Here is a 458,319-nt window from a genome sequence, read left to right on the forward strand (position 1 = left end):
CTTCTAACGATCCCGTGACGGATCGCCGCGAGGGAGTTCCACTCTTGCGTGTGCCCTGACTCGCCGCCGATTCGATCGGTTGCGTGAGGAGCCTCTTGCGATGGGGAACGGTTGGCGCAATCATGCAACTGTCATGATCCCGAGGTTCCCGGGACGGTCTTCGCGGACGCGATCATGCCAATGCGACAGGAGGCGCTCCATGAGTGTGACGTCGGAGGATGCAGATCCGAGCGGGCAGCGCGCGGCGGCGCATCCCGCCGCTGCGAACACCCAGCCGAACCGGGTCACCTTCAACCGGATCGAGCTGCATCGCATCCTCAATCTCTACGGACGCATGGTCGCCGACGGCGAGTGGCGCGACTATGCCATCGACTTCCTCAAGGATCGCGCCGTGTTCTCGGTGTTCCGCCGCGCCTCGGAAGTGCCGATCTACCGCATCGAGAAGGATCCGCGTCTCGCCCGCAAGCAGGGCATGTACAGCGTGATTTCGGCGACCGGCCTGATCCTGCGCCGCGGCCACGAGCTCGAGCGCGTGCTGCTGGTGATCGATCGGAAATTGGCGGTAGTGTAGCCGCACGACCGGTGCCGTAGGGTGGGCAAAGGCGCAACGCGCCGTGCCCACGTCCTTTCTCAATCGCCGGGATATGGTGGGCACGCTATCGCTTTGCCCACCCTACGAGACCGTCCCTATTTCCCCGGCACCGTGCTGGCGCCCTCGCCAAGATCCCGCTGCATCATCACCGTATCCAGCCAGCGGCCGAATTTCAGCCCGACGCTGGGATGCGTGCCGATCATCTTGAAGCCGCCGCGCGTGTGCACGCCGATCGAGCCGGCATTGGAGGAATCGCCGATCACCGCGATCATCTGGCGGAAGCCGCGCGCCTCGCACTCGGTGATCAACCGTTCCAGCAGCAGCGAGCCGACGCCGCGGCGGTGGAAGGAGGGGTCGAGATAGATCGAGTTCTCGACCGTGAAACGGTAGGCCGGCCGCGGCCGGTAGGCGCCGGCATAGGCATAGCCGGCGACGCGCCCCTCGAGGATGGCGACGAAATAGGGATAGCCGCCATCGACCAGCGCGCGGTAGCGGCGCGTCATCTCGGCAAGGTCTGGCGGTTCCAGCTCGAACGTCGCGGTGCCCTCGCGGACAGCCTGCTGGTAGATGGCGGTGATGGCGGGAAGGTCGGCCTCGAGGGTGGGCCTGATATCGGGTGCGGACATGAGGGAAGATTAGAGCCTCCGCCCGGCCGCTGGAAGAGGCAACGCTGCTTCCCCATGCTCCGTCATTGCGAGGAGCCTTTGCGACGAAGCAATCCAGAAATGCGTCCGTGGAGGGACTCTGGATTGCTTCCGCCTTCGCCGAGGCTTCGGCGGACAAGTCGCTTCGCTCGCAATGACGAGCAGAGGCCCCGGGCTCAAACAAAAACCCCGGCCTCTCGGCCGGGGTTCGTGTCCGTTCTCGCTGGGTCAGCGTTTAGTCGCGCTGGCCGAGGAGCTGCAGGAGCAGCGTGAACAGGTTGATGAAGTTCAGGTACAGCGACAGCGCGCCGGTGATGGCCGCACGCTCTGCGATGTCACCGCCGGCCGACGCGTAGCCGTAGATGTAGTCGTTCTTCAGCCGCTGCGTATCCCAGGCGGTGAGGCCCGCGAACACCAGCACGCCGACCACCGACACGATGAACTGGAGCAGCGAGCTGCCCAGGAACAGGTTCACCAGGCTGGCGATGACGATGCCGATCAGGCCCATGAACAGGAACGAGCCCATTCCGCTCAGGTCACGCTTGGTGGTGTAGCCGTAGAGGCTCAGCGCACCGAACGTGGCCGCGGTGATGAAGAACACCCGCACGATCGAGGTGTGCGTGAACACCAGGAAGATCGACGACAGCGAGATGCCCATCAGCGCCGCGAATACCCAGAACAGGATCTGCGCGGTCGAGGGAGCGAGACGGTTGATGCCCGCCGAAATCACGAACACCATGGCGAGCGGCGCGAGCATGAACAGCCACTTCAGGGGGCTGACGAACATCGCGTAGCCGAACGGCGTCAGGAACAGCTTGCCGACGCGGACGGCTTCCGGGGTCGGAACGTCGGTCACGGCAGCCATGTAGACGCCGAGCGCGGCCAGGCCGGTGATGGCAAGGCCGATGCTCATGTAATTGTAGATGCGCAGCATGTAGGCGCGCAGGCCGGCGTCGACCGTCGCGGCGTCAACACGCCCGGCGGCCCTGCCGAAAGGAGAAGCGTAGTTACGGTCTAGGTCCGACATGGTCGAATTCCCGTTGGTTGGTCCGGTCTGGCACGAGGGTCGCCGTGCCGCCGGTTCGTCAAATTCTATCTCGGATACCGCTGTGTGCCGACTTAAATTTGGCTCACAATCGGGACTCCGAACCCACTCGATATGTGGGAAACTAACACATTCGCTGCAACCGTTCACGCGCGGCTGAATGTCGCCCTCCGCTCTCAATTCTGACGAGAGCCTTACAAGCAGACGTGGTTAATCGCGGGAATCGTGCGATTTCGCACCCGCGGGGCCTGCCGCTACCTTTTGTCACAAATTTCGCAACACCGTGGCGGGCTTTTTGTTCAACGCCAGCAGCGTGCCGGCGAGCCCGAGTCCGACCGTGACGATCAGTGCGGCGGCGACCACGCCGGCCGCGCTGCCGGCCTGCCAGACGAAACTCAGCGTCATCAGCCGCGTCACGATCATCCAGGCCGCAATGCTGCCGGCGATCACGCCGAACATCGCTGTGGCGAGGCCGATCAGGAGGTATTCGAGGGCGTAGGCGCCGAGCAGCCGCAGCCGGGTCGCGCCGAGCGTCTTGAGGATCACGGCATCGTAGACGCGGTGGCGGTGGCCGGCGGCGAGCGCGCCGCCCAAAACCAGGATCGCCGAGATCAGGGTGATCGCACTGGCGCCACGAATCGCCAGCGCCAGATTGGTCACGACCGAGCCGACCGTCTCCATCACCTCGCGCACGCGCACGCTCGTCACCATCGGATAGGTGTCCGCGACTTGCCGGATGATCTTGCCGTCGCCGGTCGCATCGCCGCCTGACTCCGTCAGCGTCGCGATGTGGGTGTGCGGGGCGCCCTTGAAGGCGTTCGGCGAGAACACCAGCACGAAATTGATGCCCATCCCCTGCCAGTCGATGGTGCGCAGATTGCCGATCCTGGCCGGGATGTCGCGGCCGAGCACGTTGACCACGATTTCGTCGCCGAGCTTGAGGCCGAGCCCATCGGCGATTTTCTTCTCCATCGAGACCAGCGGCGGGCCGGAATAATCGGCCTTCCACCATTCGCCCTCGACCACCTTGGAACCCTTCGGCAGCTCCGCGGTATAGGTCAGGCCGCGGTCGCTTTGCAGCACCCACTCGGAATCGGTCGTGGGCTTGAGGTCCTCGGCGCGCACGCCGCGCGCTCCGACGATGCGCCCGCGCAGCATCGGCACGTCCTCGACCGTCGCGCCCGGCGCGATCTGGCGCAGATAGCCGTCGAACTGCTCGGCCTGCGTGCTCGGGATGTCGATGAAGAAGAACGACGGCGCGCGGTCCGGGAGCGCCGCCAGAAACTGCCGGCGCAGATTGCCGTCGATCTGGGTGATGGTGACCAGCACGGCCAGGCCGAGGCCCAGCGACAGCACGACCGAGGGTGTCAGCGCGCCCGGCCGGTGGATGTTGGCGACCGCCAGCCGCAGCATCGGCAGCCGCGATCGCGGCAGCCGCCGCGCGATCGTCATCAAGAGCGCGGCGATACCGCGGAGCAGGGCGAACACGACCACGGAGGAGGCCACGAACACCGCGGCGATGCGCTTGTCGAAGGACAATCCGATCACGACCGCGATCAGCAGCGCGACCACGACGGCCATGAACACGAGATAGCCCAGGCGCGGCCGGTGCCATTCGGAGCTGATGGTGTCGCGGAACAATGCGGCCACCGGTACGTCATGCACCCGGCCGAGCGGCCACAGGCCGAAAGCGAGCGCGGTGAGCAGGCCGTACAGGAAGGACAGCGCCAGCTCGTCGGCATGCACGGCCGGCACCACCGGCAGCGGCAGCAGCTTTCCGAACAGGCCGACGATGGCGAACGGCATGGCCGCGCCCAGCGCAAGGCCGATTACCGAGCCGATCGCGGCGAGCAGCAGAACCTGCGCCAGATAGATGCCGAATACGTCGCGCCCGGTGGCGCCGACGGCCTTGAGGGCCGCGATCACCTCGAGCCGGCGGTCGATGTGGCTCTTCACGGCGTTGGCGACGCCGACGCCGCCGACCAGCAGTGCGGCGAGGCCGACCAGGGTCAAAAACTGCGTGAAACGGTTGATGTTGCGCTCGAGCTGCGGCGAGGCGTTGGAGCGGCTGCGGATTTCCCAGCCGGCTTGCGGCGCGGCGTTGCGCGCATCCGCAATGAAAGCTTCGGTGGCGCGTTCGGTGTTGCCGGTGTCGGGCAGTTTCACCCGATAGACCCAGCGCACGAGGCTGCCGGGCTGGATCAGGCCGGTCGCTTTCAAGCCCGCCTCGCTGATCAGGAAGCGCGGCCCGAAACCGATGCCGCCGGCGAGCTTGTCGGGCTCCGCTTCGACAGTGCTGCGGATCTGGAAGGTCGCGGATCCGACCGTGACGCGGTCGCCGGTCTTCAGCGACATGCGTGCCAGCAGCGTCGGATCGGCCGCCGCGCCGAACGCACCATCGCGTTCTGCGAGGAGATCGGACATCGGCAGAGATGGTGCCAGCGTCAACTGGCCCAGCATCGGATAGGTGCTGTCGACCGCCTTCATCTCGACGAGGGCGAGCTGGCCGTCGGCCGAGCGCGCCATGCCGCGCAGGGTCGCGGCGATCGAGACGGTGCCGCGCGAACGCAGGAAGGTGACTTCGTCCGGCTTGGCCTCGCGCTGGAACAGCACGAACGACACGTCGCCGCCGAGCAGCGTGCGGCCTTCGCGCGCGAGACCGTCGCTCAGACTCGCAGAGACCGAGCCGACGCCGGCGATCGCCATCACGCCGAGCGCGATGCAGGCGATGAAGACATAGAAGCCGCGCAAGCCGCCGCGCAATTCGCGCAGCGCATAACGCAGCGACAGTGCGACGCCGTTGGGCTTCGCGAACGGTTCGGCTGCTGCGCTCATGCCGGTGCAGACTGCGTGTCGATACGGCCCGAGCGCAGACGGATGACGCGGTCGCAGCGATGCGCGAGCGAGGAATCGTGCGTCACCAGCACCAGCGTCATGCCGCGCTCGGTATGCTTGCCGAACAGGAGATCGACGATCTGCTTACCGGTGGTCTCGTCGAGATTGCCGGTCGGCTCGTCCGCGACGAGAATGGCGGGATCGGGCGCCAACGCGCGGGCGAGCGCGACGCGCTGCTGCTCGCCGCCGGACAATTGCGTCGGATAATGATGCAGGCGATCGCCGAGCCCGACCGATTGCAGCTCCTGCGCCGCGCGCTTCGCCGCATCGGGATTGCCGGCGAGCTCGAGCGGCACGGCGACGTTCTCCAGCGCTGTCATGGTCGGGATCAGATGGAAAGACTGGAAGACGATGCCGACCTGGCGGCCGCGGAAGCGGGCCAGCGCATCCTCGTCGAGGGCATTGAAAGGCGTGCCATTGACCACCACCTCTCCGCTATCAGGACGCTCCAGCCCCGCCATCACCATCAGCAGCGTGGATTTGCCCGAGCCTGACGGGCCGATCAGGCCGATCGTCTCCCCCGAGCCGACCCGCAAGCTGATATCCTTGAGGATGTGAACGCGTGCCGCCCCCGTGCCCAATGAGAGATTGACGTTGGAGATGGCGATGGTGTCCGGCGTGGTGCCGGCGAGTGAAGAGGATTCGATGCGAGTGTCCATGGTCCGGTCATATGGCAACTCCGCACGCGCGGTCGAGAGGCGTTACGGATTCTTCATGCACATAGCCGTGTTGATGCTCGCTTTGATGACGGTCGCGGGTCCGGTTTGGGCGGAGGCGACAAAACCGCTCAAGCTTGTCGTTCTCGGCGATTCCCTCAGTGCCGGCCTCGGCCTTCCGGGCCAGCAGGCGTTCCCGACGAAGCTCCAAAAGGCCTTGCAGGCCAAAGGCATAGCGATCGACATGACCAATGCCGGGGTATCCGGCGACACCTCTTCAGGCGGCCGCGATCGGCTCGACTGGTCGGTGCCCGACGGAACCGACGGCGTCATCATCGAGCTCGGCGCCAACGATGCGCTGCGCGGCATCGATCCTGATTTGACGCGCACCGCGCTGACCGACATCGTCCAGCGCCTGAAGGCGCGCAAGATCCCGGTCATGCTGTGCGGGATGCTGGCGCCGCCGAATTACGGCGCCGAATACGCCGCGCGCTTCAATTCGATTTATCCGGATCTGGCGAAACAATTCGACGTGCCGCTGTATCCGTTCTTTCTCGACGGCGTCGCCGCCGACGCCAAACTCAACCAGGCCGACGGCATTCATCCGACGGCCGCCGGCGTCGACATCATCGTCGGCAACATCATGCCCACGGTCGAGGCATTCCTGCGCAACATAAGCGAGCAGCGGCGATGAAAAGCAGGCAGCGCCAACCCTTATTCCCAGGGTTTTACCGGGGTGAGGCGCGCGATACTTGCAGAGTCATACAACTGCGATAGGAATCAAGGTACAGATGATTCGTCGCCGGCTCTAAAATTTGGATATGATCTCTCTCGGGGATCATGCCCAAGCATCGGGAGTGCGAAACGATGCCGCGTTTGTTCACTGGTCTGGAAATCCCGGCCGAGGTCTGCCAGACGCTTTCCAATTTGCGAGGTGGCCTTCCAGGCGCCCGCTGGATCGATCCCGAAAATTATCACGTCACCCTGCGCTTCATCGGCGATATCGACGGCATGTCCGCCAACGAGATCGCCTCGATGCTGTTTCGCGTCGACCGCAAGCCGTTCGAAGTGAAGGTGCAGGGCTTGCAGAGTTTTGGCGGCCGCAAGCCGCGTGCGGTGGTCGCCACCATCGCGCCCAGCAAGCCGCTGATGGAATTGCAGGCCGAGCTCGAACGCATGATGCAGCGGATCGGTCTCGACCCCGAGGGCCGCAAGTTCATCCCGCATGTCACGCTGGCCCGTCTGCACGACGCCACCGACCGCGACGTCGCCGACTATCTCTCGCTGCGCGGCTACTTCCCGAGCAAGGCGTTCACGGCGGAACGTTTCGTGCTGTTCTCGTCGCGTGCGTCCACCGGTGGCGGCCCGTACGTGGTCGAGGACGCCTACGAGTTGTGCGAGTAGGTCTCACCTCGGCAAGTTATCGCGACGGCGCCGCACCTGATCGGACGACGTCGGTCTTCGCAAAGTCCGCGCCTTTGAACAGCAGCGGTTCGCTTCGGGTCATAGCCAGCGCATAGGAAAAGCAATCACCGTAGTTGAGCGATGCGACATGGCGGCCCTTGCCAAAGCGTCGCCAAGCGCGCCGTGCCGCATCGACTTGTTCGGCATCGACTGCCACGACCTCTGCGCCGATTTTGATGAGCCAAAGATCGAACTCACGGCCGCCTGCATCACCAAGCCGTGTCTCGATCACCATCGTTGCTTCAAGCACCGTTGCCGCAGAGATCAGGCGGATCGGATCGTCCACGATCAGTCGCTCAATATCCGCTGCATCGTCTTCGTTGAGCGCGATTGCCACGATCGCCGACGTGTCGATCACCATCAGCGCGGCAATCCATGCTCGTCGTATCCGAGAATTTCCTCAGGCGTGCGGTCATCCAGGACTCGCATCTCGCTCCAGCGCCGCCTGATCTCGGCCATGTCTTGAAGCAGCGCCTCTTTGTGAGTTTGACCGCCGAGCCGACGCAAGCGCTCCTCAATGGCGCGCTTGGTTGCTGTCGTGATGTTCTCGCCGGTCAATTGCGCCAGACTCCGCGCCAATTGCTCCGTTTCGGGGTCCTTGATGCTAAGCGCCATATCGAGGTTCCTTGGTTCCTCAATAGGTACATTCTAGCCACGATGAGCGCAAGAATGGATCCGTTCGGCTGACCAAGTAAGTCCCTCCACTGAGGCCCGTGTTCGCGCGCGATCAGTCCTCGAAGGGTACGGCGCATAAGCCGTTGCGCGAATACGCAGTTGCAATTTCCGCCGGTCTCTGGCGGAAAGAGCCATGCTCTCCACCCAAGATTCCTCATTCCGCGAGGCATACCAGGCCCAGATCGCGTCCGGCGCGATCGAGCCCGATGCTGCGCAGGCTGAGGTCGCCGAAGCCTATGCGGCGCTCGACCAGCGGCTCGCCAATTACAAGCCGCAGCGCAAGCAGGGCCTGCTGAGCCGCCTGTTCAGCAGCGACAAGGACGAGGCGCCGCGCGGGCTCTACATCCATGGCGAGGTCGGTCGTGGCAAGACCATGCTGATGGATCTGTTCTTCCAGCACTCGACCGTCGAGCATAAGCGCCGCGCCCATTTCCACGAATTCATGGCCGATGTGCACGAGCGCATCTACGATTACCGCCAGAGCATTTCGCGCGGTGAGATCGCCGATGGCGATGTCATGGTGCTCACGGCGAATGCGATCTTCGAGGAAAGCTGGCTGCTCTGCTTCGACGAATTCCACGTCACCGACATCGCGGATGCGATGATCCTGGGCCGCCTGTTCGCGAAACTGTTCGAGCTCGGCACCGTCGTGGTCGCGACCTCCAACGTCGCGCCCGACGATCTCTACAAAGGCGGCTTGAACCGCGCGCTGTTCCTGCCCTTCATCAAGCAGATCACCGACCACATGGACGTCGCGCGGCTCGATGCACGCACCGACTTCCGCCTAGAAAAGCTCCAGGGCGTGCCGATGTGGCTGACGCCGGCCGATGGCGATGCCGACGAAGCGCTCAACCGCGCCTGGTCCAAAATGACCGGCAACGCCAAATGCAAGTCGCGCGACATTGCGATCAAGGGCCGCATCCTGCACGTGCCGTGCTCGGCCCATGGCGTGGCGCGGTTTACGTTCGCCGATCTCTGCGAGAAGCCGCTCGGTGCATCCGACTACCTCAGGCTCGCGCACGACTATCACACCATCCTGGTCGACCATATTCCAGTGATGGATGTCTCCCAGCGCAATTCGGCCAAGCGCTTCATCACGCTGATCGATACGCTCTATGACAATGCCGTGAAGCTGATGGCCTCGGCCGACGCCAACCCGATCTCGCTCTACCTCGCCCATGAGGGCAACGAGGCCATGGAGTTCAAGCGGACGGCCTCACGTCTGATCGAGATGAGCTCGGAATCCTATCTGGCGCTGGCTCACGGCCGCAAGGATTCCACCGCCAGCGGCTCCACCAAGGGGCTGGTGGAGACTTAAGTCCTATTTGCCAGCGCTGTCATTTCGGGGTGCGACGAACGTCGCAGGCCCGGAATCCATCGCGCCATCACCGCTGCCGCCTCATGGATTCAAGGCCTGGAATTAAGGCCTGCGCCTGGCGGCGCATCCCGGAATGACGGGTATGCTGATTGCTATCTCGGCAAGCCCGACAATTGGGCATCCACCGACTTGAACGGCGGAAGCGAAAGGGATAACCACCCTGTCAGTTTTCCCCTCCTTACGTGTCTAAAGGACAGGCTCACATGGCGCGCGACAAGATTGCTTTGATTGGCTCCGGTCAGATCGGCGGAACGCTGGCTCATCTCATCGGCTTGAAAGAGCTGGGTGACGTGGTGATGTTCGACATCGCCGAGGGCGTGCCGCAGGGCAAGGCGCTCGACATCGCGCAGTCCTCGCCGGTCGACGGCTTCGACGCGCACTACACCGGCGCCAACTCCTACGAAGCGCTCGACAACGCAAAGGTCTGCATCGTCACCGCCGGCGTGCCGCGCAAGCCCGGCATGAGCCGCGACGACCTCCTCTCCATCAACCTCAAGGTCATGGAGCAGGTCGGTGCGGGCATCAAGAAATACGCCCCCGACGCCTTCGTCATCTGCATCACCAACCCGCTCGACGCGATGGTCTGGGCGCTCCAGAAGGCCTCGGGCCTGCCGCACAAGAAGGTCGTCGGCATGGCCGGCGTGCTGGATTCGTCGCGCTTCCGCTACTTCCTGGCCGACGAGTTCAACGTCTCGGTCGAGGACGTCACCGCGTTCGTGCTCGGCGGCCATGGCGACACCATGGTGCCGCTGGTGAAGTACTCCACCGTCGCCGGCATCCCGCTGCCCGACCTCGTCAAGATGGGCTGGACCTCGCAGGCGCGCCTCGACGAGATCGTCGACCGCACCCGCAACGGCGGCGCCGAGATCGTCAATCTGCTCAAGACCGGCTCGGCCTTCTATGCGCCGGCAGCGTCCGCGATCGCGATGGCCGAGAGCTATCTGCGTGACAAGAAGCGCGTGCTGGCTTCGGCCGCCTACCTCAACGGCGAATACGGCGTGAAGGACATGTATGTCGGCGTGCCCGTCGTGATCGGCTCCAAGGGCGTCGAGCGCGTCGTCGAGATCGAGCTCGCCGGCAAGGATCGCGAGGCCTTCGACAAGTCGGTCGGCGCGGTGCAGGGCCTGGTCGACGCCTGCAAGAAGATCGCACCCGATCTTCTCGGCCGCTAAGGCGCAACAATCCCCGCCGAAGACCGCAACCCGGTCTTCGGCGGTTTCACTTCCGGCACCCCTCTGCGTCACGCGTTGAAGGCAGGGCGGGGTCCGGTTCGAAAGTCCAGAGATCTCGAGGTCAGAGAATCCGGGTTGCAGTTCCTGTGGTATATGGTATGCCAGCCACAAGACTGAGGTGGGCCTGAGAGGTCACCGCCCGCGGGTTCAGGGAGCGACGATATGAATATCCACGAATATCAGGCCAAAATCCTCCTGAGCGAGTTCGGTGTTGCGATCTCGGCAGGCAAGCCTGTGCTGAACCCCTCCGAGGCCGAGGCGGCCGCCAAGGCGCTGCCGGGCCCGGTCTATGTGGTGAAGAGCCAGATCCATGCCGGCGGCCGCGGCAAGGGCAAGTTCAAGGAAGCCTCCGCCGGTGACAAGGGCGGCGTCCGCATCGCCAAGTCGGTCGCCGAAGTGACCGAGTTCGTGAAGCAGATGCACGGCGCCACGCTGGTGACGATCCAGACCGGTCCCGCCGGCAAGCAGGTCAACCGCCTCTACATCGAGGACGGCTCGGACATCGACAAGGAATTCTATCTCTCGCTGCTGGTCGATCGCGAGACCTCGCGCGTCTCCTTCGTCGTCTCGACCGAGGGCGGCGTCAACATCGAGGACGTCGCGCACAACACGCCTGAGAAGATCATCACCTTCTCCGTCGATCCCGCGACCGGCATCATGGGCCATCATGGCCGCACCGTTGCCAACGCGCTGAAGCTCTCCGGTGATCTCGCCAAGCAGGCCGAGAAGCTCACCACGCAGCTCTTCACCGCCTTCATCGCCAAGGACATGGCCATGCTGGAGATCAACCCGCTGGTCGTGACCAAGCAGGGCCAGCTCCGCGTGCTCGATGCCAAGGTGTCGTTCGACGACAACGCGCTGTTCCGTCATCCCGAGGTGCTCGCGCTGCGCGACGAGACCGAGGAAGACGCCAAGGAAATCGAAGCGTCCAAGTACGACCTCAACTACGTCACGCTCGACGGTAACATCGGCTGCATGGTCAACGGCGCCGGTCTCGCCATGGCGACGATGGACATCATCAAGCTCTACGGCATGGCGCCGGCGAACTTCCTCGACGTCGGCGGCAGCGCCAGCAAGGAAAAGGTCGCGGCCGCCTTCAAGATCATCACCGCGGATCCCAACGTGAAGGGCATCCTGGTCAACATCTTCGGCGGCATCATGAAGTGCGACGTGATCGCCGAGGGCGTCACGGCCGCCGTGCGCGAAGTCGGCCTCAGCGTGCCGCTGGTGGTCCGCCTCGAAGGCACCAATGTCGAGCTCGGCAAGAAGATCATCCGCGAATCCGGCCTGAACGTGGTGCCGGCGGATAATCTCGACGACGCTGCGCAGAAGATCGTGAAGGCCGTCAAGGGAGGCTGAGGCCATGACCCAGGACCATCTCGCCGCATCATCCCCACTTGCAGAGCATGCGCGTCTCGCCGCGTTCGCCGGCGAATGGAATGGCGAAGAGGTGGTCTTCCCATCGCGCTGGTCGACGGGTGGGCCGGCAACCTCTCATGTCGTTGCACGCATGGACCTGAACGGATTTTATCTGATCCAGGACGCGGTCCAGATGCGCGACGGCAAGCAGAGCTTTGCCACCCACGGCCTCTTCACCTTCGACCGTGACGACCGGACCTACAAATTGTTCTGGTACGACTCGCTCGGCTACACGCCGCCCTCGCCCGCCTCCGGCGGGTGGGTCGGCAAGACCCTGACGCTGGTGCGCGGCTCGCTTCGCGGCAATGCGCGCCACGTCTACGAAATCATCGACGAGGATTCCTATTCGTTGAAGATCCAGTTCTCGCCGGACGCGGAAGGTTGGGCTGACGTGCTCACCGGCGTCTACCGCCGCATCCACTGACCTCTCACTCGTTAGTTTCGCGAAAGCAGACCTCATGTCCATCCTGATCGACAAGAACACCAAGGTCATCTGCCAGGGCTTCACCGGCAAGAACGGCACCTTCCACTCGGAGGCCGCGATTGCCTATGGCACCAAGATGGTCGGCGGCACCTCGCCGGGCAAAGGCGGCGCGACGCATCTGGGCCTGCCGGTGTTCGACACCGTGCGCGATGCGCGTGAGAAGACCGGCGCCGACGCGTCGGTGATCTACGTGCCGCCGCCGGGCGCGGCCGACGCGATCTGCGAAGCCATCGACGCCGAGATCCCGCTGATCGTCTGCATCACCGAGGGCATTCCCGTCATCGACATGGTGCGCGTGAAGCGTTCGCTGGCCGGCTCCAAGTCGCGCCTGATCGGGCCGAACTGCCCGGGCGTCATGACCGCCGGCGAGTGCAAGATCGGCATCATGCCGGCCAACATCTTCAAGACCGGTTCCGTCGGCATCGTCTCCCGCTCCGGCACGCTCACTTACGAAGCCGTGTTCCAGACCTCCCAGGAAGGCCTCGGCCAGACCACTGCGGTCGGCATCGGCGGCGATCCGGTCAAGGGCACCGAGTTCATCGACGTCCTGGAAATGCTGCTCGGCGACCCCAAGACCGAATCGATCATCATGATCGGCGAGATCGGCGGTTCCGCCGAGGAGGACGCCGCCCAGTTCCTCAAGGACGAGGCCAAGCGCGGCCGCAAGAAGCCGATGGTCGGTTTCATCGCCGGCGTCACGGCCCCTCCCGGCCGCCGCATGGGCCATGCCGGCGCCATCATTTCGGGCGGCAAGGGCGACGCCGGTTCCAAGACCGACGCGATGAAATCGGCAGGGATTACAGTGTCCCCGTCTCCCGCCCGCCTCGGCCACACACTTGCCGAAATATTGAAGGGCTAATTCACTTCTTCGTACTTTTCCGGGCGAAGTTTCGCAGCAAATAGGGTAAATGGTGCCTGTCGCGCTGGGCCTCTGCCGGGGAGCCCAGCGCCAGCGCCGTTTGTTATGCGCGAACCGAAATCGCCAGGAACTCAAGTATGTCTCGCCAAGACGCGAACGCAGCCTTTGCCCTCTCCTCCTTTTTGCAGGGCACCAACGCCACCTACATCGACGAAATCTACGCCCGCTACGAGAAGGACCCGTCCTCGGTCGACGCCGAGTGGCAGGAGTTCTTCAAGAGCCTGAACGACCAGCCCGCCGACGTCCGGAAGAACGCCGAGGGCCCGTCCTGGGAGCGCACCAACTGGCCGCTGACCCCGCAGGACGATCTGACCTCCGCCCTCGACGGCAACTGGGCCGAGGTCGAGAAGGCGGTCGGTGCCAAGATCGCCGCCAAGGCGCAGGCCAAGGCGGGTGACAAGGGCGCGGGCCTCTCCTCCGCCGATCTGCTCCAGGCCACGCGCGACTCCGTCCGCGCCCTGATGCTGATCCGCTCCTACCGCATGCGCGGCCATTTCCACGCCAAGCTCGATCCGCTCGGCATCGAAGCCCCGCGCAACCGCGAAGAGCTCGACCCCCGCACCTACGGTTTCAGCGAGACCGATTTCGACCGCAAGATCTTCCTCGATCACGTGCTCGGCCTCGAATACGGCAGCCTGCGCGAGATCACCGCGATCTGCGAGCGCACCTACTGCCAGACGCTCGGCGTCGAGTTCATGCATATCAGCAATGCCGCGCAGAAGGCCTGGATCCAGGAGCGCATCGAGGGACCCGATAAGGAAATCTCGTTCACGCGCGAAGGTCGCCGCGCCATCCTGATGAAGCTGATCGAAGCCGAAGGCTTCGAAAAGTTCTGCGACACCAAGTTCACCGGCACCAAGCGCTTCGGCCTCGACGGCGGCGAATCCCTGATCCCCGCGCTCGAGCAGATCATCAAGCGCGGCGGCAATCTCGGCGTGAAGGAAATCGTGCTGGGCATGCCGCATCGCGGCCGCCTCAACGTGCTGACCCAGGTGATGGGCAAGGCGCACCGCGCGCTGTTCCACGAGTTCAAGGGCGGCTCGGCCAATCCCGACGCGGTCGAAGGCTCCGGTGACGTCAAGTACCATCTCGGCGCGTCCTCGGACCGCGAGTTCGACGGCAACCGCATCCATCTGTCGCTCACCGCCAACCCCTCGCATCTCGAGATCGTCGATCCCGTCGTGCTCGGCAAGGTCCGCGCCAAGCAGGACCAGCACGGCGATCCGCCGGACATGCGCATCTCGGTGCTGCCGCTCCTCATGCATGGCGACGCCGCGTTCGCCGGCCAGGGCGTGGTCGCCGAGTGCTTCGGCCTGTCCGACCTGAAGGGCTACCGCACCGGCGGCTCGGTCCACTTCATCGTCAACAACCAGATCGGTTTCACCACCTATCCGCGTTACTCGCGCTCCTCGCCCTATCCGTCGGATGTGGCGAAGATGATCGATGCGCCGATCTTCCATGTGAACGGCGACGATCCGGAAGCCGTGGTGTTCGCGGCCAAGGTCGCGATCGAGTTCCGGCAGAAATTCCACAAGCCCGTCGTCATCGACATGTTCTGCTACCGCAGGCATGGCCATAACGAAGGCGACGAGCCGGCATTCACCCAGCCGGTGATGTACAAGAAGATCGCGGCTCACCCGTCGACGCTGGAGCTCTATGCCCGCCGCCTGGTCAGCGAAGGCGTGTTGACCGAGGGCGAGGTCGACAAGGCCAAGGCCGACTGGCGCGCGCGGCTCGACGCCGAGCTCGAGGCCGGCTCCGGCTACAAGCCTAACAAGGCCGACTGGCTCGACGGCAAATGGGCCGGCTTCAAGATCGCCGACCAGGAAGAAGATGCGCGCCGCGGCGTCACCGGCGTCGACGTCGTCGAGCTGAAGGATATCGGCCGCAAGATCACCAAGGTGCCGGACGGCTTCCGCGCCCACCGTACCATCCAGCGGTTCCTCGAAAACCGCTCCAAGGCGATCGACAGCGGCAACGGCATCGACTGGGCGACCGGCGAAGCGCTGGCGTTCTGCACGCTGCTCAACGAGAACCACCACGTCCGTCTGTCCGGACAGGATTCGGAGCGCGGCACCTTCTCGCAGCGCCACTCGGTCCTGATCGACCAGGAAGACGAGAGCCGCTACACGCCGTTCAACCATCTCGGCAACGAGCAGGGCCATTACGAGGTCATCAACTCGCTGCTGTCGGAAGAAGCCGTGCTCGGCTTCGAATACGGCTATTCGCTCGCCGAGCCGAACACGCTGACCCTGTGGGAAGCCCAGTTCGGCGACTTCGCCAACGGTGCGCAGGTCGTGTTCGACCAGTTCATCTCCTCGGGTGAGCGCAAATGGCTGCGCATGTCCGGTCTCGTCTGCCTGCTGCCGCACGGCTATGAGGGCCAGGGTCCGGAGCACTCCTCGGCACGTCTCGAGCGCTTCTTGCAGATGTGCGCGGAAGACAACATGCAGGTGGTCTACCCGACCACGCCGGCGAACTACTTCCACGTGCTGCGCCGTCAGCTGCATCGCGAGATCCGCAAGCCGCTGATCCTGATGACGCCGAAGTCGCTGCTTCGCCACAAGCGGGCGGTCTCGCGTCTGGAAGAGCTCGCGAAGGGAACGACGTTCCACCGCATCCTCTATGATGACGCCCAGATGCTGCCGAGCGAGGCGGTCAAGCTCGCTCCCGACGAGAAGATCCGCCGTATCGTGCTGTGCACCGGCAAGGTCTATTACGACCTCTACGAGGAGCGCGAGAAGCGCGGCATCGACGACATCTATCTGATGCGCGTCGAGCAGCTTTATCCGGTGCCGCTGAAGGCGCTGGTGGCCGAGCTGTCCCGCTTCAAGAAGGCCGAAGTGGTGTGGTGCCAGGAAGAGCCCCGCAACATGGGGGCCTGGCACTTCATCGAGCCCTATCTGGAATGGGTGCTGAACCAGGTGAACGGTGTGAGCCGGCGTCCGCGTTATGTCGGCCGCGCCGCTTCCGCCGCGACCGCCACGGGTCTGATGTCCAAGCATCAGGCTCAGCTGAAGGCGTTCCTGGACGAAGCACTGAGCTGAGACGTTTTTTAGGACGCTGTCATGCCCCGCCTGGTGCGCAATTGCGCACGGGGGCGGGGCATCCAGTACGCCGCGGCGTTCGTGGTCATCACGGCCGTCACGGCGTCCTGGATCGCCCGCTTTCACGGGCGATGACACCTGTAAAATTCACGACCGCACCGGCGATCCCTTAAGGAAAAGACCATGACTGAAATTCGTGTGCCGACGCTCGGCGAATCCGTCACCGAGGCCACCATCGGCCGCTGGTTCAAGAAGGCCGGCGATGCCGTCGCCGTCGACGAGCCCTTGGTGGAGCTCGAGACCGACAAGGTCACCATCGAAGTCCCGGCGCCGTCCGCGGGCACGCTGAGCGAGATCATCGCCGCCGACGGCACGACGGTTGCCGTTGGTGCGCTGCTCGGCCAGATCACCGAAGGCGCCGCTGGTGCAAAGCCCGCCGCCGCGCCCGCCAAGCCCGCCGCTGCTGCTCCAGCTCCCGCTGCTGCCGCTCCGGCGCCGAGCGCGCCGAAGGCACCGCCGGCCGATTCGCCGCTCGCGCCGTCAGTGCGCAAGCTGTCCGCCGAGACCGGCGTCGATGCCTCGACCGTTCCGGGCTCCGGCAAGGACGGCCGCGTCACCAAAGGCGACATGCTCGCCGCGATCGAGCGTGCGGCCTCCGCGCCGACCCCGGTCAACCAGCCCGCCGCCGCCGTGCAGGTGCGCAGCGCCTCGCCGGCCGATGACGCCGCCCGCGAAGAGCGCGTCAAGATGACCCGGCTGCGCCAGACCATCGCGCGCCGCCTCAAGGACGTGCAGAACACCGCGGCCATGCTGACGACCTTCAACGAGGTCGACATGACCAACGTCATGGCGCTGCGTGCCCACTACAAGGATGCGTTCGAGAAGAAGCACGGCAGCAAGCTCGGCTTCATGGGCTTCTTCACCAAGGCCGTCGTGCAGGCGCTGAAGGACATCCCGGCGGTCAACGCCGAGATCGACGGTACCGACCTGATCTACAAGAACTACTATCACATCGGCGTCGCCGTCGGCACCGACAAGGGCCTCGTCGTTCCCGTCGTGCGCGACTGCGACAACAAGTCGATCGCCGACATCGAGAAGGGCATCGCCGATTTCGGCCGCCGCGCCCGTGACGGCCAGCTCAAGATCGACGAGATGCAGGGCGGCACCTTCACCATCACCAATGGCGGCATCTACGGCTCGCTGATGTCGACCCCGATCCTGAACGCGCCGCAGTCCGGCATCCTCGGCATGCACAAGATCCAGGAGCGGCCGATGGTGATCGGCGGCAAGGTCGAGGTCCGCCCGATGATGTATCTGGCGCTGTCCTACGATCACCGCGTCATTGACGGTAAGGAAGCCGTCACCTTCCTGGTTCGCGTCAAGGAGAGCCTGGAAGATCCGGCGCGTCTGGTGCTGGATCTCTAAGGGAGGCGACGATGGAGGAGCCGTCGCTCGCGCATGCGCTCATCTCCATGGTGCCGTTGCTGCTGACCACCCTTATTTTCTTCTTCTTTGCGATTCCCATCAGTCGCAGGAAGGGTAAGGGGGTCGGCTTCGCCGCCTTGTGCCTGATTCCGTTTCTGACGCCCTTCATTCTGTTCCATCTGATCAGCCTGACAGACAAGTCCGTGCTGGATCGATTGGCGGCACTTGAGGGCAAGACCTCGTAATGCGCTCGAACTCGTGGGGATGGATGTGACGGATAAAGTCGTTGTCATCACCGGCGGCAGCCGCGGCATTGGCCGTGCAACCGCGCTTGCGGCGGCCGCGCGCGGCTATCGCGTCGTGGTCGGCTATGCCAGCAACAAGCAGGCCGCCGACGAGGTCGTCGCGATGATCGCGGCCAGCAACGGCAAGGCGATCGCGGTGAAATGCGATGTCGCCGAGGAAGGCGATATCGTCGAGCTGTTCAAGGCGGCCGACAAGTTCGGCACGCTGGGCGCGCTCGTCAACAATGGCGGCATCGTCGGCACTAGCGGCGTGCGCGTCGATGAGATGTCGGCCGAGCGCATCCAGCGCGTGATGGCGGTCAACGTTACCGGCTCCATCCTTTGTGCGCGCGAGGCGGTGAAGCGGATGTCGACCAAGCATGGCGGCAAGGGCGGCGTCATCGTCAATCTGTCATCGGTTGCTGCCAAGCTCGGCGCGCCCAATACTTATGTCGATTATGCCGCCTCCAAGGGCGCGATCGATTCCTTCACCACCGGCCTCGGCTATGAGGTCGCGAACGAAGGCATTCGCGTCGCTGGCATCCGCCCGGGTCTGATCGATACCGAAATCCACGCCTCCGGCGGCGAGCCCGACCGGCACCATCGTCTCGCCCATATGGTGCCGATGAAGCGTGTCGGCACCGCCGACGAGATCGCCAACGCCATCGTCTGGCTGATGTCGGACGAGGCCTCCTACATCACCGCGGCCACGCTCGATGTGTCCGGCGGTCGCTGACAAGCAGCATGACGGAGAGCAGCTGTGCCAGTGGTCGCGATGGTTGATGGAGTGAAGATCGAATTCTACCCCGATGAGCATCCGCCGCCGCATTTTCATGCCCGCTTTGCCGAATTCGTCGCTCAGATTGACATTCGTACCAGCAAGGTTTTGCGCGGCTCGCTGCCTCCCGCCAAACTCGGCCGTGTGCTATCGTGGGCCGCGGCCCATCAGGCGGGATTGATGAATGCCTGGACTGCCGTGGAAGAATTCCGGAAACCGGAGAAGATCAATGACTGACATCATCGCGATGCAGAGTGCTGAGCCGGTCATTTTTGGCGTTGTGAAGATCGTCTGGAACGACGGCTTCGCAGGTGTCGTCGATCTGCGCCCTTTGCTTGCCAAGGGCGAGATGTTTGCGTTCCTTCGTGCTGATCCGGGCCGCTTCGACGGGCTCAAGCTGGAAGAGCACGGTTACAAAATCTTTTGGCTTGACGATCAGGGTGACGAAATCGATTTCGGGGCCGACTCCCTGAGGCAGCGCGCTGAGCGGCAAGCCAGTCTTCTCCATCTCGCTAGTTGAACGGAAAGTTTTCTCATGGCTACCTACGATCTCGTCGTCATCGGCACCGGCCCCGGCGGTTATGTCTGCGCGGTGCGCGCGGCCCAGCTCGGCATGAAAGTCGCCGTCGTCGAAAAGAACGCCACGCTCGGCGGCACCTGCCTCAATGTCGGCTGCATGCCGTCGAAGGCACTGCTGCACGCGTCCGAGATGTTCGAGGAAGCCGGGCACTCCTTCGCCAAGATGGGCGTCAACGTTTCCGCACCGAAGCTCGAACTGCCCGCGATGATGAACTTCAAGCAGCAGGGCATTGACGGCAACGTCAAGGGCGTCGAGTTCCTGATGAAGAAGAACAAGATCGATGTGCTCAAGGGCGCCGGCAAGATCCTCGGCACCGGCAAGGTCGAGGTCTCCGCCGACGGCAAGTCGCAGGTGATCGAGACCAAGAACATCGTGATCGCCACCGGCTCCGACATCGCGCGTCTCAAGGGCATCGAGATCGACGAGAAGCGCATCGTCTCGTCCACCGGCGCGCTGTCGCTCGACAAGGTCCCCGGCAAGCTGCTGATCGTCGGCGCCGGCGTGATCGGCCTCGAGCTCGGCTCGGTGTGGAAGCGTCTCGGCGCCGAAGTCGTCGTCGTCGAATTCCTCGACCGCATCCTGCCCGGCATGGACGGCGAGATCGCCAAGCAGTTCCAGCGCATCCTCGAGAAGCAGGGCTTTGCATTCAAGCTCGGCGCCAAGGTCACGGCCGTCGATACGTCAGGCAAGACGCTGAAGGCGACCATCGAGCCCGCCGCCGGCGGCGCTGCCGAGACGCTGGAAGCCGACGTCGTCCTCGTCTGCATCGGCCGCGTGCCGTACACGGACGGGCTCGGCCTCAAGGAAACCGGCGTTGCGCTCGATCCCCGTGGCCGCGTGCAGATCGATCCGCATTTCGCCACCAGCGTGAAGGGCGTCTATGCCATCGGCGACGTCGTCGCAGGCCCGATGCTCGCGCACAAGGCCGAGGACGAAGGCGTTGCGGTTGCCGAGATCATCGCAGGGCAAGCCGGCCACGTGAACTACGATGTTATCCCAGGCGTCGTGTATACCACGCCGGAAGTCTCCTCCGTCGGCAAGACCGAGGAGGAACTGAAGCAGGCGGGCGTCGCCTATACCGTCGGGAAGTTTCCCTTTACCGCCAACGGCCGCTCCAAGGTCAACCAGACCACCGACGGCTTCGTGAAGATTCTCGCAGATGCGAAGACCGATCGCGTGCTCGGCGTGCACATTATCGGCCGCGAAGCCGGCGAAATGATCCATGAAGCCTGTGTTCTCATGGAATTCGGCGGCAGTGCCGAGGATCTCGCGCGCACCTGCCACGCGCATCCGACCCGGTCCGAGGCCGTCAAGGAAGCCGCGCTTGCAGTGGGCAAGCGGGCCATCCATATGTAGGCACGCGCCCAGCACAGAATCGGGCGGGAAACACATGCTGCGCCGCCTTCTTCAACCGGTCTGGGTCCTGCTGGCGATCATCTTCCTGATCGAAGCCTGGCTGTGGGACCATCTCGAGCCGATCGTCGCGCGGGTTGTCGCAATCATCCCGCTCGCCCGGTTCAAGCAATGGCTGACGGTGCGCGTCAACTCGCTGTCGCCGGCGATGACGCTGATCGTGTTCGCGGTGCCGATCCTGCCGCTGTTTCCGCTCAAGCTGGTCGGCCTGTATCTGCTCGCGCATGAATATTGGACGAGCGCGGTCTTCACGATCCTGTTCGGCAAGCTGGTCGGTGTCGGCGTCACCGCTTTCGTGTTCGACGTCACGCGCGACAAGCTTCTGGAGATGCACTGGTTCGAGCGGATCTACGAGCTGGTGCTGAGGGTCCGCGCCAAGGCCACCGAGATGGTCGCCCCGATCAAGCGCCGCATCCGCGAGCTGATCGCCGGCAACGGCGAAGGCTGGTCGTCGCGCACGCTGCGCCTGATCCAGCGTTTCAGGAAGAGCGTGCATCAGGCGCGGTGAGCGCGGCCGCAGACTCACTGTCCTCGCCGCATTCCCGGTGTCATCGCCCGGCTTGACCGGGCGATCCAGTATTCCAGAGACGTCAATCGAATACGGAGAGGCCGCGGTGTACTGGATGCCCCGCCTTCGCGGGGCATGACACTGTTTGTGCAGCTCCAAGCGTGCGCGGCATCAACTCCTCAATGCAAATGCAGCAGATGCGGCATCCACAGGCCGAACCCCGTCATGATGATGCCGGCGATGGTCAAGATACCGGCGACATAGGCCAGCGCGATCATGCCGGTGATGATGGTGGCCGAGGCCAGCACGATGCCGATCTGGAAGGCGGCCGACGCCAGCTCGAAATGATGGTACTTCGCGGTCGCCTCGTCGCGCACGTGCTCGGCATGCTTGGCCTTCTCGGCGAGCTGCTCGGTGCCTTCGCCGGTCTCGGGCTCGGAGCGATAGCGCTGCGCCGTCTTGGTCCAGTCGTCGATCTGCTTCTGCACCGTCGCCTTCAGGGCGTCGTCGGTGGTGGCACCGAGCGTGAGCTTGCCCTGCTCGGATGCGGTGATCACCACGGTGCGGCGGACGCTCTTGGCCTGGAAGAAGGCCCAGAGGTTGGCGGCCTCGACGTTCTTGCTGATCGATTCGGTCTGGGCGCCCTTGCCGAGCGTCTCCGAGATTGCCAGAAACAGCGCCAGCACGGCGATCAGGAGGGCGATCTTCTTGTTGGAGCCGGACGCGTGTTCGGCGTGCTCGGCATGCTCCATGCTTTCATGTGCGCTCATGATTCCCCTCCTGCTGTGGCCCGCTACGATTGACCGAATGCGTTGCCGGACGCAAGCGTCAAGCCGCGCACGCGTCCTCCCGCCGTCGCGGCGGCCGCGGTCTATCTCACGCGCTCGGAGGGATATTCGATCGCGCGGCCGAAATCCGTGCTGTTGTCATACGGCGTTACGAAAAAGCGTGGATGATGCGGCTTGAACGCCGCGCCGGACAGGCAGGACAGCACCAGCGGAAACGTGTCGACCAGCGTCAGATCGTCGGCGGCCATGGTCCGACAGGCGAGGGGCAGTCGCATCGCGTTCAGGGCGCCGAACCGTTCGTGCAGATCCTCGTCCGTCCATGCCGTCGGCGGCTTCTGGAATTGGCCGCGAAAGGCGGTGCCGTGATCCGACTGGAGCACGATCAGGGCGCCCGGATCGGCTTGCGTGATGTCATGGAGCAGCGTCAGAGTCTGTGCGTTGACGCAGGTGAGCTGCTCGACGAAGGCCGGCCGCGCCTCCGGACGCCAGAGTTGGAGATCCGGATCGGCAGGACGAAAGCTGCAATCCGACCGGAAGCGGATCGGCGGATGCGGCGCCAGCACATGGGCATAGAGGACAAACGGCGAGGGCATCGCGCGGATCGCGTTCAGCTTCGCGGTGAGGTCGTCGACGCCGCCCCAGGCGAACGGCGTCGATTGCCGGTGCTGGACGATCAAATCGATGATCGGGGTATTTGAGAGGATCGCGATATCGAGCTCGTCGAGGCCCAGATTGCCGCGCACGCATCGCACCTCGTCGGGGGCGCATTCCGTGAGATAGTCGTAGCCGTTCTCGAAATGCACATAGGTGTAGCCCGCCGATTTCAGGCGGGTCACGGTGCGGTTCTTGCCCCTGACGCGCGCCTGCATCTCCTGCATCGGCAACGGCTGAAGCGTCCCGCCTTCGCCCTCGATCGTGTAGTCGAAGCTCGCCGTGCTGGAGATCGAGTTGATGGTGGCGGGGAAATTGGAGTGACTGCGGCCGAGCACGGTGAAATCGAGCCCGCGCAGCGACTGGATGAAGCCGCTATTGTCGAACTCGAAATCCTCGGCGAGCACGTCCTGCCGCGGATATCCATCGAGCACGATCCAGTAGATGTTCGGCGTGAGCGAAAATCGCTCGTGCGTCCCGGCCGTGTCCGATGCCGTGGGGCGCGCTGAATCATTGCGCATCGCGAATGTGGCGATGCGCGCGATCGACGGCGCCACGAACGCCGCCGACAGAACCAGCGCGACCGGGACCGCGGCCCGATTGCGGATGGAGACGAGCGCCACGATGCCGCTGCCCAATGTCGCCGCCACCCAAGCCAGCGGCGCGAGCTGACCGAGATGCGCCTTCAGCTCGCGCTGGATCAGATCGATGTCGTAGGCGAAAAAGACGAACACCATCAATCCCGATGCCAGCAGGATGCGCCAGAGCGGCAGCCTCCGCAGCAGGAGCTTGAGGCCGGCGGCGACGATCGCCGTGAGCGCCAATGTGCCGGCGGCGTAGTGCAGGACCCGCGAGGGGCCGGCGAGCGCATGGATGTTTTCCGCGTAGAAATCGAGCAGGGCCACGGTCGACAGGATCGCGGCCGTCAGCGCCGATCGCAGCAGGAGCCCATGATCGTCCTGACCACCCGTCATGGCTGGCCCGCAACGCGTTCGAATTCGTACAGCGTGCGGCCGCCGGACGCGAGCTCGAGCCGCTGCACGATCCTGCCGTGACGACCCAGCGCCTGCTCGAATTGCGCGCTGTCATAGCCCTCGAAGATGTCGCGCCGCAGCCGCAGCATGCGCTGGACCATCGGATCGTTCTTCGGCACGAATTCGATCACGCCGCGCGGCGCGAGGCCGACCAGCCACGCCACAACGAAGGGCAGCGGCACGTTGCGGCCGATCGCGAGGTGATGCACCAGCGCCAGTGCGATGACGGCGTCGGCGTTGCGGCGCGAGGTCAGGCCCGATCGCTCGGCCTCCGCCCAGCCCTGCGCGGGACTCGGATTGGCCGCATCGGAGAACAGCGGCAGGAAGTTGAGGCGCGCCGTCGCCGCGCGCGCGGCCGCCGCCTCCAGCGCGTCGAGGTCGCTGTCGAAGCCGATCACCGATCTCGCGCCGCCGTTCAACAGCGCCTCGGCGTAGCGGCCGGTGTTGCAGCCGATGTCCCAGGCGCAGGCGGGCGCGTGGCGCCGGGCGAAATCCGCGACGAAATCCTGCTTCCTGCGCTCCTCGTCGCCGGCATAGGACACGTTGCCGGTCTCGTAGCGCTGCCATTCCGTCGGCGCGATGGCCTTCGGCGTCAGCTTCGAGATCCAGCGATGCAGCCGCCGCAGCACCATCTGCAGTACGGCCTTGGGCAGCGGCCGTGCCGGGCCGGCGGTCGTTTCAGGCGTATGCCGTGCGCGCCGCTGCATCAGTTCGGGCAGCGTGATGTTGGTGAGAATGTCGGGCGCGAGCCAGCGTCGGAGGCGGCCGAGCAGCGCGACGATGTCGCGGCTGGCGATGCCGTCGAGCGCGCCGCGGTACCAGGCATTGTGCGCAATCCCGAACAGCGCGCGCAGCAGCAGCGGATTGACGAACTGCTCGATGAACTGGCGCTGGCCGGTCCAGTAGTCGCCGTCCCGGTAAGGCACGAAGGACGGAATGTCGATGAAGACGGGGCGGGCGCCCTCGAATTGAATGTTGTAAGCGCTCGCATCCGACAGCGCGACATCGAAATCGAGCGCGCGCAGCTGCACGTCGAGATGCAACAGCGCCGCGCGCTTGAGCAGCGCGAAGGGCCATTCATAGGGATAGGAGATCAACGGCAGTTTGGGATGGACGAGGACGCGCCCGCCCCGCGCGGGCTCCGGCACATCCGCAAGCAACGTCGCATCGGCCTCCTCCGCGGCGATGATCCATCCACGGCGGGTGAGATCGTCATAGGCGCCGGAGGATTTCAGCCGCGCAAAATTCTGCGCGGCCTCGCCGTTGATTGAACGCAGGATCGTGTCGCCGGACGAGAAGATGGTGCCGGAGGGATCGCGGAACGAGCCGGGATCACGAATGGCCATTGCCGGAAGAGTCCTTTGGCCAGCTTTCGGGCGGAGCCTTCGAACGCCGGAACAATCCCAGGATCCGCCGTCCATAGGCGCGGATCGCGATCAGGCCGCCGGCAATGGCCGCGATCAGGCTCTGCACCGCGAACGCGCCCGTCCCCGGATCGAGATAGGCGTAGGCGCTGGTCGGCATCAGCGCAGCCAGGCACGCCAGAACGGTCACGAAGACCACAGGAGATTTCTTCGTCATGGAAGCCCCGTCACGACAAGGGCGGCCGGTCGCAACGGGCCGGACACGCTGTCTGTGACAGAGCGTAGCATTCCGCCTGCGCGCGTAACCTTAAATCTTGTCCATCAAGGCGGAGGTCGCCCGAATTTCGCCCCCGCGGCACCGCCGCATTCCGCGAATAAGGCAGATGGGACATGCGCGGAAACACAAATTTCTGCCCGCGGGACGTTCACCTCATTCGTCCGCCCCCGGTTTACCAATGATTGACCGAACAGCCCGGTCGGCGTCGACGGCAGGCGTCGCGGTCCCCTGCAATTAATGGTTTTGTCGCCCGGGCTGTTCTAGTCCAGCCGTATGACCACGGCGGAATTCATCGCAGCCTGCTACTGGCCCTCCCTCGTCATCGCTGCATTTGCGCTGCTGAAGGCTCGCAACACCGCGGCCTTTCCGTTCGTCGGCAAGATCGTCTTCGCGCTCGTCATCGTCTGTCTCGGCCTCGCGATATTTTACGACAAGAGCTCGGTCATCGCGGTCAACGACGTCCATGTCGGCCTCGTTCTTTTTGGTCTGGCCGTCGCCGGATCGCAGCTGCGGCAGCCGCCGCTGTACGGCTCATGGCGCGACAAGGCGAAGGCGCTCGGCTCGATGATCCTGATCGTGCTGCTCGGCAGCGGCCTTGCGTGGTATGCCGGGCGGATGCTGTTTCTCGATCATCTGACCTCCCGCATCGTGGTCGAAGGTCGTGTCGATCGCACCTGGAGGTCGACCAGCCGCAGCAGGGCGGACTATCTCGTCAGCATCGCGGGCCAAACGGTGAAGGTCACGCAGCCGCTCTACGAACGGCTGGAGAAATTCAGGCCGGCGGTCCGTGTCGAGGTCGGACGCGGCTCGGACTATGTCTACGAGATCGAATATCTCTCGAATTGATCCGCAGCGTCACCGCCGCGGATGCGCGCTGGCATAGACTTCGAGCAGCCGCTCGGAATCGATGCCGGTGTAGATCTGCGTGGTCGAGAGCGAGGAATGGCCGAGCAATTCCTGGATCGCGCGCAGATCGCCGCCGCGCGAGAGCAGGTGCGTGGCGAAGGAATGCCGCAGCGCATGCGGCGTGGCGCTGTCGGGCAGGCCGAGCGCGCCGCGCAGCCGCTCCATCGCGAGCTGGATGATGCGCGGGCTCAAGGGGCCGCCGCGCGCGCCGAGGAAGATCGGGCCTTCCGCCGGCAGCGGATAGGGGCACATCGAAACATATTCCTGCACCAGCGCGAGCACGTTTTGCAGCACCGGCACCATGCGGGTCTTGTTGCCTTTGCCGGTGACGATCAGCACGTCGCCCTCGCCGGGCCGCGGCACCTCGCGGCGCTTCAGGCCGAGCGCTTCGGAGATGCGCAGGCCCGAGCCGTACAGCAGCGCCATCACCGCAGCGTCGCGCGCGAGAACCCAGGTCTCGCGGTCCTCGCCCGCGCGCTCGTCGGCATCGGCAAGCCGCTTGGCGGACGCCATCGGCAATGGCTTGGGCAATGTCTTGGCCACCTTCGGGGCGCGAATCGCCGAGAGCGCGCCGACCTTGCCCTTGCCTTCTCGTTCGAGAAATCGGCCGAACGAACGCAGGCCCGCCAGAGCCCGCATCAGCGAGCGGCCGGCGATGTCGTCGGCGCGGCGCATCGCCATGAAGGCGCGGACGTCGGTGGCTTCCAGCGAGGCGAACCGTGCCAGCGTCACGCGTTCGCCCCAATGGGCACAGAGGAAATCCAGGCACTGCCGCAAGTCGCGGCCATAGGCTTCCAGCGTCTTCGGCGACAGCCGCCGCTCGGCGCCGAGATGCGACAACCAGCGCGTCATCTCCAGCGCGATCGAGGGATCGGCGCTGGCGAGCTCGATTTGGGGGGCGGCGGCTTTGCTCATGCGCTCTGGACGGATTGATTCCGCACAGTATATCGCATCACACCCGTTAACGTTCGCTAAGGCTTCCGCAGGGCGCTAGCTTCAAAGCCCCGAGGTTCCGATTCTCTCCCCCAAAGACCATTGATGGATCACACGTCCCGCAGCACGACGACCCCCGCCAACGCGACCCGCATGGTCGACGTGCTGGTGCCGGTCGCGCTCGACCAGACCTATTCCTACAAGGTGCCGCGCGGGATGGAGCTGAAGGCGGGCGATCTCATCGGCGTGCCGCTGGGCCCGCGCGAGGTGCTCGCGGTGGTCTGGGCGGAAAACGCCAATCCCGATCCGCGCCTGCACAATCGCCTCAAGGAGGTCAGCGAGAAGCTCGACTTTCCGCCCTTGAAACCCGAATTGCGTTCCGTGGTCGACTGGGTCGCCAATTACACGCTGAGCCCGCGCGGCATGGTGCTGCGCATGTGCCTGCGGATGGGCGAGAATCTCGGCCCCGAGCGGGTGCGCGCCGGCGTGCGGCTGGTCGGCGATCCCCCCAAACGGCTGACGCCGGCGCGGCAGCGCCTGATGGAGGTGCTGTCGGACCGGCTGCTGCACGCCAAATCCGAGGCCGCCAAGGAAGCTGGCGTCTCGGCCGGCGTGATCGACGGCCTCGTCGACGAGGGCACGCTGACGGTCGAGCCGATGCCGCCGCCGCCCCCGCCGCCGGCGCCCGATCCGGATTTCGGCCGGCCCGATTTTTCGCCGCTCCAGCGCGCGGCCGCCGATACGCTGCGTGCGCTTGCGGCCAACGGCACCTTCCACGTCGCGCTGCTCGACGGCGTCACCGGCTCGGGCAAGACCGAGGTCTATTTCGAGGCCGTGGCAGAGGCGATCCGCCGCGGAAAACAGTCGTTGATCCTGATGCCGGAGATCGCGCTGACCGGTCAGTTCCTCGACCGTTTCGCGCAGCGCTTCGGCGTGCGGCCGATCGAATGGCATTCCGAGCTGACGCCGCGCACCCGCGCGCGCAATTGGGCGGCGATTTCGGAAGGCACAGCGCCGGTCGTGGTCGGCGCGCGCTCGGCGCTGTTTCTTCCCTATGGCAATCTCGGCCTCATCGTCGTCGATGAAGAGCACGACCAGGCCTACAAGCAGGACGAAGGCGTGCATTACCACGCCCGCGACATGGCCGTGGTGCGCGCCCATATCGCAAAGATCCCGATCGTGCTGGCCTCCGCCACGCCCTCGGTCGAGTCCGAGGTCAATGCGCGCAAGAACCGCTATCAGCGCATCGCACTGCCGTCGCGTTTCGGCGGCCAGCACATGCCGCATATCGAGGCCATCGACATGCGCCGCGAGCCGCCCGCGCGCGGTCGCTTCATCTCACCGCGGCTGGCCTCCGAGATCAGAAAAGCGATCGAGAAGCGCGAGCAGGCGCTGCTGTTCCTCAATCGACGCGGCTATGCGCCGCTGACGTTGTGCCGGGCCTGCGGCCACCGCTTCGCCTGCACCATCTGCGATGCCTGGCTGGTCGATCACCGCTTTCGCCAGCGCCTCGTCTGCCATCATTGCGGCTTCTCGATGCCGCGCCCGCCGACCTGTCCGCATTGCGCGGCGGAGGAATCGCTGGTCGCGGTCGGTCCCGGCGTGGAGCGCCTGCAGGAGGAGGCCACAGCACTGTTCCCGGACGCGCGCACCATGGTGCTGTCGAGCGATCTCATCACCTCGATCGAGACGATGCGCTCGGAACTGAATGAGATCGCGGAGGGCCGCGTCGACGTCATCATCGGCACGCAGCTCGTGGCCAAGGGCCACAATTTCCCGCGGCTCAATCTCGTGGGGGTGGTCGATGCGGATCTCGGCTTGAGCAACGGCGATCCGCGCGCCTCGGAGCGCACCTGGCAATTGCTCAACCAGGTGATCGGCCGCGCCGGACGCGAGCAGGGCCGTGGCGTCGGCTATCTCCAGACGCATCAGCCCGACCATCCCGTGATGAAGGCGCTGATCGCCTGCGACCGCGAGGGCTTCTACGACAGCGAGATCGACCTGCGCGAACGCACGCTCTATCCGCCGTTCGGCCGGCTCGCGAGCCTGATCATTTCCGCCGGCGACCGTCCGAGCGCGGAGGGTTTTGGCCGCAGGCTCGTGGCCCTCGCGCCGCGCGACGAGCGCGTGGTGGTGCTGGGTCCCGCGGAAGCCCCGCTCGCCGTGATCAAGGGCCGCTACCGCTTCCGCATCCTGGTGAAATCAGCGCGCGGCTTTGACCTTTCGGATTATTTGCGCAACTGGCTCGCGGTGTGCCCGAAGCCGAAGGGCAATCAGAAGCTGGAAGTAGACGTCGATCCCCAGAGCTTCTTGTAGAAGCCCTCCGCTCTATCCCCGTCATTGCGAGCGAAGCGACGAAGCAATCCAGAATCCCTCCGCGGCGACAGTCTGGATTGCTTCGCTTCGCTCGCAATGACGGCGAGAGATTTTGCGCGTCAATGACGGCGGAGGAACAAACAAAAAGCCCGCCGTCCCCCAAGACGGCGGGCTTGTTTCACCCGTGCTGCGCTCGCCGCTCACATGTCCGCAGACAATGGCGAGAACTGCGCTCTCGCGCCTCTTAGGAGACCACTTCCGCGGTGACGCGGCCGACGCCGCGGCTGGTGAGGCCGATCGCGCGGGCAGCACCCGTGGAGAGGTCGAGCACGCGACCGCGAATGAACGGGCCACGGTCATTGATGGTGACGATGACGCTCGAGCTGCCATGGGTGACGCGCAGCTTGGTGCCGAACGGCAGCGAACGGTGCGCCGCGGTCATGGCGTTCTGGTTGAAGCGGGCGCCGGACGCGGTCTTGCTCCCGGACTCGTTGCCATAGAAGGAGGCCATGCCGGAGAAGCTGCGGCCCGTGCCCGACGACGGCGTCATCGCCGCATTGGCATTGCGCCAATCGGAAGTCGCGTTGGTGTCGGCCTGGGCGTGGTGGCGATGATGATGATGATACCGGTGATGCCGGGATTTGGCGGAAGCCTCAGTGGCAGTTCCACCAATGAGGAGAGTTGCGGCAACGAAAGCGATCGCCGTACGCGGCCGGGTCACAGAGCCCAGCGTCTTCAAAGACAGCATTTAGTGGTCCCTAAGCTAGTATTGCCACATATGTGGCAAGTGGAGCCCCCGTAAGTTTGCGAGCGGGATCGCGTTTCGATTCCAAAAGAGGCGTGAATTGGGCAGTAAATCCGTTCTGTGTCGTCATGAAATATCTTGTGAATGGCACCGATATTGCAGCCGATGTTCCGTAATCTTTAGCTTTAACAATTATTTAACCACTCTATTACTCACGAATACTGTTGTATGAAGTCATCACACTTCGCGTTTAGAATTGGGTAAGTATTCGGGACAAGCCGGCAATCGGCTCCGAGTCACGGCTCAGCGATCCGTGTTCATGGCGGCTATGCGCTGAGGGCGGGAACGAATGAGCGGGAGGCCCGCGTCGGGCTCCCAACAATTCCGTGACGCGGCAGGTCGTCGCCGCCCGTCATACATGTCGTCGAGAAGTCGTTGTGAACTGCGACGAACTGGCGACAGAACGTCATGGCTTTAATTTGGCGTCATGTTGCACGTGCGCGCCTGCTATGTTAGCAAAGCCGCGATTTTAACGGACCCGGCACCTCCCGTGCCGGCCGAAAATCGAAGTCCCGCTTGAATTCCAAGGGCTTGGATCGCTTGGCGCCTCTTCGTGGCGACGGTTTTTCCCTTGCGAGTTTGACAGCAAAAAGAGCGCGTCTGTGGCTGCAGAAAATACGTCCGTTTCCGGTGTGTCCGGTCGTTATGCAACGGCCTTGTTTGAACTGGCCCGCGACCAGAAGGCGGTCGACGAGGTCAAGGCCGACCTCGAGAAATTCGAGGCCTTGCTGAACGAGAGTGCTGATCTCAAGCGCCTCGTCCGCAGCCCGGTGTTTGCGGCCGATGCCCAGTCCAAGGCCCTCTCGGCCGTGCTGGCCAAGGCCGGCATCGCCGGCATCACCGCCAATTTCCTGAAGGTCCTGACCGCCAACCGCCGCCTGTTCGCGGTGGCTGACGTCATCCGCGCCTATCGCGCCCTCGTCGCCAAATTCAAGGGCGAGGCGACGGCGGACGTCACCGTGGCGGAAGCGCTTTCGGACAAGAATCTCGACGCCCTCAAGGTTGCCCTGAAGTCGGTGACCGGCAAGGACGTCGCGCTCAACGTGAAGGTCGATCCCTCGATCATCGGTGGCCTCGTGGTCAAGCTTGGCAGCCGCATGATCGATAGTTCGCTTCGCACCAAACTCAATTCGATCAAGCACGCGATGAAAGAGGCAGGCTGATGGACATCCGCGCCGCGGAAATTTCCGCGATCCTCAAGGACCAGATCAAGAATTTCGGCCAGGAAGCTGAAGTCTCCGAAGTCGGACAGGTGCTGTCCGTCGGCGACGGTATCGCTCGCGTCTACGGTCTGGACAACGTCCAGGCCGGTGAAATGGTCGAGTTCGAGAACGGCACGCGCGGCATGGCGCTGAACCTCGAAACCGACAACGTCGGTGTCGTTATTTTCGGCGGCGACCGTGAGATCAAGGAAGGCCAGACCGTCAAGCGCACCCGCGCCATCGTGGACGCGCCGGTCGGCAAGGGCCTGCTCGGCCGCGTTGTCGATGGTCTCGGCAACCCGATCGACGGCAAGGGTCCGATCCAGGCCGACAAGCGCATGCGCGTCGACGTCAAGGCGCCCGGCATCATCCCGCGCAAGTCGGTCAGCGAGCCGATGGCGACCGGCCTCAAGTCGATCGATGCGCTGATCCCGGTCGGCCGCGGCCAGCGCGAGCTGATCATCGGCGATCGCCAGACCGGCAAGACAGCGATCGCGCTCGACACCATCCTGAACCAGAAGCCGCTCAACGCGCAGCCCGACGAGAACATCAAGCTGTATTGCGTCTACGTCGCGATCGGCCAGAAGCGTTCGACCGTTGCTCAGTTCGTGAAGGTTCTGGAAGAGCAGGGCGCGCTCGAGTACTCGATCATCGTCGCCGCCACGGCCTCCGACCCGGCGCCGATGCAGTACATCGCGCCGTTCACCGGCTGCACCATTGGCGAGTACTTCCGCGACAACGGCATGCACGCCGTCATCATCTATGACGATCTGTCCAAGCAGGCCGTCGCCTATCGCCAGATGTCGCTGCTGCTGCGTCGTCCTCCGGGCCGCGAAGCTTATCCCGGCGACGTGTTCTATCTGCATTCCCGCCTGCTCGAGCGCGCGGCGAAGCTCAGCAAGGACCACGGTTCGGGCTCGCTCACCGCGCTGCCGGTGATCGAAACCCAGGCCAACGACGTGTCGGCCTACATCCCGACCAACGTGATTTCGATTACCGACGGTCAGATCTTCCTGGAAACCGACCTGTTCTTCCAGGGCATCCGTCCTGCGGTGAACGTCGGTCTGTCGGTGTCGCGCGTCGGTTCGTCGGCGCAGACCAAGGCGATGAAGAAGGTCGCCGGCAAGATCAAGGGCGAGCTGGCGCAGTACCGCGAAATGGCGGCATTCGCGCAGTTCGGCTCGGACCTCGACGCCTCGACCCAGCGCCTGTTGAACCGCGGTTCGCGTCTGACAGAGCTGCTGAAGCAGCCGCAGTTCTCGCCGCTGAAGATGGAAGAGCAGGTCTGCGTGATCTGGGCCGGGACCAACGGCTATCTCGATCCGCTTCCGGTCAGCAAGGTGCGCGCGTTCGAGGACGGTCTGCTCTCGCTGCTGCGCGGCAAGAACACCGACATCCTCAATTCGATCCGCGACACCCGCGACCTCACCGACGACACCGCTGCCAAGCTGAAGTCGGTGGTCGAAGGTTTTGCGAAGAGCTTCGCGTAAGAAGGCCGTCATGGCCGGGCGAAAGTGCGAAGCACGTCTTCGCACCTGAAGTCCCGGCCATCCACGTGTAACCGCGTGGAAGACGAAGACGTGGATGCCCGGGACACGCCCGGGCATGACGACAGGATAGGGTCGCGGTCCAGCCACAGGCTGATCGCCGGGGTGAACGAAGAATGGCGTCACTTAAAGACATGCGCGTGCGCATCGCCTCCACCAAGGCGACGCAAAAGATCACCAAGGCCATGCAGATGGTCGCTGCATCAAGGTTGCGCCGCGCCCAGCAGGCGGCCGAGGCTGCACGCCCCTATGCCGACAAGATGAGCGCGGTGATCTCCAACATCGCCAGCGCTGCCGCGGGTTCGCCCGGCGCGCCGGCGCTGCTTGCCGGCACCGGCAAGGACCAGGTTCACCTGCTGCTGGTCTGCACCGGCGAGCGCGGCCTGTCCGGCGCCTTCAACTCCTCGATCGTGCGTCTCGCGCGCGAGCGCGCCCAGGCGCTGATGGCGCAGGGCAAGGACGTGAAATTCTTCTGCGTCGGCCGCAAGGGCTACGAGCAGCTCCGCCGCCTGTTCGACAAGCAGATCGTCGAGCATCTAGACCTGCGCAGCGTGCGTCAGCTCGGCTTCGTCAACGCCGAAGACATCGCCCGCAAGGTGCTGGCCCGCTTCGAGAACGGCGAGTTCGACGTCTGCACGCTGTTCTACGCGCAGTTCAAGTCGGTGATTGCCCAGATCCCGACCGCGCAGCAGATCATTCCGCTGGTCGTGGAAGAGAAGGCGGCGAACGCGCCGTCGACGTCCTACGAATATGAGCCGGAGGAGGACGAACTCCTTTCGGGCCTGCTGCCGCGCAACATCGCGGTGCAAATCTTCCGCGCGCTGCTGGAAAACAACGCTTCGTTCTACGGCGCGCAGATGAGCTCGATGGACAACGCCACCCGCAACGCCGGCGAAATGATCCGCAAGCAAACCCAGATCTACAACCGAACCCGTCAAGCCCAGATCACCAAGGAGCTGATCGAGATCATCTCCGGCGCCGAGGCGGTCTGACGCACGAATCAACGACGGTCGTTCAAGTAAAGAATTTCGAAGGAGAGCTTCATGGCTACAGCAGCTAACCAGGTCGGTCGCGTCACCCAGGTGATGGGCGCCGTTGTCGACGTTCAGTTCGAGGGCGGTCACCTCCCGGCCATTCTCAATTCGCTGGAGACCAAGAACGGCAACATCCGCCTCGTGCTGGAAGTTGCGCAGCATCTCGGTGAGTCCACCGTGCGCACGATCGCGATGGACGTGACCGAAGGTCTGGTGCGCGGCCAGGAAGTGACCGACACCGGTTCTCCGATCCGCGTTCCCGTCGGCGAGGGCACGCTCGGCCGCATCATCAACGTCATCGGCGAGCCGATCGACGAAGCCGGTCCCGTCAAGTCCGAAGGCCTGCGCGCCATCCACCAGGAAGCGCCGAGCTACACCGACCAGTCGACCGAAGCTGAAATTCTCGTCACCGGCATCAAGGTCGTTGACCTTCTTGCTCCGTACGCCAAGGGCGGCAAGATCGGCCTGTTCGGCGGCGCCGGCGTCGGCAAGACCGTGCTGATTCAGGAGCTGATCAACAACGTCGCGAAGGCGCACGGCGGTTACTCCGTGTTCGCCGGCGTCGGCGAGCGCACCCGCGAGGGCAACGACCTCTATCACGAGTTCATCGAGTCCAAGGTCAACGCCGACCCGAAGAATCCCGATCCGAGCGTGAAGTCGAAGTGCGCGCTGGTGTTCGGCCAGATGAACGAGCCCCCGGGCGCCCGCGCCCGCGTCGCGCTCACCGGTCTGACCATCGCGGAAGACTTCCGCGACAAGGGCCAGGACGTGCTGTTCTTCGTCGACAACATCTTCCGCTTCACCCAGGCCGGCTCGGAAGTGTCGGCGCTGCTGGGTCGTATTCCGTCGGCGGTGGGTTATCAGCCGACGCTCGCGACCGACATGGGCGCGCTGCAGGAGCGCATCACCACCACGCAGAAGGGCTCGATCACCTCGGTGCAGGCCATCTACGTTCCGGCCGACGACTTGACCGACCCGGCGCCCGCGACCTCGTTCGCACATTTGGACGCGACCACCACGCTGTCGCGCTCGATCGCTGAAAAGGGCATCTATCCGGCGGTGGATCCGCTCGACTCGACCTCGCGCATGCTCTCCCCGCTGGTCGTCGGCGAAGAGCACTACGCCGTCGCCCGTCAGGTTCAGCAGGTCCTGCAGCGCTACAAGGCGCTCCAGGACATCATCGCCATTCTCGGCATGGACGAGCTTTCGGAAGAGGACAAGCTGACGGTGGCGCGCGCCCGCAAGGTCGAGCGCTTCATGTCGCAGCCGTTCTTCGTCGCCGAAATCTTCACCGGTTCGCCGGGCAAGTTCGTCGACCTCGCCGACACCATCAAGGGCTTCAAGGGCCTGGTGGAAGGCAAGTACGACCACCTGCCGGAAGCGGCCTTCTACATGGTCGGCACCATCGAAGAAGCGGTCGAGAAGGGCAAGAAGCTGGCTGCGGAAGCGGCCTGAGCTTTCTCATCTCTTGACTGATGAACCCGCGGGTCGACCCCGCGGGTGACAAGCGAAGCAAGCGGAAACACCATGGCCACCTTCCACTTCGATCTCGTCTCGCCGGAAAAGCTCGCATTCTCGGGCGAGGTCGATCAGGTCGACATCCCCGGCGTCGAAGGTGACTTCGGCGTGCTGGCAGGACATGCGCCGGTCGTGGCTGCGATCCGTCCCGGCATTCTCACCATCACTGCCGGCGGCAAGCACGAGAAGGTCATCGTGCTCGGCGGCCTCGCTGAAGTCTCCGAAAACGGCCTGACCGTGCTCGCCGACGTCGCCACCTCGCTGGCCGAGCTCGATCGCGCCCGGTTTGCCGAGACCATCTCCGAGATGGAAGAGGGGCTGAAGGAGCACGAAGGCAGCGAGCTCGACAACGCCATCGAGCGGCTCGACCACTACAAGAGCATCCAGCAGCAGCTCAACAGCACGGCTATGCATTAAGCCCCGAGGCATCGCTTCGGGGCCCACGCTCAGAATTCCTGAATAAGTTCAGCGCTCGTCACGGAAGTGGCGGGCGCTGAAACTTTGTTGCACCGCGCCGGAGATGGCGGCATTCTGCCCCCGCGAATTTGTTCCGGGGCGGGTCACAGATGAAACGCAAGATCGCAGCGATCTTCGCAGCCGATATTGCCGGTTACTCGAGACTGGTCGCGGAAGACGAAGAGGAAACGCTGCGGCGTCTCTCCTCCTATCGCGAGGTCATCGACGATTTCATCGCCAGGGCCGGCGGGCGCATCTTCAACACGGCGGGCGATGCCGTGCTCGCGGAATTTCCGAGCGCAGTGGACGCGGTGCGCTGCGCGATCGACATCCAGGAGAGCTTGCGAACCCGCAACATGGCCTATCCGCCGAGCCGGCAGATGTCGTTCCGCATTGGCATCACCATCGGCGACGTGGTCGAGCGCAATGGTGATCTGCTGGGCGACGGCGTCAACATCGCAGCAAGGCTCGAAGGTCTCGCCGAGGTCGGCGGCATCTGTGTCTCGCGCGCCGTGCACGAGCAGGTCGCCAACAAGCTGTCGGTACAGTTCGCCGATATCGGCGCGCAGGAGGTGAAGAACATCCCGACGCCGGTGCACGCCTACATGGTGGCGATGCGGCGCGAGGACGGCACCTACACGACACCGCAGGTGAAGAAGGTGGCCTCCAAGGTGGCTGCGGCGCCGGTCTGGATGTGGCCGCTGGTGGTGGCCGTGGTGTCGATCGTCGCCATCGGCGTCAGCGGTTTTCTCTACAACACCAAGCTCAAGCAGACGGCGACCGCTGCCACGCCGCCGGCCGCGACACCGAGTGCGGCGCCGAGTCCGACGCCGACCCCGTTGGCAAAGGCGCCGATGGCCCCGCCAAATGCCAGCGCCGCGATGGCACCGATGCCGCCTCCATCACCATCCGCCGCGCCGATGACCGGCAAGTTCGCGGCCGACAGCGTGCCCTTCATCAACGAGCGTATCCGCAGCTTCCTGGCCGCCGAGTATTCCGCCTCCGGTGACTACAAGGCCTTCGCACTCAATGTCGGCGGCTTCACCGGCTCGGCGCTGAACCAGGCGAATGAGGAAGCCGCGCGCAACCTTGCGCTCGAGCAGTGTCAGAAGCGTGCCGATGCCGCGCAATCGCCGCGGCGCTGCGAGCTCTATGCGGTCGGCAATAATGTCGTCTACAGCCATGGCAAGCCGCCGATGCCGCCGCAGCCCTTCGTGCGGCACGATGCCATGACCGAGCGGGCCTTCGCGCCAAAGGATTTTCCGATGGTGCGCGATCCGGCAAAAGTCCGGCTCGAGAACATGTTCGTGCCGGCGGCGAAATCCCGTTCGGTCGCACTCGGCCCGGGCGGACAATATTTCATGGTGATGGGCGCTTCATCGGCCGACGATGCCGCGCGGCGTTCGCTGGAATCCTGCGGCGCCATCGCCGGCGTTGCCTGCCTGGTCGTCGCCGTCGACGACAATTTCGTCGTGCCGATCCCGACGCTGTTCCGGATCACCGGCTTCTTCAACGCCGCGTCCAACGCCTCGATCGTGGCTGACGCGCGCGGCGAGGTCGTGCGCAAGCTCGGTGAGGCCATGGGCTGGAACGCGGTTGCGGTCGGCACTGCCGGCCGTCCCGGCCTCGGCCTCAAGGCCGCCGACGAGCAGGCCGCAGTCAATGCGTCGCTCGCCGACTGCGCCAAGCGCGACAGCGATTGCCATGTGATTGCGATCGGCCCGTTCACGGTGGGGCCGGTGAATTAGCGTGACGGGAGCGAGCGCCTCGTCCTTCGAGACGACCGCTGCGCGGTCTTCTCAGGATGAGGCTGAGCAACAGCTTTGCCTGTCGAAATCGTTGCCACGTACTCCGCCCTCATCCTGAGGAGCGCGTCAGCGCATCTCGAAGGATGGCCGCAGGCTGGGCTCCCTGACCGGATTCCTCTGGCAAAAATCCTCTAACGATTTCAACCCCATCGCTACTGTGCATGGGGTTGTTTTCGAGTTTTTAGTTCGCGAAGGGCGCAAACTCTTTCGCCACCGCGCTGTAGACCTCGCGCCGGAACGGCACGACGACATCGGGCACACGGTCGAGCTGCTCCCAGCGCCAGGCGTCGAACTCCGCGGGCTGGTCGTTGCGCGGCGTCAGCGGATCGATCTCGTCGTCGCGGCCGGTGAAGCGCAGCGCGAACCATTTTTGCCGCTGGCCGCGGAATTTTGCGAGGCGATGCGTCTGCGGCCCGTCATAGGGCGGGAAATCGTAGGTGAGCCAGTCGGTCTCGCCGAGATAGCTCGCACTCTTGACGCTGGTCTCCTCCCAGAGCTCGCGCATCGCGGCGTCACGCAGATCCTCGCCCTCGTCGACGCCGCCCTGCGGCATCTGCCAGTCGAGGCCCGGCAGGATGATCTCGGGTCCGTCGCCCTTGAAGCGATGGCCGATCAGCACGCGGCCTTCGGCATTGAACAGGGCAATGCCCACGTTGGGGCGGTAGGGCTTTTCATGTGTCACGCGCGGATCTCTCGTCGTCAGTCCAGGCGATGCCTTAGCACCGAACCCGGGATGACAATTTGATTTACTCGTGCGCCAGCGCAGAAAATTCCTTCACCACGCGCTCATAGACCGGGCGCTTGAACGGGATGATCAGCTCGGTCAGGTTCTTCATCGGCTCCCAGCGCCAGCTGATGAACTCGGCCTTGTGGCCGCCGCCGCCGGGCTTCTCGACATTGATCTCGCTGTCCTGGCCGGTGAAACGCACCGCGAACCATTTCTGGCGCTGGCCGCGATAGCGGCCCTTCCAGGCGCGGCCCGCGACCGTGCGCGGGATGTCGTAGATCAGCCAGTCCGGAACCTCGCCGAGCCGCTCGACCGAGCGCACGCTGGTCTCCTCATAGAGCTCGCGCTTGGCGGCGGCCCAATTGTCCTCGCCGGGATCGACGCCGCCTTGCGGCATCTGCCAGACATGGCTGTCATCGACATGCTCGATGCCGCCGGCGCGGCGGCCGATGAACACCAGTCCCTTCGCATTGATCAGCATCACGCCGACACAGGTCCGGTAGGGCAGATCCTCGTAACGCGCCATTCCGCCAGACCTCTCGCGTGCTTTTGGAGGGCACGCCGGCCCCGCGAGACCCGCCGTACCAATCCGTTGATTTAGCTGGATTTTGATTTCAGCATCGCGGTTGTCAATGGCACCAAAAGGATACCCCGGTCGCTCAATGTCTTGGTCCAGGCACTGACGCGCTCGATCGAGACCGGCAGGGCCGAGGCGATGCCGACGGCGACGCCGCGCTCGCGGGCGGCCGCTTCCAGCTTGCTCAGGGCGCGGTCGATCTCGGCCGGGGTCGGGACCACGTCGATCGCGATGTCACCCTTGCCGAACGGCATCGCCGCGCTGCCTGCGGCCTGGGAGGCGATGCTGCGGGGCGAGGAGCCGTCGTCGAAGAAGCCGAGCCCGCGCTTGGCCGCCTCGCGGATGATCGGTGTCATCGCGGGCTCCGTCGCGACAAAGCGGGCGCCCATGAAATTGGTCAGGCCGGCATAGCCCTGCATCCGGCTGAGGTGCCAATACAGGCGGTCCATGTTCTGGTCGGCGGTCAGCGAGGTCAGCAGCGTCTGTGGCCCCGGATCGTTGTCCGGGAAGTCGTAGGGCTCCATCGGGATCTGGAGGAAGATCTCGTGGCGCTGGGCGCGGGCCCGCTCGGCGAGCTTGCCGGGATCGGCGCCGTAGGGCGTGAAGGCCAGCGTCACCGCCGGCGGCAGCCGCATGATGGCGTCGGTGGTCTTGGCGGCGCCGACGCCGAGGCCGCCGATCAGGATCGCCACGACAGGCATCTTGGCGGCCTTGGCGCGGTCGGCGTCCGCCGCATAGACGTTGAACGGCTTGAGGTCTCCGGCGACCACCGGGATCATGCCGTAGCGCGACTTCTCCAGCAATTTCGGGTCGATCCCGGCCATGACGGGCGGCGGGGCGGACGCGGATGCCGCTTCGCCCTTGTCGGCGGCCTCGCCGGCGCCGATCACCACGTCATGGCGCGTGCCGGTGGAGCCGTCGATCATGGTGACGGTCTTCTGCTCGCCCGCCTGCTTCGGCGCGTCCTTGGTCTCCTGCTTGCTTTCCTGCTTGGTCTCCTGGCCATGGCCGGAGGCAGCGGGCTTCTCGTCGGCGGCCTTGCCGGGCTCGCGGATCGCGATCCGCGTCATCGGCTCGCCGCCGAGCGGGTCCTTGTTGAAGATGGCAAAACCGGCAAAGGCGACCAGGAACAGGCCGAGCAGCACGGCGAGCAACTGCATGGCCGTGAACGGCAGCCGCAGCCGGCGTTTGCGGCGCGGCTTGTCCTGTCCGAGCGGGGCGCTCAGATCATCGGCCGTTTCAGTCATGCGAGATCCCGAATCACTCCCCCGACGATACCACGGCGGGGTCAAGCGGCGGCAGGCCGGGATAGGCCGGGGTATCGGGAGTTCCAAGCAAAAAGGGCGGCTCCAGGAGCCGCCCTTTTCGTGGAGATCGCGATATCTGCCGTCCTAGTTCGCCGCCTTTGGCTTGTCGGTCGTGGTCTTGTTGTCGCCGCCCGGGGTGGGCGCGGCAGAGGCGCTGTTCTTGATGCCGTGGAGCAGGTCGCCGGCGAGCTTGAGTGCCTTGTCGTCCTTGGCATCCGGCGGAACGTAGGACTGCGAGCCGGTCTTCTCGTCGCCGTCGTTCTTGAGATGGCCGCGCAGTGAAGCCTCGCCCTTGGTGTCGGTGCGCGACTTCAGCTCGTCCGGCACGTCCTGGAGCACTTCGATGTCCGGCACGATACCCTTGGCCTGGATCGACTTGCCCGACGGCGTGTAGTAGCGCGCCGTGGTCAGACGCAGCGCGCCGTTGCCGCTTCCGAGCGGGATGATGGTCTGCACCGAGCCCTTGCCGAACGAACGCGTGCCGACGATGGTCGCGCGCTTGTGGTCCTGCAGCGCGCCGGCGACGATCTCCGACGCCGAGGCCGAACCGCCATTGACCAGCACGATGACAGGCTTGCCCTTGGTGAGGTCGCCCGAATGCGCGGTGCGGCGCTGGGTCTCTTCGGCATTGCGGCCGCGGGTCGAGACGATCTCGCCCTTCTCCAGGAACGAGTCGGAGACGGTGACCGCTTCCTCGAGCAGGCCGCCCGGGTTGTTGCGCAGGTCGATGATGTAGCCCTTGAGCTTGTCGCCGATCTGATTCGAGAGGTTGGCGACCTCGCGCTTCAGGCCTTCGGTGGTCTGCTCGTTGAAGGTGGTGACGCGGATATAGGCGATGTCGTCCTGTTCGACGCGCGCACGGACCGAGCGGACTCGGATGTTGTCGCGCACCAGCGTGACGTCGATCGGGTTGTCCTGGCCCTTGCGGATGATCTTGAGCTTGATCTTGGTGTTGACCGGGCCGCGCATCTTCTCGACCGCCTGGTTCAGGGTCAGGCCCTGCACGGCTTCGTCGTCGAGATTGGTGATGATGTCGTTGGCCATGACGCCGGCGCGCGAGGCGGGCGTGTCGTCGATCGGCGAGACCACCTTGATCAGGCCGTCTTCCATCGTGACCTCGATGCCGAGGCCGCCGAACTCACCGCGGGTCTGCACCTGCATGTCGCGGAAGCTCTTGGCGTCCATGTAGCTGGAGTGCGGATCGAGGCCGGTGAGCATGCCGCTGATGGCGGATTCGATCAGCTTGGTGTCGTCGGGCTTCTCGACATAGTCCGAGCGCACGCGCTCGAAGACGTCGCCGAACAGGTTGAGCTGGCGATAGGTGTCCGCAGTGGCGGCGCGCGCGCTGGAGCCCATGAAGACCGCGCGCGGCTGGGTCACGAACAGCGTCAGCGCTGCGCCGGTGGCCGCGCTGAGGAGGATAACTGAAGTCTTGCGCATCATCCGCGAACCTTCTCGCCTTCATTTGCGGCCCACCATGGGCCTGGATCGATTGGAGTGCCGTCCTTACGGAACTCGACATACAGAACAGGTTGACTCGCGTTCGTGGCGAGAATGGAAGCGACTTGAGATGTCGACCCCATCGTCGCCACCGGCTCCCCCGTGAGCACAAACTGACCGATGTTGACCGAAATGCGCTCCATCCCGGCGATCAGGACATGATACCCGCCACCGGCATTGAGGATCAAGAGTTGTCCATAGCTGCGGAAGGGGCCTGAATAGACCACCCAGCCGTCACACGGCGTCGTGACCTGGGCGCCGGGCTTGCTGGCCAGCGAAATGCCCTTCTGGACCCCGCCGACCCCGTCGGAACCGCCAAAGTCCCTGATCTTGTTACCGTTAACCGGAAGAGGCAGGAGGCCCTTGGCCGACGCGAAGGCGATTGCCGGGGTGGTCCGGGACCGGTCCTTGAAAGTGTTGGGGCCGGGCTTGACGTTGGCAGCGGCGTTTGCGGCTGCCTTGGCCTCGGCCTGCTTGGCAGCCTCGGCCGCCTTCTCGGCGGCCTTGGCGGCGCTTTGCAGGTCCTGCTCCATCTTGGCGATCAGCCCCTGGAGATCGCCGACCTGCCTTGAAAGTGCGATGGCGCGCGAATTCTCGGCGTCGAGGTCTTTTTCTCGCGAGGATTGCTGCCGCTGCCGCTCGTCGACCAGGGCGGTGAGCCGGGTCTGGTCGTTGCGAACCTTGTCGCGGTCGGCAGCGAGCTGGTCGCGCTCCGCGGCGATGTTCTTGCGCAGGGCCACCAGCTCGCCGAGTTCGCCCGCGATCTTTTCCGCGCGACCGCGCAATTCCGGCACGACCGCGCCGAGCAGCATGGCGGTGCGCAGCGATTGCAGCGCATCCTCGGGCCGCACCAGGAGTGCCGGCGGCGTGCGCCGGCCGGCGCGCTGCAAGGCCGCCAGTACCTCGACGATGTCGGCGCGGCGCGAATCGAGCGAGGTGCGCATCGCCTGCTCGCGGCCGTTCAGCGCGCGCAACCGCGCCTCCGCTTCGTCGATCTTGGTCTCGACGGTGCGCACATTGGCGGCGGTGTCGATCAATTGCTGATTGAGCTGGGTGCGGTCCTGGCCGAGCGAGGAGATCTCGGCCTTGAGCTTGGCCTGCGCTTCCTCGGCGCTCTTCTTGCTCGCGCGCGCGGCCTCGAGCTCCTGCTCGCGCTGCTTGATCGCATCGGGCGAGATGGCCGCGGTCTGCGGCGGCGCAGCCGTCTGACCTTGCGTCTGGGCTTGCGCGAGGCTTGCGCCGGCAACGCTCGCGATCAGCAGCAGGTTGAGGACGGGCGCTCGCATCGCTTCAGACAAAGGTGCTCGTTGTGGCGCGCATCACGCGCGGTGATAGGGATGGCCGGCCAGAATGGTGGCGGCCCGATAAAGCTGTTCCAGAAGCATGACGCGGACCATTTGGTGCGGCCAGGTCGCAGAGCCGAACGCGATCGCGAGCTTGGCCTTACGGCGCAATTCGGGCGAAAGTCCGTCCGCCCCTCCGATCACGAAGATAGTATGTCCGGCCCCCTCGTCCCGCCAGCGTCCGAGATGCCGTGCGAATACGGTGGAGTCGAGATTCTGGCCGCGCTCGTCCATCGCCACCAGGATCGATTTCTCAGGAATATGCGCGGAGATCGCCGCGGCCTCCTCGCTCTTCCGTGTCGCAGTGTCGCGCGCGCGGCTCTCGGGGATTTCGTGGACCAGGAGCTCGCGGAATCCGAGCTTGCGGCCGGCTTCGTCGAACCGCTCGAAATAGCGGTCGGCAAGCTCCCGTTCGGGGCCCTGTTTCAGCCGCCCCACCGCAATGACAGCAACACGCATGATATCTTCGGAGTCGTGTTTTCGAGACCGCGCGCAGATTGCGCGCGCACGACGCTAGCATGCGCGTCAGCCGATTCGAAATCGGCTTAGGGAGCCTGGATCGCCTTCGCCGCCCCTGGGCCCTGCGTGTACAACCGCTCGAGATTGTAGAACTCGCGGACCTCGGGTCGGAACACGTGCACGATCACATCGCCGGAATCGATCAGCACCCAGTCGCAATTGGGCAAGCCCTCGACGTGGATGTTCTTGATGCCGTTTTCCTTGAGGCCCTTGGCGACGTTTTCCGCGATCGCGCCGACGTGCCGGTTCGCCCGGCCGGTGGTGACGATCATGTAGTCGGAGTACGCCGATTTGCCGCGAAGGTCGATGGTGACCGTCTCTTCCGCCTTCATGTCGTCGAGGCGGGAGAGGATCAGGCTCAGCGTCTTGTCGGCGTCGGGTTGCGCCTTCAAGGCGGCAGCTTTTGTCGATGTTTTACGCGCCGGCTTTGCCTTGGGTAAAACGGACTCTGCCGAAGCTGACTTCGTCGAAGCTGACTTGGACAATACAGATGTGGTCAGGGACCATTCCTTTCACTGTATCGCGAACGCCGAATCCGGCGCTCACTGGCTACACTACATCATGTGGGGTTAAGGGTTTCAATATGCCAGAGAGCCCGAAGTCCCACGACCTCCGCACAGTCTGACTCACTTCGTACCTTTCCAGCTTCCGTCCGGGTTCCGCAGGCCCGTCGAGGAGAGATTCAGCTTCATTCCTGTCAGGAAAACCCAGGCCGGCGCCGGCTGATCAGCAAGCAACGCTGCCTTATTCTCGGGCAGGCGATAGCGCGCAAGCGCCTGGGCAGCGGGAGAGGCGAGGGCGCGAAAACTTTGCGGCGGGCGATCGATGACCGCAAGCGGCACCTGGTCGGCGATGCGCCGCCAGTGCTGCCAACGATGGAATTGAGCGAGGTTGTCGGCGCCCATAATCCAGACAAAGCGCAAGCCCGAGAGACGGCGGCGCAAGGTGTTGATCGTGTCGATAGTATAGCGGGTGCGAATGACGGATTCGAGACAGCTCACCTCGATCCGGGAATCGTTGGCAACGTCGCGCGCGGCCTGCATGCGCTCGCCGAGCTCATGCAGATTGCCGTTCTCCTTGAGCGGATTGCCGGGGGTCACCAGCCACCACACGCGATCGAGTTGCAATCGCTTGAGTGCAAACTGGCTGATCGCGCGATGGGCCTGGTGCGGCGGATTGAACGAGCCGCCGAGCAGGCCGATGCGCATGCCTTCGGTGTAAGGCGGGATGGCCTGCGCGAAGAAGCGTGGCGCGACGAAATTGTTACTCAATGCCCCCGCGCCCCACGACGTTGCTTACGGCCGCGTCTGCCCGGTGCCGTGGACGCGATATTTGAAGCTCGTCAACTGCTCGGCGCCGACCGGGCCGCGGGCGTGGAAGCGTCCGGTGGCGATGCCGATCTCGGCGCCGAAACCGAACTCGCCGCCATCGGCGAACTGCGTCGAGGCGTTGTGCAGAACGATTGCGGAATCGACCTCGCTCAAGAATTTCTTCGCGGCAGTCTCATCCGCACTCACGATCGCATCGGTGTGATGCGAGCCGTGGTTCTGGATGTGGGCAATCGCGCCCTCGACGCCGTCCACTACCTTCGCCGCGATGATCGCGTCGAGATATTCCGTGCCCCAATCGTCGTCGCTGGCAGGTTTTACACGCGCATCCGTCCCCTGCACGGTCGCGTCGCCGCGCACTTCGCAACCAGCCTCGATCAGCATCTCGACCAGCGGCTTCAGGTTCTTCGCAGCAGCAGCGCGATCGACCAGCAGCGTCTCGGCGGCGCCGCAGACGCCGGTGCGGCGCATCTTGGCGTTGAGCACGATCGACTTCGCCATGGCGAGGTCGGCGCTGGCATCGATGTAGACGTGATTGACGCCTTCGAGATGCGCGAACACGGGCACGCGGGCCTCCTGCTCGACGCGCGCGACGAGGCTTTTCCCCCCGCGCGGCACGATCACGTCGACGGCGCCATTCAACCCCGACAGCATCATGCCGACCGCCGCGCGGTCGCGTGTCGGCACCAGCGTGATGGCGGCTTCGGGCAGGCCGGCTTCGCGCAGACCCTGCACCAGGCATTCATGGATGGCACGGCACGACCGAAAACTGTCGGAGCCGCCGCGCAGGATCACGGCATTGCCGGACTTCAGGCACAGCACACCGGCATCCGCCGCAACGTTCGGCCGACTCTCGAAGATCACGCCGACGACGCCGAGCGGCACGCGCACGCGCTCGATGGTCATGCCGTTCGGCCGCTGCCAGCTCTCGGTGACGATGCCGACGGGATCGGCGATGCCGCGCACGGTGCCGATGCCCTCGGCCATGCTCTCGACGCGCGCCGGCGTCAGCGTCAGGCGGTCGATGAAGGAGGAGGTCGAGTTGCCGGAGGCGCGGGCCTCGGCGACGTCCTCGGCATTGGCCGCAAGGATCGCTGCGGAGTTCGCGCGGATCGCCCGCTCCATGGCCTCCAGCGCCCGGTTCTTCTGCTCCGGCGGCGCCAGCGCCAGCACGCGCGCGGCAGCGCGGGCACGGGTACCGAGATCGGTCATCAGCGCCTGAAGATCGGCATTGCCGTCGACGGCTTTGAGGGGGGCGGCCATGGGGAGCTAAACCTTCTGCTAAGGCAGTGTCCTAGCACGGAAATCCCGCGTCTGCGAAGGGTCGGGAGGGTATGGCAGGGCTTCGGCCGGCGGGTTCGGGCTCGGCCAATGGCCCAGCAAAAGGGCCGTAGCGGCCCTTACCCGCCCATCACCAGATCGTCGCGATGGATCATCTCCGACCGGCCGCTGATGCCGAGGATGGCCATCACGTCGGGGGAGGAGCGGCCCTTGATCCGCTCGGCGTCGTCGGCGTCGTAGGCGATCAGGCCGCGGCCGACTTCGCTGGTGTCGGGGCCGCGCACGATCACGGCGTCGCCGCGCGCGAACTGGCCCTCGACCTTGATCACGCCGGCCGGCAGGAGGCTGGCGCCGGCGCGCAGCGCCGCGACCGCGCCCGCATCGATCGTGATCGTGCCCTTCGGCTCCAGTGAGCCCGCGATCCAGCGCTTTCGCGAGGTAATGGGATTGGCGGGCGTCAGGAACCAGGTGCAGCGGCCGCCATCGGCGATCGCCTGCAGGGGATGCTCGATCTTGCCGGAGGCGATCAGCATATGCGTGCCGCCCGTCGTGGCGATCTTGGCCGCCTCGACCTTGGTGCGCATGCCGCCGCGCGAGAGCTCGGACTCGGCATCGCCCGCCACCGCCTCGATCTCCGAGGAGATGCTGTCGACGACGGGAATGAGCCTGGCGTTCGGATTGTTTTTCGGCGGCGCGTCGTAGAGCCCGTCGATGTCGGACAGCAGCACCAGCAGATCGGCGCTCGCCATGGTGGCGACGCGCGCGGCGAGGCGGTCATTGTCGCCGTAACGGATCTCGTTGGTGGCGACCGTGTCGTTCTCGTTGATCACGGGGATCGCGCGCCACTCCAGCAGCTTGCCGATGGTGGAGCGCGCATTGAGATAGCGGCGGCGCTCTTCGGTGTCCTGGAGCGTCACCAGGATCTGCCCGGCGCCGATGCCGTGCGCGCCGAGCACCTCCGACCAGATCCGCGCCAGTTCGATCTGTCCGACGGCGGCAGCGGCTTGGCTCTCTTCCAGCTTCAGCGGACCGCGCGGCAGCTTGAGCCGGCTGCGGCCGAGCGCGATCGATCCCGAGGATACGACGAGGACGTCGCGGCCTTGCTTGTGCAGCTTGGCCATGTCGTCGGCGAGCGCGGCGAGCCAGGACGCCCGCACCTCGCCCTTGTCGGAATCGACCAGCAGCGCGGAGCCGACCTTGACGACGATGCGGCGGAATTGACTAAGTTCGGGGCTGGCCATGACGCTGACGGGACGGGATTGCTCTGGAAACGGCGGAGCGACGGGCGGCGCCGATGAGCCCTGCTTTTGCAGCAGGACGATGGCCGGCGCAAGGCGGCCGGAATGGTAAACGGTGCTTGTCTTGGGCGCTGGCCCGGTTCTAATGCCGGCAACCAAATAACGGGGTGGAGAGCACGCGAATGGATCGCCGCAAATTCATGGCCGGGTGTCTCGGCCTGCCGCTGTTGGCGCAGGCAGGCGAGGCGCAAGCGCAGGCCGGGCTGAGCAAGATCATCTTCCCGTTCGCGGCGGGAGCGGGCGGCGACACGCTGTGCCGACTGATCGCGCAGGAGATGGCGCTAATGCTGCAACGGACCCTCGTGGTCGAGAACCGCACCGGCGGCGACGGCCTGATCGGCATCAAGGCGGTGAAGGGCGCAAGCCCCGACGGCAGCATGGTGCTGGTGACGACGGGCCCCACCATGTATCTGCTGCCGATGGTGGAGGCGTCACCCAGCTTCGACACCGCCAGGGATTTCATGCCGGTGTCGCTGCTGGCGCGGTTCGAATTCGCCGTCGCGATCAGTCCGGCGATCGACGCCACCGATTTCAAGGGATTTGTCGCCTGGCTGAAGGCGCATCCGGACAAGACGTCGTTCGGTGTGCCGAGCAACGGCACCATTCCGCACTTCATGGGCTCCAGGCTCGAGAAGGATCTCGGCATCCCCCTGACCCGCGTGCCCTATCGCGGCAGTGCGCCGATTCTCAACGACATCATCGGCGGCCACATCTCGTTCGGGATCGTGACGCTGGCCGACGCGCTGCCGCAGCACCGCGCCAAGGGCGTGAAGATCATCGCGGTCTCGAGCGCGGAACGTTCGCCATTCGCGCCCGACGTTCCGACGCTGAAGGAGAGCGGCATCGATCTCGTCGCCGACGCCTGGTACGGCATGTGGCTTCCCGCCGGCAGCCCGCCGGAGTTTGCGAGCAAGCTCGGCGCGGCAGCAAGCGCAGCGCTTGCGAAGCCGGAGGTGAAGGAAAAGCTCACCGCGATCGGGCTGATCCCGGTCGGCAGTAGCGCGGATGGGCTGACGAAAGAGCTCGCGGCCAACACGGCGTTCTGGCAGCCGATCGTGAAGGCGACGGGGTACAAGATCGAGAATTGAGGTCTCCCCCCGTCATTGCGAGGAGCGTAGCGACGAAGCAATCCAGACTGTTTCCGCGGCGAGATTCTGGATTGCTTCGCTACGCTCGCAATGACGGCGTGGATAGACGCTCCCGCAGGCGGGAGAGCCGAAGGGTGCTACAACTTCCCGCGCTGCGCGATGCCGTCCTTGATCGATGCCAGCTCGGCTTCATCCCAGATGCCGATCAAAACCCCGCCCTTCACCTGCAACTGGTTGTCCGCATAGTTCGCGATCTTCTCGCGCGGCGTGGTGATGTGGTCGTTCGGGTGTAGCGCCCAGTCGAACAGCTCGGCCTGGAGCCGCGCGATGATCGCGGCGCACTCCGGATCGTCGCCGCGATCCAAAAACTCTTCCGGATCGGTTTCGAGATCGTACAGCATCGGGCGGAAGCCGGAGGCGTGGATGTATTTCCAGCGGCCGTCGAACACCATGAACAGGCGGCAGCGTTCGATCGGCTGGTTCAGTTTCAGCCGCACATCCTGCATGGCGTAGTCATATTCGGAGAACGCAACCTTGCGCCAATCCGGCGGCGTCGGCCCGCGCAGCAACGGCAGCAGCGAGCGGCCTTCGAGAATGTGGCCCGGCACCTTGCCGCCGAAATAATCGACGAAGGTTGGCGCGAGATCGATGCCTTCGACCAGTGCGTCGTTGCGCGTGCCGCGCGTGGCATCCGCGTCCTTCGAGGGGTCGATGACGATCAGCGGAATTCTGGCCGACTGCTCGTGGAACAGATCCTTCTCGCCCATCCAGTGGTCGCCGAGATAATCCCCGTGATCGGATGTGAACACGATCATGGTCGTGTCCAGCAGGTTGCGCTCACCTAAGAACTTCATCAGCACGCCCATCTGGTCGTCGATCTGGGTGATCAGGCCCATATAGGTCGGGATCACCTTTTCGCGGGCCTCGTCGCGCGCCATGTTGCGGGAGTAGCGCATGTCCATATAGGCGCCGAACACCGGATGCGGATTTTGCCGCTCCCGCTCGGAACGGATCACCGGGATCATGTCATCGGTCGAATACATGCTCGCATAGGGCTCGGGCGCGATGTAGGGCCAGTGCGGCTTGATGTAGGACAGGTGCAGGCACCACGGCCTGCCGTCGGTCTCGGCTTCGCTGATGAAGTCGATCGCGCGCCGTGTCATGTAGGGCGTCTCGGAATGCTCGTCCGGCACGCGCGCGGCCTTGTCCGCGTGCACCAGCAGCCAGCCGTTTTGCAACGAGCCGTCTTTCGCGGCGCCTGAATTGGCCCAATGCTCCCAGGGATTCGTCGCCTCGAATCCTTGGCTGCGAAGATATTCATCGTATTTCGGCCGCGGCCGTCCGGTCGGATGCAGGCCGTCGTCGCGCTCATACGGCTCAAAACCGCATTCGGCGACGTGGACGCCGATCATCGATTCCGGGGGAATGCCGAGCGCTTTCATGCCTTCGAGATCGGGCGCCATATGTGTCTTGCCGACCAGCACATTGCGTACGCCGATCTTCTTGAGATGATCGCCAAGCGTGGGCTCGCCGACACGCAGCGGCCAGCCGTTCCAGTGCGAGCCGTGCGAGCGCATGTAGCGGCCCGTGTAGAACGACATCCGCGACGGGCCGCAGATCGGCGATTGCACATAGGCCTTGCTGAACAGCACGCCACGCTTCGCCATCGCGTCGATGTTCGGCGTCTTCAGCGTGGGATGGCCGGTGCAGCCGAGATAATCATAGCGAAGCTGGTCGCACATGATCCAGAGAACGTTCTTCGCCCGCGCCATGCCTCGCCCCTGCCGTCTTGATTTTTCGATGCTGCGCTATCGGAGTAGCGAAGACAAGCCGGTGGTGCGCGTGCCCGCGGCCCCACACTCCGCTGTCGTCCCCGCGAAGGCGGGGACCCATAACCACAGGGAGTGGTTTGGCGAATACTCGTCGTTCGGTACTACGACCATTCGCAACAGATAGATCACGCGGTATGGGTCCCCGCGTACGCGGGGACGACCGTGGGGAGAGAGTTCAGGCCGACCAGATCAAATCGACCAAGGCTCTGCTTCGGCCGCGCTCTTGGCCTTGGTGGACACCGGGGCCTCGCCGATCACGTCCGCCAGCGTGCGCAACGCTTCCTTGACGCCGTCGCCGGCGATGCCGGAGAGCAGCAGCGGCGCCTTCTTGGCGGCGCGCTTCAGCCGGTCCTTCTGCTTCTTCAACTCGTCCGGCTCGACCGCGTCGATCTTGTTCAGCGCGACGATCTCGATCTTGTCGGTGAGCAGCCCGCCATAGGCATCGAGCTCCGCTCGCACCGTCTTGTACGCCTTGCCGGCATGCTCGCAGGTCGCATCGACCAGATGCAGCAGCACGCGGCAACGCTCGACATGGGCGAGGAAGCGGTCGCCGAGGCCCACACCCTCGTGCGCGCCTTCGATCAGACCCGGAATGTCGGCGAGCACGAATTCGCGGCCGTCGGCGTTCACGACGCCGAGCTGCGGATGCAGCGTTGTGAAGGGATAGTCGGCGATCTTCGGCCGCGCTGCGCTGACCTTGGAGAGGAAAGTCGACTTGCCCGCATTGGGCAGGCCGACGAGGCCGGCGTCCGCGATCAGCTTCAGCCGCAGCCAGATCCAGCGCTCCTCGCCGGTCTGGCCGGGATTGGCGTTGCGCGGCGCGCGGTTGGTCGAGGTCTTGAAATGCGCGTTGCCGAAGCCACCATTGCCGCCTTCGGACAGCACGAATTTTTCGCCGATAGTGGTGAAGTCGTGGATCAGGGTCTCGCGGTCTTCGTCGAAGATCTGCGTGCCGACGGGAACCTTCAGCACGATGTTCTTGCCGTTGGCGCCGTGGCGGTCCGAGCCCGAGCCGTTCTCGCCCTTCTGGGCCTTGAAGTGCTGCTGGTAGCGGTAGTCGATTAGCGTGTTGAGACCGTCGGCGACCTCGATGATGACATTGCCACCGCGGCCGCCATTGCCGCCGGAGGGACCGCCGAATTCAATGAATTTTTCGCGGCGGAACGCCACGCAGCCGTTTCCGCCGTCACCGGAGCGGATATAGACCTTTGCTTCGTCGAGGAATTTCATGGGCCATAGGTAGGCCAGCCGGGCACGTGCGGCAACCCGGACTTACCCGCAAATCGGCCGAAATCCTGCAAATTTCGGCCCTTGCTTAACCCTCGATCCCGCTCTTGCCTCAATTTGGCAATGGTCGGTCTTGGTCCGGCGCATCACGGGCCGGCAGCAGGACGCAGCGAAGCGGATGCTGGCGGGCCGCCGCAAGATTCTGGATTTTTTCGCGAAGGGCCGCAGCCTCGGTTCGGGGGAAGATGCCGCAGGAGCCGCGCTTGCGCGAATGGGTGGAAATCGTGATGGCGGTCGCCCGTTCGCGGCTCATCCGGAAGATTTTTTCGAGAACGAAGACCACGAATTCCGACGGCGTATAGGGGTCATTCAGCAGCACGATTTCGAGATGGGATGCCTCGCTGCCATCGGCTTCGACATCCGCCGACGCGCCCTTGGCGATACCATGGCTCAGATAGACCAGAGCATCGTAGCGGGTTGCGCCCTGTGCCGAAAGGAAGCGGCCGACCGGTTCGGCGAACAGCTCGACGAGCATGTCGGCGCCCGTCACGACCTGCCGTTCGGACAATTGCGCCTCGTTGAAAGCAAGCTGAAGCACATGACCGAGGCCCTTTGCCCGGTCCGTCGCATCTGCGGCTCCGACATCCCGTCGCAGGCGCGCCAGGTCGATGCCGCAGGCCTGCATCACGGGCGCAGCGTCTTCATCGTCGATCAGGGCGATCAGCAGGTCCTGCGGGTCGGGATGCGCGCGGCCCTGCGCGCGGGCGGCCGACGTCGCGCGCTGGAGCGAACGCTTCAATGTCTCGGAGCAGGGTGGAAGTAATGCCATCGCGGGCCATCATTGCAGGGTCGGGGGCGTGCACGGTCTTTGTCGGCACGTCGCTCGCCGCGGTTCACGTGGCCCGGTCTGCTCGGCTCGTGAGGGGCCTTGCTAGACCGGCCTTTTCCGGATCAGGAATTTCTGCATCCCTTCCAGCACCAGCTCCTTGCGCTGGTTGAACACGGTGCTTTTCAGCGTGACCGCGCCGGTGGTGCGGCCCGGCACCAGCTCGGTGACCTCGAGCGCGGGGTAGATGGTGTCGTCGGCGAATACGGGTTTGAGGAACCGGCTCGACTGCTCGAGGAAGCCGACCAGGGAGTCCTCGACCATGAACGGAAACAGGCCCGCGCCGGGCGCGGTGTGGATCAGGGTCTGGAAGCCGTGGGCCAGCAGATGCGGCATGCCACGGGCGCGGCAATATTCCACATCGTAATGCACGGGGTGGGTGTCGCCGCTCGCGGTCTGGAACGCCGCGAACACCGCATTGGTCTGGGTGCGGCTCGGGATCACGAAGCGCTCGCCGACCACGAAATCCTCAAACCAGCGTTGCGCGGGGATCATGCGGTGCCGGGAGGGATCGAAGTCGGTCATGTCACGCTCTTTCGTTCGGGCGCCTATCGCTACCGCGCCGCGATGAGTGCGACAATCCGTTCAATTCGGCGAAGCGGGCTTGTCCCGGCTGCCCACGTCATTAAAACGACCGCAAGCGACTCTATTCGCCGGTTTCCGACGTTCTCTCCGCTCGTCATTGCGAGGAGCGAAGCGACGAAGCGATCCAGACTGCCGCCGTCAAGACAGTCTGGATTGCTTCGCTTCGCTCGCAATGACGAGCCCCAAACTCAACTCGTGGCAATGCCCCTCTTCAAGAACCTCTCAGCCTATGACGATCGCTCCGCGCGCCTGGCCGGCATCGCGCTGATGGTGCTGTCGATCTTCATGTTCTCGTTCGGCGATGCCATGGGCAAGTTCCTGGTCGGGACTTATTCGGTGGGGCAGCTGCTGTTCCTGCGTGCCTGTGCGGCGCTGCTGCTGCTGTCGCCGATGATCTGGACGCAGCGGCATGCGTTTCTGCATCTGGAGCGGCCGCGCCTGCAGCTGTTTCGGGTCGTGCTGTCGACGCTGGAAGTCGCCGCCTTCTTCCTCGCGACCGTCTATCTGCCGCTTGCCGACGTCATCACCTATTATCTCGCCGGACCCATTTTCGTCACCGCGATGTCGGCGATCTTCCTGGGCGAGAAGGTCGGCTGGCGGCGCTGGACCGCGATCCTGGTCGGCTTCTGCGGTGTGCTGATCGCGCTGCGGCCGTCGGCGCAGACGGTCAGCCTGCCGGCACTGATCGCACTCGGCGGCAGCCTGTCGTTCGCAACCCTGATGCTGATCACGCGCAGCCTGCGCAAGACGCCTGATATCGTGATGGCGTCGTCGCAATTCGTCGGTACGTTTTCACTGGGCGCGGTGCTGTCGGCCTTCAACTGGGTGCCGCCGACGCCGGGCAGCCTCGTGATCTTCGCGACCGCCGGGCTCATTTCGGTGACCGCGCTGTTCTGCGTCAACCGCTCGCTCAAGCTCGCGCCGGCGAGCGTCGTCGTGCCCTACCAATATTCGATGATCGTCTGGGCCGTGATATTCGGCTTCGTCGTATTCGGCGACGTGCCCGAGGTCGCCACCATCGTCGGCGCCGCCATCATCATCGGCGCCGGGTTCTATATCTATCTGCGCGAACGCGATCTCGGCCGCCCGAGCGCCGAGGTGAATCCGCCGGCGTAACCGCGCACTCACTGTCGTCCCGGGGCGCGCTGGCGCGAGCCCGGGACCCATACCCACAGGGAGTCGTTTTGCGAAGGCTCGGAGTGGAAGCTTCGCGCAACAACTGCTCCCTGTGGTTATGGGTCCCCGCGTTCGCGGGGACGACAGCTGTGGGTGTGGCCGCGCTTCCGCGCCTACCTCACGCGCCTTGCACTGCTCCAGCTCTTCAGCGACGCCCACACGCCGCGCGAGAGGCGGAAGCAATCCACCGGCGTCGACGAGCCCAGCGCCAGGAAGCGATGCAGCTGCACGCCGCTCCACTGGAAGCCGCACTTCTCCAGCACGTTGCGCGAGGCCGGATTGGTGACGCGCGCACCCGCATAGAGGTGGTCGTCCTCGAACTCCTCGAAGAAGAAGTCGATCGCGCCGCGCGCGGCTTCGGTCGCATAGCCCCGGCCCCAATGCTCGACGCCGAGCCAGTAGCCGAGTTCGGCATTGCCTGGGGTGGAGCAATCGATGCCGACCATGCCGACCGGTCCGCTGTCGTGCTCGATCAGGAACACGGTCTCGTTGCCGAGTGCGGCGGTGGCACGGACGAATTCGACGGCGTCGCTCTGCGAATAGGGGTGCGGCAGGCGGCGGGTGTTTTCAGCGACGCGGCGGTCGTTGGCGAGGAGGGCGATGGTCCTGACGTCGGCGAGTGTCGGCCGCCGCAAGGTCAGCCGCTCGGTGGCGACGACGCTGGGTCTCGCCTCCCGCAAGGTCGCGCTCGAGAAATCCTGCAACATGTCCGGCTCCGTCAAAGTCACTAAGTGAAAAGTGAGCAAGTCAAACGAAAGGGGAGGCCGGTTTCCCTGCCTCCCCTGGAGCCGTCGATCTTTTCGATCTCTGGACTCCGCCGGTTCGGTCAAGGACCCGGCGGACTCCAAATTTGGTCCACCGTCTATTCGGCCGCCTCTGCGAGCGGGAGTACCGAGATGAAGGTACGGCCGTTGGTTTTGGCCTGGAACGTGACGCGCCCCTCGATCTTGGCGAACAAAGTGTGGTCCGTGCCCATGCCGACATTAAGGCCGGGGTGCCAGGTGGTGCCGCGCTGACGCGCGATGATGTTGCCGGGAATCACAACTTCCCCGCCGAACGCCTTGATACCGAGGCGCTTACCTTTGGAATCGCGACCGTTGCGCGATGAGCCGCCTGCTTTTTTGTGAGCCATGGATGGTCTCCGAAATCCTGCGTAGTTCTAGGTCAATTCCTTGACGGAATCATTTCAAAATCTGTCACGCATCAATTCGTGAATGCGCGTGATCGATTTTATGCGGCGTCGGCTTCCTTTGCCGGCTCCTTCGCCACCTTTTCCCGCTTCGGACGCGGGCCCTTGGTGGGCTTGGCGCCGTCCGTCAGGATCTCGGAGATGCGAAGCACCGTGATCTCGTCGCGATAGCCGCGCTTGCGGCGCGAATTCTTGCGGCGGCGCTTCTTGAACGCGATGACCTTAGGGCCGCGCTTGTGGTCGAGCACCTCGACCGCAACGGACGCACCGGCCACCGTCGGAATGCCCAGGACCGGCGTGTCGCCGCCGACCAGCAGAACTTCATTCAGCTGAATGATCGAGCCGACTTCGCCTTCGATCTTGCCTACTTCGAGAACATCATCCGGAACGACGCGGTATTGCCGGCCGCCGGTTTTGATGACTGCGAACATCGTTTTTTCTCCGTGTTCAAATCCCGGCCTCGTGACGGGTATCGTCCGGGCCGGCTTTTTGTCAGTCGCTATGGGTTTATTGCGAGTTTTGTGCGGGCGGGAGTTATCCCTTTGAAAACCCACGCAAAAACAAGCGGCGCGAGAAACGCCCCGCGCCGGTTGTGGGACTTATAGCCGCCATCGCTCGAGAGTCAAGGAAAAGCGGGCGAAAACGGCCCGGATATGAAGGATTTGGCGTCCTTCCGGCCGTCCGGCGAATCTGCGGTCGGCTTGCAACTTCCGGGTTCCCGCGCCGTTGTCCCCGCGAATTGGCACACGGGCAAGGGCTTTTCATGGCAACGGACGAACTGGTCAAGACGACGACGGGCATCGCCACCCACGGCGCGGCGCGTCTGCCGTCGGTGGACATCGACAGCTTCAACATCGAGATGAAGGACGAGGACGGTTTTCTCGGCGACCGCGCCAGCAAGGGCGCGTTCCGCGAAATCCTCGAGCGCTGGCGCAAGCCGCTGCGCAAATCGGGTGAGGATCCGTTCGGCAAGGAGCCGTCGGACGAGATCAGCAAGAAGACGCTGGACGCCATTCTGGTCGGCGACGACGCCGAGGCCTGGGCGGTGGTGCACAGCGCCATCGAGGATTTTGCCCAGGAGCTCGCCTATGTCACACGGCGGTTCCTGAAGACAAAAGCCTGGGCCAAGACCGAGCGCATCGTGGTCGGTGGCGGCTTCCGCGATTCCAGGCTCGGCGAGCTTGCGATCGCGCGCACCGAGATCATCCTCAAGGCGGAGGACTTCAAGATCGACATGGTGCCGATCCAGCATCATCCTGACGAAGCCGGCCTGATCGGCGCGCTGCACCTCGCGCCGTCGTGGATCTTCGAGGCGCATGACAGCATCCTTGCCGTCGATATCGGCGGCACCAACATCCGCTGCGGCCTGGTGGACACCGGCTGGAAGAAGGCGAAAGACCTGTCGAAGGCCAAGGTCGTGAGTTCCGAGCTGTGGCGTCATGCCGACGACGAGCCGACCCGCGAAGGCGCGGTGAAGCGGCTCATCAAGATGCTGAAAGGGCTGATCACCGAGGCCGAGAAAGAAGGCTTTAAGCTCGCTCCCTTCATCGGCATCGCCTGTCCCGGCGTGATCAACGAGGACGGGTCGATCGAGAAGGGTGCGCAGAACCTGCCGGGCAATTGGGAGAGCAGCAAGTTCAACCTGCCGGCGAGCCTGATCGACGGCATCCCGGAGATCGGCGAGCACGACACCGCGATCCTGATGCACAATGACGGCGTGGTTCAGGGCCTCTCGGAGGTGCCGTTCATGCAGGATGTCGATCGCTGGGGCGTGCTCACCATCGGCACCGGGCTCGGCAATGCCCGCTTCACCAACCGCCGCAAGGAGAGCGGAAAAGACCGTGATTCTTCGGAGAACGGCAAGAAAAAGGCTAAGTCTGACTAAATCGCGTTTTCGAGCGAAGTGGATACCGGTTCGTGTCAAGAAAACGCGCTAAAAAGAAGGATCTGGAGCCCGTTCCGGTTGACCGGAACGGAAACGGCTCCCGAGTAACCTTGACTGGTTAGGTTAAGGACCGGATTGCGTTGCGGCGCACGCGCTGCTCGCTAGGGTCGAACCGTCGCCTCACCTGGCCGGCGAAGCCGCCCTTCCCAGCCAGTATTTTAATGAGCGGCACGGGACCGCCAGTGTTTACCGCGTCTGGCGGTCCCACCCCACATCCCACATTTGCGAGCTTCGCTCCCTCGCCAATGATGTGCTCCGGATCGTAGTGGCACAAATTGCACTGGGCGGCCGCGCCCTTCGCGCCCAAGATGCCCGCCATGGGCAACGATCTCATGTTTCGCATCGTCGTGGTTGGCCTGGGGGCCTTGCCGGTTCTGTTCACGGCGCTGGTCGTGTTCGGCGGCTGAGATCGGCCGGCTCGCTCCGCTGCGCGTTCAGCTCCAGCCGATCCGCTGAAAGAACGCCGCGATCTCGCTTGCCGCGCGATCGGGATCTTCCCGGTGCGGAAAGTGTCCGACGCCTGGAAACAGCGCGAGATCGAGATCGGTAAAGGTCTCACCCAGCCGGTCGGTCCAGCCAAAAGGAAACAACGGATCGTGCTCGGCCCAGCGCACGCAGGTCGGCACATCGATCGGCGCGAGCGGCAGTGCCTCACCCTTCATCATCGCGACCCGCCCGGCATGTGACGCCCGATAATGCGCAAAGCCGCCGGCGAGATTGCCGTCCTTGAGGAAATTGTCGGCGAAGGCATCGAGCACGTCGTCGAACGCGTTCTTGCGATGCGCCCATCCCTTCAGGAAGTGCCCGATATAAAGCCGGCAGCTCTCGCGGCTCGCGCCGACGAGCGCAGGCGCAATCTCCATCTGCTGGAAAGATTGATACCAGATGTGATTGAGCCGATCGGGCGCCGCCATCCGCGGCCCGATGCCGGGATAGACGAAATCGAAGAAGAACAGCCCGGCGATCCGCTCGCCCGCCTGCCGGGCCAGCGGCTGCATCACCGCGCCGCCGACGTCATGGCCGACCACGCCGAATCGGTCGACACGAAGCGCGTCCATCAGCGCCAGCATGTCCGCCGTGTGCCCGTTCGGCCCAAAGGGCCCGTCCGGCTTGTCGCTGTCGCCAAAGCCGCGCAGATCGGGCGCGATCAGCATGAACCGGTCCGAAAGCCGCGCCATGACCGGCTCCCAGGTCAGCCAGAATTCCGGCCAGCCATGCAGCAAAAGCAGCGGTTTGCCGCTGCCAGCGCGAACCAGGTGGAAATCGGCGCCATTGGCCGAGATCGTCAGGTGCTCCACGGCAGTTCCTCCCGAAGACTAAAGCGTTTTCAAGCGAAGCGAACCCCGGTTCGCGTCGAGAAAACGCGTCAAAACAAGAATCCAGCTGGTGCGGGGCTGAAAGAGGCGGCGGATTTTCCCCTTTCGCGCCTTGTCTGGCCCGCCATCCTCGCCTATTAACGCCCCAACCACGGGGCTCGCCCCGATTTGGCGCCTAGGAGAGGTGGCAGAGTGGTTGATTGTACCGCACTCGAAATGCGGCATAGGTGCAAGCCTATCGGGGGTTCGAATCCCCCCCTCTCCGCCATTACGACGACGCGTCCCTTATCCATTTTGCCCATGGCTCATCCGTAGCCTTCAACCTACAGTATGGTAGGCAGCCCTTATGCGCTCAATTTGCGGTGCATCATGTTGGGCCGTGATAATTTCGGGGCGGACCAAGGAAATTGACTAGCTTTTACGATCGGCCGATTCTGAACTCGCCGTACCGGGCGCCGGAACTGCACCATCCTCTCGACGACAATGGCCAGCCTCTCGAAGGTGAGCCGAGGCGTGGGCGCCGGCCGTCTCGCTTTATCGTGCCGGTTCCGGCTTCGCGGAAGAAGGCGGCCAGCGATCAGCCGACGCTTGATCTCGAAACCTATACGGAAAACGCGCTGATCAACGAAATTCGCGGCTATCTCGATAGCTGGCGCCAGTTGCGCAATCCGGCCGACTGGGGCGTCACCGGCGTAACCCAGCGGCTGCTCGAACACTGGCGCCATCACCAATTCAATGGCCCCACGCCGTTCTTCTGCCAGGTCGAAGCGGTCGAAACCATCATCTGGCTGACGGAAGTCGCGCCGAAACGTGCGGCGACGAAGGGACTGCTCGATCAGTTGGCCAAGGCCAACGCGGAAGCCAATCCGGAGCTGTTCCGTCTGGCCATGAAGATGGCGACGGGCAGCGGCAAGACGACCGTCATGGCCATGCTGATCGCCTGGCAGTCGGTGAATGCGGCCCGCAAGGACTCGAAGGATTTCTCCCGCGCCTTCTTGATCATCGTCCCTGGCATTACCATTCGCGATCGTTTGCGCGTGCTGTTGCCGAGCGAGCGGGACAATTATTACGAGACCCGCGAGATCGTGCCGCCGGAGATGCTGCCGGAAGTCCGCCGCGCCGAGATCGTGATCACCAACTATCACGCATTTCAGCATCGCGAGACCTTGTCGTTGCCAAAGGTCGCGCGCAGCTTCCTCCAGGGCAACGCGCCCGAACCGATCAAGACCACCGAAACCGATGCGGAGATGCTCGCTAGGGCGTGCGGCAAGCTGCTGAACTACGATCGCGTCAACGTCATCAACGACGAGGCGCATCATTGCTACCGGCACAAGGTGGGCGACGATGCCGAAGGCACTTTGACCGGTGACGACAAGAAGGAGGCTGCCGAGAACGAGGAAGCCGCGCGACTCTGGATCAACGGCATCGAGGCGCTGGGCCGGAAATTGTCGAAGGGCGTGCGGGCGGTCTATGACCTGTCCGCCACGCCCTTCTTCCTGCGCGGCTCGGGTTATCCCGAAGGCTATCTTTTCCCCTGGGTCGTGTCCGATTTCAGCCTGATGGACGCCATCGAGAGCGGCATCGTCAAGCTGCCGCGCGTGCCGGTTACCGACAACCTGGTGCAGACCGATACGGTCGTCTATCGCGATCTGTGGAAGCACATTGGCAAAAGCCTGCCGAAGACGGCCGCAGGCGCCAGCAAGTTGAGCTCCCTCCATCTGCCCAACATGCTGCAAACAGCGCTGAATGCGCTCTACAGCCATTACGAAGGCGAGTTTGACCGCTGGGAACGCGCCGGCATCGGCGTGCCGCCGGTCTTCATCGTCGTGTGCCAGAATACTGCGATCTCCAAGCTGGTGTTCGAATGGATCGCCGGTTTCGAGCGCGGCGACACTGACGCGGGCGAACGCGCGGGATTCCAGCCCGGTCATCTGAAGCTGTTTCGAAATTACGATGATCAAGGCGGCCGCTTTGCCCGTCCGCGCACGCTCCTGATCGACTCGCGCCAGATCGAATCCGGTGATGCCCTGGACAAGGGTTTTCGCGACGCTGCGGGCCCGGAGATTGAACTGTTCAGGCGCGAGCGCAGGAATCGCGAGGGCGCGGGCTCGCAGGGCGAAGAGAGCGAAAGCGAGCTGCTGCGCGAGGTCATGAACACCGTCGGCCGCGTTGGCCGGCTTGGCGAACAGATTCGCTGCGTCGTATCGGTGTCGATGCTGACCGAAGGATGGGACACCAATACCGTGACCCACATTCTCGGCGTTCGCGCCTTCGGCACCCAGCTGTTGTGCGAACAGGTCATCGGCCGCGGTCTGCGCCGCCAGTCCTACGACCTCAATCCAAAGACCGGACTGTTTGACGTCGAATATGCCGACATCATGGGCATCCCCTTCGACTTCGCCTCGTCCCCGCAAAAGACAACCCCGACCGCGCCGAAGCCTGTCACACGAGTCCATGCGATCAAGGAGAGGAGCGAGCTCGAAATCGTTTTCCCCCGAGTGAGCGGTTATCGCCGTGACCTGCCGTCGGACAAGCTGGAAGCCAAGTTCACCGCCGACAGCCGTCTTGAGATCACGCCACTCGACATCGGCCCGACCTCCGTGGTGATGGAGGGCATCGTCGGCGCGGGGGTCACGATCACGCCGCAGGTGCTGGAGCGATTGCGACCCTCGGAGATCAGTTTCAATCTGGCCAAGCACCTCCTCTACAGCCAATTCCTCGACGACGAGGGCTTTCCTAAACAGCACCTCTTTCCCCAGATACAGCGGATCGCGCGACGATGGCTCGACGAGGGTTATCTCGTCACGCGAGGCGTGCCGATCGGGGCGATCCTGTATCAGGACCAGCTCGCCCGTGCCGCGGAAAAGATCAACATCGCGCTGACGCGTGGCAGCGAGGGCCGACTCCTGGCGGTGCTCGATCCCTACAATCCCAAGGGGTCGACCCGCTTCGTCAATTTCATCACCTCGAAGCCGGTCTGGAAGACGGGTGCACAGCCGCCGAAGTGCCAAATCAGCCATGTCGTCCTCGACTCAAGCTGGGAAGAGCAACTCGCGCTGACTCTGGAAAACAATCCCCGCGTGCTCGCGTACGCCAAGAACCAGGCGATGGGCTTCGACATCCCCTACCTCGACGCAGGCGTGATGCGTCACTACGTTCCCGATTTCCTCGTCCGGCTCGATATCGGCGAAGACGAACCGCTGAACCTGATCCTCGAAGTCAAGGGCGTCAGGGACGAGAGCGACAAGGCCAAAGCGCAGACGACTCGCGATCTGTGGGTGCCGGGCGTCAATGCGCTCGGTGGCTTTGGACGCTGGGCGTTCGCCGAATTTCGCGACTGGGCGGCGATGGATGAGGATTTCGCCACACTGGTCGACCGACTGTTGAAAAAGGTTCTAGCCTGATGGCCCGTTCGCCGAAATCGCCCAACAAATCATCCAAGCAGGTCGACGCGCTGAAGCATGACGCCGCGAGCCGGCGCAATATTCCGACGGCGGAGATGGAAAGTTTTTTCCGCCGCGATGAGGATGCTTCGCCGATGCCGCCCAAGCATTATCCGCGCGCCCGACCGCTGGCGGAAGGCAAGACGCGCACCGCGGAGGAGCCACGCGCACCCGAACTGATCTGGAACGGGGCGAAGATCACCATCACGCCGGAACAGATGAAGGAGCTGGCCGAGACCGGTACGCTGACGCTGTCGGACGCGCAACTGGTCTGGCGCGGCAAGGACAGGCAGGACTGGTCCGACCTCGTCGTCAACGTGCCGCCGCTCTACATTCAGGAGAAGATTCACCCCAAGGCGATCATCGACGATCTGAAGCGCCGTACGGCCGAGAAACGCGAGGCGGAGAGTGCCGCGCCAGATCTGTTCGCCGACTTCAATGGCATCGAGCCGGACCAGCGCGCTGAATTCTATCAGCACGACCAGCATTGGTCTAACCGCATGATTCTCGGCGATTCATTGCAGGTGATGGCGAGCCTCGCTGAGCGCGAAAGCCTGCGCGGCAAGGTGCAGTGCATATACTTTGATCCGCCTTACGGTATCAGATTCAACTCGAACTGGCAGGTCTCAACCCAGTCGCGCGATGTCAAGGACGGCAAGCAAATTGACATCAGTCGCGAGCCCGAACAGGTCAAGGCGTTCCGTGACACCTGGAAGGACGGGATTCACAGCTACCTCACCTATCTGCGCGATCGCATGATGGTCATGCGCGATCTGCTTACTGAGAGCGGCTCGATTTTCGTACAGATTGGGGACGAAAATGTACACCGTGTACGAGCGGTCATGGATGAAGTATTTGGAGCGGAGAACTTCTTGTCGCTCATTGCGATTACGAAGGGTGCCGCGGGCCTCTCGGCAAGTGGCAGAATGCCAGCCAGGTTAGACTACATCATATGGTACGCACATAGTGCTGGGGCCGTAAAATACCGACAGCTTTTCACGCTGAAGAATGACGGCAACGACCCTAATTTTACGTGGATTGTCTTACCATCGGGAGAACGCCGGCGCCGCAGCGAGGCTGAGAGAGATGGCGCTCCGCTACCGGAATCGTCATTCTTTGGACAGGACGTTTCTCTCACAAAACCTGGCCCAGGCGCCAAGTATGAGTTGGAATACTTAGGCAGAAAGTTCAATTCGGGAACACGATGGTGGGGCACCCCCAAGCCTCAGCTAGAGCGCGCGCTTAGGTCGGGTCGAATAATAGCTATTGGGAATTCTCTCAGACATTTGAGATATTTACATGAAAGCAGCCTAACGGCTATTGGCAATCTGTGGGATGGCTTTCTGGGACAGAATGCGCCGGTCTACGTCGTCCAGACCAATACGGATCTCGTGCAACGCTGTATTCTAATGGCGAGCGACCCCGGCGATCTGGTTCTAGATCCCACCTGCGGTTCTGGCACGACGGCTTATGTCGCCGAGCAATGGGGCAGGCGTTGGATCACCGTCGACACTAGCCGCGTCGCGTTGGCGCTGGCGCGAACGCGCCTGATGGCGGCGCGCTATCCTTGGTATCTGCTTGCCGATAGCCGCGAGGGCCGCGCAAGGGAGGCCGATCTCCAGCAGCGTGCGCTGCCTGACGCGTCCGTCCAAAACGATATTCGTCAGGGATTCGTCTACGAGCGCGTGCCGCACGTCACACTGAAATCGATCGCAAACAATCCTTTGATCGACGACATATCGGACAAATGGCAAAGGGTGCTTGAGCCGCTGCGCGCCGCGATCAACAAAGCGACCAAGAACAATTGGGAGGATTGGCAGATCCCGCGTGAACTGCCCGCCAAAACTTCCGCCGCCGCTGCCGAACCGCACGCTAAGTGGTGGGAAGCGTGGACTGCCCGCCAGCGCGAGATCGACGCCAGCATCGCCGCTCGTGCCGATGTCGAATACCTTTATGATAAGCCTTACATCGACAATGCCCGAGTCCGCGTCGCAGGACCCTTCACGGTGGAGAGCCTGTCGCCTCATCGCGTGTTGCCCGCGAGCGAGGAGGAACTGATTGACCTGCTCGACGCCGCTGAGGGCAAGCGTTCCGTCGCCGATGCGGACCTCGCGGGGCACGATTTTGCGGCCATCGTGATGGACTACCTCAAATCCGAAGGCGTCAAGCAGCAGGACAAGGGCGACCGCATCACGTTCGAGAGCCTGACACCGTGGCCGGGTAATTTCATCGGCGCCAGCGGCACCTTCATCGAAGGCGAGGATGGTCCCGAGCGTCGCGCCGCGATCCTGATCGGTCCCGAATATGGGACTGTAGGGCGGCAAGACATCGTCGCAGGCGCGCGCGAGGCGGTCGATGCGCGCTTCGACGTGCTAATCGCCTGCGCCTTCAATTTCGATGCCCATTCCTCCGAGCTTGACAGTCTGGGTAGCCTCAAGATTCTGAAGGCGCGTATTAATCCCGACATGCACATGTCGGAGGAACTAAAGAATACCGGGCGCGGCAACATGTTCGTCGTGTTCGGCGAGCCGGACGTGGTAATCTTGGACGACGGCGGACCCGAGATTCGGGTGAAGGTGAACGGCGTCGACGTGTTCGATCCCAACACCGGTGATATCCGCTCCAACGACACCAAGGGCATCGCCGCGTGGTTCATTGACACCGACTACAACGAAGAAAGCTTCTTCGTTCGCCACGCCTATTTCCTGGGCGCCAATGATCCATACAAGAGCCTGAAGGTAGCGCTGCAGGCCGAGATCGACGAGGACGCCTGGGCGACGCTCTATTCCGACACCTCGCGCCCGTTTGCGCGGCCAGCTGGCCGCCGCATTGCGGTAAAGGTGATCAATCATTTCGGCGACGAGGTTATGAAGGTGTTCGGGGTTTAGGAGGGGGCGTCCGATGGCACTCGGTCCACTTAGCAATGCTAACTATTCTGACTTCTTCATCGAGTCTGTCGCATCATCAGGTTTGAATAATTATGAGGTGCAAAGACTCACAGGAAGTAGGCTCACCATAACCTTCGAAAAGGACAACACAACCTACCGGTACAGGATACTGTTGTTTGCTGTCGGAGGAAGCGGGAGAAGTAACGCTCTCGAACGACGTATCGAGATCACGTCGACATACGCAGGGGGGAATCTAGTGGCCCTCCCGGGGTTTTCAGATCTTGTGATAGGAATCGATCGGCAAGGGCGAAATATGATAGGGTTAGATCCACGCCGCTTGCAGTTTGGCGGATCAAGTCACAATGCATCTACTTTTGTTTATTTGCCCGCACTTGATCGCCTGAGATCAATGGATTTTTTTCTATTTCCAAATGACCGGCAAACTCTATTTTTGAAAGAATACCAAGTCTATTTTAAGCCCCGCTTTGTTGGCAATTATTTGGCCGAATTTTCTTTGCTGCACGGAAGCGGTCTGAGACAGACACCCTTGGTCCACGTCGACGACTCGCTTTCCGATGCGATAGAAGAACTTGCGGCTTTTGGATCGAAGCAAAAGTTGAGCTATCAACAGCAGGTTGAGCTAGCTCTAAAGAAGATGGAAATTGGCCGGGTCGGTGAAGCATTTGTACTGGAGCAGGAGCGGGCAAGACTGAGGGCGGCTGGAAGATCTGATCTAGCTAAAAATGTTGATTGGGTAAGCCAAAGGCAACCGTACGTAGGATATGACATTAAGAGTTTCAAAAATACTGGTGATTCCGAGTTTATTGAAGTTAAGTCATCATCAGGCGTCTTAAAGAGTTTCTATTTGACAGAAAACGAACTCAGACAGGCACGAAGGCTGTCCCAAAAGTATAGGATCGCGTGCGTGTCGAATGCCCTTAAATCGGCTTCAGTCAGGAACATTGTAAACCCCGCTGGAGAGATCGACGACGGTCGCCTTGCGGCGTCCGCTGTCTCATACAAGGTCCTTGTTTGAGAAATTCTGAAAGATCCAAGTGTCGCGATTATCGGTGGACTTCCTCATTGCCGACACCTTCACCGCGTCGTTCAATCGGCTTTCCGGTATCGATCAGAAGGCGGTAAAAGCGAGCGTCTTCGACCTGCAAATGGACCGCACCGGCAATGGTCTCCAGCTGCATCGGATCGACAAGAGCAAGGACCCGAATTTCTGGTCGGCGCGGGTCAATCGCGATATCCGGCTGATCGTCCATAAAACGAGCGAAAGCTTGCTCGTCGCTTACGTCGACCACCACGACGCCGCCTATGCTTGGGCGGAGCGCCGGCGGATCGAGGCGCATCCCCGGACCGGCGCGATCCAGATCGTTGAAGTTCGCGAGCAGGTGGCGGAGGTCGCGCCGCCGGCGACGTTCGATTTTGTGTTTCCCGAGCCGGCCAAGAACGACGCGATCAAGCCCGCGTTGTTTTCGTCATTGGACGACAATGCGCTTCTCTCGGTCGGTGTGCCCGTTGATTGGCTGGCCGATGTCCGCGCGGCCGATGAAGACGGTTTCTTCACGCTGGCGGCCCATCTTCCCGCCGAGGCCTCCGAGGCCTTGCTCGAATTCGCTGCGACTGGAAAGCTGGCGCCGCCGGCTCCGCCGACGGCTGATCCCTTCAGGCATCCCGATGCGCTGCGCCGCGTTCGGCTGATCGCGGATCAGGACGAGCTGGAACTGGCGCTTGCCTTTCCGTGGGAGAAATGGGGCGTCTTCCTCCATCCGTCGCAACGTTCGCTGGTCGAGCGCTCCTTCGCGGGGCCGGCCCGCGTGGCGGGATCGGCGGGCACCGGCAAGACTATCGTCGCAATCCATCGCGCGGTGCGCCTCGCCCGCGAAAACCCAGCCGCAAAAATACTCTTGGCGAGCTTTTCGCAGCCTTTGGCCGATGCCTTGGCGAAAAAACTCCTGGTCCTCGCGCCTGAGACAGGCGGCGTCGTGCCCCGGATCACGACGTCGTCGTTTCGCGGGATCGCCGAGCAGATGTATCAGCTTGAGCACGGCGTCCGCCCTCGCATTGCATCCGACGCCATCCTGCGCGAGCGGCTGCGCGCCGCCTCTGCCGCGACCTCTCTCAAGGGCTTTTCAGAGCGCTTCCTGCTGTCCGAGTGGACCAACGTCGTCGACGCCTGGGGGCTGGCATCGCTGGATGCCTATTCGACCGTCGAACGAATAGGCCGCAAGAGCAGGCTTGGCCCTAATCAGCGCGCCCGCCTGTGGCCCGTCTTCGCGGCGGTCCGCGAGGCGCTGGCGACTGAGCGCTATACGACTTGGGCAAATGTTTTTACCGATTTGGCGAGAGCTCTTGAAGGCCGCGCGTCAAAGCCGTTCGAACATGTTGTTATTGACGAGGCTCAGGACCTGGCCCCTGCAGAGTTGCGGTTTTTCGCAGCGCTGGCGCCGACAGGACCGAACGGCCTGTTCTTGTCCGGCGATATCGGTCAGCGCATCTTCCAGCATCCTTTTTCTTGGGCGAGCCTTGGTGTCGATGTGCGAGGCCGATCGCACACCCTCAAGGTCTGCTACCGCACCTCGCAACAGATTCGTCGCGCTGCCGATCGCCTCTTGCCTACGGTCCTGCGCGATAGCGACGGCCTGGACGATGAGCGCCGTGGAATCATTTCGGTGTTCGATGGTCCCCCGCCCGAGGTCAAATCCTTCGCCACCATCGCAGCAGAGGCAGAAGCGATCCGACAGGCGATCGAAGGCTGGCTAGGTTTGGTCTCTCAGGAGGTTGTCCATCTGGTCTGAACCGAGGAAGCTGAGGTTGCGAAGCTTCAGTATTCCAAGGAAAGACCAGATGAACGTCCACAAGAATGCGCCTTTGACGCCCAAAGGTCGAGAGGCGATGGTGCGCAGCGTCGTCGAGGGCGGGCTGAGCCCAGCCGACGCGGCCCACCAGTTCAACACGACAGCGAAGACCGTTGCCAAATGGGTCAAGCGGTTCCGCGCGGAGGGTGTCGAAGGGTTGCGGGATCGCTCCTCGAGGCCTCTTTCATCGCCAAGCCAAACCCCGCCAGCCACGCGCGCCGCCGTCGAGACGTTGCGCCGGCAGCGCCACACCGGCAAGCAGATCGCAGCCGAGGTTAAGGTGTCGCCGGCCACTGTCAGCCGCATCCTTCGTCACTTGGGATTAAGCCGGATACGCGATCTGGAGCCCGCCGAACCGGTGCGCAGGTACGAACGCGAGCAGCCCGGCGAACTCATCCATATCGACATCAAGAAGCTCGGCAGGTTCGTCAGACCAGGCCACCGCATCACACACGATCGCCAGATGGGCGAAAGCCGTGGCGCCGGCCACGAGTTCGTCCACGTTGCCATCGACGATGCATCGCGCCTGGCCTTCTCCCAGATCCGGCAAGATCAAAAAAAGGAGAGCGCCATCGCCTTCCTCAAGGAGGCCGTCACCTACTACCGCAGCCTCGGCATGAAGGTCACCGGCATCATGACCGACAACGGCTCCTGCTACCGCGCCAAGGCCTTTGCCAGAGCGTGCAGCAAGCTCGGCCTCAAGCACATCTTCACCAGGCCCTACAGACCGCAAACAAACGGCAAGGCCGAGCGCTTCATCCAGACAGTGCTCCGTGAGTGGGCTTATGCTCGGGCCTACGACACCTCAGATCAGCGCGCCAAAAACCTGCCAATCTGGCTTCATCACTACAACTGGCATCGCCCGCACGGCAGTCTGCAAGCCAAACCACCCATCAGCCGCCTCGGCCTACCGATGGACGACCTCCTGAGATTCCACAGCTAGGCGACGGAATCGCAGCCCATGAAATCGGCTTGTTTGTCCGGACCCCAGAACTCGTCGTGCGCGCGCGGACTGCTATCGAAGGGTTGCCGAGTGCAGTCGAAATCGTGACTGCTCAAATGAGCCTGGCCAAGGGTTTGGAGTTTCGCGCCGTAGCCGTAATGGCGTGCGACGAAGGCGTCCTGCCGCTCGACGAGCGCATCGCTGATGCCGCGGACGAGGCAGAACTCGACGACATCTATGAAACCGAAAGGCGCCTTCTCTACGTCGCGTGCACTCGGGCGCGTGAACACCTGCTGCTTACGGGAGTGACACCGGTTTCCGAATATTTGGCTGATCTGGACGCGACTGGTGGCAATACAGAATGACTGATCAGGCGGCGAACAGGTATTTCGGAATTTTGGCATTATGCCCCTGTTTTGCCCGACGAGTCAAACGACGAGCGACGTCATCCGAAGCTCGCCGAGCCTACGATCGCGGCTTTTAGCGGACCGCGAAGGGCGTCTGGAAGCTAGGCAGCCGCGTCGGTCGCTCCGTGCGCGTTGCATCCACGTAAGTCATTGATCTAACAGCTGCCGTCTACTGTGCATGGGGTTGTTTTCGATATTTTCTTGTTGTCCGGTCGTGAAAGGCCCTCGCAGAGCGGCGGCAGGTTGAACCTGCACCCGCTGCGATCCGACTTAGCAAGGTCCCGCCCCCGGCCTGAGAGCCACGTGATCCACCACAATGTTCGACAAGACCTACCGCCAGCGCCTCGAAGCTGACCTCACCCAATGGGAAGCCGATGGCGTGATCGCGCCGATGGCTGCCGCCTCCATCCGTAATGTGCTGCCGCCGGTCTCGCCGGGCATCAACATCGCCGTGGTCGTCGGCATCGTCGGCGGCCTGTTGATCGCGGCTGCGTTCCTCGCCTTCGTCGCGGCGCACTGGACCGAGATCGCGCGACTGCTGCGGTTCGCGATCCTGTTGGCCGGCATGATCGTCGCCGGCGGCTTGGGCGCGTGGTTCGCAACGTCCGGCCGCGCGGTTCTTGCCGATCTCTGCGCCAGCATCGGTGCGATCATCTTCGGCGCGGGCATCGCGCTGGTCGGCCAGATGTATCATCTGGGCGACGACTTCGCCGGCGGCATGCTGCTGTGGTCGATCGGGGCGTTTGCCGCAGCGCTGCTGACCGGCTCGCGCGGCGCGCTCGCGATCGGTCTCGTCGCCGCCTGCATCTGGACCTGCATGCGTAGCTATGATGCGCCTGACCATCTGCATCTTCCGTTCGTGGCGGTGTGGCTGATCGCGGCCGCGCTCGCGCTCGCGTGGAATTCCCGCATCGCGGCGCATCTCGTCGCGGTCGCGGTGCTGCCGTGGTGGATCGCGACCTCGCTCCGCTTCGAACTCGATGGCGCCCAGCCATCCTTCGTGCTCGCGAACGGTGCGGCGCTGCTGTTCGGCGCCGGGCTCGCGATCGCCGCAACGCGCTCGCCGCGGGCGGTTCTGCTCGGGAGCGTCCTGTCGATCTATGGAGCGCTTTCGCTCGCCATCGTCGCGTTCCTGGAGGTGACGACGGTCGACGACATCATCCGCTTCCGCACCAGCACGGTGTCGGCACAGCCGCTGTGGGCGGTCCTGTGCGGGGCCGCGGGCGTGATCCTCGCGCTCGCGTCCGCCGCGATCACCAGGCGTGCGGGCGAAATCCTCGCGGCATGCTCGATCGGCCTCGTGCTGGTCGCGGCCCCGATCTGGCCGGTGTCCACGGCAGAGGAGCCGTGGTTCGCCTATGCCGCGCTGCTCAGCGCCATGCTGTGCCTCGTCGTCTCCGGCATGCTCGACGATGTCCGTCCGCGCATCATTGCCGGCTGGCTTGGCATCGCCGGTGTCATCGCAGGGATCACCTGGGCGGTGAAGGGCTCGCTGCTGCGGCGCTCGGCCTTCCTCGCGGCGGCCGGCCTCATCGCCGTCGTCTTTGCAACCGCGCTCAATCGTGCGCTGCCGAGGGCCGGGCGATGATCGGATCCATTACGACATTCTGGCAACGCATTCCGAAAGCCGTGCTGTTCGGCGTCGCCGTCCTGCTTCAATGCGTGCTGCTGGTCCTGATGGTCGCCGATCGCATGCAGATCCTGCGCGAAGGGCGCGAGGTGACCTTGCAGACGCAGCCGGTCGATCCCCGCGATCTCCTGCGCGGCGATTATGTCGTGCTCCGCTACGACATTTCGCAAGTGGCCGCAGGCGCGCTGGCAGGCCAACCGGCCGCCGAGCGCAAGCCCGTCGTGTTCGTGAAGCTCGCGCCCAATGCCAGCGGGCTTTACGAAGCCGTCTCGGTATCCGTCGAGCCTGTCGCGGTCACAGCGCCCGAAATCCTGATCCGCGGCCGCGTCAGCTATTCCTGCGGTTCCGGCCAGACCTTCTGCGACAAGCTCACGATCAAATACGGCCTCGAAAGCTATTTCGTGCCGGAAGGCGAGGGCAGGAAGCTCGAGCACGCCCGCAACCAGCAGAAGGTGCGCATCGTCGCCGCCGTGCTGCCCTCGGGCCGCGCCGCCATCAAGCGGCTGCTGCTCGACGGCGAACCGGTCTATGAGGAGCCGTTGTACTAGGAGTTCGTCCCGATGGTGGTCCCGCTCGGCCGGGTCCTGGCGCGATGGTTCTTGCTTGGATCGGTGGCTCTGATGCCGCCTCGCGCTGTTGCGCTCGAACCGGAGCGTCCGAGGCAAGAGGCATTTCTGACGCGCGCCTTGTTTGCGCAGGGACGCGTTTGGCTTTTGTCCGATGCCGGCATTGTCTCATCGGTGACCGAAGGGCAGGCGGAGCGGATCGTAGAGGATCTTCCCGAAAAGGCGGGCGGCCTTTGCGTCCTTGACGGGCGTCCGATGATAGTCACGCTCAGCAATGACGGCTCGGCATGGACGCTTCGTCAACGCGCCGGCAGCGCATGGACGATCATGGCCACGGTCCCGTCGGAGGGCGATAGCCTGCTCACCGTCGATTGTGCCAATGCCAAAGTCACACTACTCACTGCGCGCAGGCTTGTTGGGTTCACCGGCCAGGCGCAACATGCAGTCGCTCTCTCAGGCCGGCTGAACCAGGGGCGGGTTACCTCCATCTACGGGACGCCAGATCAGGTTTTCGTCGGCTTCAACAAGGGCGAGTGGGGCGGCGGTCTACGACGGATCGATCGCCGGAGCGGTGCAATCACCGTCGTCGAGCGAAACGCGACCGGCGAACTCTGCGGTGGTCCGCTCAATACCGAATGCGATCCGGTCAATGGAATTGCCGCCGTTCCCTGGAAACCTGACTGCATCATCGCTGCGGTCGGCCTTCTTCATTTTTCCCCGGTTGGGCGCCTGGTTGAAATCTGTGGCGACAAGATCGAGTTGCTATATGAGCGATCGGTTCGAAACGATCGTGCTGCTTCCCGGAGCGGGACTAGCGAACGCTACGATAAAGTCGCGTTCTTCGGATTGACGCGCCAGGATGACGAACTGTGGGCCGTCGGCACCGATGGACTCCATGTCATCGGCGCCGGCGGCGTTTCACGTATCGCGCCGCTGCCGAAATTCATGGATTTCGGCGGCGTTCGCATCAGCTTCGAGGCGCCGCACCTCGTTCTCGTGTTGACCAACATCAATCAACGTCACTCTGTGAGCGGTGCCGTACCGATTCTCGTGCCGCGTTGACCTGCGTGAGGCCCGTCTTCAACGCCCGCCGCAGCACGTCCCACACCCGCGGATCGCTCATATGCGCGACGTTGAAGCGCATGAAGTGTGAGGCCGTCTGCGACACGCTGAACACGTTGCCCGGCGCCAGCACGACATCCTCTTCGAGGGCGGCGCGCGCGACCGCCGTGGCATCCTGCCCGTCGGCGAGGCGGCACCAGAGGAAGAAGCCGCCGCGCGGCATCAACCAGGGCTCGATGCCCAGAGCCCCGAGTTTTCGCGCGACGTCGCGCCTTGTGCGCGTGAGCTTTTGCCGGAGCTCGTCCATGTGCTTGCGGTAGCTGCCGCCGGCCAGCACCTTTGCGATGATCCCGGTCGCGACCGGGCTCGGGCCGCCGAAGCTTGTCGCGACCTGGAGATCGACGAGATGCTCGATCCAGTCGGCTCGCCCTGCGATGTAGCCGCAGCGCACCGAGGCCGACAGCGTCTTGGAGAAGCTGCCGATGCGGATCACGCGGTTCAATCCATCCAGCGCGGCCAGGCGTGGCGAGCGCTCCGGTTCGAAGTCGCCGAAGATGTCGTCCTCGATGATGGTGAGGTCGCGGGCTGCGGCCGCGGTCAGCAGCCGATGCGCGGTCTGAAGCGAGATCGTCGCGCCGGTCGGGTTGTGCAGCGCTGAATTGGTGATGTAGAGCCTCGGCCGTTCGCTGGCGAGGATTTGCTCGAAGCGCGCAACGTCCGGGCCCGACGGCGTATAGGGCACGCTGACGATCCTCGCCTGGTGCGCGCGGAGCAATGCGCGAAAATTGAAGTAGCAGGGATCGTCGACCAAGACGGTGTCACCGGGGCGAAGCAGGAAGCGGCAGACGAGGTCCGTTGCCTGCGTGCCCGAGCCTGTCAGCATCAGTTGGTTGATCGAGGCCTCGATCCCGTCTTCGGCAAGGCGCGTCAGCAGCAGCCGGCGCAGGGCAGGGGAGCCGGACGTCGAGCCGTAATTGGTCAGCACGCTCGCGTCGGTGCGGGCGAGCGCGCGGGTGGCACGACGCAAGGCCGCCTCCGGCATCCATTCCGGCGGCAGCCAGCCGCAGCCGGGCTTCGGCACGGCATCGTCCGCATCGAGCGATTGCCTGGAGACCCAGAACGGATCGACCGCGCGATCACGGCGCGGCTCGACCTCGGTCAACGCCAGCGGCGGCATGACGGTCGGCGCGACATAATAGCCCGAGCCGCGGCGGGCGCGGATCAGGCCTTCGGCGGCGAGCCGGTCATAGGCCTCGACGACGGTGGAGGGCGAAACGCCCATCGTCGTCGCGAGGCTGCGGATCGACGGCAGGCGGTCGCCGGCGCCCAGCGCGCGGCCCGCGACCTTGGCGCGGATCGCGCTCATCACATCAAGGGTCCGCGTTCCGCCGCGGCCCTTCGATTGCGCTTCGATGTCCAAGGTGTATGACCTTCCATACCCATACAGTTTTGCGGGATTGTACTGGATTGTCACTGGTCTCGCCACCGCAGAAGGCGGAGGATCGGGGCGTGAGAAAAGCGAGACGGACATGCAACCTGCGGGCAGCGGCTGGGGCAACGGGCTCCTCGGCGTCATCATCTTCAGCGGCTCGCTGCCGGCGACGCGCGTGGCGGTCGGCGGCTTCTCCGCGCTGTTCCTGACATCGGCACGCGCGGTCATCGCGGCGCTGATCGGTGTGGCCGTGCTCGGCCTGCTGCGTCAGGCATGGCCGCAGCGGAAGGATCTCGTCTCGCTCACTATCGTCTCCATCGGCGTCGTGGTCGGCTTCCCCCTGCTGACCGCGCTCGCGCTCCAGCACATCACCTCCGCGCACTCGATCGTCTTCATCGGCTTGCTGCCGTTGTCGACTGCGATCTTTGCCGTGCTGCGCGGCGGCGAGCGGCCGCAGCCGCTGTTCTGGCTGTTCGCGGTGCTCGGCAGCGCAACGGTCGGGGGCTTTGCCCTCTCTAACGACGGCTCGGCCTCGCTCACCGGCGATCTCCCGATGGTCGCGGCGATCGTGCTGTGCGGGCTCGGCTATGCCGAAGGCGCCGCGCTGTCGCGCCGGCTCGGCGGCTGGCAGGTGATCTCCTGGGCGCTGCTGCTCGCGCTGCCGCTGATGGTGCCGGTCGCAATTCTGACGTGGCCACCGACATGGAGCGGCATCAGCGTGCCCGCCTGGATCGGGCTCGCTTATGTCTCGATCTTCAGCATGTTCGTCGGCTTCATCTTCTGGTACCGCGGCCTTGCGATCGGCGGCATCGCGCGTGTCGGCCAGTTGCAGCAGCTCCAGCCGTTCTTCGGACTCGCGCTCGCGGGTTTCCTGCTGCACGAGCCCGTCGCATGGAGCATGATCGCCGCGACCGCGCTCGTGGTCGTCTGCGTCTTCTTCGCGCGGCGGTATGCCTGAGACGGTCCATCGCGCCCGCAACGTTGATTTAGATCAACGTCCGTTCCGGCTGGCCCTATCCTCTTGGATCACATAGCCGGTATCCCGTCCACGTTTCGTGGTGAGCCGGTGATCGGTATCCTCGCTCGACTGACGGAATCCGCTCATCGTCAACCGGAGTGTCCATCGTCAATGGCTTTGTCGAAAACTCAAGCCAAGGAGGTCCTCATGCGACACGGAACTCATGTGTGGTTAGCCGGCGCCGTTGTCATCTGCGCAGCTATGGGCTCGGTGCAATGGTCGGAAGAGAATGGTCTTTCACTCTCGATTCAGAGCGCAGAAGCCCGCGTAGGGCGGCCAGCGACTCCAGCGAGTGTCGCTGGCGTTGCGCGTCGAACGACGCGCCGTGCCGTCGTCGGTGGCGCGGCCGTCGGTGCAGCGGCCGTAGGGGCCGCCGTCGTGGCGCCAACGTGCGCCCGCGTGCTGGTCAATGGCGTCTGGGTTTGCCGCTAGGAGAATGATCGCTCCTTGAGAGGTGATCGCCGCGACGGAGCTCAGCCCGCCTGCGCCGCCTTGGCTTGGCGGTCATGGCTTGGCGGTTTTGGCGTGGCAGTGGAGGTGAGGCGACCGCCTCACCCTCCTCCCATCACCGTTCGCGTCAGCGTGTTTCTTGCGAATTTCTTCAGCGGCATCGGCTTGCCGAACAGAAAGCCCTGCACGAGGTCGAAGCCGAGTTCGTTCGCGGCGACGAGGTCGGCGCGGCTCTCGACGCCCTCGGCCACGGCGCGCACGCCATAGCCATGCGAAAGCTCGACGATGTGGCGGCACACGGTGCGCTTGAGGCGATCATTGCCGCTGCCGGTGACGAAGTGCCGGTCGGCTTTCAGCTTGATGAAGGGAATCTTCTCCAGGTCCATCAGCTCCGGCCAGTTGGCGCCGAGATTGTCAATCGACAGGCCGATATTGTGCAGGCGCATCTCGCGCGCGATCTCGGTGAGGAATGCGAGATCGCGGAGCGCTTCCTCGCTGGCGATCTCGATCGTCAGCCCGCCGAAGGCCGGGTGCGTCGGCATGCGGCGGCAGAGATCGCGCACGGCCTGCGGCTCTTTCAGGTATGACGCCGGCAGATTGATCGAGAGATCGACCTGGCTGTGCTGCTCCAGCAGATAGTGCCAGTCCTGCACCGCGCGCTCGATCACGAACTCCGACAGGTCGCGCAGATGCGGATCGTGCTCTTCGGGGATGAAATAGGCCGGCGGCACCACGCCCCAGGTTGGATGCCGCATCCGCACCAGCGCCTCGGCGCCGCAGCGGACCAATGTGCGCGCGTCGATCTTCGGCTGGTACCAGAGCTCGAGCCAGCCGGCATGCAGGGCCTCGCCGACATACACTGCCGGGCTTGGCGCCGGCTCCTCCGGCAGCAGCATCGTGACACGCTCGCGCAGCGTCTCCGCAGCGAAGGGCGTCGTCAACGGCGGCAGCATGGCAAGGCCATATTCCTCGCCGACCTGCTGCACGGCCTTGACGATGATCGATTCGCGGGCGCCGACCGCCAAAACCTTGCCGTCGAAGGCTTCGCGCACCAGCGTCTCCAGAAACTGCCCGGGCTCGATGCCGTCGGCCGCGATGCCGAGCAGGATCAGGTCCGGCAACTCGCTCGTCAGCACGGCTTGCAGTTCATCGGCGTTGGCGCATTCGCTGGTGACGAAGCCGAGATCTTCCAGCACCTCCGCAAGGAAAGCGCGCAGATGGCGCTTGCTGTCCGCGATGCATGCACGCGGCGTTACCTTTCGCCGTCCGAAGGTTCTTGACCTTCGTCCGGCGAGCTCAAAAATTTCGTCGTTCATCGCAAACCACTCCCGTTCCGCGACCGGTGTTAGCGACGTGAGCAGTTTCAAATATGGAGGGCTTCAGCCGATTGTTGAATTATCTGGGTAACGTTAAAGCCCGCATCATGTCTCAAATTGTCCGGATCTCCTTCGAGAAGTTTTTACGTTTGCCCGCCCGTTGCGCACGCGCATGCGACAATCACGCGGGATTCTCACGGCGCATGATTTGGCGGCGCGCGCGCCCGTGTCCTGTAATTGGACGCGGCCGCGCGCGCGGCGTCGAATTGAATAATGGACGCCTCAATTGGGGTGGCGTTGGCGTGCTGGGCCATGCCGACCGCCTTGTCATCGCAGGTTGGATCGAACTCGGTGCGGCAGGAGCCCCCGGCGGTGTCTTCGATTGATTTCGCGCAAGCGGGAGGCCGGGCCAGTGCGCTCGCAAGCCGCGCTGCCATCGTCAAGGTCCGTCCGTTCGATCTCATCGCACGCTCCTTGCCGATGCACTCTCGGCTGCATCGAAGGACAGGAGCGGAAGAGGCGGCGGAAGAACTCGTTTTCGCGCGATGCGGGCAAGTTTCGCCGCACTAGCGTGACGGTTCTGCGACAACGAGGCCCCGTCGCAGCGGGTCGAATGTGAAACACATCACATGTGGATTGCTGCGCCTGCGCTATTGCTCCGCACAGCCGGTGGTGGGCTGTCGAGGATTACAGCAATGACGACGCGGCGAATATTGTACTGGTGGTTCTGGACCGTGCTCTCAGGGCGATTTCTGGATCGCTTCCTGTGCATGCCGCGCGCGGATTAGTCGCGCGATGCGGTATCAGGTCTGCCCGATCAATTTGCGAAACGCCGCCGCGCCATCCTGCACAGCGTCACGTCCCTTCCAGGCCAGATAAGAGAGCTTGCCGCCGAGCGTATCGTGGCTGCGCAGCCGGCGCGAGCCGAGAATGTGGCCGACATTGGAGGGGAAGCGGCTGACCTCGGCGGACACCAGCGCCGCGATCGCATCCATCAGGTGCTGGAGCCGCACGCCCCATTCGCAACTCTCGATGCCGTCGATGCGGACCTTGAGCGCATGTTCGGTGTCGTAGATGTCGGCGAGCAGGTCGCGCGCGATCAGGATCCGGTTGTGGCGCAGCGCGATCCGTAGCGCCAGGCGCTTGTCGTCGAGCCGGTCGAGCACCATGGCAACGACGCAGGCATAGGGCGTGGCGGCGACGTCGGCGGCGCTCTTGCTCGCGGCGGGCTTGGTCGCGAGGCGCACCAATTGCCAGGATGTCTTCAAGCGCCGCGCCAGCAGCGCCAGCGCGAAGGGCAGCGCGTCGGGATGGGCCTTCTTGAAGGCATCGAGCTGCGCGGTGATCTGTGCCACCTGGCCGTCGTCGAATTTCGCGATCTTCTCGGGCAGCTTTTCGTTGAACTTCGGCAACGCGTCGCCGGCGCGCAGCACATGCTGCATCTTCCTGACGTCGTCGAAGGCGGTGCGCGAGGCCGTATATTGCGCGAGCTTGCTGCGTGCGAACTCGGTGCTCTCCGCGGAGGCCAGCGTGTTCTCGAGCACCTTGACGACCTTGGTCTGGAAGATCGACGCAGTCTTCAGCACTTCCTTCGGGTTGTTGGCGGTGACCTGGTCGTTGATCGCCTTGACGTAATCGCGCGCCATGGTCGGCAGCAGGTCGCGGCAGATCCATTCCCAGATCGGGGTCAGCGTATTGCGTGAAATCCGCCCCGCATTGGCGTGCTCGGGCGCGCCGTCGATCAGCAGCAGTTCAAGCGGCGCGAAGAAATAACGCGAGGGATTGGTGGCGCGTGCCTGGGTCGATCCGTCCTTGCGGAACTCGGCGCGAAGCCTGGTCTGAACGGCGGCCGAGCCCGGCATGTCGATGCCGCACAATTCGAGCCGTTCGAGCTCGCTGAGCAGGCAGCTGCGCGACAGCGGCGTCAGTCGCTGCAGGAACTCCGATAGCTGGTCGATCTCGTCCATGGCACGCAATCTTCCGCAGCGTTTCCCGCAAGGCCTACAGGCCTGATGCGAGGAGGCATTTGCGCGCTCTCAATCGTGACCGAGAGAAGCAAGTCATTGTTAATTTATCCGTAAAAACAGGGGGGCGGCGGGCCGGGTGGTAACCCGACCGTTAACGGCGGCCGGCCCGGATGCCGCGGCGTGGAGGGATTTGGCAACCTCCACGGGATCTTCAGTGGCGTCGCGCAAGCATAAATTGTGCCCCTGCCGATGTTTCAGCACAAAACGGTCAAAATCACCGTAGTCTTACGGAGCAAAAAGTTAACCACAGAACGCCCCTCGTTCCGCTAAACGAGTCACATGGGGTCACAGAACGATACGGCCACCGATTCGCGGCCGTCGGAATGGTACGAAAGCAGCGCTGCGCCAGCTGAAGAGCTCGATTTCGTCCGCCTGAACGCCGCCCGTGCCAAGGCAGCCGACGAGATGGCCGCCGCGATTGCCCGCGAGCTCAACGGGCCCCTCACCGCGCTCCTTCTTTATATGGGCGAGATCAAGCATCACAGCGATCAGCTCGTCCCTGTGACGGGCGATCGGGTCTATTTGCAGCGCGTGGTCGAAAATGCGCTGGCGCAGACCGAGCGCGTTTGCGGCCTGGTCAAGCAGCTCGCCGGTCCGCACAAGGCTGTCTTGCCGCTCCCGTCCAGAACCGAGGATGCCGAATCCCACGCTGCCCGCGCACAGCAGGCCCAGCGTGTGCCGAGCGCGGAAGTGCTCGGCCTGTCGGGCCAGAAGCGATTGACCAAGCGCGAACGCGAGGTGCTGAGGCTGATCAGCGAGGGCTATTCGAACAAGCAGGGGGCGCTGCGGATGCAGATCAGCCCGCGGACCTTCGAGAGCCATCGCGCCGAGGCGATGCGCAAGCTGGGCGCGCGCAACACCGCGGACCTCGTCCGTGCGGCGCTGCTGCATTCGATCGACTGAGGCTCCGTGCGCCGCCGGTCGGCGTGATCAGGCTGAAACAGCCTGGGAGCCGATCGCGCTCAGAGATAATCTTCGGCGAAGGGACGCGCGCGCGACGACGGCCGCAGCGGCTTGATGTCGTCCTTCGGCGCGTTCGGGATGATCGTGATGGTCCAGCGCGGAGGCATGCTGGATTCCTGCTCCAGCACCGAACGAACGAACCCGGTCACCGTCGCCTCGCCAGACTTCACTGTGGCCGTCCGGCCGTTGAACTGTGCGATGCGGAAGCGACGGACCTCTTTCTGGTCCGCAGTCTCATAGGTGAACATGGAAACCCTCCTGGTTTCCGGCGACTATCGCCACCTATGATTAGCCATCTCTAAAAATCGCTAACCGTAGAAGTACGGCGGGTTCTGCACCGCTTCACTATTCCTGCGGCTCCTGCGCGCGTCCGGCGTCAAAGGCCGTATCCATCCGGTCCAGCAGGTCGCGGAACGCGGGTTCGCCTAGCTTGTCCGCAGATTTCTCCAGCCGCAGCGCCAGCGCCGCCAGCCTGACATAGCCGAACGTCCCGGCCGCGCTCTTCAGCGAATGCGCTTCGCGCGTGATCCGGGGCCGATGCTGGGCGAGCGCGAGCGTGCGGAACAGTTGCAGCCGTGCGCAGGTCTCGCTCCAGAACACGCTGCGCACTTCGGCCGCGCCGTCCTGGCCGATCTCTGCGACCAGCGCCTGATAGGCGCTCGGCTCGCGTGCGGGCTCGGCATCGAGCGCCCTCTGCCTGGGCGCGGCGGTCACTTCAAACATGGCTTGGCCTGTCCTGGTCAATGTTCGATCGTGGCGCGGCCGTACGGCGCGAGGCACCAGCCATGTCTACGGCATTCGCATTTCAGTTCCGGTAGCGCGACAGGAGGAGTTTGCGGCCCCGGATTAGCCGCCGGTTTACCAAGCAGCAGAGCGGGTCAGCGCGGGCCGAGCAGCCGGTCGTACTGGGCCTTCACGGTGGCGTAGCATTCGCACGCGGTGTGGCGCAGGCCCTCCAGGTTGAGGATCTGGATGTGTCCGCGGCTGTAATGGATGAAATTGGCCTGCTGCAACGTATTGGCGACCAGCGACACGCTGTTGCGGCGCGCTCCGATCATCTGCGCCATCGCCTCCTGGGTCAGCAGCAGACGGAAGTCGCCGGAGAGGTCGTGGGTGTGCAGCAGGCAACGCGACAGCCGCGACTCCACCGGATGGGCGGCGTTGCAGCCGGCGGTCTGCTGGACCTGCGCGTAGACCGCCAGCCCGTGACGGGTGAGCAGCGTCCGCAGCGTGCTGCTCTGGTCGGCCGCGCTGCGCAGCCGGTCGAGTTCCATCACCGAGGCGGCACCGGGAACCAGCACGATCGCGGTGTTCAGTGCGCAGGCATCGCCCATCGTCGAGAGCGTTCCGAGCAGGCTGTCGCGGCCGATCATGGCGACCTGCACATGCTCGCCCTTGGCGAGCTTCACCACCAGCGAGATGACGCCGCGGTGGGGAAAGTAGGCGCGCTTGAGCGTCTCGCCGGTCTCGACCAGGACCGCGTCATGCGGCAGATCGATCGTGCGCAGATGCGGGCGGATCAATTCGTAATCTTCCGCCGACAATGCGGACAGGAGACCGTTGGATGGGCGCACCATCGTTTCCAAAACTGCCTCCCGTTGTCAGCCAGGGACCGCGCGAAAGCGAATTTGCGGTTCCCGTGCACGGGTAAATTTCACCATGTGCCCGCCGGGATATATTGGCAATTGGTACATTGTTATCCGGGCGACTACGCAATCAACCGGCATCGCCTGTGTGCGTGACAGCGCGCAGCCCGCGTCACGGCGCCGCATCAAACCGCTCTCCCAGCAGGCGTGCGTGGTGGGCCTTCACGGCCCCATAGCAATCGCAGGACGTCGCTTCCAATGCGGCGAGATCGACGATCTCGATCTGGCCGCGGGTGTAGTGAATGATTCCGGCGCGCTGGAGCGCGTTGGCGACGAGGGAAATCGCGTTTCGCCGCACGCCCATCATTTGCGCCAGCGTCTCCTGGGTCAGCGGAAGAAGCTTGCTGTCGGAGAGGTCGCGAGCCCGCAAGAGCCAGCGCGCCAGCCGCGCTTCCACCGGGTGCAGCGCGTTGCACAGGACCGATTGCTGCGCATGCGCGAGCAGCGCCTGCTCGTGGCGGATCATCAGGCCGCGGAACTGCGCGCTCGCAGCGGCGACGAGCCGGAAGGCCGGGATTTCTATGACGGAAGCACTTCCAGGGAACAGCACGGCGGCGTCCGCCGGCGCGATCCCGTCGGCGAGCGCCGCGCCGCAGCCCAACGCGCTGTCGCGGCCCAGCATCGCGACCTCGATCGTCTGTCCTTCGGAGAGGCTCACCGTGATCGAAACCGAACCACCGTGCGGGAAGTAGACATATCTCGGCGCCGCGCCGGCCTCGGCCAAGACAGATTTCCTGACCATTTCGACCGTCGCGAGATGGGGACGCAGCAGACTGAACTCCGCCGCGTCGAGCATTTGCAGCAACTGGTTCGGCGGGCGGCCGCTCGCGGTCATGCAGGGATCATCCGGCGCATTCGTCATACGATGAGCGCCGCGCCCGGTTTCGTTATCCAGTTGCACAGCAACAAGAATATATTCTAATGGTTGTGTCGCCGTCCATATACCCGTTGGGGGGCAGACAGCTTGCCGCATTTACGACGGAAATAAGAACAGCGCGCTGATTCGCGCGTGAACTCGGAGTGCTCATCCGCATCGGTCGGCAGGAAAAAGCGGCAGGGGGCCATCATGAGCCGGAAGCATGACATCCGCGCCGCCATCGGACGCCGGCCGACCCCTGCGGTTTCCCTGCTCAAGTCCATATTTTCAACAGTCAGGGACAGGTCTGCAACGCGGCTTCACGACGCCGCGAATGTCGGATCCCTGTCCTCTCATTTCCTGACGCGGCCGGCGACGTTTGCAGCCATCCATGTTTTGATTTCAGCCAGAGGAGAACGGCGTGCCCCACGGTTCAATTTTTGAATCGCCGCAACGGGAAGCTCAAACGGGGACAGGAGATCTGCGCCACATACTCGTTGTCGACGACGATCCGATGGTGTGCATGGCCATCGAGATCTATCTTCAACGGAATAATTTCCGGGTGACGATTGCCGACGGAGGCGAAGCCGGACTTCGCGCTCTCGAAAACGAGCACGTCGATCTGATGATGATCGATATCTTCATGCCGCATATGAGGGGTTTCGAATCGATCCGGATCTTCCACGAGCGCGCGCCGGCCATTCCGCTCATTGCGATGTCCGGCTACGCCTTCGCAAATCTGAACTCGCCCGCACCCGACTTCCTCCGGATGGCGCTGGAGCTCGGCGCGGCGCGCTGCCTCCGCAAACCGTTCACGCCGGATGCGTTGCTCGCCGCCATCAGGGATTGCCTTGCGGAGCATCGTGCTGCCGCCGCGCGATTGGGTTAGCGCGTTGCCGATCGCGGCGGCCGTGAGGTAAGCGTCCGTTTACCGCAAGTGCAGCTTTTGCGGATTCCGGCCGGTGGCCGGCAGACGGCCGTGCGGGCGAGCCTGATCGCGGGTGATTTGATTCAGTTTCGCGTGGCCCGTGCATATCGCCCTTCGCGGGCAGGATTTTTTTACGCGCGTCGCAACGCCGTTATCGGGGCGTTTACCTATGGTGTTTCGTGCATCGGATGCGGACGCCGCCTTTGCCGAAAACCGCTATCGCGCAGGGCCGAAACGCAAACTTGTCTTCAATATCCGTATTAGCACGGAGGCTGAAATTAACGGGACCGTGAAAGGGGATGTCTAACGATCCAGAAGCGGGCTTCCGCCGAACTCCAGGTGCGGCCCAGGGTGCGGCCAGGCGTCGAAGTCCAGCTCAGTAAGGCGTAGCTCATGGATGATCTGTTGCGGGAGTTTTTGACGGAGACCAGCGAGAGCCTGGATACCGTCGACAATCAGCTGGTGAAGTTCGAGCAGGAGCCGAACAACGCCAAGATCCTGGATAACATCTTCCGCCTGGTCCACACCATCAAGGGTACGTGCGGCTTCCTCGGACTGCCGCGGCTCGAAGCGCTGGCGCATGCCGGCGAGACCTTGATGAGCAAATTCCGCGACGGCATGCCGGTGACGGCTGGAGCCGTGACGGTGATCCTGGCTTCGATCGACCGCATCAAGGAAATTCTCGCAGGTCTCGAAGCGACCGAAGCCGAGCCCGAGGGCAACGACCGCGATCTCATCGACAAGCTGGAAGCGATGGTCGAGCAGGGCATGGCCGCCATGTCAGGCTCGGCGCAGCCGATGCCGGCGGCAGGTGCTTCTGCTCCGGTGACCGAGGCTCCGCCGCTGGCGCCCGAAGCACCCGCTCCCGTTGAAGCCAAGGCTGCTCCCTCGAAAGAAAAAGAAATGACCCAGGGCTCGCTGATCGACCAGACGCTGGAGCGTCCGCTCCGTCCGGGCGAAGTCTCGCTCGACGATCTCGAGCGTGCCTTCCGCGAGACCGCGATCGAAGCGCCGGTGCCTGCGCCAGAAGTTGAAGCTCCGGCGCCAGTCGCCAAGGAGACCAAGCCCGCGAAGGAAAAGGCCGTCTCGAAGAAGTCGGCAGCAGATGAGAACGCCGGCGAGGGTGCCAGCATCGCCAACCAGTCGATCCGCGTCAACGTGGATACGCTGGAGCATCTGATGACCATGGTCTCCGAGCTGGTGCTGACCCGCAACCAGCTGCTGGAGATCTCCCGCCGCAACGAGGACACCGAGTTCAAGGTGCCGCTGCAGCGCCTCTCCAACGTCACCGCCGAGCTGCAGGAAGGCGTCATGAAGACGCGCATGCAGCCGATCGGCAATGCCTGGCAGAAGCTGCCCCGCATCGTTCGCGACCTCTCGGGCGAACTCGGCAAGCAGATCGAGCTGGAGATGCACGGCGCCGACACCGAGCTCGACCGCCAGGTGCTCGATCTGATCAAGGACCCGCTCACCCACATGGTGCGGAACTCCGCCGATCACGGCCTGGAGACCCCCGCCGAGCGCACCGCTAACGGCAAGGGCGAGCAGGGCACCATCCGCCTCTCCGCCTATCACGAGGGCGGCCACATCATCATCTGCATCGCCGACAACGGCCGTGGTCTGAACACCGACAAGATCAAGGCCAAGGCGATCTCCTCCGGTCTCGCCACCGAGGCCGAGCTCGAGAAGATGTCGGAAGCCCAGATCCACAAGTTCATCTTCGCGCCGGGCTTCTCGACCGCTGCTGCCATCACCTCGGTCTCCGGCCGCGGCGTCGGCATGGACGTGGTCCGCACCAATATCGACCAGATCGGCGGCACCATCGACATCAAGTCGGTGGCCGGCGAGGGCTCCTCCGTCACCATCAAGATCCCGCTGACCCTGGCGATCGTCTCGGCACTGATCGTCGAAGCCGCCGGCGACCGCTTTGCGATCCCGCAGCTCTCGGTGGTCGAGCTGGTGCGTGCCCGCGCCAACTCGGAGCACCGCATCGAGCGCATCAAGGACACCGCTGTCCTTCGCCTGCGCAACAAGCTGCTGCCGCTGATCCATCTGAAGAAGCTGTTGAAGATCGACGACGGCGCGGCCTCCGATCCCGAGAACGGCTTCATCGTGGTGACGCAGGTCGGCAGCCAGACCTTCGGCATCGTCGTCGACGCCGTGTTCCACACCGAAGAAATCGTCGTCAAGCCGATGTCGACCAAGCTGCGCCACATCGACATGTTCTCGGGCAACACCATCCTCGGCGATGGCGCGGTCATCATGATCATCGACCCCAACGGCATCGCCAAGGCGCTCGGCGCCTCCGGTTCCTCGGCGCATGACATGGCAGGTGACGCTGCCGCCAATCAATCCAGCTCCGCCGAGCAGACCACCTCGCTTCTCGTCTTCCGCGCCGGCTCCAGCCAGCCCAAGGCGGTTCCGCTCGGGCTGGTCACGCGCCTGGAAGAGCTCCCGGCCGACAAGATCGAGTTCAGCAACGGCCGCTACATGGTGCAGTACCGCGAGCAGCTGATGCCGCTCGTCGCCATGGAGAGCGTCACCATTGCCAGCCAGGGCACGCAGCCGATCCTGGTGTTCGCCGACGACGGCCGCTCCATGGGCCTCGTCGTCGACGAGATCATCGACATCGTCGAGGAACGGCTCAACATCGAGGTCGGCGGCTCCGCTTCCGGCATTCTCGGCTCGGCCGTGATCAAGGGCCAGGCCACCGAAGTGATCGACGTCGGCCACTTCCTGCCGATGGCGTTCTCCGACTGGTTCACCCGCAAGGAGATGAAGCCGTCGATGCACTCGCAGTCGGTGCTGCTGGTCGACGACTCGGCCTTCTTCCGCAACATGCTGGCCCCGGTGCTCAAGGCCGCGGGCTACCGCGTCCGTACCGCGCCGACCGCGCAGGAGGGCCTCGCGGCGCTCCGTGCCCAGACCTTCGACGTGGTCCTGACCGACATCGAGATGCCTGACATGAACGGGTTCGAGTTCGCCGAGACCATCCGTTCGGACAACAATCTGGGCTCGATGCCGATCATCGGCCTCTCGGCGCTGGTGTCGCCGGCGGCGATCGAGCGCGGCCGTCAGGCCGGCTTCCACGACTATGTCGCCAAGTTCGACCGTCCCGGTTTGATCGCGGCGCTGAAGGAACAGACCGCGGGCGCTGCTGGTGCTTCGGATCTGAGCCGGGCGGCGGCGTAAGAGCAGGACAGGGATCAGGAGATACCGATATGAGCAACAAGAAGACGCAGATTGGCGAAGGCGCCATGGTCGAATACGTCACCGCGATGATCGGCGGCCAGCTGTTCGGCTTGCCGATCTCCCGCGTCCAGGACGTGTTCATGCCCGAGCGCGTCACCCGCGTTCCCCTGTCCTCGCGCGAGATCGCGGGCGTCTTGAACCTGCGCGGCCGCATCGTCACCGTGGTCGACATGCGCGCCCGTCTCGGCCTGCCGGCCGAGGACGGCAAGACCCCGATGGCGGTCGGCGTCGACCTCCGCGGTGAATCCTATGGCCTGCTGATCGACCAGATCGGAGAAGTGCTGCGCCTGCCCGAGGCCGGCATGGAAGAGAACCCCGTCAACCTCGATCCCCGCATGGCCAAGCTCGCCGGCGGTGTCCACCGGCTCGACGGACAGCTCATGGTCGTCCTCGACGTCGATCGCGTCCTCGAATTGAAGACCGAAGTGCAGATGGCTGCGTAAGCCAACGAAACATCGAAGCCGGAGAACCAAAATGAAGACGTGTTTGGTGGTCGATGATTCCAGCGTCGTGCGAAAGATCGCGCGCCGGATCCTGGAAGGCCTGGAATTCGCAGTCACCGAGGCCGAGGACGGTTCCAAGGCACTCGAGATCTGCCAGCAGCAATTGCCCGATGCGGTGCTGCTCGACTGGAACATGCCGGTGATGGACGGTTTCGAGTTCATGGGCCACATGCGCCGTCTGCCCGGCGGTGACCAGCCGAAAGTGGTGTTCTGCACCACCGAGAACAACGTGGCTCATATCGCTCAGGCACTGAGCGGCGGCGCCAACGAGTACATCATGAAGCCCTTCGACAAAGACATCATCGCCGACAAATTCGCTGAAGTTGGTTTGCTCCCGGTCGGACAAGCCATGGTCTGAGTGTATCTGGCCGCGTGCGTTGGCCAGAGTGTTCCCAGTACAGCTTCCAAGAGGCTCTCCGTGACCCCGACCGAGTATGAGTATCTGCGCAAGTTCCTGAAGGACAATTCAGGGCTCGACCTGTCTGCAGACAAGCAATATCTGATCGAAAGCCGCCTGTTGCCGCTCGCCCGCAAGGCCGGGCTCTCCGGCATCAATGACCTGGTGCAGAAACTTCAGGCCGGCTCTCGCGAGATGATCACCAACGTGGTCGAAGCGATGACCACCAACGAGACCTTCTTCTTCCGCGACAAGGTCCCGTTCGATCATTTCCGCGACCACATCATGCCTGAGGTCATCAAGGCGCGTGCCGGCCGCCGCAGCGTCCGCATCTGGTGCGCCGCCGGCTCGACCGGGCAGGAGCCCTATTCGCTGGCGATGAGCCTGAAGGAGATGGGTGCGGCCCTGACCGGCTGGCGCGTCGAGATCATTGCGACCGACCTGTCGCAGGAGGTGCTCGAGAAGGCCAAGGCTGGCATCTACAGCCAGTTCGAGGTGCAGCGCGGCCTGCCGATCCAGATGCTGATGAAATATTTCAAGCAGACCGGCGAGACCTGGCAGATCAATCCCGAATTGCGGGCGATGATCCAGCACCGGCAGCTCAACCTGCTGCACGACTTCGCCTCGCTCGGCACGTTCGACGTCATCTTCTGCCGCAACGTGCTGATCTATTTCGACCAGGACACCAAGATCAACATCTTCAACCGCCTGGCCCGCCAGATCGAGCCCGACGGCTTCCTGGTGCTGGGTGCAGCCGAAACCGTGGTCGGGCTGACCGACACGTTCAGGCCGATCCCGGATCGTCGCGGTCTCTACAAGCCGAACGACCCGCGTGCGGCTGCGGCCAAGCCTGGTCTTGCCGGCGTGCCGCCGCGCGTGGCGGTGATGGCGGGACGATAGGCATGGCCGAGGATGGCAAGGGCGTGGAGCGCGTCACGTTCAGTCGCGGCTATGATGTCTGCATCATGGCCATCGACGGCACGTGGCGGCGCGACTGCAAGCTCAATGCGATCTCCGACACCGACGCCATCCTGACGGTGGAAGGCTCGATCCAGGGATTGAACCTGAAGGAATTCTTCCTACTGCTGTCGTCGACCGGGCTTGCCTATCGCCGTTGCGAGCTGGTGCGCGTGAACGGCGCCGAGATGGACATCCAGTTCCTGCGCGGCAAGAATCGGAAGAAGCGCGGCGCGGCCGGCGGCCGTGACGAGGCCGCGTGATCTTCACGCGCGCTCCGTCGCCGTTTTCCGCGACGTTGGTTCATATTTGCTAAAACATCCGGACGAATTCGCCACAACGGCTTTACGTGGCTGAAGCGCGATCCGTGTATCCATTGCCCGTCTCAATTCTCAGGATGCGGCAATGCCCAGAAGCTCTCTCTCCCCAGTCACGTCGAACCTGCCCGACAATTCCGAGCGGCGCGCACTTCAGCTCCTGGTGGTCGACGACGACGCCACCCAGCGCAGCCTGATCACGGTCGCCGCCAAGCAGGCCGGCCACGAGGTCACGGTGGCGCCGTCCGTCGCGGAAGCAATCGAGAAGCTCCGTGCCACGCGCTTCGACTGCGTGACGCTCGATCTCATGCTGGAGGATGGCGACGGCATCGACGTGCTGCGCGAGATGACGAAGGCGAAGTTCGCCGGCCACGTGATCGTCATCAGCGGCATGGACGGCAAGCGCCGCAGTGCGGCCCGCAGCTTTGCCCGCTCGGTCGGGATCGCGCTCCAGAGCCTGCCGAAGCCGCTCGATCTCGCCGCGCTGCGTATCAGCCTCGCCAATCTCGGCAAGACTGCGATGGGCCTGCCGGCGATCCACACCTGGGGCGGCGTCGCCACCGATGCGATCGTGGAGCGGCACCGCACCTGAGCCACGGCGCTGCCCTGCAATCGGCCGCGCCGGATCGGCGGCGCCGATTGCAGCCTACGCTGCGTTGCCAGATTCCGATAATTGCTGCAGGGCGCGGCCGAGCTCCGCCCGACAGGCGTTCAGGGCAGCACCTGCAGAGGCATAACGCGGCGTGACGTCGTCGAGCACGAAAATCTCGTCGGAACCCGCCATCGCGCCACCATATACGGGCTCGACCTCTTCCGGTTTCATCGCCGCGTCGATCAGACGCATACTGATGTCGATGCGCGCGATCAGAGAGCGAAGTTCGGCCGCGATCAACTGACGGCTGTCCGAGTCAGCCATTGCGGCGAGCGGGGGCGTGCCGGCATAATTTAACATGGATATTCTCCGTCCCCCGCAATAAGGCACCTCGCCGCTACTTGTGCGTTAAGTCCATGTCCCGTACAAATACGGGTGGGCCGAATCCGCGCCGAACGCCATAACGGTTGGGGCGGACGCGAGTCCGTAATGCCAACTGGATGTGGCACATGGCCGAGCAAAATTCTCGCGGTGAAATCTTCGTTGTCGACGACGACCCTGCCGTTCGCGACACCTTGTCGATGGTGTTGAAGGCGGCGGGCTATGAGGTGATCTGTTTTGCGGATGGCGCAGCCCTGCTGTCCGTCGCGCGAAGCCGCACACCGGCTGCAGTCCTGCTCGACGTGCACATCCCCGGAAAGTCGGGCCTCGACATTCTGAAGGAACTGCATGGCGAGGATTATCCGGCGCCGATCTTCATGATCTCCGGGCAGGGCGACATCGCGATGGCAGTGGGTGCCATCAAGAGCGGTGCGCTCGACTTCATCGAGAAGCCGTTCCGCGGCAGCGAGATCGTCGGCCGGCTGGACGAGGCGATCGGCGCCTATGCACGCAGGCAGTCGGAGAGCGTATCGCCGAAGTTCGGCTCGCTGCATTTCCCCGGACGCGAGCCGCTGACGCGGCGTGAGCGCGAGGTGCTCGAGCAATTCGCCGCTGGCGCCTCCAACAAGGAGGCCGGCCGCACGCTCGGCATCAGCCCGCGCACCATCGAGGACCACCGCGCCAATATCATGAAGAAGCTCGGGGCGCGTAACGCCGCCGATCTGATCCGCATCGTGATGACCGCGGCCCAGCGCGCATCGTAAAATGGTCTCGTGCCCCGGACGCAGCGCATCACGCGGTGGTGCGCTGCTGAGCTTGGGCCCATCTCACCACCTTCACTGCTGACAGTTCTGGGTTCCGGCTCTGCACAGCAGCGCTTGCGCGCTGCAGTGCGTCCGGGACACGAGAGTGAGACACCAGCCTCGAAGCCCGGATGGAGCGAAGCGCAATCCTGGCCGCTGCATCCGTGGATGATCCTGTCCCGGATGGCGCTTCGCTCCATCCAAGCTACGGGAGACTCATCCTCAAGCACTGAGCGCCTTGCGGATGATCCGCGCCAGGTCGGATTTGCGATACGGCTTGGCCAGCAGCAACACGCCTGAATCCAGCCGGCCGTGATGGATGATCGCGTTCTCGGTATAGCCTGACGTGTAGACCACCCTGAGATCGGGGCGCGTCTTCAGCACCTCGTCGGCAAGCTGCCGTCCGTTCATCTTGCCGGGCATGATGACGTCGGTGAAAAGCAGATCGAACGGTTTACCGCTGGTCACGATCGCAAGCGCTTCCGCAGCGTTGGCGGCCTGCAAGGTGACGTAGCCAAGCGAGTGCAGCTGCGCCAGCACGTACTCCCGCACCAGCCGGTCGTCTTCGACCACCAGGATTGTCTCGTGGCCGCCCTCGACCGCAGCCGGGGTCACGCCATCGCTCACCGCCGTGGGCGTCTTGCCCGGCGGCAGGTACATCTTGATCGTGGTGCCGTGGCCTTCCTCGCTGTAGATCTTGATGTGCCCCGCGGACTGCTTGATGAAGCCGTAGACCATCGAAAGCCCGAGCCCGGTGCCCTTGCCCGGTCCCTTCGAGGTGAAGAACGGATCGAACACCCTGGCCAGCAGGTTCGCGGGGATGCCGGTGCCGGTGTCGCTCACGGCGATCAGCACGTAATGGCCCGGCCGGACGTCGTTGCCGCTGGCATAGACCTCGTCGAGATAGGCGGCGCCCGTCTCCACGATCAGCTTGCCGCCGCCGGGCATCGCGTCGCGGGAATTGAGCGCGAGGTTGAGGATCGCGGTGGTGAGCTGGTTCGGGTCGACGATCGCAACGCAGCTCTCGTCCTCGAACACCGATTCGATCTGGATCTGCTCGCCCAGCGTCGGCCGCAGCAGCTTTGCGGTGTCGATGATCAGCGAGTTGATGTCGATCTCGCGCGGCTGGAGCGGCTGCTTGCGCGCAAACGCAAGCAGATGCTGGGTCAGCTCGGCGCCGCGGCCGGCGGCCTCGTCGATCATCTTGGTGATCGCCGCGAGCTCCGGCTCCTTCGCGACCGCATCGGCCAGAATCTCGATCGTGCCGGTGATGACGGTGAGGATGTTGTTGAAGTCGTGCGCCACGCCGCCGGTGAGCTGGCCGACCGCCTCCATCTTCTCGGCGTGGCGGATGCGCTCCTCGGACGCGATCTTGTCGGTGAGGTCGCGGTAGAACACGTTGAACAGAATGCCTTCGCGGCGCCTGAGCGCCGTGACGCTCAGCTCGGCCTTGAATTCCTTGCCGTCGCGGCGCCGGACCATGAGTTCGCGGCGGCGGTTGAGCGTCTGGCCGTCCTGGGATTCGAGGAAGCGCGCGAGGCCGACCTTGACCCGCTCGCGCTCGCTTTCTGCAACGATGAGGTCGACTGCGTTCTGGCCCAGCACCTCGTCGCGCCGCCAGCCGAACAGCTCTTCGGCCCGCGAGCTCCAGTTCAGGATGGTGCTGCGGTCATCGGTCTGGACGAAGGCGTCGAGCGCGGTCTCCACGATGTTGCGCGCGAGCAGCTCGCTTTCGCGCAAGGATTCTTCGGCATGCCTCGCCTCGGTCATGTCGCGCCCGACGAAGAAGAAGCGCTTGGCCTGATCGGACCAGTTGCCGAGCCAGGACAGCCAGACCTCGCGGCCGTCCTTGTGGATGCAGCGGGTGTCGGCGAGCTTCGGGCTGCCGCCGCGCCGGAGCGCGCGCATCTCCTCGCGGGATTGATCGAGATGATCCAAATGGATGAAATCGACGCCGCTGCGGCCGATCATCTCGTCCGGCGGATAGCCGAGGACGGTCCGGCTGCTCGGGCTGATCTGCACGATATGGCCGCGCGAATCCATGATCATGATCAGATCCTGCGAAGCATCGAACAGCTGCCGCCGCTCTTCGAGCGTCTGCTGCAGAGCGCGCTCGGTCTGGCGCGCGTCAGTGAGGCGGCGTGCCGAGCCGGAGGCGCCGATGATCTCGCCCGAAGCGCCCCTGATCGGCGACAGGCTCACCGAGATATCGACGGGCGTGCCGTCCTTGTGCAGGCGCACCGTTTCGAAGTGCTCGATCCGCTCGCCGCGCAAGATCCGCCGCAGATAGTCCTTGCCCTCTTCGCGGCGATCGACCGGCAGGAGGATCGAGGTCGGCTGTCCGACCGCTTCCTCGGCCGTATAGCCGTAGAGACGTTCGGCGGCCGCATTCCATCCGATGATGATGCCGTCGAGCGTCTGCATGACGATCGAATCGTCGGAGGATTCGACCGCCGCGCTGAACAGGCGTTCGCGGACGGCGAGCTGGTCGCGCGCGGCCTCCGTGCGCCGGTGCTCCTCGACCTCCCGCTCCAGCGCCGACGTCTTGGTTCGCATCTCCTCGATCAATTGCGCAAATGCCCGCGCCAGCACGCCGGTCTCGCCGGTCGCGTGGGTCGGAATCTTGATGGAGTTGTCGCGACCGAGCCATTCGACCGCCGCGGTGAGTTGCCCGATCGGTCGGGTCAAAGACCGCGCCAGCAGCACCGCGAGCACTGCGGCGACCATCACCGCGACGAGGCCGATCGTGATGGTGGTTTTCTCGATGATGACGGCCGGTGCCATGAACACGGCGTTGGGCACGATGCGGACGATGCCGACCCACTGGCCCTCGGCCAGGATCGCGGGCGCGATCGCGGTCCCGCTCGGCTTGCCGTCGCTTTCAGGCACGACCTGAGTCGCGCCCAGGGTCGATCCGGTGACTGAAGCGAAATAGGGGAAGTCGTCCTGCCAGCGCGCCGGCGTCCCCAGTTGCGAACTGAATTCGCGGGTGCGATCCGGGTGCACGAGATAATCGCCGTTGCGGCCGACGACATAGACCAGTTCGCCGCGCCGGGCCGATATCCTGATACGGTCGAACACCTGGCGCATGTCGACATTGACGACGACGATGCCGAACAGCCTGTGATCCGACCCGAACAGCGGTGCCGCGACGCGCAACGTCGGAACATAGGGCATCTGAATCACGCCATTGTCGACATTCAGATCGACCGGCGAGACGTAGATCTGATCCTCCGACAGCTTGATCGCTTCCTGGAAGAAGAAGCGCTCGTCCTTGTTTTGCAGGCTATCGTCGGGGACGACGCGCACCGATCCGGTCGGGCCGGACCGGTCGACCCGCAGATATTCGCTGCCGTCGGCGTTGATGATGCGAAATTTCGCGTAGGTGGGGTTGGCCCCGACAAGGGCCACGAGTTGGTTCAGCAACCGCTCGCGCCAGTTCTTTTCCGACAAATGGTCAGTTGGATCGATGCCGCCGTTGAAATGCGCGTCGATCATGCCGCGGACCGCGGCACGGGCGCGGAACGCGATGATATCCGCGCGCGCGCCGTCGGTCTGGATTTCGAGCTGTGAGGCCAGCAGCCGGGATTGGGTCTCGATACGGTCGAGCACGCGCGGCAGGAAGGCCTGCTCCAGGCTGTAATGGCTCAGCCATCCGACGGCGGAGACCGCAACCGCGACCAGCAGAATCATTGCGATGGCCAGCCGGGTTGCGAGGGTCATGTCGGCCCTTGCGCCGCGTCGCGTACGGCCCCGAATGTTCTGCTCCGCTGCAACATGCACTGCTCCGTCATCGGCCGCCGGAGCCGGCATCGGGTTGCGGTACGGAGGTCGATTGCGCTGCCTTCAGGCAGCCGTCGACGGCGGCGAGCAGTGCGTCCGGCCGGAACGGTTTCTGCAGGCTTGCGACGGCGCCGAGTTTGGTCGCCATCTTGAGGAAATCCGGCTCTGCGTAAGCGTCCGGGGTGAGCGAGCGGCCCGAAATGACGACGATCGGAAGGGTCGGCTGCAGCGCCCGGATGTGGCGCATCGTCTCCAGCCCATCCATGCCGGGCATGAAGATGTCGAGGAACAGCAAGTCGAACTGGCTGGTCTCGACCAGCGCTAGTCCCTTGCGGCCATCACCGGCGAGGGTGACGTGATGGCCCGCTCTCTCCAGCAGCAGCCGGATTGTGATCTGCACGGCCGGGTCGTCATCCACGATCAGGATGTTGGCCACGTCAAAAACCTCCGGGTCGGGCAGGGATGTTCCCAGCGACCCAAATCAAAGCTTCAAATGCGAAATTGTTGCGCGGATTGTGCCCGTCCTGCAAGCACTTCGCGCCCGTCCGATGGTTGTAAGCCGCGTCTGGATTCGGCGGTTGTATATATGCACCATTGCGTGCACATGATCAGGGCGCGGTCATACCCGACTAGTCGGTCAGGTACTCCGGATGGTGGCTCCGGATCTTGTCGAGCTCGCTGAGCGTGCCCGACAGATGCTTGCGCAGATGCTGTTGCGCAGCATCTGCGTCGCCGGCCTCGATCGCGCGCGTGATCAGCTTGTGGTGGCGGACGATGTTCTGGGCCTTGCCGGGCGAGGGCAAATGCAGGCGGCGCAGCCGGTCGATATGGCCGCTGCTTCTGCGCACCAGCGTCCACAGATCCTGCTTGCCGGCTGCGGTGTAGAGCTGGGCGTGGAAGTCGTTGTCGGCGGCCATGAACGCTTCGAAGTCGCCGGCCTTGGCAAATTGCTGTTGCAGCGCGATGGCGTGATCGAGCTGGATCACCAGCGTGGCGTCGCCGCTCGCCGCCAGCAGGCGCACGATTTCCAACTCCAGCGCCTGGCGCAGGAAATGCGCCTGCTCGGCGCGGCTGATGTCGATCCGGCTGACCACGGTCGCATGCTGCGGGAAGACGTCGACCAGGCCCTCTTCCTCGAGCCGCATCAAGGCGTCGCGAACAGGCGTCGAGCTGATGCCGAACTGGCCGGCGAGCTCGGCGCGCGACAGCGGCGCGCCCGGCGGCAGCTCCAGGGCGATGATCGCATTGCGCAGCCGCTCGAACACCTGCGGCGCGGCCTGCCGGGCGCGATCGAGCCTTGAACCGGTTTTTGCGGGTGCGCGTGGCGCGGTCTGGGCTGCTTCCATGTCGGGTCCCGCGGACTTGCCTTTGATGCACTAATATATTAGTGCATCAGTAGGGTCAACGCAGCGCGACGCTTACCCGGAGGAAACACACAACAATGATCAAGCATCTTCGCAGCAAGCTGGCGGCTGCTACCCTGATCGCCGCAACACTTCTCGCGGCAGCCGGAGCGCAAGCCCAGCAAAAATCCGAGATCTCGCTGTCGCGCCAGCCCGGCATTTTCTACATGCCGAGCCACATCATGGAAAAGCAGAAGCTGATCGAGAAGCACGCGGCCAGCCTCGGCGTTCCCGGCGTCACGACGAAATGGGTGACCTTCTCCGGTGGCGGTGCGCAGACCGACGCGCTGCTCGCGGGCGGTGTCGACATCCTCAACACCGGCACCGGCAATCTCCTGCTGCTGTGGGATCGCACCCGCGGCGGCGTCAAGGGCATCGTTGCCACGTCGGCCCAGCCGATGACGCTGATCAGCCGCGACGCCAACATCAAGTCGATCAAGGATTTTGGTCCGACCGACAAGATCGCGGTGCCGACCGTGAAGGTCTCCACCCAGGCGATCGTGCTGCAGATCGCAGCCGCTGAAGCGTTCGGCGCCGACCAATGGTCGAAGCTCGACGCCAACACCGTGCAGCTCGGCCATCCCGATGCCTATGCCGCGCTGTCCAATCCCAAGCACGAGGTGCACACGCATTTCTCGATCCCGCCCTTCACCTTCCTGGAATTGAAGAATGTGCCGGGCGCGCATGTCGTGCTGTCGTCGCCTGACGTGATGGGGGGCCCGCTCAGCCAGGCGCAGTTCTTCACCACGACGAAATTCGCCGATGCCAACCCGAAGATCATCCAGGCCGTACGCGACGCCACCAAGGAAGCGCAGGACCTGATCCGCAGCGACACCAGACAGGCGGTCGAGATCTACAAGGAGATCACCGGCGACAAGACCCCCGTCGAGGAACTGCTCGATCTCCTCAAGGAGCCCGGCATGATGGAGTGGAATCTCGAGCCGCAGGGCACGATGAAGTTCGCCGCCCATCTGTTCAAGACCGGCACGCTGAAGAACCAGCCCAAGGCCTGGACGGACTATTATCTGCCCGTCGCGCACGATCTGAAGGGCAACTGATGGCGCTGCTCGACGTCAACGGGGTGACGCTGCGCTACAAGACCTCCAGCGCCGTCGTCACCGCCACCGAAAGAGTGAGTTTTACGGTCGACAAGTCCGATCGCTTCGTCCTGTTGGGCCCGTCCGGCTGCGGCAAGTCCACCTTGCTCAAGGCCGTCGGCGGCTACATGAGCCCGAGCGAAGGCCGCATGACCATCAACGATCGCGAGATTCGGGGTCCCGGCGCCGACCGCATGATGATCTTCCAGGAGTTCGACCAGCTGCTGCCGTGGAAGAGCGTGCTCGCCAACGTGATGTTCCCGCTGCTGACGGCACGAAAGCTGTCGCGCAAGGACGCCGAGGCGCGGGCGCGCGCTTATATCGAGAAGGTCGGCCTCACCCGTGTGGTCGATGCCTATCCGCACACGCTGTCCGGCGGCATGAAGCAGCGTGTCGCAATCGCGCGCGGCATGGCGATGGAGCCTGATATCCTGCTGATGGACGAGCCGTTCGCAGCGCTCGATGCGCTGACGCGCAGGACCTGCCAGGACGAGCTGCTCCAGCTCTGGAGCGAGACCAAGTTCACCGTGTTGTTCGTGACGCATTCGATTGCCGAGGCGATCCGCATCGGCAATCGCATCTTGCTGCTGTCGCCGCATCCCGGCCGCGTCAAGGCCGAGGTGGTCGACGTCGACAAGGTCTCGAACGAGGACGGCAGCGCCGGCCGGCTGGAGAAGGAGATCCACGATCTCCTGTTCGCCTCCGAAGCCGTGGCGCACTAAAGGGAGCCTCTCATGGCCGAAGCAAGAATTCTGCTGCGTGACGCGCCCGCCGCCACCACCGGCGCCGGCGAGGTCGAACGCAAGCTGAGCGTGCTTGAACTGTTGTGGAATGACGGTTTTGTCCGCAAGACCGTCATCATCCTGTTCCTGGCTGCGATCTGGGAAGCCTATGGCGTCGCTCTCGACAATCCGCTGCTGTTTCCGACGCTGCACGATACGATTGCGACGATGTACGATCGCGTCAAGGACGGCACCATCCCGATGCGCGCCTGGACCTCGCTGAAGGTCCTGTTCATGGGCTATTCGGCGGGCATCGTGCTGGCCGCGATTTTCACCGTGCTCGCCATCTCCACCCGCATCGGCACCGATTTCCTCGAGACCGTCACGGCGATGTTCAACCCGCTGCCGGCGATCGCGCTGTTGCCGCTCGCCTTGATCTGGTTCGGGCTCGGCAATGGCAGTCTCGTCTTCGTGCTGATCCATTCGGTGCTGTGGCCGGTCGCGCTCAACACCCATTCCGGCTTCAAGAGCGTGTCCAACACGCTGCGCATGGTCGGCCGCAATTACGGCCTGCGCGGGCTGCCATATGTGGCGAAGATCCTGATCCCCGCGGCGTTCGGCTCGATCCTCACCGGTCTGAAGATCGGTTGGGCCTTCGCATGGCGCACCCTGATCGCGGCCGAGCTGGTGTTCGGCGTGTCCTCGGGGCAGGGCGGGCTCGGCTGGTTCATCTTCGAGAACCGTAACCTCCTCGACATACCCGCAGTGTTCGCGGGCCTCTTGACGGTGATTATCATCGGGCTTTTTGTCGAGAACCTGATTTTCCGCGCCATCGAGCGGAATACCGTCCAGAAATGGGGCACCCAATCATGACAAAGAAGAAAATCACGCCCGACCAGCTCCGCAGCGCGCGCTGGTTCGCACCCGACGATCTCCGCTCGTTCGGCCACCGCTCCCGCACCATGCAGATGGGCTACGCGCCGGAGGAGTGGAAGGATCGGCCCTGCATCGCGATCCTCAACACCTGGTCGGACGCGCAGCCCTGCCACATGCACTTCAAGTCGCGCGTCGACGACGTCAAGCGCGGCATCCTGATGGCAGGTGGGCTGCCGATCGAGCTGCCGGCGCTGTCGCTGTCGGAATCTCTGCTGAAGCCGACCACCATGCTCTATCGCAATCTGCTGGCGATGGATGCCGAGGAGCTGCTGCGCAGCCATCCCGTTGATGGCGTGGTGCTGATGGGCGGCTGTGACAAGACCACGCCGGCGCTACTGCTGGGCGCGACCTCGATGAACATTCCGGCGATTTACCTTCCGGCAGGGCCGATGTTGCGCGGCAATTGGAAAGGCAAGACGCTCGGCTCCGGCTCCGACGGCTGGAAATATTGGGACGAGCGCCGCGCCGGAAAGATCTCCGACAAGGACTGGCTCGACATCGAGGCCGGCATCGCCCGCAGCTACGGCACCTGCATGACCATGGGCACGGCCTCGACCATGACCGCGATTGCCGAGGCGATCGGCATGACGCTGCCCGGCGCCTCCTCAATCCCGGCCGCGGATGCCAACCACATCCGCATGGCCTCCGAATGCGGCCGCCGCATCGTCGAGATGGTGTGGGAGGATTTGACGCCGAAGACGATCCAGACCCGCAAAGCCTTCGAGAACGCGATTGCCGTTGCCATGGCGATGGGCTGCTCGACGAATGCCATCATCCATCTGATCGCGCAGGCGCGCCGCGCCGGCCTCGACATCGGCCTCGACGATTTCGAGATCGCGAGCCGCAAGGTGCCCGTGATCGCCAATGTCCGCCCCAGCGGCGACGCCTACCTCATGGAAGACTTCTTCTACGCCGGCGGCCTGCCGGCCCTGATGGGCCAGATCAAGCAGCATCTGCATCTCGATTGCATCACCGTCACCGGCAAGACTCTTGGCGAGAACATCGACGGCGCTGAGGTGCACAATGACGACGTGATCCGCTCGGTCCAAAATCCCATTTACAAGGAAGGCGCGCTCGCCGTGCTCAAGGGCAATCTTGCGCCCGACGGCTGCGTGATCAAGCCCTCCGCCTGCGCACCGCGCTTCCTCAAGCACACTGGTCCCGCGCTGGTGTTCGACGACTATCCCGCGATGAAGAAGGCGGTCGACGATCCCAACCTCGACGTCACCGAGGACCACATCCTGATTCTGCGCAATGCGGGACCGCAAGGCGGCCCCGGCATGCCGGAATGGGGCATGCTGCCGATCCCGACCAAGCTCGTGAAGCAGGGCGTGCGCGACATGGTGCGAATCTCGGACGCGCGCATGAGCGGCACCAGCTATGGCGCTTGCATCCTACACGTCTCGCCCGAATCCTACATCGGCGGTCCGCTGGCGCTGGTGCAGAACGGCGATCGCATCACGCTCGACGTCGCCGCCCGCACCATCAACCTCGATGTGAGCGAGGCCGAGTTGGAAAAGCGCCGCGCCGCCTGGAAGCAGCCCGAACGTCGCTTCGAGCGCGGCTATGGCTGGATGTTCACAAAGCACATCAAGCAGGCCAATGATGGCTGCGACTTCGATTTCCTCGAGACCGATTTCGGCGCGCCGATCGGAGAGCCGTCCATCTACTAACGCAACTGTCATTCCGGCGCGCCACTTGGCGCGAGCCCGGAATCCATAACCACGATCGGGAGTATGGATTCTCAGGTGCGCAATTGCGCACCATAGCTCATCGCTTCGCGATGCCCCGGAATGACGACCAGAGAGAGTAAGAGATGTCCAAACTCAGCGAAGCCACCCGCACCAAGCTCAAATCCGTCTCCACCGCGACCGTCGCCACCGCTTTGTTCAAGCGTGGCCTGCGCATCCAGATGATCCAGGACGTGCACCCGCTCGGCGCCGACCAGCCGACCATGGTCGGTGAGGCCTTCACGCTGCGCTACATGCCGGCGCGCGAGGATCTCAACACCATCGAGGTGTTCAAGGATCGTTCGCATCCGCAGCGCAAGGCGGTCGAGGATTGCCCGCCGGGCAGCGTGCTGGTGATGGATAGCCGCAAGGACGCGCGCGCGGCCTCGGCCGGTGCGATCCTGGTGACGCGTCTGATGAAGCGTGGCGTCGCCGGCGTCGTCACCGACGGCGGCTTTCGCGATTCCGCCGAGATCGCCAGGCTCGGCATCCCCGCCTACCATCATCGTCCGAGCGCGCCGACCAACCTGACGCTGCACCATGCGATCGAGATCAACGTCCCGATCGGCTGTGGCGATGCGCCGGTGTTTCCGGGCGACGTCATCCTCGGCGACAGCGACGGCGTGATCGTCATCCCCGCGCATCTCGCCGACGAGATCGCCAACGAAACGTTTGAGATGACCGCGTTCGAAGATTTCGTCACAGAGGAAGTCGGTAAGGGCCGCGGCATTTTCGGCCTCTATCCCGCAACCGATCCGCAGACGCTCGTCGATTTCGCGGCGTGGCGGAAGGCAAACGGCCGCTAGGCCCGCAGGACAACTTCAAGTCAAGAAACGAGCCGGCGCATCAAGCGCCGGCCTTTTATCAAGCAGGGAGGACTTTCATGAATTTCACGCGACGCAATCTCATGGCTGGCGCCGGCGCGGCGGCAGCTTCGGCGCTTCTCGCCCGCGCCGCTGGCGCCCAGTCGTTTCCGTTCACGCCCAACCAGCGCTACCCCGACCCGGCCGTCCAGATCCTCGATCCGAGCTTCGCAAAATACCGGCTCTATTCCTCGACGGTCGAGCAGGTCGCGTCAGGCATGCGCTGGGCCGAAGGCCCGGTCTATTTCCCCGAGGGCGGATATCTGCTGGTCTCCGACATCCCCAACAACCGGATCATGAAGTTCGACGAGAAGACCGGGCAGACCAGCATCTTCCGCGCCAACGCAAATTACGCCAACGGCAACGCGCGCGACCGTCAGGGCCGCCTCGTCACCTGCGAACACTCCGTCACCCGCCGCATCACCCGCACCGAGAAGGACGGCAAGATCACCGTGCTGGCCGATAAGTTCGAGGGCAAGCGGCTGAACGCGCCGAACGACATCGTGGCGAAGTCCGACGACAGCATCTGGTTCACCGATCCGCTGTTCGGCATCAACGGCGAGTGGGAAGGCAAGAAGGAGAAGGCCGAGCAGGCCACCACCAACGTCTACCGCATCGCCAAGGACGGCAAGATCAGCGCCGTCCTCACCGATCTCGTCAATCCCAACGGCCTCGCCTTCTCGCCGGACGAGAAGAAGCTCTACATCGTCGAATGGAAGGGCACGCCCAACCGCAGCATCTGGAGCTACAATGTCGGCGACGACGGTGCCTTGAGCGGCAAGACCAAGCTGATCGACGCCGCCGACCAGGCCTCGCTCGACGGTTTCCGCGTCGACCGTGACGGCAATCTCTGGTGCGGCTGGGGCTCCAACGGCGCGCTGCAATCCGAGCCCACCGATATCGGTGGCCGCAAGGTGTTTCAGCTCAAGGGCAAATCGGAGGATCTCGACGGCGTGATGGTGTTCAACCCGGACGGCAAGCCGCTCGCGTTCATCAGGCTGCCCGAGCGTTGCGCCAATCTCTGCTTCGGCGGCCCGAAGAACAACCGGCTCTATATGGCGAGCAGCCATTCGGTTTACGCGCTGTATGTCGAGGCGCATGGAGCGGTGTGAGGCGACGGGATGGGTTGTGGGACCATACCCGGTCCCACACCCTCCGCCGTCGTCCCGGACAAGCGAAGCGCAGATCCGGGACCCATAATCCCAGGGAGTAGTTTGGCGAAGACCGCAATTAAGAAGTCTTCGCCGGTACTGCTCTCGCACTCTCCCGATCCATCACGCGGTATGGGTCCCCGCCTTCGCGGGGACGACAGCGGTGGGTGTCGCTTACACCCCGGCCTCCGCCATGCCCGCGGCCCACAATGCGAACGCATACACGATCGCGACCTCGTCGAGCCGATCAAACCGCCCCGACGCGCCGCCGTGGCCGGCGCCCATGTTGGTGCGCAGGAGAACCGGGCCGCCGCCGCGCATGGTGGCGCGCAGGCGCGCGATCCACTTCGCGGGCTCCCAGTAAGTGACGCGCGGATCGGTCAGCCCGCCCATCGCGAGGATTGCCGGATAGTCCTTCGCCGCGACATTGTCGTAGGGCGAGTAGGACAGGATGGTGCGAAAATCCTTCTCGCTCTCGATCGGGTTGCCCCATTCCGGCCATTCCGGCGGCGTCAGCGGCAGCGTGTCGTCGAGCATGGTGTTGAGCACGTCGACGAACGGCACCTCGGCGACGATGCCGGCGAACAGCTCGCCGGCGCGGTTCGCCACCGCACCCATCAGCATGCCGCCCGCCGAGCCGCCATGGCCGATGATGCGTTTTGCGCTGGTGTATTTCCCATCGATCAGCGCGCGGGCGCTGGCCGAGAAATCGTCGAATGAGTTCGTCTTCTTCTCGCGCTTGCCGTCGAGATACCAGCCCCAGCCCTTGTCGGCGCCGCCGCGAATATGGGCGATCGCATAGACGAAGCCGCGGTCGACCAGCGACAGCCGGTTGGCGTTGAACGAGGCCGGCATCGCCATGCCGTAAGAGCCGTAGCCATAGAGCAGCAGCGGCGCCGAGCCGTCGAGCTTGAGCCCGCGGCGATAGAGGATCGACACCGGCACCTCGGCGCCGTCCTGCGCCTTTGCCATGATGCGCGTGGTGACATAGTCGGCCGCATCGTGGCCGGACGGGATCTCCTGCCTCTTGCGCAGCGTGCGCGTGCGCTTGACCATGTCGTAATCGTAGACCTCCGACGGCGTCGTCATCGACGAATAAGCGAAACGCAAATTCGTCGTCTCGAATTCGTAGGACCCCATCGTGTCGAGCGAATAGGCGGCCTCGTCGAAGGCGATGGCGTGCTCGTCCTTCGTCGTGAGGTCGCGGATCACGGCCGACGGCAGCGCATTGGCGCGCTCGAGCCGGACCAGATGGCCGGCATAGAGATCGAGGTCGATGATGTAGATGCCGGGACGATACGGGATCAGGTCGCGCCAGTTCTTGCGCTCGGGTGCGTCAAGCGGCGCGGTGACGATCTTGAAGTCGATGGCGTCATCGGCATTGGTGAGGATGAACAGTTCGTCGCCGCGGTCGGCCAGCGAATATTGCACGCCCTCCTCGCGCGCCGCGACGAGGCGCGGCGGTGCCTCGGGGGTGGCGAGATCGATCAGCCGCTGCTCGGAGGTTTCGTGGTCGCCACCGGCGATCACGCAGAAGCGGCCGCTGGTGCTCTCGTGCAGATGGGTGAACCAGCCGGAATCCTGCTCCTCGTAAACCAGCGTGTCGTCGGCCTGTTTGGTGCCGAGCTTGTGCAGCCACACCTGCATCGGCCGGTGATTGTCGTCGAGCTTGACGTAGAAGAAGCTTTTGCCGTCGGCACTCCAGACGATGCCGCCATCGGTCTCCTCGACGACGTCGTCAAGGTCCTTGCCGCTCGCCCAGTCGCGCACACGGATCGAAAAATACTCCGAACCCTTGGTGTCGGCGCTCCATGCGTGCAGCTTGTGATCATTGGAGTGCCGACTGCCACCGAACTTGAAATAGGTGTGGTCCTTGGCGAGCTCGTCGCCGTCGAGCACGATATGGCCCTCGCCGCCGTCGCGCGGCATGCGGCCGAACAGCTCGTGCTGTCCGCCCTCGCGAAACCGGCGGAAATAGGCGAACGGGCCGTCGGGCGACGGCACGCTGGAATCGTCCTCCTTGATCCGGCCGCGCATCTCGCGCACCAGCGTCTTCTGAAGTGACGAGGTGTGGCCGAGCAGGCTCTCGGTGTAGACGTTCTCCTCGTCGAGATATTTGCGGATATCAGGGTCGAGCACCGCCGGCTCGTGCAGCACCTCCTGCCATTTCGCGTCCTTCAGCCAGGCATAATCGTCGGTCACAGTGATGCCGTGGTGGGTGAAGGAATGCGGCCGCCGCGGGGCGACGGGGGGCAGGGAAGGGGGCTTGGCTTGTGTCACTCGATCCTCATCATCTCGTATGCGCGCGTCGCCCTCTCTTAACCTCTCCCCGCCTGCGGGGAGAGGTCGAATTCGATCGCAGATCGAATTCGGGTGAGGGGGTACAGGTCTCTCGTCGGTCTCGCGTGCGGAGAGATGCCCCTCACCCCAACCCTCTCCCCGTAAGAACCGGGAGAGGGAGAAGAAGCAGGCGTGTTCCACCTTATATCGTCCCGTTTCCGCGAATTGCCAGCGCCACTGCGCCAAGGAGTGCGCCAAGTCGCCGGGTTGTTGATCCGTCCCTTCTATGCTTTGAGGGACCACATCCCCGCCGCCGGTCCAGCCTGATGCTGTTCAATTCCTATCCGTTCATCCTGCTGTTCCTCCCCGTGGTGCTGGCCGGCTATTTCTGGCTGGGGCGGCGCAGCAATCTGACCCCGGTGATCTGGCTGGCGCTGGCCTCGCTCGCCTTTTACGCGATCGGCAGCTGGCAGTTCGTGGCCCTGCTGCTGCTCTCGATCGCGTTCAATTACGGCGTCGGTCATCTCCTGATCGTGGCGAAGCTTGCTCCGTCACAACGAAAGGCGACGCTTGCGCTCGGTGTCGCCGGCGATCTCCTCGTGCTCGGTATCTTCAAATATGCCGGCTTCGTTACCGAGAATATCAACGCGCTGGCCGGCACGCATGTCGCCGTCCACATCCTGCTGCCGGTCGGTATCTCCTTCTACACCTTCACGCAGATCGCGTTCCTGGTGGACGCGTATCGCGGCCAGGTCGCGGCCTACGCGCTGCCGCATTACGCATTGTTCGTGACCTACTTCCCGCATCTGATCGCGGGTCCGATCCTCCACCACAAGGACATGATCCCGCAATTCGAGCGGGAGGAATCGAAACATCCGGACGCGCATCTCCTTCTCTGCGGGATCATCATCTTCGCGATCGGCCTGTTCAAGAAGACGTGCCTCGCCGACGGCATCCAGCCGCTGGTCGCGCTGGCCTTCGACGCGCGCGCGCCGAGCTTCGACCAGGCCTGGTGTGGGGTACTCGCCTACACGTTCCAGCTCTATTTCGACTTCTCCGGCTATTCCGACATGGCGATCGGGATCTCGCTGATGTTCGGCATCTTCCTGCCGATCAATTTCAACTCACCCTACAAGGCCACCAGCATCGTCGATTTCTGGCGCCGCTGGCACATGACGCTGTCGCAATTCCTGCGCGACTATCTCTACATCCCGCTCGGCGGAAACCGCCATGGCCGCGTATTGCGTTACGTCAACCTGCTGATCACGATGCTGCTCGGCGGACTCTGGCACGGCGCAGCCTGGACGTTTGTCATTTGGGGCGCGCTGCACGGGGCCTATCTCTGTATCAATCACGCTTTCAATGCGCTGGTGCCGAACATTCCCGCAGCTCTTGCGCGTCCAATCCGCATCGCCGGGGCCGTGCTGACATTCCTCGCCGTCGTCGTCGCCTGGGTATTCTTCCGTGCCGAGCGGGTCGATTGGGCCATGCGGATTCTCAATGCGATGGCCGATCCCTCGCATATCGTTTTCGGCCGCGAGGAGATCGCGGCGCTGGTGATGGTGTCCATCTATGCCGCGCTGGTGTGGCTGGCGCCGAACACGCAGAACATCATGGGATACGATCACGGCAATCGCCGCGTCGGGGAGGCCTTGCGCGCAGGTCGCATGCGGCCGCTGGTGCTCTATGCCGCGTCGCTGGTGCTCGCCTTCGGCATTCTGGGCATCCAGAGCCACAGCGAATTCATCTATTTCCGGTTCTGATGCGGGGCACATTTACCAGCGTGAAGCTTCTTGTGCTCGTGAGCGCGATCTGCGCGCTCGGCGCGGCACTGCTCACCTATGCCGTCGATCCCCTGCAATTGTTTCGTCCCTCGCGTCTCGCCTTCTATTCCGACGACACCCGCGTGCAGAATGCCGGGCTGATCCGCAGCCAGTCGTTCGACACCGCCTTCATGGGCACCTCGCTCGCGATTCACTTCCGCCAGAGCGACATCGATCGCGCGCTCAATGTTCACGCGCTCAAGCTGGCAATGACCGGCTCCAATTCGCGCCAGCAGGCTTTTGTGCTGGAGCAGGCCATCGATCGCGGTGCCCGGCGGGTGATCTGGGCGATGGACGATTTCAGCTTCGTCGATGCCGCCGACATCGAGGCCGACCCGTATCTCTCCGTCGATCTTTACCGCCGGACGACCAAGGGCATCGCGTCCTATCTGTTCAGCGCGGCGATGGCGAAGGAATCCCTGTTCGCGCTGCTGCGCGCGATCCCGCCGCTGCGGGAGCCGCTGACCCGAGCGGCGCCTTATCTGCCGGTGAAGTTCGCTCTCGCCGACGTCGACGACATCTACGCGCTGCCGCGGGATTTCGATATCGCGCGGGACTACAATGCGAAGAAGACCCTCGCGGCGTTCGCCTACATCACCAGTCCCGTGCGCAGCCGCTTCCTCGGCGAAGGCTACGGCTATGAGGCCATGGTCCGGCATTTCGAGCACGATGCGATCGCCCTGATCGCGCGCCATCCGGACGTGACCTTCGACATCTACTTCCCGCCCTATTCGATCCTGCAATTCGTTGCGATGCGCGATGCCTCGCCGGCGACGCTGAAGATCGTCGTGGATCTCACGGCGGTCGTAGCAACACGCCTGACGCAGCTACCGAACGTGCGCCTCCACGATTTCCGCGCGATCAAGGAGGTGACGCACGACCTCAATAATTATAGTGACGTCATCCATCACTCGCCGGTGATTGATGCGATGGTACTGGGATGGCTGGCGAGTGGGGAATATCGCGTCGATCCGAAGGCGCCACTGGTGGCGTTGGATCAGCTGAAGGCGCAGATCGAGGCGTATCGGATGCCGCGGCCGTAGCCAAACACTCCGCTGTCGTCCCTGCGAACGCAGGGACCCATAACCCCAGGGAGCAGTTTGGCGAAGACACGTCGTGAAGAAGCCCGGGCGCGGTATTGCGACCGCGCCCAATTGATAGATTACGCGGTATGGGTCCCTGCTTTCGCAGGGACGACAGCGCATTTTTGGCCGCCCCGCATTACACCGCCACCTCTTCACCGAGATACGCGACCGCCGCCTCCAGCCCGCCCTTGCCGTGCGGAATCTTCAGCGCGTTCAGGCCGATTTCGATCACGCCCAACGTACCGAGCAGCATCGGCGCATTCACGTGACCCATATGGGCGATGCGGAAGGCCTGGCCCGAGAGATCGCCGATGCCGGTGCCGAGCACGACGCCGCATTTGTCCTTGCAATAGCGTTGCAGCACTGCGGGGTCGTGGCCGTTGCTCATGGTCACCGTGGTCACGGTGTTGGAGCGTTCGCTGGCCTCGGCGACGTTGAAGCCGAGCACCTGGCCTTCGGTCCAGGCGGAGACGGCGCGGCGGGCGGCTTCGCCGAGCAGGCTGTGACGGCGGAAGGCGTTCTCCAGGCCTTCCTCATGCAGCATGTCGATCGCCTGGCGCAGCGCGAACAACAGATGCACCGGCGCGGTGCCGGCATATTTGCGATAATTCTCGGTGCCCTCGCGCTCGCTCCAGCTCCAATAGGGCGTCGTCATGTTGGCTTTCTTGTGCACCTCCTGCGCGCGCGCATTGGCGGAGACGAAGCCGAGGCCGGGCGGCGTCATCAGGCCCTTCTGCGAGCCGGACATCGCGACGTCGACGCCCCATTTGTCCATCTCGAACGGCATGCAGCCGAGCGAGGCGACGGTGTCGACCATGTACAGCGCGGGATGACCGGCCGCCTTGATGGCCTTGCCGATCGCCTCGATGTCGTTCTGCACGCCCGAGGCCGTGTCGACCTGGACGACGACGACGGCCTTGATCGTGTGTTCCTTGTCGCGGCGCAGGCGCTCCTCGACTTCGCTCGGGCGCACGGCGCGGCGCCAGTCGCCCTTGAGCACTTCGACCTCGGCGCCCATCAACGCTGCCGCATTGCCCCAGCCGATTGCGAACCGGCCGCTCTCCAGCACCAGCACCTTGTCGCCGCGCGACAAGACGTTGCTCAGTGCGGCTTCCCAGGCGCCGTGACCGTTGGCGATGTAGATGTAGGACTTGCCCTTGGTCGCGAACAGATTCGAGATGTCGCGGAGCAGGCTCTCGGTCAGGTCGAGCATCTCCTTGGAGTAGATGTCGATTGCCGGACGATGCATCGCCCGCAGCACCTCGTCGGGCATCGTGGTGGGCCCGGGGATGGCCAGAAATTCCCGGCCCGCGCGAACGGTCATTGCTGTCAGTCCTTGTTGCTTGAGAACAGGATGGGTTGCTGATTCACACTTCTACGTGGCGCTGATCCTCAAGAAAAGCACGTAAAACGCAGGGCTGGGGCTCTACCTCTTCGTTTCACGGCAGCCGGCGGCCTCGGCCTCCTCGACGGAGCAGAACCAGCGGGTGCCCTTGCTGATCCTCATCTTGATCTGCGCATACCAGCGGCTGGTCGGCTGGTGATAGATGCACTCGCCGGCGGTGTTGACGTTGCCCTTGATGGTGCAGTCGGGCGAGGGCGCGACCGGTCCGGAGGCCGACGCAAGCAGGATCGAATGCGCCCCGTCGGGCGGCTTGGTGGCGCCGAGAATCTGCGTCTTCTTGTTGCGCACGCGCCAGTCCCAAGGGGCGATGAAGGCGCCCTGCCACATCCCGGCCTTGGCCTCGCGCGCGGCGGCCTCGTCGGGTTCATAATCTTTGGAGACACGGGTGTAGGCCAGCGCCCAGCCCGCGCGCACCAGCCATTTCTGGATGTCCTCGCCGCCGACCTCGCAGCGCGCCACGGTGCGGCCGCGCCGGTCGATCGCGCGGGCATGGCAGATCCAGGTCTTGCCTTCGGCATATTTGGCGAGTTCGTCGCGGGCGGCGACGCCGCAGGTCCAGCGCTCGCCCTTGGTGTTGAGACAGAGCTGGTCGACCGCGGGCGCGTCGATGCCGCCGAGCCGGATGCGCGTGTTCCCGATCACGACGGAATCGCCGGCGCGGACCTTTGCCGTACCGGTAATGTCGGCGGCCTCAGCCAGCGTCGGGAGAGCGAGCCAGGATAGGCTGAGCAAAGACAGCGCAATCAGGAATTTTCGCAACATGCCGGTCCGCGTGTGATGAAAATGACGATAGAGCCCGCAATTGTGTTCGGCTTTTGGCCTCCGGGCCAGCATATGCCTAACGGACAGGCTTTCAACTTCCCGTCATTGTGCGAGGGTGCTCTCCGCTCTCGTGTCCCGGACGCGGTGCGGCGTGCAACGCCGCTCCGCAGAGCCGGGACCCACAAAATCGCGGGCGAGCTTTTGGCGATATGGGCCCCGGCTCTGCAGCGCACCGCCGAAGAGGCGCTGCGCTGCGTCCGGGGCACGAGACCGGGCTACCCCCGCGCCATTGCCCGCTTCGCGATCGCCAGCCCCATCAGCACGAACGCCGACGTGACCTCGGGACCGCCGACCAGGATCCGCGTCGGCGTCTTCATCTTGTTCCATTCATAGGCGCGGAACGGGCCGCGCCGGCCGCCTTCGCCGATGGCATCGACGATCACGTTCAGCGCGGGCGCGAAGGCGCGCGGGTCGGCGCCGAGATGGCCGAGCGCGATCAGCGCCAGCGCCGCGTCGAACACGTTCATCTCCGCGGCCATCAGCTCGCCCTTGACGTAGGAGAGCACGCGGTGGCGAATGAAGTCGAAATCGCCGTCGGGATCGATCGCGGCCTGCGCCGCGAGCGGCAGCGCCAGGAAGGCCGCATAGCAGCGGCCGAAATAGGCGCTGTAGAGCTCCGGCAGGTAATAGATGTGCGAGCGCGGATTGGCGAAGGCACCGCTCGCCGCCAGCCGCTTCTGGAAGCCGATGATCCGGTGCACGGTCGCGAGCCGCGACGGCGTCTCCAGGACTTTCCAGCGCGCGAGGTTGCGAAAGCTGACCTCGAGAATGTCGAGATTGAGCGTCGGATCGAGATCGTTGCCATAGGGGCGTTCGCCCTTGAGGTTGTCGATCCAGGTCGCGACGCCGCCCTCGTAGTCGATATTGTCGTTGAGCGGCACGGTCACGCGCGGCTCGTTGACGCCGGCGTGCACCTGGTAGCCGGAATAGAAGTCCAGCAACGGCTGGTCGATGATCTCATCGGTGCAGCCGGCCTGCGTGGCAGCCGAGATCGAGCACGCCGTGGTGTCACAGTCAGGCACATAGACGCCGAAGCCGAGCTCCTGCTTGATCTGCGCGAAGTAGCGCGAGAAGCGCGGATGCGGGGCGGGGGCCAGCGCGGTGACAACGTTGAAGCGCGCGCCGTCGGTGCCCTCGACCTCCTCGCGGCTAATGTTGACGCAGAAATCGACCATGTCGGCGATCGCACGCTCTGCGGCACTCTTCTCGGCGGGCGAGGCGAGCCCCGTCTCGGCATAACTGAGCAGCGCCTCGATGAAGAACGCGTCGTAATAGGCCGAGCGGTGCCGGATCTGCACCGGCTCCCACATCGGCTCGGCGATGCCGGTCCAGGGCGGATTGACCACGGCGCGTGCCGGCGAGCGCGCGATGAAGACGCGGGCGAGGTTGAACAGCAGCGAGGAGTTCTTGTAGCCGCGCGCGTTCAAACCTGTGAGCGCCATGGTGAGCTCGCGGCCGCGAAAATCAGGATCGCCGATCAGGTTGAACGCGGCATAGGTCGGCAGGAAACCGTTCTTGCGCCAGGAACCGAGCAGATGCTGCGCGCAGTCGCGGATCACGCCGTCGATCTGCACCTGCGAAGGGGCTGAGCCGGTGAACATCGCCGGCGGCGGCTTCGGATGGTCCAGCGCGATACTGTCGACCAGATCGGCCACGGGCTGGCCGACCGCGGCCCAGTCGGGCTCGGCCTCGTCACGGGCACGGGCGAGTGCCTCGCGCAGCCGGGTCAGCCTGGCCTCATCGCGCAGCTCGGGCAGGCCGGCGCGTCGCAGCAGTATCCGCAGTGCGGGATTGCCGAGCGCGGTCTTGTAGAACTTGGCCAGATGCGGATCGCCGCTGGCTTGGCCCGCCAATACGGGATCGCAGACGTCATAAAGAGAGGGGCCGTCCTTCGGCGCCAGCAGCGCCCGGCAGGCGGCGCCGGCAAAATAATGAAAGCTCATGAAATACCTGGTCGCGGGGCCTTGCCCGGGACCGGCGAGCGCGCACCCGTCCGCCCACCGCCCCCTGCAAGTCTTTGAAAAAGCTACCCGGATTCGCGGGAAATACAAATGTGATGATAGTCACGGAAAAACTCGGCATGAGGACTGCATGATTGAGCCCCGGAAGAGTACGGGAAAGCTCGAGAATGGACGTTTTTGGTCTGGAGGATTGGTAAGTATCTTCAATAGCTTAGCTCTAATTTTGGGCAATCTATTGCCGGGGGGCCTATATCCGGTTAAGGGTTTGTTTGGTGCGGCGCCGCAAATTGCGCGCAATTCGGGGTCACATCCCCGGCCAATCCCTCAAACCTGAAGCCGCTATCGCGCTACTCAAACAGTGTGCGCGCGCTTGGCAGGTCTTTGGCACTGACAGGAATGAAGCGAGATGAATGTAAGGCAGCTCGACATCTCCCGCCGTACGATCGCGGTCGCCGCAGCCCTCATCGGCACGGTGTCGCTCGTGATCGGGGCGCACGCTGCCCTCAACATGCGTACGCTGGATGCCGCCAAGGCCGTCTCGACCGACCAGGTCACCGGTTCGATCGGCCAGACCTCGCGCCTCGCCCTCGTCATCGGCAATGGACATTATCCCGACGCCAACGCGCCGCTGACGCAGTCGATCAACGACGCCCGCGCGCTGTCCATGAGCTTGCGCAAGAACGGCTTTGACGTCGACATGGTGGAAGACGCGACCAGGGACGACATGGTCCGCGCCGTGAGCCGCCTGAAGTCCCGGATCAAGCGCGACACCACCGTTATGCTGTTCTTCGGCGGCTACGGCGTGCAGGCCGGCCGCGAGAGCTACATGCTGCCGGTCGATGCCGTGATCTGGAAGGAGAGCGACGTTCGCCGCCAGGGCGTGTCCATCGACGGCGTGCTCGACATGATGAAAGAGCAGGGCGCCAAGGCCAAGCTCGTCGTCGTCGATGCCTCCCGCCGCAATCCCTATGAGCGCCGCTTCCGCTCCTACAGCCACGGTCTTGCGCCCATCAGCGCCTCCGACAATGCGCTGATCCTCACCTCGGCCTCGCCCGGCAAGGTCGCCGACGACGGCAAGGGCGAGCACAGCGTGCTGGTCGGCGAATTCCTCACCAATCTGAATGCGCAAGGCAGCGCCGAAGGCGTCTTCAACAAGACCCGCGTCGCCATCTCGCGCGCCAGCGAAGGCGACCAGGTCCCGACCGTGTCGTCCTCGCTGCTCGAAGACGTGCATTTCGACCAGGCCGGCGGCTAGTTTTTTTTGAGGGCTTGCGAGCTCTTGTAGGGTGGGCAAAGGCGCAAAGCGCCGTGCCCACCATCTCTCCAACATTTCGATAGAAGACGTGGGCACGCTCCGCTTTGCCCACCCTACGATATGCGTGTTGTAGCGCGCATCTGCCCCCACATCGTCGCTGCGCTCGCAATGACCGTTGAGGCTGAGACCTACTTCGCCGCTTCCGTGGCCATCACCGGACGCACCGGATCGCCTTCGCGCAGGAGCGCGCCGGCGCGGGCGACGACGATGTCACCATCGTTGAGGCCGTCGCGGACCTCGATATTGCCGCCCGACATCAGGCCGATCTCGACGCGTTTGGTCTCGACGCGGTTGCGGCGGATCACCTGCACCACGGTGCCGGCGGAGGAATATTGCACTGATGTCAGCGGCACCGCGACGTTGCAGCTCTGCCCGACCTTGATCAGCGCGCGTCCGCTCGCATTCAGCAGCAGCCGCTTCTGCGAGGAGATGCCGATATAGACGATCCCCTGCTGGATGTTCGGCTCCACGGTCGGCCCGATGCGGCGCACCTTGCCGTCGAGATCGCCGGCGCCGGCGATGCGCACGGTTGCTTGCTGAGCGACCGCGAGCTTGCGGATATCGGTGGTCGCGACCAGGCCGACGAGATCATATTCGCTGCGCGCCACGATCGTGAACAGCGCCTCGCCCTTGGCCGAGGCGAGGTTGCCGATCTGCGCGGTCGAGGTCGCGATCACGCCCGCCACGGGCGCCGTGACCTGAAGCGTGCCGCCCTCGGGCAGCGCCAGCCGCGCCAGCACCTGGCCGGCCGTGGTGGTATCGCCCGCTTCCGCCAGCAGGTCCGTGACCTTCAGGCCGGGGCGTTCGGGCCGCACCGAGGTCTCCTCGCGCGCGATGATCGTGCCGGTGGCCTCGACGATGTCGGAGAAGCAGGATTTTGCGACCTTCAGCACCGTGACCGCCGGCCCCTTGGGCGCGTCGTCATCGGCGGCGCGCGCGAGCGGGGCGGACAGCAACAGCAGTCCGGTGAGCGCAACGAATTTTGGGGAAAAGGAACGCGCAGGCAATGGACGCATCGGTCATTCCGGTTGGGGCCTTGACGGCCTCATCGATAGCAGAAGCGCGCGCAGGGGACCATGGGCCGGCCGGATGAGATTGCCGCAACGCAGGCGGCGCGACGCCGCTTGTTGAATTAGTCGCTGCAAAAGCGAAGAGGTTCGCTTCTTACCCTCCCCTGGAGGGGGAGGGTCGATCGCGCGCAGCGCGAGCGGGGTGGGGTAATCTCTCCACGCGGGCATTGTTGGATGGGGAGAGACCGTCACCCCACCCCGCTATGCATTTCGCTTCGCTCAATGCCTAGCGACCCTCCCCCTCCAGGGGAGGGTAAGAAAGCGTCTCACGGCAGGCTCAAGAACTCCACCCAGTTCGGCTTCTTGCCGGTCGGATAGGATTTCAGCTTACCCAGCGCGCCGCTGCTCGGGTCGATCGCATAGACCGTCATGCTGTCCGAGAGCTCGCCGACCGCGGCGAGGTAGCGTCCGGTGGGATCGATGTGGAAGCCGCGCGGCTGCTTCTCGGTCGGCACGCTGCCGATCGTGGTCAGCTTGCCGCTGGCCGCATCGACCTTGTAGGCGGTGAGTGTGTTGGTGGTGCGTTCGGACGCATAGAGGAAACGGCCGTCGGGCGTGATGTGGATGTCAGCCGCCCAGGGTTTTCCTGAAAAACCTTCCGGAAGGGATGTGGTGCGCTGGATCTCGGTCCAGGCGCCGCTTTTTGCTTCATAGGAGAACGCCGCGACATCGCCGTTGAGCTCGTGGATCAGGTAGACGAACTTGCCATTGGGGTGGAACACGAAGTGCCGCGGCCCGGATTTTTCCGGCACCTTGATCGCCGGCGGATCGTTCGGCGCCAGCGTGCCGGCGGCGGCATCGAACGTGAAGCTCAGCACCTGGTCGGAGCCGAGATTGGTCGCAAACACGAAACGGTTGTCGGGCGAGGGCAGGAAGGCGTGCGCATTCAGCCCCGTCGGGATCACCTGCTTCGGCTCGGCCGCGACGCCGTTGGCTTGGAGCGGATTCAGCGCGACCTTGTTGCCGCCATAGGAGGCGCTGAACAGGAATTTGCCGCCACGATCGACCGCGATATTCGCCATGCTGTCGGCGAGTGAGCCGTTGCCGATCGGGCTGAGCTGGCCGCTCCTGGGATCGATCGCAAAGCTCACCGCCTGGAAAGGCTGCGAGCGAACGCCCGCGATCAGCACGCGGTGGTCGGGCGTGATCGCGAGCGGTGTCGAGGATCCCGGCTTTTCGACGCCGGTGAAGGCGGCGGTCTGCACCGCCGTCATCTCGCCGTTGTCGGCCAGCTTGAACACGCTGATGTCGTTGCTGTCGGCATTGCCGACATAGGCGAAGGTTTCGGCCATGCCGGGGCGAACTCCAGAAATGAGGGCGAACAAGGCGAAGGCGGTGGCGATCGCCGTGCGCGGCGCGATGCGGTGGATGGGTGTCGACATGGGTCTCCTCCTGTGCCGGTGCGGCATTGTCGTTTTGCCGGGGAGGATAGCGGCAGCCGTGCCGCCGCACCAAATTCCAATTGGGATCGATCGATGCCGAAATTGTATCGGTTGCCAAAGCGTTTTCGCGTGAAGGAGATACCTACCGCGCCGCCGCCGTCAGGCTGCGGGACGGCAGATGCAGGCCGGACGCCGTGTCGGGGGTCCCGAGCAGGCCCCATACGGTCACCGCAAGCAGCGCACAGGTGAGGAGAGTCCAGGCAACAAGCCGCTTCCGCATCAAGTCGAATCCGTCCATCGTTGGGGCGCCCGCGATCGTGCACTGCAAACGGCGAGACTCCTATGAACTCGTTCACAGGAGAAATCTCTGCACAGGGGAAGACCGTGCACAAATGAAGGTCGCGCACAAATGAAGACCGTGGCGAATTTTCGAACCAATGCGGCATCAGCGCATTGACCCCGCATGCCCCGTGAAAATGACCTCGAAGGCAAGCAAGACATGGGCGGCAAGCATGGCGGCCAGAAAGGCCAGCCCAAGCCGCCGCCGCGTCCGCGCGAAGGCGAGCGCGACGAGGATGTCGTGGCAAAGCGCCACACCGGTCAAACCGATCGCGGCTCGCCGCAGACCAAGCAAAAATAGCGCCGCGTCTTGAGCCGGAGGCTGGCTGATGTTTTGGATTTATTGGAACACCGCCTGGTCGCTAATCATCAGCGGCATCTGGGTCGCCACCATCGTCAGCCATCCCGATTCCGAAATCGCGGAAGTGCGCGCCGCAAAACGGCTGATGTGAACTTTCCGCTCTTCCGGGACGTTATGTCATCCGATCGTTGCATCGCCTCACGGTGATGTCAGCGGTCCGAGGTCCGGTCTGGATTCGCCTCCGTTTCCGGGCCTCGTCCCCGGCGGGACGAGGGCGCGATGACGGCGCCGGCCGACCGAAACGTCGCGCGGCCGGTGATCATGGCAGCTTGAACAGATCGGGATACTGCTTGCGGACCTTGTCTTCCGTCGTCTTGGGCGCGTTGAAGCGCTCCTTTCCCGGCAGCGATTTGGCCTGCTCGGCGACGACCTTCGGGTCGTTCTCGACCTCGATCTCCTTGAAGAAAGCGTGCAGATCGGCTTCGAACGCGGCGGCGCGCTTGCCTTCCGGCAGTCCGTTGATCTTGATCCCGTATTTGAAATAGAAGCGCGTCCCGAGCTGGTTGGATTCGAAATCCTCGTAGGTGAAGGCCGACTTGGCCATGTCGATCCAGAACTTCTCCTTCTGCTTGTCGTCGAGCAGCATGAGAAGCTCAATCACCGGATTCTGTACGTCAAGCATCCCCTCGAAGGGAGAAGCCATCTCGGTGAGGACATTGTGGCGCGCGCCGATCAGGTCGCGGTCCCGCTTGTCCTCCTTTTTCTTCCAATCGTCGGCGTCCTTGTAATCCATCGTCGACGGGTCGCGGTCCATGAGCTGGTTCACCGTCCATTGCGTCTGCTCGATGCTCAGGCCCTTCTCCGTCGACTTCTTGAAGGCCTTCTCGAGTTTCTTCGGGTTGCCGCGGTGGAATTGCTCGGCGAAATCGATGAAGCCGTAGAAGTGCTGGGCGTCGACCCAGCCGTATTTGCGCGAAAAGAAGTAACGCGCGTGCGCGCTTTCAACGACGCCTTCGGTCTGGTCCGGCTCGACGAAATGCTTGAGGAAGATGTTGGTCCAGGTCTTGCGCGCCAGCGATCCCGCGGTCTCGCCCTTCGGGAAGTTCGACGTCACCTGCGACCACAGCCGCGTGGTTTCGTCCTTGGATTTCGTGTCGCGCTTCAGGGCGAGGACACGTCTGACTTCCTTCTCCATGTCGTCGGCTGTGGTGGCGCGCGGCTGGGTCGGCTCGCGGAGCACGCAGAGCCCGGCCGCCAGCAATTGCGCCCCGCCATGAATCCCCAATGACGCGGCGTGCTCGGCCTGTCGCTCGATGGCGTCGATCTCCCGGGCCGTCGGAGGCGGTGCCGTGTCGTGCTGCTGGAGCGTGTGGGCGAGCTCGTGAGCCAAGCGCCGCAGACCACGCGGCTGGCCGGGCGCGTACATGTTCGCGCCGAAGAAGATGTCGCCGCGAACCGTGAAGGCGTTGGCCTCGAGCGACGAGGCGGCCCGTCCGGCAAACGCATCGTTGTGGATTCGAACCTGACTGAAGTCGCGGCCGAGATGCGCCTTCATCCGGTCATGCACATCGCTTGCGAGCGGGCGGCCCGCCCCCTTGCCGGACCGAACAATGGAAACGGCCCGCTGATGATCGCCTTTGAGATAGCTTTCGCGAAGATTGGATGTATCGGCACGGTCTTGTGCGGGCGTTGTTCCAGGGACCGCATGGAGCGGGATGCGGCTGAAATCGCCATCAGCGCGCTGCGCCGGGGCCTGCTCCGGAGGGCTGTTCGTGCGCAGCTCCGAAGCAGAGCGGTCGCTGTGGCCAGATAGCGGCGTCGCCGCTTTCGACTGCTGAAAATGCGGTGATGCCTGTTGCGGCCGAGCCGGCTTAGGCGCGAAGGTTTTCATGCTCGACCTCTCGTCGAGAGAACAACTCCACCCTCGCAAAAGTCTATGGGCGGGATCGCCGCCCGTCAATCCGTTCAGGCGCGCTCCCCATCACCTGATTGCGAAGTCGGCCGCCGTCTCGGCGTGAATGGCCGTGGTGTCGAACGTCTCGACCGAGGTGTCGCCGGGGCCGACCAGCATCGTGATCTCGGTGCAGCCGAGGATGATGCACTCGGCGCCGCGGCCGACGAGCGCCGCCATCACCTCCTGATAGCGGCGGCGCGAAGGCGCTTCCACGAGACCCAAACACAGCTCGTCGTAGATGATGCGGTTCACGTCCGCCCGTTCGTCGGCAGCGGGAACCAGGACGTCGAGATCGTGCGCCCGCAGCCGGTCGATGTAAAAGTCCTCCTCCATCGTGAACCTGGTGCCGAGCAGCCCGACCCGCCGGTAGCCCTTGGCCCTGATACGCTCTGCCGTTGCGTCGCCGATGTGGATGAAGGGAATGGTCACGCGCGACACGATGTCGGGCGCCAGCTTGTGCATCGTGTTGGTGCACAGCACGATCGCACGCGCGCCGGCGCCTTCAAGACGCTGCGCGACCTCCGCGAGGCTCGCCGCCGCCTCGTCCCAGCGGCCGGCATACTGCATCTCCTTGATCTCCTGGAAATCGTAGGAGTACATCAGGAGTGGCGCCGAATGCAGCTTGCCCATGCGATCGCGGACTCGCTCGTTGATGAGCTTGTAATAGAGCGCCGTGCTCTCCCAGCTCATGCCGCCAATCAGGCCAATGGTTCGCATGCCGCGGCTCCGATGAATGTTTGATACAATAACGTTGGTACGTTTGTTTCAGATTATTTCTGAATGATCTGTTCGCGACAAGAAGCAGCGTCCTGTTTTTCCCGGGAACAGTCTGCAACGCGACGGCCGCGGCGTCGAACGAATCCATCAGTTGCTCAAAGCTCATTCATTCGCGACCAGGCTCGACGTCCAATCGTGCTTTCCAAGTCACATGCATTTTTCAATCGCCACGATTTAGATGCCTTCCAGGCCTCGTTCTGATGCAATTGCCGGCGGGGTCCGGCAAAAAAATCCGGGGGCTGCGAACACTGCGGCCGATTGGAATTGAGGACGTCGCGTGTCAAGAAACTCGAACAAGAAAATTCTATTGCTCGGTGCCGCCAGTGTCTTGTCTCTGACGCTGGATGACTTCCTGACCAGCACTGCCCTCGCGCAGTCGGCTTTGCCGCCCGTCACCGTTGATGCACCGCAAGTGGCGCCCCGGCGCGCCGCTCAGCCCAATCGGTCTGCAAGTGCGCGCCGTGCCGCCGCCCGTCGAGCCACATCTGTCGCGGCACCGGCTGTGGCGGCCGCTTACGCCGCGCCTTCGACCAGTACGATGGGGGCGCCGAAGCCTTACGCAGGCGGGCAGGTCGCGACAGGCGGCCAGCTGGGTCTGCTCGGCAATCGCGGCGTGATGGATACGCCGTTCAGTCAGGTCAATTATACGGACAAGCTCATCAAGGATCAGCAGGCGCGAACGGTCGTCGACGTTCTCTACAACAATCCGTCGATACGAACGACGTGGGCCGACAACAGCTATACGTCGGCTCTCATGATCCGCGGCTTTCCGGTGAGTCCTTGGGACTTCAGCTTCAATGGCCTGTTCGGCGTCGTTCCGGGCCTGTCGTTCGCGGCCGACTCTGTCGATCGTGTTGAAGTTCTGAATGGCCCGAGCGCATTTCTGAACGGCCTGCCGCCACTCGGCAGTGTGGGCGGCACGATCAATATCGTTCCCAAGCGCGCAACCGATGATCCGATAACCCGTATCACGGGGCTTTACTCATCGAACAGCACCTTCGGTACGCAAATCGACGTCGGTCGCCGCTATGGCGAGAACAAGGAGTGGGGCGTTCGCTTCAACGGCAGCTATCGCAACGGCGACACCTCGACGAACAACCAGTCGATCGAGCTCGGCAATGCGGCGGTCGGGCTGGATTATCGCGGCGAACGCTTCCGGACGTCGCTCGACCTCGGCTATCAGAATCAAAATACCCAATCGCCACTCCGGCCGACGTATCTTGGAGCGGGGGTGGCCGTGCCGAAGGCGCCGAGCGCCGACGCGAACTGGTTCCAGCCATGGACTTACGCCCATGTTCAGGACATCTACGGCGCATGGCGCGGCGAATACGATCTGACCAATAATTTCACCGTCTACGCGGCGGTTGGTGGCCGGAGAAATCGCGACTATCTGCTCACGGGCTTTGCCACCATCAACAACGCGAACGGAAACCTCGTCGAGGCGCCGTACAATTTCCCTGTCTTCCGCGACGACTCCTCACAGGAAGTGGGCATTCGCGGCCGGTTCTCGACCGGCGTCATCGATCACAGGGTTTCGCTGGCCGGGACCAAGCTCGACGATTGGTCGGGTAGCCAATTTCCGGTCGTCGCCACCATCAATTCCAATCTCTACAATCCCACCTACACCGCCGCGCCGAGTTACGCGCTGATCGATCCGAAGCTCAGCAGCGTGTTGCATGCCTCGACCGGTGCCGTGTCGGATACGATGTCGGTGCTGGATGACCGGGTGCAGCTGACCCTTGGCGGCCGGCAGCAGCGAATTCAATCCGCCGGCTTCAGTACTGCGACCGGAGCACAAACCTCATATTACGCCAAGGATGCGTTCACGCCGGCCGTGGCGTTGCTGGTGAAGCCGCTTCAGAATGTGTCGCTCTACGTCAACTACATCGAGGGCTTGCAACCGGGCCTGACCGTTCCAATCGGCTACGCAAACCAAAATCAGGTGTTGTCGCCCTATATCTCCAAGCAGGTCGAAACGGGCGTCAAGGTCGATTGGGGCCGTGTCATCACGACAGCATCTCTCTTCGAGATAACGCAGCCGAGCGCGGCCGTTAATACGGCGACGAATACCTACACCCAGGACGGGCAGCAGCGAAATCGTGGCCTCGAACTCAACGCAACCGGTGAGGTGACGGAGTCCATTCGAATCCTGGGCGGCGTCACCTTCTTGAATGGTCAGCTCGTGCGTACGGCCGGCGGCACAAACGACGGGCACACGGCGCCCGGCGTGCCCGACATTCAGCTCAATATCGGCGGCGAATGGGATACGCCGTTCCTTCGCGGTCTCACGCTGACGGGCCGCGCGATTTACACAAGCGAGCAATATTACGATGCCGCCAACCGCCAGCAGATTCCCGTTTGGGTGCGTTTCGATCTCGGTGCGCGCTACACGTTCGATCTGAGAGGCAAGCCGGTCACCATTCGCGCCAATGTCATCAATGTCGCGAACACCGGGTATTGGGCAGCGGCAACGCCGACCTATGGCTTGGTGCTCGGCGCTCCCAGAACCTATATGGTTTCCACGACGTTCGATTTTTAGAGATCGTCGGCTCCAAGGGGTCTTCGGGCCCCTTCTTCTTTGCGGGGAACATCATGACGCGTGCGGCTCTTCGTCGTTGGCTCTGGGTTCATAAGTGGTCGAGCCTGGTTTGCACTGTGTTCCTGCTCGTCGTCTGTGTGACCGGGCTGCCGCTCGTGTTCAGCGACGAGATCAACGATTTTCTCTACGACGGACTGCCGTACGCGAACGTCCCGCCGGGGACGGCAAATGCGAGTCTCGATACGCTCGCGGCCAGTGCCCGCAGGCTCTACCCGAGCGAAACGATCCTTTCGATATTCGTCGATGATGACGAGCCGAAAGCAATCGTCTTCATGGCTCCGTCGCTGGAAGCTTACGCGGCGAATCGCAAGGTCGGCCACGCGATACGATTGGATTCGAGAACGGCCGAGCCGTTGAAGCAGTCCAAGCCCATCAACCAGGCGGATGTAACTTTTATGGGCACCATGTTGCGTCTCCATAAAGACCTGTTTGCGGACCTGCCTGGTGAACTGTTCATGGCCGGCATGGCCGCTCTGTTCGTGATCGCCCTGGTGTCGGGGGGCGTCGTCTATGGCCCGTTCATGCGCAAGCTCGAATTTGGCTCGATCCGCACCGATCGTTCGCGCGCCAAATGGCTGGACTATCACAATATGGTCGGTGTGATCCTTCTAGCCTGGATGCTGGTCGTGGGCGTTACCGGCGTTATCAACGAGCTGACCACGCCGATATTCGCGCTCTGGCAGAAGAGCGAGGTGCAGGCGATGCTCAATCGCTACAAGGGAAGGCCGACGCCAGCTGAATCCGAGCTGTCTTCGCCCCAGGCCGCTTTCGACGTGGCGGCGACAACGGTGCGGCACATGAATCCAATGTCAGTCATATACCCCGGCTCGCCGTTCGGAACGCCCACCCATTACATCGTATGGATGCGCGGCGATGACACCCTGACATCCAGGCTGAGGAATGCGGTTCTCGTTGATGCGAAAACCGGCCATCTCGAAGGCCAGGTCAAAATGCCCTGGTACCTGCTCGCCCTCCAGGTATCTCGACCGCTCCATTTCGGAGACTATGGCGGTTTGCCGCTGAAAATTCTTTGGGCTTTTCTGGACATCGCGACCATCATGGTTCTTTCGACCGGGATCTATTTGTGGCTGAGGAGAGGACGGCAGAGCCAGGCCAGCCTCGCGCGAGGCGTAGCTTCGGCGACCATGGTCGGCGAGGCCGCCGAATGAGGCGTTCTCAGACCGCCTGGCGCATTTGGACACCGCCGCTGATTTTCGGCGTGCTCATCATCTTCGGACTCTTGTCCGCTCTTCTCGGCGGAGGTGGCGTTTGGTGGGGGCTTTGCTGGGTTGCTATCTCCGCGCCCTTGATCGCCGTGATCAGGTTTGCGTTGAAGGCGGGCAGACCGCCCAAGCGCCCGGAAAAATCAGCGAGCGGACGTGCAACTCTGACGTCGTGAGAAAAAGGGATAGAATGGCATTTCGTGTCTTGATCATCGGCGGCACCGGGCAAGTGGGAGATGCCGTCATGCGAGCGCTGGCGGCGGAGCCGTCATGCGCCGAGATCGTCATGGTCAATCGCAAGGCAGCCTCTCCGAACGCCGATCCCCGCGTGCGGCAGGTGATCCTCGACACGGCAGATGCCAGTTTTTCGGGAGAGGTGACAAAGCTCGCGCAGGAGATGGTCGCGCAAGGCGATCCCGTCTACGGGGCGTGTTGTGTCGGCGTCGGCAAAGGCAGCCGGAACTGGAGCGAGCAAGACCTGATCGCCCTTGAAATCGGCATCGTCGGCGGCTTTGCCCGCGGCTGTCGTGCCGGCGGCATCACGCGATTTGCTTTGCTCTCGGCGGTGGGCAGCACCTCGAAAAGCAGGATCCGCTATGTCAGGGTCATGGGCCTGAAGGAAGAGGAAGTCGAACGGACAGGCTTCCGGCGCCTCGCGATTTTTCGCCCGGGGATCATCGCAGGCAATGTTCACACCCCCGGTTACGTCGCCTGGCTGGGGCGTCTCATTCCCGGATCTTTCGGCGTGGTCGAGCAGGACGATATCGGCCGCGCCTTCGCGGCTGAATTCAGCGACCGCGCGGCGGCGGACGGGACGGTCTATTACGAAAACGGCGCGATGAGGCGAATGTCTCGCGCGCCAAAGGGGCACCCGCGAATTTAGTGGCTACGCCGCCTTCGCCTGCGCCGACAGCAGTTGCTTCAGCTTCGCAGCCGGCACGGCCGGGCTGAACAGCCAGCCCTGCATCTGGCTGCATCCGAGCTGGCGCAGCACCTCGCGCTGGGCTTCGGTCTCGACGCCTTCGGCGGTCGTTGCCATGTGGCGGGCGGCGGCCATGTGCACCACGGCCTGCACGATCGGCGATGAATCTTCGGACTGGCCGATGTCGCTGATGAAGCTGCGGTCGATCTTGATCTTGTCGAACGGGAAGCGGTGCAGATAGCTCAGCGAGGAATAGCCGGTGCCGAAATCGTCGAGCGCGATGCGCACGCCGAGCTCGCGCAGCTGCTGGAGGATCGTCAGCGCTTCCTCGTCGTCGCGGATCAGGACAGTCTCGGTGACCTCGAGCTCGAGCCGCCCGGGCGCAAGGCCCGACTCCGCGAGTGCGGCCGCGACTTTCAGCGCGAGCGTCCTGGAACGGAATTGCACCGGCGAGACGTTGACCGCGACGTGGATGTCGCCGGGCCAGCTTGCTGCTTCGGTGCAGGCCTGCCTCAAGACCCATTCGCCGATCTCGCCGATCAGGCCGGTCTCTTCCGCGACCGGAATGAAGTCGGCCGGTGAGATCATGCCGCGCTCGGGATGGCGCCAGCGCAGCAGCGCTTCGCAGCCGTTGACGACATCGGCCGCGAGATCGACCAGCGGCTGGTAATGCACCTCGAATTCACCGCGCGCGAGCGCCTGGCGCAGATCGAGCTCGAGCTGGCGACGCAGCCGCGCCTTGGCGTCGTATTCGGGCACGAAGACGCGGAAGGTGCGGCGGCCCTCGGACTTCGCCGCATACATCGCCAGGTCGGCGCGCTTGAGCAGATCGTCGAGATTGTCGCCGTGATCCGGCGCGATTGCGATACCGATGCTGGCGTCGGTCGGGATGTCCTGGCCCTTGCAATCCACCGGCGTGCGCAGCGCCTTCAGGATGGTCTCCGCAAGCTCCGTCAGCTCGGCCGGGTCGCGGGTGCCGGCCTTGACGATGGCGAATTCGTCGCCGCCGAGACGGGCGACGAGATCGTTGCCGCTGACGCAGGCGCGCAGCCGGTTGGCGACCTGACGCAGCAGCTCGTCGCCGACCTCGTGGCCGAGCGAATCGTTGACGCCCTTGAACTCGTCGACGTCGATATAGAGGATCGCGAACGGCTGGCCCTGGCTAAGCTCCGCGACGCGGCGCTCCAGATGGCCACGCATCAGCACGCGGTTGGGCAGGTCGGTCAGCGCGTCGTAATGCGCCATGTGCGCGATGCGCTCGTCGGCGCGGATGCGCTCGGTGACGTCGTCATGGGTGGCAAGCCAGCCGCCGACCGTGCCGGGCTGGTTCTTGATCTCGATCAGGCGGCCGTCGGCCGTCTCGACGACGACGCTGTGCGTCTGCGCGACGCTGTCCAGAATGCCGTCGCAGTAAGTGTCGACGTCGCCGTGGAACGAGCCGGTCTCGAAGCGGTGCCGGATCACGTCGCGGAAATGGGCGCCCGGCTTCACCACATCGGCGGACAGGCCGTACATCTCGATGTAACGGCTGTTGCAGACGATGAGCCGCTCGTCCTGATCGAACATCAGGAGACCCTGCGTCATCGTGTTCAAGGCCGTGTCGAGCCGCTGCTTCTCGACCGAGAGGCGGTGCGTCATCTGGCGGAAGATCAGATAGAGTGTGAGCACGAGCAGGCCGATCGACAGCACGGCCACGAAGACGAAGAATTTGGTTTGCGTGCGCCAGGTGGCGAGCGTTGCGTCGAGCGATTTGGTCGCAACCACGACCAGCGGCTCGCCGGTCAGCATGCGCGAGGCGACGATGCGGTCCTTGCCGTCCATCGGACTTGCGAGCTGCGTCGTGACGAAGGTGCGCTCGAACACGGCCTTCTGTTCCGGGGAGCCCTTGCGGTAGTTCTGCCCGATCATCGCATCGACATGGGGGATGCGCGCGAGCAACTGGCCGTTCTGGTGGTGCATCGCGACCGAGGATTCCTCGCCGAGGCCGGCCGAGGCGAAGAAGGATTCGAGCTGCTCCGGCGAAATCGCCCGCGACACCATGCCGAGGAACTCGCCATGCGGACCGGTGACGCGCCGCGCGAACACGATCGCAGGTCCGTTGCCGAACCGGCCGGGCACGACCTCGATCTCCTCCTGCGAGGCCGGGTCGATCTTGAGGCGATTGTAATAGCCGCGGTCGGCGACCGAAATGTCCGCGACCGGCCAGCGCTTCGACGAATTGATGAGAATGCCGGCGGCATCGAACACGTTGGCGCCGGCGACGTCGGACCAGCCGCTGGCCTTGGTGCGCAGCACCTCGTGCATCGCGAGCGTGCCCATCTCGCTGCGGAACACGTTGGCGGATTCGATGCCATGGCTTTCGAGTTCCGCGATGATGCTCTTCTGGAGCACCGCGAAATCCTCGAACTCGCGATCGAAATGCCGCGCGAGCATGCGCACGGAGTTTTCGAGGCTGTCGCGGCCGCTTTCGATTGCATTCTGGCGGAAGCGGTCGACGGTGAGCGCGGTGCCGATGGCCATCGCGACCATCAGCACGAAGCCGCCGACGATCAGCCACGTCAGCGGTGCTCCCCGCCAACGGCGGAGCAGCGCGCGCATGCGCGTGGTCCATCGGATTGATGCGCCCATCCAGCCCTCCCGTGGGATGCAAGATGCAGCAAAACCGACAAGAGCGCGTTACCAGTAAGGGTTAGGAGAATATGAATCGGTGTAAAATCAGGCAGTTGGTTCCCGGGCGCCGGCGCTCACCGTCGGATCTCCCACCTCAGCGCGTCCGCGTTCCCCTTTGCGAACATCGCCGGCACATCGAAGGTCCCGGTCTTGAGATCATAACGGCAGCGCCAGTCGGCCAGCCCCTTCACCGCGACGTTCTTCGGATGCTTGTCCATCTCGCCGGACAGCGAGATCACGAGGTAGCGGTTGTCGGGCCATGCGACGCCGAGCGCGCGATAGGCCTCCTCGGTGCCTTTCACCAGATTGGCCGAGATGTGGTAGTCGAGCTTCATCTTCTTCGTGTCGGGCCGGCTGTAAAAATAGGCCCAGGCGAGATCGCTGAGCGATGTCTTCGTGGCGCTTGCGAAAGCGCCGTTCTCGACATGGTAGAGAAACAGGTCCTGCTCGCCGGAGCCGGTCTTCTGCATCCGCACCAGCCATTGCGAGTCATTGGTGAAGCGGAAGCCGGCGCCATAGCCCTGCTCCGGTTTCAGCTCCGTCATCTGGTCGCCGCGTCGCGCCCAGACCTGCCATTTGACGTCCCAATCACCGCCGTCCTTCATATATTGCTTGAGCCTGGTGGCGCCGTCGGGCGAGGTGAAGGCGAGATCGGCATCGTCGGTGAGGACGAATCCCGGCGGTGGTCCGGATGCCGCGAGCGCAGGGGAGGCAGCCAGGATCAGGGCGAGCGCCAGCCATGGCGCGGTGCGGAACAACGACGTCACGGAAAATCCTCAAAATATGCCGCGATGCGGCCTCGCCCGTTTGACTCCGGCAGGGCCGCGCCGGTTCATCCGATCGACTGTCTTGCTGCCGTGGCCAAATCGGCGCAATTTGCCGCCTTCGGCTGATTTGCGATCCAAGGGCTGGTTTCTGATGATCACCGCTACCAAGGCCATTCTTGCATTCTGTCTGCTCGCGGTGGTCGGCACCGTGCTGGTGATCGGTCCCGCCGAGTTGCGCCGCCTGCTGCCGGGCGGCGCGCAGACTGAGGTCGCGGCGGTTGCGAAGCCGGACATCAAGCCTGAAACCAAGCCTGAGTCTGTGGTGGCCGCGAAGCCCGAGGCCAAGGTAGAACCCAAGGTCGAGACCAAGGCGGAGACCAAGGCGGACGAACCAAAGCTCGCCGCCGTCGCGCCGCCCGCGCCAGCCACGTCCCCTGCTCCGGCCCCCGCGCCGAAAGCCGATGCGCTGGCCGAGACGCAGAAGCAGGTTGCGGCGCTGGCCGACATCGCGCCGGTCAAGCCGCAGCCCGCCGCGACGGACACCGGCCCGCGCTTCGACGTGGGACGCGTCGGCGATCATGGCGAGGCGGCGGTGATTGCCGGCCAGGCCGCGCCGGGCGCCAAAGTCGAACTGCTGCGCGAGGGCAAGCCGCTCGATACGGTGGTGGCCGATGCGTCCGGCCAGTTCGTGATGATGCCGCCGCAGCTTCCGGCCGGCTCCTATGAACTGACCCTGCGGGCGAAAGCGCCCGACGGCACCGTCACGCAATCCGCCCGCACGATGCCGGTGACCATCGCCGAGCTGGCTCCGCCGCCCGTGCGGCCCGCGCCGGTCGCGAGGCAGCCGGAGAAGCCCGACGACAAATCGGATGTCGTGGCGTCCCTGCCGTCGCCGCGCCTTGCTTCAGTGCCTGACAAGCACGCTGCTCGTCCAAGGTTGATGGGGGCACCGAAGCCCCGTGCCATGGCGCGCGCACCGGTCGTGCCCGCGGCCACGACAGTCGCATCGGCGTCGCCGGCCGACATCCTGACCACGGCCCCCGCAGAGACCGGCAGCCGGGTGATCTCGCGCGGCGACAGCCTGTGGACCCTCAGCCGGCTGGCTTACGGCGACGGCAACCGCTACGCGGTGATCTTCAACGCCAACCGCGACAAGATCCACAATCCCAATCTGATCTATCCCGGCCAGACGTTCGTGCTGCCGCAAAAGGCGCAGTGAGCGGTCTCTCTCAAGGGAGCAGCGCCGCGACGCTTTGACCTGTACGCGTTCGGAACATTTGGTTCCCACGCGCGTCATCACGATGCGGCGCGGTGCGCTCTTGGTGCTGAGGAGGACCAGGAAGTGGTCAGGTCAGCGGTCGTTCCGGGATCACACATGGGGCTGGCGCTCGGCGCGGCCCTCGTGGTTGCGGCCGTGCTGCTGCCTGATAAGGCCGAGGCCCAGTTCGGAATGCGCGGTGGTCCGCTCGGCGTTGCCCGGTTTGCCGTCGGTCACGTCATGGGCATGTCGCGGCTGCGCCATTCCCGCATGGCGGTGCGCGGTGGACGCTATCGCGCGGCTGCTTTGCGATCGCAGGATCCGCGCGGCGCCGAGCGCTGGCAACCGCCCAATCCCTATATCTTGCGTGCGGCGCTCACAGCGCAGGCGGCGCTGTCGGGCTGGCACGGTGGCCGTAACCCGAAAGGCTGGTGGCGTCATCCCGACGGCAGCTACGGCTGGGTCGGCCCGGTGTTCTGGCCCTACGCGCATGACGACCTCACCACCGCTGTCGTCTTCGGCGATCCGACCAGCCTCTCACTCTACGGCTATGGCGACATCTACGCCGCGATCTTCGCGCCCTATGCGGCGGCCGAGCTCGCCGCCTACGCCTCGCCGCAGGTCAAGCGCGGACGAAAAGTCCCGACCCTCGACGGCATCTGCGATGCCAGCGACACCGGCGGCCTGCCGGTCGAGCGCATCGCCGCCGCGGTGCAGCCGAACGAATTGCAGCGCACCGCGCTCGACGAGCTCGCCGCCGCCTGGATCGCGGCGCGCGACATGATCCGCACCGCCTGCCCGGCGCAGGCGCCGGCGAACGCATCCGAGCGCCTCGGCCTGATGCAGACGCGCCTCGAGGCGATGATCAAGTCGACAGACGCCGTCGCGCCGTCGCTGGCAAAATTCGAAGGTCTGCTCGACGACGGCCAGAGGGCAAAGCTCGATGCGCTCGCCAATGAGCGCCGCGCTGCGCTCGCAGCCGGGCAGCAAAAGAATCCGCAGGCAAAGAACGCTCAGGTGCCGGCAGCCTGCGAGGCCGGCTACGATCCCCGCTATGATGTGCAGGCCCAGCGCCAGTATGAGCAGCTTCTCCAGCAGCAATGGCCCGCCGATATCGCGTCCACGCTCAAGCTCGACGACACCGCGCGCGCCCGCCTCGACGTGCTCCAGGACACCACGCTGCGCACGATGGAGACGCTCAGCGCCTGTCCCTCAAAGGCCGCGGAAACATCGCAGGCCCGCCTCGCCGCCGTGAAGGCGCGGCTGGAGACGATGCTGCAAGCCGTGAGAGGCGTCGGCGACGCGCTCGACGATTTCGAGGCTGATCTGAGCGACGAGCAAAAGGCGGGCTTCGAGGCCATGGGGCCGAAGCGCGGGGCGTGATGAGAGCGTTTTCGAGCGAAGTGGATACCGGTTCGCGTCAAGAAAACGCGTCAAACAAAAAACCTAGCCACACGCCCAGTCGAACTTCATATCCCTAAAATCGAGCTGCGCGTTGCCGCCACCAAAATTGTAGCCGCCAAGATATTCCTCGAACTCGATGTAGAACGGGCTCATCTCCGGCACCGCCTGGCACGGCCGCATGGTGCCGCCGAGATGGTTGTGGGCGTGGTCCTTGCCCCACTCGTGCAGGCGGAAATTGTCGCGGCTCGGCACGCCGCCGAGATAGTAGTAATAGGGCTGATAGCCGGTCGGCGGGTTTTGCCTTGTGGGCTCGTCCTGCGGGCCCTTGCCGGCATTGGGGTCGGTCGCACGCGGCGTCAGCGCGATGGCGCGGGTCTCGGCGAGATCGCTGCGCGGCGACGCGGCAAACATCTTCTTCGCATACGGCGCGGCGGCTTCGAAGAAAGCATTGGCGCCGCCGACATCGAGCCAGCGCGGCCGGTCGACCGTGGCCAGCGCAAGCGGTGCCGGCGGCGTCGCGAACGCGCCCTCGTATTCTGCTTGAGTGAGCAGCAGCGCAGCATATTCGTAATCGAGAATATCGGTCATGCGCGACAGGCGCGGATGCGCAGGCCGTGCCATCACCACCTCGCGGATCTCAGGGTCGTCAGGCGCGCCGCCGTCGTTGTGATCGGGCGGGGTCGCAAAGAACGACACCGCGACGATGTCGTCGCCATGCACTCGATAATCCTCCGGCAGCAGCAGCGTGAAGCCGTGCATCAGCGGAAAACCGGTGACGGGATCGAGCGGCCATTGCTCGCTCTCGATCCCCGGCGGCAGGCCATAGACCCAGCCCTGGTCGCGCGCGCGATCGACGGGCCGGTCCAGCATCTGCAAATCATAAGCACGCGAAGGCAAGGCAAACGCCACGGTCGTCTCCCGTTCGAAGTCAGGCCTCGATGGTGAGGCGAGGGTTAGTCGCGGGGAGGAGGGATGTGGTTCGTGGGGAGGCGTTTGACGCGGCGAAAAATGCCAGCGTGCAGAGATGCCGCCCGATCGCCCGAGGATGCCACTCTGCCAGTGTTTTGCCCGACGTGTCAAAGCGCCTGGTCGGGCTGCGACTGAGCACTGCCGCAAGGCATTGATTTCACAGCCCCCGCCTACTGTGCATGGGGTTGTTTTCGCGTTTTTGTTTTGGGCGCCTAACCCCGCCGCCGCGCGGCCGACGCATCCACCACGTTGTCCACCTGCTCGTGCCAGCTCAGAATCTCCATCGCCAGCACGGGATGATTGAAGCCCTTGAGCTGGAGATCGTCGAGCGCTTGCGCCTCGACCCATGGTTCGACGATGCCGTAGACGCGGCGGCTGACGACGATCTGGTTGGGCTTGGCTTCGCCGCAGAGGCGGGAGGCGAGGTTGGTGACGCTGCCGATCGCGGCATATTCCAGCCGCTGCTCGAAGCCGACCTGGCCGAGCGTGGCATAGCCGACGGCGATGCCGATGCCGAAGCCGAGGCTGTGTCCGCGGTTGCGCCAGCGCTCGGTCAGCGGGCCGATCGTGTCGCGCATCTCCACCGCCATCTTCACCGCGCGCTCTGTGTGGTCCTCGAACTGGATCGGCGCGTTGAACAGGATCATCACGCCGTCGCCGGCATATTTGTCGAGCGTGCCTTCGTATTTGAAGATCAGCTTGCCGAGGGCTGCGTGATATTCGCGCAGCACGTTCATCGCCTCTTCCGGCTCGGTCGCCTCCGTGAACGCGGTGAAGCCGCGCAGATCGCAGAACACCACGGTGACCTCGCGGCGCTGGCTGGTAAGCAGCCCCTCGGGGCTGTCGGAGGAGGCGATCAGCTGCGCCACCTGCGGTGCCAGGAAGCGCTCCAGCTTGCGAATGCGCTCGATCTCGCCGAGCTGGGTCGCGACGCGCTCCTCCAGCGACTTGTTCCAATCCTTGAGCTGCTCGGTCTGCACGCGCAGCTTGTCGGCCTGCGCGCGCACCGTCTCGTGCGCCGCCTCCAGCGCGTGGCTCTTGTCGTCGACCTCGGTGAACAGCCGCGCATTGCGCATCGCCAGCACGGCCTGGTTGGCGAAGGTGCGCATCAACCCGATGATGCTTTCGGCGAACTCGCCGCTGGCGCGGCGCAGCACCACCAGCGAGCCGAGCGTGCCCTGCTGGTCCACCAGCGGCACCACCAGCACCGAATGGAAGCCGGCCTCGATCGCGACGTCGCGCAGCGGCTGCCCGGCCGCGTGGTCGAGATCGGCGATCGCGATCGGCTCGCCGCTCGCCGCGGCATCGCTCAGGATGTTTTCGCCTTCGCCGATGGTGACGTGCGCGCCGTCGGCCGATTTGTCGATGCCGTTGGACTCGACCAGGTTGAAGCGGCGCGCCGCCGCGTCATAGCCGTAGATCAGCACCGCATCGGCATGGGTGATCTCGATCGCGCGCGCCGCGATGGTCGGCAGCACGGCGTTGAGATCGAGCGAGGAGGCCACCGCGCGGCCGACCTCTTCCAGCACCTTCAGCTCGTTGATCGACTGCGCCAGATCGCGGGTGCGCTCGTCGACCTTGGTTTCGAGATTCGAATAGGTCTCCTGGATCTGGCCGGCCATGCGGTTGAACTGGCCGGCGAGATCTTCCAGCTCGTCCGAGGTCTTCACGTCGATGCGATGGCTGAAATCGCCTTCGCCGAGCTTGTGTGCGCCGTCGCGCAGCGCGGTGATCGGTATGATCATGCGGCGCGCCAGCAGCGTGCCGGCGAGGATCGCGACCATCAGGCCCATGCCGATCAGCAGCGCGATGCGCACCAGCTGGTCGCGGATCGGCATCAGGGCCTGCGTGGTCGGCTGCTCGAACATCACGTTCCAGCCGAGCTTCGGCACGGTGCTCGCGGCGCTCATCACCGCATGGCCGTTGAAATCGGTGCCTGACGTATCGGGCTCGCGGCCGGGCGTGATCGCGGCCGCCACCTGCGGCAGCTTCGACAGATCCTTGCCGACATCGGGGCCCTTCGACGACGTCGCCAGCACGCGGCCGCGCGGGTCGACCACATAGGCGAACGCCGCCTTGCCGACCTGGGCGTCGGACAGGAAGTCGGAGAGGAAGCTGAGATCGATCTCAGCCACGGTGACGCCGGCATTGAAGCCGGAATGCGCCACCGAGATCGACATCAGCGGCGTCCGGTCGGAGAACCAGGCCGGCGCGTAGCTGACGCCGCGGGCGACGGTGTCGGTGAAGCGCATGTCGCGGGAGAGGTCGGCATTGCCGCCGGTCGTGGTCGACTGGCGCGAGACGCGCAGCACCTCGCGACCCTCGCCGTTGAGCTGGAACAGCTGGTTGACGACCGAGACCTGGTGCAGCAGCGAAGCGTAGTCGGCGCGACGCTTCTCGAGCGTGTCCTGGCTCGCGCGCGTCACCCAGCTGATCTGGCGCTCGAGCTCGGAGATCGACTGCTCCATCCGCCGCGCGGCGGCCTGCGCCTTGTCCTCGAGCCCGTCGGTCAGCTGTGTCTTGGTGGCGCGATAGGAGATCCAGGTCTCCATCGCGCCGTTGACGGCGAGCACGAACACGACGAGGCCGACGAGGGAGACGACATATTTGGCGAACAGGCCCTCGCGCAGAAACCGTGTCTTGTCTTTCGCTCCCGCCATCAGATCCTCTCGCGCCGCCATCGACGCCGGCGCTACGGGCCGTACCGGCCCGATAGCCCTTCTACCATAATTTGGGCCGGGCGGCCGGTGGACCGGCCGGCGTGGTTACCCGCTGGAGACGCCGGGGTGGGGCAAAAGGGTGGTGAATTGTCGCAGCCTCATCCGTTCGGATGAAGCGGCGGGCGGGACGGCCGATGTAAGGGATTGGCGTGGAGTCCAGAGCGTTGGTCCGCCCATCATCGATTGAAGAGCTGCCGCAGCACGTCGTTCATCGGCTGACTGTCCTGCTGCGCCACCGGCGTGTCGTCCTGGGCCTGAGGCTGGGCTTGAGGTGCCGGCGAGGCCTGCGGAGCGGGACTGGTTGGCGTTGCCGGCAGGCTGCGGCTCCGGCCGGTGCCTGTCGCAGTGCCGGCGCCGGGGTTCGTTCCGGGGCTGCCGGACAATCCCTGCTGGATCAGATTGCCGATCGCCTCGCCCAAGGGACCGCCGAGCGGATTGTTCTGGCCCGGCTGCTGACCTTGCGGATTGGCGTTGCCGGCCGTATTGCCGCCACCCGGCGCGGCGGTGCCGCCGAGACCAAGATTACCAAGGCTGCCGAGAATGTTGCCGAGACCGGCGCCGTCGGGGCCGAACAGGCCCTTGCCCATCTCGCGCAGCTTGGCGTAGGCGGCATCGGGATTGTCGAGCATGCCGGCCATGTCAGGGTAGATCCTGGGCTGCGACCAGGTGCCCTGGATCATCACGGGGATGCCGAAGCCGACAGGATCATTGGTGCGGCCCTGGCCTTCGGTTGTCATCACGAGCTTCGGCTCGACGCGAAAACCCATCATCTTGGTGTCGAGCGCGATGGTGCCGGCGCCGGTGACGCGCACCAGCGGTCCGATCAGATTCAGATCGGTGGTCACCGCCTGGCCCTTGTCGATGCGGAACGACGCGGAGAGCTGCGACAAATCGGTGCTCTGCTCGTTGCTGGCGCTCTGGTTGTCCTGCCAGCCGGTCAGCGTGCCCGATGTCAGCGAGCGGATCATCTGCGCGACATTGATGCCGCGGATGGCGCCGTCCTGGAAGTTGACGAAGGCGGTGCCCTGCATGTTCGCCATCAGCGCGCGCTGGCTCGGGCCGGCGCTGCGCAGTGCGAGCTTGGCCTGCAGCTTGCCGTCGATCCGGTCGAATTCCGCAAGGCCCTGGAGCAGCGGCAGGGCACGCACGCCGACGAGATCGGAATGCATGGCAAAGCTCGGCGCGCCGGTGGTCGCATCGAGGATCACCTCGCCCGAGACCTGGCCGCCATAGGCGCCGAGATTGGCGGTGCCGGCCTTCAGCACGCCGCCGGCGAGCTTCGCGTCGAGCGCGAGCGGTGCAAGGCGCGCATCGCCGATCACGGCCTCGTTCGCGGAGATCCTGATCTGCGCATCGACGTAATTGAGCCCGGACACGTCGATCGGCGTATTGCTCCACGGCTGTCCCGACGCGCCATCAGGCGTTTTCGCCAGCGGAATCGCAAGACGCTGGAAGTCGAGATCGACCTTGACCAGCGGCTTGCTCGCAATGTCGACCGAGGCCCAGCCGTTGAACGAGCCGTCGCCGAGCCTGCCGTTCACGCTGTTGATCATCACGACGTCGCCGTTGAGCCGCATCTCGGCGTGGCCGGTGAGCTGCGACTTCAGCACATCAGGCATATCGATGGCGAAATCCACTGGAATGGTCGGCCGGTCGGTTTGCGAAGGAGGCGTCGTCGCCTTGATGTCGAACTTGGTCGGGTGATCGCCGACGCGCGCGGTGCCGCTGATGCTGACCTTGCGGTCGCGGCCGACGACGGCATCGGCGTTGATGGCGCTGACGCGGCCCTCGATCCGATCGCGCAGGCGCGAGAATGCGATCTCGCCGTCGGTAATCCTGACGCGGTCGATGGTCGCTGCCTCCGCGTCGATGGCGAGCGGCTTCGACGAGACACTCGCGTTCGGCAGACGGTCACGCAGCAGCGGCTGGTAGAGCACGGGATGGGTGACGACGAGCTCGCTGATCTTCGGACGGCCCGACCACACGCTCGCGAGCGACATGTCGGCCTGCACGCTGTCGACCGTGAGGCGCGTAATGCCGCTGCGGTCCTTGGGGTCCTGGAGCGTGAGGTCGTTCAACGTGACGTTCAGCGTCGGCCAGATGCTGATCTTGGTGGTGCCGTCGATCGACAGGCGGTAGCCGGTCGCGCTTTCGACCTTCGAGGCAATCGTCGTGGTCAGGAATCCCGAGGGGATCCCGACCACGAGCAGGAGTGCGATCACGATGATGACGGCGGCCAACGCCGCGCCGGCGAATTTCACTGCTCTCATGTCGACTTTCCAACGACGGACACTCGGCGCCGAATCCGGCCGCCTGCCCGTCCTTTGCGCTTGAGTTTATCCCCGGACGGGAAGCGGCTCCAAGCGCGTAAAAATAGTCAGGGGGAGCTGCAAAGTTATGTGACTTATGACACACTTCCCCGGCGCGGTTTTACGCGATCCTGATGTTGATGGTTCCAAGCGATTTGCCAAGGACACTGGCCAGGTAAACTTTCGAAGGCAACCGGCCAAGAAAACTGACCAAGAAGATTCACAAGGAAGTTGAAATGAGCAAGCAGGCCGAATTTGCGGTCATCCTGAAGATGAATGCGATGTTCGCCGATCTCGGCGCGGACGAGCTTCAGCGTTTGTCCAATCTCTGCCACACCCAGCATCTCGGGAATGGCGAGGTGCTGTTCCAGAAGGGCGACGCCGGGGACGCGCTGTACGGCGTGCGCCGCGGCCAGGTCCGCATCGAGACCGGCGCCTCCGACGGCAGCCGGCTGACGCTCAACTTCATGGGGCCGGGCGATTTGTTCGGCGAGGTTGCTGTGCTGGACGGCCAGAATCGCACCGCGGACGCGACCGCTGGCGAGGTCAGCGAATTGTTCGTGCTGCGGCGCGAAGATTTCCTCGCCTTCCTCGAACGCGAGCCGAAGGTCGCGATCAAGATCATTGGGCTGCTGTGCCAGCGCATCCGCTGGCAAAGCGAGCGGATGGAGGAATCCATGCTGCAGCCGCTGCCGGTTCGCCTGGCGCGACGGCTGTGCGCGCTCGCCGCGGATTTCGGTTCCGAGGTGCACATCTCGCAGGAGCAACTCGGCGTATTCGTTGGCGCCGCCCGCGAGAGCGTCAACCGCCAGCTTCAGGCCTGGCGCAAGGAAGCGATCCTCGATCTCCAGCGCGGCCGTATCCTGCTGCGGAACATGACCAAGCTGACCGCGATCGCGCGGAACGAGTAGGGAGGAAGCTAAGCTGCTTCCGGCACATAGTGCAAAGTCAGCAACTCTGATCGCGGGCATGGGGCGACGGCGTATGGTCGTCCATCATCGTCACTAAATTCGACGAGCATCGTCCCGTCGTCGAGTTCCTCGACGATCGTGCCGACGTTTCCTCGCGCCAATCGATGCTCTGGAAGGTTCGCCAACAATGCGACGACATCCTGTGTCGCCGGAGGCCGACTTTCCTTGCTTGCTGCACTCGTCATGGCAACCTGGTTTTGCCGCCGTTCGGCCGAACTCTACTCCGCCGCAGGATGCGCGCTTTTCGGTGCCGGTGCGGCTTCGTGATGACCGTCCGTTTCGGCGTCCTCGCTGTGCACGATCAGCCGCTTGGCGAAGCGCCAGATCAGGGCGCCGAGATCGTCCATCACCATGAACATCGCGGGCACGAACACCAGCGACAGGATGGTCGAGAAGATCAGGCCGCCGATCACCGCGAGTGCCATCGGCGAGCGGAACTCGCCGCCGGCGCCCACCGCGAGCGCGCTCGGCATCATGCCCGCAGCCATCGCAATCGTGGTCATCACGATCGGGCGGGCGCGCTTCATGCCGGCGTCGATCATGGCTTCGTCGCGCGGCTTGCCGGCGTGAATGGCTTCGATCGCGAACTCCACCAGCATGATCGCGTTCTTGGTGACGATGCCCATCAGCATCAGGATGCCGATCCACACCGGCGTTGTGAGCTGCTTGCCGGTGACGAGCAGGGCGGCGATCGCGCCGCCGATCGAGAGCGGCAGCGAGAACAGGATGGTGATCGGCTGGAGGAAGGTGCCGAACAGCAGCACCAGCACCGCGTAGACCATCATCAGGCCGGCCGTGATCGCAGTCGCAAAACCGTCGGACAGCTCGTTGAGGCTCTCGGCGTCGCCGGAGGGTGAGACCTTCACGCCCTTCGGCCGGCTCTTCATCACCGGCAGGTCGTAAATCTTCTTGGTGGCGTCGCCGAGCGCGGCGGAGCCGACGAGGTCGGCGGCGACGGTCGCCTGCCGTTCACGATCGTAGCGGTTGATGCTGGTCGGACCCTGGTCGAGCTTGACGTCGGCGATGACGGACAGCGGCACGCCGCCCTTCTCGCCGCGCTCGCCGAGCGGCACGCGCAATTGTTCGAGCGTCTTCAGATTGCCGCGCGCGGCATCCTCGAGCTGGACGCGGATCGGCACCAGACGATCACCGACATCGAACTTGGCGAGCGCGGGTCCGACGTCGCCGATGGTGGCGACGCGGATGGTCTGCGACAGGCTTTCGGTCGAGACGCCGAGGCGCGCGGCGAGATCGGCGCGCGGCTCGATGCGCAGCTCGGGCCGCTCCAGCGTGGTCTCCGAGATCACGTTGGAGATGGTCGGAATCCGCTTCATCTGCGTCGCGAGCTCGCTGGCGACGTTGTTGACGATATTGGCGTCTGCGCCGGTCACCACCAGCGAGATGGCGCGGAGGCCATTCTCGTCGAGGAACCAGAAGCGGATGTCGGGGATGTTCTCCAACTCCTGGCTGATCGAGAACTCGAGCTCGCGCTGGGTGATGTCGCGGCTGTCCTTCGGCGTGTAGTTGATGATCAAGGCGGCGCGCCGGACTTCCTGGGTGCCCGGTGGAACGCGCCCGCCGTCGACGAAGATGCTCTTCACCTCAGGCCGCTTGCGCAGACGCGCGACGATGTCCTCGGTGACCTTTTCGGTGTAGGCGAGCTGGGTGCCTGGCGGCAGCTCGAGGGCGACCAGTGAGCGCGAGCTGTCCTGCGCCGGCAGAAAGCCCTGCGGTAGCAGCGTAATGCTCCAGATCGAGGCGGCGAAGACGCCGAAGCCGACCAGCACCGTGATGAAATAGTGCTTCACCGACCAGGCCACGATCCTGTGATAGGACCTCAGCACGCGGCCGGGCGGCGGCTCCTCGTGATTGCCGTGTTTGAGGAAGTAGGCGGCAAGCACCGGCGTGACGAAGCGCGCGGCGAGCAGCGAGAAGAACACCTGCACCGAAACGGTGATGCCGAACTGCTTGAAGAACTGTCCGGCGATGCCCGACATGAAGCTCGCGGGTGCGAAGATCGCGATGATCGTCAGCGAGATCGCGATCACCGCGAGGCCGATCTCGTCGGCGGCTTCGAGTGCGGCGCGGTAGGGCGATTTGCCCATGTTCATGTGCCGGACGATGTTCTCGATCTCGACGATGGCGTCGTCGACCAGAATACCCGTCGACAGCGTGATGGCGAGGAAGCTGACGAGGTTCAGCGAGAAGCCGAGCAGGTCCATCGCCCAGAACGCCGGGAAAATCGACAATGGCAGCGAGATCGCGGCGATGATGGTGGCGCGCAGGTCGCGCAGGAACAGCAGCACGATGACGACGGCGAGGATCGCGCCTTCGAACAGGGTCGAGATCGCCGCGTGGTAATTGCCGTTGGTATATTCGACCGAGGTGTCGATCACCTTCAGGTCGACGTCGGGATAGGTGGCCTTGAGCGCGTCGACGCGCTTCTGCACGGCCTCGGCCACCTTCACGTCGCTGGCGCCCTTGGAGCGCTTGATGCCGAGCGCGACGATCGGCTCGCCGTTGAAGCGGGCGAAGGTGCGGCGATCGGCGATGGTGTCGGTCACCGTGCCGAGATCGTCGAGCCGGACCTCGCCGCCGCCGAACAGCGGAATCATGGTGCCGGCGAGATCGCCCAGTGTCTTGGCGCCGGCGAGGGTGCGGATCGCCTGGTCGTTCTTGCCGATCTCGGCGCGGCCGCCGGCGACGTCGACATTGGTGCCGCGCAGGCTCTGGCTGACATTGACGGCCGTCAGCCCCATCGATTGCAGGCGGTCGGGATCGAGCGAGACCAGGATCTCGCGCTCGACACCGCCGATGCGCTCGACCTGGGCGACGCCGCGGACGCCCTGCAGCGCGCGCTTGACCACGTCGTCGACGAAATAGGAGAGCTGCTCCGGCGTCTTGCCGGGCGAGATCGCGGCATAGGTGACGATCGGCAGGCCGATGACATCGACGCGCTGGATCAGCGGCTCGGTGACGTTTTGCGGCAGGTTCGAGCGCACGCGCGTCACCGCGTCCTTGACGTCGTTGAGCGCGCGGTCGGTGTTGGTCTCCAGCGCGAACTGGATGGTGGTGACCGACAGGCCGTCGGTGATCTGCGAGGTGATGTGCCGCACGCCCTCGACGCCCGAGACGGCGTCTTCGACCGTCTTGGTGACCTGGGATTCAAGCTCGGCGGGCGCTGCGCCGAATTGCGACACCGCGACCGAGATCACGGGAATGTCGGCCGAAGGCAGCCGGGTCACCGCAAGCTTGGTGAAGGAGACCCAGCCGAGGACCAGGAGGATGATCGAGAAGACGACCGACGGCAGGGGATTCCGGATCGACCAAGCCGAGATATTGAGAGCCATCAGCGTACCCGTGTGCGATCGAGTTCATCGGCGAACATGGTCTTGATCTGGTCGCCGTCATGGAGCGAAGAGCCGGCGTCGGCGACGACGATCTCGCCGACCTCGACGCCTTCAAGGATTTCCGTGGCGCTGTCGGAGGAGAGCCCGACCCGCACCTTGCGTGTCTCGACCACGTTGCCTTTGACGACTTGCACGGTGAGATGGTCGATCGCGGTCTTGGGAATCGAGACGCCGCAACTGCGCTTGGCGTCGATTGAGGCGCGGGCGAACACGCCGACCTTCAGCGAGGGATTGTTGGTGACGCTGATGCGGACCCGGCCGAGCTGGGTGGCGCGGTCGATTTCGGGCGCCACCAGCCGGACCCGGCCGATCAGATCGGGCGCGTCGTCGCGGCTGATGCGCACGGTGGCGCCGGGGCTGAGCTTGGGCATGTGCACCGCCGGGACCTGGGCGTCGAGCTCGATCTCGTTGTTGACGGCGATACGGAACATCGGGCCGGCCTGCGGGGACGCGGGCGCACCGACGATGGTGCGAACTTCGGTGACGAGGCCCGGCGCGGGCGCCTTCAGCGAGACCGGGCCTTGCGGGCCGGGCCGCTGCGGCTGGCCGGGGATCTGCGGCGGCGCTGTCAGGCGCGCCAGCTCCTGATTGTCGGTGACCATGGTGCCTTCGGTGACGAAGAGGTCGGTGACCCTCGATCCTTCCTGGTCGGCGACGACGACGGCCTCTCGGCGGGGCACGAAGAAGCCGGTCACCCGCACGAGGTCGGAGAAGCAGGCATTGGTCGATTTCGTCACGATGACGAGCGCCTCGCTCGGCGTCTCCTTCACCTCGGGGCGCTTGCGATGCTCGAACAGATAATAGCCGACGCCGAGCGCAACGACGAACACCACGGTTCCGGCAGGCTTGAGATAGTCGGAGACGTTCATCGCCGGATTGTCCTGGCCTGGCTCACGGCCATCCGCACGAGGCCTATGAAGAGCGTTTCCCTGAAATGAAGCGGCGTCCCGCAAGGCTGCGGGACGCGCGTTGGAAGCAAGACTTTACACCACATCACGACTGGTCACTTCAACGGATTGCGTCGTGCTTACTTCGATGCGGTGGTCTTGTTTTCCATGTTGACGACCTGCACGCGTCGATTGACTTCCGCCATCGGCTGGCCCGGGTCCTTCAGCTTGCTCTTGCCGTAGCCGACGGTGACGAGGTCGGTCGCGGAGATGCTGTACTTGTCGACGAGGTAGCGCTTGATCGAATCGGCGCGACGCTCCGACAGTTCCTGATTGTAACCCTCGCCACCGGCGGCGTCGGTGTGGCCGGCCACCACGAAGGTCGAGCCCTTCAGATCGGGGCTGGTCAGCGCGCGGCCGAGCGCCTGCACGGACGACATCGACTTGGCGCTGATATTGGCCGAGTTGTAGTCGAAGGTGATCTCGAGATCGATATTCGGCTTGTCCTTGGCGGCGGAGGCGATCTCCTCGCGCTCGGTCGACGACAGCGAGCGGGTCGAGCGACCGCGCACCGACTGGATCAGCTTGGTCTCAGCCGCGTTCGGCGCGGGATCGGCCTGCGGGGCGATCGAGAGGCCGCGGGTCAGTGGCTTCTTTGGCGGCGGCGCCAGCGCGCGCACGATTTCGTCCTCGGTGACGTTCTTGCTGTTGCCGTCGTCACCCGCAAAGGCGAGCGGGGTCGTCAGCGACAGAGCGGCGCCGACCGTGACGATGGACAGGATCGCGGTAAATCCCTTTGCAGCCAATCTCATTGCCAGTCCCTCCTGCGCAGAACCTGCGTGGTTCCAAAATTCCTGCAATAGGCCCCCCGGGAAAGGCCGCCTGCGGCATCCGTTCGTTAGTCTTCGCGGGGCCGCCCGGGGTTCGAGGCGTTGCCTGCCTCAACTCAAAAAAATACTAGCGTACTCCGTAGCTTGCGAATTCCTGAACGATGTTCGGGTCCATCGCCTTGGCATTGGCGATGTCGAGCGCGCCTTCCTGCGCCGAGCCGTTACGCTGCTTGGCAATCCCGCGGCCATAGAGCGAGGAGGTCAGGCGCGGGTTGATCCTCAAAGCCGCGTCGAAATCGGAAATGGCGTTCTTGACCGCGCCCGACTTCAGATTGACGAGCCCCCGGCTGTCCAGCGCGTCGACGAAGTTCGGCCGTAGCCGTAAGGCCTCGTTGCAATCCTTCAACGCCCCCTGGAGGTCGCCGATCACGGTGCGGGTCCAGCAGCGGTTGTTCAGCGCCTCGACGTCCTTCGAGTTGATCCGGAGCGTGTCGTCGAAATCCTTGATGGCAAGGCCGTAGGCACCCTTGCTGGCATAGACCTGGCCACGCCGGTACAGCGCGTTCACGTCGTCAGGATTGGCCGCGATCTTGGCCGTCAGGCCCTTGATGGTCGGATCCTCCGCCAGCACGGCCGGGTTCGGCCCATTATCCAGGCTCGGCGCCGGAGCGGGATCGGCCGGCTTCACCGGCGGTGGTGCCGGGGGCAGGGCGGCCTCGACCTGCGGTTTCGGCGACGGAGCCGGTCCGGGGGCAGGCGTAGCCACCGCGTCGGCCGGCTTCGGCGCCGGGGGCGGTGATGGCGGAGCCGGAGGCGGGTTGTTGGCGACGACCGCCGGCGGTGGCGGCGGTGGCGGTGTCACCGGCGGGCGGGACCCTGCGGCACCCGGAATGAACGAAAAATCTTCGGCGAGCGAAGACGAGATCCACGGCACCTGCTCGCCGCGCGAGGCGCGGGTGACGCCCATTTTGGTGCGGTTCAGCGTCTCCTCGGCCATCAGGTCGGGGACCCGGATTTCCTTGAGGAGCTCCTGGACGAACAGGCTGTGCTCGCCGCCGGCGTCCGAGACCACCGAAGCCAGCGCCGCGGAATACATCACCAGCGTGCCGTTCGGTGCGATGACCGGGGTCAGGCCTGCCGAGAAGCTGCGGAACCGGCGCTCGAAGGGGTTGCGCCTGCTCGCATCGATCAGCGCGATCTTGACGCCCGCGCCGCGGGTATTGAGCTCGCCGAGCACGGTCTCGAGGCTGACACCGTCGCGGCGCACGTCGGATTCGGTCCAGATCTGCGCATCGATCGGCAGCATGTAGCTCTGGCGCGCCGACTGGATGCCGAAACCGCTGAAGAACACCAGCGCCACCGAGCCCGGCTTGATCTTGCCATAGAGCTTGTCGAAGGCGCGGCGCATGCCGTCGCCGGTCAGGTTCTCGCCGATCTCGACGGAAAAGCCGTCGCGCTTGAGCTCATCGGCGACGTCGCGCGCATCGTTGAGCGGTTCCTTCAGCGGGGCATCCGCGTCCGGATATTTGGCGTTGCCGATGATCAGCGCGAAACGGTCGCCGGCGGCCAGGGATGGCGTGGCCGGGACGAGCGAAACGAGCAAGGGCAGAAGAAAAAGGAAGCGAATTTTCATAATGAGCGCGGTCCAGCCAAAAAGGCGCCGTTACCAGCTTGCGCCGCGGCGACCTTAACTTACGCAATGTGCATTATCAAACCGGGGGAGGGGGGCGTCAACCGCTTGGAGTTTAGGTGTTATCGCGACAATTGACCGCGATGCATGGGAACGTTGCGAGGGGAATAAACGGGCTGTCACGGTTGCGCTCGACACGATTGGGTTGGGCATTGCAGCGCCCACCTCAGGGCCGTCATGTCTTAGGGCTGTTATGGCGGCGAGAATGTGATTGGTCTCACATTGCAGGCCTGCCTCTGTCGCAACGCCCGGCGTTTGACCTTTGCGGCGGACAATGGCTTGGTGCGCGCGATCGTCCCGCAAGATCCAACTCAAGAAAAAGCAAGACCATGGGAAACGCCTACGAAATCTACGCCCTGCGCTATGCGACGATGACGCCGCGCACCCCCAACATGAACTTCCTGGCGCCCGATCCGCACGACAGTGCGGCGCAGGATCTCGACTATTTCGTCTGGCTGATCCGCGGCGGCGGCCGCGAGATCCTGGTCGATACCGGCTTCAATGCCGAGGAGGCGACCTCGCGGGCGCGCAAGCTGACGCTCAATCCGGTCGATGCACTGGAGCGGTTTGGTGTCGCGGCCTCGAGCGTTCGCGACATCATCGTGACGCATCTGCATTACGACCACGCCGGCAATCTCGATCGCTTTCCGAGCGCGCGCTTCCATCTCCAGGAGCGCGAAATGGCGTATGCGACCGGACGCTGCATGTGTAACGGCTTGTTGCGACATCCGTTCTCGGTCGAGCACGTCACGCAGATGGTTCGCCATGTCTATGGTGAGCGCGTCACTTTCTATTCGGGCGACGGCGAGATCGCGCCTGGCGTGACCGTGCATCGTGTCGGTGGCCATTCCGATGGCTTGCAGGTGGTCAAGGTCGAGACCGCGCGCGGGCCGGTGGTGCTGGCCTCCGATGCCGCGCATTACTACGCCAATCTGCAGCGCCGCAGCCCGTTCCCGATTGTCCTCAATATCGGCGACATGGCGCAGGGATGGGAAACGATCGAACGCCTCGCCGGTCATCCCGACAGATTCATCCCCGGCCATGATCCGATCGTGACGGAGATCTATCCGCGCGCCAGCGACAAGGTCGATGCCTGGGCGCTGCATCTGCCGCCGTCGCGGTCGTTTGCGAAGTGATGGCCTAAAGAGAGTGAGCGCTACTCCATCACCGTCACCCTGAGGTGCTCGCCTCTTCGGCGAGCCTCGAAGGGCGACGGCCCGGGTGCATCGGGGCCGCTCATCCTTCGAGGCTCCCCGCACGATGCTTCGCATCGAGCGCCTCGCACCTCAGGATGACGGGACCGCGCTACGCCGGGGCCTCGTTCAATACGCCTGCTTGGCGTCGGCCTCTTCGCTGGTCTGGATCAGATCGAGGCTCTCCTCGATCTTGCCGAGCAGCGCGGAGAGCTGCTTGCGCTCCGGCGCGGTGAGGCAGGCGAGGATCTCGTCTTCCCGCCGCAGCAATTGCGGGAACAGCTCTTCGTAGAGCGCGCGGCCCTTCTTCGTCAGTTGCAGGCGGAATTCGCGGCGGTCGGCTTCGTTCTCGACCCTCTCGATCAGGTCCTCGTGCAGCAAGGTGGTCACCGCGCGGCTGATGGTGGATTTGTGCGTGCGCGTGCATTGCGAGATGTACTGCGCGCTACAGGCATCGTTGCGAAAACCGAGCGTGGCGATCACGCGCCAGGCCGGAATGTCGAGGCCGTGACGTTCCTGATATTCGACCGACAGCGCGGCACTGACTTCCGCCGCAAGCCGGTTGAGGCGGAACGGCACGAATTTGAACAGGTCGAGCCGTGTCTTCGGAGAAGCCTCGTCGGCCTGCCGTGTCTTCAGCGCGATGTCGCTGGATGTCCTCGCCAAGGAGAGCGCTCCGAATTCCAGTTGACGGCCGGCCGGCTCCGGTCCAAAATAGTTGCACGTGAGACTATCTAGCAGATCAGTCCTCTTCTGACCAGAGCCGAGGTGAGCGTATGGCGCCGGCCAATATGCATCAGGCCAAAACCCAGTTCGGCTATCGCCGCCACCCCGATCAGGATCGCCCGGGTCAAAGTCCGGCCGAGCATCCGATCGTGATCGTCGGCGCAGGTCCGGTCGGCCTGTCGCTCGCCATTGATCTTGCTCAGCGAGGCCAGCGCGTCATCCTTCTGGATGACGCCGACCGTATCGGCGAGGGCTCGCGCGCGATCTGCTTCTCCAAGCGGTCATTGGAATATTGGGACCGGCTCGGCGTCGCCGATCGCATGGTCGAGAAGGGCGTGGTGTGGAGCGTCGGCCGCATTTTTCACGGCGAGTCACAGCTCTATCAATTCAACCTGTTGCCGGAAGACGGCCACAAGCGGCCGGCCTTCATCAACCTCCAGCAATATTACGCCGAGGCCTATCTGGTCGATCGCATCAGCGATCTGTCTGATATCGACCTGCGTTGGCGCAACAAGGTGACGGCGGTCGAGCAGCGCAATGATGCTGTCTCGTTGACGATCGAGACCCCCGACGGCGCCTATCGCCTGCACGCGCAATATGTCGTTGCCTGCGACGGCGCGCGCTCCTCGCTGCGGCAGATGGTCGGTGCCGATTTCGCAGGTCAGGTGTTCGAGGACCAGTTCCTGATCGCCGACGTCAAGATGACCGCGGAATTCCCGACCGAGCGCTGGTTCTGGTTCGATCCGCCGTTTCATGCAGGGCGTTCAGCGCTGCTGCACCGGCAGCCCGACGACGTCTGGCGCATCGATCTTCAGCTCAATCGTTATGCCGATCCCGCCGTCGAGAAGAAGCCGGAGAACGTGCGGCCGCGGATCGCGCGCATGCTCGGCCACGACAAGTTCGACTTCGAGTGGATCTCGCTGTATAAATTTCAGTGCCGGCGAATGGATCGCTTCCTCCATGGCCGGGTGATTTTTGCCGGCGATTCCGCGCACCAGGTTTCGCCCTTTGGCGCGCGCGGCGCAAATTCGGGACTCGAGGACGCCGAGAATCTGTCCTGGAAGCTCGATCGCGTGCTGCGCGGCACTTCGCCCGCGAGCCTGCTCGAGAGCTACCATGTCGAGCGCAGCGCGGCTGCCGACGAGAACATCCGCGAATCCACCCGCTCGACCGATTTCATGGCGCCGAACTCGCATCAGGAGGCGCGGCTTCGCAAGGCGGTGCTGTCGCTGGCCAAGGAAACCGAGTTCGGCAAGCGCATGGTCAATGGCGGTCGTCTCTCGGTGCCATGCAGTTATGACTCGCCCTTGTCGTCGCGCGATTCTGATGCGTGGCGCGGCGGACCATTGCCCGGCTGTTCCATGCTTGACGCTCCCGTTGGCGAGCAGGGCTATCTGACGGACGCCTTCCGCGAAGGTGGAACAGACTTCACCCTGCTGTCGTTCAGCAATGGCGCGGCGATCGACGCGCCTGACGGCGTTAAGGATATCCGCATCGGCGGTGACAGTGGGATTTCCGACCCCGCCGGCCTCGTCGCCAAGCGTTACGACGCCGAGCCGGGTGCCGCCTATCTGCTCAGGCCCGATGGCTACGTCGCTGCGCGCTTTCGCCATCCGACGCGCGAGGCGATTACGGCAGCGTTATCGCGCGCCGCAGGCTTGAATTGAGGTTTCGCATGCCGCTTTCCACCAGCTCCAATTTCGCGCGGCCTGATGACGCCTTTCGCGCCATCGTCGAGGCGCATCGTGGCCTCACCGATGAGCAGAGCGCGGATTTCGATGCCGCGCTGGTTCTGATCCTCGCCAACCATATCGGCGACATCGACGTGCTGCGGGAAGCGCTCGTGCTGGCGAAACGCCGCATGGTCGACGGCCAGCAGCAACAGCAGCAACAACAATAACCCCAAGACTTAAGGACAAACTGATGGCGAAGAACTTCGCATCCACCGGCGATCTCTCCGAGAAGAAGATCACCTTCTCAGAGATCGGCACCGATCTCTATGCTTTCACCGCCGAGGGCGATCCGAACACCGCGATCATCGTCGGCGATGACGGCTGTCTGGTGTTCGACGCGCAGTCGACGCCGGCGATGGCCAACAAGGTGATCGAGCGCGTCCGCACTGTCACCGACAAGCCGATCAAATATGTCGTGCTCTCGCACTATCACGCCGTGCGCGTGCTGGGCGCCTCCGCCTACAAGGCGCAGGGCGTCGTGGCCTCTCAAGAGACCTATCGGTTGATCGAGGAACGAGGTCAGCAGGATTGGGATTCCGAATACGGCCGCTTTCCGCGCCTGTTCCAGGATGCCGAGAGCATTCCCGGCCTGACTTGGCCGACGCTGACCTTCGAAGGCGAGATGTCGATCTATCTCGGCAAGCGCGAGGTACGGCTGATGCAGTTAGGGGCCGGCCACACCTCAGGCGACATCGTTGCCTGGGTACCGGATGCCGAAGTCATGTTCTCCGGCGATCTCATCGAATATCACTCGGCCTGCTATTGCGGCGACGCGCATTTGCGGGAATGGCCGCTGACGCTGAACGAGATCCGCAACTTCAATCCGAAGGCGATCGCGCCGGGCCGCGGCGATGCGCTCAAGGGCACGTCCACGGTGCGTGAAGCCATCGCGATGACGCGCGACTTCGTGACGTCGCTCTATGGCGCTGCTGAAGTCTCGGTCGCCAAGGGCCGCACGCTGAAGGAATCGATGGCGGCGACCCGCGAAGTGATGGATCCGAAATTCCACAGCTTCGCCATCTACGAGCACTGCCTGCCGTTCAACGTCTCGCGCGCCTATGACGAAGCATCGGGGATCGACGATCCCGTGATCTGGACCGACAAGCGCGACCAGGAGATGTGGGCCGCTTTGCAAGGAGGAGGATAGTCATGAATATCAACACCTCGCCTGATCAGATCATCCGCAGCTCGGCGCAGGTGACGCCGGGCTACATGTCCGGCTTCGGCAACAGTTTTGAGACCGAGGCGCTGCCGGGCGCGCTGCCGATCGGGCGCAACTCGCCGCAGCGCTGCGCCTACGGGCTCTATGCCGAGCAGCTTTCGGGCTCGCCCTTCACCGCGCCGCGCGGCACCAATGAGCGCTCCTGGCTTTATCGCATCCGTCCCTCGGTGAAGCATTCCGGTCGGTTCGAAAAGGCCGATGGCGGCCTGTGGCGCTCGGCGCCGTGCCACGAATATGATCTGCCGATCGCGCAGATGCGCTGGGACCCGGCGCCAATCCCGAAGGAGGACATGACTTTCCTCGGGGGTGTGCAGACCATGACGACGGCGGGGGATGTGAATACGCAGGCCGGCATGGCCGCGCATGTCTACCTCATCACCAAGTCGATGGTGGACCAGCACTTCTACAACGCCGACGGCGAGCTGATGTTCGTGCTTCAGCAGGGCAATCTTCGTCTTGTCACCGAGTTCGGCCGCATCGACGCCGAGCCCGGCGAGATCGTGGTAATCCCGCGCGGCGTCAAGTTCCGCGTCGAGATTCCGAACGGTCCGGCGCGCGGCTATCTCTGCGAAAACTACGGCGGCGCCTTCACGCTGCCGGAGCGCGGGCCGATCGGCGCCAATTGCCTCGCGAATGCGCGCGATTTCCTCACGCCGGTCGCGCATTACGAGGACAAGGACACGCCGACCGAGCTCTACGTGAAATGGGGCGGCGCGCTGTTCAAGACGAATTTGCCGCATTCGCCGATCGACGTCGTCGCCTGGCACGGCAATTACGCGCCTTACAAATACGATCTGCGTGCCTTCTCGCCGGTCGGCGCGATCGGGTTCGACCATCCCGATCCCTCGATCTTCACGGTGCTGACCTCGCCGTCGGAGACGGCGGGCACAGCGAATATCGATTTCGTTATCTTCCCCGAGCGCTGGATGGTTGCCGACAACACGTTCCGTCCGCCGTGGTACCACATGAACATCATGAGCGAGTTCATGGGCCTGATCTACGGCGTGTATGATGCCAAGCCGCAAGGGTTTGTCCCGGGCGGCATCTCGCTCCACAATTGCATGCTGCCGCACGGTCCCGATCGCGATGCCTTCGAGCACGCCAGCAATGGTGAGCTGAAACCGGTGAAGCTCACAGGCACCATGGCCTTCATGTTCGAGACCCGCTACCCGCAGCGGGTCACCGCGCATGCCGCGAACGCGGCGACGTTGCAGGACGACTACGCGGATTGCTGGAAGGGACTCGAGAAGCGGTTCGATCCGAACAGGCCGTAATTACTTCGTCATTCCGGGATGCGCCGAAGGCGCGGGCCCGGAATCCATAACCACGATCGTGAGTATGGATTCCGGGCTCGCGCTCCGCGCGCCCCGGAATGACGGCCGAGAAACTGTCCAAAACATCTGGCAGGAAACCAATGCCCCACCCCAACGATCCCAGCCTCCGCTCCTTCATCGAGGTCGATCCCGCCTCCGACTTCCCGATCCAGAACCTGCCCTACGGCGTGTTCTCGACCGCGGCCAATCCGACGCCGCGGGTCGGCGTTGCGATTGGAAATTACGTGCTCGATCTCTGGGAGCTCGAGCAGGATTCGCGGCTCGATGTCGGCCCGCTCGGGGTGTTCTCCGGACCCTCGCTCAATCCTTTCATGGCGCTGGGGCCAAAAGTCTGGGCGAAGAAGCGGGCGCGACTTAGCGAGCTGTTGCGGCACGATCATCCGGAATTGCGCGACAACGAGGAACTGCGCAAGCAGGCGCTGGTGCCAATTCGTGATGCCAGGCTGCATCTGCCGTTCGCGGTCTCCGGCTACACCGATTTCTATTCGTCGAAAGAGCACGCCACCAATGTCGGCGTGATGTTCCGCGGCAAGGACAATGCGCTGCAGCCGAACTGGCTGCATATGCCGATCGCCTATAATGGCCGCGCCTCGACCGTAGTCGTGTCCGGCACGAAAGTGAAGCGGCCGCGTGGGCAGTTGAAGCCGCCGAATGTCGAGCTGCCGAGCTTCGGCCCGTGCAAGCGGCTGGATTTCGAGCTGGAGATGGGCGTCGTGGTCGGCCAGCCCTCTCCGATGGGCGGCATGCTCACAGAACAGCAGGCCGAGGAGATGATCTTCGGTTTCGTGCTGCTCAATGACTGGAGCGCACGCGACATCCAGCAATGGGAGTATGTGCCGTTGGGTCCGTTCCTCGCAAAGGCGTTCGCGACCTCGATCAGCCCATGGGTGGTCACGCGCGAGGCGCTGGAGCCGTTCCGGTTGAAGGGGCCGGAGCAGGAGCCTGTGCCGCTCGACTATCTCAAGCAGGCGAAGGCGCAGAACTATGATCTGGAGCTCGATGTCTCCTTGCGCGCCGCCGGCGCCAACGCGCCCGCGGGCATCAGCCGCACCAATTTCAAATACATGTACTGGTCCTCGGTGCAGCAGCTCATGCACCACGCCTCCTCCGGCTGCGCCATGAATGTCGGCGATCTCCTCGGCAGCGGCACCATCTCCGGTCCCGAGAAGAACCAGCGCGGCAGCCTGCTCGAGATCAGCTGGAATGGTACCGAGCCGGCCGAGCTGCCCGGCGGCGTCAAGCGCTCGTTCCTGGAGGACGGCGACAGCCTCGTCATGCGCGGCTGGTGCCAGGGTGAGGGCTATCGCGTCGGGTTTGGCGAGGTTGAGGGGACGATCTTGGCGGCGGAATAGGCTGCTTTCGGTCTCGTAGGGTGGGCAAAGCGAAGCGTGCCCACGCAATCACAGAGAGGTGGTGGGCACGGCGCAAGTGCGCCTTTGCCCACCCTACGAGACCTATCGCCTCTCCGGCGCCACGTCCTTGATGCGCGCGCAATGGGCCGCGACATCCTCCACGCTGTACTTCAAATGCACCCGCTTGTCGGACGGCACTTGCTTGGTCGTGCACACGCCCGGCCGCCATTCCTGCGTCGGCCTGATCGGGCGCGGCGCAAAGCCGCCGCCGCAGTTCGGGCAGACGTTGGAGAGTTTTGTCTCGACGCAGTCCGCGCAGAACGTGCATTCGTACGAGCAGATCCGCGCATCTGTTGCATCAGGCGGCAGGTCGCGGTCGCAATATTCGCAGTTCGGTCGCAGCTGGAGGGCCATGCGTGAATCTCCGCAGATAGGCCCGATCATCGCAGACGACGCCTAAAACGCGAATGGCGTAGTTCCCTCGATTTCAGCCAGCCTTCAAATCCTTCAGCGGAAGTTTCGAGCTTTCCTTGAGACGATCGAGCACGATCGATGACCGCACATGCGCCACGCTCTGGTGTGGCATCAACACGTCGTTGACGAGGTTGGACAAGCCCTTGAGGTCGCGCAGCACGGCCTTGAGCACGTAATCGGCGTCGCCCGTCAGCGAATAGGCCTCCTGGATTTCATCGATGCGATTGACCAGGGCACGGAAGCGCTTGGAATTATCAGGCGAGTGGGTCGCGAGCCCGACCTGGATGAAGGCGATCACGCCGAAGCCGAGCGCCTCGCTGGAGAGGTCGGCGTGATAGCCTGATATCACCTTCTCCTGCTCCAGCCGCATCCGCCGCCGCGAGCATTGCGAAGCCGAGAGACCCGCGATGTCGGCGAGTTCCTGATTGGTGAGGCGGCCGTCATCCTGAAGCGCGGTCAGGATCTTGAGGTCGAAGGTGTCTACCGGAATCATGCGCCATTTGTCCATTTCATGCACGGTTCGTGCATAAGATAGCCAAATCGCGTCCCATTTGCACGCTCATTGCACGCCCCGTGAAGGATAGTTCATGGCAGCAGCAATTGGAGAACACCATGGGTCCGTTTCCACACGACGCACCGCCGGCCACCATCACCGCCGACAATCCGATGGGCACCGACGGGTTCGAGTTCGTCGAATACGCGCACCCCAATCCGGAAGAGCTGCACGCCCTGTTCAAGCTGATGGGCTACGCCCCCGTCGCGCGCCACAAGACCAAGAAGATCACCGTCTATCGCCAGGGCGACATCAACTATCTCGTCAACGAGGAGCCCGGCACCCACGGCTTCGAATTCGTCGCCGCGCACGGCCCCTGCGCACCGTCGATGGCGTTTCGCGTGGTCGATGCGAAGGTTGCCTATGACCGCGCGGTTTCGCTCGGTGCGGAGCCTGCCGATGTGTCATCCGCACAGAAGACGCTCGATGTGCCCGCGATCAGGGGCATTGGGGGCAGCCTGCTCTATTTCATCGATCGTTATGGTGCCAAGGGTTCTGCCTATGATGCCGAATTCGATTGGCTGGGTGTGCACGATCCCAGGCCCGCCGGCGCCGGCCTGTTCTATCTCGATCATCTCACCCACAACGTCCATCGTGGTCGCATGGATGTCTGGACCGGCTTCTATGAAAAGCTGTTCAACTTCCGCCAGATCCGCTTCTTCGACATCGAGGGCCGCGCCTCCGGCCTGTTCTCGCGCGCGCTGACCAGCCCCGACGGCAAGATCCGGATTCCGATTAACGAGGACGCCGGCGATTCCGGCCAGATCGAGGAATATCTGAACATCTATCGCGGCGAGGGCATCCAGCACATCGCCTGCGGCTGCCGCGAGATCCACGGCACGATCGAAGGCCTGCGCGACGCCGGCCTGCCCTTCATGCCGTCGCCGCCCTCCACCTATTTCGAGAAAATCGACGCGCGGCTGCCCAAGCACGGCGAGGACGTCGCACGTCTCCAGAAGAACGGCATCCTGATCGACGGCGAGGGCGTGGTCGATGGCGGCCAGACCAAGGTGCTGCTGCAGATCTTTTCGGCCAACGCGATCGGCCCGATCTTCTTCGAGTTCATCCAGCGCAAGGGCGATGACGGCTTTGGCGAGGGCAATTTCAAGGCCTTGTTCGAATCGATCGAGGAGGATCAGATCCGGCGCGGGGTGTTGAAGGTGGAGGATGCGGCGTAGGCGCCGCTGTTGGCCAAACTGCTGCGTCACAACAGGTGTCGTCCCCGCGTAGGCGGGGACCCATAACCACAGGGAGCGGTTGTAGCGCGAAGTAGTAACTCCGAGTCTTCGCCAACCACTCCCTGGGGTTATGGGTCCCGGGCTCGCGCTCCGCGCGCCCCGGGACGACAGCGGAGACTACTTCCCCATCTTCCACGCGGCCGTTACCGCGGCGATCTCGGCGCCTTCCGGCTCGCGGACCGTCGACGGCGTGCGCGAGAAGCGCGGCGCCGGTGCGGGCTGTTTCACGCCGTGGCGCTCGATGAAGACGTTGCGGGCGACCATGTGCGGATGCTCGGTCGCTTCCGACATGGTCAGCACCGGCGCGAAGCAGATGTCGGTGCCTTCCATGATGCTGCACCAGTCCTCGCGCGTCTTGCTCTTGAACACCGCCTTCAGCTTCTCCTTCAGCGCAGGCCAGGCCTTGGGGTTCATCTGCGCGTCGAAATCGGCATCGGTCAGGCCCGCATGCTCGCGCAGCAGCGCGTAGAACTGCGGCTCGATCGAGCCGATCGAGACGAAGTGCCCGCAGGCGCATTCATAGACGCCGTAGAAATGCGCACCGCCGTCGAGGAAGTTCTGGTTGCGGCCTTCGGTCCAGCGGCCGAGCGTGGTCATGTCGAAGAAGAACGACATCAGCGATGCCGCACCGTCGCACATCGCGGTGTCGACGACCTGGCCCTTGCCCGACTTCTGCGCTTCCAGCAGGGCCGCGAGCACGCCGACGACCATGTAGAGCGCGCCGCCGCCGAAATCGCCGACCAGATTAAGCGGCGGCACCGGCGCGTCCTTGGGTCCGATCGCCGCGAGCGCGCCGGTGATGGAGATGTAGTTGATGTCATGGCCGGCGGCATTCGCGAGCGGGCCTTCCTGGCCCCAGCCGGTCATGCGGCCGTAGACGAGCTTCGGATTGCGCGCGAGCACGACATCGGGACCGAGACCGAGCCGCTCCATCACGCCGGGACGAAAACCCTCGACCAGCGCATCGGCGCTAGCGAGCAAATCGAGCACCTCCGCGATCGATGCCTTGTCCTTGAGGTCGAGCTCGATCACCTTGCGGCCGCGGCCCGCCACCGACTTCATGCTCTTCTTCGCGCCGACGCGGTCGAGCGTGACGACATCGGCGCCCATGTCGGCCAGCATCATGCAGGCGAACGGGCCGGGCCCGATGCCGGCGAATTCGACGACGCGGAAGCCCGAGAGCGGGCCGGAGGTGCGGACGGATGCGTTCTGGGCTGGCTTATCGAGCACTGTTGTTTCCTCGGGTCGCGGGCGGATTGCCGGTGGACTGGCAATCGCCTCGGACATTCCTCTCTGGGGCGAGTTAATTGGCTGATTAACTTTTCCAGCCTTCACGCCAGCGAGGCAAGCGCTTTTCATGCATGGGCGCATCAAAAAAGCGGCGCGCATTGCTGCGCGCCGCGGAAGATTTGTGTTGAGGCGCTAAAGCGCGACGTGCTGCCGCGCTCGATTTGCGCGATCAACCGGCAGCGGCCACCGCGCGCTGCGCCATCACCTTGACGAGGTTGGCGCGGTATTCGGCGGTGCCGTGGATGTCGGCCAGCAATCCATTCGCCGAAATGCTGACATTGTCGAGCGCCGACGGCGACCAGTTCGCCTTCAGCGCGGCCTCGATCGCGGGCACCCGCATCACACCGCTCTGCGAGGCGCCGGTCGCGGCGACACGGATCTCGCCCGACTTCGTCTGCGCGACGAATACGCCGGTCAGCGCGAAGCGCGATGCCGGATGCCGCATTTTCTCGTAGCCGGCCTTCGCCGGGACCGGAAACGACACGGCGGTGATGATCTCGCCGTCTTCAAGCGCCGTCGTGAACAGGCCCTGGAAGAAGTCTTCCGCCGAGATCGACCGCTTGTTGGTCTTCACGGTGGCGCCGAGCGCGAGCAGGGCAGCCGGATAATCCGCGGCGGGATCGTTGTTGGCGATCGAGCCGCCGATGGTGCCGCGATAACGCACGGCGGGATCGCCGAGCACCGAGGTGAGATGGGCAATCGCCGGAATCGCCTTCTTCACATCGGCATTCTGCATGATGTCGAAATAGGTCGTGCCGGCCTTGATGATCAGCACGTCGCCTGCGAACTCGACGCCTTGCAGCTCCTTGATCTTGCCGAGGTCGATCACGTCGGAGGGGCTTGCAAGCCGCTGCTTCATGACCGGCAGCAGCGTCTGGCCGCCGGCAAGGAATTTGGCCTCAGTGCCTTTAGCGAACAGGCTGGCCGCTTCGTCGACCGAGGACGCGCGATGATAGGTTGTCTGGTACATCTTCGTTCCTCCCTCAAGCCGCGTGGATCGTGCGCCACACCCTGTCAGGGGTTGCGGGCATTTCCAGATTGTTCTTGCCGATCGCATCCGTGATCGCGTTGATCACGGCCGCTGAGGCGCCGATCGCGCCGGCCTCACCGCAACCCTTGATGCCCAGGGGATTGCCCGGGCACAGCGTCGTGGTGTGGGAGAGGTTGAACGAGGGCACATCGTCAGCACGCGGCATGGCGTAGTCCATGAACGAGGCCGTGATCGGCTGGCCGTTGGCATCGTAGATCGCGTGCTCGAGCAGCGCCTGTCCGATACCTTGAACCAGGCCGCCATGGACCTGACCCTCGACGATCATCGGGTTGATCAGCCGGCCGAAATCGTCGGCCGCGACGAAGTTGACGAAAGACGTCTTGCCGGTGCCGGGATCGACCTCGAGTTCGCAGATATAGGTGCCGGCCGGGAAGGTGAAGTTGGTGGGGTCGTAGAAGGCGCTTTCCTTCAGGCCCGGCTCCATCCCGTCAGGCAGATTGTGCGCGGTGTAGGCCGCGAGCGCGACCATCGGGAAGGCAATCGCCTTGTCCGTGCCCGCCACCTTGAACTCGCCGTTCTCGATGACGATGTCGCCTTCGGACGCTTCAAGCGCGTGCGCCGCGATCTTCTTGGCCTTGGATTCCATCTTCTCCATGGCTTTCAGGATCGCGGTGAGACCGACGGCCGCCGAGCGCGAGCCGTAGGTGCCCATGCCGAACTGCACCTTGTCGGTATCGCCGTGGACGATCGAGACCTGGCTGATCGGAACGCCCAGGCGCTCTGCGACGAGCTGGCAGAACGTCGTCTCGTGACCTTGGCCGTGGCTGTGCGAGCCCGTCAGGATCTCGATGGTGCCGACCGGGTTGACGCGCACTTCCGCGGACTCCCAGAGGCCGACGCCGGCACCCAGGCTGCCGACCGCCTTCGACGGTGCGATGCCGCAGGCCTCGATGTAGCAGGACACGCCGATGCCGCGCAGCTTGCCTTCCGTCTTCGCCTTGGCCTTGCGGCCGGCGAAGCCGGCATAGTCGATCGCCTTCATCGCCGCGTCGAGCGAGGCATTAAAGTCGCCGGTGTCATAGGCCATGATCACGGGCGTCTGGTGCGGGAACGTGGTGATGAAGTTTTGCCGGCGCAGCTGGGCCGGATCGACCTTGAGCTGCCGCGCCGCGGTCTCCATCAGACGTTCGATCAGATAGCTGGCCTCGGGGCGGCCCGCGCCGCGATAGGCGTCGACCGGCGTGGTGTTGGTGTAGACGCCGACCACCTCGGCATGGATCGCCGGGATGTTGTATTGGCCCGACAGCAGCGTCGCGTAGAGATAAGTCGGCACCGACGACGAGAACAGCGACATGTAGGCGCCGAAATTGGCGTAGGTCTTCACCTTGAGGCCGGTGATCTTGTTGTTGGCGTCGAATGCCAATTCGGCATGGGTGACGTGGTCACGGCCATGCGCGTCGGTGAGGAAGGCTTCGGTGCGGTCGCCGGTCCATTTCACGGGACGGCCGACCTTCTTCGAGGCCCACAGCGCCACCATCTCCTCGGGATAGATGAAGATTTTTGAGCCGAAGCCGCCGCCGACGTCGGGGGCGATCACGCGCAGCTTGTGCTCAGGGGCGATGTTGTAGAACGCCGACAGCACGAGGCGGGCGACGTGCGGGTTCTGCGACGTCGTATAGAGAGTGAAGTGCTCTTCCGCCGCATCGTAATCGGCAATCGCCGCACGCGGCTCCATCGCGTTCGGGGCGAGGCGGTTGTTGGTGACGTCGAGCTTGACGACATTGGCGGCCTTCGAGAAGGCCGCGTCCGTTGCGCCCTCGTCGCCGATCACCCAGTCATAGACCTGGTTGCCGGGAGCCTCGGGGTGAAGCTGCGGCGCGCCCGACTTGATCGCGGCCTGGACGTCGGCGACCGCGGGAAGTTCCTCGTAATCGACCACGACAGCTTCGGCCGCGTCGCGCGCCAGATTCTTGCTGTCGGCGATCACGACCGCGACGGCCTGGCCGACGAAACGCACCGTCTCCGGCGCCATCGCAGGCCATGCGCCCATTTTCATCGGGCTGCCGTCCTTGGAGGTGATGGCCCAGCCGCAGATGAGGTTGCCGACCTTGTCGTCGACGATCTCTTGTCCCGTGAGCACCGCGACCACGCCCGGCATCTTCAGCGCGGCGGACGAATCGATCTTCTTCACCTTGGCGTGCGCGTGCGGGCTGCGGATGAAATGGGCATGGGTCATGCCCTGCAATTTGATGTCGTCGACGTAACGGCCCTTGCCGGTAATGAAACGCTTGTCTTCCTTGCGCACGACGCGCGCGCCGATGCCTTCAACACCCATGTCTGGTCCTCCCGACCGGAATTGTTTTGACCGCGCTTTCCCTCGAAAGCTGCGGCGGTGGTCCTTATTTCGAGGCGGGCCGCTTTACTCGGCCGCCTGCGAGACCTTCATGCGTCCGGCTGCATCCAGCACGGCCTTGACGATGTTGTGGTAGCCGGTGCAGCGGCAGATGTTGCCTTCGAGCTCGTGACGGACGGTCGTCTCGTCGAGCTGGCCACCGTAGCGGTGCACGATGTCGATCGCCGACATGATCATGCCCGGGGTGCAATAGCCGCACTGGAGGCCGTGATTGTCACGGAAGGCGGCCTGCATCGGGTGCAGCTCGTCGCCCTTGGCGATGCCTTCGATGGTGGTGACGTTGGCGCCGTCGGCCTGGCCGGCCAGCATGGTGCAGGATTTCACCGCCTTGCCGTCCACATGGACGACGCAGGCGCCGCACTGGCTGGTGTCGCAGCCGACATGGGTTCCGGTGAGGTTGAGGTTTTCGCGCAGCAGCTGGACCAGCAGCGTGCGGTCCTCGACGTCGACAGCAACGGCCTTGCCGTTCACTGTCAGTTTGACTGTAGACACGGTGAAGTCCTCCCGGGGATCGATTTTGATTGTTTCTAATTAGAGACAGCGCCCCCGGACTTTGCAACTGGGATTTTGGTCGCTGCGGTCATGGAAAAGTCATCGATCCCGTCCGAGGCGCGATGCTTTCTGTGCGCAGGTTGGGAGATGACCCGGTCGGACCGGGCTAATTTGTGGGATGCCAGCCGTCATCCCACCCGGTCGGCCTCTGGCCGCTGACAGCGAAGACTGCACGAGCCTGCCGAATTTACCGCCCCTTATCCATTGTGCCCTAGTTTTGCGCATCCGGGTCTGGGGGCGGGGCGCCTCCGGAACACGGCTGAAGAGAAAATGGGGGTTGGGAATGTCCGGGCGTACCGCGTCGCCGTCGAAGCGTACAATTATTCCGACCCTCAAGTTCCGCGCCAAGATCATCCTCGGCTTCGCCGCGGTGCTGGTGATCTCCGCCGGCAGCATGGCTTTCTCCTATTTCGGCTTCGAGCGGGTCTCGGCCGGGGTCGGGTCCTACCGCAGCAGCGTCACCGAGGCCGATCTCGCCCGCAACATCGACCGCGAGCTGCTCGGCTATCGTTCGGCCGTCAAATATTTCGTCGCCACAGGCAAGGAAGACGACGCCAAGGCGGCGCTGGACGCTGAAGCCAGCCTGAAGAGTGCCATCGACCAGGCCGTGAAGAGCGCCAAGAAGCCGGCGCGTCTGGAGAGCCTCAACAAGCTCGCCAAGGAATTCTCCAACTTCTCCGCGACCTTCGCCAAGGTCCTCCAGGCCAAGCGCGACAGCGCGCTGCTGGTGCAGAACCAGCTCACGCGCAACGCCAATCTCCTGAAGTACAAGCTGGACGACATCGGCAACAGCGCCTCCGATTCCGAGGCGCAGTCGATCGAATTCGGCACCAAGCAGGTCAACGCCCAGTTCCAGACCGCGAGCGCGGCCGCGACCAATTTCGTGCTGACGTCCGACCAGGCGATCGCGACCAGCGCGCTGGCCCGTCTGAAATTCGTCGAGAATTCGCTCGGCGCGGTCTATTCCATGGACGACAAGATCGTCGCCGGCCTGAAGGATGCCAAGGGATTGCTCACGGCCTATCGCGAGTCGCTGGAGAAGCTGATCGCCAACGCCAAGATGGTCGATGAGCGCGTCACCGAGATGAGCGGTTCGGCCGGCGCGATCCTGCAAGGCGCGACCGCCATGAAGGCGGACCTCGTCGCCGAACAGCAGCGGCTGGAGTCGGAATCGGAAGCAACCATCGGGCAAACCGAGCAATTGGTGCTGATGCTGGCCGTCGGCGGCACGCTTTTGGGCGCGATTCTCGCCTTCCTGCTCGGCACCGGCATCTCGCGGCCGATGATCGCGATGTGCAAGGCGATGCGCGAGCTGGCTTCGGGCAATTTCGACGTCGTGCTGCCGGGCTTGGGCCGCAAGGACGAGATCGGCGAGATGGCCGGGGCGGTCGAGGAATTCAAGGTTCAGGCCGTGGTCAAGGCCGAGCGCGATGCCGCCGCCAGCGAGGCCCAGAACAAGGACCTGGCCGCAAGCCGCCGCTCCGAGCTGATCCGTTTTGCCGACGACTTCGAGAGCGCGGTCGGCGCCATCGTGTCGAACGTCTCGGCCTCCGCCGTGCAGTTGGAGTCGGCGGCGTCCACGCTGACGCGTACCGCCGAGACCACGCAGAGCCTGTCGAACCAGGTCGCCGGGGTCTCCGAGCAGGCCTCTTCCAACATGCAGTCGGTCGCGACCGCGACCGAAGAGCTCTCGGCCTCGGTCGAGGAGATCGGCCGCCAGGTCCGCGATTCCAGCCGCATCGCCGAAGCGGCCGTGGTGCAGGCCAAGGAGACCGATACCCGTATCGGTAAACTGTCTCATGCCGCCCAGCAGATCGGCGAAGTCGTCAAGCTGATCACGGCGATTGCCGAGCAGACCAATCTGCTCGCGCTCAACGCCACCATCGAGGCGGCGCGCGCCGGTGAAGCCGGCCGCGGCTTTGCCGTGGTCGCCAGCGAGGTGAAGTCGCTGGCCAGCCAGACCGCGAAGGCCACCGACGAGATTTCGTCGCACATCGCAGGCATGCAGGGCGCGACGGCCGAGTCGGTTGCCGCGATCAAGGAGATTGGCGCCACCATCGGTCAGATTTCGTCGATCTCGACCTCCATCGCCAGCGCGGTGGAAGAGCAGGGTGCGGCGACCCAGGAGATTGCCCGCAGCGTCCAGACCGTCGCGCAGGGGACCCAGACGGCCGCCACCGACATCGGGCAGGTCAACCGCGGCGCCGCCGAGACCGGCTCGGCCTCGGAGGAGGTCCTGCACTCGGCCAAGACCCTCTCCAGCGAAAGCACCCGTCTGCGCGCCGAGCTCGACCGGTTCATGGGAAATATCCGCGCGGCGTAAGCCGCGCTCAAGCGCCACCCACCATTGCCGTCCCCGCGTTCGCGGGGATGACAGGCTGAGACAGCCGGGCCGCGTCACCGAACCGCAAGTTGCGGTGCTCCACATTTACCGCCGCTTATCCTTTGCCCCTTACCGTGCTCGCGAGTCGGGAAGCGGGCTGCTTTCGGGCTGCGCCTGGTTTTCCGCGAATGGAATGGGGTGGGGAATGCCCGTCAAGTCGAAGCCGAACACATCTAAGCTGCTCACCTTGCGTTTTCGCGCAAAAATCATCCTCGGCTTCGTGGCGGTGCTCGCCATCTTCGCCGTCAGCATGGTTTTCGCCTATTTCGGCTTCGAGCGGATCCAGGCTGCCGTGGCCTCCTACCGATCCAGCGTGTCCGAAGCGGACCTCGCGCGGACCGTCGATCGCGATCTGATCAGCTATCAGGGACTGGCGCGGGCCTATACGCTGACCGGCGCGGCCGATGACGAGACCGCCGCCAAGGCCGCCGAAGAAAATCTGAGGGCTGCGATTGCCAAGTCGCTGGCTGCGACCACAGGCGCGGCGCGCCGCGAGCAGGTCGGCAAGCTCGAGGCCGAATTCCAGCGCTTCGCGAAGGTGTTCAGCGAGATCATCACGCTGACACGCGAGAACAACAAGATCGCGGCCGACGAGCTCAACAGCGTCGGCAACAAGATCCGCTTCAAGTTCGACGATCTCGCCGATACCGCGGCATTGGCGGGCCTGAACTCGGTTCAGACCACGGCCAAGGACATCACCTCGCAATATCTGGCGGTCTCCACCTCGGTCAGCGCCTTCGTCGCCAAGCCGGAGCCCAAGACCGCCGACGGCGTGATCGCCCGCATCAAGTTCCTGGAGACCCTGCTGGTCTCGATCTATGCCAACGACCAGAAGATCACCGACCGCGTCACCGAGATCGGCAATCTGCTGAAGCAGTACCGCACCTCCTTCTCGAAGCTGACCGAGAACGTGAAGATCATCGTCAAGTCGAACGGCGAGATGACCAAGACGGCGGCGACCATCCTCAAGCTCTCGGCCGAGCTGAAATCGGAGCTCTCTGCCGATCAGCAGCGCATCGAGGCGAGCGCCAATTCCACCATCGTCGAGACCGAACGGCTGATGCTGATGCTGGCGCTCGGCGGCCTCGCCATCGGTGCCGTGCTGGCCCTGATGCTGGGCAACGGCATCTCGCGTCCGATGATCGCGATGTGCAAGGCGATGCGCGAGCTGGCTTCGGGCAATTTCGACGTCGTGCTGCCGGGCTTGGGGCGCAAGGACGAGATCGGCGAGATGGCCGGCGCGGTCGAGGAGTTCAAGGTTCAGGCTGTCGCCAAGGCCGAACGCGATGCCGCCGCCAGCGAAGCCCAGAGCAAGGAGCAGAGCGCAAGCCGCCGCTCCGAGCTGATTCGCTTTGCCGATGATTTCGAAGGCGCCGTCGGCGCCATTGTCTCCAATGTCTCATCCTCCGCCGTGCAGCTCGAATCGGCAGCGTCCACGCTGACGCGCACCGCCGAGACCACGCAGAGCCTGTCGAATCAGGTCGCCAGTGTCTCCGAGCAGGCGTCTTCCAACATGCAGTCGGTCGCAACCGCGACCGAAGAGCTGTCGGCTTCGGTCGAGGAGATCGGCCGCCAAGTCCGCGACTCCAGCCGCATCGCGGAAGCCGCCGTGGTGCAGGCCAAGGAGACCGATACCCGTATCGGTAAACTGTCCCATGCCGCCCAGCAGATCGGCGAGGTCGTCAAGCTGATCACCGCGATCGCCGAGCAGACCAATCTGCTGGCGCTCAACGCCACCATCGAGGCGGCGCGTGCGGGCGAAGCCGGCCGCGGATTCGCAGTGGTGGCCAGCGAAGTGAAGTCGCTGGCGAGCCAGACCGCCAAGGCCACCGACGAGATTTCCTCGCACATCATGGGGATGCAGGGCGCCACCGCCGAATCGGTCGCCGCGATCAAGGAGATCGGTGCGACCATCGGCCAGATCTCGTCGATCTCGACCTCGATCGCGAGCGCAGTCGAGCAGCAGGGCGCCGCGACTCAGGAAATCGCCCGCAGCGTCCAGACCGTCGCGCAGGGGACCCAGACGGCCGCCACCGATATCGGGCAGGTCAACCGCGGTGCCGCCGAAACCGGCTCGGCCTCGGAAGAGGTGCTGAACTCGGCCAAATCGCTCTCCAGCGAGAGCACGCGCCTGCGCGCCGAGCTCGACCGGTTCATGGGGAATATCCGGGCGGCGTGAGTCGCCGCGCCGAAGTCGTAACCGTCGCACCACCCTCGCCTGTCGTCCCCGCGAACGCGGGGACCCATAACCACCTGGAATGGTTATGAGGCGAGGTGATCACTCCGACCATTCGCCAAACCACTCCCTGTGACTATGGGTCCCGGATCTTCGCTGCGCTCGTCCGGGACGACGGCGGAGTCGGTGGCTATCAACGTTAGCTTCAGCTCACTGTTCGCTCACCTGGCTGACAGCTTTCCCGCGCGCTGCTTTGCGCGAATGTGTCGTCTTTCTGACACGAGCCATGCGTCAACTCCTTGCGGCTCCGTCGGAAACGGACAGCCCACCGGGCCGTTCCTCGGGGAACCTGCTGTTGCCGCCGACGTTGTCGCGGGTGGCAGGCGGAATGCCGCACCCCCATGATCGGAACGCCCCGACCACGTCATGTGAACCGGGGCCGTTTCCACTGGTCAGACCCAGCACGCGATGGAATTGCAGCAGAGCACAGCGCTGAAAGAAGGATCTGCGATCCCGGCCGCGGCCGCGAGCGACCGCATCGTCGAGACCAGCATTCCTGCGCGGCTCGATGCGCTGCCGTGGAGCGGCTTTCACACCCGCGTCGTGCTGGCGCTCGGGATCACCTGGATCCTCGACGGGCTCGAGGTGACGCTCGCCGGCGCGCTTTCGGGCGCATTGAAGCAGAGCCCGACGCTGCAATTCTCCAACCTCGATCTCGGCATCGCCAACTCCGCCTATCTCGCCGGTGCGGTGTTGGGTGCGCTCGGTTTCGGCTGGCTCACCGACCGCATCGGCCGCAAGAAGCTGTTCTTCATTACGCTCGCGGTCTATCTGACGGCGACCGCCGCCACTGCCTTGTCGTGGAATGTCGCGAGCTACGCGCTGTTTCGTTTCCTCACCGGTGCCGGCATCGGTGGCGAATACACCGCGATCAACTCGACCATCCAGGAACTGGTACCGGCGCGCTACCGCGGCTGGACTGATCTCGTCATCAACGGCAGCTTCTGGATCGGGGCGGCGATGGGCGCCGTGGCGGCCATCGTGTTGCTCGATCCCGCAACGATCGGCCCCGATCTCGGCTGGCGCCTCGCTTATCTCATCGGCGCGGCCATCGGCCTCGTCGTACTGCTGATGCGGATGTGGATTCCGGAAAGTCCGCGTTGGCTGATGATCCATGGCCGGCCCGACCAGGCCCATGCCATCGTCGACGAGATCGAACGCTCCGTGATCGGGCACGGCCAGAATACGAGTGACGGACGCTTCCCCAAGATGCGCCTGAAGATGCGCGATCACACGCCGATCAGGGAGGTCGTGCACACACTGTTCGTCACCTATCGCCAGCGCTCGATGGTCGGGCTGGTGCTGATGATTGCCCAGGCGTTTTTCTACAACGCCATCTTCTTCACCTTCGCGTTGGTGCTGACCGATTTCTACGGCATCAGCGCCGATCATGTCGGCTGGTACCTGCTGCCGTTCGCGGCCGGCAACTTCCTCGGCCCGCTCTTGCTCGGCCGTCTCTTCGATACCATCGGCCGCCGGACCATGATCACGTTCACCTATGGTGTGTCGGGTCTGCTGCTGGCGCTCTCGGGCTATCTGTTCTCGATCGGCGTGCTGAGCGCGCAAGGGCAGACGATTGCCTGGATGGTGATCTTCTTCTTTGCCTCGCCCGCCGCGAGTGCTGCCTATCTCACCGTCAGCGAGACGTTCCCGTTGGAGGTTCGCGCGCTGGCGATCGCGGTGTTCTACGCGGTCGGCACCGGCATCGGCGGCGTCATCGGCCCCGCGCTGTTCGGCGCGCTGATCGACACGGGATCACGCACCAGCGTGTTCGCCGGCTATTTGCTGGGATCCTTCCTGATGATCGCGGCCGCGATCGTGGCGTGGCGCTATGCCGTCTCCGCGGAACGAAAATCGCTCGAAGAAATCGCGCGGCCGCTGGCTTCTATGGAGTAGACTATGAAATCGGAACTTGCCGAACTGGATCAGAAGCACCCCATGCTGGAAGATGAAGCGCCCGACGCGGTGCCGGTGCCGCATGCACTCGTGCCGCATCTCCACGAGACCGCAATCCTGCTCGACATCGACGGCACGTTGCTTGATTTGATGCCGACGCCGCGCGAGGTCTGGGTGCCGCCGGGCCTGTCAGAAACGCTGAAACGGCTGACCGAGCGCACGTCGGGTGCGCTGGCGATGGTCAGCGGCCGTTCGCTCAACGACATTGATTTGATCTTTGCGCCCGACGTGTTTCGCGCCGTCGCCGGCCACGGTGCGGAGATGCGCCTGTCGGTGACCAACGAGTCCGACGAGGTTCATGCGCCGCTGATGGACAAGGAGCTGAAGCGGCGCCTGGCCGCGATCGCGAAGCTCTCGCCCGGCATTCTGCTCGAAGACAAGGGCTATTCGCTGGCGCTGCATTATCGCCTCGCGCCGCACGCGGAGAAGGCGATCTACGAAGCCGTCTCGCTGATCCGTGCCGATCTGCCGAACGCACCGATCGAGGTGCTACCGGGCAAGTTCGTCTGCGAGATCAAGCATTCCGGTTTCACCAAGGCGACCGGTGTACGCGAATTGATGATGCACGAGCCCTTCAAGGGACGCCGTCCGATCTTCATCGGCGACGACGTCACCGATGAAACCGTGTTCGCGATCATGCCCGACATGAACGGGCTGTCGTTCTCTGTCGGTCGCCGTGCCATCGGCGTCAACGGTCATTTCGATGCACCGAACGATGTGCGCGCGTTCCTTGCACGTCTGCTCGACGACACGAGGTTGGAATAAGGCACGTCACCTCGGAGCCATATTGTCGCGTGCGGGGTTCCACTGCGCGCGCGATCGATGTTGCGCAAACCAGCCGTAAAAACACTCATTCTCAGCGAAAATCGCCGGGTTCCCTCAAGGAAACTGGTTCCAACGCGCGCGCCTGATTTTGGTTTCAATCCGAAGAAATGATGACAGGAACCATATTGATGAACGGCAGTTAAACGGGGTGGAATGAACAGGAGGGGACGACCTGTGAACTTAGTCGTCGTTTCAAATCGAGTTGCGCGCGGCAAACCCAACGAGCCCATGACGGGCGGCCTCGCTGCGGCCTTGCTTCCGGTCGTGGAGCATTCGGGTGCCATATGGGTGGGTTCCTCCGGCCGCGTGCGCGACGGTCATCAGAAGGAGCCGTTCGCCGAGATCGAGGCGCTGGGTTCGGGCGCGATCGCGACGCTGGATCTGCCGGCGGCGCACTATGGCGGCTATTACGAAGGCTTCGCCAATTCGGCGTTGTGGCCGGCGCTGCATTCGCGCAGCGACCTGATCCGCGTCTCGCGCGACGACTATGTCAGCTATCGCGAGGTCAACGCCTTCATGGCGCGCGCCTTGATGCGTTTCCGCAAAGACAAGACCGCTTTCTGGGTGCAGGACTATCATTTCCTCGCACTCGGCGCGGAGCTGCGTGATCTCGGCGTCGATGATCCCATCGGCTTCTTCCTGCACACGCCGTGGCCGGTGGCCGCGGTGATGCAGGGCGTGCCCAATCATCGCGAGCTGATCACGGCCATGCTGGCTTATGATCTGCTCGGTTTCCAGACCGATGAAGATTGCCAGAATTTTCTCGGCTATGCCGCCGGCGAGCTTGGCCTGACGGTTGAAGACGGCGTTGTCGTCTCACAAAACAGCCGCACACGCTGTGAAACCTTTCCGATCGGTATCGATGCCGAAAAATTCGCGGCCTATGCCGCGAAGTCAGCCTCGCATCCCGATGTCTCGCGCCTGCGCCGCAGCCTGAACGGCGAACGTCTCGCGATCGGCGTCGATCGGCTCGACTATTCCAAGGGCCTGGTTAACCGCATCAGCGCGTTCGACCGGCTCTGGACCGAGCAGCCGCAATTTGCGCGCAGCATCTCGCTGCTGCAGATCGCCAATCCTTCGCGCGGTGCAATCGAAGCCTATGGCAATCTCCAGAACGAGGTCGCGCGCCTCGTCACCGACGTCAACGGCCGCCATGGCGAGGTCGACTGGACGCCGATCCGCTACCTCAACAAGGGTTTCAGCCAGGCCGTGCTTGCGGGTCTTTATCGGACCGCGCAGGTCGGTGTGGTGACGCCGCTGCATGACGGCATGAACCTCGTCGCCAAGGAATACGTTGCAGCCCAAAACCCGGCCGATCCCGGAGTGCTGGTGCTGTCGAAATTCGCCGGCGCCGCCAACGAGCTCGAAACGGCACTACTGGTCAATCCGCACGACATCGACGGCATGGCCCGCGCCATCGCAGTCGCGGCCGCGATGCCGCTCACCGAACGCAAGATGCGTTGGGAGGCGATGATGAAGACACTGCGCGGCCACACCATCCAGCAATGGTCCGCCGATTTCGTCGCCGAGCTGGAGAAGTGCCGGACCGAGAAGGCCGCAGTTGCGCCGCTCGCAGCCCAGCCGCCGCAGGCGCTGCGCTGGCTGAAATCGGCGATCTCGGGTGTGCGGTTGATTTAGTCTCTTGCGTCATGGCCGGGCTTGACCCGGCCATCCACGTCTCACTCTTCGCCACTAAGAACGTGGATGCCCGGGACAAGCCCGGGCACGACGGTGCAATGCGAGGGTGCGGTCCGCAACCGCCTCAATAGCAATACGACACGCCGTCCAGGATAGCGCATTGCCGCTTGTTCGGCGCGTTGGGGTCGTCCAGCGGCACCATGCCCTTGCCCTGGCCGACGAACACGCCGGGCCCGACATGCACTGAACTCTTGTTGCCGATGATCACGCTCTGATGCGGCGTTGAGCTCGATCGCGTCCCGTCCGGCCAGAGGATGGCATCGCCGGACAGCATGCCGCGCCGCCCGTCATCGCAGCTTACGTCGACGCCCTGCCGGGTGCAGATCTGGGCCAGGGCCGGCCCGGCGAAGGCAAAGCCGAGCGCCGAAATCAGGCCCAGCGCGGCAATGGTGTTGCGGATCGTCATGGCGTCCCCGGTCGTGTTGGCGTTCTCAAGTGAATCGTCGCGGCAAACCCGTCGCCGGTTCAGCCCATGGACGGTTCCGGGATGTCCCGCCCCGTACGATATTCTTTTGCAAATACAACAGGTTGCGGAAAAAACATCCGATTTCCCCGCGATCCCTTGCAAAATCATCGGCGTCCCTTCAAGAGAGGGCGCTCCGGAGAGATGGCCGAGTGGCTTAAGGCGCACGCTTGGAAAGCGTGTGTGCGGGAAACCGTACCGTGGGTTCGAATCCCACTCTCTCCGCCATACGGTTTGACAGTCACTCGACGACTACGAGAACGGTCACCTTGGCGGTCCAGCCAGCCCCCTTCCTGTATTGCGAGTTCGACGTCACCACGTAGACGAACGCGTCGGAGCCTCGGAAGCCGGAGTCGGGCTTATATGCCACGCCGAATGGTCCGTCTTTGCCAGCCGTTCCGTGTTGAGGCTTCGAGGCAATTTCGATCTTGTCGATGTGCGCCGGATGGATGGAGGTCGTCAGGCAGACGCTGCCCTCATCGGTGCGCCAAGTCGTGGTGATGTTGTGGCCGAATTTCCAGGGTATTGGAGGATGAACGCATTTCGCGAGGGCGCTTGCGGGCATGATTAACCCGATGCCCGCGCAGAAAATTGCTCTGGAGAGAAATGAAGGTTTCAACTTTCTCATCCTCCCGGCATGGCGCGCTTTCCGCCGCTCAGCTTGCCGCAATCAGCTTCCACTTTCCATCCCCAGCGCGCTTCAGTGCCGGGTCGCTCACGCGCACATGCTCCGCCAGAAAATCGATGAACGCGCGCACGCGTGCGGGCAGGGGCGCGGTGTGGCCGACATAGACGGCGTGGATGTCCTCGCGGTCGCCGGGATTGTAGTTTTGCAGAACGGGCACAAGACGTCCCGCTTCGATGTCCGGGCCGATGTGGAAGAGGGCGAGGCGGGCGAGGCCGACGCCGCCGAGCGCAAGGCGGCGGGCGATTTCGCCGTCGCTGGCACGCGCGACCGGCGGCGGCACGGCCTCCTCGGTGCGGTCGCCGCGCTTGAACGGCCAACCGCCGCGGATACGCGGAAAGGTCCAGCCGATGCCGCGATGCCTGGTGAGGTCCGAGGGCGTCTTCGGTGTGCCGAAGCGGGTGAGATAATCCGGTGCGCCGACCACGACCATGCGGCTGCTGCCGAGCTTGCGTGCGACCAGACGTGAGGTGCGCATGGGGCCGACGCGGATCGCGACGTCGGCGCGCTCCTGCATCAGGTCGATCAGCGTGTCGGTGAGCACGAGATCGAGCGTGACCTCTGGATGTTGTTCGAGGAAGCGCGGGATCAGCGGCATCAGATGCAGCATGCCGAAGGGGATGTTGCTGTTGACGGTGAGGCGGCCGCGCGGCGCCTTGCCTGACGCCGCCTCGCGCTCGGCCTCTTCCATCTCGCCGAGGATACGCAACGACCGCTGATAGAAGGCCTGGCCCTCCTCGGTCAGCGTCAGCTTGCGCGTGGTGCGGTTGATCAATCGCGAGCCGAGCCGCGCCTCCAGCCGCGAGATCAGCTTGCTGACGCCCGACGGCGTCAGGCGCAGTTGTCGCGCGGCCTGGGTGAAGCCGCCGAGGTCGACGACGCGGACGAAGACCTCCATCTCGGCGGAACGGTTGGTGTCGAAACGGGCCATGTTGAATTCACGTCACAAATGATTGGATTATGGACATTCTAACGCTTTTGCCGCGTTGCAGCTATCTGCGTGAACAGTCTCATCCATTGGAGCCACGCATGCCTCCCGCCGTCCTCGCGCTCACCGCCGGTGCCTTCGGCATCGGCACCACCGAATTCATCATCATGGGGCTGCTGCTCCAGGTCGCAGCCGACATGCACGTCTCCGTGCCGGTCGCGGGCCTGCTGATCTCCGGCTACGCGCTCGGCGTGTTCGTCGGCGCGCCGGTCCTGACGCTGGCCACGCGGCGGATGCCGCGCAAAACCGTGCTGCTCGCGCTGATGGCGATCTTCACGCTCGGCAACGCCGCCTGCGCGCTCGCGCCGAACTATGAATTGCTGATGGCAGCCCGTGTGCTGACCTCGCTCGCCCACGGCACGTTCTTCGGCGTCGGCTCGGTCGTTGCCACGAGCCTGGTTGCCGAGGACAAGCGCGCGTCGGCGATATCGACCATGTTCATCGGCCTGACCGTCGCAACCCTGCTAGGGGTGCCCTTCGGCGCCTGGTTCGGGCTGATGCTCGGCTGGCGCGCGGCGTTCTGGGCCGTGACGGTGATCGGCGTGATCGCATTCGCGGTGGTGGCGGTGCTGGTGCCCGGCCATGTCGGCAATGGCGACAAGCCGATCTCGCTTGCAGAGGAGGTCGCGGTGCTCGGACGCCCGCAGGTGCTGCTGGGCCTTGCGATGACGGTGTTCGGCTTTGCCGGCCTGTTCGTCGTCTTCACCTACATCCAGCCGATCCTGACCCGCTTCACCGGCTTTCCGGAGGCCGCGGTGTCGCCGATCCTGCTGGTGTTCGGCGCAGGCCTTGCGATCGGCAACGTCGCGGGCGGCAAGCTCGCTGACCGCGGCCTTGCACGTGCGCTGATCGGCACGCTCGCGGCGCTCGCCATCGTGCTGCTCGGCCTTGCGGCCGTGTTGTCGTTCAAGATCGCCGCGATCGCGCTGATCCTGCTGCTCGGCATCGCCGCCTTTGCAACCGTCGCGCCGCTTCAGCTGCGCGTGCTGGAAGCCGCTGGCTCCAGCGGTCGCACGCTGGCCTCCAGCCTCAACATCGCCGCGTTCAATCTCGGCAACGCGCTCGGCGCGTGGGCCGGGGGCGTCGCCATCGAGCACGGGCTCGGCCTCTCCGCGCTGCCGCTGGTCGCGGCCGGCATCACTGCGGTTGGTCTCGTGCTCGCGCTGTGGAGCCTCCAGCTCGACCGCCGGCAAGTCGCCGTTGCCGCGTGTCCGGCGGAATGAAGAGCCGGTCGGCCATCGCTCCCTAGTAAAAAGCCGCGATGGCCGCCCCGATTCCTTCTGGAAGATTCGGCTCGCTCTTCAACGTGTCCAGGAAGGCGGGATCGCCTGACACCGTGAGACCGTCCAGCTTGATCGGATGCAAGGGTACCGCTGCCGCCGCATCGGTGGCCTGCAAATCGGGGCCGGTCCTGACGCCGTTGAATTCGAGCCGCGGGCGCAATTGGACATTGTTGCCGAACTGCTCGTCCAGCGCGAGGCGCCATCCCGGACGCGACACCGCTCCGGCGGCGATCGCTGCCGACATGGCGAGGCTATGCGTCTGCAGCGTGCCGAGATTGCCGAGCGCGGTGCGCAAGCGGCTCGTCGCCTCCGCCAATGTGACCTTCTCGATCCCAGGATCTTGATCGGGCGAAGAGAAATCGATCACCCGTGCGCTGCTGCCGATCTTGAACGCCTCGCCGCTTCCGCCGGCCTTTTGCATGGCGCTCTTCGTGCCATAGCGCGGCCGACCGCCGATCGTGACCAGCACGATATCCTGCTCGCGGGACCTGATCAGATGGCCATAGGGATCGCCGGTGACGCCCTTCACGACCAGAAGGTCGGCGAACCTGCCTTTCGCGATCGTTCCCAGCTTCGCATCCCATTTCAGGATCGTCGCCGGATTGCGCGTTGCCATCGAGACGATGTCGTAGTCGCTGAAGCCGAGATTGAAATGGGCGGACACGACCTTGGCCGCCTTCATCTCGCCGAGCAGGTTCTTGCTGCCGGACGGCGACCAGTCCGAGCCGAGCGCGATGGTGAGGCCCGCAGTGCGCGCGGCAACGACATCGGTCGTCTTTCCGTAGAGCAGCAGATTGCTCAGGGGAGACCACACGACCTTGGCCTGGTTCTCGGCCATGGTCCCGAAATCGCTCGCGTCGAGCGCCGTGCAATGAATGCCGGCCAGCGACGGCTCGAGCGCCCAATCGCCCGACGGGTTGCGCAGCGCGAGAAAGTGGCTGTGCGCCTTGGTGTCGATGCCTTCGCTGAGATGAAGCAGGAAACAGGACGACGATTTGAGCTCGTGGTCGAACTTGGCCCAGTCCTCCGCCTCGATGTCGGGAATCTTCGAACGCGCGCGCGGAAGATCGGGAGGGCTGCCGATCTCGGCCGCGCGCAACGCGCCCTTGTAATATTTGTGGATCGTGCCGCTCCAGTTCGACAGCGTGATCCCCTGGCTGGTGGTCGTGCCCGCGACCATGCACTTGGCCTCGACATAGCGGACCAGGGCCGGCAGCAGCGAGCCGTCGTCGGCCAGCGCGATTGCGCTCATGGGGCCTGTGACTGACGTCTTGTACGATTTGGCGTTCTGCCACTGGTCGCGATTGCCGTAGAGCTGCGGCACGCGCCAGAGCGGCAGGATGTTGTAGCTCAGATGATTATGCAGCTCGATCAGACCGGGATAGATGGTGCCGCCGGTCGCCACGGCAATGACGGCCTCGAAGCCTGTCGGTGCCGGCTGGCCCTTGGGGACGATCGCGGCGATGCGATTGTCCTCGATGAAGATCGTCCCGCTGTTGATGACGTCGCCCTCGGCCGCCATCGTCACGATCCGGCCGCTCAGGGCCCAGCGCTTCGGGGTCGCCGCCGGGCTCATGGGATCACGCCGCCCGGAATGGTGACCACGATCGTGCGCCGCTTGGCGGCCGCATCAGCGCCCTGGCGCGCGGCCCATGGCGTATCTCCGCGCATCCAGGCCGGCAGTCCCGCGGGAAGATCCTTTGCGATGATGTCGAACAGTTCGGTCGGCTTGAAGGCGTCGCCGTAAGGCACCAGCGCCGTCGGCACGTCCGGATGCTTGACCTGCGATGCGAGGGCGGCGAGCGCGGCGTTCCACTTGGTCAGCATGATCTTGGTGTTCGCAGCGCGTGTCGCATTGTCATGCGCGGAGCTTTCCGGCCAGGTCGGATGCGTGATGTGCTGATACGCAAGGGTCTTGTAGGCCGCGCCATCGGCCGTTTTGAGCCAGGCCTTCCAGGCCTCGTCCGCGAGGCCGCCGAGCGAGACCACGGCCTCGATATTGCCGGGCGCGAGCACGGCCTTGAGCCATTTGTTGCGATACTCGACGATGCCGGGCTCGTTCTTGTGCTTGTTGCCGCCGCTCTGTCCATAGACGCTGTACAGGAAGGTGTTCACCATCACGTAGCTCTGCGTGATGCCGAGTTTTGCGAGAAAGCCCTGGGCCCGGCGGCCCGCGGTGCCGACCAGGATGCGACGCACGATGGTTTCGTGCTGGGCCGGATCCTGACCGATGACGAGCACGCGCGCCGTTCCGTCGAGCCGGCCGCGATGGAAGATCGGCCCCCATTCGATCCGGAAGTCGTCGGGATCGTAGGCTTCGGCCCCAGGGTAATTGGCGCACAGGTCGTGAAACGGTTGCTGGTCGTATCCGCTGTCGAATTCCACGAGCATGGCAAATGCTCCAATGTGTCGCGGTCAAAATAGCTGCGTCAAAAGTCCGCGCAATCTTGGCGGTCGTTTGCCGCAGGGTTCAACCCCTATATGGGTCAAGAGACAGGGCGCAAAGGTTCACGAGCGGCAGGCTGTGACAGAGCGCCGCGACAACGCGCCATGCAGAAACGCGCCTGTACACGGTCGCGTGACCTTCATAACCTCCGCGGCGCAATTTCAGGAGATGCGACGTGGCGAAGAAGACGGCGACCAAGAAGAAAACGGCTTCGAAGAAGGCAGCGAAGACCTCGGGCAGGGCGAGCACCGCGCGCAAGGCGCCTGGTTCGAAGACGGCCAAGAAGACGACCAAGCAGGCAGCCAGGACATCAGCCAAGACATCCGCCAAGACTTCCGCGAAGACGTCAGTCAAGAAAGTCGCGCCGCGCCGGCCGAAGGGCCCGGCCTGGCAATGGTCGGCGGTCGAGACCGCCGCTGCGATCCGCTCAGGCGCAATCTCCGCCGTCGAGACCGTCGAAGCGCATCTCGAACGGATGCGCGCGGTCAATCCGCGGCTGAACGCGGTCGTCGTCGATCTCAGCGAGGAGGCGCTGGCAGCGGCGCATGCGGCCGACAAGCAGCGCGCCAAGGGCGGCGAGCTTGGCCTGCTGCACGGCGTGCCTATCACCATCAAGGAGAACGTCGATTACGAGGGCCGTCCGAATTTCAACGGCGTGCCCGCCAACAAGGATTTCGTCGCACCGTCGGACTCGCCCGTCGTCCGCAACCTGAAGAAGGCGGGTGCGATCGTCATCGGCCTCACCAACACGCCGGAATTCTCCTTCCGCGGCTTCACCGACAATCCCCTGCACGGGCTGACGCTCAATCCCTGGGACCCCAACATCACCTGCGGCGGCTCCTCGGGCGGCGCCGGCTCGGCGGTCGCCGCCGGCATCGGCACCATCGCCCATGGCAACGACATCGGCGGCTCGCTGCGTTGGCCGGCGCATTGCAATGGCGTTGCCACCATCAAGCCGACGCAGGGCCGCATCCCCGCCTTTAACGGAAGTGCTGTGGCGGAGCGGCCGATGCTGGCGCATCTGATGTCGGCGCAAGGTCCGCTTGCCCGTCATGTGGCCGACGTCCGTCTCGCGCTGGAGGTGATGAGCCAGCGCGATCCGCGCGATCCCTGGTGGGTGCCGGCACCGCTGGTCGGGCCCAAGCCGAAAGGGCCGATCAAGGTGGCGCTGGCCAAAATCCCCGACGACATGGACGTCGATCCGAACGTAGCGGCGGCCCTGCGCCAGGCTGCCGATCATCTCGAACGCTCCGGCTATCGCGTGACCGAGGTCGACGTGCCCGACATCGACGGCGTCTGGCAGACCTGGTGCGACATCATCACCAACGAGACCGTGGTGATGCAGGAAGCCGGCATGCTGAAGGTCACGTCGGACGACTTCCACAAGGCCTGGAACGGCATGAAGACCAAGGCTGCGGTGCTCGATCTTCCCGCGTGGATGCGCGCCACCGCCGCGCGCAGCAGCCATATCCGTGCCTGGCAATTGTTCTTCGAGGAGTATCCCGTGGTGCTTGCGCCGACCACCGTGCAGCCGACGCCGGGGCCGCGCGACGACACCGTCAGCGCCGAACGCGTGAAGGAGATCTTCTGGGGCGAGATCCGCTTCATCTCCGCGATCAACGTGCTGGGCCTGCCCGGCGCGGTGGTGCCGGTCGCCCTGCACGATGGCAAGCCGATCGGCGTGCAGCTCATTGCGGGGCGCTATCGCGAGGACCTTGCGCTCGATGCGGCGGCCGCGATCGAGAAGCGCGCCGGCGTGCTCACCCACCGGCTCTGGGAGACGATGGCCTGAACCCGCGATCAATGGGCTTCGCGCGTTACGCGCGGAGCCCATTTGGGAAGGGTCAGTTCATCAGATGCAAGGCGGCGCTCGCCTTTCAGGGAAGGGCGCTGGCAGAGTGAGCAGTTCATTAATCCAGATTGACTCGAATTCTAGCCAATTCACCAACAACCGTTAGGGTTACTTCCTCGATCTCTAGACGAATTATTGTCCGCTTTACCACCCGCCTCTAACAGAGGGAGTGCGGACAACGCACATGCCTCATACAGGCCAATAAGTGCGGCCCGCGTCCCACGCGGAGGTGGCACGATGCGCAACGAGACGATCGCTATTCACGCCGGCTACGAGCCCGAAGCCACCACGCACGCGGTGGCCGTGCCGATCTATCAGACCGCGGCCTACGCCTTCGACAGCGCCGATCACGGCGCGGCGCTCTTCAATCTCGAGGCCGAGGGTTACCGTTACAGCCGCATCGCCAATCCGACCAGCGCGGTGTTGGAGAAGCGCATCGCCGAGCTCGAAGGCGGCGTCGGCGCGCTCGCGGTCGCGACCGGCCAGGCGGCGCTGCATTTCGCCTTCGTCAACGTCGCCGATCACGGCGGCAACATCGTTTCCGTGCCGCAGCTCTACGGCACCACCCACACGCTGCTCTCGCACATCCTGCCGCGCCAGGGCATCACCGGCCGTTTCGCCGAGAGCGACAAGCCTGAGGCGGTCGAAAAGCTGATCGACGAGAACACCCGCGCGGTGTTCGCCGAGACCATCGGCAATCCCGCCGGCAATGTCTGCGACATCGAGGCGCTCGCCAGGATCGCGCACAAGCATGGCGTGCCGCTGATCGTCGACAACACGGTCGCAACCCCGATCCTGCTCAAGCCGTTCGACTACGGCGCCGACATCGCCGTGCACTCGCTGACCAAGTTTCTGGGCGGCCACGGCACCACGCTCGGCGGCGCCATCGTCGATTCCGGCAACTTCCCCTGGGTGAAATACGCCGACCGCTTCCCCGGCTACAACAAGCCGGACGCCTCCTATCACGGCCTCGTCTATGCCGAGCGCTTCGGCAAGACCGCCTATATCGAGCGCGCGCGCAGCATCTATCAGCGCACCATGGGCTCGGTGCTGTCGCCGTTCAACGCGTTCCTGCTGATCCAGGGCATCGAGACCGTGGCGTTGCGCATGGAGCGCCACTGCGAGAACGCCCGCAAGGTCGCCGAATTCCTGCGCAAGGATCCCCGTGTCGCGTGGGTCAATTACACCGGCTTCCCGGACAGTCCCTATTACCCGCTCGTGCAAAAGTACCTGAACGGCAACGCCTCCTCGCTGTTCACCTTCGGCATCAAGGGCGGCATGGAAGCCGGCAAGAATTTCTACGATGCGCTGAAGCTGATCACGCGCCTCGTCAATATCGGCGATGCCAAATCGCTGGCCTGCCATCCCGCCTCGACCACGCATCGCCAGATGTCGGCGGAGCAGCAGCGCACAGCCGGCGTCCTGCCGGAAACGATTCGCCTGTCGATCGGCATCGAGCATTCCGCAGATATCATCGAGGACATCGACCAGGCGCTGGAGAAGGCCTGCCCGTCGGCGCGCCTCCAGGCCGCGGAGTAGGCGGGCGCCTGCGATGACGATCCTGATCGACAGGGATCAAGGCATATCGAGCCCGGCGCTGGTGCCGGCCGAGGGTGACCTCGTGCGCGACAATGGTGGCGCGGATCTCACGATCGGCCTGATCAACAACATGCCGGATCCGGCGCTGAAGGCGACCGAGCGGCAGTTCATGAAGCTGCTCCAGGCCGCCGCCGGCCCGCGCCGCATCCGTTTCCATTGTTTCTCGCTGCCGTCGGTGAAGCGCTCGCCGGAGGCGAAGTGGCATGTCGAGAGCGAGTATTCAGAGCTTGCCGAGCTCCGGCATCACAAGTTCGACGGGCTGATCGTGACAGGCGCCGAGCCGGTCGCGCCCGAGCTCGACCAGGAGCCGTATTGGCGTGATCTCACCGAAGTGATCGACTGGGCCAGGGTCAACACGCGCTCGACGATCTGGTCATGCCTTGCCGCGCACGCGGCGGTGCTGCATCTCGACCGCATCGAACGGCGGCGGCTGCCGAGCAAATGTCATGGCATTTTCGATTGTGAGGCCGTGGCGAGCGACTCACTGACGCGTGCTGCGCCGGCGCCGCTCAAGGTTTCGCATTCGCGTCTGAACGAGCTGGCCGAGAGTGACCTCGTTGATGCCGGCTATCAGGTGCTGACGCGTTCGGCCAAGGCCGGCGTCGATGTCTTCGTCCGGCAATATGCCAGCCGCTTCGTGTTCTTTCAGGGCCACCCGGAATATGACGCACTGTCGCTCCAGCGCGAGTATTTGCGCGACATCGGCCGCTACCTTGCGCGCGAGCGCGAGATCTATCCGCATCTGCCCGTGAGCTATTTTGACGCAGCAACGGAAGAGAAGCTCAATCGCTTCGAGAAGAAGGCGGCCCACCAGCGCCACCCCGCACTGGCCAACGAGCTGCCGGCGCTGAATTTGCGTGCCGATATCGCCGCCGGCAGCGCCGCGGCGGCGCTTTTCCGCAACTGGCTGCAATACCTTGCCGCGGAAGCCGACGCGCCGGTTCTTGCGCGCTAGAGGAAAGAGATTGGTTCCGCATTAGGATTACCCGAGCGTTAAGCTTGCCTCAACCAGCGCACGAATGTTTCAGTAGAGCAACAAGGAATCACGGGAAACGCGAGTCGTGTGGTCGGCACTCCAGGGACGCATGAGCAATCGGCTCGCCCGGCATTTCCGTGCCGCGCCGCACCGGTTGCCCGCGCATGCGCCGATGGTGAGCTTCACGTTCGACGACGCGCCCGATAGCGCTGCAAATGAGGGCGCCGAGCTGCTGGAGCGGCATGGCGGCCGCGGCACGTACTACCTCGCCGGCAGCCTGATCGACCGTCCCTCCGACCACTGGCACGGCCTGTCCAACGACGCGATCGTCCGGCTTCACCAGGCTGGTCACGAGATCGCCTGTCACACCTTCTCGCACCAGAGCTCGGCCGATCTCGACGAGGCCGCGATGGCCCGAGAGATCGAGCGCAACCGCAATTATTTCTACGGTATCGATTCGTCGATCGTGCTGGAGAATTTCGCCTATCCCTACGGGATCGCCTCGGTCTGGCGCAAGCCGCAGCTCGCGAAGGCGTTCCGCTCGGCGCGCGGCATCCTTCCGGGCGTTAACAGCGATGTCATCGACCTCCAGTTCCTCCGGGCGTCGCCATTGGTCGATTGCGAGATCGATGCGGCAGGCGTCGACCGCTATTTCGACGAGGCGGTCGCGAGCGGTGGCTGGCTCATCTTCTACAGCCATGACGTCGTCGATGCACCAAGCCCCTATGGCTGTACGCCGCACCTGATGCGCCACGCGCTCGAAGCGGCCCAGCGGCACGGCATGCCGATCGTGACCGTCGCAGAAGCGCTGCGACGAATCGGGGCGTAGCTTCTTCTTCCCTTCTCCCCCTTGCGGGAGAAGGTGGCGTAGGCGGCCTCTGGCCGCCGTTCTTAAGAACGCCGAAGCGAAGCTTCGGCTATGGCGCCGGATGAGGGGTATCCATCCACAAACGCAGATATCGTAGGGTGGGCAAAGCGAAGCGTGCCCACGCATTTTTTACGATCGAGAGAGATGGTGGGCACGGCGCAAGTGCGCCTTTGCCCACCCTACGATTCCGGACTCGCCGATAGATACCCCTCACCCGTCTCGCCGCTGGGCGGCGAGCCACCCTCTCCCGCAAGGGGAGAGGGGAAGAGGCGCGCCTTGCCCCGCAAACAGTCTTGCCACGCCCGCGCCGCCATGCGACTGGCCTTGTGACGAATCTCTCGGCCGTGGTTCCCGCCCGCTCATGTCCGCTCCTTCCGCCGCTCCACTGCCTGCGCCGCCCGGCGGCCGCGATGCGCTGTCGGTGCTGCATTCGGTGTTCGGCCTGCCGGGGTTCCGCGGCGCGCAGGGCGAGATCATCCGGCACGTCACGGATGGCGGCAATTGCCTGGTGCTGATGCCGACCGGCGGCGGCAAGTCGCTGTGCTACCAGCTCCCGTCGCTGCTGCGTGAAGGCTGCGGCATCGTGGTGTCGCCGCTGATTGCGCTGATGCGCGACCAGGTCGCCGGTTTGCTCGAGGCCGGCGTCAATGCCGCCGCACTGAATTCGTCGCTGACAATGCAGGAAGCCTCCGACATCGAGCGCCGCCTGATCGCGGGCGATCTCGACCTGCTCTATGTCGCGCCGGAGCGGCTGGTGACGCCGCGCTGCCTGTCGATGCTGGCGCAGGCCAGGGTGTCGCTGTTCGCGATCGACGAAGCGCATTGCGTCTCGCAATGGGGCCACGACTTCCGGCCCGAATATGTCGGCCTCTCCATCATCGCCGAGCGCTTCCCCGACGTGCCGCGCATCGCGCTGACCGCGACCGCCGACGAGCTGACGCGCAAGGAGATCGTCGAGCGCCTGAAGCTTGCGGACAGCCCGCAATTCGTCTCCAGCTTCGACCGGCCCAACATCCGCTACGAGATCGTCGACAAGCGCAATGCGGTGTCGCAGCTCAAGGACTTCATCCGGGAGCGGCATGAAGGCGATGCCGGCGTGGTCTATTGCCTCTCGCGCAAACGCGTCGAGGAAGTCGCGGCTGCGCTTGATGAGGCCGGCATCGCGGCGCTGCCCTATCATGCCGGCCTCGACGGCAGCGTACGCTCGCGCAACCAGGATCGCTTCCTCAACGAGGACGGCATCGTCATCGTCGCAACCGTCGCCTTCGGCATGGGCATCGACAAGCCCGACGTGCGCTTCGTCGCCCATCTCGACCTGCCCAAGAGCATTGAGTCTTATTACCAGGAGACCGGGCGCGCCGGCCGGGACGGCAAGCCATCGGCGGCCTGGATGGCCTATGGCCTCTCGGACATCGTGCAGCAGCGCCGCATGATCGACGAATCCACCGGCTCGGACGATTTCAAGCGCGTGTCGATCGGCAAGCTCGATGCGCTGGTCGGGCTCGCCGAAACCGCGCAGTGCCGGCGCAAGCGGCTGCTCGCCTATTTCGGCGAGACGGAGACCGCAAGCAGTTGCGGCAATTGCGACAATTGCCTGATGCCGCCGAAGATGCGCGACGGCAAGGTGCTGGCGCAAAAGCTGCTGTCCTGCGCCTACCGCACCGGTCAGCGTTTCGGCGCCATGCACCTGATCGACGTGCTGATCGGTCGCCTGACCGAGAAGGTGACGCAGTTCGGCCACGACAAGCTGTCGGTGTTCGGCATCGGGCGCGAGCTCAACGAGAAGCAGTGGCGGACCGTGCTGCGGCAGCTGGTGGCGATGGGCCATCTGCATGCGGACAGCGAGGCTTTCGGAGCCCTCAAGCTGACGGACACCGCGCGCGGCGTGCTGCGCGGCGAGACCGAAGTGTGGCTGCGCGAGGAAGCTCCCGGCGCACGTGTGCGCACCAGCCGGACAAAATCCCGTCGCGGCGATCTTGCGCCGGCGGCGAATGCGCCGGAGGGCGATGTCGATCCCGAATTGCGCGCGCGGCTGCGGTCCTGGCGCTCGGACATCGCGCGCGAACGCGGCGTGCCGGCCTATGTCGTGCTGCACGACGCCACCATCGACGGTATCGTCCGGGCCTGGCCGACCACGCTCGACGAGCTGCGCAACGTGCCGGGCATCGGCGACAAGAAGCTCGAGCATTACGGCGACGAGCTGTTGCAGATCGTCAGGACGCGGTAGCGCGACGAAAACGCCGCGGTCATCCCGGACAAGCGCAGCGCAGATCCGGGATCCATACCGCGTGATCTATCTTGAGGCAGGCGGGGAGACGTTCCTCGCCAAACGGCTCCCTGGGGTTATGGGTCCCGGGCTCGCGACTTTGTCGCGCCCCGGGACGACAAACTGCTAGCCGTTCCGGAACGCGTAAGCATAGCCGTTCAGCGCCGGTGCACCGCCGAGATGCGCGTACAGAATCTTTGCGCCCTTCTCGAAATAGCCTTTCTGCGCGAGATCGATCAGGCCCTGCATCGACTTGCCCTCGTAGACCGGGTCGGTGATCATGCCTTCGAGCCTTGCGGTGAGGCGGATCGCTTCCTTGGTCTCTTCCGACGGCACGCCATAGGCGGGATAGGCGTAGTCCTCGATCAGCACGACATCGTCGGCGACGAGATCCTTTCCGAGCTCGACCAGCTTCGCGGTATTTTGCGCGATCTCGAGCACCTGCGTTTTGGTCTGCGCGGGCGTGAAGGACGCATCGATGCCGATCACCTTGCGCGCACGGTCGTCGGCGGCGAAGCCGACCAGCATGCCGGCATGGGTCGAGCCGGTGACGGTGCAGACCACGATGTAATCGAACTTGAAGCCGAGCTCGGCCTCCTGCTTGCGCACCTCCTCGGCGAAGCCGACATAGCCGAGGCCGCCGAATTTGTGGACGGAGGCGCCGGCGGGAATCGCGTAGGGCTTGCCGCCCGCCGCCTTCACCTCGTCGATCGCCTGCTCCCAGCTCTTGCGGATGCCGATGTCGAAACCGTCGTCGACGAGGCGCACGTCGGCGCCCATGATGCGCGACAGCATGATGTTGCCGACGCGGTCATAGACGGCGTCCTCGTGCGGCACCCAGGCTTCCTGCACCAGGCGGCACTTCATGCCGATCTTGGCGGCGACCGCCGCGATCATGCGGGTGTGGTTGGATTGCACGCCGCCGATCGAGACCAGCGTGTCGGCGTTGGAGGCGATCGCGTCGGGGATGATGTATTCGAGCTTGCGCAGCTTGTTGCCGCCATAAGCGAGACCGGAATTGCAGTCCTCGCGCTTGGCATAGACCTCGACCTGGCCGCCGAGATGCTTCGACAGCCGCTCAAGCTTCTCGATGGGCGTCGGGCCGAAGGTCAGCGGATAGCGCGGAAATTTGTCCAGCTTCATGGGGCATCCCGATTGGTGTTGATGTCTGGATCTGGCTAACATTGGCCTGCGCAAATGTGCTTTCGAATATTGCGCCTATGTTGCGCCTTATCTTGCAGGATGGGAGAAATAAGATATAGTTTCTTTCACATAATAAGCCATTTACGGAAGTTTCTTCCATGTCCGCTCGGCTCGATCGCACCGACCTTAAGATGTTGAGGTTGCTGCAAAATAACGGCCGGCTGAGCAACGCGGAGCTGGCCGAAACCGTCGCCATCAGCCCCGCCACCTGCCATCGCCGCACCCAGCGCCTGTTCGAGGACGGCTTTATCGCTGCCGTCCGCGCCATGGTCGCGCCGAAGAAGGTGGCCAAGGGCACGCTGGTCATGGTCGGCGTCGTCCTCGACCGCTCGACGCCGGAGAGCTTTGCGATCTTCGAGCAGGCGATCGCAAAACTGAAATTCGTGCTCGACTGCCACCTCGTCGCCGGCGACTTCGATTACTTCCTCAAGATTCGCGTCGGCGACATGGAGGATTTCAACCGCATCCACGGCGAGCAGCTCATCGCGCTGCCCGGCGTGCGCCAGACCCGGACCTTCTTCGTGATGAAGGAAGTCGTCGACAACGCACCGCTGGAGTTTTGAGCTCATAGCGTTTTCCGGTGAAGTGGAGACCGGTTCGCGTGGCGAAAACGCGTCAAATAAGAATCAAGCTATTGATGCGCGATACCCATCGTGAGAGATTCTTCCGATGCAACCGCTTCCCTTCCGCCAGCAAGATCCCGCCGCACCGGCCTACCGGCGAGGCTGGGTCGATGAAGCGGTCGCCGCGATCGAGGCGGACCAGTGTCGCACCGCCGACACGCATCTGATCCGGCTGATCGTGCCGGCACTCGCCGGCATCGATCTCTACCTGAAAGACGAATCCACGCATCCGACCGGCAGCCTGAAGCACCGGTTGGCGCGCTCGCTGTTTCTCTACGCGCTCTGCAACGGCCATATCCGCGAAGGCACGCCCGTCGTCGAGGCATCGTCTGGATCGACCGCGGTGTCGGAAGCCTATTTCGCGCAGATGATCGGCGTGCCCTTCTTTGCCGTGATGCCGCGCACGACCTCGGCGGAGAAGATCGCCGCGATCGAACATTACGGCGGCAACTGCCACCTGATCGACGACGGCCGTGCGCTCTATGCGGAAGCCGCGGCACTCGCCGCCGGCCTGAACGGCCATTACATGGACCAGTTCACCTTTGCCGAGCGCGCCACAGACTGGCGCGGCAACAACAACATCGCCGAATCGATCTTCACGCAATTGGCGGGCGAGCCCCGGCCGATCCCGGACTGGATCGTGATGGGCGCCGGCACCGGCGGCACCTCGGCCACGATCGGCCGTTACCTGCGCTACCGCCAGTATCCGACGCGGCTCTGCGTCGCCGACGTCGAGCATTCTGCATTTTTCGACTGTTTCCGCTCGCAGGATCGCTCCCGTGTTTGCGAGCGTCCCTCGCTGATCGAAGGCGTCGGCCGGCCGCGCTGCGAGCCGTCCTTCGTGCCGGGCGTGGTCGACCGCATGATGAAGATCCCGGATGCGGCGACGATCGCCGCGATGAACGTGCTGTCGCGCCGGCTGCGCCGCACCGTGGGCGGATCCACCGGCACCAATTTCCTGGCGCTGTGCCGGCTCGCCGCGGAGATGCGCAGAGCAGGCCAGGCCGGATCGCTGGTGACGCTGATCTGCGATTCCGGCGAGCGCTACCGGCAGACCTATTACGAGCCCGAATGGCTGAAAACGCGCGGTCTCGACACCGCGCCGGCCGAAGCAGTCCTGTCGTCGTTCCTCGCGACGGGTGAGCCGCTGACGCTTGACGTCGACGACGCCGCCAATCCGCAGAGCGCTGGGGCCTCTTAGCCAATCTCTTCCAGCCACTTGCAAAATGGCACGGTCGTCACGGCAACTTCACTTGCCATGGGCGCGCACGCAAGCGAGCCTCAGCTCCTCTCAACGAGGAGATTTCGCCGTGCGCCTTCCCATTCTCGATCCGAAAGATCTGACCGACGAACAGAAGCCGCTCTATGACGACATGCGAGCGGGCATCAAGGACCATTTCAAGGGCTTCATCAACATGCGCGACGACGGCGCATTGCTCGGGCCCTGGAATCCCTGGATCCGCGAGCCGCGCTTCGGCAAGCCGGTGTGGGACCTGGTCAAGGCGATCGCGGCGAACCCGTTGCTGCCGGCGCCGGTCCGCGAGGTCGCGATCCTCGTCACCGGCTCGCATTTCCGCTCCGGCTACGAGCTCTATGCCCATGTGCTGGTGGCGGAGCAGCGCGGCCTCTCCGACGAGAAGCTCGCGACCATCGTCGCCGGCCAGCGTCCGGTGGATCTCACCAAGCAGGAGGCGGTCGCCTATGACATGGCCTCGGCCCTGGTGAGTGGCGGCGTGCTGCCTGAGTTGACGTATCGGGCGGCAGTCAAGGAGTTCGGCGAGCATGGCGCGGCCGAGCTGTCCTATCTCGTCGGCGTCTACTGCATGGTTTCGGTCACGTTGAACACCTTCGACGTGCCGGTGCCAGATTAGAAGCCGGTTCGACGATCACTCCGCCGCCCTGCTTGCGGGCGGTAGAGGCGCCCAGGCGATGCAGCGGTTGCGGCCTTGAGCCTTGGCCTGGTAGAGCGCGTGATCGGCCGCGCCCACCAGCGCGTCGATGCCGGACATGCTGACGGTCGCCTCCGCGATGCCGATGCTCACGGTGACGCCGAACTGAGTGTCACCCGCGGCGATCTGCGCGCTCCTCACACGCTTGCGGATGCGGTCGGCGACGGTTCTCGCACGCGACAGGCTGGTCTCGGGCAGGAGAACGGCGAACTCCTCGCCGCCGAGGCGGCCGACGATGTCCGACTTGCGCTTGCCGTCGATGCATGCGGCCGCAACCGCCTTGATCGCGGCGTCGCCCACCGCATGGCCGTAACGATCGTTGACCGACTTGAAGTAGTCGATGTCGAGCATCAGCACCGAGACGGAGCGGTAGTAGCGCTGAAAGCGACTCCATTCGGCGTCGAGGTTGTCGAGGAAATGGCGGCGGTTGTAGAGGCCGGTCAACGGATCGGTGGTTGCGAGCGTCTCCAGCAGAGCGGCCTTCTGCGTCAGATCGGTGATGTCGACATAGGTCAGCATGCGGCCGCCATTCGACATCGTACTGCAATGGGCCCTGATGCGCCGTCCGTCCGGCGTCTGGAGGTCGCGGACATGGTCGCCGGCCCTGACCTCTGCGACGCGTTTGGTGGGGAATTTGGCCAATTCGTTTGACGGGAGATTCGGCGCGCTGGCGCGATGAGCCCGACTCACCAGGGATGCATAGCTCGGATGGCCGGTCGCCTCCTGCTCGCTGACGTCCCAGAACCGCCGCATCCGCCGGTTCATGAAGCTGGCGTTGAGGTCGTGGTCGAGCAGCAGGACGCCATCTTCGACAGCCTCGAGTGCGTCGCGCAGCAATTTCAGCTCGTCGGAGGTGCGCACGATGTCGGTGACGGGCGTATAGGTCAGCATCCGCCCGCCGTCGGGCAGCGGTGTGCAGTGCATGCGAACGACGTCGCCGGCGGTGCGGCGCAGGTCGCGTGGAGACGCATCACCCGCCTTGACCTGCCGGACGCGTTCGGCGACGTAGGCGTCAAGCTCCGCCTCCGGGATCTCGTAGGCGAGCGTATCGCGGCCGTGGTGCATCAGGGTCACGAATGACGGATTGCTGTTGGCGACTTCATCCGGCAACAGCCACATCTGTCGAAACGCCCGATTGATCAACTGGGCGCGGAGATTGGCATCCAGCAGCACGATGCCGAGGGGAACGAAATCCAGCGCCGCGCGAAGCGCGAGCATCTGCCCGCGCATCAGCGAATCGGTGCTGCGCCCCCGCGCATCATCGATTTTGGTCTCAACAAGATCTTCCGCTCCGAGTGCGACGCCGACCTGACGGTCGGAACGCCAGAGCACGCGGCAGGTGAGGATCTCCTGGTTGGCGAGCTGAAGCTGGAATCGCTCGGGCACGCCGAGGCTGCTCTGCATCTCCAACGTCGCGCCATCTTCGGACAGGCGGCGCACGATGCAATTGATGGTCGATTGGCCGTAATTGAAGATGATGTTGCCGGCGAGGAACGTCCGTTCCGATACCAAGCGGGGCATTCCCAACCTCCCAAGCAGCATTACCGCAGTTTGTCGCAAGCTCCTTGCCGGAAGGTAACGTGGTCGGCGATCTCGCGAGAGGGATAACAATGGGTTCATCGGCCGGACCGCGCATGCGCCGGCGCTGGAATGCGAAAAGTCTTTCGTTATCAACGATAGGCGGGAGCGGCCGTGACGTTGGTATCCGTGAAAATGCGGGAGCTACGATTCACTGAAAATCCACCACGACCGCGATCAGTTGCGCACGGCGTAGAGCGGCGTCCGCAACGTCACCTGATAGGATGGCTTCGGCATCCACGCGATCTGCGCGGTGATGCCGAACAGGCGGTTGTCGTTGTCGTCCATGCGGTCGAGATCGAGCCGCAGCAGCGGCTGGGTGAAGGGCTCCGCCAGCGTCCGGCGGCCAATTTGCGCGCCGCCGAACGACTGCACGCCGAGGCGTCCGGTGAACTTCCAGTTGCTCGGCCATTGGTAATAGCCGCCGGCATAGAGGATCGTGTTCGGCCTGATCCTGGCGACCGGGCTGGCAATGTCGGTGTGCGTGTATTGCACGCCGGCCAGCCAGCCCCGCATCTCGTCCTCGTCCAGCGCGTAGTCGAATTCCAGGATGTTGTTGAAGGAGGTCGTCATGCCCGGCTCGTTCGGCACCGACTGCGTCAGGGTCGATTGCAGCGTGATGGTCGGGATTTTTCCGCCGTTCTGTTGATAGAGGTCGGCCTGTACGCCGATGTTCCAGCTGGTGATGTCGAACGTCGACCAGCCGCCGCCGATGTCGATCGTCGAGCCCGACACGCCGCCATAGAGCGACACGCGATCGCTGACGTCGACGGTCAGCGGCAGATCGACGGCAATGGATTTTGCGGCCGGCAAGCCGTTCGGCAGTGTCGTCCCCCTGCGCGCCGCCAGCGCTTCGAACGCAGCCGACAGAGACGTGTTGCCGAAGCCGAGCCCGAGCGTGCCCGCAGGGATCGTCGCGTAGATCGTGCGAAGATCGAGATAGATGTTCGGGACCTCGGGTTTTGCCGGCGCGTCGTCCTCATCGTCGGCAGCGGAGGCGGCGCCTGCGGAGATCGTCAGACAAAGCAGTCCGATCGCGGCAGCGCGCAAAGCCTGACGATGCGATGGGCTGTGATCAGACACGTGACAATCCGACGCGTGGCGATTTGAAGGCGGAATCGTTGCTAGATGGAACGTGATCGCTCGTGTGGTCAAGCGGTAACGGTAAGTCATGGACGGCACGGATGTGCACAGTTACTTTGCCGAGACCGCAACGACACACGCGTCGGCCAGAGTGCAGGCCGGACATTTGGAAGGACAACCGCCATGAACACGTCACGCCGCACCTTGCTCACTGGTCTGGCGGGCCTCGCTGTCGCTCCGACCGCCGTGGCGGCTAGCGTGCCGTCGTCCGAGCCCGACGACGTGACCGTAGCCGAAGAGCGCTTCGCGCGCACGATCGCCGCCGCGCATGCGCCCGATGTCACCTGCGTGCGGCAGGCCGAACGTTATGCGGATGCGCATTGGCTGGAGTACGTCGTGGCGGCGAGGGCGGTGCTTGGCGCAAGGGCGTGATTTGCCCTCTCACCCCGCCACCGCACGTCTGATCTGCTCGCCGATCTGCGACAGCACGAGCTGCGCCTGCGGCAGGATTGCGCCCATGGCGTGGAAATTGTGGACCATGCCGTCGTGGCAGACATGCTCGACCGCGACGCCGGCGGCCAGCAGCTTCCGCGCATAGGCGTTGCCTTCGTCGCGCATCGGATCGCATTCGGCGGTGTGGATGATCGCGGTCGGCAAGCCCGCGAGCCGTGTCGCGCGCAAGGGCGAGATGCGGGGATCGGCGGCGTCCAGGCCCTCCGGCAGATAGTCCGCGAGGTCGGCCTCGATCGTGGCGCGATCGATCAGATGGCCTTCGGCGAATTCCTCGCGCGAGGGCGAGGTCTCCTCGAAATCCAGCACCGGGCAGATCAGGCATTGCGCAACGAGCGAGAGGCCGGCGGTTTGCGCCGCCTGCTGGCACACGATCGCAGCGAGCGTGGCACCGGCGGAATCGCCGCCGACCACGAGACGTTCGGCATCGATACCGAGGGAGGAAGCTTCGCGCGCCACCCATTCGGTGGCCGCGATCGCGTCGTCCACGGCGGCGGGGTATTTGTGCTCGGGCGCGAGCCGGTAGTCGATCGACACCAGCCGGCAGCCGGTCACGTGTGCCAGCGCCGCAGCGATGCGGTCATGCGTCGCAATGCTGCCGGCGACGAGGCCGCCGCCGTGAAAAAACACGAAGCCCGGCGCGCGCTCGCCCGCATGCGAGGGTGAATAGAGGCGATAGGGCAGTTCGCCGCCGGGGCCGGGGAGGGTGCCGTCGGACGCGGTCACGTCGGACGCCTCTGCGCGCGCGAACTGCATCAGCTTCGCCAGCGACTGCCGCCGTGCCTCCACGCTCGGCCTGCTCCGTGTCTGCGGCGCGGCTGCAGCCATCATGGTCAATAAACGCTTTGCGAGCGGATCGAGTGGCATATGACTTCCTTCCGTGGAACAGGGTAGCCCACCCTTCCCCCGCAGGGAATCATTTAGAAATTGCGACCAATAGTGGCGCATTATTGCGGCGTCGCGCCAACGGGAGGCCGGTCATGGCCGAGATCAAAAAGCCGATCGAATATTCGCCGAGCTGGAACTTCTTCGAAGGCAAATGGCATGACGGCAATGTGCCGATCATGGGCCCGCGTACGCATGCGGCCTGGCTCGGATCGGTGGTGTTCGACGGCGCGCGCGCGTTCGAGGGTGTCGCGCCCGATCTCGACCGCCACGTCGCCCGCGCCAATCAATCCGCGATCAATTTCGGCCTGAAGCCGGTGGTCGACACCGGCACATGGCTGACGCTGGCAAACGAAGGCATCGCGCGCTTCGCGCCGAATGCCGAGCTCTATGTCCGTCCGATGTACTGGGCGCAGAACGGAAGCGGGGGCGGCGTGCTGTTCGACCCTGAGACCACCAATTGGTGCCTGTGCATCTACGAGGCGCCGATGCCGAAGCCAGTCGGCAACGCCATCACGCTGTCACCGTTCCGCAGGCCCACGGCCGAATGTGCGCCGGTCGAGGCCAAGGCCGCCTGCCTCTATCCGAACAATTCGCGCGCGCTCGCGGAAGCGGCCTCCCGCGGCTTCCAGAATGCGCTGATGCTCGACATGCTCGGCAATGTCGCGGAGTTCGGCAATTCCAACGTGTTCATGGCGAAGGACGGCGTGGTGTTCACGCCGGTGCCGAACGGTACGTTCCTGAACGGCATCACACGCCAGCGCGTGATCGGCCTGCTTCGCGGCGACGGCGTCACCGTGGTCGAGAAGACGCTGCGCTATGCGGACTTCCTCGCCGCCGACGAGATTTTTTCGACCGGCAATTTTGCCAAGGTCGCCCCGGTGATTCGCATCGACGAGCGCGAGCTGAAGCCGGGCCCGCTCTACACCCGCGCGCGGAAACTCTATTGGGATTTTGCGCACACGGTGAAGCTGGCGGCGTAGGCGCCGCACACTCCACGAACTCCGTCATTGCGAGCGCAGCGAAGCAATCCAGACTGTCCCCGCGGAGGGATTCTGGATTGCTTCGCTGCGCTCGCAATGACGGTGGGGAAACAGTCGGGCAAAATTGCCAATCGCGCGCCCGCGGCAGGCGGGCGCGCCAGCACGGACGAAAGACCTACTCGTCCTTCTTCGACATCTTCTCGAGGCGTTCCTGCATGTCCTTCATCTGCTGACGCAGATCGTCGATGTTGCTGTTGTCCGTCGGCGTCGCGGCGGTCGCCTCGGGCTCAGGCTCCGGGCTGCCCGCCGGGCGGGCCGCGCCGGGGGCGAACGGCTTGAACATCGAGAAGGTCTGCTGGAACAGCTCCATGTTGCGGCGGACCTGCTCCTCCAGCGGCGCAAACGGCGTGCCGGACAGCGAGTTGGCGATCTGCTTGCGGAACTTCTCCTGCTCCTGGGTCAGCGTTGCGATCGACTGCTCCAGATATTTCGGCACCACCATCTGCATGCTGTCGCCGTAGAAGCGGATCAGCTGGCGCAGGAAGGTGGTCGGCAGCAGGTTCTGGCCGGCCTTGTTCTCCTGCTCAAAGATGATCTGGGCCAGCACCGAGCGGGTGATGTCGTCGCCGGTCTTGGCGTCGTAGACCAGGAAATCCTCTCCGTCCTTGACCATGGCGGCGAGGTCCTCGAGCGTCACATAGGTGCTCGTTCCGGTATTGTAGAGCCGGCGGTTCGCGTATTTCTTGATAGTGGTGGGTTGGTCTGATTTCGCCATGGGCTCTCACTTGCAAACGCTGAGAACGGGAACCCGACGGGCTATGCCGCAGGGCGGGAAGAGTACGCAACGCAACAAAGTAAGCATTTTCAAAGGGGGCACGCTACCGTTTTGTGCGCCACGGTTAATTGCACAGCAAAAACGTGCTTGCGAAAGCACCAAGAACGCTATTTTGAATGCGCTGCGGCATGAATTCGGCCTCCGGCCGATTGACATGCCGCAACGACGTTAACAGGATGCCAGTCGAGACTGGCGAGCCGTTTCCCCAGCCCCGCCTGCCCCCATTCAACACCAGGAGATGCCCATGTCAGACGATGTCGTCATCGTCAGCGCCGCCCGCACCCCGGTCGGAAGCTTCAACGGAGCGTTCGCGACCCTTCCCGCCCATGACCTCGGCGCGATCGCCATCAAGGCCGCGCTGGAGCGCGGTGGCATCGAGCCCGGCCGGGTCTCGGAAGTCATCATGGGTCAGATCCTGACCGCGGCTCAGGGTCAGAATCCCGCCCGTCAGGCCTCGATCCTGGCCGGCATTCCCGTGGAGAGCCCTGCCTGGGGCGTGAACCAGCTTTGCGGTTCGGGCCTGCGCACGGTCGCGCTCGGTTATCAGGCGCTGCTCAACGGCGATTCCGAAATCGTGGTCGCCGGCGGCCAGGAATCCATGAGCATGGCTCCGCACGCCCAATACCTGCGCGGCGGCGTCAAGATGGGCGCGGTCGAGTTCGTCGACACCATGATCAAGGACGGCCTGTGGGATGCCTTCAACGGCTACCACATGGGCAACACCGCCGAGAACGTCGCCAAGCAGTGGCAGATCACGCGCGCCCAGCAGGACGAGTTCGCGGTCGCCTCGCAGCAGAAGGCTGAAGCTGCGCAGAAGGCCGGCAAGTTCAACGACGAGATCGTCCCCGTCACCATCAAGGGCCGCAAGGGCGACACCGTGGTCAGTGCCGACGAATATCCGCGTCATGGCGCAACCCTCGACGCGATGGCCAAGCTCCGTCCCGCTTTCGAGAAGGAAGGCACGGTCACCGCAGGCTCGGCGTCGGGCATCAATGACGGCGCTGCCGCCGTCGTGCTGATGACGGCGAAGCAGGCCGCCAAGGAAGGCAAGACGCCGCTCGCGCGTATCGTGTCCTGGGCGCAGGCCGGCGTCGATCCGAAGATCATGGGCTCGGGCCCGATCCCGGCCTCGCGTGCCGCGCTCAAGAAGGCCGGCTGGAACGTCGGCGATCTCGACCTGATCGAAGCCAATGAGGCCTTCGCGGCGCAGGCCTGTGCCGTCAACAAGGACCTCGGCTGGGACACCTCCAAGGTCAACGTCAACGGCGGCGCGATCGCGATCGGCCATCCGGTCGGCGCTTCCGGCGCGCGCGTGCTGGTGACGTTGCTGCACGAAATGCAGAAGCGCGATTCGAAGAAGGGCCTCGCCACGCTGTGCATCGGCGGCGGCATGGGTATCGCGATGTGTCTGGCGCGCGACTAAAGCTGACGCGTAACTGACACGTCGCTTGCGCGTGCGCTGCACACAGGTTGAGTGCGTTGCACGCGACTAAAAAGGCAGCGGTTGCAAATCAAATATTCTTCGCAACCGCGCAAGCCTCGACTAAATACAAACGCCCGGCTCAACGCCGGGCGTTTTGTTCTTGATGTCCGCCAAACCAGCCGCATAATCCACCATTAAAAACGATCACTTCAGAAACGTCCGACGAGTCCAAGGGAAGGAACTACGACATGGCACGAGTTGCATTGGTGACGGGTGGTACGCGGGGCATCGGAGCTGCGATCAGCAAGGCGCTGAAGGCTTCTGGCTACAAGGTTGCGGCGAGCTATGCCGGCAACGATGCTGCAGCGGAGAAGTTCAAGGCCGAAACCGGCATCGCCGTTTACAAATGGGACGTCAGCAATTTCGACGCCTGTGCGGAAGGCGTGAAGAAGGTCGAGGCCGAGCTCGGCCCTGTCGACGTGCTGGTCAACAATGCCGGCATCACCCGCGACACCGCCTTCCACAAGATGACGCTCGAGCAGTGGAATGCCGTCATCAACACCAATCTCGGCTCGCTGTTCAACATGACGCGCCAGGTGATCGAGGGCATGCGCGCGCGCAAGTTCGGCCGCGTCATCTCGATCTCGTCGATCAACGGCCAGAAGGGGCAGTTCGGCCAGGTCAACTATTCCGCGGCCAAGGCCGGCGACATCGGTTTCACCAAGGCACTGGCGATCGAGAACGCCAAGGGCGGGATCACCGTCAACGCGATCGCGCCCGGCTACATCAACACCGAGATGGTGCAGGCGGTGCCGAAGGACGTTCTGGAAAAGAACGTCATCCCGCAGATCCCGGTCAACCGGCTCGGCGAGCCCGAAGAGATCGCGCGCGCCGTCGTGTTCCTCGCGGCCGACGAGGCCGGCTTCATCACCGGATCGACGCTGACCATCAATGGCGGCCAGTATCACGCCTGATGTGACGTCAAGCCTGTAGCTTCGAAGGTGACAAGGCGATAGTGAAGACGGAAATGCCCGGCCTCGTGCCGGGCATTAGCGTCCTCAGAGCCTTTGATCGATGACCCCACGCACAGCCACGCTGATCGGATTGACCGCGATCCTGATGTGGTCGCTGCTCTCGGTGATGACGGTGGCGACCGGAAAGATCCCGGCGTTCCAGCTCGCCGCGATGACTTTTGCGATCGGCGGTCTCGTCGGCCTGCTCACCTGGATCGGCCGCGGCGACGCGGCGAAGAGCCTGCGCCAGCCGCTGGTCGTGTGGGCCGTCGGCGTCGGTGGCCTGTTCGGCTATCACGCGCTGTATTTCCTCGCGTTGCGTTTCGCCCCGCCGGCCGAAGCCGGCCTTCTGAACTACATGTGGCCGCTGCTGATCGTGCTGTTCTCGTCGTTGCTGCCGGGCGAGCGGTTGGCCATGCATCACATCATCGGCGCGGTGCTCGGCCTCGTCGGCACCGTGCTGCTGTTCGCCGGCAACACGTCGACCTTCACGCCCGGGCAGGTGCCGGGGCTGGTCGCGGCCTTCATCGCTGCGTTCGTGTGGGCCGCCTATTCGGTGCTGTCGCGCCGATTGAAGGCGGTTCCGACCGACGCGGTCGCCGGCTTCTGTCTCGCCACATCGGTGCTCGCCGCGCTGATGCACGGTCTGCTCGAAACCACGATATGGCCGGAAACCAAGCTGCAATGGCTCGCCGTGATCGCGCTCGGCATCGGCCCCGTCGGTGCGGCGTTCTATGCCTGGGACATCGGCATGAAGCGCGGCGACATCCGCGTGCTCGGCGCCGCCTCCTACGCGACGCCGCTGCTCTCGACCGGCTTCCTCATCGCGGCCGGTTTTGCGCAAGCCAGCGCCAACATCGCCATCGCCGCGATCCTGATCGCCGGCGGCGGCCTGATCGCAGCGAAGGACATGGTGCTGCGGAAACGATGAGACGCTGGTTCGCCCCACCGCTCACGCTGTACTCTATGCTCGCTGCTCCGGGCGCCATGGCGCAAGTCAGCGCGCCGCCCGAAACGTTCACCGGCATTCATCGGAGCGAGGGTGCGAATGGCCGCCCGAAGGTGGTTACGGTCACGGATGGAAAATCCTTCCTCCAGCTGACAGAAGATGAATATCGAGCCGGCGGCTATCGGCCTGCCTACGACAAGCTTCCGACGTGGATTGTTCGCCGAATACCCGTGCGGAAGCCCATCCCAGCTGACCAGGATTGATCCGTAGCTAAAGCGCCGGTTGCCAGCCCGGCGGCCGGTACATCGGTTCTGGAATCTGCCCAAGCTCGGAGCTCTGCAGGCGTTGCGGCGTCAAGCCATAGAACTCCTGGAAGCTCAGGATCAGCGGCCGCCATTTGTCGGGATCGATACGGTTGGGCGCGCCACTCATCATGATGTCGGGATGGGCGTGCACGCGGGTGATGCGGACCTCGATCGCAGCCAGATTGCCGCGCCAGACCGCGTCATCCTGTGCCATCTCGTGCACATAGGCGACCTTGGCTTCCATCTGCACCGGACATTCCGCGACGCGCGGTGCGCTGACGGTCTCGCTCGCCAACGCAGTCAGGCCACTCAGCTCGAACTTGTCTTTCTCGTGCCGGTAGCCGCGATAGAGCTTTCCTGCCGGCACCGGGTTCGATCCCGTGGTACGAGCGAGGCGATCGACGGCGGCGACGAGGTCGGCTGACGGCAGATTGAGCACGCACTCGCCGGTGCGAATCATGTTCTCGGTGGTCTTGGAATTGCGCGCGAGCCCGAGCATGCAGCGCCATCCCACCCACCATGCCGACGACATCGGCGCGAGATTGTGCGAGCTGTCGTCATTGGTCGAGCCGATCAGGACGACGGGTGTTCCGAAATACAAAATTGCCGGGTCGATCTGGACTGCGGGACCGAATGTTCCGTGCATCGTGCGCTCCTCTTGATTGGAAGCGCAGTCCTAGTTGCGAAGGCAAATCGAACCCACCCGATTCCAGATATGAAGCGTTTTCGAGCGAAATGGATGCCGGTTCGCGTGAAGAAAACGCGTCAAAGCAAGAATCTAGAGCTTCGGTTCTGATTCAATCAGAATCGAAGCTCAGGGCTCCCAGCCCTTGGGCGCGAGCTCGAACTTCGCGAACTCGAAAGCGGGCGCCACGGTGCAGCCGACCAGCGTCCATTCACCGGTGGTCTCCGCCATCTGCCACGCATCTGCCGGCACGATCGCTTGCGGCCGCTCGCCGCTCACGAGGTCCGTGCCGAGCCGTACCTCGTGTTGCGAGCAACCTTCATGCGCGATGCGCAGCGTCAGCGGGCTTCCGGCATAATAGTGCCAGGTCTCCACCGCATCGACGCGGTGCCAGTGCGAGCGTTCGCCGCGCGCGAGCAGGAAGTAGATGAGGGTCGAGCGCGACCGCCCGTTGGCGTCCGTGGTCTGGTCGCGAAAGGTCTCGCGGTAGTGCCCGCCCTCGGGATGCGGACGGAGTTCGAGGTGCGCGATGATCTCGGCTGCGGTCGGCATCGATCCCCGTCAGGATTTGTTCTCTATGACTTGTTCTTGCGCTCACGCAGCTCGCCGAACACCGCGGCGGCCTCCGCGCCCTTCATATGTAGCCTGGCTGCGATCTCGGGCGCATCAGCCCGCAGGAACACGTTTGTTCGCTTCTCGTCACCAAGCAGTGAGGGAATCGTCGGCTTGTTCTCGGCCCGCAGTTTTGCGACCTCCGCCGCGCGCGCCTGGAGCGCCGCATTGTCGGGGTCGACCGTGAGCGCGAACTTGACGTTGGATGCCGTGTATTCGTGGCCGCAATAGAGCTTGAAGTCGTCGGGCAGGGCACGCAGCTTCAACAGCGAATCCCACATCATCGGGTAGTCGCCCTCGAACACGCGGCCGCAGCCGATCGAGAACAGCGTGTCGGCGGCGAACAGCGTCTTTTCGTTGTCGAACACGTAGGAGATGTGGTCCAGCGTGTGGCCGGGCGTCTCCACGACACGCGCCAGCAAATTGCCGATCTTGACCACGTCGGCATTGGCGACGCGCAGATCGACATTGGCGATCTTCGCCGCCTTGTCATGCGGCGCGACGACGCGGCAATTGTATGTCTGCTTGAGTTCGGCGACCCCGCCGACATGATCGCCATGGTGATGGGTGATCAGGATGTCGGTGAGCTGCCAGCCTTCGCGCTCCAGCGCCTTCAGGATGGGGCCGGCCTCCGGCGCATCGATCGAGGCGGTCGCCTTGGTTTCCACATCGTGGATCAGGTAACCGAAATTGTCGTTTAAACAGCTGAAAGTACGAATTTCGGCAGCCATGTCGTCTCCATCGCGCTCAGCCCCGCCAGACAAATATGGCGATAACGTTGCACAGGCAATGCAATATTCCGCGGGCGGCGGCGGCCTTGTGCATGTTACATTGCCGTCATGACCATCGATGTCGTCGACCTGCGCGAGTTTTACTCCCGTCGCCTTGGGATTGTGGCGCGGCAAATGATCAATCGCGGCATCAGGGAGCGCTGGCCGAATGCCGACGGCCAGCGTGTGCTCGGTTTCGGCTATCCCACGCCCTATCTCGGCCTCTTCCGCGAGGACGCGGAGCGCTGCATCGCCTTCATGCCGTCGGCACAGGGCGTCCTGAAATGGCCGACCGGACGGCCGGCGCTGGCCTCGCTGGTCGATGAATTCTCGCTGCCGCTGCCGGATGCCGCGGTCGACCGTATCCTGCTGGTTCATGCGCTGGAGATGTCGGACGATCCGGCCGCGCTGTTGCGCGAGGTGTGGCGGGTGCTGTCGCCCTCCGGCCGCATGATTGCGGTGATCCCGAACCGGCGCGGGGTGTGGACCCGCACCGACAGCACCCCATTCGGCCACGGCCGGCCCTATTCGCGCTCGCAGATCACTGATCTCCTGCGTCAGACCTGGTTCACGCCGACGACCTGGGGCGAGGCGCTGTTCATGCCGCCTTACGCCGGCGGCTGGGTGCTGAAATCGGCGCAGATGTGGGAGCGGGCGGGCGCGGCGCTGTCGCTGCCCTTCGCCGGGGTGCACATCGTCGAGGCAACCAAGCAGGTCTATCGTGCGATCCCCGCCAAGCGCGAACGTGCACGGCTGATTCCCGCACTGACCAAGCCCGTGCTGGTGCCGTCGTCGACCACGGTCACGCGCCGCTAAGGCACGCGCGTCGCCGCCGATCGTCGTCAAAAAAATCGTCCCGGCGAGGCCGGGACGATTTCAGTTCAGGATATTCGTCGAAGCTTACTCGCCGGACGCCACTTCGTCGCTGGAGCCGGCCGGAGCTGCCTCGCGCTCGGGACGCGGACCATTCGGCCGGCGTCGCCGCCGCGGAAAACGCTCGCCGCCACCACCGCCTTCGAAGCCGGCCGGGGCGCTGTTCGCGCCACCAGTCGCCTGCGGCTGCGCGCCGGTGATGAAGGAAGGCAGGCGATCGACGCTGCCGGCGTCGGCGACGACGGGCTGCGGCTGGTTCTGCGGTTGCGGCTGAGGCTGATATTGCGGCTGCGGACGATGATCACGCTCGCGATGCTCACGCGGCTGCTGCTGGTCGCGCTGAAAGGGCTGGTTGTCGCGGCCCTGATGATCACGCTGCTGATGGTCGCGCTGGCCGTCGCGGTCGCGCATGAAGGGCTGCTGCTGCGGCGGAGGCTGCGGAACGAAGCCCGGCTCCTGGCCGAAATTCGAGAAATTCTCGCCGTCGTCCTCGCTGTCGTCACCGCTGCCGGTGCTGTTCGGCTCGTCGCCGCGAGGCTGCTGGTTCTGGCGGAACTGCTCCTGGGCCGTCGCGATCAGGCGGAAATAATGCTCGGCGTGCTGGTAGTAGTTTTCGGCCGCAACCGGGTCGCCGGAGGAGCGCGCATCGCGCGCGAGCTGAAGATATTTCTCGGCGATGTGCGAAGCCGTGCCGCGGATCTTGATGTCGGGTCCGTTGGACTCGTAAACCCGGGTCATCGGGTTCTGGCCGCGCCGGTTATTGTTGTTATTGTTGTTGTTATTATTGTTGCGGTTGCGCATCCGCTGCTTGTTCTGACCGTTTCTCATGTCCTGCCTTTAATTCCAGCCCTAAAGGTTGCACGCATTACTGATTGCTATGAGTGACCTGATGACAGCGGTTCACGTCTCTCGCGCGTACCGCGCAAGAGCGGCTTGAACCTTGCCGATGTTCGTCGACCGTCGCGTTCAACAAAGACGCGTTCCCCACTCGCCAGCATTCATTGCCAGCGAACCCATTCATATCGCTTGCCGAAACAAGCCCAGCTGTGTTGCGTAAGTCTTCAAGCGCAATATCAGGCTTTCGTTCACGTTGCGGTCGGTAAGCAGCGCAGCTCTAATCTGCCATCGCGCTCAACAGGACCTGCGGCTTGGAACCTTTATCAGTAAAGCTCTCGCCCGAGAGCCCGGCTTTCACCCGTAGGTCTACGGGGCCGGCACCGATCTGTTGACCGGAAGGTAGTCGTTCCCAAGGGATATTCCAAGAGGTTTTTTGCAGCCCAATCCGGCTTTTATGGGGGCATTTTTCGGGCCGAAACCGCCCGCGGGATGCCCGCCAAATCCACCTTGGGCGGTCTGTCCACTGTCAACGCGGCAGCCGTCATCAAGGTTTCAATATCCCCGGCCTGACCCTGTCCAGCCTCGACGATCAACGCTCCCCCGGGTGCGAGCCGCTCAGCCGCCTGCGGGATCAGGGCGCGGTAGGCGTCGTAGCCGTCATTGCCGCCGTCGAGCGCCAGATGCGGATCGTGCTCGCGCACCTCGATGCTCAGTTTCGGAATTTCCCCCGAGGGGATGTAGGGCGGGTTCGACACGATGAGATCGAATGGACCTCTGAGAGCCGTCGCATAGGAGCAGGCGACGAAAGCGGCACGGTCGCCAAGCCCAAGAGCTGCGGCATTGTCGCGCGCCGTCTCGAGCGCCGTCAGGCTGACGTCGGTGCCGACGCCGAACGCATCGGGAATCTCGTGCAGCAATGCGAGCAGGATGGCGCCTGATCCGGTGCCGATATCAGCGATACGCGGGCGCCGCCCGGACATCGTGTGCTCGCGAAAAATCTCGAGCGCCAGCTCGACCACGGTCTCGGTGTCCGGTCGCGGCACCAATGTCGCCTCGGACAGCCGGAACGGCATGCCCCAGAACTCGCGCACACCGAGAATGCGGGCGACCGGCTCATGCGCGAGCCTGCGCTGCGTATAGGCGTCGACCCGTGCGACCTCCTCCGGCGCAAGTTGTCGCGCCGCCTGCGTCACCATGGCAGTCAGATCGAGCTCCAGCGCCGCCCCGACGAGCAGGCGCGCATCCAGCCCGGCATCCTCGATACCGGCCGCTCGCAGCCGCGCAGCGAGCGCGCGCCGTGCACCCTCGATGCTGGACCCGGGATCGAAGCCTGTCGCCAATGGAGTCATCCTGCCTGGCATCGTGGATAGATCGGCAGCATCGCTTGCGTCAACGGAAAGGAGCGCGTTTCATCCGCGCAGGCGGGGAGGGAGGGACCCATGACGGCTTATGACGATCAGAACGTCTTTGCAAAGATCCTGCGCGGCGAAATTCCCTGCTTCGAGGTTTTCAGGGATGACCGCAGCCTCGCCTTCCTCGACATCATGCCACGCTCGCCCGGACACACGCTGGTCATTCCGCGGGCGCCGGCGCGCGGCATCCTCGACATCGCCGATGACGATCTCGCCGCGGTCGCCCGAACCGCCAAGCGGATCGCGGTCGCGGCGATGACCGCGTTCGACGCCGAGGGCATCATCCTCCAGCAGTTCAGCGAACCCGCCAGCGGGCAGGTGGTCTTCCACCTGCACATGCACGTCATGCCGGTCAGGGCCGGAATCGGGCTGCTGCCGGCGCAGACGCGCAAGGAAGACATGGCCGTGCTTGCCGATCACGCCAAACGGATGATCGCGGCGCTTGGCAGCTGACTAGACGCCGAGATAGCGCTGCAGCAGCTCCGGTTGGGCCTTGAGCTCATGCGCCGGGCCTTCGTGGACGATGTGACCGTTGTTGATGATGTAGATCCGCGTCGCCAGCGCCAGCGTCGCCGCCAAATTCTGCTCCACCAGCACGATGGTCTGGCCGGCAGCCGCGAGCTCACGGCAGGCCTTGACGAGATCTTGAACGATGACGGGCGCGAGCCCCTCGAACGGCTCGTCCAGCAGCACGATCTTGGGATCGCGCACCAGGGCGCGCGCGATCGCCAGCATCTGTTGCTCGCCGCCGGAGAGCTCGGTGCCGCGGTTGTTGCGCCGCTCCTGCAGCCGCGGAAACATCTCGTAGATGCGCCCGAGCGGCCAGCGCTTCGGCGCGGTGATCCCGGCGAGCAGAATGTTCTCCTCCACCGACAGGCTGCCGAAGATGCGCCGCTCCTCATGGACGAGCTGCATGCCCGCCTGTGCGATTCTGTGGCTCTTGCGTCCGGCGACGTCGATGCCGTCGAACTTCACGCTGCCGCTGCGCGGCGTCACGACGCCCATCAGGCTCTTCAGCGTCGTGCTCTTGCCGGCGCCGTTGCGGCCGAGCAGCGCCACCACCTCGTGCCGCTCGACATGCATGGCGACGTCGAACAGGATGTGGGAGTCCCCGTAATAGCTGTTCAGGCCGTTGACCTCGATCAGGCTCATGCGGCGATCTCCCCGTGAACGCCGCCGAGATAGGCTTCCTGCACCGCTGCGTTGGTCTTGATTTCCTCAGGGCTCCCGGAGACCAGCACGCGGCCCTCCTGGAGCACGGTGACGCGCTCGACCAGCTCGAACAGCGAATCCATGTCGTGGTCGATGATGATCATGGTGCGGCCGCGCGCGATCGATTTGAGCAGCTTGACGGTCTCGACGCGCTCACGCGGGCTCATGCCCGCGAGCGGCTCGTCCAGCAGCAGCAGGCGCGGCGACGTCGCGAGTGCAAGCCCGATCTCCAGCCGGCGCTTCTCGCCATAGGCGAGCTCGGCAACCGGCGTGTCGGCGCGGCGGGTCAAATTGACCAGAGCGAGCGTGTGCTCCACCTGCTCCGTCAGGCCCTTCACGCTGGAGAGCTTGCGGAACAGGTCGAGCCGGAACTTTCCGCGCAACTCCGCGAGTGCCGCGATCGTCAGGTTTTGCCGCACCGTGAGGCCGGTGAAGAGCTGGTTGACCTGGTAGCTCTTGGTGAGCCCGAGCTGGCAAACGTCGGTGACCTTCAATCCCGTGATGTCGCGGCCCTCGAACACGATCTGGCCGGAGGTCGGCGCGATCTCGCAGGTCAGCATCTTGAAGAAGGTCGATTTGCCGGCACCGTTGGGTCCGATGATGCCGCGCAGCTCGCCCTGATTGACGCTGAAATCGATGTCGCTGTTGGCGACGAGGCCGCCATAGCGCTTGGTGAGGCCCGTGGCCTTCAGGATCGGCCCGGAATAGGCGGGATGCTCGACCTCCTTGGCGTGCATCGGCGCCGGCACGGGCTGCTGCGGGGTTTCGGCGTCCGCGGCTTCCTGGTCGGTCTCTGCGTCCGTCCGCTTCCGTTTGCCGGACGCGAGGCGATAGAGATCGACAATCCCGCCGACGATGCCGCCGCGGAGGAAGCAGACCAGCAGCACGAACACGACGCCCAGCACGAGCTTCCAGGCCGCTCCGAGGTCCAGCGCCGCCTGGAGGAAATCCTGAAGGAAGAGCCAGACGGCTGCACCCACCAGCGGTCCGAACAGCGTGCCTCTGCCGCCGATCGCCGTCTGCATCACGAGTTGGCCGGAGGTGTCGAAGGTGAAAGCGTCGGGCGGCATGAAGGCCTGGAGCACGCCGAGCAGACCGCCCGCGAAGCCGGCGTAAGCCGCGGCGATCACGAAAGCGGTCAGCTTGTAGCCATGGATGTTGTGGCCGACCGCGGTGGCGCGCAGCGGATTGTCCCGGATCGCGCTGAAGATCGCGCCGACCGGCGAGCGGACGATCCTGAGTGCGATGACGATGCCGACGAAGTAGCACAGCGCGATGAATTGATAGAGCGACCAGCCGTTGGTGAAATGGATGGTCGTGAAGCCGAGATTGAAGCTCGGAGTCGGTACGCCGGGCAGCCCGTTCTCGCCGCCGGTGAAATCCGACAGCGGATTGAACTCGACGAAGAAAAACACCTGCGCGATCGCCACGGTGATCATGGCGAAGTAGATGCCGGTCCGGCGCAGCGCGATCAGGCCGACGAGGTAGCCGGTCGCGGCGGCCGCGATCATGCCGATGATCAGCGCACCCATCACGTTGCCGAAGCCGGTGCGGGTCAAGAGGTAGGCGGCGACGAAGCCGCCGGTGCCGTAGAAGGCGGACTGGCCGAACGACAAGAGGCCGGTGAAGCCGAACAGGATATCGAAGCCGAGGCCGAACAGGCCCCAGACCAGGATCCGGTTCACGGTGTTCGGGGCGAATCCGAGATGTGGCAGCACGAACGGGGCTGCGATCAAACCGATCGCGGTCAGGGTCTCGATCAGAAACGGGCGTTGCTTGAGCATTAGGAAATCGCTTACTCGCGGCCCTGGGTGCCGAGCAGGCCATGCGGTCGCACCACGAGCACGAGCGTCATTGCCGCAAACAGCATCACATAGGCATAGCCGGGGTTGAACATGGAGGTGACGCTGATGATCTCGCCGGCGATCAGGCCGCCGAGGATCGCGCCCGGGAACGATCCGACGCCGCCGATCACCACCACCACGAAGGTCTGGACCAGGATGTCGTCACCGATGCCGGGGGTCAGCGACACCACCGGCGCGTTGACGATGCCGGCAAATCCGGCAGCCATCGCGCCGATGCCGAACACGATCATGAAGACGCGGTAGACGTTGATGCCGAGCGAATCCACCATCACCGAATCCTCGATGCCGGCGCGCACGATCATGCCGAGCCGGGTCCGGTAGAGGACGATGAACAGCGAGCCGAGCGCGACCGCGACGATGCCGACCACGGCGAGGCGGTAGGTCGGATAGAACATGAAGCCGAGATTGGTGATGCCCTGGAACAGCGCCGGCGGCGGCACCAGTTGCGACTGGCTCGAGAACAGCAGGCGCACGAGTTCGACGAAGCAGATCCCGAGGCCGAAGGTCACCAGCAGCTGATCCTCATGCGGACGGTGATAGAAGTGCCGGATGATCACGCGTTCCATGAGAACGCCGAGCAGCATCACGAACAGCGAGCCCGCGATGACGGCGATGATGAACGATTCCGTGTACTGGTAGGCGACGAAGCCGGCATAGCCACCGATCATGAACATCGCGCCATGCGCGAGGTTGAGCACGCCGAGCGTGCCGTAGATGATGGTCAGGCCGGAGCTGATCAGCGCGAGCAAAGCGCCGAGCGCGAGCCCGTTGAAGAGCTGTGAAACGAGGTTGGGCCAACTGATCATGCGACAATCGCTGTTGTGACGCGCGATGAGGTTGCGTCAGAAAAAGGTGACGCCGCAGGACCAGAGAACAGCCCGCGGCGTCACAGGGGTTAGCGTGGGTTAGCTGTAGTCGCCGGGTCGGCAGCCAAAGGCATCCGGCTTCTGCATCAGCCCTTCACCCGGGACAATCTCGACGACGTCGTACCAGTCTTCCTTGTTCTTCATGTCCTTCTGCTGCTTGCCCTTCACGATGATCACCGGGCGGACGCACTGGTGATCCTCGGGGCGGTAATGCACGTCGCCGACGAGGGAGGGGATCGTCTCGCCCTTCTCATAGGCCTTGATCACGTCGGGTGGATTGAAGCTGCCGGCCTGCTCGCACATGTGCGCCCAGTGCGCGAAGCTGACATAGGCGTTTTCCGCGCCCCATTCCGGCTTGTAGCCGTACTTCTTCTCGAACGCCTCGTTGAACATCTTGGCCAGCGGGAACTTGTCCTCAATCGTCCACCAGTAGTCGGTGGCGGCGTAGACGCCCTGCATCAGGCCGCCGGTCTCGCGTGCGATGAACGGGACCTGGTAGGGGACGACCAGCTTCATCTTGTCGAGTACGCCGAACTGCTTGGCCTGCTGGGTCGACAGCACCGCGTCGTGGCCCCAGTTGACGTTGATGAGCACGTCGGCGCCGGAATTCGCGACGTTCAGCAGATAGGAGGAATAGTCGGGCGCACCGAGCGGTGCGACCTGGTTGGTCACCGTCGTCCAGCCGGCGGTCGCGAGGAAATCCTGCATCGATTTGGTGACGGTGTGACCATAAGTGTAATCGGGCGTGAGATACGCCGCCTTCTTGCCCTTGCCGAACTCCCGCACCATCACCGGGCCGATGGCGGCTGCGGCGGTCTGGCCGAAGAAGTTCTGGCGGAAGCCGTAGCGGACGCAATCCTTGCCGGTGGTGTCGTTCGAACCTGAAATGCCGCACACGAACAGCACGTGCTCGCGCTGCGCGAGCTTGTTGAGCGCGACCGCGACGGCGCTCGACGTGCCGCCGGTGATCATGATCGCCTTGTTCTCGCTGATGAAGCGTTGCTGCGCCTGCACCGCCTCGTTCGGCTTGGCCGCGGAATCCGCGACGCCGAACTTCAACTCCTTGCCGAGCACGCCCTTGCTGGTCTTCGGCGAGATCTTCTTGATCAGGTCATGGCCGCTGTTGATGTGCTCGATCGCGAGCTGGTAGCCCTTGAGCTCGTCCTCGCCCTGCACGGCATAGGTGCCGGTGCGCGGCACCGAGATGCCGATGAAGGCGGTGGAACCCGACACGCCCGCGGGATAGGAGCCGATCGGCTTGTCCTCGGCGAAGGCCGGCATCGCCGGCAGCATGGAGCCGCCGATGAGGCCGGCGGTGGTCTGGAGCAGGCCACGGCGCGAGAGGCCGCGGCGGATGAGATCGTCAGTCATGGTCGTTTCCTCCGAACATCGTTCTTGTTTTGCAGGCGCAAGCACGACCTGTCCGGCGCCAGCAGGCCTGCTGCGCCGGGCACGTCACATCCGCGTGTAGCTCTTGGCCCTAAGCATTGCTTGTGAAGCCCTTCTGTCAATTTCGTCTTTCGTCGAACGACGAAAATTATCACGTGAAAACATATCGGATAACGATATATATTAGTCTTTGTGAGTACGAGGCTGGCGGGTTCGGCGAGAGAAATGGCGCGGCAGACGACAGTGGCGGGTGCCCGAAAGCAACGATCCTGGACGCAGGAGACGGAGCGGCCGGAGGCTGCGTGGCCTGCCGGGGAGGGCGACCAGCGTTCAGCGCCGCAGTCCGGTGATGCCTCCCGCATGCCCGAGCCGCGCAACCGGCCGGCCGGCGAGCGGGGGCCGGCGATCGGCTCCGTTCAGGCCAAGCGCGCGCCGGTGCCGATGAAGAAGCTGAGCGTGCGCGCCCAGAACATTCTGAAGGAGCTCGCGGTCGAGCTCACCGGCGACCAGCCGCCGAAGGGGAATTGGGCGCCCTCACGCGAATTGCTGCGCGCGCTGACGGCCGAGCGCCTTGCGACCGCGCGCAATTGCGGTCCCCACACCATGGGGGAAATCGTCGACTGGGCGCAGGGCTGCGGCGTCACCATCAAGCCGGTGATCCCATCAGGCGGCTCGCTGTCGCAGATGTGGGCGGAACTGATCGCCAACGCATCGGCGGGCAGCCTCACCAGCGCCGAGATCGCGGGCGCGCTCCAGCGCTCGATCCGGCGGAAGAGCGTGCGTATCCCGCTCGCGTTTCAGGTCATTTTGGTGAAGATCCTGCTGTCCAGCTTCGAATAGGCCGCGCACCGCGCCGATATTTGTGCATCCGCGGTGCTCGTCGGTTGGTCCGGCGGCTTCTGCTTGCTACTTTTGGCTAGGCTGCCCGTTTCGCCGGGCGGCGAGGTCGGAGGCGGCACGGCATGGTTCAGGCAAAGAAGGCGCGACGGTCCACGGCGGCGAAGCCTGCCGCGCCGTCAGGCGGCCGCACGATGCGCGACACCGACTATGCGGCGTTGGCGCAGTTCCGTTATCAGATCCGGAGCTTCCTGGCGTTCAGCGAGGCCGCCGCGCAAGATCAGGGATTGACCGCGCAACAGCACCAGGCGCTGCTCGGCATCAAGGGCTTCGTCCAACCGCAGCCGGCGACGGTCGGCGATATCGCACGATTTCTCCTGATCCGGCATCATTCGGCGGTCGAGCTGCTCAACCGCATGGCCAAGGTCGGGCTGATCAGCAAAGTCGCCGACCCCGAGGACGCCCGGCGGGTCCATCTCAAGCTGACGGCGAAAGGTGAGCAGAAATTGCGAGCGCTCTCGCGGAAGAATCTCGAGGAGCTTCGCCGCGCCGCGAGTCCGGCGTTGAGCCGCCTGCTGAAGTCATTCCGGGTCTCGAGCGAGGCCTGAGCACCGCGCGGCCTGCTACGCTGCTGCGCCTTGCGCGGCGAGCTGTGCGGCCTGGTGCTCGGTGGTCAGCGCGTCGGTCAATTCGCCGAGCGCTTCGCCGGCGATCACTTGCGGCAGCTTGTAGAGCGTCAGGTTGATGCGATGGTCGGTGACGCGGCCTTGCGGAAAATTATAGGTGCGGATGCGCTCGCTGCGATCGCCGGAGCCGACCTTCTCCTTGCGCTCGGCGGAGCGCGCCGCGTCGAGGCGCTGCTGCTCGGCGTCGTAGATGCGCGAGCGCAGGATATTCATGGCGGAGGCGCGGTTCTTGTGCTGCGAGCGGCTGTCCTGCATCATCACGACGATGCCGGTCGGGATGTGGGTGATGCGGATCGCCGATTCCGTCTTGTTGACGTGCTGGCCGCCCGCGCCCTGCGCGCGCATGGTCTCGATGCGCAGATCGTCGTTCTTGATCTCGACGTCGACCTCCTCGACCTCCGGCATCACGGCGACGGTGGCCGCGGAGGTGTGGATGCGGCCCTGCGTTTCCGTATCCGGCACTCGCTGCACGCGGTGCACGCCGGATTCGAATTTCAGCTTCGAGAACGCGCCGCGGCCCTGCACCTCCGCGATGATTTCCTTGAAGCCGCCGACGGTGCCTTCGCTCGCCGAGATCACCTCGACCTTCCAGCCCTGCAAGCTCGCAAAGCGCTCGTACATCCGGAACAGATCGCCGGCGAACAACGAGGCCTCGTCGCCGCCGGTGCCGGCGCGGATTTCCAGCACCACGTTGCGGTCGTCCATGGCGTCCTTGGGCAGCAGCGCGACGCGGATCTGCTGGATCAGTTCTTCGATTTTCGGCGCCAGCTCGTCGCGCTCGGTTTCCGCCATGCCGCGCATCTCGGCATCGGTTGCGGGATCGGCGATCAGCGCCTCGGTGTCGGCGAGTTCTTTTACCGCAGACCGGTAAGCCTTCACCGCCTCGATCAGCGGGTTGATCTCGGCGAGCTCGCGCGTGATCTGCACGTAGCGTTCGGAGGCGAGTTGTCCCAGCGATTCTGCCTCGAGCGAGGCATGATGTGCAAGGAGCACGTCGAGTTTGGCTTCGGGGAGTGACGACATCGGTTCGGTCTCAAATGGCGGAAAGGGCGAGGCGGCGGACAGCGGCGACAGGCCCGCTACAACGCCAGGCCTTCGGCCTCGGCAAATTCCGTCAGCTTCTGCCGGATCGAGATGCTGCCGCTTGGCGCGTCCAGCAGCGGGCCGAGCATCGCCTCGGCCTTCCTGGCATCGAGGTCGATCACCATCGCCTTGACCGGGCCGAGCGCGGTCGCCGAGAGCGACAGCGAGCGGTAGCCCATCGCGATCAGGGCGAGTGCGCCGATCGGCTTGGACGCCATCTCGCCGCACAGCGACAGCGACTTCTTCGCATCGTTCGACTTCCGCGCGATCTCGCGCAGCACGCGCAGGATCGGCGCCGACATGGTGTCGAAGCGCTCGGACACCTTGGCATTGCCGCGATCGACCGCGAACAGGAACTGGAACAGATCGTTGGAGCCGACCGAGATAAAGTCGACCTTCTTCAGGAGCTCCTCGAGCTGATAAAGCAGGGCGGGCACTTCGACCATGGTGCCGATGTCGATCCGTTCGGGCAGCGTGTGGCCGTGCTGGCGCAGATATGTCAGCTCGCGCTCGACCAGCGCCTTGGCGGAGTCGAACTCGGCGACCTCGGAGATCATCGGGAACATGATCCGCAGCGCGCGGCCGCCGCCGGCGCGCAGCAGCGCGCGGATCTGGCCACGCAGCAGGCCGGGGCGGTCGAGCCCGAGCCGGATCGCGCGCCAGCCGAGCGCGGGATTCTCCTCGATCACCGCTTCCATATAGGGCAGCGCCTTGTCGCCGCCGATGTCGAGGGTGCGGAAGGTGACGGGCTTGGGGCCGGCGGCATCGAGCACGGTGCGATACAGCGCGAGCTGGTCGCTGGTGCGCGGCAGGCTCTGTCCCACCATGAATTGCAGCTCGGTGCGGAACAGGCCGATGCCGGCGCTGCCGGTGTCCTCGATATGCGGCAGGTCGATCGCGAGACCTGCGTTGATCATCAGCTCGACCTTCTGGCCGTCCTTGGTGACGCAGGGCCGGTCGCGCAGCGCCAGGTACTGCGCCTGGCGGCGGGCGCGGAAACGCACGCGCTCGGCAAAGGCCGCCTCGACTTCCTGCGAGGGGCGCACATAGATCATGCCGGAGGTGCCATCGACGATGACGGCGTCGCCGGGATCGGCAATGCCGGGCGCATTCGGAACTTCGCCGACCGCGGGAATGCCGAGTGCGCGCGCCACGATCGAGACGTGGGAATTGGCGGTGCCTTCCTCCAGGATGATGCCGCGCAGGCGCTTGCGGTCGTAGTCGAGCAGTGCCGCCGGGCCCATCGCGCGGGCAATGACGATGGCGTTGTCGGGCAGTTGCTCGCGCGACGGCGCGTGATCCTGGCCGACCAGCTGCCGCATCAGGCGGTAGCCGAGATCCTCGAGATCATGCAGCCGGTCGCGCAGATAGGGATCGGTCGAGCGCAGCATGCGCGCGCGGGTGTCGGACTGCACGCGCTCGACGGCGGCTTCCGCGGTGAGGCCGGTGGCGACCGCCTCGTGCAGCTTGTGCGACCAGCCCTGGTCGTTGGCGAACATGCGGTAGGCTTCCAGCACCTCGCGGTGCTCGCCGCCCTCGGCGACGTCGCCGCGCTCCAGCATGCGGTCGAGATCCGCGCGCAGCTTGGCGAGCGCCGTGTCGAGCCGCTTGATTTCCTTCGGCAGGTCCTCGGCGATGTAGTCCTTGATGACCACGCGCGGCTCGTGCAGCACGACATGGCCGAGCGCGATGCCTTCCGACAGGATGGCGCCGACTTTCTGCGCGGAATGGCGCGCGGCAGGCTCGAGGCCCGGCTGGGCCAGCGCGGAGAGCTCACCGGAGGCGATCAGCTCCGCGATCACCATGGCGGTGGTTTGCAGCGCCTCGAGCTCTTCCTCGACGTAATTGCGCTTGGCGCGGTTCTGCACCACCAGCACGCCGAGCGTGTTGCCGGCGCGCAGGATCGGCACGCCGAGGAAGGAGTGATAGATTTCTTCGCCGGTCTCCGGGCGGAACGAGAAGGCCGGATGGCTCTGCGCATCGCTCAGATTGAGCGGGGTCGCCTCGCTGGCGACGAGGCCGACCAAGCCCTCATGAGCGCTCAGCACGGTATGGTGAACCGCCTCGCGGTTGAGACCTTCGGTAGCGTAGAGCTCGAGGGTGTTGTCGACGCGCAGCACGTAGACCGAGCACACCTCGGCCACCATGTTGGCGGCGATCAGCACCACGATCTTGTCCAGCCGCTCCTGGGCCGAGACCTGCTCCGCCATGGTTTCGCGGAGCCGTCTCAACAAGACGCGGGGACCTCCCGACGCGCTCCGCATGAACCGTCAATCTCCTCCGTCTGCCTGGCCCGGCGGTATCAGCCGGCGGCTGGCCCAAAATTCCAGAAAAACAACCAAATGGTCTGTCCGGCGCAGGCGCAAACTCAAATCCTGTTCTAGATTTTGCGCTTGCACCGAATCAGCGGCCTGAACTGGGACACAGTCTGCGGCAGCCCACCCTGTTCGCCGTATAGCGAATTGAGGCTTGTTTTGCCAAGCAAAACGCCTGCCAAACCCGAAGGTGTGTACACCTTCGCGTTTGCTGCGACCGCTAAGAGAAAATTAGTCCAAGCATGGTCCGGAAAGGCGCGAAGCGGTTTTCCGGAAAGCCATGTTCTGACAACAATCTGAAGCGCGACGATGGTCGCGCTTCAGGCCTGATCGAGGCCGTAGAGCGTGTGCAGGGTGCGCACCGCGAGCTCGGTATAGGCCGTGTCGATCAAAACCGAGAATTTGATCTCGGAGGTTGTAATGGCCCGGATGTTGATATTCCGTCCGGCGAGGGCCGAGAACGCCTGGGCGGCGACGCCGGCATGGCTGCGCATGCCGCTGCCGATCACCGAAATCTTGGCGACGTCGGTGGCGGTATCGAGCCTGATATAGCCGATCGTGGCCTTGGCGGCGGTAATCGTATCCTTGGCGCGGGTATAGTCGGCGGCCGGCACCGTGAAGGTGAGGTCGGTGGTCTTGCCGTCCTCGGACACGTTCTGGACGATCATGTCGACGTTGATGTTGGCATCCGCCAGCGGGCCGAAGATCGATGCGGCAACGCCCGGCTTGTCCTCGATCTGGCGCACGGAAATCTGGGCCTCGTCCTTCGAAAAGGCGATACCGGTGACGACGTGGCTTTCCATGATCTCCTCCTCGCTGCAGATCAGCGTGCCGGGCGGCTGGTTGGCATGCGGGTCGATATCCTCGGGCTTGTCGAAGCTCGAGCGGACGAAGATCGGCATGTTGTGGACCATGCCGAGTTCCACCGAGCGAACCTGGAGCACTTTTGCGCCCTGGGAAGCCAGTTCCAGCATGTCTTCGAACGCGATCTTGTCGAGCCTCTTGGCCTTCGGCACGATTCGCGGGTCGGTGGTGTAGACGCCATCGACGTCGGTGTAGATGTCGCAGCGGTCCGCCTTGACGGCGGCGGCGATCGCCACGGCCGAGGTGTCGGAGCCGCCGCGGCCGAGCGTGGTGATGCGGTTGGTCTTGGGATCGATGCCCTGGAAGCCGGCGATGACCGCGACCTCCTTGCGATCCTTGAAACGGGTGATGATCTCGCTGCCGTCGATGTCCTCGATCCGGGCCGAGGCATGGGCGTCGCTGGTCTTGATCGGGATCTGCCAGCCCTGCCAGGAGCGGGCCTGGATGCCCATGCCCTGAAGCGCGATGGCCAGCAGGCCCGACGTCACCTGTTCGCCGGAGGCGACGACGGCGTCGTATTCGCGCGCGTCGTGCATCGGCGAGGCCTCGGTGCACCAGGCCACAAGCTCGTTGGTTTTACCGGACATCGCCGAGACGACCACAGCCACTTCATGGCCGGCGTCGACCTCACGCTTCACATGGCGTGCGACGTTGCGGATACGTTCGATGTTGGCGACAGATGTGCCGCCGAATTTCATCACGAGGCGGCTCATGACGACGCGTGCATTCCTTCATAAGGATCAGTATGGTGACCCGCGCTGGACGGATGCCAGGGGATACCGACCGCGCGTATACATAGCGGCGGGCCCGGGGGCAAGCGGGTTCCTGAGGCCCAATCCGGGCAATGGGTTGTCAGAGGTTATGGCGCGTTATATTGACGAAATCCTGCAGCCCGGCGAGCGGGTGCTGTATTCGACCAATGCGCACTGGATCTTCTATTTTCCGGCCATTCTGGCCTGGATCGTGGCCGTGGGCCTGCTGGTCCTGTCGGGGCAGACCACGATCAATGAACTCCGGATTCTGTGCTTCGTTGTCTCAGGGGTGGTGGCTCTGGCGGCCTTGTTCTGGACCGTGAAGGGCTGGTTCCATCGCTTCACCACCGAGACCGACGTCACCAACCTCAGGGTTGTGCACAAGACCGGCTTCATCAAGCGCCGCACCTTTGAAATGGCGCTGGACAAGGTCGAGAGTGTTGATGTCAACCAGACCATTCTTGGACGTATTCTCAACTACGGCGACGTGACCATCAACGGAGTTGGCGAAGGCCGCGAAACCATCCGGACGATCGCCTCGCCGCTCGCCTTCCGTAGTTCGATCACCACGCGGTAGGACCGCGCTGACCCCATGAGCATGCAGCAAGATACTTCCGCAACGACAAGCACCCCGCCGGGCTCGACCGTCGACGCCGCCGAGATCGCAAAATTCTCGAAGCTGTCGGCGGAGTGGTGGGACCCCAACGGCAAGATGGCGCCGCTGCACCGGATCAATCCGCTGCGGCTCGGCTACATCCGCGATGCCGCCTGCCGCAAGTTCGAGCGCAATGTGCGCAGCCTCAACTGCCTCGGCGGCTTGCGCGTCCTCGATATCGGCTGCGGCGCCGGCCTGCTGTGCGAGCCGCTGTCGCGCCTCGGCGCGCAGGTCATCGGCGTCGATCCCTCGGTCAGCAACATCGCCGCCGCGAAGCTGCATGCCGACAAGGCGCATCTGTCGATCGACTATCGCTGCACCACGGTGGAGGAGATCGATCCGCGCGAGCGCTTCGACATCGTGCTGGCGATGGAAGTGGTCGAGCACGTCGTCGACGTCGGCGTTTTCCTGAAGCGCTGCGCGGCAATGCTGAAGCCGAACGGTCTGATGGTGGTCTCGACGCTGAACCGCAACTGGAAGAGCTTTGCGCTCGCCATCGTCGGCGCCGAATACGTCCTGCGCTGGCTGCCGCGCGGCACCCACGAATGGAACAAGTTCGTCACCCCCGACGAGCTGACCAAATATCTCCTCGACAACCGCCTCGTCATCACCGAGCAGACCGGCGTCGTCTACAGCCCCTTCGCCGACAAATGGACGCTCTCGTCCGACATGGACGTGAACTACATGGTGGTGGCCGAAGGAATGGTGTGAGTGTGATGCGAGCTGTCGCCCCCGGGGCGCTGTCGTCCCTGCGTTCGCAGGGACGACCACTGAGAGTGGCCGGTGACTACCTCTCACAACGGCTCGTCGTCACTCCCGTAGCGGTCACGCTTCGGCGAAACGAAATCGCCATCCTCGTCATCGTCGTCGATCTCGCGCGGAGGCGGAGGCTGCTTTGCCGTCTCCCCGGCCGTCTTGGACGGTCCCGTCTTGGACGGTTGGATCTTGGGTGGTTCGCTCGGTTTGCCGGTCTTGGCCATGGCTGGTCCCGGATGGTGATGCGTCATCCGCTTCTATCCGGAAAATATGTGCAGTTGCTGACTTATCGCAAGGGTGCCGCGCGGGCCGTCAGTGCACGACAGGCCCGCCCGCCTTCTTCCAGGCGTCGATGCCACCCGCGATATGGGCGGTGTTGGACAGTCCCGCGTCCTTCGCAGCCGCAACAGCCATCGCCGAGCGCTCGCCGAAAGCACAGAAGAACACGACGCGGCGCCCCGTGGCGGCCGCGACCTCGCGCAGCATGCCGCCGGCTTTGAGGCTCTCCTCCACGGAGGGATAGGGCGTGTGCAGCGCGCCCTCGAGCATGCCGTGCTTCATCCGCTCATTGGTCTCGCGCAGGTCGACCAGAAGGATGTCGGGCCGGCCGAGCGAGCGCATCGCCTCGACCGCGCTGAGCGCGCGGCCCTCTTTCTCCAGCTCCTCCTGATGCAGGCCGACGCGCATGTTGGCGGGCACCGCCACGTCCATCATCTTCGGATTGGGCAGCTTCAGATTGGACATCAGCTCGATATATTCGTCGACCGAGCGCACCTGGAGCCTCGGATTGTAGCGCTTCTCCTCGCCGATGGTGGAGACGGTGTCGCCCTTGTAGTCATGCGCCGGGAATACCATCGTCTCGTCCGGCAGCTTCAGCAGGCGATTGAAGATCGATTCGTATTGCGCGCGCGACGAGCCGTTCTGGAAGTCGGTACGGCCGGTGCCGCGGATCAGAAGCGTATCGCCGGTGAAGACCCGGTCGCCCATCAGATAGGAATAGGAATCGTCGGTGTGGCCGGGCGTGTACATGACGTCGAGCGACAGGCCCTCGATCGTCACCTTGTCGCCGTCGGCGACCCGCATCGCCACCACATCCGCCTTGGTCTGGTCGCCCATCACGGTCATGCAATGGGTGCGGTCGCGCAGCTCGCCGAGGCCGGTGACGTGGTCGGCGTGCAGATGGGTGTCCACGGCCTTGACCAGCTTGAGATCGAGCTCGCGCAGCAGCTGGCAGTAGCGGTCGACCTTTTCCAGCACGGGATCGAGGATCAGCGCCTCGCCGCCGGGGCGGCTGGCCAGGACATAGCTGTAGGTGCCCGAAACGCTGTCGAAGAGCTGGCGGAAGATCATGGCAAGACCCGGCGTGGAACTGATGTCGAGGATTCTACTACGCTGGGGGTCAGAAAGAGAAGCAATTCACTGTGTGGAGAGTAGAATTTAGAAGATTTTTATTGCGGGTGCGTCCGTTCCACCCGCGCTGTCATCGCCCGGCTTGACCGGGCGATCCAGTATTCCAGAGACGTTCGTGAAATCGGGGGGGGGGGCCGCGGCGTACTGGATTCCCCGCCTGCGCGGGGAATGACACTGAGTGTGTCGCGGCGGCGTGCCGCCCTAGCCTCTCTACGGCCGCACCAGCGTGTACCCGTTCTCCGCCAGGAACAGGATCTGCCCGACGCCCACCTGCACCGGCGTCGCCGCCGGGATGAACTCCGGCCGCTTCCCGGTCTCGCGCTCGATCGTATCGACCGTGTTGAGACAGATGTCGAAACGCACGCCCTGTGCGATCAGGCTTTCGACCTGCTTGCGGCGCTCGCTGCCGGACAGCAGCAGATCGATGCCGGGACCAAAGGCCACCACCTCGATCGCGACCTTGTCGGGATCGTAGGCCTTCAAGAGATTGTTGGCGACGCTGAGCACCAGCGCCTGCTTCTTTACGTCGCCGTCGGAGAGCTGGAGCACGATCTTGTGCTCGGCGAACGGCTTGTCCTGGAGTGGCACCTGCTGCGCAAAAGCCGGCGGCAGCGCAGAGCCCGCGAGCAGCGCCAGCAGCAGCGCGGAAAAGATCTGCGAGCGCATCATCCCTGTCCTACGATGCCCGGATTGCCGTCGACGCCCTTCAGGGTCACGCCGGTGCCGAGCCGTTCCTGAAACATCCGGCCCGAGCGCAGATATCTGGCGACGACATCCCACACCGGCGCGCCCTGCTGGCCGTTGACCGAGGCCCAGCCCGTGACCTTGTAGTGCCTGCCGGCGCCGAGTGCCTTGCCGTTGGCGAGCTTGAGCTCGGAGATGCGGCTGCCGATCGCGTTTGTGGGGCTGCAAACGTAGCTGAGCCCACCGGCGCGCACCATGTCGCCGCCCTGCTGGTAATAGGGATCGGCGTTGAAGAGATTGTCGCAGATGTCTTCCAGCACGTCCTTGATCTGCGCGCCGGTCATCTCCTGCACATAGGTTTCGGGATAGGTGATCGCGGTTTCCGCGAGCACATCCTCCATCGTCAGCGGCTGGCCCGACAGCGCGGTGACGCCCCAGCGGAAGCCGGGCGACAACGCGATCTCGGCATCGAGCTCGGTGCGCAGCGCGGTGCAGATCAGCTCGTCGACGGGGCCGGCGAAATTGTCGCGCCGATACAGCAGGCGGTCTGGCGTTGCGATCCTCTCCGACCAGTCGGTGACAACAGGCGCGCGCAGCCGGCCGATCAGCTCGGCCATCGCCGGGTCCGGCTTCAGCAACTCGGAATAGACCGGCAGCAGATGATATCTGACGTCGCTGAGCTTGCCCTTGTCGATCGCGAGATCGAGCACGGCAAGGAATTTCCCGTTGGAACCGGCATTGGTGACGAGTGTCGTGCCGCCGGCGTTCTTGACGGGAATGGGCTGCGGAACGGCGTCATGGGTGTGGCCGCCGAGGATGACGTCGATGCCGGTGACGCGGCTCGCGAGCTTGAGGTCGACGTCCATGCCGTTATGCGACAGCAGGATGACCGCATCGACCTTCTCGGCGCTGCGCAAGGCATCGACATGCTTCTGGAGCTCTTCCTCGCGAATGCCGAAGGTCCAGTCCGGCGTGAAGCGTTTGGGATGCGCGATCGGCACGTAGGGAAAGGCCTGGCCGATGATCGCGACGCGATGGCCGCCGATCTCCTTGATCATGGACGGTTTGAACGCGCGCCCTGTGGCCTTGTCGAAGGCGGGAGCGTCGTTGAACGCGGCTTCCTCGGTCAGGAAAACGTTCTGCGCCAGGAACTCGCCCTTGAAGCGCGCGAGATTCTCGCGCAGCGCCTGCTCGCCATAGGTGAATTCCCAATGTCCGGTCATCGCTTCGATGCCGAGCAGATTGGCGACCTCGACCATGTCGCGGCCTTGCATGATGTTGGCGAGTCCGGTGCCCTGCCAGAGGTCGCCGCCGTCGACCAGCACGGAATGCTTCTCGCCGGCATCGCTGCGCAGGCGGTCGATCAGCGTCTTGAGGTGGGCGAAGCCGCCGAGCTTGCCGAAGCGGCCAGCGGATTTCTCGAACTCGAAACAGCTGAAAGCGTAGGCGTCGGCGCTGTCGGGGCGGATGCCGAAACGTTCGAGGAAGGCGCGGCCGACCAGATGCGGCGGCCGGCCCGCCATCTCGCCGATGCCGATATTGACGCTGGGCTCGCGGATATAGACCGGATTGAGCTGCGCATGCGTGTCGGTGGTGTGCAGGATGCGCGCATTGCCGAAGCGTTCGAGGTCGTAAATGCTCGCGGTGTCGGCGCCGCGCGCAAGCCGCGGCAGGCTGAGCGATGCGGCAGCAACGACTGTACTCTTCAGGAAATCGCGGCGGCGGATCGCCATCTCGAATTCTCCGCCCCTCAATGATCGCTCGGCTGTTCCAGCAAGGCTCAGTCTAGCGGATTTCCATGGCCTTCCACGCCTCTTTTTCGGACGTGGCCTGGACAATCGAAGCCTTGGCCAGTGCCTCGGCCTCTCTCGCGGCGGCCGCGGCGCGGTCGAAATCGCCGCCATCGGCCGCCTTCTTCGCTGCCGCCAGCGCAGATACGGTCACGGTCCACTGGTTGCGCATGCCGGCGGCCTCCTTGGCGGCGGCCTCCGCAGCCGCATAGGCCGCCTTGTAGTCCGCCTCACTGGCCGCGCGCGCTGCCGGCGCGAGGCCAAGGGCAAGCAGCAGGGCGAGCAGAATGGCCAGGGGAAGTGACCGCTTCATGGCCGCGCTCCCGGTCCTGATATCGGCAGGCCGTTGGCGACGTAGGAGAGGAAATATTCGACGTCGCGATATTCATCCGCCTGCGGCTCCAGCGGAACCGCACGGGTCTGGCTGTTGCAGGTGACGAAGCGGCGGCTGGTCGTGCCCATGCCGCTCCATTCGGAGCGGTAGATCGGCATCGCGTTCACAATGCCGAGTGCCGGCGCCAGGATTTCGGCGCGGATGCGCTCGCCCGGGCTCTGCACATGGCAGCTCGCGCAGGAGAAATTCATCTGGCCGCGCCGGGTGTAGAAATAGCGCTTGCCGTTCTCGAACGCTGCGAGCGCGCGGGGATCGTCGGGAATCTTGATGTCCATCGGCTTGCCGCGCGAGGTGTAGGCCATGTAGGCGGTCAGCGAGGCCATCTCGTCCTTGACGTAGGAATAGGGCGCCTCGCCATTGGCCTCGCGGCAACGGTTGAGCGCGAGCTCCAGCGTGACGACCTTACCTTCCTTCATATCGAAGTAGGGATAGTCCTGACGAATGCCGATGCCGCCGTTCGGGAAGCAATCGGCATAAGTCTTGCCGTTCTTGAACGGCGTAGAAAACATCTCCTTGCCGGCATCGAGCGCGAACTCGTAGGGCGGGAATTCTTCCTTCTCCTGCCACTGCCGCTTCATGTCCGCGTTCATGGAGTAGGGACCGTTGACGAAGTCCTCGTGCTTCACGTCGGGAAACTTCTGGAAGAAGAAGTTCTGGAACGCCTTCGCATCGGCGACGGGATCGACCTTGTCGGCGGCGATCACGCGCGGGGATGTCAGTGCGAACGCGACGAGCGCTGCACTCAACGCGCCAAGCAGGAGGGCGGAGCGGGTCTTCATCACGCGATCTTCGCGGTGGTCGTGTCCGAGCCACCCTTGTTGTCGGTCCAGGAAATCTTGAGCTCGTCGCCCTTCTTGGCGCCCTTGAAGCTGAACTTGACGTAAGGATCCTTGGAAACCGCCGTGCCCCAATTGGCGACGAAGACGTCCTTGCCGTTACATTCGAACGTCAGCTGCTGGATGTAGTGTGCAGGGATCAGCTCGCCTTTGGAATCCTTGACCAGACCGGTGTCCATGGGGTGCTGGATCAGCGTCTGCACCTCGGTGATGTCGCCGTTGGCGGTGGCGCGTACGCGAATGCTGGATGCCATCTGTCTCTCCCTCGCCCTTAGCCGCCGCAGCCGCCGACAGTGACCTTGACCTCTTTGGTCGCGCTGTAGAGCTTGCCGTCGGCTTCCACGATCGCGACCACGTTGCTGGTCTTGGCCATTTTCAGGCGGTTGGCAACGCTCGGAACCGTGTCGTCAGGAATCTTGTAGGACGCCGCCAGCGCATTCGGGTTCTCGGCCACGAAGAACGAGATCGAACTGACCTTGTCGAGCGTTGTCGTCACCGAGATCGGCACCACGCCGCCATTCTCGGCGATCTCCGGCGCGTCCAGCTTGACCTTGTCGGACGGCTCGGCGGTCTTGCCGTAGAGCGCCTTGATCGCGTCCGCCTCGTTCTTCAGCTTGAACGCCTCTTCCGGATATTTGTCGTTCGCCGCCGCGCGCGCGGGAGCCAACGGCAAATTGCCGAGGCCGAGCAGCGCGACCGAGGCCGCGCCCTGAAGGATCAGGCGCCGCGTCGGAACAGGGCCGGTGGTCGTCGTCATCTTAAATCTCCTGCACAGGCGTGCCTGACGTCACAGGGTTTGCAGGAAATCAACGATCGCGCTGATCTCCTGTTCGGTCAAAATCCGGTTCCGGCCGAACGGCGGCATCATGGTCTGCGGATTGCGCGTGGTCTCGTCGAAGATGATCGCGACCAGCTCGTTGCGATCAGGGTATTTTGATTTGATGTCCTTCAGCTCCGGGCCGATCGTCCCGGGCAGGTCGCCGCCCTTGATGACATGGCAGGTCAGGCAATTGCCCTTGCCGCGGTCGAAGGCGAGCTTCCGGCCGTCGGCCACGGCGGATTGTGCCTGCACGGGGCTTGCAGCAAGGCCGGCGGCGATGGCCAGCAGGATGGTCAGGACGGGCGTCCGTGGAAAGGCGGTCAAGGCGTCATTCCGAGGCGTTATGTCGATGATCTCGTTTGCAGAAATATAAGCGTTCCAAAGCACAAAGGGTACGGCCTGACAATCGAGACTATGCACGCGGCAAAATGGCGTTAATATCTTCCGCATTGCAACTAAAGAGATTATTTGTTCGACGGATTCGGGCCCGAGCGCAAAGACAATGGGCGCGGGCCGGCTGTTTTCAGGGCGTTTGGGCGCTCGTGCTGTTTTTTACCGCGTTCTCGTTTTTCAAGGGGACCTCAATTGGCTGAATATGTCGTCGAATTTGGCAGGGACGGCGGACGGGTCGAGTCGGACGGACGGCTCGATGCGCCGGCATTCCATCGCAATCACGAGCCGCTCTGGGCGGCACTGGACAAGCATCTCGCCGGCACCACCGGCAACGTGGTCGAGCTCGGCAGCGGAACCGGCCAGCACGTCGTTCATTTCGCCCGCCATACGCCCGGCCTGATCTGGTGGCCGAGCGACCTCAACCAGCGGCATCTCAAGAGCATCGAGGCCTGGCGCGTTCATTCGGGCCTGCACAACGTCCGCTCGCCCTTGCGGATCGATCTCACCGATCCCGACTGGTGCCCGGAGATGAAGAGCGAGCAGGCGCCGACGAGTCTCGCTGCCGTGTTCTGCGCCAATGTCATCCACATCGCGCCATGGAGCGTGGCCGAGGGCCTGTTCGCCGGCGCCGGCCGTTATCTGCGCGCCGACGGCAAGCTGTTCCTCTACGGCCCGTTCAAACGCGACGGCAAGCACACCGCGCTCAGCAACGCGGTGTTCGACACCTCCTTGCGGGAAGGCAATCCCGATTGGGGCGTGCGCGATATCAGCGACGTCGAGATCCTCGCGCGCGGCGTGGCACTTCGCCTGGTCGATACGATCGAGATGCCGGCGAATAATCTGACGCTGGTGTTCTCGCGCTGAGCCACGAAGGCGGTGCGCTCCCTCCCCGCCTGCGGGGGAGGGTTGGGGAGAGGGTATCTCCGCAATGGGATAGTCCCCAAGAGGAGAGAACCCTCACCCGGCGCAGTGCGCCGACCTCTCCCGCAAGCGGGAGAGGTGCACCATCCCCTGGGCTAGCGTTGATTCAATCAACTGCCCGTCAGGCCTCACCATCTCCCCACCCGATCTTCTCCTTCAGGAACCGGAAGCCGATCACCTCGAAGCCGGCGCGTTCCCGGTTGTCCTTGCCGTAGCCGTGGCCGCCGGCTTCCGGTTCGTAGAACCAGGCCTCGTAGCCCATCGCCTGGAGCTTTGCCGCCATCTTGCGCGCGTGACCGGGATGGACGCGATCGTCGCGCCGCGTCGTCGCGATCAGGATCGGGGGATAGGGCTGGCCGGCCTTGACGTTGTGATAGGCCGAGTAGGTCTGCAGCCACTCCCACTCTTCCGGCTTGTCGGGATCGCCATATTCAGCGATCCAGCTCGCGCCCGCGAGCAGCTTGGTGTAGCGGCGCATGTCGATCAGCGGGATGGTGCAGAACAGCGCGCCGAAGCGCTCGGGATAGCGCACCAGCATGTTGGTGATGAGGATGCCGCCGTTCGATCCGCCTTGCGCGGCGATGCGCTTTGCGCGGGTCACGCCGCGGCGGACGAGATCGGCGGCGACCGCCGCGAAATCGTCATGCGAGAGTTTCTTGCCGGCGAGCCGGCCGGCGTCGTGCCAGCGCGTGCCGAACTCGCCGCCGCCACGCAAATTCGCCTGCACCGTGGTGCCGCCGCGCTCCAGCCACAGCTTGCCGAGCGAGGGGTTGTAATAAGGCTTCACCGCATGAGCGAAGCCGCCATAGGCGCTCATATAGACCGGCGCATCGCCGGTCTCGCCTGCGGGGCCGGTCTGCACATACGGAATGCGCTCGCCGTCAACAGAGATGGCTTCGTGCTGCGTCACCACGAGGCCGTCGGCGGTGAATGTTTTCGGCGCCTGCTTCAGCACGGTCGGGCTTGCGACCCCGCGCTCGATCAGCAGCATCGACGGCGGCGTGAGCGGATCCTGCACATTGGCGAGGAGATCGCCGTTGCTCTCGGAGGCATGACGATCGAGCGGCCAGACATCGACGACGCCGATCTCAGGCAGGCCGCCAAGGGTCTCGCGGCTCCAGCCGCTGGCGGAGGGCGTGCAGATCTCGAAACGCGGCTGGAGCTCGTCGAGGATCGACAGCACCAGCTTTCCCGCCGTCCAGAACAGACCTTGCAGGGCTTGCCGCGGCCCGGGTTCGAACAGGACGATGAAATCGCGGCTGCCGGCGAGGAAGGCCGAGAGCGACATGCCGAGCACGGTGTCGGTGGCATAGGTCCGCCCCTCGACCGTCCAGTCCCGGCGCAGCTTCATCGCGAACCAGTCGCCATGGGCCTGCATCCAGATTCCGGTCGGCAGATCAAGCTTCGTCGTCGTGCCCGCCGCGTCACGCAGCGAGATCGCGTGATTGAAGAAATCGATCTGGTCGACGATCCATATCCGTGGTGTCGCGCCGGTGTCGTCAACGCCGCCATAGATCGCCATGTGATCGGCCGTTGTCTCGGCGATCATCTCGGCCTGATCGACATTCTGGCCGCGCCGCCACAGGCGCGCGGTTCGCGCATAGCCCGAGCTCGTGGCCATGCCCTCGCCATGCGCGCTCGACAGCAGCAGCGTGTCGGCATCGAGCCAGTCGGCGCCGCCTTTGGCCTCCGGCAGCGTAAAGCCGTCCGCGACAAAACTCTTCGTGGCGAGGTCGAATTCCCGCAGCGTCACGGCGTCGCTGCCGCCGCGCGACAGACTCAAGATCGCGCGCGAGCTGCCGGGCATCGTGCCGATCCCGCTCAGCAGCCAGTCCTCGCCTTCGTCCGCTGCGAGCTTGTCGATGTCCAGCATGACCTCCCACGCGGGATCGGCTTTGCGAAACTCCGTGAGCGTCGTCCGCCGCCACAGGCCGCGCGGGTGGGTGGCATCCTTCCAGAGATTGTGAAGATCATTGCCGCGCCGGCTGACATACGGGATGTTGTCGGGGCGATCGTAGATCGCCGCGAGGATATCGCGGTCGCGCTCGTAGGCCGCCCCGCCGAATGCTTGCAGCGTCAGTTGATTCTGCCGTTCGACGAAATCGAGCGCCTGCGTGCCTTCGATCTCTTCCAGCCGGAGCCAGGGATCGTCGTCGGGAGCGCTGAGCGTGGGCCTGTCGTCGACGGACATGAACGAAACTCCTTGAAAGCGCGGCGATAGGATTTGATCGCGCGCAAGCCGTCAAGAGCGCGGACCGGTATCATCCGCCCGATTGCGTCAGCGGCATGGCCTGCGCCCGTTTGCGCCGGTTGCCCGCTTTCCCGCCCCCCGCCATAGTGCCGGGAATCAACCAAGCCTTTCGGGCGGAAATGCCGATGCTGGACGTGACGACAGCCAACGAGATCGCCGACGACGCACGCGTGCGCGCCAATGTGGTGCGCCTTGCGGCGGCCCAGGCGCTGACTGGCGCCAATTCGGCGGTGATCTTCGCGACAGGCTCGATCGTCGGCGCCACGCTCGCGCCCGACATGTCGCTCGCGACGGTGCCGCTGTCGATGTATGTCGTCGGGCTTGCCGCGGGCACGCTGCCGACCGGCGCGATCTCGCGCCGCTTCGGCCGCCGCTGGGCCTTCGTCATTGGGACCTGCTGTGGCGTTCTCACCGGCGTGCTCGGCTCGTTCGCGATCCTGCACGCCTCGTTCGCACTGTTCTGCGTCGCCACCTTTCTCGGCGGCCTCTACGGCGCGGTGGCGCAATCCTATCGCTTCGCGGCGGCCGATGGCGCCAGCGCAGCCTACCGGCCGAAAGCCGTGTCGTGGGTGATGGCGGGCGGCGTGTTCGCCGGCGTGCTCGGTCCGCAGCTCGTGCAATGGACCATGGACGTCTGGTCGCCTTATTTGTTCGCCTTCAGCTTCCTGGTGCAGGCTGCCGTCGCGCTGGTCGCGATGGGCATCGTCGTCGGTGTCGATATGCCGAAGCCTGCGCCAGCCGATCTGCATGGCGGCCGGCCGCTGCTCGAGATCGTGACCCGGCCGCGCTTCATCGCGGCGGCGCTGTGCGGCGTCATCTCCTATCCCATGATGAATCTAGTGATGACCTCGGCGCCGCTCGCCATGAAGATGTGCGGCCTCAGCGTGTCCGATTCCAATTTCGGCATTCAATGGCACATCGTTGCCATGTACGGGCCGAGCTTCTTCACCGGCGCGCTGATCGCACGCTTCGGTGCGCCGGCCATCGTCGCCGCAGGTTTGCTGCTGGAGGCCGTCGCCGCCTGCATCGGCCTCTCCGGCCTCACCGCGATGCACTTCTGGGCGACGCTGATCGTGCTGGGTGTGGGGTGGAATTTCTCCTTCATCGGCGCGTCCGCGCTGGTGCTGGAGACGCACCGGCCGCAGGAGCGCAACAAGGTGCAGGCCTTCAACGATTTCCTCGTGTTCGGCATGATGGCGATCGGCTCGTTCTCCTCCGGCCAGTTGCTGGCGAATTACGGCTGGTCTGCGGTCAACATGGTGGTGTTCCCGCCGGTGGTGTTGGGTCTCGCCGTGCTCTCGCTGGCGTCCTGGGCCCGCCGCCGCAGGGCGCGACTCGAGGCCGCGATGGGCGAGTTCCCGGATGCGATGTGAATTGGCAAGAGGCTGTCAGCAACGTTGATACTTCGATCTCTGTCGAAGTGATTTTCAGGTGAGGGTTTATTAGATGTCGTCATGGCCGGGCTTGTCCCGGCCATCCACGTCTTAGGTGTTCGGATCGAAGAACGTGGATGCCCGGGACAGGCCCGCGCATGACGGAGTAGGCGGCGATGCTCGATAATCCTCAACACCCCACCATCGACGAATCCTCCCTCCGTTACGAAGGCTGGCGCATCGTCGCCGTCTGCTTCCTGCTCGCGACCTTCGGCTGGGGGCTCGGCTTCTACGGCCAGAGCGTCTATGTCGCCGAGCTGCAGCGCGCGCGGGGCTGGCCGGCCTCGCTGATTTCCTCCGGCACGACGTTCTTCTATCTGTTCGGCGCGCTGCTGGTGGTCTTCGTCGGCGAGGCTGTGCGGAAATACGGCCCGCGCATCTGCCTGATATCAGGTACGCTGGCGATGGCGGCCGCCGCGGTTGCGATCGGCGCGGTGCGCGAGCCCTGGCAGCTTTATCTCGCGGATGCCGTGCTCGCTTTCGGCTGGGCCGGCACCAGCCTTGCCATGATCACCAACACGATCAGTCTGTGGTTCGACCAGAAGCGCGGCATGGCGATCAGCCTCGCGCTCAACGGCGCCAGCTTCGGCGGCATCGTCGGCGTGCCGCTGCTGGTGACCTTGATCGGTCACGTCGGCTTTGCCAGCGCGATGTATGCGGCTGCCGGCGCCATGCTGGTGCTGCTGTTGCCGGTGATCCTGCTGCTGGTGGGACGGCCGCCCGATCTCCACGGCTGGAAGGCGGCAGCAAAGACAAAACCGCAATCATCGAGCGAGATCCGCGCCTGGGCGCTGCGCGATGTCGGCTTTCTCACGGTGACCATTGCGTTCGCGCTGGTGCTGTTCGCGCAGGTCGGCTTCATCGTGCACCTGATCTCGTTCCTCGATCCCGTGATCGGCCGCGAGCGCGCCGCGGTGGCAGTCGCGGTGCTGACCGCCATGGCAGTGATCGGCCGCGTGCTGTTCTCGATGGTGATCGACCGCCTCAACCAGCGGCTCGCGTCTGCACTGTCGTTCCTCAGCCAGGCTGCGGCGCTGTGTGTCGTCATCAACATTCACAACGACTATGCGTTGATCGCGGCCTGCGCGGTGTTCGGCTTCTCGGTCGGCAACCTCATCACGCTGCCATCGCTGATCGTGCAGCAGGAGTTCGACTCCGCCTCGTTCGGCGTGCTGATCAGTTTGAACACCGCGATCAACCAGGTGACGTATGCGTTCGGCCCCGGCGTCGTCGGGGCCTTGCGCGATTGGTCCGGCGGGTATTCGCTGCCGTTCTATCTCTGCATAGCGCTGGAGGTGGCAGCGGCTGCGCTGATCATGGTGCGCGGGGTGCCGCGGGCGAAGCTCTCGTAGGGTGGGCAAAGGCGCGAAGCGCCGTGCCCACCATCTGTCTCTAAATCGCGAGGATGCGTGGGCACGCTTCGCTTTGCCCACCCTACGGCACCTGCTTAAAACGCGACGCCGTTTCCACATACTCCGTCATTGCGAGCGCAGCGAAGCAATCCAGGACTGCCTCCGCGGAAAGATTCTGGATTGCTTCGTCGCAAGTGCTCCTCGCAATGACGAGGCGAGAGCGGAGATCACCCCTCCCGCTGCTTCAGCAACCCCTCGACATCCAGCCGCTTCGTGAACATCGAAAGCTTGCCATCCGGCCCGAACGGCCACTGCTCTCGCGGCTTGTCCCAATACAGCTCCACGCCATTCTCGTCGGGATCGCGCAGATACAGCGCCTCGCTGACGCCGTGGTCGCTGGCGCCGTCCAGTACGATGCCGGCCGTGAGCACGCGGTGCACCGCATCCGCCAGCGCCGGTCGCGTCGGATAGAGGATCGCGGTGTGGAAGAGGCCCGTGGTGCCCGGCGGCGGCGGCGAGCCGCCTTTGCTCTCCCAGGTGTTGAGCCCGATGTGGTGATGATAGCCGCCGGCCGAGATGAAGGCCGCGCCCGAACCCATCCGCTGCATCAGCTCGAAGCCGAGCACACCGCAATAGAAACCGAGTGCGCGATCGAGGTCGGCGACCTTGAGGTGGACGTGGCCGATCCTGGTGCCGGCGGCGACGGCTTTGTTGTCCGACATGGTGGTGCTCCCTGATGAACTCCACTTAAGCCGAGCTTCGGGACAGCGCTACGGCCCTATCCCGAAACCCATCGTTTCCGAATGTGCGATCAAGACAGCTCCGGCACCTCGCCCTCGGGCAGCTCGAACTCGAAGGTGTTCAGCGTCATCGACACCATTGTGTAATAGCCGCACAGCCCGATCACCTCGACCACGCCGCGCTCGCCGAGCAGCTTCACCGCCGCATCATAGAGACCCTTCTCGACGCCGTGTCCCTCATGCAGCGACTTTGCGAGGTCGTAGATCATCTTGCCCTTGGGGTCGTCGAATTCGGGCGTGCGGCGGTCGCGGATCGCGTCGATGATCTCAGGGTCCATGCCGCCGGCAAGCGCGAGGCGCTTATGCGCGTACCATTCGTAATGCGCGGTCCAGTGCCGCGCCGTCACCAGGATCGCGATCTCCGAAAGCTTTGCCGGAAAGATCGTGTCGTAGCGCAGGACTTCGCCGAGCCGCGTGGCGTGACGGGCCATGTCGGGGCTGTTGAGCCAGGCCATCATCGGCGCCGGCGGCTTGCCGCGCTTGCCGGCAATCGACTCGTCATAGGTCTGCCGCTGGCTCTCGTTCATTTCGCCAGGCGAAAGAAGTTTCAGGCGCATTCTCGTTTCCTCTTTGTTTTCAAGCACCGTCGTGACGGCGACTATAGCCGAATGCAGCGTCACGGAAGTGGTTGAATTCCACGGGGCGATGGCCCAGAGTCGCGGCCAACAAGTCTGTTATGATTGATGGAAACGACCATGAGCGACACAGAGACCGCCGATCTCGAAACATTCCGCAGCGAGACGCGCGCCTGGCTGGAGGCCAATTGCCCGCCGGAGATGCGCAAGCCCGCGACATCGGATGCCGACGTGTTCTGGGGCGGACGCAATACCAAATTCGCTTCCGAGCCGCAGCGCATCTGGTTCGAGCGCATGCGCGACAAGGGCTGGACCGTGCCGGACTGGCCGACGGAATATGGTGGTGGCGGCCTGAGCGCCGCCGAGCACAAGGTGCTGCGCACGGAGATGGCAAAGATCGGCGCGCGTCCGCCGCTGTCGAGCTTCGGCATCTGGATGCTCGGACCGGCGCTGTTGAAGTACGGCAACGAGGCCCAGAAGAAAGAGCATCTGCCGAAGATCGCAGCAGGGCTCATTCGCTGGTGCCAGGGCTATTCCGAGCCGAACGCCGGCTCCGATCTCGCCTCGCTCCAGACCCGCGCCGAAAGCGACGGCGACGATTTCGTCATCACGGGGTCGAAGATCTGGACGTCCTACGCCAATTACGCCGACTGGATCTTTTGTCTCGTCCGCACCGACTCGGCCGCGAAGAAGCACGACGGCATCAGCTTCATCCTGTTCGACATGACTTCGAAGGGCGTGACGACCAAGCCGATCCTTCTCATCTCCGGCTATTCGCCGTTCTGCGAGACCTTCTTCGACGGCGTGCGCGTCCCGAAATCGCATGTGGTCGGCACCGTCAACCGCGGCTGGGACGTCGCCAAATATCTGCTTCAGCACGAGCGCGCGATGATCTCGGGCATGGGCGAGCGCGGCGTCGGCCGTCCGCTCGGCCAGATCGCGGCCGACTCGGTCGGTTCGGATACGCTGGGGCGGCTCGATGATTCCATGCTGCGCGGCAAGATCGCCAGCTTCGACGTCGACGAGGCCGCGCTTGGGGCCTGTGCCGAGCGCGCGGTCGACCTCGCCAAGGCGGGCCAGGCCCATCCGGCGTTCTCGTCCGCGATGAAGTACTACGGCACCGAGCTCAACAAGCGCCGCTACGAGATCCTGATGTCGGCCGGCGGTGTCGATGCGCTGGAATGGGAGAGCGAGCGCTCGAAGCAAGGCGCGCGCCCGCGCGCCTGGCTGCGCACCAAGGCCAACTCGATCGAGGGCGGCACGACGGAGGTGATGCTCGGCATCGTCGCCAAGCGCATCCTGGATCTGCCGGGGGCGTGAGCAGCACTCTCACCACCCGTCATTCCGGGGCGCCGCGATAGCGGCGAGCCCGGAATCCATACTCCCGATCGTGGTTATGGATTCCGGGCCGGGCCCTGCGGGCCATCCCGGAATGGGACGACACAAATGGATTTTCGAACCGGAAACACGACCATGGCCCTCGTCCTCACCGAAGAACAATCGATGCTCCGCGACAGCGCGCGCGGACTGATCAGCGACAAGGCGCCGGTGTCGCACCTGCGATCCCTGCGCGATAACAAGGACCCGACCGGCTTCTCCAAGGAGCTGTGGCATTCCTTCGCCGAGATGGGCTTTGCCGGCCTGCTGGTGCCGGAAGAGTTCGGTGGCAGCGGCCTCGGCTTCATGGAAGCAGGCGTCGTGATGGAAGAGATCGGCCGCACCTTGATGCCGTCGCCCTTTCTCGCCACCAGCGTGGTTGCAGCCTCCGCACTGAACCGCGGCGGCAACGCCGCGCAGAAGTCGGAGTTCCTGCCGAAGATCTCCAACGGCTCGCTGCTCGCGACGCTCGCCATCGACGAGGGCGCCAAGCATCGCCCGCTCCAGACGAACTTGCAGGCCGTACGCGCCGGCAACGGCTTTAAACTGTCCGGCGCCAAGGCGCTGGTGGTCGACGGCCATGTCGCCGATCTCTTTATCGTCGCCGCGCGCACGGCAGGTTCAGCCGGCGAGCGTGACGGCCTGACGCTGTTCCTGGTCAACCCCAAGGCCAAGGGCGTTGCGATCGAACGCACCATCATGGTCGATGCGCACAACGCCGCGCGGATCGAGCTCGCCAATGTCGAGGTCAATGCCGACAGCGTGCTCGGCGAGGTCGATCAGGGTGCAGCGCTGCTCGACGGCGTGCTCGATATCGGCCGCGGCGCGGTCGCTGCCGAAATGGTGGGCTTGAGCGAGGAGGTCTTCAACCGCACGGTCGAGTACCTCAAGAACAGAAAGCAGTTCGGCAAGCTGATCGGCGAATTCCAGGCGCTGCAGCACCGTGCCGCCGAACTCTACGTCGACATCGAGATCACCCGCGCCGCCACGATGAAGGCGCTTCAGGCGCTGGATGGCGATGTTGCCAAGGCCGCCTCAGCCGTCGCCGTGGCAAAGGCCCGCGCCGGCACCACCGCCACCCGCGCGGTGCAGGAAGGCGTGCAGATGCACGGCGGCATGGGCATGACCGACCAGTTCGACATCGGCTTCTTCATGAAGCGCGCACGGGTGTGCGAGGAATTGTTCGGCGACGCCAGCTACCACACCGAGCAGCTGGCGCGGGCGCGGGGGTATTGAGGCGAGGAGCGCGGTGCGCGCCTCGCATGCGGTGTCATCGCCCGCGAAAGCGGGCGATCCGGTACGCCGCGGCCTATCCGTACACAACTGACGTCTCTGGAATGCTGGATCGCCCGGTCAAGCCGGGCGATGACAGTTGAGAGTGTGGGAAGCCCGTCCCCCAGGCTCGTCATTGCGAGCGAAGCGAAGCAATCCAGACTGTCACCGCGGGGGGATTCTGGATTGCTTCGTCGCTTCGCTCCTCGCAATGACGGCGACGGCGGAGATACCGCTCGTTACCTTATCGGCGGCGCATACTGCACGCCGCCCGCGTTCCACAGCTGGTTCATGCCGCGCGGGATCTTCAGCTTCGACTTCTCGCCGATGTTGCGCTCGTACATTTCGCCGTAATTGCCGACGTGGCGGATGATGCGGACGACCCAGTCCTTGGTGAGGCCGAGCTGTTCGCCGTAATTTCCCTCGGTGCCGACCAGCCGCATCACTTCCGGCTTCTTCGACTTCAACGCCTCGTCGATGTTCTCCGAGGTGACGCCGAGCTCTTCGGCGTTGATCATGGCGTAGAGCGTCCACTTCACGATCATCATCCAGTCGTCGTCGCGCTGGCGCACGACGGGGGCGAGCGGCTCCTTGGAGATCATGTCAGGCAGGATCATGTGGTCGCCGGGCTTCGAGAGGTTCAGCCTGAGCGCATAGAGCTGGGAGACGTCGGCGGAGAGCGTGTCGCACTTGCCGGTGTCGTAGGCCTTCACCACGTCGTCCAGCTTGTCGAACTTCACCTCGTCATACTTCATGTTGTTGGCTTTGAAATAGTCGGCGACGTTGAGCGCCGTGGTGGTGCCGGCCTGCACGCAGACCTTGCTGCCGTTGAGATCCAGCGAGGTCTCCTTGTTGCGCGAGCGCGGCAGCATGAAGCCTGCGCCGTCGTAATAGGCGACGGCGGGGAAATAGAGGTCGTAGTCGAGCTCGCGCGCCATGCTCCAGGTCGAGTTGCGCGAGAGGATGTCCACCTTGCGGCTCTGCAATTCCTTGAAGCGCTCGCCGGCGTCGAGCGGGACGAACTTCGCCTTGCCCGGATCGTTGAAGATCGCCGACGCCACCGCGCGGCAGAAATCGACGTCGAAGCCGGTCCAATTGCCCTTGTCGTCGGGAATCGAGAAGCCCGGCAGGCCCTTGTTGACGCCGCACAGCACCTCGCCGCGGCGAACCGTGCGCTTCAATGTGCGGGTGTCGTAGAATTCATAGATGATGGCCAGAACGGCGACCAGCACGGCGACCGCGAGCCCGATCAGCAGGCCGCCTCGAAATGTGCGCATCATGTTGCTCTCTCGAAAAATCGGGAAAAGGAATTGGGAGGAAGGCGAGGAGCATGGTCGGCGCGACCATGCTCGAACGATAAGCCTTAGAGCTCGGGCTTCTGCCGGATGACCACCTTGGTGCCGACCGGAACGCGATCATAGAGATCGGCGACGTCGCGGTTGACCAGCCGGAAGCAGCCGGAGGACACCTTGGTGCCGATCGTGTCCGGACGGTTGGTGCCGTGGATCCGATAGACGGTGGTGCCGAGATACATGGCGCGGGCGCCGAGCGGGTTGCCGGGGCCGCCGGCCATGAAGCGCGGCAGATAGGGCTGGCGCTGGATCATCTCCGGCGGCGGCGTCCAGTCCGGCCACTCCTTCTTGTTGGTGATGTTCACGAGCCCCTGCCACTGAAAACCATCGCGGCCGACGCCGATGCCGTAGCGGATCGCGCGGCCGCCGGGCTGGACCAGATAGAGATGCCGTTCGGCGGTCGAGATGATGAGCGTGCCGGGCGCTTCAGTGGTGCGGAAGTAGACCACCTGCTTCTGCCATTCCGGATCGAGCTCGAAGGCGTCGTCAGCGACCAGGCCGGGCTCATCGCCGCGGTCGGGCTGCTGGGCGGCGGCGTATGAGGTGGTCAGAGCCAGGCTCAGGACCGTGAGGAACGCCCCGGTCAGGCGACGATAATCCGTCATTTCAAGCTCTCCCCGCTGCCACAGCGCAAATCATTCGGAACCATCAAATCTCAGGGGCATGTTCATGGCAAGTTGATGGCACCCTTAGACGATATGTCACGAGAATGCTTTGGTTTTTTGACGGGCCTCCCGCAATGCCACAAACAGGGGATGGCGCGAAAAGCAGTGTTGGCGACATCCCGGCCGGGCATTAGTGATCGAATCCGCAATCCCAGATGCCGTCATGCCCGGGCTTGTCCCGCCTGCGCGGCCGAAGCCGCTTCGTCGCGGCGAAGGCCCGGGCATCCACGTTCTTCGTACGGCGTGTCAAGGCGTGGATGGCCGGGACAAGCCCGGCCATGACGGTGTAGGCAGTCATCGCCTAAATCTTGTTGCTCTCCGCCGCGATCCCGAGCCGCCGGACGATCTCCGTCCCCACCGCGCGGGCCTCCACCCGCGAGCCGATGCGGGGGCTGCGAAACCGTCGCCCGGTGCGCGTTCGGATCGTGACGATGCAATGCTCGTCCTCGGACCGGCCGCGGCGATCAACGGTGATCGTCTTGACGTCTTGCCCCGCGATATGGTCCGCGCGCGGCGTGCCGTCGCCCCACAGGCGCTCGACGCGGATATCGCCCTCGCGGATGATCCAGAAGGCGCCGGTCACGAGGTTCGCGTAGCGGTGCACGGCGAACGCCGCAATCACGCCAAGCGGCAACAGCAGGATATCGACATGCGTGGGCGGCCACCCGCGCCAGAGCTTGTACGCGTAGGGCACGGCGGACAACGCGACGGCGATCAGCGACACGATGCGGATGTCCCGCACCGAAAACGCCTCGAGCGGCTCGCCGAGATGCATCTCGGGATTGCTGGCATCGAGTGGATTGACGGGCTCCTCGACATTGGGAACCTCGAACTGCGCAGCGATCCGGGCCACGGTGTCGCGAACATGGGTGACGTCCGAGATCGGCGGGGAGGTCAGGCGTTCCCCCGAGACAAGCGTGAAGACGAGTTGAAAGCGGGCCTTCACCCGCTTGCTGCCGGGAACCTGCAATCCCGTGATGTCGTCCTTGGCGACGATCCGCGTGCGGAGCTTTCCGAACGGGCTTTGCCGCCCGATCAAAATCTCGTTCGCTGTGATGATCCACACCACCGCCGGCGCCAGCATGATGCCGCCGACAAATCCCGCACCCACCAGCAGCGCGACCACGGAGATGATGATTTCCAGGGTCTCGTGGGTGAACAGGCCTGGCGTGAAGCACAGCGCGACGGCCGCCGCGAAGGCGGACATGACCAGCCGCTGCGCGATCGAGGCGCCTTCACGAAGGCGAATGTCGGTGCTGGTGGTCGCGTCGTCCATTGCGGCTGGCTGATTCCGTCGCGCGCGAAACTCCACGGACGGGTCCGTGGAGTCAAGCAACAAGGGCGATAGGTGAGGCCAGCCGCGCGAGGCTCGTCAGACGTCAGCTGCTGGCATTCAGCAGCTTGGCCACCGTGCGGTCGATCTGGTCGTAACCGCCTTCACCCTCGTGCTGGAACACGATCTTGCCGGTCTGGTCGATGATGTATTGCGCCGGCCAGTACCGGTTGCTGTAGGCGGTCCAGGTCTTCGAGTCGTTGTCCTGCGCCACCGGATAGGTGATGCCGTGGCGTTTCAGTGCGGCCTGCACGTTCGAAGCCGAGCGCTCGAACGGGAATTCCGGCGTGTGCACGCCGACCACGACGAGGCCCTTATCCCGGTATTTGGCGTAGAGGTCGGTGACGTGCGGCAGCGTGTTGACGCAGTTGACGCAGCCATAGGTCCAGAAATCGACCAGCACGACCTTGCCGCGCAAATCGGCCATGTTCAGCGGCTTCGAGTTGAACCAGTTGGTGATGCCGGCGAAATCCGGCGCGGTCTGCTGGCTCGCGGCGGCGGTGACGACAGGTGTCGCGCGGGCGGCCTCGTCGCAGATGCCGGGGATGACGGCGCCGGTGACGGCGATGCCGATCAATGCGGCGGAAACGGCGAGCAGCTTGAGCGTCATGGAAAAATCCTCCGGTTGAGATGCTGGGTGATCACAGGCCGATCTGGCCGGTGGGATAGAAGCCGGTGAGCCACGCCACGATCAGCGTGTCGTATTGGAAGTAGGCGGCGACCGCGAAGGCGATCACGACGACACCAAACCCCTGCTGCAGCCGCGGCGAGATCCGCGCCAGGCTGCGCACGCGCGTGGTCGCGGCCTGTCCGCCATAGGCGATTGCGAGCATCGGGATCGCCGCGCCGATGGCGTAGGCAATCAACAGCACACCCGCCCAGGAGGCATTCTTTGAGGTCGCGACCAGCGTCAGGATCGAACCCAGCACGGGACCGGCGCAGGGCGTCCAGACAAGCCCGAGCGTGGTGCCGAGCACGAGGCCGCCGAGCGCGCCCTCGCGCTGCGTGGTGCCGGCATTGCCGAGGTCGAGCCAGCCATTGAGCCGGATCGACAGCCATTCGAACGGCGTCGGCCACAGCATCAGCAGGCCGAAGCCGAGCAGCAGCACCGAGGCGGCCTCGCGCAGCACGTTCGGATCGAAATCGAACAGCCGTGTGATCGCGCCCAGCAACAGGGCGGTCGCGGAAAACGAGACGACGAAGCCGAGCGCGATCATCGCCGGGCGCAGATGCCCCGCGCGCCCGATCGAGGCACCAAGCAGGATCGGCAACATCGGCAGCGTGCAGGGGGCGGCGATGGTGAGGACACCGGCGAGGAGGGCGAAGAGAAGTTCGAGCATGGGGCACTCGTGAAGGAGGTCACGAGGGCAGTTCGGAATGGGGGAGGCGGCCGTTACGCGGCGTCACGCCTTCGTGACGAGGTCGACTTGCCCGAGGTCGTCATGCCCGGGCTTGTCCCGGCCATCCACGTTCTTCGTGCCAAGGACAAAGACGTGGATGGCCGGGTCAAGCCCGGCCATGACGTTGGAGAGGCGTCGAGGCTCCCAGCGCCCGCATCACCCCCAAATACAAAACGACCCGGACGGGGGCATCGTCCGGGTCGCTGGAGGTCTTGGGAGGTTTAACGAAAACCGTATGTGAGTTTTATAGGGGAGAAGTTTTTCCGCCTGATGTTGTGCTTTGTTTCAATTGTGTCGTCGGCGGTAACACTTCCGTGTCCCGAGACAGGGCCCAAAATAAGGCCCTATCCCTTTGAAATTCTTAGGTTTACGCAGCGAAGCGCTCGACGCCGGCGCCCTTAAGCAATTCAGCCAATTGCTTGCGGGCGTAGAACATGCGGGTCTTCACCGTGCTCTGCGGAATGCCGATGATCTGACCGACCTCCTCTACCGACTTCTCATGGTAGTAGATGAGGTTGATGATCTCGCGATGCGCGGGTGACAATTTCTGCACGCAGGCACGCAGGATCGCGCTGGTGTCGCTGCGGTCGAGCGAGGTCTCGGGCGTGTCGGAACCATCGGGAATCTCGCGCACGTCTTCCTGATCGATGTCCTCGAAACGGCGCTGGCGCATCGCGGTCAGCGCCTTGAAACGGGCGATTGAGAGCAGCCAGGTCGAGACCTGCGAGCGGCCCTGGAACTGGCCGGCGGTGCGCCAGACGTCGAGGAACACCTGGCTGACCAGATCTTCCGCGGTGGTGGCGTCGCGCACGATGCGCAGGATGAAGCGATAGACGCGCACATTATGACGGCAATAGAGGATGTGCATCGACGTCCGGTTGCCGTCGGCAATGCTCTCGAGAAGCATGTCGTCCGAGGTCGCCTGAGCGGCAATGATGCTCTGGCTGGCTTGGGCGTTGATGGCGATGACGTTCGGCATTGACTTGGCTCCCCGGTGCGCCGCAACCGAGCGGCGTTTCCTTGGACCAAAGTGTTAATGAGCCAACGTTTCGGGACGTCTGCACGAAAAGGGGAAAATGGTTTCGTGCGCCGCCAAATTGTTTCGTCCGGCAGGCCGCGACGAAACATTCGGGGCAAAAAGTCGTGGAATTTCAATGTACGGAAAATACGGGGTGGGGCTGGAAGGGCACGGAACGAATTTTGAACGTTTGCGTTCCGTCGCGCCTCATCCGCCCCATTGTCGTCCCGGACAAGCATCAGCGCAGGTCGGGGCTGCCCGTAGCCGAGACGGCGGTCTCGTAGGGTGGGCAAAGGCGCGACGCGCCGTGCCCACGATCCTTCCGCAAGTATTGAGAGAACGTGGGCACGCTCCGCTTTGCCCACCCTACGGCACCTGGTCCGTGGCTAGCCCCTACGCCTTCTCGCCCGCGGGCGAGAACAGATAGCCGCCGCCGCGGATGGTGCGGATCACGGCGGGCTTGGTCGGGTCGGGCTCGATCTTGCGGCGGATGCGCATGATGCGGAGATCGACGGCGCGGTCGAAGGCTTCGGCGTCGCGCGCGTTGGCGAGCTCAAGCAGCCGCTCGCGCGACAGCACGCGCTTCGGATTGGCCGCGAACACCTTCAGCAGCCCGAACTCGGACGCGGTCAGCGGATGCTCGTTGCCCTCGTCGTCGCGCAGGGCCTGGGCTTCGAGGTCGAGCCACTTTGTCCCAAACCGTACCAACTGGTCCTTGTCGGATTTCGCGGGCGCAGCTTCGGCAGCCGCCGCCTTCACCGGCGTGCTCCGGCGCAGCACCGAGCGGATGCGAGCCATCAGCTCGCGCAGCTCGCAGGGCTTTGCGACGTAATCGTCGGCGCCGAGCTCGAGGCCGACGACGCGGTCGATCGGGCTCGCCGTTGCCGTGAGCATGATCACCGGCACGTTGATGCGGCTCTTGAGGTCGCGAATGATCGAGAGGCCGTCTTCCTCGGGCATGTTGAGGTCGAGCACGACGAGATCGGGCATGCTGCCGTCGATCGCGGTGCGCAGCGACTTGCCGCCGTCGCACAGCGTCACGGTGAAGCCGTGCATCTTGAGGTAATCGCCGACCATCTCCCGGGCCGGGGCCTCGTCATCGACGATCATGATGTGCTGGCTTTGGGTCATGTCACGGCATCTCGGTCGCGGGCAGGGTGATGGTGAAGGTCGAGCCCTTGCCGGGGCCCTCGCTCTCGGCCGTCACCTCGCCGCCATGCATGTCGATAATACGCTTGACGATGGACAACCCAAGCCCCGTCGAGCTCTCGCCCGCCGTCGGTTTCGCGGAGAGCCGCTGGAACCGGCCGAACAGGCGGCCGAGATCCTCCGGCGACAGGCCGGCGCCCTCGTCGCTGATGCGGACGATGGTGTCGTTGCTCTCATGGCTGACGGCGACGTCGATCTTGCCGCCGATCGGCGAGTATTTGATGGCATTGCTGATGAGGTTGTCGATGGCCTCGCGGATGCGGTCGGTGTCGCACATGGTGACGATGTTCGCCGGTGCGGAGACATGGATCGCCTGCTGCTTGTTGACGGCGAGCGGCTGGTTGGCCTCGGCGACCTCCTTGACCAGCGCCGCGACATCGACCGGCTCGCGGCGGATGGTGATGTCGAAGGCGTCGGCCATCGCGTCCGAGATCAGGTGATCGACCATCGTGGTCAGGCGCTTGGTGGCGTCGCGGATGTGATCGACCTGGGCGACCACGCCTGATGATGACGCCCCGGTCGAGATCAGCTCCTTCAGCATCTCGGTGCGGCCGAGGATGACGCCGAGTGGGTTCTTCAGATCATGCGCGACGGTACCGAGAATCTCGTTCTTGAAGCCGTTGGCGCGCTGCAATCGCAGCCATTGCGCCGACAGGCGGCGGTTGGCCTGCATCAGCGCGCGGGTGCGTTGCGCAACGCGGTCTTCCAGCTGGGTGTTGGCGGCCTGGAGCTGCTGGTAGAGGATGACGTTGTCGAACGCGATCGAGAGCCTGGAGGAGAAGATCTCGACCAGCGAACGGTCGGTCTCGGACAGCTCGCGCTCGGCCTGCAGCAGCACCACGACCTCGCGGCCAGATCCGGTGCGCAGATAGATCACGCTGCGATGGTCGGCGAATTCGTTCTTGCGGCCCTGGAACGCGGCTTCCACCATTGCGCGGAGATCAGGGTCGAGCGCCTTCGACGAGGTGGTGCCGATGAAGCGGCTGTAGCAGCCGCTGCCGGCCAGCACCGAGAGTTCGGGGTCGATGCCGCCATTGTCGCGCAAAACCAGTATGCCGGCGCAATCGACATTGAGCAGCGAGGCGAGCTGGGTCAGCACGCCCTCGGCGAGCCGTTGCATCGACTTGAAGTCGTACAGCGTCGAGGCTGCGTCGATGATGATCTCGAGCCCGCGCCGCGTCTGCACCATGCGCTCGAGCTGCTGATAGGAGCGCAGCGCCGCGGTCAGCGAGGTGAACAGCTTGTCGGCGGTGAGCTCGGTCTTGGCCTTGTAGTCGTTGATGTCGTACTGGACGATCACGCGCCGCTCCGGCGCCTGGCCGGGCTGGCCGGTGCGCAGGATGATGCGCACAGTCTCGTTCTGGAGCTCGTTGCGGATGTATTCGACCAGTTCGAGGCCGGCGACGTCGGTCTCCATGATGACGTCGAGCAGCACGGCGGCGATGTCGCGGTGCTCGGCCATCAGCTTGCGACCTTCGGCCGCGGAATGCGCCGAGAGGATCTCCAGGCCCTGGCCGTTCAGGGAATAGTCCGAGAGCGCAAAACGCGTGCCGTCATGCACGGCCGCATCGTCGTCGATGACGGCGATTTTCCACTTTCGGGTGTTCTGGTCCTCCGGCGCGGTACCGGTATCGTCGATCAGGTGGAGGACATCGTCCTGTTCGGCCATTGAGGAGTCCCGTCAGTCTCTGTGCTTTGCGCGCCGCCCTTGGCGACCCGGGGCATGATAATGCGAAAAGTAGTGCCTTGTCCCAGCTTGGATTCCAGCATCATGCGTCCGCCGAGCTGTTGGGTGACGAGGTTATAGACGATATGAAGCCCGAGTCCCGTACCACCTTCATTGCGCCGGGTGGTAAAGAATGGGTCAAAGGCCTGGCGCTGCACGTCCGGGGTCATGCCGGCCCCGTCGTCGGCGAAGATGATCTCGATGTCGTCGGCCCCGCGTGGCCGCGCCGAGATGGTGATGGTGCCGGCGCGCCCGTCCGCGAAGGCGTGGTTGGCGGCGTTGAGGAACAGGTTGGTCAGGATCTGGCCGTAGGAGCCGGGATAGCCGTCCAGCAGCAGCCCCTCGGGCACGTCGACCTGGAGCGTGGTCGGCGAGCGCTTCAGCACCGGCCGCAGGCTCGCGATGATCTGGTCGGTGGCTTCGCTGAGTGAGAACTGCCGCCGCTCGGCATGGGAGCGGTCGACCGCGACCTGCTTGAACGACTGGATCAGCTCGCCGGCGCGGGTGAGGTTGGCGACGAGCTGCTGCGAGGCGTCGCGCGAGGACTGCACGAACTCCTCCAGCTGCGAGCGGCGCAGGCCGCCGTCGCCCTTGAGCTGGGCCTCGAAGATCTCGGTGCGCCGGGCAAAGCTGGAGGCAACGGTCAGGCTGATGCCGATCGGGTTGTTGACCTCGTGCGCGACGCCGGCGACGAGGCCGCCGAGGGCGGCGAGCCGTTCGGCGTCGATCAGGTTCTGCTGCGCGGTGTTGAGCTCGAGCAGCGCGCTCTCGGCCTTCTCCTTGGACGCGCGCAGCTCGTCCTCGGTCTCGCGCTTCGCGATCGCGTTCTCGCGGAACACCTCCACTGCGCGCGCCATGGCGCCAACCTCGTCGCGCGCGCGCGTGCCCTGCACCTGGCGGTCGAGATCGCCGAGCGTGATGGCGCGCATCGCGGTCATGATCTGTTGCAGCGGCAGGCGGATCGACAGCGCGATCAGCACCCCGGCGGCGAGGATGATGCCGAGGAAGATCATCGCGATGGTGAGAACGCGGCGGGAAATGGCCGCCAGCGTGCGGTCGAAGGTTTCCTGCGCCTTCTGCTCGCGCTGGCGCATCTTGATGGAGAGATCGTCGATGGCGCCGATCGCCTCGGCCTGGCTGGCGTCGATGGTGTTGCGCAAAAGCTCGGTCCGGTTCGTCAGCTGCTCCGAGAGTTTGGCAAAGCCCTCTCGCAGCGCCATGGTGCGGGCACCCAGCCGTTGCAGCGCCATGCGCTGGAGATCGTTGTCGGCGAGGTCGATCATCACGGGGATGGTCTTCTCGATCGTCTCGGTGTTGCGGCGCGCGTCATCGGCGGCACCCGATGACAGCGACAGATAGTAGGAATTGGCCGCGACCAGCATCGCGGTGAAGGCTTCGCGGGATTTTCCGAGCGAGGGCCAGATCAGCGCGTCGCGATGCCCGGTGGCGCCTTCGATGATGGAATACAGGCCGGCCATGTCCCGGGCCGGGCCCTGCACCTGCTCCTCATAGGTCTTGGCAATCGTCGCCTGCACGCCGCGCAGCTCGCCGAAGCCGTTGAGGAAGCGGTCGGTGGTGCGCTCCAGCTCCTCGACCGAGCCTGACAGCATCGGGTCCTTGGCGGCGCGGTCGGTCAGCGTGCCCAGCACGGCTTCGCGCAGCAGCAGGATCTCGGCGAACAGGTCCGGGCTCGGCTGGTTGATGTAGCGGTGGATCAGATTGTGCAGCCGCCCGGTCTCGCTTTCGAGCAGCGCCAGGATGCGGTCGGATTCGCGCACCTGGCGCACATCGTCCCAGGCCGACCCCAGCACCTGCGAGCCATTCCAGATCAGCCCCACCAGCACCACGACCACGGCCGAATTCAGCGCCGCGATCGACAGGATGCGCCAGCGGATCGGCACTGCCCGCAGCATGCCGACCAGACGCGCGCGCAGCCGCCCGAGCGGGCCGGACGGCCTGTCTGCGTGCTCGCTGTGTCCGGTTGCGATCACGGAGGCCTCACTCCACCTTGCGAATGCGTTCGATCAGCGCGGCGGCGGCGGGATCGCGCGCGACCCTGGCGTAGACGTCAGCCATCGCGTCCTCGAACGGCTTGCGGTCGATATCCCTGACGACGGTGATGCCGGCGGCTTCGGCCTTGCGCTGCGACTGCTCCTCGAGGTCGCGCCATTTCTCGCGCATGAAACGGCTCGAGCGCTGCGCGGCCTCCCGGAAGACCGTCTGGTCGTCCGGCGACAGGCTTTTCCAGGCCTTCAGCGAGATCACCAGCACCTCGGGGCTCATCGTGTGCTCGGTGAGCGCAAGGTAGCCGGCATGTTTGTAATGGTCTGTCGTCACGAAGGATGGCCAGTTGTTTTCGGCGCCGTCGATCAGATGGGTTGCGAGCCCCGTGAGCACCTGCCCGTAGGGCAGCTCGACCGGTTCGGCGCCGAGCGAGCGGATCATCTCTTTCATCAACTCCGATTGCTGCACCCGGATCCGCAGGCCCTTGAGATCGGCAATGCTCTTCACGGGACGGACGCCGTTGTAGATCGAGCGCGCGCCGGAATCGTAGAAGGCAAGCCCGACGAAGCCGTAGGGCTCGAAACTGCCGAGGATCTCGTTGCCGACGGGCCCGTCCAGCACCTTCTGCATGTGCTCGATGGACCGGAACAGGAACGGCATCGCCAGCACGTTCATCGCCGGAACGAAATTGCCGATCAGCGCCACATTGGTCCGGTTGAGGTCGATCGCACCGGCCCGGGTCTGCTCGATGGTCTCCTTCTCCTCGCCGAGCTGGCGGGAGTGGAACACCTTGACCTCGTGGCGGCCGCCGGTGCGCTCGGCGATCAGGGCGCCCATGTAGCGCAGCGCCTGGACGGTCGGGTAATCCTCGGCCTGGGTGTCGGCGGCGCGGAATTCGCGCGCAGCGGCGCCCGTCGCGCAGATCGCGATCAGAAGCGCGACGAAGATCACCCCGGTCCGCGAGAGTTCGGCACGGTTCTGCACTGGCACACTCAACCCCTCAGTGGTGGAGTCTATGGCGGAGCCAAAAGGTTCAACGCAATCTAGAGCGTTTTCGAACGAAGTGGATACCGGTTCGCGTGAAGAAAACGCGTCGAGATCAAGAATCCGGCGTCCCGTTCCGGTTGGAACGGGACGCCGGGAGAAGGTTAAGGGAAGGCTATCCTGCGGGGCGTCGTCCGATTGTGCGACGCGGCCGCCTCTTATTCCTGATTGAATCCGCAAAAGCCGCGCTTTAAGCAGGGGCGGGCCGAGGCTTGATATCGTTCGCCTCGGGCGCCTTTTGTTCGCGAGACAGGATCATCGATCGTGATGTCAGCTTGGCGCCTTTTGCAGATTGTTGCCGCTTCAACAGCCCTCACGCTCACCTCGCAAGTCAACGCCGCCACCGACATCGCCTGGTGGCACGCGATGTCCGGTCAGCTCGGCCGGCAGCTCGAAAAGCTCGCCACCGACTTCAACGCCTCGCAGCCGGATTATCGCGTCGTGCCGACCTACAAGGGCAATTACACCGAGACGGTGACGGCGGCGATCTTCGCCTTCCGCTCGCGCAGCCAGCCCGCGATCGTTCAGGTCAATGAGGTCGCGACCGCCACGATGACCGCGGCCAAGGGTGCGATCTATCCCGTGTACAGCATGATGCGGGACATGAACGAGCCGTTCTCGCTGGCGGATTATCTGCCCGCGGTCTCCGGCTATTACACCGATGCGGCCGGCAATCTGCTGTCGTTCCCGTTCAACTCGTCGACGCCGATCCTCTACTACAACAAGACCATGTTCCGCGACGCCGGTCTCGATCCGGAGACGCCGCCGAAGACGTGGCCCGAGCTTGGCGCCGCTGCAAAGCGGTTGCGCGATCGTGGCGCGGTGTGCGGCTTCACCACGTCGTGGCCGTCCTGGATCCATGTCGAGAATTTCTCCGCCTTCCACAATCTGCCGCTGGCGACGCGGACCAACGGCTTTGCCGGGCTCGACGCCGAATTGACCATCAACAATCCCGTCGTGGTCAAGCACATCGCCCAGCTCAGCGAGTGGCAGAAGACAAAACTGTTCGACTATGGCGGCCGCGGACAGTCGGCCGAGCCGCGCTTCCAGCACGGCGAATGCGGCATCTTCATCGGCTCCTCGGCGACGCGCGCCGACATCAAGGCCAATTCGAAGTTCGAGATCGGCTACGGCATGATGCCGTACTGGCCCGACGTGAAGGACGCGCCGCAGAACTCGATCATCGGCGGCGCCACGCTGTGGGTGCTGCGCGACCGCCCGCGCGAGGAATACAAGGGCGTGGCGCGCTTCTTCGCCTACCTGTCGCAACCGGGCGTGCAGGCGGCCTGGCACCAGAACACGGGCTATTTGCCGATCACCCGCGCCGCCTTCGAGCTGACGCGTGCGCAGGGCTTCTACGAGCGCAACCCGGGCTCGGCGATCTCGTTCGAGGAGATCACGCTGCATCCGCCGACGGAGAACTCGAAGGGCATAAGGCTCGGCTCCTTCAACCTGATCCGCGGCACCATCGAGGACGAGCTGGAGCAGGCCTTCACCGGCCAGAAGAGCGCGCAAGCCGCCCTCGATGCCGCCGTCGAACGCGGCAACAAGCTGCTGCGCCAGTTCGAGCGCGCCAGCCCGGATCGGTAGCGGCTTGAGCGCGCGCCTCGTCCTTCGAGACGACCGCTTTGCGGTCTCCTCAGGATGAGGCTAAGCACCATTGGTGGCCGCCGAGATTGCTGCCGCGAACTCCGCCCTCATCCTGAGAGCCTGACTCAAAATAAGTCATTGAGATATCAAGCTCTGGCCAGTCGACGAGAGAGCAGACGGATGCTTGCGATGAGGACCCATGCCTCCGCGCTGGCGATGGTTGCCTCGAAGTCCTTGGCAAGCCGTCGATTGCGACCGAACCAGGCGAACGTACGCTCAACGACCCATCGTCGGGGTTCGGCTTTGAACGTTCCAACGCTTTGCGAGCGGGTGACGATTTCAATGGTCCATTTGCCCAGGTCAGCGATGGCATCGAGCAGCTTTGGACCACGATAGACGCGATCGGCGAAGATGTGGCGCAGGCCGGGGAACAGGCGGCCGATGATTCGCAGCAGCGGAACTGCGCCGTGATTGTCTTGAAGATTGGCGGGATGCACCTGCACAGCTAGCAAGGAGCCCTCGGTATCGGTGACGATATGACGCTTGCGTCCTTTGACGCGCTTGGCCATGTCAAACCCGCTTGGACCGCCACTTTCCGTGGTCTTCACACTCTGGCTGTCGATAATCCCAGCCGTTGGCGTAGGTTCGCGTCCTTGCCGTTGCCGAACGCGTTGGACCAGCGTGTCATTGATCGTGCGCCACAAGCCAGACCCGCGCCACTTGTAAAAATAATACTGAACCGTCGAGCACGCCGGGAAGTCCTTGGGCAGTGCTCGCCACTGGCAGCCGCTAGCGCCAATGTAGAGAATTGCATTCATGATCACGCGGAGACTGATCTTTCGCGGACGGCCGAGCCGACAGCAGACAGGCATCAACGGCTCAAGCAAACTCCACTCCGCATCCGTCATGTCACTTGCGTAACGAAGTCCATCGCGCCGATATTGTTCGCGGGTGATTTCGGTCCAACACATGTTGTGCTCCCTCGAGTCTTCGCAAACACGAGAGAATCACAACGGGCTGAAATCACTCAATTTTCTTTTCCGGTCAGGCTCTGAGGAGCCCGCCAAAGGCGGGCGTCTCGAAGGATCGGCCGCAGGGAAATTGCCTTCGATGCCACTGCCTCACTTCGCCGACGCCGAAAGCTTTCGCGCGTTTCGCTCCGACCCGTCCCAATGGCTGCCGATCGCGCGCGACATTGCGCGCAGCCATGGCCTCGACACCGACTCTCCGCACGTGTTTGCGACCGGCACCAATCTCGTCCTCGGTCTCGGCGAAAAACTGATCCTGAAGATCTTCCCGCCGCACTTGCGTGCCCAATTCGTCTCCGAGCGCGGTTCGCTGACGCAGCTCAAGGGCCGCCTGCATCTGCCGATCCCGGAGATCGTCGCGGAAGGTGAGCGCGATGGCTGGCCCTATCTCGTCATGACGCGCCTTGCCGGCACACTCGGCTCCGAGGTGTGGCCGTCATTGCCGGAAGACCAGAAGGAGCGCTTGCTTCGCCAGATCGGCGAGACCATCGCGGCCGTGCAGCGCGCGCCGCTCGGACCGCTCGCGGAGATCGAGCCGCGCTGGGACGACTTCATGCGCAAGCAGATGCAGGGCTGCCGCGCGCGGCACACGCGCCTCGGTCTTGCGCCGAAATTCCTCGCCGGCCTCGACGATCTCCTGCGCGATGCGGAAAAGCTCATTCCGATGGATGCGCCACAGGTCATCCTGATCGGCGAATACATTCCGGAAAATTTCCTGCTCGCCTGCCACGGCGATCAATGGTCGCTCGCCGGCCTGTTCGACTTCGGCGACGTGCTGGCGGGATGGCGCGATTACGATCTGCTCGGCCCGAGCGCCTTCATGGCCGCGGGCCGGCCGGGCAGGGTGCGCAGCCTGCTCGAAGGTTTTGGCTATGCGAAGCCCGACTTCGCGCTCAAGCGGCGGCTGATGGCCCTGATGCTGCTGCACCGGGCCAGCGACCTCAACAGCCATGTCTGCATCGATGGCTGGCAGGACAAGGCGAATGATCTCGTCGAATTGCAGGAGCTGATCTGGGCGGCGTGAGCGCGCTCCATCAGCCGTCATTGCGAGCGGAGCGAAGCAATCCAGACTGCCTCAGCGGAAAGACTCTGGATTGCCTCGCTCCGCTCGCGATGACGAGGTTGATGCAAAAGCCTTCAGGCGGCCGCGCGTGGTGAGAAATCGAGCCGGCAAACAGGTCAGCCTAATTTGTGGGCATAATCCCATCTTTGTATGCAAGGATTGAGGCTGCTCAAAAGCTGGCCAGCGAGCCAAATCGTCTAATCCGATAATAAATCAACGCGTTAGGCGAGATGTAAGCTTCCGTTAAGCCTTGGCACGAACCTTGCGAATCCCTGTTCCAACCAGAAACTTTTTGAGTTGGAGCATTCCCGATGAAGCGCCGCGATTTCCTCAAGTCCGTGTCCGGATTGGCCGCAGGCGCGGCGCTTCCGGCGATGCCGGCCGTGATCTCGTCCGCCTATGCCGACGCCCGCTCGGAGACGCTGCTGATCGTCTCCGAAGGCGGCCCCAACAATCTCGACATCCACGGCATCGGCACCAACGTGCCCGGCTATGAGGTGTCCTGGAATTGCTACGACCGCCTGATCAGCCACGAGATGAAGAGCGGTCCCGGCGGCGTACCCTATTACGACCGCGACAAGTTCAAGGGCGAGCTCGCCGAGGACTTCAAGATCGACGACATGTCGGTCACCTTCAAGCTGAAGAAGAACGCGAAATTCCACGACGGCACGCCCGTCACCGCCAAGGACGTGAAGTGGTCGCTGGATCGCGCGGTGAGCGTCGGCGGCTTCCCGACCTTCCAGATGAGCGCGGGTTCTCTCACAAAACCCGAGCAGTTCGTCGTGATCGACGACTATACGGTGCGCGTCGACTTCCTGAAGAAGGACAGGCTGACGGTTCCCGATCTCGCCGTCATCGTGCCCTGCATCGTCAACTCCGAACTGGTGAAGAAGAACGCCAGCGAGAAGGACCCCTGGGGTCTCGAATTCACCAAGCAGCAGACCGCGGGCTCCGGCGCCTACAAGGTGACGAAGTGGACCGCCGGCACCGAAGTCGTCATGGAGCGCAACGAGGATTGGGTCGGCGGCCCCTTGCCGAAGATCAAGCGGGTGATCTGGCGCATGGTGCCGCAGGCCGGCAACCGCCGCGCACTGCTGGAGCGCGGTGACGCCGACATCTCCTACGAGCTGCCGAACAAGGACTTCCAGGAGATGAAGGCGAACGGCAAGCTCAACGTCGTGTCGCTGCCGTTCTCCAACGGCATCCAGTATATCGGCATGAACGTCACCAAGCCGCCGTTCGACAATCCGAAGGTGCGTCAGGCGGTGGCCTACGCGATTCCCTATCAGAAGATCATGGACGCGGTGATGTTCGGCCTCGCGAACCCGATGTTCGGTGCGGCCAAGGACAAGCCGACCGAAGTGGCCTGGCCGCAGCCGCACAAATACAACACCGACATGGACAAGGCGAAGGCGCTTCTCGCCGAGGCCGGCTACGCCAACGGCTTCGAGACCACGATCTCGTTCGATCTCAATTTCGCCGGCGTCAACGAGCCGCTGTGCGTGCTGGTGCAGGAGAGCCTGGCGCAGATCGGTATCAAGACCACGATCAACAAGGTGCCCGGAGCCAACTGGCGCACAGAGTTGAACAAGAAGGAAATGCCGCTCTTCACCAACGTGTTCTCGGGTTGGCTCGATTACCCCGAGTACTTCTTCTACTGGTGCTATCACGGCAACAATTCCGTCTTCAACACGATGAGCTACAAGTCGGCGGAGATGGACAGGCTGATCGACGGCGCACGCACGGCGGCTGCGACCGGCGACATGGCGACCTACGACAAAGACGTGAAAGGCTTCGTCGATCTCGCCTACACCGACATCCCGCGCATCCCGCTGTACCAGCCCTTCGTCAACGTCGCGATGCAGAAGAATATCAGCGGCTACCAATATTGGTTCCACCGCCGCCTGGACTATCGCGCGCTGGTGAAGGGGTGAGGTCCGGCTAATAGCGGGTAGCGCGAGGCAATCGTATATGGCGTTCAGAGGCTTGTCGGCTGGCTCGGTTCGCCTCTCCCGCTTGCGGGGGAGGCCGACGCGCTCGAAGAGCGCGGCGGGTGGGGGCTCTCTCCACACGGAGAATCCCAATGCGGAAGCACCCCCACCCCAACCCTCCCCCGCAAGCGGGAGAGGGGGCGCAGTTGTGCCTGTTGCGTCACTTTTTCTTATCACGGGGAGCACCTCATGCTGACCATGATCGGCAAGCGCCTGATGTTTGCGATTCCCTCGCTGATCGGGGTCGTTATCGTCACATTCCTGCTGACACGCGCGCTGCCGGGTGACCCTGCCGCGTATTTCGCCGGCCCCGCCGCGACCAAGGAAGCCGTCGAGCAGATCCGAAAAAAGCTGGGCCTCGACAAGCCCCTGATCGAGCAGTTCTTCCGCTACACCAACGATCTCGCCCATGGCGATTTCGGCAACTCGCTGACGACGGGCCAGCCGGTCGCGGCCGAAATCCGCAATCGCCTGCCGGCCTCCGCCGAGCTGACGCTGCTCGGCCTCATCGTCTCGGTCGTGATCGCGATCCCGCTCGGTGTGCTGGCAGCGACCCGACCGGGATCATGGGTCGATCATTTATGTCGCATTACGACGACAGCCGGCGTCTCGCTGCCGGTATTTTTCACCGGCTTGGTGCTCGTGTATTTCTTCTACTTCCGGCTTGGCTGGTCACCCGCGCCACTGGGTCGTCTCGACGTGTTCGCCAGCGCGCCGCCGACGGTGACAGGCTTCTATCTGATCGACACGCTGATCGCGCGCGACCTCGAGGCGTTCCGGTCGGCATGCAGCCAGCTCATCCTGCCGGCGACGACGCTCGCGATCTTCTCGCTGGCACCGATCGCGCGCATGACGCGCGCCTCGATGCTGGCGGTGCTCGCGTCCGAATTCGTCCGCACCGCGCGCGCCAGCGGCCTGTCGCCGTCCACCGTCATCGTCACCTACGCCTTCCGCAATGCGATGCTGCCCGTGATCACCACGCTCAGCATGGTGTTCTCGTTCCTGCTCGGAGCCAACGTGCTGGTCGAAAAAGTGTTCGCCTGGCCCGGCATCGGCTCCTATGCGGTGGAAGCGCTGATCTCGTCGGACTTCGCGCCGGTGCAAGGTTTTGTCCTCACCATGGCGGTGATGTACGTGCTGCTCAATCTCGTGATCGACATCTTGTACGGCGTGATCGATCCACGTGTCAGGTTGGAGGGCTAAAACAATGAGCTCCGTTGCGCCTGCTGTTGAACCGGTCGGTCCCGCGCGAACTTCGGGACTGGTCGCGATCCTCGACCAGTCCCGCTACGTTCTCGGCGAGAACAAGGTCACGGGCTTTGCCTTCGCGTTGTTGATCGTGATCCTCCTTGCCGCGATCTTCGGCCCCTACGTTGTGCCGTATGATCCGCTGGCCTCCGACACTGCCGCGGCGCTGAAGCCGCCCTCGGCGGCGCACTGGTTCGGCACCGACCAGTTGGGGCGCGACATCTTCAGCCGCGTCGTCGTGGCGACGCGGCTCGACACCTTCATCGCGGTCGCCTCCGTCGTCCTCGTGTTCCTGATGGGCGGCCTCGCCGGCATCGCCGCCGGCTATTTCGGCGGCTGGACCGATCGCATCGTCGGCCGTATCGCCGACACTATCATGGCTTTTCCGCTGTTCGTGCTGGCGATGGGTATCGTCGCCGCGCTCGGCAATACCGTGCAGAACATCATCCTGGCGACGGCCATCGTGAACTTCCCGCTTTATGCCCGCGTCGCCCGCGCTGAAGCCAACGTCCGCCGCAATGCCGGCTTCGTGCAGGCCGCACGTCTCTCCGGTAACGGCGAATTCCGCATCCTGCTGGTGCATATCCTGCCGAACATCATGCCGATCATGATCGTGCAGATGTCGCTGACCATGGGCTACGCCATCCTCAACGCCGCCGGCCTCTCCTTCATCGGCCTCGGCGTCCGGCCGCCGACCGCCGAATGGGGTATCATGGTCGCGGAGGGCGCGGGCTTCATGGTGTCAGGCGAATGGTGGATCGCGCTGTTCCCCGGCCTCGCGCTGATGATCGCGGTGTTCTGCTTCAACCTCCTCGGCGACGGCCTCCGCGACATCGTCGACCCCCAGCGGAGGACGTGATGGCAAAGCCGCTGAAAAAATTCATCAATGAATCCAGCTGCATCCCTACTGTGCATGGGGTTGTTTTCGCACTTTTGAGTGACGGGAGCCATCCATGACCGCCCCGCCCCTGCTCGACGTCCAGGACCTCACGGTCGAATTCTCGACCCGCCGCGGCGTCGTGAAGGCCGTGCAGCACGTCAACATCTCCGTCGCCAAGGGCGAGACGCTCGCCATCGTCGGCGAGTCCGGCTCGGGCAAATCGGTGACGTCCTACGCGGTGATGCGCATCCTCGATCGCGCCGGGCGGATTGCCGAGGGCTCGGTGATGTTCTCCGGCATTGACGTCAAGGCCGCGACCGAAGACCAGATGCGTGATCTGCGCGGCCGCGAGGTCTCGATGATCTTCCAGAACCCGCGCGCGGCGCTGAACCCGATCCGCAAGGTCGGCGATCAGATCGAGGACGTGCTGCGCACTCACGTGCAGCAGGCGATGGTTTCGGACCGCGGCGAAAAGGCGATCGAGGCGCTGGAGCAGGTCAAGATCGCCCGCCCGCGCGAGCGCTACCATGCCTATCCGTTCGAGCTCTCGGGCGGCATGTGCCAGCGCGTCGTCATCGCGCTTGCGCTCGCCTGCAATCCGCAACTGCTGATCGCGGACGAGCCGACCACCGGCCTCGACGTCACCACGCAGAAGGCGGTGATGGACCTGATCGTCGAGCTGACCAAACGCAAGGCAATGTCGACCATCCTGATCACGCATGATCTGGGTTTGGCCGCCGCCTATTGCGACCGGGTGGTCGTGATGGAGAAGGGCCGCGTCGTCGAGACCGCGAAGGCCGCCGACATCTTTGCCAACCCGCAGCACCCCTACACCAAGAAGCTGATGCGCGCGACACCGCGGCTTGGTGTGTCGTTGCGGGATCTGCTGCCGGAGGAAGAGGGCGCCGCACTCGCCGCCGCGAGCCCGGCGCATGTCGAATTCGTTCCGACGATCGCAGCAGGCGCGGAGAAGACGCCCCTCCTGCTCATCGAAAAGCTCGTCAAGGAATATCCCCGCCAGGGCGCGACTGCCACGCTCGGAAAGCTGTTCGGCCGCAAGCCGCCGCTGGAGCCGGATGTGTTCCGCGCCGTCGACGGCATCAGCTTCTCGATCGGCCATGGCGAGAGCGTCGGCCTCGTCGGCGAATCCGGCTGTGGCAAATCGACGACGTCGATGATGGTGATGCGGCTGCTCGACCAGACCTCCGGCCTGATCCAGTTCGACGGCGAGGACATCGGCGCCATCGCGCCCGCCGGCTTCGCGCGCCTGCCGCAACGCAGCCGCATCCAGATGGTGTTCCAGGATCCGACCGACAGCCTCAACCCGCGCTTCACCGCCGTGCGCGCCATCGCCGACCCGATCATGCAGCTCGGCGACATCAGGGGGCGCGACGCGCTGCGCGCCCGCTGCGAGGAACTGGCCACCATGGTCGGCTTGCCGCATAATCTGCTGGATCGCTTCCCGCACCAGCTCTCCGGCGGCCAGAAGGCCCGCGTCGGCATCGCCCGGGCCATCGCGCTGCATCCGAAGCTCGTCATCCTCGACGAGCCGACGGCCGCGCTTGATGTTTCGGTGCAAGCCGTCGTCCTGAACCTGCTCCAGGACCTGAAGGCGCGGCTAGGTATGAGCTATCTGTTCGTCTCGCATGATTTGAATGTAGTGCGCTTGTTGTGCGATCGTGTCATTGTCATGCGGACGGGTCGGATCGTCGAAGAGGGTTCTTCCGAGAGGGTCTTGAGCGATCCGCAGGACGACTACACCAAGGAGCTGCTGACGGCGATCCCGCATCCGCCGTTGCAAGTAAACTAAGAGTCCACTGAGAGTGCATTGAGAGATTGTTTGGGAGCGTGATGGCCGAGCCGCTGGACGACTATATCGACGCCGTATCGAAAGCGCTGGCGCTGCCGGTCGAGGAGGCCTGGAGGCCCGCGGTGCGCGCCAATCTCGAAGTCTCGCTGCGGCTCGCCCGCCTGGTCGACGAATTCGCGCTGCCGGACGAGACCGAGCCCGCACCGATTTTCACCGCCTGACGCCGCCATGACCACCAAGCCAGAGATGAGTGCTGCCGACATTGCGAAAGCAGTCGCGAGCGGCAAGATGTCCGCGCTCGATGCCACCGAGGCCGCGCTCGCGCGCATCAAGCAGCACGACGGCGTCCTCAATTCCTTCACCGATGTCACCGCCGATCGCGCGCGCGCGAAAGCGCGCGCCATCGATGCCGCCATCGCGGCCGGCAAGGAGGTGGGCCCGCTCGCCGGGGTGCCGTTCGCGGTGAAGAATTTGTTCGACGTCGCAGGCCTCGCCACGCGTGCTGGCTCGAAGATCAACCGCGACCTCGCGCCGGCCAGGCGCGACGCCACGCTGATCGAGCGGCTGGAAACTGCCGGCGCCGTGCTGGTCGGCGCGCTCAACATGGGCGAATACGCCTACGACTTCACCGGTGAGAACGTTCATGACGGCCCCTCGCGCAATCCGCATGACACCACGCGGATGACCGGCGGTTCCTCCGGTGGCTCCGGCAGCGCCGTCGGCGGCGCGCTGGTGCCGATCGCGCTCGGCTCTGACACCAATGGTTCGATCCGCGTGCCGTCGTCGTTCTGCGGCATCTTTGGCCTGAAGCCGACCTACGGCCGGCTGTCGCGGGCGCGCTCGTTCCCGTTCGTGGCGAGCTTCGATCATCTCGGCCCGTTCGCGCGCTCCGTCACCGATCTCGCGCTCGCCTATGACGCGATGCAGGGCCCGGATGCCGACGATGCCGCCTGCACGACGCGCGGGCTGGAGCCGACGCTGCCGCTGCTCGCCAATCCGGTTTCGGACCTGCGCATCGCGATCGCCGGCGGCTACTTCCAGAAGAACGTGTTTCCCGAAGCCGTCGAAGCTGTCGGCCGCGTCGCCAAGGCACTGAACGCGACGCGCGTGGTCGAGCTGCCCGAAGCTGCGCGCGCTCGCGCGGCGGCTTACGTCATCTCCACCACTGAAGGCGCCTCGCTGCATCTCGATCGCCTGCGCAAGCGGCCGAACGACTTTGATCCCGCCGTGCGCGATCGTCTGATCGCAGGCGCGATGGTGCCGGCGCCGTTGGTCGACCGCGCGCAAAAGTTCCGCCGCTGGTATCGCGCGCAGCTCGCCGAAATCTTCAGGTCGGTCGACGTGCTGATCGCACCGGCCACGCCCTGCACGGCACCAAAACTCGGCCAGGTGAATTTCAATCTCGACGGCGTGGAGCTGCCGGTGCGCGCCAATATCGGCATCCACACCCAGCCGATCTCGTTCGTCGGCCTGCCTGTCGTTGCCGTGCCGGTGCCGCTCGAGCCGCTGCCGATCGGCGTGCAGATCATTTGCGCGCCCTGGCGCGAGGACATCGCATTGCGCGTCGCCTACGCATTGGAAAAGATGGGCGTCGCCGCCGCGCCCGCGCCGAGAGGATTCTGAGATGGAGATCGATCTCCCCGAGGTGATCGCGGAAGTCAAAGCCGCGTTCGATCGCTATGAGCAGGCGCTTGTTACCAACGATGTCGCCGTGCTCGGCGAACTCTTCCGCAACGATTCCCGCACGCTGCGCTACGGCATCGGCGAGAACCTCTATGGTTACGAGGCTATTTCCGGCTTCCGCGCCGGCCGCTCGCCGGTCGGGCTCAACCGTCGCACGGCCAGGACGGTGATCTCCAGCTACGGCCGCGACACGGCGGTGGCCTCCACCCTGTTCTATCGCGACACCGCTCCCGGCAAGGTCGGCCGGCAGATGCAGACCTGGATTCGCTTCCCGGAGGGCTGGCGCGTCGTCGCTGCCCATGTCAGCATCATCGACGAGTCGAAAGAGACCTGACCGTATGACGCTTGACGATCTTCCGCCCGGGACATTGCCGGCCGAGCCGGTGGTGCCGCGGGTCGACCGTGCGCAGCCCAGCGTGCACAAGATCACGCGGGCCGAGGAATTGCGGCTTCATCTCGCCGACGAGATCGTGCGTGGAACCCTGGCTCCCGGCGCGCCGCTGGACGAGACCGACATCGCGCGCCGCTTCAGCGTCTCGCGCACGCCGGTGCGCGAAGCGCTGCGCCAGCTGGTGGCGAGCGGCCTCGTCGAATCGCGCGCCCATCGCGGCGCGGTGGTGGCGCAGCCGTCGTTCGAGCGGCTGACCAGCATGTTCGAGGCGATGGCGGAGCTCGAGGCGATGTGCGCGGGCCTTGCCGCCGAGCGCATGACCGCTACTGAGCGCCATGGCTTAGAGGCCATCCACGAGGAGCTGCGCGTGCTCAGCTACGCCGGCAATCCCGATCGCTTCCACGAGGTCAACGAACGCTTCCACAACGCGATCTATGCGGGCTCGCAGAACGGCTACATCGCCGAGATCACGCTGGCGACGCGGGTGCGCGTGCAGCCGTTCCGCCGCGCCCAGTTCCGCAATCTCGGACGTCTTGCCAAGTCGCAGGCCGAGCACGACCGCGTCGTCGTCGCCATCATGCGCGGCGACAAGCAGGGCGCCGCCGCCGCGATGCGCGCGCATATCGAGCTGGTGCGCGGGGAGTATGAGATCTACGCGGTGTCGGTGTAGCCGACGGCGTATGCTGCATATTCGGTGTCGTCCCCGCGAAGGCGGGGACCCATAACCCCAGGGAGTTGTTGTTGCGCGAAGCTCTCAACTCCGAGTCTTCGCCAAATTCCCCCTTGTGGTTATGGATCCCGGATCTGCGCTTCGCTTGTCCGGGACGACAGCGGAGTGAAACTTCACCCCGCCTTCTCCGCCACAAATGTCCGCCATCCCCCATACGCGGTGATGTCGCGCGCTTCGCCGAGCACCTCCGGCTCGACGAGAAACCCCTTCACATTCCGGCCATCCGCAAGCCTGATCGTGCCGATCGCCATCGGCGCGGGAATCGCGTTGACGAACTTGCCGAAGGCGGACGACGACAGCGACCAGATCTCCAGCTCGATCGACGCGCCCTTGCCGGCTTCCACGCGCAGCAGGCCCGGCTTCGGCGGCGTGGTCTTGAGCGCATAGAGCTTGTAGTCCGGTGCGGTCCTGGTTGCCTCGACCAGCTTGGCGTCCAGCGCCTTCAACTCGCCGTTCAGCGCCATGCCTGAGAGATGCGCGCCGACAACGGCGATGGGAATCTCGTCGCCGCTATTTTCAGGCAGCTGCGCAAGCGGCGCCTGCGCGACGCCCTTGGCGCCAACGGTCAGCTTCGTGTCCGCATGGAACACGCGGCCGATGCTGGCCAGCAGCCCATCACGTCCCGCGGGCGCCAGCAGCGTGATGCCGAACGGAATGCCGTCCGCACGTATCGAGGCCGGCACGGCGAGACCGCAGAGATCGAGCAGGTTGACGAAATTGGTGTAGGTGCCGAGCCGGCTGTTGAGCTCGATCGGATTGGCCTGCACCTGCGCGGTCGTATAGGCCGTCGGTGCCGTCGGCAGCACCAGCGCGTCGATGTTGGCAAAAGTCCGCTCAGCGATCTTGCGCAGGCCCTGCAAGCGGTAGAGCGCGGAGAACGTGTCGGCGGCCGTCAGCCGCGCGCCGGCCGCGGTGATCTCGCGCGTGACCGGATGAATCGTATCGGGCGCGGACGCCAGCAGATCCTTGATCACGAGATAGCGTTCGGCGACCCACGGCCCTTCATAAAGCAGCCGCGCCGTCTCGTAGAACGGCTCGAGGTCGAACTCGACCAGATCAGCGCCGAGCGACGTCCAGCGCTTCAGCGCGTCGGCATAGGCGGCCTCCGCCTTCTTGTCGCCGAAGAAGATCAGCTGTCCGTTGCGCGGCACGCCGAGACGCAGGTTTGCGGGCAGCGGCGTGAGCGGCGCAAGCGGGCGGTCGCGCGAGAACGGATCGGCCTGGTCGGGACCTGCCATCACGGAGAGCGCCAGCGCGGCGTCGTCGACCGTCAGCGCGAACACCGAGATGCAGTCGAGCGTACGGCAGGCCGGAACGAGGCCTGCATTCGAGATCATGCCGAGGCTTGGCTTCAGTCCGACGATGTTGTTGAGCATTGCCGGCACGCGTCCCGAGCCGGCGGTGTCGGTGCCGAGCGACAACGGCACAAGGCCAGCGCCGACGGCGACCGCAGACCCCGAGCTCGATCCGCCCGGAATGAGATCCTCGCGGATCGAATTCTTGGGGACGCCGTAAGGCGAGCGCACACCGACGAGGCCGGTCGCGAACTGGTCGAGATTGGTCTTGCCGATGATGATGGCGCCGGCGGCGCGCAGGCGCTCGACCGCGGTCGAATCACGCGTCGGCGTAAAGGAGAAGGCCGGGCAGGCCGCGGTGGTCGGAAACCCCAGCGCGTCGATATTGTCCTTCACCGCAACCGGCACGCCATAGAGCGGCAGGTTGGCGGCATCCTTCGCGGCGAGCTTCTCGGCCTCCGCAATCGCATCCTTCTCGTCGCGCAGGCTGATGAAGATGGCGGGATCGTTGTGATCGCGGATGCGCTGATAGGTCCGTGCGATCGTCTGCGCCGGCGTGACCGTGCCGGCGCGATGCGCGGCCACAATCGCGGCGATCGTTTCAGGCTGCTCAGCCCCCATTTTCAGCCCTCATGGCGATAAAACTCCGGCAACATGTCTCACCCGCATTGAAGCAAGCGATGTGCCATTGTGTACAATATCCGGGCAGCCCAGTCTCTCCAGATATTATCGAGAGATCATAGGCTTGAGGGCTTCCTTGAGGAGCCAGCCGCCTGTCTCGCCACCGCCCTGTTCTAGGCATTTGCCCAAAACATGAGCAGTCCCGATCAGGTGAAGCCAGCAAGGATCTGAAGCAACCGCTCCCGGTTCGCCTTGCCGATCTTGTCCTCGACATGCCGCTCGTGCTCGGCCGCGAGGCGCTTGAATTTGGCCAGCGCCGTCTCGCCCGGCGCCGTGAGGTGCAGCGCGTGGGAGCGCCGGTCTTCCTTCGACTTGATCCGCTTCACCAGTTTGCGCTGCTCCAGGCTGTCGAGCAGGTGCACCAGCCGGGCGCGCTCGATGCCGAGGCGCTTGGCCACCGCCATCTGCGACAGGCCCGGATTGGCGCCAATCACCGTCAGCACCGAATATTGCGTCGGCCGGATGTCGACATTCCCGAGCGTCTTGATGAAGTCCTGAAAGATCCAGATCTGGAAACGCCGCACCGCATAGCCGGCGTGGCCGACCAGCGCGTCGAGGCCGATCTCGTCTGCGTCGATCCGCCGTGCGGTGCCGTTGTCGGCGCGTTTGCGTGGGGAGGTCCGGGCTGAGGTGGCTGTCAAATCACGTCTCCTGCCGCCCGACCTTAGCGTCCCGGTGTTCCAAACGGAAGATTGTTGTTGACGACAACAATTGCCCTGCCCAACATTATGGCCAAAGCAGCCCGGAACGAGGCCGCGGCCGATCCCCGGATACGGGCGAGGAGGAAACCATGACAATCGCACGCGGCGACGCCACAGGCCTGTTTGCAACACCAAGGACCGTTGCCGAGCATCGCGCCGACGGCAGCATCGTGCTGCGCTCGCCCGATCCCTTGCGCGACAGTGCCCGCTGCATCGGCGACTGGCTGGAGCATTTTGCGCGGCAGACGCCCGACACGATTTTCCTGGCCCGAACGTGACGGCGCCGATGCGCCGTGGGCCACCATGACCTACGCTGGCGCCCTGCGGCGGGTCCGTGCGGCGGCGTCGTGGATTCTGGCGCAAGGGCTCAGTGCCGAGCGCCCCGTCGTCATTCTCTCCGACAACAGTATCGATCACGCGCTGCTCGCGCTGGCCGCCCAGCATGTCGGCGTTCCCTCGGCGGCGATCTCGCCGGCCTATTCGCTGATGTCGAAGGATTTCGACAAGCTCAAGAGCATGATCTCGCTGCTTCAACCCGGCGCGATCTATGTCTCCGCGACAAAGCCTTTTGCCGCGGCGCTGGCCGCGATCAAGCCGCTGCACGATGCGCAGATCATCAGTGGCAGGGCCGGCGATGCCGATGCGCTCGCCTTCCGCGCGGTTGCGGCAACGCCTGAGACTGCGGACGTCGCAACGGCCTTCGCGGCCGTGACGCCCGACACGATCGCAAAATTCCTGTTCACCTCGGGCTCGACCGGTACGCCCAAGGCTGTGATCAACACGCAGCGGATGCTGACGTCGAGCCAGCAGGCCAAGGCGCAGACCTGGACCTTCCTCGAGCAGGCCGGCGGCGATCTCGTGATCCTCGACTGGCTGCCCTGGAGCCACACCTTCGGCGCCAACCACAATTTCAACCTCGTGCTGCGCAACGGCGGTTCGCTCTATATCGACGGCGGCAAGCCCGCGCCGGGGTTGTTCGCGATGTCCCTTGCGAACCTGCAAAGCATCATGCCGACGGTCTATTTCAACGTGCCGCGCGGCTTCGACATGCTGATCGCGGCGCTGCGCGGCGACGAGAAGCTGCGTCGCCGCTTCTTCAGCGAAGTGAAGTTCGCCTTCTATGCCGGCGCCGCGCTGCCGCAGAATCTGTGGGATGCACTCGAACAGCTTTCGGTCGAGACGATCGGCCGTCCGCTGCCGATGGTCTCGGCCTGGGGCTCGACGGAAACCTCGCCGCTGGCGACCGACTGCCACTTCCTCGCCGAACGCTCCGGCAATATCGGCGTGCCCATTCCCGGCACCGAATTGAAGCTCGTCACCTCCGGCGACAAGCTGGAGGTGCGCGTGCGCGGGCCCAACGTCACGCCGGGCTATTGGAAGGCGCCGGAGCTGACCAGGCAGGCGTTTGACGAAGAGGGGTTTTATCTAATCGGCGATGCCGTGAAGCTTGCCGATAGCGCGCGGCCCGAGCGCGGCCTGTTCTTCGATGGCCGCGTCGCGGAGGATTTCAAGCTCAATTCCGGCGCCTGGGTCAGCGTCGGCACGCTGCGCGTCGCCGGCATTGCGGCGCTGGCGCCGCTGGCGCAGGATGTCGTCGTCACCGGTCATGGCGGCGACGAGGTGCGGTTTCTGGTGTTCCCGAATATCGCGGCCTGTCGCGCCCATGCCGGGTTGCCCGAGACGGCCGGCGTGAGCGACGTGCTGGCGCATGACAAGGTTCGGACCGCGATTGCGCAGGGCCTCGCGAAGCTGAAACAGCAAGGCGCCAACTCCTCCAGCCACGCTACCCGCGCGCTGCTGCTCGCAGAGCCGGCCTCGGTCGACGGCGGCGAGATCACCGACAAGGGCTACATCAACCAGCGCGCGGTGCTGACGCGGCGCGCGGATGCTGTGGCGCGGCTGGATGATGATGGGTCGGCGGAGTGGGTGGGGCTGTAGCGGCCAAAACGCCTCTCGCCACGCTCACTCCTCTCGTGCCCCGGACGCTGCGCAGCAGCGTTTCCACGCTGCAGCGCGTCCGGGACACAGCAGAGCCAGGTGGGCGCAATCGCTCCCACATCGTCATTGCGAGCGCAGCGAAGCAATCCAGAGTCTTTCCGCGGAGGGATTCTGGATTGCTTCGTCGCTTCGCGCCTCGGAATGATGGGAAGAGGTAGGCGCTCGCCCAAACCAGGCCAGCCATTCTGCCGCAATATCCCTGCATGATTATTTTGTTGCCGAAGCAACTAATATGTGCGAACCGTTCCAGACGGGATGACGGCGGGGAAACCGCCGCGTCTGATCCTGGAGGAGACGATGTTCGGCAGAGAGGGTGCCGCGGGCAAATGCCGCCGCATGCCTGGACATGACGGAGGATCGCGCCCGGCGCGTGGTCCGTCAGGCCCCGGTGCCGCCGGTCACGGCGCCGAGATTTTCGTGCAGTCGGCGCAACAGATCGATCAGCACCTCGCGCTCGTCCTTGTTCAGACAGGACAGCAGCCGCCGCTCGCGCTCGAACGCGGCGAGGATCACCTTGTCATGGGTGGCGCGGCCCCGTGCCGTCAGCGCGATCGAATGGGTGCGGCCGTCGTTGGGGTCGGTGCGGATCGACACCAGCCCGCGTTTCTCCAGCCCCGCGAGCGTGCGGCTCACCGGTCCCTTGTCGAAGCCGATGACGTGGCAGATCCGCGAGGCCGGGATGCCCGGCTCGATCGCCAGCAGCGACATGATCCGCCATTCGGTGACGTTGACGCCGAACTGCTTCTGGTAGAACGCGGTCGCGCTGTTCGAGAGCTTGTTGGCGATGAAGGTAATGAAGGCGGGGACGTAACGGTCGAGATCGAGCGTCGGTCCCGCCTCCGTGGGCGCGGGCTTCTGGCGGGCTCTGGTCTGGGACGGCGGCATAGCGGGGTTCTGTCTCGCGGCGTGCCGGAAGACCTAAAGGTAAGCGCCGCCCTTTCACAAGATCAAAATGAAGGGAGACTTCCATGAACGCACCCGGTTCTGCCGTGTCAGGCGTCCCGCATCTCGACGTCGACCCCTTCGACATGAATTTTTTTGCCGATCCCTATCCCACGCATGAGTTGCTCAGGGAGGCGGGGCCGGTGGTCTATCTCGACAAGTGGAACGTCTATGGCGTGGCGCGCTACGCCGAGGTCCACGCGGTGCTGAACGATCCCGCGACGTTCTGCTCCAGCCGCGGTGTCGGTCTCTCCGATTTCAGCAAGGAGACGCCGTGGCGGCCGCCGAGCCTGATCCTCGAGGCCGATCCGCCCGCGCACGCTCGCACCCGCGCCGTGCTCTCAAAGGTGTTGTCGCCGACGGTGATGAAGGGGCTGCGCGACCGCTTCGCAGCGGCGGCCGAGGAGCGCGTCGACGTGCTGCTGGAGAAGCGTAGTTTCGACGCAGTCACGGATCTGGCGGAAGCCTATCCACTCTCGATCTTTCCGGACGCACTCGGGCTGAAGCCTGACGGACGCGATCATCTCATCCCCTATGCGAGCCTGGTGTTCAACGCCTTCGGCCCGCCGAACCAGCTCCGTCAGGACGCGATCGCGCGCTCGGCTCCGCACCAGGCTTACGTCACCGCGCAGTGCCAGCGCGACAACCTGACGCCCGGCGGCATCGGCGCTTGCATCCACGCCCACGTCGACGAGGGCGCCATCACGGCGACCGAAGCGCCGCTGCTGGTGCGCTCGCTGCTCTCGGCCGGCCTCGACACCACGGTCAACGGCATTGGTGCGGCGGTCTATTGCCTCGCCCGCTTCCCCGAGCAGTGGCAGCGCCTGCGCGGTGACCTCACGCTCGCACGCAATGCCTTCGAGGAGGCCGTGCGGTTCGAAAGCCCGGTGCAGACTTTCTTCCGCACCACGACGCGTGAGGTCGAACTGTCAGGCGCGACGATCGGCGAAGGCGAGAAGGTGCTGATGTTCCTCGCTGCCGCCAATCGCGATGCCCGCCGCTGGGACAAGCCTGACACCTACGACATCACCCGCCGCACGTCCGGCCATGTCGGTTATGGCTCCGGCATCCACATGTGCGTGGGCCAGCTCGTCGCGCGGCTCGAAGGCGAGACCATGCTCTCCGCGCTCGCCCGGCGCGTAGCGAAGATCGAGATCACCGGCGAGCCAAAGCGCCGCTTCAACAACACGCTGCGCGGGCTCGACAGCCTGCCGGTGACGATCACGCGGGCTTGAAACCAACATCAGCAAATCAATGAGGGGAGGGAAACGATGAAGAACCTGAAATGGACGCTCGCGCTGGCGGCGAGCCTGGTGAGCGGCGCGGCGAGCGCCGAGATATCCGATAACGTCGTGCGGGTCGGCGTGCTCAACGACATTTCCGGCATTTTTCAGGATACCAATGGCATGGGTTCGGTCGAGGCTGCGCGCATGGCGGCCGAGGATTTCAACGGCGGCGGCAAAGGCATCAAGGTCGAGATCGTCTACGCCGATCACCAGAACAAGGCCGATGTCGGCAACGCCATTGCCCGCAAATGGCTCGACGTCGAAGGCGTCGACGCCATCGTCGACGTGCCGAACTCGGCGGTCGGTCTCTCCGTCAACACGCTGCTGCGCGACAGCCGCATGACTTTCCTGGCGTCGTCAACGGCAAGCTCCGATCTCACCGGCAAGGCCTGCTCGCCTAACACCATCCAATGGGTCAACGACGCCTGGGCGACCGGCAACACCACGGCGGCCGCGATGATGTCGCGCGGCGGCAAGGAGTGGTATTTCCTCACGGTCGACTACGCGCTCGGCAAGGGCATCGAGGCGGAGGCGCAGAAATACATCGAGGGTCACGGCGGCAAGGTGCTCGGCTCGTCGAAGCATCCGCTCGGCACCTCCGATTTCGCGTCGTTCCTGTTGCAGGCGCAGAGTTCGAAGGCGCAGGTGATCGGGCTCGCCAATGCCGGCGGCGATACCATCAACGCGGTGAAGCAGGCCGCCGAGTTCGGCGTGCAGCAGAGTGGGCAGAAGCTCGTGGCCTTCCTGCTCTTCATCAACGACGTCCACGGCATGGGCCTCAAGGTCGCGCAAGGCCTTCAGCTCATGGAAGCCTTCTATTGGGACGCGAACGACGACACCCGCGCGTTTGCAAAGCGCTTCGCTGCGCGGCCCGGCATGAACGGCAAAATGCCGAGCGGCAACCAGGCCGGCGTCTATGCGTCCACGCTCGCCTATCTCAACGCGGTCGCGGCGACCGGCAGCGACAACGCCAAGGACGCCGTTCCCGAGATGAAGAAGTTCAAGGGCAAGGATAAGTTGTTCGGCGACACCGCGATCCGCCAGGACGGCCGCGTCGTGCATCCCATGTATCTGTTCGAGGTGAAGAAGCCGGAGGAGTCGAAATATCCGTATGACTATTACAAGCTGGTTTCGACCATCCCCGCGGATCAGGCGTTCCGGCCGCTGGCTGAGGGCGGCTGCGAGCTGGTGAAGTAGGTCTCGTGCCCCGGACGCAGTGCGGCGCGTAGCGCTGCGCTGCAGAGCCGGGGCCCATGGCTGCTGGGTCCCGGCTCTGCGTCGCGTCATTTCATGCCGCGCCGCGTCCGGGACACGAGAAAAACGCCTCCTACACCACCTTGCTGCTCCCCTGCGTGATCAACCGCGCCGCCCGCTGGTCTCGCGCGTAGATCCACAGCCAGCTGAGTGCTACGCTCAGCCTGTGGCGGAGGCCGATCAGGAAGTAGATGTGGGCGATGCCCCAGATCCACCACGCGATGGTGCCGCGCAGCTTGACCTTGCCGAAATCGATCACCGCGAGCCGCTTGCCGATCTGCGCGAGACTGCCGGAGTGCTTGTAGCGGAACGCCCCGGTGGCCGCACCGCGCAACCGTGCCTTGATGGTGTCGGCGACGTGTCGGCCCTGTTGCTTCGCCGCCGGCGCGATGCCGGGCACGGGCTTGCCCTCCCAGGCGTTGATCAAGACGGTGTCGCCAATCGCAAAAATCTCGGGATGGCCTGGAATGCTCAAATCGTCGGCCACCTGCACGCGTCCGGCGCGATCGCTGGGTGCGCCGAGCCATTCGGCCGCCGGCGAGGCGCGCACGCCGGCGGCCCAGATTCGTGTTTTCGCCTCGAGCAGCTTGCCGCCGAACACCACGCCCTCACGATTGATCTCGGTGACGGGCTGTCCCAGCACGACCTCGACGCCGATCTTTTCCAGCGAGGCCTGCGCGTAGGCCGAGAGATCGTCGGCAAAGCCCGCCAGCACACGCGGGCCGGCCTCGATCAGCACGACGCGCGCCTTGGTCGTATCGATGTTGCGGAAATCGCCGGGCAGCGTGTGATGCGCCATCTCGGCGATGGTGCCGGCGAGTTCGACCCCGGTGGGGCCGGCGCCGACGATGACGAAGGTCAGCCGCGCGGCGCGCTTCGCCGGATCGGTCTCGCGCTCGGCACGCTCGAACGCCACCAGGATGTGACGGCGCAGCGTGGTGCCGTCCTCCAGCGTCTTCAGGCCGGGCGCCCACTGCTCCCATTCGTCGTGGCCGAAATAAGCGTGGCGCGCGCCGGTCGCGAGCACCAGCGTGTCGTAAGGCACCTCGCTGCCGTCGTCGATCAGCACGCAGCGCCTGCCAGCGTCGACGCCGCTCACGGTTGCGAACAGTGTCGTCACCTCGCGGCGGTCGCGCATCAGATGCCGGACCGGCCAGGCGATCTCGCTGGTCGCGAGCGAGGCGGTCGCGACCTGATAGAGCAGCGGCTGAAACAGATGATGGTTGCGGCGGTCGATCAGCGTGATCTCGACCGGCGCGCCCGCGAGCCGGTGGGTCGTCTCCAGCCCGCCGAAGCCGGCTCCGACGATGACGACGCGATGCGGTGTGGTGGTCATGGCGTACCCTCGAATCTCGCTTGCTCACCTTTCCCTATTTAAGTGCGGTTTGGGGGCCGCGGTCCAATAGCCGTCATCAATCGGGGTATAGGCCCAGTGTATCGCTCTGCCGCGAAAAAGCGCCGCAGGCTTGATCGTGCCTCGACCGAGCCTTGGTCGAAGTGAGTAGAATTATATTTCTTGCTATCCCCGATTGGGGCGAAATATGGTGCAGGGGCGGGCGCTGAGCCATTGGCGGCGCGACAGATTTTGCGTCTAGTAGAGACAGACCCGGGGCTGGGATCACCCCGTTTCCGGGATCAATAATAAGGAGGGGAGTGGTTATGAGGACGGCATTCTGGCTGGCGGGTGCGGCTGCGCTCGTGCTGGCAAACCCGGCATTCGCCGGCGACACCATCAAGATCGGTTTCGTTTCGACCTTCAGCGGCCCGACCGCCGTAATCGGCAACGACATGCGCAACTCGTTCGAGCTCGCGCTCGACCACATCGGCCGCAAGATGGACGGCAAGCCGGTCGAGGTGATCTACGAGGACGACGGCCAGAAGCCCGATGTCGGCAAGCAGAAGACCGAGAAGCTGGTGCAGTCCGACAAGGTCGATTTCATCGTCGGCTATATCTGGTCGAACGTGCTGCTGGCCTCGCTCAAGACCGCGGTGGATTCGCAGACCTTCCTGATCTCGGCCAATGCCGGTCCGTCGCAGCTCGCGGGCGATCTCTGTTCGCCTTACGTGTTCTCGACCTCCTGGCAGAACGACCAGACGCCCGCCGCCATGGGCCTCTACATGAACCAGAAGGGCGTCAAGAGCGTGTTTCTGATCGGCCCGAATTACGCGGCCGGCAAGGACATGCTCGCGGGCGTGAAGAGCACGTTCAAGGGGGAGGTCAAGGGCGAGGAATACACGGTCTGGCCGAGCCAGCTCGACTTCTCCGCCGAACTCTCCAAGGCGCGTGCCTCGGGTGCGGAGTCGATCTTCGTATTCTATCCGGGCGCTGCCGGCGTGCAGTTCCTCAATCAATATGCGCAGGCGGGCTTGAAGAGCACGATGCCGCTCTACACCGCCTTCACCATCGACGAGCTCTCGCTGCCGCTGCAGAAGGAGAACGCGTTAGGGGTGCCCGGCGCGCAGGAGTGGGTCAATGATCTCCCCAACGAGCAGAACAAGCGCTTCGTCGCCGACTACCGCAAGAAGTACACGAATTTGCGTCCGACCTATTACGGCGCGCAGGCCTATGACGCGGCCCAGCTGATCAACAGCGCGGTGGTCGCGGTGAAGGGCGACACCAGCAAGAAGGACGCGATGAAGGCCGAGATGGAAAAGGCCAACTTCAAGTCGCTGCGTGGTCCGTTCAAATACGGCAAGAACCACATCCCGGTGCAGAACTTCTATCTCCAGGACGTGGTGAAGGACGCCGAGGGCCAGCTCTCGCTGAAGACCGTCGCGACCATCGTGGAGAACGACCAGGATCGCTTCCACGACAAATGCGCGATGAAGTGAGGTTTCTCCCTCTCCCCGCAAAACGGGGAGAGGGCTCTCAAATCTATCCACCGTCATTGCGAGCGCAGCGAAGCAATCCAGAATCCCTCTGAGGAAAGGCTCTGGATTGCTTCGCTGCGCTCGCAATGACGGCGCGGGTAGAGCTTATACCCTTGGCATACTCACCGGCCGCACTTCGCGGGCTTGCGCCGCCAGCCTGATCCCGGCATTTGCCGCGCCGAAGCCCTGATAAGCCCTCCGCTCGACGATCTCGAAGAAGAACCGCTCATCGAAGATGTGCGTGTAGACCTGGAAGAATTCGCCGTCGCCCTCGCGGTCATAAAGGATGTGGTTGGCGCGCAGCTGCGCCATCAATTCGGGCGCGAGGTCGTATTTGGCCTCGATGTCGTCGTAGTAATTATCAGGAATATCCAGGAAATCCGCGCCGCGCTGGCGCATCTCCGCGACCGCGGCAAAAATGTCGCGGCACGAGAACGCGACGTGCTGCACGCCCGAGCCGAAGAACTCGGAGATGAAGCGCGCCGGCAGCGTGCGGTTGGCGGAGGAGCCGTTGAGCACGAAGCGCAGGCTCTGGTCGCCGTTGACGACGGCCTGGCTCTGCACGAGGCCGCGGGGGTCGGCGATCTCCATCTGCGGCAGGCGCTTCAGATCGAGGATGCCCGTGTAGAACAAGAGCCAGGACAGCATCTCGTCATAGGGCATCGATTGCGCGATGTGATCGACGGCGAGCAGGACGTCCTTGTCGGCATTGCCAGTGACGGGCTCGAAATCCGTGTCCCAGTTCTTGCCGGCCTGATCGAGGAAATAGAGCAGACTGCCGCCGACGCCGTGGATTGCAGGGATCTCCAGCTCGCCCGGTCCGACCGGCTGATAGAAGGTGCGCGTCTTCAACGTCTCGGCGCGCTGCATGGCAAGGCCCGCATTGTCGACATCAAGCGCGATCGCGCAGACGCCGGGGCCGTGCGTCACGTAGTGGGAATGCGCAAAACCGTCGGTCTCGCAATTGATCACGAGCTCGACCTTACCCTGCGACCAGCGCTCCACCGCCTTGCTGCGGTGTTTGCCGGTCTTGCGGAAGCCGAGCTGTGCGAGCAAGTGAGCGAGCTCGCCGGCCTTGGTCTCGTTGACGGCAAACTCGATGAATCCCGTACCGTTGCTTCTGGCCTTCGGCGCCAGCGGCTCGCTGATGAGTTTTGGCCAGTCCGGTGCAAGTTGGTCCTCCAGCAGGATCAGCGAGCGAAGACCGTCGATCGCGGTCTGCGCGGCGGAGCCTGCCCGGAACTGATCGTTGAAGATTTCCAGCGACAGCGGCCCGGCATAGCCGGTCGCCGCGATGGCCTGCATGAATTCGCCGACCGGCAGGTCGCCCTGACCGGGGAAGGAGCGGAAGTGCCGGCTCCACGAGAGGATGTCGAGCTCGAGCTTCGGTGCGTCCGCGAGCTGCACCAGAAAGATTTTGTCGCCGGGGATCGAGGCCATCGCACGCACCGGAAAGCCGGGGGCCAGCGCGTGAAAGCTGTCGAGGATGACGCCGATCGCGGGATGATTGGCGCGGCGCACGATCTCCCAGGCGTCGCGATAGTCGTTGACGTGGCGGCCCCAGGCCAGCGCCTCGTAACCGACGCGCAAGCCGCGCTTGGCCGCGCGCTCGCCGAGCTCGCGAAAATCATCCGCGGCGCGGTCGATGCCGCCGAGCGATGCCGGCGAGACGTTGGAGCAGATCAGCAGCAGGTCGGTGCCGAGCTCCTGCATCAGGTCGAACTTGCGCTCCGCACGGGCGAAATTGCGCGCACGCTGCGGCTCCGGCATGCCCTCGAAATCGCGGAACGGCTGGAACGCGCAAATCTTGAGATTGAGATCGCCGCAGAGCTTTGCGATGTCGCGCGGACCTGCGCCGAACGACAGCAAATCGTTCTCGAAGATCTCGACCTCGTCGAATCCGGCGGACGCGATGGCGCGGAGCTTTTCGTCCAGCGCCCCCGAGAGAGAGACCGTCGCGATTGATCGCTTGTTCATGCTGCCTGCTCCATGATGTGGCCCGGCGATATCTTCTGGCTCGTGCGCGCGGCCGCGCTGACGGCTTCGACGACAGCGAGCGTGCCCATCGCGTCTTCGGCCGAGGTCAGTGGTGGTTCGCGGCCCTCGATGACCGCGCAGAAATGCCGAAGCTGCTCGACCAGCGGATCGAAGGCGGGCGGTGCAACGATCTGGCGCGACAATGGCGCGTACCAGCCGGGCTGCTCTGCATAGGACCACAGCTCCATATTCGGCACCGACAGCGATCCCGCCGTGCCGGAGAAGATGTAGCAGGGCTGATCCTGCTTCGGGTATGCACGGTTTTCGCCGGACGTGAGCTCCCAGCTCCACGGCGCCGGCGTTGCGTCCGACACGGTCACCGTTCCCAGTGCACCACTGGCGAAGCGCAGCAGCAGCGCTGCGGTATCCTCGACGGCAAAGCCGCGCGCCTTGTTCGAGGTGAGCGCCTGCACCTCGGCGATCTCGCCGCAGATGAAGCGTAAATTGTCGATATCGTGGATGAGGTTGATCAGCAGCGGCCCGCCGCCCTGCTCGCGGCGCCAGGCCACCTCGAAATAATCGTCGGGCTTTCTGAGTAGCCAAAGTCCGACCACGGCGGTGAGCTCGCCGAGCCTGCCGTTCGCCACCGCCTCGCGCGCGGCCTTGATGATCGGATTGTGCCGGCGGTGATGGCCGACCAGCATCGGCACGCCGGTTCGCTTGACGGCGGCGCAAAGCCGCTGCGCGTTGGCAACCGTATCGGTCACCGGCTTTTCGATCAGCGCAGGCACGCCCGTCGCGACGCAATCGAGTGCCATCGGCAAATGCAGATTGTTCGGCGAGGCAATGATGAGGCCGTCGGGCTTGTCCTGCTCCAGCAGCGCGCCATAGTCGGCATACCAGGGCACGCCTCGTGACTGCGCATAGTCCTTCGCGGCGGGCGTGGGGTCGGCAATGCCCGATAATGCGCAATCTGGCGATGCCGCGATCAATTCGATATGGCGGCGGCCGATCTGGCCGGCGCCGGCGACACCGATGCGCAATTGCGCGCTCATGCGGCGGTCTCCTCCATAGCGCCGCCGAGGAAGAGCTGTCCGATCCGGGGATCGTTCAGGATGCGCTTCGCGCCGTCGACCATGCGGGTCTGGCCGAGTTCGAGCACGATGCCCATGTCGGAAATCTCCAGCGCCGAGCGCGCGTTCTGCTCGATCATCAGGATGGTGACGCCGCGGTCGCGCAGGCTCTTGAGGATGTCGAACGTCTGCTGCACCATCAGCGGCGACAGCCCGATCGAGGGCTCGTCGATCAGCACCAGCTTCGGTTCGAGCAGCAGCGAGCGCGCAATCTCGAGCTGCTTCTGCTCGCCGCCCGACAGCGTGGAGGCCTGCTGCGTCGACTTCCGGCGCAGCGCCGGGAACAGGTCGAGCGCGGCTTCGATCCGCGTGGGCAGGTCGATGCCCTTGCCCGCGGACACGCCGCCGAGCTCGATATTGTGGCGCACCGACAGTTCCGGGAAGATGTTGCGGCCCTGCGGCACATAGCAGATGCCGGCATTGAGCAGCGCGCGCTGGCTCAAATTGGTGACGTCGCGGCCGGCAAAGCTGATCTTGCCGTCGCGCAGCTTGAGCAGGCCGAAGATCGCCTTGAACACCGTGGACTTGCCGGCGCCGTTCGGGCCGATGATGGTCGTGATCGTCGCCTGCGGCACGGCGAAGGTGGTGCCGTTCAAGATCGTCATCTTGCCGTAGCCGCCGACGAGATTGTGAACCGAGAGGATCGGGTCGCTCATGGTCTAATGTCCCAGATAGGCTTCGATCACGGCCGGATTCTTGCGCACCTCGTCCGGCCGCCCCATCGCCAGCACCTTGCCTTCGGCCATCACCATCACGCGCGAGCACAGCGACATCACGAATTCCATGTTGTGCTCGATGACGACGAAGGTCGCGTTCTTCTCGCGGTTGATCGCGACCAGCCGCTCCTTCAGATCCGTTAGCATCGACGGATTGACGCCGCCGGCGGGCTCGTCGAGCAGCACCAGGCGCGGGCCGCCCATGAACGCCATCGCGGCATCGAGCAGCTTCTGCTGGCCGTAGGAGAGGCCGCCGGCGGGCTCTGCGGCGAGATGATCGAGCTTGAAAAAGCCGATCATCTGGTTGGCGGCGTCGGTCAGCCCGGCATCGGAGCGGCCGACCAGGCGCGAGGCCATGCTGCCCTGGTGCTCCTGTCCCGCAAGGATCAGGTTTTCGCGCACCGAGAGTTTCGGGAAGACCTGCAGGAGCTGGAAAGTACGGCTGACGCCGAGCTTGTTCAGCTCCGCGGGGCGCAGGCCGGTGACGACCTTGCCGTCGAGCTTGACCTCGCCGCCGGATGGCGTGAGCTGGCCGAGGATGCAATTGAACAAGGTGGACTTGCCGCAGCCGTTCGGGCCGATCAGGCCGAGGATTTCGCCCTCCCGGACGTCGAAGGAGACGCCGTCGACGGCGCTGATGCCGCCGAAGTTCTTCTTGATGTCGGTGACTTCGAGGACCGCGCTCATTGCGCCGTCTCCAGCCGTGACTTCGCGACCGCGCGTAACGCCGACGCGGCCTTGGTGCGGCGTTCGGCGAGATAACGGTCGAGAATTCCCAGAATGCCGGTCGGCGACCAGATCAGAAGCCCCATCACCGCGACCGCGTAGATCATCAGGTAATAGCCTTCGGTGAAGCGCAGCCATTCCGGCAAGAGCACCGCGATCATCGCGCCGAGGAACGGGCCCAGGAAGAAACCGGCGCCGCCGACGATGACCATCATCAGCAGGTCGAGCGAGAGCGACAGGTTGAACGGGACGGGATCGATGTACTGCGTCAGCGGCGCATAGAGCGCGCCGGCGACGCCGCCGAGCGCCGAGCCGATCGCGAACGCCATCAGCGTGTAGCGTCGCGTGTCGATGCCGAGCGATTGCGCGCGCAGCGGATTTTCGCGCAGCGCCATGAAGGCGCGGCCCCAGGGCGAGCGGATCAGCCACCACACCGCCAGCGACACGATCGCGAGCGAGCCGAGGCAGACGTAATAGAACGGCAGTGGCTTGTTAGTCGCAATCCCGAAGACATGCGGCCGCGGAATGTTGGAGATGCCGTAGATGCCGCCGGTGAGCCAGCTCTCGTTGCGGAACACCAGGAAGGCGAGGGTGGAGAAGGCGAGCGTGACGAAGGCGAGATAGTGGTGCTGCACGCGGAGCGCGGGATAGCCGAGCACCCAGCCGACCGCGAAGCTCAAGGCGATCGCGACCACGATCGCCGCCGGCAGCGGCCAGCCATGCGTGGTCATGATCGCTGCCGCATAGGCGCCGATGCCGACGAAGGCGCCTTGCGCCAGCGACACCTGGCCGGCATAGCCGAGCGTGAGGTTGAGCCCCATCGCGGCGATGCTCATCACCGCCCACTGGCTCAGGATGAACAGGCCGTAGCGGTTGAAGTTCATGGGCACGATGATCAGGCCGGCGATGACGGCAAGGCCGAGCGCGATCTTCAACGGTTTGGCGAAGCCGCTCATACGGTGCGCTCCTCGGCGCGGCCGAGCAGGCCCTGCGGCCGGAACAGGATGACGGCAATCAGGAAGATCATCGGCACCGCGGCGCGGTACTGCGTCGAGACATAGGCGGCCGCGAGGTTGTCGAGCACGCCGATCAACAGGCCACCGGCAATCGCGCCGCGCACCTGGTTGAAGCCGCCGACGATCGCCGCGATGAAAGCCGCCTGGCCCAGCACCTCGCCAGATGAGAATTTTGCGAGATAGATCGGCGTAATCAGCAGCGAGGCCAGCGCGACCAGGAAGGCGTTGATCAGGAAGGTCAGCAGGATCATGCGCTCGACCGGGACGCCGATGATGCGCGCCACGGTCGGGTTCTGCGCCGCTGCCTGCATCTGATGGCCGAGCGAGGTGCGGTTCAGCAGCGCGGTCAGGCCGAACACGGCAACGATGGCAACGACGAGGACGCCGATGCTTTGCAGCGACACCGCGTGGCCGAGGATGGAAATGTCACCGGTCGGCACGATCGAGGGGAAGGGCGAGGCTTCGGCGCTGAAGAACTGCTTGACGGCTTCCTTGAGGCCGATCGCCAGCGCCATGGTGGCGATCGCCAGCGGCAGCACGCCATGGCGCATCATCGGATCGACCAGCAGCATCTTGAAGGCGAGGCCGAGCAGGATCATCGAGAGCAGGATGCCGAGAATGATCGCGAGCCAGAACGGCGCGCCAACATGCATGGCCGCCAGCATCAGGAACGCCGGCAGCATCACGAACTCGCCCTGCGCGAAATTGATCGTCTGCGAGGTTTGCCACAGCAGCGTGAAGCCGACCGCGACCAGCGCATAGATCGCGCCGGTGGCCAGTCCCGCGACCAGAAGATCGATTAGGTTGGACATTTTCCCCTCTATCGTTTCCCGCTTTCCTCCTGCGAAAGCGCCAAGGTCGTTGCGGCAGCCTCCCCGCGGCACATCCTTCGAGACGCCCGCCTTTGGCGGGCCCTCAGGATGAGGGTGGAGTGCGCGGTTGCAGGACCATGCGCTCCGCAGCAAGTTCAGCCTCATCCTGAGGAGACCGCTGAAAGCGGTCGTCTCGAAGGACGAGGCGCTTGCTCCGCTCTATCTCACTTCACCTTCGGCAGCACCTGCTTCACGACCTGCTTGCCTTCGACCACTTCGACCAGAAAGCTCTGGCGGTCGATGTCGCCGGTGTCGCTGAAGGTGACGTCCATCAGGATGCCGGGCTCGTCCGCGGCCTTGATGGTGAGGCCGTGCAGCGTGTCGGCGAACGCCTTGCTGTCGACCTTGCCCATCTTCTCCGTGGTGGCCTTCACCATGTAGACGGCGAGGTAGCCCTTCAGGCCGTTATGGTCGGGGACGTAATTGTACTTCTTGGAGAACTTGTCGCGGAACGCCTTGATCAGGTCGACGGGCGCGTCGGTGGTGAGGCCGACATGGCCGCGCGCGCCGTTGGCGGCGTCGCCGGCGAGCTCGATCACTTTCTGGCCGATCAGCGTGGTCTCGCCCATCAGCGGCGCGTTGACGCCCTGGCGCTTCAGCTCCTTGAGGATGCGCGCGCTCTCTTCCTCGTTCAAATAGACGAACACGGCGTCGGGATTGGCCGCCTTGATCTTGCCGACGTCGGCGGCGAAATCGGCCTGGCCCGCTTCGGTCGAGAGATCGGCGACGACCTTGGAGCCGAGGCGGTCGAGCTCCTTGACCACGACGTCGCGGCCGCCGCGGCCGAAATCATTGTTGACCCAGACCACCGCGACGGTCTTCGCCTTCATGTCGTCGTGGATGTATTTGGCCACTTTCGGCATCGAGGATTGCTGGCCGAAAGACGTGCGGAACAGGAATTTGTTACCGGCCTGCGTCAGCTCGGCGGCTTCGCCGCCCATGATCTGCGCGATGCCGGCTTCGGCTGCGAGCGGCGCGGTTACTTTCACCGAGCCGGAATAGCCGGGCCCGAGCAGCACATAGGGCTCGGCGTCGAGCGCCTTCTGCACCTGCGCGCGGGCCACGCCGGGATTGGACTGCGAGTCGGCGTGGGTGACCTCGAGCTTGCGGTCGAGCACGCCGCCCTTGGCGTTGATCTCCTCGATCGCGAGGTCGATGCCGTTCTTCCAGTTGGTGCCGACGGTGGCGCCGCCGCCCGACAGTTCGGCGACGTCGGCAAGCTTGATCGCCTGGGCATGGACGCTGGTTGCAGTCGCGAAGGCAAGCAGGGCGCCCGCCAGCAAAGTCGATTTCATGGTGTCTCCTCCGATGTGGTTGACGGTGTCCGCGGCCTTGTGTCCGGCCGCTTCGGTTACGCTGCGTGATAGGTCGAGCTTCGTGCCGCCATCACTTCGTCGAAAGCCTCCCCCATCACGTCGGTCGATGGAGCAAGGCCGGTAAACAGCTCGAAGGCGTCGGCGGCCTGATAGATCGCAAGCTCCCGGCCGGTCATGATCCGTGCGCCCTTGGCTTGCGCCGCGGCCAGCAGCGGCGTGATCAGCGGCGAATAAACGGCGTCCGCGACCCACAGATTGTCGCGCAGCAGCGTGGCCGGGACCGGGATGCCCCGGTTCGGCAGCATGCCGACCGGCGTGCCGTTGACGAGGCCGGTTGCACCATCGAGCGCGTCCTCGACGCTTGCGGCCACCCTTGAAGTCACCTTGGCGCCACCCTGTTTGGCAAGCAGCACGGCGAGTTTTTCGGCGCGGGCCGGCTCGCTGTCGAAGATGCGGAGGTCGGCGACCTCGAGGCTCGCCAGCGCAAAGGCGATCGCCTTGCCGACGCCGCCGGTGCCGATCACCGCGACCGCGTTTCCGGTGGACGCCAGCAGTGGCGCCACGGCGCGCGCAAAGCCCGTCGTGTCGGTGTTGTGGCCGATCAGCCTGTTATCCCTGACGACCACGGTGTTGACCGCCCCGATGGCGGCCGCACCCGGCGCCAGCTCGTCGAGCAAGGGGACCACCGCCTCCTTGTAGGGAAAGGTGACGTTGACGCCGGCAAAGCCCAGGCGCCGCACGCCTTCGAGCATCATGGCAAGCCCGGCCTGGTCGGCGCCGGCCACCTCGATGAGCTGATAATGACCGCGCAGGCCCAGCGCCTCGGCGGCGCGCTCGTGCATGGCGGGGGAGGCGGAATGCGCGATCGGTGCTCCGATCAGGCCGGTGAGAAGCTTCTTGCTGGCAGCGTATCCGCGCTTGGACATGATTGGCTATCGTCTCGTTGGGAGCGTTCGATCCCGGCCATTAGCGGAGAAATCCGCGCAATTCCAAGGGGACTTGCAGGTCCGACGATAGTCTTTCCCCTGCCTAACACAATTACCCATTTATCGGGCAAACCTAACATCATGTTATTTCTTCCGCGCCCGTGCCGGGGCAGCCTTGCCGTTGCCGCGGGACGGCTCCACCGCGCGCATCTCGGCGCGCAGGGATTCGATGAAATGCTCGACATGAAGCGACAGCGGCGCACCGCGCTTGACCGCGATATAGGTATCGAACCGCGTTGGCTCGGTGATCTTGATCAGCTCGATCCCGGGATAGCCGCCATGGGCCACCGTGAACTGGTCGATGATGGCGATGCCGAGCCCCGCCTTCACCAGCGCGCAGACCGTGGTGCCGAACCGCGCGCGGATGGTGATGTTGTAGTCGAGCCGGTTGCGCGCGAAGATCTCGGCCATGATCCGGCCGTAGGGATCGTTGGGGTCGATGCCGATCAGCGGATAGCGGGTCATCTCGGCGGCGGAGATCTGCTTGCGGCCGGCAAGCTCGTGGCCCGGCGGCACGATGCAATAGAGCTCACCTGAGGCAAGCGGCATGAAGTCGAGCCCGGAATGCTCCAGACGGTAGCTCATCGCCACGCACTCGCCGCGGCCGAGCATGAGATAGTCGATGGCTTCCTCGATCTTGAGGATGTTGATGTCGATGCCGAGATCGGGATAGCGTCGCCGGACGCGCTCGATCGCGCGCGGCACCATCACCTGCGAGATGCTCGGGACCGAGCCGATGCGCAGCTCCGACAATCCGCCGCGGCCGATCTTGGAGATGAGCTCGGAGAGATCGTCGACCTTCTTGTAGACGCCGTTGATCTGCTCGAAGATGTTTTCGGCTTCCGGCGTCGGGAAATAGCGGCCGTTCTGGCGCTGGAAGAAGCGGATGCCGAGCGAGCGCTCGGTGTACTTGACGAGCCGGCTGATCCCCGGCGCCGAGACGTTGAGCAGCTTCGCCGCGCCGCCGATGGTGCCCGTCACCATCACGGCACGGATCACTTCAACCTGGCGCAGCGTCATCATGAATAGGGTATCCGAAAGAGGATCGTGGCCGCGATCATCTCACGAGAGCCGTGATGTCAGCCAGTGGCTTGTGGGTGTCGGCCTCGGGCAAGTCGGTCTCGTGCCCCGGACGCGCTGCAACGCGCTCGGCGTTGCTGCGCGGCGTCCGGGCACGAGCGCGGCCGCGTTCATAAACCCTTCCCGTAAAGGAAAGGGTCAATCGCCGTCAGATGGTTTCGACTGAAAATCAGCGCGTTCGAATGAAAAGGCTGCAGCGTCGCGCGATCGGTTCATCGGCGTCGTTGACTGCAACTACGGTCTAGCCGGCCGGGCCCTCGGGCGAAACGCTGTCGACCAGCTTGGGGCGCTCGCTCTCCAGCACCTTGCGCGCAAACTCGATGATCTTCTGCTTGTTTGCGGTTTCGCAGACGGCGAAAAACACGCGATTGAGCTCCAGGCCGAGCACGCTGTTGAGGGCGATGTCCTCGTCTTCCATCGTGATTTTCCCGCTTCAGACGCCATAGGTGTAACTTGACGTCGCTTCTTCCACAAGTAGATTAAACCTTCGGCGTCAATGGGATACCGGAAAATTACGGAAGCGGTGAATTGAGGCGGTCCCCAGAGACGTGCTATACCGGGCCGCGAGGGTCAGGAAACGCACCGATGTCCGCCGTGGATTATGGCCGGGAGGCGCTCGACTTCATCGAGGGGTTGGGAGCCTATACCAAGGTTCCGGACGCCATGGACGCGCTTGCCACCGCGTTCAACCGATACGGTTTCGAGCACATCATCGTCACCGGTTTGCCGAATCCCGATCAGCGTTTCGCTCAGATGGTGCTCGCCAAGCGCTGGCCGGCGGAGTGGTTCAGTCTCTACACGGAGAAGAGCTACGACCGGGTCGACCCCGTGATCCGGAAGTGCCGGCAGACGGTGAATCCCTTCGAATGGTCGGAAGCTCCCTTCGATGCGGAGTTCGAACCGGGGGCCGCCGAAGTGATGCGGCGCGCCGCCGATTTCCGCATGTCGCGCGGTTTCGTGGTGCCGATCCACGGCCTGACCGGCTATGAAGCCGGCGTTTCGCTCGGGGGCGTCAATCTCGATCTCAACGTCCGCAGCAAGCCCGCGCTGCACCTGATCGCGATGTATGGCTTCGAGCACATCCGCCGCCTGCTTGCGCCTGCGCGGCATCCTTCGGCGCGGCTTACCCCGCGCGAGCGCGAGGTGCTCGCCTGGGCCTCGCAGGGCAAGTCGGCCTGGGAAATCGGCGAGATCCTGCACATCACGCAACGCACCGCAGAAGAGCATCTTGCAACTGCCGCGCGCAAGCTTGGCGCCGTCAACCGCACGCATGCGGTTGCGCTCGCGATCCGCCAAAGAATCATCAATCCCTGAAATCCGCGGCTACTGGGAAATTTCCCAATAGTCGGTGTGGCCGTTTTCCACGAGGATTCCCCATTATTTCGAGCGATGGGGGAATAAATGATTCATGTGATTTCTGCCGTTAACCGGCATCTGTACGAGGATGTCCTCGAGCAACATTTCAAGATGCGCCACGAGATTTTCGTCGAAGAGCGGAAATGGGAGGCGTTGCGCAAGCCCGACGGCCGCGAGATCGACGCCTACGACAATGACGATGCGATTTACCTGCTGGCTCTCGAAAACCGTCGTGTGCTCGGCGGCTATCGCCTGTACCCGACCACCAAGCCGACCATGATGAGCGAGGTCTTCCCGCATCTGGCTGCGGTGCGAGGCTGTCCTTCGGATCCGCTGATCTGGGAGTGGTCGCGCTTCTTCGTGTCGCGCGAGCGCCGCGATGGCGCGTTTAATCTGCAATTGATGGCGGCGGCGCAGGAGTTCTGTCTCGATCAGGGGATCGAGCGCCTCTGCCTCGTCATGGAGACCTGGTGGTTGCCGCGCTTCCACGACATCGGCTTCGTCGTCACCCCACTCGGATTGCCGTCGCTGATCGAGGAGTCCTGGACCATGGCGGCGACCATCGAGGTCCGTCAGGAATCGCTCGATATCGTCCGTGACCGTATCGGGATGCAGAATGTCGTACGCCATGACGGGCCGCGTGTGGACGCCGTCGCCCGTGCCAACCTCTGCGGCCTTGCCGCGCAACGAAAGAGCGCCTGAGATGTCGAACATGATGCGGGACAGCCAGATCATGGCGCAGACCAAGGACGAGAATCTCGGCTATATGTCCGACATGGCGCTCGAGCTGGCGCAGATGGCGGAAGAAACCGGATTGGCGACGCTCGCCTATCTGTTCCGGATGGCGGCGCTTGAGGCTTCAACGGCCAACAGCGTGCTTGCCGAGCCGGACGATTTTCCCCGGCGGGTGACGTCGCACTAAAGCGTTTTCGAGCGAAGTGGAGACCGGTTCGCATCTAGAAAACGCGTCAAAATAAAATCTAGAGCCTTATTCCGATTTCATCGGAATGGGGCTCTAGACGCGCCTCTCTCATTCCGGCGACAGTCGCACCCTCCCTCCGGCCTGCCGGGGGGAGGGTGATCGTTTGGGTGCGGCAGGTTGCCCCATCCTGCACGGCAGCTTTCTTGCACGCTCAATTTCGATCGCATGCACCGGCATGCAACAAAGTGCATGTTTGGTGTCGAATCGCTCTTGCCTCGGAACGATACTGCCATTACCCATTTTTCCGCCTTGTAGAGGCAGGGGGAGCTCTTTCACTGATGGCGACCGTGTTCGAACATCGGCGCGACACCGCGTGCGCCTGAAAGAGTTTTGATGCTGCTCGTCGTCGAACAGTTCCTGAACGGATTGCAGTTCGGCCTGTTGCTGTTCCTGCTCGCTGCCGGTCTGACGCTGGTGTTCGGGATCATGGATCTCGTCAACCTCGCGCACGGCTCGCTCTACATGATGGGCGCCTATTTCGCCGCGACGTTCGCGGCGTGGACCGGCAGCTTCCTGCTCGGCGCGCTGCTGGCGCTCGGCGCCACGCTGGTGCTCGGCATCGTGCTCGAAATGTCGGCGCTGCGGCACTTGTATGGGCGCGACCATCTCGACCACGTGCTCGCGACCTTCGGCCTGATCCTGTTCTTCAATGAAGCGGTGCGGCTGATCTGGGGTCCTGCGGGCCTTGCGCTGCCGCTGCCGGCCTGGCTCACCGTGCCGGTGCCGATCCTGCCCGGCATTCACTATCCCGCCTATCGCCTCGCCATCATCGTCGTGGCGCTGCTCGTCGCGCTGCTGCTCTATCTCGGCGTGATGCGCACCCGCATCGGCATGCTGATCCGCGCCGGCGCCTCCAACCGTGAGATGATCGGTGCGCTCGGCATCAACATCAAGCTGCTCTACACGCTGGTGTTCGGACTTGGCGCCGCGCTTGCGGGGCTCGCGGGCCTGATGCAGGCGCCGATCCTCACCGTGCAGATCGGCATGGGCGAGAACATCCTGATCCTTGCCTTCGTCATCATCGTCATCGGCGGCATCGGCTCGATCCGCGGCGCGTTCCTCGCCGCGATCTTCGTCGGCATGATCGACACGCTCGGCCGCGCCTTCCTGCCCCAACTGTTGCGGCAGGTGCTGAGCGGCGCCGCCGCCTCCACCGCCGCACCCGCGCTGTCGTCCATGCTGATCTATCTGCTGATGGCGATCGTGCTGGTGGTGCGGCCGGAGGGGCTGTTTCCGGCCAACCGACGATGAAGGCTTTCACTCTGAGCAAGGCCGTCACGGTCCTTTTGCTGGCCGGCCTCGTGCTGCTGCCGCTCTATTCGCAGCTCTCCGGCAATATCTTCATCCTGACGCTGTTCACCCGCATCGTCATCCTGGCGCTGGCGGCCGCGAGCCTCAACCTCATCATGGGTTTTGGCGGCATGATGAGTTTTGGCCACGCCGCCTATCTCGGTATCGGCGGCTACGCGGTCGGCATGCTCGCGCAGGAGGGCGTCGGAAGCGGATTCATCCAGTTCCCGGTCGCGATCGCGGCCTCCGCGATCTACGCACTCGTCATCGGCGCGCTCTCTTTGCGTACCCGCGGCGTCTATTTCATCATGATCACCTTGGCGTTTGCGCAGATGGCCTATTACGTCGCCTCGGGGCTGGCGCGTTACGGCGGCGATGACGGTCTCACCGTCTACAAGCGCAGCGACTTCTCCGGGTTGATCAATCTCGGCAATCGCACGCAGTTCTACTATCTCTGCCTCGCCTGCCTGTTTGCGGTCATCTTCCTGATCTGGCGCATCGTCAATTCGCGCTTCGGCCTCGTCTTGCAGGGCCTGCGCTCCAACGAGCAGCGCATGCAGGCGATCGGCTTTCCGGCGAAACGCTATCAGCTGGTCTGCTTCGTCATATCCGGCACGATGTGCGGCCTCGCCGGCGCGCTGCTTGCCAACAACACCGATTTCGTCAGTCCGGCCGTGATGTACTGGACCCGCTCCGGCGACCTCATGGTGATGGTGATCCTTGGCGGCATGGGCACGCTGTTCGGCCCCGTCATGGGCACGGTGGTGTTCCTGCTGCTGGAAGAGTTTCTGTCGCAGATCACCGAATATTGGGCGCTGATCATGGGGCCGCTGCTGCTGTTGATCGTGCTGTTCGGGCGCGGTGGCATCATGGGCATGCTCGGGAGGGCTGGCCGTGGCTGAACCCTTGCTCCGTGTCGAAAAGCTGGTGCGCCGCTTCGGCGGCATCGTTGCGACGGACAATGTCTCGCTCGACGTCGCGGCCGGCGAGTTGCACGCCATCATCGGTCCGAACGGCGCCGGCAAGACCACGCTGATCAGCCAACTGACAGGTCATCTCGAACCGCATTCCGGAAACGTCTCGCTCGGCGGTCGCGATATTACTTACCTGCCGGCCTATCGCCGCTGCGCGCTGGGCCTGGCGCGTTCGTTCCAGATCACCTCGCTGCTGCTCGACTTCACCGCCGCCGACAATGTCGCGCTGGCGGCGCAGGCGCATGCAGGCCACTCGTTCCGCTTCTTTGGCAATGCGCGCAAGGAAAAGGGTCTGCGCGATGCCGCGCACGCCGCGCTCGACCGCGTGGGGCTGGCTCATCGCGCCGATGTGCTGGTATCCCGGCTCAGCCACGGCGAGCGCCGCCAGATCGAGCTTGCGGTCGCGCTCGCGAGCAAGCCGAAACTGCTGTTGCTCGACGAGCCGATGGCCGGCCTCGGCGTCACCGAATCCCAGGGCATGGTGAAGTTGCTCCAGGAGCTGCGCAAAGAGGTCTCGATCGTGCTGGTCGAGCACGATATGCCGGCGGTGTTCGCGCTGGCCGATCGTATCACGGTGCTGGTCTATGGCCGCGTTATCGCCTCCGGCGATCCGGCCGCGATCCGTCAAAACGAGGACGTCAAGCGCGCCTATCTCGGCGACCAGCATGTGGTGACGCACCATGGCTGAAAAAGTGGTGGCTGACACGCTGCTCGACGTCGACGGCATCGAGACCTGTTACGGCCTCAGCCAGGTGCTGTTCGGCCTGTCGCTGTCGATCAAGCCGGGCGAGATGGTCTCGCTGATGGGCCGCAACGGCATGGGCAAGACCACCACCATACGCTCCATCATGGGCCTCACGCCGGCACGATCGGGTACGATCCGTTTTGCGGGGGCCGAGGTGAGGGAGCTTCCATCGTACCGGATCGCGAAGCTGGGCGTCGGCCTCGTCCCCGAGGGACGGCAGATCTTCCCGAACCTCACCGTGCGCGAAAATCTGGTCGCGGCCGCCGCCGATCGCTTCGGCAGCCCCAATCCCTGGACGCTGGCCGCGATCTACGTGATGTTTCCGCGCCTCGCCGAACGCGCCGCCAACATGGGCAACCAGCTCTCCGGCGGTGAGCAGCAGATGCTCGCTATCGGCCGCGCGCTGATGACCAACCCCAAGCTTCTGATTCTGGACGAAGCGACCGAAGGCCTGGCGCCGCTGATCCGCGAAGAAATCTGGAATTGTCTGTCGCTGCTCAAGAGTCGCGGGCAGTCGATCCTGGTCGTCGACAAGAATGTCGACCATCTCGCCCGCATCTGCGACCGCCACTACATCATCGAGCGCGGCAAGACGGTGTGGAGCGGCACCTCGGACCAGCTGATGGCCGAGCCGGATCTCCAGCACAAATATCTGGGCATCTGAACGTCCGCTGATCCATCGTCTGCGCCGATCTGCCGCATGTGCACGGCCGGAGCGAGCCAACTTCAGTTTCGAAGCTCTCCAAACTGCGCGCAGAGGTCTTGAGTGCGCCGCCGCCAGCGGTCAAAGAAGCCGCGGCGTAAGCGGGTGCGATGCGGGACTTTTACAATCAGATTGCCGGACAGCCTGGAGACGAGATCGGTTCCGCACAGCGAGGGGCTTCAATAGAAGGTCAATGGCTGGATTTCCCGGGCTGCGTGTTTGTCAGAGGTGAGTTTCGAGCCGACCCCGAGGGGCCCGCGATCGTCGCGCCGGGCCTGTTCATCTCTGTTGCGTTCGAGGATACGGCAAGCCGCGGCATTCTGACGCGCGCGCCCGTCGGTGACAGGCAGATGACGGCCATTGCCGTGCGTAAAGTCCCCGCTGCAACACGCGCGGTGCGGTGTAACGCGTGTCCCGCGATCGGTCTCGCGCTTCCGCAGGCGTCCATCGATGGGCTTGGACTCGGAGACGAGTTTCGGGCGTTGTTCAAGAACGATGACGCCGGTGCGGCCATCGTCTGTCTGACGGCGTCTCCGCGCGTGCAGGCCGTCGCTGCGGAAATGTTCTCGCCGCCGGTCGCCGGAAGCGCGGCGCAACTGCTGCTGTCGGCGCATGCCGCCGAGATCGTCGTCCACGCCTTGTTCGGCGAGCGCGGCCGGATCGAGGTCGATCCTGCCGGCGATCTTCAGCGGATGCGGTTGCAATCGGTCAAGGAGCGGATGGATGCCGATCTCGCTTACCCCTGGAGCATCGACGAGCTGGCGCGGAACGCCGGGTTGAGCCGCCGGTCCTTCAACCAGAAATTCCAGATCGCGTATGGCGAAAGCGCCATCGATTATTTGAGAGCCCGGCGACTCGATGCCGCACGTGCGCTTCTGATTCATCAACGGTTGTCGGTCACCGAGGCGGCCTTTCGGGTCGGCTATGCCCATCCGGCCAATTTCGCGACGGCGTTCCGCAGGCGTTTCGGCCATTCGCCGAGCCGTTGCCAGTAGCGGCGAGAGGACTGCGCGCCTGTCGAAATGTTTCGCGATGTGTCTGTGCCGTTCGCGATGAAGTCTCCGTTTGCAGTCTCGAAAGCCTCCATGTGGAATCAAAGGTGATTTGCACAGCCGCAAAGGCGGTGCACTTCTCGATCTGCTTACACCCGAGTTGCTTTTGAAGACGGAACTCGGGGAAGACGATGCGGCGCAACGACGGACAGACGTTCGGCTGGGAACGGGTGGTGAAGGCCGGTCTTGGCGTGGCAAGTCTTGGTATCGCCGGTCTTGGCGTAGTGCTGCAAGCAACGCCGGCGGCCGCACAGACCTCCACGACCAATTCGGGTTCGTCGGTGGCGCCGTTGCCTGCCGTCACGGTCGAGGCGCCGAACCAGGCACGTCCGCGGACCCAATCCGTTCAGCGCGCGTCGCAATCGCCGCGCGGCCGCGCGCAGCGCAATCCCAATCCCGCACAAGCGAGAAATCAAAACACGCGCGACACCGGCGCCGGTCGCGGCAATGTGTCGAGCGAGAGCAGCTATGTCGCAGGCAACAGCACGGCTGGCACCAAGACCAACACACCATTGCTCGAAACGCCGCAGTCGATCTCCGTCGTGACGCGCAAGGAGCTCAATGATCGTGCCGTCCAGTCGCTGACGGAGGCGGTTGGCTATGAACCCGGCGTCCGTATCGATGCGTCCGGCTTCGATCCGCGCTTCGACGCGATCGCGCTCCGCGGCTTCGACATCACCTACAACGGCATCTACCTCGACGGCTTGCGCCTCGTCGGAGCCGGTCTCAGCGTGTTCAAGACCGAGCCCTATGGGGTCGACAGCATCACTGTGGTCCGTGGACCGAGCTCGGCACTGTATGGCCTCGGCTCCCCCGGCGGACTGATCGACCTCCAGAGCAAGCTGCCGACCAGCCAGCCGTTTCACGAAGTGCAGACGGTGTTCGGCGATCGCGATCGCATTCAGGGCAATTTCGACCTGTCGGGCCCGGTCGATGCCGACGGTCAGTTTTCCTATCGGCTGACCGGCGTGATGCGTGACGCAAACGTGTTCGTGCCCGGCGGCAAGGATAACAGGACCTACATCGCGCCTGCCTTCACCTGGAAGCCGGATCAATCGACGACCCTGACGATTCTCGGCTCCTATCAGAAGTCGAAGACGCCCGGATCGATGTTCACCTATTCCACGGGCACCGGCACCGCCACCGACGTTTTCACCGGCAGCCCATCCTACAATTCGCTCGACCAGGAGCAGGGCCGCGTCGGCTATCTGTTCGAGCACGCGTTCAACAACGACATCACCGTCCGCCAGAAGTTCCGCTATGTCGATGTCGATGCGGTCACCCGCTATGTCGGCTTTCTCGGCGCCCCCGTGGGCAATGTGGTCTCGCGCTATACCGGCCTGGTTCACGATACGCTGCAATCGGCCATCATGGACAACCAGGTCGAGGCCAAGCTCTCGACCGGACCGGTGCAGCATACGCTCCTGGTCGGCACCGACTACACCGCATCGAAGTTCACCGACAGGCAGGGCTTCGGCTTCGGTGTCTCCGATCTCAATGTGGCCTCGCCGGTCTACGCGCCGGAATCCATTCCCGATCCGGCGATCTCGTCCTCGACGCAGCAGCGGCAAACCCAGTCCGGTGTGTATATCCAGGATCAGGCCAGGCTCGATCGCTGGATCCTGACAATGAGCGGCCGCAGCGACTGGGTCCGCACCACGGGCGAGGATCTGTTCGCGCTGACCCGGCAGAATCAGTCCGATCAGGCCTATAGCGGGCGGGCCGGGCTGACCTATGTGTTCGATTCCGGCGTTGCGCCCTACGTCGCCTATTCGACGTCATTCTTCCCCAATCTCGGTGTCGACCCGACGGGCGCCTTCTTCAAGCCGACCACCGGCAAGCAGACCGAGGTCGGCGTCAAGTATCAGCCGCCGGGGACGAAGAGCTTCATCACCGCGGCGGTCTTCGATCTGACCCAGGATGGCGGCCTGGTCACGACGGGCACCGGCGTGACGGTCCAGCGTGGCGAGATCCAGAGCCGCGGCTTCGAATTGCAGGGGCTGGCGAGCATCGGCGGCGGCTTCGACATCACCTCGTCCTACACCTATCTCGACATGGTGACCAAGCAGGCCGCGGACAGCACGACGATCGGCAAGTTTCCGTCCGGCAATCCTCCGCACACCGCGACGCTGTGGGGCAATTACGCCCTGCCGCTGGCAGGCCCGTTCGCGGGACTCAGCATCGGTACGGGCGTGCGTTACATGTCCTGGAGCTATGGCGACGACGCCAACACGTTCAAGAACAGCTCGGTGACGCTGGTCGACGCGGCGCTGAAATACGATTTCGGCCAGGCGGCGAAGGAGCTGAAGGGCCTCACGTTCCAGGTCAATGCCAAGAACCTGTTCAATCTGCACTACACGACGTGCCAGGTCGGCTACTGCTACCGCGGCGCGCCGCTGACCGTGATTGCGACGCTCGGCTATCGCTGGTGATCGGGATTTCGAGGTGTCGGGCCGGCAGGCTCAGAACACCTCGAAATACTCGCGGTGCTCCCAGTCGGTCACTTCCGACAGGAAGCGGTCGATCTCGGCGTTCTTGATGTGGGTGTAATAGTCGACGAACTCAGGTCCGAACTTCTCGCGAAAGAACGGATCGTCCTTGAGTGCGCTGACCGCATCGCGCAGGCTCTTCGGCAACAGCGGTGCCTTGGTCTCGTAGGGCGTGTCGGCCGACGGGCCGGGATCGAGCTTGCGGTCGACGCCGTCGAGGCCCGAGAGAATCTGCGAGGCCATGTAGAGATAGGGATTGGCGGCGGGCTCGCCGATGCGGTTCTCCAGGCGCGTCGCGGCATCGCCCGCGCCGCCGAGCACGCGGATCATCACGCCGCGATTGTCGCGGCCCCAGATCGCGCGGTCCGGCGCCAGTGAATAGGAGCGGTAGCGCTTGTAGCCGTTGATCGTCGGCGTCGTGAAGACGGTCGATGCGCGAGCGTGGTCGAGCAGGCCGGCGAGGTATGAGCGGCCGAACGCGCTGAGCGGCTCGCCGCCGTCTTTCGCCATGAACTGGTTCTCACCGCTCGTACGCGAGACGATCGACTGGTGCAGGTGCCAGCCGCTCGCGAACAGGTTCGGCAGCTTTGGCCGGCACATGAAGGTGGCGTGATAGCCGTGCCGGCGCGCGATCTGCTTCACGGCCGAACGAAACAGCACCATGTTGTCGGCGGGCTCCAGGCCCTTCTTCGGCGCAAAGGTAAACTCGCACTGGCTCGGGCCGAACTCGACTTCGACCGAGCGCAAGGGCAATCCGAGCGCGACGATGTCGCGGCGAAGAATTTCCAGCACCGGCTCCATCTGGTCGAAGCGCTGCTCGGTGAGGTATTGGTAGCCGTGGCTGAGCAGGCTCACCGACGGCGGCGTGCCCGGCTGTCCGGCATCCTCCGGGCGCATATGCGGATCGTCGAGCTTGAAGATGTGGAATTCGACCTCGAGCCCCGCGACGAAATCGTGGCCACGGCCGGCAAGCTCGTCGAGCGCCTTGCGATAGAGCCCGCGCGTGGCGAATGGCACCGGGCGGCCGTCGTTGAAATAGAGATCGCACAACACCCAACCCGTCGCCGGGGCCCACGGCAGCACGCGAAACGTGGTGGGATCGGCGACCATCAAAACGTCGGCCGCGCCTTCCATCTCCTTCATGCCGAAGCCGCCGCCCGAGGTGAACACCGGAAACACCGTGCGGTGCGAGGTGTCCTTGGCGAGCATGGTGGTGGTGATGGAGCAGCCGCTTTCCAGCGAGGCGATCGCCTCGGCGGCGATGATGGTCTTGCCGCGCAAAATGCCGTGCTGGTCCGGGAAGGCGAGGCGGATGACCTCGAGGTTCTTCTCCTCGACGAGACGGCGCAGGCGGGCTGCCGCGTCCTTCTGCTCATCCGACCACAGCGCATGACGCGCGACGAAAGTCACTGTGTTGCTCCTTTAGCCCACACTGTCATCGCCCGCGAAGGCGGGCGATCCAGTATTCCAGAGACGGCGACGTATCCACGAGGGGCCGCAGCGTACTGGATGCCCCGCTTTCGCGGAGCATGACAGCGGAAAATGTGCAGTCGCCGTCGCGACTCACCCGCAGCGAACGGCATCGTCACTCCGCCGCCGTCAGCCGGTGCACGTTGTCCGCGATCTCCTTCGGCACCGGTGCGGCCCAGGGGGCGCCGCGGCGGCGCTTGACGTCGACTTCCATCCAGTAGAGCTCCCAGCCCTGGGTCGGCCCGATGCCGTCCATGGTGGCCGGTCCCTGGATGCTGCGTGCCCTGCTCTCGTCCAGGAACAGCATCGGCCTCTCGCCGCCGCCGACCTTTTCGATTTCCTGCCGCAGCAACCGGCGATATTGCACGATCGCCTTGTCGCTCGAGCCGAGATGCTCCTTGGTGCGGTCCTGGATCGCGCCCATCGATTCCACCGCCCATTGGTCGTGGACGTTGATGTCGTTGCCCATGCCGGTATAGGTCGCGGTCTGCTGCTCGTGCGGATCGAAGCCGTAATCGTTGCTGCGGTTCTTGCGCGACTTGTAGTCGGGCAACTCGTAGAGCTCGAGCCGCTGGTCGCGCATCTTCTTCTTGTCGACCGGGTTCGAATAGCTGGTGAAGATCGCGTACCAGTAGCAGTTCTCGTCGTCGACCGGCACGTGCCACTGCGTGATCGTCATCTCCGTGCTCATGGGGATGACGAAGCCGTGCGGGAACAGCTGGTTGGTGACGCGCACATGCGTGCGCTCCTCGTCGATCTCGCGCAGCGCGATCAGCCGCAACCCGTATTCGGTGTGCTCCACATTGATGATCGGCCGGTCGTATTCGCGCAGGATCTTCGTCATCGGCAGGTCGGAGCCGGCCGAGGCGCCGCGGAACTGCTTGCCATAGGCGGTCGAGGTGTCCTCGTCCTCGAAAAATCGATGCAGATAGGAGGCGTGCGCGGGATCGATGCCGACCTCAAGCGCCTGCAACCAGTTGCAGGCCATGTGGCCCTTGAACGCGAATGTGTGCGTGCCGGGCGCGACGAAGCAGTCGAGCTCCGGAAACGCCGGCGGTTCACCTTCGCCGAGATAGGCCCAGAGGATGCCGCTCTTCTCCACCACGGGGTAGGCGCGCTGGCGGATGTTCTGGCAGAGCTTTGACTCCTTCGGCTCGGCCGGCGTCTCGATGCACTGGCCGGCGGCGTCGAACAGCCAGCCATGGAAGGCGCAGCGCAGACCGCCATGTTCGAGCCGTCCGAAGGCGAGGTCGGCGCCGCGATGCGCGCAATGACGATCGATCAGGCCGTAGCGGCCGGTCTCGTCGCGGAACAGCACCAGGTTCTCGCCGAGCAGTTTGACGGGACGGATCGGCCGCTCGCCCTCGAGCTCATCGACCAGCGCCGCCGGCTGCCAGTAGCTCCGCATCAGCTTTCCGCAGGGGTCTTTCGGCCCGGTGCGGGTGATCAGGTCGTTCTGCTCCTGGCTCATCATGGCAGTAGCATCCTTTGTGGAATGGCGGTTGTTCGCCTATTGAACGAATGGGCGAATTATGACATGCCTTGGATCGGCAGCAAGCACTATTTTGCAGGATTGTCCCGAGCCCATGCCCAAATTGAAGCGGAGCGAGGTCGATGAGCGCGCGACGGATTTCGTCGAAGCCCTCGATCGTGGGCTGCGCCTGCTTCAATGCTTTGGCGCGAACACAGGCCCGATGACGCTCAGCGATCTCGCGCGCGCCGCGGATCTGCCGCGCGCCACCGCGCGCCGCATGCTGTTCACGCTCCAGCGCGGCGGTTACGTCAGTGGCGATGGAAAGCTGTTTTCGCTGACGCCGCATGTGCTGACGCTTGCTGCGTCCTATCTGCGCTCCAGCCAGCTCGTCACGGTGCTCCAACCCGTGCTCGATCGCGTCGCGACCGCGGCGAACGAAATTGCCTCGCTCGCCGTACTCGACGGTGATGATGTCGTGTTTGTCGCACGCAGCAGTCCGGCGCGGATGTTCTCCGGCGGTCTCGACATCGGCTACCGGCTGCCCGCCTTCTGCACCTCGGTCGGCCGCGCCATGCTCGGCCAGCTCGACGGTGCCGATCTTGCCGCGCGGCTGAAGGCGATGAAGCGCGAAGCGCTGACGCCGCAGACAATTACGGACCCAAAGGCGCTGCTCGCGCGCATCGCTGCCGACCGCGCGCAAAACTATTCGCTGGTCGATCGCGAGGCCGAGCCGCATTTCCGCTCGATCTCGGTTCCCGTCCGTCGTTACGACAATGTGATCGTCGCCGCCATCAACATGGGCGCCCATGTCGATCGCGTGCCGGCGCAGGAATTGATCGAGCGTTTCCTGCCGTTGCTGCGCGACGGAGCAGACTCCGTGCGCTCGCAATTGCTGTGACCTGCGACCCGCGCGCACAGGTCGCGGTGCGTACCCGTGCGCGCTGTGTCACAAGGAAAAAATGCCGCATGACACACCTCTGATCGCCACCATCGTCGTTGGACTTGGATTAGCCTTCGTACTGGGAACAATCGCGCAGCGGTTCCGCATCCCGCCACTGGTCGGATATCTCCTCGCCGGTGTCGCGGTCGGGCCGTTCACGCCGGGCTTCGTCGCCGACCAGGCGCTCGCCACAGAGCTTTCCGAACTCGGCATTATCTTGCTGATGTTCGGCGTCGGCCTGCATTTCTCGCTGCAGGATCTGCTGTCTGTGCGCAACATCGCCGTCCCCGGCGCCGTCGCACAGATCGCGGCCGCGACCCTGATGGGCCTCGGCCTGTCATGGCTGATGGGCTGGAGTATCGGTGCGGGACTGGTGTTTGGCATCGCCCTCTCGGTCGCGAGCACCGTCGTGCTGCTGCGCGCGTTGCAGGAGCGGCGCCTGATGGAGACCGATCGCGGCCGCATCGCCGTCGGCTGGCTGATCGTCGAGGACCTCGCGATGGTGCTCGTGCTGGTGTTGTTTCCGGCGATCGCGAGCCTTCAGGGCGCCGGCGGCGACAAGCCGGCGTTCGAGCCGCTGGCCGCGCAGGCCGGCTTCGGGCTCGCCGGCATCGTGATGCTGACGCTCCTCAAGATCGTCGTGTTCATCGGCTTGATGCTGGTGGTGGGACGCCGGGTGATCCCCTGGATCCTGCACTATATCGCCCATACCGGCTCGCGCGAATTGTTCCGCCTCGGCGTGCTCGCGATCGCGCTCTGCGTCGCGTTCGGGGCGACGAAACTGTTCGATGTCTCGCTGGCGCTCGGCGCTTTCTTCGCCGGCATGATGCTGCGGGAATCGCCGCTCAGCGCGCGCGCCGCGCAAGAATCATTGCCGCTGCGCGATGCCTTTGCCGTGCTGTTCTTCGTTTCGGTCGGCATGATGTTCGATCCGATGAGCGTGGTCCGCGAGCCCTGGCCGCTGCTGGCGACGCTCGTGATCATCATGATCGGCAAATCGCTTGCCGCGTTCCTGATCGTGGTGCTGTTCCGGCATCCGGTCGCGACCGCGCTGACGATTTCGGCGAGCCTGTCTCAGATCGGCGAATTCTCCTTCATCCTGGCCGAGCTCGGCGTCGCCTCGCAGATCTTGCCGAGCGAAGGACGCGACCTGATCATGGCCGGCGCGATCCTGTCCATCATGCTCAATCCCGTGATGTTCGCGGCCGCCACCTGGCTCGCGCCCCGCCTCGATGGGCGAAAGGATTCACCGGAAGCCGCAGCCGCCGTGCCCGAGCCGATCCGCACCACCGATCTCACCGACCACACGATCGTGATCGGCTATGGCCGCGTCGGCGCGCTGGTTGGCGACGCGCTCAAACAGCGGCAATTGCCGTTCCTCGTCGCCGAGGTCGGCGAGAGCGCGCTGGAAAAGCTGAAGCAGGGCGGCATCGAGACGATCATGGGCAATGCCGCGCAGCCCGAAATTCTCGGCGCCACCAATCCGTCGCGGGCGCGGCATCTGGTGATCGCGATCCCCGAGGCGTTCGAGGCCGGGCAGATCGTGCAGCAGGCGCGTGCGGCCAATCCGGACATCCGCATCATCGCGCGGGCGCATGCGGATGCCGAGGTCGATCATCTCACGGGGCTGGGCGCGGATGTCGTCATCATGGGCGAGCGGGAAATCGCACGCGGCATGATCGAGGAGCTGGAGAGGAGAGTTCCGGATGCTGCCCAGCAAGATCCCCGCGCACTCGCGGTCGGGGTGTCGTAAGGCGTGGCGCATAGGTCCGGCGGGTCACTGCCGGTTGCGCATCCAGTCGGCAAGGCCGGATATCGCCTTGTCGAGATCCCGGCGCGCGGCGGCGTCGGTGACCGTTTCCTCCATCGCACCGCGCATGCAGACCAGCCACGCGTCGCGTTCGGCGTCGCCGATGGTGAAGCCGAGATGCCGCTGCCGCAGTCGCGGATGACCCTTCTCGGGGGTGTAGAGCTTTGGGCCGCCAGTCCATTCCGTGAGATAGCGCTTCAGCACGTCCCTGATCAGACCGAGATCGCTAGCATGCATGTCGCGGATGACCTTTGCCTCAGGCAGCGTGTCCATGCGGTCGTAGAAGCGGTCGACCAGAGCCTCGATCGTGGCGCTGCCGCCGATCCGTTCGAACATGGAGATGGTGACGTCGCTGGAGGTCATCGTGGGTCCCAAGGCTGGCTATTGGGCGTTGATATAGTGTTGCCGGAGGTCGCGCAAAATCCCCCCGCTGTCGTCCCTGCGTACGCAGGGACCGATAACCACAGGAAGAAGTTTGGCGAAGATTGGTCGTTCGGGATGAGCAGCGCGTGCAATCGATGGATCACGCGGTATGGGTCCCTGCGTTCGCAGGGACGACAGCGGAAGGTTTGGATGCAGCGGAGCGTTACAGCGCCACGCTGCGCAGCCCAAAACTACGGGCTTCGTTCTGCAGCACCGGCCTGACCGCATCGATCAGCCTTGCAGCCGCGGCATCCACGCTCAGCCCGGCCGTATCCACCACCGCCGTTGCGCGCGAGTACAGCGGCTCGCGGCTCAGCAAAATATTGCGCAGCTCGGCCATCGCGGAACGATCATCCGCCATCGGACGCAGATCGCCCTGGCGGCGGACGCGGGCCATGTGCTCCTCGGGCTCGGCCTTCAGCCAGATCGTGTAGAACGACGACAGGATCTGGTCGAAGGTCAGCGGCTCGGAGACGATGCCGCCGCCGGTCGCCAGCACCATCAGCTCGTTGCGCGCGAGCAGCTGCTGCAGCGCCGCCTGCTCCATGCGGCGAAAGCCTTCCTGGCCGTAGAGTGCGATGATCTCGGCGACCGAGAGGCCGTTCTGCTGCTCGACCTCCTTGTTGAGCTCGACAAAACTCCAGCCGACCTTCTTCGCCAGCATGCGCCCGAGCGTCGATTTTCCGGCGCCGCGCAAGCCGATCAGCGCGATGCCGCAGAACGGTGCGCGCCGCGGTGCGGTGGCGCTGCCGCCGGCGAGCAGATCCTTGGCTTGCGCGATCTGCGCAGGCGTTGCCTTGCGCAAGAGGTCGCGAAACATCTGCCAGTCCGGCGTCGGATCAGCGGACGGGAGCAGGTCTTCTAAATGCGCACCCATCGCGTCGGAGACGCGGCGCAACAGCACGATGGAGACGTTGCCTTTGCCGCTCTCGAGCTGCGCGATGTAGCGCTCCGAAATCCCTGATACCTTGGCGAGCACCTTGCGCGACATGCCGCGCAGCGCGCGCATGGTGCGCACGCGTTGGCCGAGCTGTTCGAGAAATCGGGATTCGGCGTCGGGACTGTCGGTCATGGACCTTCTTTGGTGGATGCCTTCTTTCAGGAAGGTCCTGCGGCGCATTTTAATGAAACATAGTGCCTGCTGGCATTGACAGCAAGCCAACCCAGTGTCTTTGTATGAATTATAATTCTAAAATCGGGGGAGAAGTCCGTGAGCGAGGGATCCTATAACGCGGTGACCTGGCTGCTCGACCGTAACGTCGAGGAAGGGCGCGGCAACAAGCTGGCCTTCGACGACACCGTCTCCAGTCTGACCTATGGCGAACTCCAGCGCGAGTCCCGCCGCGCCGCCAACATGCTGCGCCGGCTCGGCGTCCGCCGCGAAGAGCGCGTGGCGATGATCATGCTGGATACGGTCGATTTCCCGGTCGTGTTCCTGGGCGCGATCCGCGCCGGCATCGTGCCGGTGCCGCTCAACACACTGCTCACCGCGGACCAATACGCCTACATCCTCGCCGACTGCCGCGCGCGCGTGCTGTTTGTGTCGGAGGCACTCTATCCCGTCATCAAGGACGTCGTCGGCCGCATGCCCGATCTCGAGCATGTCGTGGTCTCCGGCGCCAAGCCAAACGGCCACAAGCAGCTCGCGGAAGAGATCGCAGGCGAGAGCGACCAGTTCGCCACCGCTGCGACGCATCCTGACGAGCCTGCGTTCTGGCTCTATTCGTCGGGCTCGACCGGCATGCCCAAGGGCGTGCGCCACATCCATTCGAATCTTCAGGCGACCGCGGACACCTATGCGAAGCAGGTGCTCGGCATTCGCGAGAACGATGTCGGTCTGTCCGCGGCAAAGCTGTTCTTTGCCTATGGTCTCGGCAATGCGCTGACCTTCCCGATGTCGGTGGGCGCGACTACGATCCTGAACAGCGAGCGGCCGACCCCGGCGCGCATGTTCGATCTGATGAACCGCTACAACCCGTCGATCTTCTACGGCGTGCCGACATTGTTCGCGGCGATGCTCAACGACGAGACAATGAAGAGCGAGCGCGGCGGCAAGTCCCTGCGCATCTGCACCTCGGCGGGCGAGGCGCTCCCCGAGTCCGTCGGCAACAGCTGGAAGTCGCGCTTCGGCGTCGACATTCTCGACGGCGTCGGCTCGACCGAGCTGCTGCACATCTTTCTGTCGAACGCGCCCGGCGACATCAAATACGGCTCCTCCGGCAAGCCGGTGCCGGGCTATGCGGTGCGGCTCGTCAACGAGGCCGGCCAGGACGTTGCCGACGGCGAGGTCGGCGAGCTCCTGGTCGATGCGCCCTCCGCCGGCGAGGGCTACTGGAACCAGCGCCACAAGAGCCGTCGCACCTTTGAGGGCCCGTGGACCCGCACCGGCGACAAATATGTTCGTGACGGCGAGGGCCGCTACACCTTCTGCGGCCGGGCCGACGACATGTTCAAGGTATCCGGCATCTGGGTCTCGCCGTTCGAAGTCGAGAGCGCGCTGATCACGCATCCGGCCGTGCTGGAAGCCGCCGTGGTGCCGGAGGCCGATCCGGAAGGCCTGCTGAAGCCGAAGGCCTTTGTCGTGCTGCGGCCGGGCGTGAAGACGACCGATTTGCAGGAAATGTTGAAGGAGCACGTCAAGCAGAAGATCGGCCCGTGGAAATATCCGCGCTGGATCGACGTGGTGGACTCCTTGCCGAAGACGGCGACGGGGAAGATCCAGCGCTTCAAATTGCGCGAGGGCGCGAATTGAGCGGGGTTGTGTCTCCACACGGGCACCGCATCTGCGGAGAGACTGTCACCCCACCCCGCTTCACATCTCGCTACGCTCGCTGTGAATCGACCCTCCCCCTCCAGGGGAGGGTGGGCATCTCGGCTTTGGCCATGAATGAGAATTCGACCATGACCCTCACCCCCACCGGCTTCCTCGACATCGGCACGGCCAGCCTCGAATACAAATGGCTCGCGCCAGCATCCGCCGATGCGCCCACCATTGTCATGCTGCATGAAGGCCTCGGCTCCGTCGGCCTCTGGGGCGACTTCCCGGAAAATCTTCAGCAGGCGACCGGCGCAGGCATCTTCGTCTATTCGCGCGCAGGCTATGGTCAATCCAGCCCGGTGACGCTGCCGCGGCCGCTCGATTACATGCAGCGCGAAGCGCTGGACGTGCTCCCGAAAATTCTAGATGCGATCGGCTTCAAGCGCGGCCTGCTGCTCGGTCATTCCGACGGCGCCTCGATCGCGACGATCTATGCCGGCGCGCATCAGGACCATCGGCTGCAAGGTCTCGTGCTGATGGCGCCGCATTTCATCGTCGAGGATATCTCGGTGGCATCCATCGCCGCGATCAAGACCACCTTCGAGACCACCGACCTCAAGGCAAAGCTCGCGCGCTGGCACAAGGACGTCGACAATGCCTTCCATGGCTGGAACGGCGCCTGGCTCGATCCTAAATTCCGCGACTGGGACATCTCGGAATATCTGGCCTATGTCCGCGTTCCCATTATGGTCCTGCAAGGTGCGGCCGACCAATATGGGACACTGCGTCAGGTCGAAATTGCGCGGGAAGAGTGTTACTGTCCGGTAGATTTGAAAATTATTTCAGACGCGGGCCATTCCCCGCATCGTGAAGCGCCGGGGGCGACGCTTGACGCAATTGAGCAATTTGCAAGCGCGGCCCTGCGCGACGATCAGGGACTCCAGGTACGCGCCGCATGATCATGCGGAGGCACATCCATGAATGTGCCTTCACATGCGAGCGGCCAATTGCCGTGGCCGCGATGGGCCTATGTGCCGGGCGAGGCCGGCGGGGTCGATGCGGATTACCAGACGCTCGATATGGCCAAGGCGCTGGTGCCCTCGGCCTTCCGCGGCTATGTGCCGGCGCGCCATCCGGCGCTGCGCTACGGGCTCGCGCTCAACGACCGCGGCTATTTCTGGGAATCGCAGGAGGTGCTGGAGGCGGTCTGGGCCGCCGCACCGCAGGGCGGCCGCGAGCGGATCCTGCTGCGCGCCTGCATTCATGTGTCCAATGCCAATCTGCGGCTGCGGATGCAGCGCTCCCATTCGGCCGCCCGCCTGTTCGGCGACGCGCAAACGGAGTTGCGGGCGCTGAGCTCGCGCAAGGCTGCTCCTGGCGGCGACGGCTTTGTCGAGAGCTTTCCGATTCCGGCGCTCAACGCGCTGCTCCAGGCCAAGCTCGGCCGTCCCCAGCTCTCCAAGGCCGACTGGATCGCCCTCAGCGCCATCGTGCGGTCATAGCCGATTGCATGAAACAAAGTGCATGCATGGGCGGTTAAGGACTAGACGCCTCCCAAAAGATGCACTATTGTGCATCTAACGGTAAGCGCGACAACGCATAACAAGCTCAAGGGTGGCCCATGGCCGGGGAAGATCGGCGCCTCGCAGGTGGCGCGACATTCATCGATTTCCAGACCGAACCGTCCCGCTACAAGCACTGGAAGCTGGCGGTCGATGGCGACGTCGCGACGCTGACCATGGACGTCGATGAGAATGGCGGCCTGTTCGAAGGCTATCTGCTCAAGCTCAATTCCTACGATCTCAGCGTCGACATCGAACTTGCGGACGTGGTGCAGCGGCTGCGCTTCGAGCATCCCGAGGTGAAGGTCGTGGTGATGCGCTCGGCCAAAAATCGCGTGTTCTGCGCCGGCGCCAACATCCGCATGCTCGCGGGCTCCACCCATGCCCATAAGGTGAACTTCTGCAAATTCACCAACGAGACCCGCAACGGCATGGAAGACTCCTCGGAGAACTCCGGCCAGCGCTTCATCACGGTCGTGAACGGCTCCGCCGCCGGCGGCGGCTATGAGCTTGCGCTGGCGACCGACCATATCATCCTCGCTGACGACGGCGCCTCGGCTGTGTCGCTGCCCGAAGTGCCGCTGCTCGCGGTGCTGCCGGGCACCGGCGGCCTGACGCGTGTGGTCGACAAGCGAAAAGTGCGTCGCGACCACGCCGACTTTTTCTGCACCATCGAGGAAGGCGTGAAGGGCAAGCGCGCGGTGCAGTGGCGCCTCGTCGACGAGATCGCGCCGAACTCGAAGCTCGAGGCCAAAGTCGCCGAACGCGCCAGGGAATTCGCCGATGGCTCGAAGCGCAAGGGTGGCAGCAAGGGCATCGCGCTCACCCCGCTCAAGCGTGTCATCGACGAGACCAGCATCCGCTATGGCTTTGTCACGGTCGACATCGACCGCGCCGCGCGCATCGCCACCATCTCGATCAAGGCGCCGGAGGCGGCAGCACCCGCCGACATCGACGGCCTGCTGGCGCAGGGCGCCTCGTTCTGGCCGCTGCGGGTGGCGCGTGAGATCGATGATGCGATCCTGCACCTGCGCATCAACGAGCTCGAGATCGCCATGCTGGTGTTCAAGAGCCATGGCGACCGCGCCCATGTGCTCGCCAGCGACGCTTTCCTCGAAGCCAATAAGGCGCACTGGCTGGTCAACGAAATCCGCCACTACTGGAAGCGCGTGCTCAAGCGCATCGACGTCACCTCGCGCACGTTGGTCACGCTGGTCGAGCCGGGCTCCTGCTTTGCCGGCACGCTCGCCGAACTCGTGTTCGCCGCCGACCGCTCCTACATGCTGATCGGTACGCGGCAGGGCGACAATCGCCCGCCGCCGTCGATCGAACTCTCCGCGATGAATTTCGGCCCGTATCCGATGAGCCACGGCCTGACCCGACTGGAGTCGCGCTTCCAGGCCGATCCGGCGGATGTGGAGCGCGCGGAAGCCACGATGGGCACCGCCCTCGACGCGGAGCAGGCCGAGGAACTCGGCCTTGTCACCTTCGCGCTCGACGACATCGACTGGGACGACGAGGTCCGCGTGTTCCTCGAGGAGCGCGCCAGCTTCTCGCCCGACAGCCTCACCGGCATGGAAGCGAGCCTGCGCTTCGTCGGCCCCGAGACGATGGAATCGAAAATCTTTTCGCGCCTGACCGCGTGGCAGAACTGGATCTTCCAGCGCCCGAACGCGGTCGGCGAGGAAGGCGCGCTCCGCCGCTATGGCAGCGGCCAGAAGCCGAAATTCGATATGACGAGAGTCTAGCTTTTCGTGTCCCGGGCGCGGCGCAGCACGAAGTGATGCGACGCAGAACCGGGACCCACAGAGACCGAGCAATAGGTCCCGGCTCAGCAGTGCAGCACTTCGCGCCGCACTGCGTCCGGGACACGAGACCGAACAAGGAGTACGGCCATGAACATCATGAACGTCGACTACTCGACCAAGATTCCGAACAACGTGAATCTCGCCGAAGACCGTCAGGTGCTGAAGGCGCTGGAAGGCTGGCATCCCGGCTATATGGATTGGTGGAGCGACATGGGGCCGGAAGGTTTCCAGGAATCGCTGGTTTACCTGCGCACCGCTTATTCCGTCGATCCGCGCGGCTGGGCCAAGTTCGACTACGTCCGCATGCCCGACTATCGCTGGGGCATTCTGCTGGCCCCGCAGGAAGAGAACCGCGTCGTGCCGTTCGGCGAGCATTTTGGCGAGCCGGCCTGGCAGGAAGTGCCGGGCGAATATCGCGCCATGCTGCGCCGCCTGATCGTGATCCAGGGCGATACCGAGCCGGCCTCGGTCGAGCAGCAGCGCCATCTCGGCAAAACCGCGCCCTCGCTCTACGACATGCGCAATCTGTTCCAGGTCAACGTCGAGGAAGGCCGCCATCTCTGGGCGATGGTCTACCTGCTTCAGAAGTATTTTGGCCGCGACGGCCGTGAAGAAGCCGATGATTTGCTCCGCCGCCGCTCCGGCGATGCCGATGCGCCGCGCATGCTCGGCGCCTTCAACGAGGCGACGCCCGACTGGCTGTCGTTCTTCATGTTCACCTACTTCACCGACCGCGACGGCAAGATGCAGCTGCACTCGCTGGCGCAATCGGGCTTCGATCCGCTGTCGCGCACCTGTCGCTTCATGCTGACCGAGGAAGCGCACCACATGTTCGTCGGCGAGACCGGTATCACCCGCGTCGTGCAGCGCACTTGTGACGCGATGCGCGAAGCCGGCATTACCGATCCCACCGATATCGCCAAGGTCCGCGCGCTCGGTGTGATCGATCTTCCGACCATCCAGAAGAAGCTGAACCTGCATTATACGCTGTCGCTCGACCTGTTCGGTTCGGAAGTCTCGACCAACGCGGCCAATGCCTTCAACACCGGCATCAAGGGCCGCTATCACGAGACCCAGATCGACGACGATCACCAGCTCAAGAACGCGACCTATCCGGTGCTCAAGTTCATCGACGGCGAGATCAAGCTGGTCGACGAGCCGGCGCTGACCGCGCTCAACATGCGCCTGCGCGACGATTACAGCCAGGATTGCGTCAAGGGCATGCTGCGCTGGAACAAGGTGATCTCGACCGCCGGCTACGACTTCCAGCTCAAGCTGCCGAACGTGGCCTTCCATCGCCACATCGGCGAGTTCAAGAGCATCCACGCGACGCCGGATGGACTTTTGATCGACGACGCCAATTGGGCCAAGCGCAAGGACGATTGGCTGCCCTCGACCGCCGACGGCGACTTCATCACCTCGCTGATGCAGCCCGTCACCGAGACCGGCGTGTTCGCCTCCTGGATCTCGCCGCCGAAAGTCGGCATCGACAACAAGCCCGGCGATTTCGAGTATGTGAAGATCGAGTCGTAAGACTGCTCCACACTCACTGTCGTCCCGGACAAGCAAAGGCCAGACAACGCGATGCGTTGTCTGGCCTTTGTGCAGATCCGGGACCCATAACCCCAGGGAGAGGTTATGGAGCGAGCTGACAACTCCGAGCCTTCGCCACATTGCTCCCTGTGGTTATGGGTCCCGGATCTGCGCTCCGCTTGTCCGGGACGACAGCGGCGTGTGAGGCGAGCGTAGAGCGTTGTCCTACCTCAATCGCTATCCCACCCGCTCCCCTTGATCCCCGCGTTCGCGTAGACGATGCCACCATCCACCGCGATGGTAGCGCCCACCACGTAATCGCCCGCGCGCGAGGCGAGGTAGATCGCCGCGCCCGCCATGTCCTCGTCGGTGCCGATGCGGCCCGCGGGCACACGCGTCGAGACTTCGTCGGCGTGATCGCGTGCGGCGCGGTTCATGTCGGATTTGAACGGGCCCGGCGCGATCGCCGTGACGACGATGTTGTCGGGGATGAGCTTCACCGCCATGCGCCGCGTCAGATGGATCAGGCCGGCCTTGCTCGCCGCATAGGAATAGGTCTCGCCGGGATTGACGAAGATGCCGTCGATCGAGGCGATGTTGATCACCTTCGCCGGCCGTTCTGCGGAGGCTGACGCGCGCAGTGTCGGCGCCAGCGCCTTGGTCAGGAAGAACGGCGCCTTGACGTTGAGGTTCATCACCTTGTCCCAGCCGCTCTCCGGGAATTCGTCGAACTCCGCGCCCCAGGCTGCGCCCGCATTGTTGACGAGGATGTCGAGCTTTGGCTCGCGCTTGCCGTATTCACTCGCCAGCAGCTCCGCACCGGCAACGGTCGAGATGTCGATCGGCAGCGCGATGCATTCGCCGCCATACTGCGCGATGAGCTCGTTCGCGGTGGCCTCGCACGGTCCCGCCTTGCGCGCGGTGATGTAGACCTTTGCCGCGCCGGCGCTGAGAAATCCCGCCGCGATCATTTTGCCGATGCCGCGCGAGCCGCCGGTCACCAGCGCGACGCGGCCTTTGAGCGAGAACAGATCGTTGAACATGGTGCCTCCCTTGGTTCGCGACGTTTTGAGCGTGGCGGGGAGGGGAGTCAAGAAATGCGCCGAATGCCGCATGACGGCGGAGATCGTGGCCTTAAGCCGCCGCGATACGGCGGAAGCCGTTCCACATCGCGGTCGCGGCGCCCGAGGTCAGCACCGGCAGAATCCGCGCGTCCTGGTAATTGCCGTTGAGCGAGACGCGCGGCAGCGCCGTCATGTGGCCGGCATTCTCAGCGAACAGCATACCGGGCCGCGTCGTCACCGCGGTCTTGAAGCCGGCAGCCGCGGCCAACGCGAACTCGCGGTCGCCCGCGGCCTCGCGGTCGCCATAGGGGTAGGCGAAATGCTGAACCTTGCGGCCGAGCGCCTGCTCGATCCGCGCGCGACCCACGGCCATCTCATGCGTTGCGATCTCTTCGCCCTGCTTGGCGAGATTGCAATGGCTGATGGTGTGGGCGCCGATCGTGACCAGCGGATCGGCGGCAAAGGCCTTCACCTCATCCCATGACAGGCACAGGCTGCGGCACAGCGCTTCCATGTCGACGTCGTATTTGGCGCACAGCGCCTCGATCTCGCGCTTGAGATCGTGCTCGCCCGGCAACGCACGCAGCCAGTCGTGCAGGCGGTCGAACGCCGCCTGCTTTGCCGCCGGTGTCGTCGCGTCCAACCGCAGCGCGGAATTGCCGATCTGCACGTCGACCTGCTCGGCCTTGGCGATCACGGCTTCGAGCGCGGTCCACCACAGACGTCCGGTGCCCTCGGCGAAATCGCTGGCGACATACACAGCCAAAGGCGCGTCAAATTCGCGCAGAACCGGCAGCGCATAGTCGAGATTGTCGCGGTAGCCGTCGTCGAGGGTGAAGGCGGCGAAGCGGCGCTCGAACCGGCCCTGCACCAGCCGCTCATGCAGCTCGTCCATGCTGACGATGTCGATCTCGCGCGAGCGCAAATGGCTCAGCGTGGCGCGCAGGAATTCCGGGGTGACTTCGAGATGCCGGTTCGGCTGGAATGCGGCCTCGCGGGCCGGCCGCACGTGATGCAGCATGAAAATAGCACCCACGCCCGACAAAAGCGGGCGCAACAGGTGGTGCGCCCCGCTGAAATAGAGTGCTCCCAGCCCGGCGCGGATGACGTTGTTACGGAGTTGTTTCATGACCGGCTGGCCGACCCCTGGCATTCCACCCTCAACTTAGGGTGACACCCTTGAAGAAAAAGTTATTCCAATTGTCCATGCGCGGCCCTTGGAAGGGCCTCATTTCCGGTTTGACAGCCTGCCAAGGGTTTGTTTTGTCTCCGGTTCCAGAGTTCGGGTCGTCGAATGCAGAAGCTTTTCAGGTGGGCCAGCAAATGGTGGCCGGGGTTGATCCCCCTGGCCGTCATGTGGGGATTTGCGGCCTGGAATAATACCTTGCCGGTCGAGGCGGACCTGTCCGCACGCAGTTCGGCCGCCCTCAAGGACACCGTTCTGGACAAGACCCGGATCGCGGTCGACGGCCGCGACGTCAGCCTGGCCGCGGACGCCTTTTCCGAGGAAGGGCGCCGCGACGCGGTGATGGCGGTCGAGATCGTCCCGGGCGTGCGCCTGGTCGACGACCGGACCCGCCTTGTTCCAGAAGCCCAGCCCTTTGTCTGGAATGCCGAGCGCGACGTGGTGCGGGTGACCCTGTCGGGCTCCGCGCCCCTGCCGTCGATGAAGGCCCGCCTGACCGAGGCGGCGCGCAAGGAGGTCAACGGGGTCGAAGTCGCCGATCAGATGGCCCTGGCGCGCGGTGCGCCGCCACGGTTCGAGGCGGCCGCGATGCTGCTGCTCGACCAGATCGGCAAGCTCAAGGACGGCAAGATCACGATCACCGACACCAAGGTCAATCTGTCGGGCATGGCGCGCGACCTCGGCGGCCGTGAGGCGATTGCGGCTGCGCTGAAGAACCTGCCCGAGGGTTTTTCGATCGCCGCCAACGAGGTCAAGGCGCCGCCTTATATCTTCCAGGCCTACAAGGATCCGGTCGCCGCCACCGTGACGCTGACCGGCTACGTGCCCGACAACAATGTGCACGCGGCCATTGCCACGAGTGCTTCGCGAAAGTTCTTCACCGAAAAGGTGGTGGACAATCTCAAGGCCAGCATCGGCGCGCCGGCGTCCTTCAATACCTCCGTGGTCGCAGCGCTCGGTGCGCTGTCGCGGCTGTCGACCGGCACGCTCGTGGTCTCGGACCGCGAGGTGAAGCTGTCGGGAGATGCACTCTATGAAGGTGCCGCCAACGACATCCGCGCAGGGCTGGGCAAGGACTTCCCGAAGAACTGGCAGTACAAGCCGGAGATCACGGTGAAGCCGGCTGCGGGCCCGGTCGATGGCACCGTCTGCCAGCAATTGTTCACGGAACTGCTGAACAAGGGCAAGATTCGCTTCGCAGCCAAGCGCGCCGACATCGATCCGGACTCCGCTGCCATTCTCGATCATCTCATCGAGACGGCTTTGCGCTGTCCCACCACCAATATCGAGGTGGCCGGGCATACCGATGCCGACGGCGAGGACGCCTTCAACCAGGCGCTTTCGGAGAAGCGCGCGCAGGCCGTGATCGACTATCTGGTCAAGGCCGGTTTGCCCGCCACCCGCTTCACCGCGGTCGGCCATGGCGCCACGCAGCCGCTCGCCGGCAACGACACCGACGAAGGCAAGGCGCAGAACCGCCGCATCGAATTTCTGGTGAGGTGACGATGCCCTATCTCGTCTCGTTCCATATGGGCTGGCTGATCGGCTCGCTGCTGTTGGGCTTCTGCATGGGCTGGATCTCCGTGGTCCAGCGCGGCAACGGCACTTCGAAAGTGACCGCGCGCTGGCTCGCGGTGCTCGCTGTCGCCCTGGTCGCGGCCTCGTTCGCGCATGTGGTCCCCGGACGCTTCGGCTACTGGCTCGACCTCGGCCTGATCATGTTCGCCTGCTATCTCGTCGGCTGCACCATCGGCGCCTGGCTGCGCGACCGGGTGGTCGCGCGGACCGCGCCGCCAGCCGCTCTGTGATGTTGCCGTGCACCCGGGCTGCCGGGGCAGGGCTGTTTGCGCGCCCCTTCGGCGCATCGGGACACCGTGAACAAACGCTCACATTGCCCCTCTTTCAACCGGCAGGCGCGCCCCATAGATTGATTTCGGCTTAAGCCGTGACGGAACATTGTGCGGTCGAAATCATCAAAACTTCATGGCGGCTGCGCAGGATCGCCACGGAGATTCGCGTCAGTCTTGCCGCCGAAAGCGCCAAACCGTGCATCAGGAGCCTGCAACCCTGCCTAAAATATTGAAGGCACGAGTTTTTGTTCGAATTGCCGAATTCCACTCCGCCCCAAAACGCGCTAGTGGAGGGGCAGGGGGCATGCGCGATGCCGGAGCCGGCGGCGAGGGTTCGTTGAGTGCCTGTGCGTCGTCCGCCTGTCCGCCGGCCACCCTGGCCGCTGAAGCGTTGTTCGAGGTCTAGATGCTGGAAGCCATACGCAGAGCGATGACGTTTCTGCGCCAGAAGCAAATCCTGCATAAGCTTGGAGTTGTGATCAGCGTCGCGGTCATCGGTATCGCTTGCTATGTGCTCTACCACATGCTCCGCGGCATCGACATGAACGAGGTCATGGAGGCGATCAAGAGCACCGAGCCGAGCCAGATTGCGATGGCGGCGCTGTTCGTGGCTGCGGGCTATTTCACCCTGACCTTCTACGACCTGTTCGCCGTGCGCGCGATCGGCCACGCCCACGTGCCCTACCGCATCAATGCGCTCGCCGCCTTCACCTCCTATTCGATCGGCCACAATGTCGGGGCCAGCGTCTTCACCGGCGGCGCGGTGCGCTATCGCATCTATTCGGCCTACGGCCTGAATGCGATCGACGTCGCCAAGATCTGCTTCCTCGCCGGCCTGACCTTCTGGCTCGGCAATGCCGCCGTGCTCGGCCTCGGCATCGCCTATCATCCGGAAGCCGCCGCCTCGATCGACCAGCTTCCGGCCTGGCTGAACCGCACGGCGGCGCTGATGATCATTGTCGGGCTGGTCGGCTATGTGGTCTGGGTCTGGACCCAGCCGCGCGTGGTCGGCCGCGGGCCCTGGACCGTGGTGCTCCCCGGCGGGCCGCTGACACTGCTTCAGATCGCGATCGGCATCGTCGATCTCGGCTTCTGCGCGCTGGCGATGTACGTGCTGGTTCCGGACGAGCCGAATCTCGGCTTCGTCGTCGTCGCGGTGATCTTCGTCTCGGCGACGCTGCTCGGCTTTGCCAGCCATTCGCCCGGAGGCTTAGGGGTGTTCGACGCTGCCATGCTGGTCGGGCTCTGGCAGATGGACCGCGAGGAACTGCTGGGCGGCATGCTCCTGTTCCGCGTCCTCTATTATCTCGCCCCCTTCGTCATCTCTGTAATCTTGCTGACGTTTCGCGAGGTTATCATCGGGGCCAGATCGAAGCGCCTGCAGCAGGCGGCGCTCAAGCTCGACCCCGGCCCGGCACCCGAGGCCGCCTATGTGAGAGAGCGCAGCGACAGCGGCGCCTGACCGGCGCTAATCTTTGGCGTATGGCCCCCAGGAGAAGCTCGCCCCGATGGCGATCGACACCCCATCTTCTCCCCCCGCCCAGCCCTGGTCCGACCGGCTGCGGCACTCGACCGTCATCCTGATTGCCGCCGCGCTGGCGCTGTCGGTGGTGGTCTCGCTCGGCGAATTGTCGGTGCTGCATGCCGTTGCCGTGTTCCTCTGTATTGCCGTTGCGGCGCTGATTCCATGGCGTTTGCACGACGCCGCGGCGTCGCGCGACGACGTCCGACGCATCAATCCGGTCGAGAGCGCGGCGGTGGCCGCAGTCGTCGCCGGCATGCCGGATCCGGCGGTGCTGCTCGATCGCGCCGGCCGCGTCATCCATCTCAATGCCGCAGCAGCCCAGCTTGCGCCGGCGTTGCGCAGGAACGAGCTCGCCCAGTTCGCGTTGCGCTCGCCGGAGATCATCACGGCGCTGCGCGAGTCGATTGCGACCACCGAGCCGCGCCGCGCGACCTATCTCGACCACGTCCCGGTCGACCGGTGGATGGAGCTGATCATCACCCCGGTGCCGGTGCCGACCAGCTTCGGCGGCGCCGACAAATGCATGCTGATGACCTTCCACGACCAGACGCCGCTGCGCCGGGTCGAGGAGATGCGTGCCGACTTCGTCGCCAATGCCAGCCACGAGCTGCGCACGCCGCTGGCCGCGCTGTCCGGCTTCATCGACACGCTCCAGGGCCAGGCCAAGGACGACCCCAAGGCGCGTGAGCGCTTCCTCGGCATCATGCACAACCAGGCGACCCGCATGGCGCGTCTGATCGACGACCTGCTCTCCCTGTCGCGGGTCGAACTGTCGGCCCATGTCCGGCCCGACACCCTGGTCGACCTGCTGCCGATCATCTTCCAGGTCGCCGACGGGCTCGAGCCGCTGGCGCGGGAGCGCCAGGTCGAGGTCGAGACCCATCTGCCGGAAGCGCCCGTGATGATCGCGGGCGACCGCGAGGAGCTGCTTCGCCTGTTCGAGAATTTGATCGAGAACGCGCTCAAATACGGCGCCTCTGGCGGGCGTGTCATCGTGTCGCTGACCAATGCCGTGGCCCCTGATGGAACTCAGGAAATCCGGGTCATGGTCCGTGACTTCGGCCCCGGCATTGCGCCCGAGCACCTGCCGCGCCTGACCGAGCGGTTCTACCGGGTGGACGTCGGCGACAGCCGCTCCCAAGGCGGAACGGGACTCGGATTATCGCTGGTGAAACATATTCTTAACCGGCATCGCGGCCGGCTTTTGATCGAAAGTGTCCCTAAGCAGGGTGCCACTTTTGCCGCCTGCTTTCCCCAGGTGAAGACTCCCGCCGCAATCTGATACTCAAGCGATTTCAATCGCTTGACTGCGTCATCCAGCTGTCACGAAACCTTCGTAAAAGCACAGCCGACCGCTCCTAAAGGGGCGGGACGGGGAGCGCGATCGGGCGCTGATGGCGCTTCGCTCCCCTGTATGGAGACCAGCATGAATTTCATCAAAACTATCGTCGCTGCCGGCTTGGTCGCCGCAACGACGACGGCAGCCTTTGCTGCCGACATCACGGGCGCCGGCGCGACCTTCCCGTTCCCGATTTATTCCAAGTGGGCTGACGCCTATAAGAAGGAGACCGGCAACGGTCTGAACTACCAGTCGATCGGTTCCGGCGGCGGCATCAAGCAGATCCAGGCCAAGACCGTGACCTTTGGCGCCAGCGACGCGCCGCTCAAGGCCGAGCAGCTCGAGAAGGATGGCCTCGTGCAGTGGCCGATGGTGATGGGCGCCATCGTTCCGGTCGTCAACATCGAGGGCGTGAAGCCCGGTGAGATGGTGTTCGACGGCGAGACCCTCGCCGGTATCTATCTCGGCAAGATCACCAAGTGGGACGACGCCGCGATCAAGAAGCTCAATCCGAGCCTGAAGCTGCCCTCGGACGCCATCACCGTGGTCCGCCGCTCGGACGGTTCGGGCACCACCTTCAACTTCACCAACTACCTCGCCAAGGCCAGTGCGGAGTGGAAGAGCAAGATCGGTGAAGGCACCGCGGTCGAGTGGCCGGTCGGCGTCGGCGCCAAGGGCAACGAAGGCGTGTCGGGCAACATCAGCCAGACGAAGAACTCGATCGGCTACGTCGAGTACGCCTATGCCAAGCAGAACAAGCTGACCTACACCGGTCTCGTCAACAAGGCCGGCAAGCCGGTGCAGCCGACCGTCGAAGCCTTCCAGGCGGCCGCGTCCAACGCCGACTGGGCCAAGGCTCCCGGCTATTACGTCATCCTGACCGACCAGCCCGGCGAGAAGTCCTGGCCGATCACGGCAGCGACTTTCATCCTCATGCACAAGGATGCCACCGACAAGGCGGCCTCGCAGGAAGCCATCAAGTTCTTCCGCTGGGCCTTCAAGAGCGGCGGCAAGGCGGCTGAAGAGCTCGACTACATCCCGATGCCGGAAGGCGTCGTGACCCTGGTCGAGAAGACCTGGGCTGCCGAGATCAAGAGCTAATCTCTCCTCGACCAACACGGTGCAGCCGGGGCGGCTGCACCGTGAACGACAAGGTTTCGGCCCCGGATCGGCGACGCGCCGTGCCCGGGGCACGAGACCGGCAATTCAAAAACACTTATAGTCAGTACAGGGGATCGGCGTGGCTGAGATGGCTGTCGAGAGCAATGTAATTGATGCCGCTGGACCTTATGATCGCGCCAAGGCGTTAGGCGCATTCAAGCTCGGCGATGTCACTTTCTACTGGATCACGCGGCTCAGCGCGATCTCCGTGCTGCTGATCCTCGGCGGCATCATCCTGTCGCTGATCGTCGGGGCCTTCCCGGCGATGAAGGAATACGGTTTCTCCTTCCTGTGGACGCAGCGCTGGGCGCCGTCAGCAGATCCCCCTGTGCTCGGCGCGCTCGGCCCGATGTACGGCACGCTCGTCACCTCCTTCATCGCGATGCTGATCGCCATTCCGGTCGGTCTCGGCATTGCAATATTCCTCACCGAGCTCTGCCCGCAATGGCTGCGCCGCCCGATCGGCATGGCGGTCGAGCTGCTCGCCGGCATTCCCTCGATCATCTATGGCATGTGGGGCTTCTTCGTGCTCGGCCCGTTCCTGGCCAACACGTTCCAGCCCTTCATGATCAGGATCTTCGACGGCGTCCCCGTGCTGGGCGCGATCTTCGCGGGTCCCCCGTCCTATCTCAGCATGTTCAACGCCGCGCTGATCCTCGCCATCATGGTGCTGCCCTTCATCACCTCGATCTCGGTCGACGTGTTCAAGACGGTGCCGCCGGTGCTGAAGGAAGCCGCCTACGGCGTCGGCTGCACCACCTGGGAAGTCGTCCGCAGCGTGGTCATCCCCTACACCCGCGTCGGCATCATCGGCGGCGTCATGCTGGCGCTGGGCCGCGCGCTCGGCGAGACCATGGCGGTCACCTTCATCATCGGCAACTCGTTCCGTATCTCCTCATCGATCTTCGCGCCGGGCACCACGATCTCGGCGGCGATCGCATCCGAGTTCGCCGAGAGCGATGGCCTGCATCAGTCCGGCCTGATCCTGCTCGGTCTCCTGCTGTTCGTACTCACGTTCTTCGTGCTGGCTGCGGCGCGATTGATGCTGATGCGGCTCGACAAGAAGGCGGGGAAGTAAAGTCATGGCCCTCAATCCGATCTATTCGCGCCGTCGCCGCAAGGACGTCGTCATCCGCGGGCTCTGCTTTGCCGCAGCCGTCTTCGGCGTCACCTGGCTCGCGCTGATCCTGGTCACGCTGCTCTTCAACGGCCTGGCCGGCCTGAACCTCGAGCTCTTCGTCGCGGACACTCCGCCTCCGGGCTCGACCGAAGGCGGCCTGCGCAACGCCATCGTCGGTTCGGTCATCATGACGGTGATCGGCGTCGGCATCGGCGCGCCGCTCGGCCTGTTCGCCGGCACCTATCTTGCCGAATACGGCCGCAACGATCGCCTAACCTCGGTGATCCGTTTCATCAACGACATCCTGCTCTCGGCGCCCTCGATCATCATCGGCCTGTTCATCTATGGCGCGGTGGTGGTGCCGATGCGCGGCTTCTCGGCGATCGCAGGCAGCCTTGCGCTTGCCGTCATCGTGATCCCGGTGGTGCTGCGCACGACCGAGGACATGCTGCTGTTGGTGCCGAATCCCCTGCGCGAGGCGGCTTCCGCGCTCGGCCTGCCGCGCTCGCTGGTGATCAAGCGGATCGCCTATCGTGCGGCCCGGTCGGGTCTCATCACCGGCGTGATGCTGGCGACTGCCCGCGTCGCCGGCGAGACCGCGCCGCTGCTGTTCACGGCGCTGTCGAACCAATTCTTCAGCCTGGGCCTGAACAAGACGATGGCCAACCTGCCGGTGACCATCAACAACTTCGTGCAGAGCCCCTATGCCTACTGGAAGCAGTTGGCCTGGAGCGGCGCCCTGCTGATCACTTTGACCGTGCTTGCCCTGAACATTGGCGCACGCATCCTGAGCGCCGAGAGGACTGCAAAATGAGCGACATGTCTGTTTCCGTCAGTACGGCCTCCGTCCATCCCGGCTCGCAGCCGCTGCCCGAAGCTCCGGCCAAGGTGACGGTTCGCAACCTCAATTTCTATTACGGCGAGCACCACGCGCTGAAGAACATCAACCTGACGCTCGGCGCCAACCGCGTCACGGCGTTCATCGGCCCGTCGGGCTGCGGCAAGTCGACCCTGCTGCGCATCTTCAACCGGATGTACGACCTCTATCCGGGCCAGCGCGCCACCGGTCAGCTCATGCTAGACCAGACCAACGTCCTCGACCCCAGGCTGGACCTCAATCTGCTGCGCGCCCGCGTCGGCATGGTGTTCCAGAAGCCGACGCCGTTCCCGATGACGATCTACGAGAACATCGCGTTCGGCATCCGCCTCTATGAGAAGATCTCGAAATCCGAGATGGATGGCCGCGTCGAGAAGGCGCTGCGTGGCGGCGCGCTCTGGAACGAGGTCAAGGACAAGCTCAATGCCTCCGGCCTGTCGCTCTCCGGCGGCCAGCAGCAGCGCCTCTGCATCGCCCGCACCGTCGCGGTACGGCCCGAGGTGATCCTGTTCGACGAGCCCTGCTCGGCGCTCGACCCGATCTCGACCGCCAAGGTCGAGGAGCTGATCCAGGAGCTGTCCGAGGATTACACGATCGCGATCGTCACCCATAACATGCAGCAGGCGGCGCGCGTCTCCGGCAAGACCGCCTTCATGTATCTCGGCGAGCTGATCGAGTTCGACGACACCAACAAGATCTTCACGTCGCCGAGCGATCGGCGCACGCAGGATTACATCACCGGCCGGTTCGGCTGAGGAGACGGGACATGGGTTCTGAACATACCGCAAAAGCCTTCGACACCGACCTGCAGGAACTCACCCGCCTGGTCGCCGAGATGGGCGGCATCGCCGAGCGCATGATCGTCGATTCCGTCGGCGCATTGATCCGCCGCGACGTCGCGCTCGGTCAGCGCGTCGTCACCATCGACGCCGAGCTGGACGCGCTCCAGAAGAAGATCGAGGAGCGTGCCGTTCTCACCATCGCACGCCGCCAGCCGATGGCGGTCGATCTGCGCGAGATCGTCGGCGCGATGCGCGTCGCCACCGATCTCGAACGCATCGGCGACCTCGCCAAGAACATGGGCAAGCGCGTCGCGGCGCTGGAGACGGACTTCCATCCGCTCAAACTGTTCCGCGGCCTCGAGCACATGACCGACCTCGTGCAGCAGCAGGTCAAGTCGGTGCTGGACGCCTACGCCGCGCACGACCTGCCGGCGGCGATGGCGGTGTGGAAGGGCGACGAGGAAGTCGACGCCATCTGCACATCGCTGTTCCGCGAGCTCCTCACCTACATGATGGAGGATCCGCGCAACATCTCGTTCTGTATCCATCTGATGTTCTGCGCCAAGAACATCGAGCGCATCGGCGACCACGCCACCAACATCGCCGAGACCGTGTTCTACATGATCGAGGGACAGGCGATCACCGACAAGCGTCCGAAGGGCGACATGACGACTTTCGCCACGTCGGTCCCGAATACCTGATTTCCTGAAGGAGCGACGACCCGATGGGCGCACGCATTATGGTGGTTGAAGACGAGGAAGCTCTCACCGAGCTGCTTCGCTACAACCTCGAAGGCGACGGCTATGACGTCGAGACGGTGATGCGCGGCGACGACGCCGACACCCGCCTCAAGGAGCACATCCCCGATCTGATCGTGCTCGACTGGATGCTGCCGGGGCTGTCAGGCATCGAATTGTGCCGGCGGCTTCGTACCCGCCCCGAGACCAAGCAGCTCCCGATCATCATGCTCACCGCACGCGGTGAGGAGAGCGAGCGGGTCCGCGGGCTAGCGACCGGTGCCGACGACTACATCGTCAAGCCGTTCTCGGTGCCGGAGCTGTTGGCGCGTGTGAAGGGCCTGCTCAGGCGCGCTAGCCCCGAGCGGCTCGCCACCGTGCTCGCCTATGGCGACATCGAGCTCGACCGCGACAAGCGCCGCGTGGCGCGCTCGGGCCGGCCGATCGATCTCGGCCCGACCGAATATCGCCTGCTGGAGTTCTTCTTGGAGCATCCGGGCCGGGTGTTCTCGCGCGAGCAGCTGCTCGACAGCGTCTGGGGCCGCGACATCTATATCGACGAGCGCACCGTCGACGTCCATATCGGCCGCCTGCGCAAGTTGCTCAATCTCGGCCGCGAGCAGGATCCGATCCGCACCGTCCGCGGCGCCGGCTACGCGCTCGACGACCGCTTTGCGAAGGCAGAGCAGGCGTCAAGCTAACGGCCAATAAGCCAACAAAAAAGCGCGCCGGATGGCGCGCTTTTCTTTTTCTCGATGTCGCCTGAGGCCGTGCTCAGCGCGGCCCGGGCTTTGCCGGTGCACGGCGACGATCAGCGGCCGGCTGATACGCGACGCGCGAGTGCTGGGCGCAGTAAGGCAGGCCCGAGAGCGCCTTGCCGCCGCAGAAGAAGAAATCCGGGCTCGAGGGATCGCCGACCGGCCAGTGGCAGGTGGCTTCGTTCAGCTCCAGCAGCGACAGCCGCTGGCTCATCGGCACCACGTTGTCGTAAGTAACCGGTTCAGCCTCGACTTCGACCTCGAAGGCCTGCGCCAGCGCGGTGTTGCCGCGTGCGATGGGACGGCTCACCCGCATCATGTGCTGGGCGGGACGCGCCTTGCGCGGCCGGGGCGCAGCGGATGAGGGGCTCTTGGCGCGGCCGGACAGGCCGAGCCTGTGCACCTTGCCGATCACGGCGTTGCGGGTGACATTACCGAGCTCTGCCGCGATCTGGCTGGCCGAAAGTCCGGCCTCCCAGAGCTTTTTCAGCTGCTCGACGCGATCATCCGACCAGGTCAAAACCGTCATTGCACCCTTTCCTTCGCCGGCGCCTGCCATCCTGGGGCCGCACAGCGAATGCCTAAGCTTCGAAAAACCCGTGCCGCCAGAATCCCTTAAGGCTCGCCGGGCGCAACTTGAACGCCCGAACGCTTACGCCGGTACAAGAGGACTCTTGGGATCAGAACTGCCGCACGAGATGTCGTATCTGACAAGCCAAACGCTACAATATGGCGTGACTCACGCGCAAGAGTCCGCCGACTCGCTTCCACATGTTCCGTGGCGAAAATCCCGCAAATCGCCACCGCAAGACTACGGATTCTGCGTTTCGCGAGGCTTTCCGGGCGGCATTGACACCCGTCTTGCCAGGCATAAGATAGCCCCACGTGCCGCCCTTAAAAGGCGGCACGTTTCGTTTTCCGGGCCGGTTGATGGTGCGTTGCGCAATGCACGCTCACACCGTCCGCAACAATCAAGTGACCGTCATGACTAACAGCGCAGCGCCGCATTTGCTCCCCGTTTTCGCCAGGTCCGACCTCGGTTTCGAGCGCGGCGAAGGCTGCTGGCTGATCGCGACCAATGGCGACCGCTACCTCGATTTTACCTCCGGCGTCGCCGTGAACGCGCTCGGCCATGCCCATCCCGCGCTGGTCACGGCGTTGCAGGAGCAGGCGACGAAGCTCTGGCACATGTCGAACCTGTTCCAGAGCCCGGACGGCGAAAAGCTTGCCGCGCGCCTGTGCCATGAGAGCTTTGCGGACTTCGTGTTCTTCTGCAATTCCGGCGCCGAGGCGCTGGAGGGTGTGATCAAGCTGGTCCGCCATCATCACTTCTCCAAGGGGCACCCGGAACGCTATCGCATCATCACCTTCGAAGGCGCCTTCCACGGCCGCACGCTGGCAACGCTGGCTGCGACGGGCTCGGCAAAATATCTCGAAGGTTTTGGACCGCCGATGGATGGTTTCGACCAGATCCCGCACGGTGACATCGAGGCCGTGAAGAAGGCGATCGGTCCGCAGACCGCCGGCATCCTGATCGAGCCGATCCAGGGCGAGGGCGGCGTGCGCTCGGCGACGCCTTCCTTCCTGAGGGCGTTGCGCCAGCTTTGCGACGAGAAGGGCCTGCTGCTCGCGTTCGACGAGGTGCAGACCGGCATGGGCCGCACCGGCGATCTGTTCGCGCATCGGCGCACCGGTGTGACACCCGACGTGATGTCGCTGGCGAAGGCGCTCGGCGGCGGCTTCCCGATCGGCGCGATCCTGGCGACCGCGGATGCGGCGTCCGGGATGGGGCCGGGCTCCCACGGCTCGACCTTCGGCGGCAATCCGTTGGCGATCGCGGCGGCGAATGCCGTGCTCGACGTGATGCTCAAGCCCGGCTTCTTCGACCACGTGCAGAGGATGTCGCTGCTGCTCAAGCAGAAGCTCGCTTCCGTGATCGACCGGCATCCTGATGTCGTCAGCGAAGTGCGCGGCGAGGGGCTTCTGATCGGCATCAAGGCCGTGGTGCCCTCCGGCGACCTGGTCGCGGCGCTGCGCAACGAAAAACTGCTCACCGTCGGCGCCGGCGACAACGTCGTGCGCTTCCTGCCACCCTTGATCGTCACCGAAGCGGAGATCGAGGACAGCGTCGGGCGGTTAGAGCGTGCCTGCACTGCGCTTGCCGGCAACAAGCGGGCGGCAAGCTGATGAGCAAGTCCCCGAGTAAAACGCCGAAGCACTTCCTCGATATCAACGAGCTGCCGCTGTCGGAGCTCAAGAGCATGCTCGCAGCCTCCTCCGCCATGAAGGCGAAGCAGAAGGCGCATCAGCCGGTGAGGCCGCTCGAAGGCAAGACGCTGGCGATGATCTTCGAGCGTCCCTCGACCCGCACCCGCGTGTCGTTCGACGTCGCCATGCGCCAGCTCGGCGGCGAGCCCATCATGCTCACCGGCGCCGAGATGCAGCTCGGCCGCGGCGAGACCATCGCCGACACCGCGCGCGTTCTCTCGCGCTATGTCGACGCCATCATGATCCGCATCCTCAATCACGAGGCCCTGCTGGAGCTTGCGGAATATGCGACCGTGCCCGTCATCAACGGCCTGACGCGGCGCTCGCATCCGTGCCAGGTGATGGCCGACCTCATGACCTACGAGGAGCATCGCGGCCCGATCGAGGGCCGGACGGTGGCCTGGACCGGCGACGACAACAACGTGCTGGCCTCCTGGGCGCACGCCGCCGAGCGCTTCAAGTTCAAGCTCAACGTCGCCACGCCGCCGGAGCTCGCACCGAAAAAGGCGATGCGCGACTTCATCAAATCGACCGGCGCGTCGATCGTGCTCGGCACCGATGCGGAAGCCGCCGTGAAGGGCGCCGATTGCGTCGTCACCGACACCTGGGTGTCGATGGGCGACAAGGAAGGCGAGCACCGTCACAACGTGCTCAAGCCCTACCAGGTCAATTCCAAGCTGATGTCGCTGGCCAAGTCCGATGCGCTGTTCATGCACTGCCTGCCCGCCCATCGCGGCGAGGAAGTCACGGACGAGGTGATCGACGGCCCGCAATCGGTCGTGTTCGACGAGGCCGAAAACCGCCTGCATGCGCAGAAGGGCATTCTGGCCTGGTGCTTCGACGCGGTGAAGTGATGAGGCGACGGAGCGGTGGCTGCGCCACCCTCCGCTGTCGTCCCGGACAAGCGAAGCGCAGATCCGGGACCCATAACCACAGGACGTCGTTTGACGAGGACTCGGAGTTGTCGTCGTGCGCTACAACGCAATCCTGTGGTTATGGGTCCCGGGTTCGCGCTATCGCGCGCCCCGGGACGCCGCCGAGTTTGAGGCGCTCGCACCCCTTTTATTTCTGTCCTCCGACCCCAGATAATGCGCCATGGTTTCCCAATCCCCTGACATGAAAACCGGGCCTGAAGGCCCGGTTCGCGCGCCATCCGCGGTTCCGATCGATGACGCCGTGCTGCCCTACGAGGTCGACGCGCTCGACGTGCGTGGCCGCCTGGTGCGGCTCGGGCCTGCGCTCGACGAGATCCTGACCAAGCACGATTATCCAGCGCCGGTCGGCAAGCTGCTCGGCGAAGCCATCGTGCTGACGACGCTGCTCGGCTCGGCGCTGAAATTCGAGGGCCGTTTCATCCTCCAGGCCCAGACCGACGGTCCGGTGTCGTTCCTGGTGGTTGACTATCAGGCGCCGGATCGCCTGCGCGCCTATGCGCGTTTCGACGCCGCGCGCCTCGGTGATGCCCAAAAATCCGGAATGGACTCCGGCACGCTGCTCGGCCATGGCCATCTTGCCATGACCATCGACCAGGGCCCCGACATGAGCCGCTACCAGGGTCTGGTCGCGCTCGACGGCGGCAGCCTGGAAGATGCAGCTCACGAATATTTCCTGCGCTCCGAACAGATCCCCACGCGCGTGCGCCTCGCAGTCGGCGAGGAGTGGCGCTCGAACGACGGTGGCAAGCATCGCTGGCGTGCCGGCGGCATGCTGATGCAGTTTCTGCCGAAGGCGCCCGAGCGCGCGCGGCAGGCCGATCTGCATCCCGGCGACGCGCCCGAAGGCGTCGAGGTGCATGCTGTCACTGAGGATGACGCCTGGGTCGAGGCGCGCTCGCTGATCGACACCGTCGAGGACGTCGAGCTGATCGATCCCGAGCTCTCCGGCGAGCGGCTGCTGTATCGTCTCTTCCACGAGCGCGGCGTGCGCGTGTTCAATCCGATGGTTCTCAGGGCGCAGTGCTCCTGCTCGCGCGATGCGGTCGCATCCATGCTGAAGAGCTTTTCAGCCGACGATCGCAGCGCGATGGTGAAAGACGACAAGGTCGTCGTGACCTGCGAGTTCTGTAGCTCGGTGTACCAGTTCACGCCGGATGAAGCGGGCGTGGAAGACGCGTAGGCGCCGCATCCTCCGTCATGCGAGCGTAGCGAAGCAATCCAGAGTCTTTCCGCGGCGGGATTCCGGATTGCTTCGCTGCGCTCGCAATGACGATGGGGAGACAATTTGCCAAGAGTTCGGACATCGTAGGGTGGGCAAAGCGTAAGCGTGCCCACGATCTCGTGCCGTCATCGAGAATGGTGGGCACGGCGCTTTGCGCCTTTGCCCACCCTACGGCACCGATCTAATTCAACACCCGCTTATTGTCCGGGCTGTCCAGCGAGAAGGTCGGCACGTCGATCTCGAAGCGTTCGCCGCTTTCGCTGACCATCTGGTAGCGGCCGGTCATGAAGCCGGATGCGGTCGTGAGCGGCACGCCGGAGGTGTATTCGAAGCGTTCGCCGGGGGCGAGCGTCGGCTGCTCGCCGACCACGCCCTCGCCCTTGACCTCCTGCTGGCGCCCGGTGGCGTCGGTGATGATCCAGTGCCGCGTCTTCAACTGCACGGTCTCCTCGCCCGAATTGGTGATGACGATGGTGTAGGACCAGAAATAGCGGGAGCGGTCGGCGGCCGACTGCTCCGGAACAAAGTTCGGCTCGACGGTTACTTCGATGTGGCGGGTCACGGCGCGGTACATGGCGGCCATCATAACGAAAACCCCGCCGGGAACCAAACCCTGCAAGGCGGCTTTCGTGACATCGTCCCGCCCGAATTGGCGCGGAAGTACGCCCCATGTGATCCGGGTCGCTTTGCGAGACGACGGCCGGACCTGTAAACTCATGGATGCGTCGCGATTCAGCTGAGGGTTTCTGGCCCCGATGACCATTGCCGACCAAGTGACGGGATCGACGATCGCGGGAAACGCGGGCGTGAAGCCGCGCGCTGCCGCGCCGGCCATCACGCTGCCCGCCATCGGCGAACGTGAACTGCGGCTCGACCTGTTCCGCGGTCTCGCGCTGTGGCTGATCTTCGTCGACCATCTGCCGGCCAGTCTGCTGACCTGGTTCACGATCCGCAATTACGGCTTCAGCGACGCCACCGAAATCTTCATCTTCATCTCCGGCTACACCGCCGCTTTCGTCTACGGCCGCGCGATGCTGGAGAGCGGGTTCGTCGTCGCCACCGCGCGCATCCTGCGGCGCGTCTGGCAGATCTATGTCGCCCACGTCTTCCTGTTCACGATCTTCCTCGCCGAGATCTCCTACGTCGCGACCAGCTTCGAGAACCCGCTCTACACCGAAGAGATGGGCATCATGGACTTCCTCAAGCAGCCCGACGTCACCATCGTGCAGGCGCTGCTGTTGCGCTTCCGTCCCGTCAACATGGACGTGCTGCCGCTCTATATCGTGCTGATGCTGGCGCTGCCGGTGATCCTTTATTCGATGAAGTGGCGGCCGGACGTCACGCTCGCGCTCTCGGTCGTGCTCTACGCGGCGACCTGGGAGTACGACCTCTATCTGTCGGCCTATCCGAACGGGTTCTGGGCGTTCAATCCCTTTGCCTGGCAGTTGCTGTTCGTGTTCGGCGCATGGTGCGCGCTCGGAGGGGCGCGGCGCATGTCGCGTATTCTGGCTTCACGGGTGACGATGTGGATCTCGATCGCCTATATCGTGGCGGCGTTCTACGTGACGCTGACCTGGTATGTGCCGCAGGTGCCCCACCTGATGCCGAAGCGGCTCGAGCAGTGGATGTATCCGATCGACAAGACTAACCTCGACGTGCTGCGCTTCACGCATTTCCTGGCGCTGGCCGCGCTGACCGTGCGCTTCCTGCCGCGCGACTGGGCTGGCCTGAAATCGCCCTGGCTGAGGCCGCTGATCCTGTGCGGCTCGCATTCCCTCGAGATCTTCTGCCTCGGCGTCTTCCTCGCCTTTGCCGGCCATTTCATCCTCGCAGAGGTCTCCGGCGGCGCCGCCATGCATGCGCTGATTAGTCTCTCGGGAATCCTGATCATGTGGGGCGTTGCCTGGGTGATTTCGTGGTACAAGCGCGTGGCTGACAAGAGCGGTTCGAAAACCAAAAGCGCCGTCGGCAGCGCCGATATGGCGGGAGGGGGCTGATGAAGGCGAAGGTTCTCCTGAGCCTGATCCTGCTATGCGGTGGCCTCGCCGCGCCCCCGGCGCGCGCGGGCGATGCTGCGTCCGCAACGCCAGCCGTGCCCCCGGCCTGCGAATTGCCGTCCTATCTGCTCACCAGCGAGAGCCAGCTTCCCAAGGTCGCAGAGGCCGTCAAATCCGGTAAACCGCTCGAAATCCTCGTCGTCGGCACGGGCTCGACCCGGCTTCCCTCCTCCGAGGACGCGTCCTACCCGGCGCGGATGCAGGCCATTTTGAAGGAGAAACTGCCGCCGTCGGAGGCCGTCCACGTCTCCGTAGAAATACAGAGCAAGAAGACGGCCGAGGAGGCGGCCGGGACCTTCGTTAAGCTGGTGGAAGCAAAAAGGCCTACTTTGGTCATCTGGCAGACCGGGACCGTGGATGCTATGCGATCCATCGATCCCGATGATTTTCGTGGCGCGGTGACGGATGGTGTTGTCGCGTTGCAGCAAGCGGGGGCTGACGTCGTCTTGATGAATTTGCAGTACAGCCCACGCACGGAGACCATGATCTCGGTGCCTCCCTACCTCGATAATATGAAGGTGGTGGCGCAGGAGCACGATATTCCGCTGTTCGACCGTTTCGCGATGATGCGTCAATGGAGCGACCAGGGTCAGTTCGACCTGTTCAACCCGGCGCACGGACCGGAGTTGGCGAAACGAGTCCATGATTGTCTTGGCCGGGCATTGGCGCAGTTCGTGATCGACGCGGCCCATTTGGGGCCTGCCCAGCAGCAAAATTGAGGTCTAGCGTTAATGAGTTCTCTCCGCCCTTTTTGCCTGACGGCATGGCTGGCCGCGCCCGCAGTGGCGGCGCTGCTGTTGCTGTCGCCGCTGGCGCAGGCGCCTGCCCGGGCGCAGGCCGCTAATCCCGCTTCCACCTCGCCGTCGCAGACCACGGTCGCCGCGACGTCGCCCACCGAGCAGCGCGGCATCACCTCGCGCGCCATCGACAAGGTGAAGCAGGTCGCCAAATCAGCCGGCGACATCTTCAGCCGCGTGCCGTGCCTCGCGCCGAAGGGTGCCTCGAAGACGATGGGCTCGCTGCCGCATGTCGCGGGCAAGCTCGTCGCCGGCAAGCCGGTCGTGATCGTCGCGTTCGGCTCGTCGTCGACCGCCGGCTACGGCGCGACCTCGCCCGATTTCAACTATCCGAACCGTCTCGCCGCGCAGCTGCGCCGGCAATATCCGACCGCCGACATCACCGTCATCAATGCCGGCGTCGGCGGCGAGGATGCGCCCGAGATGATGAAGCGCCTCCAGACCCAGGTGATCGACGTGCATCCGGATCTGGTGATCTGGCAGGTCGGCACCAACGCCGTGCTGCGCAATCTCGATCCCGGCGACACCGCCAAGCTTGTCGAGGACGGCATTTCGCGCATCCAGGCTGCCGACGAAGCCGACATCGTGCTGGTCGATCCGCAATATTCCCCGGCGGTCAACCAGCGCGCCGAGAGCGCCGGCAAGATGGTGAAGCTGCTCGGCAAGGTCGCCGAGCTCCGCCGCGTCGGCATCTTCCCGCGCTTCGAGGTGATGCGCGACTGGCACGAGAACCAATCGATCCCGGTCGAGAGTTTTGTGATTGCCGACGGCCTGCACATGAACGATTGGGGCTACGCCTGCTTCGCCCAGCTCCTCGGCGACGACATCATCCGCTCCGTCGGCCAGATCAAGATCGGCGTCAATGTGCCCGCGGACGTGCGGGCGTACCGGCCGATGTAGCTCGGTGCCGTAGGGTGGGTTAGGCGAAGCCGTAACCCACCTCTTTGCTGTCCGCGCTGACGAGAGAAGTTGGTGGATTACGCCGTGCGAACTGCGCTTCGCGCAGTCGCAGGGCTAATCCACCCTACGACTCAACCTCAAGCCTTCTCCAGCGCCGCCGTCAGATCCTCGATCAGATCGTCCGCATGCTCGAGCCCAGCCGAGAAGCGGATGAAGCCCTCGCTGATGCCGAGCGCGGCGCGGTCTTCCGGCTTCAGGCGCTGATGCGTCGTGGTCGCGGGATGCGTGACGAGGCTCTTGGCGTCGCCGAGATTGTTCGAGATCTTTGCAAGCTTTAGCTCGTTGAGCACGCGGAACGCGGCCGCCTTGCCGCCCTTGACCTCGAAGCCGACCAGCGTCGAGCCGCCACGCATCTGCTTCTTCACAAGATCTGCCTGCGGATGATCGGCGCGGCCGGGGAAAACCAGCCGCGAAATCTTCGGATGACTTGCCAACACGTCCGCGATGCGCGCCGCCGTCTCGGTCTGCGCGCGCACGCGCACGCCCAGCGTTTCCAGGCCCTTGAGCAGAACCCAGGCGTTGAACGGCGAGATCGACGGGCCGGTCTGGCGCATGAAATTGTGGATGTGCTCGGCAATGAACGCTTCCGAGGACAGGATGATGCCGCCGAGACAGCGGCCCTGGCCGTCGATGTGCTTGGTCGCGGAATAGACCACGACGTCGGCGCCGAGCGCGAGCGGGCTCTGCCAGATCGGCGTCGCGAACACGTTGTCGACCACGAGCCGCGCGCCGCCCTTGTGCGCGATCTCGGCAATGCCGGGAATGTCGAGCACGTCGAGCGTCGGATTGGTCGGGCTCTCCAGGAAGAACGTCTTGGTGTTCGGCTTCACCGCACGCTGCCATTCATCGAGATTGGCGCCGTCGACCAGCGTGGTCTCGATGCCGTAGCGCGGCAGCAGGTCCTGAATGACGTAGAGACACGAGCCGAACAGGGCGCGGGAGGCGACGACGTGATCGCCCGCTTTCAGCGGCGCCAGGATCGCGGTCGTCACCGCGGCCATGCCGGTCGCGGCGGAGCGGGCAGCCTCGGCGCCTTCGAGCTCGATCATGCGGCGCTCGAACATTGAAATGGTCGGGTTCGAGTAGCGCGAATAGATGAAGCCGGGGTCCTCGCCCTTGAACCGCGCCTCGCACTCCTCGGCGCTGTTGTAGACGTAGCCCTGGGTCAAAAACAGCGCCTCCGACGTCTCGCCATATTGCGAACGCAGGGTGCCGGAATGGACCAGGCGGGTTTCGGGACGATATTGCGTGGTGGACGCCGGGGACTTCGACATAGGACCTCCTCTGCGTGACCATTGGAAAATGGTCACAAAAAAACCGGCCTGGATAAAACCACGGGCCGGGATCACAGAGGTCCCCGGCCTGTTTAGCGACTTATTTAACGTGGCTGCAAGCCGGCCGGCTCAAATCACCACGGGATAAGTCATCCTCATATTCCGCAATGCCCTTTCCGTCAAGGCGTCCATCGGATAGCCGTAAAAAGCTGTATTTTCCGCATGTCCGGATGTATTTGCCCCCCTGACGAGGACCCCCCGTTTGACGTTCACGGTCGCCGCCGACGCCAATGGTATCCTGCCCGACCGCATGATCGCGGCGATGGCGGAGGCAGGCCTCATCCTGCCCACATACGACTTCGTCGAAAGCCAGATCCAGCCGGCAAGCCTCGATCTCCGCCTCGGCGACATCGCCTATCGCGTCCGCGCCAGCTTCCTGCCGGGCCCCGGCGCAACGGTTGCCGAGCGCATCGACGAATTGAAGCTGCACGAGTTCAGCCTCGCCGACGGCGCGGTGCTGGAGACCAACTGCGTCTACATCGTGCCGTTGCTCGAGAGCCTGGCGTTACCGCCGGAAATCATCGCGGCCGCGAACCCGAAAAGCTCGACCGGCCGGCTCGACGTCTTCACCCGCGTGATCGCCGACGGCACCCGCCGCTTCGACATGATCGGCGCCGGCTATCACGGCCCGCTCTATGCCGAGATCAGTCCGAAGACGTTTCCCGTGCTGGTCAGCGAGGGCTCGCGCCTGAGCCAGGTGCGCTTCCGCACCGGCGACGCCATCCTCAACATCGACGACCTTGAAGCCCTGCACGCGGCGGAGCGTCTCGTCGATGTCGACGATGCCGATCTCACCGGCGGTGTCGCCGTATCGGTCGATCTCTCCGGCGAGAAGAGCGGAGGCTTCGTCGGCTATCGCGCCAAGCGCCACACCGGCGTCGTCGACGTCGATCGCCGCTCCGGTTATGCGGTGGAAGATTTCTGGGAGCCGATCGCGGCCCGCCCCGACGGCAGGCTCATCCTCGATCCCGGCGAGTTCTATATCCTCGCGTCGAAAGAGGCGGTGCAGGTGCCGCCGGACTACGCTGCGGAGATGGTGCCGTTCGATCCGCTGGTCGGTGAATTCCGCGTGCACTATGCCGGCTTCTTCGATCCCGGCTTCGGCTATGCGGGCGCCGGCGGTCTGGGATCGCGCGCCGTGCTGGAGGTGCGCTCGCGCGAAGTGCCGTTCATTCTCGAGCACGGCCAGATCGTCGGCCGCCTCGTCTACGAGAAGATGCTGGCGCGTCCCGACGCGATGTACGGCCAGCGCATCGGTTCGAACTACCAGGCGCAGGGCCTGAAGCTGAGCAAGCATTTTAGGGTGTAGCCTGCATCCCAGTCCTCCGCTGTCATTCCCCGCGAAGGCGGGGAATCCAGTACGCCGCGGCCCATCGATTCCATCACAACCGTCTCTGGAATACTGGATCGCCCGCCTTCGCGGGCGATGACACCGATCTTGTGGTGTGTTGCGTCACCCCATCCCCGATGACACACTCCCGCAAAACAACAAGCCGGGAGTGAACATGACCGCTGCATCAGACCCCACGCAGGAAGCCGAGTGGAAGCGCTGGCGCGCGGTTGCCGACCTCTATCACGCCTACTTCACCGGCCTCATCCTCACCGTCGTCACGCGGCGCGGCACGGCCGATGCTGCGGAGTTCGTCTTCCGCGTGTTTCGCCGCCAGCAGCAGGAGCGCTTCCTGCCGGGTCTCAAGAAGCTCGGGATCGATCACCTGCCGCCGGCCGTTGCGGCTGCGCAATATCATTATCTCTCCAACTGGATCGGCGGCGTGCATGTCGAATACATGTACGAGAGCGACACCAAGGCGTGGATCCGCTATCCGCCGCCGCGCTGGATCTGGAAGGGCACCGCGATCTGCGGCGTGCCGGGAGAAGTCTCGCGCGCGATGCTGCGCGGCTGGCACGCCAACAACGGCGTCGCGCTCGGCGACACCAGGCTCGGCTTTGTCTGCACCAAGCAAAGCGTCGACGGTCAGGACGGGCTCGAAGGCTACTATCACCAGTACGACCATCCGCTCGAACTCGACCAGCGCCTCGTCTTCGCGCGCCATCTCGAAGCGCCGTTGTTCGATGCGAAGACCGCGCCGGCGCTTCCGGTCGCGAGCTGGCCGAAGCCGCGACTGGAAAAAGCCCATCGCAACTACGCGATGGAATATGTCCGCACCGCCGCGCCCGTGATGGTGCAGCTGTTCGGGCCGGAAGACGCCGGCTATCTCCTCCACCTCACCGGCAAGCTGATCGGCATGCAATATTTCGATGAGGTCGCAGCCGCGCTCGCAATGCGCCGCGGTGGCGCGAGCGAATTCGCATCGTTCCTCAGCGCGCTGTTCGCTGCACAGGACGACGTCGCGGAGACGATGCAATCCGAAGGCGCCTTCGAAATCCGCCAGCAGAACTGGAAGCTGATGGACGACGTGACCGACCATCACAGTGCCTGCGCCAGTGTGCTGGAAGGATTGTTCGAGGGGCTTGCCGCGGGATGCGGCCGGCATATCGGCGTGCACCTGGGCCCGACGGCGGGCGGCCGTCCGCCGCTGGTGTGGACGATTGAATAGGCGACGGCTGTCGCCGCGGGCTTCACCTCGCCCCGCTTGCGGGGAGGGTCGGATTGCATCGAAGATGCAATCCGGGTGAGGGGGACTCTCCGCGAGTCCAGCTTTGCGGATAGAGCCCCTCACCCCAACCCTCTCCCCGTAAGAACGGGGCGAGGGAGAAGGAAGGGAGCGGTCGAGCGAGAAAACGAGCCGCAATTCCACGGGCTGAAATGCGCTGCCGCAGGGCACGCCTGCGCCCTGCGCAGGAGGAATCGGCAATCGCCGTGCTAACAAGCCCGTCGCCGCGCCTTCCGCGCGAATGAATTGATTGGCACACCTCATCATTGCCGCGCCGCGAATGGCGCCCGTGCCCCGGAGAGGACATGTCCGACATCGCCGAAATCCCGGTCGATGAACAAGAGCGTCCGCTGCCGCCGCCTCCGCGCCCTGTGCGCAGCGCGCTGATGGACGGGCCGATCCTGCGCACGCTGCTCTCCCTCGCCTGGCCCAACGTGGTCGCGCTGTCCGCCGGCACCTGCGTGGTGATCGCGGAGACCTCCTATATCGGACGGCTCGGCGTCGAGGCGCTGGCCGCGATGGCGCTGGTGTTTCCGACAGTGATCCTGACCATGACGATGTCCGGCGGCGCCATGGGCGGCGCGGTGGCCTCCGCCATCGCACGCGCGCTCGGTGCCGGGGATCGCGAGCGCGCCGGCACGCTCGCCGCGCATGCGCTCCTGATCGGCATCACCTTCGGCCTCGTCTTCATGCTGGGCATGCTGATCTTCGGGCCCCAGGTGCTCGAGATGCTTGGCGGCCGCGGCGATGTGCTGACGCATGCGATCGCCTACACGCAAGTGTTCTTCGGCGGCGCCGTGCTGCCCTGGCTGCTCAACACCATGGCCGGCGTGCTACGCGGCACCGGCAACATGAAGCTGCCGTCGCTGCTGATCCTCAACTCCGCGGTCTGGCAGATCATGCTCGGCGGCACGCTGGGCCTCGGGCTCGGCCCGGTGCCGCAACTCGGCATGCGCGGGGTCGCCGCCGGGGCGCTGATCGCCTATTCCATGAACATCTGCGTGATGGGCTGGTACCTGTTCTCCGGCCGCGCGCGCGTGGTCCCAAAACTGCGCGGCCTGCGGGTTCAATGGGCGATGTTCTTCGACATCCTGAAGGTCGGCGCCATCGCCTGCTTCTCGCCGCTGCAATCGGTGCTGACGATCTCGATCTTCACGCACATGCTGGCGAAGTTCGGCACTGCGATCCTCGCTGGCTACGGCATCGGCGCGCGGCTCGAATTCCTGCTGACCTCGATCGCGTTCTCCTTCGGCATCGCTTCGGTGCCGATGATCGGCATGGCGGTCGGTGCCGGCCGCATCGCGCGCGCCCGGCGGATCGCCTGGACCGCGGGTGCGAGCGCCTTCGTCGCCGTCGGCGCGCCGGCGTGTCTCGTGGCGCTCTTCCCCGACCTCTGGGTCAACATCTTCACCGATAGCGCGACCGTGCGCGCCACCAGCCATCAATATCTCTCGACCGTGGCGCCGTTCTACGCCTTCATTGGCCTTGCCTCGGCGATGTATTTCTCATCTCAAGGCGCGGCCAAGGTGATCGGTCCGGTGCTGGCGCAGACCGCGCGCCTGATCTACATCGCGGCGATCGGCTGGTGGCTGTCGACGCATGACGCCACCGCGCAAAACTTCTTCTGGCTGGCCGCGAGCTCGATGGTCGTGCTCGGCCTGCTGTCGTGCTCGAGCGTGGTGCTGACACGCTGGGGACCGCGCGAGGCCAAGCCTGCGATCAGGCCTGTGCTTTCGGCGGTTGACTAGCGACGCTTGTGCCGGCGATGGCCGCCGACATTGGCGAGCCGCATCAGCTGCGGGACCATCGCCATCATGTCGCCGCCGCCGGCGCCACCCATCATGCCCATGATATCGCCGCCGCCCATGCCGCCGAGCCCGGTCGGCATATAGCCGCCTCCGCCCATCGGCGTGTAGCCGCCGTAGTTCGGGGCACCGAAGCCGCCGCCGTAATTGCCGCCGCCGAGGCCACCAACGCCGCCGCCCATCATGCCACCAAGACCGCCGCCGCCATTCTCCATCATGCGGCTCATCATCGGGCCCATGGTCTGCATCATCATGGCGAAGCGGCGCTTGCCCATCTTCGCCTTCATCATCTCCAGCATCGGCGCCATCTGGGTCATCATGTCCTCGCCGCCGGCACCGCCGCCGCCGAGAAATTGCGCCTTGGCCGGCGCGCTCGAAATCGAAAACATCAGCAGCACGGCGGCCGCCTGGCAGATCACCTTGTCCGCACCTCTCATGGCATGCTCCTCGCGTGCGTGGCGCCGCCGGGAGAGCAGAGCCAACCGGACGCACGCCGCCATGGTTACGGCCGAGGCGGGAGAAGCTCTGTGAGAAGGATCACGCAGCGGCAGCCGGGAACGCGCGATGTATCGCGGCGACGGCTTCCCTGGTTTGCCCCTGGACATAGGCCGCAAGCTCGTTCGGCAGCATGTCGATGATCCAGACCAGGCGGCACGTCTTGTCGCCTTCGGCGATCACCTGCACGGACGCGCTGTAATGCTTCAGCCGCTCGTTGTTGATCGCATAGACCAGCCGTTGCCGCGCATCGTCGCAATCGACCAGCACCTCGCGCGCCACCGAGCCGTTGGCGAACGTGACGATGCGCGCATCGCCGTCGAGCGTGCAGGCCGTGACGAAGCCCGGCGCCAGCCGCTGCGGCAGCGCGCCGAAATCGCGGACGGCGTCCCAGACGTCGCGGGCGGAGGCGGAGAGGGGAATGTCGTTGTGGATGGAGGCCATGATCGATTCCTATGAAGTGGAGAGACGGGCAATCGCGCCAACATCTCAGGTGTCATCGCCCGACTTGATCGGGCGATCCAGTACTCCGAGACGGCAGTGATTGAGTCGAGAAGCTGCGGCGTACTGGATGCCCCGGTCAAGCCGGGGCATGACAGCGCGTGTCTGGTGAGTGTTGTCGTCGTGGCTCACACGCAAACCGCCTCGACATTGTTGCCATCGGGATCGATCAGGAACGCCGCATAATATGTCGGGCTGTAATCCTTCCGTGGCCCGGCGCCGCCATTGTCATGGCCGCCGCTCTTCAGGCCTTCGCTGTGAAACGCCTTGACCGCGTCATGATCCCTGGCGCGAAACGCGATATGCGCACCGTCGGCCTTGCGCGCCTTGCTCAGATGCAGCCACAGCGCCGGCTCGCCCTTCGGCCCGAAGCCGGCATAGCCGTCGCCGCTGGAGCACAGGACGTAGCCGAGCGGCGCCAGCACCGCGGTGTAGAAGCGCGTAGCGGCGTCGAGGTCGGCAACGCGCAGTCCGATGTGGTCATACATGATCGTCTCCATTTCCAAAGCGCGCCGCAACTGGCGCGCGCCGGAGACGACCGTAGTCAGTTGAGGGCAGTGCGCTCTTGGAGAATCTTGCGCTCGCCCTTCGAGGCCTGCCGGAACTTCGTCGGCGACACGCCGGCGGCGCGGTGGAAGGTGCGGACGAAGTTGGAGAGGTCGCCGAAGCCGACGTCGTAGGCGACATCGGTGACCGCGATGTCGTCGTCGGTCAGCAGGCGCGCCGCATGCCGCAGCCGCGAGCGCACCAGATATTGATGCGGGGTGACGCCGAGCACGGCGGAGAATAGCCGCAGGAAATGGAACGGGCTCAAGCCCGCCTGTTTCGCGGCTTGTTCGAGATCGACCTCGGCATGCGAGTTGTCAACGATCCACAGCGCGGCTTCGACTGCGCGGCGGCGATCGCGCGCGGTCGGCGTCGCCTGCTTGCGCGGCTTGCCAGAGACGATGTCCACGAAACGGCCGGCAAGGATCTGGCCGACCTCGTCAAGGCCCAGGTCGCTGTTGCCATCTGCCGCCGTCTGGGCGAGTTCGCCCAACACCATCAGCTCTGGGAGTGGCGGCGTTGCGCCGACCTGCCAGGCCTCGCGCCGCCCGCCGAGCGCATCGACCAGCTCCTCCGTCAGGAAGAAGGACAGGCAGACGTCGCCGGAGACATGCTCATGCGTGCAGGTGTATTCGTCGCCGGGCGCGCCGACCAGCATCGAGCCGGCCACCAGCTCGAAGAAGCCGGCGCGGCACTGGCAACCAAAACTGCCGGAGCGGACATAGGCGATGGAATGGCCGGTGCGACATTCCTCAAACGGCTTGTCGTCCGGTCCCGCATCGCAGCGAAACTCGGAGACCGTCATCGAAGGTGTCGCCAGCAGCGTGGTCGCGTTCATCCGGCCTATTTAGGTAGGCGCGCGAGGCGGGGCAACGGGCAGCAGGACCTCGAACAGGGTCTTGCTGGCGATCGGATGAGCACCCTCGAGCGCCAGCAGCCGCCGCTTGGAAATCACTCCGCCGTAAGGCGAGAGGCGGTCGGCGTAATTGCCGGCCTCCAGCACCCGGTGGCAGGGCACGATCAGCATGTAGGGATTTTTGGCGATCGCCTGCGCCACCGAATGCGCGGCGCCGGAGGCACCCAGCGTCTTGGCGATCTCGTGATAGGTGCGTGTCTCCCCGCGCGCGATGCCGCACGCCGCCTCATAGACGCGCCGATGGAAGGCCAGTACGCCGCCGGCATCCAGGCTGACCTCGGAAAAATCAGGATCGCCGCCTTGCAGCAGGCCGATGATGCCCTCGATCGCCAGTTCGGCATTCTCGGACGGCCGCTGCTCGCGGGCCTCGGGATGAGCCACGAAAATCCGGCGGCGGGTGTCGATCTCCCGCGCCTCCGGCAATTGCACGGCAACGATGCCGGTGCTGCTCCAGATGATGCCGCAGCGCCCTATGGCCGTGTCGAATATCGTATAGCCGCGCCCCATCATGCACACGCCCCACTCAGTGCACGTCTCTCCCCAGACACACGATCATAACACCGCCACAATCCGGCGCACCTGGAATCTTACCAGGACGTTAACAACTGTTCGGCCGGGCACGCCAAACCGCTTGGCGTGGAACGTCGTCTCGGCTAATCAGGACGGGCGCGGACGCGCATCCGCGGGCGTAGTTCAATGGTAGAACGGCAGCTTCCCAAGCTGCATACGAGGGTTCGATTCCCTTCGCCCGCTCCAAGGTCCCTCATCGAAATTTCATTCGAGCCGCCGTGACGGCAGCGCTCGTGTGCGTTGCGTAAATATTCCAATATATTAGCCATTGGCGTCCGGCACACACCGTTTCTTCGGCCTAAGCTTCACTCGTCCGGCGGATGCGGTCCCTGCGCCGGGCGATATGTGGATGAGGGTTATGGACCAGCAGAAACTCGACCGCGCGATCGGTCGCCGCCTGAAGACCTTGCGGACGCAGACGGGCATGACGTTGAACGAACTCGCGGGCCGCTCCGGCGTCAGCCGGGCCATGATCGGGCGGGTGGAGCGGGCGCAGAGCAGTGCCACTGCTGCGCTGCTCAACAAGCTCTGTGCGGCGCTCGATGTCACCCTCAGCGACGTCGTCGCGCTCGCCGAAAAGCCGCCGGAGCGGCTGGTGCGGCTCGCCGACCAGCCGCACTGGCGCGATCCCGACAGCGGCTACCGCCGGCGGCACGCCTCGCCGACGGATGCAGCGAGCGGCATCGAGATCATCGTCGTCGACCTGCCGGCCGGCGCACGGGTGCCCTACAGCCCGTGGGGCCGCAACGCCTTCACCCAGCAACTGCTAATGCTGGAGGGCGCGATCGCCGTGCATATCGACGCCAAAGCGGTGCGCCTGCGCGAGGGCGACTGCCTCGACTTCGACGTCATGCGTGCGGTGATTTTCGAGAACGAAACCAGGCAGGACGCGCGCTACGTCATCATCACGCGGCGCGGCTCTTCATACGGGAAAATCTGATGTCGCAGATCGTGCGGGACGCCAACCAAAACCTCGATACCCTGACCATGCAGATCCGTATCGGCGACACCTTCGATCCGCAGGTCATCGCGTTGCTCGACCATCACGTCGCAGCCGCGCGGGCGCAGACTGCGCCGGGCAGCGCGCATGCACTCGACCTCGCCGGTCTTCGCGCCGCCGACGTCGCGTTCTGGACCGGGTGGGACGGCGACACGCTGGTCGCCACCGGCGCGCTGAAGACGCTGTCGGCTGATCATGGCGAGGTGAAGTCGATGCACACGCTGCAAACCACGCGGCGGCGCGGCTTTGGCGCAAAGATGCTCGTCCATATCGTCACCGAAGCCCGTGCGCGCGGCATGACGCGGCTCAGCCTCGAGACCGGCTCGTGGGACTATTTCAAGCCGGCGCATGCGCTCTATCGGGCGCACGGATTTGTCGATTGCGGCCCGTTTGAGGGTTATGTCGAGGATCCCAACAGCCTGTTCCTGACGCTGGAGTTGAAGGGCGATTGAGTCCGCAAGCTCTCCGCGGTCGTCATGGCCGGGCTTGTCCCGGCCATCCACGAACTTTCTGATGGCCCAGGAACGTGGATGCCCGGGACAAGCCCGGGCATGACGGGTAGTGTTCGCGGCGAAACAACGCGAACAAGGATTATGGGAATGAAACGCGCGCGGCTCGCGAATGGGCTCGACGTCACGGCAATTGGCCTCGGTTCCGCCCCGCTCGGCGGATTGTTCACGCCCGTCAGCGATGCCGATGCGCAAGCGACGCTCGAGCAGGGCTGGGCCGCCGGCATCCGCTTTTACGACACCGCACCGCTCTACGGCTTTGGCCTCGCCGAGCGGCGCGTGGGCGCGTTCCTGCGGCAGCAGCCGCGCGAGTCCTATGTCATCTCGACCAAGGTCGGCCGCCTGCTGCGTGCGCCGGATGAGGGGGCGGCCGAGGACGACTATTACAAAAGCGGGCAGCGCGAGCGGCCGGTGTTCGACTTCTCCCATGACGGGGTGATGCGCTCCGTCGAGGAGAGCCTTGCCCGCCTCGGGCTCGACCGCGTCGATGTCCTGCTCGTGCATGACCCTGACGATCACTACGACGCCGCAATTGCCGGCGCCTTCCGCGCGCTCCAGCGCCTGCGCGCTGAGGGCACGGTCAAGGCGATCGGCGCCGGCATGAACCAGTCGGAGATGCCGGTCCGGTTTGCAGAGGCCGTGCCGGTCGACTGCTTCCTGCTCGCAGGCCGCTACACGCTGCTCGACCAGGGCGCGCTGGACGCGCTGTTTCCGGTTTGCGCCGCGAGGAATATCGGCATCCTGCTCGGCGGCGTCTACAACAGCGGCATTCTGGCCAATCCGCGCACCAGCGCCAAATTCAATTATCAGGATGCCGATGCGGCGCTTGTCGCACGTGCGCTCGCGCTCGATGCGCTCTGCCGCAAGCATGGCACCGAGCTGAAAGCCGCCGCGCTCCAGTTCTGCATGGCCCATCCGGCCGTGACGGTCGCCGTGATGGGCGCGCGCAACGCTGCGGAGGTTGCCGACAATATCGCGATGTCGGAGATGACAGTGCCGCAAGCCTTCTGGCAGGAGCTGCGCGCACAAAACCTCGTTGACGCCCGCGCGCCGCTGCCGGGTGGAGCTTAGGGGCATGATCATCGACGGCCACCAGCATTTCTGGGATCCCGCGCGCGCCGATTATCCCTGGATGGACGCGCCCGAGCTCGCGCCGATCCGCCGCGCCTTCGGTCCCACCGATCTCGTACCATTGCTGAAAGCGAACGGCATCGACGCCAGCATCGTGGTGCAGTGCCGCTCAGCGCTTGACGAGACCGAAGCGTTCTTGCGTATCGCGCATGCGACGCCCGCGGTGATCGGCGTGGTCGGCTGGGTCGATCTGACCGACGGCGCACTGGGCGACACGCTCGACCGGCTGCGCGCCGCGCCGGGCGGCGACAAGCTGGTCGGCATTCGCCATCAGGTTCACGACGAGGCCGATCCCGACTGGCTGCTCCGCGAGGACGTCCAGCGCGCGCTCACCGCCATCTTCGCTCGCGATCTCACCTACGATTTCCTCGTCCGCACCCGCGAGCTGCCTGCCGCGATCGCAACGGCGCAGGCTTTCCCGCAAGCCCGCTTCGTGCTCGATCACGCCGCCAAACCGCCGATCGCCGATGGCGGCAGTACCGAATGGTCCGACCGCATCGCGGCACTCGCGGCGTGCGGCAACGTCTGGTGCAAGATTTCGGGGCTCGCGACGGAGGCGGTCTGGGACGATTGGGATGCGGAGCGGCTGTTTCCGTTCGTCGAACATGCGGCGAGATGCTTTGGTGAGGATCGCCTGATTTACGGCTCGGACTGGCCGGTGTGCCTGCTGGCCGGGAGCTACGGCGAGATCAAGGGGGCGCTGGAGGGCTGCCTGACGAGGCTCGGCGGGCATATGCGCGACAAAGCATTTGGCGCGAATGCGAAGGCTGCGTATCGGCTGGCCGTTGCAGGTTAGAATGTGTGTCGGGTTGCCACCTTCCCTTGTGGGAGAAAGTGGCGCGACGGGGAAGATGGGCCTCACGCCTTGAAATAAGCGATCTGCGTGGTGGTCGCGAGCAGCCGTCCGTTCGGCGACCACAGCTCCGCGTTCTGGTCGGCGTAGCTCTTGTGCATGATCTTGGAATCGGCCGTCGCGAGCACGCGCGTGATGTCCTCGGCCGCGAGCTCTTCACTGTCGGTGTGGAAATAGGTCGTCAGCGATACCGTGCCGAACGGCACCAGCTCGCGCCGCGCGTGGAAGATGCGGCCGAAGAAGGCGTCCGACATCGACATCAGCGACGGCATGTCGAGCCTGCGCGGCTCGCGGTCGCTGATCCAGAGTTTTGAGTAAGTGCTGGCGAGCTCGGGTTGCGGCGGGCCGATCCGCATCTCGCCTTCGACAAAGCGGAATTCATACTGGTTGGCCCAGGAGGCCTGGATCTTCGGGAACGGCAGCGTCGCTTCGAACGGCTTCGCTTCCGGGGTCTTCGCCACCCTGTGCTCCCAGGATGGTCGGCGTTCGGCGAACACGGCAGTGGCGAGCGTTGCGACCTCACCGCCGCCTTGCGACAGTTCGACACTCCAGTGCTGGCTGGAGCGGTTGGCCTTCACCAGGCGGATGTCGAGATCGAACGGGCCCTTGGCGATCGGCGCGCAGTAATTGACGGTCAGCGCCAGAGGATCGCCGGCGCGTTGTGGATGCTCGATCAGCGCGCGCAAAATGGTCGCGGCCGTGGCCCCGCCGAACGGGCCGACGAAGGCCCAGTAATCGTCGCTGGTGTGCCCCTGCCAGCTAGAGTCACCGGCCGTGATGCGGGTGGCGTCGTCGAAGGGGTGGGGAAGCTTGGCGTGCATTGTTGGCCCTCGGTGTCTCCCCAATCGTCATTGCGAGCGCAGCGAAGCAATCCAGACTGTCTCCGCGGATGGGCTTCTGGATTGCTTCGCTGCGCTCGCAATGACGAAGTTTGAGGTTACGGCGTTCCTGTGACCGATGCCGCCCTGGGGATGATGACGATCATATCATCATCCTTGCCGCGAGGTGCAATGACCTCGCAGATAAACGCCGATTTCACGCGGCGGAAAATCAGCCCGCGACGTCACGCAGATTCGGCAGCAGCGGCGTCGTCGGATTGACCGGCACGTTCCAGATCTCCTCGGCGTATTCGCGGATGGTGCGGTCCGACGAGAACCACGCCATGCGCGCGACGTTGAGGATGGAGGCGCGGGTCCAGGCCGGGGCGACCTGCCAGCGCGCATCGACGCTGCGTTGCGCCTCGTAATAGGAATCGAAATCGGCGCTGACCATGTAATGGTCGAGATAGCGCAGTGCGTGTGCGATGGATTCGAAGCGGCCGGGATCGCCGGGCGAGAACTCGCCGGCGCCGATCGCGTTGATGGCGCGCTGGAGCTTCGGCGAATTGCGGATCACGTCGGAGGCATCCAGGCCCTGCTTGCGGCGGATCATCACGTCGCCGGCTTCCATGCCGAAGATCGCGATGTTCTCGGCGCCGACATGGTCGCGGATCTCGATATTGGCGCCGTCGAGCGTGCCGATGGTGAGGGCGCCATTCAGCGACAGCTTCATGTTGCCGGTGCCGGAGGCCTCCATGCCGGCGGTCGAGATCTGCTCGGACAGATCGGCGGCGGGAATGATGATCTCGGCGAGGCTGACATTGTAGTCGGGCAGGAAGACGACCTTGAGCTTGCCGCCGATCGCGGGATCGTTGTTCACGACTTCCGCGACGTCGTTGATCAGCTTGATGATCAGCTTGGCGTAGCGATAGCTCGCCGCGGCCTTGCCGGCGAAGATCTTCACCCGCGGCACCCAATTGCCGTTGGGATCGTCCTTGATCGCCTGGTACAGCGCGACCGTCTCGATGACGTTGAGAAGCTGGCGCTTGTATTCGTGGATGCGCTTGATCTGCACGTCGAACAGCGCGGTCGGATCGACCTTGATGCCGAGCCGTTCGCCGATCAGGCGCGCAAGCGCGGTCTTGTTGTGAAGCTTGACGGCGCGGAATCTTTTCTGGAATTCGACGTCGCTGGCGCGCGCCTCGATCAGCGAGAGCTGGGTCGGATCGTCGAGCACGGCATCGCCGCAGGTTTCGCGCAGCAGGTCGGTCAGCTTCGGGTTGGCCAGCATCAGCCAGCGGCGGAAGGTGATGCCGTTGGTCTTGTTGGTGATGCGGCCGGGATAGAGATGGTTGAGGTCGTGGAATACGGTCTCGCGCATCAAATCCGAATGCATCGCCGAGACGCCGTTGATGCGGTGCGAGCCGACGAAGGCGAGCTGGCCCATGCGCACGCGGCGGCCGCTCCTCTCGTCGATCAGCGAAACCGAGGCGCGGAAGTCGATGTCGCCGGGCGCGCGCGCTTCGGCAAGCGCGAGATGCTGGACGTTGATGCGGTAGATGATCTCGAGATGTCGCGGCAGAAGGCGCTCGAACAGCTCGACCGGCCAGGTCTCCAGCGCTTCCGGCAGCAGCGTGTGGTTGGTGTAGGAGAGGGTGGCGACGGTGATCTTCCAGGCCTCGTCCCAACGGAAATTGTGGAGGTCGACGAGGATGCGCATCAGCTCGGTGACGGCGAGGCTCGGATGCGTGTCGTTGAGCTGCACCGCGACCTTGGACGACAGGCTGCGGAGCTGGCCGTCGGAGGCGAGATGCCGCTTGATCAGATCCTGGAGTGAGGCCGAGACGAAGAAATATTCCTGGCGCAGGCGCAGCTCGCGGCCCGCCGGGCTCTCGTCGTTCGGATAGAGGAATTTGCAGATCGCTTCGGCGCGCGACTGCTCGGAGCTGGCGCTGACATAGTCGCCCTTGTTGAAGGCATCGAGCTTCAACGGATCGGGCGAGCGCGCCGACCACAGGCGGAGCGCATTGACGTGCTGGCCGCGCCAGCCGACGATCGGCGTGTCATAGGCGATCGCCTGCACGGTCTCGGCCGGATGCCAGATCGCGCGGTCACGCCCCTTGTCATCGACATGCTCGACGCCGCCGCCGAAATTGATGTCGTAGATCACCTCCGGCCGCTGCAATTCCCAGGGGTTGCCGAAGCTCAACCATTCGTCGGGATATTCCTGCTGCCAGCCCTGATTGATGATCTGGCGAAACAGGCCGTAATCGTAGCGGATGCCGTAGCCGATCGCGGGAATCGACAGCGTCGCCATGCTTTCCATGAAGCAGGCGGCAAGCCGGCCGAGGCCGCCATTGCCGAGCGCCGCATCCGGCTCGCATTTGCGCAGCTCGGGCAGCGAGACGCCGAGATCGCCGAGCGCGACCTCGAAGATCTTCAGCAGCCCCATGTTGTTGAGCGCGTCGCTGAAGAGACGGCCGATCAGGAATTCGAGCGAGAGATAATAGACGCGCTTGCGCCCCGCATCGTAGCTGTGCTTCTCGGCCGTGAGCCAGCGATGCACGATGCGATCGCGCAGCGCGAGTGCTGCGGCCTGATACCAGTCGTGCTTGGTCGCCATGCCCGCATCCTTGCCGATGGCAAGGCGCAGCTTCGCCAGGATCGCGCCCTTGATCTCAGCCAGCGCGAGCTCGTCGATGGGCTGGTTGGGAGCGGGAAAATTTGGCTGGAACGATTGATCTTGCAAAGCTGTCACTTCCTGGTCGACAGAAACACCACTAAACCCTACGCGTCTTGTAACCTTAAGCGTCTTGCCCCTGCGCCGGAACCATTGCTGGTGCGGCCGTGCACTGCGCTGACGTAAATTTATGCAAGGAACGGGCCGATTTGGGAACCCGGACGAGCACGGAGAAACGTCGATTTCCTGCTAGAATGGCGGCCAATTCAGCCATCACTGTGGAGGAGACGCCCCATGAGACCGCTGATGAGACTGCTGATTGAAATCGCCGCCGCAGCCTTCCTCGTCGTCTGCATCACGGCCTCCAGCGCGGCCCTTGCCGCCGGCAAGACGGGTCGCAGTGCCGACGGGTTGAGCTGCAGCTTCAGCGTTCCGCAAAATGCGTCTCCCGCCGCGCGCTGCGCCGCCATCAAGCGCCAATGCGGCGGCACGTTTTACGCGAATGCGTGCGGGGACAGGCTGGTGTCGGCGGCGAACTAAAGCGCTGCGAACGAGCGGCGCTATCTGACCACGCCTGACGTGAAGCCTGCCTTGCGGCGCGGTGGCTTGATTTCCTTCTTCAGGAAGCAGCGCGCTTCGCGCCCGGTGTAGCCGGGACGGGCATAGGTGAAGGCACGGCACTTGTTGTCGGCGGTGCAGGCGGCCTTGCAGGCTTCCTCGCCTTCGCCGTCCTTGAGTTCGAAATTGCGCAGATCCCCGCCCGGGCGATCGATCGACGTTTCCACACCTTCGACCCGGGGCTCGATCACGCCGGCGCCGCGGACGCCGGAGATGCAGCAGCTGCCCGGGACACGCGGCGGCACGGTGTTCTTGAGCCAGCACACGGCCGAGCCGCCTTCGACGTCGGGATAGCTGAAGCTCCAGGACCGGCACTTGCGATCGCGTTCGCACTGCAGCGCGCAATCCTCGGGATCGCCTGACGTCACCGGTGTGCTGAAATAGTCGCCGCCGGGCCGGTCGAACGCCGTCTGGGCGCGCGCAGGCACGCTCGCAAACACGAGCGACAGCAGCGCGGCACAGGCCACGACGTTTGCCATGAAGGCCCCGGACAGGCGGCCCTTCCCCATCGGAACAGCTTTCGAGTTATTGACGACGCTCGGATTTTTCGGCCGGTCATTTGATCGCCGCAAACCTGTACGGGCGATGAACGGCCTTCGTCGTGAGCGTCGGCCTATTGGCCTAGAACGCGTATTCCGCGTAGGCCGGTTCCACGGAGCCGTTCCAGGGCCCGTTGAACTTCTCGAGCATTTCCTCGGCCGGTGTCCGGCCGGAATCGATGATGCGGTCGAGCGGCTCCAGATGCCGGGTCTCGTCGCGGCCGAGCTGGTCGATCCGGCCGCGCCGGCGCAGGCCGGCATGGGCCAGAACGAGGCATTCCTTGGCGATCTCGAACAGATAGCGGTCCTTGATCCGCGACTTGAAGCCGAAGCGCGGCACGTCGTCGCGCAGGGCCTGGCGCTCGGGCGCGGTCCAGTGCTTGGCCAGATCCCAGGCCGCATCGAGCGACACGTCGTCGTAGAGCAGTCCGGCCCAGAATGCCGACAGCGCCGGCAGCCGGCCCCACGGACCGCCGTCGGAGCCGCGCATCTCGAGATAGCGTTTGAGACGCACTTCCGGGAAGATCGTCGAGAGATGGTTGGCCCAGTCCGATAGCGTCGGACGTTCACCGGGCAGATTGTTGTTGCGGCCGTCGAAGAAGGCGCGGAACGAGGAGCCCGAGACGTCGATGTAATCCTCGTCGCGCTTGACGAAATACATGGGCACGTCGAGCGCGTAGTCGACATAGCGCTCGAAGCCCATGCCGTCCTCGAACGCCCACGGCATCATGCCGGAACGCGCATTGTCGGTGTCGCGCCAGATCTCGGAGCGGAAGGAGAGGAAGCCGTTCGGCTTGCCTTCGGTGAACGGCGAATTGGCGAACAGGGCGGTCGCGACCGGCTGCAGCGCGAGCGAGACGCGCAGCTTCTTGACCATGTCGGCTTCGGAGGAGAAGTCCAGATTGGTCTGCACCGTGCAGGTCCGGTACATCATGTCGAGGCCGTACTGGCCGACCTTCGGCATGTAATTGGTCATGATCTTGTAGCGGCCCTTGGGCATCACCGGGATGTCGGCGCGCGACCAGGACGGCGTCATGCCGAGGCCGAGGAAGCCGATGCCGAGCGGGGTCGCGATCTCGCGCACCTGCGCCAGATGCGCCATCAGCTCGCTCTGGGTCTGGTGCACGTTCTCGACCGGCGCGCCGGAGAGCTCGAACTGTCCGCCGGGCTCGAGCGAGATCGCGCCGCCGCCGGTGACGTCGTAGAGACCGATGATGTTGCCCTTCTCCATGATCGGCTCCCAGCCGAGCAGGAGCTTCATGCCTTCAAGCAGCGCGCCGATCCCGCGCGGGCCTTCATAGGGCACCGGGCGGTGGCCTTCGAGCGTGAACGGTGTCTTCTCGTGCTCGGTGCCCATCCGCCACTCTGACGGCGGCTTGCAGCCGGCCTCGAACCACGCGACGAGCTCGTCGCGCGATTGCAGCGGCGTCATATCGATCTGGTCTCGCGCCATATCAAACTCTAATCAAAAGGGCGCTTCGACCGAAGGCGCGCGGGTGACAGGGATGGTCCGCGAACCCCAGGGGCGCACGGACGAGCTGGTGTGCCGCGCGATCATCGCGACGGCGTGGTTTCGTTGACGTTGACGACGGGCGGCAGTTTCATCTCGCCGCACGAGCAGCCCAGGCGGTCGAGCAGACCGCTAAGCTTGACGGCGTCCGCGTCGGACAGTTTCGAGCCGACATATTTCTCGATCGCGGCGGAGTAGGCGCCCCACATCCGCTTCTGCAACTCGCGGCCGGCTTCCGTGATCTCCACGAACTGGCCCCGCTTGTCGATCTTGCATTCGCGCCGGGAGGCGAGGCCTTCGTCGACCAGGCGGTCGATCAGGCGTGAGGTGGAATATTGCGGGATCAGCATCTGCCGCTCGAGTTCCACCGGCCGCAGCTCGCCCGTTGGCGCCCGCGACAATTCCAGCAGCGCGTCGTACCATGCCAGCGGCGGGAACCCCGCCTTCTTCAGGTCCTGCTCGACACAATCGAGCACACGGCTCTGCACCCGCATCAGGCGGATCCAGGCGGAAGTCGCCTCGGTCGATGGTTTGCGTTTCATGGTCCCGCTCAAGCTCGTCGCCCGTCTCTTACCCCACTCGATGCACCTGCATCAATCTTGACTATTGCATGCAGGTGCATGTAGGCGTTCCTTCGCCACAACCAAGCGTCAAGAGGAGGAAATTCCATGAAACTCTATTACTCGCCCGGTGCCTGCTCCCTGTCTCCCCACATCGCGCTCCTGGAAGCCGGCCTGCCCTATGAGCTGGTCAAGGTCGATATCCGGGCCAAGAAGCTCGAAAATGGTGAGGATTATCTGAAGCTGAACCCCAAGGGCCAGGTCCCTGCGCTGGGCCTCGACAGCGGTGAGATCGTGACCGAAGGCCCGGTCATTGTCCAGATGATCGCCGACCAGGCCGCGGCCAAGGCGCTGGCGCCTGCCCACGGCAGTTCCGAGCGCTACAAGCTGCTGGAGTGGCTGAACTTCCTCACCTCGGAGGTTCACAAGAGCTTCGGTCCGATGTTCGCACCGGCGCTGAACGACGAGGCGAAGGCCTTCTTCAAGGACCGCGTCATGGGCAAGCTGAAATACATCGACAGCCAGCTCGCCGGCCGCGATTACCTCATGGGCAAGCAGTTCACGGTGGCCGACGGCTACCTCTTCACGATGCTCACCTGGGGCGACCGGATGAAGTTCGACCTCTCGGCGATGCCGAACCTGACCGCCTACAAGGCCCGCGTCGCTGCGCGGCCGCAGGTGCAGGAAGCGCTCCAGAAGGAAGGCCTCGCGCAGGCGAAATAAGCGCCCGCGAGACGCCACAAGCGAAAGGCCGGATCGACGATCCGGCCTTTTTCATTGTGAACCATTTGAGGGATGAGGATGTCGAAGCAGCAATCCCCGGAGACAATTGCTCATGAATATGATCGTCCTCATGACCGCCGCGGGCGCGCCGCTTGCGATGCTTGGCCTGTCCACCCCGGACCAGCCGCAGCGCAATTGCATCTTCATGACCCATCCCCAGATCACCTCGACCGTGTTCGCGAGCAAGGAAGGAAAGGTCGTCTTTCCGGACCGGCCGACCGAATATCCGTGCAGCTACGCCAAGAAGAGGGGCGCCACGGACATCGCCTTCACCAACCAGAATGGCTGGCGCTTCGAGGTGCGCCTTGGCCGCGGTGATGAAGGGACCTGGAAAGCCGACCTCGGCGACGATGCGATCTCGGGCCGGGCGTTCTCGCCGTTCGGGGACAGAAAGTAAGACAGGCCTGATCGTCTATCCGGCCCCTCTAACTAACCAAGACGGGCAGGCGTGAACCTCACCCTGCGGGACCATCGTACCTGTGATTGGACTTATGAACCGCCGTTCGTACTAAGTAAGTAGTTCTGTCTTGTTCCCGCCCGTGAAGGGCGCCAAGCTGGAGTTGCAGATCAGATGTGCTCTCACCGGGGTTGAATTTGACGATTGCCTTTATCCTGATTCTTGTAAGTGCGTTGGCAGGACTGGCCACCGGATTCACGTATCGGGTCTGGGCCCTGGTCCTGATCTCGCCGCTGATTGCGCTGCTTGCGGCGATTGTTCTTCACTTTTACGGATTTGGGCTCGTCGCAGGCGTGACAATCATTACCGCCTGCCTTGTCGTTTCAGAACTCGCCTATCTAGGCGCGACCTACCTGCTGCACAGGCGCGAAATTTCACTTCAGGACGAGATCGACGGCGCCCCACGCGAGGAGGGCGAGCAAAGCGTCCGCCGCCAGCACAAGTAACGCCAAAGCTGCCCAGAACACCGGCCCCTTTCGCCGCAAACGCATACCGTTCGGCTGAGGCACGAGGCGGGCAAGCGCAGGCACAGCTCCATATTTCGCAGCCAGTTCGCGGTCGAGCATGGTCTTCTGGAGCGCAAGTGAGTTCATTGCAGGCACTTTCTTCGTAATCGACAAACCTATCGGCTGCCGGCAGCGACTAACCCGCCGACTGACCCAAATTTCGTAGCAAGACTAATGCCAGAGCCGAGCAAAAGAACGGCACAGCTTTGACGCGCCCATGGCAATTGCGTGAGAATCCCCGCAACGGAACTCTGGCACGGTTCCTACGCGGATTTTGTGACGTGTTCCACAACCTGGGAATTGTCTAACGCAACCGTGATGATGCCAGCCAAAGGAAAAAAGGCCGGATCGATGATCCGGCCTCTTGTTCTCAATCGAGCTCAACCGATCAGGCAGCAGCTGCCTTCTTCGGCGCGAAGCGGCCGTAGAAAGTTTCTCCCTTTGCTGCCATCTCCTCGAGAAGTTTCGGCGGCGTGAAGCGCGAGCCGTATTTCGCCTCCAGCTTGTGGCAGAGTTCGACGAACGTCTTCGTGCCCATGAAATCGATGTAGGACAGCGTGCCGCCGGTGAACGGCGCGAAGCCGAAACCGAGGATCGAGCCGACATCCGCCTCGCGCGGATCGGTGATGACGTGATCCTCGACCGTGCGCGCGGCTTCCACGGCCTGCACCACCAGGAAGCGCTGCTTCAGTTCTTCGATATCGAGCGTATCAGGGTCGAGCTGCTTCGGCTGCAGCGCTGAGAGGCCCGGCCACAGGCTCTTCTGGCCTTTGCCCTTCTCGGGATAGTCGTAGAAGCCCTTGCTGTTCTTGCGGCCGAGACGGCCCTGCTTCTCGACCAGCTCCACCATCAGCTTCTTCTGGTCTGGATTGATGGCGTTGGGACCGAGATCGGCTTCCGTCGCCTTCATGATCTTGAGGCCGAGGTCGAGCGCGACTTCGTCGGAGAGCGAGAGCGGGCCGACCGGCATGCCGGCCATCTTGGCGCAGTTCTCGATCATCGCCGGCGGTATGCCTTCGAGGAACATCTCGTTGCCTTCGGCGACGTAGCGCCCGACGCAGCGATTGGCGAAGAAGCCTCTGGAGTCGTTGACCACGATCGGCGTCTTGCCGATCTGCCGGACGTAGTCGAGCGCGGTCGCGAGCGCGAGATCGCCGGTGTTCTTGCCCTTGATGATCTCGACCAGCATCATCTTCTCGACCGGCGAGAAGAAGTGGATGCCGACGAACTTGCCCTGGTCCTTGAAGCCCTCCGCCAGCGATGTGATCGGCAGCGTCGAAGTGTTCGACGCGAAGATCACGTCCGGCTTCATGTGCTCCTGCGCCTTGGCGAAGGTATCGGCCTTGACCTTGCGATCCTCGAACACGGCCTCGATCACGAGGTCGACGTCCTTGAGCGCCGCATAATCGGCGGTCGGCGTGATGCGCGCGAGCAGCGCTTCGGCGTCGCCGGGCTTGGCGCGGCCCTTCTTGATCTGCTCCTCGATCACCTTCTGTGCATGCGCCTTGCCCTTGTCGGCGCTCTCCTGGTCGCGGTCGATCAGGATGACGTCGAGACCGGCACGGGCCGAGACGTAACCGACGCTCGCGCCCATGAAGCCGGCGCCGATCACGGCGATCTTCTTCACCTTGGTCGCGGGCACGTCCTTCGGACGGCGCGCGCCCTTGTTGAGCTCCTGCATCGACAGGAACAGGCTGCGGATCATCGCGGCCGCTTCCTTCGAGCGCAGCACCGAGGTGAAGTAGCGCGACTCGACGCGGAGCGCGGCGTCGATCGGCAACTGCAAGCCTTCATAGACGCAGCTCATGATCGCGCGAGCGGCCGGATAGTTGTCGTAGGTCTCGCGGCGGTAGATCGCGTTGCCGGCGGGGAACATCATCATGCCGGCCTTGGAGAACACCGGACCGCCAGGAAGCTTGAAGCCCTTCTCGTCCCAGGGCGCGACGGCCTTGCCGCCGCCCTTGATCCAATCCTTCGCCGCCTTGATCAGGTCCGCAGCGGGAACGACGGCGTGAATCAAATTCAGCGCCTTCGCCTTCTCGACGGTGACCGGATCACCCTTGAGCAGGATCGTCATCGCGTCCTGGGGCGGTACCAGCCGCGGCACGCGCTGCGTGCCGCCGGCGCCGGGGAACAGGCCGACCTTGACCTCGGGCAGGCCGAGGCGGGTCTTGGGATTCTCCGCCGCCACGCGATAGTGGCAGCACAGCGTGATCTCGAAGCCGCCGCCGAGCGCGAGGCCGTTGATCGCGGCCGCCCACGGCTTGCCGGATGTTTCGATCGAGCGCAGCACCAGCGAGAAGCGGCGGCTCTGGTCGAACAGCATCTGGTTCGCGGCGGTCTCGTCCTCCTTGAGCACTTTTGCGTAAGCCTGGTTCATGCCTTCGAGCATGGACAAATCGGCGCCGGCGCAGAACGCGTCCTTGGCGGAGGTGATGACGACGCCCTTCACGGCCGCGTCGGCCGTGGTTTCCTTGACGATCGCGTCGAGCTCGTTGGTCGAGGTCTCGTCGAGCACGTTCATCGAACGGCCCGGGATGTCCCAGGTGACCAGCGCGATGCCGTCGGAATCGGTCTCAACCCTGAAGTTCTTGTAAGCCATGTTGGTTGCTCCCTACCCTTAGACGCGCTCGATGATGGTCGCGGTGCCCATGCCGCCGCCGATGCACAGCGTGACCAGGGCGGTGGATTTGTTGGTGCGCTCGAGCTCGTCGAGCACGGTGCCGAGGATCATCGCGCCGGTCGCGCCGAGTGGATGGCCGAGCGCGATCGCGCCGCCATTGACGTTGATTTTGGCGTTGTCGATGTCGAAGGCCTGGATGTATCGCAGCACGACGGAGGCGAAGGCCTCGTTGAGCTCGAACAGGTCGATGTCCGACTTCTTCATGCCCGAGCGCGCGAACAGCTTCTCGGTGACGTCGACCGGGCCGGTCAGCATCATCGCCGGCTCCGAGCCGACATTGGCAAACGCGCGGATTCTTGCGCGCGGCTTCAGGCCGTATTTGCTGGCCGCTTCCTTGCTGCCGAGCAGCACGGCGCCGGCGCCGTCGACGATGCCCGACGAATTGCCGGCGTGGTGCACGTAATTGACGCGCTCGATTTCGGGGTGCGACTGCACCGCGACGCCGTCAAAACCGCCCATCTGCGCCATCATCGTGAACGAGGGCTGCAACTGCGCCAGCGACTGCATCGTCGTCGAGGGACGCATGTGCTCGTCCTTGGCGAGGATGGTGAGGCCGTTGATGTCCTTCACCGGGACGATCGACTTGTCGAAGCGGCCTTCTTCCCAGGACTTCGCGGCGCGCTGCTGGCTCTGCACCGCATAAGCGTCGACGTCGTCGCGCGAGAAACCGTATTTGGTGGCGATCAGATCGGCTGAGACGCCCTGCGGCATGAAATAGGACGGCACCGCCATCGACGGGTCCATCGGCCAGGCACCGCCGGAGGCGCCGATGCCGACGCGGCTCATGGATTCGGCGCCGCCGCCGATCACCAGCTCGTGCTGGCCGCTCATCACCTGGGCTGCGGCAAAGTTCACGGCGTCGAGGCCGGAGGCGCAGAAGCGGCTGATCTGCACGCCGGGCACGGCTTCGCCGAGACCCGCCTTGAGCGCGGCAAAGCGCGCGATGTCGGAGCCGGCCTCGCCGACCGGATCGACCACGCCGAGCACGACGTCGTCGACGGAATCTTCCGGCAAATTGTTGCGGTCCTTCAGCGCCTTCAGCGGCACGGTGGCGAGCGCGAGCGCGGTCACCTCGTGCAGCGCACCGTCGGCCTTGCCGCGGCCGCGCGGGGTTCGGACGTGGTCGTAGATATAGGCGTCTGCCATGGGAGCCTCCTGATTGCAGTTATCTTGGCGACGACCGCTACGCGGTCGCGATCATTCGTGGGGCGAAAGCCTCAGAAGGCTTCCGCCGGCAATTCCATGATGGTGGCGCAGCCGGACTGGATGCGCGCGAGATTGGCCGCGGTCTCCGGCAGCATGCGCTCCATGAAGAAACGGCCGGTGACGAGCTTGGTCGAGAGATAGGGCGTCGCCCCGCTCTCGGCAATCTTGGCATTCGTCACCTTTGCCATCTTCGCCCACATATAGCCGAGCGCGACGAAGCCGAAGAGATGCAGATAATCGGTTGCGGCGGCCCCCGCATTGTCCGGCTTCGCCATCGCGTTCTGCATCAGCCAAGTCGTGGCCTGCTGGAGGTGGCCGAGCGAAGCCGAGAGCGGGGTGATGAAAGGCTTGAGCGCCTCGTCGCCGCCGTTCTCCTTGGCGAAGGCCATGACCTCACCGAAGAAGGCCATGATGGCCCGGCCGCCGTCGCGCGGCAGCTTGCGGCCGACGAGGTCGAGCGCCTGGATGCCGTTGGCGCCTTCATAGATCATGGCGATGCGCGCATCGCGCACGAACTGCTCCATGCCCTGCTCGGCGATGTAGCCGTGGCCGCCATACATCTGCTGCGCCTGCACCGCGTTGGCAAAGCCGTAATCGGTGAGGAAGCCCTTCAGCACCGGCGTCATCAGCCCCATGTGGTCGTCGGCGGCCTGCCGGTCCTTGGGATCCTCGGAGCGATGCGCGACGTCGCTCTTCAGCGCGGTCCACATCACGAAGGCGCGCGCGGCTTCGTTGAAGGCGCGGATGGAGAGGAGCGTGCGGCGCACGTCGGGATGCACGATGATCGGGTCGGCCTGCTTGTCCGGCGCCTTCGCGCCGGTGAGCGAGCGGCCCTGGATGCGATCGCGGGCATAGGCGACGGCATTCTGATAGGCGACCTCGGACTGCGCGAGACCCTGCACGGCGACGCCGAGGCGGGCCTCGTTCATCATCACGAACATGCCCTGCATGCCCTTGTTCTCTTCGCCGATCAGCCAGCCGGTGGCGCTGTCGTAGTTCATCACGCAGGTCGAATTGCCGTGGATGCCCATCTTGTGCTCGATCGAGCCGCAGACGACGCCGTTGCGGCTACCCACCGAACCGTCGGCATTGACCAGGAATTTCGGCACCACGAACAGCGACACGCCCTTGATGCCGGCGGGCGCACCCTCGATGCGGGCGAGCACGAGGTGGATGATGTTGGGGGCGAGGTCATGCTCGCCGGCCGAGATGAAGATCTTGGTGCCCGTGATCTTGAAGCTGCCATCGGGCTGCCGTACCGCCTTGGTGCGGAGCATGCCGAGATCGGTGCCGCAATGCGGCTCGGTCAGGTTCATGGTGCCGGTCCACTCGCCGGCAACCATCTTCGGCACGTAGGTCTGCTTCTGCTCCGGCGTGCCGTGAACGATCAGCGCGGCGGTCGCGCCCATGGTGAGGCCGCCATACATCGAGAACGCCATGTTGGCGGAGATCTGGAATTCGTTGACCGCCTGCGAGAGCGTCACCGGCAGGCCCTGACCGCCGAACTCGGTCGGCGCCGACAGGCCGAGCCAGCCGCCTTCCGCGACCTGCTTGAACGCGTCCTTGAAACCCTTCGGGGTGGTGACGCTGCCGTCGTCGGCGCGCTTGCAGCCTTCGAGATCGCCGACGCGATTGAGCGGCTGGAGCACCTCTTCGGCGAGCTTGGCGGCTTCGCCCAGAATGGCTTCGCGCACGTCGCTCGACGCATCGGAGAAGCCGGCCAGATTGTCGTAGCGGTCGATCTGGAAGACGTCGTTGAGCAGGAAGTTCACGTCTTCGACGGGGGCTTTATAGATCGGCATGGTAGTCTCCCGGCAAGGGCCTGATGATGTTGGCTTAGGATTGGGCGGCGAGCTGCTCCGCCATCAGGCGGTGCAGCATGTTGATCGCCTTGAGCGGACGCACCATCACCTTGAAATGGGTGATGCGTCCCTCGGCATCGAAAGTGATGATGTCGACACCGTTGATCTCGATGCCGTCGATGACATTTTTGAACTCGAGCACGGCGCCGTTGGCGCTCCGCCATTCGCCGACATAGCTGAAGCCGGGACCGCCGAGCACCTTCTCGGCGCTGGCGAGGTATTTGAAGGTGATGTCGCGGCCGCGCTGCGGCGCGTGAACGACGGGGCTTTCGAATACGGCGTCGGGATGCAAGAGCTCCCAGAGCGCCTTGCCGTCGTGGGACTTCATGTAGCCGTACCAGGAGTCGAGGCCGGTCATTCTCGGGTGCCTCCCTAAAGGGCTTTCCAGGAGCCTGGCAAAAAACGCGAAAACAACCCCATGCACAGTAGCGCGAGGATTGATTCCGCTGGCTTTTCGGGGCGGGTCTCTGGCCCGTCCCCGAGCCGCTTCATATGCACATTGACGCATATGCGCCAATGCGCATAAAGTCAAGATGGTTGGTTAAGGACGAAGAAGGAGGCCGGCCATGGCGCTGGGCGACGCAATCCTCGCATGTCTGACGGAACGTCCGATGACGGGCTACGAGCTCGCCAAGACCTTTGACTCCTCGATCGGCTTCTTCTGGAAGGCCGACCATCAGCAAATCTACCGCGAGCTCTCCAAGCTGCGGGACCGCGGCTACATCCAGGGCCGTGAGGTCGTGCAGTCCGGCAAGCCCAATAAACTCATCTATACGCTCACTCCGGAAGGGCGAACAGCGCTGCGGCACTGGGCCGCGCGGCCAAGCACGCCGCCCTCGATCAAGGACGACCTCCTGGTGCGGCTGCATGCGCTCGACAGCATCGGCATCGAGCCCATGCGCACCGATCTGATGGCCCGGCTGGAGCACCATCGCGACCGGCACGAGAACTACGAGCGGATCCTCAAGAAGCGTTTTCCGGAAGGCACGGCATCAGGCGTGCTCGACCTCGGGAATCTGCTGCTGCTTCAGCTCGGCGCCCGCCACGAGCAGATGGTGGCCGATTTCTGCGAGGAGGCCCTCGAGGCGCTGTCGGCGATGAGCGGCAAGGATAAGGCGACCGGCACGGTGGTCCCGCTGGAGGATGGCAAGCGCGAGGGGAAGGGCTGAGGGCTGGCGGTGGCGGTGCCCTAACCTCTCCCGCTTGCGGGAGAGGTCGCGCCGAAGGCGCGGGTGAGGGCTCTCTCCTCTGGGGGAGTCTTCGTTGTTGAAGCACCCTCTCCCCAACCCTCCCCCGCAAGCGGGGGAGGGAGCGCACCGACCGTGCGGCCAAGCCCCCGGTTCCCGCCGCCCAACTTTAAGACACCGGGACTGCGTTCCTTAACCCGTTATTTACCGTAACGGACAAAAGTCGGTTTTCGAGGCAGACGACCCGCGGCAAATCCGATTTCTTTACAATTGGCACGCGTGGGAAGGCTGGAGGCGCCGGGTGGGGCGCCGAAGTCGGAACCGGACAGAGTCATGAATTCGCGCGTATCGTGGAGTGTTGACGGCATCGATCCATCCGTCAGGGAGCGGGCCGAAGCTGCTGCGCGTCGCGCCGGCATGTCACTCAACGATTGGCTGAACTCCACGCTCGGCGAAACTGCCCCGCCAAACTTTCGCGGACCTTACGATCAGCGCCAGGATCAACGTAGCGATCCACGCCAAGATCAACGTCACGATCAGCGTCCGCAACAAATGCCGAGCCAGGGACCGAGCCAGGAGAGTCGCGAAGTCGCCGACATCCACCAGCGGCTCGACGCGATCACGCAGCAGATCGAACGGATTTCAAAGCCCGCGCCGCGCCAGGACGGTTCACGCCAGGATGCTTCGCGACCGGACGTCTCGCGCGAGCAGGGCGTCGCGCGCCAGCTCAACGACGCCATCTCGCGGCTCGATGCGCGGCTGTCGCAAATCTCCCGTCCACAACCGCAGCAGCCTCAGGCGCCGCGGCCGGCTCCTGCCCCGACACCGTCTCCCGTGGAAGCCCGTCAGCGCCAGGCCGATGCGGTCGAGCGCGCCGCCGCGCAGGTCTATCGCAACTCTCCTCCCTTGAGCCCGGCGTCGTTCGACGTCGCGGTCGCCGAGATTACAGCGCGCCAGAGCGAGCTCGACGGCTTCGCGCCCCGGCAGTTGCCGCCGCGCGCCGCCCCGTCGATCGCGCCGAGTGCAGGATCCTGGGCCGGTCCCTCCGCGCCTCCGATGGCGCCGCCCGCGCCTGCCTACGCTCCGCCGCCACCGCAGCCGGGGCCCGATTTCTCGTTGCTCGAGCGCCATCTGCTCAAGATCACGAGCCAGATCGAGTCCCTGCAGCGTCCGGACAATACCGAGCAGGCGATCAACGGCTTCCGATCCGAGCTCGCCGAGATCCGCAACGCCATCACCGAGGCGATGCCGCGCCGCGCGATCGAATCGATCGAGAACGAAATCCGCTCGCTGCACCGTCGCATCGACGAGACCCGCTCGTCCGGCACCGACGGCCAGGTTCTGTCGGGCATCGAACATGCGCTGTCCGACATCAAGCAGGTGCTGCGCACGCTGACGCCGGCCGAGCAGCTCACCGGTTATGACGAGGCGATCCGCAATCTCGGCGCCAAGCTCGACCTGATCCTGCGCGCCAATGACGATCCCTCGACGGTGCGCCAGCTCGAAGGCGCGATCTCGGCGCTGCGTGGCATCGTCTCCAACGTCGCCTCCAACGAAGCATTGGCACGGCTGTCCGAAGACGTGCAATTGCTGTCGTCCAAGGTCGATCAGGTCACCCGTCCCTCGGGCCACAACGACAGCTTCGCGGTGCTGGAGCAGCGCATCGCGGCGCTCACCGCTGCGTTGGAAACGCGCGAACGGCCGCAGCCTGCCGAGAGCAGCGAGCATCTGGAAGCCGCGATCCGCGCGCTGTCGGACCGCTTCGACCGCATGCAGGTCGGCAACGATTCCCAATCGACCTTCGCGCATCTCGAACAGCGGGTCTCGTACCTGCTGGAGCGGATCGAAGCCGCCTCCGATCCGCGCAATGGCAATTTCAGCCGTGTCGAGGACGGGCTGCACGACATTCTCAGGCATCTGGAGCGGCAGCAGGCGACCTATTCGGCGCTGGCCGAGAGCCGCAATTCGGCACCGCCTGCCGATTCCGGCGTGGTGGATATCGTCAAGCGCGAGCTCTCCGACATCCGCTTCAGCCAGGCCGAGACCAACCGCAGCACCCAGGATTCGCTCGAAGCCGTGCACAGCGCGCTTGGCCACGTCGTCGATCGCCTTTCGATGATCGAGGGCGATCTGCGCACGGTGCGCACCGCGCCGCCGGCACCCGCGCCGATGCCCATGTCGACGTCCATGCCGATGGCCGCGCCGATGGAGCACGCGCCGATCGCGCGCGAGCCGCGGCCGCAAGCCCAGCAGCAGCCGAAATACGATCCGAAGCCCGAGCTGCCCAACCCGGCCGCCGCGCAACAACATCCGCCGCAGGGCGCCTTCATCGCCGCGCCGCGCGAATTCCATGCTGCTGCCGCACCGGCCGCGCCGCCACCGGTGCCCGCTGCGCCGCCTGTTCCGCCGCGCGCGATCAGCGAAATCCTGGAGCCGCACACCGCGCCTGCGCGCGCTGCGATCGCGCCGGAATTGCCGCCGGACCATCCGCTCGAGCCGGGTACAAGGCCGGGTGGCCGCGTGGCCACGCCGTCGGAGCGCATTGCCGCGTCCGAAAGCGCCATCAGCGAAATTCCCGCCGCGCCAAAAGAGCCGGTGTCGTCGTCGAGCTTCATCGCCGCCGCACGTCGCGCCGCGCAGGCTGCGGCCGTGCAGCCGCCGGAGAAGCCCGCTCGCGGCGTCAAGGCCGCGCTCGCAGCCCGCACCAAGGACAAGGGCCAGGCAAAAGCACAGGCCGCGGGCCAGGAAGGCCCCTCGACCATCACCTCCAAGATCCGTTCGCTGCTGGTCGGCGCGAGCGTGGTCGTGATCGTGCTCGGCACCTTCAAGATGGCCATGAACCTGCTCGATGGCGGTGGCCCGGCGCCGTCGCCGCAGGCGATGGAGAATTCGTCGCCCGCACCCGCGCCGCAGGCGCCCCCGCCGGTCGAGAACAAGCCCGCTACGCCCGAGCAGATCACGCCGTCGATGACCTCGCCGACGCCGATCGGCAAGCAGTCGCAAAATAATTCCGCCCCGGCGCCCGCTGCGGGCTCGGCCTCCGTTGAAATTCCGCCGGCACCCGCCGCTGTGTCCCCTGCGCCCGCGACCAACAGCGACGTCACCGGTGCGCTGTCGGGCACGAGCCGCGCCAGGCTCGGCACGATCCAGGTGCCGCCGAGCGAAAAGCTGCCGGACGGCATCGGCGGCCCGGCGCTGCGCAGTGCCGCGATGAAGGGCGATGCGACCGCCGCCTACGAGATCGGCGTGCGCTTTGCCGAGGGCAAGGGCATTGCCGCGAACTACGACGAAGCCGCCAAATGGTACGACCGCGCGGCGCAGGCCGGCGTGGTGCCCGCGACCTTCCGCCTCGGCACGCTCTATGAGAAGGGCCTCGGCGTGAAGAAGGACGCCGATGTCGCCCGCCGCTACTACACGCAGGCCGCCGAGCGCGGCAACGCCAAGGCGATGCATAATCTTGCGGTGCTCGATGCCGACGGCGGCGGACGCGGCGCCAATTACAAGAGCGCTGCGACGTGGTTCAGGAAAGCCGCTGACCGCGGCGTCGCCGACAGCCAGTTCAACCTCGGCATCCTCTATGCCCGTGGCATCGGCGTGGAGCAGAACCTCGCCGAGTCCTACAAATGGTTCACGCTTGCGGCCGGGCAGGGCGATGCGGACGCGGCCACCAAGCGCGACGACGTTGCCAAGCGTCTCGACCCGCAATCGCTTGCCGCCGCCAAGCTCGCGATCCAGACCTTCAGCGCCGAGCCGCAGCCCGACGATGCCGTCAATGTCCAGGCTCCGAACGGTGGCTGGGACAGCGCGCCGCAGGCCAACGCCAAGCCGGCACCGAAGGCGGTCGCGAGCAAGAAGTCGGCGTCGGCCGCGCATTAAGCGGCTCAGGACGCTCGCTCCTCTTGTCGTCGCCCGGCTTGACCGGGCGACCCAGTATTCCAGAGGCCGGCGTTAAGGAGCTCGCTCTCACAACAACGGGCGCGGCGTACTGGATGCCCCGGTCAAGCCGGGGCACGACAGCGGAGACGGTGGCGAGATCGCGCAGTGAAGCAGCAGCCATCCGCTCCGTCTTGGCTCATTCACCACCCGCAAATTTACCGAGCGCACCCGTCCGCGAATTCCGCTATTGAAAGGCGCGGCAATCGTTCCGAGCCTCCGGCGAGCATTCCGCAATCGATTCGTCCCGCCGGAGCGTGGTCTCTCGATGCAGCTCTACCTCCCGATCGCCGATCTGCCGGTCAATATCTTCCTGGTGCTCGCGATGGGCGCCGCGGTCGGCTTCGTCTCCGGCATGTTCGGGATCGGCGGCGGCTTTCTGATGACGCCGCTGCTGATCTTCATCGGCATCACGCCGGCGGTTGCGGTTGCCTCAGTTGCGAGCCACATCGCGGCGTCCTCCTTCTCTGGTGCCCTTTCCTACTGGCGGCGGCGCGCAATCGATCCCGCGCTGGCGAGCGTGTTGTTATGCGGCGGTGTGACCGGGACGGCGCTCGGCGTGTGGACCTTCACGCAGCTTCGCGCGCTCGGCCAGCTCGATCTCATGATCGCGCTGTCCTACGTCGTGCTGCTCACCACGGTCGGCAGCCTGATGTTCTCCGAAGGCCTGCGTGCGCTGATGCGGACGCGGCGGGGCGCGGTGCCGCCACGGCGCACGCATAACTGGATCCACGGTCTGCCGCTGAAAATGCGGTTCAAGCGCTCGAAAATCTACCTCTCGGTGATCCCGATCGTGATCGTCGGCATCGTGATCGGCTTCATCGGCGCCATCATGGGCATCGGCGGCGGCTTCATCCTGATTCCCATCATGATCTATGTGCTGCGGGTGCCGACCTCGACGGTGATCGGCACCTCGATGGTGCTGACGCTGGTCACGATGCTGTTCGCGACCATGCTGCATGCGGTGACCAATCACCTCGTCGACGCCGTGCTCGCACTGATCCTGATGGTCGGCGGCGTCACCGGCGCGCAGTTCGGCGCCCGCGCGGGCCAGAAGATCCGCGGCGAGCAATTGCGGCTGCTGCTTGGCCTCTTGATCCTCTCGGTCGGAATCCGCTTCGCGATCGAGCTGGTGATCCGGCCCGAGGATCTCTTCACTATCCGCGAACTGGGGGTGAACGGATAATGCGTGCAGCTCTCGCAGTCCTGTTCGTTCTGCTGCTCGGCTCGGTCGCGCGCGCCGAGCGGCTGATCGTGTCGGTCTCCAACCATCGCGTCACCGTGACGCCGAACTATTCCGGCGAGGAGCTGGTGCTGTTCGGGTCGGTGGAGAAGGACGCCACTACGCCCGCCGACCGCAAGGCCTACGATCTCGTCGTCACCGTGATGGGTCCGCGAGCGGACATGGTGACACGGCGCAAGGAGCGCAAATTCGGCATCTGGATCAACACCGACTCCCGGCAGTTCCTGGAAGTCCCGAGCTATCTCGCGCTGTTCGCCAACCGCCCGTTCGATGTCATCACCTCGCCCGAGATCGCGCGGCGGCAGCAGATCGGGCTCAACAACGTGCTGCTGACGCAACGCGTCAGCGGCGACTATGCCGACGTGGTGCCGAACGACGCCTTCCGCTCCGCCTTCGTCCGCTTGCGCACCCAGCGCGGCCTCTACCGCGAGGATGGAAGCGCGGTGACGTTCCTGACGCCGACGCTGTTCCGCACCGGCATCCCGCTGCCGGCGGAGGTCCCGATCGGGACCTATGAGGTGGAAATCAAATTGTTCTCGGGCGGTGCGTTCATCGGCAAGACCGAGACTGCGTTCGAGATCGTCAAGGTCGGCTTCGAGCAGTTCGTCGCCACCAGCGCGCGCCAGCACGGGTTGATCTACGGCCTCGTCACCGCGGCGATGGCGCTGATGACGGGCTGGATGGCGTCGATCGTGTTCCGGAAGGATTGAGGGGGACGCTCATTTTCTGGGGCGCTACTCTCTCCTCTCGTCATCGCCCGGCTTGACCGGGCGATCCAGTATTCCAGAGGCCGGCGTTTGGCGCCTCGCCCTCACAACAACCGCCGCAGCGTACTGGATGCCCCGGTCAAGCCGGGGCATGACAGCTGAGATTGGGGCAACTTCCTACGCCGCCACCTTCGCCGGCCGCGTCACCAGATAGATGCCGAGCGCCACCGGAATGATGCCGAGCAGGTCGCGGGCCTCGACATGCTCGCCGAGCACGAGGTAGGCGAACAGCATGCCCAGCGGCGGCATCAGGAAATGATAGGCACTGGCGGCGGTCGCACCACACGTTTTCAGGAGATGAAACCAGAGCCAATAGGCGAGGATCGAGCCGCCGAGCACGAGGAACGCGAAGGCGCCGATCAGGCCCGGGGTGACATCGATGGCATGGATGTCGGCGAAGCTGAAGGCGACCGGCGTCAGCACGAGGCCGGCGGCGAGGTTCTGCACCCCATTGCCGATCCACAGGCTTCCCTTCGGCGCGAGCAGCTTGAACAGGATGGTGCCGGCGACGATGGAGGCGAGCGAGGCCAGCGTGAAGACGATGCCGTGCATGGAGTCGGTGCCGACCGCGAGGCGATGCCAGACGATCGCCGTCACGCCGATGATTCCGAGCAACAATCCACTTGCCTTGCGCCAGGTCATGCCTTCGCCGAGCAACAGCGCGGCGAGTGCGGCGGTGAACACCGGATTGGCCGAGACGATCAGGCCGCCGAGGCCGGCGGAGACCGATTGCAGGCCGGTGTAGCCGAGCCCGAGATAGAGCGCGTTGTTGGCAATCCCGAGCACGGCGAAGATCGCGGCGTCGCGCCATGACAGCGACCAGTCGCCGCGAACCATCGTGGCGCCCAGGATCAGGATGCCCGCCAGCGAAAAGCGCGCGGCAAGCAGGATCAGCGGCGGGCAATGGGTGACGCCGATCTTGCCGGCGACGAAGGCGTAGCTCCAGAGCAGGCAGAACAGGCCGATGGCAAGCGGCAACGTGTTGAAGCGGCTGCGGGGGACGGGCATCGAGGGAGCGAGGGACATCTGGGCATTCTCCTGAACCCTCGATCTAGGGAGGCGCCTTGTCATTTGGAAATTAAATGATTAACTTCTCATCAGTGGTTTTTCAAATGGAGGCGGCGATGCTCGATCTGGAGCTCCTGCGCAGCTTCGTCTCGGTGGTCGAGGCTGGCGGCTTCACCCGCGCCGGTGAGCGCGTTCACCGCACGCAGTCGACCGTCAGCCAGCAGATCAAGCGGCTGGAGGAGGATGTCGGCCAGGTGCTGCTGCACCGGGACGGCAAGGATGTGCGCCCCACGGAGGCCGGCGAGCGGCTGCTGTCCTATGCCCGACGGCTGCTGACGCTGGCCGAAGAGGCGCGCGACGTGCTGCGCGAGCCCGAGGGCGAAGGCGCGATCCGGCTCGGCATCCCCGAGGATTTCGCAGCCTATCGGTTGGCAAACCTGCTGGGCGCGTTCTCGCGCTCGCATCCGGGCCTGCGGATGGACGTGCGCGCCGACCAGAGCAAGAATCTCTCCCGCGATCTCGAACGCGGCGAGCTGGATCTCGCGCTGTTCAAGCGCGAGGCGGGCGCGAAGGGTGCGATCGCGGTATGGCCGGAGCGGGTGCACTGGGTCACCAGCAAGAGCCATCCGGTCGACGTCAACGCACCGTCGGTGCCGCTGATCGGCTTTCCGCTCGGCTGTCTCTATCGCGCCGGCGCCATTCACGCGCTGGAAAGCGCGGGCCGCGCCTGGCACATGTCCTATTCGTCCTCGAGTCTCGCCGGCATCCAGGCTGCGGTCGCCGCCGGCATGGGCTTGAGCATCTTGTCGGAGATGTCGATCCAGTCCGATCACCGCGTGCTGACGGCGAAAGACGGATTCGAGCCGATCAACCGCACCGAAGTAGCGCTGATGGCCGCGCCCGGCGCCAGCTCCGCAACGCTGCGCCTTGCCGATCGGCTTGCGGAGTTTTGCGAGGACGTGCAGGCGAAGGCAGCATAGCAATCTGCGTAGGGTGGGTTAGCCTTGCGGCTGCGCGAAGCGCGGGCGCCAGGCGTAACCCACCATGCCTCCGCGTTTGCCGAAAGAAGTTGGCGTAATCCACCCTACGCAGCTGCAATCACGGTGAGCTCAGGCCACAAGGCCTTCCATCGCGCGGTCTTCTCCGCGTAGTTCGCTGCGGAAAAATTCGGAGCGCGATTGGGGCGCACAATCAGCCCGGCAATGTCGCCGAAGCCGTGCGGCGCGTAGACCTCGTAGCCGTTGCCCATGCGCCTCACACCCACTTGCGTGTTTTCCGTGAGGAAGCGATCGATGCCGTTGGTCGCGCACATCAACGGCGAATATGGCAGGCCGTGCTTGTCGGGATACCAAAGATGCACGCGTGCCTGGTTGCGGATCTCGACCTCGACGCCGAGATACCCGAGCCGCGCATGCAGCGTGCGGATCACCGCGTCCTCTGCCTCCCATGAGGTGTCGGGATCGAAATAGAACACGTCGTAGTCGGAGATGCCGTGATCGATCTCGCGCTCAGTGAGCACATTCCACACCGTCTGCGCCAGGCACCCCGCGACCAGCCATGCATCCGGCAGCGTGAGGCGATGGAGTTCATCGATGATCGCGCCGTTGACCGGGTTCTTTAGCGCCAGCGCGAGGAAGCGGTCGCGATCCATCGTGGCCACCGTTCACGCGCCCGCATCGAACGCAGCGCGCGCCGCCTTCGAGGCGAGGCTGCGCCAGCGCCGTCGCAAATAGGGCTCGACGATCGCGCGTTTGGCCCTGGACAGGCGGATCAGCACGATCGGATAGTCGGAATAGTGATCGGTGAAGTAGAAGATTCTTGGCTGGCTCTCGACCAGCACCGCGCGCTCGTCGATGGAGACATCAGGCACGACGAGACTGTCGCCGTCCTCTTTCAGCCGCACCAGCATCTTCTTGCGCACTTTCAGTGCGGGCGTGCCGTAGGAGCTGCCGTCCTCGACCTCCGGCCACGTCAGTGCAAATTTTCTGACGTCGTCGAAGGTCATGAGGACTTTCGTCAATGCACGGCGGTGAAGAACCGCGCGAGCCGGAATCCGGAGAGCCACGTGTAGACCGGCTGGCTGCGCATGCCGAGATCCCAGGAGCCGACCACGGCATCGGCGCGGCCGACCAGATTGTCGATCGGCAGGAGCCCGACGCCACCGGAGCGCAGCGGCACGCGGCTGTCCGCGGAGTTGTCGCGGTTATCGCCGAGCACAAACAGATGCCCGGCCGGCACCGTAACTTCCTGTGTGTTGTCGAGCGGGCCGTTGTCGCGCATCTTGAAGATCAGGTGCGAGACGCCGTTCGGCAGCGTCTCGACATAGCGGTAGGCAGGCTCGCTGCCGCCATTGTCGTCCTCGGCCGCGCCGACACCATCAGGCTTCAGCTCGGCGGGACGGTCGTTGATGAAGAGCTGGCCCTGTCGCATCTGGATGCGGTCGCCGGGCAGGCCGACGACGCGCTTGACCCAGGCCTGCGAGCGATCGCCGGGCCAGCGGAACACGACGACGTCGCCCTGCTTCGGCGTCTCCGCGAAGACGCGGCCGCTCTCGGGCAGATTGATCTGGATCGGCAACGACGAGGTGCCGTAGCCATAGGGGAATTTCGAGGCGAGCAGCGCGTCGCCGATCAGCAGTGTCGGCTCCATCGAGCCCGACGGCACGTAGAACGGCTCGGCGAGTGCGCCCTTGGCGATGAACACGGCGGCGACGATGCCGGCGAGCTGCATGAGCTGCCCGGCCCAGCCGCTGCTCTTCCGCTTGGGAGCGACAGTTGCTTTCTCAACGCTCATGCGCCCGTTCCACCCACCGTAATGCGTTCCATCAGCAGCGACGGCTGGCCAACGCCGACCGGCACGCCCTGGCCGTTCTTGCCGCAGGTGCCGATGCCGGCATCGAGCGCGAGGTCGTTGCCGATCATGCGGATGCGATGCAAATCGGTCGGCCCGTTGCCGATCAGCATGGCGCCCTTCAGCGGCGCGCCGATCTTGCCGTTCTCGATCTTGTAGGCCTCGGTGCACTGGAACACGTATTTGCCCGAGGTGATGTCGACCTGGCCGCCGCCGAAATTCGCGGCGAACACGCCGTTCTTCACGGAGCTGAGAATCTCGGCGGGGTCGCGGTCGCCCGCGAGCATGTAGGTGTTGGTCATGCGCGGCATCGGCACATGGGCATAGCCCTGACGGCGGCCGTTGCCGGTCGGCTTCATGTTCATCAGGCGCGCGTTCTGGCGGTCCTGCATGTAACCGACGAGGATGCCGTCCTCGATCAGAACGGTGCGGTTGGTCGGCGTGCCCTCGTCGTCGATCGACAGCGAGCCGCGGCGCGAGGCAATGGTGCCGTCGTCGACCACGGTGACGCCCTTGGCCGCGACCTGCTGGCCCATCAGGCCGGCGAAGGCTGAGGTCTTCTTGCGGTTGAAGTCGCCTTCGAGGCCGTGGCCGACCGCTTCATGCAGCATCACGCCGGGCCAGCCGGCGCCGAGCACGACGTCCATCTCGCCGGCGGGAGCGGGAATCGATTCGAGATTGACCAGCGCCTCGCGCAGCGCGCCGTCGGCGGCATCGCGCCAGTTCTTGCTCTCGATGAATTCGGCATAGCCGGCGCGGCCGCCATAACCCTTGCTGCCGCTCTCCTGGCGGTCGCCCTGGCCGGCGACGACGGAAACATTCACCCGAACCAGCGGGCGGATGTCGCGATAGCTCTCGCCGTCGGGCCGCAGGATCTCGACCACCTGCCAGGTCGCGCCGAGACTCACACTGACCTGCCGCACCCGCGGATCCTTGTCGCGCAAGTATGCGTCGATCTCGGCGAGCAGTTTGACTTTCGTCTCGAAGCCGGGCGCGTCGAGCGGATTGTCGTCGCTATAAAGCCGCACGTTGGTATGCGCCGGCGGGGCAGAAAAGCTGCCGGAATAGCCGCCGCGCACCGCCGCGACCGCGTCGGCGGCGCGAATCAGTGCCGGCAGCGACACATCGGAGGAATGCGCATAGCCGACCGCGTCGTCCTTGACGGCGCGCAGGCCAAAACCCTGCGAGGTGTCGTAGGTCGCCTGCTTCAGCCGCCCATTGTCGAACATCAGCGCTTCGGTCTGGCTGTATTCCAGGAACAATTCGCCGTCGTCGGCGCCCGAAAGCCCGCGCGCGAGCTCGTGGCGAACCTGATCGCGGTCGAGATTGGCGCGGTCGAGCAGGGAGGTCGTGGCAGGATTTGTCATGCGTCCGTCCATTATCGGATGATGTGGGGCAAGATAATGGTTTTGGAACGGTTCCGCGAGGGGCGGGCCGTCACATTACGGAAACGATAGGATAGGGCGAGACGTCAACGCCAATGCTGCATCCAGTACGGATCGATGCTATCCTATGTCCATGAATTACCGAGATATCATCTCGATCGAGCCCGGAAAGCGTGGGGGGCGACCTTGCGTCCGCCACATGCGGATCGCCGTGGCGGATGTGCTCGGCTGGCTGGCCGCTGGCCAGACCCACGCTCAGATCCTCGATGACTTCCCCGAATTGACCGAGGACGATATCCGCGCCTGCCTGGCTTATGCCGCCGACCGCGAGAGGCGATTGGTGACCGCGCCGATATGAGGTTGCTGTTCGATCAGAATCTCAGCTTCAAGCTCTGCCAGATGATCGCCGACCTTTTTCCGGATTCCAGTCACGTCCGAGTTCATGGACTTTCCGAAGTTGCGGACCGCGAGCTCTGGGAGTTCGCGAAGGCCAACAGCTTCGCGATCGTGACTCAAGATGCCGATTTTGCCGAGCTGGCGGGCCTGCTGGGGTCTCCGCCGAAAGTGATCTGGTTCCGGACCGGCAATCAGACGACCGTGGCCATCGCTGACCTGCTTCGCCGGCACGCACGAACGATTGAAGCCTTCGAGGTCGACGGCAGCGTCGCGTGCCTCGAGATTTACTAGGCCAGCACCGCCCCTACGGCAGCTTGTCATACCCCTCAGCCAGCCCGTTCAGGCTGAGCGGGAAGCCGATGCCTTCCTCCGGGGTCTCGAAGATGATGAAGGTCGCGGTCTTGGCGCTGCGGAGCTGGCCGAGCAGCTTGTCTTCCAGGACGACCTCGGCGACGCAGCCATTGGGCAGGCAGCGGACGAAGCCGGCGCGGCCGACGTCCTGGTTGTCGAGCTTCAGGCCGAGGCCGGAGGGCAGCAGGACGCCGAGCGGGGCGACCACGCGCATCAGGCGGCTCTTCTGGTCGGCGGTCTTGAGCACGATCACGGTCAGGCCGGCATTGGAGCGGTCTTCGGCGACCACGCTCTGGATCAGGGCGCACTGCTCGGCCTGGGCGCCGGGCGGGGTGTCGCAGCGAATCTGCCAGTCGCCATGGACGGAGCGCACCGCGCCCTGCGCATGGGCGCGTCCCGGCAACGCAAGGACGACAACCGCCGCCAGCAGGGCGGCCAGCATCGTGAAGCCGCTCGCCTGCTTTTGTGCCCGCCTGGCCGTGCCTCTCGAAAACCCCATCGGGTCGGTCCCTCTGCTCGCCTGGATCGCGCGCACCTGGCGGACTGATACGGGAATGACGGCGTCTTGAAGGCGATTCGCAAGCAAATTCCGCGCCGCCCACACCGCCATCGCCCGCACGAATCAGGTTCCTGCGCGGCTCTCCGCCAGTGCCTACCGCGGGCAATTCCGCTGTCAAGCGGCAGCATCCCGGGAAACGGTATTTTTGTCTGATGTTACTAGGAAATATCTTGCGGGTGATGGCTGACAGACCGGCCTCAAGACTGCATTGCGATAGATCAAGAATTATGGTTTGAGAGGCTTGATTTCGGCGTTCTCACGATCTGGCCCCAATCCCTCTTAGAGGTATTCTTGCGCGGCGGCTTGTCAGACGGGCGGATCGAATAAGCGTTTCCCAAAAATAGGGGAACGCACTTGGGGTGATTTCGTAAGGGGAGCGCGACGGCATGAGGATGTCGATGGGCCGGGTCGGCCGAGACTTGCTGGGATTGGCCGTGGCGGGTCTGACGTGGGCCGCGGGCGGCGCGGCATTTGCCGCCGAGCTCGGGCAACCGGCGCCGTGGGAGTGGACGCTTCAGCAATCCGCCTCCCCGGTGATGGATAATATCGTCTGGTTCCACAACTTCCTGTTCGTGCTGATCACGCTGATCACGCTGTTCGTTCTGGTGTTGCTGGTGATGGTGGTCGTGAAGTTCAACGCGAAGGCCAATCCGGTGCCGTCGCGGACCACCCACAACACGCTGATCGAGGTGGCGTGGACGCTGATTCCGGTGCTGATCCTGGTTGGTATCTCGGTGCCGTCGTTCCGCCTGCTGTTCCTCGAGCTCGACGTGCCGAAGGCGGACATCACCATCAAGGCGACCGGCAAGCAGTGGTACTGGTCCTATGCCTATCCCGATAACGGCAAGTTCGAGTTCGACTCGCTGATGGCCCAGGACAAGCAGCCCCGCCTGCTCGGCGTCGACAACGAGATGGTGGTGCCGGTCAACAAGGTGATTCGCGTCCAGGTCACCGGCGCCGACGTCATCCACGCCTTCGCGCTGCCGGCTTTCGGCGTCAAGATCGACGCCATCCCGGGGCGGCTGAACGAGACCTGGTTCAAGGCCACCAAGACCGGCATGTTCTACGGCCAGTGCTCGGAACTGTGCGGCAAGGACCACGCCTTCATGCCGATCGCGATTCGCGTCGTGGACGACAACGAGTTCGCCTCCTGGGTCGAGACGGCAAAGAAGAAATTCGCGAGCGGCGGCACCAGCACCTACGCCTCCGCGGCCGGCCCGACGCAATAAGCGTCGGGTGACGGCGCGAGGGGACTGAAAGCGACATAAAGGGCGGGACCTCCGAAGGTCCGAACGGGACGCAAGGCAGGATTTGAAAATGGCAACGAGCGCAGCGGCACACGGCGATCACGCGCAAGACCACGGACATGACCACGAGCACGCCCATCCGACCGGATGGCGCCGCTACGTCTATTCGACCAATCACAAGGACATCGGCACGATGTACCTGATCTTCGCGGTCATCGCCGGCGTGATCGGTGCCGCGATGTCGATCGCGATCCGTGCCGAGCTGATGTATCCGGGCGTGCAGATCTTCCACGAGACGCACACCTACAATGTGTTCGTGACCTCGCACGGCCTGATCATGATCTTCTTCATGGTCATGCCCGCGATGATCGGCGGCTTCGGCAACTGGTTCGTGCCGCTGATGATCGGCGCGCCCGACATGGCGTTCCCGCGCATGAACAACATCTCGTTCTGGCTGCTGCCGGCCTCCTTTGCGCTGCTGCTGATGTCGACCTTCGTCGAGGGCGAGCCGGGTGCCAACGGCGTCGGCGCCGGCTGGACCATGTACGTGCCGCTGTCGAGCTCGGGTCATCCGGGCCCGGCCGTCGACTTCGCGATCCTCTCGCTCCATCTGGCGGGCGCCTCGTCGATCCTCGGCGCCATCAACTTCATCACCACCATCTTCAACATGCGCGCGCCGGGCATGACCCTGCACAAGATGCCGCTGTTCGTGTGGTCGATCCTGGTGACGGTGTTCCTGCTGCTGTTGTCGCTGCCGGTGCTCGCCGGCGCGATCACCATGCTGCTGACCGACCGCAATTTCCACACGACGTTCTTCGCCCCTGAAGGCGGCGGCGATCCCGTGCTGTTCCAGCATCTGTTCTGGTTCTTCGGTCACCCCGAGGTGTACATCCTGATCCTGCCCGCCTTCGGCATGGTCAGCCAGATCATCTCCACCTTCTCGCGCAAGCCTGTGTTCGGCTATCTCGGCATGGCCTACGCCATGGTCGCGATCGGCGGCATCGGCTTCGTGGTGTGGGCGCACCACATGTACACGGTCGGCATGTCCTCGGCGACGCAGGCCTATTTCGTCGCGGCGACGATGGTCATCGCGGTCCCGACCGGCGTGAAGATTTTCTCCTGGATCGCCACGATGTGGGGCGGCTCGATCGAGTTCCGCGCGCCGATGATCTGGGCGGTGGGATTCATCTTCCTGTTCACCGTCGGCGGCGTCACCGGCGTCGTGCTGGCGAATGCCGGCGTCGATCGCGTGCTGCAGGAGACCTACTACGTCGTCGCGCACTTCCACTACGTGCTGTCGCTCGGCGCGGTGTTCGGGATCTTTGCCGGCTGGTACTACTGGTTCCCGAAGATGTCGGGCTACATGTACAGCGAGGCGCTTGCGAAGGCGCATTTCTGGGTCACCTTCATCGGCGTCAATCTGGTGTTCTTCCCGCAGCACTTCCTCGGCCTGTCGGGCATGCCGCGCCGCTACGTCGACTATCCCGACGCGTTCGCGGGCTGGAACCTGATTTCCTCGCTCGGCTCCTACATCTCCGGCTTCGGCGTGCTGATCTTCCTCTACTGCGTGTTCGACGCCTTCATGAAGAAGGTGCCGGCCGGCGACAATCCGTGGGGTGCAGGTGCGACCACGCTGGAATGGACGCTGACCTCGCCGCCGCCCTTCCACCAGTTCGAAGTGCTGCCCCGCGTGCAGTAAGCCAACGCTCGCGGCGCCCGTGACGGGCGCCGCGGCTCTATCAATAAGCGAGTTAAAACCAGTGTCCGTCCTCGACCACAACGCCATCGACATCAATCCCCGCATCTCGGAAGCGGAGGTCGGCGACTACATCGCGCTGCTGAAGCCGCGGGTGATGTCGCTGGTGATCTTCACCGCACTGGTCGGAATGGCGATGGCGCCCGGGCACTTCCACTGGGTGCTGGCAATCACCTCGCTGCTCTGCATCGCCGTCGGCGCCGGCGCTTCCGGCGCGCTCAACATGGCGCTGGAAGGCGATATCGACGCCAAGATGTCGCGCACGGCGAACCGGCCGATCCCGCGCGGCCGCATCACGCGGTCTGAAGCCATGGCGTTTGGCCTGACGCTGTCCTTCTTCTCGGTGATGACGCTCGGCATTCTCGTCAACTGGATCGCGGGCGCGCTGCTCGCCTTCACCATCTTCTTCTACGTCGTGATCTACACGATGGGCCTGAAGCGCTGGACCGCGCAGAACATCGTGATCGGCGGCGCCGCCGGCGCGCTGCCGCCGGTGGTGGCCTGGGCCGCGGTCACGGGCACGGTCGACGTCGAGCCGCTGCTGCTGTTCGCCATCATCTTCTTCTGGACGCCGCCGCACTTCTGGGCGCTGGCGCTGTTCCGCTCCGACGACTACGCGCGCGCCGGCATTCCGATGCTGCCCAATGTCGCCGGTCCCGATGCGACGCGTCTCCAGATCCTGCTCTACACGATCGTGCTGATCGCGGTCGCCGCCGCGCCCTGGGCGCTCGGCTATTTCGACGCCATCTACGGGGTGGTCTCGCTGATTCTCGGCGCCGGCATGCTGGTGCTCGCCATCAACGTCTACATCCGCCGCGAGCGCAGCCAGTCGCTGCGTGCGACCCGCAAGCTGTTTGCCTTCTCCATCCTGTATCTGTTCGCGCTGTTCGCGACCCTGCTCGCCGAGGTCGTGTTCCGGGCGCTTGCTCCGATGGTCGGGGGCGCATGATCGCAGCAATGGCCGACAAACCCGAGCCAGATGGAATCGTCCTCACCGAGGCGCAGAAGAAGAGCCGTCGCAATCGTTCGGTCGCGATTGCGCTCGCGCTTGGCGTGCTCGTGCTGCTGTTCTTCGCCGTCACCATGGTCAAGGGACCAGCGGTGCTCATCCGGCCGATGTAGGGAAGATGGATCAGAAGCCGACCATATCGCAGGATTTCAGCGCCAAGCCGGCCGATCGTAAGCCGGCCGATCCTAAGCCGGCCAAGAGCCACGGAAAGAGCCGCGGGCTGGGTCGTGATGTCGTGGTTGCGTCGATCTGCGGCGCCGTGGTCGCGCTGATGGTCGGTGCGTCCTACGCCGCAGTGCCGTTCTACAATTGGTTCTGCCGCGCTACCGGCTTCAACGGCACGACCCAGGTTGCGACCTCGGCGCCGGCGACCGGTCCGATCGCGCGCAAGATCGCGGTGCGCTTCGATTCCAATGTCGCGCCCGGCCTGCCCTGGAAGTTCGAGCCGGAGCAGAGCGAGATCGAGGTCCAGATCGGCCAGGTCGTGACCGTCTTCTACACCGTCACCAACCAGGCCGCGCGACCCACCGCGGGGCAGGCCGCCTACAACGTCGCGCCGCTGACGGTCGGGTCCTACTTCCAGAAGATCAACTGCTTCTGCTTCACCGAGCAGACCATGGCGCCGGGTGAGAAGCGGGAGATGCCGGTCGTGTTCTACGTCGATCCGTCGATCGCCGACGATCACGAGAACGACGGGCTGAACACGATCACGCTGTCCTACACGTTCTATCCGGTGAAGGATCCGGTGGTGAAGCCGCTGGCATCGGGTGAAGACGACAAACGCAAGGGAAATCTCTGATCGCCGGGCTCACGCCCGGGGGGTTGGACACGAGGGGATAAGTGCCGGACAGGCACGGGATTGAGGAGAGAGACCGCAATGGCAACGGCGCACACCAAACATCACGACTACCACCTGGTCGATCCCTCTCCGTGGCCCGTCGTCGGCTCGATCTCGGCGTTCATCATGGCGGTCGGTGCGATCACCTGGATGCACCACATGTTCTCGGCCGCGCCGATCGTGTTCGGTGTCGGCACCGTCGGCGTGCTCTACACCATGGCGAGCTGGTGGGCCGACGTGATCAAGGAAGCCCAGTACAAGGGCGACCACACCCGCGTCGTGCAGATCCACCACCGCTACGGCATGATCCTGTTCATTGCCTCCGAGGTGATGTTCTTCGTCGCCTGGTTCTGGGCCTATTTCAACGCGGCGCTGTTCCCGGCGGACGCGGTCCACGCCACCCGTGACGCCGTGTTCGGCTGCGGCCTCGGCACCGCGGCCGGCGCCTGCGCAGTTCCGGGCACCTGGCCGCCCCACGGCATCGAGACTTTCGATCCCTGGCATCTGCCGCTGCTGAACACGCTGATCCTGCTCACGTCGGGCACCACGGTCACCTGGGCGCATCACGCGCTGCTCGAGAACGATCGCCAGGGCCTGAAATACGGCCTGATCCTCACGGTCGTGCTGGGCGCGCTCTTCACCTGCGTGCAGGCCTATGAGTACAGCCACGCGGCGTTCTCGTTCGGCGGCAACGTATATGGCGCGACCTTCTTCATGGCGACCGGCTTCCACGGCTTCCACGTGCTGGTCGGCACCATCTTCCTGCTGGTCTGCCTGTTCCGCGCCTATGCCGGCCACTTCACGCCGACGCAGCATCTCGGCTTCGAGTTCGCCGCCTGGTACTGGCATTTCGTCGACGTGGTGTGGTTGTTCCTGTTCCTCTGCATCTATGTGTGGGGACACGGCGCCGAGACCATGGCCCACGGCGCGCACTGAGCCGCAACTGATCGATCAGAAAGGGCGGCCGAAGGGCCGCCCTTTCGCTTTTCGGCCGCCAAGCGTTTCGGCGGAGCTGTGATAGAGTCCACGACATGAACGACACCACCGGCACATCCGGGCCCGAGACAACCGTCCTGCAAAGCGCGCTGCGCGGGCTCGCCTGCAAATGCCCGCGCTGCGGCCAAGGCAAGCTCTATGCGGGCTTCCTGACACTCGCGCCGTCCTGCGAGCGCTGCGGCCTCGACTATTCCTTCATCGACACGGGCGATGGTCCTGCGATCTTCATCATCATGCTGGCCGGCGGCATTGTCGTTGCTTGCGCGCTGATCGTCGAGGTCAAGTACCAGCCGCCGTACTGGCTGCATGCCGTGCTCTGGCTGCCCTTGATCCTCGCCACCACGCTGCTGCCGTTGCGCGCGATGAAGTCGCTGCTGATCGCGCTGCAATTCCATCACAAGGCGGCGCCGGGCCGGCTGGTCGACCGCGCGAAATGAACGAGACCGCACGCAAGCCTCGCGTGGCCGGCTTCGCGCTGTTCACGCTTTTCCTGACGGCCGTCTGCCTCGCGCTAGGCTTCTGGCAATTGCAGCGCCGCATCGCCAAGCACGAGCTGGTTGCGGCGCTCACCGAGCGTCTCGCCGAGGCACCTGTCGCGCTGCCGCCGCCGTCGCAATGGGCCGCGCTCAATCCCGCGCGTGACGAATTCCGCCGCGTCAGCTTCACCGCGACCTATGCAAGCCTGCCCGATGCGATGGTCTATTCGTCCGGCTCCGCCGTACGCAAGGATGCTTCCGGCCCCGGCACCTGGGCGTTCCTGCCGGCGCGGCTTGCGACCGGCGAGACGATCGTGATCGACGCGGGCTTCGTCGAGAACACCATGCAGGATCGCGGCGTCGAGGATCGTGCGGTGAAGAAGCTCGTGACCGGGCAGCCTGTCAGGCTCACCGGTTATCTGCGCTTTCCCGAGCCGGCTGGCTGGATGACGCCGGCGGAGAATCGCGACAAGCGGCTCTGGTTCGTGCGCGATCACCGGGCGATCGCAAACTTGCTTGGCTGGGGGACGGTGGCGCCGTTCTACATCGACCTCGAGCAGCCCGCGCCCGAGAACAACATTCCGCGTCCCGGGCCGCTCGACGTGCATCTCAAGGACGACCATCTGCAATACGCCATCACCTGGTTTGCGCTCGCGGGCGCGGTGCTGATCGCATTCGGCGTCTGGGTGAGGGGACGACGTCCGGTTTGAATCGCCGTAGGTTCCCGGAGGGAACCCGGTAACGCCCGGGGTTTATTATTCAGCGCATATTCACGAGGGTGATCCTAAGCCGCAGCTGAGTTTTTCGCGGCAGTCAGGATGTTGCATTGAGCGATTTCGATCAGATGGGAATTGTGGTCGATTGGGTGGATGCCTGCCGGAAGGGCGACCTCGCGACCCTGCTCGACCTCTATGCGGACGATGCCCAGGTCGAATGTACCTGCAATGGCGTGCAGAGTTATCGCGGCCGGCGCGAGCTTGAAACCTATTGGGGGCCGCGGCTCAGCACCTTCTCGTCGGTCGGCTTCGGCCTGGAAGAGATCAATCCGGTGCCGCATGGCATCGACCTCGAATATTCCGTCGCCGGCTCGCTGCGGATCCACGCCTCGTTTCGCTTCAGCTCCGAAGGCAAGATCTACAGCACCTTGTGCGGGCCTGCGCGGCAGAATCCGCATGACGGCGGCGCCTGCTAGGTCGACACAGGCTCGTCCCGAATCGTCTCGACCGGCAGACGACAGCGCACATAGGTTCGATCATCCGCGCGCAGCAGCGACAGCGATCCGCTGAGCGCACGCACGCGCTCGTGCATCCCGGTCAGGCCGCGGCCGAAGACGTTGTCGGCAGGAAAGCCGCCGCCGTCGTCGGAGATCTCGAGCGTGAGCACCTCGCCGGCAATGGTCGCCTGCACATGGGCCTTGTTCGCCGCGGCGTGGCGCAGCACGTTGGTTAGCGCCTCCTGGATCACGCGATAAACGGTCTGCGCCAGCGGTGCGTCGATCTCGTTGAGATCCGGATCGATCGTGGCTGTCAGGTCGATATGCGGCGCCTGCCTGCGAAAATTCTGGAGCAGCGTCTGCACGCTGGTCGCGAGTCCCAATTCCTCGATGTAGAGCGGCCGCAGCCGGTCGAGGATGCGGCGGTTGGTCTGCTGGAGCGCCTCGACCGACCGCATCACGTCTTCCACCGACTTGCCGAGATTTCCCGCCGGCGGCGCGGCGTCGCTCAGCGCGATGGTGCCGGCGCGGATGCCGAACAGCAGCGGCCCGAGCTCATCGTGCAGCTCGCGCGCGAGGTCGCGCCGCTCGTCGTCCTGGAGTGACACCAGGCGGTGCAGCAGGTCGCGATTGTCCTGGCTCAGCTGCGCGAGCGTCGTCGCCAGCGCGTTGCCTTCCTCGCAGCTCCGCCGGATCTCCGGAGGTCCCGTCACCGGGATCGGCGTCGCGTAGTCGCCGCGCCGTAACCGCGTGAGCCCTTCGCCGAGATCCTGCAGCGGCCGCAGCGCCGATCCTGCGAGGACATAGGCAATGATCGCCGTCAGCCCGATCAGCGCGAGGACGAAGCCGGCGAGCGCGAGAAAGCCGACCCATGTCTCGAACAGCGCAGCCGACAGATCCGGCGTGAACACGATGTCGCCGACGCGCTGGCCCTCGATGGTGACGGGAAATGCGATGTGCAGGTCCGGGATGGTGAGGAGATTGACGAACCAAGTCGGCGGGCCATGCGGGCCTTGCAGAGGCCTCGGCGCCAATGGGGTCGAACCAGCCTCCACCGGATGGAATTGGATATCCGAGGAGGCGTCCAGCATGCGGACGAAGTCCTGCAGGGTCCTGCGCGGATTACCGGATGAGCGCAGGGCGCTGTTCAGGGCTTCGGCCACCGCCCGGGTCGATCGCTGCGCCGGCTCGTTTTCTTCGGCGAGCTGTCCGGTCGTGAACACGTGCAGCAGAACGCCGCCCATGATCAGCGCCGTGATGAACATCACGCCGAGCGGAAGAAACAGTTGCGTTCTGAACGAGAGCCGTTGCCACATTAGGTCAATTCTAACGCGTCCCGGCGGGATTCTCTCTTTCCATTTATTCCCGCAGGTCTATGAGTTGAAAAACAAGAGAGCGCGCGATGCAAGATACTGCCAAGCCAGCCACCAGGGTTCTGATCGTCGACGACCATCCGGTGGTGCTGTCCGGCTGCCGCACCCTTTTCGCGTCCGACCATTCGATTCGCATCGACGAGGCGATCGACGCCAAATCCGGGCACCGCGCCTATGTCAGCAAGCGGCCGGACGTCACCGTCATCGACATCAGCCTGCCCGACGTCTCCGGCTTCGAGCTGATGCGGCGGATCCGCAAGGACGATCCCGACGCCAAGATCATCATGTTCTCCATGAACGACGATCCGGCCTTCGTGGTGCGGGCGGTCGAGCTGGGCGCGCAGGGCTATGTCTCCAAGGGCGACGATCCCCGCATCCTGCTCAAGGCGGTGCGCAAGGTGGTCGCGGGCGACAATTTCATCTCGCCGCAGCTCGCGGAGGCGGTGACGTTCTCCGGCGCGGCGATCAAGGCCAATCCGGCCTCGCAGATGACGCCGCGGGAGCTCGAAATTCTCCGCCTGCTCGGCCGCGGCGACAAGATCGTCGAGGTCGCCGAGGCGCTCGGCATCTCCTACAAGACGGTCGCCAATACCACCTCCCTGCTCAAGCAGAAGCTGGGCGCCAAGAACCATTCCGACCTGATCAGGATCGCGGTGGAAATCGGGATGAACTGAAGCGCCGAACCGGCTGCTCCAGGATGCAGCCGGTTCAGCGGGGCGGACCGGTCTCGGCGCGCAGCCGGGCAATGCATGGACACCGCCGATACCATCCGCCGACACAATGGGCGGTCGTGGCATTCGTTCCGGCAGTATCCGAATTTTCGGGAAAAAACGGCAATGCAGCGCGTGGGCACTCGCATGAGCGCATCGGCAAAGGCCGGCCCGAATCGGGAAAAATAGGAACATCTTCCCGGATCGGTCGTTTTCGCCCTTGACGATTTCATGACGGGCGACGAGAACTTGGCCGACAGTTCTGGCGGGTCGGCGACCGCCACCAAGCAAACCGGGTCTGCACAACTCAACGACAGACCTTCCAAGAGAGGGGCTGCGGTATCGCCGCAGCCCTTTTTCGTTGGGCAGGGCACAGGCGGGAAGCGGTTTCCCGATGCAGCAAAACACTTTATGGTGGCCCAAAGCCGCTGGCTGTTAACAAGTAGTTTCATAAAATCAAAGGCTTAACGAGCGGGGCCACGGCCCGGCCGGCCTTTGGAGGGCAGTTTGACTCGTTATATCTCAACCCGGGGCGAAGCCCCCGAACTCGGCTTCTGCGACGTGATGCTGACCGGGCTTGCCCGTGACGGCGGCCTGTATGTGCCGGCCACCTGGCCGCAGCTCTCGACGGACGCCATCGCCGGCTTCTTCGGCCGTCCCTATTGGGAGGTCGCTGTCGACGTGATCCGTCCCTTCGCCGCCGGCGAGATTTCGGATGCCGAGCTCGGCCGCATGGCCAACGAGGCCTATGCCACCTTCCGCCATCCGGCGGTGGTGCCGCTGCGCCAGATTGCGCCGCACCAGTTCGTGCTGGAGCTGTTCCACGGCCCGACGCTCGCCTTCAAGGACGTGGCGATGCAGCTGATCTCGCGGCTGATGGACCATGTGCTCGCCAAGCGCGGCCAGCGCACCACCATCGTGGTCGCGACCTCAGGCGACACCGGCGGCGCCGCGGTCGACGCGTTCGCGGGGCTCGAGAATGTCGATCTCGTCGTGCTGTTTCCGCATGGACGCATCTCCGAGGTGCAGCGGCGGATGATGACGACGACGGGCGCAGCCAACGTCCACGCGCTCGCCATCGAAGGCAATTTCGACGACTGCCAGGCGCTCGTGAAGGCGATGTTCAACAACCATCGCTTCCGCGATGCGACCTCGCTCTCCGGCGTCAACTCGATCAACTGGGCGCGCATCGTCGCGCAGGTGGTCTACTACTTCACCTCCGCCGTCGCCGTCGGTGCGCCGGCGCGCACGGTGGATTTCGTGGTGCCGACCGGGAATTTCGGCGACATCTTTGCCGGCTACGTCGCCAAGCGCATGGGACTGCCGGTGCGCACGCTGCGCATCGCCGCCAACGTCAACGACATCCTGGCGCGCACGCTGAAGACCGGGATCTACGAGGTGCGCGAGGTGCACGCCACGGCGTCGCCGTCGATGGACATCCAGATCTCCTCGAATTTCGAGCGGCTGATGTTCGAGGCGGGCGGGCGCGATGCGGGCGGCGTGCGCCGGCTGATGGACTCGCTGAAGCAGTCGGGGCGCTTCGTCCTGCCCGACGCGACGCTCGCTGCGATCCGCGCCGAGTTCGACGCGGGCCGCGCCGACGAGACCGAGACCCCAGCCGCGATCCGCGCCGCCTGGCGCGAGGCGGGCGAGCTGGTCGATCCCCACACCGCGGTCGCGCTCGCCGTCGCCGATCGCGACACCACCGACACCACGGTTCCCAGCATCGTGCTCTCCACGGCCCATCCCGCCAAATTCCCGGATGCCGTCGAAGCGGCCTGCGGCCAGCGGCCGCAACTGCCGGCATGGCTCGATGGTCTCATGACCAAATCCGAACACATGAAGGTGATGAAGAACGATCAAAGCGAGGTCGAGCGGTTCGTGCTGTCGGTCAGCCGCGCTGCGAAACAGGGAGTTGCCGGATGAGCGTCGAGATTTCCAAGCTTGCCTCCGGCCTGACTGTCGTCACCGACAAGATGCCCCATCTCGAAACCGCGGCGCTCGGCGTCTGGGCCGGCGTCGGCGGGCGCGACGAGAAGCCGAACGAGCACGGCATCTCGCATCTGCTCGAACACATGGCGTTCAAGGGCACCACCAAGCGCTCCTCGCGCGAGATCGTCGAGGAGATCGAGGCGGTCGGCGGCGACCTCAATGCCGGCACCTCGACCGAGACCACGTCCTATTACGCGCGGGTGCTGAAGGCCGACGTGCCGCTCGCGCTCGACGTGCTTGCCGACATCCTGGCCAACCCGGCTTTCGAGCCCGACGAGCTCGAGCGCGAGAAGAACGTCATCGTGCAGGAGATCGGTGCTGCGCAGGACACGCCCGACGACGTCGTGTTCGAGCATCTCAACGAGCTCTGCTATCCCGACCAGCCGATGGGCCGCTCGCTGCTCGGCACCGCCAAGACCCTGCGCGCCTTCAACCGCGATTCGCTGCGCGACTATCTGTCGACCCATTATCGCGGCCCCGACATGGTGGTGGCGGCGGCAGGCGCCGTCGACCACAAGCAGGTCGTCGCCGAGGTCGAGAAGCGCTTTGCCAGTTTCGAGGGAACGCCGGGCCCGAAGCCGCAGTCCGCCCAGTTCGGCAAGGGCGGCACCAAGGTGGTGCATCGCGAGCTCGAGCAGGCGCATCTGACGCTGGCGCTGGAAGGCGTGCCGCAGAGCGACCTGTCGCTGTTCTCGCTCCAGGTCTTCACCAATATCCTCGGCGGCGGAATGTCGTCGCGGTTGTTCCAGGAGGTGCGCGAGAAGCGCGGGCTCTGCTATTCAATCTACTCGTTCCACGCGCCCTATTCCGACACCGGCTTCTTCGGCCTCTACACCGGCACCGATCCCGCCGACGCGCCGGAGATGATGGAGGTCGTGGTCGACATCATGAATGATTCGGTGGAGACGCTGACCGAGGGCGAGATCGCGCGGGCCAAGGCGCAGATGAAGGCCGGCCTGTTGATGGCGCTGGAGAGCTGCTCGTCCCGCGCCGAGCAACTGGCCCGGCACGTGCTGGCCTATGGCCGGCCGCAGACGGTCGAGGAGCTGGTGGCCCGGATCGACGCGGTCAGCGTCGAATCGACCCGGGATGCGGCGCGTGCGCTGCTTTCGCGGAGCCGCCCTGCAGTTGTCGCATTGGGCAGCGGCAGGGGTCTGGACACGGCGGTGTCTTTTGCGGAAGGATTGACCAAGGCACGTGCCAAGGCGCGGTTGCATTAGGAGCCGCGCACGGGCTGATCTGCCCCGGGAAGCATCACCATGGCCCTGTTTCGCCTGCCATCCAGTGGACCCGCCGCACTCGCGCCGCGCGGCAACGGGCTCTTGCTGCGCGCGCCGCAGATGTCGGACTTCCTTCAGTGGGCGCATCTGCGCGAATCCAGCCGCGATTACCTGACGCCCTGGGAGCCGATCTGGCCGTCCGACGATCTCACCCGGTCCGGCTTCCGTCGCAGGCTGCGGCGCTATTCCGAGGACATCGCCGCGGACCGCTCCTATCCCTTTCTCGTCTTCCGTGAGCTCGACGGCGCCATGGTCGGCGGCATCACGCTCGCCAATGTCCGCCGCGGCATCGTGCAGGCCGGCACGATCGGCTATTGGGTCGGCAAGCCCCATGCCCATCGCGGCTACATGACCGCGGCGCTGCGGGTGCTGCTGCCGACGCTGTTCGGCGAGCTCAATCTGCACCGGGTCGAGGCCGCCTGCATCCCCACCAATGCGCCGTCGATCCGGGTGCTGGAGAAATGCGGCTTCTCCCGCGAGGGGCTGGCGCGCCGCTATCTCTGCATCAACGGGGTCTGGCAGGACCATCTGCTGTTCGGCCTGCTGCACGAGGATTTCCGCGGCTGAGCCCTCCATTCATGTGACGAAAGTCTCGTCCTGCTGCCTTGGGTTCGCCGATTTTGACGATATAACCCGCATGCCCCGGCCGGCGATCGGCCGGACGATTGTCATGGAGTACGGGCGTGATGGTGCAGAAGCTTCGGTCATCGCGGAATGTGGTGTGGCGTGGGGCGGGGATCGCGCTGGCGGTCTCACTTGCGCTCGCCTCCGTTTCACCGGTGGCGGCCCAGTCGCTCACCGACCGCTTCAAGGGCCTGTTCGGCGGCAAGTCCGACGAGCCGGCCCAGCCCAAGCCGGCGCCCGCGCCCGGCCAGCCGGCCGAGGACGATCTCGATTGCCCGCAGGTCACGGTGCGCGCGGGGGCCTCGACCTACGCGGTCGGCGCCACCGGCAAGCCGGCTGTCGGCAATGAGATCCGCTTCCAGGCGACGATCACCAAGATGGCGCGCGAATGTGCCCGCAGCAGCGTGGGCATCACGGCCCGGATCGGCATCCAGGGCCGCGTCATCGCCGGTCCCGCTGGCGCGCCCGCCACCGTCGAGGTGCCCCTGCGTGTCGCCGTGGTTCATGGCGGCGTCGGTGAGAAAGTGATCGCCTCGAAGGCCTACCGCACCACGGTCGAGATGAACGAGGGCGGCAGCGTGCCCTTCACTTTCGTCGCCGAGGATCTGAGCTATGCGGTGCCGTCGGCCAAGGATGCCGATTCCTATGTCTTCTATGTCGGCTTCGACCCGCAGGCGCTTGCGCCCGAGCCGAAGGCGAAGGGGAAGAAGAAGTAGTAGGCAAGCTCGCGCGGCAATCTCAACTGTCATTGCCCGCGAAGGCGGGCAATCCAGTACGCCGCAGCTCCTCGATTCATCCAAACCGTCTCGGAGTACTGGATCGCCCGGTCAAGCCGGGCGATGACACCGGATGTGTGGCTACCATCCAGCCAACAAAAAAGCCGGCGTTCATCGCGCCGGCTTTTTGATTGGTGAGGACGCAGCCCCTCAGTTCAGCTTCTGCCGGACCTCGGTGATGCCCTTGGCGAGCAGGTCGTCGGCGACCTGGCCCTTGACCGACTGCGACAGGATCGTGGAGGCGGCCTGGACGGCGGCTTCCGCGGCTGCGGCGCGGACATCGGCCAGCGCCTGGGCCTCGGCGAGCGCGATCTTGCTCTCCGCGGTCTTGGTGCGGCGGGCGACGAAGTCTTCCATCTTCGCCTTGGCCTCGGTCGCGATGCGCTCGGCTTCGGACCTGGCGTTGGCGATGATGTCGGCGGCCTCGCGTTCGGCCGAGGCGGTGCGTGCCTTGTAGTCGGCGAGCACCTTGGCGGCTTCCTGCTTCAGGCGCGTCGCGTCGTCGAGCTCGGCCTTGATGCGGTCGGCGCGATGATCGAGCGCCGTCATCGCCTTCTTGAAGACCCCGAGATAGCCGAACACGACCATCAGGATCACGAAAGCGATGGCGACCCAGGTTTCAGGATCGAAGAACATATCGACTAACCCTTCAAGGACGCATCAACGGCGGCATTGACCGACGCTGCGTCCGGAATCACGCCTGTGAGCTGCTGCACGATGTTGCCTGCCGCATCGGCCGCGATGCCGCGGACGTTGCTCATGGCGGTCGCACGGGTCGAGGCGATGGTCTTTTCCGCCTCGGCGAGCTTGGCCGCCAGCTGCTCTTCCAGCGTCTTGCGCTCGGCGTCCGCCTGCGCATTCGCCTTGTCGCGGGATTCGTTGCCGATCGCCTGCGCGCGCGAACGTGCCGAAGCAAGCTCACCCTCATAGGCCTTCAGCGCCGCGTCGGACTGGTCCTTCAGCTTCTGCGCTTCGGCGAGGTCACCCTCGATCTTGTTTTGACGTGCCTCGATCGCACCGCCGACTTTCGGCAAAGCGAGCTTGGACACGATCACGTAAAGCGCGACGAAGAAGATCGCGAGTGACACCAGCTGTGAAGCATAGGTGCCGCTCTCGAAAGGCGGAAAACCGCCACCGTGACCGCCTTCGGCCCCGGTGTGGGCGCCCGCCGCCGGACTTTTCGCCCCGCCATGACTCTCAGCCATGGATTACTCCTGTTGCCGTCATGCGCGCCGCTTCGGTCGAAGCGGCGCGAAACATCGTCCTCAGAGCGGAACGAACAGCAGCAGCAGCGCGATCAGCAGCGAGAAAATGCCGAGCGCTTCGGTCACGGCGAAGCCGAAGATCAGGTTGCCGAACTGGCCCTGAGCGGCCGAGGGGTTGCGAACGGCTGCGGCGAGGTAGTTGCCGAAGATCACGCCGACGCCGACGCCCGCGCCGCCCATGCCGATGCATGCGATGCCCGCGCCGATAAGTTTTGCTGCTGCCGGATCCATTTTAGACTCCTTGGAAGAAAGATTGGGTTGTGGGTGGAAATTCCCCGGACCGCTCAGTGTCCCGGATGAATGGCGTCGTTGAGGTAGATGCAGGTCAGGATCGCAAACACATAGGCTTGCAGGAACGCGACCAGAATCTCGAGCGCGTACAGCGCGACCGTGAGCGCCAGCGGCAGCACGCCGCCGACCCAGCCCAGCGCGCCGAGCGAGAAGCCGAGCATGGCGACGAAGCCCGCGAACACCTTCAGCGCGATGTGGCCGGCCAGCATGTTGGCGAACAGACGGACGCTGTGGGAGACCGGGCGCAGGAAGAACGACAGGATCTCGATGAACATCACCAGCGGCAGGATGTAGCCGGGGACGCCGTGGGGCACGAAGATCGAGAAGAATTTCAGGCCGTTCTTGGCGACGCCGTAGATCAGCACCGTGAAGAACACCAGCAGCGCAAGCGCTGCGGTCACGATCAGATGGCTCGAGATCGTGAACGTATAGGGGATGATGCCGACCAGGTTCGAGACGCAGATGAACATGAACAGCGAGAAGATCAGCGGGAAGAACTTCATGCCTTCCGCGCCGGCCGTCGAACGGATGGTCGAGGCGACGAATTCGTAGGAGATCTCGGCGACCGACTGGAGGCGCCCGGGAACCAGCTGCGAGCCGCTGGCGAGCATCAGGATCGAGATGATCGCGACCGCCACCAGCATGTAGAGCGACGAATTGGTGAAGGCGATCGTGTGATTGCCGATATGGCCCAGGGTGAAGAGAGGCTCGATGTTGAACTGGTGGATCGGGTCGATTTTCATCAGCGCGGCATCTCTTGGTCTGCCGGGCGATGCCGGCGGGTCTCGGTCTGCCGGCCGGGCCGGCCCGTACCGGCGAGGCCGGTACGATCATTCCTGTCCTGGGCGGATCGCTTAAGAACCACCGCGCCTGTTTTGACCCGCGCCCGCCGTCCTCACCACATTCACCACGCCGGCCACGAAGCCCAGCAGCAGGAACACGATAAATCCGAAAGGCGACGTCGACAGCAAGCGGTCGAACCCCCAGCCAATCCCCGCTCCGACAACGACCCCGGCGACCAACTCGGAGGATAACCGGAAACCAAGCGCCATCGCCGAAGCTCTGGCCGCCCTGTCTTCACCGTCACCTGCGGGTTGCTCGGTCTTGACGTGGCGGCCGCGAAACTCGGACAACCGCTGATCAAGATTTCCGAGCCGTTCGGAAAGCGCAGCTTCCTCGGGCGATCTATCGCGATCTCCATTCCCGCCGTGTCCCGTGCCCTGTGTCATGCAACGAAGACCCGAAACGCCGCGGCTGAATGGAAATTACGCCCGTCACCCTCAAAAGCCGCGCGGACCATACTGATGGCCTATAATCAAGTCAAGCCAAGTCACGATTGCGTCGCGTTCTATTATGTATCTGATTTATTTGATGATATTGGCGCGCGCGGCGGCGCTGCACACAGCGTGACGCCGCACCGCAGCAGCTCTCCTCATGATCGGCGGATGTGGCCGCCATTTCGCCCCGCTGCCGGGATCAAACAGGTCGCCGCGGCCGTTGAATGAATGGCCGCGTTTTTGGCGGCGGATTCGTCCGCCCGGGTGTAGAATTGCGGACGTGCCAATTGCGCGTCGTGGCGGAGAGCGCGATGAGACCAGCGAATTCATCCACAGCATCTTGCACAGCATCCTGGCTTGCAGCGGCAGTATTCGCCGCGGTGATGAGCATCGGCGGCGGCCTGGTGGCCGCGCAATCGGCGCCCGACAGCGAAAACGGCCGCTACAGCATGACGCCCATCCCCGAGGGCGTGCTCCGGCTCGACACCCGCACCGGCACGGTCTCGACCTGCACCAGGAACGGCACCGGTTGGGCCTGCTATGCGGTGCCGGATGAACGGACCGCGCTCGATGCCGAGATCGGCCGGCTCCAGGCCGAAGTCGAGAAGCTGAAGGGACAGCTTGCGGCCGGCCCGACCGTGTCGGGCAAGATCGACGATGCGATGCCGAAATCCGACCCGCTCAAGAAGGAGCCAAAGGTCGCCGAGGGTGACCGCAAGATCGAGATCCCGCTGCCGAGCGACCAGGATGTCGATCGCGTGATGTCGTTCCTGGAAAAGGCCTGGCGCCGGCTGATCGACATGGCCAACCGCGTGCAGAAGGACGTCTCGGGGAAGATTTGAGGACCCCTACGGCAGTGTTCGATCAGGCGAGACCTTTTATGACATTGACGAAATCCATCACGCGATCGGCGCCGTCGTCGGTGCAAGCCACCACTATCGCATCGTCGCTGCTGACCGTGCAGACGCCGGGCCGCGGCTTCACCGATCTCACCAGCGAAGCTGCGAAATTCATCAATGAGGTCCACGCGCGCGACGGCGCGCTGACACTGTTCATCCGTCATACCTCGGCGTCGCTGACGGTCCAAGAGAACGCAGACCCGTCCGTGCTGGTCGATCTCACCACGGCGCTGTCACGGCTCGCGCCTGAAAACGCAGGCTGGACGCATGATTCCGAGGGGCCTGACGACATGCCCGGGCATATCAAGACCATGCTGACGCAGACCTCGCTTCAGGTCCCGGTTCTCAACGGCAAGCTCGCGCTCGGGACGTGGCAGGCGATTTATCTGATCGAGCATCGCAAGCGCCCGCACCGGCGCGAGGTGGTGCTGCAATTCATCGGCAGCAATCAGTAAAGCGATTTAGCGCTCAAAACAAAACCGGCCGCGGATCGCTCCGCGGCCGGTTCGTTGTGCTTGTCGCTGCTTCGATCAGCTCGCGTTGATGTCGACGTCCTTGGTCTCGGGCAGGAGGAAGAAGCCGATCACGACGGTAATCGATGCGAAGATGACCGGATACCAGAGGCCAGCATAGATATCGCCGGTCGAGGCCACGATGGCGAAGGCGGTCGCGGGCAAGAGGCCACCGAACCAGCCGTTACCGATGTGGTAGGGCAGCGACATCGAGGTGTAGCGGATGCGGGTCGGGAACAGTTCGACCAGCATCGCGGCGATCGGGCCGTACACCATGGTGACGAAGAGCACCAGGACGAACAGCAGCCCGACGACTGCGGCCACCTGCGGACGGAAGATGTCGAACGGATGCGACATCTTCACGATGCCCGCATCGCCCGGCTTCGGATAGCCGGCCGCCTGCACGGCGGCGAGCAGTGCCGGATTGCCGTCCTTGGCGTTGGCGTAGGCGACGTCCTTGCCATTGACCACGACCTTCACGCCCGAGCCTGCGGCGCCGGCAGAGGTAGAGTACTTGACCGACGACTGCGACAGGTAGGCGCGTGCGGTGTCGCAAGGTGCGCTGAAGACGCGGGTGCCGACCGGGTTGAACAGGTCGCCGCAACCCGCGGGATCCGCCACCACGTCGACCTTGACCGTCTCGATCGCCTTTTCCAGCGCCGGGTTGGCGTTGGTGGTGATCATCTTGAAGATCGGGAAGAAGGTCAGCGCCGCGATCAGACAGCCGCCGAGGATGATCGGCTTGCGGCCGATCTTGTCGGAGAGCACGCCGAACACGATGAAGAAGCCGGTGCCGAGCAGCAGCGACCAGGCGATCAGCAGGTTGGCGGTGTAGCCGTCGACCTTCAGGATCGATTGCAGGAAGAACAGCGCGTAGAACTGGCCGGTGTACCAGACCACGCCCTGGCCCATCACGCCGCCGAGCAGCGCGAGCAGCACGAGCTTGCCGTTCTGCCAGTTGCCGAAGGCTTCCGTCAGCGGTGCCTTCGAGCTCTTCCCCTCGTCCTTCATCTTCTGGAAGATCGGGGATTCGTTGAGGCGGAGCCGGATCCAGACCGAGATGCCGAGCAGCAGCACCGAGACCAGGAACGGAATGCGCCAGCCCCAGGCCGCGAAGTCGGCCTCGCCGAGCGCGCTGCGCGTGAACAGGATCACCAGCAGTGACAGGAACAGGCCGAGTGTCGCTGTCGTTTGAATGAAGGAGGTGTAATAGCCGCGTTTGCCGTTCGGCGCGTGCTCAGCGACGTAGGTCGCCGCACCGCCATACTCACCGCCGAGCGCGAGGCCCTGGGCGAGACGCAGCGCGATCAGGATGATCGGGGCCGCGATGCCGATGGTCGCGGCGTTGGGCAGCAGGCCGACGATGAAGGTCGACAGGCCCATGATCAGGATGGTGACGAGGAAGGTGTATTTGCGGCCGACGATATCGCCGACACGGCCGAACACGATGGCGCCGAACGGGCGAACCAGGAAGCCGGCGGCAAACGCCAGCAGCGCGAAGATGTCGCGGGTTGCCGGGGGATAGGCCGAGAAGAACTGAGCGCCGATGATGCCGGCCAGCGAACCGTAGAGGTAGAAGTCGTACCATTCGAAGACGGTACCAAGCGAGGAGGCGAAAATGACGAACCGTTCGTCCTTCGTCATTCCTTTCGCGCCTGTTTGAGACACAGCGATAGTCGACATGTTGAGTCGCTCCCCGAAAAATCGTTTCCTCGCGCCCTGGATGTCCGGTCATGCCGGATCAACCCAAGTCTTGCCCGCAAGGTAACATCGGCGTGAAACCCGCCCCAATACGACTTTCGGCCTTGCGCACTGACGCGCACCTGACGCCGCCGCCCCTCGATCGGGGGTGCGGTGGGTTAACCCCGTTCCTCCAAAAGGATAATGTCCACTTGCATGCCACCGCCGGTCGGGAAAGAATTGACCAAGGCTCCCAGCCGGCTTACTGGGCCGGTGCGATTGCCAGCAAGAGAACGATGAACGCTCCTTCGACCCACCTCGTCATTGCCGATGACCACCCGCTGTTCCGCGATGCGCTGCGGCAGGCGGTGGCCGGCGTTCTGACGTCGGCCAGGATCGATGAGGCCGGATCGTTCGAGGATCTGACGAAACTGCTGGAACAGACCTCCGACGTCGATCTGGTCCTGCTCGATCTCTCGATGCCCGGGATCTCCGGCTTTTCCGGTCTGATCTATCTGCGCGCGCAATATCCGGCCATCCCGGTCGTGATCGTCTCGGCCTCCGACGACAGCGCCACGATCCGCCGTTCGCTCGACTTCGGCGCCTCCGGTTTCATCCCCAAGCGATTCGGGGTCGAGACGCTGCGCGATGCCATCCTCAAGGTGATGGAGGGCGACGTCTGGGTTCCCGCCGACACCGATCTCTCGGCACCCGCCGATCCCGACATGACGCGTCTGCGCGACCGCCTGGTGACGCTGACGCCGCAGCAGGTGCGGGTGCTGATGATGCTGTCGGAGGGACTGCTCAACAAGCAGATCGCCTATGAGCTCGGCGTCTCCGAGGCCACCATCAAGGCGCATGTCTCGGCGATCCTGCAAAAGCTCGGCGTCGAGAGCCGCACGCAGGCCGTGATTGCCGCGGCGAAGATCGCCGGCGGCCAGTGGAAGCAGGGCACGCCTACGGGGTGAGAGCCAAGCTGTTAAACCCGTCATCCTGAGGTGCTCGCCTCTTCGGCGAGCCTCGAAGGATGAACGGCCCGGCTGGCACCTCGGCCGCTCATCCTTCGAGGCTCGCTTCGCGAGCACCTCAGGATGACGGAGCTTGATGCGGGGCGCACTTATAACGTCTGAAGCAGCCTGTCGGCCGCCTTGATATCCGCCGTCTCGGAACCGTCCGCAAAACCTTCCAGCGCCGATTGAAGCAACCGCTGCGCTTCCTCTCGCCGGCCGCGCCCGGCCAGCAATTCGGCCAGATCGATCGCGGCGCGCAGCTCCCAGGCCTTTGCGCCCTTGCGACGGCTCAAATCCAGTGACTGCATCAAGCGCGTTTCTGCCTCCTCGGTATTGGGCGCGGGGAGCGACAGCAGCACCTTGGCCTTCATGCGCAGCAGGTCGGGCATGTAGAGATGATCGCCGCTTTGCTCGACGAGGCGGATGGCATCGTCGATCAGGCCTGCGCTCTGCTCGATCTCGCCGAGCGCCAACAGGCCGTGGACCATCGCGATGTTGAACGTCGTGGTGAGCAGCTCGTAGCCGGCGTCATGGAGCTCGCGCAGGCAGGCGCGGATCGTCTCGACGCCGGTAGCGGCTTCGCCGCGCCGGATCGCGATCTCGCCTTTGACGCCGCGGCCGACCGCCAGATAGGGGCCCATCGAACGCGACGTCGCATGCGCGATGAAGCGCTCGATGTTCTCTTCCGCACCGTCGAGGTCGCCGCCCCAGAGGTCGATCGAGACCGCCCAGATCAGCGCGATGCAGAGCGTGATCGGATGGTCCATCTGCGCGGCATCGATGACCGTCTGTCGCGCCAGCTGCCGCGCATCCGCGGGCCGGCCCTGTAACCAAAGCTCGCGCGCGAGCGAGATGCCGGCCCGGTTGCGATGATCGAAGCCATGGACCGTGCTGATGCGCTCCGTGCCCGGCCCGTGCCAGGCGGCCTCCAGCATGCCCCGTGCGTCGCGATGCTCGCCGGCCAGATGCAGGGAGACGCCCAGCAGCGAATGGGCGAGGGCGATCGAGGCGGCATCGCCGAGCGTCTCGGCGACCACGAGACTCTGCTGCGCGTAGCCGAGCGCTGTGTCGAACTGTCCTATCCGCTCGTGGAAGATGTGCATGCGGCCGAGCAGCTGGAGCTGGTTCGGCGCGTCGCCGCGCGCTTCCGCAATCGCAAGGCTTCTCGTCAAGGCCCCACGCGCAGCGTCACTGCCGCCGCGCGTGAACATCAATGTCAGTCCGAGCGCGGCCTGGATGTGCATTTCTTCAGCGCTGCCTTGCGAGGACGGGCCGATCGCGCGCAGCGCCCGCTCCGACCAGCGCCGGCATTCGATCAGCAGGGACATCGCGAGAAAGATCGGCGCCGCCGCCGCGGCGAGCGCAATGCCGATGCCGACGTCGCCGCCTTTGCCGAAGCACCAGTCGAGTGCGGCGCGCACGTTGTGAAGCGCCGAGAAATGGATCGCGCGTTCGTCGGCGCTCGGCACCGTCGCCCATGTCGTGCCGGCCTGCTCCAGCCATCGCCGGTAGTAGGTCGCGTGGCGGGCGGCGAGCGCAGCATCGTCAGGCTCGATCTCGAGCAGATAGGCGCGCGTCGTGTCGAGCAGGCGGTAGCGCATCATGGCGCCGATCGGTCGTGGCGCCACCATCGACTTGGCGACGAGGCTGTCGATCGCGTCGAACAGGCGGGAGCGGTCGACGCGCGTGTCCGGCACGATCTCGAGCGCGGCGTCGATGGTGAAGTGTCCGGCAAAGACCGCAAGCCGGCGCAGCACGAGGCGCTCGGTGTCGGACAGCAGCCCGTAGCTCCAGTCCAGCGTCGCCTGCAACGTCTTCTGCCGCGGCGGCGCGGTGCGCTGGCCCTGCCAGAGCAAATTGAGGCGCTCGTCGAGCAGCGCGGCGGTCTGCTCCAGTCCGTAGGCTTCGACCCGGCCGGCGGCGAGCTCGATCGCCAGCGCCATGCCGTCGAGCTTGCGGCAGATCCCTGCGACGATCGCGGCATTGGCGTCGTCGAGCGCGATCTGCGCGCCGCCGGCTGACGCGCGTTCGAGGAAGAGCTGGAGCGCGGGGTAGGTCTGCGCCGTCGTCGCCGTCAACCCGGACGTGTCGGGCGGAACGGCGAGCGGCGCCAGCCGATAGACCTGCTCGCCTTCGACACGCAGCGCCTCGCGGCTGGTGGCGAGGATATGGACTTGCGGCGCGCCATGAAAAATGTCCGCGGCCAGCGGCGCCGCGGCGGTGATGACGTGCTCGCAATTGTCCAGGATCAGCAGCATCCGCTTGTCCTGGAGATGCGCGAGCAGCGCGGGCAGGGGATCGTCGGTCTGCGCCGGCAGGCCCAGCATCAGCAGGATCGAGGTGATCACGAGATCGGGATCGCTCAGAGCGGCAAGATCGACAAAATGCGCGGCGTCAGAAAACGCTTCGAGCAGATCGTGCGCGATCGCGACCGCCACGGCGGTCTTGCCGACGCCGCCGGGGCCCGTGATCGTGACAAAGCGCGAGGCGACGAGCCTGTCCGAGACGGCGGCGATCGCATCGTCGCGCCCGACCATTCGCTGCAGCCGGTTGGGTAGCTTGACGGGCGGCGGCTCCAGCCGCGCCGCGGAGCGCGGCTGCGCCGGAATAGCCGCGTGCCCGACCGGCGCCACGAAGCAATAGCCGCGGCCGGAGAGCGTGGTGATGTAGCGGGCGCCGTCCTTGCCGTCGCCGAGCGCCTTGCGAAGCGCGGCGACGTGGAAGCGCAGATTGGTCTCTTCGACGGTGATGCCGGGCCACACCAGCGCCATCAGGTCCCATTTGCTGACGACCTCGTTCGGCCGCGACATCAGCGCGATCAGCGTGTCGAAGGCTTTTGCGCCGAGCGGCAGCGCGAGGCCCTCGCGCATCACGAGTCGTTCATGGGGCGTCACGGTGAATGGCCCGAACGATAAAGTTCCCGTTGCGGTGCCGGCCGGCTCGGTCATGGCGAAATCTTGGTCCTTTGAACGGACCGGATAGCCAGATGATCGCGATCCGGCAAGCCCGTCGCTGCATCGGCATCAGACCGCGGATGCAGGTCTTGTGAGGCGTGCAGGCGGCCACCTCACAACATCTCACAAGTCCAAACGGGTGTGCCGAGAGGGCCGCTGCTAGTCAGTTGCGTAACGAAGGAGACTTTGATGACGCAAGCGGCAAGGACGCTTTATACGGCCAAAACCCACACCAGTGGCGGGCGCCACGACGGCATATCGCGCAGCTCCGACGGCCGCCTCGATGTCAAGCTGTCGCCACCGGGTGGCACCGGCATCGGCACCAATCCCGAGCAATTGTTCGCGGCCGGCTGGTCGGCCTGCTTCGAAGGCGCGATGGAGATCGCGGCGCGCAAGCGGAAGATCGATCTTCCCCGGAAATGCGCGATCGATGCGGAGATCGACCTCGTGCTCGACGAGGGCGCTTACTCGCTCAAGGCGCGGCTCAATGTCAGCCTGCCGGGCCTCGACCCCGAGGTCGCGCGCGGCATCATCGATGACGCGCATCAGACCTGTCCTTATTCGAAGGCCGTCCGCGGCAACATCGACGTCACGGTCGCGCTGATCTGACGCACCATCATCAGCCATCAACAAGGTAGCAAGACCATGAAGCAGATCATCGACCCCCACCGCCGCAAGTTCTTTGGCGTCGCCGCGGGAACCGTCGCCGTCGTTCTCGGCGTCATCGACCTCGCCCGCGCCGAGACGGAAGCGCCGAAATCATCAGCGTCGAATGCGTCCTTCGGCCCGATCAAGCAGATCGACGCCGGCGTCCTGAATGTCGGCTATGCCGAGGCCGGTCCCTCGAATGGTCCGGTGGCGATCCTGCTGCACGGCTGGCCCTACGACATTCACGCCTTCGTCGACGTCGCACCGATCCTGGCCCAGGCCGGCTATCGCGTGATCATCCCTTATTTGCGCGGCTATGGCTCGACGCATTTCCTTTCCAGCGAGACACAGCGCAACGGCGAGCCTGTCGCGATGGCCGAAGACGTCATCGCGCTGATGGACAAGCTCGACATCAAGAAGGCGGTTATCGCCGGTTTCGACTGGGGTGCGCGCACGGCCGACATCATCGCCGCGCTATGGCCGGAGCGCTGTCGTGCGCTGGTATCGGTCAGCGGCTATCTGATCTCGAGCCAGGCCGCAGGCAACGCGCCGTTGCCGCCGTCGGCCGAGCTGCAATGGTGGTACCAGTTCTATTTCGCCACCGAGCGCGGTCGCGCCGGATACGAGAAGTACACGCATGATTTCGCCAAGCTGATCTGGAAGCTGGCCTCGCCGCAGTGGAAGTTCGACGACGCCACCTTCGCCCGCAGCGCGGCGGCGCTGGACAACAAGGATCATGTCGCGATCACGATCCACAATTACCGCTGGCGGCTCGGGCTCGCCAAGGGCGAGGCGAAATACGAGCAACTCGAAAAGAAGCTGGCGGCAACGCCCGTCATCGACGTTCCCACGATCACGATGGAAGGCGACGCCAACGGCGCGCCGCATCCCGATCCGAGCGCCTATGCCAGGAAATTCTCCGGCCGGTACGACTTTCGCCTGATCACCGGCGGCATCGGCCACAATCTGCCGCAGGAAGCACCGCAGGCTTTTGCCAAGGCCGTCATCGACGCCGACGGCGGCGCCTGAGGACTTTGCAGGTCACCTCGGTCCGGCGCGGCTGGACCGAGGACCCACATGCGATTCCAACCTGATGAAGTGTCACGACGATGATGAAATCCGAGAAGACCAAATTTCTCTCCACGACGACGATGATCGTGCTGGCCATGCTCCTGCTCGTCGTTGTGCTGACCTGCGTGCCGTATCTGGTCACGATCGCTTTCGCCGAGGGCCCTGCGAAGGACAATGCCTCGCCGATCTTCGGCGTCACCGTCCCGCAGGGCTACAAGCAATGGGAGCTGATCGCGCCGGCCGAGGAGGCGGCTCCCCTGGACGAGCTGCGTGCGGTCGTGGGCAACCAGACCGCCATCGATGCTTATCAAGCCGGAACGCTGCCGTTCCCGGACGGCACTGTTCTGGTCAAGCGCGCCTGGAAGCGGAAGCAGTCGCCTGAGTTTGCATCCGCGACGATTCCCGGTGCTGCCACCACGGTGCAGGTGATGGTCAAGGATTCCAGAAAATATGCCGCGACCGGCGGCTGGGGCTTTGGCCGCTTCATCAACGGCAAGCCGGTCGACGAAGCCCAGCACCGGACTTGCTGGGGCTGTCACGAAGCCCGCGCCAAAAGCCGCGACTACGTCTTCACGCGGCTCGCGCCCTGATCTGTCCGGAGAGCGCCATGTCGAAGATCTGGTTCATCAGCGGCAGCGCGCGCGGACTTGGCCGCGCCATCACGGAAGCTGCACTCGCAGCGGGAGATCGTGTGATTGCGACGGCGCGGGACATCAAGCCGCTCGAAGCCTTGCGCGAACGCTTCGGTGGAAGCCTGCGGCTGGCAACGCTCGACGTGACCGACGAGGTTGCGGCTCAAGCGGCGATCGATCTTGCGGTAGAGGCTTTCGGTGGCCTCGATGTGGTCGTGAACAACGCCGGCTATGGCGAGCTCGGATCGGTCGAGGATACGAGCCTGGCCTCGTTCCGTCAGCAGATCGAAGTCAATCTGATCGGCACCATCATCGTCACCAAGGCGGCGATCCCGGTGCTGCGCCGGCAGCGCCGCGGGCATATCATGCAGGTCTCGTCCGTCGGCGGACGGATCGGTGCTCCCGCCCGCGCGGCCTATTCGGCCGCGAAATGGGGGATCGAAGGTTTTTCGGAGTCGCTCGCGCGCGAGATGGCGCTGGTGGGCGTGCACGTCACGATCGTCGAGCCCGGCGGCTTCCGCACCGGCTTTGCGCAAAGCGCGCACGCGACCGATGAAGGTCGCGCGGAATATGATGCGGTGGTGGGAGCTGCCGTCAGGATGCAGCGCGACTATGACGGCCGCCAGCCGGGTGACCCGGCCAAGGCCGCAGCGGTCGTGCTGAAACTTGTGCAGATGGATCGACCGCCTTTGCGGATCGCGCTCGGCAGCGATGCAGTCGACGCCATCGCGGCGACAGACAGGTTCCGCCTTGAAGAGCTGGAGCGATGGCGGACGCTCAGCGTCTCGACCGACTACTGACCGGCAACCGACTATCGACCGGCAAGACTCAGCGCCGGGCTCAAGCGTCCTTCACGTTGGTCGGCTTCGGCAGAATATCCGGCTGTTCCGATTCAAGGATGCTCTTGACGTCTCCGCATTTGGCAAGCGCGTCGAAGACGTCGGGTATGTCGGTGGACACCGAGAAGGATTTTGCGCTTCGGAAAACCTTGCCGAGCTTGATCGCGTCGGCCGGCAGGTTGAGGCTCGCGCTCATGTCGGTCACGATCTGCTTGGCCTTCTCCGGAAGATCGCTCGCAGAGATCTCGTCGTTCAGGAACACCTGAACCGCCGAGGGACGCCCCGGCTTGGTCGCCTGCCGCAATCGCCGGGCAACAGCATCACCTTCCCACTGGGCTGACGGTTTGGTCTTGTCGCTCATGGCCGGCTCCTGCGCGATATTTTGTGACGCCACCGGTCAATATAGTACGTTTCGCGGCCGGGTTTTAGCCGGCCGCTGACACAAATCGCGGTCCCTTCGCGCCAGACCTAACGGCGTGGCGGCGATGTCTTCTTGGGCGTGGATCGGCGGGCAGCCGCAACCTTGGCCTTGCGGCCGGCCTTCTTGGACGCGCCGCGGCCCGGACGAGGCGATGACCGCTTGGGGCTCGCGCGTCCTCGCTTGGGGGTGGCACGCCGCGGTGCGCTGCCGGCGATCGCGGCAGGGAGTTGCGAACCCGTGAGCAATTCGAAAGCCTTGAGAGCGTCGGGAACGCCGTGATTGGCGCGCGCCTCCTGCATCGATGCGGGCAGAGTGCAGGAGCCCACGATGGCTTGCTCGAGCTGGTTTGCCGTTGCGTCCGGCCGGGCTTGCAGCAACAGCGCCGCGAGCCCGGCGATATGGGGTGTCGCCATCGACGTCCCGTCCATGGTCTCGTAGAGGTTGCCGGGGACGCAGGAGGTGATCGCCACCCCGGGTCCCGCGAGGGCGGGACACAGCGGATTGATCGGGCGATTGAAGCGCTGACTGCTGGAGAAGTCCGCCACCTTGTTCTTGACGTCCATCGCACCGATGGACAGGACATTGGCATAATTGCCGGGCGACCGGCTGGTCAGCGCACCTTCGTTGCCGGCCGCGATCACCGGCAAGACGTTCGCGGCCCGCAGCGAGTCGATCACGGCCTGGAACGCCGGTGTGAAGCCGCGCAGCCCCAGGGACATGCTCAGGATGCGGCAACCGGAGCCGACCACCCAGTCCATTCCCGCGAGAATGCGTTCGATCACCTGGCCGCCTTCGATGACCATGGCGCTTGCGAGCTGGGCATCCGGCGCAACGCCGAATTTGCCCTTCACCACGGGGCGGCCGGCGATCGTGCCTGCGGTATGCGTTCCATGCGAGCCGCTGTCCCACGGCTTTGCGTTCGGAACCTCGTCGCCCGCCAGATCGAACTCGGCGAATCTTCCGATGGCGCCTTTCAGGGCCGGATGAGCACCGTCGACGCCGGTGTCGAGATGACCGACCAGCACGCCTTTGCCGGTGAATCCCGACTGCCAGAGGCGATCCACTTTCAGGCGCTTGATGCCCCAGGTGGGGCCGATTCCGGTTTTGATCGGCTGGGCGGCGACGGGCTTGATGAGGCTGATCTCCGGGGCTTTGGCGACCATGCCGACGCTGGGATCAGCCTGGAGAGAGGCAAAGCCACCGGCATCGACGGTGCCCACCGCGAGACCCAGATGCGGATAGACGCGCACGCGGCGCGCGGACAAACTTTCGGGTCGCCTGATCTTGCGTCCCGTCGCGCGCGTCGCCGCCAGGGAAAGACTCTCGACCTGGTCGGTATCCGGAGGCAGGAAATGTCCCTCCATCGCGCTTTCGGTTTGCGCCTTGGGCGCAGCGGCTGCCGTCGCCCTGTTCTGCATCGTCACGATCACTTTCACATAGCCGATCGCGGCCAACGTATCCTCGATGCTGGACCCTGCCATCTGTGCCACCTTGATGATGATTGAAATGAAAACGTCTTGTGCAATCAGAAAATTCAAATTCAACCGAGCCAGGAGAACGCTCGCTTGGGTTGAGGTTACTCCAAGCCGGATGTGTTGCAAGAGGTGTCGCGCGCTCGCGGGTGCGACGCATTTGCGCGCACCGGTTCCGGCCATTCGCAATGCGCGCGGGGCGGGTGATGCGCGGATAGGTCTGGTCGCATGACCTGATATATGCGAGCGCTCTCGCGCTTACTCGGCCGCGACCATCTGCTGTGTTCGCCACTGTCCCAGCAGCGCGCGCAGCGACGCCGGCTTCACCGGCTTGTTGAGCACCGCGATCTTCTCCTCGCGCGCGGCGACCTGCACGGCGGGGCTGCGGTCGGCGGTGATCAGGATTGCCGGAATGCCGTCGCCGAAGCGGCGGCGGATGTCGCGGATCGCGGCGATGCCGTTGCCGCGGTCGAGGTGATAGTCGACCAGCAGGCCGGTCACGCGCCGGCCGGCTGTCTCGATGGCGGCGATCGCGCCTTCGGGATCGGCGACCGCGATCACCTCGGCGTCCCAGGCCTTCAGCAGCGTACGCATGCCGTCGAGGATCGCGGCGTCGTTCTCGATGCAGACGATCAGCGCGCCCGAGATCGGCGTGCGCGCCAGCGGCGTTGCGCTGGTGACGGCGGCGGTGTGGGTGATCGCCTTCGCCGTCGGCACCGTCACGGAGAAGACCGAGCCGCCGTTTTTATTGCCGTCGATGGCGATGCCGTGCTTGAGCACGCGCGCCAGACGTTCGACGATCGACAAGCCGAGACCGAGGCCGCGGGCCATCCGCGCGCCCTGCTCGAGGCGGTGGAATTCCTTGAAGATCTCGCCGCGTTTGACCGGCGGGATGCCGACACCGGTGTCGTAGACGCAGATCTTGAGCGAAGGGCCCTGGCGGCGGCATCCGACCAGCACGCGCCCGCGCGGGGTATATTTGATCGCGTTGGAGATCAGGTTCTGAAGCAGCCGCCGCAGCAGCAGGCGATCGGATTCGACCGGGAGCGAGCAGGGCACGAAGGCGAGTTCGAGATTCTTGGCGCGCGCGCTCGGCGCAAACTCGATCTCCAGCGAGCGCATCAGGTCTGCCATCTTGAAGCTCGAGATCGAGGTCGTCATGGCGCCGGCGTCGAGGCGCGAGATATCGAGCAGCGCGCCGAGGATTTCCTCGATGGCTTGCAGCGATTCGTCGATGTTTTCGACCAGCCGGGTCTCCTCGCCACTGTTCTGGCGCTCGACCAGGCTGGTGACATAGAGCCGCGCCGCGTTGAGCGGCTGGAGAATGTCGTGGCTGGCCGCCGCAAGGAAGCGCGTCTTGGAGATGCTGGCGTCTTCAGCCGCGCTCTTGGCCAGCGCCAGCTCCGAGTTCAGCCGCGTCAGCTCCTCGGTACGGTCGCGCACGCGCTTTTCCAGCGTCGCATTGGCGCGCTCCAGCGCTTCGGCGGCTTCGAAGGTTGGCGTGACGTCGGTGAAGGTGACGACGAAGCCGCCGCCCGGCATGCGGTTGGTGAGCACCTCGATCACCATGTGCCGTTCCGGCAGGCGTTCGAGATAGGGTTCGCTCTCGGTGGTGTAGGCGGCGAGCCGCTGCTCGATCATCGCCTCGCGGTCACCCTGATCGTCCGGATCGCTCACGCCCATGAATTCCAGGATTTCGCGAAGCGGCGTGCCGAACTGGATGAAATGCGGGGGAACGTTGAGGAGTTCGCCGAACTGCCGGTTGGAGCAGATCAGCTGCAAATCGGCATCGAACACCGCGATGCCCTGGCGGACATGGTTGAGCGCGGTCTGGAGGATCTCACGGTTGAAATGCAGGGCGGCATGGGAATCGTCCAGCAGTTTCAGCGCGGCCTTCGCGGAGACCGTGCGTTTGCGCAACAGCAGCGACATCACAAGGCGTGAGGAGGCCGCGCCGATCGACGATGCGATCAGGTGCTCGGCATGCTGCAACAGCTCGAAATCGGCGGGGGCGCCGAGCTCCAGCCGGACATTGCGCCGCGCCGAGAAGGCCTCGAACGAATGCCGGGCGCGATCGGGCCCGAGATATTGCGCGACCGTGGTCTGGATGTCCTGCACCGTGACGGTGGTGCGCCAGCGGCGGAAGCTCGGCGAGATCGGCGCGAGCGTGTTGGGCACGAACAGATCGGCCTGCACCAGCTCGATGGACGACGGCCGGCGCGCCAGCGACAGCAGCACATAGGTCAGGATGTTGAGCGACAGCGACCAGATCACGCCGTGCATCAGCGGCGGCAAATCGGCGCCGAACAGCGCCTGCGGGCGCAGCGCCTCGATCCCGAACGGGCCATGCTGAAGCAATAGGATGCCCGCCGTCGAGGAGTCCATGAAGCTCGGCATGAACAGCGTGTAGAGCCACACCGCGAAGCCGACCAGCATGCCGCCGATCGCACCGCGCGCGGTCGCGCGCCGCCACAGCAGCCCGCCGAAGAAGCTCGGTGCGAGCTGGGCGATCGCGGCAAAGGAAAGCAGGCCGATCGCCGCGAGCTGGGTGTTGCCGAGTGCGCGGTAGTAGAAATAGGCCATCACCATGATGGCGAAGATCGCAAGACGTCGCGAGCGCAGCAGGAAGTCGCTAAAATCGGCGCCGCCGGTGCGCCCCTCGGGCCGCCGTTGCAGCACCAGCGGCACCACGAGGTCGTTCGAGACCATGATCGAGAGCGCGACGCATTCGACGATCACCATCGCCGTCGCAGCCGACAGGCCGCCGACGAAAATGGCGACGCTGAGAAGCCCTGCACCGCCCTCCATCGGCAGCGCCAGCACATACATATCCGGATCGACCGCGCCGAACGGAAAGCTGACGAGGCCGGCGAGCGCGATCGGGATCACGAACAGATTGATCGCAACGAGGTAGAGCGGGAACAGCCAGCGCGCGCGGCCGACCTCGGCATCGCTGGAATTCTCGACCACGCTGACGTGGAACTGGCGCGGGAGCAGCATGATTGCGCACAGCGACAGCAGCGTCATGGTGAGGAAGTTGCCGATCGACGGCGAATAGTTGATGGCGCGCACCGCCTCCGGGGTCTTCATGGCGCGCTCGATCAATTCGTGCGGCGAGAACATCCAGAAGGTGACGAAGATGCCGGCGGCCAGGAAGGCGACGAGCTTGATGATGGATTCGGTCGCGACCGCCAGCATCAATCCGTGCTGGTGCTCGGTGGCGTCGGTCTGCCGCGTGCCGAACAGCACCGCGAAGGCGGCCATCGCCAGCGTCACCATCAGCGCCATGTCGCCGAGGATCGGGATGTGGGAGAAAGCTTGGTCCTCGCTCAGGATGGTTTCGAGCGAGGACGCCACCGCCTTGAGCTGGAGCGCGATGTAGGGCACCGAGCCGATGATCGCGATCAGCGCCACGGTTGCCGCCACCGCCTGGCTCTTGCCGTAGCGCGCGCCGATGAAGTCGGCGATCGAGGTGATGTTGTGCGCTTTCGCGAGCTGGATCACCCGGCGGAGCACGCCGGCGCCGAGCCCGATCATCAGGATCGGGCCGACATAGATGGCGAGGAAGTCGGTCGAGGTGCGCGTGGCGAAGCCGACCGAGCCGAAGAAGGTCCAGGAGGTGCAGTAGATCGCCAGCGACAGCGGATAGATCAGCCCGGACGCGCGGCCGGGTTTGGCCGACGAGCGGCGGTCGCCGTGGCTCGCCACCAGAAACAGAAAGCCGATATAGCCGAAAGCGGCGGCGATCACGCCCCAGTCGTGCATCATGGCGAGCGTGCTTCTCCCATGGCGCGATAGCGCCCGAACGTCCTAAGGCGCAAAGGCGCCCGCCCTCGTTTTCCCTGCAAATCTAGCGCGTTGAGCCGGTGGAGGCGACAGCGAAATGCCTGGTCGCGGCGGGAACCGGGGTTGTCGTTAAGGTGCGGGCGGCGAGCTGCCCGCTCTCCCTCGCCCCGCTTGCGGGGAGAGGGCGGGGTGAGGGGGGCTCTCCGCAGGGACGGTGGCAGTTGGACTCGTGGAGAGTCCCCCTCACCCGGATCGCATCTGACGATGCGATCCGGCCTCTCCTCCGCAAGCGGGGAGAGGCGAAAGAAAAGCCTACTCCGCCGCGAGCGACTTCTCGCGGAGCGGCAGGTCGAGACGCTCCCACACCTGCAACAGCGCTTCGGCGAGCTGATCGATCAGGCCGTCGTCGTGATAGGGCGAGGGCGTAATGCGCAGGCGCTCGGTGCCCTTGGCCACCGTCGGGTAGTTGATCGGCTGGATGTAGATGCCGTGCTCTTCGAGCAGGAGGTCGGAGGCCTGCTTGCACTTCTCGGGATTGCCGACGAAAAGCGGCACGATGTGGGTGTCGTTCAACATCACCGGCAGGCCGGCGGCGTCGAGGATCGCCTTGACGCGGGCGGCGCGGTCCTGGTGGCGCTCGCGCTCCCAGCTCGAGGTCTTCAGATGCTTGATCGCGGCGGTCGCGGCCGAGCAGATCGCCGGCGGCAGCGCAGTGGTGAAGATGAAGCCCGGTGCGTAGGAGCGCACGGCGTCGATGATCCGGCCGTTGGCGGCGATATAGCCGCCGAGGCAGCCGAACGCCTTCGCGAGCGTACCTTCGAGGATGTCGATACGGTGCATGACGCCGTCAAGCTCGGCGACGCCGCCGCCGCGCGGGCCGTACATGCCGACGGCGTGGACCTCGTCGACATAGGTCATCGCGCCATACTTTTCGGCAAGATCGCAGATTTTTGCGAGCGGAGCCACGTCGCCGTCCATGGAATAGAGGCTCTCGCAGGCGATCAGCTTCGGCCGGTTCGGGCCCGCAGCCTTCAGCAGCTCTTCGAGATCGGCGAGGTCGTTGTGGCGGAACACTTGCCGCTCGCAACCGGACTGGCGGATGCCCTCGATCATCGAATTGTGGTTGAGCTCGTCCGACAGGATCAGGCAGTTCGGAATGAGCTTGGCGATGGTCGCGATGCCGGTCTGGTTCGAGACGTAGCCCGAGGTGAACAGCAGCGACGCTTCCTTGCCGTGGAGATCGGCGAGCTCGGCCTCGAGCTGCACCAGCGGATGATGCGTGCCGGCGATGTTGCGGGTGCCGCCGGCACCGGTCCCGACGCGGGTCGCGGTCTCGACCATGGCGCCGACCACCTTCGGGTGCTGGCCCATGCCGAGATAATCGTTCGAGCACCAGATCACGACGTCGCGCTTGCCCTTGGGCGAGTGCCAGAGCGCATGCGGGAACCGGCCGGCGATGCGCTCCAGATCGGCGAACACGCGATAGCGACGCTCGGAGTGGAGGCGATCAAGGGCGGAATTGAAGAACTGGCTGTAATCCATCGTCAAACCTGCAACGGAACTGACCAAAGGGCGCATCTTCTTAGAGCTTTTCCAGCTCTAATGTCTATGCGCTATCCCACATTTGGCGGTGAGGGGCATTTGGGCAAAATGCCCTATCGTGCGATTTGAAACTTGATCCCAATCAAGTTCGCGCGAGGTATGATGCTGCCCTGCAGCAAGCGTCCCTCGCCCCGCGTGGGGGCGAGCCGAAGGCAAAGCTCAACTCGTCCTGAACTGAAGCACGCCGTCCTTGGTCTCGGCGGTCAGCCGGCCCTCGACGATCATGTAGTTGACATGGGCGACGAGTTCGCCGGCGGCAAAACCCATCTGGTGCTCGTCCAGCACGTGCTTGTTGAACACGACGGGCACCAGCGCGCGCGAGGTCTGCGGCTCCTCGCGGCAGGCTTCCGCGATCAGGCGGCAGCGTTCTTCGTGGTGATCGGCGAGCTGCTTGATGCGGGTCTTCAGCCCGTAGAACGGCACGCCGTGGCCGGGCAGAACGAGCAGATCATAGGGCAGGGTGGTGGTGAGGCTCGCGAGCGAGGCCAGATATTCGCCGAGCGAATTCTGGTCGGGCTCGACCGCCCACACGCTGACATTCGGCGAGATCCTGCTCAGCACCTGGTCGGCGGACAGGAACAGCTTGTCGTCGGCGCAATACAGCATCACCTGGTCGAGCGCGTGACCGCCGCCGGTGATCACCTTGAAGCGGCGCGTGCCGATCACGACGTCGTCGCCATGCGAGATGCGGCGGTAGGACGGCGGCAGCACCGAGACGCGCTTGAGATAGTCCTGGCCGCGGCCGAGCAGCTTTTCGGTGAGCGACTCGTCCATGCCGTGGCGGCGGAAGAACAGCCGCTGTGCTTGCTGCCGCTCCTCGGTGCCGCGATTCTGGTGATAGACCGATTGCAGATATTCGACCTGCGACATCACCAGCGGACAATTGAACCGCTCGACGATCCATCCCGCGAGGCCGACATGGTCAGGGTGCGAATGGGTGACGATCAGGCGCGTGATATGGACGCCCTTCAGCGGCCCCTCGAACAGTTTTGTCCAGGCCTCGATGGTCTCCTCGTTGCCGAAGCCGGCATCGATCATCGCATAGCCGTCGCCGTCGGCGAGCAGATAGATGTTCACGTGGTTGAGGCGAAACGGCAGTTTCAGCCGTGCCCACAGCACGCCGGGCCTGATCTCCACGACCTCTTCGGGGCCGGGATGCTGTTCCCAGGGATAGCGCAGCGCCTCGGCGGAGGAGGGCACGGTGTCGGTTTTTGCGTTCATGTGACCGGCTTAAACCCGCCGCGGGCGGCGCGCCAGCCGAAAAAGGACGGGCCGTGGTCTCCGCATGGCGGTCATACCGGGGCATTTTTCCGTAGCCCGGATGGAGCGCAGCGAAATCCGGGGCCTTCGCGCTTGTGGCACGAGTCCCGGATTGCGCTGCGCTCCATCCGGGCTACCAGACCGGCGTCTACGCGCCGGCGGCTTACGCCGCCCGCATGTTGTTGAGGAACGCGTCGATCTCTCCGCGCAGCATGTCGGCTTCGCGGCGGAGTGCGTCGGAGGCGCCCAGCACTTCGCTCGCCGCAGCGCCAGCCTCGGCGGACGCGGTGGAGACGCCGACGATGTTGCTGGAGACTTCGCTGGTGCCGCCGGCGGCATGCTGGATGTTGCGGGCGATCTCGCGGGTGGCCGCGCCCTGCTCCTCGACCGCGGCGGCGATCGTCGTGGTGACGTTGTCGATCTCGCCGATGATGCGGCCGATGCCCTGGATGGCGCCGACGGCGGAGGTGGTGACCGACTGCATGCTGGCGATCTGGGTGCGGATCTCTTCCGTGGCTTTCGCGGTCTGGCTCGCGAGGCTCTTCACCTCGGAGGCGACCACCGCAAAGCCGCGGCCGGCCTCACCCGCGCGCGCGGCCTCGATGGTGGCGTTCAGCGCGAGCAGGTTCGTTTGCGACGCAATGGTCTGGATCAGGTCCACGACCACGCTGATGCGGCTCGCGCTGTCGGCGAGGCTCTGCACCGTGGTGTCGGTGGCGCCTGCCTCCTCGACGGCCTTCTTGGCAATGGCGGCCGAGGTGACGACCTGCTTGCTGATCTCCTCGATCGAGGACGACAGCTGCTCGGTGCCCGACGACACCGTCTGCACGTTGACCGAGGTCTCCTCCGCGGCGGAGGCGACCGCGTTCACCAGCGCGTTGGACTGGTCGGCGGTGTTCGACATGCTCTGCGCGGTCGACTGCATCGAATTGGCCGATTGGGCGAGGTTGTCGAGCGCGTTGCGCACCGTGCCCTCGAACTCGGCGATCTTCGCCTCCATCTGCGCAGCACGTTCAGCCTTGGCGACACGGTCCTTGTCCTGTTCGCCCGCGAGCGCCCGGGCCTCGATCATGCTGTCGCGGAACACCGTCAGCGTTTCCTTCATCGCGCCGATCTCGTCGTTCTGCCGGGAACGGACGATCTCGGTGTCGAGGTCGCCGGTGGAGAGCAACTGCATTGCGCGCTGAAGCTCGCGGATCCGCCGCAGGATGTTGCGGCCGACATAGAGCCAGACGAACAGGGCAGAGCCGACCAGCGTCAGCGCACCCAGCGCCAGCATCGCGGTGGTGGCGAGCGATATCTCCTGGCGCGCCTGGGAGGTCGACGCGTTGGTCTCCTTCTGCACGCCGTCGACGAGCTGCTGCACGCTGATGCCGAGACCGACATTGAGCTTGCGGGTCTCGTCGAGGATGGTCTGGCCGTAGTCGATGGCGTCGAGCTCCTTCTGGCGGATCTTGAACACGCCGGTCTTGCCCTCGCCGAAGGCGAACAGCTTCTGGACGGCGTCGCGCACCGCTTGCATCGAGGACATCGTGGGGAGGTCCTCGAGGTTCGACTTGACGCGGTCGCGCGTCGCCTTGAATTCCTTCTCGATCGCCTCCAGCGTGTCGCTGCTGTTGGTCGACAGCGCCGCCATCATGTCGGCGGCCATCAGATTGCCGTTGGTGGAGATTGTCGCGACCTGGGAGACGGTGCGGGCGGCTTCCGTGGCATCGTCGGCGGAAACTTCGGCCGCGCCGAGGATCGCGTTCAGGCGCGTCTGCGCGTCCAGCATCGCAGGACCGGACGCTCCGACGAAGGTGAGCTGCGCCTTGCGCAACGCCTCATACTGCTTGTCATGCAGCGCGCCGGTGTCGAGCCGCTCGCGTGCGGCCGAGACCAGGCTCTGGGTCGCTTCATCGATGCTCTTGGCGGTGTCGCGCAAGGCGGACGCGACCTGCTTGTCGGCGCCGAGCGCGATGATCTCGCCGAGCTTGGCCATGGCGAGCTGCTGGATGTCCTTCACGTCCTTGGTGCGCTCTTTCAGCGCTTCGTCGGAGGGCGAAGCCAGGAGGCTCGGGCCCTGCGCCGCGAGCGTTGCGCTTTGCGACGCGAGCTGAAGGCTGGCGGAGAGGCGCGGAATGTCGCGGCCGCTGAGATCCATCATGGTCGCGCCGAGATGATTGAACACGAAGCCGGCGCCGGCTGCGATCACGAGGCCCATGCCTGCGATCAATGCGAAGGCCGCGAACAGGCTGCCGCGCACGCCCCATTTCGGCATCCTGAAGCGCGGCTTGAAACGGCCGAACACACGGCCAAGGCCCAGACGGATCGCCATCGAAATTCCCCCACCCATGATCTTATATTTTCGCCGCGCAGTATCCGTCGGCCGGGTTAAAAAATCGCAAGTTGCACAAACGCTTGCGCCCGTTCCGCACAGCGAAAAAAGAAAGGGCCGGCAACGAGGCCGGCCCTTGATGATGAAAGAGATTTTAGAGGCGCGATCAGTAGCGCGCGACCGACGAGTTGGCCCAGTTGAAGCGGTAGTTGACGCCCGCCTTGATGGTGTGGTCGTCGGTGGTGAAGCTGCCGGTGCCCGCCAGCGGACCGCCGGTGAAGCTCGCGTCGCCGAAATTGTAGTACTGGTACTCGGCCTTGGCCGACCAGTTCGGGGCGAACATGTATTCGAGGCCGGCGCCGACGGTGTAGCCGTTGCGGTGATCGCCGGTGATGAGGAAGGCGGTCGGCACGCCGCCGACGGTCACCTTCTCGTTGTTGTCCGAATAGGCGTAGCCGCCCTTCACGTACAGCAGGCCCGGACCCCAGGTGTAGCCGACGCGGCCGGTGATCGAGCCGAGGCCACGCTGGTCATTGGTATAGGCGACGCCGCCCGGGAACGCCGCGCCGACGCTGCCGGAGAGCCAGGAGTACTGGGCTTCGGCGCCGACCAGGAAATTCGGGTGGAACTGCCAGTCCGCACCGGCCTGCAAGCCGCCGAGGAAACGGCCGTTGCCGTTGTTGCCGGTGGAGAGGCCGTTGAAATTGTTGTCGCTGGAGAACGCACCGCCGAGATGCGCACCGATGTAGAAACCGGTCCAGTTGTAGATCGGCGCGGCATAGGCCGGCGCGGCCTTGTAGTAGTTGCGGTTGCCGAGATCGGCACCGACCGCCGGCGCGGCAGCGCCCACCACGAGCAGCGCGACGGTCGCGAACAGGATCTTCTTCATCGTCCAAACTCCAAACACTTTGGTCCCCGGCAGGCGCGCTCTCCGCGCCGCGTTGGTTTTGCAGATAGCTCGCTTTTGACGAAAATGCTGTCACATCCGTGGCACAACGACACCCAACCTAACTTATTGGGCTGTAAAAGATTTTCGTGCTTAATGGGGGCTTAAGAAGTGGTGAAGAAAGGCTTAACCCGGCGCCTTCGCGGTAATTTGCGCGTGCTTTCCGTTAACCAAGACGGCGCCGCGCTTCATCGCGCATCTGCTCGCGGAAGGCCGCGCGTTTTGCCGGCCGGTCTTCCTCGCGCACGTCATGACGATCGAAGATGTCGAACTTCTCCATGATCGGATAGCGATCGCTCGCCATCGCGAGCACGCGCAGCACCTTGGTCGCGGACGGCGTCGGGCCGCTCACCTCCCAGCGCCGGACGGTGTCGGCGCCGCCCTTCTCCGGCAATCCGCATAGCCTCGCCATGTCGGCCGCGGTGAGCTTGCGCGCGAGGGCGTCGGAGAGGTCGTTGCGGAGTTGCTTGAGTTCGGCGCCGGTCATGCTGCTGCTTGCGTCCAGGGAAGTCTCTGAAGGCAATGCACTAGCGCTGATTCGGGTCCATCCGAAGGCAGGAGCGCCGCGCTCCGGCACACCGCTCGCGCACGGAGTTATGAACGCGTGCCTATGGACATCCGCCGATCAATGAACACATGGGACGAGGGCTCCCAGCAACAGAGGGATCAGCCATGACACGCATTCAATTTGCGATTGCTGCACTCGTCACCGCCGGATTGCTTGCCGCGCCCTTCGCGGCTGAGGCGAAGAAGCACCGGTCGAGCCGATATTACAGCACGAGCACGGTCGCCCCGAACTATGGCGGCGCCGGATCGACGTCGGTGCAGCCGCGGGCTTACGGGTCGTCCGGACAGACGGTCGGGACGGTCACGGCGCCGTCGGTCGGAACGTACAATTGGCCGTCGGTCGGCGTGACCAATTCAGTGCCGACCTGGAGCAACACCACGCGATGAGGAGCGGTTGCACCGCCGGTCAGCCTTCCGCGTTGCCCTTGTCGATGCCGAACACGAGGCAGGTGGTCGTCGCGTGCGCGAGCAGCCGGCCTTTTGCGTCGGTGATGCGTGCTTCGGCGGTGGCGACGCGGCGGCCGGCGTTGAGCACGCGGCCCTCGGTGCGGATCGTGCCGCTCGCTTCGCTCATGCCGCGCACGAATGAAATCTTGAATTCCAGCGTCGTGTAGCCGGTGCCCGCGGGGAGCGTGGTCTGCACCGCCAGCCCCATCGCGGAATCCAGCAGGATGGCCGCATAGCCGCCATGAACCGATCCGATCGGATTGTAATGACGCAGGCCCGGCACGCTGTGGATCACGACCACACCGGGTTCGGCCGTGCAATCGAACGGCTCGACCGTCTGCATGATCGGCGGCTCGGGCAATTGGCGCGTGAAGATGGCGCGGACGAAATCAAGCCCCGACATCGACGCCATCACTTCGAGCGGCACCACGCCGTATTCGCTTGCCGGTTTGCCGGAACGGTCGTCCACCATCACTCACCCCCGAAGGCCCACGGAATGAAAGCCAATGGAATGATTGATATCATATAAAGGGCAAGGTGGAAGAACCAAACGGCGGCCTCAGGCGCCCCGGCGGGCCTGCTGACCGAAGACGCAGCGCCATCCCGCCAGCCGCTCGGCCGGATGCTGGTTCATCCATTCCGCGAGCTGCGGCGCGCCCATCAGGCAGGACTGCATCGAGACGTCGGCGAAGTCCGATGAGGTGACCATCTGCTCGTGGCAATTGCCGGGAGCGGCGAGGCTGCAGAGCACTGCGATGATCTTGATCACGCCAGATTTCCTACGTCGCCGCTGGCCGCGCGGATGATCGACGCCTTGTCCCGCGGCTCGACGGCCGGGTCGTTCGGCGGAAAGATGCTGTCATAGATCGCGCGGGCCTCCTGGATGAGACGAATGCGCTCACGCTCGGACTTCGAGACGAACTGAATAATCTGGCCCATGTCGGCCTCCAAATAGTTCGAAAAGCCATCATAAGATGATGGAAATCATTCCAATCGAATGTGGGTTGCCGAACTCGGTTTTGCAGCCGTAGAGGCGGTCACGAAGGATAAAAAGCCCGTGACAACTCCGTTCCTACGCGGAACGGAATACCGCCCGCCGGTGAGCTGGACGTGGGGCAAGCTGCCTGATTTCGGCCGGCGTATCGTCGCGGCATCGTGACGGAGTTGGGCTTCCCCGCGTGATCGTGTCGCGGCACATTCTCACGCGCGTGGCGTTGTCGGATTGCTCAGCGCGCCAGCGGTTCGATCTGCGAGCGGCCGGCGCGATTGAGAGACCGCTTCGAAAGGATTAGCCATGACAAAAGCGAGACGCTCCATTGCTGCACTCATCGCCCTCGGATTGGCCGCAGCGCCATTCGCTGTCGCCGCGCAGACGTCGGCAACGGGCGCACAAACCAGCACGCACAGCACCCCGGGAGCACCGGTGCAGCAAGGCACGATTGGAAGCTCCGGACAGAGAGTCGGCACGACGACGGCGCCGTCGGTCGGAACGTCCACTCAGCCCTCCGTCGGGGTGACCAACTCAGTCCCCACCTGGAACAACACCAATCCTCCGGCAAACAAGTAATTGCCGCGAACAGCCGGCTCACGCCGCCGGCGCGCGCTCCTTGCGGCCCGGCACTGCGGCCAGCAGCTCGCGCGTGTAAGCATGCTCCGGCGCGGTGAAGAGCTGCGCGGTCGGCTTCAGCTCGACGATGGCGCCGCGCTGCATCACCGCGATGCGGTCGCAGATCTGGGCGGCGACGCGCAGATCATGGGTGATGAACAGCATCGAGAGGCCGAGGCGGGCCTTGAGGTCTTCGAGCAGTCGCAGCACCTGCGCCTGCACCGAGACGTCGAGCGCGGAGACGGCCTCGTCGGCAACGATGATCTCGGGCTCGAGCGCGAGTGCGCGCGCGATGCCGATGCGCTGGCGCTGGCCGCCTGAGAATTCGTGCGGATAGCGTTCGAGCGCGCCGGCATCCAGACCCACCATCTTGAGGAGATCGCGGGCGCGGTCGAACGCGATTTTCGGATCGGTGCCGGCCGCGATCGGGCCGTCAGCGATGATGTGGCCGACCTTGCGGCGTGGATTGAGCGAGGCGAACGGATCCTGAAAGATCATCTGGATGCGATGCCGCTCGGCGCGCAGCGCCTTGCCCGACAGCGATGTGAGATCGGTCTGGCCGATCCGCACCGTGCCGCGGTCGGCCTCGATCAGTCGCATCACGAGCCGCGCCACAGACGATTTGCCGGAGCCGGATTCGCCGACAAGGCCGAGCGTCTCGCCCTTGAGGATGTTGAAATTGACCTCGCGCGCGGCATCGACGCGGCGGTCCTCGCGAAACCAGCCGCCTGACGTGACGTAGGTCTTGTCCAGCCCGATCACCTCGACAGCCCGGGCCTGATCGTCGAGCGGCTCGCGCGCCGGCGGGTCCATCGACGGCACGGCGGCGAGCAGCGCCTTGGTGTAATCGTGCTGCGGCTCGTTGAAGACGGTCGCTGCGGGGCCTTCCTCGACGACCTTGCCGTGGCGGAGCACCACGACCTGATCGGCGATGTCGGCGACCACGCCGAAATCATGGGTGATGAACATCACCGCCATGTTGCGGTTGCGCTGGAGGTTGCGGATCAGCTTGAGGATCTGCGCCTGCGTGGTGACGTCGAGCGCGGTGGTCGGCTCGTCCGCGACCAGCACGGCCGGTTCGAGCGCCAGCGCCATCGCGATCATGGCCCGCTGACGCTGTCCGCCGGAGAGCTGGTGCGGATAGGCGCGCACGATACGCTCGGGGTCGGGCAGGCCGACCTCGCGCGCCAGCGACAGGGCTTTTGCACGCCGCTCCCTGGGCGTGAGCAGGCCGTGAGCCTCGAACATCTCCGCCATCTGGTCGCCGATCCGCATCAACGGATTGAGCGCGGTCATCGGCTCCTGAAAAATCATCGCGAGACGGCGGCCGCGCAGATCGCGCCAGGCATCGTCGTCCAGCTTGAGCAGGTCGCGGCCTTCGAACTGGATCTCGCCGGAGGTGACGCTCACAGTGTCGGGCAACAGACCCATCAGCGCATGCGCGCACATCGACTTGCCGGAGCCGGATTCGCCGACGACGCAGACGATCTTGCCGGGCCGCAGATCGAGCGAGACGCCGTCGACGGCGAAGGGGCGCTCGGCGCCCTTGGGCAGCGCGATCCGTAAATTTCTGATTGAGACGGCAGGCGGGGCGGTCATCAGCGCCCCTCCCGCGACAGGCGCGGATTGAGCGCGTCGTTGAGGCCTTCGCCGATCAGGTTCAGCCCCAGCACCGAGATCAGGATGGCGACGCCGGGAAACACGGTGATCCACCAGGCCTGGCGGATCACGGTGCGGCCGGCACCGACCATGTAGCCCCAGGAGATCAGATTGGGATCGCCGAGACCGAGAAACGCAAGCGAGGATTCCAGCAGGATCGCGGTTGCGACCATCAGCGAGGCCAGCACGATCACCGGCGACAGTGCGTTCGGCAAAATCTCGCGCAGGATGATCCAGGTGTTGCTCTGGCCGGTGACGACGGCGGCCTGGACATATTCGCGCGTGCGCAGCGACAGCACCTCGCCGCGGACGAGGCGGGCAACCGGCGGCCAGCTCACCACCGCGATCGAGGCCACGATCGAATAGATCGAGGGCTGCAGGATCGCGACCAGCACGATGGCGAGCGCGAAGCTCGGGATGGTCTGGAAGAATTCCGTGAAGCGCATCAGGGCATCGTCGGTCTTGCCGCCGAAATAGCCGGCCATGGCGCCGATGGGAACGCCGACCGCCAGCGCGACCAGCGTCGAGACGAGGCCGACCAGCAGCGAGACGCGGGCGCCGAAGATCATGCCGGCGAAGACGTCACGGCCGAGCGCGTCGGTGCCGAGCGGCACGGTCGCGAGCGTGAAGGGCGGCAGGAACGGCCGCTGCACCATGCGCCATGGCGAGTTCGGGAACAGCATCGGGCCGAATACCGCGATCGAGATCGCGAGCACCAGGATGATGAGCCCGATGACGCCGCTCGGGCTGCGCAGCATCGATTTCCAGAACTGTTTCATGAGGCGAATTCGATGCGCGGATCGACCAGTCGATAGATGAGGTCGGTGATGAGGTTGAAGATCAGAACCATGATCGAGCAGGTCACGAAGACGCCGAGCAGCAGATTGTAGTCGCGCTGGAGCAGCGCGTCGTACATCAGGCGCCCGATGCCGGGCCAGGCGAACACGGTCTCGGTGATGACGGCGCCGCCGATCAGCGTACCGGCATGCACGCCGGCCAGCGTCACGACCGGCAGCAGCGCATTGCGCAGCACGTGGCGGCGCTGGATCACGGCGTCGGAGAGGCCCTTGGCGCGCGCGGTCTTGACGAAGTCGAGCCGCTTCACCTCCAGCATCGAGGCGCGCGTCATGCGGGTGTAGGTCGCCATGAAGAACAGGCCGAGCGTCATCGCCGGCATGATCAAATGCGCGCCGACGTCGACCGCGTGTGCAAGGCCAGTGAGGTTCGCGCCGACCGTCTCGTAGCCGAAGCTCGGCAGCCAATCCATGGTGACCGAGAACAGCAGGATGCCCATCAGCGCCACCCAGAAGATCGGCATGGCGTAGAAGATCAGCGCGAACACGGTGATGGCGGTGTCGAGAAACGTTCCGGCAAAGCGTGCGGCAAACGTGCCGAAGAGAACGCCGAGCATCAGCGAGATCGCGAAGGCGGTCAGCGTCAGCAGCAGCGTCGCCGGCAGGCGCTCGCCGATCAGCTTCGCGACCGGCGCCTGCTGGCGGAAGGAGAAGCCGAGGTCGAGGGTGACGACGCCCTTGACGTAGATGAAGAGCTGCTCGGGCAGCGGCTTGTCGAGGCCGAACTTTTCCCGGAGCTGCTGGACGAAGACCTGGTCACTGGCGCCGGCCTCGCCCGCCATCACGACCGCGGGGTCGCCGGGTGCAAGCCGGATCAGGAAGAAATTGAGGACGACGATCGCAAGCAGGACGATCACGCCCTTCACGACACGCTGGGAGATGAAGGAGAGCATCTAGAGGTTCTTATAGGGTAACGTGACCCTTAGCCACGGGAGTAGTGCGCTCCCTCGCCCCGCTTGCGGGGAGAGGGTTGGGGTGAGGGGGACTCTCCGCGAGGGCGGTGAGAACTGGACTCGTGGAGACTCCCCCTCACCCGAATATGCGCTTTGCGCATATTCGACCTCTCCCCGCGAGCGGGGAGAGGTGAAGAACCAGCTGGTCACTTGTCGAGCCATGCGTCCTTGAAGCCGTCATTCACGCCAATCCCCGTGGTGATCAGGTTCTTGACCTTGCAGCGGGTGATGGTCGGGAATTGCAGCTCGAGCATCCAGGCCACCGGCACGTCCTCGACCAGGATCTTCTGCGCCTTCTCGTAGATCTCCTTGCGCTTGGAGTCCGGCGTTGCGACCGCGCCGTCAGCGAACAGCTTGTCGATCTCGGGGTTGGAGTAACCCTCGACGTTGTTGAACACTTGGCCCTTGGCGATGGCGCTGGAGACGTAGTTGCGGCCGACGCCGAGCGCGGGGTCGCCATACTGGTAGAGATAGGTGAAGGCGATGTCGTAGTCCCAGTCGCCGATCTTCTGGTTGCCGCCGGCAACGTCGGTGGCGATGGTCTCGATGTTCATGCCGACGTCCTGGAGGTTCTGCTTCACGGCTTCACCCCAACGCTGCCAGGTCTCGCCATAGGCGAGTGGCAACAGGCGGATCTTCTCACCCTTGTAGCCGGCTTCCTTCAGCAGCGCCTTGGCCTTGGCCGGATCGTAAGGGTATTTCGGCACGTCGGACGTGTAGTACTTGATGGTCGAGGCGGACGGGCCGGTCGCGACCTTGCCTAGCCCGTTCCAGATCACGTCCTTGGCGAAGTCGCGATCGACCGCATACATGATCGCCTGCCGCACCCGCTTGTCGGCGAGCGGGCCCTGGCGGTTGTTCAACCACAGCCAGGCCAGCGGCGAGAAGAACTCCCAGCCGGCACCGGTGACGCAAGTGTCCTTCAGCTTGGACAGGCGCGGCACGTCGAAATTCTCGACCGAGCCGCCGGGCAGCACGTCCACCTTGCCGGTTTCGTACGCCACCGAGCGCGCGGCGGCGTCGGGGATGATCTGCCAGTAGATCTCGTCGATATAGGGCTTGCCCTTTTCGTAATAGTTCGGGTTCTTGACCAGGCGGATGAACGAGCCCTTCTGCCATTCCTTGAACATGAAGGGGCCGGTGCCGACAGGCGCGTTGTTGTAGGCGTTGGTCTTGAAGTCGGTGCCTTCATAGAGATGCTTCGGCACCATCGGCATCGAGCCGACCTCGAAGATGCCGAGGAACGGGCCGAACGGCTGCTTCAGCGTGAACACGACGGTGTAATCGTCGGGCGCCTCGACCTTGTCGACCTGCGCGAGATTATTGCGGGCACGCGCGTGGGTCTGCTTCAGCATCTCGATCGAGAACAGCACGTCCGCCGCGGTGAACGGCTTGCCGTCATGCCAGGTCACGCCCTTCCGGAGCTTGAAGGTGTAAGTCTTGGCGTCTTCGCTGACGCTCCAGCTCTCGGCGAGCTCCGGAAGCGGCTCGAGCTTGGGGCTGTAGCGCAGCAGGCCCTCGAAGATGTTGCCCGACACCATCTGGGTCGGACCGTTCTGGATCATCGCAAGCATCAGGCCGGGCGGCTCGGGCTGGATCACCGCATTGATCACCCCTCCCGTTTTCGGCTCTTGCGCCAGAGCCGGGGCCGCGAGCCCGCAAGCCAGGAGGAGACCAAGCAACACTCTTTTCGGCATGTCGTATCTTTCTCAAGCGAGACCAGCCGAAAACGCTTCGCACGTCATGGCGCGCAAAGCTACGGCCGGCCCATCCCAGTCCCCATCCGATATCGAGGCTCACACAGTCCCATTCGGCGCCGCAAGATGAAAGTCTCGACAGTGTTCGCACAAAAAATGTACAGCGCGTCCGCTTTTCACTTGATTCATTGTCTTGTCACGGAGACAAGTCGGCTCATGGACAATGCCACCCGCTCCGAACGATCCCGCAATGCTGCGCTTGAAGCGGCCATCGCGATCATCGCGCGCGACGGGCCGGGCCGGCTGACTCTGGATGCGATCGCGCGCGAAAGCGGCCTGAGCAAGGGCGGCGTGATGCATCAATTCCGCACCAAGGAAGCGGTGCTGAAGGCGCTGCTCGAGCGGCAGATGGCGCATTTCGAGGAGTTCTCGACAGCTTATATGGCGAAGGCGAGCGCGACCTCCGCAAATCCCAATCTGGCAACCCAGCTCGCGACCGTGCGGGAAGCCGCGACGTCGCCGAATTCCGCCGCGCTGGCCCTGGTTGCGGCTATGGTCGAGAATCCGAGCCTGATGGCGCTCCCGCGCGAGCGCGAGATGGAGAGAATGGCGGCGATCAGGGAAGAGGCCACAGATCCGGATCTCGCGATGCTGCGCTGGGCCTCTGCGATGGGGCTGTTGCTGAGTTCGCTGTTCGGGATGTCGCCGCTCAGCAAGGATGAGCACCAACGGCTGTTCGCGCGTTTGCTCGACGACGCGCAGTGGAACGGTCTCGAACAGCCGGCCATGAAGCGCGCCGCGAAATCCGCACCGGCGTCGTCGGCAAAAAAGCCAGCGAGCCCGCGCAAGCGCGCCTGATTCATCGTTAACGACTTCCGACCGGCGACTGCACAAAACCGCGCCTGCGGCCAAATGTGCCAGTCCCTCTTTTTTGAACTTTACAAACCGTCCGGTCGGTTTTATAGATGGAAACACTGAGACGGCCCGGGGCTTCTGACATGGCCCCCGGACGACGCCTCGGGCCGGCGATGGAGAGCGCCGCAGCCGCGTCTGGTCCCGTACGCGGCTGCGGTTCCCATCGCCTTTGCCAAGAATTGGCCTTTCCTGAAGCCGTGAGAGGAGTTTGGAATGGATCGCTCGATCGCCCTGCGCGGTCTGGGAACGCTGCTGCTTGGCGCGGCCGTCGCGGGCTGCGCCACGGTCGCGCCCGTGCCTTATTCGGAGATGGCGTCCTCCGCCTACATGGCTCCGGACAAGTCGGACGGCTCCGGCCGCGTGCCCTACCGCTATTCAACGCCGGTCGACTGGCGCGCCTATAATAAAGTGATCCTCGAGCCGGTCGTGGTCTATCGCGGCAAGGACCACCAGTTCGGCGACATGTCCGACAAGGACAAGGCGACGCTCGCCGCCTACATGCAGACCCGATTCGCCGAGCGGCTGCGCGGCCGCTTCGCGCCGGTGCGCGAGCGCGGGCCGGAGACGCTGCGGATCAGGCTCACGCTCACCGGCGCCGTCACCAACACGCCGGTGCTCGGCACGCTCTCGCGCTTCGACATGGCCGGCGCCGTCTACAACGGCGTGCAGGCGGCGCGTGACGGCGAGGGCATGATGACCGGCTCGGTCATCTACGGCGTCGAGATCTTCGACGCCACGACCGCGCGCCTGCTCTCCGCCTACGTCACCAAGCAATACCCGGGCGCTTACGACATCAAGGCGACCGCCGGCGCGCTCGCGGCCGCGACGGCCGGCCTCGACAAGGGCGCCGACGCGCTGATGGCGCAACTGAACTGACGCCGCGACCAATCAACGAAAGGTACCGCTGATGAACTTTGTCCTTCGCTTTCTGCTGCGTGTCGCGATCACGATCGTGATGATGGCCTTTGGCGGTCGCGCCGGCGCTGCCACGCCGCCGGATCCCACCGGCACCTGGCTCGTCGAGGACGGCCGCGCGCGCATCCGGCTCGAGCGCTGCGGGCCCTCGCGCGACCGCATCTGTGGCTTCATCGTCTGGATGAAGGAGCCGGCCGACAAGCGCGGCCAGCCCTATCGCGACAAGGAAAATCCCGATCCCGACAAGCGCGCCCGCGCGCTGCTCGGCCATCAGCTCATCATGGGCTTGCAGGTCACGCCCGAGGGGCGGTTTGCCGGCGACATCTACAATGCCGAGGACGGCAGGTCCTATTCGGTCTCGCTGTGGCGCGACTCCGCCGACCGTCTCAAGCTCAAGGGCTGCCTGATCAAGTTCCTGTGCCAGACCCAGACCTGGCAACAGACCCTCGACGTGCTGCCCGGCCAGCTCGTCGGCCTGACCGGTGATCTCAACGGCCCCCGTGCCGACAGGGAATGGGCCAACGTGCCGGCTCCGAAGCCGATGCAGGCCAAAGCGAAGTAGCGGGCCTATCCGCAATCACTTGCTCGACCTGCGATGCGTCGGACGCAATGACGAGAGAGAAGCGAACGTAGCGCTGCCGCGTGAGCCGTGCCAGACTGTTCCGATCAATCGCGATGACGAGATCGGACTCCATGACTGACCAGCCTTTTCCGGGCCCTGCCTTGCGCCCTCTGCGTTTACAGATCGGCGCGCAAACCATTGCCGGTTTCGAGAGCAAAGGCGAGGGGCGTCCGATCCTTCTCGTCCACGGCAATTCCGCGTCTTCACACATCTGGCAGAAGCAATTGCAGGGTTCGCTCGGGGCCAAATATCGCATCGTCGCGATCGACCTGCCCGGACATGGCGCCTCCTCGCCGCCGCCGAACCCGGCAAGCGATTATTCCGGACACGGCTACGCTGCGGCGATCGCAGCCGTCGCGCGGGAGCTCAACCTCAGGAATGCCGTGGTCGTCGGCTGGAGCCTCGGCGGTCACGCCGTGCTCAATGCCGCAGCCTTGCTGCCGATGGCCGCCGGCCTGATGATCTTCGGCACGCCGCCGGTCGGCAGCGGGCCCGAGGGCTTTGCCGGCTTCAAGAATCTGTCGCCCACGGCGTTCACCGCCGCGCCGACCGATGCGCAGATCGAGGAATGGGTGCATACGGCGTTTGCGCCCGGCTATGCGCCGATCCCCGATTTCATCGTCGCGGATTTTCACAGGACCGACGGCAATGCCCGCGCCTGTCTCGGTGCCGTCGCGCAGGCCGGCGGCCTTGCCGACGAGGTCGAGATCGTGCGCAATCTGAAGATTCCGCTGGCGATCGTGCAGGGCGGCGAGGAGCAGATCGTCGATCTCGGCTATCTCCAGCGCCTGCCCGCGCCGACGCTCTGGCGCGGCGCGGTCCAGATCGTCGCCGGCGCCGGCCATTCGACGCAATGGGAGCAGGCCGACGCCTTCAACGCGCTGCTCGACGCCTTTGCGTCAAGTGTGTGATTGCGCTGTTACCCCAACCCTGCCCGCCGGAATCCTTCCAGATAGTGCTCGCGGTCCGCATCGTTGACCCACGGCAGCTGCGTCGCGATCCAGTGCAGCGAGATGTTGGGCTGGGTGCGGCGAAGCTCGCCCAGCGCCGTCTCCGCAAGCGTTTCGTCGCCGGTCATGCCGGCGGAGACCGCGAGCACGCGATAGGCGCCGGTGAGGTCGCCGCGATGGCGTATCGCCTCGCGCGCGAGCGCGATGGCCTCGTCATAATGCCGCTCGGTGAAGCGCGCATAGCCGGCGATGCCGTAATAGATCGCCAGTGAGGGATCGCGCGGCGACAGGCGGATCGCCTTTTGCGCGGCATCGAATGAATCTCGTGAACGGCCCGCATAGGACAGCGCGAGCGCGTAATAGCCCTGCGCCAGCGAGAAGTTCGGATTGAGGGCGAGCGCCTGCTCGAACTCGGACAATGCGCCGGCAAGCCTGCGCGTCGAGAAACAGACACAGCCAAGCGCGGCATGCGCCCAGGCGTCCTCATGGTCGCTGCGCACGGCGTTGAGCGCGGCGGCTTCCGCGGCCGGGGCGACCATGGCGAGCTCGGCCCAGCCGAGATGCACGCCGAACATGTGGTTCACCGCGAGCACCGACAGCGCCTGGCCGTAATTCGGGTCGATGGCGATGGCGCGCTCGAGCAGCACCTTCGCGGCCTCATGATCATGCCGCGTCACCCGCCAGTAATGCGACAGCGCCCGCATCAACAGGTCCCAGGCATCCAGGCTCGCGGGCGGCTTGCGGTGGCTGCGGAAATTCTCCGCCGCGTGAATCTGCGGCTCGATCGCAGCGACGATCGCGTTGGTGATCTCGTCCTGCACGGCGAAGACGTCGACCAGCTCGCGGTCGTAGCGCTCGGCCCAGAGATGGCTGCCTGACGTGGCGTCGTTGAGCTGCGCGGTGATGCGCACCCGGTTGTCCACCTTGCGCACGCTGCCTTCGACGATGTAGCGGACGCCGAGCTCCTCGGCGATCTGCCTGATATGGACCGCGCGCCCCTTGTAGGTGAAGGACGAATTGCGCGCGATCACCATGAACCAGCGCTGCTTCGACAGCGCGGTGAGGATGTCCTCGCTGATGCCGTCGCCGAAATATTCCTGCGCGGGGTCGCCGCTCATGTTCTCGAAGGCGAGCACGGCGATTGCGGGGCGGTCCGTCATGGCCCGCGCCGGGGCAGGGCCGGGTTCCGGCGGAGGAGGAGGCGCTGCCACATCTTCCCGGACATCGCCGACGAAACGAAAGCCCTTGCGCGGGATGGTCTTGATCAGCCGCTGCGTCGCGCCGTCGTCGCCGAGCGCCTTGCGCGCGGCGTTGATCCGGCTGTTCAGCGCGGAGTCCGAGACGATGCGGTTGCTCCAGATCTGGCTGATCAGGTCATCCTTGCTGACCACACGGGCGCGTTGCGCGACCAGAAAGAGCAGCAGATCGAACACCTGCGGCTGCAGCGGCACGGCTGCGCCGCCGCAGGTCAGTTCCCGCAGGTCGCCGTCGAGCACGTTGTTTTCAAAAAGAAATCGCACGTTTCTGTCGTCTCAAGCAAAAATCAAAGTCGTCTCAGGCGAAAATCAACCGTCCGCCAAAGTCATGGCGCGTCCGATGCGGCAGGGTGCAGCGACCAATGAAGTGCCTGCGTTTTGGCACAACGGAGCTGATTATGACCCAAATTGATCATCAGATGCATTCCATGGGCCCGGACGTTTCGGGTTCGAAGGTTTTCAAGTTCATCGCCTTTCTGTACGGAATTGCGGCGTATCTCGTGTTTTTCGTCACCATTCTCTACGCCATCGGCTTCGTCATGGGGCTGGTGGTGCCAAAGACCATCGACACCGGAACCAACACGCCGACGACCGAAGCCGTCATCATCAATCTGCTGCTGATGACGCTGTTCGCGGTTCAGCACAGCGTGATGGCGCGCCAGCAATTCAAGGCGTGGTGGACGCAGTACGTCCCCAAGCCGGTCGAGCGTTCGACCTATGTGCTGTTCGCGAGCCTGTCATTGCTGCTCCTGTTCTGGCAGTGGCGTCCTCTGCCCACGGTCATATGGGATGTCGGAAACCCTGATATCGCCGTGACGCTGGTCACGCTGTCGCTGGCGGGCTGGGTGCTGGTGTTCACCTCGACCTTCATCATCAATCATTTCGAGCTGTTCGGATTGCACCAGGTGGCCAACCATCTCGTCGGCAAGGAGGCGGCGCCGCCGCGCTTCAAGACGCCGCTGCTCTACAAGTTCGTTCGTCATCCGATCTATCTGGGCTTCATCATCGCGTTCTGGGCGGCGCCGGTCATGACCGCAGGTCATCTGCTGTTTGCGGCCGTGACCACGGCCTACATCTTCGTCGGCATCGCGCTGGAGGAGCACGACCTCGTCGATCTCTTCGGCGACGAATACCGGCAGTACAAACAACGGGTGTCGATGCTTATTCCCTGGCGCCGATCGGTATAGCGCCAGCGTCTTTCCGTCGCGTCCGCCGAAAGGAGGACGCGCCAGGGAACCGGGACGCGTAACGAAACTTGCCGGACTCCAGCCTTCAACGTCCCTCGGGATGATTCCCCCTCATCCCGACGCCTCTCCCCGCATCCGCATCTGCCGATTGATCGGCGAACAGGAGCGGGGAGAGGATTTCAAAGCCTCATCAACGGAGACTATTCAATGAAACACGTCGGAAACTGCTTCTGTGGCGCTGTCACGATCGAGGTCACGGGCGAGCCGGCGGCGATGGGCTATTGCCATTGCCGCTCCTGCCGCTCGTGGTCCGGTGGGCCGGTGAACGCCTTCAGCCTGTGGAAGCCGGAAGCCGTGCGCATCACCGAGGGCGCCCAGCACGTCGAGACCTTCACCAAGACGCCGCTCAGCCAGCGCAAATATTGCAAGACGTGCGGCGGCCATCTCATGACCAACCACCCGCCACTCGACCTGATCGACGTCTTCACCGCCACCATCCCGACGCTCGCCTTCACGCCCGGCGTCCACGTCAACTATTCCGAGACGGTGCTGCCGATGCGCGACGGCCTGCCGAAGCTGAAGGATTTTCCAGCCGAGTTCGGCGGCAGCGGCGAGATGATGCAGGAGTAGCAGCGATCTTACCCTCCCCCTCCAGGGGAGGGTGAACCGCCTACCTCATCCCAGCGCGCCGAAATCCTTCCAGATAATGCTCGCGGTCTTCCGCCCGCAGCATCGGCAGCTCGCGCGTCAGCCAGGCGAGCGAGAGGCCGGGCTGGGTGCGCTCCAGGCCTCGCAGCGCGGACGCCGCGAGCTGTGCATCGCCCAGCATGCCGGCAGCGGCCGTCAGCACGCGATGGGCGCCGACGAAATCGACGCGCTGCCGCATCGACTCCCGCGCCATCTGGATCGAGGCCTCGTAATTGCCGCCGATGAACTGGGCATAGGCGGCCACGCCGCAATAGATTGCCGCGAGCGGATCGCGCGGGCTCAGCCGCAGCGCGCGGCGGGCGGCGGCATCGCCGTCCTGCCATGTGCCCGCGTAGCACAGCGTCACGCCGTAGAAGGCGTGCGCCATCGCAAAATTCGGATTGAGCCTCAGGGTCAGCTCGAACTCCGCCAGCGCATCGTCGAAGCGGCGTCGGAAGAGATAAGTATAGGCGAGGCCGTGATGGGCCCAGGCGTCCTCGCGGTCGGCCTCCACCGCCGCGAGCGCGGCGCGTTCGGCGACCGGCACGGTCGCGGCCATGTCGGCCCAGCCCATATGCGCCCCGAAAATATGGCTGGTTGCGAGCAGGCCCAGCGCCTTGCCATAGGCGGGATCGATCGTGGTGGCTTGCTCCAGCAGTCCTTGCGCGGCGGCATTGTCCTCGCGCGTGATGCGCCAGTAATGCGACAGCGCGCGCATCACGAGATCCCAGGCGTCGAGGCTGCCCGGCGGCTTCTGCTGGGCGCGAAAGCTTTCGGCGGCGTAGAGCTGCGGCTCGATCGCGGCGACGATCGCCTCGGTGATCTCGTCCTGCACGGCGAAAATGTCGGCAAGGTCGCGGTCATAGCGCTCGGCCCAGAGATGGCTGCCGGTCGAGACGTCGTTGAGCTGCGCCGAGATGCGCAGGCGATCGCCGCTGCGCCGCACGCTGCCTTCGAGCACGTAGCGGACGCCGAGCTCGCGCGCGACCTCGTGCATGTGCACGGCGCGGCCCTTGTAGATGAAGGATGAATTGCGGGCGACGACGAAGAACCAGCGCAGCTTGGACAGCGCGGTGATGATGTCCTCGCTGATGCCGTCGGAGAAATAGTCCTGCTCGCGGTCGCCGCTCATATTGGTGAAGGGCAGCACCGCGATCGCCGGCCGGTCGGGCAGCGCGAGCACGGCCTGAGCCTGTGCGGCACGGACTGGCGCCGGCACAACCGCGCCGGCCTGCGTCTCGACGGCGCCGACGAAGCGAAACCCCTTGCGTGCGATGGTGCGGATCAGCGCCTGGTTCGCACCGCTGTCGCCGACCGCCTTGCGTGCGGCGTTGATCCGACTGGTCAGGGTGGATTCGGAGACGCTGCGACCGTGCCAGATCTTGTCGATCAGCTCGTCCTTGCTGACCACCCGGTCACGGTTCTCCATGAGGTGGACGACGAGGTCGAACACCTGCGGCTCCACGGCCACGGGAACCTGCTCGCGGCTCAGCTCGCGCCGGTCGGTATCGAGAAGGTGGTCCCGGAACATGAACTGCACGTCGAAAACTCAGTCCTCACAACGACATCAGGCAATGATGAAATCAAAATGTATTTCGACTTGAAGTCTGTGAGTCCAGCGAGCGGTCGACCCGGTTCACCACGATCGCGTGATGGCAGCCATGCTGTTTTCGGAGGGAAATGCAACCTCGGCGAGAATATGGCGGTTTGGGCCGGACTGTCACAGTGTTTCCTCGTCATTGCGAACGCAGCGAAGCAATCCAGAATCTCTCCGCAGCCGGTCTGGATTGCTTCGTCGCAAGGGCTCCTCGCAATGACGGCGCTTGTTGTATGGCCCGCCCGAATGTCCATTGCCGAACACCACGCCCTGCGTAATCTCCCCGCCACGCAAAACACCAACCATAAAGAAACGCGCATGCCTGCTTTTCCCGCCTCGACCACCGTGCTCGATTCCATGCTGTTCCGCGACGCCTTCGGCACGCCCGAGATGCGCGGGGTGTTTTCCGACGTGGCGCTGGTCGGCCGCTATGCCGAGGTCGAGGTCGCCCTGGCGAAAGCGGAGGCAAAGTGCGGCGTGATTCCGCGGGAGGCCGCCGATCAGATCGCGGCGCGAACCGATGTCGCCGCGCTCGATTTCGAACTGCTGCGGCAGGAGACCGACATCGTCGGCTATCCGATCCTGCCTCTGGTCCACCAGATGGTGAAGCAATGCGGCGAGGCCGGCCGCTACGTGCATTGGGGCGCGACCACGCAGGACATCATGGACACTGCCGTGGTGCTGCAACTGCGTGCCGCACTCGATATCGTGGCGCGCGACATCGCTGAACTGCGTCAAATCCTCGCCGATCTCTCCCAGCGCTATCGCGACACGCCAATGGCGGGCCGCACCCATCTCCAGCAGGCGTTGCCGGTGACCTTCGGCTACAAAACCGCGATCTGGCTTGCGATGTTCGACCGCCACGCCGAGCGTCTCGCGCAGTTGAAGCCGCGCGTGCTGGTCGGCCAGTTCGCCGGCGCCGCCGGCACGCTGGCCTCGCTCGGCGACAAAGGCTTCGAGGTCCAGGAGGCGCTCTGTGCCGAGCTGAAGCTCGGCGTTCCCGCCTCGACCTGGCACGTCGCGCGTGACGGCTTTGCGGAAGGCGTCAACTTCCTCGCGCTCGTCACCGGCTCGCTCGGCAAGATCGCGCTCGACATCATGATCATGGCCTCGACCGAATTCGCCGAGGTCTACGAGCCCTTCGTCAAGGGCCGTGGCGCCTCCTCGACCATGCCGCAGAAGCGCAACCCGATCTCCTCGGAACTGATGCTCGCAGCGAGCAAGGCGGTGCGGCAGCACGCCGGCCTGATGCTGGACGCGATGGTGCAGGATTTCGAGCGCGCCACCGGCCCCTGGCACGCCGAATGGATGGCCATTCCGGAAAGTTTCGTGCTGACCGCAGGTGCCCTGCACCAGGCGAAGTTCGCGCTCGCCGGCCTCATCGTGGACGAGGCGAAGATGAACGACAATCTCGCCATCAGCCGCGGCCTGATCGTGGCCGAAGCGGTCATGATGGGGCTCGCGCCGCAGATGGGTCGGCAGGAGGCGCATGACGTGGTCTACGATGCCTGCCGGCTCGCCAACGACAAAGGCCTTACGCTGGCGGATGCGCTCTCGTCCGACGCCCGCGTCTCCGCCAGAATCGACCGTGTCACAATCGAGGCGCTGACTTCACCTAAAAATTACCTCGGCCTCGCGCCCGCGATGGTCGACCGGGTGCTGAAATCGGCAACGCGTTGAAAACCAAGATGCGTGAAACCGCGTATCTTACCCGTGTCGCAAGGTGCTCGCGCACTTGCGCCTTGCGATGCTAGACTTAGATTGAATGGCAGACTTCCGGCAGGAGCCCGCATGACCGATCACCGCAATTCCGCCTCTCCCATCGATCCCGCGAAACTCGACCGGCTGGCCGAGGTGGCGGTGAAGGTGGGCCTGGGTTTGCGGCCGGGACAGGATCTGCTGTTGACGGCGCCCGCGATCGCGCTGCCGCTGGTGCGGCGGATCGCCGTGCATGCCTACAAGGCCGGCGCCGGCGTCGTGACGCCGATCCTCTCCGATGAAGAGATGACGCTGGCGCGCTACCGCCACGGCCAGGACAACAGCTTCGATCGCGCCGCCAACTGGCTCTACGAGGGCATGGCCAAGGCATTCTCCGACAACACCGCGCGGCTCGCGATCGTCGGCGACAATCCGATGCTGCTGTCGGGCGAAGATCCTTCCAAGGTGGCGCGCGCCAGCAAGGCGAATTCGATCGCCTATCAGCCCGCGCTGGAAAAAATCGTCAACTTCGACACCAACTGGAACATCATCGCCTATCCGACCCCGGCCTGGGCCAAGCAGGTGTTTCCGAACGATGCGGAAGACGTCGCGATCGGCAAGCTTGCGGATGCGATCTTCGCGGCGTCCAGAGTCGATCGCGAAGACGCGATGGGCAATTGGGCGAGCCACAATGCGGTGCTGCGCGAGCGCACAAACTGGCTCAACGGCCAGCGTTTCCGCGCGCTTCAGTACAACGGGCCGGGCATCGACCTCACCATCGGGCTTGCCGACGGGCATGAATGGGAAGGCGGCGCCTCGTCCGCCAAGAACGGCATCAGCTGCAACGCCAATATCCCGACCGAAGAGGTCTTCACCACGCCGCACTGCCGGCGGGTTTACGGCCATGTCGTGAGCTCGAAGCCGCTATCCTACCAGGGCACGCTGATCGACAACATCGCGGTGCGCTTCGAGGACGGCAAGATCGTCGACGCGAAAGCCTCGCGCGGCGCAGAAGTGCTGAACAAGGTGCTCGACACCGACGAGGGTGCGCGGCGCCTCGGCGAAGTGGCGCTGGTGCCGCATTCCTCGCCGATCTCGCAAAGCGGGCTGTTGTTCTACAACACGCTGTTCGACGAGAACGCGGCCTCGCACATCGCGCTCGGCCAGTGCTATTCGAAGTGCTTCGTCAACGGCGCGCAGCTCACGCCGCAGCAGATCGCTGCCCAAGGCGGCAATCAGAGCCTGATCCATATCGACTGGATGATCGGTTCGGCCGAGACCGACATCGACGGCATCCTGGCCGACGGCGGCAAGGTCCCGGTGTTCCGCAAGGGCGAGTGGGCGATGTAAAGGCCTGCGGTCTCTTGCGGCCATCCTTCGAGACGCCCGCTTCGCGGGCCCTCAGGATGAGGTCTCGTTTCGCGGCGAGCGGGATATCAGACCCTCATGGTGAGGAGCGCCGCCTTGCGGCGCGTCTCGAACCATGCAGGCCGAAAATGTCTCCCAACGTGCCTACGCCGCCGCGTTGCGCAGCATCGGGTTGTTGTCGATGCTGAAGCGGTTGAACAGCGTCGTGAACGGGCTGCCGTCGGTGGCCCGCACGATGGCGTCGGATGCCGCCACCGCCTCGTAAAGCGCGCCGACCGGATCGCCTGCTTCGGGCAGGTCGAGGCTCCCGCGAATTTCCTCGCGGGCCTCGTTGACGTCGTCCTCGTCGTCGAGCGTCGCCTCGAGTGCATCCGCCGCGCGTCGCATCTCCTGGAGATCGCCGCCGGCGGAGAATTTCAGGATGTCGAGCCAGTAGGGCCGGGCGACGACGAGCTGGACGAACGCCTCGAAGCTCTCTGCGATAATCCCGGCGCGTCCTTCGGACGAGACGTAGAGCACATTCCGCGACGGCAGCAGCACGAAGGCGCCGCCGGAGCCGTCACTGCCGATCTGACGGGGTTTTTCGACGCCGTCGACGGTGAACCAGGGCTCCTCGTCCGGCGCGAACGAGACATCGAGACTGCCGAGCCAGGCGACGGCCTCGCCTTGCGCGGTCACAACCTCTGGGGTGAGGGGCATCGGTCGGGCTCCTTCGAAGGTCACTTTCGCGCACTTTGTCGCACCCCGGAAAAGATGGGTTCATGTGCACGAATTTGCAGGCGAATCGCGACGTTAACCTCTTCGCACCTGCAACTTGCGGCTGATTGTCGGGGACCGCGTAAGAAAGAATTAAAAAACGGCTACTAGCGTTCCAACATCATTCGGAACAATCCGGGCCAAGACCCGGCCATTCATATTATATTCCCTGAGGAAGCAGATGTCGCGTTCATTGATTGAAATCGGTAGTTGCAACGTGGATCTCGAGCTGCGGCCGATCGAGCCGTCCTGGATCATCGAGGGCAACCCGGTGTCGCGCTCGCACATCCTGTCCACCAGCGATGACGGTACCGCTTCGACCATCATCTGGCAGTGCACCGAAGGCCGCTTCAACTGGTACTACGACATCGACGAGACGATCATGATCATGGAAGGATCGATCGTGCTCGAAAGCGACGGCATGCCGCCGAAGCGCTACGGCCCCGGCGATGTCATCTTCTTCCGCGACGGCGCGCACGCCAAATGGCATGTCGAAGGCCACGTCAAGAAGATCGCGTTCTGCCGCAAGACCAATCCCGTCCTGATCGGCTTCCTGATCCGCGTCGTCAACAAGCTCAAGAAGATGTTCGCCTCCACGGGCGAGCGCCGTCCGGCCTCGCTGATGGGTGCCGGCTAGAGCGCGCCCGGACAATCAAGATTCAAGGACGCTTCCCAGCGGCCACGACGAAGAGGGGTCGGGATCAACATCCCGGCCCCTCTTCACGTCATGATGCAAAACTTGTCATGACGGCAGATCGAGCCGGTAGACATCGGTCGCGGTTTGCGAGAACAGCGCCGTCTTCTCGGCCTCGCTCAGGGGGGCTGCGATGCGCTTGAAGGCGTTGAAGATCACCTGGTAGCTGCACTGGCCCTTGTCCGGCGGAAAATTGCTCTCGAACATCGCGCGGCTGGGCCCGAATGCCTCGATGCAGGTCTCGATATAGGGCCGCCATGCCGCGGCCAGCTCCTCGGAGGACGGGGGCTTGGGACGCAAATGGAAGTCATAGCCGAGCAGGCACATCGCGAGCCCGCCGAGCTTGACCACGACGTTCTCGCATTTCGCGATCTCCTGGATCGAAGCGCGCCACTGCGGAAACACCTCCTCGCGCCGTCCGGCAAATCGCCCGACGCCGGCCGGACCGCCGCAATGGTCGAGCACGATTTTTGTGTCGGGAAAGGCGCGCGCGAGCTCCGTCAATTCGCCGATCTGCGGATGGAATAGCCAGGCATCGAAGCTGAGGTTGAGCGGCGCGAGACAGGCAAAGCCCTTGCGGAAGGCCAGGTCCTGCAACAATCCCTTCGGCCGGTTCGCATACATGCCGGCAACCGCCGGGTCCTGGTCCCAGGCCGAGGAATGCCGGATGCCGCGGAAGCGGCCGTTGCCGGCTGCGATCTCCGCCTCCAGCACAGGCTTGGCCGCATCGCCCAGCAGCAGGTTGGCGTGGCTGACGATGCCGGCGCAGATCGCGGCCTTGCCGTAACCGCCGCTCGCGCTCATCGCGGCGACGCCGTTGGCGAACTCGACCTCGCCGACGGGCCGGAATGCCTCGGGCCCGTGTGCGCGATACATCGAGCGGCAGTCGACATAGACGGTGGCGATGATGTTGTGGCCGGAGGCGATGTCATCAGCCATCTCCTCGATCATATAGCGATGGCCGCGGTTCCAGAGATGATGATGAGGATCGACGATCGGCCGCGAGGGATCGATGATCTCCTCCCGATATTGCGCGAGCCAGTCCTCGCGCGGCTCGACGAATAGCCCGCTCGTATTGGCGGGCAGACCGCTTGCAGCCATCGACGTTCGCTCCCTCATGCTTTTTGTGGCGCGAGCCTAGCACCTCGTCCTGCGACGCAGCAGCGCGCGTTGCGCAACCGCACCCGTCATCGCGAGCACATCGGCGCGGTGACCACCTCAGTTGAATTTGTTTCCATTGCCGCCACGCGGAAGGTGCGCTCCCTCTCCCGCTTGCGGGGGAGGGTTGGGGTGGGGGTGTCTCCACAGAGAGATTCCCAGTGTGGAGAGAGTCTCCACCCGGCGCGTCGCGCCAACCTCCCCCGCAAGCGGGAGAGGTTGCACCGAGCCCGGGACAACTCCTCGTATTCCATCATCACGTCTTGCGCCGCGTGGCTCTCACATCGACCACCAGTCGCCAATCGGCTGCCGCGCCAGGCCTCACCTCACCAAGCCAATGGAAGGAATCGTCGCTGATCTCCGTAAAACTCCATCGCGTCAGGTCGCCGGCTTCAGTCGTGCCCTCCTGCACGATGTCCTCGCCGCGTGCGCGGCCGATCTGCTGGCGGAATACGCTACGACCGGGATCGAACCAGGAAATCCGCCACGCGGACATGGTGGGGTCATAGACCCGCAGCGTCGTGCCGTACCAATTGCCGGCGATCGGAAAAGCCCGAGAGCCTGCGGGCCGCGGGATGATCCAGACGTCCTGCACGGCGCGGCCCTCCAGCACCCAGCCGAAATGAATCTCGCCAAATGTGGTGTGCTTGGTTCCATCGGGCCCATGAGCGGTGACCCCGGCGTCCCAGTCGCCAACGAAGCGGCCGTAAAGCTGAAGCGCCGCCGCATGCTCGGAATTCGGTCCGTCCGCGTGGAGCAATCTCTTGAAGTCGGTCATGTCCATCTCCTGTTGCGGGGAGATCAGCACGAACGAGTCGCAGGCGACTTGGAGAAAATTGCGCGTCAGACGCCGTCGAGGACGATCACCGTCGGATGGGTCGGCAGCTTGTCCCGCGACATCCGGAACGAGCGGTCGCCCCGCCGGTCGATCTCGAACTGCTGACCGATGCCGCGCAGGAAATCGTCGAGCGGGGTGGCGAAGCGGTGCATCGGCAGCACCACCGATGCGCGCAGGCGCTTGGTGATCTCCGCGACGCCGCCGAGCGACATGGTGTAGGTGCCGTCGATCGGCACCATCACGATGTCGAGCCGCCCGATCTGGGCAAAATGGCTGTCGTCGAGCTTGTGATGGAGATGGCCGAGATGGCCGATGCAGAGGCCGGCGACCTCGAAGATGAAGATCGAATTGCCGTCGCGGATCATCTCGGCGCCGGCATCGTCGCCGAAATAGCGGCGGATGTCGGTCGTGACGTTGCGGACAAAGGTGTCACCGATGCGCTCCGACACGATGGCCGGCTTGCCGTCCTCGCTCCAGCCATGCAGCACATGGGGAATGCGCTTGTCGGGGAAGAGCGTGTAGTGCGTGCTGTGGGCCCGGTTCATGGTGGCGACATCGGGCAGCCGCCCGACCTGGTAGGCGCCGCTATAGTCGGTGGCGATGCGCAAGCCGCCGGGCGTGTCGATGACATAGGTGGAATGGCCGGCATAGGTGATCTGGACTTCGGCCGCCGCTGCCGCTTGCCGGAACGCAACCGGCATCGCGCGGGGCGCCGCATTCGCCATCGCCAGGCATTCGCTGCGCTGTGGCTGCTGGGCGAGCGCAGGTGAGACCAATGCGCCAAACAGCGCCAGTGCTGCCGAAAGCGGTCGCCACATGAAACAGTCCCCGATGAATTCAGGGGAAAGTCTAGCGTGCAATGCAGCGCAGGGCCAATAGGACGCGATCAACAGCGCGTCAGTGTCGCAGGTCTACTGCTCGCCTGCCCAAGCCGCAGCTATAATTTCATTCATACCCTCGATCGAGAGAGGAGCGTCTATTCTCTTCGCGCTCAGGAAGCCAAAAGCATCAGAAATCTCGCCCCTCGGGGCTGCTCTCAATTCGACCTTGCCGTTTGGAAGCCCATTTGCGATGAGCCTATCACCCGGTCGGACCCCGAGGTGCTTTAGCAACTCGGCGGTCAACGTCACCTGCCCCTCAACGGTTACCTTGAACGTCTGCATTGCCTATCAATAAGGCAGTATAGATTGATCTCAAAGGAACAAATGAGACTTAGCTCTTCACTCCCGCCTTGGGCTAAACTTCCAGGTGATGGCGACGAGGCTGGCCGTGATCAGGCCGCTAATGAGACCGGCCAGCGGCAGGACAAGCAACATCACGGCGCTGGCGGCCCAGCCGATCGAGGAGAAGGCTTCGGCAAAGGTCGCAAGCCGCGACGAGGTCTGGCGGCGGCGGAATTGGCTGCGCCGGGCCTGCACCCGGAACCAGAGCTGGATCGCGGTCGCGGACGCCGCGCTGATCATCACGGCGCCGGCGCTGACCGCAGCCTGGTACGGCGAGGCAAAGGCGAGCGCTGCGATCAGCGGACAGAAGATGGCAGAGATGGCGATCAGCACCACCTCGATCTTGGCGCGGATGACGCTGGACGGCGTCAGCGGCGCCGTCGCGACCAGGTCAGGGGCGTCCTCGCCGGAGATCGTCAGCCAGGCGAGCCCGCCGGCGAGCTGTCCTGCCGCCATCACGATGACGGGCGTGATCAGCGTCAGCGCCGCGGAGCTGTCGGCAAAGTTGCGCCAGAGCAGCAGCGCCGGCGGCACCAGATAGAGCAACTGCATCAGGGTTTGAGAGACCAGCCAGGGGTCGCGCCACAGCAGCACGAATTCCTTGCGCCGCAGGGCCTGTTGTCGCGATCCACCGCGGAACGGCCGCTCCTTTGACCGCGTGCTGCCGGACTTGCCGTAAGCGGCGGCATCGATCGCGGTGTCGGCAAAGCGACGCGAGAAGATCGCCATGACGCCGCCGAGCAGCACCAGAGCGAGCGCCAGCAGCAGCAACAGCGCCTCGCTGTCGCCCATCACCGCCCGCGCCGGCCACCACAAGATGCTGTCGACATTGGGCGCATAGGCGATGAGGCTCCCCGACGTCAGGATCGTGACGCGTGACAGCGTGCCGTAGGACATGATCGCGGCAACCTGAAGCGCGATCACGAAGCCTGCGCCGATGATCGCCGCGAGAATCTGGGCGATGAGGCGCGTCCGCGCCGGGCCGATCAGGCGGAACAGCAGGACAGTGATGGCAATCGCGATCGCCGCGGCCGACAGGCCCATCGCGATGACGACGCCGATCGCCGCAAGCCAGCGCGGCCCGCCGCCGATCACCAGCACATCGATGAAGGGCGTCGAGAACAGCAGCGCCATCACCGTGACGGTGAGCGCGATCGCAGCGATCCGTACCGAGAACAGATTGGCCAGCGTCGCGGGTGAGGACATGATCAGATCAAGATCGGCACGAGCGTAAAACACCCGCGTCACGGATTCGATCGCCTGCGACAACATCAGCGTCCAGGCGAGGAAGATCGTCGCCGAGATCACGATCAGCGAGGATTTGTCGAGTGGCAATTGCAGATCGGCAAAGCGGCCGATCACCGCCCAGGCCGGCACGTGCAGGAGTGCGGCGATGGACAGCAGGCCGATGACGGCGGCGCGTGTCCGCTTGCGCCGGCCGCCCGTCATCATGGCGAACCATTCGCGCCAGGCGAGCCGGAGCTCGTGGCGGGCAAACCAGGACAGCGCGGTCGCCGAGCTCATGCGGCTTCCTGAAGCGTCACCAGCGCGATGAAGAGATCTTCGAGGCTGGTGTCGGCATGGCCGTTCTGCTGGCGCAGCTCGGTGAGCGTGCCTTCGGCGACGAGGCGGCCCGAGGCGATCACGCCGATGCGGTCGGCCATGCGTTCGGCGACCTCGAGAATGTGCGTGGTCATGATGATGGTGCAGCCGGACTGAACACGTTCGCTGAGCAGGCCCTTCACGTGGCGGGCGGAGACGGCATCGAGCCCCGTCAGCGGTTCGTCGAGAATGATGAGGCGGGGATCGTGCACCAGCGCGCCGGCGAGAGCGACCTTCTGGCGCATGCCCTTGGAAAATCCTTCGCAGCGTTCGTGCTGATGCGGCTCCAGTCCGAGCGAGCTCAGCAGTTCCTGGGCGACCGGTTCCGAGACCGACGGCGCGATGCCCCAGAGGCCGGCGACGAATTCGAGATATTCGAGCGGGGTGAGCTTGTCATAGATCATGGGCTCGTCGGAGACCCATGCCATCACCTGCTTGGCGGCAACGGGGTTTTCGAGCGCGTCGATGCCGAAGATCGAGACCGCGCCGGCATCGGGCCTGAGCAGGCCTGCAACCATGCGCAAAGTGGTGGTCTTGCCGGCGCCGTTGGGGCCGACCAGCGCATAGAATTCGCCGGCGTGAATGGTGAGATCGAGGTTATCGACCGCAAGACGGTCAAAACGCTTCGTTAACCCCAGGACTTCCAGCGCCGATTTGTCCGGCTTCATGACGGCCACACCTTGCGGTTTTGCATCGCTCGCGACCATGACCCGAAGATGTTTCGGCACCGTGAATCGCGTTGCTGCAAATTCCGGCAGACGGGTTGGACTAATGGCAAGTCACCGTTTGTTGACAGCGCGCGGGCGTTCAGGCTGAATTGGCGCCGGGACAAATGGAGCTAACGCAGCGAAACGACTGCGTAGCGACTGGACACAAGATGCGGCAAGGCGGTCACGAAGAACCGCAGGTTGCATCGGGAGGATGCGCGGCGATGCTGGATTTCGTTCAGCAGCTGGTCAGCGGTGTTGCGCTCGGCTGCGTCTACGGCCTGATCGCGCTCGGCTTCGTGCTCGTCTACAAGGCCACCGAGGTCGTCAATTTCGCCCAGGGCGATCTGATGATGCTCGGCGGCTTCTTTGCCTTCACCTTCATCGGCATGATGGGGCTGAACTACTGGATCGGTTTTGCCGGTGCGGTGGCGGCCATGGCGATGTTCGGCATGGTGGCGGAGCGCGTGGTGGTGCGGCCGATCCTCGGCTATCCGCAATTCTCCATCATCATGGCCACGATCGGCCTCGGCTATTTCCTGCGCTCGGTCGCCGGCATGATCTGGGGCACCGACGATCTGAAGATCGAGACGCCGTTCAGCCAGGGCGTGCTGCGCATGGGCTCGCTGGTGCTGGCCTACGACAAGCTCTCGGTGATCGCGGCAACGATGATCCTGTGCACGCTGCTCTGGCTGTTCTTCAACAAGACCACGCTCGGCACCGCGATGCGCGCCAGCTCCGAGAACATGCTGGCGGCCTATTACATGGGGATCCCGGTCAAGCGCGTGGTGTCGGTGGTCTGGGCGATCAGCGCGGCGGTCGCGACCTGCGCCGGCGTGCTGCTGGCGCCGATCACCTTCATCCATTCCAACGTGGGTCTCGTGCTCGGGCTGAAGGCGTTTCCCGCCGCAGTCCTCGGTGGCTTCGGCTCGATCCCGGGCGCAGTGGTCGGCGGCGTGCTGATCGGCGTGATCGAGAGCATGGCCGGCTTCTATCTCGCCGAGGGCTGGAAGGACGTCGCGCCCTATATCGTGCTGCTGGCGGTGCTGCTCTTGAAGCCTGAAGGCCTGTTCGGCCTGCACGTCCGCAAGAAGGTCTGAACGCCATGCGCTTCCTGTTCAAGACCGACTACGAGGACGACATCAAGCTGTTCCCGCATTCGGGCTATTTCGTCTCCTACGGCATCCTGCTCGCGCTGCTGCTGGTCGCGCCCCATGTGCTGTCCAGCTATCTGATGAGCCAGCTCGTCTTCGTCTGCATCTATGCCATCGTCGGCGTCGCGCTGCTGATCCTCACCGGCTTCACGGGACAGGCCTCGCTCGGTCATGCCGCGTTTCTTGCGATCGGCGCCTACACCGCGGCGTATTTGCAGAAATACAACGTGCCGTTTCCGGTCTACTTGCTCGCCGCCGGTGCCCTGACCGGGTTGATCGGCGCGATGGTCGGCTTTCCGGCCCTGCGCCTGACCGGCATCTACCTCGTCATTGCCACCATCTCCTTCGCCCTGATCGTCGAGGAGATCCTGGCGCGGTGGGAGAGTGTGACCCATGGCAACGAGGGCATGCGGGTCAAGACGCTGTCGCTGCTCGGCGTCGCCGTGCCGCGCGACAGCCCGACCTTCTATTATCTCTGCCTTGCGGTGCTGGTGCTGACCATCGTCGGTACGCTCAATCTGCTGCGTTCGCCTACGGGCCGCGCCTTCGTCGCGATCCGCGACTCCGAGACCGCGGCGCGCAGCATGGGCATCAATGTCGCGCTCTACAAGGTCAAGTCGTTTGCAATCTCGGCGGCAATCACCGGCCTTGCCGGCGTGCTGTTCGCCCACAAGCTCTCCTTCATCTCGCCGGAGATGTTCACGCTGCAGCTTTCGATCGAGTTCATCATCGTGATCCTGATCGGCGGCACCTTCAGCCTGCACGGTGCGGTGCTGGGCGCGATCTTCATCGTGATGATCGACCCGTTCCTGACCTACCTCAAGGACGACATGCCCGGCATCATCGCCGGCATCGCCGCGACCTTCGGCGCGGGCCCGGCGACGGCGGGCAGCATCCAGTCCAAGGTCGCGGCCTTCGCCTCGCTCAACGGCCTCAAGGGCGCGATCTACGGCATCATCATCGTGCTGTTCGTGCTGTTCGAGCCGCTCGGGCTCTACGGCCGCTGGCTGAAGATCAAACTCTTCTTCCAGCTGTTCCCGCTCTACAAGCGCGCCACCTTCAAGCGGCAGAAGATCTACGTGAAGTCGGAGCGCAACCGATGAGCTATTTCCGCGCCGAGAATATCTCGCTGCATTTCGGGGGCCTCAAGGCCGTCGATGCGGTGTCGTTCGCGGTGGAGAAGGGCGAGATCCTCTCGATCATCGGACCGAACGGCGCCGGCAAGAGCTCGATCTTCAATCTGATCTCGCGCATCTACCGGCCGACCTCGGGCCGCATCTTCTTCGAGGACCAGGACATCACCGAGCAGCCGCCCTACGACATCGCCAGGCTCGGCATCGCCCGCACCTTCCAGAACATCGAGCTGTTCGAGAACGCGACCGTGCTCTCCAACCTGCTGGTCGGCCGCCACCGCCATTCGACCACCCAGCTCTGGCAGGAAGTGCTGTTCCTGCCGAGCGTGCGGGCCAACGAAAAGCTGCACCGCCGCCGGGTCGAGCAGGTCATCGAATTCCTCGATCTCGAGCCCTACCGCGACAAGCTGATCTCGGGCCTGCCTTACGGCGTGCGCAAGGTGATCGAGCTGGCGCGCGCGCTGTGCTCGGAGCCGAAGCTGATCCTGCTCGACGAGCCGTCCTCCGGTCTGAATGTCGAGGAAACGAGCGACATGTCGTTCTGGATCCGCGACATGAAGAACGAGCTCGGCGTCACCGTGCTGATGGTCGAGCACGACATGTCGCTGGTGAATCGTGTTTCCGATCGCGTCATCGCGCTGAACTACGGCCGGGTGCTGGCGATGGGCTCGCCGGCCGAGGTGCAGCAGCATCCCGACGTCGTCGCCGCGTATCTGGGAGCGTGATGCATGGATGCCGCCGTGACGCCGGACACCATCCTGAAGCTCTCCAACATCGAGAGCTATTACGGGCCGATCATGGCGATCCGCGGCATCTCGCTGGAGGTGCCGCGAGGCCGCATCGTCACGCTGCTGGGCGCCAACGGCGCCGGCAAGACCACCGTGCTCAAGACCATCTCGGGCATCCTCGATCCGCAGAAGGGCGCGATCGAGTTCATGGGCAAGTCGATCCAGCGCATGGAGGCGGACAGGATCGTGCGGCTCGGCCTCAGCCACGTGCCGGAGGGGCGCGAGGTGTTCCCGTTCCTCTCGGTGCGCGAGAACCTGATGATGGGAGCCTATCCGCGCAAGGACCGCGACGGCGTCGCGGAGGATCTGGAGCGCGTCTACGGCTATTTCCCGCGGCTGAAGGAGCGCATCAACCAGCCGGCCGGCCAGCTCTCCGGCGGCGAGCAGCAGATGCTCGCGATCGGGCGCGCACTGATGAACCGGCCGACGCTGCTGCTGCTCGACGAGCCCTCGCTCGGCCTGTCGCCGCTGCTGGTCAAGGAGATCTTCACGATCATCCGCCGTGTCAACGAGGAGCAGGGCATGTCGATTCTGCTGGTCGAGCAGAACGCCAAGGTGGCGCTGGAGACGGCGCATTACGGCTATGTGCTCGAGATCGGCCGGATCGTGATGAACGACACCTGCGACCGCTTGATGCATTCCCAGGACATCCAGGAATTCTACCTTGGCGCCAAGGAGCAGGGCGCGAGGGGCGAGCGGCGCTGGAAGAAGAAGAAGACTTGGCGTTAGAGGAAGACTTGGCGGTAAAATAGAACGGCCCATCCGCTAACACAGACCGCCGGCAAGGCAGGCAGCGGAGGGGATACGCGACAAGGAGGGAATGCGCATGGCCCGACCGGCGGTGCTGACGGTCGCTGATACGATCGCGAAGAGCTTCCTGCATGCCGCGGAGACCCGGGGGGAGCGGCCGGCCATCCGCGAGAAGAAATTCGGGATCTGGCAGCCGACCAGCTGGCGCGAATGGCTGGCGGTCTCGAAAGAGATCGCCTACGCGCTTCACGCGAGCGGCTTTGTGCCCGGCGACGTCGCCTCCATCATCGCCAACGCCGTGCCGGAATGGGTCCATGCCGACATGGGCATCCTGTGCGCCGGCGGCGTCTCCTCCGGAATCTATCCCACCGATTCCTCCGCGCAGGTCGAATATCTCGTCAACGACTCCCGGACGAGAGTAATCTTCGCCGAGGACGAGGAGCAACTCGACAAGATTCTCGCCTGTCGCGCGCGCTGCCCGTCCCTGCAAAAGATCATCGTGTTCGACATGGAGGGCCTCAGCGGCTTCTCCGACGACATGGTGATGTCGCTCGACGCGTTTCGCGCGCTCGGGCGTAACCACATGACCGGGCGCGAGGCGCTGTGGCAGGAGATGATCGACAGCCGCGGCGCTGACGACCTCGCCGTGCTCGTCTACACCTCGGGCACGACGGGTCCGCCCAAGGGCGCAATGCACGCCAACCGCAGCGTCACGCACCAGATGCGGCACGCCAACGACTTCATCCCGGCGCGGGAGGACGAGGACCGGCTGATCTTCCTGCCGCTCTGCCACGTCGCCGAACGCATCGGCGGCTACTACATCTCGGTCGCGCTCGGCTCGGTGATGAACTTTGCCGAAAGCCCGGAGACCGTGCCGGACAACTTGCGCGAGGTGCAGCCGACCATCTTCCTCGCGGTGCCGCGCATCTGGGAAAAATTCTATTCCGCGATCACCATCGCGCTGAAAGACGCGACGCCGCTCCAGCAATGGGTCTATCGCCGCGCTATTCAGGTCGGCTATCGCATGGTGGATTGCCGGATCGAGGGCAGGGCGCCGCCGTTGTCGCTTCGCATCGCCAACCGCATCGCCTACCGGCTTGCCTTCCGCAACATCCGCCGCATGATCGGGCTCGACCGCTGCCGCACCGCCTTCACCGGCGCGGCGCCGATCGCGCCGGAACTGATCCGCTGGTATCTCGCGCTCGGCATCGACATCCACGAGGTCTATGGCCAGACCGAGAATTGCGGCGTCGCCACCATGATGCCGGCGGCGCGGCTCAAGCTCGGCTCGGTCGGCACCGCTGTGCCCTGGGGCGAGGTCGCGCTGTCGCCCGACGGCGAGATCCTGATCAAGGGCGACTTCCTGTTCATGGGCTACCTCAACCAGCCGGAGAAGACCGCCGAGACCATCGACCATCGTGGCTGGCTGCACACCGGCGACGTCGGCACCATCGACAATGAAGGTTTCGTCCGCATCACCGACCGGATGAAGGACATCATCATCACCTCGGGCGGCAAGAACGTCACGCCGTCCGAGATCGAGAACCAGCTCAAATTCTCGCCCTACATCTCGGACGCGGTGGTGATCGGCGACCAGCGCCCGTACCTCACCTGCCTCGTGATGATCGACCAGGAGAATGTCGAGAAGTTCGCGCAGGACCACGACATCCCCTTCACCAATTATGCGAGCCTGTGCCGGGCAACCGAGATCCAGGATCTGATCTGGCGCGAGATCGAAGGGGTCAACGGCAATTTCGCCCGCGTCGAGACCATCAAGAAGTTCTATCTGATCGAACGTCAGCTCACGCCCGAGGACGAAGAGCTGACGCCGACCATGAAGTTGAAGCGCGGTTTCGTGAACAAGCGCTACGCCGCCGAGATCGAGGCGATGTATCGCCAGCGCGCGGTGGCCTAGGCAATTTCGTTTGAAAAGAGCGAAGGAGCGATGGCCCCCGCCCTTCGAACAATACGGGCCCCAAGGAGAGGAGACGTCAATGTCGAGATCGTTTAACGCGTTCGGCCTTGCTATGGGCGCCGTGGCGCTCAGCTGTCTGCCGGCCACAGCGCAAACCAAGATCACCAATGAGGGCATCTCGGCCACCGAGATCGTCATCGGCACGCATCAGGACCTGTCGGGTCCGATCAAGGGCTGGGGCGTTCCGGTCTCCAACGGCATGAAGATGGCGGTCGAGGAGGTCAATGCCGCCGGCGGCGTCAACGGTCGCAAGATCCGGCTGGTCGTCGAGGACAGCGGCTACGATCCGAAGAAGGCCGTGCTGGCCTCGCAGAAGCTGATCGAGCGCGACAAGATCTTCGCGATGGTGGGTCCGATGGGATCGCCGACCGTGCTCGCCGCGCAGGATATCCTGCTCGACGCCGGCGTGCTCCAGCTGTTTCCGCTGACGGCAGCCGAGTTCACCTTCAAGTTCGATCCGGCCAAGCCGCAGGAGCGGCTGAAGTTCAACAACCTCTTACCCTATGTCGAGAGCACGCGCGCGGCGCTGAAATACATGATGGAGTGGAAGAGCTTCAAGAAGCCCTGCATCATGCATCAGGACGACGAGTACGGAAAGAACGTGCTCGACGGCTTCAACCAGCAGCTCACCGCCATGAAGGTGCAGCCGGCCTCGATCACGAGCTACAAGCGCGGCGCCTCTGATTTCAGCGCGCAGGTCGCCAAGATGAAGTCCGACGGTTGCGACCTCGTCGTGCTCGGCGCGGTCCTGCGTGAACCCATCGGCGCCATGACGGAAGCCAAGAAGCTCGGCTGGGAGGTGACCTTCCTCGGGGCGACGCCGACCAACGTGATGGAAGTGCCGATGCTCGGAAAGGACGCCGTCGAGGGCCTCTACGCCGCGAGCGGCTTCGAGATCCCTTACGAGGACACCGCCAAGGACAAGGTCAAGGACTGGTTGGTCAACTACAAGAAGATGTTCAGCACCGACGCCAACACGCAGGCGATCATCGGCTACAACGCGGTGATGACGTTTGCGTTCTACGCGAACAAGGCGGGCAAGGATCTGACCGGGCAGAAGATGCTGGACGCGCTCGAATCGGGCGACAAGTTCCTCGACATCTTCAACTCGCCCCCGACGAAGTTCTCCAAGACCGACCACCTCGCCAACACCATCACCCAGGTGCAGCAGGTCAAGGGCGGCCGCTGGGTGCTGGTGAAGGACAATCTGATGTTCTGATGAAGGGCGGCTGACGCGGCGCGAACGGTGCACCCTCTCCCCCTGCGGGAGAGGGTGGATCGCCGCAAGGCGGCGAGCCGGGTGAGGGGTCTCTATCCGCGAGTCGGGAATCGTAGGGTGGGCAAAGGCGCGCTTGCGCCGTGCCCACCATCTCTCTCGATCATAAAAAATGCGTGGGCACGCTTCGCTTTGCCCACCCTACGATATCTGCGTTTGCGGATGGATACCCCTCATCCGGCGCCATAGCCGAAGCTTCGCTTCGGCGTTCTTAAGAACGGCGGCCAGAGGCCGCCTATGCCACCTTCTCCCGCAAGGGGAGAAGGAAGAAAGAGAGGGGAGGGTCAGAAAACCCTACGATCCCCCGCCCGCCGTCCCCGAATTCACCGGGGCCAGTTCGTCCTCGCGGCAGCGCCAGCCGTCGGCGGCTTTGACGAAGGCAAAAGTCCGCTGGATTCTCAGCCGGCGCGTCACGTTGAAGGCTTCTCCGGATCGCTCCTTGCCGGCCGCGGCCGGCTGTGGGCGGCCCGTCCTGGGGTCCCAGCAGGTGCCGGTGCAGGCGGAGGCGACCTTGCTGCAGGTGGCGAAAGGCGCCAGCACGACCATCTCGATCTCCCCCGTCACCTGCGCCTCCTGATCGGTCGCCTGGCTGTCGAGCGCGTAGACGCGGTTGATGCGGAGGAAATTGCCGCAGGAATTGGCGGCGTGAATCCGCGCGGCGCAGAAGTCGACGGCGTCGGTGTCGGGGATGCGGGCCGCGACCTGGCGGCCGAACACCTTTTTCGGATCGCCCCTGGCGGCGGCGATGTCGCCGGTCTTGCGCTTGAGATGTTCCGCAAGACAATCTTCCGCCGACTCGAGCTCGGCGAGCGGCACGTTCTCCTTGCCGACCAGATTGCACTTGCGGTCGCGCTCGCGCGTCCACCTTCCGTATTCGGCGTAGGCAAAGCGCGCTGCGGTCGGATCGAGCTTGCCGATCAGGCCGAGCACCTGGCTGTTGAGCTCGGTCTCGGCGAGCGCCAGCGACGGGTCGGCGCAGATCAGCGCGCCGGCGGCGGTGTTGGCTGCGAGACAGTCAAAATCCGGATCGCGCACGATCGCGGCGCGGTCTTCGGTGACCTTGAGCAGGCACGCCTTGACCCGGTCGAAATCGTCGCTGCGGATCGCGGTCTGGCCGACGATGCCGCAGCCGAGATTGCGCTGGCGAATCCAGATCGCGTTCTCTTCGATTCCGGGCAGGCGATCGGGCAGGCGGGCGAGCCGTGCCTCGTTTCCCGTGCTCAGCTTTTCGGCGGCGGCGGCGAGCTCGGCATCACCGCAGAACAATTGATTGCCCGGGTCGCGGATCTGCTGACAGTTGTTCTTCGCAAACAGCGGCAGCCTGTCGGCGACTGAGCGGTCGGATTGTGCGGACGCGGATGCCGCGGGCAACGCCAGCAGCGCAAGCACAGACAGCACGATGAACCGCATTCCAGTCGCCCCCGCATGGTGGGGTCCATGCTAGCGTCCCGGATCGCGGGGTGGAATGGGGTTGTGGGGAAGGTCGTGTCAGGTCCGTAGCCCGGATGGAGCGAAGCGCAATCCGGACTACAAGAAAGATCAATTCGCCTCGGCCGCTACCATCGAGAACCGCACCGGTTCGTCGGCATATTTCATCACGGCCGACTGGTAGAGCACGAACAGCGGCTGATAGGCCCGCGCTGCGTCGTCCTCGACCATCGCCATGCGGCGATTGTCGAGCATCAGCCAGTGGCCGTCGAGTTTCGCCGCGACCACCGCGTGCTCCTCGCCGGCCCTGACGTCGCGCACCACGACGATGCGGAGGTCCTCATGGGCGACGCCGGCGAGCCGCAGCGCGGCCAGCTTGGCGATGGCATAGTCCTCGCAGTCGCCGGCGCCGCGCGCGAAGGTCGCAAGCGGCGAGCTCCAGACGTCATCGGTGCCGTCATTGGCGGCCCGGATGGCGAGGTTGATGGCGCGGTTGGTCTCGCCTAGCCTCGCGCGGCCGTCACGGCTGCGGGCCTGGTCGACGATGGCGAGCAGCTTCAGCGCCGCGGGCGAAGCGCAATTGTCGCGGTCGCCGTCGCACAGCGCCAGTTGCACCATGTCGTCGTCGAGCTTGTGCCTCAGCGCGAACCATTTCTGCTGGAGGCTGCCGGACGAGATGGCGAAGGCGAACACGCCGAAGGGTTCAGCGGATTTGCGCACGAGGATTCCTGACCCGGGCGACAGCAGCGTGCCGGCGCGAAGGTCGGCGGCCGATCCGAGCAGGATCAATCCACACAGCACAAGGACAGCGCGCCAGGCGCGCGAGCGAGCAGCGGTCTCCATCTGACATCCCCTTCCGGCTTCGCCAGGTCCCCTCGACCTCGACGTGCCGGGCTTTGTTGCTTTCGCGGAGATAGTGCGAGATGGGCCGTTTTGGACTGCTTAACGCGCCCGGCAGGGGCTCCAAAACCGTGGGGCAGGCTGAAATCGGCCTGCCCAAATTGCGTAAAATTTTACGATTCGCCGGCTAGGTGTGGCCCGACTGCCGCGAAATGGAATCAATTGCAGGCACAAGTTGCGGTAATGCCGATTTGAGTCCTATGGCTAACGACCCGCTTTTTCACGGGTTCTGTTAGTTGGGTCACAGATTTAACTCCGTATTTGCCGCAGGATGTTGCGGGGCACTACGAAGAAAAGATGACACAAGTATCCGCTGCCGGATTTGTGGGATCGATTACTCTAGATGACTGGAAATGCGCGTGAATGGGACGAGTTCGACTTCAAAATATTCGAAAATATACTTCTGTTTTTCTGTAACCCTGTCGCCCGGCAGGGGCTCCCACCGCCAAGTGACGCGAAATCACACAAGCAATAGATGGTTTCACTAAGGACTTGGTAATGCTATGCAAGCTTAGGCGGTCGATACTTACTTAGATTTTAACCCTTTTTACGGTGCCCGGTTGAATTACGCTGGCAAATTTGACGCCGCGATTCCCTTGGACGGCCAGGGTTCCCGTTCGCCCGTCTATACCCATGTCGATTCCTTTACCGCCAAAGCGCATGGTCATGTGCCCGACGGCGCGGTCGTCGTTCCCGACCCGAACCTGATCTTCAACGGCGAGTTCAAGCGCACGGGTCTCGACCTCGTGCTGTCCCACGACGGGCACGAGTTCGTCGTTCACGATTATTTCAGGGGCGACAAGCGCGCGGCGCTCGCGTCGCCCGATGGTGCGCACCTCACCGGCGACATCGTCAACGCTCTCACCGGCCATGTGCAATATGCGCAGGCCGCAGGCGGCATCGCCGCCGCCCAGGTCATCGGCCACGTCACCAAGCTCTCCGGCAGCGCGACCGCGGTCCGCAACGGCGTCTCCGTCATCCTGAACAACGGCGACAATGTCGAGAAGGGCGACGTGGTCTCGACCGGCGCGGACTCGACGCTCGGCATCACCTTCATCGACGGCACCGTGTTCGGCCTGTCCTCCAATGCGCGGATGGTGCTGAACGAGATGGTCTACGACCCCAACGGGTCGAGCAATTCCTCGCTGCTCAGCCTCGTCGCGGGCACCATCACCTTCGTCGCCGGCGAGACCGCCAAGCACGGCGACATGAAGATCGACACGCCGGTCGCCACCATGGGCATCCGCGGCACGGCGGTGCTGACCCAGATCAACTTCGTCGTTCCCGCCGGCGGCGGCGATCCGCAGCCGCAGGCGAGCTTCCAGGTGCTGGTCGAGCCGAACGGCACGACGGGCTCCTACATCCTGTTCGACAAGGTCACGCTGCTGCCGATCGCGACGGTCAATCAGGCCGGCCAGATGATCCAGATCAGCGGCGGCAACGTCTCGATCTCCAATGCGCTGATGTCGCCGGACATTCAGAAGCTGATCACCGACGTGTTCACGCTGAAGTTCACCGACAACAACACCAACACCAAGCTGACCACGAACTTCACCGATACCATCACGCCGACCAGCGATGGTATCATGTTCAAGACCCTGAACGGCTACAGCGCCACAGCGGTCTTCACGAACCTCAATTCGCAGGGGTCAGAGGGGCCTGGTCACAATCCAGGGACCAGCAACCGTGTTCCCGGGCCACCGGATTCGCGCAGCCTCGACCTCAACGGCAACGTGAAGTCGGCATTCGCGCTGACCGAGCGCGCCGACACGACCGGCGACACTGCACATTCCGACACCGTCTCCGGACGGATCACTTTCGTCGATCAAAACCTCGGCGACCGGCCGACCGTGTCGGTGAGCGTCGGCGAGGCACCGAACTACGTCTACAAGAGCGCCGGCCAGCAGGACGTCACCGGCACGCTCTCCGCGCTGCAGAAGCAGGACATCGCGGCGACGCAGATCCAGATCAACGTCTCCGCCGACGGCGCCAACAGCAACAACGGCTCGGCAATCTGGACCTACACGATTCCCGACCACGTCTTCGACTTCCTCGCGGCCGGAGAAACGCTGACGCTGACCTACAAGGTCCGCATCAACAACAATTTCTCGGTCAACCCCGAATCTTCGTACATCGACATCACCATCACGATCACCGGCACCAACGACAAGCCGGTGATCACCACCAGCGTTCCGGTCATCACCTTCGAGGGCGGCACCAGCGTGCCGGGCGGTCCGCTCACCAGCGATGTGCCGACGACGGGCACACTGAATTTCGACGACGTCGATCTCACCGACAAGCATACGGTGTCGGTGGCGCTGACGAGCGCAACCCTGCCTGACGGCACCGTGCCGCCCGGCCCGCTCGCGGCGTTCCAGAGTGCGATGTCGGTGGCGATCGCGTCGGGCGCCGACAGCACCGGGGACGGCACCGGCACGATCAACTGGTCGCTGGCCGACCTGCCGGTCTACCTCGCCGACTTCATCCCCGAGGGCGCGGTGTTGACGCTGGTCTACACCGTGACGCTGACGGATTCGCAGGGCGCCACCTCGCAGCAGACCATCACCGTCACGATCACGGGCACCGACGCGCCCGCGGTGGTGTGGATCGCGACCAACAAGCCGGGCGTTCCCCCCGGCGGATTCTGGAAGGACGCGGCCAACTGGGCGACCGGCACGGTCCCGACCATCAGCGACGACGTCATCGTCATCACCGATCAGCTGCACGGCCTGACGCCGTCCTATCCGGTAACGATCGACACCGCGGCTTATGCGAAGTCGATCACCATGAACGATTTCGGCGGCCCGCCGCCGAAGGTGATTGTTCAGGCTTCGCTGACGATCGCGGGCGCGCTCAACATGGGTGCGGACTCGATCCTCACCAACGCCGCGACCGGTACCATGTCTGTCGGCGGCAAGGCGGAGATCCTGGGCACGAGCGTGCTCACCAATGCGGGCTGGCTGACGCTCGCGGGCGGCGGCGACTTCGCTGTCGGTACCACCATCACCAATTCCGGCACGATCGAGCTTTCCGGCGGCACGCTGAAGACGCTGGCGACGATCCACAATGCCGGCGGCACACTGAGGAACGAAATCGGTACGACGCTGATCGTCGATACCGCGACGGTCGACGGCGGCACCCTGATGATTCTGGGCACGCTGGAGCTCGATGGCACCAGCCTGATCGAAAACGGAACGCTGAATAATTACGGCATCGTCAACGTCAAGGGCACCGCCGAGTTCGCCCATCAGACCGTCTCCAACACCTCCACCGGCACGATCAAGGTGCTGGCGAATGGCTGGCTGACCATCGACCAAAGCTCCAGCGTCACGAATAACGGCGCGATCACCGTCGATGCCAGCGGCAAGCTGACCGTCAACGGCGCGACGATCGACGGTGGAGCGAGCTATTACGGGCATGTCCTCAATGCCGGCATGAGCGACAGCACCGACGGTACGCTCATCGTGACGACCGGGCCGAGCGTCGGTACGATCACGAATAACGGCGAGCTCGATCTCACCGGCAATGCGGTTCTGAGCAACGGCGTCCTGAAGAACAACGCCAGCCTCAAAGCCGGCGGTACCGGCAATGCGCTGCGCAACGAGACCGTCACCAATGTCGGCGTCATCGAAGTGCTCGCCAACAGCGCGCTCGCGATCGACTTGGGCTCGACCGTCGATAATGCGAGCGGCAATGTCATCGTCGACGGCACTGGCGCGCTGAAGCTCGACACCGCCACGATCAGCGGCGGCGTCATCAAGGGCGCCGGCACGATCGACGTCACCGGCGCCAGCAAGATCGACGGCGGGGCCGCGGTCAGCATCAGCACGATCACCGCCGATGCCGCGCTGACGCTGGACGGCGTTACCGTTTCCGGCACGGTGATCACGGACAAATCCAGCGTTGTGATCGCCAATACCGTCAAGCTCAAGGACGGTGCCACGATTCAGGGCGCGTCTGCCGCGTCCAAGGGGGCGATCACCAATACCGGCACGCTGGAAATCGCGGGCGCTGCGACGCTTCTCAACGATATCGTCACCAACACCGGCCACGTTATCAAGGTCGATGATGGCCAGACGCTGACGCTGTCCGGCACCGAGATCATCGGCGGCACCATCAACAATTTCAGCGGCGCGCTGGGCGGCACGATCGACGTCACCGGCAACAGCAAGGTCGGCGGCAACGCGACGCTGAACAAAGGTGCCGTGACGGTCGAGAGCGGGGTCACGCTGACGTTCGGCGACGCCACCGTTGCGAACGCCGCGATCACCAACCAAGGCATCGTCGGTGTCGATACAAGCAAGAAGCTGACACTGAACGGTGCGAGCCTGACCGGGGGCGCGCTGAACGTCTCCGGCACGCTGGACTCGACCGGCACGACGACGGTCACCAATGTTTCCGTCACCAACAACGGCCTGCTCGAGGCGGTTGGCGGCCTGCTGACACTTGCCGCTACGGGCTCGGCCGCCATCGCAAATGCCGGCACGCTTCAGGCGAAGGGTACCGAGCTCGACATCGACCACCAGGCCGTCACCAACACCGGTACGCTGGCCGCGATAGACGACGGTACGCTGAAGCTGATCGGGATGACGGTGACCAACACCAGCGGCACGGTCTCGGTCGAGTCCGGCTCGACGCTCGATCTCGTCGGGGCAACGATCGACGGCGGCACAGTGACGATCGCGGGCACGCTGGAATCGACCGGGACGAGCGCCGTCGACGACGCTGACGTGAGCGTAGCCAGCACCGGCACCGTCTCAGTCACCAGCGGCACGCTGACGATCGATCCCGGCGTCCTGCACGCCATCACCAATCACGGCCTGATCGAAGCGGCGGCCGGCGGCACGTTGAAGCTGACCACTGCCACCATCGCCAATAGCAGCGGGTCGATCGCGGTCGATGGCATCTCAAAACTCTATCTGACCGACGTCGTGATCAACGGCGGCAGCCTGACCAATGCCGGCAATCTCTACAGCACTGGCAGCAACACGGTCACGGGCAGCGTCACCAACACCGGCATCATCGAAGTCCAGGACGGGACGCTCGACCTGTCCGGCGGCATCACCGGCGTTGGCACGCTCATCATCGACGACAAGGCGACGCTCGCGCTTGGCGGTGCGGGTGAGCAGACCGTCAGCTTCGCCGGCGGCACAAATACGCTCGAACTCGACAAGACCAGCCACAATTTTACCGGCACCATCGCCGGCCAGTCCACGACCGGCGGTACTTTCACCGTCACCGGCGACGCCGACATCAATTCGGGGAAGGGCGCCGCGCTCGCCTTCACCGCATCGGGCGGGACGGCCGGCAGCCACGGCAACGTCGTGCTGACACCGAGCGGCGCGCTGACCGGCGCGACCGACGGCATCGTCGTCACCCAGAACGGCATTGGCGACATCTCGCTGACCACGGTCGGCGCTATCACCGGCCTCGCCGGCAACGGCATCGTGCTGCACGACGGCGCGAACGGGGCGGGCGACATTACGGCAACCATCGGCGGCGGCGTGTCCGGCGCGGTCGGCCTCGATGTCGTCTCCCACGGTGACGGCGACGTCACCATCACCGTTGCGAATAGCGGGCACGTCACCGGCACAAGCTCATCCGGCATCAATATCGACCAGGACGATGCGGACGCGACAGGTTCGACGCACATCACCAATCACGGCTCGGTGGTCGGCGCCAATGGCGTTGCTGCGATCTTGATCCAGGAGAACGCGAGCGGCACGGCGACGATCGACAATTCGGGCACCATTGGCCCTTCCGATGCCGGCACGGTGACGTCCTCGACCATTGCGATCGTCGAGACCGGCGGCGCCATCACCATCAACAACACCGGCCATATCAACGGCAACATCTCGGTCGCTACCGCCTTGTTCAACAACGAGGCGGGCGGCACCTGGACGGTTGCCGGCACGAGCGTGTTCGGCAATGCGTCTACGATCGTCAATCATGGCGCCATCGACCTGCATGGCGGGTCGATCTCCGGGAACGGACTGAGCATCGAGAACGCCGGCCACATCGACAGCTGGGGCACGGCGACTATCACCGGCGACATCACCAATACCGATACCGGCTCGCTCGAGGTTCATACCGGGACGCTGACGCTGTTCGGCTCGCTGTCGGGCTCGGCCACGGGCTCCGTCATCGTCGATGCCGACGCAACGCTCGAGGTCAAGGGCGCGGTGTCGCAGACGATCACGCTCGCCGGTGCCGGCGCCGAGCTTGAGATCGATACGACGGATTTTGGCGGCTCGATCGCGGAGCTGTCCGCGAACGATAAGATCGACCTGACCATGATCAAGTGGGGGCTTGGCACCAGCGCGGTCTATGTCCCCAATGCCGACGCTCCCGCGAGCGGTGGCGTGCTGACCGTCACCGGCGACGATGGCCACACCATCAGCCTGACCCTCGTCGGAGATTATCGCGACACCCACTTTGCGGGCAGCGACGAGAATGGTCATACGCTGATCACGATCCATGCGGTCGACGATGCGCCGGCCTTTACCGCGACCGGAGCGACGCTGGCGGCGAGCTTCTCCGAGCTTGAAAACACCACCGGCTCCGGCGCGTCAGATCCGACGCCTGCGGCGACCGGCTCGGTGGCTTTCACCGATATCGATTTGACCGATCGTCCGACGGCGACGATCACGAGCCAGTCCGTGACGTGGCTCGACGCCGATGGCACGACACACCTGACGTTGACGGGCCAGGAAACCGCACTCGAACAGGCGCTGGCGATTCAGCAGACCGGCAAGAACAACGGCACGGTCAGCTGGAGCTACTCGGTCGCCGACAGCGCGCTGGATTTCCTAGGCCAGAACCAGACCGCGAAGGTCGTGTCCACCATCACGCTGGACGACGGCCAGGGCCAGAAGACGATGGCCGATGTCGAGATCACCATCAGCGGCAAGAACGACGCGCCGACGCTGGCGGCGGTGAGCACGGATCCACTCGTGGACACTGCCGCGCCCGACAGTTTCTCCGATATCATGGGGACGCTGGCTGGAAACGATGTCGATCACGGCGAAACCGCGACGCTGCATTATGCCGTTCTCGATGGGACAACCGCGGTGACGACGCTCGCCGGCCATTACGGCGCGCTGACGGTCAACGACAGCGGCACCTACAGCTACGTCCCCGATGCGGCCGCGATCAACGCGCTGTCGGCAGGCGACTTCATCGATACTTTCACCGTCCAGACCACGGACGCCCATGGCGCCATCGGCACCGCGACATTCACGGTGAACGTGACAGGCGCGAACGATGCGCCGGTCTTGTCGGCCGGCAGCCTCGGGGCGCTCTCCGATACGGCATCCCCGGATAGTTTCTCCGATCTCACGGGACATGTCGTCGCGACCGATGTCGACACTGGCGACACGCTGGCCTACGCCCTGTTGAATGCCGATCACCTCGCGGTGGCTTCGGTCACGAGCCAATACGGCACGCTGACGCTCAACGCCAACGGCAGCTACACGTACGTGCCCGACGCTGCGTCGATCAATGCACTGCCGGACGGCTCCCATTATTCGGATAGTTTTACGGTCCAGGTCTCGGACGCGCACGGTGGAGTCACCACGGCGGCCTACACCGTGGACCTGACCGGCGCCAACGACACGCCGACCTTCGCCGATGTCAATATCGGCAAGTTCACGGACACGGCCGCCCCAGATACCTTCGTGAATCTCATGGGGCACCTGGCCGGGGTCGATGTCGACACGGGCGACACGCTGACCTATGCCGTCCTGAACGCGGACAGTAATGGCACGGCCGCAGGCCTCTATGGGGCGCTGACGGTCAATGCCGACGGCAGCTATAGCTACGCCCCGAATGCCGCCGCGATCAACGCGCTGTCGGCAGGCGGCCACACGGATACGTTCACGGTCCAGACCACGGACTCGCATGGCGCCGCCGCCACGGCGGAGATCACGGTGGATGTAACTGGTGCGAACGATGCGCCTGTCATCAACACCGATCAGGTCAGCGTCAGGCAAGTCGAGAATCAGGTAACGGTCAGCGGCCTGTCTGTTACGGATGCCGATGCCAATGAGACGTTCACCGTCGGGGCTGTGGCCCAATCTGACAGCGATGCAAGCGCTTCGTTGAATTCCGGTGCTCTGACTGTGAATTATTCCGAGCCGGGCGAGGGCCCTGCCACCGATATGGTCGCGGTCACCGTAACCGACAGCCATGGTGCGACCGACAAGATCAATCTGATCTTCAACCTGAGCGAACAGGGTCCGGTGACTCTCACCAGCACGACAGGCAAGGACGTGCTGTTCGGGACCAACTATCAGGATCAGTTCGTATTCGCGGCGCACTCCAACCACGATACGATCCTGAATTTCACCCAGGATCAGGACCACATCGATCTGACGAGCGTGGTGACGACCGATATCGACGCCGCATGGATCGCGCAGCACGCCTCGTCGACAAACTCCGGCGACACCCTGATCGCCATCAATACCACGGACACCATTCTCCTGAAGGGTGTCGCTCACGTCCAGGCGAGTGACTTCATCGTCCATGCCTGATGGGTGACGCGATCGCCCGCTCATCCGATCCGCGCTGCCGTTCGCCGCAAAAGCGTGATATCCAACCCCCATGAAACGTCTCAAGATCTGGCGGCGATGGTTTGCGATGAAGTTCGGCTTTGCGCGGCTGATGTGCCTTGCGCTGCTGATCGTTTTTGCCGGCATCCGTCTCTGGGATCCGCCGCCGGTGCAGGAATTGCGGCTGCGCACCTTCGACATGTTTCAGCTGATCGACCCGCGCCACAAGGCTGCGCGGCCGGTCGTCATCGTCGACATCGACGACAAGAGCCTTGCGAAGCTCGGGCAGTGGCCGTGGCCGCGGACGCGGATCGCAGATTTGATCGAGAGCCTCACCAAAAACGGCGCGGTGGTGATCGGTTTCGACGTCGTGTTTTCGGAGGCCGACCGTCTCAATCCCGATCAGGTCGCGGACCAGATGCGCTCTCTGGATGAGGCCACCCGCACCAGGCTTCGCGAGTTGCCGAGCAACGACCAGATTCTCTCGGAGGCGATCAAGCGCTCGCGCGTCGTGCTGGGCGAAACCGGGCAGCGGGCGATCTCGTCCGAGATCGACAAGTCGCTGCCCTTCACCGGCGTCGCGACGGTCGGCGAGGACGGCGCCGAACGCTTCCTGTTCGAATTCCCCGGCCTGCTGCGCAACGTGCCGGTCATCGAGAAGGTCGCCATGGGCCGCGGCCTGTTCACGATCAGGCCCGAACGCGACGGACTGATCCGCCGCGTGCCGATGATCCTGCTAGCCCAGGGCAACATCATGCCCTCGCTCAGCCTCGAGATCCTCCGCGTCGCCACGGGAACGCCGACGCTGCTGGTGCGGACCGACAAGACCGGCATCAGGGCCGTGCGCCTCAAGGGCATGGAGATTCCGACCGACAGGAACGGCCAGCTCTGGGTGCATTATGCCCGCCAGGACCCGTCGATCTACGTTTCGGCCGCCGACGTGCTCGACAACACCGCGCCGCAGAACAAGATCGCCGGCAAGCTGGTGCTGATCGGCACCTCCGCGGTCGGGCTCAACGACATCAAGACCACGCCGGTGTCCCGGGCCATGCCCGGGGTCGAGATCCACGCCCAGGTGCTGGAAAGCGTGCTGAGCGGCGCGGTGATCTCCCAGCCGAACTACGGGCTCGGCGTCGAGCTGATCGCCGCGCTCGTCATCGGCCTGCTCGTCATCATCTTCACGCCGAACCTCGGCCCCGTGCGCCTCGTGCTCGCGGGCGCGACGTTCGCCGCCATCCTGGTCGGCGTGTCCTGGTTCTTCTACGCGCAGTACCGCTACCTTATCGACTTCACCTATCCGCTGCTCTCGACCACCGCGGTCTATCTGACGCTGATCTTCGCGAGCTTCGTGCGCGAGCAGCGGCAGCGGAAGGAAATCCGCGGCATGTTTGCGCAATATCTGTCGCCGGCGCTGGTCGAGCAGCTCACGCCGGAGAAGCTCGTCCTGGGCGGCGAGGAGCGTGACGTGACGATCATGTTCTCCGACGTGCGCGGCTTCACGTCCATTTCGGAGAGCTACAAGCGCGACCCGCAAGGCCTGACCGCCCTGATGAACCGCTTCCTGACCCCGCTGACCAACGTGATCCTCGAGCGGAAGGGCTACGTCGACAAATACATGGGCGACGCCATCATGGCGTTCTGGAATGCGCCGGTGGACGACAAGGAACACGAGATCAATGCATGCGAGGCCGCGGTCGGCATGCTGGAGAAGATCGACGAGGTGAACAAGGAGCGCGAAGAGGAGGCTGCCGACGGCGGTCACGTCTACATCCCGCTCAATGTCGGCATCGGGCTCAACACCGGCATCGGCGTGGTCGGCAACATGGGCTCCGATCTGCGCAAGAACTACACGGCGCTCGGCGACTGCGTGAATCTGGCGTCGCGCCTGGAAGGGCAGACCAAGGAATACGGTTTCCCGATCATCGTCGGATCCAGCACCGCGCTTGCGGCCAAGGACAAGTTCGCGATCCTCGAGCTCGATTTCATCATGGTCAAGGGCAAGAGCGAGCCGGAGGTGATCTACGCCATCGCCGGCCGCGAGGACGTGATGCATTCGGGCGCCTTCCAGCGCCTGCGCAACATCACCATCGAGATGCTCGGCTGCTATCGTGGCCGCGACTGGCTGGGCGCGCTGGATGCGATCGAGCGCGGCCGCAAGAGCGAAGACGCCGACACGCTGGAAAAGCTGTTCAACCTCTACGAAGCGCGCATCAGGGATTTCCAGCTCAATCCGCCGGCGGAAGGCTGGAACGGGGCGTATGCGCTGCTGACGAAGTAGATGTGAGGCGCTGCGCTGCTGCTACACCAAAGGTGTCGTCCCTGCGAACGCAGGGACCCATAACCACAGGGAGAAGTGCGGCGCGAGTTGGTAACTCCGAGCCGTCGCCAAACGACGTCCTGTGGTTATGGGTCCCGGGTCTGCGCTTCGCTTGCCCGGGACGACGGTTGAGTTTGACGCGCGAGCTTCAAATATAGCTCCCGTAGGGTGGGCAAAGGCGCGCAAAGCGCCGTGCCCACGATCTCGCGCCGTATGGAGAGGTGGTGGGCACGCTACGCTTTGCCCACCCTACGACACCGGTATCCGCCTCACTCCGTCCCGATCGTCGTCAGGTCCTGGAACCAGTGCTGCGCCTGCACGAACTGCTTGACCTTCGGCGACAGCGCATGCGGGTTGGTGTCGTGGACGACCCAGACCAGCACGGCGTCGTCGACGATCAGGGCGTGCGCCTGCGCGATCAGATCGTCCTGCTTGGCGGTGTCGAAGGTCTGCTTGGCTTCGTTGATCAGCGCATCCACCTTCGGGTTCTTGTAGCCGCCCCAGTTGACGCCGACGGGCGCGATCTGGTCGGAGGCGAAGAAGCGGACGATGGCGTAGAGCGGGTCCGAAGTGACATAGGCGATGTTGTTGGCGGTGATGCCGGCGTTCATCTCGTCCGCCGCGCCCTTGCGCCAATGCGTGTAGAGTGTCTCGAGCTCGACCACCTTGAACTCGATGTCGATGCCGATCTCCTTGAAGCTCTGCTGCAAAAATTCGTTCATCGGCAGCGACAGCATCTGGCCGGTGCCGCCTTGCGCGATGATGAAAGTGGCCTTCAGCGGTTTTGCCTTGGAGTAGCCGGCCTCCTCGACCAGCTTCTTCGCGGCAGCCAGATCATATTTCAGCTCGAAGGCCGGCTTGCCGAACCACGGGCTCGACGGGTCGACCTGGCCCTTGGCGGGTTTTGCGAGGCCATTCATCAGGCCGACGACCTCGTCGCGGTTGATGGCGAGATTGAGCGCCTTGCGCAGGCGGATGTCGGTCCAGGGCGAACCCGGCAGCACGCTGAGGTGATAATTCCACACATGCGGCGTGACGTTGTCGACGATCTTCATGCCCGCCGCCTTCAACTGCGGCACGGCATCCGGCGCGGGCGTCTCGATCAGATCGACCTGCCCGGCAAGCAGCGCATTGGTGCGCGTCAGCGCCTCCGGCATCGGCACCAGAACGATCTTGTCGACCTTCGGGATGCGCTTCTTGTTCCAATAGTCGGGGTTCTTGCTGAGCTCCGCGAGCTCGCGCGGCACCAGTTTGGTCAGCTTGAACGGGCCGGTGCCGGAGGGCTGGCTCGCGAACTTGTCCCAATCCTTGCCGAGCTTGTCGTATTGCGCCGGGCTCGACACCAGGAACCACAGCATCTGATAGGGGAAGAAGGAATCGACCGCCTTGGTGGTGATCTCCACTGTGGAATCGTCGATCTTGGCGTAGCTGGCGACCGAGGGCAGGCGGGTCTTCACCTGCGCGCTCTGCCGCTTGTCGAACTGCGGCGCCTTGTCGTTGAGCACCTTGTCCAAATTCCAGATCACGGCGTCGGCGTTGAACTCGCTGCCGTCGTGAAACTTGACGTCCTTGCGCAAGCTGAAGCGCCACTTCTTCTTGTCGGTGTCATCGACCTTCCATTCGGTCGCGAGGCCCGGCACCAGCTTGCCGGGCCGGTCGGCGACGTCCATCTCCCAAGCCACCAGCGGATCGTAGATCGTGTAGGCCGTGAACTGATAGGCGCCCGCGCCGCGATCGGGCTGGCCGGTCGTCAGCGGGATATCCGCCATCGAGATGCCATAGCGCACCACCGTTTCGGCGCGCGCCGGGATTGCAGAAGCCGCCAGCGCAAGCACGGCGAGACAGGTCGATAGACGGATACGCATTGGCCCAAAGCTCCAGGGAGAACATTCGGAGCTAAACTTGCAAGCTTGATGCCAGAATAGGCAGAACAGGGCGCTTGCACCCGCCCCGTCACAAGGACTTGTCGCCGCAGGGGCAATTTGCAGAATAAGTTTCTCCTTGGCATAGCCATTGCATACGATTGCATCAAAATTAGTCATCGAAAGCCGAAAAGGATTGAGGCGATGCTTATGAAGACGACGACGCGCGCGGCACTGATTGCGGCGCTGGCCCTGACGACGGTGGCCGCCTGGCCGCGCGTCGCGAGCGCCGACACCGTGCTGCGCATCGGCATGACTGCTGCCGATATTCCGCGCACGCTGGGCCAGCCCGATCAGGGCTTTGAAGGCAACCGCTTCACCGGCCTCACCATGTATGACGCGCTGACCGGCTGGGACCTGTCCTCTGCCGACAAGGCGAGCGTTGTCATCCCCGGCCTTGCCACCGAATGGAAGGTGGACGATGCCGACAAGACCAAATGGACTTTCAAGCTGCGTCCCGGCGTGACCTTCCATGACGGCTCGCCGTTCAACGCCGACGCCGTGGTGTGGAACGTCGAGAAGGTGCTGAAGCAGGACGCGCCGCAGTTCGACGCCAGCCAGGTCGGCGTCACCGCGTCGCGCATGCCGACGCTGGCCTCCGCCAAGAAGATCGACGACATGACGGTCGAGCTCACCACCAAGGAGCCCGACAGCTTCCTGCCGATCAACCTCACCAATCTGTTCATGGCGAGCCCGGCGAAGTGGCAGGCCTTCTACGACAAGGCCGAAGGCGCCGACGCCAAGGCGAAGTCGCAAGCCGCATGGACCGCGTTCGCCAAGGACGCCTCGGGCACCGGCCCGTGGAAGATGGCGGGCTTTACCCCGCGTGAGCGGCTCGAGCTGGTCAAGAACGCGACCTATTGGGACAAGGCGCGCGTGCCCAAGGTCGACAAGATGATCCTCCTGCCGATGCCGGAAGCGAATGCGCGCACTGCGGCGCTGCTCTCCGGACAGGTCGATTGGGTCGAGGCGCCCGCGCCGGACGCTCTGCCCGAATTGAAGCAGCGCGGCTTCAAGCTCTACGCCAACGAGCAGCCGCATGTCTGGCCCTGGCAGTTCTCGCGCATCGAGGGCTCGCCCTGGAACGACATCCGCGTGCGCAAGGCCGCCAATCTCTGCATCGATCGCGAGGGCCTCAAGGACGGCTTGCTCGCCGGCCTGATGGTGCCCGCGACCGGCACCTTCGAGCCCGGCCATCCCTGGCGCGGCAAGCCGACCTTCGAGATCAAGTATGACAAGGCGGCTGCGCAGAAGCTGATGCAGGAGGCCGGCTACGGTCCGAACAAGAAGCTCGAGGTGAAGACCCAGACCTCGGCCTCCGGCTCGGGCCAGATGCAGCCGCTGCCGATGAACGAATATCTTCAGCAAGCGCTCGCCGAATGCTATTTCGACGTGAAGCTCGACGTCATCGAGTGGAATACGCTGTTCACCAACTGGCGCCGCGGCGCCAAGGATCCCTCTGCCAACGGTGCGAATGCGACCAACGTCACCTATGCGGCGATGGATCCGTTCTTCGCGCTGGTGCGCTTCCTGCAATCGAGCATGGCGCCGCCGGTCTCGAACAATTGGGGTTTCAACAACAATCCCAAGTTCGACGAGCTGGTGAAGAAGGCCCGCCAGACCTTCGATCCCGCCGCGCGCGACGCTGCGCTCGCCGAGCTGCACGCGGCCTCGGTGGACGACGCCGCCTTCCTCTACGTCGCCCACGACGTCGGCCCCCGCGCCATCAGCCCGAAGGTGACGGGCGTCGTGCAGCCGAAGAGCTGGTTCATCGACTTCTCGCTGGTGTCGATGAAGTAGTGTGGCGCTAGCCACGAACTCGATGCACCCTCTCCCCTCGTGGGAGAGGGTGGCTTCGCTTCAGCGTCGATTTTAAGAACGGCCGCCGAAGGCGGCCTACGCCACCTTCTCCCACAAGGGGAGAAGGAAGAAAGAACCAAGTGCTCGCCTATATCGCCAGACGCATCGTCTATGTCATCCCCATCGTCATCAGCGTGGCGCTGGTGTGCTTTCTGCTCGTGCACATCACGCCGGGCGATCCACTCGTCGCGGTGCTCCCGGCGGATGCCTCGCAGGAGCTTGCCGCGCAATTGCGCGCGGCCTACGGTTTCGACCGCCCGCTACCGGTGCAGTTCGGCCTCTGGCTGATGCGCGCGTTGCATGGCGATCTCGGCAACTCCATCGCGACGGGCCGCCCCGTGCTCGCGGAGGTCATGCGCGCGGTCGGCAACACCGTCACGCTGGCGATTGCCGCCGCCATCATCGGCTTCACCATGGGCATCCTGCTCGGCCTGATCGCCGGCTATTTCCGCGAGACCTGGATCGACAAGGTCGCAACCTCCTTTGCCATCGCCGGCGTCTCCGTGCCGCATTACTGGCTCGGCATGGTGCTGGTCATCATCTTCTCGGTGCAGCTGAACTGGCTGCCCGCGGTCGGTGCCGGACCCGGCGGGTCCGCGGCCTGGGCGTGGGACTGGGCGCATCTGCAATATCTCGTGCTGCCGGCGATCACGACCTCGGTGATCCCGATGGGCATCGTCACGCGCACCGTGCGCGCGCTGACCGGCGACATCCTCAGCCAGGATTTCGTCGAGGCTCTCCGCGCAAAAGGCCTGCACGAAACCGGCGTGTTCCGCCACGTCATCAAGAATGCCGCGCCCACCGCGCTCGCGGTGATGGGGCTTCAGCTCGGCTACATGCTCGGCGGCTCGATCCTGATCGAGACCGTGTTCTCCTGGCCGGGCTCGGGCTTCCTTTTGAATTCGGCGATCTTCCAGCGCGACTTGCCGCTGCTGCAGGGCACGATCCTGATCCTGGCGCTGTTCTTCGTCTTCCTCAATCTCCTGGTCGACATCGCGCAAGCCGCGATCGACCCGCGCATCAAGCGGGGCTGATGAAATGAGCCCAGCTGTAGCCAAGCAAAAGGTGCGCTCCCTCCCCCGCTTGCGGGGGAGGGTTGGGGAGAGGGTGTCTCCGCTCGCGAGACCCCCCCAGAGGAGAAAACCCTCACCCGTCGCTTCGCGCCGACCTCTCCCGCAAGCGGGCGAGGTGCACCGCGTCCTTGGCTTGCACCGATTGCATCAATATCGACCGGGAGCCAGCCGATGAGCGAGCTTCCGTTGTCAGCCACCGCCGATGCCGCGCTGCAGGCCGCGCCTGCCACCAAGGCGCGGGGCTATTGGGCGACCGTCGGCCGCCGCATCCGGCGCGACAAGGTCAGCATGGCCTGCGCGCTGGTGCTGCTCTTGATCTTCCTCTCCGCGGTGCTCGCGCCATGGCTCGGTCTCGAAGATCCCTACAAGGGTTCGATGATCCGTCGCCTCCGCCACATCGGCACGGTGGGTTACCCGCTCGGCACCGACGAGCTCGGCCGCGACATGCTGGCGCGGCTGATCTATGGCGGCCGGCTGTCGCTGGTGATCGGCATTCTGCCTGTCATCCTCGCGTTCTGCATCGGTACTTCGCTCGGCCTCGTCGCCGGCTATGTCGGCGGCAAGCTCAACACCGCGATCATGCGCACGATCGACGTGTTCTATGCCTTCCCCTCCGTGCTGCTGGCGATCGCGATCTCCGGCGCGCTCGGCGCCGGCATTCTCAATTCCATCGTGTCGTTGACGGTCGTGTTCGTGCCGCAGATCACCCGCGTCGCCGAAAGCGTCACCACCGGCGTGCGCAACATGGATTTCGTCGAGGCCGCGCGTGCGTCAGGTGCCGGTCCCTTCACCATCATGCGCGTCCACATTCTCGGCAACGTGCTGGGTTCGATCTTCGTCTACGCCACCAGCCTGATTTCGGTCTCGATGATCCTGGCCGCCGGCCTCTCCTTCCTCGGGCTCGGCACCAAGCCGCCGGAGCCGGAATGGGGGCTGATGCTGAACACCTTGCGCACCGCGATCTATGTCAATCCCTGGGTCGCAGCATTGCCGGGCGCGATGATCTTCGCGGTCTCGATCTGCTTCAATCTGCTCTCGGACGGCCTGCGCAGCGCCATGGACATCAGGAATTAGCCATGAGCGAGAGCAACAAATTCGTTGAAATGCTGGAGCCGGTCGAGGACGTCGGCGGCGTCGCGCAGCCGCTGCTGCAGGTCAGTGGCCTGACAAAACACTTCCCCGTGCGCGGCGGCCTGTTCGCGGCGAAGCGCACCGTGCGCGCCGTTGACAACGTCTCCTTTTCCGTCGCGAAGGGTGAGACCGTCGGCATCGTCGGCGAGTCCGGCTGCGGCAAGTCCACCACCGCGCGCCTCTTGATGCATTTGATGCCGCGCGATACCGGCGACATCATCTATGACGGCATGACCGTCGGCCAGTCCTTGTCGCTGCGCGAGTTGCGCCGCGGCATGCAGATGGTTTTCCAAGACTCCTACGCCTCGCTCAATCCGCGTCTGACCATCGAGGAATCGATTGCGTTCGGCCCCAAGGTCCACGGCATGGCGGACGGCGCGGCGCGTGCGCTGGCGCGGGAGCTGCTCGGCAAGGTCGGCCTGGTTCCTGCAAACTTCGCCAACCGCTATCCGCACGAGATCTCCGGCGGCCAGCGTCAGCGCGTCAACATCGCGCGTGCGCTGGCGCTGTCGCCGCGCCTGGTGATCCTCGACGAAGCCGTCTCCGCGCTCGACAAATCCGTCGAGGCGCAGGTGCTCAATCTGCTCGCCGATCTCAAGCGCGAGTTCGGCCTGACCTATCTCTTCATCAGCCATGACCTCAATGTCGTCCGCTACATCTCGGACCGCGTGCTGGTGATGTATCTCGGCGAGGTCGTGGAACTCGGCCCGGTCGACCGGGTCTGGGATAGCCCCGCGCATCCCTACACGCGCGCGCTGCTCGCTGCGATGCCGTCCTCCGATCCCGATCGCCGCACCGAGAAGCCGCCGATCACGGGCGATCCGCCCAATCCGATCGATCCGCCCCCGGGCTGCCGCTTCCGCACCCGTTGCGCGTTTGCGGAGCCGCTCTGCGCAAATGCAGCACCAAAGCTCACGGCCGTCGATAGAATGGGCCACGAGGCCGCGTGCTACATGGCAATTCCGGGTTCAGGCCATAGCCGCGCGCCCGCAGAGGAAACCGCATGACGAGACCGACACCGAAGGAGATCAAGCCGATCGCGCAGGTCGCGGGCGTCCCCGTGGACGACGAGATCGCGACCCGCATCTCCAGCTCCATCGGACCTGCCTTCGAAGGCTTTGAGGCCATCGCCGGCACGCTGCCGTTCGACCTCGAGCCTGCGCTCTATCCGATCGCGCAGACGCAGAAGGTGTCGAAATGAGCCGTGAGCCTGCCTTGATGACGCTCACCGAGGTCGCGCGTGCGATCGCGATGAAGCAGCTGTCCTCGCATGAGGTGACGCGCGCGCTGCTGCATCGCATCGCGCAATGGCAACCGCATCTCAACGCCTTCATGTCGATCGAGGCTGAGGCGGCGCTGAAGGCGGCCGAGACCGCCGATTCCGAGCTGGCCAAGGGCAATAGCCGCGGTCCGCTGCATGGCGTGCCGCTCGCGCACAAGGACATGTATTACGATGCCGGCCACGTCTCGACCTGCGGTTCGCTGATCCGGCGCGACTTCGTTCCGACGGTGACCTCCACCGCCTTGCAGCGCCTGAAGGATGCCGGCCAGGTCCGCCTCGGCACGCTGCACCTTGCAGAGTTCGCCTACGGTCCGACCGGGCACAACGCCCATTACGGGCCGGTGCGCAATCCCTGGAACGTCGCGCATATCACCGGCGGCTCGTCCTCGGGCTCCGGCTCCTCGGTCGCAGCGCGCCTGACCTATGCGGCGCTCGGCTCCGACACCGGCGGCTCGATCCGCATGCCCGCGCATTTCTGCGGCGTCACGGGTCTCAAGACCACCGTCGGCCGTGTCAGCCGCGCCGGCGCGATGCCGCTGTCGCAATCGCTCGACACCGTCGGCCCGCTCGCCCGCACCGCTGAAGACTGCGCGTTGCTGTTGGCGCTGATGGCAGGCGCCGATCCTGCGGATTCGACCTGTAGCCATGAGCCGGTGTCGGACTATGTTGCGGCAACCAGGGGCTCGCTGAAGGGCCTCAAGGTCGGCGTGCCCTCGTCGTTCTATGTCGACGATCTCGACAGCGAGGTCGCGCGCGTGCTGGACGAGACCATCGCGGTGCTCAAGCGCGAGGGCGCCGACATCGTCACGGTCGAGCTGCCGGACCAGCGGCAATTGTCCTCGGCGAGCCAGCTCGTGCTCGCGGCGGAAGCTGCCGCCTTCCACAAGCGCTGGATGATCGAGCGTCCGCAGGATTACGGCCCGCAGGTGCTGATGCGGCTGCAGAACGGTCTTGCCGTTCCCGCCATTACCTATCTCGAGGCGATGCGCTGGCGCGGTCCCGCGCTTGCCGCGCACAATGCGGCCACGGCCGGCGTCGACACGATCCTTGCGCCGGCTTCGCCCGTGCCGGCGCCGACGATCGAGGAGAGCGATGTCGGCGGCGGACCGAACGCGCCGGCCATGGTGCAGCGGCTGACGTTGTTCACCCGTCCGGTGAATTATCTCGGCCTGCCGTCGCTGACGATTCCATCAGGCTTCACCAAAAGCGGCCTGCCGGTCGGCATGCAGCTGATCGGCCGCTCCTTCGATGAAGCGACCCTGCTTACCATCGGCGCCGCATTCCAGCGCGTCACAGACTATCACGACCGGGTACCCAAACTGCCGTCATGACAAAGCTCGTCGACATCTCAGGCCTCAACATCCGTTTCACCGGAGAGCGCACGGTCTATGCCGTGAACGATCTCAATCTCTCGCTCGGGGATGGCGAGGTGCTGGGCCTGCTCGGCGAGTCCGGTTCGGGCAAGAGCGTGACCCTGCGTGCGCTGATGCGGCTGCTGCCGCGCAAGCGCACGCAGATTACGGGCAGGGTCAACGTGATGGGCCGCGACGTGCTCGCCATGAATGACGAGCAGCTGTCGTCGTTCCGCGGCCAGACCGTCTCGATGATCTTCCAGGAACCCGCGCTCGCGCTCGACCCGGTCTACACCATTGGCGCGCAGATTGCCGAAAGCGTCGTCCGCCACGAAGGCAAGTCTTATGCGGAGGGGCGGGCGCGCGCGCTCGAAATGCTCGAGGTCGTGCGCATTCCCTCGGCCAAGCGCCGCCTCGATGCCTATCCGCACGAGATGTCCGGCGGCATGCGCCAGCGCGCGATGATCGCGCTCGCGCTCGCCTGTCGTCCAAAAATCCTGCTCGCGGACGAGCCGACCACCGCGCTCGATGCCACCGTGCAGATCCAGATATTGTTGCTCTTGCGCGAACTCCAACGCGAGTTCGGCATGTCCGTGATCTTCGTCACCCACGACATCGGTGTCGCCATCGAAATCTGCGACCGCGTGGCGGTGATGTATGCCGGCCAGATCGTGGAGCAGGGGACCTTGCGCGACATCGTCCGTAGTCCGGTGCATCCCTACGCCAAGGGCCTGCTCGCCTCGACGGTCCACGGCGCCAAGCGAGGCGCCCGCCTCGAAACCATCCCCGGCACCCCGCCGTCGCTGGCCGAAAAACCCCACAATTGCTCCTTCGCCCCCCGTTGCAAGCTCGCCGAGCCGCGCTGCGTCGAGCAACTGCCGCCGAATGTCGACGTGGGACCGGGCCGGGCGGCAAGGTGTGTGCTGGCGGAGCCGGTGACGGCGGCGTCGTAGCCGGGGCGCTCCTCCCTTTAAAATTCCTCCACGACAACACCGGCTTGTCACAGTTCACCCCGCGCACACGGCCGGGCGCGTTTCTACTGTGCATGGGGTTGTTTTCGACATTTTTTGTTTCCGCAGGCGCAACCCGGCCGGCGGGAACAGCATTCACACCCCATTCATCCCGGTTCCAGTTCCATGGGGCCGTTCATGGAGAGGGACTTCACCTTATGTACATTTCTGGCCAAAGCCTCATCGTCATCCTGTTCGTCGGTCTCGTCGCCGGCTGGCTCGCCGGCAAGGTGGTGCGCGGCAGCGGGTTCGGCATCATCGGTGACATCGTGGTCGGCATCGCCGGCGCATTCGTCGCGAGCTTCCTGTTCCCGAAGCTCGGCATTCATATCGGCGGCGGTCTGGTCTCGGAGATCATCTATTCCGCGATCGGCGCCGTCATCCTGCTGCTGGTGGTGCGGCTGGTGCGCGGTGGCGGCCGGCTCTGACGTCACATTGGCTCGTCGAGACGGAATATTTCGCCTCTCCCCTGCTGGGGAGAGGCCGCGATCTCTGCTATAAAAAGCCGCAAAGACTGTGAAATACCGGACTTGCGTGCGGGGCCGTCAGGGGGTGATGTGGCGCCTCGGGGTTCTGGATGAATTCGGCAGCGTCGGCCGCTGGGGAGACGCGTTGTTAATCCGGGGCGAGTACCCCTGAACCGCCTGTGAAATCAGGGGCCTTGGCCCCTCATCTGAAAGAGATCAGACTGATGGCAGCCCTCCATGGCGTCCGCCGTTCAGAGCTCGGTGACGCCTTGCGCGCCTGTCGCACGGCGTTCGTCGGCGTCGGCTTGATGAGCTGCATGATCAACCTGCTCTATCTGACCGGGTCGATCTTCATGCTGGAGGTCTACGACCGGGTGCTGCCGAGCCGCAGCGTTCCGACCCTGGTCGGCCTGATCATCCTCGCCAGCTTCCTCTACATGGCGCAGGGCGTGCTCGACATGATCCGAAACCGGATCCTGGGGCGGATCGGCACCGCGCTGGATGAAGCCCTCAACAAGCGTGTGTTCGACACCGTCGTGCGCCTGCCGCTGCTGGTCGGCAACCGCAACGAGGGCCTGCAGCCGCTGCGCGACCTCGACAATGTCCGCTCCTTCCTCGGCAGCATGGGCCCGAGCGCGTTCTTCGATCTGCCCTGGCTGCCGCTCTATCTCGCCATCTGCTTCGCCTTCCACGTCATGATCGGCGTCACCGCCCTGATCGGCGCCATCATCCTGGTCGGACTGACGGTGGTTACCGAGTTCATGTCCCGCCAGCCGGCGAAAGAGGCGATGGGCCTTGCCGCCCAGCGCAACGATCTCGCCGCCTCCAGCCGCCGCAACGCCGAAGTCATGGTGTCGATGGGCATGACCGGCCGCATGAACGCACGCTGGAGCGAGGCCAACGAAAAATATCTCGACGGCAACCAGCGTGCCAGCGACGTCGCCGGCGGCCTCGGCGCGGTCGCAAAAGTGCTGCGCATGATGCTGCAATCGGCCGTGCTCGCGGTCGGCGCCTATCTCGTCATCCACCAGGAGGCGACCGCCGGCATCATCATCGCCGGCTCGATCCTGTCCGCCCGCGCGCTGGCGCCGGTCGATCTCGCCATCGCGCACTGGAAATCATTCGTCGCGGCCCGCCAGAGCTGGCAGCGCCTCACCCGCCTGCTGGAGCAGATGCCGGCGCAGACGATGCCGACCCAATTGCAGGCGCCCACCAGCCGCCTCTCGGTCGAAGGCATCGCCATGGTGCCGCCGGGCGATCAGCGCCTGATCGTGCAGGACGTCACCTTCGCGCTCGCCGCCGGCAACGGCCTCGGCGTGATCGGACCGAGCGGCTCCGGCAAATCCTCGCTGATCCGTGCGCTGGTCGGTGTCTGGCACCCGGTCCGTGGTAAGGTGCGGCTCGACGGCGCGGCGCTCGACCAATGGTCGTCCGACATCCTCGGCCGCCACATCGGCTATCTGCCGCAGGACGTCGAACTGTTCGGCGGCACCATCGCGCAGAATATCGGCCGCTTCGATCCCGAGGCGACCTCGGACGGCATCATCGCGGCGGCCAAGGAAGCCGGCGTGCACGAGATGATCATCAAGATGCGCGAGGGCTACAACACGCAGGTCGGCGAGCAGGGCACCGCGCTCTCCGCAGGCCAGGCGCAGCGCGTGGCGCTGGCGCGCGCGCTCTACGGCAATCCGTTCCTGATCGTGCTCGACGAGCCTAACTCCAATCTCGACACCGAAGGCGACGAGGCGCTGACCCGCGCGATCCGCTCGGCGCGCGACCGCGGCGCCATCGTCATCGTGGTGGCGCATCGCCCGATCGGCGTCGAGGCGGTCGACCAGATCCTGGTGCTGCGTGACGGCCGCATGCAGGCCTTCGGGCCGAAGGAGCAGGTGCTCGCCCAGGTGCTCCAGCCGCGCGTGACGCCGCCGGCGCCGATCAAGATCGTCAGTGAAGGCGGAGCCAAGGCATGAGCACGATGGCGATCGGTGGCAAGCCTGCCGCAAAGCGGACCGTGCGGGACTCGATCCGGTTTCATCTGCTTCTCGGTCTCGCGATCATCTTCGTCCTCGTCGTCGGCCTCGGCGGCTGGGCGTCCACGGTGCTGATCTCGGGCGCGCTGATCGCGCCGGGCCAGATCGTGGTCGAATCCAACGTCAAGAAGGTGCAGCACCCGACAGGCGGCGTGATCGGCGAGCTTCGCGCCCGCGACGGCGACCTGGTCAAGGCCGGCGACATCCTGGTGCGGCTCGACGACACCGTCACCAAGGCGAACCTCGCCATCGTCACCAAGAATCTCGATGCAGCGCAGGCGCGCACGGCGCGACTGCAAGCCGAGCAGCGTGGCCTCGACAAGATCGAGTTCCCGCAAACCCTGCTCGATCGGGGCAAGGACCCTGATGTCAACGCGCTGCTCTCTGCGGAGACCAAGCTGTTCGACGTTCGTGTCAACGGCCGCGCCGGCCAGAAGGCGCAGCTCCGCGAACGCGTCCTTCAGCTCAACGAGGAGATCGAGGGCCTGTCCGCGCAGGAGAAGGCCAAGGACAAGGAGATCTCGCTGATCCAGAACGAACTCACCGGTGTCCGCGAACTCTACGACAAGCGTCTGGTCCAGATCTCGCGTCTGACCCAGCTGGAGCGCGACAGCGCCCGGCTCAACGGCGAGCGCGCGCAATACATCGCCTCGCGCGCACAGGCCAAGGGCAAGATCACCGAGACCGAGCTCCAGATCATCCAGGTCGACAAGGATATGGTCAGCGAGGTCTCCAAGGACTTGCGCGAGACCAATGACAAGGTCGGCGAAATGATCGAGCGCAAGGTCGCCGCCGAGGACCAGCTCCGCCGCGTCGACATCCGCGCGCCGCAGGACGGCATGGTGCTGCAATCGACGGTGCATACCGTCGGCGGCGTCGTCACCGCCGGCGACGCCCTGATGCTGATCGTGCCGCAAGCGGACGACCTCCAGGTCGAGGCCAAGGTCAATCCGGTCGACATCGACAAGCTCCAGATCGGCCAGAAGACGCTGCTGCGCCTGTCCGCCTTCAACCAGCGCACCACGCCCGAGCTCAACGGCTTCGTCACCCGCGTCTCGCCCGATGTCACCACCGAACAGCGCACCGGCCAGAGCTACTACACGATCCGTGTGTCAATGCCCGCGGAAGAGGTCGCCAAGCTCGGCGATTCAAAGCTCATCCCCGGCATGCCGGCGGAAGCCTTCGTCCAGACCGGCGACCGCACCATGCTGTCCTATCTGCTGAAGCCGTTGCACGACCAGTTGATGCGGGCGTTCCGGGAGAAGTGACGCGCGAAAAGCGCGTCGTTCCGGCGCGCGCCTCATACTTGCTGTCATCGCCCGGCTTGACCGGGCGATCCAGTATTCCAGAGACGTCAGAGATCGAATCGAGGGGCCGCGGCGTACTGGATGCCCCGGTCAAGCCGGGGCATGACGGCTGTGTGCGTGATGCTCGCTCCGGGTGGGCACGCTTTCGCTTTGCCCACCCTACGGCACCGCCTTCTTTGCTATAGTTCGACTCAAGCCCTGCAACCCGGCGGTCGACCCATGCAATCCCCACCCACCATCGCCACCGAATCCTTCTCCGATGCCGCCGCGGCCGTCGCCCGCCTCGAAGACATCTACGAGCGCAACACGAAGTTCCTGCGCGACCGCTTCGAGGCCTATGTCGGCGGCGAAGCGATCACGACGCGGGTGCGAGCCTACTACCCCTTCGTCCGCCTCACCACCGCGACGCATGCGCGGCTGGATTCGCGGCTTGCTTACGGGTTCGTCGCCCGGCCCGGCGTGCATGAGACCAGCGTGACGCGGCCGGATCTGTTTCGTGCCTATCTCACCGAGCAGATCGGATTGTTGATCCAGAACCACGGCATTCCCGTCGAGATCGGCGAATCCGTCGAACCGATTCCGGTTCACTTCGCCTATCGCCGCGACATCAACATCGAGGCCGCGATCACCACCAGCGAGAATTCGCCCGTCGCGCGCTCGCTGCGCGACGCATTCGACGTGCCCGACCTCGCCACCATGGACGATGCCATCGCCGACGGCACCTTCGAGCTTCAGCCCGGCGCGCCCGAACCGCTGTCGCTGTTCCGCGCCGCCCGCGTCGATTACTCGCTGCGCCGGCTCTACCACTACACCGGCACCGACCCCGAGCACTTCCAGAACTTCGTCATTTTCACCAACTACCAATTCTATGTCGATGCCTTCGCGCAAGCCTGCCAGCAGCGGCT

At 64.5% G+C, this 458,319-nt stretch carries 407 protein-coding genes, 3 tRNA genes, 1 pseudogene and 1 riboswitch (1 of these 412 only partly in view); of the genes and pseudogenes, 220 read left to right on the plus strand and 191 right to left on the minus strand.

Annotation, left to right across the window (positions count from 1 at the left end; genetic code table 11):
• The first annotated feature begins 199 nt into the window (after positions 1-199).
• Positions 200-571: a DUF2794 domain-containing protein gene (locus AB7532_RS01895; protein WP_441233143.1), complete on the plus strand. Its 372-nt coding sequence runs from the start codon at positions 200-202 to the stop codon at positions 569-571.
• 116 nt (positions 572-687) lie between these two features.
• Here the strand turns inward: AB7532_RS01895 and AB7532_RS01900 are convergent, their stop codons facing one another.
• The 4 genes from AB7532_RS01900 to AB7532_RS01915 form a co-directional block, all read right to left on the minus strand.
• Positions 688-1,218 carry an N-acetyltransferase family protein gene (locus tag AB7532_RS01900; protein ID WP_441233144.1) on the minus strand — a complete coding sequence of 177 codons (531 nt, stop codon included), beginning with the start codon at positions 1,216-1,218 and terminating at the stop codon, positions 688-690.
• 253 nt (positions 1,219-1,471) lie between these two features.
• Positions 1,472-2,263: a Bax inhibitor-1/YccA family protein gene (locus tag AB7532_RS01905; protein ID WP_441233145.1), complete on the minus strand. Its 792-nt coding sequence runs from the start codon at positions 2,261-2,263 to the stop codon at positions 1,472-1,474.
• A 282-nt stretch (positions 2,264-2,545) separates the two neighbouring features.
• Positions 2,546-5,116 carry an ABC transporter permease gene (locus AB7532_RS01910; protein WP_441233146.1) on the minus strand — a complete coding sequence of 857 codons (2,571 nt, stop codon included), beginning with the start codon at positions 5,114-5,116 and terminating at the stop codon, positions 2,546-2,548.
• Positions 5,113-5,835 (minus strand): ABC transporter ATP-binding protein, encoded by a 723-nt coding sequence (locus AB7532_RS01915; protein WP_441233147.1) that lies wholly within the window; start codon positions 5,833-5,835, stop codon positions 5,113-5,115. Before AB7532_RS01915 ends, AB7532_RS01910 begins: the two co-directional genes overlap by 4 nt.
• Before the next feature lie 55 nt (positions 5,836-5,890).
• On the opposite strand from AB7532_RS01915, the gene AB7532_RS01920 reads away from it, so the two are divergent.
• The gene (locus AB7532_RS01920) at positions 5,891-6,526 is read left to right on the plus strand and encodes an arylesterase (protein ID WP_441233148.1); all 636 of its coding nucleotides are present in this window, start codon (positions 5,891-5,893) and stop codon (positions 6,524-6,526) included.
• Between the two features lie 173 nt (positions 6,527-6,699).
• Positions 6,700-7,236 (plus strand): RNA 2',3'-cyclic phosphodiesterase, encoded by a 537-nt coding sequence (gene thpR, locus AB7532_RS01925; protein ID WP_441233149.1) that lies wholly within the window; start codon positions 6,700-6,702, stop codon positions 7,234-7,236.
• Positions 7,237-7,252: 16 nt separating this feature from the next.
• Here the strand turns inward: thpR and AB7532_RS01930 are convergent, their stop codons facing one another.
• Together AB7532_RS01930 and AB7532_RS01935 are read right to left on the minus strand one after the other, a co-directional pair.
• Entirely contained in the window at positions 7,253-7,657 is a 405-nt protein-coding gene (locus tag AB7532_RS01930; RefSeq protein WP_441233150.1) for a type II toxin-antitoxin system VapC family toxin, read from the minus strand.
• Positions 7,657-7,911 carry a type II toxin-antitoxin system VapB family antitoxin gene (locus AB7532_RS01935; protein WP_441233151.1) on the minus strand — a complete coding sequence of 85 codons (255 nt, stop codon included), beginning with the start codon at positions 7,909-7,911 and terminating at the stop codon, positions 7,657-7,659. The genes AB7532_RS01930 and AB7532_RS01935 overlap by 1 nt, the downstream gene beginning before the upstream one ends.
• 193 nt (positions 7,912-8,104) lie before the next feature.
• On the opposite strand from AB7532_RS01935, the gene zapE reads away from it, so the two are divergent.
• The 13 genes from zapE to AB7532_RS02000 all read left to right on the plus strand — a co-directional run bounded on the left by zapE (position 8,105) and on the right by AB7532_RS02000 (position 21,438).
• Entirely contained in the window at positions 8,105-9,289 is a 1,185-nt protein-coding gene (gene zapE / locus AB7532_RS01940) for a cell division protein ZapE (RefSeq protein WP_441233152.1), read from the plus strand.
• A 263-nt stretch (positions 9,290-9,552) separates the two neighbouring features.
• Complete coding sequence (gene mdh / locus AB7532_RS01945; RefSeq protein WP_027533317.1) at positions 9,553-10,521, plus strand: malate dehydrogenase; 969 nt, start codon at positions 9,553-9,555, stop codon at positions 10,519-10,521.
• A gap of 222 nt (positions 10,522-10,743) precedes the next feature.
• Entirely contained in the window at positions 10,744-11,940 is a 1,197-nt protein-coding gene (sucC, locus tag AB7532_RS01950) for an ADP-forming succinate--CoA ligase subunit beta (RefSeq protein ID WP_441233153.1), read from the plus strand.
• Positions 11,941-11,944: 4 nt separating this feature from the next.
• Positions 11,945-12,424, plus strand: a complete 480-nt coding sequence (locus AB7532_RS01955; RefSeq protein ID WP_441233154.1) for a DUF1579 family protein — start codon at positions 11,945-11,947, stop codon at positions 12,422-12,424.
• A gap of 34 nt (positions 12,425-12,458) precedes the next feature.
• Positions 12,459-13,343: a succinate--CoA ligase subunit alpha gene (gene sucD, locus AB7532_RS01960; protein ID WP_441233155.1), complete on the plus strand. Its 885-nt coding sequence runs from the start codon at positions 12,459-12,461 to the stop codon at positions 13,341-13,343.
• 137 nt (positions 13,344-13,480) lie between these two features.
• Complete coding sequence (locus AB7532_RS01965; RefSeq protein WP_441233156.1) at positions 13,481-16,450, plus strand: 2-oxoglutarate dehydrogenase E1 component; 2,970 nt, start codon at positions 13,481-13,483, stop codon at positions 16,448-16,450.
• Between the two features lie 183 nt (positions 16,451-16,633).
• Positions 16,634-17,875: a 2-oxoglutarate dehydrogenase complex dihydrolipoyllysine-residue succinyltransferase gene (gene odhB / locus AB7532_RS01970; RefSeq protein ID WP_441233157.1), complete on the plus strand. Its 1,242-nt coding sequence runs from the start codon at positions 16,634-16,636 to the stop codon at positions 17,873-17,875.
• An 11-nt stretch (positions 17,876-17,886) separates the two neighbouring features.
• Positions 17,887-18,120 carry a hypothetical protein gene (locus AB7532_RS01975; RefSeq protein ID WP_441233158.1) on the plus strand — a complete coding sequence of 78 codons (234 nt, stop codon included), beginning with the start codon at positions 17,887-17,889 and terminating at the stop codon, positions 18,118-18,120.
• A gap of 25 nt (positions 18,121-18,145) precedes the next feature.
• Positions 18,146-18,895 carry an SDR family oxidoreductase gene (locus AB7532_RS01980; RefSeq protein ID WP_441233159.1) on the plus strand — a complete coding sequence of 250 codons (750 nt, stop codon included), beginning with the start codon at positions 18,146-18,148 and terminating at the stop codon, positions 18,893-18,895.
• A gap of 24 nt (positions 18,896-18,919) precedes the next feature.
• Positions 18,920-19,174 (plus strand): DUF4160 domain-containing protein, encoded by a 255-nt coding sequence (locus AB7532_RS01985; RefSeq protein WP_441233160.1) that lies wholly within the window; start codon positions 18,920-18,922, stop codon positions 19,172-19,174.
• Positions 19,167-19,457, plus strand: coding sequence for a hypothetical protein (locus tag AB7532_RS01990; RefSeq protein ID WP_441233161.1), 291 nt, complete (start codon positions 19,167-19,169; stop codon positions 19,455-19,457). The genes AB7532_RS01985 and AB7532_RS01990 overlap by 8 nt, the downstream gene beginning before the upstream one ends.
• Positions 19,458-19,472: 15 nt before the next feature.
• Positions 19,473-20,873 (plus strand): dihydrolipoyl dehydrogenase, encoded by a 1,401-nt coding sequence (lpdA, locus tag AB7532_RS01995; RefSeq protein WP_441233162.1) that lies wholly within the window; start codon positions 19,473-19,475, stop codon positions 20,871-20,873.
• Positions 20,874-20,907: 34 nt separating this feature from the next.
• Positions 20,908-21,438, plus strand: a complete 531-nt coding sequence (locus tag AB7532_RS02000) for a hypothetical protein (protein ID WP_441233163.1) — start codon at positions 20,908-20,910, stop codon at positions 21,436-21,438.
• 179 nt (positions 21,439-21,617) lie between these two features.
• Here AB7532_RS02000 and AB7532_RS02005 read toward each other — a convergent pair whose 3' ends face one another.
• From AB7532_RS02005 to AB7532_RS02020, 4 genes are all read right to left on the minus strand, one after another.
• Entirely contained in the window at positions 21,618-22,208 is a 591-nt protein-coding gene (locus tag AB7532_RS02005) for a DUF4337 domain-containing protein (protein WP_441233164.1), read from the minus strand.
• A 101-nt stretch (positions 22,209-22,309) separates the two neighbouring features.
• Entirely contained in the window at positions 22,310-23,851 is a 1,542-nt protein-coding gene (locus tag AB7532_RS02010; RefSeq protein WP_441233165.1) for a sulfatase-like hydrolase/transferase, read from the minus strand.
• Positions 23,848-25,257, minus strand: coding sequence for a class I SAM-dependent methyltransferase (locus AB7532_RS02015; RefSeq protein ID WP_441233166.1), 1,410 nt, complete (start codon positions 25,255-25,257; stop codon positions 23,848-23,850). Before AB7532_RS02015 ends, AB7532_RS02010 begins: the two co-directional genes overlap by 4 nt.
• Positions 25,244-25,492 (minus strand): hypothetical protein, encoded by a 249-nt coding sequence (locus tag AB7532_RS02020; protein WP_441233167.1) that lies wholly within the window; start codon positions 25,490-25,492, stop codon positions 25,244-25,246. The genes AB7532_RS02015 and AB7532_RS02020 overlap by 14 nt, the downstream gene beginning before the upstream one ends.
• 333 nt (positions 25,493-25,825) lie before the next feature.
• On the opposite strand from AB7532_RS02020, the gene AB7532_RS02025 reads away from it, so the two are divergent.
• Positions 25,826-26,398 carry a hypothetical protein gene (locus tag AB7532_RS02025; RefSeq protein ID WP_441233168.1) on the plus strand — a complete coding sequence of 191 codons (573 nt, stop codon included), beginning with the start codon at positions 25,826-25,828 and terminating at the stop codon, positions 26,396-26,398.
• Between the two features lie 9 nt (positions 26,399-26,407).
• On the opposite strand, the gene AB7532_RS02030 is transcribed toward AB7532_RS02025, so the two are convergent.
• Positions 26,408-27,373: a tyrosine recombinase XerC gene (locus AB7532_RS02030; protein WP_441233169.1), complete on the minus strand. Its 966-nt coding sequence runs from the start codon at positions 27,371-27,373 to the stop codon at positions 26,408-26,410.
• 123 nt (positions 27,374-27,496) lie between these two features.
• On the opposite strand from AB7532_RS02030, the gene AB7532_RS02035 reads away from it, so the two are divergent.
• A complete protein-coding gene (locus AB7532_RS02035) occupies positions 27,497-29,707 on the plus strand; it encodes a primosomal protein N' (RefSeq protein WP_441233170.1) in 2,211 nt (736 codons plus the stop codon).
• Between the two features lie 244 nt (positions 29,708-29,951).
• Here AB7532_RS02035 and AB7532_RS02040 read toward each other — a convergent pair whose 3' ends face one another.
• Positions 29,952-30,455 (minus strand): septal ring lytic transglycosylase RlpA family protein, encoded by a 504-nt coding sequence (locus AB7532_RS02040; RefSeq protein ID WP_441233171.1) that lies wholly within the window; start codon positions 30,453-30,455, stop codon positions 29,952-29,954.
• 659 nt (positions 30,456-31,114) lie between these two features.
• Here AB7532_RS02040 and AB7532_RS02045 point away from each other — a divergent pair.
• The 6 genes from AB7532_RS02045 (at position 31,115) to AB7532_RS02070 (ending at position 38,017) form a co-directional block, all read left to right on the plus strand.
• On the plus strand, positions 31,115-31,675 hold the full coding sequence (locus tag AB7532_RS02045; protein WP_441233172.1) for a F0F1 ATP synthase subunit delta: 561 nt from the start codon (positions 31,115-31,117) through the stop codon (positions 31,673-31,675).
• Complete coding sequence (atpA, locus tag AB7532_RS02050) at positions 31,675-33,204, plus strand: F0F1 ATP synthase subunit alpha (RefSeq protein ID WP_441233173.1); 1,530 nt, start codon at positions 31,675-31,677, stop codon at positions 33,202-33,204. Before AB7532_RS02045 ends, atpA begins: the two co-directional genes overlap by 1 nt.
• Before the next feature lie 173 nt (positions 33,205-33,377).
• Complete coding sequence (locus tag AB7532_RS02055) at positions 33,378-34,253, plus strand: F0F1 ATP synthase subunit gamma (protein WP_441233174.1); 876 nt, start codon at positions 33,378-33,380, stop codon at positions 34,251-34,253.
• Positions 34,254-34,304: 51 nt separating this feature from the next.
• Positions 34,305-35,750: a F0F1 ATP synthase subunit beta gene (atpD, locus tag AB7532_RS02060; protein WP_441233175.1), complete on the plus strand. Its 1,446-nt coding sequence runs from the start codon at positions 34,305-34,307 to the stop codon at positions 35,748-35,750.
• Positions 35,751-35,822: 72 nt separating this feature from the next.
• Positions 35,823-36,230, plus strand: a complete 408-nt coding sequence (locus AB7532_RS02065) for a F0F1 ATP synthase subunit epsilon (protein WP_441233176.1) — start codon at positions 35,823-35,825, stop codon at positions 36,228-36,230.
• Between the two features lie 149 nt (positions 36,231-36,379).
• Entirely contained in the window at positions 36,380-38,017 is a 1,638-nt protein-coding gene (locus tag AB7532_RS02070; protein ID WP_441233177.1) for an adenylate/guanylate cyclase domain-containing protein, read from the plus strand.
• 241 nt (positions 38,018-38,258) lie between these two features.
• Here AB7532_RS02070 and AB7532_RS02075 read toward each other — a convergent pair whose 3' ends face one another.
• From AB7532_RS02075 to proB, 10 genes are all read right to left on the minus strand, one after another.
• Positions 38,259-38,759, minus strand: coding sequence for an RNA pyrophosphohydrolase (locus tag AB7532_RS02075; RefSeq protein WP_441233178.1), 501 nt, complete (start codon positions 38,757-38,759; stop codon positions 38,259-38,261).
• Positions 38,760-38,823: 64 nt separating this feature from the next.
• Positions 38,824-39,330, minus strand: a complete 507-nt coding sequence (locus AB7532_RS02080) for an RNA pyrophosphohydrolase (protein WP_441233179.1) — start codon at positions 39,328-39,330, stop codon at positions 38,824-38,826.
• Positions 39,331-39,401: 71 nt separating this feature from the next.
• Entirely contained in the window at positions 39,402-40,628 is a 1,227-nt protein-coding gene (locus tag AB7532_RS02085) for a divergent polysaccharide deacetylase family protein (RefSeq protein ID WP_441233180.1), read from the minus strand.
• 144 nt (positions 40,629-40,772) lie between these two features.
• Positions 40,773-42,131, minus strand: a complete 1,359-nt coding sequence (locus AB7532_RS02090; RefSeq protein ID WP_441233181.1) for a S41 family peptidase — start codon at positions 42,129-42,131, stop codon at positions 40,773-40,775.
• Positions 42,128-43,474, minus strand: a complete 1,347-nt coding sequence (locus AB7532_RS02095) for a murein hydrolase activator EnvC family protein (protein WP_441233182.1) — start codon at positions 43,472-43,474, stop codon at positions 42,128-42,130. The genes AB7532_RS02090 and AB7532_RS02095 overlap by 4 nt, the downstream gene beginning before the upstream one ends.
• Before the next feature lie 33 nt (positions 43,475-43,507).
• The gene (gene rlmH, locus AB7532_RS02100; protein WP_441233183.1) at positions 43,508-43,990 is read right to left on the minus strand and encodes a 23S rRNA (pseudouridine(1915)-N(3))-methyltransferase RlmH; all 483 of its coding nucleotides are present in this window, start codon (positions 43,988-43,990) and stop codon (positions 43,508-43,510) included.
• Positions 43,991-44,076: 86 nt separating this feature from the next.
• Positions 44,077-44,442: a ribosome silencing factor gene (gene rsfS / locus AB7532_RS02105; RefSeq protein WP_441233184.1), complete on the minus strand. Its 366-nt coding sequence runs from the start codon at positions 44,440-44,442 to the stop codon at positions 44,077-44,079.
• A gap of 234 nt (positions 44,443-44,676) precedes the next feature.
• Positions 44,677-45,321, minus strand: a complete 645-nt coding sequence (locus AB7532_RS02110; RefSeq protein WP_441233185.1) for a nicotinate-nucleotide adenylyltransferase — start codon at positions 45,319-45,321, stop codon at positions 44,677-44,679.
• 24 nt (positions 45,322-45,345) lie between these two features.
• Entirely contained in the window at positions 45,346-46,641 is a 1,296-nt protein-coding gene (locus AB7532_RS02115; protein WP_441233186.1) for a glutamate-5-semialdehyde dehydrogenase, read from the minus strand.
• A gap of 137 nt (positions 46,642-46,778) precedes the next feature.
• The gene (gene proB / locus AB7532_RS02120) at positions 46,779-47,900 is read right to left on the minus strand and encodes a glutamate 5-kinase (RefSeq protein ID WP_441233187.1); all 1,122 of its coding nucleotides are present in this window, start codon (positions 47,898-47,900) and stop codon (positions 46,779-46,781) included.
• Positions 47,901-48,079: 179 nt separating this feature from the next.
• Between proB and AB7532_RS02125 the strand changes: the two genes are divergently transcribed.
• Complete coding sequence (locus AB7532_RS02125) at positions 48,080-49,045, plus strand: Bug family tripartite tricarboxylate transporter substrate binding protein (protein ID WP_441233188.1); 966 nt, start codon at positions 48,080-48,082, stop codon at positions 49,043-49,045.
• Between the two features lie 137 nt (positions 49,046-49,182).
• Here AB7532_RS02125 and AB7532_RS02130 read toward each other — a convergent pair whose 3' ends face one another.
• From AB7532_RS02130 to AB7532_RS02145, 4 genes are all read right to left on the minus strand, one after another.
• Positions 49,183-50,817 (minus strand): alkaline phosphatase family protein, encoded by a 1,635-nt coding sequence (locus tag AB7532_RS02130; RefSeq protein WP_441233189.1) that lies wholly within the window; start codon positions 50,815-50,817, stop codon positions 49,183-49,185.
• Positions 50,818-51,066: 249 nt separating this feature from the next.
• A complete protein-coding gene (gene obgE, locus AB7532_RS02135; protein ID WP_441233190.1) occupies positions 51,067-52,107 on the minus strand; it encodes a GTPase ObgE in 1,041 nt (346 codons plus the stop codon).
• Positions 52,108-52,216: 109 nt separating this feature from the next.
• Positions 52,217-52,933 carry an ATP-dependent Clp protease adaptor ClpS gene (locus AB7532_RS02140; RefSeq protein WP_441233191.1) on the minus strand — a complete coding sequence of 239 codons (717 nt, stop codon included), beginning with the start codon at positions 52,931-52,933 and terminating at the stop codon, positions 52,217-52,219.
• 102 nt (positions 52,934-53,035) lie between these two features.
• Complete coding sequence (locus tag AB7532_RS02145; RefSeq protein WP_441233192.1) at positions 53,036-53,515, minus strand: MaoC family dehydratase; 480 nt, start codon at positions 53,513-53,515, stop codon at positions 53,036-53,038.
• Between the two features lie 261 nt (positions 53,516-53,776).
• Between AB7532_RS02145 and AB7532_RS02150 the strand changes: the two genes are divergently transcribed.
• Positions 53,777-54,691, plus strand: a complete 915-nt coding sequence (locus AB7532_RS02150) for a DMT family transporter (protein WP_441239171.1) — start codon at positions 53,777-53,779, stop codon at positions 54,689-54,691.
• Positions 54,692-54,864: 173 nt separating this feature from the next.
• On the opposite strand, the gene AB7532_RS02155 is transcribed toward AB7532_RS02150, so the two are convergent.
• The 3 genes from AB7532_RS02155 to rplU all read right to left on the minus strand — a co-directional run bounded on the left by AB7532_RS02155 (position 54,865) and on the right by rplU (position 56,371).
• The gene (locus tag AB7532_RS02155) at positions 54,865-55,458 is read right to left on the minus strand and encodes a GNAT family N-acetyltransferase (protein ID WP_441233193.1); all 594 of its coding nucleotides are present in this window, start codon (positions 55,456-55,458) and stop codon (positions 54,865-54,867) included.
• A 155-nt stretch (positions 55,459-55,613) separates the two neighbouring features.
• Entirely contained in the window at positions 55,614-55,883 is a 270-nt protein-coding gene (rpmA, locus tag AB7532_RS02160; protein ID WP_441233194.1) for a 50S ribosomal protein L27, read from the minus strand.
• 98 nt (positions 55,884-55,981) lie between these two features.
• Positions 55,982-56,371 (minus strand): 50S ribosomal protein L21, encoded by a 390-nt coding sequence (gene rplU, locus AB7532_RS02165; protein ID WP_441233195.1) that lies wholly within the window; start codon positions 56,369-56,371, stop codon positions 55,982-55,984.
• Positions 56,372-56,703: 332 nt separating this feature from the next.
• On the opposite strand from rplU, the gene AB7532_RS02170 reads away from it, so the two are divergent.
• Entirely contained in the window at positions 56,704-57,825 is a 1,122-nt protein-coding gene (locus tag AB7532_RS02170) for an ROK family protein (protein ID WP_441233196.1), read from the plus strand.
• 494 nt (positions 57,826-58,319) lie between these two features.
• Here the strand turns inward: AB7532_RS02170 and AB7532_RS02175 are convergent, their stop codons facing one another.
• Positions 58,320-59,183, minus strand: a complete 864-nt coding sequence (locus AB7532_RS02175) for an alpha/beta fold hydrolase (protein WP_441233197.1) — start codon at positions 59,181-59,183, stop codon at positions 58,320-58,322.
• 196 nt (positions 59,184-59,379) lie between these two features.
• Here AB7532_RS02175 and AB7532_RS02180 point away from each other — a divergent pair.
• From AB7532_RS02180 to AB7532_RS02225, 10 genes are all read left to right on the plus strand, one after another.
• Positions 59,380-59,469 (plus strand) — tRNA-Ser (locus AB7532_RS02180).
• A gap of 139 nt (positions 59,470-59,608) precedes the next feature.
• Positions 59,609-62,605: a BPTD_3080 family restriction endonuclease gene (locus AB7532_RS02185; protein WP_441233198.1), complete on the plus strand. Its 2,997-nt coding sequence runs from the start codon at positions 59,609-59,611 to the stop codon at positions 62,603-62,605.
• On the plus strand, positions 62,605-65,532 hold the full coding sequence (locus AB7532_RS02190) for a site-specific DNA-methyltransferase (protein ID WP_441233199.1): 2,928 nt from the start codon (positions 62,605-62,607) through the stop codon (positions 65,530-65,532). The genes AB7532_RS02185 and AB7532_RS02190 overlap by 1 nt, the downstream gene beginning before the upstream one ends.
• Positions 65,533-65,545: 13 nt before the next feature.
• On the plus strand, positions 65,546-66,568 hold the full coding sequence (locus AB7532_RS02195; RefSeq protein ID WP_441233200.1) for a DUF3883 domain-containing protein: 1,023 nt from the start codon (positions 65,546-65,548) through the stop codon (positions 66,566-66,568).
• Between the two features lie 34 nt (positions 66,569-66,602).
• The gene (locus AB7532_RS02200) at positions 66,603-68,339 is read left to right on the plus strand and encodes a UvrD-helicase domain-containing protein (RefSeq protein ID WP_441233201.1); all 1,737 of its coding nucleotides are present in this window, start codon (positions 66,603-66,605) and stop codon (positions 68,337-68,339) included.
• Positions 68,340-68,388: 49 nt separating this feature from the next.
• Positions 68,389-69,342 carry an IS481 family transposase gene (locus AB7532_RS02205; RefSeq protein WP_441232939.1) on the plus strand — a complete coding sequence of 318 codons (954 nt, stop codon included), beginning with the start codon at positions 68,389-68,391 and terminating at the stop codon, positions 69,340-69,342.
• A gap of 29 nt (positions 69,343-69,371) precedes the next feature.
• A complete protein-coding gene (locus tag AB7532_RS02210; RefSeq protein WP_441233202.1) occupies positions 69,372-69,707 on the plus strand; it encodes a 3'-5' exonuclease in 336 nt (111 codons plus the stop codon).
• A 358-nt stretch (positions 69,708-70,065) separates the two neighbouring features.
• Complete coding sequence (locus tag AB7532_RS02215) at positions 70,066-71,337, plus strand: DUF2157 domain-containing protein (RefSeq protein ID WP_441233203.1); 1,272 nt, start codon at positions 70,066-70,068, stop codon at positions 71,335-71,337.
• The gene (locus AB7532_RS02220; RefSeq protein WP_441233204.1) at positions 71,334-71,927 is read left to right on the plus strand and encodes a GDYXXLXY domain-containing protein; all 594 of its coding nucleotides are present in this window, start codon (positions 71,334-71,336) and stop codon (positions 71,925-71,927) included. Before AB7532_RS02215 ends, AB7532_RS02220 begins: the two co-directional genes overlap by 4 nt.
• 12 nt (positions 71,928-71,939) lie before the next feature.
• Positions 71,940-73,007, plus strand: a complete 1,068-nt coding sequence (locus tag AB7532_RS02225; protein ID WP_441233205.1) for a hypothetical protein — start codon at positions 71,940-71,942, stop codon at positions 73,005-73,007.
• On the opposite strand, the gene AB7532_RS02230 is transcribed toward AB7532_RS02225, so the two are convergent.
• Complete coding sequence (locus tag AB7532_RS02230) at positions 72,955-74,373, minus strand: PLP-dependent aminotransferase family protein (protein ID WP_441233206.1); 1,419 nt, start codon at positions 74,371-74,373, stop codon at positions 72,955-72,957. The genes AB7532_RS02225 and AB7532_RS02230 overlap by 53 nt on opposite strands.
• 163 nt (positions 74,374-74,536) lie before the next feature.
• On the opposite strand from AB7532_RS02230, the gene AB7532_RS02235 reads away from it, so the two are divergent.
• Positions 74,537-75,397: a DMT family transporter gene (locus AB7532_RS02235; RefSeq protein WP_441233207.1), complete on the plus strand. Its 861-nt coding sequence runs from the start codon at positions 74,537-74,539 to the stop codon at positions 75,395-75,397.
• Positions 75,398-76,008: 611 nt separating this feature from the next.
• Here the strand turns inward: AB7532_RS02235 and AB7532_RS02240 are convergent.
• On the minus strand, positions 76,009-77,223 hold the full coding sequence (locus tag AB7532_RS02240; RefSeq protein ID WP_441233208.1) for an EAL domain-containing response regulator: 1,215 nt from the start codon (positions 77,221-77,223) through the stop codon (positions 76,009-76,011).
• Between the two features lie 53 nt (positions 77,224-77,276).
• Here AB7532_RS02240 and AB7532_RS02245 point away from each other — a divergent pair, with 53 nt between their 5' ends.
• Positions 77,277-77,609, plus strand: a complete 333-nt coding sequence (locus tag AB7532_RS02245) for a hypothetical protein (RefSeq protein WP_441233209.1) — start codon at positions 77,277-77,279, stop codon at positions 77,607-77,609.
• Between the two features lie 417 nt (positions 77,610-78,026).
• Here AB7532_RS02245 and AB7532_RS02250 read toward each other — a convergent pair whose 3' ends face one another.
• Positions 78,027-79,190: a hypothetical protein gene (locus AB7532_RS02250; RefSeq protein ID WP_441233210.1), complete on the minus strand. Its 1,164-nt coding sequence runs from the start codon at positions 79,188-79,190 to the stop codon at positions 78,027-78,029.
• 339 nt (positions 79,191-79,529) lie between these two features.
• Between AB7532_RS02250 and AB7532_RS02255 the strand changes: the two genes are divergently transcribed.
• The gene (locus AB7532_RS02255) at positions 79,530-80,153 is read left to right on the plus strand and encodes a response regulator transcription factor (protein ID WP_441233211.1); all 624 of its coding nucleotides are present in this window, start codon (positions 79,530-79,532) and stop codon (positions 80,151-80,153) included.
• Between the two features lie 59 nt (positions 80,154-80,212).
• On the opposite strand, the gene AB7532_RS02260 is transcribed toward AB7532_RS02255, so the two are convergent.
• From AB7532_RS02260 to AB7532_RS02275, 4 genes are all read right to left on the minus strand, one after another.
• Positions 80,213-80,461, minus strand: a complete 249-nt coding sequence (locus AB7532_RS02260) for a hypothetical protein (RefSeq protein ID WP_441233212.1) — start codon at positions 80,459-80,461, stop codon at positions 80,213-80,215.
• Between the two features lie 97 nt (positions 80,462-80,558).
• Positions 80,559-80,936 (minus strand): Hpt domain-containing protein, encoded by a 378-nt coding sequence (locus AB7532_RS02265; protein WP_441233213.1) that lies wholly within the window; start codon positions 80,934-80,936, stop codon positions 80,559-80,561.
• A 155-nt stretch (positions 80,937-81,091) separates the two neighbouring features.
• Positions 81,092-81,790, minus strand: coding sequence for a Crp/Fnr family transcriptional regulator (locus tag AB7532_RS02270; RefSeq protein WP_441233214.1), 699 nt, complete (start codon positions 81,788-81,790; stop codon positions 81,092-81,094).
• Between the two features lie 181 nt (positions 81,791-81,971).
• Positions 81,972-82,694, minus strand: a complete 723-nt coding sequence (locus tag AB7532_RS02275; RefSeq protein ID WP_441239172.1) for a Crp/Fnr family transcriptional regulator — start codon at positions 82,692-82,694, stop codon at positions 81,972-81,974.
• Between the two features lie 502 nt (positions 82,695-83,196).
• Between AB7532_RS02275 and AB7532_RS02280 the strand changes: the two genes are divergently transcribed.
• The 7 genes from AB7532_RS02280 to AB7532_RS02310 all read left to right on the plus strand — a co-directional run bounded on the left by AB7532_RS02280 (position 83,197) and on the right by AB7532_RS02310 (position 89,661).
• On the plus strand, positions 83,197-83,604 hold the full coding sequence (locus AB7532_RS02280) for a response regulator (RefSeq protein WP_441239173.1): 408 nt from the start codon (positions 83,197-83,199) through the stop codon (positions 83,602-83,604).
• Positions 83,605-84,036: 432 nt separating this feature from the next.
• On the plus strand, positions 84,037-86,835 hold the full coding sequence (locus AB7532_RS02285; RefSeq protein ID WP_441233215.1) for a hybrid sensor histidine kinase/response regulator: 2,799 nt from the start codon (positions 84,037-84,039) through the stop codon (positions 86,833-86,835).
• A gap of 29 nt (positions 86,836-86,864) precedes the next feature.
• Positions 86,865-87,338: a chemotaxis protein CheW gene (locus tag AB7532_RS02290; protein WP_441233216.1), complete on the plus strand. Its 474-nt coding sequence runs from the start codon at positions 86,865-86,867 to the stop codon at positions 87,336-87,338.
• Between the two features lie 31 nt (positions 87,339-87,369).
• The gene (locus AB7532_RS02295) at positions 87,370-87,756 is read left to right on the plus strand and encodes a response regulator (RefSeq protein ID WP_441233217.1); all 387 of its coding nucleotides are present in this window, start codon (positions 87,370-87,372) and stop codon (positions 87,754-87,756) included.
• A gap of 60 nt (positions 87,757-87,816) precedes the next feature.
• Positions 87,817-88,695, plus strand: a complete 879-nt coding sequence (locus AB7532_RS02300; protein ID WP_441233218.1) for a CheR family methyltransferase — start codon at positions 87,817-87,819, stop codon at positions 88,693-88,695.
• A gap of 2 nt (positions 88,696-88,697) precedes the next feature.
• Complete coding sequence (locus AB7532_RS02305) at positions 88,698-89,015, plus strand: PilZ domain-containing protein (RefSeq protein ID WP_441233219.1); 318 nt, start codon at positions 88,698-88,700, stop codon at positions 89,013-89,015.
• 142 nt (positions 89,016-89,157) lie between these two features.
• Positions 89,158-89,661, plus strand: a complete 504-nt coding sequence (locus AB7532_RS02310) for a response regulator (protein WP_441233220.1) — start codon at positions 89,158-89,160, stop codon at positions 89,659-89,661.
• Between the two features lie 54 nt (positions 89,662-89,715).
• Here the strand turns inward: AB7532_RS02310 and AB7532_RS02315 are convergent, their stop codons facing one another.
• Complete coding sequence (locus tag AB7532_RS02315) at positions 89,716-90,021, minus strand: hypothetical protein (protein WP_441233221.1); 306 nt, start codon at positions 90,019-90,021, stop codon at positions 89,716-89,718.
• Positions 90,022-90,170: 149 nt separating this feature from the next.
• Between AB7532_RS02315 and AB7532_RS02320 the strand changes: the two genes are divergently transcribed.
• A complete protein-coding gene (locus tag AB7532_RS02320; RefSeq protein ID WP_441233222.1) occupies positions 90,171-90,806 on the plus strand; it encodes a response regulator transcription factor in 636 nt (211 codons plus the stop codon).
• 261 nt (positions 90,807-91,067) lie between these two features.
• On the opposite strand, the gene AB7532_RS02325 is transcribed toward AB7532_RS02320, so the two are convergent.
• From AB7532_RS02325 to AB7532_RS02335, 3 genes are all read right to left on the minus strand, one after another.
• Positions 91,068-94,658 (minus strand): PAS domain S-box protein, encoded by a 3,591-nt coding sequence (locus AB7532_RS02325; RefSeq protein WP_441233223.1) that lies wholly within the window; start codon positions 94,656-94,658, stop codon positions 91,068-91,070.
• Positions 94,636-95,064, minus strand: coding sequence for a response regulator (locus AB7532_RS02330; protein WP_441233224.1), 429 nt, complete (start codon positions 95,062-95,064; stop codon positions 94,636-94,638). Before AB7532_RS02330 ends, AB7532_RS02325 begins: the two co-directional genes overlap by 23 nt.
• 193 nt (positions 95,065-95,257) lie before the next feature.
• Positions 95,258-95,974 carry a GntR family transcriptional regulator gene (locus tag AB7532_RS02335; RefSeq protein WP_441233225.1) on the minus strand — a complete coding sequence of 239 codons (717 nt, stop codon included), beginning with the start codon at positions 95,972-95,974 and terminating at the stop codon, positions 95,258-95,260.
• Positions 95,975-96,069: 95 nt separating this feature from the next.
• Here AB7532_RS02335 and AB7532_RS02340 point away from each other — a divergent pair, with 95 nt between their 5' ends.
• The 6 genes from AB7532_RS02340 (at position 96,070) to AB7532_RS02365 (ending at position 102,491) form a co-directional block, all read left to right on the plus strand.
• Positions 96,070-97,089 (plus strand): ABC transporter substrate-binding protein, encoded by a 1,020-nt coding sequence (locus AB7532_RS02340; RefSeq protein ID WP_441233226.1) that lies wholly within the window; start codon positions 96,070-96,072, stop codon positions 97,087-97,089.
• Complete coding sequence (locus tag AB7532_RS02345; RefSeq protein WP_441233227.1) at positions 97,089-97,850, plus strand: ABC transporter ATP-binding protein; 762 nt, start codon at positions 97,089-97,091, stop codon at positions 97,848-97,850. Before AB7532_RS02340 ends, AB7532_RS02345 begins: the two co-directional genes overlap by 1 nt.
• Before the next feature lie 12 nt (positions 97,851-97,862).
• Positions 97,863-98,723 carry an ABC transporter permease gene (locus AB7532_RS02350; protein ID WP_441233228.1) on the plus strand — a complete coding sequence of 287 codons (861 nt, stop codon included), beginning with the start codon at positions 97,863-97,865 and terminating at the stop codon, positions 98,721-98,723.
• The gene (gene araD, locus AB7532_RS02355) at positions 98,720-100,459 is read left to right on the plus strand and encodes an L-arabinonate dehydratase (protein WP_441233229.1); all 1,740 of its coding nucleotides are present in this window, start codon (positions 98,720-98,722) and stop codon (positions 100,457-100,459) included. The genes AB7532_RS02350 and araD overlap by 4 nt, the downstream gene beginning before the upstream one ends.
• Positions 100,460-100,602: 143 nt before the next feature.
• Entirely contained in the window at positions 100,603-101,322 is a 720-nt protein-coding gene (locus tag AB7532_RS02360; protein ID WP_441233230.1) for a ribonuclease activity regulator RraA, read from the plus strand.
• A gap of 77 nt (positions 101,323-101,399) precedes the next feature.
• Positions 101,400-102,491: an SMP-30/gluconolactonase/LRE family protein gene (locus tag AB7532_RS02365; RefSeq protein ID WP_441233231.1), complete on the plus strand. Its 1,092-nt coding sequence runs from the start codon at positions 101,400-101,402 to the stop codon at positions 102,489-102,491.
• A 213-nt stretch (positions 102,492-102,704) separates the two neighbouring features.
• Here AB7532_RS02365 and AB7532_RS02370 read toward each other — a convergent pair whose 3' ends face one another.
• Positions 102,705-104,810, minus strand: a complete 2,106-nt coding sequence (locus tag AB7532_RS02370) for a S9 family peptidase (RefSeq protein WP_441233232.1) — start codon at positions 104,808-104,810, stop codon at positions 102,705-102,707.
• A gap of 326 nt (positions 104,811-105,136) precedes the next feature.
• Between AB7532_RS02370 and AB7532_RS02375 the strand changes: the two genes are divergently transcribed.
• A complete protein-coding gene (locus tag AB7532_RS02375) occupies positions 105,137-106,573 on the plus strand; it encodes an MBOAT family O-acyltransferase (protein ID WP_441233233.1) in 1,437 nt (478 codons plus the stop codon).
• On the plus strand, positions 106,573-107,676 hold the full coding sequence (locus AB7532_RS02380) for a hypothetical protein (protein ID WP_441233234.1): 1,104 nt from the start codon (positions 106,573-106,575) through the stop codon (positions 107,674-107,676). The genes AB7532_RS02375 and AB7532_RS02380 overlap by 1 nt, the downstream gene beginning before the upstream one ends.
• A 178-nt stretch (positions 107,677-107,854) precedes the next feature.
• On the opposite strand, the gene AB7532_RS02385 is transcribed toward AB7532_RS02380, so the two are convergent.
• The 3 genes from AB7532_RS02385 to AB7532_RS02395 all read right to left on the minus strand — a co-directional run bounded on the left by AB7532_RS02385 (position 107,855) and on the right by AB7532_RS02395 (position 111,888).
• Entirely contained in the window at positions 107,855-109,042 is a 1,188-nt protein-coding gene (locus AB7532_RS02385; protein ID WP_441233235.1) for a pyridoxal-phosphate-dependent aminotransferase family protein, read from the minus strand.
• A 102-nt stretch (positions 109,043-109,144) separates the two neighbouring features.
• Positions 109,145-109,885 (minus strand): thermonuclease family protein, encoded by a 741-nt coding sequence (locus AB7532_RS02390; RefSeq protein ID WP_441233236.1) that lies wholly within the window; start codon positions 109,883-109,885, stop codon positions 109,145-109,147.
• Positions 109,886-110,160: 275 nt separating this feature from the next.
• The gene (locus tag AB7532_RS02395; protein ID WP_441233237.1) at positions 110,161-111,888 is read right to left on the minus strand and encodes a hypothetical protein; all 1,728 of its coding nucleotides are present in this window, start codon (positions 111,886-111,888) and stop codon (positions 110,161-110,163) included.
• Between the two features lie 424 nt (positions 111,889-112,312).
• Between AB7532_RS02395 and AB7532_RS02400 the strand changes: the two genes are divergently transcribed.
• The gene (locus AB7532_RS02400; protein ID WP_441233238.1) at positions 112,313-113,161 is read left to right on the plus strand and encodes a caspase family protein; all 849 of its coding nucleotides are present in this window, start codon (positions 112,313-112,315) and stop codon (positions 113,159-113,161) included.
• A gap of 188 nt (positions 113,162-113,349) precedes the next feature.
• Here AB7532_RS02400 and AB7532_RS02405 read toward each other — a convergent pair whose 3' ends face one another.
• The 3 genes from AB7532_RS02405 to AB7532_RS02415 form a co-directional block, all read right to left on the minus strand.
• Positions 113,350-114,237, minus strand: a complete 888-nt coding sequence (locus AB7532_RS02405; protein WP_441233239.1) for an efflux RND transporter periplasmic adaptor subunit — start codon at positions 114,235-114,237, stop codon at positions 113,350-113,352.
• 320 nt (positions 114,238-114,557) lie between these two features.
• Positions 114,558-115,673: a lactonase family protein gene (locus tag AB7532_RS02410; RefSeq protein WP_441233240.1), complete on the minus strand. Its 1,116-nt coding sequence runs from the start codon at positions 115,671-115,673 to the stop codon at positions 114,558-114,560.
• Positions 115,674-115,815: 142 nt separating this feature from the next.
• The gene (locus tag AB7532_RS02415) at positions 115,816-115,953 is read right to left on the minus strand and encodes a hypothetical protein (protein ID WP_441233241.1); all 138 of its coding nucleotides are present in this window, start codon (positions 115,951-115,953) and stop codon (positions 115,816-115,818) included.
• Between the two features lie 183 nt (positions 115,954-116,136).
• Here AB7532_RS02415 and AB7532_RS02420 point away from each other — a divergent pair, with 183 nt between their 5' ends.
• Together AB7532_RS02420 and AB7532_RS02425 are read left to right on the plus strand one after the other, a co-directional pair.
• Complete coding sequence (locus AB7532_RS02420) at positions 116,137-116,313, plus strand: hypothetical protein (protein ID WP_441233242.1); 177 nt, start codon at positions 116,137-116,139, stop codon at positions 116,311-116,313.
• Between the two features lie 28 nt (positions 116,314-116,341).
• Positions 116,342-116,464, plus strand: coding sequence for a hypothetical protein (locus AB7532_RS02425; RefSeq protein WP_441233243.1), 123 nt, complete (start codon positions 116,342-116,344; stop codon positions 116,462-116,464).
• A gap of 168 nt (positions 116,465-116,632) precedes the next feature.
• On the opposite strand, the gene AB7532_RS02430 is transcribed toward AB7532_RS02425, so the two are convergent.
• Together AB7532_RS02430 and AB7532_RS02435 are read right to left on the minus strand one after the other, a co-directional pair.
• Positions 116,633-118,204 carry an eCIS core domain-containing protein gene (locus tag AB7532_RS02430; protein ID WP_441233244.1) on the minus strand — a complete coding sequence of 524 codons (1,572 nt, stop codon included), beginning with the start codon at positions 118,202-118,204 and terminating at the stop codon, positions 116,633-116,635.
• A 90-nt stretch (positions 118,205-118,294) separates the two neighbouring features.
• Complete coding sequence (locus AB7532_RS02435; RefSeq protein WP_441233245.1) at positions 118,295-118,984, minus strand: aspartate/glutamate racemase family protein; 690 nt, start codon at positions 118,982-118,984, stop codon at positions 118,295-118,297.
• 337 nt (positions 118,985-119,321) lie between these two features.
• Between AB7532_RS02435 and AB7532_RS02440 the strand changes: the two genes are divergently transcribed.
• From AB7532_RS02440 to AB7532_RS02450, 3 genes are all read left to right on the plus strand, one after another.
• On the plus strand, positions 119,322-121,583 hold the full coding sequence (locus AB7532_RS02440) for a TonB-dependent receptor (protein WP_441233246.1): 2,262 nt from the start codon (positions 119,322-119,324) through the stop codon (positions 121,581-121,583).
• 53 nt (positions 121,584-121,636) lie between these two features.
• Positions 121,637-122,812 carry a PepSY-associated TM helix domain-containing protein gene (locus tag AB7532_RS02445; protein ID WP_441233247.1) on the plus strand — a complete coding sequence of 392 codons (1,176 nt, stop codon included), beginning with the start codon at positions 121,637-121,639 and terminating at the stop codon, positions 122,810-122,812.
• Positions 122,813-123,071: 259 nt separating this feature from the next.
• Positions 123,072-123,749, plus strand: coding sequence for a hypothetical protein (locus tag AB7532_RS02450; protein ID WP_441233248.1), 678 nt, complete (start codon positions 123,072-123,074; stop codon positions 123,747-123,749).
• Between the two features lie 3 nt (positions 123,750-123,752).
• Here AB7532_RS02450 and AB7532_RS02455 read toward each other — a convergent pair whose 3' ends face one another.
• Both AB7532_RS02455 and AB7532_RS02460 read right to left on the minus strand, forming a co-directional pair.
• Complete coding sequence (locus AB7532_RS02455; RefSeq protein WP_441233249.1) at positions 123,753-126,416, minus strand: bifunctional diguanylate cyclase/phosphodiesterase; 2,664 nt, start codon at positions 126,414-126,416, stop codon at positions 123,753-123,755.
• Between the two features lie 116 nt (positions 126,417-126,532).
• Positions 126,533-127,225 (minus strand): hypothetical protein, encoded by a 693-nt coding sequence (locus tag AB7532_RS02460; protein WP_441233250.1) that lies wholly within the window; start codon positions 127,223-127,225, stop codon positions 126,533-126,535.
• 151 nt (positions 127,226-127,376) lie between these two features.
• Here AB7532_RS02460 and AB7532_RS02465 point away from each other — a divergent pair, with 151 nt between their 5' ends.
• Entirely contained in the window at positions 127,377-128,444 is a 1,068-nt protein-coding gene (locus tag AB7532_RS02465) for a LysM peptidoglycan-binding domain-containing protein (protein WP_441233251.1), read from the plus strand.
• A 156-nt stretch (positions 128,445-128,600) separates the two neighbouring features.
• Complete coding sequence (locus tag AB7532_RS02470; RefSeq protein ID WP_441233252.1) at positions 128,601-129,866, plus strand: Spy/CpxP family protein refolding chaperone; 1,266 nt, start codon at positions 128,601-128,603, stop codon at positions 129,864-129,866.
• Positions 129,867-129,929: 63 nt separating this feature from the next.
• Here AB7532_RS02470 and AB7532_RS02475 read toward each other — a convergent pair whose 3' ends face one another.
• The 3 genes from AB7532_RS02475 to AB7532_RS02485 all read right to left on the minus strand — a co-directional run bounded on the left by AB7532_RS02475 (position 129,930) and on the right by AB7532_RS02485 (position 135,846).
• A complete protein-coding gene (locus tag AB7532_RS02475; protein WP_441233253.1) occupies positions 129,930-130,757 on the minus strand; it encodes a hypothetical protein in 828 nt (275 codons plus the stop codon).
• A 311-nt stretch (positions 130,758-131,068) separates the two neighbouring features.
• Positions 131,069-133,516 (minus strand): adenylate/guanylate cyclase domain-containing protein, encoded by a 2,448-nt coding sequence (locus AB7532_RS02480; RefSeq protein ID WP_441233254.1) that lies wholly within the window; start codon positions 133,514-133,516, stop codon positions 131,069-131,071.
• A gap of 236 nt (positions 133,517-133,752) precedes the next feature.
• The gene (locus AB7532_RS02485; protein ID WP_441233255.1) at positions 133,753-135,846 is read right to left on the minus strand and encodes an AsmA family protein; all 2,094 of its coding nucleotides are present in this window, start codon (positions 135,844-135,846) and stop codon (positions 133,753-133,755) included.
• Between the two features lie 275 nt (positions 135,847-136,121).
• On the opposite strand from AB7532_RS02485, the gene AB7532_RS02490 reads away from it, so the two are divergent.
• Positions 136,122-136,796: a Crp/Fnr family transcriptional regulator gene (locus AB7532_RS02490; protein WP_441233256.1), complete on the plus strand. Its 675-nt coding sequence runs from the start codon at positions 136,122-136,124 to the stop codon at positions 136,794-136,796.
• Between the two features lie 8 nt (positions 136,797-136,804).
• On the opposite strand, the gene AB7532_RS02495 is transcribed toward AB7532_RS02490, so the two are convergent.
• The 5 genes from AB7532_RS02495 to AB7532_RS02515 form a co-directional block, all read right to left on the minus strand.
• Positions 136,805-137,041: a DUF4926 domain-containing protein gene (locus tag AB7532_RS02495; RefSeq protein ID WP_441233257.1), complete on the minus strand. Its 237-nt coding sequence runs from the start codon at positions 137,039-137,041 to the stop codon at positions 136,805-136,807.
• Between the two features lie 33 nt (positions 137,042-137,074).
• Positions 137,075-140,206 carry an efflux RND transporter permease subunit gene (locus tag AB7532_RS02500; RefSeq protein WP_441233258.1) on the minus strand — a complete coding sequence of 1,044 codons (3,132 nt, stop codon included), beginning with the start codon at positions 140,204-140,206 and terminating at the stop codon, positions 137,075-137,077.
• The gene (locus tag AB7532_RS02505; RefSeq protein WP_441233259.1) at positions 140,206-141,135 is read right to left on the minus strand and encodes an efflux RND transporter periplasmic adaptor subunit; all 930 of its coding nucleotides are present in this window, start codon (positions 141,133-141,135) and stop codon (positions 140,206-140,208) included. Before AB7532_RS02505 ends, AB7532_RS02500 begins: the two co-directional genes overlap by 1 nt.
• A 158-nt stretch (positions 141,136-141,293) precedes the next feature.
• Positions 141,294-141,965, minus strand: a complete 672-nt coding sequence (locus AB7532_RS02510; RefSeq protein WP_441233260.1) for an OmpA family protein — start codon at positions 141,963-141,965, stop codon at positions 141,294-141,296.
• A 145-nt stretch (positions 141,966-142,110) separates the two neighbouring features.
• Positions 142,111-143,616, minus strand: a complete 1,506-nt coding sequence (locus AB7532_RS02515; RefSeq protein ID WP_441233261.1) for a caspase family protein — start codon at positions 143,614-143,616, stop codon at positions 142,111-142,113.
• Between the two features lie 386 nt (positions 143,617-144,002).
• On the opposite strand from AB7532_RS02515, the gene AB7532_RS02520 reads away from it, so the two are divergent.
• Positions 144,003-144,809: an N-acyl homoserine lactonase family protein gene (locus AB7532_RS02520; RefSeq protein WP_441233262.1), complete on the plus strand. Its 807-nt coding sequence runs from the start codon at positions 144,003-144,005 to the stop codon at positions 144,807-144,809.
• A gap of 186 nt (positions 144,810-144,995) precedes the next feature.
• Here the strand turns inward: AB7532_RS02520 and AB7532_RS02525 are convergent, their stop codons facing one another.
• Positions 144,996-145,532 (minus strand): MarR family winged helix-turn-helix transcriptional regulator, encoded by a 537-nt coding sequence (locus tag AB7532_RS02525; RefSeq protein WP_441233263.1) that lies wholly within the window; start codon positions 145,530-145,532, stop codon positions 144,996-144,998.
• Positions 145,533-145,642: 110 nt separating this feature from the next.
• Here AB7532_RS02525 and AB7532_RS02530 point away from each other — a divergent pair, with 110 nt between their 5' ends.
• The 5 genes from AB7532_RS02530 (at position 145,643) to fahA (ending at position 151,233) form a co-directional block, all read left to right on the plus strand.
• The gene (locus tag AB7532_RS02530) at positions 145,643-147,259 is read left to right on the plus strand and encodes an FAD-dependent oxidoreductase (protein WP_441233264.1); all 1,617 of its coding nucleotides are present in this window, start codon (positions 145,643-145,645) and stop codon (positions 147,257-147,259) included.
• An 8-nt stretch (positions 147,260-147,267) separates the two neighbouring features.
• Entirely contained in the window at positions 147,268-147,492 is a 225-nt protein-coding gene (locus AB7532_RS02535) for a DUF2783 domain-containing protein (protein WP_027533464.1), read from the plus strand.
• 23 nt (positions 147,493-147,515) lie between these two features.
• Complete coding sequence (locus AB7532_RS02540) at positions 147,516-148,472, plus strand: MBL fold metallo-hydrolase (RefSeq protein ID WP_441233265.1); 957 nt, start codon at positions 147,516-147,518, stop codon at positions 148,470-148,472.
• Between the two features lie 2 nt (positions 148,473-148,474).
• A complete protein-coding gene (gene hmgA / locus AB7532_RS02545) occupies positions 148,475-149,821 on the plus strand; it encodes a homogentisate 1,2-dioxygenase (RefSeq protein ID WP_441233266.1) in 1,347 nt (448 codons plus the stop codon).
• A gap of 140 nt (positions 149,822-149,961) precedes the next feature.
• Positions 149,962-151,233 carry a fumarylacetoacetase gene (gene fahA, locus AB7532_RS02550; RefSeq protein ID WP_441233267.1) on the plus strand — a complete coding sequence of 424 codons (1,272 nt, stop codon included), beginning with the start codon at positions 149,962-149,964 and terminating at the stop codon, positions 151,231-151,233.
• A 102-nt stretch (positions 151,234-151,335) separates the two neighbouring features.
• On the opposite strand, the gene AB7532_RS02555 is transcribed toward fahA, so the two are convergent.
• Positions 151,336-151,647, minus strand: a complete 312-nt coding sequence (locus AB7532_RS02555; protein ID WP_441233268.1) for a DUF1272 domain-containing protein — start codon at positions 151,645-151,647, stop codon at positions 151,336-151,338.
• A gap of 73 nt (positions 151,648-151,720) precedes the next feature.
• Positions 151,721-152,200 carry an Lrp/AsnC family transcriptional regulator gene (locus AB7532_RS02560; protein WP_441233269.1) on the minus strand — a complete coding sequence of 160 codons (480 nt, stop codon included), beginning with the start codon at positions 152,198-152,200 and terminating at the stop codon, positions 151,721-151,723.
• Positions 152,201-152,319: 119 nt separating this feature from the next.
• Between AB7532_RS02560 and hppD the strand changes: the two genes are divergently transcribed.
• Positions 152,320-153,438 (plus strand): 4-hydroxyphenylpyruvate dioxygenase, encoded by a 1,119-nt coding sequence (hppD, locus tag AB7532_RS02565; protein WP_441233270.1) that lies wholly within the window; start codon positions 152,320-152,322, stop codon positions 153,436-153,438.
• 177 nt (positions 153,439-153,615) lie between these two features.
• On the opposite strand, the gene AB7532_RS02570 is transcribed toward hppD, so the two are convergent.
• From AB7532_RS02570 to AB7532_RS02585, 4 genes are all read right to left on the minus strand, one after another.
• Positions 153,616-154,728, minus strand: coding sequence for a CaiB/BaiF CoA transferase family protein (locus tag AB7532_RS02570; protein WP_441233271.1), 1,113 nt, complete (start codon positions 154,726-154,728; stop codon positions 153,616-153,618).
• 229 nt (positions 154,729-154,957) lie between these two features.
• On the minus strand, positions 154,958-155,758 hold the full coding sequence (locus AB7532_RS02575) for an FAD binding domain-containing protein (protein ID WP_441233272.1): 801 nt from the start codon (positions 155,756-155,758) through the stop codon (positions 154,958-154,960).
• 13 nt (positions 155,759-155,771) lie between these two features.
• Positions 155,772-158,114 carry a xanthine dehydrogenase family protein molybdopterin-binding subunit gene (locus AB7532_RS02580; RefSeq protein WP_441233273.1) on the minus strand — a complete coding sequence of 781 codons (2,343 nt, stop codon included), beginning with the start codon at positions 158,112-158,114 and terminating at the stop codon, positions 155,772-155,774.
• A gap of 84 nt (positions 158,115-158,198) precedes the next feature.
• A complete protein-coding gene (locus AB7532_RS02585) occupies positions 158,199-158,684 on the minus strand; it encodes a (2Fe-2S)-binding protein (RefSeq protein ID WP_441233274.1) in 486 nt (161 codons plus the stop codon).
• Positions 158,685-159,027: 343 nt separating this feature from the next.
• Here AB7532_RS02585 and AB7532_RS02590 point away from each other — a divergent pair, with 343 nt between their 5' ends.
• The 5 genes from AB7532_RS02590 (at position 159,028) to AB7532_RS02610 (ending at position 167,782) form a co-directional block, all read left to right on the plus strand.
• A complete protein-coding gene (locus AB7532_RS02590; RefSeq protein WP_441233275.1) occupies positions 159,028-161,067 on the plus strand; it encodes a methyl-accepting chemotaxis protein in 2,040 nt (679 codons plus the stop codon).
• A 205-nt stretch (positions 161,068-161,272) separates the two neighbouring features.
• The gene (locus tag AB7532_RS02595; protein ID WP_441233276.1) at positions 161,273-163,306 is read left to right on the plus strand and encodes a methyl-accepting chemotaxis protein; all 2,034 of its coding nucleotides are present in this window, start codon (positions 161,273-161,275) and stop codon (positions 163,304-163,306) included.
• A gap of 465 nt (positions 163,307-163,771) precedes the next feature.
• Entirely contained in the window at positions 163,772-165,259 is a 1,488-nt protein-coding gene (locus AB7532_RS02600; protein ID WP_441233277.1) for an MFS transporter, read from the plus strand.
• Between the two features lie 3 nt (positions 165,260-165,262).
• Positions 165,263-166,084, plus strand: a complete 822-nt coding sequence (gene otsB / locus AB7532_RS02605; protein WP_441233278.1) for a trehalose-phosphatase — start codon at positions 165,263-165,265, stop codon at positions 166,082-166,084.
• Positions 166,085-166,318: 234 nt separating this feature from the next.
• Positions 166,319-167,782, plus strand: coding sequence for a trehalose-6-phosphate synthase (locus AB7532_RS02610; protein ID WP_441239174.1), 1,464 nt, complete (start codon positions 166,319-166,321; stop codon positions 167,780-167,782).
• A 124-nt stretch (positions 167,783-167,906) separates the two neighbouring features.
• Here AB7532_RS02610 and AB7532_RS02615 read toward each other — a convergent pair whose 3' ends face one another.
• Positions 167,907-168,248: a hypothetical protein gene (locus tag AB7532_RS02615; RefSeq protein WP_441233279.1), complete on the minus strand. Its 342-nt coding sequence runs from the start codon at positions 168,246-168,248 to the stop codon at positions 167,907-167,909.
• Between the two features lie 195 nt (positions 168,249-168,443).
• Here AB7532_RS02615 and AB7532_RS02620 point away from each other — a divergent pair.
• Positions 168,444-168,533, plus strand: a tRNA-Ser gene (locus AB7532_RS02620).
• A gap of 13 nt (positions 168,534-168,546) precedes the next feature.
• Here AB7532_RS02620 and AB7532_RS02625 read toward each other — a convergent pair.
• Both AB7532_RS02625 and AB7532_RS02630 read right to left on the minus strand, forming a co-directional pair.
• Positions 168,547-168,924, minus strand: coding sequence for an Ig-like domain-containing protein (locus AB7532_RS02625; protein WP_441233280.1), 378 nt, complete (start codon positions 168,922-168,924; stop codon positions 168,547-168,549).
• Positions 168,925-168,961: 37 nt separating this feature from the next.
• Positions 168,962-169,921, minus strand: a complete 960-nt coding sequence (locus AB7532_RS02630; RefSeq protein ID WP_441233281.1) for a LysR family transcriptional regulator — start codon at positions 169,919-169,921, stop codon at positions 168,962-168,964.
• Positions 169,922-170,019: 98 nt separating this feature from the next.
• On the opposite strand from AB7532_RS02630, the gene AB7532_RS02635 reads away from it, so the two are divergent.
• On the plus strand, positions 170,020-171,201 hold the full coding sequence (locus tag AB7532_RS02635) for an MFS transporter (RefSeq protein WP_441233282.1): 1,182 nt from the start codon (positions 170,020-170,022) through the stop codon (positions 171,199-171,201).
• A 22-nt stretch (positions 171,202-171,223) separates the two neighbouring features.
• Here AB7532_RS02635 and AB7532_RS02640 read toward each other — a convergent pair whose 3' ends face one another.
• Positions 171,224-172,837 (minus strand): amidohydrolase family protein, encoded by a 1,614-nt coding sequence (locus AB7532_RS02640; protein ID WP_441233283.1) that lies wholly within the window; start codon positions 172,835-172,837, stop codon positions 171,224-171,226.
• Positions 172,834-173,652, minus strand: a complete 819-nt coding sequence (locus AB7532_RS02645; protein WP_441233284.1) for a uracil-DNA glycosylase — start codon at positions 173,650-173,652, stop codon at positions 172,834-172,836. The genes AB7532_RS02640 and AB7532_RS02645 overlap by 4 nt, the downstream gene beginning before the upstream one ends.
• Positions 173,653-173,882: 230 nt before the next feature.
• Between AB7532_RS02645 and AB7532_RS02650 the strand changes: the two genes are divergently transcribed.
• The 5 genes from AB7532_RS02650 to recQ all read left to right on the plus strand — a co-directional run bounded on the left by AB7532_RS02650 (position 173,883) and on the right by recQ (position 181,229).
• On the plus strand, positions 173,883-175,499 hold the full coding sequence (locus AB7532_RS02650; RefSeq protein WP_441233285.1) for an amidase: 1,617 nt from the start codon (positions 173,883-173,885) through the stop codon (positions 175,497-175,499).
• Between the two features lie 297 nt (positions 175,500-175,796).
• Entirely contained in the window at positions 175,797-177,098 is a 1,302-nt protein-coding gene (locus AB7532_RS02655; RefSeq protein ID WP_441233286.1) for an O-acetylhomoserine aminocarboxypropyltransferase/cysteine synthase family protein, read from the plus strand.
• Positions 177,099-177,111: 13 nt separating this feature from the next.
• Entirely contained in the window at positions 177,112-178,113 is a 1,002-nt protein-coding gene (gene metA, locus AB7532_RS02660) for a homoserine O-succinyltransferase MetA (protein ID WP_441233287.1), read from the plus strand.
• Between the two features lie 106 nt (positions 178,114-178,219).
• The gene (locus AB7532_RS02665; protein WP_441233288.1) at positions 178,220-178,963 is read left to right on the plus strand and encodes a polysaccharide deacetylase family protein; all 744 of its coding nucleotides are present in this window, start codon (positions 178,220-178,222) and stop codon (positions 178,961-178,963) included.
• Between the two features lie 400 nt (positions 178,964-179,363).
• Positions 179,364-181,229, plus strand: coding sequence for a DNA helicase RecQ (gene recQ / locus AB7532_RS02670; protein WP_441233289.1), 1,866 nt, complete (start codon positions 179,364-179,366; stop codon positions 181,227-181,229).
• 165 nt (positions 181,230-181,394) lie between these two features.
• On the opposite strand, the gene AB7532_RS02675 is transcribed toward recQ, so the two are convergent.
• Complete coding sequence (locus AB7532_RS02675) at positions 181,395-182,411, minus strand: 1-aminocyclopropane-1-carboxylate deaminase (protein ID WP_441233290.1); 1,017 nt, start codon at positions 182,409-182,411, stop codon at positions 181,395-181,397.
• A 158-nt stretch (positions 182,412-182,569) separates the two neighbouring features.
• Here AB7532_RS02675 and AB7532_RS02680 point away from each other — a divergent pair, with 158 nt between their 5' ends.
• The 3 genes from AB7532_RS02680 to AB7532_RS02690 all read left to right on the plus strand — a co-directional run bounded on the left by AB7532_RS02680 (position 182,570) and on the right by AB7532_RS02690 (position 184,965).
• Positions 182,570-183,034 carry an Lrp/AsnC family transcriptional regulator gene (locus AB7532_RS02680; protein WP_441233291.1) on the plus strand — a complete coding sequence of 155 codons (465 nt, stop codon included), beginning with the start codon at positions 182,570-182,572 and terminating at the stop codon, positions 183,032-183,034.
• Between the two features lie 106 nt (positions 183,035-183,140).
• A complete protein-coding gene (locus AB7532_RS02685; protein ID WP_441233292.1) occupies positions 183,141-184,295 on the plus strand; it encodes a PLP-dependent cysteine synthase family protein in 1,155 nt (384 codons plus the stop codon).
• A gap of 109 nt (positions 184,296-184,404) precedes the next feature.
• Positions 184,405-184,965 carry a carboxymuconolactone decarboxylase family protein gene (locus AB7532_RS02690; RefSeq protein ID WP_441233293.1) on the plus strand — a complete coding sequence of 187 codons (561 nt, stop codon included), beginning with the start codon at positions 184,405-184,407 and terminating at the stop codon, positions 184,963-184,965.
• Between the two features lie 15 nt (positions 184,966-184,980).
• Here the strand turns inward: AB7532_RS02690 and AB7532_RS02695 are convergent, their stop codons facing one another.
• Complete coding sequence (locus AB7532_RS02695) at positions 184,981-186,564, minus strand: diguanylate cyclase (protein WP_441233294.1); 1,584 nt, start codon at positions 186,562-186,564, stop codon at positions 184,981-184,983.
• 234 nt (positions 186,565-186,798) lie between these two features.
• Positions 186,799-187,671 (minus strand): hypothetical protein, encoded by an 873-nt coding sequence (locus AB7532_RS02700; protein ID WP_441239175.1) that lies wholly within the window; start codon positions 187,669-187,671, stop codon positions 186,799-186,801.
• Between the two features lie 216 nt (positions 187,672-187,887).
• Here AB7532_RS02700 and AB7532_RS02705 point away from each other — a divergent pair, with 216 nt between their 5' ends.
• On the plus strand, positions 187,888-188,136 hold the full coding sequence (locus AB7532_RS02705) for a hypothetical protein (protein ID WP_441233295.1): 249 nt from the start codon (positions 187,888-187,890) through the stop codon (positions 188,134-188,136).
• A gap of 9 nt (positions 188,137-188,145) precedes the next feature.
• On the opposite strand, the gene AB7532_RS02710 is transcribed toward AB7532_RS02705, so the two are convergent.
• Positions 188,146-189,081, minus strand: coding sequence for an alpha/beta hydrolase (locus AB7532_RS02710; RefSeq protein ID WP_441233296.1), 936 nt, complete (start codon positions 189,079-189,081; stop codon positions 188,146-188,148).
• Positions 189,082-189,194: 113 nt separating this feature from the next.
• Between AB7532_RS02710 and AB7532_RS02715 the strand changes: the two genes are divergently transcribed.
• Positions 189,195-190,082: a branched-chain amino acid aminotransferase gene (locus AB7532_RS02715; RefSeq protein WP_441233297.1), complete on the plus strand. Its 888-nt coding sequence runs from the start codon at positions 189,195-189,197 to the stop codon at positions 190,080-190,082.
• A 175-nt stretch (positions 190,083-190,257) separates the two neighbouring features.
• On the opposite strand, the gene phaR is transcribed toward AB7532_RS02715, so the two are convergent.
• Positions 190,258-190,857, minus strand: coding sequence for a polyhydroxyalkanoate synthesis repressor PhaR (gene phaR / locus AB7532_RS02720; RefSeq protein WP_441233298.1), 600 nt, complete (start codon positions 190,855-190,857; stop codon positions 190,258-190,260).
• Positions 190,858-191,161: 304 nt separating this feature from the next.
• Here phaR and AB7532_RS02725 point away from each other — a divergent pair, with 304 nt between their 5' ends.
• The 3 genes from AB7532_RS02725 to yddG all read left to right on the plus strand — a co-directional run bounded on the left by AB7532_RS02725 (position 191,162) and on the right by yddG (position 194,284).
• A complete protein-coding gene (locus AB7532_RS02725; RefSeq protein ID WP_441233299.1) occupies positions 191,162-192,340 on the plus strand; it encodes an acetyl-CoA C-acetyltransferase in 1,179 nt (392 codons plus the stop codon).
• Between the two features lie 248 nt (positions 192,341-192,588).
• Positions 192,589-193,314 carry an acetoacetyl-CoA reductase gene (phbB, locus tag AB7532_RS02730; RefSeq protein WP_441233300.1) on the plus strand — a complete coding sequence of 242 codons (726 nt, stop codon included), beginning with the start codon at positions 192,589-192,591 and terminating at the stop codon, positions 193,312-193,314.
• Positions 193,315-193,414: 100 nt separating this feature from the next.
• On the plus strand, positions 193,415-194,284 hold the full coding sequence (gene yddG, locus AB7532_RS02735) for an aromatic amino acid exporter YddG (RefSeq protein ID WP_441233301.1): 870 nt from the start codon (positions 193,415-193,417) through the stop codon (positions 194,282-194,284).
• Between the two features lie 288 nt (positions 194,285-194,572).
• Here yddG and AB7532_RS02740 read toward each other — a convergent pair whose 3' ends face one another.
• The 3 genes from AB7532_RS02740 to gloB all read right to left on the minus strand — a co-directional run bounded on the left by AB7532_RS02740 (position 194,573) and on the right by gloB (position 196,635).
• Positions 194,573-195,253 (minus strand): flavin reductase family protein, encoded by a 681-nt coding sequence (locus AB7532_RS02740; protein ID WP_441233302.1) that lies wholly within the window; start codon positions 195,251-195,253, stop codon positions 194,573-194,575.
• A 168-nt stretch (positions 195,254-195,421) separates the two neighbouring features.
• Entirely contained in the window at positions 195,422-195,844 is a 423-nt protein-coding gene (locus AB7532_RS02745; RefSeq protein ID WP_441233303.1) for a cupin domain-containing protein, read from the minus strand.
• 23 nt (positions 195,845-195,867) lie between these two features.
• A complete protein-coding gene (gene gloB / locus AB7532_RS02750; RefSeq protein WP_441233304.1) occupies positions 195,868-196,635 on the minus strand; it encodes a hydroxyacylglutathione hydrolase in 768 nt (255 codons plus the stop codon).
• A 108-nt stretch (positions 196,636-196,743) separates the two neighbouring features.
• Here gloB and AB7532_RS02755 point away from each other — a divergent pair, with 108 nt between their 5' ends.
• Positions 196,744-197,490, plus strand: a complete 747-nt coding sequence (locus AB7532_RS02755) for a class I SAM-dependent methyltransferase (protein ID WP_441233305.1) — start codon at positions 196,744-196,746, stop codon at positions 197,488-197,490.
• Positions 197,491-197,574: 84 nt separating this feature from the next.
• Here the strand turns inward: AB7532_RS02755 and AB7532_RS02760 are convergent, their stop codons facing one another.
• Positions 197,575-198,375, minus strand: a complete 801-nt coding sequence (locus AB7532_RS02760; RefSeq protein ID WP_441233306.1) for a DUF4167 domain-containing protein — start codon at positions 198,373-198,375, stop codon at positions 197,575-197,577.
• A gap of 461 nt (positions 198,376-198,836) precedes the next feature.
• Entirely contained in the window at positions 198,837-199,733 is an 897-nt protein-coding gene (gene prmC, locus AB7532_RS02765; RefSeq protein ID WP_441233307.1) for a peptide chain release factor N(5)-glutamine methyltransferase, read from the minus strand.
• A gap of 90 nt (positions 199,734-199,823) precedes the next feature.
• Here prmC and AB7532_RS02770 point away from each other — a divergent pair, with 90 nt between their 5' ends.
• Positions 199,824-200,249 (plus strand): HIT family protein, encoded by a 426-nt coding sequence (locus AB7532_RS02770; protein WP_441233308.1) that lies wholly within the window; start codon positions 199,824-199,826, stop codon positions 200,247-200,249.
• Here AB7532_RS02770 and AB7532_RS02775 read toward each other — a convergent pair whose 3' ends face one another.
• The 4 genes from AB7532_RS02775 to AB7532_RS02790 all read right to left on the minus strand — a co-directional run bounded on the left by AB7532_RS02775 (position 200,250) and on the right by AB7532_RS02790 (position 205,110).
• On the minus strand, positions 200,250-200,948 hold the full coding sequence (locus AB7532_RS02775) for an ABC transporter ATP-binding protein (RefSeq protein ID WP_441233309.1): 699 nt from the start codon (positions 200,946-200,948) through the stop codon (positions 200,250-200,252).
• On the minus strand, positions 200,945-202,792 hold the full coding sequence (locus tag AB7532_RS02780; protein WP_441233310.1) for a branched-chain amino acid ABC transporter ATP-binding protein/permease: 1,848 nt from the start codon (positions 202,790-202,792) through the stop codon (positions 200,945-200,947). Before AB7532_RS02780 ends, AB7532_RS02775 begins: the two co-directional genes overlap by 4 nt.
• Positions 202,793-202,803: 11 nt before the next feature.
• Positions 202,804-203,679 (minus strand): branched-chain amino acid ABC transporter permease, encoded by an 876-nt coding sequence (locus AB7532_RS02785; protein WP_441233311.1) that lies wholly within the window; start codon positions 203,677-203,679, stop codon positions 202,804-202,806.
• Positions 203,680-203,778: 99 nt separating this feature from the next.
• Positions 203,779-205,110, minus strand: a complete 1,332-nt coding sequence (locus AB7532_RS02790; RefSeq protein WP_441233312.1) for a substrate-binding protein — start codon at positions 205,108-205,110, stop codon at positions 203,779-203,781.
• Between the two features lie 378 nt (positions 205,111-205,488).
• Between AB7532_RS02790 and AB7532_RS02795 the strand changes: the two genes are divergently transcribed.
• Positions 205,489-205,968, plus strand: a complete 480-nt coding sequence (locus AB7532_RS02795; protein ID WP_441233313.1) for a hypothetical protein — start codon at positions 205,489-205,491, stop codon at positions 205,966-205,968.
• Positions 205,969-206,090: 122 nt separating this feature from the next.
• On the plus strand, positions 206,091-206,573 hold the full coding sequence (locus AB7532_RS02800) for a MarR family winged helix-turn-helix transcriptional regulator (protein WP_441233314.1): 483 nt from the start codon (positions 206,091-206,093) through the stop codon (positions 206,571-206,573).
• A gap of 15 nt (positions 206,574-206,588) precedes the next feature.
• Here the strand turns inward: AB7532_RS02800 and prfA are convergent, their stop codons facing one another.
• From prfA to AB7532_RS02815, 3 genes are all read right to left on the minus strand, one after another.
• Positions 206,589-207,674, minus strand: coding sequence for a peptide chain release factor 1 (prfA, locus tag AB7532_RS02805; RefSeq protein ID WP_441233315.1), 1,086 nt, complete (start codon positions 207,672-207,674; stop codon positions 206,589-206,591).
• A gap of 56 nt (positions 207,675-207,730) precedes the next feature.
• Positions 207,731-209,998, minus strand: coding sequence for a phosphoenolpyruvate--protein phosphotransferase (ptsP, locus tag AB7532_RS02810; protein ID WP_441233316.1), 2,268 nt, complete (start codon positions 209,996-209,998; stop codon positions 207,731-207,733).
• Positions 209,999-210,369: 371 nt separating this feature from the next.
• Positions 210,370-211,626: an aspartate kinase gene (locus AB7532_RS02815; protein WP_441233317.1), complete on the minus strand. Its 1,257-nt coding sequence runs from the start codon at positions 211,624-211,626 to the stop codon at positions 210,370-210,372.
• Between the two features lie 148 nt (positions 211,627-211,774).
• Here AB7532_RS02815 and AB7532_RS02820 point away from each other — a divergent pair, with 148 nt between their 5' ends.
• Together AB7532_RS02820 and ubiG are read left to right on the plus strand one after the other, a co-directional pair.
• Positions 211,775-212,242 (plus strand): PH domain-containing protein, encoded by a 468-nt coding sequence (locus AB7532_RS02820; RefSeq protein WP_441239176.1) that lies wholly within the window; start codon positions 211,775-211,777, stop codon positions 212,240-212,242.
• Positions 212,243-212,257: 15 nt separating this feature from the next.
• Positions 212,258-213,031, plus strand: a complete 774-nt coding sequence (gene ubiG, locus AB7532_RS02825) for a bifunctional 2-polyprenyl-6-hydroxyphenol methylase/3-demethylubiquinol 3-O-methyltransferase UbiG (RefSeq protein ID WP_441233318.1) — start codon at positions 212,258-212,260, stop codon at positions 213,029-213,031.
• 83 nt (positions 213,032-213,114) lie between these two features.
• Here the strand turns inward: ubiG and AB7532_RS02830 are convergent, their stop codons facing one another.
• The 9 genes from AB7532_RS02830 to soxX form a co-directional block, all read right to left on the minus strand.
• Positions 213,115-213,300 carry a hypothetical protein gene (locus AB7532_RS02830; protein WP_441233319.1) on the minus strand — a complete coding sequence of 62 codons (186 nt, stop codon included), beginning with the start codon at positions 213,298-213,300 and terminating at the stop codon, positions 213,115-213,117.
• Positions 213,301-213,388: 88 nt separating this feature from the next.
• The gene (locus AB7532_RS02835; protein ID WP_441233320.1) at positions 213,389-214,426 is read right to left on the minus strand and encodes an MBL fold metallo-hydrolase; all 1,038 of its coding nucleotides are present in this window, start codon (positions 214,424-214,426) and stop codon (positions 213,389-213,391) included.
• A 270-nt stretch (positions 214,427-214,696) separates the two neighbouring features.
• A complete protein-coding gene (locus tag AB7532_RS02840; RefSeq protein WP_441233321.1) occupies positions 214,697-215,155 on the minus strand; it encodes a DsrE family protein in 459 nt (152 codons plus the stop codon).
• Positions 215,152-216,903: a thiosulfohydrolase SoxB gene (gene soxB, locus AB7532_RS02845; protein WP_441233322.1), complete on the minus strand. Its 1,752-nt coding sequence runs from the start codon at positions 216,901-216,903 to the stop codon at positions 215,152-215,154. The genes AB7532_RS02840 and soxB overlap by 4 nt, the downstream gene beginning before the upstream one ends.
• Before the next feature lie 52 nt (positions 216,904-216,955).
• A complete protein-coding gene (locus tag AB7532_RS02850; protein WP_441233323.1) occupies positions 216,956-217,273 on the minus strand; it encodes a hypothetical protein in 318 nt (105 codons plus the stop codon).
• The gene (gene soxA, locus AB7532_RS02855) at positions 217,270-218,133 is read right to left on the minus strand and encodes a sulfur oxidation c-type cytochrome SoxA (RefSeq protein WP_441233324.1); all 864 of its coding nucleotides are present in this window, start codon (positions 218,131-218,133) and stop codon (positions 217,270-217,272) included. The genes AB7532_RS02850 and soxA overlap by 4 nt, the downstream gene beginning before the upstream one ends.
• Positions 218,133-218,444: a thiosulfate oxidation carrier complex protein SoxZ gene (gene soxZ, locus AB7532_RS02860; RefSeq protein ID WP_441233325.1), complete on the minus strand. Its 312-nt coding sequence runs from the start codon at positions 218,442-218,444 to the stop codon at positions 218,133-218,135. The genes soxA and soxZ overlap by 1 nt, the downstream gene beginning before the upstream one ends.
• Before the next feature lie 17 nt (positions 218,445-218,461).
• Positions 218,462-218,947, minus strand: a complete 486-nt coding sequence (gene soxY, locus AB7532_RS02865) for a thiosulfate oxidation carrier protein SoxY (RefSeq protein ID WP_441233326.1) — start codon at positions 218,945-218,947, stop codon at positions 218,462-218,464.
• 30 nt (positions 218,948-218,977) lie between these two features.
• Positions 218,978-219,334 (minus strand): sulfur oxidation c-type cytochrome SoxX, encoded by a 357-nt coding sequence (gene soxX, locus AB7532_RS02870; RefSeq protein WP_441233327.1) that lies wholly within the window; start codon positions 219,332-219,334, stop codon positions 218,978-218,980.
• Between the two features lie 261 nt (positions 219,335-219,595).
• Here soxX and AB7532_RS02875 point away from each other — a divergent pair, with 261 nt between their 5' ends.
• Positions 219,596-220,267, plus strand: a complete 672-nt coding sequence (locus AB7532_RS02875; protein WP_441233328.1) for a DUF938 domain-containing protein — start codon at positions 219,596-219,598, stop codon at positions 220,265-220,267.
• Between the two features lie 178 nt (positions 220,268-220,445).
• On the opposite strand, the gene AB7532_RS02880 is transcribed toward AB7532_RS02875, so the two are convergent.
• Positions 220,446-222,515, minus strand: coding sequence for a prolyl oligopeptidase family serine peptidase (locus AB7532_RS02880; RefSeq protein WP_441233329.1), 2,070 nt, complete (start codon positions 222,513-222,515; stop codon positions 220,446-220,448).
• Positions 222,516-222,700: 185 nt separating this feature from the next.
• On the opposite strand from AB7532_RS02880, the gene AB7532_RS02885 reads away from it, so the two are divergent.
• A complete protein-coding gene (locus AB7532_RS02885; protein WP_441233330.1) occupies positions 222,701-223,948 on the plus strand; it encodes an MFS transporter in 1,248 nt (415 codons plus the stop codon).
• 176 nt (positions 223,949-224,124) lie between these two features.
• The gene (locus tag AB7532_RS02890) at positions 224,125-225,360 is read left to right on the plus strand and encodes an MFS transporter (RefSeq protein WP_441233331.1); all 1,236 of its coding nucleotides are present in this window, start codon (positions 224,125-224,127) and stop codon (positions 225,358-225,360) included.
• Between the two features lie 227 nt (positions 225,361-225,587).
• On the opposite strand, the gene AB7532_RS02895 is transcribed toward AB7532_RS02890, so the two are convergent.
• Positions 225,588-226,082 carry a VOC family protein gene (locus AB7532_RS02895; protein ID WP_441233332.1) on the minus strand — a complete coding sequence of 165 codons (495 nt, stop codon included), beginning with the start codon at positions 226,080-226,082 and terminating at the stop codon, positions 225,588-225,590.
• A gap of 89 nt (positions 226,083-226,171) precedes the next feature.
• Positions 226,172-226,717, minus strand: a complete 546-nt coding sequence (locus tag AB7532_RS02900; protein ID WP_441233333.1) for a carboxymuconolactone decarboxylase family protein — start codon at positions 226,715-226,717, stop codon at positions 226,172-226,174.
• Positions 226,718-226,855: 138 nt separating this feature from the next.
• Here AB7532_RS02900 and AB7532_RS02905 point away from each other — a divergent pair, with 138 nt between their 5' ends.
• A complete protein-coding gene (locus AB7532_RS02905; protein ID WP_441233334.1) occupies positions 226,856-228,055 on the plus strand; it encodes an acyl-CoA dehydrogenase family protein in 1,200 nt (399 codons plus the stop codon).
• Between the two features lie 153 nt (positions 228,056-228,208).
• Positions 228,209-229,348 (plus strand): acyl-CoA dehydrogenase family protein, encoded by a 1,140-nt coding sequence (locus tag AB7532_RS02910; RefSeq protein ID WP_441233335.1) that lies wholly within the window; start codon positions 228,209-228,211, stop codon positions 229,346-229,348.
• A gap of 275 nt (positions 229,349-229,623) precedes the next feature.
• Here the strand turns inward: AB7532_RS02910 and AB7532_RS02915 are convergent, their stop codons facing one another.
• From AB7532_RS02915 to AB7532_RS02965, 11 genes are all read right to left on the minus strand, one after another.
• Positions 229,624-230,661 (minus strand): amino acid ABC transporter substrate-binding protein, encoded by a 1,038-nt coding sequence (locus AB7532_RS02915; RefSeq protein WP_441239177.1) that lies wholly within the window; start codon positions 230,659-230,661, stop codon positions 229,624-229,626.
• A gap of 86 nt (positions 230,662-230,747) precedes the next feature.
• Positions 230,748-231,341: a L,D-transpeptidase gene (locus AB7532_RS02920; protein ID WP_441233336.1), complete on the minus strand. Its 594-nt coding sequence runs from the start codon at positions 231,339-231,341 to the stop codon at positions 230,748-230,750.
• 190 nt (positions 231,342-231,531) lie between these two features.
• Positions 231,532-231,699, minus strand: a complete 168-nt coding sequence (locus AB7532_RS02925) for a hypothetical protein (RefSeq protein WP_441233337.1) — start codon at positions 231,697-231,699, stop codon at positions 231,532-231,534.
• A gap of 3 nt (positions 231,700-231,702) precedes the next feature.
• Entirely contained in the window at positions 231,703-232,677 is a 975-nt protein-coding gene (locus AB7532_RS02930; RefSeq protein WP_441233338.1) for a hypothetical protein, read from the minus strand.
• Between the two features lie 103 nt (positions 232,678-232,780).
• Entirely contained in the window at positions 232,781-233,344 is a 564-nt protein-coding gene (locus AB7532_RS02935) for a redoxin domain-containing protein (RefSeq protein ID WP_441233339.1), read from the minus strand.
• A gap of 31 nt (positions 233,345-233,375) precedes the next feature.
• On the minus strand, positions 233,376-234,074 hold the full coding sequence (locus AB7532_RS02940) for a cytochrome c biogenesis CcdA family protein (protein ID WP_441233340.1): 699 nt from the start codon (positions 234,072-234,074) through the stop codon (positions 233,376-233,378).
• Between the two features lie 427 nt (positions 234,075-234,501).
• The gene (locus tag AB7532_RS02945; RefSeq protein WP_441233341.1) at positions 234,502-235,113 is read right to left on the minus strand and encodes a sigma-70 family RNA polymerase sigma factor; all 612 of its coding nucleotides are present in this window, start codon (positions 235,111-235,113) and stop codon (positions 234,502-234,504) included.
• A gap of 432 nt (positions 235,114-235,545) precedes the next feature.
• Positions 235,546-236,283 carry a response regulator gene (locus tag AB7532_RS02950; RefSeq protein WP_441233342.1) on the minus strand — a complete coding sequence of 246 codons (738 nt, stop codon included), beginning with the start codon at positions 236,281-236,283 and terminating at the stop codon, positions 235,546-235,548.
• A 1-nt stretch (position 236,284) separates the two neighbouring features.
• Entirely contained in the window at positions 236,285-238,030 is a 1,746-nt protein-coding gene (locus tag AB7532_RS02955; protein ID WP_441233343.1) for an ATP-binding response regulator, read from the minus strand.
• Positions 238,000-240,000, minus strand: coding sequence for an ATP-binding protein (locus tag AB7532_RS02960; protein WP_441239178.1), 2,001 nt, complete (start codon positions 239,998-240,000; stop codon positions 238,000-238,002). The genes AB7532_RS02955 and AB7532_RS02960 overlap by 31 nt, the downstream gene beginning before the upstream one ends.
• 85 nt (positions 240,001-240,085) lie before the next feature.
• The gene (locus AB7532_RS02965; protein ID WP_441233344.1) at positions 240,086-241,081 is read right to left on the minus strand and encodes a TRAP transporter substrate-binding protein; all 996 of its coding nucleotides are present in this window, start codon (positions 241,079-241,081) and stop codon (positions 240,086-240,088) included.
• A 321-nt stretch (positions 241,082-241,402) separates the two neighbouring features.
• Here AB7532_RS02965 and ugpB point away from each other — a divergent pair, with 321 nt between their 5' ends.
• Positions 241,403-242,725: a sn-glycerol-3-phosphate ABC transporter substrate-binding protein UgpB gene (gene ugpB, locus AB7532_RS02970; protein WP_441239179.1), complete on the plus strand. Its 1,323-nt coding sequence runs from the start codon at positions 241,403-241,405 to the stop codon at positions 242,723-242,725.
• Positions 242,726-242,871: 146 nt separating this feature from the next.
• Here the strand turns inward: ugpB and AB7532_RS02975 are convergent, their stop codons facing one another.
• The gene (locus AB7532_RS02975; protein WP_441233133.1) at positions 242,872-243,696 is read right to left on the minus strand and encodes an IS5 family transposase; all 825 of its coding nucleotides are present in this window, start codon (positions 243,694-243,696) and stop codon (positions 242,872-242,874) included.
• A gap of 139 nt (positions 243,697-243,835) precedes the next feature.
• Here AB7532_RS02975 and AB7532_RS02980 point away from each other — a divergent pair, with 139 nt between their 5' ends.
• The 9 genes from AB7532_RS02980 to AB7532_RS03020 all read left to right on the plus strand — a co-directional run bounded on the left by AB7532_RS02980 (position 243,836) and on the right by AB7532_RS03020 (position 253,489).
• A complete protein-coding gene (locus AB7532_RS02980; protein ID WP_441233345.1) occupies positions 243,836-244,777 on the plus strand; it encodes an aminoglycoside phosphotransferase family protein in 942 nt (313 codons plus the stop codon).
• A 350-nt stretch (positions 244,778-245,127) separates the two neighbouring features.
• Positions 245,128-246,750, plus strand: coding sequence for an ABC transporter substrate-binding protein (locus AB7532_RS02985; RefSeq protein WP_441233346.1), 1,623 nt, complete (start codon positions 245,128-245,130; stop codon positions 246,748-246,750).
• A 246-nt stretch (positions 246,751-246,996) separates the two neighbouring features.
• On the plus strand, positions 246,997-248,010 hold the full coding sequence (locus tag AB7532_RS02990; protein WP_441233347.1) for an ABC transporter permease: 1,014 nt from the start codon (positions 246,997-246,999) through the stop codon (positions 248,008-248,010).
• Between the two features lie 4 nt (positions 248,011-248,014).
• On the plus strand, positions 248,015-248,914 hold the full coding sequence (locus AB7532_RS02995; RefSeq protein ID WP_441233348.1) for an ABC transporter permease: 900 nt from the start codon (positions 248,015-248,017) through the stop codon (positions 248,912-248,914).
• Positions 248,915-249,008: 94 nt separating this feature from the next.
• Positions 249,009-250,745: a dipeptide ABC transporter ATP-binding protein gene (locus AB7532_RS03000; protein ID WP_441233349.1), complete on the plus strand. Its 1,737-nt coding sequence runs from the start codon at positions 249,009-249,011 to the stop codon at positions 250,743-250,745.
• Between the two features lie 41 nt (positions 250,746-250,786).
• The gene (locus AB7532_RS03005) at positions 250,787-250,966 is read left to right on the plus strand and encodes a DUF4089 domain-containing protein (RefSeq protein ID WP_018316853.1); all 180 of its coding nucleotides are present in this window, start codon (positions 250,787-250,789) and stop codon (positions 250,964-250,966) included.
• A 7-nt stretch (positions 250,967-250,973) separates the two neighbouring features.
• Entirely contained in the window at positions 250,974-252,368 is a 1,395-nt protein-coding gene (locus AB7532_RS03010; protein WP_441233350.1) for an AtzE family amidohydrolase, read from the plus strand.
• 1 nt (position 252,369) lies between these two features.
• Positions 252,370-252,762: an oxalurate catabolism protein HpxZ gene (gene hpxZ, locus AB7532_RS03015; RefSeq protein ID WP_441233351.1), complete on the plus strand. Its 393-nt coding sequence runs from the start codon at positions 252,370-252,372 to the stop codon at positions 252,760-252,762.
• Between the two features lie 4 nt (positions 252,763-252,766).
• Positions 252,767-253,489: a GntR family transcriptional regulator gene (locus AB7532_RS03020; protein WP_441233352.1), complete on the plus strand. Its 723-nt coding sequence runs from the start codon at positions 252,767-252,769 to the stop codon at positions 253,487-253,489.
• A gap of 173 nt (positions 253,490-253,662) precedes the next feature.
• Here AB7532_RS03020 and atzF read toward each other — a convergent pair whose 3' ends face one another.
• Entirely contained in the window at positions 253,663-255,465 is a 1,803-nt protein-coding gene (gene atzF / locus AB7532_RS03025; protein ID WP_441233353.1) for an allophanate hydrolase, read from the minus strand.
• Between the two features lie 206 nt (positions 255,466-255,671).
• Positions 255,672-256,166: a MarR family winged helix-turn-helix transcriptional regulator gene (locus tag AB7532_RS03030; protein WP_441233354.1), complete on the minus strand. Its 495-nt coding sequence runs from the start codon at positions 256,164-256,166 to the stop codon at positions 255,672-255,674.
• Between the two features lie 149 nt (positions 256,167-256,315).
• Here AB7532_RS03030 and AB7532_RS03035 point away from each other — a divergent pair.
• A pseudogene (locus AB7532_RS03035) lies at positions 256,316-258,164 on the plus strand (feruloyl-CoA synthase).
• A gap of 438 nt (positions 258,165-258,602) precedes the next feature.
• On the opposite strand, the gene AB7532_RS03040 reads toward AB7532_RS03035, so the two are convergent.
• Positions 258,603-259,109, minus strand: coding sequence for a MarR family winged helix-turn-helix transcriptional regulator (locus AB7532_RS03040; RefSeq protein ID WP_441233355.1), 507 nt, complete (start codon positions 259,107-259,109; stop codon positions 258,603-258,605).
• An 83-nt stretch (positions 259,110-259,192) separates the two neighbouring features.
• Here AB7532_RS03040 and AB7532_RS03045 point away from each other — a divergent pair, with 83 nt between their 5' ends.
• On the plus strand, positions 259,193-260,401 hold the full coding sequence (locus AB7532_RS03045; RefSeq protein ID WP_441233356.1) for a cytochrome P450: 1,209 nt from the start codon (positions 259,193-259,195) through the stop codon (positions 260,399-260,401).
• A 36-nt stretch (positions 260,402-260,437) separates the two neighbouring features.
• Positions 260,438-261,649 (plus strand): ABC transporter substrate-binding protein, encoded by a 1,212-nt coding sequence (locus AB7532_RS03050; RefSeq protein WP_441233357.1) that lies wholly within the window; start codon positions 260,438-260,440, stop codon positions 261,647-261,649.
• Positions 261,650-261,779: 130 nt separating this feature from the next.
• Here the strand turns inward: AB7532_RS03050 and AB7532_RS03055 are convergent, their stop codons facing one another.
• Positions 261,780-263,042 carry an NAD(P)/FAD-dependent oxidoreductase gene (locus AB7532_RS03055; protein WP_441233358.1) on the minus strand — a complete coding sequence of 421 codons (1,263 nt, stop codon included), beginning with the start codon at positions 263,040-263,042 and terminating at the stop codon, positions 261,780-261,782.
• Between the two features lie 323 nt (positions 263,043-263,365).
• Between AB7532_RS03055 and AB7532_RS03060 the strand changes: the two genes are divergently transcribed.
• Complete coding sequence (locus AB7532_RS03060) at positions 263,366-264,538, plus strand: ABC transporter substrate-binding protein (protein WP_441233359.1); 1,173 nt, start codon at positions 263,366-263,368, stop codon at positions 264,536-264,538.
• A gap of 144 nt (positions 264,539-264,682) precedes the next feature.
• Here AB7532_RS03060 and AB7532_RS03065 read toward each other — a convergent pair whose 3' ends face one another.
• The 10 genes from AB7532_RS03065 to AB7532_RS03110 all read right to left on the minus strand — a co-directional run bounded on the left by AB7532_RS03065 (position 264,683) and on the right by AB7532_RS03110 (position 274,817).
• Positions 264,683-266,554, minus strand: coding sequence for a bifunctional sugar phosphate isomerase/epimerase/4-hydroxyphenylpyruvate dioxygenase family protein (locus tag AB7532_RS03065; protein WP_441233360.1), 1,872 nt, complete (start codon positions 266,552-266,554; stop codon positions 264,683-264,685).
• Complete coding sequence (locus tag AB7532_RS03070) at positions 266,551-267,609, minus strand: Gfo/Idh/MocA family protein (protein WP_441233361.1); 1,059 nt, start codon at positions 267,607-267,609, stop codon at positions 266,551-266,553. Before AB7532_RS03070 ends, AB7532_RS03065 begins: the two co-directional genes overlap by 4 nt.
• Entirely contained in the window at positions 267,606-268,343 is a 738-nt protein-coding gene (locus AB7532_RS03075) for an ABC transporter ATP-binding protein (RefSeq protein ID WP_441233362.1), read from the minus strand. Before AB7532_RS03075 ends, AB7532_RS03070 begins: the two co-directional genes overlap by 4 nt.
• A gap of 3 nt (positions 268,344-268,346) precedes the next feature.
• Positions 268,347-269,090 (minus strand): ABC transporter ATP-binding protein, encoded by a 744-nt coding sequence (locus tag AB7532_RS03080; RefSeq protein WP_441233363.1) that lies wholly within the window; start codon positions 269,088-269,090, stop codon positions 268,347-268,349.
• On the minus strand, positions 269,087-270,085 hold the full coding sequence (locus AB7532_RS03085) for a branched-chain amino acid ABC transporter permease (protein WP_441233364.1): 999 nt from the start codon (positions 270,083-270,085) through the stop codon (positions 269,087-269,089). The genes AB7532_RS03080 and AB7532_RS03085 overlap by 4 nt, the downstream gene beginning before the upstream one ends.
• Complete coding sequence (locus AB7532_RS03090) at positions 270,082-270,957, minus strand: branched-chain amino acid ABC transporter permease (protein ID WP_441233365.1); 876 nt, start codon at positions 270,955-270,957, stop codon at positions 270,082-270,084. Before AB7532_RS03090 ends, AB7532_RS03085 begins: the two co-directional genes overlap by 4 nt.
• A 224-nt stretch (positions 270,958-271,181) precedes the next feature.
• Positions 271,182-272,312 carry an ABC transporter substrate-binding protein gene (locus AB7532_RS03095; protein ID WP_441233366.1) on the minus strand — a complete coding sequence of 377 codons (1,131 nt, stop codon included), beginning with the start codon at positions 272,310-272,312 and terminating at the stop codon, positions 271,182-271,184.
• A gap of 56 nt (positions 272,313-272,368) precedes the next feature.
• Complete coding sequence (locus AB7532_RS03100; protein WP_441233367.1) at positions 272,369-273,259, minus strand: shikimate dehydrogenase; 891 nt, start codon at positions 273,257-273,259, stop codon at positions 272,369-272,371.
• Positions 273,260-273,403: 144 nt separating this feature from the next.
• Complete coding sequence (locus tag AB7532_RS03105) at positions 273,404-274,342, minus strand: LysR family transcriptional regulator (protein ID WP_441233368.1); 939 nt, start codon at positions 274,340-274,342, stop codon at positions 273,404-273,406.
• 298 nt (positions 274,343-274,640) lie between these two features.
• A complete protein-coding gene (locus AB7532_RS03110; RefSeq protein ID WP_441233369.1) occupies positions 274,641-274,817 on the minus strand; it encodes a hypothetical protein in 177 nt (58 codons plus the stop codon).
• 167 nt (positions 274,818-274,984) lie between these two features.
• Between AB7532_RS03110 and AB7532_RS03115 the strand changes: the two genes are divergently transcribed.
• The 9 genes from AB7532_RS03115 (at position 274,985) to AB7532_RS03155 (ending at position 283,933) form a co-directional block, all read left to right on the plus strand.
• Entirely contained in the window at positions 274,985-275,713 is a 729-nt protein-coding gene (locus tag AB7532_RS03115; protein WP_441233370.1) for a LuxR family transcriptional regulator, read from the plus strand.
• Positions 275,714-275,800: 87 nt separating this feature from the next.
• Complete coding sequence (locus AB7532_RS03120) at positions 275,801-276,457, plus strand: acyl-homoserine-lactone synthase (protein ID WP_441233371.1); 657 nt, start codon at positions 275,801-275,803, stop codon at positions 276,455-276,457.
• A 1-nt stretch (position 276,458) separates the two neighbouring features.
• Entirely contained in the window at positions 276,459-276,677 is a 219-nt protein-coding gene (locus tag AB7532_RS03125) for a hypothetical protein (protein ID WP_441233372.1), read from the plus strand.
• 393 nt (positions 276,678-277,070) lie between these two features.
• Positions 277,071-277,988 carry a branched-chain amino acid ABC transporter permease gene (locus AB7532_RS03130; RefSeq protein ID WP_441233373.1) on the plus strand — a complete coding sequence of 306 codons (918 nt, stop codon included), beginning with the start codon at positions 277,071-277,073 and terminating at the stop codon, positions 277,986-277,988.
• Positions 277,985-278,929 carry a branched-chain amino acid ABC transporter permease gene (locus tag AB7532_RS03135; protein WP_441233374.1) on the plus strand — a complete coding sequence of 315 codons (945 nt, stop codon included), beginning with the start codon at positions 277,985-277,987 and terminating at the stop codon, positions 278,927-278,929. Before AB7532_RS03130 ends, AB7532_RS03135 begins: the two co-directional genes overlap by 4 nt.
• The gene (locus AB7532_RS03140; RefSeq protein ID WP_441233375.1) at positions 278,922-279,689 is read left to right on the plus strand and encodes an ABC transporter ATP-binding protein; all 768 of its coding nucleotides are present in this window, start codon (positions 278,922-278,924) and stop codon (positions 279,687-279,689) included. The genes AB7532_RS03135 and AB7532_RS03140 overlap by 8 nt, the downstream gene beginning before the upstream one ends.
• Positions 279,682-280,410, plus strand: coding sequence for an ABC transporter ATP-binding protein (locus tag AB7532_RS03145; RefSeq protein ID WP_441233376.1), 729 nt, complete (start codon positions 279,682-279,684; stop codon positions 280,408-280,410). The genes AB7532_RS03140 and AB7532_RS03145 overlap by 8 nt, the downstream gene beginning before the upstream one ends.
• 254 nt (positions 280,411-280,664) lie before the next feature.
• Positions 280,665-281,444, plus strand: a complete 780-nt coding sequence (locus AB7532_RS03150) for a helix-turn-helix transcriptional regulator (RefSeq protein ID WP_441233377.1) — start codon at positions 280,665-280,667, stop codon at positions 281,442-281,444.
• Positions 281,445-281,632: 188 nt separating this feature from the next.
• Positions 281,633-283,933: a TonB-dependent siderophore receptor gene (locus AB7532_RS03155; RefSeq protein ID WP_441233378.1), complete on the plus strand. Its 2,301-nt coding sequence runs from the start codon at positions 281,633-281,635 to the stop codon at positions 283,931-283,933.
• 30 nt (positions 283,934-283,963) lie between these two features.
• Here the strand turns inward: AB7532_RS03155 and AB7532_RS03160 are convergent, their stop codons facing one another.
• Together AB7532_RS03160 and AB7532_RS03165 are read right to left on the minus strand one after the other, a co-directional pair.
• Complete coding sequence (locus tag AB7532_RS03160; protein WP_441233379.1) at positions 283,964-285,400, minus strand: glutamine synthetase family protein; 1,437 nt, start codon at positions 285,398-285,400, stop codon at positions 283,964-283,966.
• A 175-nt stretch (positions 285,401-285,575) separates the two neighbouring features.
• A complete protein-coding gene (locus tag AB7532_RS03165) occupies positions 285,576-286,934 on the minus strand; it encodes an aromatic ring-hydroxylating dioxygenase subunit alpha (protein WP_441233380.1) in 1,359 nt (452 codons plus the stop codon).
• Between the two features lie 112 nt (positions 286,935-287,046).
• Here AB7532_RS03165 and AB7532_RS03170 point away from each other — a divergent pair, with 112 nt between their 5' ends.
• Both AB7532_RS03170 and ybaL read left to right on the plus strand, forming a co-directional pair.
• On the plus strand, positions 287,047-287,832 hold the full coding sequence (locus tag AB7532_RS03170) for an IclR family transcriptional regulator domain-containing protein (protein ID WP_441233381.1): 786 nt from the start codon (positions 287,047-287,049) through the stop codon (positions 287,830-287,832).
• Between the two features lie 61 nt (positions 287,833-287,893).
• Positions 287,894-289,627 carry a YbaL family putative K(+) efflux transporter gene (gene ybaL / locus AB7532_RS03175; protein WP_441233382.1) on the plus strand — a complete coding sequence of 578 codons (1,734 nt, stop codon included), beginning with the start codon at positions 287,894-287,896 and terminating at the stop codon, positions 289,625-289,627.
• 24 nt (positions 289,628-289,651) lie between these two features.
• Here ybaL and AB7532_RS03180 read toward each other — a convergent pair whose 3' ends face one another.
• Positions 289,652-290,047, minus strand: a complete 396-nt coding sequence (locus AB7532_RS03180; RefSeq protein ID WP_441233383.1) for a group II truncated hemoglobin — start codon at positions 290,045-290,047, stop codon at positions 289,652-289,654.
• Positions 290,048-290,270: 223 nt separating this feature from the next.
• Positions 290,271-291,227, minus strand: coding sequence for a helix-turn-helix transcriptional regulator (locus tag AB7532_RS03185; RefSeq protein WP_441233384.1), 957 nt, complete (start codon positions 291,225-291,227; stop codon positions 290,271-290,273).
• 90 nt (positions 291,228-291,317) lie between these two features.
• On the opposite strand from AB7532_RS03185, the gene AB7532_RS03190 reads away from it, so the two are divergent.
• The 5 genes from AB7532_RS03190 to boxB all read left to right on the plus strand — a co-directional run bounded on the left by AB7532_RS03190 (position 291,318) and on the right by boxB (position 297,768).
• Positions 291,318-292,859 (plus strand): benzoate-CoA ligase family protein, encoded by a 1,542-nt coding sequence (locus AB7532_RS03190; RefSeq protein ID WP_441233385.1) that lies wholly within the window; start codon positions 291,318-291,320, stop codon positions 292,857-292,859.
• A gap of 131 nt (positions 292,860-292,990) precedes the next feature.
• The gene (locus AB7532_RS03195; protein WP_441239180.1) at positions 292,991-293,824 is read left to right on the plus strand and encodes an alpha/beta fold hydrolase; all 834 of its coding nucleotides are present in this window, start codon (positions 292,991-292,993) and stop codon (positions 293,822-293,824) included.
• A gap of 18 nt (positions 293,825-293,842) precedes the next feature.
• On the plus strand, positions 293,843-294,367 hold the full coding sequence (locus AB7532_RS03200) for a DUF309 domain-containing protein (protein WP_441233386.1): 525 nt from the start codon (positions 293,843-293,845) through the stop codon (positions 294,365-294,367).
• A gap of 119 nt (positions 294,368-294,486) precedes the next feature.
• Complete coding sequence (boxC, locus tag AB7532_RS03205; protein ID WP_441233387.1) at positions 294,487-296,175, plus strand: 2,3-epoxybenzoyl-CoA dihydrolase; 1,689 nt, start codon at positions 294,487-294,489, stop codon at positions 296,173-296,175.
• Between the two features lie 156 nt (positions 296,176-296,331).
• Complete coding sequence (gene boxB, locus AB7532_RS03210; RefSeq protein ID WP_441239181.1) at positions 296,332-297,768, plus strand: benzoyl-CoA 2,3-epoxidase subunit BoxB; 1,437 nt, start codon at positions 296,332-296,334, stop codon at positions 297,766-297,768.
• Between the two features lie 230 nt (positions 297,769-297,998).
• Here the strand turns inward: boxB and AB7532_RS03215 are convergent, their stop codons facing one another.
• A complete protein-coding gene (locus tag AB7532_RS03215; protein WP_441233388.1) occupies positions 297,999-298,811 on the minus strand; it encodes an SDR family oxidoreductase in 813 nt (270 codons plus the stop codon).
• A 91-nt stretch (positions 298,812-298,902) separates the two neighbouring features.
• Positions 298,903-299,961, minus strand: coding sequence for a polysaccharide deacetylase family protein (locus AB7532_RS03220; RefSeq protein ID WP_441233389.1), 1,059 nt, complete (start codon positions 299,959-299,961; stop codon positions 298,903-298,905).
• A 165-nt stretch (positions 299,962-300,126) separates the two neighbouring features.
• Between AB7532_RS03220 and AB7532_RS03225 the strand changes: the two genes are divergently transcribed.
• The 10 genes from AB7532_RS03225 to phoB all read left to right on the plus strand — a co-directional run bounded on the left by AB7532_RS03225 (position 300,127) and on the right by phoB (position 310,110).
• Positions 300,127-301,521 carry an OmpA family protein gene (locus AB7532_RS03225; protein ID WP_441233390.1) on the plus strand — a complete coding sequence of 465 codons (1,395 nt, stop codon included), beginning with the start codon at positions 300,127-300,129 and terminating at the stop codon, positions 301,519-301,521.
• 2 nt (positions 301,522-301,523) lie between these two features.
• Entirely contained in the window at positions 301,524-301,826 is a 303-nt protein-coding gene (locus tag AB7532_RS03230; RefSeq protein WP_441233391.1) for a hypothetical protein, read from the plus strand.
• A 448-nt stretch (positions 301,827-302,274) separates the two neighbouring features.
• On the plus strand, positions 302,275-303,330 hold the full coding sequence (locus tag AB7532_RS03235; protein ID WP_441233392.1) for a lysylphosphatidylglycerol synthase domain-containing protein: 1,056 nt from the start codon (positions 302,275-302,277) through the stop codon (positions 303,328-303,330).
• Between the two features lie 46 nt (positions 303,331-303,376).
• Positions 303,377-304,675, plus strand: a complete 1,299-nt coding sequence (locus tag AB7532_RS03240; protein ID WP_441233393.1) for an ATP-binding protein — start codon at positions 303,377-303,379, stop codon at positions 304,673-304,675.
• A 144-nt stretch (positions 304,676-304,819) separates the two neighbouring features.
• Complete coding sequence (gene pstS / locus AB7532_RS03245) at positions 304,820-305,833, plus strand: phosphate ABC transporter substrate-binding protein PstS (RefSeq protein ID WP_441233394.1); 1,014 nt, start codon at positions 304,820-304,822, stop codon at positions 305,831-305,833.
• A 148-nt stretch (positions 305,834-305,981) separates the two neighbouring features.
• Complete coding sequence (gene pstC / locus AB7532_RS03250) at positions 305,982-306,971, plus strand: phosphate ABC transporter permease subunit PstC (protein ID WP_441239182.1); 990 nt, start codon at positions 305,982-305,984, stop codon at positions 306,969-306,971.
• Between the two features lie 4 nt (positions 306,972-306,975).
• Positions 306,976-307,827 (plus strand): phosphate ABC transporter permease PstA, encoded by an 852-nt coding sequence (gene pstA, locus AB7532_RS03255; RefSeq protein WP_441233395.1) that lies wholly within the window; start codon positions 306,976-306,978, stop codon positions 307,825-307,827.
• Positions 307,824-308,645, plus strand: coding sequence for a phosphate ABC transporter ATP-binding protein PstB (gene pstB, locus AB7532_RS03260; RefSeq protein WP_441233396.1), 822 nt, complete (start codon positions 307,824-307,826; stop codon positions 308,643-308,645). The genes pstA and pstB overlap by 4 nt, the downstream gene beginning before the upstream one ends.
• Before the next feature lie 11 nt (positions 308,646-308,656).
• A complete protein-coding gene (gene phoU / locus AB7532_RS03265; protein ID WP_441233397.1) occupies positions 308,657-309,373 on the plus strand; it encodes a phosphate signaling complex protein PhoU in 717 nt (238 codons plus the stop codon).
• A 23-nt stretch (positions 309,374-309,396) separates the two neighbouring features.
• Positions 309,397-310,110 carry a phosphate regulon transcriptional regulator PhoB gene (phoB, locus tag AB7532_RS03270; protein ID WP_441233398.1) on the plus strand — a complete coding sequence of 238 codons (714 nt, stop codon included), beginning with the start codon at positions 309,397-309,399 and terminating at the stop codon, positions 310,108-310,110.
• Between the two features lie 73 nt (positions 310,111-310,183).
• Here the strand turns inward: phoB and AB7532_RS03275 are convergent, their stop codons facing one another.
• On the minus strand, positions 310,184-310,696 hold the full coding sequence (locus tag AB7532_RS03275) for a GcrA family cell cycle regulator (protein WP_015689154.1): 513 nt from the start codon (positions 310,694-310,696) through the stop codon (positions 310,184-310,186).
• 455 nt (positions 310,697-311,151) lie between these two features.
• Between AB7532_RS03275 and AB7532_RS03280 the strand changes: the two genes are divergently transcribed.
• The 3 genes from AB7532_RS03280 (at position 311,152) to AB7532_RS03290 (ending at position 314,550) form a co-directional block, all read left to right on the plus strand.
• A complete protein-coding gene (locus AB7532_RS03280; protein ID WP_441233399.1) occupies positions 311,152-312,354 on the plus strand; it encodes an aspartate aminotransferase family protein in 1,203 nt (400 codons plus the stop codon).
• Positions 312,354-313,289: an ornithine carbamoyltransferase gene (gene argF / locus AB7532_RS03285; protein WP_441233400.1), complete on the plus strand. Its 936-nt coding sequence runs from the start codon at positions 312,354-312,356 to the stop codon at positions 313,287-313,289. The genes AB7532_RS03280 and argF overlap by 1 nt, the downstream gene beginning before the upstream one ends.
• A gap of 241 nt (positions 313,290-313,530) precedes the next feature.
• Positions 313,531-314,550: an Hsp33 family molecular chaperone gene (locus tag AB7532_RS03290; RefSeq protein ID WP_441233401.1), complete on the plus strand. Its 1,020-nt coding sequence runs from the start codon at positions 313,531-313,533 to the stop codon at positions 314,548-314,550.
• Between the two features lie 223 nt (positions 314,551-314,773).
• Here the strand turns inward: AB7532_RS03290 and apaG are convergent, their stop codons facing one another.
• Positions 314,774-315,166 carry a Co2+/Mg2+ efflux protein ApaG gene (apaG, locus tag AB7532_RS03295; RefSeq protein ID WP_441233402.1) on the minus strand — a complete coding sequence of 131 codons (393 nt, stop codon included), beginning with the start codon at positions 315,164-315,166 and terminating at the stop codon, positions 314,774-314,776.
• A 181-nt stretch (positions 315,167-315,347) separates the two neighbouring features.
• On the opposite strand from apaG, the gene AB7532_RS03300 reads away from it, so the two are divergent.
• Genes AB7532_RS03300 through AB7532_RS03310 form a run of 3 tightly spaced genes read left to right on the plus strand, consistent with a single transcriptional unit; the run spans position 315,348 to position 318,346 of the window.
• Complete coding sequence (locus tag AB7532_RS03300; RefSeq protein ID WP_441233403.1) at positions 315,348-316,589, plus strand: OpgC domain-containing protein; 1,242 nt, start codon at positions 315,348-315,350, stop codon at positions 316,587-316,589.
• Entirely contained in the window at positions 316,589-317,368 is a 780-nt protein-coding gene (locus AB7532_RS03305) for an SGNH/GDSL hydrolase family protein (RefSeq protein WP_441233404.1), read from the plus strand. Before AB7532_RS03300 ends, AB7532_RS03305 begins: the two co-directional genes overlap by 1 nt.
• 12 nt (positions 317,369-317,380) lie before the next feature.
• Complete coding sequence (locus AB7532_RS03310) at positions 317,381-318,346, plus strand: SGNH/GDSL hydrolase family protein (RefSeq protein ID WP_441233405.1); 966 nt, start codon at positions 317,381-317,383, stop codon at positions 318,344-318,346.
• Positions 318,347-318,483: 137 nt separating this feature from the next.
• On the opposite strand, the gene AB7532_RS03315 is transcribed toward AB7532_RS03310, so the two are convergent.
• On the minus strand, positions 318,484-319,680 hold the full coding sequence (locus AB7532_RS03315) for an O-succinylhomoserine sulfhydrylase (protein WP_441233406.1): 1,197 nt from the start codon (positions 319,678-319,680) through the stop codon (positions 318,484-318,486).
• Positions 319,681-319,751: 71 nt separating this feature from the next.
• A riboswitch (SAM riboswitch) is annotated at positions 319,752-319,831 on the minus strand.
• A gap of 111 nt (positions 319,832-319,942) precedes the next feature.
• On the opposite strand from AB7532_RS03315, the gene AB7532_RS03320 reads away from it, so the two are divergent.
• The 3 genes from AB7532_RS03320 to AB7532_RS03330 all read left to right on the plus strand — a co-directional run bounded on the left by AB7532_RS03320 (position 319,943) and on the right by AB7532_RS03330 (position 324,103).
• The gene (locus AB7532_RS03320; RefSeq protein ID WP_441233407.1) at positions 319,943-321,049 is read left to right on the plus strand and encodes a 2'-deoxycytidine 5'-triphosphate deaminase; all 1,107 of its coding nucleotides are present in this window, start codon (positions 319,943-319,945) and stop codon (positions 321,047-321,049) included.
• Between the two features lie 196 nt (positions 321,050-321,245).
• Complete coding sequence (locus AB7532_RS03325; RefSeq protein ID WP_441233408.1) at positions 321,246-322,298, plus strand: hypothetical protein; 1,053 nt, start codon at positions 321,246-321,248, stop codon at positions 322,296-322,298.
• A gap of 362 nt (positions 322,299-322,660) precedes the next feature.
• A complete protein-coding gene (locus tag AB7532_RS03330; protein ID WP_441233409.1) occupies positions 322,661-324,103 on the plus strand; it encodes an MATE family efflux transporter in 1,443 nt (480 codons plus the stop codon).
• Here the strand turns inward: AB7532_RS03330 and AB7532_RS03335 are convergent.
• From AB7532_RS03335 to AB7532_RS03355, 5 genes are all read right to left on the minus strand, one after another.
• A complete protein-coding gene (locus AB7532_RS03335; protein WP_441233410.1) occupies positions 324,100-324,597 on the minus strand; it encodes a hypothetical protein in 498 nt (165 codons plus the stop codon). The genes AB7532_RS03330 and AB7532_RS03335 overlap by 4 nt on opposite strands.
• 100 nt (positions 324,598-324,697) lie before the next feature.
• On the minus strand, positions 324,698-325,099 hold the full coding sequence (locus AB7532_RS03340; protein ID WP_441233411.1) for an SRPBCC family protein: 402 nt from the start codon (positions 325,097-325,099) through the stop codon (positions 324,698-324,700).
• A gap of 185 nt (positions 325,100-325,284) precedes the next feature.
• Positions 325,285-325,644, minus strand: a complete 360-nt coding sequence (locus tag AB7532_RS03345; RefSeq protein WP_441233412.1) for a VOC family protein — start codon at positions 325,642-325,644, stop codon at positions 325,285-325,287.
• 56 nt (positions 325,645-325,700) lie between these two features.
• Complete coding sequence (locus tag AB7532_RS03350; RefSeq protein ID WP_441233413.1) at positions 325,701-326,540, minus strand: helix-turn-helix transcriptional regulator; 840 nt, start codon at positions 326,538-326,540, stop codon at positions 325,701-325,703.
• 9 nt (positions 326,541-326,549) lie between these two features.
• On the minus strand, positions 326,550-327,128 hold the full coding sequence (locus AB7532_RS03355; protein ID WP_441233414.1) for a methylated-DNA--[protein]-cysteine S-methyltransferase: 579 nt from the start codon (positions 327,126-327,128) through the stop codon (positions 326,550-326,552).
• Between the two features lie 172 nt (positions 327,129-327,300).
• On the opposite strand from AB7532_RS03355, the gene AB7532_RS03360 reads away from it, so the two are divergent.
• The 5 genes from AB7532_RS03360 to AB7532_RS03380 all read left to right on the plus strand — a co-directional run bounded on the left by AB7532_RS03360 (position 327,301) and on the right by AB7532_RS03380 (position 330,624).
• Positions 327,301-327,374: transfer RNA gene (locus AB7532_RS03360), tRNA-Gly, on the plus strand.
• Between the two features lie 172 nt (positions 327,375-327,546).
• Positions 327,547-328,128 (plus strand): helix-turn-helix domain-containing protein, encoded by a 582-nt coding sequence (locus tag AB7532_RS03365; protein WP_441233415.1) that lies wholly within the window; start codon positions 327,547-327,549, stop codon positions 328,126-328,128.
• Positions 328,129-328,175: 47 nt separating this feature from the next.
• The gene (locus tag AB7532_RS03370; RefSeq protein ID WP_441239183.1) at positions 328,176-328,640 is read left to right on the plus strand and encodes a GNAT family N-acetyltransferase; all 465 of its coding nucleotides are present in this window, start codon (positions 328,176-328,178) and stop codon (positions 328,638-328,640) included.
• 147 nt (positions 328,641-328,787) lie between these two features.
• On the plus strand, positions 328,788-329,768 hold the full coding sequence (locus AB7532_RS03375; protein WP_441233416.1) for an aldo/keto reductase: 981 nt from the start codon (positions 328,788-328,790) through the stop codon (positions 329,766-329,768).
• 4 nt (positions 329,769-329,772) lie between these two features.
• On the plus strand, positions 329,773-330,624 hold the full coding sequence (locus AB7532_RS03380) for an amidohydrolase family protein (protein WP_441233417.1): 852 nt from the start codon (positions 329,773-329,775) through the stop codon (positions 330,622-330,624).
• A 62-nt stretch (positions 330,625-330,686) separates the two neighbouring features.
• Here the strand turns inward: AB7532_RS03380 and AB7532_RS03385 are convergent, their stop codons facing one another.
• Positions 330,687-331,502, minus strand: a complete 816-nt coding sequence (locus AB7532_RS03385) for an acyl-CoA thioesterase (protein WP_441233418.1) — start codon at positions 331,500-331,502, stop codon at positions 330,687-330,689.
• 229 nt (positions 331,503-331,731) lie between these two features.
• Positions 331,732-334,248: a glycogen/starch/alpha-glucan phosphorylase gene (locus AB7532_RS03390; protein WP_441233419.1), complete on the minus strand. Its 2,517-nt coding sequence runs from the start codon at positions 334,246-334,248 to the stop codon at positions 331,732-331,734.
• A 237-nt stretch (positions 334,249-334,485) separates the two neighbouring features.
• On the opposite strand from AB7532_RS03390, the gene AB7532_RS03395 reads away from it, so the two are divergent.
• Positions 334,486-334,719, plus strand: a complete 234-nt coding sequence (locus AB7532_RS03395) for a hypothetical protein (RefSeq protein ID WP_441233420.1) — start codon at positions 334,486-334,488, stop codon at positions 334,717-334,719.
• A 20-nt stretch (positions 334,720-334,739) separates the two neighbouring features.
• On the opposite strand, the gene AB7532_RS03400 is transcribed toward AB7532_RS03395, so the two are convergent.
• The 3 genes from AB7532_RS03400 to AB7532_RS03410 all read right to left on the minus strand — a co-directional run bounded on the left by AB7532_RS03400 (position 334,740) and on the right by AB7532_RS03410 (position 337,388).
• The gene (locus AB7532_RS03400; protein WP_441233421.1) at positions 334,740-335,306 is read right to left on the minus strand and encodes a PAN domain-containing protein; all 567 of its coding nucleotides are present in this window, start codon (positions 335,304-335,306) and stop codon (positions 334,740-334,742) included.
• Between the two features lie 112 nt (positions 335,307-335,418).
• Positions 335,419-336,789: a glutamate--cysteine ligase gene (locus AB7532_RS03405; protein ID WP_441233422.1), complete on the minus strand. Its 1,371-nt coding sequence runs from the start codon at positions 336,787-336,789 to the stop codon at positions 335,419-335,421.
• Between the two features lie 101 nt (positions 336,790-336,890).
• A complete protein-coding gene (locus AB7532_RS03410) occupies positions 336,891-337,388 on the minus strand; it encodes a MarR family winged helix-turn-helix transcriptional regulator (RefSeq protein ID WP_441233423.1) in 498 nt (165 codons plus the stop codon).
• A gap of 126 nt (positions 337,389-337,514) precedes the next feature.
• Between AB7532_RS03410 and gstA the strand changes: the two genes are divergently transcribed.
• From gstA to AB7532_RS03425, 3 genes are all read left to right on the plus strand, one after another.
• Positions 337,515-338,129 (plus strand): glutathione transferase GstA, encoded by a 615-nt coding sequence (gene gstA, locus AB7532_RS03415; protein WP_441233424.1) that lies wholly within the window; start codon positions 337,515-337,517, stop codon positions 338,127-338,129.
• Positions 338,130-338,241: 112 nt separating this feature from the next.
• Entirely contained in the window at positions 338,242-338,586 is a 345-nt protein-coding gene (locus AB7532_RS03420; protein WP_441233425.1) for a hypothetical protein, read from the plus strand.
• Positions 338,587-338,783: 197 nt separating this feature from the next.
• Positions 338,784-339,092 (plus strand): hypothetical protein, encoded by a 309-nt coding sequence (locus AB7532_RS03425; protein ID WP_441233426.1) that lies wholly within the window; start codon positions 338,784-338,786, stop codon positions 339,090-339,092.
• Between the two features lie 448 nt (positions 339,093-339,540).
• Here AB7532_RS03425 and AB7532_RS03430 read toward each other — a convergent pair whose 3' ends face one another.
• From AB7532_RS03430 to AB7532_RS03445, 4 genes are all read right to left on the minus strand, one after another.
• On the minus strand, positions 339,541-341,754 hold the full coding sequence (locus AB7532_RS03430) for an FAD-dependent oxidoreductase (protein ID WP_441233427.1): 2,214 nt from the start codon (positions 341,752-341,754) through the stop codon (positions 339,541-339,543).
• A gap of 18 nt (positions 341,755-341,772) precedes the next feature.
• A complete protein-coding gene (locus AB7532_RS03435) occupies positions 341,773-342,981 on the minus strand; it encodes an acetyl-CoA C-acetyltransferase (RefSeq protein WP_008139875.1) in 1,209 nt (402 codons plus the stop codon).
• Between the two features lie 71 nt (positions 342,982-343,052).
• On the minus strand, positions 343,053-344,843 hold the full coding sequence (locus AB7532_RS03440; protein ID WP_441233428.1) for an acyl-CoA dehydrogenase C-terminal domain-containing protein: 1,791 nt from the start codon (positions 344,841-344,843) through the stop codon (positions 343,053-343,055).
• A 34-nt stretch (positions 344,844-344,877) separates the two neighbouring features.
• Positions 344,878-345,261, minus strand: coding sequence for a nuclear transport factor 2 family protein (locus AB7532_RS03445; protein ID WP_441233429.1), 384 nt, complete (start codon positions 345,259-345,261; stop codon positions 344,878-344,880).
• A 208-nt stretch (positions 345,262-345,469) separates the two neighbouring features.
• On the opposite strand from AB7532_RS03445, the gene AB7532_RS03450 reads away from it, so the two are divergent.
• The 4 genes from AB7532_RS03450 to AB7532_RS03465 all read left to right on the plus strand — a co-directional run bounded on the left by AB7532_RS03450 (position 345,470) and on the right by AB7532_RS03465 (position 351,976).
• Entirely contained in the window at positions 345,470-346,072 is a 603-nt protein-coding gene (locus AB7532_RS03450; RefSeq protein ID WP_441233430.1) for a PadR family transcriptional regulator, read from the plus strand.
• A gap of 351 nt (positions 346,073-346,423) precedes the next feature.
• Positions 346,424-349,966 carry a hypothetical protein gene (locus tag AB7532_RS03455; protein WP_441233431.1) on the plus strand — a complete coding sequence of 1,181 codons (3,543 nt, stop codon included), beginning with the start codon at positions 346,424-346,426 and terminating at the stop codon, positions 349,964-349,966.
• Between the two features lie 325 nt (positions 349,967-350,291).
• Positions 350,292-351,209 (plus strand): sulfite exporter TauE/SafE family protein, encoded by a 918-nt coding sequence (locus tag AB7532_RS03460; RefSeq protein WP_441233432.1) that lies wholly within the window; start codon positions 350,292-350,294, stop codon positions 351,207-351,209.
• The gene (locus AB7532_RS03465) at positions 351,209-351,976 is read left to right on the plus strand and encodes a TIGR02186 family protein (protein ID WP_441233433.1); all 768 of its coding nucleotides are present in this window, start codon (positions 351,209-351,211) and stop codon (positions 351,974-351,976) included. Before AB7532_RS03460 ends, AB7532_RS03465 begins: the two co-directional genes overlap by 1 nt.
• A gap of 174 nt (positions 351,977-352,150) precedes the next feature.
• Here AB7532_RS03465 and AB7532_RS03470 read toward each other — a convergent pair whose 3' ends face one another.
• Positions 352,151-353,059, minus strand: coding sequence for a DMT family transporter (locus tag AB7532_RS03470; RefSeq protein WP_441233434.1), 909 nt, complete (start codon positions 353,057-353,059; stop codon positions 352,151-352,153).
• Positions 353,060-353,157: 98 nt separating this feature from the next.
• Here AB7532_RS03470 and AB7532_RS03475 point away from each other — a divergent pair, with 98 nt between their 5' ends.
• Complete coding sequence (locus AB7532_RS03475; protein ID WP_441233435.1) at positions 353,158-354,021, plus strand: LysR family transcriptional regulator; 864 nt, start codon at positions 353,158-353,160, stop codon at positions 354,019-354,021.
• A 104-nt stretch (positions 354,022-354,125) separates the two neighbouring features.
• On the opposite strand, the gene AB7532_RS03480 is transcribed toward AB7532_RS03475, so the two are convergent.
• The 4 genes from AB7532_RS03480 to tldD are packed head-to-tail and all read right to left on the minus strand — an operon-like array spanning position 354,126 to position 357,258.
• Entirely contained in the window at positions 354,126-354,692 is a 567-nt protein-coding gene (locus tag AB7532_RS03480) for a nucleotidyltransferase family protein (protein WP_441233436.1), read from the minus strand.
• 12 nt (positions 354,693-354,704) lie between these two features.
• Positions 354,705-355,046, minus strand: a complete 342-nt coding sequence (locus tag AB7532_RS03485; RefSeq protein WP_441233437.1) for an MmcQ/YjbR family DNA-binding protein — start codon at positions 355,044-355,046, stop codon at positions 354,705-354,707.
• Positions 355,047-355,057: 11 nt separating this feature from the next.
• Positions 355,058-355,834, minus strand: coding sequence for a signal peptidase I (gene lepB / locus AB7532_RS03490; protein WP_441233438.1), 777 nt, complete (start codon positions 355,832-355,834; stop codon positions 355,058-355,060).
• Complete coding sequence (tldD, locus tag AB7532_RS03495; protein ID WP_441233439.1) at positions 355,831-357,258, minus strand: metalloprotease TldD; 1,428 nt, start codon at positions 357,256-357,258, stop codon at positions 355,831-355,833. Before tldD ends, lepB begins: the two co-directional genes overlap by 4 nt.
• Positions 357,259-357,409: 151 nt before the next feature.
• Here tldD and AB7532_RS03500 point away from each other — a divergent pair, with 151 nt between their 5' ends.
• A complete protein-coding gene (locus AB7532_RS03500) occupies positions 357,410-357,634 on the plus strand; it encodes a DUF433 domain-containing protein (protein ID WP_441239184.1) in 225 nt (74 codons plus the stop codon).
• A 41-nt stretch (positions 357,635-357,675) separates the two neighbouring features.
• Positions 357,676-357,963: a DUF5615 family PIN-like protein gene (locus AB7532_RS03505; RefSeq protein ID WP_441233440.1), complete on the plus strand. Its 288-nt coding sequence runs from the start codon at positions 357,676-357,678 to the stop codon at positions 357,961-357,963.
• 13 nt (positions 357,964-357,976) lie between these two features.
• On the opposite strand, the gene AB7532_RS03510 is transcribed toward AB7532_RS03505, so the two are convergent.
• Positions 357,977-358,522, minus strand: coding sequence for an invasion associated locus B family protein (locus AB7532_RS03510; RefSeq protein ID WP_441233441.1), 546 nt, complete (start codon positions 358,520-358,522; stop codon positions 357,977-357,979).
• Positions 358,523-358,968: 446 nt separating this feature from the next.
• Between AB7532_RS03510 and coxB the strand changes: the two genes are divergently transcribed.
• From coxB to AB7532_RS03555, 9 genes are all read left to right on the plus strand, one after another.
• Positions 358,969-359,811 (plus strand): cytochrome c oxidase subunit II, encoded by an 843-nt coding sequence (coxB, locus tag AB7532_RS03515; RefSeq protein ID WP_441233442.1) that lies wholly within the window; start codon positions 358,969-358,971, stop codon positions 359,809-359,811.
• 88 nt (positions 359,812-359,899) lie between these two features.
• Entirely contained in the window at positions 359,900-361,528 is a 1,629-nt protein-coding gene (ctaD, locus tag AB7532_RS03520; protein WP_441233443.1) for a cytochrome c oxidase subunit I, read from the plus strand.
• A 61-nt stretch (positions 361,529-361,589) separates the two neighbouring features.
• A complete protein-coding gene (locus AB7532_RS03525) occupies positions 361,590-362,534 on the plus strand; it encodes a heme o synthase (RefSeq protein WP_441233444.1) in 945 nt (314 codons plus the stop codon).
• Entirely contained in the window at positions 362,531-362,707 is a 177-nt protein-coding gene (locus tag AB7532_RS03530; RefSeq protein ID WP_441233445.1) for a CoxF protein, read from the plus strand. The genes AB7532_RS03525 and AB7532_RS03530 overlap by 4 nt, the downstream gene beginning before the upstream one ends.
• A 5-nt stretch (positions 362,708-362,712) precedes the next feature.
• Positions 362,713-363,393: a cytochrome c oxidase assembly protein gene (locus AB7532_RS03535; protein ID WP_441233446.1), complete on the plus strand. Its 681-nt coding sequence runs from the start codon at positions 362,713-362,715 to the stop codon at positions 363,391-363,393.
• 78 nt (positions 363,394-363,471) lie between these two features.
• The gene (locus tag AB7532_RS03540) at positions 363,472-364,368 is read left to right on the plus strand and encodes a cytochrome c oxidase subunit 3 (RefSeq protein WP_441233447.1); all 897 of its coding nucleotides are present in this window, start codon (positions 363,472-363,474) and stop codon (positions 364,366-364,368) included.
• A gap of 95 nt (positions 364,369-364,463) precedes the next feature.
• Positions 364,464-364,865 (plus strand): DUF983 domain-containing protein, encoded by a 402-nt coding sequence (locus AB7532_RS03545; RefSeq protein ID WP_441233448.1) that lies wholly within the window; start codon positions 364,464-364,466, stop codon positions 364,863-364,865.
• Positions 364,862-365,614, plus strand: coding sequence for an SURF1 family protein (locus AB7532_RS03550; protein WP_441233449.1), 753 nt, complete (start codon positions 364,862-364,864; stop codon positions 365,612-365,614). The genes AB7532_RS03545 and AB7532_RS03550 overlap by 4 nt, the downstream gene beginning before the upstream one ends.
• 116 nt (positions 365,615-365,730) lie before the next feature.
• Positions 365,731-366,096, plus strand: a complete 366-nt coding sequence (locus tag AB7532_RS03555) for a nuclear transport factor 2 family protein (RefSeq protein WP_441233450.1) — start codon at positions 365,731-365,733, stop codon at positions 366,094-366,096.
• On the opposite strand, the gene AB7532_RS03560 is transcribed toward AB7532_RS03555, so the two are convergent.
• On the minus strand, positions 366,093-367,433 hold the full coding sequence (locus tag AB7532_RS03560) for a histidine kinase (RefSeq protein WP_441233451.1): 1,341 nt from the start codon (positions 367,431-367,433) through the stop codon (positions 366,093-366,095). The two genes, AB7532_RS03555 and AB7532_RS03560, sit on opposite strands and share 4 nt — an antisense overlap.
• A gap of 86 nt (positions 367,434-367,519) precedes the next feature.
• On the opposite strand from AB7532_RS03560, the gene AB7532_RS03565 reads away from it, so the two are divergent.
• The 5 genes from AB7532_RS03565 to AB7532_RS03585 all read left to right on the plus strand — a co-directional run bounded on the left by AB7532_RS03565 (position 367,520) and on the right by AB7532_RS03585 (position 372,812).
• Positions 367,520-368,164 (plus strand): response regulator transcription factor, encoded by a 645-nt coding sequence (locus AB7532_RS03565; RefSeq protein ID WP_441233452.1) that lies wholly within the window; start codon positions 367,520-367,522, stop codon positions 368,162-368,164.
• A 543-nt stretch (positions 368,165-368,707) separates the two neighbouring features.
• Positions 368,708-370,126: a threonine synthase gene (thrC, locus tag AB7532_RS03570; RefSeq protein ID WP_441233453.1), complete on the plus strand. Its 1,419-nt coding sequence runs from the start codon at positions 368,708-368,710 to the stop codon at positions 370,124-370,126.
• Positions 370,123-371,412, plus strand: a complete 1,290-nt coding sequence (locus AB7532_RS03575; RefSeq protein ID WP_441233454.1) for a M16 family metallopeptidase — start codon at positions 370,123-370,125, stop codon at positions 371,410-371,412. Before thrC ends, AB7532_RS03575 begins: the two co-directional genes overlap by 4 nt.
• 39 nt (positions 371,413-371,451) lie before the next feature.
• On the plus strand, positions 371,452-372,039 hold the full coding sequence (locus AB7532_RS03580; protein WP_441233455.1) for a GNAT family N-acetyltransferase: 588 nt from the start codon (positions 371,452-371,454) through the stop codon (positions 372,037-372,039).
• 119 nt (positions 372,040-372,158) lie between these two features.
• Positions 372,159-372,812 carry a hypothetical protein gene (locus AB7532_RS03585; protein ID WP_441233456.1) on the plus strand — a complete coding sequence of 218 codons (654 nt, stop codon included), beginning with the start codon at positions 372,159-372,161 and terminating at the stop codon, positions 372,810-372,812.
• A 210-nt stretch (positions 372,813-373,022) separates the two neighbouring features.
• Here AB7532_RS03585 and AB7532_RS03590 read toward each other — a convergent pair whose 3' ends face one another.
• From AB7532_RS03590 to AB7532_RS03610, 5 genes are all read right to left on the minus strand, one after another.
• Complete coding sequence (locus AB7532_RS03590) at positions 373,023-373,508, minus strand: F0F1 ATP synthase subunit B family protein (RefSeq protein ID WP_441233457.1); 486 nt, start codon at positions 373,506-373,508, stop codon at positions 373,023-373,025.
• Positions 373,509-373,513: 5 nt separating this feature from the next.
• The gene (locus AB7532_RS03595) at positions 373,514-374,077 is read right to left on the minus strand and encodes a F0F1 ATP synthase subunit B family protein (RefSeq protein ID WP_441233458.1); all 564 of its coding nucleotides are present in this window, start codon (positions 374,075-374,077) and stop codon (positions 373,514-373,516) included.
• Positions 374,078-374,137: 60 nt separating this feature from the next.
• Positions 374,138-374,368 (minus strand): F0F1 ATP synthase subunit C, encoded by a 231-nt coding sequence (locus tag AB7532_RS03600; RefSeq protein WP_007599451.1) that lies wholly within the window; start codon positions 374,366-374,368, stop codon positions 374,138-374,140.
• A gap of 53 nt (positions 374,369-374,421) precedes the next feature.
• Entirely contained in the window at positions 374,422-375,171 is a 750-nt protein-coding gene (locus tag AB7532_RS03605; RefSeq protein ID WP_441233459.1) for a F0F1 ATP synthase subunit A, read from the minus strand.
• A 111-nt stretch (positions 375,172-375,282) separates the two neighbouring features.
• Positions 375,283-375,657, minus strand: coding sequence for an AtpZ/AtpI family protein (locus AB7532_RS03610; RefSeq protein ID WP_441233460.1), 375 nt, complete (start codon positions 375,655-375,657; stop codon positions 375,283-375,285).
• Between the two features lie 75 nt (positions 375,658-375,732).
• Between AB7532_RS03610 and AB7532_RS03615 the strand changes: the two genes are divergently transcribed.
• The 3 genes from AB7532_RS03615 to AB7532_RS03625 all read left to right on the plus strand — a co-directional run bounded on the left by AB7532_RS03615 (position 375,733) and on the right by AB7532_RS03625 (position 377,059).
• Positions 375,733-375,933 (plus strand): hypothetical protein, encoded by a 201-nt coding sequence (locus AB7532_RS03615; RefSeq protein WP_441233461.1) that lies wholly within the window; start codon positions 375,733-375,735, stop codon positions 375,931-375,933.
• Between the two features lie 83 nt (positions 375,934-376,016).
• Positions 376,017-376,547: a hypothetical protein gene (locus tag AB7532_RS03620; protein WP_441233462.1), complete on the plus strand. Its 531-nt coding sequence runs from the start codon at positions 376,017-376,019 to the stop codon at positions 376,545-376,547.
• A 38-nt stretch (positions 376,548-376,585) separates the two neighbouring features.
• Positions 376,586-377,059 (plus strand): secondary thiamine-phosphate synthase enzyme YjbQ, encoded by a 474-nt coding sequence (locus tag AB7532_RS03625; protein WP_441233463.1) that lies wholly within the window; start codon positions 376,586-376,588, stop codon positions 377,057-377,059.
• A gap of 75 nt (positions 377,060-377,134) precedes the next feature.
• On the opposite strand, the gene AB7532_RS03630 is transcribed toward AB7532_RS03625, so the two are convergent.
• Entirely contained in the window at positions 377,135-378,760 is a 1,626-nt protein-coding gene (locus tag AB7532_RS03630; protein ID WP_441233464.1) for an MFS transporter, read from the minus strand.
• Between the two features lie 332 nt (positions 378,761-379,092).
• On the opposite strand from AB7532_RS03630, the gene AB7532_RS03635 reads away from it, so the two are divergent.
• Positions 379,093-379,764 carry a response regulator transcription factor gene (locus tag AB7532_RS03635; RefSeq protein WP_441233465.1) on the plus strand — a complete coding sequence of 224 codons (672 nt, stop codon included), beginning with the start codon at positions 379,093-379,095 and terminating at the stop codon, positions 379,762-379,764.
• A 149-nt stretch (positions 379,765-379,913) separates the two neighbouring features.
• Here the strand turns inward: AB7532_RS03635 and AB7532_RS03640 are convergent, their stop codons facing one another.
• Positions 379,914-382,754 (minus strand): ATP-binding protein, encoded by a 2,841-nt coding sequence (locus tag AB7532_RS03640; RefSeq protein WP_441233466.1) that lies wholly within the window; start codon positions 382,752-382,754, stop codon positions 379,914-379,916.
• Positions 382,755-382,949: 195 nt separating this feature from the next.
• Between AB7532_RS03640 and AB7532_RS03645 the strand changes: the two genes are divergently transcribed.
• The 4 genes from AB7532_RS03645 to AB7532_RS03660 all read left to right on the plus strand — a co-directional run bounded on the left by AB7532_RS03645 (position 382,950) and on the right by AB7532_RS03660 (position 385,911).
• Positions 382,950-383,369, plus strand: a complete 420-nt coding sequence (locus tag AB7532_RS03645; protein ID WP_441233467.1) for an organic hydroperoxide resistance protein — start codon at positions 382,950-382,952, stop codon at positions 383,367-383,369.
• Between the two features lie 36 nt (positions 383,370-383,405).
• Positions 383,406-384,437: an alpha/beta fold hydrolase gene (locus AB7532_RS03650; protein WP_441233468.1), complete on the plus strand. Its 1,032-nt coding sequence runs from the start codon at positions 383,406-383,408 to the stop codon at positions 384,435-384,437.
• A gap of 122 nt (positions 384,438-384,559) precedes the next feature.
• Positions 384,560-385,069, plus strand: a complete 510-nt coding sequence (locus AB7532_RS03655; protein WP_441239185.1) for a cytochrome P460 family protein — start codon at positions 384,560-384,562, stop codon at positions 385,067-385,069.
• 17 nt (positions 385,070-385,086) lie between these two features.
• Positions 385,087-385,911: an SDR family NAD(P)-dependent oxidoreductase gene (locus AB7532_RS03660; RefSeq protein ID WP_441233469.1), complete on the plus strand. Its 825-nt coding sequence runs from the start codon at positions 385,087-385,089 to the stop codon at positions 385,909-385,911.
• A 40-nt stretch (positions 385,912-385,951) separates the two neighbouring features.
• On the opposite strand, the gene AB7532_RS03665 is transcribed toward AB7532_RS03660, so the two are convergent.
• The 8 genes from AB7532_RS03665 to AB7532_RS03700 form a co-directional block, all read right to left on the minus strand.
• Complete coding sequence (locus tag AB7532_RS03665; protein ID WP_441233470.1) at positions 385,952-386,311, minus strand: hypothetical protein; 360 nt, start codon at positions 386,309-386,311, stop codon at positions 385,952-385,954.
• 107 nt (positions 386,312-386,418) lie between these two features.
• A complete protein-coding gene (locus AB7532_RS03670) occupies positions 386,419-387,852 on the minus strand; it encodes a S8 family peptidase (RefSeq protein ID WP_441233471.1) in 1,434 nt (477 codons plus the stop codon).
• A 249-nt stretch (positions 387,853-388,101) separates the two neighbouring features.
• A complete protein-coding gene (locus tag AB7532_RS03675) occupies positions 388,102-391,611 on the minus strand; it encodes a PAS domain-containing hybrid sensor histidine kinase/response regulator (RefSeq protein ID WP_441233472.1) in 3,510 nt (1,169 codons plus the stop codon).
• Positions 391,612-391,941: 330 nt separating this feature from the next.
• Positions 391,942-393,171 (minus strand): 5-aminolevulinate synthase, encoded by a 1,230-nt coding sequence (gene hemA, locus AB7532_RS03680; protein WP_441233473.1) that lies wholly within the window; start codon positions 393,169-393,171, stop codon positions 391,942-391,944.
• 219 nt (positions 393,172-393,390) lie between these two features.
• On the minus strand, positions 393,391-394,452 hold the full coding sequence (locus AB7532_RS03685) for an MBL fold metallo-hydrolase (protein ID WP_441233474.1): 1,062 nt from the start codon (positions 394,450-394,452) through the stop codon (positions 393,391-393,393).
• Positions 394,453-394,654: 202 nt separating this feature from the next.
• The gene (locus AB7532_RS03690; RefSeq protein ID WP_441233475.1) at positions 394,655-396,808 is read right to left on the minus strand and encodes a methyl-accepting chemotaxis protein; all 2,154 of its coding nucleotides are present in this window, start codon (positions 396,806-396,808) and stop codon (positions 394,655-394,657) included.
• 166 nt (positions 396,809-396,974) lie between these two features.
• Positions 396,975-397,697, minus strand: coding sequence for an outer membrane protein (locus AB7532_RS03695; protein WP_441233476.1), 723 nt, complete (start codon positions 397,695-397,697; stop codon positions 396,975-396,977).
• 223 nt (positions 397,698-397,920) lie between these two features.
• A complete protein-coding gene (locus AB7532_RS03700; RefSeq protein WP_441233477.1) occupies positions 397,921-398,241 on the minus strand; it encodes a hypothetical protein in 321 nt (106 codons plus the stop codon).
• Between the two features lie 185 nt (positions 398,242-398,426).
• On the opposite strand from AB7532_RS03700, the gene AB7532_RS03705 reads away from it, so the two are divergent.
• Positions 398,427-398,708: a hypothetical protein gene (locus tag AB7532_RS03705; protein ID WP_441233478.1), complete on the plus strand. Its 282-nt coding sequence runs from the start codon at positions 398,427-398,429 to the stop codon at positions 398,706-398,708.
• Positions 398,709-398,727: 19 nt separating this feature from the next.
• Here AB7532_RS03705 and AB7532_RS03710 read toward each other — a convergent pair whose 3' ends face one another.
• From AB7532_RS03710 to AB7532_RS03720, 3 genes are all read right to left on the minus strand, one after another.
• Positions 398,728-399,240: a PaaI family thioesterase gene (locus tag AB7532_RS03710; protein WP_441233479.1), complete on the minus strand. Its 513-nt coding sequence runs from the start codon at positions 399,238-399,240 to the stop codon at positions 398,728-398,730.
• An 87-nt stretch (positions 399,241-399,327) separates the two neighbouring features.
• Positions 399,328-399,537 carry a hypothetical protein gene (locus AB7532_RS03715; RefSeq protein ID WP_441233480.1) on the minus strand — a complete coding sequence of 70 codons (210 nt, stop codon included), beginning with the start codon at positions 399,535-399,537 and terminating at the stop codon, positions 399,328-399,330.
• Entirely contained in the window at positions 399,534-399,707 is a 174-nt protein-coding gene (locus AB7532_RS03720) for a hypothetical protein (protein ID WP_441233481.1), read from the minus strand. The genes AB7532_RS03715 and AB7532_RS03720 overlap by 4 nt, the downstream gene beginning before the upstream one ends.
• Positions 399,708-400,062: 355 nt before the next feature.
• Between AB7532_RS03720 and AB7532_RS03725 the strand changes: the two genes are divergently transcribed.
• A complete protein-coding gene (locus tag AB7532_RS03725; protein ID WP_441233482.1) occupies positions 400,063-400,335 on the plus strand; it encodes a hypothetical protein in 273 nt (90 codons plus the stop codon).
• Between the two features lie 18 nt (positions 400,336-400,353).
• Here AB7532_RS03725 and AB7532_RS03730 read toward each other — a convergent pair whose 3' ends face one another.
• The 4 genes from AB7532_RS03730 to AB7532_RS03745 form a co-directional block, all read right to left on the minus strand.
• The gene (locus tag AB7532_RS03730; protein ID WP_441233483.1) at positions 400,354-401,973 is read right to left on the minus strand and encodes an ABC transporter ATP-binding protein; all 1,620 of its coding nucleotides are present in this window, start codon (positions 401,971-401,973) and stop codon (positions 400,354-400,356) included.
• Entirely contained in the window at positions 401,973-402,812 is an 840-nt protein-coding gene (locus AB7532_RS03735) for an ABC transporter permease (protein WP_441233484.1), read from the minus strand. Before AB7532_RS03735 ends, AB7532_RS03730 begins: the two co-directional genes overlap by 1 nt.
• Complete coding sequence (locus AB7532_RS03740) at positions 402,809-403,780, minus strand: ABC transporter permease (protein WP_441233485.1); 972 nt, start codon at positions 403,778-403,780, stop codon at positions 402,809-402,811. Before AB7532_RS03740 ends, AB7532_RS03735 begins: the two co-directional genes overlap by 4 nt.
• 206 nt (positions 403,781-403,986) lie before the next feature.
• The gene (locus tag AB7532_RS03745; protein ID WP_441233486.1) at positions 403,987-405,537 is read right to left on the minus strand and encodes an ABC transporter substrate-binding protein; all 1,551 of its coding nucleotides are present in this window, start codon (positions 405,535-405,537) and stop codon (positions 403,987-403,989) included.
• 216 nt (positions 405,538-405,753) lie between these two features.
• On the opposite strand from AB7532_RS03745, the gene AB7532_RS03750 reads away from it, so the two are divergent.
• The 4 genes from AB7532_RS03750 to AB7532_RS03765 all read left to right on the plus strand — a co-directional run bounded on the left by AB7532_RS03750 (position 405,754) and on the right by AB7532_RS03765 (position 408,900).
• Positions 405,754-406,395 carry a TetR/AcrR family transcriptional regulator gene (locus AB7532_RS03750; protein ID WP_441233487.1) on the plus strand — a complete coding sequence of 214 codons (642 nt, stop codon included), beginning with the start codon at positions 405,754-405,756 and terminating at the stop codon, positions 406,393-406,395.
• Positions 406,396-406,665: 270 nt separating this feature from the next.
• Positions 406,666-407,328 carry a DUF3313 domain-containing protein gene (locus AB7532_RS03755; protein ID WP_441233488.1) on the plus strand — a complete coding sequence of 221 codons (663 nt, stop codon included), beginning with the start codon at positions 406,666-406,668 and terminating at the stop codon, positions 407,326-407,328.
• A gap of 31 nt (positions 407,329-407,359) precedes the next feature.
• Complete coding sequence (locus tag AB7532_RS03760; RefSeq protein WP_441233489.1) at positions 407,360-407,929, plus strand: DUF2147 domain-containing protein; 570 nt, start codon at positions 407,360-407,362, stop codon at positions 407,927-407,929.
• A 131-nt stretch (positions 407,930-408,060) separates the two neighbouring features.
• On the plus strand, positions 408,061-408,900 hold the full coding sequence (locus AB7532_RS03765) for an alpha/beta fold hydrolase (protein WP_441233490.1): 840 nt from the start codon (positions 408,061-408,063) through the stop codon (positions 408,898-408,900).
• An 8-nt stretch (positions 408,901-408,908) separates the two neighbouring features.
• Here the strand turns inward: AB7532_RS03765 and AB7532_RS03770 are convergent, their stop codons facing one another.
• Positions 408,909-410,459 (minus strand): winged helix-turn-helix domain-containing protein, encoded by a 1,551-nt coding sequence (locus tag AB7532_RS03770; RefSeq protein ID WP_441233491.1) that lies wholly within the window; start codon positions 410,457-410,459, stop codon positions 408,909-408,911.
• A gap of 134 nt (positions 410,460-410,593) precedes the next feature.
• On the opposite strand from AB7532_RS03770, the gene mddA reads away from it, so the two are divergent.
• Together mddA and AB7532_RS03780 are read left to right on the plus strand one after the other, a co-directional pair.
• Entirely contained in the window at positions 410,594-411,382 is a 789-nt protein-coding gene (gene mddA, locus AB7532_RS03775) for a methanethiol S-methyltransferase (RefSeq protein WP_441233492.1), read from the plus strand.
• Between the two features lie 207 nt (positions 411,383-411,589).
• Complete coding sequence (locus AB7532_RS03780; RefSeq protein ID WP_441233493.1) at positions 411,590-412,012, plus strand: GFA family protein; 423 nt, start codon at positions 411,590-411,592, stop codon at positions 412,010-412,012.
• A 40-nt stretch (positions 412,013-412,052) separates the two neighbouring features.
• On the opposite strand, the gene AB7532_RS03785 is transcribed toward AB7532_RS03780, so the two are convergent.
• Positions 412,053-413,609 carry a winged helix-turn-helix domain-containing protein gene (locus tag AB7532_RS03785; protein ID WP_441233494.1) on the minus strand — a complete coding sequence of 519 codons (1,557 nt, stop codon included), beginning with the start codon at positions 413,607-413,609 and terminating at the stop codon, positions 412,053-412,055.
• Positions 413,610-413,984: 375 nt separating this feature from the next.
• Here AB7532_RS03785 and pcaB point away from each other — a divergent pair, with 375 nt between their 5' ends.
• Both pcaB and AB7532_RS03795 read left to right on the plus strand, forming a co-directional pair.
• The gene (gene pcaB, locus AB7532_RS03790) at positions 413,985-415,346 is read left to right on the plus strand and encodes a 3-carboxy-cis,cis-muconate cycloisomerase (RefSeq protein ID WP_441233495.1); all 1,362 of its coding nucleotides are present in this window, start codon (positions 413,985-413,987) and stop codon (positions 415,344-415,346) included.
• Positions 415,347-415,457: 111 nt separating this feature from the next.
• A complete protein-coding gene (locus tag AB7532_RS03795; RefSeq protein WP_441233496.1) occupies positions 415,458-416,714 on the plus strand; it encodes an aminopeptidase in 1,257 nt (418 codons plus the stop codon).
• A 162-nt stretch (positions 416,715-416,876) separates the two neighbouring features.
• On the opposite strand, the gene AB7532_RS03800 is transcribed toward AB7532_RS03795, so the two are convergent.
• The gene (locus AB7532_RS03800; protein ID WP_441233497.1) at positions 416,877-417,431 is read right to left on the minus strand and encodes a hypothetical protein; all 555 of its coding nucleotides are present in this window, start codon (positions 417,429-417,431) and stop codon (positions 416,877-416,879) included.
• A gap of 238 nt (positions 417,432-417,669) precedes the next feature.
• Between AB7532_RS03800 and AB7532_RS03805 the strand changes: the two genes are divergently transcribed.
• Positions 417,670-418,125, plus strand: a complete 456-nt coding sequence (locus AB7532_RS03805; protein WP_441233498.1) for a cupin domain-containing protein — start codon at positions 417,670-417,672, stop codon at positions 418,123-418,125.
• Between the two features lie 105 nt (positions 418,126-418,230).
• Here AB7532_RS03805 and AB7532_RS03810 read toward each other — a convergent pair whose 3' ends face one another.
• The 6 genes from AB7532_RS03810 to AB7532_RS03835 all read right to left on the minus strand — a co-directional run bounded on the left by AB7532_RS03810 (position 418,231) and on the right by AB7532_RS03835 (position 423,671).
• Complete coding sequence (locus AB7532_RS03810) at positions 418,231-419,283, minus strand: amidohydrolase family protein (protein WP_441233499.1); 1,053 nt, start codon at positions 419,281-419,283, stop codon at positions 418,231-418,233.
• Positions 419,284-419,596: 313 nt separating this feature from the next.
• Positions 419,597-420,118 (minus strand): hypothetical protein, encoded by a 522-nt coding sequence (locus AB7532_RS03815; protein ID WP_441233500.1) that lies wholly within the window; start codon positions 420,116-420,118, stop codon positions 419,597-419,599.
• Between the two features lie 65 nt (positions 420,119-420,183).
• Positions 420,184-420,996: an MBL fold metallo-hydrolase gene (locus AB7532_RS03820; RefSeq protein ID WP_441233501.1), complete on the minus strand. Its 813-nt coding sequence runs from the start codon at positions 420,994-420,996 to the stop codon at positions 420,184-420,186.
• A 93-nt stretch (positions 420,997-421,089) separates the two neighbouring features.
• Entirely contained in the window at positions 421,090-421,341 is a 252-nt protein-coding gene (locus AB7532_RS03825) for an AbrB/MazE/SpoVT family DNA-binding domain-containing protein (RefSeq protein ID WP_441233502.1), read from the minus strand.
• A gap of 57 nt (positions 421,342-421,398) precedes the next feature.
• Positions 421,399-422,925 carry a permease gene (locus AB7532_RS03830; RefSeq protein ID WP_441233503.1) on the minus strand — a complete coding sequence of 509 codons (1,527 nt, stop codon included), beginning with the start codon at positions 422,923-422,925 and terminating at the stop codon, positions 421,399-421,401.
• Complete coding sequence (locus AB7532_RS03835) at positions 422,922-423,671, minus strand: ABC transporter ATP-binding protein (protein ID WP_441233504.1); 750 nt, start codon at positions 423,669-423,671, stop codon at positions 422,922-422,924. The genes AB7532_RS03830 and AB7532_RS03835 overlap by 4 nt, the downstream gene beginning before the upstream one ends.
• A gap of 263 nt (positions 423,672-423,934) precedes the next feature.
• Here AB7532_RS03835 and AB7532_RS03840 point away from each other — a divergent pair, with 263 nt between their 5' ends.
• The 6 genes from AB7532_RS03840 (at position 423,935) to AB7532_RS03865 (ending at position 430,729) form a co-directional block, all read left to right on the plus strand.
• Entirely contained in the window at positions 423,935-424,810 is an 876-nt protein-coding gene (locus AB7532_RS03840) for a branched-chain amino acid ABC transporter permease (protein WP_441233505.1), read from the plus strand.
• Between the two features lie 5 nt (positions 424,811-424,815).
• On the plus strand, positions 424,816-425,967 hold the full coding sequence (locus AB7532_RS03845) for a branched-chain amino acid ABC transporter permease (RefSeq protein ID WP_441233506.1): 1,152 nt from the start codon (positions 424,816-424,818) through the stop codon (positions 425,965-425,967).
• Positions 425,964-426,722, plus strand: coding sequence for an ABC transporter ATP-binding protein (locus AB7532_RS03850; protein WP_441233507.1), 759 nt, complete (start codon positions 425,964-425,966; stop codon positions 426,720-426,722). Before AB7532_RS03845 ends, AB7532_RS03850 begins: the two co-directional genes overlap by 4 nt.
• 3 nt (positions 426,723-426,725) lie before the next feature.
• Positions 426,726-427,514, plus strand: coding sequence for an ABC transporter ATP-binding protein (locus AB7532_RS03855; RefSeq protein ID WP_441233508.1), 789 nt, complete (start codon positions 426,726-426,728; stop codon positions 427,512-427,514).
• 97 nt (positions 427,515-427,611) lie between these two features.
• A complete protein-coding gene (locus tag AB7532_RS03860) occupies positions 427,612-429,450 on the plus strand; it encodes an AMP-dependent synthetase/ligase (RefSeq protein ID WP_441233509.1) in 1,839 nt (612 codons plus the stop codon).
• A gap of 79 nt (positions 429,451-429,529) precedes the next feature.
• The gene (locus AB7532_RS03865; protein ID WP_441233510.1) at positions 429,530-430,729 is read left to right on the plus strand and encodes an ABC transporter substrate-binding protein; all 1,200 of its coding nucleotides are present in this window, start codon (positions 429,530-429,532) and stop codon (positions 430,727-430,729) included.
• Between the two features lie 351 nt (positions 430,730-431,080).
• Here the strand turns inward: AB7532_RS03865 and AB7532_RS03870 are convergent, their stop codons facing one another.
• A complete protein-coding gene (locus AB7532_RS03870) occupies positions 431,081-432,196 on the minus strand; it encodes a lysozyme inhibitor LprI family protein (protein WP_441233511.1) in 1,116 nt (371 codons plus the stop codon).
• A 129-nt stretch (positions 432,197-432,325) separates the two neighbouring features.
• A complete protein-coding gene (locus tag AB7532_RS03875; RefSeq protein WP_441233512.1) occupies positions 432,326-433,057 on the minus strand; it encodes a transglutaminase-like cysteine peptidase in 732 nt (243 codons plus the stop codon).
• Positions 433,058-433,674: 617 nt separating this feature from the next.
• Between AB7532_RS03875 and AB7532_RS03880 the strand changes: the two genes are divergently transcribed.
• Together AB7532_RS03880 and AB7532_RS03885 are read left to right on the plus strand one after the other, a co-directional pair.
• Complete coding sequence (locus tag AB7532_RS03880; protein ID WP_441233513.1) at positions 433,675-441,645, plus strand: VCBS domain-containing protein; 7,971 nt, start codon at positions 433,675-433,677, stop codon at positions 441,643-441,645.
• Between the two features lie 70 nt (positions 441,646-441,715).
• Positions 441,716-443,941 (plus strand): CHASE2 domain-containing protein, encoded by a 2,226-nt coding sequence (locus tag AB7532_RS03885; protein ID WP_441233514.1) that lies wholly within the window; start codon positions 441,716-441,718, stop codon positions 443,939-443,941.
• A gap of 308 nt (positions 443,942-444,249) precedes the next feature.
• Here the strand turns inward: AB7532_RS03885 and AB7532_RS03890 are convergent, their stop codons facing one another.
• Positions 444,250-445,845, minus strand: a complete 1,596-nt coding sequence (locus AB7532_RS03890) for an ABC transporter substrate-binding protein (RefSeq protein WP_441233515.1) — start codon at positions 445,843-445,845, stop codon at positions 444,250-444,252.
• A gap of 201 nt (positions 445,846-446,046) precedes the next feature.
• On the opposite strand from AB7532_RS03890, the gene AB7532_RS03895 reads away from it, so the two are divergent.
• The 11 genes from AB7532_RS03895 to AB7532_RS03945 form a co-directional block, all read left to right on the plus strand.
• Positions 446,047-447,702 (plus strand): ABC transporter substrate-binding protein, encoded by a 1,656-nt coding sequence (locus AB7532_RS03895; protein WP_441233516.1) that lies wholly within the window; start codon positions 446,047-446,049, stop codon positions 447,700-447,702.
• Between the two features lie 140 nt (positions 447,703-447,842).
• Entirely contained in the window at positions 447,843-448,796 is a 954-nt protein-coding gene (locus AB7532_RS03900) for an ABC transporter permease (RefSeq protein WP_441233517.1), read from the plus strand.
• 210 nt (positions 448,797-449,006) lie between these two features.
• A complete protein-coding gene (locus AB7532_RS03905; protein ID WP_441233518.1) occupies positions 449,007-449,909 on the plus strand; it encodes an ABC transporter permease in 903 nt (300 codons plus the stop codon).
• Between the two features lie 2 nt (positions 449,910-449,911).
• Complete coding sequence (locus tag AB7532_RS03910) at positions 449,912-450,973, plus strand: ABC transporter ATP-binding protein (protein WP_441233519.1); 1,062 nt, start codon at positions 449,912-449,914, stop codon at positions 450,971-450,973.
• A complete protein-coding gene (locus tag AB7532_RS03915; RefSeq protein WP_028157233.1) occupies positions 450,970-451,167 on the plus strand; it encodes a hypothetical protein in 198 nt (65 codons plus the stop codon). Before AB7532_RS03910 ends, AB7532_RS03915 begins: the two co-directional genes overlap by 4 nt.
• Complete coding sequence (locus AB7532_RS03920; protein ID WP_441233520.1) at positions 451,164-452,579, plus strand: amidase; 1,416 nt, start codon at positions 451,164-451,166, stop codon at positions 452,577-452,579. The genes AB7532_RS03915 and AB7532_RS03920 overlap by 4 nt, the downstream gene beginning before the upstream one ends.
• The gene (locus tag AB7532_RS03925; RefSeq protein ID WP_441233521.1) at positions 452,576-453,553 is read left to right on the plus strand and encodes an ABC transporter ATP-binding protein; all 978 of its coding nucleotides are present in this window, start codon (positions 452,576-452,578) and stop codon (positions 453,551-453,553) included. The genes AB7532_RS03920 and AB7532_RS03925 overlap by 4 nt, the downstream gene beginning before the upstream one ends.
• Before the next feature lie 215 nt (positions 453,554-453,768).
• Complete coding sequence (locus AB7532_RS03930) at positions 453,769-454,038, plus strand: GlsB/YeaQ/YmgE family stress response membrane protein (protein ID WP_441233522.1); 270 nt, start codon at positions 453,769-453,771, stop codon at positions 454,036-454,038.
• A 263-nt stretch (positions 454,039-454,301) separates the two neighbouring features.
• Complete coding sequence (locus AB7532_RS03935) at positions 454,302-456,047, plus strand: type I secretion system permease/ATPase (RefSeq protein ID WP_441233523.1); 1,746 nt, start codon at positions 454,302-454,304, stop codon at positions 456,045-456,047.
• Positions 456,044-457,375: an HlyD family type I secretion periplasmic adaptor subunit gene (locus tag AB7532_RS03940; RefSeq protein ID WP_441233524.1), complete on the plus strand. Its 1,332-nt coding sequence runs from the start codon at positions 456,044-456,046 to the stop codon at positions 457,373-457,375. The genes AB7532_RS03935 and AB7532_RS03940 overlap by 4 nt, the downstream gene beginning before the upstream one ends.
• Positions 457,376-457,633: 258 nt before the next feature.
• Positions 457,634-458,319 carry the 5' end (the start) of an AMP nucleosidase gene (locus tag AB7532_RS03945; RefSeq protein WP_441233525.1) on the plus strand. 784 nt of this gene lie beyond the right edge of the window, so 686 of the gene's 1,470 nt are visible here — the first part of the coding sequence; it begins with the start codon at positions 457,634-457,636; the stop codon falls past the right edge of the window.

Origin of the sequence: Bradyrhizobium sp. 930_D9_N1_4 (genome assembly GCF_052076015.1) — a bacterium.
Taxonomy (GTDB): Bacteria; Pseudomonadota; Alphaproteobacteria; order Rhizobiales; family Xanthobacteraceae; genus Bradyrhizobium.

Excerpts from the sequence above, each read along its gene's own strand:
- AB7532_RS02405 (WP_441233239.1), bottom strand. The coding sequence starts at position 114,237 with ATGCGTCCATTGCCTGCGCGTTCCTTTTCCCCAAAATTCGTTGCGCTC.
- soxA (WP_441233324.1), bottom strand. The coding sequence starts at position 218,133 with ATGAAGACCCGCTCCGCCCTCCTGCTTGGCGCGTTGAGTGCAGCGCTC.
- AB7532_RS02500 (WP_441233258.1), bottom strand. The coding sequence starts at position 140,206 with ATGGCTCTCAATATCTCGGCTTGGTCGATCCGGAATCCCCTGCCGTCG.
- AB7532_RS02040 (WP_441233171.1), bottom strand. The coding sequence starts at position 30,455 with ATGCTGTCTTTGAAGACGCTGGGCTCTGTGACCCGGCCGCGTACGGCG.
- AB7532_RS02140 (WP_441233191.1), bottom strand. The coding sequence starts at position 52,933 with ATGGCATTACTTCCACCCTGCTCCGAGACATTGAAGCGTTCGCTCCAG.
- sucC (WP_441233153.1), top strand. The coding sequence starts at position 10,744 with ATGAATATCCACGAATATCAGGCCAAAATCCTCCTGAGCGAGTTCGGT.
- AB7532_RS03745 (WP_441233486.1), bottom strand. The coding sequence starts at position 405,537 with ATGCCGAAAAGAGTGTTGCTTGGTCTCCTCCTGGCTTGCGGGCTCGCG.
- AB7532_RS02395 (WP_441233237.1), bottom strand. The coding sequence starts at position 111,888 with ATGAGCTTTCATTATTTTGCCGGCGCCGCCTGCCGGGCGCTGCTGGCG.
- AB7532_RS03355 (WP_441233414.1), bottom strand. The coding sequence starts at position 327,128 with ATGATGGGGCGCGGCTATACGATATTCGACACGGCCATAGGGCGCTGC.
- AB7532_RS03290 (WP_441233401.1), top strand. The coding sequence starts at position 313,531 with ATGGTTTCCCAATCCCCTGACATGAAAACCGGGCCTGAAGGCCCGGTT.
- AB7532_RS03330 (WP_441233409.1), top strand. The coding sequence starts at position 322,661 with ATGTCCGACATCGCCGAAATCCCGGTCGATGAACAAGAGCGTCCGCTG.
- AB7532_RS03080 (WP_441233363.1), bottom strand. The coding sequence starts at position 269,090 with ATGAGCGCGGTCCTCGAAGTCACCGACATCAAGAAGAACTTCGGCGGC.
- AB7532_RS02655 (WP_441233286.1), top strand. The coding sequence starts at position 175,797 with ATGCGCAACGAGACGATCGCTATTCACGCCGGCTACGAGCCCGAAGCC.
- AB7532_RS03475 (WP_441233435.1), top strand. The coding sequence starts at position 353,158 with ATGCTCGATCTGGAGCTCCTGCGCAGCTTCGTCTCGGTGGTCGAGGCT.
- AB7532_RS03410 (WP_441233423.1), bottom strand. The coding sequence starts at position 337,388 with ATGAAACGCAAACCATCGACCGAGGCGACTTCCGCCTGGATCCGCCTG.
- AB7532_RS03115 (WP_441233370.1), top strand. The coding sequence starts at position 274,985 with ATGTCCGCCGTGGATTATGGCCGGGAGGCGCTCGACTTCATCGAGGGG.
- AB7532_RS03870 (WP_441233511.1), bottom strand. The coding sequence starts at position 432,196 with ATGCGGTTCATCGTGCTGTCTGTGCTTGCGCTGCTGGCGTTGCCCGCG.
- mddA (WP_441233492.1), top strand. The coding sequence starts at position 410,594 with ATGACCCAAATTGATCATCAGATGCATTCCATGGGCCCGGACGTTTCG.
- AB7532_RS01905 (WP_441233145.1), bottom strand. The coding sequence starts at position 2,263 with ATGTCGGACCTAGACCGTAACTACGCTTCTCCTTTCGGCAGGGCCGCC.
- AB7532_RS02445 (WP_441233247.1), top strand. The coding sequence starts at position 121,637 with ATGACGCGTGCGGCTCTTCGTCGTTGGCTCTGGGTTCATAAGTGGTCG.
- AB7532_RS02930 (WP_441233338.1), bottom strand. The coding sequence starts at position 232,677 with ATGGACGACGCGACCACCAGCACCGACATTCGCCTTCGTGAAGGCGCC.
- soxB (WP_441233322.1), bottom strand. The coding sequence starts at position 216,903 with ATGGCGATCCGCCGCCGCGATTTCCTGAAGAGTACAGTCGTTGCTGCC.
- AB7532_RS03795 (WP_441233496.1), top strand. The coding sequence starts at position 415,458 with ATGACCGATCACCGCAATTCCGCCTCTCCCATCGATCCCGCGAAACTC.
- AB7532_RS03130 (WP_441233373.1), top strand. The coding sequence starts at position 277,071 with ATGCTGCTCGTCGTCGAACAGTTCCTGAACGGATTGCAGTTCGGCCTG.
- AB7532_RS03225 (WP_441233390.1), top strand. The coding sequence starts at position 300,127 with ATGCAGAAGCTTTTCAGGTGGGCCAGCAAATGGTGGCCGGGGTTGATC.
- AB7532_RS03725 (WP_441233482.1), top strand. The coding sequence starts at position 400,063 with ATGACAAAAGCGAGACGCTCCATTGCTGCACTCATCGCCCTCGGATTG.
- AB7532_RS02470 (WP_441233252.1), top strand. The coding sequence starts at position 128,601 with ATGGGGCTGGCGCTCGGCGCGGCCCTCGTGGTTGCGGCCGTGCTGCTG.
- AB7532_RS02640 (WP_441233283.1), bottom strand. The coding sequence starts at position 172,837 with ATGAGCCCGGCGGCGACCCCGAAGCGCTGGGCCCTGAGCGGCCGGATC.
- AB7532_RS03760 (WP_441233489.1), top strand. The coding sequence starts at position 407,360 with ATGAACTTTGTCCTTCGCTTTCTGCTGCGTGTCGCGATCACGATCGTG.
- AB7532_RS02715 (WP_441233297.1), top strand. The coding sequence starts at position 189,195 with ATGGCCGAGATCAAAAAGCCGATCGAATATTCGCCGAGCTGGAACTTC.
- AB7532_RS03195 (WP_441239180.1), top strand. The coding sequence starts at position 292,991 with ATGAATGAGAATTCGACCATGACCCTCACCCCCACCGGCTTCCTCGAC.
- AB7532_RS02915 (WP_441239177.1), bottom strand. The coding sequence starts at position 230,661 with ATGCGCACATTTCGAGGCGGCCTGCTGATCGGGCTCGCGGTCGCCGTG.
- argF (WP_441233400.1), top strand. The coding sequence starts at position 312,354 with ATGAGCAAGTCCCCGAGTAAAACGCCGAAGCACTTCCTCGATATCAAC.
- AB7532_RS03750 (WP_441233487.1), top strand. The coding sequence starts at position 405,754 with ATGGACAATGCCACCCGCTCCGAACGATCCCGCAATGCTGCGCTTGAA.
- AB7532_RS03665 (WP_441233470.1), bottom strand. The coding sequence starts at position 386,311 with ATGAGCGACAAGACCAAACCGTCAGCCCAGTGGGAAGGTGATGCTGTT.
- AB7532_RS01910 (WP_441233146.1), bottom strand. The coding sequence starts at position 5,116 with ATGAGCGCAGCAGCCGAACCGTTCGCGAAGCCCAACGGCGTCGCACTG.
- prfA (WP_441233315.1), bottom strand. The coding sequence starts at position 207,674 with ATGTCGTCACTCCCCGAAGCCAAACTCGACGTGCTCCTTGCACATCAT.
- AB7532_RS03610 (WP_441233460.1), bottom strand. The coding sequence starts at position 375,657 with ATGACACAGGGCACGGGACACGGCGGGAATGGAGATCGCGATAGATCG.
- gstA (WP_441233424.1), top strand. The coding sequence starts at position 337,515 with ATGAAACTCTATTACTCGCCCGGTGCCTGCTCCCTGTCTCCCCACATC.
- AB7532_RS02345 (WP_441233227.1), top strand. The coding sequence starts at position 97,089 with ATGGCGCTGCTCGACGTCAACGGGGTGACGCTGCGCTACAAGACCTCC.
- AB7532_RS02695 (WP_441233294.1), bottom strand. The coding sequence starts at position 186,564 with ATGCCCCGCTTGGTATCGGAACGGACGTTCCTCGCCGGCAACATCATC.
- AB7532_RS03755 (WP_441233488.1), top strand. The coding sequence starts at position 406,666 with ATGGATCGCTCGATCGCCCTGCGCGGTCTGGGAACGCTGCTGCTTGGC.
- AB7532_RS03220 (WP_441233389.1), bottom strand. The coding sequence starts at position 299,961 with ATGAAACAACTCCGTAACAACGTCATCCGCGCCGGGCTGGGAGCACTC.
- AB7532_RS03915 (WP_028157233.1), top strand. The coding sequence starts at position 450,970 with ATGACGAGACCGACACCGAAGGAGATCAAGCCGATCGCGCAGGTCGCG.
- phoU (WP_441233397.1), top strand. The coding sequence starts at position 308,657 with ATGGGTTCTGAACATACCGCAAAAGCCTTCGACACCGACCTGCAGGAA.
- AB7532_RS02220 (WP_441233204.1), top strand. The coding sequence starts at position 71,334 with ATGATCGGATCCATTACGACATTCTGGCAACGCATTCCGAAAGCCGTG.
- AB7532_RS02540 (WP_441233265.1), top strand. The coding sequence starts at position 147,516 with ATGGCGAAGAACTTCGCATCCACCGGCGATCTCTCCGAGAAGAAGATC.
- AB7532_RS03345 (WP_441233412.1), bottom strand. The coding sequence starts at position 325,644 with ATGTATGACCACATCGGACTGCGCGTTGCCGACCTCGACGCCGCTACG.
- AB7532_RS03305 (WP_441233404.1), top strand. The coding sequence starts at position 316,589 with ATGAAGGCGAAGGTTCTCCTGAGCCTGATCCTGCTATGCGGTGGCCTC.
- AB7532_RS03510 (WP_441233441.1), bottom strand. The coding sequence starts at position 358,522 with ATGGGGTTTTCGAGAGGCACGGCCAGGCGGGCACAAAAGCAGGCGAGC.
- AB7532_RS02780 (WP_441233310.1), bottom strand. The coding sequence starts at position 202,792 with ATGCTCAAGCAACGCCCGTTTCTGATCGAGACCCTGACCGCGATCGGT.
- AB7532_RS03060 (WP_441233359.1), top strand. The coding sequence starts at position 263,366 with ATGAGGACGGCATTCTGGCTGGCGGGTGCGGCTGCGCTCGTGCTGGCA.
- AB7532_RS03010 (WP_441233350.1), top strand. The coding sequence starts at position 250,974 with ATGACCACCAAGCCAGAGATGAGTGCTGCCGACATTGCGAAAGCAGTC.
- AB7532_RS02230 (WP_441233206.1), bottom strand. The coding sequence starts at position 74,373 with ATGAGCGCGATCCGCGCCAAGGTCGCGGGCCGCGCGCTGGGCGCCGGC.
- AB7532_RS03235 (WP_441233392.1), top strand. The coding sequence starts at position 302,275 with ATGCTGGAAGCCATACGCAGAGCGATGACGTTTCTGCGCCAGAAGCAA.
- AB7532_RS03135 (WP_441233374.1), top strand. The coding sequence starts at position 277,985 with ATGAAGGCTTTCACTCTGAGCAAGGCCGTCACGGTCCTTTTGCTGGCC.
- sucD (WP_441233155.1), top strand. The coding sequence starts at position 12,459 with ATGTCCATCCTGATCGACAAGAACACCAAGGTCATCTGCCAGGGCTTC.
- phaR (WP_441233298.1), bottom strand. The coding sequence starts at position 190,857 with ATGGCGAAATCAGACCAACCCACCACTATCAAGAAATACGCGAACCGC.
- AB7532_RS02925 (WP_441233337.1), bottom strand. The coding sequence starts at position 231,699 with ATGACTGCCTACACCGTCATGGCCGGGCTTGTCCCGGCCATCCACGCC.
- AB7532_RS02635 (WP_441233282.1), top strand. The coding sequence starts at position 170,020 with ATGCCTCCCGCCGTCCTCGCGCTCACCGCCGGTGCCTTCGGCATCGGC.
- AB7532_RS02725 (WP_441233299.1), top strand. The coding sequence starts at position 191,162 with ATGTCAGACGATGTCGTCATCGTCAGCGCCGCCCGCACCCCGGTCGGA.
- AB7532_RS02070 (WP_441233177.1), top strand. The coding sequence starts at position 36,380 with ATGAAACGCAAGATCGCAGCGATCTTCGCAGCCGATATTGCCGGTTAC.
- AB7532_RS02285 (WP_441233215.1), top strand. The coding sequence starts at position 84,037 with ATGGATGATCTGTTGCGGGAGTTTTTGACGGAGACCAGCGAGAGCCTG.
- AB7532_RS02555 (WP_441233268.1), bottom strand. The coding sequence starts at position 151,647 with ATGGCCCTCCAGCTGCGACCGAACTGCGAATATTGCGACCGCGACCTG.
- AB7532_RS02800 (WP_441233314.1), top strand. The coding sequence starts at position 206,091 with ATGGTTCAGGCAAAGAAGGCGCGACGGTCCACGGCGGCGAAGCCTGCC.
- AB7532_RS02895 (WP_441233332.1), bottom strand. The coding sequence starts at position 226,082 with ATGTCGGACAACAAAGCCGTCGCCGCCGGCACCAGGATCGGCCACGTC.
- AB7532_RS03020 (WP_441233352.1), top strand. The coding sequence starts at position 252,767 with ATGACGCTTGACGATCTTCCGCCCGGGACATTGCCGGCCGAGCCGGTG.
- AB7532_RS03405 (WP_441233422.1), bottom strand. The coding sequence starts at position 336,789 with ATGGCGCGAGACCAGATCGATATGACGCCGCTGCAATCGCGCGACGAG.
- lepB (WP_441233438.1), bottom strand. The coding sequence starts at position 355,834 with ATGAGCGTTGAGAAAGCAACTGTCGCTCCCAAGCGGAAGAGCAGCGGC.
- soxZ (WP_441233325.1), bottom strand. The coding sequence starts at position 218,444 with ATGGCATCCAGCATTCGCGTACGCGCCACCGCCAACGGCGACATCACC.
- AB7532_RS03690 (WP_441233475.1), bottom strand. The coding sequence starts at position 396,808 with ATGGCGATCCGTCTGGGCCTTGGCCGTGTGTTCGGCCGTTTCAAGCCG.
- AB7532_RS03830 (WP_441233503.1), bottom strand. The coding sequence starts at position 422,925 with ATGAGCTCGGCGACCGCGCTGTCCTGGTTTGCCCGCCACGAGCTCCGG.
- AB7532_RS03470 (WP_441233434.1), bottom strand. The coding sequence starts at position 353,059 with ATGTCCCTCGCTCCCTCGATGCCCGTCCCCCGCAGCCGCTTCAACACG.
- AB7532_RS03200 (WP_441233386.1), top strand. The coding sequence starts at position 293,843 with ATGAATGTGCCTTCACATGCGAGCGGCCAATTGCCGTGGCCGCGATGG.
- AB7532_RS03595 (WP_441233458.1), bottom strand. The coding sequence starts at position 374,077 with ATGGCTGAGAGTCATGGCGGGGCGAAAAGTCCGGCGGCGGGCGCCCAC.
- AB7532_RS02745 (WP_441233303.1), bottom strand. The coding sequence starts at position 195,844 with ATGCCGACCGCAGCCGAGATCATCGCGCACCTCGAACTCCGTCCGCAT.
- AB7532_RS01935 (WP_441233151.1), bottom strand. The coding sequence starts at position 7,911 with ATGGCGCTTAGCATCAAGGACCCCGAAACGGAGCAATTGGCGCGGAGT.
- AB7532_RS03675 (WP_441233472.1), bottom strand. The coding sequence starts at position 391,611 with ATGATGCACGACTGGGGCGTGATCGCCGCCGCTTTCGGCTATATCGGC.
- AB7532_RS02680 (WP_441233291.1), top strand. The coding sequence starts at position 182,570 with ATGTCCGCTCGGCTCGATCGCACCGACCTTAAGATGTTGAGGTTGCTG.
- AB7532_RS03885 (WP_441233514.1), top strand. The coding sequence starts at position 441,716 with ATGAAACGTCTCAAGATCTGGCGGCGATGGTTTGCGATGAAGTTCGGC.
- AB7532_RS03840 (WP_441233505.1), top strand. The coding sequence starts at position 423,935 with ATGCTGGATTTCGTTCAGCAGCTGGTCAGCGGTGTTGCGCTCGGCTGC.
- AB7532_RS03765 (WP_441233490.1), top strand. The coding sequence starts at position 408,061 with ATGACTGACCAGCCTTTTCCGGGCCCTGCCTTGCGCCCTCTGCGTTTA.
- thpR (WP_441233149.1), top strand. The coding sequence starts at position 6,700 with ATGCCGCGTTTGTTCACTGGTCTGGAAATCCCGGCCGAGGTCTGCCAG.
- AB7532_RS02645 (WP_441233284.1), bottom strand. The coding sequence starts at position 173,652 with ATGCTCGTGGAATTCGACAGCGGATACGACCAGCAACCGTTTCACGAC.
- AB7532_RS02030 (WP_441233169.1), bottom strand. The coding sequence starts at position 27,373 with ATGAGCAAAGCCGCCGCCCCCCAAATCGAGCTCGCCAGCGCCGATCCC.
- AB7532_RS03740 (WP_441233485.1), bottom strand. The coding sequence starts at position 403,780 with ATGCTCTCCTTCATCTCCCAGCGTGTCGTGAAGGGCGTGATCGTCCTG.
- AB7532_RS02830 (WP_441233319.1), bottom strand. The coding sequence starts at position 213,300 with ATGGCCAAGACCGGCAAACCGAGCGAACCACCCAAGATCCAACCGTCC.
- phbB (WP_441233300.1), top strand. The coding sequence starts at position 192,589 with ATGGCACGAGTTGCATTGGTGACGGGTGGTACGCGGGGCATCGGAGCT.
- obgE (WP_441233190.1), bottom strand. The coding sequence starts at position 52,107 with ATGAAATTCCTCGACGAAGCAAAGGTCTATATCCGCTCCGGTGACGGC.
- AB7532_RS03085 (WP_441233364.1), bottom strand. The coding sequence starts at position 270,085 with ATGAGCGGCTTCGCCAAACCGTTGAAGATCGCGCTCGGCCTTGCCGTC.
- AB7532_RS03805 (WP_441233498.1), top strand. The coding sequence starts at position 417,670 with ATGTCGCGTTCATTGATTGAAATCGGTAGTTGCAACGTGGATCTCGAG.
- AB7532_RS01920 (WP_441233148.1), top strand. The coding sequence starts at position 5,891 with ATGCACATAGCCGTGTTGATGCTCGCTTTGATGACGGTCGCGGGTCCG.
- pstB (WP_441233396.1), top strand. The coding sequence starts at position 307,824 with ATGAGCGACATGTCTGTTTCCGTCAGTACGGCCTCCGTCCATCCCGGC.
- pcaB (WP_441233495.1), top strand. The coding sequence starts at position 413,985 with ATGCCTGCTTTTCCCGCCTCGACCACCGTGCTCGATTCCATGCTGTTC.
- AB7532_RS02380 (WP_441233234.1), top strand. The coding sequence starts at position 106,573 with ATGCGGGGCACATTTACCAGCGTGAAGCTTCTTGTGCTCGTGAGCGCG.
- ctaD (WP_441233443.1), top strand. The coding sequence starts at position 359,900 with ATGGCAACGAGCGCAGCGGCACACGGCGATCACGCGCAAGACCACGGA.
- AB7532_RS02385 (WP_441233235.1), bottom strand. The coding sequence starts at position 109,042 with ATGACCGTTCGCGCGGGCCGGGAATTTCTGGCCATCCCCGGGCCCACC.
- AB7532_RS02630 (WP_441233281.1), bottom strand. The coding sequence starts at position 169,921 with ATGGCCCGTTTCGACACCAACCGTTCCGCCGAGATGGAGGTCTTCGTC.
- AB7532_RS02615 (WP_441233279.1), bottom strand. The coding sequence starts at position 168,248 with ATGACGATCCGCAACACCATTGCCGCGCTGGGCCTGATTTCGGCGCTC.
- AB7532_RS01965 (WP_441233156.1), top strand. The coding sequence starts at position 13,481 with ATGTCTCGCCAAGACGCGAACGCAGCCTTTGCCCTCTCCTCCTTTTTG.
- atzF (WP_441233353.1), bottom strand. The coding sequence starts at position 255,465 with ATGGGGGCTGAGCAGCCTGAAACGATCGCCGCGATTGTGGCCGCGCAT.
- AB7532_RS02880 (WP_441233329.1), bottom strand. The coding sequence starts at position 222,515 with ATGTCCGTCGACGACAGGCCCACGCTCAGCGCTCCCGACGACGATCCC.
- AB7532_RS02985 (WP_441233346.1), top strand. The coding sequence starts at position 245,128 with ATGAAGCGCCGCGATTTCCTCAAGTCCGTGTCCGGATTGGCCGCAGGC.
- proB (WP_441233187.1), bottom strand. The coding sequence starts at position 47,900 with ATGGCCAGCCCCGAACTTAGTCAATTCCGCCGCATCGTCGTCAAGGTC.
- AB7532_RS02415 (WP_441233241.1), bottom strand. The coding sequence starts at position 115,953 with ATGCGGAAGCGGCTTGTTGCCTGGACTCTCCTCACCTGTGCGCTGCTT.
- AB7532_RS02840 (WP_441233321.1), bottom strand. The coding sequence starts at position 215,155 with ATGATGCGCTCGCAGATCTTTTCCGCGCTGCTGCTGGCGCTGCTCGCG.
- AB7532_RS02270 (WP_441233214.1), bottom strand. The coding sequence starts at position 81,790 with ATGGTGCGCCCATCCAACGGTCTCCTGTCCGCATTGTCGGCGGAAGAT.
- AB7532_RS02010 (WP_441233165.1), bottom strand. The coding sequence starts at position 23,851 with ATGACGGGTGGTCAGGACGATCATGGGCTCCTGCTGCGATCGGCGCTG.
- AB7532_RS03620 (WP_441233462.1), top strand. The coding sequence starts at position 376,017 with ATGAGACCAGCGAATTCATCCACAGCATCTTGCACAGCATCCTGGCTT.
- AB7532_RS02485 (WP_441233255.1), bottom strand. The coding sequence starts at position 135,846 with ATGAGAGCAGTGAAATTCGCCGGCGCGGCGTTGGCCGCCGTCATCATC.
- AB7532_RS03705 (WP_441233478.1), top strand. The coding sequence starts at position 398,427 with ATGACACGCATTCAATTTGCGATTGCTGCACTCGTCACCGCCGGATTG.
- AB7532_RS03095 (WP_441233366.1), bottom strand. The coding sequence starts at position 272,312 with ATGAAATCGACTTTGCTGGCGGGCGCCCTGCTTGCCTTCGCGACTGCA.
- AB7532_RS02260 (WP_441233212.1), bottom strand. The coding sequence starts at position 80,461 with ATGTTCACCTATGAGACTGCGGACCAGAAAGAGGTCCGTCGCTTCCGC.
- AB7532_RS02390 (WP_441233236.1), bottom strand. The coding sequence starts at position 109,885 with ATGTTGCGAAAATTCCTGATTGCGCTGTCTTTGCTCAGCCTATCCTGG.
- AB7532_RS03070 (WP_441233361.1), bottom strand. The coding sequence starts at position 267,609 with ATGAGCGCGCAATTGCGCATCGGTGTCGCCGGCGCCGGCCAGATCGGC.
- AB7532_RS02145 (WP_441233192.1), bottom strand. The coding sequence starts at position 53,515 with ATGACCGACTTCGATCCCTCCCGGCACCGCATGATCCCCGCGCAACGC.
- soxY (WP_441233326.1), bottom strand. The coding sequence starts at position 218,947 with ATGACGACGACCACCGGCCCTGTTCCGACGCGGCGCCTGATCCTTCAG.
- AB7532_RS03685 (WP_441233474.1), bottom strand. The coding sequence starts at position 394,452 with ATGAACGCAAAAACCGACACCGTGCCCTCCTCCGCCGAGGCGCTGCGC.
- AB7532_RS02245 (WP_441233209.1), top strand. The coding sequence starts at position 77,277 with ATGGAGGGCTTCAGCCGATTGTTGAATTATCTGGGTAACGTTAAAGCC.
- AB7532_RS03640 (WP_441233466.1), bottom strand. The coding sequence starts at position 382,754 with ATGACCGAGCCGGCCGGCACCGCAACGGGAACTTTATCGTTCGGGCCA.
- AB7532_RS02190 (WP_441233199.1), top strand. The coding sequence starts at position 62,605 with ATGGCCCGTTCGCCGAAATCGCCCAACAAATCATCCAAGCAGGTCGAC.
- AB7532_RS02025 (WP_441233168.1), top strand. The coding sequence starts at position 25,826 with ATGACCACGGCGGAATTCATCGCAGCCTGCTACTGGCCCTCCCTCGTC.
- atpA (WP_441233173.1), top strand. The coding sequence starts at position 31,675 with ATGGACATCCGCGCCGCGGAAATTTCCGCGATCCTCAAGGACCAGATC.
- AB7532_RS03065 (WP_441233360.1), bottom strand. The coding sequence starts at position 266,554 with ATGAACAAGCGATCAATCGCGACGGTCTCTCTCTCGGGGGCGCTGGAC.
- AB7532_RS03735 (WP_441233484.1), bottom strand. The coding sequence starts at position 402,812 with ATGAAACAGTTCTGGAAATCGATGCTGCGCAGCCCGAGCGGCGTCATC.
- AB7532_RS02150 (WP_441239171.1), top strand. The coding sequence starts at position 53,777 with ATGCCCCTCTTCAAGAACCTCTCAGCCTATGACGATCGCTCCGCGCGC.
- AB7532_RS02295 (WP_441233217.1), top strand. The coding sequence starts at position 87,370 with ATGAAGACGTGTTTGGTGGTCGATGATTCCAGCGTCGTGCGAAAGATC.
- AB7532_RS02455 (WP_441233249.1), bottom strand. The coding sequence starts at position 126,416 with ATGGGCGCATCAATCCGATGGACCACGCGCATGCGCGCGCTGCTCCGC.
- AB7532_RS02975 (WP_441233133.1), bottom strand. The coding sequence starts at position 243,696 with ATGTGTTGGACCGAAATCACCCGCGAACAATATCGGCGCGATGGACTT.
- AB7532_RS03005 (WP_018316853.1), top strand. The coding sequence starts at position 250,787 with ATGGCCGAGCCGCTGGACGACTATATCGACGCCGTATCGAAAGCGCTG.
- AB7532_RS02400 (WP_441233238.1), top strand. The coding sequence starts at position 112,313 with ATGAATGTAAGGCAGCTCGACATCTCCCGCCGTACGATCGCGGTCGCC.
- apaG (WP_441233402.1), bottom strand. The coding sequence starts at position 315,166 with ATGTACCGCGCCGTGACCCGCCACATCGAAGTAACCGTCGAGCCGAAC.
- AB7532_RS01990 (WP_441233161.1), top strand. The coding sequence starts at position 19,167 with ATGACTGACATCATCGCGATGCAGAGTGCTGAGCCGGTCATTTTTGGC.
- rplU (WP_441233195.1), bottom strand. The coding sequence starts at position 56,371 with ATGTTCGCAGTCATCAAAACCGGCGGCCGGCAATACCGCGTCGTTCCG.
- hemA (WP_441233473.1), bottom strand. The coding sequence starts at position 393,171 with ATGGATTACAGCCAGTTCTTCAATTCCGCCCTTGATCGCCTCCACTCC.
- AB7532_RS03505 (WP_441233440.1), top strand. The coding sequence starts at position 357,676 with ATGATCGCCGACCTTTTTCCGGATTCCAGTCACGTCCGAGTTCATGGA.
- metA (WP_441233287.1), top strand. The coding sequence starts at position 177,112 with ATGACGATCCTGATCGACAGGGATCAAGGCATATCGAGCCCGGCGCTG.
- AB7532_RS02785 (WP_441233311.1), bottom strand. The coding sequence starts at position 203,679 with ATGATCAGTTGGCCCAACCTCGTTTCACAGCTCTTCAACGGGCTCGCG.
- AB7532_RS03420 (WP_441233425.1), top strand. The coding sequence starts at position 338,242 with ATGAATATGATCGTCCTCATGACCGCCGCGGGCGCGCCGCTTGCGATG.
- AB7532_RS02490 (WP_441233256.1), top strand. The coding sequence starts at position 136,122 with ATGAGCAAGCAGGCCGAATTTGCGGTCATCCTGAAGATGAATGCGATG.
- AB7532_RS02980 (WP_441233345.1), top strand. The coding sequence starts at position 243,836 with ATGCCACTGCCTCACTTCGCCGACGCCGAAAGCTTTCGCGCGTTTCGC.
- AB7532_RS03820 (WP_441233501.1), bottom strand. The coding sequence starts at position 420,996 with ATGTGGCGACCGCTTTCGGCAGCACTGGCGCTGTTTGGCGCATTGGTC.
- AB7532_RS02530 (WP_441233264.1), top strand. The coding sequence starts at position 145,643 with ATGGCGCCGGCCAATATGCATCAGGCCAAAACCCAGTTCGGCTATCGC.
- AB7532_RS02710 (WP_441233296.1), bottom strand. The coding sequence starts at position 189,081 with ATGCCACTCGATCCGCTCGCAAAGCGTTTATTGACCATGATGGCTGCA.
- AB7532_RS03300 (WP_441233403.1), top strand. The coding sequence starts at position 315,348 with ATGACCATTGCCGACCAAGTGACGGGATCGACGATCGCGGGAAACGCG.
- AB7532_RS02755 (WP_441233305.1), top strand. The coding sequence starts at position 196,744 with ATGACCATCGATGTCGTCGACCTGCGCGAGTTTTACTCCCGTCGCCTT.
- AB7532_RS03780 (WP_441233493.1), top strand. The coding sequence starts at position 411,590 with ATGAAACACGTCGGAAACTGCTTCTGTGGCGCTGTCACGATCGAGGTC.
- AB7532_RS03530 (WP_441233445.1), top strand. The coding sequence starts at position 362,531 with ATGATCGCAGCAATGGCCGACAAACCCGAGCCAGATGGAATCGTCCTC.
- AB7532_RS02005 (WP_441233164.1), bottom strand. The coding sequence starts at position 22,208 with ATGAGCGCACATGAAAGCATGGAGCATGCCGAGCACGCCGAACACGCG.
- AB7532_RS02495 (WP_441233257.1), bottom strand. The coding sequence starts at position 137,041 with ATGACGAGTGCAGCAAGCAAGGAAAGTCGGCCTCCGGCGACACAGGAT.
- AB7532_RS02115 (WP_441233186.1), bottom strand. The coding sequence starts at position 46,641 with ATGGCCGCCCCCCTCAAAGCCGTCGACGGCAATGCCGATCTTCAGGCG.
- AB7532_RS03045 (WP_441233356.1), top strand. The coding sequence starts at position 259,193 with ATGAACGCACCCGGTTCTGCCGTGTCAGGCGTCCCGCATCTCGACGTC.
- rpmA (WP_441233194.1), bottom strand. The coding sequence starts at position 55,883 with ATGGCTCACAAAAAAGCAGGCGGCTCATCGCGCAACGGTCGCGATTCC.
- AB7532_RS02815 (WP_441233317.1), bottom strand. The coding sequence starts at position 211,626 with ATGAGCCGCCTCGTGATGAAATTCGGCGGCACATCTGTCGCCAACATC.
- AB7532_RS03695 (WP_441233476.1), bottom strand. The coding sequence starts at position 397,697 with ATGAAGAAGATCCTGTTCGCGACCGTCGCGCTGCTCGTGGTGGGCGCT.
- AB7532_RS03340 (WP_441233411.1), bottom strand. The coding sequence starts at position 325,099 with ATGGCCTCCATCCACAACGACATTCCCCTCTCCGCCTCCGCCCGCGAC.
- AB7532_RS02360 (WP_441233230.1), top strand. The coding sequence starts at position 100,603 with ATGTCCAAACTCAGCGAAGCCACCCGCACCAAGCTCAAATCCGTCTCC.
- AB7532_RS03940 (WP_441233524.1), top strand. The coding sequence starts at position 456,044 with ATGAGCACGATGGCGATCGGTGGCAAGCCTGCCGCAAAGCGGACCGTG.
- AB7532_RS02920 (WP_441233336.1), bottom strand. The coding sequence starts at position 231,341 with ATGACGGATTATCGTCGCCTGACCGGGGCGTTCCTCACGGTCCTGAGC.
- AB7532_RS02195 (WP_441233200.1), top strand. The coding sequence starts at position 65,546 with ATGGCACTCGGTCCACTTAGCAATGCTAACTATTCTGACTTCTTCATC.
- AB7532_RS03930 (WP_441233522.1), top strand. The coding sequence starts at position 453,769 with ATGTACATTTCTGGCCAAAGCCTCATCGTCATCCTGTTCGTCGGTCTC.
- AB7532_RS02325 (WP_441233223.1), bottom strand. The coding sequence starts at position 94,658 with ATGCCGGCTCCGGCGGCCGATGACGGAGCAGTGCATGTTGCAGCGGAG.
- AB7532_RS02290 (WP_441233216.1), top strand. The coding sequence starts at position 86,865 with ATGAGCAACAAGAAGACGCAGATTGGCGAAGGCGCCATGGTCGAATAC.
- AB7532_RS02055 (WP_441233174.1), top strand. The coding sequence starts at position 33,378 with ATGGCGTCACTTAAAGACATGCGCGTGCGCATCGCCTCCACCAAGGCG.
- AB7532_RS03910 (WP_441233519.1), top strand. The coding sequence starts at position 449,912 with ATGAGCGAGAGCAACAAATTCGTTGAAATGCTGGAGCCGGTCGAGGAC.
- recQ (WP_441233289.1), top strand. The coding sequence starts at position 179,364 with ATGTCCGCTCCTTCCGCCGCTCCACTGCCTGCGCCGCCCGGCGGCCGC.
- AB7532_RS03895 (WP_441233516.1), top strand. The coding sequence starts at position 446,047 with ATGCTTATGAAGACGACGACGCGCGCGGCACTGATTGCGGCGCTGGCC.
- AB7532_RS02795 (WP_441233313.1), top strand. The coding sequence starts at position 205,489 with ATGCCCGAGCCGCGCAACCGGCCGGCCGGCGAGCGGGGGCCGGCGATC.
- araD (WP_441233229.1), top strand. The coding sequence starts at position 98,720 with ATGACAAAGAAGAAAATCACGCCCGACCAGCTCCGCAGCGCGCGCTGG.
- AB7532_RS03855 (WP_441233508.1), top strand. The coding sequence starts at position 426,726 with ATGGATGCCGCCGTGACGCCGGACACCATCCTGAAGCTCTCCAACATC.
- AB7532_RS03585 (WP_441233456.1), top strand. The coding sequence starts at position 372,159 with ATGGTGCAGAAGCTTCGGTCATCGCGGAATGTGGTGTGGCGTGGGGCG.
- atpD (WP_441233175.1), top strand. The coding sequence starts at position 34,305 with ATGGCTACAGCAGCTAACCAGGTCGGTCGCGTCACCCAGGTGATGGGC.
- AB7532_RS02595 (WP_441233276.1), top strand. The coding sequence starts at position 161,273 with ATGCCCGTCAAGTCGAAGCCGAACACATCTAAGCTGCTCACCTTGCGT.
- coxB (WP_441233442.1), top strand. The coding sequence starts at position 358,969 with ATGAGGATGTCGATGGGCCGGGTCGGCCGAGACTTGCTGGGATTGGCC.
- AB7532_RS03730 (WP_441233483.1), bottom strand. The coding sequence starts at position 401,973 with ATGACCGCCCCGCCTGCCGTCTCAATCAGAAATTTACGGATCGCGCTG.
- AB7532_RS03125 (WP_441233372.1), top strand. The coding sequence starts at position 276,459 with ATGTCGAACATGATGCGGGACAGCCAGATCATGGCGCAGACCAAGGAC.
- AB7532_RS03460 (WP_441233432.1), top strand. The coding sequence starts at position 350,292 with ATGCAGCTCTACCTCCCGATCGCCGATCTGCCGGTCAATATCTTCCTG.
- AB7532_RS03875 (WP_441233512.1), bottom strand. The coding sequence starts at position 433,057 with ATGGAGACCGCTGCTCGCTCGCGCGCCTGGCGCGCTGTCCTTGTGCTG.
- pstC (WP_441239182.1), top strand. The coding sequence starts at position 305,982 with ATGGCTGTCGAGAGCAATGTAATTGATGCCGCTGGACCTTATGATCGC.
- boxC (WP_441233387.1), top strand. The coding sequence starts at position 294,487 with ATGGCCGGGGAAGATCGGCGCCTCGCAGGTGGCGCGACATTCATCGAT.
- AB7532_RS01915 (WP_441233147.1), bottom strand. The coding sequence starts at position 5,835 with ATGGACACTCGCATCGAATCCTCTTCACTCGCCGGCACCACGCCGGAC.
- AB7532_RS03180 (WP_441233383.1), bottom strand. The coding sequence starts at position 290,047 with ATGACCTCCAGCGACGTCACCATCTCCATGTTCGAACGGATCGGCGGC.
- AB7532_RS02600 (WP_441233277.1), top strand. The coding sequence starts at position 163,772 with ATGGAATTGCAGCAGAGCACAGCGCTGAAAGAAGGATCTGCGATCCCG.
- AB7532_RS02375 (WP_441233233.1), top strand. The coding sequence starts at position 105,137 with ATGCTGTTCAATTCCTATCCGTTCATCCTGCTGTTCCTCCCCGTGGTG.
- AB7532_RS02905 (WP_441233334.1), top strand. The coding sequence starts at position 226,856 with ATGAGCGACACAGAGACCGCCGATCTCGAAACATTCCGCAGCGAGACG.
- AB7532_RS02850 (WP_441233323.1), bottom strand. The coding sequence starts at position 217,273 with ATGAAGCGGTCACTTCCCCTGGCCATTCTGCTCGCCCTGCTGCTTGCC.
- AB7532_RS03580 (WP_441233455.1), top strand. The coding sequence starts at position 371,452 with ATGGCCCTGTTTCGCCTGCCATCCAGTGGACCCGCCGCACTCGCGCCG.
- AB7532_RS02240 (WP_441233208.1), bottom strand. The coding sequence starts at position 77,223 with ATGAACGACGAAATTTTTGAGCTCGCCGGACGAAGGTCAAGAACCTTC.
- AB7532_RS02125 (WP_441233188.1), top strand. The coding sequence starts at position 48,080 with ATGGATCGCCGCAAATTCATGGCCGGGTGTCTCGGCCTGCCGCTGTTG.
- AB7532_RS03275 (WP_015689154.1), bottom strand. The coding sequence starts at position 310,696 with ATGACGGTTTTGACCTGGTCGGATGATCGCGTCGAGCAGCTGAAAAAG.
- AB7532_RS03865 (WP_441233510.1), top strand. The coding sequence starts at position 429,530 with ATGTCGAGATCGTTTAACGCGTTCGGCCTTGCTATGGGCGCCGTGGCG.
- AB7532_RS02410 (WP_441233240.1), bottom strand. The coding sequence starts at position 115,673 with ATGTCGACACCCATCCACCGCATCGCGCCGCGCACGGCGATCGCCACC.
- fahA (WP_441233267.1), top strand. The coding sequence starts at position 149,962 with ATGCCCCACCCCAACGATCCCAGCCTCCGCTCCTTCATCGAGGTCGAT.
- AB7532_RS02760 (WP_441233306.1), bottom strand. The coding sequence starts at position 198,375 with ATGAGAAACGGTCAGAACAAGCAGCGGATGCGCAACCGCAACAATAAT.
- prmC (WP_441233307.1), bottom strand. The coding sequence starts at position 199,733 with ATGACTCCATTGGCGACAGGCTTCGATCCCGGGTCCAGCATCGAGGGT.
- AB7532_RS03645 (WP_441233467.1), top strand. The coding sequence starts at position 382,950 with ATGACGCAAGCGGCAAGGACGCTTTATACGGCCAAAACCCACACCAGT.
- AB7532_RS03450 (WP_441233430.1), top strand. The coding sequence starts at position 345,470 with ATGGCGCTGGGCGACGCAATCCTCGCATGTCTGACGGAACGTCCGATG.
- AB7532_RS02215 (WP_441233203.1), top strand. The coding sequence starts at position 70,066 with ATGTTCGACAAGACCTACCGCCAGCGCCTCGAAGCTGACCTCACCCAA.
- AB7532_RS03430 (WP_441233427.1), bottom strand. The coding sequence starts at position 341,754 with ATGGCTTACAAGAACTTCAGGGTTGAGACCGATTCCGACGGCATCGCG.
- AB7532_RS03370 (WP_441239183.1), top strand. The coding sequence starts at position 328,176 with ATGCAGATCCGTATCGGCGACACCTTCGATCCGCAGGTCATCGCGTTG.
- zapE (WP_441233152.1), top strand. The coding sequence starts at position 8,105 with ATGCTCTCCACCCAAGATTCCTCATTCCGCGAGGCATACCAGGCCCAG.
- AB7532_RS03165 (WP_441233380.1), bottom strand. The coding sequence starts at position 286,934 with ATGATGAGCCAGGAGCAGAACGACCTGATCACCCGCACCGGGCCGAAA.
- AB7532_RS02155 (WP_441233193.1), bottom strand. The coding sequence starts at position 55,458 with ATGTTGCAGGATTTCTCGAGCGCGACCTTGCGGGAGGCGAGACCCAGC.
- AB7532_RS03660 (WP_441233469.1), top strand. The coding sequence starts at position 385,087 with ATGTCGAAGATCTGGTTCATCAGCGGCAGCGCGCGCGGACTTGGCCGC.
- AB7532_RS03280 (WP_441233399.1), top strand. The coding sequence starts at position 311,152 with ATGACTAACAGCGCAGCGCCGCATTTGCTCCCCGTTTTCGCCAGGTCC.
- AB7532_RS03920 (WP_441233520.1), top strand. The coding sequence starts at position 451,164 with ATGAGCCGTGAGCCTGCCTTGATGACGCTCACCGAGGTCGCGCGTGCG.
- AB7532_RS03560 (WP_441233451.1), bottom strand. The coding sequence starts at position 367,433 with ATGTGGCAACGGCTCTCGTTCAGAACGCAACTGTTTCTTCCGCTCGGC.
- mdh (WP_027533317.1), top strand. The coding sequence starts at position 9,553 with ATGGCGCGCGACAAGATTGCTTTGATTGGCTCCGGTCAGATCGGCGGA.
- AB7532_RS02430 (WP_441233244.1), bottom strand. The coding sequence starts at position 118,204 with ATGAAAACCTTCGCGCCTAAGCCGGCTCGGCCGCAACAGGCATCACCG.
- AB7532_RS01900 (WP_441233144.1), bottom strand. The coding sequence starts at position 1,218 with ATGTCCGCACCCGATATCAGGCCCACCCTCGAGGCCGACCTTCCCGCC.
- gloB (WP_441233304.1), bottom strand. The coding sequence starts at position 196,635 with ATGGCTGCCGAAATTCGTACTTTCAGCTGTTTAAACGACAATTTCGGT.
- AB7532_RS01930 (WP_441233150.1), bottom strand. The coding sequence starts at position 7,657 with ATGGTGATCGACACGTCGGCGATCGTGGCAATCGCGCTCAACGAAGAC.
- AB7532_RS02205 (WP_441232939.1), top strand. The coding sequence starts at position 68,389 with ATGAACGTCCACAAGAATGCGCCTTTGACGCCCAAAGGTCGAGAGGCG.
- boxB (WP_441239181.1), top strand. The coding sequence starts at position 296,332 with ATGAACGTCGACTACTCGACCAAGATTCCGAACAACGTGAATCTCGCC.
- AB7532_RS03825 (WP_441233502.1), bottom strand. The coding sequence starts at position 421,341 with ATGCAGACGTTCAAGGTAACCGTTGAGGGGCAGGTGACGTTGACCGCC.
- AB7532_RS03325 (WP_441233408.1), top strand. The coding sequence starts at position 321,246 with ATGACCGCTGCATCAGACCCCACGCAGGAAGCCGAGTGGAAGCGCTGG.
- AB7532_RS03395 (WP_441233420.1), top strand. The coding sequence starts at position 334,486 with ATGAGACTGCTGATTGAAATCGCCGCCGCAGCCTTCCTCGTCGTCTGC.
- ubiG (WP_441233318.1), top strand. The coding sequence starts at position 212,258 with ATGAGCATGCAGCAAGATACTTCCGCAACGACAAGCACCCCGCCGGGC.
- AB7532_RS03710 (WP_441233479.1), bottom strand. The coding sequence starts at position 399,240 with ATGGTGGACGACCGTTCCGGCAAACCGGCAAGCGAATACGGCGTGGTG.
- AB7532_RS03655 (WP_441239185.1), top strand. The coding sequence starts at position 384,560 with ATGATCGTGCTGGCCATGCTCCTGCTCGTCGTTGTGCTGACCTGCGTG.
- AB7532_RS03605 (WP_441233459.1), bottom strand. The coding sequence starts at position 375,171 with ATGAAAATCGACCCGATCCACCAGTTCAACATCGAGCCTCTCTTCACC.
- AB7532_RS02065 (WP_441233176.1), top strand. The coding sequence starts at position 35,823 with ATGGCCACCTTCCACTTCGATCTCGTCTCGCCGGAAAAGCTCGCATTC.
- AB7532_RS02770 (WP_441233308.1), top strand. The coding sequence starts at position 199,824 with ATGACGGCTTATGACGATCAGAACGTCTTTGCAAAGATCCTGCGCGGC.
- AB7532_RS02275 (WP_441239172.1), bottom strand. The coding sequence starts at position 82,694 with ATGACCGCGAGCGGCCGCCCGCCGAACCAGTTGCTGCAAATGCTCGAC.
- AB7532_RS03090 (WP_441233365.1), bottom strand. The coding sequence starts at position 270,957 with ATGTCCAACCTAATCGATCTTCTGGTCGCGGGACTGGCCACCGGCGCG.
- AB7532_RS02515 (WP_441233261.1), bottom strand. The coding sequence starts at position 143,616 with ATGAAAATTCGCTTCCTTTTTCTTCTGCCCTTGCTCGTTTCGCTCGTC.
- AB7532_RS02020 (WP_441233167.1), bottom strand. The coding sequence starts at position 25,492 with ATGACGAAGAAATCTCCTGTGGTCTTCGTGACCGTTCTGGCGTGCCTG.
- AB7532_RS03485 (WP_441233437.1), bottom strand. The coding sequence starts at position 355,046 with ATGACCTTCGACGACGTCAGAAAATTTGCACTGACGTGGCCGGAGGTC.
- AB7532_RS01975 (WP_441233158.1), top strand. The coding sequence starts at position 17,887 with ATGGAGGAGCCGTCGCTCGCGCATGCGCTCATCTCCATGGTGCCGTTG.
- AB7532_RS03050 (WP_441233357.1), top strand. The coding sequence starts at position 260,438 with ATGAAGAACCTGAAATGGACGCTCGCGCTGGCGGCGAGCCTGGTGAGC.
- AB7532_RS02465 (WP_441233251.1), top strand. The coding sequence starts at position 127,377 with ATGATCACCGCTACCAAGGCCATTCTTGCATTCTGTCTGCTCGCGGTG.
- AB7532_RS02990 (WP_441233347.1), top strand. The coding sequence starts at position 246,997 with ATGCTGACCATGATCGGCAAGCGCCTGATGTTTGCGATTCCCTCGCTG.
- AB7532_RS03040 (WP_441233355.1), bottom strand. The coding sequence starts at position 259,109 with ATGCCGCCGTCCCAGACCAGAGCCCGCCAGAAGCCCGCGCCCACGGAG.
- AB7532_RS03335 (WP_441233410.1), bottom strand. The coding sequence starts at position 324,597 with ATGAGAGGTGCGGACAAGGTGATCTGCCAGGCGGCCGCCGTGCTGCTG.
- AB7532_RS02435 (WP_441233245.1), bottom strand. The coding sequence starts at position 118,984 with ATGCGAACCATTGGCCTGATTGGCGGCATGAGCTGGGAGAGCACGGCG.
- AB7532_RS02085 (WP_441233180.1), bottom strand. The coding sequence starts at position 40,628 with ATGACTGAAACGGCCGATGATCTGAGCGCCCCGCTCGGACAGGACAAG.
- AB7532_RS02365 (WP_441233231.1), top strand. The coding sequence starts at position 101,400 with ATGAATTTCACGCGACGCAATCTCATGGCTGGCGCCGGCGCGGCGGCA.
- AB7532_RS02580 (WP_441233273.1), bottom strand. The coding sequence starts at position 158,114 with ATGGGTGTTGAAGGCATCGGCGCGCGCGTCGTGCGCAAGGAAGACAAG.
- AB7532_RS03545 (WP_441233448.1), top strand. The coding sequence starts at position 364,464 with ATGAACGACACCACCGGCACATCCGGGCCCGAGACAACCGTCCTGCAA.
- AB7532_RS03380 (WP_441233417.1), top strand. The coding sequence starts at position 329,773 with ATGATCATCGACGGCCACCAGCATTTCTGGGATCCCGCGCGCGCCGAT.
- AB7532_RS02015 (WP_441233166.1), bottom strand. The coding sequence starts at position 25,257 with ATGGCCATTCGTGATCCCGGCTCGTTCCGCGATCCCTCCGGCACCATC.
- AB7532_RS02305 (WP_441233219.1), top strand. The coding sequence starts at position 88,698 with ATGGCCGAGGATGGCAAGGGCGTGGAGCGCGTCACGTTCAGTCGCGGC.
- AB7532_RS03600 (WP_007599451.1), bottom strand. The coding sequence starts at position 374,368 with ATGGATCCGGCAGCAGCAAAACTTATCGGCGCGGGCATCGCATGCATC.
- AB7532_RS02935 (WP_441233339.1), bottom strand. The coding sequence starts at position 233,344 with ATGACGCTCAAGCTGCTCGCCGTTTCCGCCGCATTGATCGGCATCGCC.
- AB7532_RS02255 (WP_441233211.1), top strand. The coding sequence starts at position 79,530 with ATGGGGTCACAGAACGATACGGCCACCGATTCGCGGCCGTCGGAATGG.
- AB7532_RS03635 (WP_441233465.1), top strand. The coding sequence starts at position 379,093 with ATGAACGCTCCTTCGACCCACCTCGTCATTGCCGATGACCACCCGCTG.
- ugpB (WP_441239179.1), top strand. The coding sequence starts at position 241,403 with ATGTCAGCTTGGCGCCTTTTGCAGATTGTTGCCGCTTCAACAGCCCTC.
- AB7532_RS02090 (WP_441233181.1), bottom strand. The coding sequence starts at position 42,131 with ATGATGCGCAAGACTTCAGTTATCCTCCTCAGCGCGGCCACCGGCGCA.
- AB7532_RS02510 (WP_441233260.1), bottom strand. The coding sequence starts at position 141,965 with ATGAGATTGGCTGCAAAGGGATTTACCGCGATCCTGTCCATCGTCACG.
- AB7532_RS03440 (WP_441233428.1), bottom strand. The coding sequence starts at position 344,843 with ATGCCGATCTATAAAGCCCCCGTCGAAGACGTGAACTTCCTGCTCAAC.
- AB7532_RS03810 (WP_441233499.1), bottom strand. The coding sequence starts at position 419,283 with ATGGCTGCAAGCGGTCTGCCCGCCAATACGAGCGGGCTATTCGTCGAG.
- AB7532_RS02820 (WP_441239176.1), top strand. The coding sequence starts at position 211,775 with ATGGCGCGTTATATTGACGAAATCCTGCAGCCCGGCGAGCGGGTGCTG.
- AB7532_RS03145 (WP_441233376.1), top strand. The coding sequence starts at position 279,682 with ATGGCTGAAAAAGTGGTGGCTGACACGCTGCTCGACGTCGACGGCATC.
- AB7532_RS02885 (WP_441233330.1), top strand. The coding sequence starts at position 222,701 with ATGCTGGACGTGACGACAGCCAACGAGATCGCCGACGACGCACGCGTG.
- pstS (WP_441233394.1), top strand. The coding sequence starts at position 304,820 with ATGAATTTCATCAAAACTATCGTCGCTGCCGGCTTGGTCGCCGCAACG.
- AB7532_RS03105 (WP_441233368.1), bottom strand. The coding sequence starts at position 274,342 with ATGATGACGCTGCGCCAGGTTGAAGTGATCCGTGCCGTGATGGTGACG.
- AB7532_RS02335 (WP_441233225.1), bottom strand. The coding sequence starts at position 95,974 with ATGGAAGCAGCCCAGACCGCGCCACGCGCACCCGCAAAAACCGGTTCA.
- AB7532_RS03120 (WP_441233371.1), top strand. The coding sequence starts at position 275,801 with ATGATTCATGTGATTTCTGCCGTTAACCGGCATCTGTACGAGGATGTC.
- AB7532_RS03315 (WP_441233406.1), bottom strand. The coding sequence starts at position 319,680 with ATGTCGAAGTCCCCGGCGTCCACCACGCAATATCGTCCCGAAACCCGC.
- hpxZ (WP_441233351.1), top strand. The coding sequence starts at position 252,370 with ATGGAGATCGATCTCCCCGAGGTGATCGCGGAAGTCAAAGCCGCGTTC.
- AB7532_RS02225 (WP_441233205.1), top strand. The coding sequence starts at position 71,940 with ATGGTGGTCCCGCTCGGCCGGGTCCTGGCGCGATGGTTCTTGCTTGGA.
- AB7532_RS03630 (WP_441233464.1), bottom strand. The coding sequence starts at position 378,760 with ATGACGAAGGACGAACGGTTCGTCATTTTCGCCTCCTCGCTTGGTACC.
- AB7532_RS02315 (WP_441233221.1), bottom strand. The coding sequence starts at position 90,021 with ATGTTAAATTATGCCGGCACGCCCCCGCTCGCCGCAATGGCTGACTCG.
- AB7532_RS03350 (WP_441233413.1), bottom strand. The coding sequence starts at position 326,540 with ATGAACGCGACCACGCTGCTGGCGACACCTTCGATGACGGTCTCCGAG.
- AB7532_RS03535 (WP_441233446.1), top strand. The coding sequence starts at position 362,713 with ATGGATCAGAAGCCGACCATATCGCAGGATTTCAGCGCCAAGCCGGCC.
- AB7532_RS03365 (WP_441233415.1), top strand. The coding sequence starts at position 327,547 with ATGGACCAGCAGAAACTCGACCGCGCGATCGGTCGCCGCCTGAAGACC.
- ybaL (WP_441233382.1), top strand. The coding sequence starts at position 287,894 with ATGCCGCATGACACACCTCTGATCGCCACCATCGTCGTTGGACTTGGA.
- AB7532_RS02890 (WP_441233331.1), top strand. The coding sequence starts at position 224,125 with ATGCTCGATAATCCTCAACACCCCACCATCGACGAATCCTCCCTCCGT.
- AB7532_RS02350 (WP_441233228.1), top strand. The coding sequence starts at position 97,863 with ATGGCCGAAGCAAGAATTCTGCTGCGTGACGCGCCCGCCGCCACCACC.
- AB7532_RS02995 (WP_441233348.1), top strand. The coding sequence starts at position 248,015 with ATGAGCTCCGTTGCGCCTGCTGTTGAACCGGTCGGTCCCGCGCGAACT.
- AB7532_RS02685 (WP_441233292.1), top strand. The coding sequence starts at position 183,141 with ATGCAACCGCTTCCCTTCCGCCAGCAAGATCCCGCCGCACCGGCCTAC.
- AB7532_RS02035 (WP_441233170.1), top strand. The coding sequence starts at position 27,497 with ATGGATCACACGTCCCGCAGCACGACGACCCCCGCCAACGCGACCCGC.
- AB7532_RS02000 (WP_441233163.1), top strand. The coding sequence starts at position 20,908 with ATGCTGCGCCGCCTTCTTCAACCGGTCTGGGTCCTGCTGGCGATCATC.
- AB7532_RS03230 (WP_441233391.1), top strand. The coding sequence starts at position 301,524 with ATGCCCTATCTCGTCTCGTTCCATATGGGCTGGCTGATCGGCTCGCTG.
- AB7532_RS02960 (WP_441239178.1), bottom strand. The coding sequence starts at position 240,000 with ATGCTGCGGGCAGTGCCGATCCGCTGGCGCATCCTGTCGATCGCGGCG.
- AB7532_RS03615 (WP_441233461.1), top strand. The coding sequence starts at position 375,733 with ATGGCCTATAATCAAGTCAAGCCAAGTCACGATTGCGTCGCGTTCTAT.
- AB7532_RS02535 (WP_027533464.1), top strand. The coding sequence starts at position 147,268 with ATGCCGCTTTCCACCAGCTCCAATTTCGCGCGGCCTGATGACGCCTTT.
- AB7532_RS02910 (WP_441233335.1), top strand. The coding sequence starts at position 228,209 with ATGGCCCTCGTCCTCACCGAAGAACAATCGATGCTCCGCGACAGCGCG.
- AB7532_RS03445 (WP_441233429.1), bottom strand. The coding sequence starts at position 345,261 with ATGACCGGCCTCGACTCCTGGTACGGCTACATGAAGTCCCACGACGGC.
- AB7532_RS03075 (WP_441233362.1), bottom strand. The coding sequence starts at position 268,343 with ATGAGCGACCCGATCCTCTCGGTTCACAATCTCGTCGGCGGCTACGGC.
- otsB (WP_441233278.1), top strand. The coding sequence starts at position 165,263 with ATGAAATCGGAACTTGCCGAACTGGATCAGAAGCACCCCATGCTGGAA.
- AB7532_RS02170 (WP_441233196.1), top strand. The coding sequence starts at position 56,704 with ATGGCAACGGACGAACTGGTCAAGACGACGACGGGCATCGCCACCCAC.
- AB7532_RS03670 (WP_441233471.1), bottom strand. The coding sequence starts at position 387,852 with ATGGCAGGGTCCAGCATCGAGGATACGTTGGCCGCGATCGGCTATGTG.
- AB7532_RS03850 (WP_441233507.1), top strand. The coding sequence starts at position 425,964 with ATGAGCTATTTCCGCGCCGAGAATATCTCGCTGCATTTCGGGGGCCTC.
- AB7532_RS03155 (WP_441233378.1), top strand. The coding sequence starts at position 281,633 with ATGCGGCGCAACGACGGACAGACGTTCGGCTGGGAACGGGTGGTGAAG.
- odhB (WP_441233157.1), top strand. The coding sequence starts at position 16,634 with ATGACTGAAATTCGTGTGCCGACGCTCGGCGAATCCGTCACCGAGGCC.
- AB7532_RS02520 (WP_441233262.1), top strand. The coding sequence starts at position 144,003 with ATGGGAAACGCCTACGAAATCTACGCCCTGCGCTATGCGACGATGACG.
- AB7532_RS02950 (WP_441233342.1), bottom strand. The coding sequence starts at position 236,283 with ATGACCCAAAGCCAGCACATCATGATCGTCGATGACGAGGCCCCGGCC.
- pstA (WP_441233395.1), top strand. The coding sequence starts at position 306,976 with ATGGCCCTCAATCCGATCTATTCGCGCCGTCGCCGCAAGGACGTCGTC.
- AB7532_RS03435 (WP_008139875.1), bottom strand. The coding sequence starts at position 342,981 with ATGGCAGACGCCTATATCTACGACCACGTCCGAACCCCGCGCGGCCGC.
- AB7532_RS03800 (WP_441233497.1), bottom strand. The coding sequence starts at position 417,431 with ATGCCCCTCACCCCAGAGGTTGTGACCGCGCAAGGCGAGGCCGTCGCC.
- AB7532_RS02945 (WP_441233341.1), bottom strand. The coding sequence starts at position 235,113 with ATGCCGAACGTCATCGCCATCAACGCCCAAGCCAGCCAGAGCATCATT.
- AB7532_RS02310 (WP_441233220.1), top strand. The coding sequence starts at position 89,158 with ATGCCCAGAAGCTCTCTCTCCCCAGTCACGTCGAACCTGCCCGACAAT.
- AB7532_RS02095 (WP_441233182.1), bottom strand. The coding sequence starts at position 43,474 with ATGCGAGCGCCCGTCCTCAACCTGCTGCTGATCGCGAGCGTTGCCGGC.
- AB7532_RS02505 (WP_441233259.1), bottom strand. The coding sequence starts at position 141,135 with ATGAACGTCTCCGACTATCTCAAGCCTGCCGGAACCGTGGTGTTCGTC.
- AB7532_RS03835 (WP_441233504.1), bottom strand. The coding sequence starts at position 423,671 with ATGAAGCCGGACAAATCGGCGCTGGAAGTCCTGGGGTTAACGAAGCGT.
- tldD (WP_441233439.1), bottom strand. The coding sequence starts at position 357,258 with ATGACAAATCCTGCCACGACCTCCCTGCTCGACCGCGCCAATCTCGAC.
- AB7532_RS02940 (WP_441233340.1), bottom strand. The coding sequence starts at position 234,074 with ATGCTCGAACTTCTCTTCGCCCTCCTCGCCGGTGTCCTCACCATCGCC.
- AB7532_RS03500 (WP_441239184.1), top strand. The coding sequence starts at position 357,410 with ATGAATTACCGAGATATCATCTCGATCGAGCCCGGAAAGCGTGGGGGG.
- AB7532_RS02320 (WP_441233222.1), top strand. The coding sequence starts at position 90,171 with ATGGCCGAGCAAAATTCTCGCGGTGAAATCTTCGTTGTCGACGACGAC.
- AB7532_RS01955 (WP_441233154.1), top strand. The coding sequence starts at position 11,945 with ATGACCCAGGACCATCTCGCCGCATCATCCCCACTTGCAGAGCATGCG.
- AB7532_RS02590 (WP_441233275.1), top strand. The coding sequence starts at position 159,028 with ATGTCCGGGCGTACCGCGTCGCCGTCGAAGCGTACAATTATTCCGACC.
- AB7532_RS03240 (WP_441233393.1), top strand. The coding sequence starts at position 303,377 with ATGGCGATCGACACCCCATCTTCTCCCCCCGCCCAGCCCTGGTCCGAC.
- AB7532_RS02425 (WP_441233243.1), top strand. The coding sequence starts at position 116,342 with ATGTTTTGGATTTATTGGAACACCGCCTGGTCGCTAATCATCAGCGGC.
- AB7532_RS02560 (WP_441233269.1), bottom strand. The coding sequence starts at position 152,200 with ATGATTCCGGTAGACACCTTCGACCTCAAGATCCTGACCGCGCTTCAG.
- AB7532_RS02835 (WP_441233320.1), bottom strand. The coding sequence starts at position 214,426 with ATGATCTTCCGCCAGCTCTTCGACAGCGTTTCGGGCACCTACAGCTAT.
- AB7532_RS02575 (WP_441233272.1), bottom strand. The coding sequence starts at position 155,758 with ATGTACCAGACAACCTATCATCGCGCGTCCTCGGTCGACGAAGCGGCC.
- AB7532_RS03375 (WP_441233416.1), top strand. The coding sequence starts at position 328,788 with ATGAAACGCGCGCGGCTCGCGAATGGGCTCGACGTCACGGCAATTGGC.
- AB7532_RS03540 (WP_441233447.1), top strand. The coding sequence starts at position 363,472 with ATGGCAACGGCGCACACCAAACATCACGACTACCACCTGGTCGATCCC.
- AB7532_RS03185 (WP_441233384.1), bottom strand. The coding sequence starts at position 291,227 with ATGCGCCGCAGGACCTTCCTGAAAGAAGGCATCCACCAAAGAAGGTCC.
- AB7532_RS02675 (WP_441233290.1), bottom strand. The coding sequence starts at position 182,411 with ATGAAGCTGGACAAATTTCCGCGCTATCCGCTGACCTTCGGCCCGACG.
- AB7532_RS02480 (WP_441233254.1), bottom strand. The coding sequence starts at position 133,516 with ATGGCGGGAGCGAAAGACAAGACACGGTTTCTGCGCGAGGGCCTGTTC.
- AB7532_RS02235 (WP_441233207.1), top strand. The coding sequence starts at position 74,537 with ATGCAACCTGCGGGCAGCGGCTGGGGCAACGGGCTCCTCGGCGTCATC.
- AB7532_RS03455 (WP_441233431.1), top strand. The coding sequence starts at position 346,424 with ATGAATTCGCGCGTATCGTGGAGTGTTGACGGCATCGATCCATCCGTC.
- AB7532_RS03720 (WP_441233481.1), bottom strand. The coding sequence starts at position 399,707 with ATGGGCCAGATTATTCAGTTCGTCTCGAAGTCCGAGCGTGAGCGCATT.
- rlmH (WP_441233183.1), bottom strand. The coding sequence starts at position 43,990 with ATGCGTGTTGCTGTCATTGCGGTGGGGCGGCTGAAACAGGGCCCCGAA.
- AB7532_RS02250 (WP_441233210.1), bottom strand. The coding sequence starts at position 79,190 with ATGGACGAGATCGACCAGCTATCGGAGTTCCTGCAGCGACTGACGCCG.
- AB7532_RS03650 (WP_441233468.1), top strand. The coding sequence starts at position 383,406 with ATGAAGCAGATCATCGACCCCCACCGCCGCAAGTTCTTTGGCGTCGCC.
- AB7532_RS03000 (WP_441233349.1), top strand. The coding sequence starts at position 249,009 with ATGACCGCCCCGCCCCTGCTCGACGTCCAGGACCTCACGGTCGAATTC.
- AB7532_RS01895 (WP_441233143.1), top strand. The coding sequence starts at position 200 with ATGAGTGTGACGTCGGAGGATGCAGATCCGAGCGGGCAGCGCGCGGCG.
- AB7532_RS02705 (WP_441233295.1), top strand. The coding sequence starts at position 187,888 with ATGAACACGTCACGCCGCACCTTGCTCACTGGTCTGGCGGGCCTCGCT.
- hmgA (WP_441233266.1), top strand. The coding sequence starts at position 148,475 with ATGAATATCAACACCTCGCCTGATCAGATCATCCGCAGCTCGGCGCAG.
- AB7532_RS03890 (WP_441233515.1), bottom strand. The coding sequence starts at position 445,845 with ATGCGTATCCGTCTATCGACCTGTCTCGCCGTGCTTGCGCTGGCGGCT.
- AB7532_RS02740 (WP_441233302.1), bottom strand. The coding sequence starts at position 195,253 with ATGCACGGAACATTCGGTCCCGCAGTCCAGATCGACCCGGCAATTTTG.
- AB7532_RS03465 (WP_441233433.1), top strand. The coding sequence starts at position 351,209 with ATGCGTGCAGCTCTCGCAGTCCTGTTCGTTCTGCTGCTCGGCTCGGTC.
- AB7532_RS02475 (WP_441233253.1), bottom strand. The coding sequence starts at position 130,757 with ATGCTGGACCGGCCCGTCGATCGCGCGCGCGACCAGGGCTGGGTCTAT.
- AB7532_RS02955 (WP_441233343.1), bottom strand. The coding sequence starts at position 238,030 with ATGGCCGAACAGGACGATGTCCTCCACCTGATCGACGATACCGGTACC.
- AB7532_RS03110 (WP_441233369.1), bottom strand. The coding sequence starts at position 274,817 with ATGGAAGACGAGGACATCGCCCTCAACAGCGTGCTCGGCCTGGAGCTC.
- AB7532_RS03480 (WP_441233436.1), bottom strand. The coding sequence starts at position 354,692 with ATGGATCGCGACCGCTTCCTCGCGCTGGCGCTAAAGAACCCGGTCAAC.
- lpdA (WP_441233162.1), top strand. The coding sequence starts at position 19,473 with ATGGCTACCTACGATCTCGTCGTCATCGGCACCGGCCCCGGCGGTTAT.
- AB7532_RS03815 (WP_441233500.1), bottom strand. The coding sequence starts at position 420,118 with ATGACCGACTTCAAGAGATTGCTCCACGCGGACGGACCGAATTCCGAG.
- yddG (WP_441233301.1), top strand. The coding sequence starts at position 193,415 with ATGACCCCACGCACAGCCACGCTGATCGGATTGACCGCGATCCTGATG.
- AB7532_RS02265 (WP_441233213.1), bottom strand. The coding sequence starts at position 80,936 with ATGTTTGAAGTGACCGCCGCGCCCAGGCAGAGGGCGCTCGATGCCGAG.
- AB7532_RS03565 (WP_441233452.1), top strand. The coding sequence starts at position 367,520 with ATGCAAGATACTGCCAAGCCAGCCACCAGGGTTCTGATCGTCGACGAC.
- ptsP (WP_441233316.1), bottom strand. The coding sequence starts at position 209,998 with ATGCGGAGCGCGTCGGGAGGTCCCCGCGTCTTGTTGAGACGGCTCCGC.
- AB7532_RS03845 (WP_441233506.1), top strand. The coding sequence starts at position 424,816 with ATGCGCTTCCTGTTCAAGACCGACTACGAGGACGACATCAAGCTGTTC.
- phoB (WP_441233398.1), top strand. The coding sequence starts at position 309,397 with ATGGGCGCACGCATTATGGTGGTTGAAGACGAGGAAGCTCTCACCGAG.
- AB7532_RS02900 (WP_441233333.1), bottom strand. The coding sequence starts at position 226,717 with ATGCGCCTGAAACTTCTTTCGCCTGGCGAAATGAACGAGAGCCAGCGG.
- AB7532_RS03055 (WP_441233358.1), bottom strand. The coding sequence starts at position 263,042 with ATGACCACCACACCGCATCGCGTCGTCATCGTCGGAGCCGGCTTCGGC.
- AB7532_RS03625 (WP_441233463.1), top strand. The coding sequence starts at position 376,586 with ATGACATTGACGAAATCCATCACGCGATCGGCGCCGTCGTCGGTGCAA.
- AB7532_RS03100 (WP_441233367.1), bottom strand. The coding sequence starts at position 273,259 with ATGTCCAAGCGCGGATACGCTGCCAGCAAGAAGCTTCTCACCGGCCTG.
- AB7532_RS03385 (WP_441233418.1), bottom strand. The coding sequence starts at position 331,502 with ATGCACGCCAAGCTTCCCCACCCCTTCGACGACGCCACCCGCATCACG.
- AB7532_RS03925 (WP_441233521.1), top strand. The coding sequence starts at position 452,576 with ATGACAAAGCTCGTCGACATCTCAGGCCTCAACATCCGTTTCACCGGA.
- AB7532_RS03590 (WP_441233457.1), bottom strand. The coding sequence starts at position 373,508 with ATGTTCTTCGATCCTGAAACCTGGGTCGCCATCGCTTTCGTGATCCTG.
- AB7532_RS03215 (WP_441233388.1), bottom strand. The coding sequence starts at position 298,811 with ATGTTCAACGATCTGTTCTCGCTCAAAGGCCGCGTCGCGCTGGTGACC.
- hppD (WP_441233270.1), top strand. The coding sequence starts at position 152,320 with ATGGGTCCGTTTCCACACGACGCACCGCCGGCCACCATCACCGCCGAC.
- AB7532_RS03575 (WP_441233454.1), top strand. The coding sequence starts at position 370,123 with ATGAGCGTCGAGATTTCCAAGCTTGCCTCCGGCCTGACTGTCGTCACC.
- AB7532_RS02130 (WP_441233189.1), bottom strand. The coding sequence starts at position 50,817 with ATGGCGCGGGCGAAGAACGTTCTCTGGATCATGTGCGACCAGCTTCGC.
- AB7532_RS02340 (WP_441233226.1), top strand. The coding sequence starts at position 96,070 with ATGATCAAGCATCTTCGCAGCAAGCTGGCGGCTGCTACCCTGATCGCC.
- AB7532_RS02080 (WP_441233179.1), bottom strand. The coding sequence starts at position 39,330 with ATGGCGCGTTACGAGGATCTGCCCTACCGGACCTGTGTCGGCGTGATG.
- AB7532_RS03310 (WP_441233405.1), top strand. The coding sequence starts at position 317,381 with ATGAGTTCTCTCCGCCCTTTTTGCCTGACGGCATGGCTGGCCGCGCCC.
- AB7532_RS02775 (WP_441233309.1), bottom strand. The coding sequence starts at position 200,948 with ATGAGCCTGATCGAGGTCAACGGCCTGAACAGCTATTACGGGGACTCC.
- AB7532_RS03905 (WP_441233518.1), top strand. The coding sequence starts at position 449,007 with ATGAGCGAGCTTCCGTTGTCAGCCACCGCCGATGCCGCGCTGCAGGCC.
- AB7532_RS03860 (WP_441233509.1), top strand. The coding sequence starts at position 427,612 with ATGGCCCGACCGGCGGTGCTGACGGTCGCTGATACGATCGCGAAGAGC.
- AB7532_RS03400 (WP_441233421.1), bottom strand. The coding sequence starts at position 335,306 with ATGGGGAAGGGCCGCCTGTCCGGGGCCTTCATGGCAAACGTCGTGGCC.
- AB7532_RS03550 (WP_441233449.1), top strand. The coding sequence starts at position 364,862 with ATGAACGAGACCGCACGCAAGCCTCGCGTGGCCGGCTTCGCGCTGTTC.
- AB7532_RS03935 (WP_441233523.1), top strand. The coding sequence starts at position 454,302 with ATGGCAGCCCTCCATGGCGTCCGCCGTTCAGAGCTCGGTGACGCCTTG.
- AB7532_RS02790 (WP_441233312.1), bottom strand. The coding sequence starts at position 205,110 with ATGACTGACGATCTCATCCGCCGCGGCCTCTCGCGCCGTGGCCTGCTC.
- AB7532_RS02420 (WP_441233242.1), top strand. The coding sequence starts at position 116,137 with ATGCCCCGTGAAAATGACCTCGAAGGCAAGCAAGACATGGGCGGCAAG.
- AB7532_RS03170 (WP_441233381.1), top strand. The coding sequence starts at position 287,047 with ATGCCCAAATTGAAGCGGAGCGAGGTCGATGAGCGCGCGACGGATTTC.
- AB7532_RS03700 (WP_441233477.1), bottom strand. The coding sequence starts at position 398,241 with ATGACCGGCGCCGAACTCAAGCAACTCCGCAACGACCTCTCCGACGCC.